Below are 355,157 nucleotides of genomic sequence, written 5' to 3' on the forward strand. Positions count from 1 at the left end.
CTGGTCCACCAAGTAGTCTTGATTTTCTAATCTTTCCGCCCTCTCTTCGCTGTACCTTGCCAAAATAAAATCATCAATATTATGCTCTGTCACAGCATTGTGTTCGAAAACATGCTCAAAATATTCTTTAGATTTTAATCCTGTGAGATCAATGTTATTGATTTCACAAAACTTTTCCATTGTATCTTTTCTTGACATGCTCCTAAGCTTGAGAAATCTGCTACCCCTAACATCTTCCTCAATACTAGGAAAATCGTCATTTCTAAAAAGCCGATCAAGCTGTTTGAAGTTCAAGTTTGTCATTAATCACCCAGAGTTTCATTTCATTAAATTCAAAATTATTTATAAGGAGTTCCAGCAAATCGATTGGCCCAGAAACAATTCTTTCTCTAAAAATATATTCCATGACCTTTAGAAAAATTTGATTAGTGTCTAACGGCTTCTCATAAAGCCAACGCCTAATCATTATTGCCAGCTCAGAAGCGAGCTCATTTTCACCTGTTTCTTTGTAAGGTGGAATATCGCTGAGCTTTCTAAATGTAACAAGAACATCTCCTTTTATTGTTTTCATTCTATTAATTTGTCGGGGAGTGAAAGACTTTTGTACGAGCCACTCGAACTCATATAGCTCAAAGCCATTCCGCACGCATGCATTGGTTATTGCTCTCCACTCATACCCAGACAAGGAATGGTACGTCAAGGAGAAATATTTTCCACTTTTCAAAACCCGCCTTATTTCGGAAAAAGCTTTGTCTATGTCAGTTTCAAACTGCGATCCACGCTTCGATCTTACCTTGCTATCGCTAATTACGATTTCGTTTTCATAATCTGGTTCAATACGAAGCCAAGAATTCCAAATAATACTTTGCTCAAAATATGGCACCGCTTCACCATACGGGGGGTCGGCGAATATATAGTCTATAGACTCCTTGGCTAGTTTTAGGTTCTTAGCATCGAAATCGGTTATTCTGTAGGTTGAGCTATGCTCATTAGGCTCCGAAAAAAGCCCATCTGCTTGAAAGTTGCCAAGATACTCGCGCTTTCCTTTAATTGCTTTCTTTAACCTGTTCTCAAAATACACTAATACATTGTTTTCGATATAGGTATCTCCGGTGTAAAAACCTGTCATCCAGGCACCAGGAGCCATAGCTCCTCGGCTTTTTATCGGTGGAACCAGTCTTGAGCAATTAGCTAAATTAGCTGTAAATGCGAGCTTCAATAACTCTCTTTCATTTCCTGAAGAAACCTGATTGATTAGACTGAATAGCCGTGCGTGACAAGAAAGCGTTCTCTTGGTAAAAAGTGAAGCAACTGACATTCCTTTACGTGCGGATATTCTCGAATTTTCTATAAGTGCTTCATCTGGATACCAATCACTGATCTCTTGAAATTCCTCATATTTAAGAAATTCTTTTGCTTGCTCTTGCGCAAGATCAATTTCTCTTGCTTTCCTTTCCCCAGGGCTTAGGTATTTTGCCTTTATCGGGACGTCGTCTTTATCTCTCAAAACGGAGGTTAGAATTACTTTCTCTCCGTCCACGCTCCATTCGAACCATTCATTATTGAAGTCAACAAATTTCTCTCTGATTTGTTTCCATTCTTTCTCAACTTTTTCAATATCTATATCTTTATTAAAGAGAGTTTCATTTATGAAATTTGATACCGGGTTTAAATCATTAGATATTACATTTCTGTTTAAGATATATGCTTCACAGCAGAAAACGCCATACCCCGAGAAAGGATCAAGTACTGTTTCGCCTTCATTGCTATATTTACGGACAAGGTCACCAAGGTCAGAAGAAGGCTTCTTACCCCAATACTTATGCATTTCATACCTATCTCTTTTTTGCTTCAAAGTCATATTCCTATAATAATTTACCGCTATGATTTTACGCTTTCACCCTGAGCACATAACAGTGATTATACGGAAGGCGGCATAACCTCAATAAACGTGCCCGCTCATTCATGAGGTTATGTAGCCAGCTCATTTGACTCTACCCCATTGTTTCTGTTGTGAGCAAAGCAAAATTTGGCTGCATATCTAAAATTCGCGTGCCTGCGCGTTTTGCCGGTTTCAATCATACTTCCGCTGGCGCATCACTCAGCAATGCGCCTATGGTCGAAGGGCACAATACATGGGTCTCGCGATAAATAGGTAAGCAATTACACCAGCCCCACACAAACCATCTCCCCATCCAACCACTGCTGTTTAAGCCCCCGCTGCTTCTCCAACAACAGCATTAGGTACTCACACAATGGATGAGCAGATGGCAGCGCGGCAAGATGTTTGCGCAGCCTGCGCTGGAAAGGAAACTGCTCAGCAGGCACATGTAGCGGCGTGGCATGTTGAGTGAGCCATTCGATAGCAGGCAGGAGTATGTGGGTGGCGTTGCTGTCCAGCGCTAGCGTGACGCCTTTAACATCAAAATCACCGGCGTAGATATGCGGTCGTTGGGTTTTGCGCCAGGCCTCGGCCAACAAGGCAAAGCCGCCGCCATAGTGGCTATCGCCGCGATAGGCGACCAGCGGGTTGATGTAGCCGCTTAGCGCTGGTAGTTCCGGCGGAAATTCATAGAAGCTGTCTAGATTCTCGACCTGAATCAGGGCGCTGAATGCGCTTAGCTTTAGCATCTGTACATCCACATCGCGAATAGTGCGGAACTCGATGGCGAGCCCTGCTATTGGCTGAGGGGGAAAGCTTACAAGCACTCGTCGTGCGCGGGGGCTTTCGCGGTTGGCTTTGTCTTCTTCTACGCCCTCCTTGGCCTGGGCGCTGCTGGGCAGGCCGCTGAGGGATCGGCCTAGTGGCGCTATTCGGGCGCTGTCTAATACATCGTTGATCTGTGCGAGCAAGGCGGCGTCAAAGCGCAGCGTTTTGCTGGTTATTCGTGTGGCCAGGTCAATATCATGCTGATGGCACCAGGCAACCACGTCGTTTACCCATTGGCCGCAGGGCTTTTCCACTGTGGGCTGGCGGAGAAGTTCTCGGGCTACACCGTTCAGCCCATTGCGTGCGCGGCTGGGTAGGTTCATACGGCCAGCTGCAGTTCAACGTCGTGGATCAGGCGCAGGTGATTGAAGGCACTCGCTTGAGACTCCTGCTGTTTAAGGCGAAACGCACGCTGGTCGTTGCGCGGCAGGCCCTGATACTCGGCAATTACCTGGAACAGCCAGATTTCATCCGGCCATTCCAGCGGGCTTTCATGCAGGTATTCAAGCGCGCTGACCGGCTCGGCGTCGGGCTGGTCGATCACGCTTAAATAGAAGTGTTCCACATCCTGCTTTAGCGCCTGTTGGCGGGCGGCGGCCAGGCTGCTTTCTTGCGCTTGAGCAGGTGCTGCCGCTTCGACTGTTTGCGTGGTGTGGCGCGGCTGGGGAAGTTGATGCAGCAGGTCGGCGAGTACCTGGCACTCCAGATTGCGATCCAGCGCCGGGGCGGCCGCCGCGTTTAGCGGGGCGGCTTGATTGACCAGCGCGGGCACCTCGCTGCGCCGAGCGTAGTTGCCGGGCACAAAGCCTGGGTGCTCGCGCATAAACGCTGCCATGCCGCTAATCAGACGGCTGCGCGCTTGCTGCTTACGAAAGCGCGCCATCAGTTCGATCAAGCGCCGCTGCACTTCGCGCAAACCGGTGTAGTGGTGGCTTAACTGCTGCTGCAGCTGGCTGATCAAGAGCTTGCGCAGGCTGCCGTCGCTGCCTACCAGCTCTATCAACTCGTCAAAGTTAATCAGTGCCAGGCCATCCAGAAGCCTTGCGATCTGTTTCTGGGCGCGGTCGTTCTCACGAATTTTATCGTTGAGTTGGCTGACGAAACCAAAATCGCTGTTCAGCCGCTGCCATAAGCTGTCGATGGCATCGGCGAAGCGGCCGTTAAGGTCGTCAACTTCCTGGCGCAGGCGCATTAGCTGCTGCTCTAACCGCCAGTGCTCGCCCCGGCTGCGCGCCTCGCGGTAGCTGTGTACCAATGAGCGAATCAGCTCCAGGGTTTCCGCTACACCGGCATTCACATGGCGACGGGTCTCATCGGCGAGCATTTCGGCGATCAACTCGCGCACCTTTGGGGCAAGCTTCACGCCGCTCTGCTCATCCGGGCGCCACAGAATACGCGCCGCCAGCATCTTGCGCAGCGCGCTATCGCTGAGCGATTCCAGCGGCACTTCATCGCGGGTGTAGGCCTGCATCAGCGTTTCAGAATGCTTGCCCAGTAGCGCCAAGCGCTCAGCGCCTGTTTTGAGCAGGCGGCTCTCCAGCTCATTCACGCTCTTATTCACAACAGAGCCTCCTGCGTGCCTTCTTCTCCTTCGGCATCAATCGGCAGGTTTTCTTCATCGCGAATAAAGCGCACCAGGTCTACCAGGTAATCAATCTTGCCGGTGATCACAAATACCTGGCGCTCGGAATGCGGCTGGAGCAGGTAGCCGTGCTCTTTCAGGCGTTTGAAGACCTGTTTTACCTGGGCATCCAGCTGGTCACTTTGTGAGCCAAAAAAGCTGTCGGTAGCCAGGCGTTCCAGCCGCTCGCGCAGGCTTTGGTTATCTTCACACTTGGCGCTGAATTCGGCCGGTTTGAGTACATCGCCAGGGGCGGCCAAGGTATCGCGGCCTAGCGCTTCTTGAACCAGCTGTAGCCACTCCAGCAGCGGCAGCAGGCTGTTGAGCGTATCGCCAAGCTGGCGTGAGAGCTGATCCCGGGCGCTGTCATTCAGTTGGCGCCAGGCCAGAAAATAGACGCTGCCCTCTTCATTGCTGGCCAGCCGCCGGTTAAGCGGGCGCAGGTAGGTGTCGATCTCCTCGCGGGTCTCTGCGTTGCTCAAGTGGCGATAGCCACTTTCATCGCTCACCGGGCAGACAAACTCCCCGGCGAGTAAACGCTCAAGCAGTGGGCCATGTTCGATCATACCGTCACCTCCTGCTGACGTTCCTGGAGCCGCTCGGCCAAGCGGCTCAGGCGCGGTTCAATGCGTTTTAACACCCGTTTATTGGCGTTAGCGTTATCGCGGTCAATCAAGTAGCGATTGGCGAACAGCAGTAGCACGTCGGATTCAGGATTGGGGAACGCGCCGACGATATGAATGTGGTTGCTGTCACAGGCCTCAAACAGCTTTTCTACGTTGTGATAGGCCAAGGTGCCGATCTCATCGATGGGCCAGTGGATGGCGATTTCTGCGTCGCCGCGCAGCAGGCGGGTAAACGCGAGCAGGAATTTACACAGAATCAGGTAGGCCATACCGTGACTGGAAGACTCCAGCAGCTGGCGGTCGTTTTTAATCACCAGGTCCGTGCCGCCTTCGTTCAGGTGCAGTTCCAGGCGCAACAGGCTTTCAAAGCTGTACTGCTGGTCGCTGCGTAGCAGATCGACCACGTCGGCCAGGGTGTTCAGGTAGTCGTCGCTGGGCAGCGTCTGGCCGGATTCGCGCCACTCTTTATAGCGCTGGGCAAACAGCTTCAACGGCTCCCAGAAGCCCAGTTCGTCGATGGTGGACTGAATGCGCACTTCGGCTTTGGTGATGCCTTCCAGGCGCAGGTCGTCGGCGACTTCTTCCGAAAGCCGACGGCTCTGGGCGCTGATGCGACGGTTCAAATCGCGGAACACGGTAAAGAATTTATCCAGGTCATCGCTGAGGTTGCGGCCCTCCTGAATCAACTGCTGTTGTTGGTCTTCAAGCAGTTTGAGCATGTCGCGCAGTAGCGGCAGTTGGAGGCGCGGGTTGTCGCTTTGCAGCTTGCTGCGCTCGCTCTCCAGCGCTTCGGCAAAGCCGCTGCTGGCGTCCTTGATCAGTTGGCTTTCAACGTCCAGGCAGCCACGGCGCAGCTGTTCGATGAGCTGGTGGCGATTGCCCAATGCCTGGCGGGCGCGCTCGATGCGCTCGTCCACATCGCCGAGCGGCGCCGCCGGGGTCTGGCCGTCGGGTTCAATGGCGAGGCCTTCTAACTGAGTCAGCAGTGGCTTTAAGGCTTCCAGGCTGGTGTGTTCGCTTTCGCGCTGCGTTTTAAGCGTGCTGACGGTGCTTTGGTGAGTTTTACGCGCGGCCTGAAAATCGTTTTTCAGACGCTCTTTATCGCGTTGAAGCTGCTGTTCAGCTTGCTCCAGCTCGGCTTCCTGGGTGACCAACTGCGGCTTGTGCTGCCCCCACTCCACGCGCATAAAGCGGGTGTATTCGGTGAGTTCATCCTGACGGGCGGCGGTAACGCGGATGCGCTCCTCCTGGCTTGCTAGCCGCGCCTTGGTATCTTTTAGCTTGGCGGGGTCAACGCCCTGCTCGGCCAGTTCCTGGCTGAAGGCCTCTTCCAACTCCGCACGCTGGCGCTGGTGTTCAGTCTTGGCGTCGCTTAGCTGCTGCTTGTACTGGCGCAGCTGGGCATCCAGGCTATCCAGCTGGCTTTGGCCGTCAGCTTTTAGCTCCAGCAGCTGGCTTTGATGGGTTTCACCCAGCGCGTTAAGGGCTTGCTGTTTCTCTTCACGCAGCTCGGTTTGTGTTTGTTCCAAGCGGGCTAACGCGGCCTGGTGCGTGGCGCGGCGCTTCTGTTGATGCTTGGCGTGGCGCTCTTGCTGCTGGCGGCGCGCTTCAAGGGCAAACTCAACTTCCTGCTCGGCACGCTTATGGGCCATACGGCCTTGATCTTGAGTTTCATCGGCTTTTTGGACGCGCTCGTTATGCTGTTTAAGCGCTTTCTCGGCCGTTTGGCACTCTGCCTGCGCGCGCCGTTTGGCGCTATCTGCTTCTTCGATGGCGGCAAGCAGCGTGGCTTCGTCCTGGGCGTAATCGGGCAAGGCAATGGCCGAAAGATCCAGTGCCAGCCCAAACAGGTCATCACTGCCGCCGTCGGCTAGTTGAGGTGCTAGATCGCGTCGTTCCAGCAATTCCGGGGCAATCACTTTGCCTAACTGCTGCTCCCAACCGGGGCGATGGTAGCGCAGAAAATGGCGCAGGCTGCCCTGTTCAGGGTCACGCTGCTGGTAAAGCGCATAGCAGCGCTGCTCGGCGCGCTCAAGCTGTTGGCGAAGCTGAACCAGTTGCTGCTCGGCATCGTCCCTGCCGCGGCGGTTACTTTCAAACTCGCGGCGCAGGCTGTCTAGCGTAGCGGCCGATGCGTTGCGTTCTTGCTGGGCTTGATCCAGGCGCGCTTGGGCCAGCTCAGCATCAGCAGCTTCTTCAGCGGTTTGTGTTGAAAGTGAGAGCTGGGCTTTTAGCTCGGCCAGCTGCTCAACGCCCAATTCAAGCTGCGCCTGATACTCACCGTCCAGGCGCTGACGCTCCTGTTGATAGCGCTCATTGAGCTTCTGCTCGGCTTCCCACTGCTGTTCACGGCGCAGGGCTTTCTCTTCCACTAGGGCGTCGATCAATTCCTGGGCTTCACCAGTCTGGCGGGCCAGCGCCTCGGAAAGCTCACGCAGGCGTCCATCAAGCCGCGCCTGGCTCTCTTTTACCGCATCCTGCATCACGTTCAGGTGGGCACGCAGCTGATCGCGCTGCTCGCGCCACTGGGGCAGCGCATTGATATCACGCTCCAGGGCGGGCATATCCGCCTCGAAATAGTGCTCGTACTGGGTTTGTAGATCATTAAGGCGGCGCTGGGTCTGCTGTAAATCGCTGACCACTTCGCTGTGGCGGTCGTTAAGCGCGTCCCGCGCTTGGGCGTAGTCGCTTTCCCGCTGTTGGAAGTCGCGCTGATGGCGGGCAAGCTCGGCGTCCACATCGGCCATACGCCGCTCAGCCTGCTGGCGGTCATCTTCAAGCTGGGGCTTAAGCTGCCAGAGAGTGGCATCTAAATGGGCAAGCTCGCGGTCAATCCCGGCAAGCCGGGCGAGCGACGCTTGTAGCGGTTCCAGGCGCATCGATTGGCGCATCTGGGCAATCCATTCACGCGCCTTGGTGTTACGAATCCGCGTGACCGGCAGTTCAACGCCATCCTCTTCGAAAATCGCCGCCAGCATGGTTTTGAGGGTATCCATCTTGCCCTCTTTGGCATGCACCGCCGACACCAACTTTTCAATATGGCGAATACGCCGTTCGGGCTTGACCAGACTGAACTGCGCGGCGATCTGGCGCAGCTTGAGGCCATCGCGGCTATTGCCGTGTAGCTGAGTAAAGTCGTTTTGGATCACCGAGCGAAATTCAGAGGTCGCGCCCAGCTTGGACGACACCGGCGTACCGTTGCGGCGCAGGCCACTGGCCCACTGGGTGTAGTCGAGTGCGGTCACGCCCGCCTCGCTCTCCACCAAGTAATCTTCCGGCTGATAAGGCCCGCCCACAAAGCGGTACTCTACCCCGCCCTCTTGCTTACGAGTCAACACTGCCTGGCAGATGTTGCCCGCCTCGCGACGGTATTCATACACCAGGTAGCTGTTGCGATGCGGCAGGTAAAACGCATCAAACTTCATGCGCGTTTTGGGCACTACCTTATTGGGCAGCTCGCCATAAAACACCGGCACCAGGCGCTGGAGCGTGGTCTTGCCCGAGGCGTTGGTGCCGCAAATATTGGTGTGGCCGTCCACACTGAGTTCAACCACGCCTTCAAGGTGGCCGTGAATCATCACGATGCGTAGCAGGTGGGCCATGCCGTGTCCTTGATCGATAGGGTTTCGAAAACGACTATCTTGCCAGACACAATGCAAGGCGACACCTACTGGATGACTCGACTCACCGATTCACTCTCCCAAACGCTTTATGTAATCATTAACCCACTAGCGACTTAAACGCTCAGCAATTACATTCACGCCCACGCTTCACTTTCATTGCAGGAAACCGCCATGCCCCGCTACCCCGAGCACCTTACCGGCGAAGGCCCGGTTAACCCCTTTCCGGGAATTAAAGTACTTGAACGCCGCCTGGGCCGAGCGATCCCCCATCAGTTGGGTTCCAACGAAGGGCTGGACATGCCTCACCAGGCACTGCGCGAGCACTTTGGTGATGCACTGGCGGCGCACGCTTACAGCTATGGCGACGCCGAGGCGTTTGGTGTGCGTACCCGGTTAAGCGCCCAGCTAGGCACGCCTTTTGATCACCTGTTGGTTGATGCGGGTGCCGATAGCCTGATTGCGCTGGCGCTACGCACTACCTGCGAGCCCGGCGCTACGGTGGTATGCACGGCGGGCACCTATCCCACGTTTGGCTACTTTGCGAAAGGCCAAGGCTGCCGCCTGATTGAACCTGGCTACCATGAAGCGCCCGGCGTGCTGGCGCCGGACCTGGAAGCGCTGGCCACCGCCGCGCAACAGGAAAACGCCCGCCTCGTTTACCTGGCCAACCCGGATAACCCCAGCGGCCACCTGCACAGCGACAGCGCCATTATCAAGCTTCGCCAAGCGCTGCCAGATACCTGCTGGCTGCTGCTGGATGAAGCCTATGGCGATTTTCGTGATGATGCGGGAAGCGAGTTTTCGGCTAACGCGCTACCCGGCGTGATTCGCCTGCGCACGCTTTCCAAAGCCCACGGCTTAGCGGGGCTGCGCATTGGCTACGCCATTGCAGAGCCTGACGTACTGGCTATGATGATGAAGGTGCGTATTCACTACGCGGTTTCCGCACTGACGCTGGCCGCCGCCGAAGTAGTACTCGACCATCCTGAAGAAGTGCGCCAGCACGTGGCAGATGTAAAAGCCCGCCGAGAGCAGTTGGCCGAGCACTTTCGCTCTTTAGGGGCCGATGTACTGCCGAGTGCCACCAACTTTATCGGCATTCGCCTGCCCAGTGAGGAACTGGCCGTCCACGTACATCAGCAACTGCTTTCAGAAGGTGTGCTTGTCGCTCGCCTGGCGCACCCGGCGCTCGCCAACGTAATACGCATTACCGCCGTAGCGGATGCCCTGGTGCCGGGCCGGCTGGCAACGCTTGAGCAGGCTATTAAAGGGCACGCTTGATAAGGCAACTCTTTTTACAGGAAAGCCCCTGCCAAGGCAGGGGCTTTCTCGATACTAGCGCTACCCGAACGTTACAAATCAAGCGTTAGGCAGTGCCGCGATAACCATGATTTCCACTTTCCACTCAGGCTTGGCAAGCTTGGCTTCAAGCGCGGCGCGAACCGGGGTACGCCCTGCGACTACCCACGCTTCCCATGCCGCGTTCATCTGATCAAACTCGGCCATATCGGTTACCCATACCTGGGCAGAAATCAGGTGCTCTTTTGAGGACCCTGCCTGAGCCAGCAGCTCATCAATACGCGCAAGCACTTGTTCGGTCTGGCCACGCATATCTGCCGTGGCGTCGGCGGGCACTTGGCCTGCTAGATAAACCGTGCCGTTATGAATAGCCACTTGGCTCATACGTGCATTGCTTTCGTAATAAGTAATGCTCATGGAGTCTCTCCGTCATAAGAAATACAGCTGAGATTACCGCGTTTACATTTAAAATGCTTGCCTGCAAATACGCCAACTTCTTGCTGCATTCAGGCAAACGATTTACCTACCCACTGAACCCTACATACCCGATCACGAAAGGCACCGAGGCCAAAAACAGGATAGAAACCATGGCAAGCAACCCGTCTCTGGTTAAGAGCCCGGCCGCGAAGCAGGCGATAGCCGCAGATGCTATTGAACCCGACGTGGGGATGACTTCCATAAACGGCATAAAGGGTGTCACGGCCAGGATAACGGCGAGAGGCAGGTACAACCAGGGCGGCTTGACGAAAAATACCCAGCGCGGTTTGAGAAAACGCTCAACAAAGTGCACCGGTTTGCGCAGCCAGTTAATCCCTTTACAGAGTTTATGGGTAGACAGCGCTTTGCGTGAAATGAAGCCTGGCAGCCAGAGGCAATCCCGCCCCAGCATTATCTGCGCTACGAGAATAAACTCAATGAAGGCCACAATGGCAGTGACTCCCGGAATCGAGCTTGCGGGAGACGTCGAAATGAGGGCAAACATGAGCATCAGTGACGCAAAGGAGTGCGCACCAAGCTCGTCCACAAGCGACCCGATCGTTACTTTTTGCCCTTGAACCGAGTGTTCAAGGTGGTTCAGAACCTCGCTGAGTGCCCGCGTCGTGTGTTCGGCCATTATTGAGCTCCCTGCTCGCTATAAAGCGTGCCAGGCCGTTAATCAAGCACCTGTATCCATGGCATGCAATTGCCGTCTACAACAACGGCACTGTCACTGTGGAGTGTAGTTTAGATGAGTGTCATCAAATGTTAGATGTCGAGCCAATGGATGGTGTGAGAAAAGGAGGGTATGAGCAATGTTTGCAATGCTTTATGGTATTTTTTGGAATGCCAAAAACCAAAAAAGGGCCTAGCGATGAACGCTAAGCCCTAAAATTTGGTGCCGGTGGCCAGACTCGAACTGGCACACCCGTAAAGGCGGCGGATTTTGAATCCGCTGCGTCTACCAATTCCGCCACACCGGCAATGGATGCGCATTATACGGAGATAACCACGCAGGTCAATCACATTGACTGACTTTATCTAGCGAAGGGGGTATCCTATGCCGCCTGTTTGACCACCGTTAAGAGCCAACCCATGCAGCGCGCGGACTTTTATTTCGAGCTACCCGATGAGCTGATTGCTCGCTACCCTTCTGAGCAGCGCAGCGACTGTCGTTTGCTGTGCGTGGATGGCCAGAGCGGCGCGCTTGAGCATCGCCAGTTCACGGACCTTCTTGAGCGTTTAAACCCCGGCGATTTGCTGGTGTTTAATGACACACGAGTGATTCCTGCCCGCCTACACGGCCATAAAGCCAGCGGCGGCAAAGTGGAGATGCTGCTTGAGCGCCCGCTGGACAGCCACCGGGGCCTGGCACATATCCGCTCGAGCAAGTCGCCCAAGCCCGGCACCGAGCTGATCTTTGAAGGTGATATTCACGCCGTGGTAGAAGGCCGCCGCGACGCGTTGTTTGAGCTGCGCTTTTTAGGCGAGACGCCAATGATCGCGCTGCTGGAGCAGCATGGCCATATGCCACTGCCGCCTTATATCACCCGGGAAGATGAACTCAGCGACCGCGAGCGCTATCAAACCGTTTATGCCCGCCGAGATGGCGCCGTGGCCGCTCCCACGGCGGGCCTACATTTTGACCAACCACTGCTGGATGCCCTGGCTGAAAAAGGCATCAACAGCGCGTTTGTCACTCTACATGTGGGCGCGGGCACTTTTCAGCCGGTGCGGGTGGACAATATTCTTGAACACCATATGCACAGCGAGTGGATCGAGGTGTCAGAAGCCACCTGCCAGCAGGTACACGAGGCGCAAGCCGCAGGCAACCGGGTCATTGCCGTGGGCACCACCAGCGTGCGCTGTTTGGAAAGCGCCTGCCAGAAAAGCAGCGATGGGCAGATAGCGCCCTACAGCGGGGATACGGATATTTTCATCTACCCCGGCTACGAGTGGCGCTGTGTGGATGCGTTGATTACCAACTTCCACCTGCCGGAATCGACACTTTTGATGCTGGTGTCGGCGTTTGCCGGTTATGACACGATGATGAACGCCTACCGTGAAGCCGTTGCCGAACGCTACGCTTTCTTTAGTTATGGCGATGCGATGCTGCTCACCCGCTAAGCGCCTTTACGTTGCCCTTAGCGTTTTACCGATGATTTTTTGACGAGTTACCACAATGCGAAACGAATGCTTTATGCGCTTTGAGCGCTTGGCCGACGACGGCCGCGCTCGTCGCGGTCGCCTCCACTTCCCCCGTGGCACGGTCGAAACCCCTGCGTTTATGCCGGTGGGCACTTACGGCACGGTAAAAGGTATGACGCCGGACTCCATCAAGGAGATCGGCGCTGAAATCATTCTGGGCAACACCTTCCACCTGTGGCTGCGCCCCGGCACCGAGGTCATTGAAGCCCACGGCGACCTGCACGACTTCGCCCAGTGGGACAAGCCGATCCTCACCGACTCCGGCGGCTTTCAGGTGTTCTCATTAGGCGAGACGCGCAAGATCACCGAGCAGGGCGTGCACTTCCGCTCGCCGGTGGATGGCAGCAAGGTGTTTATGGGGCCGGAAGAGTCCATGGCCGTGCAGCGCTCGCTGGGCTCTGATGTGGTGATGATTTTTGACGAGTGCACGCCCTACCCGGCCACGTATGAGGAAGCCGAGAAATCCATGGAGCTGTCGCTACGTTGGGCCAAGCGCTCACGCGATGCCCACGGTGACTCGCCTTCCGCACTTTTCGGCATCATTCAGGGCGGCATGCACCCCGAGCTTCGTGAGCGCTCGCTCAAAGGCCTCTTGGAGATCGGCTTTGACGGCCTGGCGATTGGCGGGCTTTCCGTTGGCGAGCCCAAAGAAGAGATGATCAAGGTGCTGGATTACCTGCCCACCTGGATGCCAGACGATAAACCACGCTACCTGATGGGCGTGGGCAAGCCTGAGGACCTGGTGGAAGGCGTGCGCCGGGGCGTCGACATGTTCGACTGCGTCATGCCGACCCGCAACGCGCGTAATGGCCACCTGTTTACCGCTGACGGTACAGTCAAGATTCGTAATGCCAAGCATCGCCACGACACCAGCCCCCTTGAAGAGGGCTGTGACTGCTATACCTGCAAGAATTTCTCGCGCGGCTATTTGCACCACCTGGACCGCTGCAATGAAATGCTCGGTTCGATGCTCAATACCATCCATAACTTACGCTACTACCAGCGTGTAATGGCTGATTTGCGCGCGGCAATCGAAGCGGGTACATTGACGACCTTTGTGGAAGGCTTTTATGCTCGGCGCGGCCTGCCGGTGCCTCCCCTGGCCGAATAGTCATCACCCGCTCTGGCGGGTGAATCAAGGGCCGCTTATCAACATAATTGTTAATTAGCGCCCCCTCTAACCCTTTCACCCATTAAGGGTCTTAACCCAGGAGTTCTCTGCAATGCTGGATTTCTTCATCTCATCAGCCCATGCCCAGGAAGGGGCAGCTGGCGGTGGCATCGCACAAATCGTTATGTTGGTCGGCTTTGTGCTGATTTTCTATTTCCTGCTGTGGCGCCCCCAAGCTAAACGTGCCAAGCAGCACAAACAGCTGGTCACCGGCCTGGACAAAGGCGATGAAGTCGTGATCGGCGGTGGCCTGGTTGGCCGCGTCACCAAAGTCAGTGATGAATTCCTGACCCTGGAAGTATCTGAAGGCACCGAAGTCAACGTACAGAAAAATGCCGTTGCTGCCGTGCTGCCGAAGGGCACCATTAAGTCCATCTAACGCTTAAAACACCCCTGCCGATTCAGTGCCAGCCACCCCGGCAGGGGTGCCATGGTAGATACGATGGTAAATTTTGCTGTGCGTGGGGCTCCCCGCACAGCAATTCCGTTTGTAATTGAAGGCAGGGCTTGCATGCTCAACCGTTACCCCCTGTGGAAGTATCTGCTGATACTGGTCGTCCTGGTGGTTGGCCTTATCTATTCGCTTCCCAACTTATTCCCCGAAGATCCCGCTATTCAGCTCAGTAGCGCCCAAAGCGAAACGCTGAATGAGCGCCAAATTGAACGCGTTGAGAACGCACTCGGCGAAAACGGCATCGCTGTTAAAGGCGTCGAAGAAGTTAACGGCCTGTGGCTGATTCGCCTGCGTAACGACAACGACCAGCTCAATGCTCGCGATATTGCCGCCGACCTTTTAGGCAATGACGCGACGGTCGCACTAAACCTGGCAGAAGCCACGCCGGCCTGGCTGCAAGCATTTTCCGCCTCCCCCATGACACTGGGGCTTGACCTGCGCGGTGGCGTTCACTTCCTGCTGGAAGTGGATATGGAAGCGGCACTCACCCAGCGTCTGGAAGTGAATGCTAGCGCCATGCGCGAGCTGTTGCGTAGCGAGCGTATTCGTTACCGCAATACCGATGTTGAAGGCCGCTCCCTCTCCATCGACTTTGCAAGCACTGAAGACCGCGACAATGCACGCCGTTTGATCAGCCGTGACTTCCCCAACTTTGACTATACCAATGAAGGCAGCGGCCGCTCCTCCAGGCTGGTGATGGCGCTGAGCGATCAGACCATTAACGAAATTCAGGACTACGCCATCAACCAAAACTTGACCACCCTGCGTAACCGGGTGAACGAGTTGGGTGTTGCCGAGCCGATGGTGCAGCGTCAAGGTCCTAACCAGATCGTGGTTGAACTCCCCGGCGTACAGGACACAGTGGCCGCCAAACGGATCGTGGGCGCGACCGCCAACCTTGAGTTCCGCCTGGAAGCTCGTAACGACACGCCGAGCATGGAAACGGAAACTCACGTATTCCGTAATGATGCATCACGCTCTGCCGAGCTAATGCGCGATGTGATCATTACCGGCGACAGCGTTTCCAGCGCCAGTAACAGTTTTGATGAAAACGGTCGTCCGCAGGTGAATATCAACCTGGATGGCACTGGCGGCACGTTGATGAACCGCGCCACGCGCACCAATATTGGTCGCAATATGGCGGTGCTATTTATCGAGCACAAGAGCGAAGATACGGTCGTCATTGACCCTGAGACCGGCGAAGAGACGATTGAGCGTGAGCCTTATGTAGAGCGCGGCCTGATAAGCCTCGCCACCATTCAAAGCGCGCTGGGCAACAGCTTCCGAATCACCGGGCTCGACTCTCCCACTGAAGCTGCCGAATTGTCGCTGCTGCTGCGTTCAGGTGCGCTGGCGGCGCCGATCTATTTTGTACAGGAGCGCACTATCGGCCCAAGCCTGGGTGCGGAAAACATTCAGCGCGGCCTGCTCTCTGTTCAGGTGGGCCTACTGCTGCTCGTGCTGTTTATGCTGGCGCGCTATAAAGTGTTTGGTATTTTTGCCAACATTGCGCTCGCCCTTAACCTGACGATTCTGGTCGCGGTCATGTCGATGCTGGGCGCCACGCTCACCCTGCCCGGCATCGCGGGCATCGTGCTAACGCTGGGCATGGCGGTGGATGCCAACGTCCTGATCTTTGAGCGAATACGTGAAGAGTTGCGTAACGGGCTGTCGATTCAGCAGGCCATTCATGCAGGCTATGAGCGTGCCTTTACCTCGATTGTCGATGCCAATATCACCACGCTGTTAGTGGCGATCATTCTGTTCTCGATTGGTACCGGCCCCGTCAAAGGCTTTGCGGTCACGCTGTCTATCGGCATCTTGACGTCCATGTTCACCGCACTAATGGTGACGCGTGCCCTGGTCAACCTGACCTATGGCAGCCGACCCGTCAAAAAGCTATGGATCTGAAAAACATGGATCTGAAGAACATGGACCTGAACCCCGTGCTCAGCCCCGAATGCAAGAGGTGGCAATGAAACCCCTATCACAACTGCAAATCGACTTTATGGGGCGGCGCAACATTGCGTTTATCGCCTCGGCAGTGATGCTTATCGTGTCGATTGGCGCCCTGCTCTTCCAACAGCTCAACCTGGGGCTCGACTTCACTGGCGGCACACTGATCGAAGTTCGCTACGGCGCCGCACCCTCGCTGGATGCCATTCGCCTTCTGCTGGTAGAAAGCGGCTTCCAGGATGTTTCTGTACAAACGTTCGGCGCATCAACCGAGGTGCTTATTCGCCTGCAACAGGCCTTTGATCCTGACGTTGGCAGCGACGTTGTCAACCTGCTAAGTGCCAGCGGAGACAGCGTTACTCTGGTGCGCGCTGAATTTGTTGGCGCCCAGGTGGGCGATCAGCTGCGCGATCAAAGCGGCCTTGGCCTGCTGGTCGCGCTCGGTGTGGTCATGCTGTATGTCGCTTTCCGCTTCCAGTACAAGTTTGCCATCGGTGCGCTGTTGGCGCTGCTTCACGATGTGATTATCGTCGTGGGCGTGTTCGCACTCTTTCATCTTGAGTTCGACCTGACCGTGCTGGCGGCGATTCTGGCGGTTATCGGCTACTCATTGAACGACACAATCGTCGTCTATGACCGTATTCGTGAGAATATCCGTACGTCACGTATCGACGATATGACGCAGATCATCAACGAAGCCATCAACGCCACACTATCGCGCACGCTGGCAACCTCCGGCACGACCATGCTGGTACTGTTTGCCCTGTTAATCCTCGGTGGCGATATGATCGAGAACTTCGCTATCGCCTTGCTGATCGGTATTGGCGTCGGCACGTTCTCCTCCATCTACATCTCTGGCGCGCTGCTTCTGCCACTCAAGCTTTCGCGTGAGGACTTGATCCCCACCAAAAAAGAGCTTGATGAAGAGGAAGAAGAGCTGCCGTAACAAACCGTTCTTGTATAACGACAAAAGGCTCTGCCGGGATAACCCGGCAGAGCCTTTTTAGTGGTTGGCTGGCAACCTGGAACGTCTACCACTCAACATTCACAGCGTGCTATTAACTACCAGCCATTCATTTCCAACTATTCATTTACTACCAGCCCATCAAAAATGCGGCGCCAGTTGTTTGATCAGCGCCTTGTAAAGACGTGGACCAGCGGCCATCAGTTGGCCTTCCACCTTAACGCTCGGCTGACCATCGGGCGTGCCCATTAGCGCACCGGCTTCTTTCAAAAACAGCGTACCCACCTGCATATCCTGCTCTTCCATACCCAGCACAAAGGCGCTGTCCACTCGGCCGCTGGCCAGCTCACACATGTCCAGCAGGCCACAGCCCGTCGCGACAAGAGTTTCTACCTGAGGTGCAAGTTGTTGGGTAACGGTAAGAAATGCCGGCAAGTTGCCAGGACGCAGCCACGCTTCGGGCAGGCTCATGGCTAAACGCGTACCGGTAATCGCGGTGGGTTTGCTAACCCGCATACGCTTGCCATTGTGTTGAGCGCCACGACCACGGCTGGCGATATATTCATCATCGCCAAACGGTGAGATAACCACCGCGTGTTCCGGGCGGCCTTTAACCAGACACACCACTGAGAGAGCAAAGCCTTTACCCGCTACCGCTAAATTAGAGTAGCCATGAATGGGTTCGATCTTCCAAACGGTCTCACTACCTTCGTCTTCACCCGCTTTATGCGAGGTGTAGCGACCCACATAGCCGTGCTGGGGGTAGCCACGCTCCAACTGATGGACAATGGTCGCCTCGGCCTTGCGCGCCGTGTCTTCAAGCAGACGGTCAAGATTGGATTCTTCATGAGCGTTTTCGATACGCTCACGAACACGTTGAAACTGTTCAACTGCGCTGCGCGCTGCGCGCAACGTAAATTGGACCATCGGATTCATGATCGGGCCTTGTCACAGTGATGTTAAAGAACGTTAGGCGAAGGAATAATTGCCTATGGCGCGCAATTCTAGCAGACCCCTCTCGGGCACGCTATCGACTCGTGCTAAACTGCTCGTTTTCCGCGTTTGTTCGCTATGTTCAGTATCAAGCCCTGTTCTTCATCAAGCCCTGTTCACATTTATCGAGCCCTATCATTATGCTTGAGCGCATTCGTATCGTTTTAATCGGCACCAGCCATCCAGGCAACATCGGCGGCGTTGCTCGCGCCATGCACAATATGGGTCTGGCCGATTTGGCGCTGGTGGCTCCGCGCTGCGAGATCATTACTCAGGACAGCATTTCGCGCGCTTCCGGCGCGGATCATCTACTCCATCAGGCCAGCGTACATCCAACGCTTGAAGACGCCGTTGCCGACTGCACGCTGGCCGTTGGCGCGAGTGCGCGCTCACGCACCCTGCCCTGGCCCATGCTGTCACCGCGCGAACTGGCAGACCGCCTACCCAGCGAATGTCAGGCATCAACATCACGCGTCGCACTGGTGTTTGGCCGGGAGGATAGCGGCCTGACCAACGCCGAGCTGCAGCGTTGCCATGCCCATGTCCATATCCCCACCAATGCTGACTTTAGCTCGCTAAATTTGGCCGCCGCCGTACAGGTGCTTGCCTACGAGAGCCGAATGGCCTGGTTAAGCCAGCAGGACGCAGCGCCCACGCCTGATGCTGATGATGAGCTAGTGCCCCACGAAGAGCTGGAGCGTTATTTCGAGCATCTGGAGCGCACACTGATTACCATTGAATTTCATGACCCGGCCCAACCTCGTCAGCTGATGGCGCGGCTACGTAGGCTCTATTTGCGCGCCCGCCCCGAAAAAATGGAGATGAACATTTTACGCGGCATTTTAACCGCAACGGAAAAATCAGCAGACAAATAATAACCGGCATCCGCAAACCTGGGGTGAGGCATAACTTGAAGTTACGCACCCGCGCCCCAACCTCGCTATCCTGCTAACGATGAACGATGCGTTACGTCATCCGCGATGCCTTAAATGACCGCGTGCCAGCCCTGACCAAGGATCACTCATGTTCCAACGCCTACGTGAAGACATTAACAGCGTATTTGACCGCGACCCGGCGGCCCGCAATTTTTTAGAGGTACTGACCAACTACCCCGGCCTTCACGCGCTGTTAATTCATCGTTGCGGTCACTGGCTATGGAAAAAAAACCTGAAATGGCTGGCCCGTACGCTGTCGACGTTTTCCCGCTGGCTGACCGGCATCGAAATTCACCCTGGGGCCACTATCGGTAGGCGCTTTTTTATTGATCACGGCATGGGGGTCGTGATTGGAGAAACCGCGCAGGTTGGTGACAACGTAACGCTGTATCAGGGCGTCACACTCGGCGGCACCAGTTGGAACAAGGGCAAGCGCCACCCCACACTTGGGGATGGCGTCATTGTCGGCGCGGGAGCCAAGATTCTCGGCCCCTTTACCGTGGGTGCGGGTGCAAAGGTTGGCTCGAACGCGGTGGTCACCAAGGAAGTACCGCCTGGCGCAACGGTGGTGGGCATTCCCGGCAAGATTGTTAAACGCACCGACCCCGACGTTGAAGAAGCGCTAGAGGTAGACCCGGTTCGTCGCGAGGCCATCTGCCAAAAATTTGGTTTTGACGCCTACGGTGTCAGCCAGGACATGCCCGACCCGGTGGCCCGCTCCATGCAGGCAATGCTGGATCACATGCACGCAGTGGATGAGCGCATTGAACGCATGTGCTCAACGCTGCGTAAGCTTGATGGCAGTTACCATGAAGGAAGCCTGCCCGCGCTGCGTGATGAGGACTTCGCCGATATCCTGGACGAAAACGATACCGGTTGCGCGCCCAAAAACTCGGATGACAACACGCCGCCTCCGGCTAAAGGTTGACCAAACTACTCAGGCTTTCCCATAATGGCAGCACATTTGCCGGGAGCACGCTGAACGTTCAGTGTCGAGGTGCCTGTCATGCGTTTAACTACCAAAGGCCGTTACGCCGTTACCGCCATGCTCGACCTGGCGTTGAACGGCGAACTCAGCCCGACCAGTCTGGGGGATATTTCGCAGCGTCAGGGGATTTCCCTCTCCTACCTTGAGCAGCTGTTTGCGCGCCTGCGCCGTTCTGGGCTTGTCCGCAGCGTTCGCGGCCCGGGCGGCGGCTATTTGCTGGCCAAACCGGCGGCCGATATTAGCGTTTCAGCAGTCATTGATGCCGTTGATGAAACGGTAGATGCTACCCGCTGCCAAGGGTTATCCGACTGCCAGCAGGGAAACACTTGCCTGACCCACCATTTGTGGTGCGAACTATCCGGCCAGATTCGGCATTTTCTTGATGACATCACCCTTGCCCAATTGATGCAGCGCCCCGATGTTCTACGTATTGCCTCACGGCAAAAAAATCGTGTTGAAGCGGGTATTCTCGCCTCATCACCGTAATGGCCAAGGGCGTTATTACCGCCGCCCTGGCGCTATTGAATTAAGCGGGTCTTCATGACGACGACAACCACACCTTCACTGCCTATTTATCTGGATTACGCCGCCACTACGCCGGTGGATGCCCGCGTGGCCGAGGTTATGCAGCGCTATCTGACCGCTGACCAGCTATTTGCCAACCCTGCCTCGCGCAGCCATATGCTGGGCTGGCAGGCTGAACAGGTGGTGGAGCAGGCGCGTCGCCAGGTAGCCGATACCATTGGCGCCGACCCGCGTGAAATTGTCTGGACCAGCGGTGCCACGGAAGCTGACAACCTGGCGCTGATTGGCTACCTGCGTGCCAACCGTGAACGCGGCATGCACCTGGTTACCTCTACTATTGAGCATAAGGCAATCATTGATACAGCGGTTGCGCTTGAGCGCGAAGGCTTTGACGTTACCTGGCTTACACCCGCGCACGACGGCACCATTTCGCCGGAGATGCTACGTGCTGCCATGCGTGATGACACCGCACTGGTTTCGTTAATGGCGGTCAACAACGAGCTAGGCAGTATTAACGATATTGCCGCGCTTGCCGAGGTCGCTCATGAATTTGGCGCGGTTTTCCATACCGATGCAGCTCAGGCCGTTGGCCGAATCCCGCTGGACGTGGTGGCGCAAAAGATCGATTTAATGTCCCTTTCCGGGCATAAAACCTATGGCCCCAAAGGCGTGGGCGCGCTGTATGTAAAACGCCACCCGGACATTCGCCTTGAGGCATTGATTCACGGTGGCGGGCATGAGCGCGGCATGCGCTCCGGCACCCTCCCAACGCATCAAATTGCCGGGATGGGTGAAGCATTTTTGTTAATGCAAACAGAGCATGCTAACGATCAGGCACATATCACGCATCTACAGCAGCGCTTTTTAAAGGGGCTTGAAACGCTGGATGGCGTGGTGGCCAATACTCCGCTTGACCGCGCAGTACCCAATATCTTGAACCTCGCGTTTGAAGGCATCGACGGTGAGTCGCTGTTGATGGCCCTGCGCTATGTGGCCGTTTCTACCGGCTCCGCTTGCAACTCGGCAAGCGTTGACCCCTCTTACGTCTTACTCGGGGTAGGCGTTCCGCGCACGCTAGCACTTTCATCGCTACGCTTTAGTTTTGGACGCTTCACCACGCAAGACGATATTGATCACGCGCTAACCCTCATTCGCCATGCGGTGAGCGGTTTACGAACACTGCCACGCTAAGCGGCTAGCGCTTTTACAAGGAGCACGCCTTATGGCAACACTCAACATTACCCCAGCTGCCGCACAACAGATCCGCCATGTGCTTGATGAACGCGGCCAAGGCCTAGGCCTACGTGTGTCGGTCAAGCCCAGCGGCTGCTCGGGCTACAGCTATGTGCTGGACTTTGCCGATGAAGTCGGTAGTGACGAAGTTCTCTTTGAAGATCACGGCGCCAGCGTTTATGTGTCACCTGATGCACTTGAGATGCTGGATGGTAGCGAAGTGGACTATGTCAGCGAAGGGCTGAACCGCTTTTTCAAGTTCAACAACCCAAATGTTAAAGATGAATGCGGCTGCGGTGAAAGCTTTACGGTGTAAACCGTAGGCGCCAATGTCATCATCGGTATTCAACCCCCGCTTGAGGCGCTATAATCGCGCCCACTCGGTAATCGGTGGACACTACCGTCATTTTGCCGAAACGATTTTCCTTCGCCGCCCCGGCTTGCCGAGGCGGCAATTTCTGCTTTATCCCTTTCTCTAAAGGCCTCAAGGAGATATTTACATGGCTACTGAACGCACTCTGTCTATCATCAAGCCCGATGCCGTTGCCAAAAACGCCATTGGCGACATCATCGCTCGCTTTGAAAAAGCCGGCCTGCAGGTTGTTGCCGCTAAAATGACCCACCTTTCTGAAGAGAAAGCGGGCGGTTTCTACGCCGAGCACAAAGAGCGTCCGTTCTTTAAAGACCTGGTGGGCTTCATGACGTCCGGCCCGGTGGTTGTTCAAGTACTTGAAGGTGAAGGCGCGATTGCCAAAAACCGTGACCTGATGGGTGCTACCAACCCTAAAGAAGCGGCCCCGGGCACTATTCGTGCTGACTTCGCGGAAACAATCGACGCTAACGCTGTCCATGGTTCCGATTCTGCGGAAAGCGCTGCGCGCGAAATTAGCTACTTCTTCGGTAATGACGAAATCTGCCCGCGCTAATTTTTAGCGGCGCCGTTTCAACATTCGTTGCCGGCCATTTTCGCGGGGGCCTGGCCCCCGCCCTTTCTAGAACGCTGACCACCATGACCACCACCGTAGCCCAACATACGCCCGCTCCCCAATCTGCGCCTGACAGTGAAACGCCAGCGGCAAAAGCGCCTGAGCGCCAGAACCTGCTTGGCATGTCGCGCGAACAGATGGAAGCGTTCTTCTTGTCGATTGGCGAGAAGAAATTCCGCGCCGCTCAGTTGATGAAGTGGATCCACCAGGAAGGTAGCGATGACTTCACCGCGATGACCAACCTGTCCAAACCGTTGCGCGAAAAGCTGGCAAAAGTGGCCGAAATTCGTGGTCCCAGCGTTATTTACGAAGGCACCTCAACCGACGGTACCCGTAAGTGGGTATTAGAAGTAGAGGATGGCAGCTACGTTGAAACCGTGCTGATTCCCGCTGAAAACGGCAAGCGGCGCACGCTGTGCGTCTCTTCTCAAGTGGGCTGCTCGCTGGACTGTAGTTTCTGCTCCACCGGCAAACAGGGCTTTCAGCGTAACCTTACCGCCGCCGAAATCATTGGTCAGGTATGGGTTGCACAGCGCAGCGTCGGGCCGCGCCGTGACACCGCTAACCGCCCGGTTACCAACGTGGTCATGATGGGCATGGGCGAACCCCTGCTCAACTTTGACAACGTAGTGCCGGCCATGAAGTTAATGCTGGATGACAACGGCTACGGGCTCTCCAAGCGCCGCGTTACGCTGTCGACCTCAGGCGTTGTGCCGATGATCGACAAACTAGGCGACGAGATGGACGTAAGCCTGGCTATTTCGCTGCATGCCTCGACAGACGAGCTGCGCAATGAACTGGTGCCGATCAACCGCAAATACAACATCCAAATGTTGCTGGATGCGTGCCATCGCTACCTGTCCAAGTGCCCGGACAATCGCCAGGTCACTATTGAATACACGCTGATCAAGGATGTTAACGACCAGCAAGAGCATGCCGAACAGCTCGCCGCGCTGCTTAAAGAGTTGCCCTGTAAGATTAATTTGATACCGTTTAACCCGTTTCCTAACTCAGGATATGAAAAACCATCACGCAACCAGGTCATGCGCTTTCAACAGTGGCTGTATGATTTGGAGTATAACGCGACGGTTCGTATGACTCGGGGTGAGGATATCGACGCAGCCTGCGGTCAGTTAGTGGGACGCGTGAAAGACCGGACAAAGCGCAGCGCTCGCTATATCCAATCGGTACAGATTGACGCTGACTAAACGGTGCTTATCTTGACTTCCGACGAGCACAGCGCTTTGATGGACACGGTTTATTCGTTGTGCTGGCGGTTAGTTAGCTATTTACACCATGAGGATCAACATGATCTGTCACTACAGGCGTTTTAACCCGTTTAGGGTGCCCATGTTCGCTGTACTGTTGAGCAGCGTATGGCTCGCCGGTTGTGCCACATCAAACACGTTACCCTCTCAGGCAAGCAATGACGCCAAGGATGCCTATACGCAGCTCGGCGTTGCCTACCTGGAGCGCAACAATCTCCCACGGGCGCGCGCCGCCCTGGGTCACGCGCTGGAGATCGACCCGCACCATGCCAAAGCATTGCAGGCCTTAGCCATGGTCTATCAACAGCAGGGCGACATCGGACTTGCCGACCAATATTTTAAACAAGCGATCGACGCCGACCCGACATTTACCCGTGCCCGCAATAATTACGCGGCATTTTTGTATCAGCAGGGGCATATTGCTGCCGCTTGCGATCAGTTGGAAAACGCATCTAACGATGCCCAGTACGCCAACCGTGCCCAGCTTTTTACCAACCTGGGCCAATGTTATTTGGCACTGGAAGAATTTGATAAAGCGCGTGGGCGTTTAGCCCGCGCGCAGCGTATCGACCCGCGGCAGTCGCGGGGGTACTTGACGTTAGCCGAACTGGAAGTTTCACAGGGCAATTACCATGAGGCCTGGTCACCGTTGCACACCTATTTGCAGTTGGCCGGGCCAGACCGGGCAGCGCTGGAAATGGCAATTGATATCGCTCATGCCCAAGGCGACCATGCCACGGCAGCCGATTACCAGCGCCAGCTTGGCCTTATGAACTGACGCCCTGACCACTTAATTTTTTAAGGATGCTCAGCCATGAGCGACACACAGTTACAAGATAGCGTTACTTCCTCCCGTACCACCTCCTCTCCCGGTGAGATGCTCTTGCGCCAACGAGAAGAGCTCGGCGTGCCCATTGGAGAGGCGGCGCGCGCGCTTAATTTACGCCCGGCCGTCGTTGATGGCCTTGAGCATGATCATTATGACGAAATTCCGGTTATTGCTTACCGTCGTGGCTACCTGCGCTCCTACGCCAAATACCTGGGTCTGAGCGAGCATATGATCCTGGACGCCTACCAGGAGCGCTATGGCGCCGCGGATGCCGAGCGAAAAGTTATTCCGGTGGCGGTTAGTCGGCCCCCCTCAAAGCTGGGCGCCTGGCTATTTAAGCTGGTGACCTTGCTGGTGATTGCTGGCCTGATCGGCGTAACCGTCATGTGGTGGCAGAGCCGTGGTGGCAGCGAGCCGCCTGGCTTTAATGAGACGTCCAGCGTTGAAGAAGGTAGCGAAGTACCGCCGGTATCGGATACTGGCGCTGAGCCCACGCCGCCTCAGCAGCCCGCCATCACCTCGCCTGCCCAGCCGGAAAACGATACGGCCACGGGTGGTACCGCTGGTAATAGTGAAACACTGCCTACTGATAACGCGGAGCAGACCGCGACAGTCGACGAGTCTGCCGCGCTTGATATTGCGGCAGATACGGATGCGACCAATACTGATGCAGCAGACGCTGATGAAGGTGCCCCCGAGGAAGCGGCAACGGCCCCGGCAGACAACCCAGGTCAGATGGAGCTCACGTTTAACGAGCAGTCCTGGACTGAAATTTTCGATGCCAACAATGAACGTGTATTTGTTGGCTTACAAACGCCCGGCACCAATGTAACCGTTGAAGGTGTGCCGCCGTTTCGTTTAACCGTAGGAAACGCCACTGGCGTCGTACTGCGTTACCAAGGTGAGCAGATCAACCTTGCAGAACGCGCAGGCGCCAACAATGTCGCCCGATTCACCCTGGGAGAGTGACCCGTCTTATGCACGCCCCTTCTCCGATAAAACGCCGCCAGTCCCGCCAGATTCACGTCGGCAATGTGGCGGTAGGCGGAAATGCGCCTATTTCCGTACAGAGCATGACCAACACCAACACGCTGGACGTGGCGGCTACCGTTGGGCAGATTCAGCAGTTGGAAAAAGCCGGTGCTGACATCGTACGCGTCTCCGTACCGGACATGGACGCCGCGGAAGCCTTTGGCAAAATCAAGCAGCAGGTGGGTGTGCCGTTGGTGGCCGACATTCACTTTGACTACAAGATCGCCCTGCGCGTCGCGGAGCTAGGCGTTGACTGCCTGCGCATCAACCCCGGCAATATTGGCCGTGAAGACCGCGTGCGCGCGGTGGTGAGTGCCGCACGTGATAACGGCATTCCTATCCGCATTGGCGTTAACGCCGGTTCGTTGGAAAAAGACCTTCAGAAAAAGTATGGCGAGCCCACGCCTGCCGCGCTGGTGGAATCCGCCATGCGCCATATCGACCACCTGGATCGGCTCGATTTTCAAGAGTACAAGGTCAGCGTCAAAGCCTCTGATGTGTTTATGGCCGTTGCGGCTTACCGTGACCTTGCCACGCGCATTGAGCAGCCGCTTCACTTGGGGATTACCGAAGCAGGCGGGCTGCGCTCGGGCACCGTTAAGTCGTCTATTGGCCTGGGTATGCTGCTGATGGATGGTATCGGCGACACGATTCGTGTGTCACTTGCCGCCGACCCGATAGAAGAGATTAAAGTCGGCTTTGATATGCTCAAAAGCCTGCGCCTGCGCGCCAAGGGCATCAACTTTATTGCCTGCCCCAGCTGCTCACGCCAAAACTTTGACGTTATCAGCACCATGAATCAGCTTGAAGAGCGTCTGGAAGACATCATGACGCCGCTGGATGTTTCGGTGATTGGCTGCGTCGTTAACGGCCCGGGTGAAGCAAAAGAGACCGATATTGGCCTGACCGGCGGCAGCCCCGCCAACCTGGTGTATATCGACGGCAAACCGGCCAGCAAACTGCGTAATGACCACCTGGTGGATGATCTTGAGCGGATGATCCGCGAAAAAGTGCGCCAAAAACAGCAGCAAGAAGATGACATGATCGCCCGCAGCGTTTAATGCCGGGGCCATGCATCAGCCAGGATGCAGAACGAGGAGTTTTCATTGAGCAAGTCCGCTGTTAAAAAGATTCAAGCCATCCGTGGTATGAACGACCTGTTGCCCAGCGATAGTCCTCGCTGGCAATTTTTTGAGACCAAAGTACGTCAGTTAATGCATCGCTACGGCTTCGATGAAATTCGCACGCCGATTGTCGAGCAAACAGCGCTGTTCGCCCGCTCGATTGGTGAAGTGACCGATATCGTCGAAAAAGAGATGTACACTTTCGACGACCGCAACGGCGATAGCCTGACACTGCGTCCTGAAGGCACCGCCAGTTGCGTGCGCGCAGCGATGGAACACGGCCTGCTCTACAACCAGACCCAACGGCTTTGGTACCAGGGTCCGATGTTTCGTCACGAGCGCCCTCAAAAAGGCCGCTATCGTCAGTTTCATCAGGTAGGTGTTGAAACGTACGGCTTTGAAGGGCCGGATATCGATGCCGAAGTGATTCTGCTCTCGGCACGCCTGTGGAAAGAGCTAGGTCTGTTTGAGCATGTCACGCTTGAGCTTAACTCGTTGGGCTCGTCCGAGGCGCGCGCCGCCTACCGCGATAAGTTGGTGACCTACTTTGAGCAGCACCGCGAGATTCTCGACGAGGACTCCCAGCGCCGTTTCATCACTAACCCGCTGCGCATTCTGGACTCTAAAAACCCGGCCATGGCGGACATGCTTAACGGCGCCCCGCAGCTCATGGATCATCTTGATGATGCGTCGCGCGAACACTTCGAGCAGCTGAAAGCCATGCTGGATGCGGCGGGTATCCCCTTTGTAATCAACCCTCGCCTGGTGCGCGGGCTCGACTACTACTGCCGTACGGTGTTCGAATGGACCACCAGTGCGCTGGGTAGCCAAGGCACGGTATGTGCTGGCGGTCGTTACGATGGCATGGTGGAACAGCTGGGCGGCAAACCGACCCCGGCGGTTGGGTTCGCCATGGGTATTGAGCGGTTAATCCTGTTGCTGGAGACGCTAAACCTGGTACCGGACGAAGCCCTGGGCGGCTGCGATGTCTATCTCCTGCCTATGGACGATAACGCAACGATTGCCGCGCTCACGCTTGCCGAACAGCTGCGTAGTGAGCTTCCCGACTTGCGCCTTCAACTGCACTGCGGCGGTGGTAGCTTTAAGAGCCGCATGAAAAAGGCCGATAAAAGCGCTGCGCCCATCGCCATCCTGCTGGGCGAGGACGAACTGGCCGAACACGCCGCCACGCTTAAGTTCTTGCGCGATGACCGCGAACAGCAACGCGTGAGCCAAGCGGCACTTTCTGCCACGCTAGGCGACCTGCTGGCCCACTAAGCCAACCGAACAGGCGCTGTGCGCTTACAAATAACTAATCGCCGCTGTGCTGCGGCGATTTTATGCAATAGGAGGCCGCCCGTGGCGGATCGAAGCGAAGAAGAGCAGCTGGACATCGTTAAGCGCTGGTGGAAAGAGAATGGAACCTCTCTGATTGCAGGTGCCGCTCTTGCTGCTGCGGGCGTCTTTGGCTGGAATGCATGGCAAAACTATCAGCAAGGCCAGTCGGAAGCCGCCTCGGTGCGCTACCAGCAGTTGGTCAACGTTGCCACGGCCAACGAGCTGGATGAGCAGCAAACGGCCAGCGCCCGCGAGCTCATTAGCGAGCTTACCGACGATTATGGCAAAACGCTCTATGCTGAATTGGCGCTGCTTATGGACGCTCGGTTAGCTGTACAGCAGGGCGATATCGATGCGGCAAAAATCTCTCTTGAACAGGTAGCCGATAACTCATCGCGTCGCTATGTGCAAAGCCTAGCCTGGCTGCGTCTGGCACGCATTGAGGTCGCCAACGGTAATCCTGAAGCGGCACTTGCTTTACTGGATGAGCCGATCAGCGAAGCCCTGGCGGCGCAGCAAGCCAACGTCCGCGGTGACGCCTACGCAGCTCTTGGGCAAACCGACCAGGCGCGGAGCGCTTGGCAAAACGCGCAGGAACTTGCAGAGAGCCTCGACCAAACGCTTTACGGCGTACCATTCAAGCTTGACGATCTTGGCGCCGAGGAGGCGACACAATGATGAATCTGCGTCTTTCCAAACAGATCATGCGCGTGACGCTAGGTGCGGTAGCTATTGCTCTGCTGGCAGGTTGTGCCAATAAAGGCGAACCCGCGTATACGCCCAAAGAGCTGCGTAGCTTTGATGAAACATCAAATCTGACCACCCAGTGGCGCCAGAATATCGGCAGCGGCCTGGGCCGTGCGCGTTACCCTATCGCCCCTTCCCGTGAAGGCAACACGATCTTTGCTGCCGATGCACAAGGCCTGGTCATGGCGTTAAACGCTAATACCGGTAATCGTGAGTGGCGCGTAGAGCTTGATACACCGATCTCCAGCGCGCTGACCGCGATTGCAGGCCAGGTCTACCTGGGCACTCGCAACGGTGAAGTAATTGCACTGGATCAACGCGATGGCAGCGTCAGCTGGCGCTCCAGAGTATCCAGCGAAGTGCTGGCCGCGCCTCAAGCCAACCAGCAATTGCTGGTCGTACAAAGCGTTGATGGTCAGATAACGGCGCTAGACCGCACCAACGGCCAGGAGCGCTGGGTTTATACCAGTTCTCAGCCTGCCCTTACCCTTCGCGGTACCGGGACGCCGATGGTCATTGACCCGGTCACTTTCGTCGGCCTCGCAAACGGACGCCTGGCCACGCTTGATAACCGTAGCGGCCAGCCGCTGTGGGATATGCAAATCGCCACCCCCAGTGGCCGTAGCGAAGTTGAGCGACTGGTCGATATTGCCGGCCAGCCGCTGATTACGCCTGACGGCCGCCTGTTTGTCACCAGTTACAACGGTCGCGTGGTGGCACTGGAAGCCACACGCGGCAGCGTACTCTGGGAAAGTAATCTCTCTAGCCGCCATTCACCGCTGATGGTGGGTAACTATCTTTATGTGGTTACCGACGACAGCCACCTCGTCGCGCTTGATGCCGAAAATGGCCAAGAAATATGGCGTAACAATGAACTTGAAGATCGCTGGCTTACCGCCCCAGCCTTTGCTGATGGCCGTATCGTGGTTGGCGATTTTGAAGGTTATGTCCATTTGATCGACGCGCGTGAAGGTAACATCGTGGGCCGCACCCGGGTGCATAAATCCGGCATTAGCGTGTCCCCCATTACTGATGGCAGCACCATTCATGTCCAGGCCGACAATGGTCGTCTGGAAACCCTGGAAGTCACTCCATGACACCCGTCATTGCTTTGGTCGGTCGCCCCAATGTGGGCAAATCGACACTGTTTAACCGCCTAACGCGTTCGCGTGATGCACTCGTGGCCGACTTTCCCGGCCTCACCCGCGACCGCAAGTATGGCAACGGCATGCTGGGCGGCAAAGCCTATACGGTGATTGATACCGGCGGTATCAGTGGTGATGAGGAAGGCATTGATGCGGCGATGGCAGAACAGTCGCTTGCCGCGATTGATGAAGCCGATATTGTCCTGTTCCTGGTCGATGCCCGTGCCGGGCTTAACGTAGCGGATGAAGCGATTGCCAACCACCTACGCGTTAACCAGAAAAAAACCTGGTTGGTGGTGAACAAGACCGATGGTCTGGAAGAGCACTCGGCCATGGCCGACTTCTGGAAGCTGGGCCTTGGCGACCCTTGGGCCATTGCTGCCGCGCACGGACGTAACGTTTCAACGCTGATTGATACCGTGCTTGAGCCGTTTCCCGAGCGCGACCCCAGCATTCCAGCGGATACCGGTTCCAAAGGCATCCGCATTGGGGTCATTGGTCGCCCCAACGTGGGCAAATCCACTCTGGTCAACCGCCTACTGGGTGAAGATCGTGTCGTGGTGTTCGATGAAGCCGGTACCACGCGTGATGCTATCGAGATTCCTTTCGAGCGCCGCGGCAAGCCGTATGTGTTGATCGACACCGCCGGTATTCGCCGCCGCAAGAACGTTAGCGAGATTGCCGAGAAGTTTTCCATTATCAAAACCCTTGACGCGATTAAAGAGTGTCATGTGGCGGTGATGGTACTGGATGCCCGCAGCGGCCTGGTTGAGCAGGATCTTCACCTGTTGGATTACGTGCTGACAACAGGGCGTGCACTGGTACTGGCGATCAACAAGTGGGATGGCCTGGAGAGCGAAGCAAAAGACAAGATGCGTGCCGATATCAAGCGCCGCCTGGGCTTTGCCGACTACGCTGAAATGCACTTTATTTCAGCTCTGCACGGTACCGCAGTGGGTGATTTATACCCCTCCATTGAGCGGGCATTTAATGCGGCCAACGCACACTGGTCGACCAACCGGTTGACGACCCTGTTACAGGATGCGGTCAGCCAGCACCAGCCCCCGATGGTTAACGGGCGGCGTATTAAGCTGCGTATGGCCCACCAGGGCGGCAGTAATCCGCCGATTATCGTTGTGCACGGTAATCAGACCGCGTCGGTTCCTGAAGCGTATCGCCGCTATCTGATCAATACTTTCCGTAAGGTGTTGAAGGTGCGCGGCACGCCCATGCGGTTTGAGTTCCGCTCAGGCGATAACCCGTTTGACTCTATGGCCGGGGCCAGTGATAAAGAGAAAGCCAAAAAGCGCGAGCTTACCCGCACCAAAGATGCGCGGAAAAGCCGTCGCTAAACGCTCTATGCGCTATCCCGCAGTAATAACGCCTGCTTGTTTAAGCAGGCGTTTTTTGTTTTAAGCTAACATGTGCAAATTTGCTTGACAGAAACCAGCGCGGCCCCTCAAATAGCCGCGCTTCTCGCTCATGCTCCCTGGCGCTTGCCGCCACCACCCTTCTCAGGAGGGAACCTTATGTTATATGCCGTTCGTCACTGGCGCTGGCTTGTGATGCTGAGTTTGGCAAGCCTGCTTACCGGCTGCCTTGCACTCCCCCAAACGGGGCTATTTGCCTTTCGCTTGGCCATTACCTCACTCGGCGTGGAGGATGTGCGTATTGGCCCCTACTCCGTTGACGCAGGCCTGGATACCAGCGACTTGACCAGCCTGCTGGCTTCAAGCCTGGGCATGGGTAGCCTGCCGGTTCAGGCAACACTCGCAATGGGCCTTGGGCTGCCTGCGGGAATGCCAGCGGTAGCCATGTCAGGCTTTAACTGGACGCTGGACATGCCAGGTGTTGACCCCGTGGAAGGGGAGTATACCCAGGATGTTTCATTAACCTCGGGCGACGGCGCCAATCTACGTTTGCCGGTGGCATTTGATATCCTGGGCACCGATGCCCAAAAAATGGCGCCAATGCTGAACCTGGTCCAGCAGCTCGCCTCTCAAGGCGAACTACCCGCAGGCAGTGAGCTTGCGATCACGCCGGGCGATTTACGCGGCCTAGGCATGACGCTACCGGCGGGGCTACTCACACCGACCATTCGCCTTAATGTGGGTGAAGATGGTCAGCTAATCCCTCAGCGTTAAGCTGTTTCTGCCAGGCATGGCAACAGAGGCTAGCCAATGCTCCACATGGTCAAGTCATCTGGTTAAATGTCGGCTCAGTTCAGCGTTTATCCCTAGCCTCAATCCCTGTCCTTAATCCCTGTCCTCAAGTGCATTAAGTGACAACAAGGGGATTGATTTACCCTGCACAGTGGTTATCTTGTGTGCATGGAATTCAATCATCTTTAAGGAAATCATCTCATGCGTTGGCTTCGTCCCTTTGCTGTTACTGCGCTATGCGCTTCTTTAGCGGCCTGTTCAACGTCCCCTACCGGACGCTCGCAATTATTGCTGCTTTCTGATGACCAGCTTAACGAGATGGGCCAGCAGGCATTCGCCCAGTACCAGCAGGATATTCCTACCGCAGGCCAGGCAAGCCACCGCTATGTGCAGTGCATCACCAATGCCATCGTGGATGTATTACCGGCTGAACAGCGTAACCTTGACTGGCAAATCCGGGTATTTGAAGCCGAACAGCCCAACGCCTTCGCACTGCCTGGCGGTTATATGGGGGTCAATACCGGCATGCTAAATGTTGCCACCAACCAGGATCAACTAGCCTCCGTGGTAGGCCATGAAATTGGTCACGTGCTTGCCCGCCACGCCAATGAGCGGGCATCAACCGAAAACGCTACGTCACTAGGGCTTTCGGTTATTTCCAGCGCATCGGGTATGCAAACCCCTGGCGGACAACAGCTGATGGGCGTGCTGGGCATGGGCGCGCAATACGGCATTGCCTTGCCGTTCTCACGTAGCCATGAAAGCGAAGCGGATGTGATTGGCCTGGACCTGATGGCACAGGCAGGCTTTGACCCGCGTCAAAGCGTTACGCTCTGGGAAAACATGCAGGCCGCCTCGGGCGGTGGCGCGCCACCGGCATGGATGTCGACGCACCCAAGCCAGGGACAGCGTATTGAGGGCCTACAAGCCAATATGGACACAGCGCTTGCCACCTACGAGCAGGCGCGCAACAGCGGGCACACGCCTAACTGCCAGCGCCCGTAACCCTTTGCTTTAACTTTTAACGATAAAGGGCCGAGCCATCTCGGCCCTTTTTTTGATGAACACATGCAAGCGGCTAACCCGCATTGAGCATTCTGCGCAGCATCTGGCGTACCTGAGTCGTCTCGGGGCGTACATTTCGCCATAGATAAAATGCTTCGGCGGCCTGCTCTACCAGCATTCCCAGGCCATCCAAGCGCTGGGCACCATGCGTTCCTGCCCACTTCAAGAAGACCGTTTGCGTAGCGCCATACATCATGTCGTAGGCCCAGGCATCGTTTGCAAATAGATGACCCGGCAGAGGAGGTAAATCGCCTGTCAGACTGGCACTGGTTCCGTTGATCACGACACTAAAAGGGCCTTTAGCTGCCTTAAACCCTCCACCGTGGATCTCGCCCAAATCAGCAAAATCGTCGGCCAACTGTTGAGCTTTTTCAGCCGTTCGGTTAACGACCACCACCTCGCCAGGATTTTCTGCGAGTAACGGCTCTAAAATTCCCCGCACGGCCCCACCAGCGCCCACCACCAGGATGCGCTTATCGGCAAGCGCTACACGGTTATATGCAAGGTCGCGTAACAAGCCAACTCCATCGGTATTATCGCCGTAAGTAAGGCCATTACCTCCGACTATCAGCGTATTCACCGCACCAGCCCGCTGGGCACGCCTGCTCAGGGTATCGCAGAGCGCAAACGCCTCCTCCTTAAAGGGTACGGTAACGTTGGCCCCCCGCCCGCCTTTATCAACGAATGTGCGCCAGGCATCGGTAAAGCCATCCAACGGCGCCAGTTGTGCTGTGTATTCAATTTTTTGCTGTGTTTGCAGGGCAAATTCGTTATGAATGAGGGGGGATTTTGAGTGCTCAATGGGATTACCCAATACGCAGTAAAGGTCACTCATCAACTCGTTCCTGTACGCTGTTTTATATTTCTGTGGATCACGATGTTTAAGCCCTATCCGACACGTTGAGCCAGTCTCTTGGCACCAGGTACTCATTTAGCGTGGCTTCAGCACTGCCAGGGGCAGGCGTATAGGCATACTCCCAGCGCGCCAGTGGTGGCATCGACATTAAAATTGACTCGGTGCGCCCGCCGCTTTGTAAGCCAAACAGCGTTCCTCGGTCCCATACGAGGTTAAACTCTACATAGCGGCCGCGACGGTAAAGCTGAAACGCTCGCTCACGCTCGCCCCAATCATCCTGTTGGCGGCGCTTAACAATCGGCACGTAAGCCTCTAAAAAGCTATCGCCCACGGCGCGTTGAAAGGCGAAACACTCCTCGAAACTGCCAGCATTCAAATCATCGAAAAACAGCCCGCCCACCCCACGGGTCTCATCACGGTGCTTTAAATAAAAGTACTCATCGCACCACGCTTTATAGCGGTCATAAACAGCATCGCCAAAAGGGTCACAGGCGGCTTTGGCCACCTGGTGCCAGTGCACAACGTCCTCAAGCACCGGGTAATAGGGCGTTAAGTCAAAGCCTCCACCAAACCACCAGACGGGCGTTTCGCCCTCTTTCTCAGCAATAAAAAAGCGTACATTGCCGTGGCTGGTAGGGACATGCGGGTTTTCAGGATGCAGCACCCAGGAAACTCCAACCGCATGAAAGCTGCGACCGGCAAGCTCCGGCCGTGCTGCCGTTGCCGAGGGCGGTAGTTGAGCACCATACACATGGGAAAAGTTGACGCCGCCTTTTTCAAAGACACCGCCCTGCTCAATCACGCGTGAGCGTCCGCCACCACCCTCCTCACGCTGCCAGCAGTCCTCCTTAAACGCAGCTTTACCGTCAGCCGCGGCCAGCCCCTCACACAGCCGGTCTTGAAGGCCGAGCAGGTACTGCTTAACGTCGTCTAAATGCTCGTGCGCCACGATGACTCCCGTTCAAAATTCTTACTACACAGTAATCTTCACCATAGCGCGTTTAAGCACTTGGTACTTAAGCCGTTTACTTATCTATTTAAGCGCGCATTACCTGGCCACTGGCTAAATCACGGATGGTGCTGGGTCGTGGATTCCCGCCCAGCTCGCCCGCTACTATCGCGGCGACCTCCTGCCCAAAAATAGTGGCGACTTCTTCATCACTCATGGCAGGCGCCTCACCCGCACGATTGGCCGATGTCGACACCAGTGGCCCGCCAAACGCTTCGCATAACGCTTTCATTAAGGGGTGGTCGGTCACGCGTAAGGCCACGCGTTGATGAGCACCACGAACCAGCGCATGGCTGCGACCGTTATCCGGCACCAGCCAAGTGTTAGGGCCAGGCCAACTGGCCGCAAGTGGAGCATGCAGTTCAAGCGGCAATTGGTTTAGCCAGGGCTGAAACTGCTGGATACTGGCCGCCACCAAAATAATGCCTTTGGAAGGGTCGCGCTCTTTCATGCGCATTAACCGGGTAAGCGCTTCGTCATTATCCGGGTCACAGCTAAGCCCCCACACAGCTTCGGTGGGGCACGCAATAACACCGCCAGCATGCAGTGCATGAATGGCAACTTCGAGGTCGACAGCCGGTTTCATTGGCTCTCCTGCTCTACAAGCAATTAGCGATAAGAGAATGCTCACATCCTATCATGGCCTGGGTAAGCGTACCCAACCACCCACCTGCTGAGCGACCCATCCATCAAGCTCCAGCATCAATAACCGCTGCTGGCAGCTGCTGACAGACTCCCCGGTATGCTGAACCAGTGAATCAAGCGGCACCGGCGTTGCCGATAAAACGTTAAGCAGCTCATCAGGCAGTGGTTCGCTTGATGGCGCCATTGACCCTGAAGGGGGAGACGAAGCCTTCACGGACGCGGGTAAAAAGCTACCCGCCCACTGCTGCAACTCTTCAAGCATATCGTCGACATGGCGCACCAGCGTTGCGCCATTCCGCAACAAGTGCAGGCAGCCTTGAGCCTGAACATTGTGCAAAGACCCAGGCAGGGCAAAAAGCTCCTTGTTCTGCTCCAGGGCCAAGCGAGCGCTGACCAACGAGCCGCTTTTCTCGGTGGCTTCGATCACTAACGTCCCCAATGAAAGCCCAGTCACAATCCGGTTGCGGCGCGGGAAGAACGCGGGGCGCGCCTTGGTGCCCGGCGGATGCTCTGACAACAATAGCCCGCCAGGCGCACAGCTCAATTGCTCATGCAGGTCGCGATGTCGAGCCGGATAAATAACGTCCACGCCGCAGCCTAATACCGCAATACTGCTTCCACCGGCACTCAGCGCGGCGCGCTGAGCGATGCCATCAATGCCCAGCGCCATACCGCTGACCACGCACCAGCCTCGGCGAGCCAGTTCCCGCGCAAAGCCCTGGGCATTGGCATTACCTTCCGAGGTGGGTTTGCGGGTTCCCACCATGGCAATCCTTGGCCCTTCAAGCGCCTGTAAATCCCCTTGAGCCCAAAGAATGGTGGGCGGGTCCGGTAACTCGTTGAGCAGCTCAGGCCAGGCCGGGTGGTGACGATGCAGAATATGTCGCGCTGGTCCGCTCTGCTGCCATGCCCGCGCGTCGTCTACGCATCGCTGAAGCGGGCTGCGCTCGGGGTGTTCAAGCCACAGCCGTAAGGCACTGGCGGCGTTAGCGGGCAGTGTCGCCAGCCAACCTTCCGGCCAGCGCGGCTGGCGTGCCACCATCTGGGTAATGCGCAGTGCACCCATGCCCGGCAAGGCGTTGACCACTAACCACTCACTGGTATTCATCGACGCTCCTCAACGTGCATGCTGAATATCCCCATTGCGTTATAAATCCGGAGTCACCACACGATCACCCACCTCCAGCATGCTGGACGCTTGCATCACCAGCGCATAACTCACCTGCTGGTAAGGCTTCACTACCATTGCCCAGCCCGCGGGGCTCGGTGGCAACGGCGTTACTACCTGGCGACGCGCGTCGAAAACAGTTTCGCTGGGCGAATTCACTTGAAGCAGATGCCCTGGCTCCAGGCCGTCTTGCGCGCCTACATCCAAAGCAATGATGTGCAAGGCACCTATAAAACGTACGCCGCCGGGCACGGCGAGAATACGACCGTTTATTGCACTGCTCGGCAGGCGGGGTTGAAGCGCCGTTCGAGGCGCATCGGGTTCCAGGGCAAGAATAAGATCGTTACTACGCACCTCTTGATGAGCGCTAAGCACTTCCAGCAGGGCAATATCCCCCTCACTGCGTACAAGGCGAGCTTCGCCGATGTGACTTAACGCCTGCCCCAACACCGCGCCGTCATCATCGGTATAGGTCTGTGTTTGACGATAAATACCGAAGGTGGCAAGGCCCGTCGTTGCTCTATTCGTTACGTTGCTCGGTACGCTTTCCAGTGCGTAGCTCGGCATAGCGCCACGGGCGTAAATCCGGTCACCTGCACCGTTGATCAATCGCTGGTGCTCGCCAGCCAACACATAGGCCATCTCAGGCTGGCGCGCTCCGGCTTCTATTACTCGGTGTTCACGCCAAAAAGCGTTAAGGCTTTCAAGCGAGAGTGTGCCGAGCTCACTTACCCTCGCGTCTAGCGCTCCATCCGGCATTGGCAAGGTACGTATTTGGGGAGAAAGCGTCACCACCGGCAGCGTTTCAGCGCCAACGGCGTGAAGACTTATTAACAACCCAGGCAGCAGGCTTACTACCCACTTGAGCACGTCACAAAGCGCGTTTTGTCTTGCCGCGCGGCGCATAAAGTTGGCTAGCACTATCCCGTACTCCGTGAAGGATGTTTCGATCATTTTCATGGCGCTTCACCGCATGTGCTGATGCCCAGGAGCGCTGCCAGCGTGATATAGTGGCGATTAGCAAAGTACCAGGCCGCCGCTATCCGGCCTGATTATCCAAGATTTAGCTTAACGATGACGGTAATCCCCATGGCCAAACTTCCTATTCTCGAATTCCCCGATGAGCGCCTGCGCACCAAGGCGGTACCGGTGGAAACCGTTGACGACGAGGTCCGCCAGCTTGTCGACGATATGTTAGAGACCATGTACGACGCACGTGGCATTGGCCTTGCAGCCACCCAAATTGATGTCCATCGTCGTATCGTCGTCATGGACGTAAGCGAAGATAACTCGCAGCCGCTGGTGCTGATCAACCCTCGCTATACGCCGGTCGGCGAAGACCAAGAGCCGCTTCCTGAAGGCTGCTTGTCGATTCCCGAGCACTACGCGGAAGTGCCGCGCTACCTTACGGTAAAACTCAACGCGCTTGACCGTAACGGCGAGGCGTATGAGCTTGAGGCCGATGGCCTGCTGGCGCACTGCATTCAACACGAGTACGACCACCTTGAAGGTGTACTGTTTGTTGATTATCTTTCGCCGCTAAAGCGCGACCGCATCATGAAAAAAATGCAGAAACGTCATAAGCTGATGAAAGACGACGCTTAACAGTCATCCGTTTTAGCACAGTTTACTTCGGTTTTTGTAGAAGTTTTGTAAGTGAGCGTATTTAAAACGCTTAAGGCCGAGAAGCCTGGTACTCCATACAACGGTACAACAGCCGTTGTATACCCTGCTTCTCGGCCTTATTGTTGCCCCAGGCTTTCTCATTTCCCCTGTTACCAGGTACCTGTTGTCATGTCACAGTTGCGCGTTGTTTTTGCTGGCACGCCTGATTTCGCTGCCTCAAGCCTTGCGGCCCTACTGGCCAGCAAACATAAGGTAGTGGCGGTTTATACCCAACCCGACCGCCCGGCAGGTCGTGGTCGCAAACTCACGCCAAGCCCCGTTAAAAAGCTTGCTCTTGAGCATGCGCTTCCGGTTTACCAGCCACAAACGCTAAAAGACCCGGCCGCTCAAGCGGAGCTTGCCGCCTTAAACGCCGATATTATGGTGGTCGTGGCGTACGGTTTATTGCTGCCTCAGGCCGTATTGGACACGCCACGCCTGGGGTGCATTAACGTCCACGCCTCACTGCTACCCCGCTGGCGCGGTGCCGCCCCGATTCAGCGCGCGATTGAAGCCGGTGATAACGCCTCGGGCGTTACCATCATGCAAATGGATGCAGGGCTTGATACCGGCGCCATGCTGCACGAAGTACGCACCCCAATCACCGAGCAAACCACCGGTGGCGACCTGCATGACCGCCTGGCGCTTCAAGGCGCCACTGCGCTCACCAGCGTGCTGGATAAACTGGCCAACGGTAACGCCAGTGCGACACCCCAGCCGGAAGAAGGCGTTACCTACGCCACCAAGCTCAGCAAAGCAGAGGCCGAGCTGGACTTCACTCAGCCTGCTGAACGCCTTGCGCATAAAATCCGCGCCTTTAACCCCTGGCCGGTGGCGTGGTGTCAGATGGGTGATGACCGCTTACGCTTACTCATGGCAAGCGTTGCAGCCGGTGAACAGGGCGCAACGCCGCCCGGCACGCTGCTTGAAAACGGTGAAGACCATCTGCGTATTGCCTGTGGCCCGGAAGGCCGCGAGGTTTTATGTATCAGTAGCGCCCAACTTCCTGGCGGCAAGGCCATGGCTGTGCGCGACTTACTCAATGCCCACCATGCCCGTTTGACGCCCGGTAACCGCCTTGGTCAGCCTGAATCCCAGCAAGGAGACGCTTTATGAGTCAGCAACGCTCACAACACGGTAAACGCGCATCAGGCAATAGCGGCCAGGACGTGCGCGCCGCCGCCGCCCGTGCGTTAGCGCCGGTTATTTCTCAGCAAGGCTCACTGGCCGCGTTGGATGAGAACAGCGTCGTTGCCCGTGACCGGGGCCTTTTAAAAGAGCTCTGCTTTGGCACCTGTCGCCAGCTTCCACGTTTGGAAGCGCTGGCTAACAGCCTGCTAAAGCAGCCTTTCAAAAAGCGTGACAGTGATATTCACGCCCTGCTGCTGCTGGGTATTTATCAGTTGCTGTATATGCGTATTCCCGCCCACGCAGCCGTCGGCGAAACCGCCGGTGCCGCGCGCTTGCTGGGTAAAGAGTGGGCGACCCGCGTACTCAATGGCTGCCTGCGCCGCCTACAGCGCGAGTCGGATGAACTCCAGGCCGCCGTTGATAAGGATGAGAGTATTGCGCTGGCCCACCCCCGCTGGCTGCTGGACGCACTACGCAACGCTTGGCCGGAGCAGTGGCGGGCAATTGTTGAGGCAAATAATCAGCCTGGCCCCATGACGCTGCGCGTAAATCAGCATCACAATGACCGTGAAGCCTATATAGAACGGCTGACCGAACAAGGCTTAAGCGGTGAACTCTGCGCCCACTCGCCAGATGGCATTACCCTTAACACGCCCTGCGATGTCACCCTGCTACCCGGATTTTCCGAGGGCCACGTTAGCGTACAGGATGAGGCAGCCCAGCTGTGTGCTGCGCTACTTGGCCCGGCCCTGGCACCTCGCCCCGGTGCGCAGGTATTGGATGCCTGTAGCGCGCCTGGCGGCAAAACGGCCCACTTGCTTGAACAGTTTGATATTGCGCTAACCGCCCTGGATAGCGATAACCAACGCCTTTCGCGGGTAGAAAGTACACTAGACCGATTGGGTCTATCCGCTACGCTTCAGAATGTGGATGCCACCCAGCGCGACTGGTGGAACGGCACACCGTTTGAGGCTATTCTGCTTGACGCACCTTGCTCAGGTACCGGTGTTATACGGCGCCATCCGGATATCAAAACGCTGCGACGCAAAGAGGACATCCGCAAGCTGGCCAAGCTACAGCAGCAGCTACTGGACAATTTATGGCCCATGCTGCGCGAAGGCGGCACGCTGTTATACGCCACCTGCTCGGTACTGCCTGAGGAGAATGCCCAACAGATCGAGGCCTTCCTGGCACGCACACCTGATGCCAAAGTGACCACGCCCAGCGATGTGGCCTGGGGTATCCAAAGCGGTCAGGGCCGCCAGCTATTTCCAGAGCAAGGACGTCATGACGGCTTTTTTTATGCCAGGCTTGAGAAGCAGTCTGCCTAGGCGCGTTCTGGTGCCAAGGCAGTGAACTCATGACTAAGGATGGAGATACCATGACTCACCACACCTACAAGCACATAGAAATCACCGGCTCTTCCGAGAAAGGCATCGAGGAAGCCGTGCAGAATGCAATCGCCAAGGCGTCCGAGTCTATCCAGCACATGCGCTGGCTAGAAGTGACCGATACACGTGGCCATATTGAAGACGGCCGCGTGGCCCACTGGCAGGTCACCGTTAAAGTCGGTTTCACGCTGGAATAATCCTTACCTGCATTTCGACGGCGGCTGGTTTACACTGGCCGCCGTCTTTATTGCAGCGCATTACGTTAGATATACAACGCTACCTATTGCGCTGGCGCTTTCAATGGAACCGATGCTCAGTAATGAAAATCATCATTCTCGGCGCCGGCCAGGTCGGCGGCACCCTGGCGGAGCACCTCGCTCGCGAGGAAAATGACATCACCGTTGTCGATACCGACGCCAATAAGCTGCGCGAGCTGCACACCAAGCTCGATATTCGTACCGTCACCGGCGCGGGTTCCTACCCTATCGTTCTGCGGCAGGCTGGCTGCGAAGATGCTGACATGTTGATTGCGGTGACCAACAGCGACGAAGTCAACATGATCGCCTGTCAGGTCGCGCATACGCTGTTCCGCACGCCTACCAAAATAGCCCGGGTGCGCGCCACGCCCTACCTGACTCGCAAGGGGCTTTTTGCCCACGAAGCGATCCCCATTGATGTGTTGATCAGCCCCGAACAGGTGGTCACCGACCATGTCCGCCGCTTGATTGAACACCCCGGTGCATTGCAGGTGTTGGACTTTGCGGATGGCCTGGTGCAGCTAGTGGCGGTCAAAGCGGTGTATGGCGGGCCACTGGTGGGTCAGGACTTGGCCTTTTTGCGCAGTCATATGCCGAACGTGGATACTCGCGTCGCGGCTATTTATCGGCGTAATCGGCCCCTCATCCCCCGCGGCGACACGGTCATTGAAGCCGACGATGAGGTGTTTTTCCTTGCTGCCAGGAGAGACATTCGCGCGGTCATGAGCGAGCTTCGGCGAATCGAGCGGGGCTTTCGCCGCGTCGTCATTGCGGGCGGCGGCAACATTGGCGAACGCTTGGCCGAGCATCTGGAACACAGCCATCAGGTCAAGATTATCGAGCATAGCCTAGAGCGCTGTACCACGCTCTCCGAACGGCTTGACCGCACCGTCGTACTTCACGGCAGCGCGACCAGCAAGCGGCTTCTGGAAGAAGAGAACATTGAAGACTGCGATATTTTCTGCGCGCTGACCAATGACGACGAAGTCAATATCATGTCGTCGCTGCTGGCCAAACGGCTGGGGGCCAAGAAGGTGCTTACGCTGATCAACAACGCCGCTTACGTAGACCTCGTTCAAGGTGGCGAGATCGATATCGCGATTTCGCCCCAGCAGGCCACCATTGGCAGCCTGTTAACCCACGTACGCCGAGGCGATATCGTCAATGTGCATTCACTACGCCGAGGAGCGGCAGAAGCCATTGAAGCCATTGCTCATGGCGACAAACACTCTTCGAAAGTTGTCGGCCGTACCGTTCGCGAGATCGGCCTGCCCGAGGGCACCACGATCGGAGCGATTGTGCGCGGCAAGGACGTCATTATCGCTCATGGGGATGTCACGGTGGAGAGCGGCGATCACGTGATTCTGTTTGTGATCGATAAGCGCCGCATCCGCGATGTCGAGCGTATGTTCCAGGTCGGTTTGACGTTCTTTTAGGAGCATGCACCTACCATGAGTCTGCGGGTCATTTTACGCATTTTAGGGCTGTTGCTGATGCTGTTCAGCCTGACGATGCTCCCCCCCATTTTGATTTCCCTGTGGTTTCGCGATGGGGTCTGGTACGCATTTATGATCGGTATCGCCATTACGGTGATCACCGGCTTAACCTTGTACCTACCCAATCGCCGTGCCCACAAAGAGCTACGCATCCGTGATGGTTTTTTAATCGCGGCGATGTTCTGGACGGTTCTGGCGCTGTTTGGTTCGCTACCGCTGATGCTGTTTGGCGATACGTCGCTGAGCATTACCGATGCGGTGTTTGAATCATTTTCAGGCCTGACCACGACAGGCGCCACGGTGATTACAGGGATCGACTTTTTGCCCAAATCGATTCTCTACTATCGCCAACAGTTGCAGTGGCTTGGCGGGATGGGGATTGTGGTGCTGGCCGTCGCGATTCTGCCTACGCTTGGGGTCGGCGGCATGGCGCTTTACCGCACCGAAATTCCAGGGCCTCTAAAAGACTCCAAACTAACGCCACGCATTACCGAAACGGCCAAAGCGCTTTGGTACATCTACGCCACCCTCACCATGGCCTGCACGGTAGCCTATATGCTGGCCGGCATGGATTGGTTTGATGCCATAGGGCACAGTTTCTCTACCGTGGCGATTGGCGGTTTTTCTACTCATGATGCCAGTATCGGTTACTTCAACAGTGCAGCGATTGAGCTGATTTGCGCGGCTTTTATACTCATTTCCGCGTTCAGTTTTAGCCTGCACTTTATCGCGTGGCGTGAAAAGCGCTTGCTGCACTACTTCCAAGACCCGGAAGCACGCTTTTTAATGCTGTTTCTGGCAGGACTTGTCACGATTACCGCGATTACCCTGTGGCTGACACACACCTACGATACGCTAAGCGGCTTGCGCTACGCGCTTTTCGAGGTGGTGTCCGTCGCAACCACAGCAGGCTTTTCCGTCGCCGACTTCTCAGCCTGGCCTGGCGCTATCCCTTTTTTACTGTTTATTGCCGCTTTTGTGGGCGGCTGCTCCGGCTCAACAGCAGGGGGAATGAAGGTCATCCGGATTATCCTGATTCTCAAGCAGGGCATGCGCGAGGTTATGCGCTTGATCCACCCCAATGCGGTTATCGCGGTTAAAGTCGGCAAAGTGAGTGTACCCGACAGCATCGCCCAGGCCGTTTGGGGGTTCTTCTCCGCCTACGTCATGCTGTTCTTTTTAATGCTGATGGGCGTTATGGCGACCGGCGTGGATCAGGTCACCGCCTGGTCGACCGTGGGGTCAGCGCTTAATAACCTTGGCCCGGCACTCGGAGAAGCCAGCGGCAACTACGGCGAGCTACCTGACCTTGCCAAATGGATACTGGTGCTTGCCATGCTGCTGGGCCGCCTGGAAATTTTTACCGTGTTAGTGTTATTTACGCCCGCTTTTTGGCGGCGCTAATTCGGATGATGCCGTTTACTATTTGAGTTGAGACACCTAATGACCCAAGACGACACCACCCCGCTAGCCACGGCGTCTGACGCACCACCCGCCACTAGCGGGCCGCTGAAAACGGTTACCGTGGGCGGTACTACCTACACTTTGCTGGGTACGGCGCATGTGTCGGCACAAAGTGCTGACGATGTAAAAATGCTGGCTGACAGCGGGCTTTATGACGCCGTAGCAATTGAGCTGTGCGACGCTCGCCATCACAGCATGACGAACCCGGATGCCATGGGTGAGCAGGACCTTTTCCAGGTATTCAAGCAAGGCAAAGCGGGCATGGTCGCGGCAAGCCTGGCACTGGGCGCTTTTCAACAGCGCATCGCTGAGCAGTCCGGCATTGAGCCAGGTGCCGAGATGCGCGCCGCGCTTGAAGAGTGCCGTATCCGTAACCTGCCACTTTTACTGGTTGACCGCGATGTCGGGATAACGCTTAAGCGCATCTACCGCAACGTGCCCTGGTGGCAACGCTTTTCACTCTTTTCAGGTCTAATTGGCAGCGTACTATCGCGCCAGGACGTATCCAAGGAAGAGATCGAAAAGCTAAAAGAAGGCGATATGCTGGAAGCCACGTTTAGCGAGTTTGCCGCTGAATCGGAAGCCCTTTACACCCCGCTGATCCGCGAGCGCGACCGCTACATGGTGCTACGCCTTGCCGAACAGGCGCCGCCTGGGCGCTTCAAGAACGTATTAGTGGTGCTGGGTGCTGGCCACCTGAAAGGCACTGCTGAGCACCTGGAAGCACCATTACCCGAGAACCCAACGGTAGAACGCGAAGCGCTGGAAGCTTCACCGCCGCCCTCCAAACTCTGGAAAGCCTTGCCTTGGCTGATTACTGCGCTGGTCATTACCGGCTTTGCCATTGGCTTCTCACGCAATACCGATTTGGGTTGGCAGTTGGTGCTGGAGTGGTTCTTGATCAACGGGATTCTGTCCGGCGGGGCGACCCTTATTGCGCTTGCTCACCCGGTCACCGTTATTACCACTTTCTTTGCCGCACCGCTTACCTCGCTTAACCCAACGATTGGGGCCGGTTTTGTCGCCGCCGGGGTGGAGCTTTACATGCGCAAACCCAAGGTGCGCGACTTCGCTTCGCTACGTCAGGATGTCACCCACCTTAAAGGGTGGTGGAAAAACCGGGTGTCGCGCACGCTGCTGGTGTTTATCCTCGCCACGCTCGGCTCAGCCGTGGGCACCTGGGTCGCAGGCTTTCGAATCGCAGGTGCCTTGTTTGGTAGTGGTGCGGCGTGAGTACGCTTAAGCGTTCGCCCTGGCAGGCGGATGCCTTGCTACTGCTGGTAACCATACTGGCGGCAGCCGGATGGATTTTCTCCAAGGAAGCGCTTGCCGGTATGCCGCCGATGCTGTTTATCGGCACACGCTTTTTACTGGCTGGGCTCATCCTGCTGGGCTTTGCCTGGCCCACCTTAAGCGCCATGCCAGCACGGCGTATTCGGCGCGGTATTTTTGTAGGTTTTCTGTTTAGCGGCGCCATTGGCTTCTGGATCATGGGGCTTGCGACGTCAAATCACCTGGGCGAAAGTGCGTTTATCAATAGCCTGGGAATATTACTGGTGCCTATCGTTGCCAAGCTGCTGTTTGGCGACAGACCACCACGCACCACCTGGATCGCCCTGCCCGTTGCCCTGCTGGGCTTCGCGTTGCTCTCCCTTAATGCTGGTTTCAAGGTAGAAACCAGCCAGCTTTTGATGGTCTGCGCAGCACTCTGCTTTGCGTTACTCATCAATATTAATACCCGCGTCGTGCGAAACGTAGCCGCCCTACCGCTCACCACACTTCAGCTGTTATCCGTGGGCACCGTACTAACCCTGGTGTCCTTTATGTTTGAGCGCCAGCCCGTGGCGCTTAACACGTCTATTCTGGGCTGGTTTATGGCCAGTGTTCTATTGGCAAGCGCCCTGCGGTTTTTCCTGCAAATTACCGCCCAGGGAATGACCACGCCAAGCCACGCCTCGGTGGTATTGATGCTGGAAGCGGTATGGACCGCATTATTTGCCGCCTGGTGGTTTGGCGAAGTTATGGCGCCGTTACAGCTACTCGGCTGCGGGCTAATTTTTACCGCCCTGCTGATTAACCGCTGGTACTGGGTGCGCAAGATACTCCTGCGTTGGCTACCCGGCGCTGCCCGCTAGCGACGCTCTTCCCTCTCTTCAACCCCTTCCTTTCGTGCTAACAGGCGCGTCATTGCCTCAGTGGGTTCTGCAATTTTCTTGTAGAACCGGCTGGCGGCGTAGCTATCGTTAAACACATCGAAGTAGTCATCCAGCACGGCCGCCGCGTTGTTGTCGCCCCCTTGGCGCAACAGCTCAATGGCCACTTCTGCCGTACATAAATGCGCTTTCGAGGCGGGCTTACGCAGCCGGTAGCGGGTTTCGCGTTCGGTATGTAACGGCAATACCGGCAACGCATCCAGGTACGCACTCTTGCGAAACATGCGCCGTGCCTGCCGCCATGTACCATCCAGAATGATAAACACAGGAATACGTGATTCCTGTTTGGCGCTGTGTACGGCGTCCATTCCCACCACCCGGTCAGCATAATCGGGCTGGTCATCCGGGAAGATAACAAAGGGCACGTAGCGCGGGTCTGCCAAAAGCTCGGTTAACTGCGCATCCGGCGCCGTCCGATACCAGGTAAATACCTGCGTTTGCGCCAGCACATCCCCTATCAACCGGCCCGTATTGGTCGGCTTATAGTGCTCCAACGGATGCGTCAGCAGCCATACCTGGGCATGGCTTTCAGCCTTCACCTGGTACGGGCAAAGGCAGTTTAGCGCGGGCAAATTACAGCCCTCACAGCGTATGACAAAACTGCCCCGCGCCTTGAACTCTCGACGCGGTGGGCGAGGATGACCAGTGACAGAATCACATTCAGTTGAGGCAGGCATCCGCGCTCCAAAGGTCGTCAACAGGATGAAAAAGGGCGCAGAGTATAAAGCAGTGCTTGATCGTTGACGAATCCATCACCACCGTAAACCTTTTTAATCTTCATAGTTGACATGACAAACGCTTCGTCGCTAGAGTCTCGTCAACTTTTTATATAAAAATGGTTTACCAATGATCGCGACCGCTGCCCCACGCAATGACTGGACGCTTGAAGAAATCAACGCCCTGTTTGCCCTGCCGTTTAACGATTTGCTGTTCCAGGCTCAGCAGGTACACCGAGCGCATTTCGACCCTAACGCGGTCCAGGTATCAACCTTGCTGTCGATTAAAACCGGCGCCTGCCCCGAAGACTGTAAGTACTGCCCACAATCGGGCCACTACACCACACAACTTGAAAAAGAGAAGTTGTTGGAAATCGAAAAGGTGGTGGAACAGGCCCAGGCCGCTAAGCAAGCTGGCGCCAGCCGTTTCTGCATGGGCGCAGCCTGGCGCAGCCCCCGGGACAAGGACCTGCTCGTTGTCGAAGAGATGGTCCGCCAGGTAAAGGCGCTGGGGCTTGAAACCTGCATGACGTTGGGCATGGTCAACGACCAACAGGCTACCCGTTTGGCAACCGCCGGGCTTGATTACTACAACCACAACCTGGACACGTCCCCCGACTACTACGGCGAAATCATCACCACGCGCACCTACAGTGACCGCTTGGAAACCCTGGCGACTGTTCGTGAGGCGGGCATGAAGGTCTGCTCCGGCGGCATTTTGGGCATGGGGGAAGGTGCTCAGGATAGAAGCTCCCTGCTGCAACAGCTGGCCAAACTCAGCCCGCACCCGGAATCGGTGCCGATTAACATGTTGGTCAAAGTGCCCGGCACGCCACTTGAGAACGTGGAAGATCTCGACCCGCTGGAGTTTATACGCGCCATTGCCGTCGCGCGCATCATGATGCCCCAAAGCCATGTACGGCTTTCCGCCGGGCGCGAGCAGATGAGCGAATCCACCCAAGCGCTGGCGTTTCTGGCCGGTGCCAACTCCATCTTCTACGGCGACAAGCTGTTAACGACCAGCAACCCCCAGGCCGACCGCGACCGCGCCCTGTTTGCCAAGCTAGGCCTGCATCCAGAAACGCGCGAAACCTGTGAAAGCGAGGCCGCGCAAAGTGAGCGCTTGGCTCAGCAGCAGCTTAACCAGCGCGTCGCTGAGCTTGCGGTGGATGCCAGTGTCTGAGGCGTGGCATCAACGTCTGGCCAATGCGCGAGCGGTTCGTCAGCACGCCCAGCAGTGGCGCACTCGGCGTACCCGACAGCCACACCTGGTGAACTTCGCAGACAATGACTATCTTGGCCTGGCAACCGACCCTCGCGTTCAGGCTGCCCAAGCCGAAGGCGCTCGCCGATTTGGCGCCGGGGCTGGCGCATCGCATCTGGTGAACGGCCACCACGCGATTCACGATGCCCTGGAAGACGCCCTGGCAGCCTGGACAGGCCGCGAGCGAGCCGTGCTGTTCTCCACCGGCTATATGGCAAACCTGGGCGTGCTACAGGCGCTTGCCGATACCCACACGGCCATTTTTCACGACCGGCTCAATCACGCCTCACTGCTGGATGGAAGCGCGCTGAGCGGCGCCCGCTCACGGCGCTACCACCATAACGATAGTGACGACTTGAGCCGCCTGCTGGCGCGCAGCCGCTGTACCCACAAGCTAGTGGTTAGCGACGGTGTCTTTAGCATGGATGGCGATGTGGCCGACATTGAAGCGCTGGTGCGGGTAAGCCAACAGCATGCTGCCTGGCTAATGATTGATGATGCCCACGGCCTTGGCGTTATAGGCAATAACGGCAGCGGCTGTGCGGGCACACGCTGGGGAAGTGACCAGGTGCCGATTCTGGTCGGTACACTGGGCAAAGCGCTGGGCACGGCCGGTGCGTTTGTTGCAGGCGATGCACAGTTGATCGATCATCTGACCCAGTTCGCTAGAAGCTATATCTATACCACCGCACAGCCGCCCGGCGTTAGCGCCGCGACGCTGGAAGCGCTTGCGATTGTCCAGTGCGAGCCCGAGCACCGCCTGCGCCTTGCGCGTCATATAGACTACTTTCGTGAAGAGGCTCTACGGCTGAACCTGCCGCTGGGTGAATCGCGCACGCCCATTCAACCGCTGTATCTGGGAGGCGAGTCGCGCGTGCTGCAGTGGGCCGAACAGCTGTATCAAGCAGGGATTGACGTTGGCGCAATTCGTCCACCCACCGTGCCCAAAGATGAGTCTCGCCTGCGCATTACGCTCAGCGCTCGCCATTCGCGTAGTGATATCGACCGGCTTCTCGAAACGCTGGCGGCCTGCCACTTGGAGGCATTATGACGCGCCTGGTACTGCTTTCAGGCTGGGGAATTGACCGGCGCATCTGGCGGCCGCTGCACCCTTACTGGCCCGCCAACGTCGAGGTCGCCGCCGTTGATTGGCCTGGTTACGGCGAGGTTCCTGCACTGCCTGCCAACGCTTCCCTGAGTGAGCTTGCCACGGCCATGGCAAGCCGTCTGCCCAGCGATGCGGTTTGGGTCGGATGGTCGCTGGGCGGCCTGCTGGCGACGGCGCTGCTTGATTATCTTCCTGCGCCCCAGGGGCTACTACTGCTGGGAGCAGGTGCCAGGTTCTGCACGCCGGATAGCGCGACGTCAGCAGCGCTTGCCGACTTCCAGGCCATCTTTGCGCACCGTGGCGATGCTGCGTGGCGTCACTTTCTGCGCTGGCAGGCTCAAGGAGAGCCCGCTCCGTATCAGGTTCACGCACAGCTGCGTGCCCTGCTTGGCAGTACGCCCCCGGCAGACCGCACCACGCTTTCTGCAGGCCTTCACTGGCTGGCCACGCTGGATAATCGTCGACGCCTAAACACGTCGCCGTGCCCGGTGGTTCATCTGGTGGGCGAGCATGACCCACTGATCAGCGCTATTGAGTGCCAGCGGACGCTAACACTTGAACGCGGCGGCCACTGCCCAATGCTCTCGCAGCCAGCGCGTTTGGCGTCACTGCTCACCGCTCAAGCTGCTGCGCTATCTGCCAGGGAAATGGCATGAGTTCGATCCCCCCTCAGTTACGGCGGCCCAGCGCCGACTGGCAGGCCCGAGTGGCGCACGCTTTTTCCCGGGCAGCACCGCAATACGATGCACTGGCCAGCGCCCAACGCCATATCGGTGAAACGCTATGGAACGACTTGCCCTCTGAGGCTAGCCATATACTCGACCTGGGCTGCGGTACTGGCTATTGGTCGCAGCGGCTAGCCGAACGCTACCCCCATGGACACGTCACGGGGCTGGACATTGCGCCGGGCATGCTGGAGCACGCTCGCTCGCGCCACGGCGACCACATCGCCTGGCAGCCAGGCAGTGCCGAGTCGTTGCCCACCCCTCGCCACCTATTCGACCTGGTGTTTTCCAACCTGGCCATTCAGTGGTGCTGCGACACACTGGCCGTCATGCAGTCGCTGTATCGAGTGCTGGCGCCAGGCGGCCTGGCGTACATCAGTACGCTATTACCCGGCACGTTGGTCGAAGTGGCTTTCGCCTGGCAGCGCTCAAGCGCGCTGTTAACGACGCCCTCCTACCGCCTGGTTAACGATGCTATTCACGAAAGCGGCCTGCGCTGCACTCACCAAGCGACCCGCGTGGAAACCTTCTTTTATCCTGACATCAAGGCCGTTATGGCTTCCATCAAGGGGGTTGGCGCACAAGTGGCCAGGCCCAACGCCATGCTCACCCGGGCGGACCTGGCAGCGGCTGCCACGCGCTTTGAGCAGCTTCGTAAGCGCCAAGGGCTTCCGGTCAGCTATCACTGCCTGAACCTGCAGCTGGAGAAACCCCGATGAAGCGCTTTTTTGTTACCGGTACCGACACCGATGCGGGAAAAACGCTGGTCGGAAGCGCACTTCTTTATAGCGCCCGATGCCAGCAGTTGAGCACCTTAGGGATTAAGCCCATCGCCTCTGGCAGCTCGCTAACGACGAAAGGGCTGCGCAATGGCGATGCGCTGGCACTGCAGCAGCAGTGTGAACCGCCAGTTGACTACGCCACGGTTAACCCAATGGCCTTTGAGCCTGCGATAGCACCTCACCTGGCCGCACAGGAGGCAGGCCAGATGCTAAGCGTGTCTGAGGTTGCCCACTGGCTGCGCGACACCCTTGGCCAGACGCCGAGGGCGTTCACTCTAATTGAGGGTGCGGGCGGCTGGCGAGTGCCAATCAACGAACAGGAGGATTTTGCCGACATCGCCATCGCGCTGAGGCTGCCGGTGATCCTGGTGGTTAGTTTAAAGCTCGGCTGCCTGAACCATGCCCGCTTAGCGGCCGATGCCATTCGCGCCGACGGTCTGACGCTTGCGGGCTGGGCAGGCAGCGTGATTGACCCCGCCTTTGCGGCGGATACTGCCCGTTTCACGGCCAACATGGCCCACCTTAACGCCAGGCTGGCAGCGCCCTGCCTGGGCATTGTGCCGCATTTGACAACGCCCGATGCGGCCACCGCCCACCGCTATCTCTCGCTGGAGGCATTATGAACTCGCCAGTCTGGCACCCCTACGCACACCTTAAAACCCAACCGCCCGCCCCCAGGGTGGTCGGCGGTAGCGGCGCCTATTTTGAGTTGGAAAGCGGCGAGCGCCTGCTGGATGCTACCTGCTCCTGGTGGTGCATGATTCACGGTTACGGCCATCCGCGCCTGGTGGCGGCCATTCGCGAGCAGGCGGAAACACTCTGCCATGTGATGCTCGGCGGGCTCACCCATGACCCCGCCGACCAGTTGGCGCGTGAGCTGGTGCGCGTCACGCCCGACGGGCTTAATCACGTCTTCTACTCTGACAGCGGCTCGGTAGGCATGGAGGTAGCGATGAAAATGGCGCTGCAGTACCACGTGCTTACCGGGCAACCGAAAAAGCGCAAAATGCTCTCGCTAATGAAGGCCTATCACGGAGATACCACGGGCTGCATGGCCGTGTGCGACCCAGAGGAAGGCATGCACAGCTTGTTTTCAAGCCTGCTGCCCCAGCACCATTTTGCGCCTGCGCCAACCGCTCCTTTTAACGCAACGCAAGCGCAGGTAGCCGCCGATTTAGATGCGCTAGGCGAGGTGCTTGAGCGTCACCATCAGAACACTGCTGCGCTGCTGATGGAGCCGCTGCTGCAGGCTGCGGGCGGGCTGAACATGACCTCCCCGGATTATTTGCGCGGCGCCCGAGCCCTGTGTGACGCATTTAACGTGGTGCTGATCTTTGATGAGGTTGCCACGGGGTTTGGCCGCACCGGCAAACTATTTGCCGCCGATCACGCCAACGTTACCCCGGATATCATGGTGCTTTCCAAAGGGCTAACTGGCGGCTATTTGGGTCACGCCGCCACGCTTGCGACCGACCGCATTCACGACGCTTTTATCGGTGACAGCGCACAGCACGCTTTTATGCACGGCCCAACGTTTATGGGCAACCCCTTGGCGTGCCGGGTAGCGCTGGAAAGCCTGGCGGTATTTGAAGAGGAAAACTATCCTGGAAAAATAGCGCTCTTAAACCGGTTACTGTGCCGCGCCTTACTGGAGGATCAAGCGCTCATGGCGCACCCAGAGGTTGCCGATGTACGCGTACTGGGCGCCACAGCCGTTATTGAAGCGCACTCGGAAGCAGCGTTAACAGGCGTTGCCACATTTGCTCGCGAGCAGGGTGTTTGGCTACGCCCGATTGGGCGCTGGCTCTATACCATGCCCGCCTATATTACCTCTGAACAGCAGATAACCCACATTACTGATGTCATGAAGGCCTGGTTTCTGAAATCGTCACCCCGCTTGTCAGGCTAAAGCGTTAAGGCAGTGTTAGCGCGCCTTCTCTTTTCCAGCGCTCTACCAGCGCGGGCACGCCTTCCCCGGCAGTGGCATTAATCGCCAGTACACCGGGTGGGCTTAAGGCATCGGCATCCGGGTCAACCAGTGCGCAGGGCGTGTCGTAGTCGATATACGAGAGCAGTGAGGCGGCGGGCATCACCGCAAGCGAGGTTCCGACGACCAGCAAAAAATCCGCTTGGCTGGCTAGTTCGCAGGCCTCTTCAAACAGCGGCACGGCCTCGCCAAACCAGACCACGTCAGGGCGCAGCTGGCTGCCCTTATCGCACAGATCACCCAACGCAATACCGCCTTTAACGAGCGGATAGCGCATGCGCTCATCCGCGCTGGAGCGGGCATTTAAAATTTCGCCATGCAAATGGATCACATCGCTGGAACCTGCCCGCTCATGTAGGTCATCAATATTTTGAGTGATAACGGTAACCTTGAACCCCGCCTGCTCCAGGCTTGCCAGCGCCCTGTGCGCGGCATTGGGCTGGGCGCTGCGAATCTGCTCTCGGCGCTGATCATAAAACGTCAGTACGCGCTGGGGGTCGCGCTGCCAGCCTTGCGGCGTTGCCACCTCTTCAACCGGGTGGTCTTCCCATAAGCCATCGCTTGCGCGGAATGTCTTGATACCACTTTCGGCGCTGATCCCCGAGCCGGTAAATACCACCAGATGGCGCGCTGTCGTCATGATTACCTCGCTGCTTTACCGCGGTTACTGTTCAGCGTCTACAAAGCGCTGCTCGTTCCCATAAGGGTACACGTCAATGATACGGCCATCGACAATGGCCTGCTGCAGGCCCTGCCAGTATCGGACCTCAAACAGCTCCGGGTGAAGCTGTTTAAACACCCGCAGCCGCTCCGGGTTGGCAAACATGAACGGGCCAAACTCCTCGGGAAAGATATCGTTCGGGCCAATGGAGAAGCTTTCATTTCCACCTCTTAGGTAATCGTCACCACTTGAGGCCGGGATAGCGCGAAAGTGGCACTCGGTGAGGTAACACACCTCATCGTAGTCGTAAAAAATCACCCGCCCCTGGCGCGTAACGCCAAAGTTTTTGAGCAGCATATCGCCTGGGAAAATATTGGCGGCGGCCATCTGCTTTATGGCATCGCCATAGTCCTTGAGCACCGCTAACTGCGCCTCATCGTCACACTGCTCCAGATAGATATTCAGCGGCGTCATCATGCGCTCGGTATAACAGTGTTTGATGACGACTTTCTCGCCTTTCAGCGACACGGTAGAGGGGGCAACTTCCAACAGGTGAGCCAAGCATTCCGGGTCGAAATGATCGTTATGCACGGTGAAGTTAGAAAATTCCTGAGTATCGGCCATGCGGCCTACTCGGTCGTGGCGCTTCACCAAATGATACTTTTCGCGCACGATATCAGGTGTCACGTCCTTGGCAGGATCGAACTCGTCTTTAATGATCTTGAATACCGTACGCGCACTTGGCAGTACAAACACGGCCATCACCATCCCGCGTACGCCGGGGGCGATAATAAACACGTCCTCACGCTTGGCGACCTGCTGATTAAGCGCGCGAAAGAACTCGGTTTTGCCATGTTTAAAAAAGCCAATGGCCGCGTAAAGCTCACCGGCTGGCTTATGGGGCATTAAGCGCTGCAGATAACCCACACACTCATTCGGCACCGCGACATCCACCTGAAAATACGCCCGGCTGAACGAGAAGATAATGGCTACATCGTCAGGCGTAATCAGTACGGTATCCAGATGAAGCCGGGGGACGCCCTCAGTGTTCTGTTCGGCATGCTCCTGGTGGCGTACTGGCAAGACCAGTGGTACTTGTTCCCCGCCGCCGGTGATTCGCCCCACCAGGTACGCCCCTTTATTGCGATAAAAAACACTGTGAAGCAGCTCTATAGCGGCGTCCTTTGCCTGCCATATAGTGTCTGGCAACGTTTTGTTTAATAGCGCGGCACCCAAGCGAGTATCTCGTGCCATATCGGCAAACGGGTTGTGCAAGGCAGCGCCTTCCAGTGCCCAGCGCAGGGCCGCCTGCCAATCCCCATCAATGGAACGGCGTCGGCACAACTCAATGCCTGAATGCTGCGCCGCCTTCTTTCGTGAGCTGATCACAAACATCCACTCATTGCGAATATGGCGATGCTTGAAAATGGCGCAAAAGAGCGAGTTAAAAAAGGTTTCGGCCAGTTCAACATCCCGCCGCGGACGAATTAGCTCGGCATAGTGGCTACGCGCTTCACGCCAGACCTCGCAATGGGTTAATAACTCATTTGAAAATGTACGCTTGAGACGTTCAACCGCGTCATCCACCTGTTGCTGATAGAGATTAATCCGCGCAATGGACGCTTGCTGGCTCTCCCGCCAGGCACCTTCTTGAAAGCGGCGCTGAGCGTCCAGGGTAATGGCTTTAAAGCGGGTTCGGTACGCTTCAAAGCCATGCAAAATGGTCGCGGCCAAGCGATAGGCAGGCGTGGTGTTCACAAGCGGGACTCTTGTCGCTTTTTGATCAGCCTATAGGATGAAACGCCATGAAGCCATTCAGCAAAGACGCTTTATTGAGTGAGTGGGCAGCCTCTTCACGTCGTGCGGCATAAGCGCTAATCAGCGATCAAAAAGTTTTTCGTTGCGCCCGGGGCGGCTGCGTCGCCTTCAAGTACCTTGTCTTCAAGTACGCCGTCTTCACTGCGATCTTTTAATTTAACGCCCGATACTTTCAGCTTACGGGCGTCTTTAAGCAGTAAAAAGAGTCGCCGGGCCGCCTCCGCCATGTTCAAGCCCGCTGGGCGCACGTTGGAAATGCAGTTGCGCCGGTCATCCTTAAGCCCCGGCTCGGGCGCCCAGGTCATGTAAAGCCCCAGGCTATCCGGCGAGCTAAGCCCGGGCCGCTCACCGATCATCACCAGCACTGCGTCAGCATTGAGCAGCGCGCCAATTTCATCACCAATCGCCACCCGGCCCTGCTCGACGATAGCGAGCGGCGCTAACTGCCACTCAGCGTTGTCCTGCTCAAACTGCTGATACAGCGCTTTTAAAAATGGCTGGCTGTTCTGCTGGACCGCCAGAGCAGAAAGTCCATCGACAATCACCACAGCCAGATCCACGCGTGATGGCGACGTTTGGGCATTGTGTAAGCGCTCCCGCGAATCATCATTTAACCGGCGGCCAACATCGGGGCGCTGGAGATACATGGCGCGGCCCTCCACTTGGCTGTGCAAGCGCAGCGGCTCATGTTCAAGCGCAAAGGCTTCTTGCAACTGCTGAGCCAGCGCTTCGACATCCAGCGGGGCATGCACCGCATCCTGCGCCTGAGCGTGGGCCAATTGAAACTCCAGCAGCTTACCGGTAGGCAGGCTGACGCCCGCCCGGCCCAAGCCGATACGCGCATCGGTAAATGCACGCAGCCGTTCCCAAGGGTTCTCTACAACAATAGACGTTGGGTTAGACGTCATGGCGTGGCTCCCTGGGCAAGTGGCGCAGGCTGTTAGCGAACGCGGCGGGCACCTGGTCGTTTAGCGTGTGCGTTTTCACATCGTTGAAAATCTGCATCTCATCAAGCCAGCGCTCAAACTCCGGCGCGGCTTTTAGCCCAAGCACGCGGCGGGCGTAGAGCGCGTCGTGAAACGAGGTGGTCTGATAATTGAGCATAATGTCGTCAGACCCCGGAATGCCCATCACGAAATTGCAGCCCGCTACGCCCAACAGGGTCAGCAGGTTGTCCATATCGTTCTGGTCGGCTTCAGCATGGTTGGTGTAGCAAACATCACAGCCCATGGACACGCCCAAAAGCTTGCCGCAGAAATGGTCCTCAAGCCCAGCCCGGGTGATCTCTTTACCATCGAACAAGTACTCGGGGCCGATAAACCCCACCACCGTATTGACCAACAACGGGCTGAATTTGCGCGCCACCGCATAGGCACGCGCCTCGCAGGTCTGCTGGTCAAGCCCATGATGAGCATCCGCGGAGAGCGAACTGCCCTGGCCAGTTTCAAAGTACATGACGTTGCGCCCCACCGTGCCCCGATTAAGCGACTGGGCAGCCGCTTCGGCTTCGGCCAGCGTGCTTAAATCAAACCCGAAGCTACGGTTGGTGGCTTCAGTGCCGCCTATCGACTGAAACACCAGGTCTACCGGGGCGCCCTGCTCAATGGCTTCCAGCGTGTTGGTCACATGGGTAAGCACGCAGGATTGGGTGGGAATTTGGTACTTCTGAATCACGTCATCCATTAAGCGCATCAGCTTCACGCTTTGAGCCACGTTATCGGTGGCCGGATTAATCCCGATGACCGCGTCGCCGCTGCCATAGAGCAGGCCATCCAGAATACTCGCCGCAATGCCGGTGACATCGTCCGTCGGGTGGTTGGGCTGTAGCCGGGTAGAAAGCCGCCCGGGCAGGCCGATGGTATTACGAAAAGCCGTGGTAACTCGGCACTTTCTGCCCACCAGAATCAGATCCTGATTGCGCATCAGCTTACTGACCGCCGCGGCCATTTCCGGCGTAATGCCTGGGCGAACGGCGGTGAGCACTTCTGAAGTTGCCTGATCCGAGAGTAGCCAGTTACGAAAATCCCCTACCGTTAAATGCCGAAGGGGCGCAAAGGCCTCGGCGTCATGCTCATCGATAATCAGCCGGGTGATTTCATCGTGTTCGTAGGGGATCAGTGCGTCATTCAAGAAGGTGGTCAACGGCAGTTCCGCCAACACCATCTGTGCCACCACGCGCTCCTCAGCGCTTTCGGCAATCACACCCGCTAAACGATCACCCGAACGCGCGGGGGTCGCTTTGGCCATCAGTTCGGTCAGGCTTTTAAAGCGATAATGGCGGCTGCCTACTGTCGTTTGAAAGGTCTGGGCCATGGGGTTTACCTAGTATTTATTTTCCCAACGGCTAGGCGTTACAGAATAGACATTACTACTTACACCATAGCGCTATCACTCATCTTTCAGTATCGAATCTTAGAAAACCGTAAATAAACAATAAAAAATAACGTTAAAAAACAAAAACTAGCTTAAGGCACAACCACCACACTTGAGAGGTACCTATACACTTAGCCGACGTGCTTGACGCATAAAAAGATGCATCCAGGAAGCCTTTGCCGTTGATGCCTATGGACACGATCAAACCTGAGTTTCTAGCAACATGAGCACGATCAACTTAACATTGGACACTTTTATGGTCGACTGGATGACATAGGGTTGGATGCCATGCATATCTTAAAGGACACCGGGACAAGCAGTGCGACTCTACAGCCGGCCAGATGTCATGTAAGCCATTGATTCCACGGGAACGAAACACATCAATCCATTTGGCACGGGTGTATTTACCGCGACACTGAGACGGCTAATGACTTCAACGCTGTTAGTTGTCCAACCTCCTGCCAGTATGGCGCACTAACTCTGGAGAAAACCTCATGCCATTAGGTTGGGTTCAGCACGCCCGTGAGACTATTCGCCAGACCGCCGGTCAGGCGTTACTCAAAATATAGGTGGTTGTTGCACAGTGGCAGAGAGCCCACCATCAATTAATATTTCTGTTCCAGAAATATACGATGCTTTATCAGAAGCTAAAAACAAAGCGGCTTCTGCGATATCAAACCCTGTTCCCATTCGGCCTAATGGGCATTGCATAGCTCGGGCAGCCCGCATTTCGTCGGAAGTTTTTTTTCCATAAGAATTAGCGAGTGTCTTTTCGATGCGCGGTGTGTCAATTAAGCCAGCAATTATCGTATTCGCTCTAATACCATAGCAGGCATTTTCCATTGCCAAGAGCCGCATGAAATGAATAGCCGCGGCCTTGGTGGTACCGTAAGCAAGATGAGGATATCCAACGTCACGAACCGCGGCGATAGAAGACGTTGTTAAGATAACTCCACTAGCCTTTTCACGCATGGAGGGCAGTACTGCTGAGGTAGCAACATGAAGAGAAGTGAGGTTGGCATCGCTAATACGCCGCCAGTCTGCTGGAGATGTCTGTTCAGAGGCTCCAGCCTTTCCTACCCCTACATTACAATAAAGTATATCGACCTGGCCTAAAGCCTCGATAACTTTGTATATAGTTGCGGTTAAGTCCTCATCCTTTGTAACGTCAATTTCAACCGCCCGGCCTTGACCGCCTCTACTTTTAATGAGTACTAGGGTTTCCTGCGCAGCAGATAATTCCCGATCTGCAACAATGACGATCGCACCTGCCTCGGCGTACTTTACACAAATCGCTTTTCCAATCCCCCAGCCGGGGCCGACTGACCCACCGCCAAGCACTAAGACAACTTTACCCTCTAGATCTTTTATCATTATTAATCCACCTTTCTTATTCATTTCATATGCCGTCAGAATGGGCGCTACTGGCTCTGGACTTCGCTGCTTTTGCCGCTAGCCACTCCCGGCGTAACCCCATAAAAAGAGATAATGCGACCGCCGCTATAAAAAACCAGCAGATCCAGCTTCGGAAAAAGATGGATATGTCTTCTGATATCAAATAGGAACGTCTTAAGTTATCTTCGAACAGGGGTCCAAGGATGAACCCGATGAGAAAGGGGGCTGAAGCCATCCCTATCCGAGTCATTACAAAGCCAAGAAGCCCAAAGGCAAACATCATTAGTACATCAAACATCTGATTTTGGACGGCATAACTTCCGAATACGCAGAAAAGCAGAACCGATGGCAAAAGAATGTGCCGAGGGATGTCCGCAATTTTTGCGAAATGGCGTATTGCTAAACTACCGGCGACAAGCAGTACGAGTGAGGACAGCATTATCCCTGCAAAGATTGCATATATTATGGTTATGTTATCTTGGAAGAGTAGCGGCCCCGGCGTTAGCCCGTGAAGCATAAAAGCCCCTAAAATAACGGCAGTTACAACATCACCAGGTATCCCTAATGCTAAGAGTGGTATGAGTGTCGCCCCGGCGACACCATTGTTGCCAGATTCCGAAGCCGCCACACCTACAATTTCCCCAGTGCCGAACTTCTCCGGATGACTGGACACTCTCTTTGCCTCACCATAAGAAAGAAAAGCAGCAGCCGTAGCCCCCGTTCCTGGAATCGCACCAATGATCACGCCAATAAAGCTTCCGCGAATAATTGTAGGTAAGCACTTAATAAACTCAGGCATAGATACTCGACTTCGGTCTGCCCCTTTAACGGCAATCGGCATTATTTTTTGAACATAAAAATCGATAACCTCAGGAATAGCAAAAAGGCCAATAAGCAATGGAATGTAGCTAACACCACCCATTAAGTTGAAATTGTCAAAAGTAAAGCGCTGGGTTCCATAGACAAGGTCAAGCCCAATTGTCGAAACCAAGATACCTAAAGTTCCCGACATCAACCCTTTCATTAAAGATGATCCTGATATCGAGATTACAATTGTCAAAGAAAAAGCTATTAGCCAGAAATACTCTGGAGGTCCGAATTTTAACGCGAAACTTGCAATGGTTCCGGCTAGGAAGATAAGAGCAAGATTGGAGATTAAATCTGCCGTGCATGAGGAATATAAGGCTATCTTTAGCGCTTTTCCGGCTTTACCTTTGCGAGCCATTGGGTAGCCATCAAGGATTGTACAAGCTGCTGCTGGCGTTCCAGGCGCTTTTACCAAAATAGCGGTAATTGATCCCCCGAAAATTCCTCCCTTATAGATTCCTATCAGAAGCAATATTCCAGTGATAGGGTCGAGCGAGAATGTAAAAGGCAGAGCCAGCGCTACAGCCATTGTTGCAGTTAGCCCAGGAATGGCCCCAACTGTCACGCCAACTAATACCCCGACCGTTATAGCAAGAAAGTTACTGAGACTGAAAAAAAGGGTAATACCCTCGGCGATGTTTGACATCATCGTCAGATCCATCCTTCAAGTAGGCCTTTCGGAAGCGGAACCTGCGCAAACAGCGTAAAGAATAGATAAAGAACTAGCGGAAGCCCGATTGAGACTGAAACTAGGATTAGAGGCCGTCGCTCTCCACCCAGCCAGATAAGAAACCCTGTAACCATTATAGATATCAACAACATACCGAGGTACAGAGTTAAAAAGCAATAGGCAAAAAAACAGGCGGCTACTAATAAAATATGTAACGGCCACCTACGCCTTAAATGGGTAGACTCATCATTTTCCTCTTTAGGAACCCCTAGGCCGATTGATGCCTGCATCCCGTAGATCAAGCCAAAAATCCCAATTAATGTGGTTAAAACGTAAGGTAGAAAGACCGGAGAGAGAGGAAGCCGCTCTACTGAAGCAGGTGAAACCACTCCCGCAGGAATTACAACCCAAGCGAAGAGAACTGAAGCCACAAATATTCCCCCCCCAAGCATGGCATCTTTTATGCTTTTTTTAGCAACAGCCTCGGGTCTCTGTTCAATGTCGTCGCTCATCGATAAGCCCTCTATAAACCCAATGAAGTGGAGCGGACGTAAATTTTCACGTCCGCTCTAAAATACTTACTCCACGGTCACGCCGGCTTCATCGACGACCGTTTTCCATTGAGCTAGTTCTTGATCGACATGTGAAGCAAGGTCTGCTGGTTCGCCACCTTCGATCGTGGCCCCTCGCGTCCTAGCGAATTCCTTAAAATCGTCGCTCTGCATCACTTCCTGCATTGCTTCGTTAAGTTTCGTAACCACTGCATCATCTGTTCCCGCTGGAGAAAATAGACCGAACCATGAAATGGCAGAAAATTCCTCAAGTTCGGCAATACCCGCCTCAGAAAGTGTGGGAACATCAGGCAATGCTGCGGATCGCTCACTCGTCGTGACTGCCAGAGGTCGGATTGCACCTGATTGGATTTGCGGGAGAGCCGAAGGCATATTCTCGAACATTACGTCAACATCCCCAGAAAGTAGTGCTGGCATTGCTTGACCACTTCCACGGTATGGTACGTGCGTCATCCGAGCCCCCGTACGTGCTTTAAACATCTCCCCTGATAGATGAATTGAACTTCCAACTCCTGACGAAGCGAATCTCATCTCTCGCTCATTGGCTTGATCAATAAATTCCTCTACCGAATTAATATTGCTCTCATTAGAGACCACCATCACATTCGGGATCGAAAGAAGATATATAATTGGATCAAAATCATTCTTCGCATCGTATTGCAGGTTTTTATAGACAGCCGGCGCAATGCCATGAGATGAAACGTTTCCCATAAAGAGAGTGTATCCATCAGGGTTTGCCATTGCAGCCTGTGTGCTTCCTAGCGTGCCCCCGGCTCCGGCCCGGTTTTCCACGGTCACCGTCTCATCAAGGACGCTTGTTAGACCCCTTGCTACTTGACGAGCAAGTATGTCGGTCGATCCACCAGCACTATAGGGAACGATCATATTGATACGCTTAGTTGGAAAGTCCTCTGCTTGTGCGTTCACTTGCGATGTGAACGCCATGAGTGAAGTGCTGACCAAAATGGACGACAACAGTGTCTTCGAGAGTTTTGTCATTATTTTTTCCTCTGCATGAATGTACCCACTCGGGGATTCTCCAGTGCTAATGCAACTGGAAACCTTTATACGGAGCCGATCGTCATGCCTCCGCAGATGTAAAGTACTTGCCCAGTAACAAAGCCTGATTTTTCGGATGCAAAAAAACTTACTGCATTAGCAACATCATCTGGCGTGCCTAGCCTTCCAACAGGTACGCGCTCAATGATGGATTTCGTGCGTGGATCGTCCGGCGGGTTAACCTCTTCAAACAGACTTGTTCGTATTGGGCCGGGGCCCACCGCATTGACAGTGATACCATGTCGTCCGAGTTCGAGTGCCCATGTTTTCGTTAAACCATGTAGCCCAGCCTTCGTCATCGAATAAACCGTTCTCATTTCTTTACCTAAAGCGGCGCGGCTAGAGATATTAACAATGCGGCCTATACCAGCCTTTTTCATTGCAGGAATAACAGCCTTGGCACATAAAATTGGTGCTGTCAGGTTGATGGAAACGACTTTCTCAATGCTATCAAGCTCGGTATCTTCAATCGCAGAAGGCATAACGATACCGGCATTATTGACTAGCCGAAGTACGCTATGAGTAGCGGTAAATTCGATGATTTTGTTCTCTGTCGCTATGGCATCCGCGAGATCGACCTCAATAAATTTCTCTGCGTATTCATGTTCAGGTTGAATCCGATCTACCACAACAACACGCAGTCCATCCTCAGAAAGGCGTTTCGCTATCGCACCACCTATGTTCCTTGAGCCGCCTGTAATAAGTACATAATTGGACATTTCTTTAATCCTCGTAGGGTATAGATTTATCGACGAGGTCCCAGATATATCGGCCTGAAGGGCGTTGCTGCTCTTCCGCAATATGGGCAACCAGACCGGCGGTGCGCCCAATAACAGAGAAGCCTCGCATCAGATCTACAGGAATACCCATTTCGCCAAGCAGTGCGGCTGTTGCGCCAGTCGCGTTGATAGTAATGTGCCGCCCCGTGATTTCATCAATAACTTCGGAAAGAAGATGGAGGGATTCGATATACTTTCCTGAGAACCCATTTTCTTGACCTATTTCTATAAGCCGTTTTGCCCGAGGATCGTCAGGATAATGTAGGTGATGCCCGAAGCCTGGGATGTGTGCTTTTCGGCCTCGATATTCATTGACGATCTCTTTAGCGTATGTTCTGCGTTCTTCGCCCTCTAATGAGGCAAGGCTGGCTAATAAGCGCGCATTGTTTTCCACGGTCCCGACAAACTGGCTTCCGATTGCTAAAAGCCCTGCAGCTACGGCCCCTTGTAAGTTTTCAGGTGCGCTCATGTAGACGGAACGCGTTGCTATGGCGCTAGGCGTAAAGCCATGCTCCATCATGGTGATTAGAACAGCATTCATTACTCGCTGCTCCTCAGGCTTAATTTGACGGCCAAGGATATGTTCCATCATCACGGAAACGAAATCAGATTGAGAGCCGGACTTGAGCATATCTTCAACGAGGTTTTTTTCCCGATAAAAGACCGCTGTAGGAGTATGTCGGCTTAGAGAAGTGGTAGGCGTTTTAAAGACCATAATTATGTATCCTTTTGTTTGCCGGCTTTGGCCGACTTTATATAGTCATCAATGAGCGTCTGCTTCTGAAGCTTTCCATACGCGTTGCGGGGTAGACGATCGTAGACAACAAGAGATTTGGGGGTCTTTACCGACCCAAGTTTTTCCTTAATGAATGCAATAATTTCATTAGGCTCCACCTGAACTCCATCACGTAATTCAACAGCGGCATGGACAGCCTCCCCCCATTTATCATCAGGTACGCCGAAGACAGCACAATCTATAATCGCCTCATGCTCAGCGATAGCCGGCTCTATATCGATTGGGTAGACGTTGAAGCCTCCTGTGATGATGACGTCCTTCGATCGCCCTTTAATGAAAAGAAAACCCTCATCATCGACAAAGCCAAGGTCACCAGTACGAAGCCATCCATCAACTAAAGTCTCAGCAGTTTTATCTGGCTGACGCCAATAGCCGGTCATGAGGAGGTCACCTCGCAGAACGATCTCTCCATTAGATCCAGCGGGAAGCAAATTACCGCTTTCATCGATAATGCCAACTTTCGAAAGAATGGTTTCACGACCAACAGAGGCCCGTTTTTCGGGGCGAAGCAGGTCTTGTGCAGTTATCATAGTGGCGATCTGCGGCGCCTCCGTCTGACCATAATTTGAAGCTATACAAGGCCCGAATATTTTTTGAGCATCAGCAATAGCCTCTGATCGCATCGGTGCCGATCCATAAACAAGGTTTCTTAGCCGATCGTAACTTCCCTCTTTGGCTTCAGGTATCTGCATCATCAAGTAAAGAACTGTCGGCGGTAAAAAAGTGGTAGTGATATCGCTCGTTAGTAAATAATGAAGCGTCTCTTTTGGTCGAGGCTGGTCCAAAATGACGATAGTGCCTCCGGTTGCTAGCGTCGGTAAAATATATGTCGAGGTTCCATGCGTGATTGGTGCCGCTGCGAGATATCGATCGCCCTCTTGCATGTCCCACGCCAAGATCTGTGTAACGATATTCGTGTTCCAAGCACGGTAAGGCTGCATTACTCCCTTTGGTTTACCAGTAGTACCTCCAGTGAACTTAATTGCTTGTGTTTCATGAAGTGGTAAAAGGTGAAAGGTCGGTTTCTTTCCTTCATATTTTCGGATCAATTTGGCTAATGAAGTCTGCCCTTCTTCTGCGCTCGCAATAAGAATCTTAGCTCCGCCATTCTTGACTAAGTGATGGCTATCCTCATCCACAACAACAATCGACATTTCTGTGAATTCAATCGATTGACAAATTTCCGTCTCCCTATTTTTTGGATAAAGAGGAACCCACACTTTCCCCGCGGCTAGCACAGCCAGCCAAGCGATTAAGTGGTCGATATGATTGAAGCAACAAATGCCAACTCTGGAACCCGGAGTCGAGTCGATATCCTGAAACGCCGCAGCTAAAGCATCCGATTTATTCTTTAATTCTCTATAAGTGATTTTTTCGTTTTCAAACTCAGCTGCTATACGATTTTCATCTTTAAGTACTTGCCTATAAAAAAAGTCAATTGGGTACATCAGTGTCTCCTTGTAACTTGCATACCTTCACGTTTGACGGCAGCACAAATCATCGCCGCAATTTGCTCTCGCCGCTCTTTGCTTAATCGAGAAATAGTGGTTGTTACGGAGATAGCGCCAATCAACGAATTTTCTGAGAACAGTGGTAATGCAATCGCACCGATATCTGGAATGACGTAGGCATTATTGAAAACGTAGCCTTGAGAATCGAAAAGACTTACTGCATAGCGTGCGATTTCAGCTGTCATACAGCCATATCTTAGATATCGCTCTGCCTCGGATACGATGACTTTTTCTCTCTCTTCGTCGGAGAGGCTGGCAAGCAGTGCGAGGCTGGCAGCGCCAACGCCGAGTGGGCGTCTCGCACCGATTTTTAAAGTATTGATCGTTATATGAGAGCTACCAGAAACAAGGTCGATACATAATGATTCGCCTCGAGATGGAACAGAAAGACAAATAATTCCATCAACCTCCGCCTGTATAGCTAATAAGGTTGAATGTAATTTTCGGCGTAGCTCAAGGAAAGCAACATCAGATCCAGCACGCTCAACAATTTCATAAGGCATAAGCCCTAAATGGTAGAGCTTGGAATAAGGGTCAAGGCTAATGAAATTTTCTTCAACTAAGGCATTCAGCAATCTATGAGCTGTTGAGATATTTATTCCAGCTTTCGTGGAAGCCTCGCTTAAATTAACTCCCTCTGAGCCTTTCTCTGCCACTGCAGTTAATAAGGCTAATCCTTTGGACAAGGAGGACTGAGCCACTTTATTGGATGGTAACGGCGTTTTGACCCGCATTAATTCTTACCTTTTATATTTTATTATTCATAAAAAGGTAGTTCAGGGTAGTTTACGTTTGTATTAACCTTTCGTATTACGAAACTTACATTCTCACTAGATGAAAACATAAAACTAAAAAAATAGTTTATTTAATTAATATTTCTATATTAAACAAATGATAAATAAGTTTTTTTTAAAACTGAAGTGCCCATCTCTCCTTTCTTGCATCTGTCACTAAGCCTCACGATTTCGCTAACAGCGCTTTCTAATTGCCCCATATTGTTATATTATCACATAACATAAATCATTTAGAGGCGTGCTAGTAATGACTGCGTTTTCTCCCCTGCCCGTTACCGTGCTGTCGGGCTTTCTGGGTGCTGGTAAAACCACTGTGCTCAATCATATCCTCGCCAACCGTGAAGGCCTTCGTGTGGCGGTGATTGTGAACGATATGAGTGAGGTGAACATCGACGCCGCGCTGGTGCGCGGTGGCCCGGGCGAATCAACGCTTGAGAGCGAAGTCGCACTTAATCGCTCAGAAGAACGCCTTGTCGAGATGAGCAATGGGTGCATTTGCTGCACGCTGCGCGAAGACCTGCTTATCGAGGTCAACCAGTTGGCAAAGGAAGGGAAATTCGATTATCTGGTGATTGAGTCGACCGGTATTTCCGAACCCTTGCCAGTGGCTGAAACGTTTACCTTTGAGGATGAGGACGGCCAAAGCCTTTCCCATATCGCCAGGTTGGATACGCTGGTAACGGTCGTTGATGGTGCCAACTTTCTTGCCCAATACCGTGAAGCACAAAGCCTGGCGGAAGCAGGAGAAAGTCTCGGCGAAGAGGATGAACGTAACGTTGCCGACCTGCTGGTGGATCAGATCGAGTTCTGCGATGTATTGCTGATTAGTAAAACGGATTTAATTAGCGAAAAAGAGCTGGAGGCACTCAAAGCCATTTTGCACTCCCTCAACCCCGATGCCGAGCTGATGCCTATTCGCCAAGGCGGCGTACCGCTTAATAAAGTGCTAAATACTGGCAGGTTTGACTTTGAGCGCGCTCAGCAGGCGCCGGGCTGGCTAAAAGAGATGCGTGGCGAGCACGTACCCGAAACCGAAGAGTACGGCATCGGAAGCTTTGCTTATCACGCCCGTCGCCCATTTCACCCGGCCAAATTTCACGACCTGCTGCATTCCGAGTGGTTTGGCGAGGGTTTATTGCGCTCGAAAGGTTTTTTCTGGCTGGCCACCCGCCCCCAGTGGGCCGGGCAGTGGAGCCAGGCAGGCGGCATCGCCCATCATGGCATGGCCGGTATGTTCTGGAAGTCGGTTCCTGAAGAGCGCTGGCCAACTGACCCCGAGTACCGCCAATTCATCACCGAGAAGTGGGAAGAGCCGTTTGGGGATATGCGCCAGGAGCTGGTGTTTATCGGCCAAGGGCTGGATAAAGCCCGCATGCGTGAAGCGCTGGATGCCTGCTTACTCAACGAAGGCGAGCTACTGGAAGGCATGGAGATGTGGAAAACGCTGCCTGACCCCTTCCCCGCGTGGGAATAAATCTGCTTGCAAGCACCAAGGCCTCAGGTATCGACCTGAGGCCTTTTCTATTGTGCTTATTGTCAGCGTTTTTAGACGCTTCGGGGCTTTCTGGAAGCCGCCCAGCGCAGCGCATCAATAATCGCAATAATGATCAAGCTACCGCCCAATACCGGTAAGGCGAACCCTAAAAGCGTTAGGATGGCGAGCAGGCCCAACTGAGCGGGCACGCCCAGCATGATAAACAGCGCGGTCATGGTTTGTGCCTTATTCACCGTGGTGTTTTTAACGCGCTGCCACCACATCCGATAACCCCACACAATAAGAAACACCAGGGCCGCTGCAAATAGCGCCAGCACCAGCTGGTTAAGCAGGCCAAACAGTACGCCCATATGTAAATCAATACCCCAGCGCGTTAGCTTTGCCGCCAAGGGAAACGTTGAAAAATCCGTTTGCTCAAGAATACGCATATCGCTTGGGTTCAATGCGACCTGGTCTACCTGAGTAGGCCAGCGGCGGTCAATTTCTGATACGCGCCATGCTCGGCCTTCGCTGGCAGGCGGTTCTAGCTGGATTCTACCCGCCAGTAGTCCTGCGCTCCTGGCTGCCGCAAGCGCTTGGTCGAATCCTTCCGGGCTTACAAAATCTCCGGCTTCGGGGGCGCTGCTCACACCATGGTCGGCATGCATGTCGTGATGGGCATGGGAATCATGGCTCACTGCATCCCCTGGCGCGGGAAGCACGGTCGATACGCTCGGCGTACCCCAGCCCCACGCCTGTCTTAATTCGCCAATATTGCCACCGGCCCATTGCGACCAGGTAAGCCCCGTGGCTGAGAAAAACAGCAGCCCGACGAGCGCAAAAACACCTACGGTTGCGTGCAAGCGCCGTGCCGCCATACGCGGGCTTGGGCTTTTAAGCGCTTTACGTCGCGCTAACCAAAGCACCAGGCCCAGCAGCGCAATGATCCATAACCATGACGCCGCTAGTTCGCTGTACAAACGCCCTACATCGCCTAACAGCAAACTACGGTGAAACTGATCAAGCGCCGTGCGAAACGGCAATATGCCGCTGGTGCCATACACCGTCATGTCGCCTTTTACGTCAAGCGTTGCCGGGTCTATAAAAATAGCCCGATGCTCGGAAGGTCCAAGCGCTGGGTCAGCAAACATAACACGCGTGGTACTGTGCGCATCCGGTGCGGGGCGAACCGCGGCGGGTAGCGTGTCCTGGCCTACCACCCACTGCGCCGTTTCAATTTGCCGTGCCAGCGGCTGCGGTGCATCTTGGGTACTTACCGTTAAGGCATCACGGTAAAGCCACGATTCCACCGACGGTGTTAAAACGTAGACAATACCACTCAAGGCGGCCACCAGAATAAAGGGACCTACCAAAAGCCCCACATAAAAGTGCATTCGCATTAATAGCGCAAAGAGAATTTTTCCATTTCGCCGGGGCAGCGTTGGATCGGTTTTTTTTGAGGACATGCTTATCATTTCCCAAGAGATATTAAACAACGTGTTTTATCGGCATGACGTATATGCAAAGGATTATTGATCTTTAAAAAAAGCTAACGATTAAAACGCTACAAACATCTTCTTAAATCATTCATATAAAGAGTGCGACCATAGGACGCATAAGGCTTAGCTATTTAAGGAATCTACCGTTAACGGATAATTTTATGGTTACACAGTACCGGGCTGGTACAATCACGCTTCTTGTTAACCCCGTGAGGGCTGAATTTGATGCCACTGTCTCGCCCAGCACGCTTACCCTACTATCGCGTTACATTAGCGATGGCGTGGGTAGCCATGTGCCTGTTATTTGCGGGGCCGCTCATTTCTCAGTTCCAGGCCAGTCATCACGACCATGGCCACCATGCTCACAGCCAGCTCCATAACCACAGCAACAGTCATCACCACAATGCGGATGCTGAGCATCACCACCCTACGGATGAACACGCCGAGCACCCTGTAGCGCACTCCCCCCCACCCGATACGGCTACTGGCCGCGCGCTTTCCAGCACGTTGTCAGACTGGCACAACCAGTGCGGCTACTGTGAGCTGTGGCAACACAGCCCGTCGCTCTCTATTGCATTACCCGCCCTTGCCCACGAAGCCTTCGTTGCGCTGGGCGGCGCATTTCTAACGCTCCAGACCGGTGCGTTTTTTCAGTATAACTATCCGCATGCGTTAACTCGCGGGCCACCTTCTTTTATCTTCGAGCATTTAAAAACATCGACGCGAACAGTGTTAATAGTAACGCGTAAAAGTAAAAAAGAAACAGGGTTGTTAGGCTTTTTAAAAGCATAACAAGGCCCGGACTTAGTGCGCTTTACTGTTTTAAAGTAATACGACGATATCTTTTAAGCCCATCCCTTAATAATTTCTCATACTTGTTAAGTTTTGTTTTTCTACAACGACTTTAATCGCCTCTTTGATACAGCGATCGACCGGATAGTGCATCTTTCCACGGGCCTGTCGGTGATCCGGAAACACTTGGCGGCGAGGGTTCACCTCGTCGATGCATGTAGCTCAAGAAGGGCCTGACACTCACTGCCTGTCTCGTTACTGTCGTGTCCAGGCATCATCAGAGGCATCGACACTTACAAGGCTCTGCACATGGCCTCTGTCGTGGATACTTATGCCCGCGTGTTTGGTACCGCCAGTTTCCGATCACCCGGCATGGCTACAAGACCATGCTAGCCGTTACCTGGAGCAGCATGACGAGGTGGCCGATCTCGATATCATGATCAAAGCCATCGCCGATGAGCTGGTACCAGAGCTGGTGTCACGAACGGCGGTGGGCTATGAATCGGCAGCTCAGTTGCTGATCACGGCGGGGACAATCGGGGCGGCGGCCAAGCCGCCATGGAGAGCTTTTTCGGCGCCCTAATAGCAGAGCACTTCCACATGAACCGGTTCAACACGATGGGGGGGAGCTAACGCGAAGTACTGCCGACTATATCCACTACTACCATCATCAGCGGATCAAGCAGAAACCAAAAGGCCTGAGCCCCGTACAATACTGGACTCAGGCCATGACCGCTGGTTAAAGAAACCAACCGTCCAACTATTGAGGGTCAGTTCAGAAACCTGCTGGCGGTCGCTGGCGTTAGCGCAGGCCGAGCAGAGAAAGGATAAACAGTACAACGACGATTAGGCCTACGATATAGATAATATTACGCATGTTGGCACTCCTTGCTAGTTTGCGTTTTGGTTGAAATCAAAGGGTTGCTTACGCCCAGTAATGATTAAAGCCTAGCAGGCTTTTCAACTTTTTGCGTACTCACCACTATTTCCGGTTTAAAACAATCATTTAAGCCATTTTAGGCGCACATTATGTCTTGTTCTTAAACGCTCGCTATCCTAAATAGCAAGGTGGCAAAGTCATCAACCAGAAAGGCGCGTTATGAAAAGGCTTATGCGAAGGTTTATCCAGGGAATGGGCTGCGCGATAGCGATAGGCGTCAGCCAAAGCATTGGCGCCAGCCCACCCGCGCCTGCTGCGTTTGCAGCGATGGATGATGAAGCTGGCAAGCTGTCACGCCTTCACAGCGTTGTGGTCGCTTACGACGGCGAGATTATCCACGAGCAACACCTGGGTGGCCCCGGCGTTGCGCAGCCTGCCAATATCAAATCACTTTCCAAAACGGTGCTGGCGGCGATAACAGGCGCAGCTATTGAAGAGGGCATTATTGAATCCACCGAGCAGCGATTGGTGGCGCTGTTGGATGAGCCATTGCCCGCCGGGCTGGACCCGCGCGTGGAAGACATTACTGTAGGGCATTTGTTGGCTCAGCAGGCGGGGCTTGAGCGTACATCCGGCGCTAACTACAGTGCTTGGGTGGCAAGCTCAAACTGGGTTAACGATGCCCTTACTCGCCCATTTGTCGATGAACCCGGCGGGCGGATGCTGTACTCCACCGGCACTAGCCACCTGCTTTCCGCAGCACTTACCCAGGCAAGCGGTGAAACCACGCATGTGCTCGCACAACGCCTGCTGGGGGAGCCGCTTACTATTTCGATTCCCGCATGGCCGCGTGACCCACAAGGCATTTATTTTGGCGGCAACAATATGCAACTTTCGCCACGCGCGTTGATTGAGGTGGGCGAGCTTTATCGTAACGACGGCGTGATGGAGGGCGTGCGGCTATTGCCAGAAGGCTGGGTGGAGGCTTCATGGACACCCCGTGGCATCTCTGCCTGGACGGGTGATGGCTATGGGTATGGCTGGTTTATTACCGAACTCGCAGGGGAAACGGTGTACTACGGGCGTGGCTATGGCGGACAAGCGCTGTACGTGATCCCTGAACGCGATATGACCGTTGTGATCACCGCAGACCCCACGCCGCCCTCCCCAGGCGGCCAGTTTCAACAACAGTTGCATCGCCTGGTCGAGGGCCTGCTCAGCGCACCTGAAGAACAGTAACGCAGGAAGCTAATATGTTAGTGAGATCTGCCGCCTCGTTCAGGCCCATCTTGCGCTGTTCGGCGCTGTAGCTTGGTGCGAATAAAATCACTGTGGCTAACATGCAGTAAATCGGCCAGCCGTCGAATACGGTGCTCTTCAAGTGGGTCAACGCTGCCGTCGGCCCAGGCCAGCTGCCACATCAGCGCCACCAGCTCACAGCGCTGGTCGTAGTTATAGTGTTCTTTGATTAGGCTCACAAACTGGTAATGATCGACGGCCTCATCCACTTCTGCTTGTGCCAACGTCATCAGCTCTTCCACATCGCTTGTGCTGAGCTGGTAGCGCTCGGTAAGCATAAGGCGCAGCGCGGCAAGCTCTTCATCGGTGGTGTCGTAATCGGCGCGGACGATTTCACACAGCAGTGCTGCGGTGGCCAGTTCCAGGGTGAGCGTTTGATTTTCGCGCTGCTCGGGTTGCGCAAGCGTGCGCTGGAAGAAATCACTAATAGCGTTCAGCATAAGGGGCTCCTGGGTTGCTACAGCATCGTCCTTACCTCAATCCTTCTTGGTAAGCTGCTCTCTTAACTGCTTGGGCACTTGCTTGATAATCAGGCGATCTTGAGTGGCGTCGTACTCGATGCTTGAGCCCAGCAGGTGGGAGTCAAAACTAATCGAGACACCGCCCGCTCGGCCGGTAAAGCGGCGGAACTGGCTTAAGGTGCGCTTATCGGGGGGAATCTCCAGCGAAAGCCCGTAATCGGCGTTGCGAATATGGTCATAAAAGGCTTTCGGCTGCTGTTCGTCCACCAGCCCGGAAAGCTCTTCCAAGGTCATTGGCTCGCCACGGCGAAGCTGTTCATTGGCGTAGTCCACCAGCGTGTCGGTTTTTTCTCGACTCACCTCGTCGTCGAAATCCTCTTTTTCCACATAGTCGCTGAAGGCCTTGAGCAGCGTGCGGGTTTCAGCGGGCGCATCGATCCCTTCTTCCATGCCCAACAGGGCTACCATGCCTTCGGCAAGCTTTTTACCGCCACGATCTTTCAAGAAAGAGACGTACTGCGCGCCAGGCGACTCGCTCTGCCACTGGGTTAAATTGACCCGGGCCGCCAGGGTAAGCTGGCTGGTATTCAACTGCGCGGCAGGCACGGCCTGGTGAGCCTGGTTAATGCCAATGCCCTCACGCTGATGTACCAACGCGATAAATAGCGTTTCGGTATCCCCTTGGCGTATGTGCGCAAGCAGTAAATAGCCGCTGACGGATAGCTGCTCTTGTAGCTCACGCGCCAAGCGCTCAGCAATTGCGGTCGAAAGCTGGGTAAAGTCCTGGGCACCCGCACTATAATCGCGCAGCCAGGCAAGTAGTGGGCCAGCCTGCTCGCCCTCTTCAGCAAAGCGCCCCCAACCTTTAGCCTTGGTGTTATACGTGTCGTTCAGCGTATTCACCAGGCTTGCCATGGCCGGGTCATCACTTTCGGCAAGCGATGGCGCAGCGGTTAGCGTTAAGCGTTCACCGTCAAGCGAAGGGTCCAGGCGGTGAACAACGCTTTGCAGTAGTGGCATAAAGGCCTTGGCTCCTGGCGTAAATAAAAAGAGGTGCTGCGCGTTAGGGTTTCAGGCGATAGCCAGTACGAAATATCCACGCGATAGTGGCTAGGCTAGCGAGTAAAAACAGGCTGATCATGGCCACACTGGCCACCACACTGACATCGCTAATCCCGTAGAAGCTCCACCGAAAGCCGCTGACCAGATACACCACAGGGTTGGCGAGCGTGACGGTCTGCCAGAAAGGGGGCAGCATATCTATCGAGTAGAAACTGCCGCCCAGAAAGGTCAGCGGCGTAATGATCAGCAAGGGCACAAGCTGAAGCTTGTCGAAGCCATCCGCCCAAATGCCGATAATGAACCCCAGCAAACTAAACGTGACGGCGGTGAGCACTAGAAACGTCAGCATCCAGAAGGGGTGCGCAATTTCCAGCGGCACAAAAAAACTCGATGTCCCAAGAATGATCAGCCCCAATAGAATCGACTTCGAGGCGGCCGCCCCTACGTAGCCAATCACTATTTCAAGATAGGAGATGGGCGCCGATAAAATTTCATAGATACTGCCCGAAAACTTGGGAAAGAAAATCCCGAAAGAGGCGTTGGACACGCTTTGGGTCAGCAGCATGAGCATAATCAGCCCAGGCACGATAAAGGCGCCGTAACTGACCCCACCAATCTCACTGATACGCGAGCCGATGGCCGCGCCGAACACCACAAAGTAGAGCGAGGTTGAAATAACCGGCGACACAATACTTTGCAATAACGTGCGCCGCGTACGCGCCATTTCTGCCATATAAATGGCGCGAATAGGATACAGATTCATGCACGCTCCTTAACCAGGTCGACGAAAATATCCTCAAGCGAACTCTGCCGTGTATGCAAGTCTCTAAAGGCGATGCCTTCACGCTCAAGGTTCGCTAACAGCGCTGATATTTTGTGGCCCTCTTCATCCTGACGGCCATCATAGCTGTACACCAACTCATGCCCATCGGCGGTCAGGCTTAACCCCGTTTGCTGAAAAGCGGCAGGTAGCGCCTTTAACGGCGTTTGCAGTTGAAGAATTAACTGCTTGCTGCCCAGCTTTTGCATCAAGGCCGCTTTCTCTTCCACCAGCACGATTTCACCTCGATTAATCACCCCGATGCGGTCGGCCATCTCTTCGGCTTCTTCAATATAGTGGGTGGTGAGAATAATCGTGACGCCACTTTCGCGCAGCCCGCGAACCACTTCCCACATATCCCGGCGCAGCTCAACATCGACACCCGCCGTTGGCTCATCCAAAAACAGAATGCGCGGCTCGTGAGAGAGCGCCTTGGCAATCAACACACGGCGCTTCATGCCGCCGGAAAGGGTCATTAAGCGGTTATGACGTTTATCCCATAACGCCAGCGACTTAAGCACTTTTTCAATATGCGCAGGGGCAGGCGCTTTACCGAACAGGCCACGGCTGAAACTGACCGTATTCCACACCGTTTCAAAGGCTTCGTTGGTCAACTCCTGAGGCACCAGGCCGATACGCTCACGCGCCTGGCGGTACTGGCTAACGCTATTAAAGCCGTCAATCACCACCTCGCCCTGGGTCGGGTTGACCAGCCCACACACCACGCTGATCAGCGTGGTTTTGCCTGCCCCATTGGGGCCAAGCAGCGCAAAAATCTCACCACGCTGAATGGTGAGGTCCACCCGCGAGAGCGCTTGAAAGCCGCCTTCGTAGGTTTTATTCAGGCCGTTAATCGAAATAATGGGGTCGTTCATGGCTTTCTCCTCACACCGCAACGTAAACGCCACGACGCTGGAGGCGATTTAACGCGAGATTAAACATGCGATTCTGTCTGAAAAGTGATCGAGCATAAGCGCTTTTCAGGCAGGACCGAATGCCAAAGCGACAATAGCCGTGCAGACGTCTTATCGTATTGCACGGCTATAGAGACGCAACGTTTAGGTGCGGTCAGTGATTTCGAGCAGGTGATAACCAAACTGCGTTTTCACCGGGCCGTGTACCTGACCCAACTCACCGCTGAACACCACCTTGTCGAACTCAGGCACCATTTGGCCGGGGCCGAAGCTACCCAAGTCGCCGCCCTGGCGGCCAGAAGGGCAGCTAGAGTGCTGCTTGGCGACATCGGCAAAATCACGGCCGTTCTCGATTTCCTGTTTAAGCGCTAAACACTGCTCTTCGCTGCTAACCAAAATATGACGGGCGCTGGCGTTTGCCATAACAACCTCCTGCCTGTATCAATGAAATGAAGCCGCTAGTTTATCACGCTCGCTTGGCGGCGGGTGTACCTGCGACACAGCATGCTCAAGGTTTCCCAAGCGCACCGCTATAGCGTAACGCATCGCCTACTCGCGCCAACGCACGTTCATGGTCATTCACTGCTACCGGCCCCCGGCTGCAAGCAACGATCACCCAGGGGCCATTAGCCTCTTCGTGCGAAGCAATGCCCGCATCGCAACTACGCCGATGCTGGGTACCGGTTTTATGCGCAAAACGGATGGTGTCGCCCAACCCGGCCGTTAGTCGATTACTGCCCGATGTTGTTCGCTGCATTATCTCCAGAAGTGCCTGGCTCGGCTGGGCACCTAAGCCACCGCTCGCTGCCTCTTTATACACACTTACCAACAGGTCGCCGTAGGCACGCAGCGTGCCGACGTTTTCACCGGTCGCCTCATAGGCATCGAACGCGTGGTCATAGTCAGGTTGCTTGAGCGTGGAGGGGTCAACATCCAGCCGCTGAGCCAGCGCCGCCGCACGCTGGCTTAACCGGTGCTGGCGCAAGGCGATAAAATCCATGCCGTCCAGCGTTCGTGCGTCAGGGTGTAACTGCCCATAAACGCCCTGACGAACGCCAACCAGTTTGGTAATCGGGCCGATATCGTCAGGGTTGCCTCCACTACCCGCAATCATTGCTCTCGCCCGAATATTGACATCGGCAAGGCCCACGCGGTCAATCAACATATCGGATGCCGTGTTATCACTGACGGTAATCATCTGTTCAAGCAGGCAGCGAATCGAGATCGGCGTCCCCGGGTCGTGCCAGATCACCGGCCCCGCGCCATCCACAAAGTCACTGCGCGAAAGCGTTAAGCGCTCATCCAGTGACAGCGTGCCTGCTTGACGTTCGGCAAGCACTTGGGCGGCAATAGGCACTTTTACCAACGAGGCCAAATACCAGGGTCTATCCGCGCGCCACGAGTAGGCCTCTCCGGTGGCCAGGTTTTGTACATATACCCCTAACGTACCTTCAAAGATGCCCTCAATAGCGGCGACTCGGGCATTCAAGTCGGCCTGCCATGTGCTCTGTTTATCGACCTCGTAGTACCAGTTCGTCTCAAAAGCCTGCACTTCAAAAACCGGTGCTTGAGTACCGTCGGCATAGGCTGGCAGTGCCATTAAACACACTACGGCTAACAGCCAGCGTTGCCATCGTTGCTGTCGTTGCAAACCATGTCCTCTTAGCGGTGCGCTGCGATCCAACGTGTCACCCAAATCCACACGGCGGCGCCCAGTATCAACACGCCGCTAATCGCCAGCGCCTGTGGATAGGTATACATGCCCTCGCCTTGCAGCAAAAAGCGCAGCACGAGAAAGATCATCACAATATGAAAAATAAACGCTTTTAGCGCATCGCTACCGACCACGGTGAGCGGCAAAAGTGCCTTGGCGGCAGCCGCTCCACCGGCCAGTGTCAATGCGAGCAAAATAAGCGCGCCACCTACACTAAACAGCATGAACTCCAGGCCAGGCGGATGTTTGCCTGTGTTATTGGCAACGGCCATCATGGCGGCATACACACGCTCATCCGCCAACGCGAGACCATAAAACGTCATTACCATTAACGCGCCTATCGCCAGCAGTATTAACACCAAGCGGCGGCGCAAGTGAGCCGTAAAGTAACAGCGCAATAGCGCTTCGCCTACCAACAATCCCACCAGGATAAGAGGGGCCCGGCTAATCTGCCCCCAGGCATAGTGGTCGGGGTGGTCAACCAGTAAGGCTTTCAGGATATCGTTACCGCCAAAGCTAAGCCCTTGTAACCAGGCAGAAAGTGCGGTTAAGCCAACCAGTGTGGCAATCCGGCTCCAAAGAGGCGCCCGTGCCCATAGCGGTAGAATAAGCGGCACCCAAAGCAGGGCAATGGCATAAAAGCCTAAAATCTCGACCCAGATTCCAAAGCGCCCATAAAGCAACGTATCGACAATATCGGCAGGGCTACTAAACGGCAGCATCTCGATAATAATGAGCGCCTTGTACCAGAACCACACTTCAATCGCGCGTAGCCATAGCTTAAGGCGTCGTTTAGGCCAATCATCGCTTTGGGTGTGAGAAAGAAAGGCCACTGCCAGGGCAATGCCGAATACCAAAATAAACAGTGATGAGGAGAATTTGGTTAATAGATGAATAGGCACCATGCCCCAGTCAGGCACATTACGTATGCCTATCAGCCCGCTAACCGTGTGGCTGACAATCATTAAGCCAATCGCAATGCCTCGCGCCAAATCGATAGCCGCGATTCGCCCTTCCGCTTTAGGAAGCTGCGGCGCCTCTTTCCAGTTCACCACGATACAGGCTTCCTTATAGTCATAACGGGCCAAGGGGTACGTAATGTTAACAATAGACGATAAGGCAACAACTTTTGCTTTGGGCTTTAAACGCAAAAATGCCCCGCAGGCGGCGGGGCATTTTGTGGCTCATCCGTAAGCCAGAGCAAGTGTTATTCCATTAGCGGGTTAATTACCACTGGGTGTCGTCATCGTCATCCGTGGTTTCGTACTCCTGCTCCTCTTCCTCTTCTTCATAGGTGAATTCTTGCTCTTCCTCTTCATACTCAGTGGTTACATCTTGATCTTGCTGCTCAGTGTCATACGAATTAAAACTGCCTTGCTCGTCCTGCGTCGTCTCTTCTTGCGGCACTGGTTCTTGCTCAGTACCACTTTCCATTTCAGCAAACGCAAGAGGGCTTGCGATCAGACCAAACGATACACCTAAAATACCTAGTTTTTTCAGAGCTTCCATTTTCATGTCGTGCCTCCTAAGTAATCTGCTTTCTGTTGCTTCGTAAAAATAAATCAAACAAGGAACATCTAGCCAAGAACCAACCATCATCCTGATGCTGCGTTCTTGTCCTGATTACTGCACACGTCGTACCAGGTTTTTCTAAAAAACAAAAAACATATATAAAGTCAAAAACTTAAACTCAACAAGAGCATGCCAACCTATTGATTTTATGAAATATATTTAATAATTTACTGTTTAACTGTGGCACATGAGCCCGCTTTGGTCATGCCAGGTGCGGTTAATGGCTTCGTCATTTAGGTTTTAAATGAAAACGGGCAGCGACTGATCCACAAACACAATAGACCTTCCCAACAGCTGGCATCAGAACATCCATCTTGAGCAACAGGATGCTGAGGGAAGTGCTTAGACAACATGTGCAAAATACAATAAAAAGTTCAGGAAGGAGGCCCTGCCCAGGCCGCTCCCACCATCGATCATAGTTAAAAAATCATCAGGAAATTCTTATCAGTGCGAATGACGCGGCACGTCAGAGCCCCGACAGCCGATCAGGAAGTCAAAGTCACAGCCTTCATCGGCTTGCAGCACTCGCTCAATATAGAGCTGGCGATAGCCACCCTGGCTTGCGATGAGGGTCGAGGCCGCCGTGGCATCAAACGCGGCGAGACGTGCCTGAATCTCCTCTTCACTGACGTCCAGGTGTAGCCGGCCGCTGGCGCAGTCCAATTCAATCCAGTCGCCGTTACGCACCGCGGCCAAGGGGCCACCCGCGGCAGCTTCAGGTGCCACGTGCAGCACCACGGTGCCATAAGCGGTTCCACTCATGCGCGCATCAGAAATACGCACCATATCGGTAACGCCCTGAGCGAGTATCTTGGGCGGTAGCCCCATATTGCCGACTTCCGCCATGCCGTGATAACCGCGAGGCCCGCAGTGTTTCATCACCAGGATGTCGTTGGCTTCAACGTCCAGGTCCGGGTCGTTGATGCGCGCTTTGTAATCGTCGAAGTCTTCAAACACGACGGCCCGACCACGGTGCTGCATCAGTTCGGCGGTCGCTGCCGAAGGCTTTAACACCGCGCCATTGGGTGCAAGATTGCCGCGCAGCACACAGATGCCACCATCTGCGGTCAGCGGGTTATCCAGTGGACGAATCACATCGTCGTTATACAGCGGGGCGTCCTTGACGTTTTCCCACAGGGTTTTACCGTTAACGGTGAGAGCGTCTTTAAAGGGCAGGCGATCAGCGTCCCCCAAGCGTTTTAGTACGGCGGGCAGGCCTCCAGCGTAGTAGAACTCTTCCATCAAATAACGCCCGGAGGGCTGTAAATCTACCACCGTGGGCGTACCGCGCCCCACCCGGCTCCAATCGTCCAGCTTAAGGTCTACCCCCATGCGCCCGGCAATCGCTTTCAGGTGGATCACCGCGTTAGTGGAGCCGCCAATCGCTGCGTTGGTACGAATGGCATTCTCAAACGCTTCTTTTGTAAGGATTTTGGAGAGTTTTAAGTCTTCATTAACCATCTCGACAATGCGGTTACCGGAAAGGTGTGCGAGCACATAACGACGCGAATCCACCGCAGGAATTGCCGCATTGTGAGGCAGCGAGGTGCCCAATGATTCCGCCATGCAGGCCATGGTAGACGCGGTCCCCATGGTGTTACAGGTGCCCGCCGAGCGTGACATGCCCGCTTCAGCGGCCATAAAGTCGTGCAGTGAAATCTCGCCCGCTTTGACCTGCTCAGAAAGTTGCCAGACCACGGTGCCCGAACCGATGTCCTTGCCCTTGTGCTTGCCGTTAAGCATGGGGCCGCCGGTCACGACGATGGTGGGAATATCACAACTCGCCGCGCCCATTAACAGCGCTGGGGTCGTTTTATCACAACCTACCAGCAGCACCACTGCATCAATCGGGTTACCACGAATCGCCTCTTCAACATCCATGCTGGCAAGGTTACGGGTAAACATTGCGGTCGGGCGGAGGTTGGATTCACCGCTGGAGAAGACCGGGAATTCCACCGGGTAGCCACCCGCTTCCAGTATGCCCTGCTTTACATGCTCCGCCAGCTTGCGAAAGTGAGCGTTGCAAGGCGTCAGCTCCGACCAAGTATTACAAATCCCGATAATCGGCTTGCCTTGGAACTCATGGTCGGGAATGCCTTGGTTTTTCATCCAGCTGCGGTACATAAAGCCGTTTTTATCGGCGGTTCCAAACCACTGGGCAGAGCGTAGGGGCGGCTTTCGTTCAGACATTGACGTCTCTCCGTACAATTCGGTAAAAGATAGAAACAAAACAGGAAAAAGTGTCGTTAGGCGCGCTGGCGTCGCGTCTGTTTCCAGCGGTCAAACATTACCGCCAGCAGCAGAATTGCCCCACGTACCAGGTACTGGTAGAACGTTGGTACGTTGAGTAGCCCCATGGCGTTCTGCACGCAGCCCATAATCAGCACGCCGACGACTACACCGGTGATAGTGGCAACGCCGCCCGATAGCGCCACCCCACCCAGTACACAGGCAGAAATCACCGCAAGCTCTAGCCCCATGGAAGTATTGGGATCGCCCAAGCCCATCCGTGAGGCCAGTAACACGCCCACTACGCCCGCAACAACGCCTTGTAAACCAAAGACAATAATCTTGAGTCGGCGGACATTGACCCCCGCGAGCGACGCGGCCTCCGAGTTACCGCCCGTGGCCAGCACATTGCGTCCGAAGGCGGTCATATTGAGCACCACACCGAAGATGACAAAGCAGGCCAACATGGTCCACACCGGCAGCGTCAGGCCTAGAAATGAAGCGCTACCCAGATCAAAGAAACCCGGCACGGTAATCATCACCGCGTCGCCGCCCGAGGTGATATAGGCCAGCCCGCGTACAAACTCCATCGCCGCCAACGTGGCAATCAGCGAGTTAATACCAAACCTGGCAATCACAAACCCGTTAAAGGCCCCCACCGCGCCCCCGGCAACAATGCCACCTATAACGCCGATAAAAACGCTACCGGTGCTAGAGGTCACAACCGCTGCCACTACCCCCGCAAACGCCACAATTGAGGCCACCGAAAGGTCCACCTCGCCCAGCGCCAACACCAGCATCATGGTGGTCGCCAGGCTGCCTATCAGGGTGATCGAAAGCAGCAGCCCCACCATGTTTCGCCCGGTAAGAAAGTCGGGGATAAACACCGCCAAGGCGATAAAGAGCAGCATAAAAACGGCGATCAGCCCAGAGGTGTCCAACAGCGTGCGCAGTGGTTTAATGAACCCTTGGCGCCCCGCAGGGCGCGTTGGTTCAACACCGTCTTGGGTTAATTTGTTCGATGTCATCACAGGTGTCCTGAACGTGTTCGATAATGGGTACCGCTTAGGCGGGTAGTGCCAGGCCTAATAGCCGTTCGGGCGTGGCGGCGTCTCTTGGCACCACGTCGACCAGCTCACCGTCGCGCATCACTGCAATGCGGTCACAGATGGAGCTAACTTCGGCAAGGTCGCTGGAAATCACGACAATGCTTTTCCCCTGCTCGGCCAAGTCGTAAAGCAGGCTATAAATGTCTCTACGCGCGCCCACATCAATCCCGCGCGTGGGCTCGTCCATTACGAAAAGGTCAATCTCTTCCGCGAGCCAGCGGGCCAAAATTACCTTTTGCTGATTGCCCCCGGATAGCTTGCCTATCGGTGCCCGATAGCTGGGGGTTTTAACGCTAAGCTGCTGAATATAGGATTCAGCATTGCGTCGTTCGCGGCCAGGGTGACGGAAAACACCCCAGCGCTTAAAAAACCGCCGACAGCTGATATTGAGGTTGTCGGCAACACTCGCCACGGGGAAAATCCCTTGAGATTTACGGTCCTCTGGGCACATGGCGATACCAGCACGAATCGCCTCTGCGGGACTTTTAAAGCGTCGCGATTCGCCCTGGAACGTCACACTACCCGCTTTAGGCGCTTCCACCCCGCATACCAGCCGCAATAGCTCACTGCGACCGGCGCCTACCAGGCCAAACAAGCCAAATACCTCGCCACGCTTCACGGAGAAGCTAACCGGCGCATTCAGGCCGCGCCCTTGAATCTCGTCAACAGACAGCACCACATCGCCCTGCTCGCGGGCGCGATAGCCGTATACGTCATCGATGTCTCGCCCTACCATCTCGCTAACCAATAGATCATGCGTCAGTTGCGACATATCTTCGTGGGTACGAATATGCTGGCCGTCGCGAAAGATAGTGACCGCATCGCACATCTCAAACACTTCTTCCATGCGATGGGTCACGTAGAGCACCACCCGCCCCTCGTCGCGCAGGCGTTTGACGATGCGTTTAAGCTGACGGATTTCCTGAATGGAAAGGCTACTGGTAGGTTCATCGAAAGCGATAACGCGGGCATCACGCAGCAATGCACGGCCAATCTCAATCATCTGCTGCTGGCCGATAGAGAGATCACGCACCTTGGTCGAGGGATGAATGTCACCCTCGCCAAGGTCAGCCAGAATCGCCAGTGCCCTTTCCCGTAACGTTCGCCGGTTCACAAACCCCTGCCACGTGGGCAGCTGGCCCAGCAGCAGGTTTTCAGCGACCGACATATTGGGCGAGAGCGTTAGCTCCTGGTAGATAATGGCGATCCCTTCGCGCAATGCTTCACGGGCGTTGCTGAACACGTGGCGCTGTCCATCAATCCAGAGAGCCCCCTCTGCAGTGCGGTTCACCCCGCTAAGCACCTTAAGCAACGTCGACTTACCCGCGCCGTTTTCGCCCATCAGCGCATGCACCTGGCCGGTATGAGCAGCAAAGCTCACCCCATCCAGCGCGCGCACCCCAGGGAATACAACACTGATATTGTCAAAGCGAAGATATGGATCAGACATACGTGAGCACTCCACCAAATAGCCCGTCACAAAAAGTCAGTTACAGACCGAGCGCGTCGCGCACTTCTTCCCAGTTATCACGCGTCATTAACGTACCGGACGTTTCTGTAATCGCCTGAGGCTCCTGGTCTTCGCTGATCCAGCGGTAAAGGTCTTCAGCCGTTTGTCGACCGTGCATGGTAGAACTCACCGCAACGGTGCCGTGGAAGCCCGTGGGGTTGTCGCGGGAAAACTCAGCAAATGCCGCGCCTGAACCATTGATGCCCACCCCAATGACATCCTCAGCGGCCAGGCCGTACTGTTCGGTCGCCCGAACGCCCCCCAGCACACTCTCTTCGTTCAGCGCGTAGATTACCCAGTGCTCATAATCACCGCGCTGAGAAAGCACCGGTGATGCAGCGGAAAATGCACCACTCGTATCCGTACTTTGTTGAGGCGCATCGAAGATGTTCTCTTCGGGGAAGCCTGAAGCAAGCAGCGCTTGGGTCGCTCCATCCGTCCGTTCAACGGCAGTCGGTAGCTCGTTATTGGTAATACGCAGCGCACCTACGTTCTCAACATCCCAGCCACGGGCTTCCATTTCGGCGGCAATTGCCTCACCAACCTGCTGGCCAATTTTGGTGCCGGACATACCCAGGTGCGGTACGCCTTCCATAGGCTCACCACTGGCGTTAACAAACTGGTCATCGACGGTCACCACTTTCATGCCGTACTGTTCGGCGCGATTCATGATCGCTGGCCCAAGACGTACATCTGGCGGGCAAATGACAAACCCTTGAGCGCCTTGTGAGTAAAGGTTATCAATCGCGCTAAGCACCTCTTGACCATCTTCACCACCCAGACGAACAACCTGGAATCCAAGCTCCTCGCCCGCCTCTGTAGCGGCGCGCTGTTCGTTAATAAACCAGGCTTGTTCCGGCTTTTTGACGATAAAGCCCATCTTCACGTCGTCCTGTGCCTGCACAGAACCCAGCGAGGCCAGCATGACGGCGCTACCCAGCGCTAGGCGCGTAAACGTGGTTACGATGCTCATTGTTGTGCTCCTGATGTTCCAATTATTATTGATGTTATTGCTGCAATTACTGTCTGCTGCTCGTCAGGCACATGGCTAGGCGTCCATATCGTCCTGGGCAGAGAAGCGGAAGATGGTACGTGAACGGTAGGTCTCTCCTGGCTGTAGCACCGTGCCGGGAAAGGCATCCTGATTAGGCGAATCGGGAAAATGCTGCGTTTCCAGTGCAAAGCCAGAGCGCTGTGGATAGGCATTGCCACTTTTGCCCGTTAGATCACCTGCCAAAAAATTCCCCGAATAAAATTGAATACCAGGCTCAGTGGTTTCAATTTCCAGCAGCCGTCCACTTTGTGGCTCCCACACCCTCGCGGCCATCACCAGATCGCCTTGCTCGGCGTTATCTCGGTTAAGCACAAAGTTATGGTCGTAGCCCTGCCCAAAGCGCAGTTGATCGTTATCTTGCTCAATACGCTCGCCAATCGACGTGGCCTGGGTAAAATCGAACGGCGTGCCTTCAACAGGCTGCAGCTCGCCCGTCGGAATCAATGATTCACTCACCGGGGTAAAGGCATCGGCATTGAGCATAAGCTGATGATCAAGGATGGAGTCGTTTCCTTCACCCTTAAGGTTGAAGTAACTGTGCTGGGTAAGATTGACGGGCGTTGCCTTGTCGGTCTCGGCCTGGTAATCGACAATCAGTTCATTTTGATCGGTAAGGGTATACGTCACTTCAACCGTCAGTTCTCCAGGATAACCCTCTTCGCCATCCTCACTGACATAGCTCAGCACCAGCCCCGTCCCTTCCTCTTTTTCAAAAGGCTCGGCCTGCCAGAGCACACGATCAAATCCTTGCTCGCCGCCGTGCAGGTGGTTATCGCCATCGTTGGTGGCTAACGAGTAGGTTTCACCCTCCAGCGCAAACTGACCTTCAGCGATACGGTTGCCGTAGCGGCCGATGAGTGCACCAAAGTAGGGATTAGCTTGTTGGTAAGTGTCAGACAGATAACCATCCAGCGATTCAAAACCCAGCGCGATATCGTCAATATTTCCGTCTACGTCAGGTACTTTCAGGGATACGATTGTGCCCCCGTAATTAATGACCTGAAGCTCAACGCCATTGGCGTTCGTCAGCCGGTAGCTTTGCACCTCACGGCCGTCCGGCAACTGGCCGAACGTTGATTGTTCGACGGCGTTCTCTGCTTTACTGTTCGCCATGGGTTCCTTATCACTTTGGGCCTGGGCTACGTTTGTCATCAGCGCGATGACGCCTGCGCTCAGTAACAATCTTGAGCCAACGCTACCTGTATGAGAGGGCATGGTGTTCCTCCTGTTAACATCGTTATTGTTATTCGTGCGGTATGCGGTTCACTACCAGGTTCATTACCAATTTTTCCACTACACGCCCTACACTAGACAGCTCTTACATAACTAACCAATATAGGAACACGTTAATTCCGATACACTTATTGTTATCAAAAGCACTGAAAGGCTTATTCCATGAGCGTTCTTGACAGTAACTGGTTTCTCAACGCTCGACTAAAGTTGCGTCATTTTCAGCTATTTTTGGCGCTTGACGAGCACCGCAACCTGCATCGTGCCGCTGCCCAACTCAACATGAGCCAGCCTGCCGCCTCAAAACTGCTCAGTGACCTGGAAACCAACCTGGGGATTCGCCTTTTCGAGCGCCACCCACGTGGTTTAACACCCAACTGGTATGGCGAAATCATGATTCGCCACGCGCATAGCGTGCTGTCGGCATTGCGGCATACCGGTGAGGAGTTAACCGCCTTACGCGACGGAAATATGGGCACCGTGGCAGTGGGAACAGTCATGGCACCCGCCGTTACGCTACTCACCAGCGCTATCGAGCGGGTACATAGAGACCGGCCGGGGCTCAAAATTAGTGTGGATGTCGATGTCAGCAAGGCGCTGGTGCCCCGCCTGCTTGAAGGTGAGCTGGATTTCGCTATTACGCGTATCCCATCAGGCGTGGATGTAGAGCGCTTTGTATTTGAAGAAATTGGCGAAGAAGAGCTGTGCTTTGTGTGTCGAGAAGGGCATCCGCTGGCAGGCAAAACTCCACTGAGCCTCACTGATATGGCCGCCTACCCGTGGTCTTTACAGCCACCCGGCGCGCTGATGCGTCAACGGGTAGATAGTCTGTTTTTACATCATCAGGTAGCACCGCCAAGTCAGGTCGTCGACACCGCGGATGTATTTGTATCTTTAGCACTGGTCGATAAATCCAACACCATTACGGTGACCACACGCGAAACGGCGGACCTGCTTTGCGCCCCTCAGCGCTTTCATCTCCTCCCATTCAGTGAAACGCTCAGCGTACAGCCTTATGGTCTGGTCAGCTTACGCCACCAGCGGCTCTCGCCGGGGGCTGCAGTACTGATGAGCACTCTGCGCGAAATAATCGCTCACAATGCTCAACTGAAAAATAGCCATCGGTAAACGGAGCCAGCTATCTGTGCCTGGTCTTAGCGCTTGACCTTAGCACTTAGACTTAGACTTAGACTTAGTGTGAGTGCCGCGGCACTTCCGAACCCCGACAGCCGACCAGGAAGTCAAAGTCACAGCCCTCATCCGCCTGTAGCACATGCTCGATATAAAGCTGGCGGTAGCCGCCCTGACTTGCGATTAGCGTTGAGGCTTCTGTCGGGTCACTTTCGGCCAGGCGTGCGGTAAGTTCGGCGTCGCTAATATCCAGATGCAGCCGCCCGCTGGCGCAGTCGAGTTCGATCATATCGCCGTTGCGTACCGCGGCTAACGGACCACCCGCCGCGGCTTCCGGGGCCACATGCAGCACTACAGTGCCATAGGCGGTGCCGCTCATCCGGGCGTCGGAGATACGCACCATATCGGTCACCCCCTGGGCAAGGATCTTGGGCGGCAGGCCCATATTGCCGACTTCCGCCATGCCGTGATAGCCGCGTGGCCCGCAGTGCTTCATGACCAGAATATCGTTGGCTTCAACGTCCAGGTCCGGGTCGTTGATGCGTGCCTTGTAATCGTCGAAGTCTTCAAACACAACCGCACGACCACGATGTTGCATCAACTCGGCGGTTGCCGCGGAGGGCTTTAATACCGCGCCATTCGGCGCTAGGTTGCCACGCAGTACGCAAATCCCGCCATCTGCGGTGAGCGGATTATCCAGCGGGCGGATGACCTCGTCGTTATACAGCGGGGCGTCCTTGACGTTTTCCCACAGGGTTTTGCCGTTGACGGTTAATGCATCCTTAAAGGGTAAGCGATCCGCCTCGCCCAGGCGTTTGAGCACGGCGGGCAGGCCCCCCGCGTAGTAGAACTCCTCCATCAAGAAGTGCCCTGAAGGCTGCAGATCGACCACCGTAGGCGTACCACGTCCTACCCGGCTCCAGTCATCTAATTGAAGATCGACCCCAATCCGCCCGGCGATGGCCTTGAGGTGAATCACGGCGTTGGTCGAGCCGCCTATGGCGGCGTTGGTGCGGATGGCGTTATCAAAGGCTTCTTTAGTTAGTATTTTGGAGAGTTTCAAGTCTTCATTGACCATCTCGACAATCCGGTTGCCCGAGAGGTGGGCGAGCACGTAGCGGCGCGAATCCACCGCCGGAATCGCGGCGTTGTGGGGTAGCGAAGTGCCTAATGACTCAGCCATGCAAGCCATGGTGGAGGCGGTACCCATGGTGTTACAGGTTCCTGCCGAGCGTGACATGCCCGCCTCAGCGGCCATAAAGTCGTGCAGCGAAATCTCACCGGCCTTGACCTGCTCAGAAAGTTGCCAGACCACAGTGCCCGAACCGATGTCCTTGCCCTTGTGCTTACCGTTGAGCATCGGCCCGCCGGTGACCACGATAGTGGGGATATCGCAGCTCGCCGCGCCCATTAATAGTGCCGGAGTGGTTTTATCACAGCCGACCAGCAGTACCACTGCATCAATCGGGTTGCCACGAATAGCTTCTTCTACATCCATACTCGCCAGGTTGCGGGTAAACATCGCAGTGGGGCGCAGGTTCGATTCGCCGTTGGAGAACACCGGAAATTCGACTGGGTAGCCTCCCGCCTCTAATACCCCTTTCTTCACATGCTCAGCCAGCTTGCGAAAGTGGGCGTTGCAGGGCGTGAGTTCCGACCAGGTATTGCAGATACCGATGATCGGCTTACCCTGAAACTCGTGGTCGGGAATCCCTTGGTTTTTCATCCAGCTGCGGTACATAAAACCGTTCTTGTCGGCAGTGCCAAACCACTGGGCTGAACGTAGATAAGGTTTATTTTCTTTAGATGCATCGCTCATTATCTCTCCTTTACCACTCGTTGCCAGTCACTAAGTCTTTTGTCGTTACCGTAAAAACACACGACCTGAATCAGATGATTAGTTAAACCAGAGTGAATACCAGCCAGGATAAGCCGAAGGCCATTAGTGATATGCCAATCGAAATCACCGTCCAGGTTTTAAGCATGGTTTTAGTATCGACACCTAGAAAACGCCCCACTAACCAGAACCCTGAATCGTTGACATGGGAGTAGCCGATTGCGCCAGCAACGATTGCCACCGCAATACAGGCTGTCGCTAATCCTGAAAGAGAAGGGTCAGCTAACACGACGGGGGCCATGATGCCCGCAGCAGTAGTTCCTGCGACGGTCGCAGAGCCTTGCGCAATACGGATGACCGAAGCGATGACGTAGCCTGCCAGGATAATAGGCAAGCCATAGTTTTGAAGGCTCGCCGCTAACGCATCACCGATACCGCTCGCGGTTAGTACGCCACCGAACATTCCCCCAGCACCGGTAATAAGAATAATGCTGCAAACGGGCGAAAGCGCTTTTTCAACGGTTTCATTAATAGAGCCAATGGCCTTGCGCGCTGACGATCTAATGACCAGCAACCACATCGCGACACATGTGCTGATCAACATGGCAATCGGTGTTTCACCGATCAATATCAAGCCTTGCAAGATCGGGTTTTCAGCATCAACGACGCCACCTTCAGACAGCGTTGTAAGACCGGTATTGAGGAAGATGAGTACGAGTGGCAATAACAACACTAAAAGTACGGTACGAAATGCCGGGCGTTTATCGACGGGCATCTCTTCATTACTTTCGCCCATCAGGCTGGGGACGGGTTGAAACGGCATACGGTTAGCGAGTACAAGCGATAGACGGTAGCCCATCAAATACCAGGTAGGTAAACCGACCAGCAGCGCAATAAACAGTACTTTCCCAATATCAACCTGAAGGAAAACTGCCGCGGCTACCGGTCCTGGATGTGGCGGTACCAGCGCATGCATGACCAAAAAGGCACCTGCCGCCGGTAAGCCGTATAGCAATAGCGATGCCTTAAGCTCTCTTGCCACGGAATAAATAACCGGCAGCATGACGACGAAAGCCGCATCAAGAAAGATGGGGAAGCCAAATAGCAAGCACGCAATTGATAAGCCCAAGGGTGCTCGGCTATGGCCGAATAAACGAATCAAGGTATCTGATAATACCTGGGCGCCCCCTGAGACAGCAACGATTCGCCCCAGTACTGCACCAAAGCCAATCAATAGCGCAACATTGCCTAAGGTGTTACCAAAACCACCCAAGAGCGTTGGAACTAAATCTTCCCCTGTGATACCCGTCGCTAGCGCAGTACCAATACTCACGATCACCAGCGCGAAAAATGGATGAAGACGTACCCTGATGATCAATACCAACAAAATAACGATGGCAGAAGCTGCTATCAGCATCAGGGCAAGGGTAGAAGCCCCCAATGCTTGAGTGGTTTCTAACATGGCGTTTTCCTAAGGTTTGTCGTTATTCATGCTGCGATATATCGCAGCTATACAAAGCAAACGCACTATAAGCAGCTAATTGATAACCAACAAATATATGAACCCTCTAAAATCAATATCATTTTAGTTATCAAACGAGGGATAAAGCCTGATTTATGGGACATAGCCGAAGAGGCCAGACATTGTTAGGTGAGACTAAAGTTGCCCCAGACCGAGAATAAATTAATGCCTTTACATCACGGAGTTATGCTGCCTTGAGCATAGTCAAAGAGTAGTAGGCGATTAAGCAGGCTATGGAAGCACGCTTAAGTATCAGGGTTTGCCATGCACCAAGGCTTGGGAAATATTGAACGTACGCCACCACGGTTTCCGGCAAGCACGATGGCGGCGTAAACAAGCGTTTATGAGGAAGTTTTCAGCAAGCTACCCCGTGCTTTATTAATGCAGATCATGCTGATGCCCTTTCAGATTTACGCTTCTGATAGCGATAGGCTTTAATCAACAAAGGTGAGCACCACAGCAAGATGACCGCAATGCCAAGCCCGGCACTGATGGGCCTTGCAAAGAAGCTGGTCAGGTCGCCACCGGTTCGCAACATGGCGCTCATAAAGTTGTTTTCAACAACGGAGCCCAGTACCAAACCGAGTATGGCGGGCGCCATAGGGAAGTCATTGACGGCAAGCAAATAGGCCACTAAGCCAACGATGAGCATTAACCAGATATCCACAACGCTATTGTTGATAGCGAAAGCACCCACAATGCAAAAGCACAATATAATGGGCATCAATACTCGACTGGGTGTAAGGATGAAAAGTTTTGACAATCTAATGGCTATATATCCAACAGGTAGCATCATCAAATTAGCCAATATAAACACAATGAAAAGTGCATAGATTAGGCCACTCCCATCCATAAAAATGGTGGGGCCGGGGTTCATCCCCTTCATATATAAAACGCCAATCACGATAGCGGTAATGGAGTCGCCGGGAATCCCGAAGACCAGAGCGGGCACCCATGCGCCACTGATTCCGGAATTATTGGCCGAGCTGGCATCGACAATGCCCTCGATATTACCGGTACCATATTTGGAACTGTCTTTTGACCTGCCTTTTCCCACACCATAAGAGATCCAGGCGGCGATATCCGCACCCGCACCGGGTAACGCGCCAATCATTGTACCGATTGAGCTGCCACGCACCATATTGCGCCAATAACGTTTAATGTGTCTCGGCACATTGTGGAAAACACTATCCTTATCAACAACGCTGATGGTTTTGTTCTCGGATTTTGATCCGTAGTAACTCATCAGTTCATTGAGGGCAAACATACCGATCATAACGGGTATGAAGTTAACGCCAGCCATAAGATCGGGCACTCCAAACGTGAAGCGAGGCGCACCACTCATCATATCTAGCCCTACCGTTGATAGCAGGACGCCAAACAGCAGTGACAGAAATGCTTTTGTTCTAGAGCCTACAGAAATAAAAATTGAGCAGCTTAGCCCCAATACCGCGAGCCAAAAGTATTCAAACGCACTGAACTTGAGCGCGACTTCCGCAAGTGACTGAGCAACGACAATCAAAATGATGGTGCCAAAAATACCGCCAAAAACGGAGCAGACCAGATTAATACCCAGTGCTTCCCTTGCCCTGCCCTTTTTCGCTAACGCATGTGATTCACCTACATAGGCAGCAGAGGCAGGTGTGCCTGGTATATTGAGATACGTACCGGGAATATCTCCCGCAAATATTGCCATGGCCGATGTGGTTACAATGGCAGCAATAGCGGGAATAGTGTCCATATAGAAGGTTAAAGGGACTAATAGTGCGACAGCCATTGTTGCCGTAAGCCCGGGCACGGCACCAACAAATATGCCGAATAATGAAGCTGCCAAGATAACCAAGATGGTATCGACATTTAAAACCAGTCCCACTCCATTCATCAAGATATCCATGGCAGGCTACCCCCTAATAAAACCCCTTGCGGCAATGGGATAAGCAAATAGTGCGAGAAAATAAAATAAATAGCGGATGACATAACCACCGAGGTTACCAGAGCCACGTAAACCCTTGTTTTTCTCAATAACATGAGCAAACACATAATAATCATTATGGTAAGCATTGCCCCCAAGTAATCGCTTGCCAGGATATAAAAAACGATCGCTATAGGGGGCAGCACCATCGCCCAACTCATTTTTTCAGACGGCGGGGTAGCGAATGTCGGATCACCCTGTACTTCTTGAGCAGCCGCTTTTCGTCTCTGCCATAGCGCATTTAAGGTGAGTACCGCGCCGCCGATGCAAAATCCCCCTCCAACGAGAGAGGGGAACAGAGAAGGCCCATACTGAAGGCTGGGTAGAGTAGGAAATTGCTGGGCTGTGATAATCGTCACAACCCCTGCAATCATAAATCCTATGCCGGCGAAAACATCTCTCATTGTCATTCCTTAGTTAGCCAAGCCAACTTGTTCAACAATTTCACCGAGAATGCCGTCCATCTCTTCCATCATTTGGCCAAATTCTTCCGCATTGCGCCACTCGGTTCCAAACCCTCTCTGCGTCATGAAATCCTGGTACGTATCACTTTGGTAAGCAGCCTCAAGAGCTGACTCAAGCGTTGTGACAACCTCTGGGTCCATCCCTTGAGGACCAACGATGCCTCGCCACGCACCTACTTGGTAGTCACTACCCACAAGCTCGTTGGCGGTAGGAATATCGGGGAAGGCTGAAAGACGCTCTGCAGCCATGACGGCAAAGCTTTTTACACGCCCTGCATCCATCATCGAACGAGCCTCAGGCACCGACGTAGATACAATATCGATCCCACCAGACGCCAGCTCCGTCATCGCGGGCGCCGAACCTTCGCTGGGGATCCAGATAACCTGATCGGCAGGAATGTCCTGGTCCATCAAAAAGCCCGTAAAGGCCAGATGCCAGATACCCCCCTGCCCGGTTCCCGAAGCGGTAAAGCTACCTTTCGGCTCAGTACGAACAACCTCCAGCAACGCATCCAGACTCTCGTATGAAGAATCAGCGGCGACCTGGAGACCCGGGGAGTCGTAGTTGATTTGCGCGATGGGCGTGAAGTCTTCGTAGGTAAGCTCTGTCAAGCCTTGCCAATGCATAGTGTTAACTTCAACAGTGGCTAAGCCGAGCGTGTAGCCGTCAGGTGCTGCGTTAAGTATGGCGGTATGCCCAACCACGCCGCTGCCGCCGGTACGATTCACCACGTTGACGTTCTGACCCAACTCCTCCTCCAAAGCGCGGGCAATGGTGCGCGCTGTTGCATCAGTACCGCCACCTGCTGCCCAAGGCACAATCAGCGTAATGGGGCGTTCTGGATAATCCGCCAGAGCTGAGCCAGAGGCCACCATAACAACTGCCGCTAAACTTGAAATACAGAGCGTCTTAAGAGAACGGTTTGTAATTATCATGTTTACTTCCTCTGGTAATTGCTTACCTACGTTTTATAGTGGCTAAGATGGCTTAAAGCGCCTTATATCAGTACGTTCTGGTTGACGGCTGAGGTGGCAGCTCTTTATAGCGGGCAAGCGTTGCCAGCGCTCCCTGACGGAGCAGGCTGATATCAATACCCACCGCAATAAATTGGCAGCCTAACGCCTGGTAGCGACGTGCATCCTCCTCTAACGGCGCCAAAATCCCTACCGGCTTGCCTGCCGCATGAACTGTGTTAATCACTTTCTGTATCGCGCTCTGGACATCGGGGTGGCCAGGATTGCCGGGATACCCCATTCCCACCGAAAGATCTGCCGGACCAACAAAAACCGCATCGACGCCGTCAGTGGCGGCAATGGCTTCTGCCTGCTCAACACCTTTAGGTGACTCAATCTGGACAATCAGACAAAGCGACTCATGCGCCTTGTTCAGGTAGTCATCCACGCCATCCCATCGGGTTGCACGCACCAGCCCACCGCCCACACCGCGTATGCCACGCGGCGGGTACCGCGTTGCCCGTACCAAGGCGGCCGCTTGCTCAGCACTTTCCACCATCGGCACCATCAATGTTTGCGTACCTATATCCAGTAACTGCTTGATCAACGCAGGGTCATGATTAACGCTACGCACAACGGGGGCAGATGAGTAAGGTGCCACGGCCTGCAGTTGGGCCAAAATAGTGGGTACCGTATTCGGGGCATGCTCACCATCGATTAGCAGCCAGTCGAACCCGGTGTTAGCGATTATTTCAGCGGCATACCCCGTCGCAAAGCCAGCCCAGCAACCCCACATGGGTTCGCGCTTGACCAGCATGTTTTTAAAGGGATTAGTGGGCAATTGCATGCATTGACTCCTTTGGAAGGCAGATGATAACCACTGGCTGAAGATCACCTACATCATTGACTGACCTAGTTTTATAAGTGCTGGCTTCTTGAACGCTACGTCTTCGTTTATTCCATAGCGCGAATACGACCTGCTTAAGACCCACTCTTCCCGGTGAGAAAGGAGGAAAGCAAGGGTCGTATAAACGAGGCAAATCAGGAAACGGTTAAGTAGTGGCGGTTTCTACAACAACAGATCCTATTGTGAGAAACCGCCTACCGTGTCGTGCCTCAGTTAGCTAAGCCAACCTGTTCAACAATTTCACCGAAGACGCTGTCCATCTCTTGCATCAGCTGCCCGAACTCTTCCGCGTTACGCCATTCGGTGCCAAAGCCTTGCTGATCCATAAACTCTTGATAGGTATCGCTGTTGTAAGCAGCTTCTAATGCTGCCTCAAGCGTTGCCACTATCTCTGGGTCCATGCCTTTAGGACCGGCGATACCTCGCCACTCGCCCACTTGATAGCTACTGTCGATTAACTCGTTGGTAGTGGGAGTATCAGGAAAACTGGGTATACGCTCAGGCGACATGACCGCAAAGCTTTTAACCCGACCGGCTTCCATCATTGAGCGGGCTTCAGGCACAGAGCTTGGTACGATATCAATACCCCCAGATACCAGCTCTACCATCGCTGGCGCCGCACCTTCACTAGGAATCCAGGTAACCTGGTCGGCGGGAATATCCTGATCCATCAAAAAACCCGCAAAGGCTAAGTGCCAAACACCGCCTTGACCGGTACCTGAGGCAGTAAACGTGCCTTTAGGCTCAGTACGTATAGCGTCGAGAAGTTCTTCAAGGCTTGCATAAGGGGAGTCTGCGGCGACCTGTATGCCGGGGAAGTCATAGTTGATTTGCGCAATCGGGGTAAAGTCTTCATAGGTAAGGTTGGTTAAACCCTGCCAATGCATCATGTTCACTTCACCGGTCGCCAGGCCAAGCGTATAGCCATCCGGCTTGGCATTGATCATGGCAGTATGACCAACAACGCCACTGCCCCCGGTGCGGTTAACAACGTTAACGTTCTGGTCCAGTTCCTCTTCCAGTGCACGGGCGATAGTACGCGCTGTCGCATCAGTACCACCGCCTGCCGCCCAAGGCACAATCAGCGTAATAGGACGCTCTGGATAATCCGCAAGGGCTGCGCCAGAGGCCACCAGGACCGCTGCCGCTATGCTGGAAGCGAGGAGTGTCTTGATCTTGAGAGAATGGTTTGTAATTGTCATATCCACTTTCCTTTAGTCGTTAACTGCCTGGATTCGATTATGGTTTTTTGAAACTGCCGGGTTCCATCCTTTATTGCTTTCCTGCCAAAAACTTCCTTTATTTCTATTAAGTCGATAAACCTTATCTTTTAGAAAGCCTCATTAAGCATCTTGAAAAAGTCTTCTCTGGAAGGTGCACGTGGGTTGGTAGCCGTAGAGTGGTCTTCCAATGCCCACTGTGCCACTTGGTCTAAATGTTCTTCTCTAACGCCCATTTCACTCAGGCTGGAAGGCATTCCCAACTTAGCATTGAGCTTTACAAACGCTTCGGCTAAATCGTCCCCCTGAGCAAGCCTCATCGCGTCTTTGAGGCGAGCAAATTTTTCCTCGCAATCACGCTGGTTAAACCTGAGAACAGTCGGCATTAGTACGGCATTGAGCGTGCCGTGGTGAAGTTTTAGCTCATGCAGCCCGCCTAACGCATGGGATAGAGAGTGAACCGCCCCCAACCCTTTCTGAAACGCCATGGCACCTTCCAGAGCCGCCATCATCATTTCATTTCTAGCGGTTAAGTTAGTGCCGTTTTCAACCGCCTCGACCAGATAGGCACTTGCGCGCCTCAGGCCGTCCAATGCAATCGCTTCAGCAGGAGGGTTCACTTTAGGGCTTAAAAAGGTTTCAACGCAGTGAGCGATCGCATCCATACCCGTTGCGGCAGTTAGAAACGGCGGTAAACCGAGTGTTAAACGTGGGTCGCAGATAGCGACAGAGGGAATCAGGTACGGAGAAAGAAACCCCAGTTTCCGATCATCGTTCATAGTAATCAGGGAAGCTCGCCCCACCTCACTGCCCGTCCCCGCGGTGGTGGGTACCGCAATCAGCGGCAGCACATCGGCATTGATCTTAGCGACCCCACCCTCGATCGCCGCGTACTGGCGTAATGGAGCGGGGTGGTTAAAAAGTAAAGCGACCGCTTTAGCCAAATCAATGCTGGAGCCACCGCCCACGGCTACGATGCCATCACACTGGTTTTCTCGTAGGAAAGACAGGGCTTGCTCTACAGCAGCTTCAGTAGGATTGGAAGGCGTGCCATCGAAAACGCAGGCTTTTTCATTAAACTCTTCAGAAAACCCTTCAGAAAGACCTGCAGATTCAATCACCTGCGTAATAAGAGGAGTACTACTCAGCCCCTTATCAGTCACAAATAAAGGCCTTTTCACCTTAAGTAACTGCAGCTCATTAGCTAGCTCCGCAATTGCATTCTCACCGAACTGAATTTTTGTTAAGTAGTTGATGATGTAGGGCATTTTCATTTCTCATTATTGTTTTGCTTGAAACCAAATATGCATCTTGCTTAAAGGTGTCATACAGCATACCTGCATGACAATAGTTTATTGATGATTTTTTGGCCACTCATGCCTTATAGGAAAAAGTGACAGGAAAAGATATTAATTAAAATCGTTTTAAATCATCACTCTACCTATCACTACCAGTACGCTAAAACTCAACATTTGGTTAACGATACTCCTTCCCATAGGGGTTCAATATTCAACCTTTGAAAGCAATCTAGATCAAATGAACATTGCCTTCAATGTCCATTATATAGAACGATAGTCTAATCGACGTACGCGGCCTGCTTGTTAGAGTGCATCTACAATGACCGCTTTTGAGCTTGCGCTTGGCTCCTGTATCGAAAGCTCAATAACCAGTTTGAGGTAAACAATGGATCTCATTAATTCCCCGTCAGTTATTATTCAGCTCAACCTGCGGGATAACGTGGGCGTAGCCTCGAAAGCGGTACCCAACGGGTTTCCAATTGATAAAAATGGCACACTTGCTAAAGAGAATATCGATGCTGGTCATAAAGTTGCGTTAACTAACATCAATAAGGGCGAGGCTATTTATAAATATGGCCAACTTATTGGGATAGCGGCGCAGGATGTAGAACCCGGTGAGCATGTGCACACCCACAATCTCACCATGATAGAACTCGATTCCTCATTAAAAGATTTTCAGCCTCATCCGCAAACAGACACCACAAGTAGTTCACGGACCTTCCAGGGTTTTCAACGTGATGATGGTAGCGTGGGCACGCGTAACTACATTGGTATTTTGTCGACCGTTAACTGCTCCGCGACGGTAGCGAAAGCAGCGGCAGACACACTCAATCAGTCTGACGAACTCAGCCAGATGGGCTTCGATGGCGTCGTCGCAATCACCCATGGCTCGGGCTGTGCCATGAATACGGACTCAGAAGGCTTTTCCTTTCTTGAGCGCGTCATCGCCGGTTATGCCCAGCATCCCAATTTTGCCTTCGTACTCATTATCGGTTTGGGCTGTGAGACCAACCAGGTCAAAACACTCGTCGCAAAAAAAGGCTTAGAAGACGCCTCGCGGCTTGCTTACTTTAATATTCAGGATGCGGGAGGCACTCGCACCAGTATTAAAACCGCGTGCGATCACATCATGCAGATGGCTGCTCAGCATGGGCAGATGCGGCGTGAACCTGCACCCCTAAAGCACCTGGTGGTGGCACTGCAGTGCGGCGGCTCAGACGGTTATTCAGGGATTACGGCGAATCCTGCGCTTGGCCACGCGGCTGATCTTATCGTGCAACACGGGGGCAGCGTGATCCTTGCAGAAACTCCCGAGATTTACGGCGCTGAGAATCTTTTGATAGACCGCTCTATCAATGAAAACGTCGCGCAAAAACTGCTTGATCGTATTACATGGTGGAAACATTACACCGAAATAAATGGTGCTGAATTAAACAACAACCCGTCGCCGGGCAATAAAGTAGGCGGGCTTTCGACGATTCTTGAAAAGTCCCTAGGAGCCGTTGCGAAAGGTGGCAGTTCAAGCCTAAACGACGTGCTGCACTATGCCGAAAAGATAACCACTCGTGGCTTTAACTTTATGGATAGCCCGGGCTACGATCCCGTTTCTGTAACTGGGCAAATTGCTTCTGGGTCAACGGTTGTCTGTTTTACTACCGGACGTGGATCGGTTTCAGGTTTTAAACCCGCGCCCTGCCTGAAGCTCGCAACCAATACCTCCATGTATGAGAAAATGCATGAAGACATGGATATAAACTGTGGCGTTATCGTCGATGGCACTGCCAGTGTAGAAGACGTCGGGGAACAGATTTTTGAGCGTATCATCGCCATTGCCTCAGGCGACATGAGCGCTAGCGAGTCACTGGGTTATGGTAGTAATGAGTTCGTTCCCTGGCTGGTCGGTGCCATCACCTAATCGTATATTGAAAGGCAACTAACTAACCATGACACAAACGCTGCGCGACCAGCTCTATACGGCTCTTAAGCAGGGTATTGTTGGAAAGCGCCTGGAACCTGGCCTTGTGCTGCTTGAAGGGAATATAGCCGAGCTGTTTGGTATCAGCCGCTCCCCAGTTCGCCAAACCTTGAGCCGGTTGCATGAAGAGCAGTATATCTGCCGATTTGAGGGGCGCGGCTATCTGGTGGGCGCATCGCCAAGTGAGATAGTACGTCGCTCCCTCTGCGAGCGTGATTTCAAGCAACTTGGCCATGCCCCCAAAGTAGATCGTACCGCGTCCTGGCGTGCCCACATCGACAGCGTCGAACATGACATTGTCCTATGCTCAATCAAGGGCACCTTTGAACTTAATGAACTGCAGCTTTCCAAATCACTGAATGTCAGCCGCACGGTTACCCATCAAATTCTTCTCCATTTGCAATCCATCGGCCTGGTCGAAAAGATTAAATACAATAGTTGGAGCGTAGTCCCCTTAGACGACAAGCGACTACACAACCTTTATGAAGCACGCCGCCAATTAGAGCCTTACATGATTGCGCGTGCCACCAACAATATTTCAGAAAGTGCACTCAACGGCTATATTGCCAAACTCAAACACGCCGCAGACAGTTATCCAGATATTAAAGGTGAATTACTGGATGAGTTAGAAAATGACCTTCATCACACCGCCGTCAGTCTAGGTGATAACCAGGAGGTAATGAATATGCTACGGCGCACTCATCCTATCTTGTTAATCAGCAAACACCTGCTTGGGCGGGTGCTTAAACTTCCCGATCAAGATCCTTTTTTTGATGAGCACTTGTGGATATTTGAGAAAATACGTCTGCAAAAGCCTCACCAGGCTGCAAAATTATTAATGGTCCACTTGGAGCGCTCAGAATCTAAAGTACTTGAACGTCTTATCAATTTCAGAGAATCAGGCGATATCAAAATACCGCTTTATCTACGAGGATAAGCCAATAGCATTACCTCAATAACAATAAAAGCGGTTCAACAGCCTCCCCACCGTTAGAGGAACTAATAATGACAACGTTACGGTCTATCGGCTTTATTGGCACCGGCATTATGGGTGCTCCTATGGCACGGCGCTTGGCCAAAGCAGGTCATCAGGTGCGCGCCTGGAACCGGACAAGAAGCAAGGCCGACAGCTTGGAAGCGGTAGGTATCGAGACAGTGGAAAGGCCTGAACAGGCAGTCACCGAAAGCGAGGTCGTGATCGTTATGCTCAGCTCGGGTCCTGTGTGCGATGAATTACTGTTAGGTTCAGATGGCCTGCTCAACGCCATGCAGCCCGGCGCCACTCTGATCGTCATGAGCTCTATTCCGGTCGAGACGGCATGTCGCCAAGCTAAGGAGGCCTCAAAGCATCAGATTCACTACTTGGACGCGCCGGTATCCGGTGGTGAGCAGGGAGCGATTGACGGCACCCTGGCCATCATGGCGGGCGGAGATGCTGAAAGCTTTAAAGCCGTTGAGCCTATCCTTTTATCGCTCGGCAGACCGGTCCATGTTGGCCCTGCGGGCAGCGGTGAGCTGGTCAAGCTTGCCAATCAGATGATCGTGGCCAACACCATTGCTACCGTGGCCGAAGCCATATTACTGGCAGAGCAAGGGGGAGCTGATCCTGCACAGATGCTGAATGCGCTAGAAGGAGGCTTTGCCGACTCGACTGTTCTGCGTATCCACGGCCAGCGCATGATCAAGGAAGATTTCAATCCCGGCGGGCCGTCGAAATGGCAACTGAAAGACACTCAGACTGCCATGGCTTTAGCCCAGGAATGGCAGCTGAAGCTGCCGGTATCCTCGTTGGTCAACGGGCTTTATGAAGCGCTTATCGCCGAGGGAGAGGGTGATCTTGACCATAGCGCCCTGATACGCCAGCTCAGACGCCACAATCAATAAACCTTCTGTCCACCCATAACGCCGGGAAAATAAACACAATGAGCCAACATTACGATGTTCAGGAAATAACGCGATTCAGCACTGACTTACTTTTAGCCGCAGGGCTCGATGATGGTAAAGCCAATGCCGTCGCTGAAATGCTTGTCGAAGGCGACCTGATGGGGCACACCACTCACGGGCTGCAACTCCTTGCGCCTTATCTTGAGGAAATACAGTCAGGCCACATGCCAGTCACTGGTGATTATGAGGTGATTTCTCAACGAGCCGCCGTACAAACCTGGGATGGCCGTTACTTACCCGGGCCGTGGTTGATTCTCAAAGCCATGGAAGCTGCGGAATCCATGGCGCGTTCCTGCGGTACCGGTACGGTGGTGATTCGGCGCTCTAACCATATTGCCTGTCTGGCTGCCTACCTAAAGCGTGCTACCGATCAAGACCTTGTGGTGGTGATTGAATCATCCGACCCGGCGACCAAATCCGTTGCCCCCTATGGCGGGTTAGTGGCGACCCATACGCCCAACCCTATCGCCGTGGGCTACCCGACTGATTCAGGCCCTGTTCTTTTGGATGTCAGTACGTCCATTACCACCAATGGCATGGTGGGGCGGCTTAACAAGCAGAATAGCCGCTTGCCTTATCCGTGGCTTAAAGATAATCAGGGCCAGGCAACCGATCGCCCCGAGGTACTTTTCGACGAGCCCAAAGGCAGCATTATGCCCATCGGCGGGCTGGACCATGGCCATAAAGGCTACGCACTAGGGCTCATGGTAGAAGCCTTGACGTCTGGCCTGGCTGGGTTCGGGCGGGTACAGGCACCTACGCAGTGGGGCGCCTCGGTCATGGTACAGGTGCTGGACCCGGAAGCCTTTGGTGGGCTTGAAGCGTTCAAGCGTGAAACCGGCGCGCTGGCCGATGCGTGCCGTAACAACCCAGTCGCCGAAGGCGATCCTCAGGTACGCATTCCTGGAGAGCGCGGGCTCGATCTCCACAAGCGCTACTCACAACAAGGCGTTCCGCTTCCAGAGGGTGTTCCCGAAGCGCTTCACGATTGGTCAGAGCGTTTAGGCGTTGCCTTCCCTCAGGCACGCCAATAACCGCTTTCTGCTTAGATTTATGGTCAAGTTCAGACAAGTGAGCGTTATCCAGGACGTCATCAAATAACTGATCGGAGGTCACCATGAAACAGGAACGTATCGGATTCATCGGGCTCGGCTTAATGGGTAAGGAAATGACCCGCAATATAGTGCGTAATGGCTACCCGCTAAGCGTTATGGCGCATCGCAATCGCTCGCCATTAGAGGTGCTCTCTGCCGAAGGGGCAGTTGAAGTCGCAAGCGCCGCCGAGATGGCCAAAAACAGCGATATTGTGTTTATCTGCGTCAAAACGTCCGAACAGGTTAGCGAGATTGTGACCGGAGCCGATGGTTTGATGGCCGGGGCCCATGAAGGGCTAATTATTGTCGACTGCTCTACGGCTCATCCTGAATCGACCGAGCGCCTTGCTGAAACTGTCGCAGAGCAAGGAGTCACCCTGGTTGACGCGCCGTTAGCCCGCACGCCGCGCGAAGCCCGGGAGGGACGGCTCAACGTTATGCTGGGGGGCGATGCCTCAACGGTTACGCGCATTACGCCGGTCATTGAAAGCTTCGCTGAGAACATCTTTCATGTGGGTGCAGTCGGGTCAGCACATAAGCTGAAACTGATTAATAACTTCCTGTCGCTGGGTGCTGCGGCGCTGGTTAGTGAAGCCGCTACCATGGCTGCCGGAATGGATGTCCCGCAGAATAAATTGCTGGAAATCTGTTCTCAGGGTGGCGCCAACAGCGCCATGCTGGCCCCGGTTATGGAGTGGGTGCTGCAGAAAGAGTGCACAAAATTGCAGTTTAGCCTTGGAAATGCAGAAAAGGACATGCGCTATCTAGCTGAAACGTTAACCGAGTACCGGCTAACGTCCGACATGCTTCCCCCACTTTGCGAGTTCCTTAAACTGGCTCGAAATGATGTGGGGGAAGAGAGCTTCGTTCCCCAATCTTACGACAGCTGCATGCAGCGTAATGGTATGGGCTCAGACGGCAACAAGCACTGAAATAAACCCCAGGTTACCTCGCCATCGCGGCTTAACTTTCCATCGCGAATTGGCAGCGTTCACTCCACAAACGCGTCGGTAGCCTCGCGGTGGCCATACAAAAATGCGTCAGCCACTTGGCGTAGTGGCGCTACATCCACGTCACTACGCCCACTGGCGACAAGCTCAATAAAGTGGTTATAAAGGCCTGCATACTCGCGCTCCTCCTCATCCACTATAAGCTCGTCGTTAATCATCAGGCGCCGCCCTCCCTGGGTCAGGCTCAAACGTCCGTTATCCGTAGCGACGTGGATATCCCAGGTTTGTGGGCCGGTTTGGCGAAAATCAAAGACCGCCTCAATCTCGGCACCATCTGGATCGGCAAAAGACAGCTCAGCGGCAATTGGGGTCTGGCAATTAGTCGGTACCCATAACTGTGCCTGGCGCAGAAAAAACGCCTGAGGAAGAATGCTGGTGACGATCGAAAGCGCGTTGATACCTGGATCAAATACCCCCATACCGCCCGGCTGCCATATCCACGCCTGACCTGGGTGCCATACTCGCACGTCTTCTTTCCACTCGATCTCGACGCGCTGAACCTGGCGTGCTGACAGCCACTGCTTGGCTTTTGCTACGCCGGGGGCAAAGCGTGAGTGCCAAGCGGCAAACAAGCTAACGCCTTGCTCGGCAGCCAGCGAAATCAAGCTTTCCACCTCACTGAGTGTGGCCCCAGGTGGCTTCTCCAGCAGCACATGCTTGCCACGCAGCAACGCCAGGCGCGCCTGTGAGTAACGCAGGTGCGTCGGCGTGCAGATTGCCACGGCGGTTATTTCAGGGTGGGCATCGAGCATCGCGCCCAAGTCTTGATAGCCGGACACGCCCGGTAACGTAGCGTGAGGATCTGCTGTGGCGACAAGCAGGCAATGCGGGATGGTAGCTATCGCCGGAAGGTGCTGGTCACGAACGATTTTGCCCACACCCACTAAGCCGAGGTTGAAGTCAGACATGTGCTTGCCTTTGTTTTGATGTGAAAGGTTTTGACGTAAAAGGTTTTAATGTGAAAGCTTAACGAGAAATAGATTCAGGGCGCAGCGTGGGGCAGCTCAACGCTGCGCCCTAATGAGCTAACGCTATGCTCAAGCCCTAGCGCTTCTGCCGTCCCTGCCAATACCGCTTGGGCCGCTAGAAACGCCTCGCGAGGGCGACGCAGCCGGATGCTTTCCATCAGCTGGCGGTGACGCTCCAGGCTCTCTTCCGGATCAGAGGCGCTTTCGTTCGACATCGAGACCAGCAGGTAGATAGAGGGCCGCAGGATATGCGACAGCTGCGCCCAGACGATATTGTGGGTCGCCTTAAAGATCGCCTCGTGGAAGGCAATATCACACTCGCTGTGTAAACGCCGTTCTTCTTGGCAGGTCGCATTGCGCAGGTTCTGGCCCAGCCCTTCAAAGGCCTCTTCGATGGCCACTAAATCACGCGCCTTGGCGCGCTTGGCGGCGGTCATCGCCACATAGGGCTCAACATCCAGGCGAAACGCGAGAATTTCGCGCTGAATATCGGGATTGGGGGCCGCATAACGGGTAAGCCAGTCGGTCACCTGAACATCGAGAATATGCCACTCTGAGTACTCACGCACCTTAGAGCCGTGGCCTGAGATACGCTCGATAATACCCGCCTCCACCAGTTGGCGCAGATCACTACGTACCGCCGAACGGTTAAGCGAAAAGCGTTCACATAGGTCCAGTTCACGCGGCACAAAGTCGCCGGGGCGATAGCACCCGCCGAAGATTTTCTCGGCAAGGTATTCAGCGATACTGGGGCGAGCCAGCGGCTTACTGAGAGATGATGTCACTGCGATAAGACCCTATTTCAATTCCAGACAATCATAACGTACTTGACCTGTCTACGGTGGTGGGTGTCGTCGTTTCAAGCCCGGCGCGCTGCCTCAGCTCCAGCCGCCGTTCATAAAGCCCTTTAGCACTTAACGTGCCAAGCACCAGGGCGCCGCCCACCATGGCGACCGGTGCGGGCTGTTCCGCCAGAATCCACCAAGCCAACAGTGTGCCCACCACGACTTCCAGCAACAGCAGCAAGCCGACTTCAGCGGAAGGCAGATACAACGGCCCACGCTGCAACAGTGTGACGCCGCAAGGCACAATGAACAGGCAAAGCAATACCACCACCGCTAGCTGGTTCGTAGCGGGTAAGGATGGCTCGCTGCCCGCCAGCCAGAAAATCCCTGCTACGCTTCCCACAATAAGGCCGTTGAATACCAGCATCGGGCTCATATCCACCCCTGGCCGCGTACGGCAGAGGGTAAAGTTAATCGCCAGAGTCGTCGCCGTCACCAAGGCGAAAGCGTTGCCTACCCACGAGCCTGCGCCCGAGTCATCTAACGCAATCATGGCGACACCCGCCATGCACAAACAGATCGCAAGCCAAGTGCGTCGGGGCAAGCGCTCCTTGAGAATGACCCAGGAGAGAATTGCCGCGATCAATGGTGCGCTGGCCAGGATCATCAACACGTTACCTGCCTTGGTGTACTGATTGCCAAGCACAAAACCACAGGTTGTCAGACTGAACAGCAGCGCCACGGCGATGCCGGTCCAACCGCAGCGGCGATAAGCCGCCAATGTGCCGCGGCCATAGCGCGCCAAGGCGATCAGTAAAAAACCCAGCGCGGAGAGAAAGCCGCGCCACATGAGTATCTCAGCATCGGGCAGATCGGCTACTTTGATCAGCAAGGCATCCGGCGCCATGATCATCGCGCCGCCACCGGTCAACAGCAGCCCCTGCTGGCGATGTGATAAAGCACTAAAGCTGCTCATGCTAGTGATTATCCCTGGGCGGATGCTGGCGGGCGACATCGCGGTACTTGGTCGCAGGTTCTAACGTCATGCCGCGATCCAGCGGCTCGACCATGCTGCGCTGAATCTCTTGCCAAGGGGTCTGGTGGCCTGGGTAACAGTAGCCGCCCTGCTGAGCCAAACGCTCGCGGCGTGCTTCCAGCTCACTGGCATCAATCAGCAGCTGTACTTCGCCACGTTTAAGATCAACCCGCAGCCGATCGCCGCTTTCAAGCAGCGCTAGCCCGCCTCCTGTGGCTGCTTCCGGAGACGCGTTGAGAATCGACGGCGAGCCGGAAGTGCCCGACTGACGCCCATCGCCCAGGCAGGGCAGCGACTCAATCCCCTGTTTGATCAACGCCTCTGGCGGCTGCATATTAACCACTTCGGCGCCGCCGGGATGCCCTACCGGGCCAGCGCCACGCATCACTAAAATGGTGCGAGCGTCGATATTCAACGCTGGGTCGTCGATACGGGCGTGATAATCTTCTGAGCCATCAAACACCACCACCTTGCCTTCAAAGGCTTCAGGGTCGCCGGGATCACTCAAGAAGCGCTCGCGGAAATCTCGAGAGATAACGCTGGTTTTCATCAGCGCTGAGTCGAACAAATTGCCCTTGAGATTAAGAAACCCTGCATGGGCCACCAGCGGCTCGGCGTAGCGGCAAATCACATTGGGATCCTGGGTTTCCCGGCCCTGCAGATTATCGCCCAGAGAGCGACCATTCACCGTCAGCGCATCGCTATGCAGCTTGCCGGCCCCCTGGAGTTCATGAAGGATTGCGGGCACGCCGCCCGCACGGTGAAACTCTTCACACAGAAAAGCGCCGGCAGGCATCACGTTGGCCAGCAGCGGAATCTCGTGGCCCAGGCGCTGCCAGTCGTCGTTATTAAGCTCAACGCCTGCATGACGGGCGATAGCGTTAATGTGTACCGGCGCGTTGGACGAGCCGCCCATGGCCGAGCAGGCCACAATGGCGTTCTCAAATGCTTCGCGGGTCAGAATATCCAGCGGGCGCAGGTCTTCCCAGACCATATCGACGATTCGCACACCAGTGTCATAGGCCACCATGGCGCGCTCTTTGTAGGGCGCGGGGATGACCGCCGAGCCCGGCAGGCTCATGCCCAATACCTCAGCCATGGAGTTCATGGTGGACGCCGTGCCCATGGTATTGCAGTGGCCAATCGAAGGCGCTGAGTCGCTGGCGCGGGAAAGGAATTCTGCGTAGTCGATATCCCCCGCTGCCAGGCGCTTGCGCAGCTCCCAGATAATCGTGCCCGAGCCCACCCGCTCGGCGCCCCGCCAGCCGTTAAGCATCGGCCCACCGGACAGCACAATCGCGGGGATATTCACCGTTGCCGCGGCCATCAGCGCAGCGGGAGTGGTTTTGTCACAGCCGGTGGTGAGCACCACGCCGTCTAACGGATAGCCATGGAGCACTTCCACCAACCCCAAGTATGCAAGATTGCGATCCAGCGCTGCGGTCGGCCGACGCACATTCTCATGGATAGGATGCATGGGGAACTCGAACGGCACGCCACCCGCCGCGCGAATACCGTCTTTAACCCGCTTGACCAGATCAATATGGTGACGGTTGCACGGGGTTAAATCAGATCCCGACTGGCAGATACCAATAATCGGCTTACCGCTCGTCAACTCATCCAACGTAATGCCGTAATTGAGGTAACGCTCAATACACAGCGCCGTAGTGCCGGGATGATCAGGGTTATCGAACCAGTAACGTGAACGCAACTGCTCAGGGGTTATTCGATGAGGGTTGGCCATGGCTACGCTCCACGCCTAAAGTAAAGGTAAAACGTCAGCAGGCGTGCCTAAGCCACTTAACCGTCTACTAACATTCTCAATTAAATTCAATAATCTCCTTTAAACATAAGGAGAGGGGGTCGCCATGACGGTACGCGTTCTTTACAGCGCCGTCGATACATACAAAAGTATATGTTGAACATATACTCAAAACGTTAGACATTCAGTTCAGGGCTGCGGTGCTGACCCCACGAGGGAAGTGCCGCTCAAACATAACAACAACCACGTTGCAGCTCGCTTGCAAGACGTTCTTCGCGAAGCGGTCTGCAGTACGCCAGGAGAGTGATAACGATGCATTATCTTTGGAAACGCACCCTGTTAATGACCGGTGCTACGCTACTCAGCTCAGGCATGGCTTACGCGCAAACGCCCGACCTTTCTGACCCACCCGAGATCGAAGGCGGCGTCGTAGGCGATCACGGCAGCGTGACTCTACGCATGGGGCTTGGCTTGGCCGAAAGCTCGCCTCAGTACATCTCCAGCCAATACTTTGCGGATATTCTCGACCAGCGTAGCGAAGGAAGAATCAGCGTCAACATCTTCCCCAACAGCCAGCTCGGCGATGACGTGCAGATGATGGAAATGCTCCAGACCGGCACGTTGGACATGACCTACCCCTCCTCCTCCCCCGCGACTGGCTATGTTGAAGAGTTGGCCGTTTTTGACCTACCGTTCCTGCTCCCTACTCGTGAAGCTGCCATCGAGGCCATGCGTAGCGACGCTGCCCAAGAGATGCTCGATGCGTTTGACGGCACCGGCATCAAGGCATTGGCCTTTGCTGAAAACGGCTTCCGCCAGCTTTCTAATAGCGCACGCGAAGTTTCATCGCCGGAAGATGTAGCCGGGCTGGACGTCCGCGGCCTTTCAGTACGTACCATGGAAAACCCCGTTCACCTGGCTATCTGGCAGGCACTTGGCGCCAACCCAACACCCATGGCGTTTGGAGAGCTGTTTTCAGCAATGGAGCAGGGCGTTGTGGATGGCCAGGAAAACCCCTGGAGCACCATCCTGACATCCAACTTCTATGAAGTGCAGGACTACGGCTCCGAAACACGCCACGTTTATACCCCCTTTATTAAGATGATCTCCCAGCGCTCCTGGGATCGACTGGACCCTGAGTATCAGGAGCTGGTTCAGGAGGCTGCCCTGCAGGCCGCCGATTATGAAATCCAGCTCTCAGCAGAGTACGACGACTGGGCACGCGAGCAGCTTGAAGAGCGTGGCATGCAAGTGACGCGCTTAACTGACGAACAGATCGCAGCTTTCCAAGAAGCTGTACAGCCCGTTTATGACGAGTGGGCACCACGCATTGGTGAAGATTTAGTGGCAGAGTTCCAGCGGCTCGCCGGATCGACAGCAGCCCAATAGGTATCCGCTGATACTTCGGATTGCTCTCGTGCGCATTTTCCACGATTAGACCATGCAAGAGGCCAACGCCTCTTGCATGGTCGTTACCTGTCTTTTCGGAGAGCTCATGGACACACCTGATACTCCTATTCCGGATACCACGGCCTTTTTCGATGACCCTCAGCGCGAGCCGCTGGAGATCGATACCGAGCAGCGCCGTGGTCCTGCGCTGTTCCGATGGCTAACACTGGCAATGGAGCACACAATTGCGGCTCTGCTGGTAGCGCTCATTTTGTCGGTGTCGGCCAACGTCGTGGGCCGCGCCGTATTGAATCATTCGCTGCCCTGGGCCGATGAGTTGGCACGTATGTTGTTTATCTGGCTGATTTTCCTGGGTGCCGCGGCGGCATTTGCTCGCTATGAGCATATTGCGGTGGATATCTTAGTGCGCAGGTTAAAACCGCGCGCTGCCCATGCACTGTATCTGTTTCAGCATTTGGTGATCACTGCGTTGATGGGCATCATCGTCTGGGGTGGCTTTTTGGTGATGTCGCGAGCCTCCGGGCGCACCGCAATCCTTGGCGTGCCGTGGAATATAGTGAATGTCTCGCTGGTACTCTGCGCCGCCTTTATTGCCGCCGTGGCTATCTGGCGCGCCTGGCAAAGCATTTTGCAGATACGTTCGCCGGACGTCATGCCCACCGCTGATGGAGACCGTTAAACCATGCTATGGATTTTTCTAGGCATTCTGTTCGCCTCGCTGGCTCTGGGCTTGCCCATCGCCTTTGGCCTAGGCGTTGCGGCCGTGGTGATGGCGCTACTCTCGGATATTCCTCTCTCCATCATGATTGAGCAGTCAATACGTGGGGTAAATAGCTTCCCTCTGTTGGCCATCCCGTTCTTTATTCTAGTGGGCGAAGTAATGAGCAACGGCGGCATTGCCCGCCGCTTAATGGAGCTTGCTGGGGCTTTGGTCGGTTTCGTTCGCGGTGGTCTGGGCCAGGTCGCGATTACCGGCTCAATGTTCTTTGGCGGCATTAGTGGTTCTGCCGTGGCCGATACAGCCGCGACCGGCGCGATGATGATCCCCTCCATGACTAAGCAGGGCTACACTGCTCCCCAAGCCACGGCAATCAATACCGTTTCCTCGGTCATCGGCATTATTATTCCGCCGTCTATACCTCTGATTTTGTTCGGCATCGTGACTGAAACCTCCATTAGCCGCCTGTTTATAGCGGGTATCGTGCCGGGGATATTGATTGGTTTCGGGTTAATGGCCACGACCTTCATCATGGCCACCATCGGCCATGCCGGACAGACCCGCAAGTTCCGTTTCGATGTACTGTGGAAAGCCTTTAAGGCGGCGTGGCTTGCCTTGGTGTTGCCGGTGATCGTTATCGGCGGGATTATCGGTGGCGTATTTACCGCTACTGAGGCCGCCGTTGCCGCCCTGCTCTACTCGCTATTTATCTCGTTGGTGATATATCGCGAATTCCACATCCGCGAGCTGTGGGGTATGTTGATTCGTACGGCTCGATTAACCGGGATGGTGTTACTTCTGCTGGCCTTTGCCACCGTCATCGCCTGGTTTCTGACTATCAATATGGTGCCGCAAACGCTGGTTACCCAAGTCCAGGCAATCACCCAGGATCCCTTCTTACTGCTATTAATCGTTGCGGGCTTACTACTACTCGTAGGATTCGTGATGGACCTGACGCCTGCCATGGTCATTATGGCACCTATGCTGACACCCATTGTCACCTCTGTGGGTGTCGACCCGGTCTACTTTGGCGTCCTCATGGCATTCATTCTGGGTATCGGCCTTTTAACACCGCCGGTAGGCACCTGCCTTTACGTTGGCTGTGGTGTCGGCAAGGTCTCCATGGAACAGCTGGTTAAGGCCATGCTGCCCTACTACGCCGCCCTGCTGGTGGTACTGGTTATCTTGATTGCCTTCCCCGGGATTGTGACATGGCTACCGGACCTCACCGCTGTGCGCGGCAACTAATCACTGACATTATATAAGGAAATCATATGCGCTTGATTCAGTACCTCGACCAGAACCAAGTTCACGTTGCTCTGGTAGAGGATGCCCAGACGGTTCGCCCCATCGCCATAGAGGGCGGCACTTACGCGCTAGCCAAAGCCGCTATTGCCGCTGGGGAGTCGCTTGAACAAGCCATTAAATCACGGCTTGGCGACTCGCTGGTTGATTACCAAACGCTAATCGACGAGCAGCGCCTGCTACCGCCGCTCACGCATCCCGACCCTGCCCACTGCCTGGTGACCGGCACCGGCCTCACCCACTTGGGCAGCGCCGATACCCGGTCCGCCATGCATGCCAAAACTCAAGTGGCCGAGGAGGAGCTGACTGACTCCATGCGCATGTTCAAACTCGGCGTTGAAGGCGGAAAGCCTTCCGATAATGCCGAAGGGTCTCAGCCGGAATGGTTCTATAAAGGCGATGGCGACTGCATCGTCGCGCCGGAAGCAGACATGCCTTCTCCCGCGTTTGCCCAGGATGCTGGTGAAGAACCAGAGCTTGCGGGGCTCTATATGGTGGCTGACGATGGCACTCCGTGGCGGATTGGCTACGCTGTGGGTAACGAATTTTCCGACCATGTTACCGAGCGTTTTAACTACCTATGGCTGGCGCACTCCAAGCTGCGCGCCTGTAGCGTTGGGCCAGAGCTGTTGATCGGAGAGTTGCCTGCCCACCTTGAAGGCACCAGCCGCATTGTGCGCGATGGTCAAACATTGTGGGAAAAGCCGTTTTTAACCGGTGAGTCCAATATGGCCCACAGCCTCGCCAATCTTGAGCACCACCACTTCAAATACACAGGCTTTCGCCGCCCGGGCGATGTCCACGTCCACTTCTTCGGCACCGCCACGCTGAGCTTTGCCGACCAGATTCAAACCCGCGATGGTGATCGTTTCGAGATCACGCTTAACGATTTTGGCCGCTCACTACGCAACACGCTACGCATGCCAACGAATCACAAGCACGAAACAACCATCGTCAACGCGCTTTAACAGGAGGCTACATGACACTGCAAGGTACACTGCTTATCGGTCAACAGGCCGTCACCGGTACTCAAGCCGATATTGTTGCCGTTAACCCGGCCACCGGCGAAACGCTGGAGCCGCGCTATCCCGGTGGTAGCCGCGCCGAGGTTGAAAAAGCCTGCCAGCTTGCCGAGGCGGCGTTTGATCAATACCGCGAAATCTCACTTGAAGCGCGCGCTCACTTCCTGGAAACCATTGCCGAAGAAATTGAGGCCATTGGTGCTGACTTGACCCAGCGCGGCGTGGCCGAAACCGGCCTGCCTGAAGCGCGCCTTGAAGGCGAGCGAGGCCGGACCTGCGGCCAGCTACGGCTGTTCGCTTCGGTAGTGCGCGCAGGTGAATGGCTGGATTTGCGCTACGACCCGGCCCAGCCTGAGCGTAAGCCCATGCCGCGTGCCGACTTACGCCAGCGTCATATTCCGCTTGGCCCCGTGGCCGTATTCGGCGCCAGCAACTTCCCGTTGGCCTTCAGCGTAGCAGGGGGCGATACCGCCTCGGCGCTGGCGGCAGGCTGCCCTGTGGTCGTGAAAGGCCATTCCGCCCACCCCGGCACTTCTGAGCTGGTAGGTCGCGCCATTCAACGCGCTGCGGCCAGGTGCAACATGCCGGAAGGGGTGTTTTCGCTGCTGTTCGGCTCAGGTCGCGATATTGGCCAAGCGCTGGTCTCAGACCCGCGTATTAAAGCGGTTGGTTTTACCGGCTCGCGCAGCGGCGGCATGGCCTTGATGGCGACTGCCCAGGCGCGTCCCGAGCCGATTCCCGTTTATGCCGAAATGAGCAGCATCAACCCTGTATTCCTGTTCCCCGAGGCACTGAAAGCGCGCGGCAACAAGGTTGCCGAAGGCTTTGTCGCCTCGCTGAACATGGGTGCCGGCCAGTTCTGCACCAACCCTGGCCTGGTCATTGGCCTCAAAGGCGCTGACCTGGATGCGTTCATCGCTACCGCTGGGGAAGCCGTTAAAGCCAGCGGCGCCCAAACGATGCTGACGCCCGGCATCCATGAGGCGTATCAAAGCGGTGTCTCCGCCCTTTCGAGCCAGCCAAGCGTCAAGGAAGTGGCGCGCGGCCAAGCAGGCAGCGGCCCGCATAGCTGCCAAACAGGGCTATTTGTGGCCAGCGCTCAGGACTTCCTTAACAATGACGCGCTTCAGGGCGAAATCTTTGGTGCTGCCTCGCTGGTCATTGAGTGCGCTGACGCGCAGGAGATGCAGCGTGTTGCCGACCAGCTCGAAGGTCAGCTGACGATTACCCTGCAAATGGACGATGGCGACCTGGAGGCCGCAAAATCACTTCTGCCCACGCTTGAACAGCGCGCCGGTCGACTCCTGGCCAATGGCTGGCCGACCGGGGTCGAAGTGGGTCACGCGATGGTGCATGGCGGACCGTTCCCGGCAACGTCCGACAGCCGCACCACGTCTGTCGGCAGCGCCGCGATTTATCGTTTCCTGCGCCCCGTCTGCTATCAGGACCTGCCTGCTGGCTTACTGCCTGAAGCCTTGCGCGACGATAATCCTTTTAAGGTTTCGCGACTGGTGGATGGTAAGCGTGAGGGCTAGCCCCAGCAACGTTAAGAAGCATCCGATAGGCGTTTTTTAAGCTGCCTATAGGTGCCGTAGTGACGGTCGAGGTGGCGCCGCATGGCCGCCTCGGCCGCATCAGGGTCCCGGGACTCGATCGCTTCGATGATTTCAGTATGAGCAGCAGTGGCCGCCTTATCCTCATCCTTTTGCTGTAATACCAATGCGCGCCGATCATCCAGCCATTCAGAAAGCGCCACGTGAATAGCATCAAAGATCGGGTTACGGCCAATACTTGCCAATACGCCATGAAAGTCGTTATCGGAGCGCTTGAAACGAGCCTCATCACCAATAGCGTCACGATTGGCTGACAGCGCATCGCGCAATCGCGTCAAATCCTCATCGCTTGCGTGGCGCGCAGCATGACGCGCCAGTGATATCTCGAACATCGCCCGGGCTTCCTGAAAATACTGCTGCCCATCAGGCTTGGAAAGCAACTGCCGGGTAACGCCAGAAAGCCTCGCCATGACGGCTTCGGCGGTAGGCCGGATCACCCTCGCACGCGTACCGCTGTTGATCGCGATTAACCCAAGCTGCTGCAAATGGAACAGTGCTTCACGCACGGCGGGCCTGCCTACACCAAACTGCTCCATCAATTCCCGTTCTGAAGGCAATTGATCATTTTCGCTTAGCCGCCCCTCCAGAATCTCTGCCTCAAGCTGTTCGGCGACCTGTTCAGACAGCGTTTTACGCTCGATCCGGTATCTGCTCATAGGCAGTCGCTCCTGATTAACCTGGAATTCACCGCCACTTTACTGTATTTCCCGTTGCGATCCTTCAACTGTCCCTTCAATCGAGTCGAGATAGCGGCGCTAGCTGGTACTGCTTGGCGATCTCTGCATAAGCCGACTGATTGGCAGAATCCAGAGGAATGCCGCCAACATCGCGCTGCGCTTGGCAGCGCCATTCGCGATCACCTGGCGCCATTACCCGCGCGTCTGGTGTAGCAGGCTGGGCCCGGAGATCCGCTAAATATTCAGCCAGCCCGCGTGCAAACGTGCCTTCTTCCACAAACGCATCGGGTTTCATTGCTAAAAAGAAATGCCCCACGCCACGTGGCGTCGCCATATCCGGCCCGACCATGGGTAAAAGTTTGAAGCCGTGCTGCATTCCCGAGAGCATCGAGCTCAGTATTTCGACCATGCCGCCGAGCCCTGCGCCTTTAAACCCAAAGCTACTGCCTCCTAACGGCAGCAATGCTGTAACCTCGCCAGGCACGCGGCTCACCTTACCTTCAGCATTAGCAGCCACCTGATCCGGCAGTTCGCGACCAATCGCCCCGAACTGCCGCACGCGGTTCCAGGGAATCGAGCTGGTCGCCATATCCAGCAAATACGGCGCGCCCCCAGCTACCGGCGCCGCAAAGGCGATAGGATTAGTGCCGTGAAAAGGCTTGGCGCCGTCATGGAGCAGCACGAACGGATCCGAGTTACAGAACGCCATGCCCAGATAGCCCTTTTCGGCCGCCGCCAACGCATAGCACCCCGCTGCGCCAAAGTGCGATGAGTTTCCAACCGCCACAGCCCCCATTCCCACGTCGCCAGCCATCGTCATGGCATGCTCGATGGCGGTATAGCCTGCCAAATGACCTAGCCCATCATCGGCATCTAAAAAGCCCGTTGCCGCCAAGCGCTGGTGAAACACCATGTCAGGCGCGCCGTTGATACGCCCGCCTTTCAGCGCCTGTAAATAATGCGGCAATAGACGTAACCCGTGGCTATCTGTACCCATGCGTGAGGCGGTTACCAACGCTCGGCTCACGGCATCGGCAGATGCTTGATTGGCGCCAGCAGCCACAAGTGCCGCTTGCATAAAGCGCGTTAAATCCTCACGGGTAACGCGAAAATCCAATGACGTATCGGTCATCAAGCAATACTCCAAAGCCTAATATTGTTGTTAACGGCTAATCAGCCGGTCGTGCTCAACGGTATATCAGCGTGGGAAGCCACATGGAAATAGCCGGAATAAAAGTCACTAACAGCAAGCAGATCACCAGCGGAATCAGGAACGGAATGGTTCCTCGCATGCAACGCTCAAAGCTGACATTGGATACTCGGGAAAGTACGTAGAGCACCATTCCCACCGGCGGCGTCAACAGGCCGATCATCAGGTTGAGCACCATAATCACGCCAAAGTGAACGGGATCGACACCCACGGCAACCGCCATGGGCAACAGGACCGGCACCAGGATGGTGATCGCGGCGATCGTTTCCATAAAGCAGCCGACAATGATGAGTACAATGTTGGCCATCATCAGTACGGCAAGTTTGCTATCGGCAAACGGCCCCATTAGAGCAATCACGTTCTGGGTGACTTGGTTACTGGTGAGTATCCAGGCAAATATCGATGCTGAAGAGACAATCAACAGAATGACCGCGGTTGTCTCGATGGTTTCCATACTGACTTTTAACAGCTTACGCCAGGTCAGGGTGCGGTAAACCACGATACCCAGTATCAGCGCATAGAACACCGCAGCGACCGCCGCCTCAGTAGGGGTAAACGCGCCGGTGATAATACCGCCCACGATAATAACGGGCGTCATCAGTGATAGAAAAGCCCGCTTAAAGGTATGCCCAAGCACGCGCATCGAAAATATCGCGTCACGCTGATAGCCGCGGCGGCGCGAGATGATAAAGATCATCAGCATTAACATCCCCCCCATTAACAGCCCAGGAATTAACCCGGCGGCAAACAGTTGGCCCACAGAGGCTGATGCCATAACGCCGTAAATGACCATGGGTAAACTCGGCGGGATAATCGGCCCGATGGTGGATGAGGCCGCGGTAATACCCACCGCAAACTCCTCATCGTAGCCCGCATCTTTCATCGCCTTCACTTCAATCATGCCAAGGCCACCGGCATCCGCCACGGCCGCCCCTGACATTCCAGAAAACACGATGCTGGCGCCCACGTTAACGTGCCCCAGCCCACCGCGCATCCAGCCCATCAGGGCCTTGGCAAAATTGAAGATTCGCTCCGTGATGCCGCCGTTATTCATCAGGCTGCCAGCAAAGATAAAAAACGGAATGGCCAGCAGTGGAAAGCTATCGATGCCGTTGATCATGCGGTGCGCTATGACGATGCTGGGCACTTGGCCTGTGATCAGTACAAACATCAGACAGGCGCCCGCCAAGCTAACCGCAATGGGAACCCCGAGCACCAACATGGTGAATAACGCGAAAAACAAGAAGCCGAGGTGATAGCCCATCAGCGGTAATATTACGCACCCCAGCACGGCCAGTACCGAGAGCAGTGGCGACACTAACGGTTTTTGCCAACGCATCATGGAAATTCGGGGCATAGCAGGCCTCTCGATAAAAATGGCATAACGGGATACCACTTCTCAAACGACATCGGTACGATCCCGGTACTTCAGATAAAGCCGCTGGATGGTACGTAGCGCCATTAATACAAACGCCGCACAGACCGTGAAATAGATGATGCTCTTGGGCAGGTCGACCGATACCATCAGGCTATTGGTACGTGCTGCCAGCTGATAGGCGATCCACGCCATTGCTATATAAAAACCAAGGCTTACCAGGCCCACCAAGCGCTCCAATAAACGTGCCTGCCACCCCGGCATGTAATGGTAGAAGAACTCCACCATGATGTGGCTGCCGTTGCGGGCGGCCATTACGCTGCCCAAAAAGCCAACCCCAATCAGCAGATAACGGGCAATTTCCTCAGTCCAGCCGATAGAACTGCCCATCACATAGCGGCTAAAAAACTGAGCGAAGACCACCAGAATAAGTGCCCAGAACAACGTCAGGGTCACAAAGTCTTCAATTCGATAATCACTCAGTTTGAAGGGGGCATCTTCAAAGGCGGATTCAAAATCCACCATAGGATCAATGCTGGGCGGTGCATCTTCGCGTGCGTCACTCATGGCTCAATACTCCAGACACTTCGCCAAAAAGTTAGCGAAGTGTTCGCTGAGGTTGGATTATTGGCCGATAGCCTGTAGGCGATCGTAGGTTTCCTGATCCCAGGTGGCAGCATCGCCGTTATGAGCGGGTACAACGGCCTCACGGAAGATGTCGCGATCCACTTCGTTGATGGTATTCCCCTGCTCCTCAAACCAGGCGACCAGCTCTGCCTCAGCCTGCAGGATATCCTGGGTGTTGTTCTCAGCGGCTTCCTGGAATACCTCGCGGAATATTTCCTGATCCTCTTCGCTCAGTTGGTTCCAGCGCGGTCCACCTACGATCGTGATTAGCGAATCAGTAATATGGCCGGTTAGATTGATGTAATCCTGTACCTCATGAAACGCCTTGGCGCGAATGGTTGGCAGCGGATTTTCCTGCGCGTCGACCACACCTTGCTGCAGGGCCAGGTAGACTTCATCGAAAGCAATCGGGGTGGGGTTAGCGCCTACTGCGTTAGGCATCATCATGTACATCGGCGCGTTGGGCACACGTATCTTGAGGCCTGACATATCCTCGGGTGTATTGATCGGCGTATTCGATGTTACATGGCGTTCGCCATAATAATTGAGCGTCAGTGGCACGTTCCCGGTGGCATCCTGGTAGCCTCGGGCAATTTCCTGGAACAGGTCACTGTCAGCAAAGGCCTGCCAGTGATCAAAGTCACGGAACATATACGCAGCCCCCGCAATGCCGATTGGCCCATAACCGCGGCCAGCAAACTGCGTGCCGGTATAAATGACATCCACCGTGCCTAGCCCAAGCCCTTCGTTAATGTCTTCTTCTTTACCCAAAGAAGAAGCGGCGTATACCTCCATGGTGTAACGGCCATCGGTCCGCTCTTCAATTTCATCTGCCGCCCACAGTGCCCACTTATGGAAAGGCTCCGACGTTTCATAAACGTGGGCAAAACGCAGGTTCTCGGCGGCCTGTACCGCACCGGCCACGCTGATACCTGCAGCGATTAGCGTAGCGGTTAACAGGCGAGACATGGCTAGGTGGTATTGGCTTTTATAGCGCATCTTATTTTCCTCACAACCATTGGATTTATTGTTGGTTATTTGCGAGTAGCACTTGCGAATAGCAATAGCGGATGTAACCGACCATCTTGCTGTATACGTATCATACCAGCAGTTTCAAACTTAGCTGGCGGCCTTCAATTGCGCAACTACCTTCATCTAAACAGATTTGCCTATCGACCCGAAATGTAGCGGTGCGCTAGAGTAAGTCATGCTCTGGTATACCTGTCATACAGAACAACATCTATAACAACGCAGGCGACACGGTAGCAACGCCGGTCGCTTGTTCATCAGGAGGCGCTCATGCAACCACTATCACTGATTGATACTCTTCCCACTGACCTGGATAACGCTCTGCTCGTGGGCCGCGTATGGTTGGACGGCGCGCACCCGGGTCCCGCATTGGTCACGGTGAACGAGGGCAACATCATCGACATCACCGAGTTTGGCCCTACCATGGCCGACCTGCTGGAGCGCGACGATGTTCTGGAGGTGGTGCGACGCGCCGAGGGTGCATCGTTGGGCAGCATCGAGACGCTGCTGGCGAATTCCCAACAGGCTCAACCACAAGCGCCCTACCTGCTCGCCCCCTGTGATGTTCAGGCTGTTAAAGCTTGTGGCGTCACCTTCGCCGTCAGCTTACTGGAGCGGGTAATCGAAGAGCAGGCGGGCGGCGACCCGGCTAAAGCCGTTGCGCTGCGCGACGACCTGCAGGCACTAATTGGCACCGATCTTTCCAAGATTGCCCCCGGGTCTGAAGAGGCCATGGCGCTTAAGACAGCGCTTCAGGCACGCGGTGGCTGGTCACAATATATGGAAGTGGGTATCGGCCCTGATGCGGAAGTGTTTACCAAAGCTCAGCCGCTTTCCTCGGTAGGTTTTGGTGCGTCAGTAGGGTTGCATGCATCTTCACAATGGAATAACCCCGAGCCGGAAATCGTGCTAGCCGTGGACAGCCGCGGTCAGGTACGCGGCGCTACTCTGGGTAATGATGTCAACTTGCGCGACGTTGAAGGACGCAGCGCCCTACTGCTTGGCAAGGCGAAAGATAACAACGCCTCCTGCTCAATCGGCCCGTTTATTCGTCTATTTGATGATCACTTTACTATCGACAGCGTGCGCAACTGCCAAGTCGCACTGCGTATTGAAGGCGAGGATGACGACTTCCTGCTTCAAGGCGAGAGCGATATGCGCGAGATCAGCCGCGACCCGTTGGACCTGGTAAGTCAAACCATCGGTGAACATCACCAGTACCCGGATGGTTTCATGCTGTTTCTGGGTACGATGTTCTCCCCTATCAAAGACCGTGATGGCAAAGGCCAGGGCTTTACTCACCACCTCGGCGATCGCGTGACTATTTCTACCCCAGCCTTGGGCTCCCTGGTTAACCCGGTGGGCAGAAGCGATCAGCTACCGCCTTGGACCTACGGCATTCGCGAACTGATGCGTCACTTGGCCCGCCGCTGATCCTTCCACTGCTTAAATCACACCCCGGAGAACGCAATGACAACAATTACGCACGTCGAGATCCAGGATATCCGTTTCCCCACCTCGCGCTCGCTCGATGGCTCTGATGCCATGAATGCCGCCCCCGATTACTCAGCCACGTATGTCACCCTGCATACCGATGATGGCAGCCCGGAAGGGCACGGCTTAACCTTTACCATCGGCCGGGGTAACGAGATTGTGGTCACCGCCGTGCACTCCCTGGCGCCGCTGATCGAGGGTCGCACGCTTTCCTCCATTACCGACAATATGGGTACGTTCTGGCGCGAGCTCACCGGCGACAGTCAGTTGCGCTGGATTGGCCCCGATAAAGGTGCGATTCACTTGGCTACCGCCGCCATCGTTAACGCCGTGTGGGATATGTGGGCAAAACGCGAAGGCAAGCCGGTATGGAAACTGCTGGTGGATATGACTCCAGAGCAGCTGGTGCGCTGCCTTGATTTCCGCTTTGTCACCGATGCGCTAACGCCTGAGGAAGCAATTTGCCTGCTGCGCCGCCAAGGCCCCGGCAAAGCGGCGCGTGAGGCCGAAATGTGCCGCGATGGCTACCCCGGCTACACCACTTCTGCAGGCTGGCTAGGCTACAGCGATGACAAAGTGCGCAACCTGGCCCGGGAAGCGTTAGCAGAAGGGTGGACCCACTTTAAACAGAAAATTGGCGGCGATATTGAAGAGGATGCCCGCCGTGCAGCGCTACTGCGAGAAGAGATCGGTTGGGACAACGTGCTGATGATGGACGCCAACCAGGTATGGGAAGTCGATGAAACAGTCGCCAAGATGCGCCGTCTGGCTGAATTTGACCCACTATGGATCGAAGAACCCACCAGCCCCGACGATATTCTGGGCCACGCCGAGATCCGCCACCGCGTCGCGCCGATCGGGGTCGCCACCGGCGAACACTGTCACAACAAAGTGATGTTCAAGCAGTTCTTTCAGGCGGACGCCATTGACTACTGCCAGCTGGATGCTGCCCGCCTTGGTGGCCTCAATGAAGTGATTCTAGTCGTACTGATGGCCGCCAAGTACGGCGTACCGGTTTGCCCGCATGGCGGCGGTGTTGGGCTGTGCGAATACACCCAGCATATTTCGCTGTTTGACTACATCGCGGTATCCGGCGAGCTTGAAGGGCGTGTGCTTGAGTACGTGGATCATCTTCACGAGCACTTTATCGACCCAGTAGTGATTAATCATGGTCGCTATCAGGTGCCCGAGGCACCAGGCTACAGCATTTCCATGCATGCTGAATCCCAGGCACAACATCGTTACCCCGAGGGCGCTGCATGGCAGGAGTCGGATTAATGACAGACACGACTAGCTTTCTCAATGAGCTGGCTACCCTGCTTGGCGAGCGTGGTCTGCTGCGCGAGCCGGAGGCCATGGCGCGCTATGTAAGCGACTGGGCCGGCGATACGCTGGGCGTGCCGCTGGCCGTGGCACGCCCGGCTGATACAACAGAGGTCGCTGAGGTGGTCAGGCGCTGCTATGCACAAGGTGTCGCTATGACGCCCCAGGGCGGTCATAGCGGTTTGGTGGCAGGTGCCTTGCCCGCCGCAAGCGGTCAGGAGCTGGTAATCAGCTTGGAGCGGTTGAATAGCGTGCGCGCCATTGATCCGATCAATTTCACCATCACGGTGGATGCGGGCTGTATTCTCGAAAACGTTAAGCTGGCCGCCTTTGAGCATGACTGCGAATTTCCGCTTTCGCTCGGCGCTCAGGGCAGCTGCCAGATTGGCGGCAATATCGCCACCAACGCAGGTGGGCTCAACGTACTGCGCTACGGCATGATGCGCGAGCTGGTGCTCGGCCTTGAGGTCGTTCTGCCGGATGGGCGCGTGATGGATAGCCTGAGTGCTCTGCATAAGGACAACCGCGGTTACGACCTTCAACAGCTGTTTCTGGGCAGTGAAGGCACGCTGGGAATTGTCACGGGTGCTGTACTCAAACTCTCGCCTCGGCCTACCCAGAACCGCACCGCCCTGCTCGGCCTGCCATCGGTACAAGCGGTGATCGATCTATATGGTTTAGCGCGACGCGACTGCTGCGACTTGCTAACCGCCTTCGAGCTCATTCCCCGCCGCTGTATTGAGCTTGCGATAGAGGCAACGCCCGAGCTACGCGACCCGCTGGAAAGCGCTTACCCTTGGTACGTATTGATGGAAGTCGCGGCCACGGGACCAGTGGATCTAGGCGCCATGCTGGAGCAACTGCTGGAAACCGGTATGGAGCGTGAGCTGGTGCTTGATGGGGCACTGGCATCCAGCGCTAGCCAGTCCGCGCAGCTGTGGCAGTTCCGCGAAAGCATGCTGGAAGGCCAACGGCGGCGCGGCGAGCATTTACGTACCGATATCTCGATACCTATCTCAGCCATTCCCGACTTTGTCACCCGCGCCAGTGACGTAGTAATGAACGCGTCTCCCGAGTGCGAAATCATCGCTTACGGGCACGTGGGCGATGGCAATCTGCACTTCAATATACTGCCGCCCACTGCACTTCCTGACGCAGATAAAAAAGCCCATCTGCACGCCTTGGAAGAGCGGCTTTTTGACGTGCTTGATGAGTTTCACGGCAGCATCAGCGCAGAGCACGGCATTGGGCGCACCAAGCAGGCGGCCTACCTGGCACGGTTATCGCCTATCGAGCGGGAGTTGATTAGCGGGGTTAAAAACCTGTTCGACCCGAAAGGGCTAATGAATCCCGGGCGTATTCTGCCTAGCGACGGCTAATCGCCAACCTAGCCCCGTCCCGCTGGGATTTCCAGCAGGGCGGGGTTAGTCATATCAATACCCCATCACGCCAGGCAGCCAAGTGGCCAATCCCGGCACAGCAATCAACAGTAGAATGGCCGCCATAATCGGCAGCAAAAACGGCAGTACTGCCTTAACCACCTGGCCGTAACGCAGCCGGGTAATGCCTACCATCATGAACAGCACCGTGCCGAACGGCGGCGTAATGACCCCGACCGAGAGGGTAATCACCATCACGATACCGAAATGTATCGGGTCCAAGCCTGCACTCAACGCGGCAGGCACCACAATGGGGGTAAAGATCAGGATGCTTTCAATCACCGACATAAAGCAGCCGATCAGCAGGAAGAACAGCGCAAAGCATATCAGCAGCGCAATAGTGGGCATATCGATACTGGCCACTTGACCAGCCAGCGCTTGGGGAATGCCCATACGCACCAGAATCCAGCCATAAAAGCTTGATACCGCAATGATCAGCAGAATGACCGCGCTGAACATCAGCGTACGGCGAAAGGCGTCGTACAGGCTTTTCAAACTCAAGTCGCGATAGATCACCCCGCCCAGTATCACCGCATACAGCGAGGCAATTGCGCCGGCTTCAGTTGGTGTGAAGAAGCCGCCCCAAATACCGCCAACGATGATTGCAGGCATCATCAAGGGTAAAATAGCCCGCTTACCGGTTCGTACGACTTCAGCTGCATCAAACGGTACGGGAGCAGGCATCACGACTTTCCCTGTGGCGCCGAGTAAAACGGTCATGCCCATGAGCAGTAGCGCCATTAAAATACCCGGCACCAACCCCGCCATAAAGAGCCCGCCGATACTTACATTGGCGAGCCAGCCGTAAACCACCAGCGCAATACTCGGCGGCAGAATCGGGCCAACCACGTTCGATGCCGCGGTAATTCCGGTCGTATAGTCCAAGGCATAGCCGCGCTCTTTCATCGCCTTGATTTCGATACTGCCAAGCCCTGCGGCATCAGCCACCGCCGTGCCGGACATGGTGGCAAAGATAGAACTCGCCACTACGTTGGCGTGGCCTAGCCCACCTTTGGTAAAGCCCACCAAAGCCGTCGCAAAATCAAATATTCGGGTGGTGGTCGAGCCCAGGTTCATGATGTTGGCCGCCAGGATAAACAACGGAATCGCCATCAAGGTGAAATTATTAAGCGTTTGCACCATGCGCAGCGAAAGCAGCTCAACCGGCAAACCGCCAGCTCCGGTTACCGCCAGCGCAATAAACGAGGTAACCCCAATCGACACCACCACGGGCAGGCCGATCATCATTAACAGCAGCAGCCCGCCGACGAATATCGCAAGTTCCATCATGGCGTTATCTCCTCGTGTGCGGGCTTATTCAACCACGTAACGGGACCGCGTAAGGTTTGCCAAGTGGCGATCAGCGCCATGGCAACAAAACTGAATAACAAGCCGTAATAGAGATAGGAGAAGCTGATACTCAACGAGACTGTTTTATTATTGGCGCTCATATCGGACATGATCCAGGCGCCCCAGCTCGCCAGCACAAAAAAACCGACGGAGATAATGGCCGTCAGCCGATACTGCACTTGATGGCCCAGCGCACCAAGCCGGTGGCTAAACAGGTCCACGACCAGATGGTCGCTACGTACCCAAGCGGAGATCGAGCCAAAACCAATGGCGTAAATAGCCAGCAGCGAGACGACTTCCTCGCTCCAGGGCATGCCCCAGTTGAGCAAATCGCGGGCAACCACGGCGGCCACGATCAAGCCTAAAATGCCGACTAATAGCGCTATACCCACGGCATCGCATAGGCGGGTGACATAGCGCAGGGTATAAAAAGCCAAACGATCGGCTCCGTTTGCGGGTGGCAGTGCTCCATCCACAAGATAACTCCTTACCTAAGACGGTGGCGGCATCATCATGCCTCCACCTGGTGATGATCAGTCGCTTGCTTGGCTCGCGCTGATAGCGTCGTCGCGTACACCGTCGGCCATTTCTGACAGCACACGATCAATGGCGGGCATGGCCGCTTCACGGAAGGCTTCAGTATCCGGCTGGACAACCGTCATACCCTCTTCCTGAAGGGCATCCAGATAAAAATCATCCAGTTCGAGCTCCTGCTCGATGCCGTAGGCACGAGCGACATCAACCGCCTCAGAAATCAGCGCCTGATCCTCTTCCTCCAAGCCGTCCCACCAACGCGCGCTGGCAACCCAGCTCCAGGGGAACTGCACGTGGCTGGTGGTAATGAGATAGTCCTGCACTTCCCACAAGCGCCGCGTGTAGGGCGAAGAGAGGGAGTTTTCGTGGCCATCAACCTGGCGGGTCTGCATGGCGAGATAGATTTCCGGCGCGGGCACGTTCACTACCTGCGCGCCCAGTTCCTCCCAGACCTCTAGCCAGATCGGTAATGACGGCAGGCGTAGCCGGAAGCCTTGCAAATCTTCTGGCGTATGGATTTCTTTATTGGCGGTCATATGACGCGGGCCACGGTGCTGAACACCCAGAAACTTGAGACCGCCCTGCTGTTCTGCCTGTTCGATCAGCGTCTGGCCCGATGGGCTATCGATATAGCTGTCTACCTCATCCTAGGTCGTGAACAGGAAGGGCACGGTAATGGCGTCGTACTCCGGCGCATATTGCTGGCGCCAGTTGCCACCGGTGAGTGAAAGCTGGGTCTGGCCCAGGTTGAGCAGCTCCAGTACGGAATCTTCACCGCCCAAGGAGCCCGCAAGGAAAGGCCGTACGTTGAAGCGCCCCGGCGCCTGCTCTTCCAGATACTCCGCAAAGCGTTCAACCGCTGCACTTTCAGAGCCGCCTTCACTCATGGTGTTGTTAACTTGAATTTCAATCGGGTTGGCCAGCGCGAAGGGAGCAACCGCTAAAATGCCTAACGCGGTGAGCGTGGCAAACAGTGATTTTTGCATGAGATGTACTCTCTCAATTTGTCGTTATAGGCAGGATGGTGCGATGTTGTTCTATCGATCTTGAAACAAGCCGCCGGTACGCTCAAATCGACGTTCAAGAAGGCTGACTTCGCAAAATACGATGGCTGGAGACCCCATGGCAGCGGGCGTTTGAGGGCTCTCGTAAAACAGCATACGACTAAAGATGGAGAGGCGTTGGCAGTCGTTAGCCATGTTTATTCAGGGGCCAGCCTATAAGGGAGGGCTCAGAATGCTAATAAGCTTTCTCCAAACACGAACCCGAAGGGGGATGCGTGGCATTTAAGAAGGCGTCGTTTCAGCCTTAATCAGATGATCCACTAAATGACGGGCAGTGGCCGGCAGGGTGGCGTAACGGCGCATACCGATCACCAGTTCGCGCTGCGCCCAAGGGTCGCTAAGCGGAATGCTTTTCAACTCCAGATCCCCCAATTCACGATAGATGGTCTTTTCAGGCAGTATGCCCACGCCCATCCCATGATGAATCATGCGGCAAATGGCATCGAAGCTACGCACCTGAATGCGCATCCGTAACGCCTTGCCAGCAATATTGGCTTGTTCATGCAGTAGTGCTTGCAGCGAGGCATCCTGCTGGAGGCCGATAAAATCGAAGTCGAGCGCCTCATTGAAGGCAATACTTTCACGCGCCGCCAGCGGGTGATTGCCAGGCGTTACCAATACCAGCCGGTCATTCCGGTACGAAAGCTGTTGGAGGTCAGGTGCCGCGACATGCCCCGCGAAGATGCCGATATCGGTCAATCCATCGCGCACGGCGGCCACAATTTCACTACTCACCCGCTCCTGCAGGTCGATTTTAATATCGGGATAGTGGTGAGAGAAAGTGCTGAGATCCTGGGGAAGAAACGCAATAATGGCCGAGGTGTTGGAGTGGATGCGCACATGGCCGCGCACCCCTTCGCCATATTCACTTAGCTCCGCTTCCAGGCGCTCGATATTATCCATAATGCGTCGAGCGTGGTGCAGAAACGCTTGGCCAGCGGGGGTTAGCTCAACGCCTCTGGGGCGGCGATAAAGCAACGTCGTCCCGACCAGCGCCTCAAGGTCGCTAATCCGCTTACTCACCGCAGCAAGCGCTAAATGCTCACGTTCGGCCGCTGCCGTCAGGCGTCCTTCATCTGCCACAGAAATAAACAGTTTAAGGGTGACAAAGTCGAAGCGGCGCATGATCAAATCTCTTAACTAACAGTCTGCCCATGCTAGCGCATACCTTCGCCAGCCACGAACCCTTTGTTACCCATTGCCTAATTGTCGCCTCTAAACGGCTGCCCCATGCTGGCGCTCACTACGAATAACGACAAGTAGAGGAGAGCCTTAATGAACGCTCCTGAAGCGCGTAAGCTTCCCTTACAGGACCTAAAAGTACTTGAGCTAGGCCAGCTGATTGCCGGCCCCTTCGCCACCAAACTGCTGGGTGAGTTTGGCGCTGACGTAATCAAGATTGAGCCGCCCGGCACCGGCGACCCACTTCGCAAATGGCGAATGATTGAAGACGGCACCTCGCTTTGGTGGCACGTGCAGACCCGCAACAAGCGCTCAGTGGCGCTGGACTTACGCAGCGAAGAGGGCCAGGCCCTGGTGCGCCAGCTTGCCGCCGAGGCAGACGTGGTCGTGGAGAATTTTCGCCCCGGCACGCTTGAAAGTTGGGGGCTAGGTTGGGAAGCGTTATCAGCCCTCAACCCACGGCTGATCATGGTGCATATTTCGGGTTACGGGCAGACCGGCCCCTACCGCGACAAGCCCGGTTTTGGCGTAATTGGCGAAGCAATGGGTGGGCTGCGCTACCTTACCGGCCAGCCGGACGAACCCTCCGTGCGGGTGGGCGTGAGCATCGGCGACTCGCTTTCCGCCCTTTACGCGGTGATCGGCACCTTGCTGGCCCTTCAAGAGCGAAACCGCAGCGGCCTTGGCCAGGAAATTGATGTCGCTCTGTATGAATCAGTATTTGCCATGATGGAAAGCCTGCTGCCGGAATTTGATGCCAGCGGCCAGGTCCGCGAGCCCAGCGGCAGCGCCCTTCCCGGCATTACGCCTTCAAACGCCTACCGCTGCCTGAACGGCGACTACGTGCTTATCGCTGGCAATGGCGACAGCATCTTTAAACGCTTGATGGGCGTGATTGGCCGCGAGGATTTAGGAAGCGACCCAGCACTTGCCCATAACGATGGGCGCAGCCAGCAAGCCACCATGATTGATGCAGCCATTGAAGCCTGGACGCTAGAACGCCCGCGGGACGCCATTCTACAGGCCCTAGACGATGCCCGGGTGCCCGCCGGCTACCCCTACACCGCTGAAGATATCGCCTTTGATCCCCACTACCTGGCGCGGGAGATGATCCAAACCTTTACCCGCCCCAACGGCCAGCCGCTCAAAGTGCCCGGTGTACTGCCCAAGCTAAGCGCCACGCCCGGGCGCCTGGGCAATGGCGGCCCGAACCTTGGTCAACACACCGACGACGTACTGGACGAGCTGGGTATCGATCAAGAAACCCGCACCAAACTGCGCCAGGCAGGCATCATTTAAGGAGTTTGTTATGAGCCAGTTATCACCCTGCCCTTTGAGAATCGAGATCAACGAAGTCGCCCCCCGTGACGGCCTACAAATTGAAGCGCGTTTTGTGCCTACAGAAGAAAAAATCCGCTGGATTGACGCCCTCTCCACCACGGGCCTCAAGCGCATCGAGGCGACATCATTTACCTCCCCTAAAGCGATTCCCAACCTGCGCGATGCCGCCGACGTTGTTACCAGCCTTCAGCGCCGGGCAGGCGTAGATATCACCGTGCTGGTGCCCAACGTAAAAGGTGCCGAACGCGCGCTTGCCTGCAACGTCGATGAGATCAATCTGGTAATGTCGGCAAGCGACAGCCACGGCCTGGCCAACCTGCGCATGACGCCCGAGCAATCCCTTGAACAATTTTCGGCTATCCTGGACGTGACACAGGGCAGCGGCGTGTTTATCAACGCCTCACTCTCCACCACCTTTGGTTGCCCCTTTGAAGGCGAAGTGCCCGAAGCGCGGGTGCTGGAACTGGTTGAAAAGCTGATAGCGCTGGGCATCCAAGGGGTAACGCTGTGCGACACCACCGGCATGGCCAACCCGGCCCAGGTCAAACGCCTGTGTGAAGCGGTACTTGAGCGCTGGCCTGAAACGCCGTTTACCCTGCATTTTCACAACACTCGCGGCATGGGCCTGGCCAATGCCCTAGCAGCCTGGCAGGCAGGGATTACCCGCTTCGACTCAGCACTCGGCGGCCTGGGCGGCTGCCCCTTTGCCCCCGGCGCCACCGGCAACGTATGCACCGAAGATTTAGTGCATATGTTCGAAGCCATGGGCGTGAACACCGGTGTTGACCTGGACGCCCTGCTTAACGTCGCCGCTACTCTCCCCGAGCTTATCGGCCATGAGGTACCGGGGCAGGTGGTGAAAGCGGGTAAATCGACGCGGCGTTATGCGATGCCAGCATCAGCTCTTCAACAATGAACGGCACTAGTCTCAGGCTACATTGAGATCTTTAGCTAAAAGAGCTATATAACTATTACCCGACACAACTTTGCCATATAAACGTCACACAACAGCAACACCTTCAACGCAAGCTGACCAACAATAACCAACAGCTGGTGATGTGTGTTATGAATCAATCGCGAATCCGCTTGGATCGCGTCACCAAGCGGTGGGGTGCGACCGCTGCGGTCGATGAGATTTCCTTCGACGTAACGCCCGGCCAGTTTGTCATTCTGCTGGGCCCTTCAGGTTGTGGGAAATCCACCACACTGCGCATGATTGCAGGCCTGGAAGAGGCAAGCGACGGGCAGATCCATATTGGTGAGCGTGACGTTACGCGCCTGCCGCCGGGCGACCGTGGCTTAAGCATGGTGTTTCAATCCTATGCGCTGTTCCCGCATCTAAGCGTTGCCGACAATATCGTGTTTGGCCTGCGCAGCCGCAAAGTGCCTAAAGCTGAACAGCGCGAGCGGCTGGCCAAGGTGGCTGAGCTTGTCGACCTTACCGATTACCTGAACCGGAAACCTGCCCAACTCTCTGGCGGCCAGCGCCAGCGGGTGGCGCTGGCCCGTTCGGTTATCTCGGAACACCCGATCTGCTTGATGGATGAGCCACTCTCCAATCTGGATGCGCGGCTGCGCAGCGATATGCGCCGGGAAATCAAGGCGCTACAAAGCCGCCTGAATATGACGGTGATTTACGTGACCCACGATCAGGTCGAGGCCATGAGCATGGGGGACCGCGTGATTCTGATGCAGCACGGCCGCATCGTTCAGGACGGGTCGCCTGACGCGCTTTATAACCAGCCTGCCAGCGCCTTTGCCGCTAGCTTTATAGGGAGTCCTGCCATGAACTTGCTGCCACTTGTTAAAGGCGACCAAGGCGCTGTTATCGACGGCGAGCCAACCACCACGGTAGCACCGCTGGAAGCCGTTGGCGGTCAGCTAGGTATTCGCCCGGAAGATATTGAGCTGCGTCCGGCGTCGGAGCCAGGCGTGCTGGCCACCGTACTTAGCGAGGAGTATTTAGGCGCCGACACGATTGTCCATGTGGCGGTGGGCGGGCACAGCCTACGCGTACGCATCAATGGCAAACCCGCTCTGACTGACGGCGCTTGTCGGCTCTATTGGGCGCCAGAAAACGCCCACTTGTTTGCGAATAACGGTTTACGTCTGGATAGCGTTTTGCCAAGTGCATTACCAGGCTCGCCTCGCGTCGTTTCTCGTCCACCGGCGGTGGGCTCTTTCCAACACTGATATTCGTGGAGTCTTTTTATGCGTTTGCGTATCCCGTTCGCTACCACCGCGCTTGTGGCTGGCATGTTAAGCGCCACCCAAGTCAACGCGAACACCGTTGACCTGACCATGTACTACCCGGTTTCAGTGGGCGGCGCGCTGACTAACGTCATTGACGACTTAGTGGCCGAGTTTGAGAGCGAGCATCCCGACATTTCAGTAGAAGCCATCTACGCCGGCAACTACGACGACACCCGCGTGCGCACCATGTCGGCAATTGAGTCAGGCGATACACCGCAGCTATCGGTGATGTTCTCGATTGATCTTTACGAACTGGTTGAGCAGGACGCCATCGTGGCGTTCGATGATCTGGTCGAAACCGATGAAGAGCGCAACTGGCTTGACGGTTTCTACCCCGGTTTGATGGAAAACGGCCAGTTGGATGGCAACACCTACGGCATACCTTTCCAGCGCTCCACCATTGTGCTGTTCTGGAACAAGGACGCCTTTGAAGCGGCCGGTTTAGACCCTGAAACCCCGCCAGAAAACTGGCAGGAAATGGCCGAGATGGCGGCAACGATTCGCGAAGCCTCCAACGGGGAGCAGTGGGGCGTGATGGTGCCGTCTACCGGCTACCCGTACTGGATGTTCCAGGCGTTCGCATTTCAGAACGGCCACCGCTTGATGAGCGAAGACGGCACCGAGGTCTATTTTAATGATCCCGCCGCCGTTGAAGCGCTTGAGTACTGGGTGTCACTAGCAACCGAACATGACGCCATGCCGGATGGCACCATCGAATGGGGCACGCTGCGCCAGAACTTCCTTGAGCAATCGACCGCCATGATGTGGCATACCACCGGCAATCTAACCGCCGTGCGCAATGAAGCCGATTTTGATTTTGGCGTCGCCATGCTGCCCATGAACACCCAGCGCGGCAGCCCCACCGGCGGCGGCAACTTCTACGTCTTTAAAGATGCCTCTGAAGAGGAGCAGCGCGCTGCGATGACGTTTATCCGCTGGATGACCGCACCCGAGCGCGCCGCCGACTGGTCAATTGAAACAGGCTACATGGGCGTTAGCCCCGCCGCTTACGAGACTGACGCGCTGCGCGAATACGTGGAGAGTTTCCCGCCCGCTGCCGTTGCCCGCGACCAGCTGGAATATGGTACTGCCGAGCTTTCCACCTATCAGGGTGGCCGCATTCGTCGCACGCTGGATAACGCCGTTCAGGCAGCATTAACCGGCCAGATGGAACCGGAAGCCGCGCTTAACCAGGCCCAGCAGGAAGCGGACGCCATACTGCGGCGTTACGCACGTTAAGCCCTTTCTTACCCATTCGCCGGGGTTCGCCCCGGCGTTTCCTATAAGTGGCCGTTACCCATGGCATTAACCGCCCACCACAAAATGCAGATGTATGGCGCACTGCTGTTACTGCCCGCCGCCGTGCTGTTAGCCACTTTTGCGTACCTGCCCACGATTACGACTGTGATTCAAAGCCTGTTTCTGCCCGGCTTTCGCGGTGCCCCGCCGGAATTTGTCGGGCTTGAGAATTATCGTTTTTTGTTCGATGACGCCAAGTTCTGGAAGGTGGCGCGCAATAACTTGATCTACGCGTTGGGCACAATCCCCGCCTCCATCGCCTTGGCGTTGGGTATGGCGTTGTTCGTCAACGGCAAACTACCGGGGCGCGGCCTTGTGCGTATGGCCTACTTCACACCAACTATTTTGCCCATGATTGCCGCAGCCAATATCTGGATGTTTTTCTACGCCCCGCAAATTGGCCTGTTTAACAAGCTGCTCGGGGCGTTGGGGTTTTCCGGAGTGAATTGGCTGGGCGACCCAAGCGTCGCGCTGGGCTCGGTGATGGTGATGTCGGTCTGGAAAGAAGCCGGCTTTTTTATGATTTTTTATCTCGCGGCGCTTCAAGGCATTCCGCCCGAGCTAAAAGAAGCCTCCGATCTTGAAGGCACCAGCCGCTGGAGCTTCTTCTGGCGAGTGACGTTTCCGCTATTAATGCCCACCACGCTGTTTGTGCTGATCAACGCATTAATCAATGCGGTACGCGTGGTTGATCACCTGTTTATTCTGACCAAGGGCGGCCCCAATAACGCGACCAACCTGTTGCTGTATTACGTCTACGAAAATGCCTTCTCGTTTTTTGATCGCACCACAGCGGCCACCATCACAGTGGTGATTCTGCTGGTACTTGCGGTGGTCGCCACGCTGAAGTTCACGATTCTGGACCGCAGGACGCACTACCAATGAGTTCAACGACAATACACTCAAGCGCCAAAAAGCCTGCGCCTCGATCTCGCCAACTATCACTGCCATCGCTTGAAACTCTGGCGGCGTGGCTATTGGCGGTGATTTGGATTTTTCCGCTGTTGTACGCTTTTTGGGCGGCCTTCCACCCCAGCGAATTTATGGTGCGTTTTGATCTATTCGCCCCCCTGACGCTGGATAATTTCGTTAACGCCTGGGCGCAGGCGCCCTTCGCCCGCTATTACTTCAACACCTTTGCCCTGGTTACCGGCGTGGTATTGGGCCAATTTGTGGTGTGCACGCTGGCAGCCTTTGCCTTTGCACGGTTTCCCATTCCGGGTAAAAACCTGCTGTTTATGCTGGTGCTGATTCAGCTGTTTGTCTTTCCCGAAGTGCTGATCGTGGAGAACTACCGTATCGCCAGCGAGCTGGGGTTAATCAATACCATCACCGGTATTGGCCTGCCTTATGTGGCCAGCGCCTTTGGCATTTTTCTATTACGCCAGACGTTTAAGACCATTCCCCGCGAGCTTGAAGATGCCGCGCGCATTGAGGGCTGCAACTGGCTGGAAATTCTCTGGAAGGTCTACGTACCGTTGGCCAAGCCTACCTACCTGGCCTATGGACTGGTTTCCATTAGCCACCACTGGAACAACTTTTTATGGCCACTGGTGGTCACCAACTCGGTGGAAAGCCGCACGTTAACCGTTGGCTTGGGCGTATTCTCTGCCCCGGAAACGGGCGTTAACTGGGCAACGGTCAGCGCGGCCACGTTAATCAGCATCGCGCCGCTGTTAGTCGCGTTTCTGCTTTTTCAGCGCCAGTTTGTGCAGTCTTTCCTACGGGCTGGCATCCGTTAGGCTTAGTACGAGAACCCTAACCAACGGGCAAGAGGCTTTTCGTGCGACAATCCCCGCTCGGCAAAAAGGAGAGCGAGGATGCACGGCGAACCCAACCCGGCGGCCCTCAAGGTGTTGCAGGAAGTCTTTGGCTACGACAGCTTTCGCGGCCCGCAGCAGGCGATTATTGATCATGTGGTTGCCGGTGGCGATGCACTGGTATTGATGCCCACCGGCGGTGGCAAATCACTGTGCTACCAGATTCCTGCGCTGTTGCGCGACGGCACCGCCATTGTGATTTCTCCACTCATCGCGTTAATGCAGGATCAGGTGGCGGCACTGGTTCAGAACGGCGTACGCGCTGCGTATCTCAACTCCAGCCTTGATTACCATGAGGCGGTCGAGGTGGAGAATCACCTGCGCTCAGGCGAGCTGGATCTTCTGTATGTTGCGCCCGAGCGGCTCGCCATGCCGCGTATGCAGGCGCTTTTTGAGCAGGCCCGGATTGCCCTGTTTGCGATTGACGAGGCCCACTGCGTTTCCCAATGGGGCCATGACTTCCGCCCTGAGTATCGCCAGCTCTCTCAGCTTCATCAGCGCTTTCCCCAGGTGCCGCGCATTGCACTGACGGCCACCGCCGATGTACCCACGCGAGGCGATATCGTTGAGCATCTGCAGCTTCAAGATGCGGCGCTTTATAACAGCGGCTTTGACCGCCCCAACATCCGCTACCATATCGCTGAAAATCAGGGCAACGCCCGTGAGCAGTTGCTGCGCTTTATCCGCGAAAATCATAATGGCGAAGCCGGGATTGTGTACTGCCTATCTCGGCGCAAGGTAGATGACACCGCCGCCTGGCTTGAGCGCCAGGGGCTAACCGCGCTGCCCTATCACGCTGGACTTCCCGCCGAGCAGCGCCAGCATCACCAGACGCGTTTTCTGCGCGAAGATGGTGTGGTGGTAGTGGCCACCATCGCCTTTGGTATGGGCATCGACAAGCCGGACGTGCGCTTTGTCGCCCACCTCAACCTGCCCAAGAGCATTGAAGCTTACTATCAGGAAACCGGCCGCGCCGGGCGTGATGGCCTCCACGCCGATGCGTGGATGGCTTACGGCTTGCAGGATGTGATTACGCTGCGTCAGATGCAGCAGGACTCCAGCGCAGATGATCACCAAAAGCGCATCGAGCAGCAAAAGCTCGATGCCATGCTGGGGCTTTGCGAGATCATCAGTTGCCGCCGCCAGGCGCTTTTGCACTACTTCGGCGATCATTTGGATGCGCCCTGCGGTAACTGCGACAACTGCCTGACGCCGCCTGAGACCTGGGACGCCACGGTGGCCGCGCAAAAAGCGTTGTCGTGTGTCTACCGCACCGAGCAGCGCTTCGGCGTCACCTACTTGGTGGACGTGTTGCTGGGTAAAAGCAACGAACGCATCACCCGCTTTGGTCACGACAAGATCAGCACCTTTGGCATCGGCAAGGATCTCTCGGCCAACGAATGGAAGGCGCTGTTTCGCCAATTGATCGCCAGCGGCTTTCTAAGCGTGGACATGGAAGGTCATGGAGGGATTCGCTTAACGGCAGACGCCAAGCCGGTGCTACGCGGCGAGCAACCGCTAACCCTGCGCAAGCCCAGTAAAACCAGGACCGCCCGGCGCGGCAGCAAGAGCAATTCGGCAGCACCCGGCCACGGCCCTTTGTGGGAAGCCCTGCGCCAGCACCGCAAAGCGCTTGCCGAAGCCCAGGGGGTGCCTGCCTACGTTATCTTCCACGACGCCACGCTTGCCGAAATGACCGAACAGAAGCCGCATAGTTTGCAGGCACTCGGCGCTATCTCTGGCATTGGCGCCCGCAAGCTTGAGGATTACGGCGAAGGCTTTCTAGCGGTGATTCAAACCCACGCGGATGCCACGCTTTAAGTACAGAGGCCGTTACCGGCAGTGTTCTCCACGGGCGATAGCGGCTTGGTCAAACACGCCGGTATCCAGCACCCAGCCGGTGACTAGCGCGGCGGGCGTAACATCAAAAGAAGGATTCCACACCGGCGCATTCTCCGGCGCCCAGACGACCTCCCCGAATGCCCCGGTGGCTCCACGTATTTCTGCGGCGTCGCGCTGCTCGATCGGAATGTCATCGCCAGTGGCGCAAGCTTTGTCTACCGTGGTGTAGGGCGCCACTACGTAGAACGGCACCTTATGGTAGTTGGCGACCACTGCCAGCATGTAAGTGCCCACTTTATTGGCGAAGTCGCCGTTGGCGCAGATGCGGTCGGCACCGACCATCACTTTATCCACTTTGCCGGCGGCCATCAGGCTTGCCGCCATGCTGTCGGCAATCAGTTGATACGCAATATCCAGGTCGGCCATTTCCCAGGCGGTTAATCGGCCGCCCTGAAGCAGCGGGCGGGTTTCGTTAACGTACACATGCAGCGCTACGCCGCGCTTTTTGGCGACCGCCAGCGCGCCAATCGCCGTGCCGACACCGGCCGTCGCCAGGGCGCCGGTATTGCAGTGAGTAAGCACTCGCTCGCCGTCATTCAGTAAGTCCGCGCCGCGCTCGGCCATCTGCAAACACAGCTCGCGGTCCTCTTCAAACAGCATGGCGGCGCGCTCAGCAAGCGCAGCCGGCCCTTGAGCAAAGCAGGCCTCCATGGCATCCAGGCAGTACATCAAATTAACTGCCGTGGGGCGCGTAGCCCGTAAGTGATCACTTACCAGCTGCCATTCGCTCTCCTGCCCTGGATGTTGCGCGGCATACTGCGCCAGCACAAAGGCCGCACTCAGGCCGATTAATGGCGCGCCGCGAATCGCCAGGCTTTTTACCGCCACCTGCCAATCTTCTGGGCTTGCACAGCGTACCCACGTTTCGGCCTGCGGCAGGCGAGTCTGATCCAAGTACTCAAGCGAGTCGGCGTACACCCGTAAACTGCGTGACTGAAGATGAGGCATCAGGGGCTCCTTGAGTACTGCGATAAAGAACGTATGGAAAGAACGAATACGGCGCATGGCTTATCAGCCGCGGAGCATATCATATAGAATGAAAGCCTTTGAAAGCGACGCGATACTGACCCTACGATGACATTACAAGACGAACTGCTAGCAGCGATCTCTTGGGCGGCCCAACAAGGCTGGACGCCCGCCACGGGCGGTAATTTTTCTGCCCGAGTGCCGCAAGGTTATCTGGTCACCGCCTCGGGCCGTGATAAAACGCACATTCAAGCCGATGACTTATTGCTTTGCGACCTTGAAGGGCGCGTACTTGAAGGCAGTGGCAAACCCAGCGCCGAAAGCGACCTTCACGCGGCACTTTATCGGATGGATGAACAGATTGGCTGCGTACTGCACACCCACACCGTGGCAAGCACCGTTCTTTCGCGTCGTTTTCCTGAAGGCATTGCGCTAAGCGGCTTTGAAATGCAAAAGGCGCTACAGGGTAATAGCACGCATGACGCCACCATTCACTTGCCGGTGGTCCCCAACTCCCAGGATATGAGCGAGCTGGCCGACCATGTACGGGCAGGTTGGCCGATGCCCTGGGGCTTTCTGGTGGCGGGCCACGGTATTTATGCCGTGGGCAGCAGCATTGCCGAGTGTCGCCGCCATTTGGAAGCCATTGAGTTTTTACTTGCCTGTGTCCTTGAAGAGAGCCGGTGGTCCAAATGATCAATCATCCAGATGTTAATAAGCCAAGTCTTGATAACACCAGCATTCGCGCCGTGGTCACCGATATCGAAGGCACCACCACCGATATCAGCTTTGTGCATAAGGTGCTGTTCCCCTACGCTCATGATCAGTTGCCCGAGTATGTGTACACCCACTCGGCCCAACCTGATGTGGAAGAGCAGATAGACGCGGTACGCAATGAGCTCAATGAACCGGACGCCTCGCTGGATAAAGTCGTTGAAACCCTGCTCTACTGGATCGAAACTGATCAAAAAGTTACGCCGCTCAAAGCGCTTCAGGGCATGATGTGGGCTGATGGCTACCAGCGTGGCGCCTTTAAAGGGCATCTGTATAGCGATGTCGCCCCACGCCTTCGCCAATGGGCAGAGGCCGGAAAGCAGCTTTATGTTTACTCATCAGGCTCCGTGCAGGCGCAAAAGCTGCTGTTTGGCTACAGCACAGAGGGCGATTTAACCCCGCTGTTTAGCGGCTATTTCGACACCCATATTGGCCACAAACGCGAAGCCTTGGCGTATCAGCGTATCGTCAGCAAGCTACAGCTTCCCGCCGACGAAATCCTGTTTCTATCCGATGTGGTAGGAGAATTGGATGCCGCCAAGCAGGCGGGCATGCAGACGCTGCAACTGGTGCGTGAAGGCACCCAGGCAGGCACACAGCACGCTTGCGTGACAAGCTTCGATGAGATCGATCTGTAACGGTTCAAGCTTTTAACTAGCGGAGAGCGCCTTAATGTCACAACTTAAAGTATTTGCCGATCAAGACCCGAACAACGCGCTGGTCGATATTACCGACGGCGAGCAGATCAAGACTGAGCTCAACCGTGTAGGCGTGCTGTTTGAACGCTGGGCAACGCCGGGCGAAATTGCCGACGACGCCACTCAGGACGATATTCTGGCGCTCTACCAGGATGATATCGAGCGGCTAAAAGCCCAGGGCGGCTACCAGACGGTGGATGTGCTGCACATGGTGCCTACGCATCCTGAAAAGGATGCCATGCGCCAGAAGTTTTTAAACGAACATCGCCACTTTGAGGACGAAGTGCGCTTTTTCGTCAAAGGCCAAGGGCTTTTCTGCCTGCATATCGACGACAAGGTGTATCAGGTGCTGTGCACCCGCAACGACCTGATCAGCGTACCCGCCAACACGCCCCACTGGTTCGATATGGGCCCCGCGCCTGAATTTACCGCGCTGCGTTTCTTCGACAACGTAGAAGGCTGGGTGCCCCACTGGACCGAGAGCGATATCGCTGGCAAGTTTGACCGGATTGATCAGCTGTAAATATCGGCAGTAACTAAAAGGACGCGGGTTCAATTCCCGCGTCCTTTTTTGCGCTGGCCTCAGGCTTTTCGTGCTTGCCATATACCCTGCCTCAGCGATTGACTTTCCAACCTCCGTTACCGATGATCTTGCGCCCTTCACAGCGTATGCCTACCAAGGAGAAACGTCTTGCAAGCGAGCGTGCTTGATATCCAGGGGATTCATAAATCCTTTGGGAACAATCAGGTCTTGCGTGGCATTGATATGCGTATCAATGCTGGCGAAGTCGTCGTATTGATGGGCGCCAATGGGGCGGGCAAGTCAACTCTGGTCAAGGTGCTTAGCGGCTACCACGCGGCCGACCACGGCCAGATGCAGCTTGCCGGTATGCCCTACTGCCCGCGCGATGCGCGTGAGGCGATCCACCACGGCGTGGTGACCGTACATCAATCCATCGATGACGGCGTTATCCCCGACCTGGACGTCGCCAACAACCTGATGCTGGATAGATTAGCCTCCGGCGCGCACGGCTTATGGATCAGCGCCAAGAAGCTTCGTCAGCAGGCAAGCGAAGTTGCCGATGCCATGGGGCTGGATATCGATCTGAACGCCCGCGTTGCCGATCTTTCGGTGGCCGACCGGCAGATGATCAGCATTGCCAGGGCCATGGCCCACGCCCCCAGGCTTTTGATTCTGGATGAACCGACCTCATCGCTCTCTGCCTCTGAGGCCGAGCGCTTGTTTACGGTGATCGACCGTTTGCGCGCCCAGGGCGTGGCGATTGTATATATTTCGCACCGCATGTCGGATATCAGGCGCTTGGCAAATCGCATCATCTGCTTGCGCGATGGCCAGATCTCCGGCGTATTTGATCAAGCGCCGCTGGATCTCACCGCCGCCGTGCATGCCATGTTGGGCCAGGCGATCAATAATGCTGATATCGAACCGGCCACACCGGGCGCGCCTATCCTGACGCTGCAAAATGTCGAACTGACTCAAGGCGCAGCGCCGGTCAGTTTGAGCGTGGGTGATGGCGAAGTCGTCGCGTTTACCGGCCTGCTGGGCAGTGGAATGTCGGCGCTTGTCGAAACCCTGTTTGGGCTGCGTCCTTTAACGAGCGGCACCATGCAGGTCGATGGGCAACCCTATGCGCCCGCCAATGTACGTGAAGCGCTTGCCCGGGGTGTGTTCATGTCGGTAAAAGACAGAGCGACCAACGGCGTGATTGGGGATTTTAATATCGCCGACAATATGACGCTGCCGTTTTTAAAAGCCTTTACCCGTGGGGCGTTTCTGAGCGCCCGTCAGCAGCGTGCCAGTACCGAGCAGATGATTGCCCAGTTGGGGATTGTCTGCCAATCCCACGCGGATTCGATTGGCACGCTTTCCGGAGGCAACCAGCAAAAGGTCATGATCGGGCGCTGGCTTCAATCGCCCAGTCGCGTGTTACTGCTGGATGAGCCCTTTCAAGGCGTGGATATCGGGGCACGGCAGGATATAGGCCGCCATATCCGGGCAACCGCCAAAGGGCGCGCCACCCTGGTGTTTGTCTCTGAACTAGACGAGGCGATTGAAATCGCTGACCGAATTATTGTGTTACATGAAGGAGCCATTGCTGGTGAGCAATCCAACCGAGATATCGACCTCAACGTCCTCGTCGCCCAGGCCTCCGGAAAAGCCTAACGCCAGCGCCACGAAAGCTCGCTGCCTGGAACTAGCCATTCGCTACGGTTTCTTGCTGTTGCTGGTGGCGCTGGTGGTTTACTTCAGCTTGGCAGCCTCTGGCTTTGCGAACCCGCGCTCGGCGGTATTTGTGCTTCAGTCTGTGGCAATTACCGGCATTCTGGCGTTGGGCGTGACCACTACGCTGGTGGTAGGCGGGTTTGACCTATCCATTGGTGCCGTGGCCACCACCTCGTTGATGCTGGCGGCATACTGCATGGTGGTGCTTGAACAGCCCGCCTATGTGGCCGTGGCAGTCTGCCTGTTGATGGGTGCGTTCATCGGGCTTATTAACGGCCTGCTGATCGTCAAGTTCCGCATTCCTGACCTGTTGGCCACCCTGGGCATGATGTTTTTGCTGATTGGCCTTCAGCGCATTCCTACCCAGGGCAACTCTATCGCCACCGGTATGTCGCTGGCCGATGGCTCCACTGCGGAAGGCACGTTCTCGGCGGCGTTTCTGTGGCTGGGCAGGCACCGCTTTGACCTGATTCTGGAGCGTTTGATTCCGGTGCCGGTAGTGGTGTTCGTATTGATCGCGGTCGCTATCTGGCTGTTTTTAGGCTTCACCCGTCACGGCAGGCTGATGTATGCCATTGGCTCCAACGAGCGTGCGACCGCCTTGGTGGGGGCGCCGGTAGAGCGCTACAAGATCGCGGCGTATATGATTTCTGGTGTTACTGCCTCGATTGGCGGTATTTTGCTGGCCGCCCGTTTAGGTCGGGGCGATATTGCCAGCGGCAATAACCTGTTGCTGGATAGCGTGGCCGCGGCGCTAATTGGCTTTGCCGTACTAGGTGCTACACGCCCCAACGCATTTGGCACTGCCATGGGCGCACTTTTTGTGGGGATACTGCTTCAAGGCATGACGATGATGAATGCACCCTACTACACCCAGGATTTTGTTAAAGGCGCGGTACTGGTGGTGGCGCTCATGTTCACCTTTTACCTCTCCTCACGGCGTGCCCAATCAGGCCGTCATTAATTAATAAATGCATCAACGCTAAAAACGTTAACAATCGGGACACCGCTATGCTTAAACACCTTGCACTTAAACACCGTATACTCAAACGTTTTGCGGTCAGTGTTACCGCCGCCATGGCGCTACTGGGAACGAGCCTGGCAACAGCTGAGGAGCGCCCGGCACCCTTTGATGCGCCGGAAGATGTCACCATCGCGCTTATCCGCTATATCTCCACGGGCGATTTTTTCCAGGCCTATCTGTCGGGTGTAGAGGCGCAAGCCGCTGCGCTGGGCGTGGACCTGCGCGTGCTGGATAGCCGCCAGGATGCGGCCCTGCAGGCAGATATGGTGGACCAGGCCATCGCGCTCGGCGTCGACGGCATCATCATTCAACACGGGCTGCCGGAGTCCATGAAAGACGCTGCCCAGCGCGCTGTAGAGGCGGGTATTGATGTTGTGGCATTCGATGTGGAAGTGGACAACCCCGCCATCCCGCAAGTCGAGCAGTCCGATTATCTGCTGGGCGAGTTGGTGCTTAACCAGGCGCTACAGGATAACGGTGACCGCTTTACCGCAGGCTATGTTTACGTGCCAGGTATCGCGCCGCTTGATCGCCGCAACGCCGCTTGGGAAGATTTTAAAGAAGCTCACCCAGGTGTGACCGAAGCCGCCGTATTCGGCACCCTGGATAACCCGATCGCCAACTCGGTTGCCAATCAGGCCCGCGCGGTGATTCAGGCCAATCCGATGATTGATGTGTTCTTCGCGCCCTATAATGAGTTTGCAGCGGGCGTGAAAATAGCCGTGGATGAAATGGGTCTGGGTGAGGATATCGCTATTTATTCAGCCGATATCTCCACCTCCGACATTGCCGCCATGCGTGAACCCGGCTCGCCCTGGGCCGCAACGGTTGCCACCAACCCAACCGTGGTGGGTGAAGTCTCGGTACGTACGCTGGCACTTTTGATGGCCGGTGAAGCGCCCGGCCAGCAGGTTATCGTGCCGCCCACACTGATCACCCAGGACTTCCTGAACGATAACGCTATCACCAACATGGAAACGCTGGGCGAGAATATGCCGCAGTTCTCCCATGCCGAAGTAGCGCTTGCCGACTGGCTGCCCCTGCCCGAGCGTTAATCCTACCCAGTGCTAAACCAGCCATTCAAAAGCTGTGCAACGCTGGAACTGATAGCGGGCTTTTTTATGGTTACACGGAGGCGGGTTCAATCAGAACCCGCCTACCTTCCAAGCGTATATGTTCAGCTTGAAACAATCTTGCCAGCCAATCCTTCCAGCTGCATCGTCTCCTTGGGCTGGAAATGGATGACCGAACGGATCGATTTCCCTGCGTGCAACAAGTCGAAGGCGGTGTTGATCTGATCGTGCGCCATATTGTGGGTAATGTAGGGGTCGACATCGAAGTCGCCGCGTAACCATTCATCGACCATCCCCGGCAGCTGGCTGCGCCCTAGCACACCGCCAAAGGCCGAACCTCGCCATACACGCCCGGTCACCAGTTGAAAGGGCCGCGTAGAAATTTCTTCGCCCGCACCCGCCACTCCGATCACCGTACACTCGCCCCATCCTTTGTGGCAGCACTCCAAGGCTGCGCGCATCACGTTGACATTGCCAATGCATTCAAAGGAGTAATCTGCGCCGCCATTGGTCATTTCGACGATGACTTCCTGGATGGGCTGCCTGAAGTCGGCGGGATTAACGCACTCCGTGACACCCATGTCCCGTGCCAGCGGGAACTTGTTGGGATTGGTATCGATACCGATAATACGCCCAGCGCCGACCATTTTGGCGCCTTGAATTACCGCCATGCCCACCGCGCCTAAGCCAAAAACCACGACGGTCGCGCCAGGTGTAACCTTGGCAGTATTACGCACCGCCCCCATCCCGGTCGGCACCGCGCAGCCCATAACACTTGCCTTGGCAAGGGGCGCCTCTTTAGCAATTTTTGCGACCGCAATTTCAGGCAGTACCGTGTATTCGCTGAAAGTGCTGGTCCCCATATAGTGATGGATCATCTTCCCTTTGTAAGAGAACCGCGAGGTGCCGTCGGGCATCACGCCGCGCCCTTGTGTCTCGCGAATCGTCTGGCAAAGATTGGTTTTACCCGACTTGATATAGGGGCAGTTGGGGTCTTCGGGCGTGTAGAGAGGAATCACATGATCCCCGGGCTTAACCGATGTAACACCACGGCCCACTTCCTCGACGACCCCTACGCCTTCGTGACCGAGCACGGCGGGGAATAGCCCTTCGGGGTCGCGCCCTGAAAGCGTGAACATATCCGTATGGCAGAGGCTGGTGGTAACAATGCGGACCAGCACTTCACCGTCTTTGGGACCTTCCAGGTCGATTTCTTCAATTTCCAGTGGGCGGTTCGGCTCCCATGCAATCGCGGCGCGCGTTTTCATTTTCTCTCCTTTTACTTGAGCTAAAATGATACGTTATAACGTTTTGTTAAATTACCCCAGCGAGTACTCCGGTCAAATCAAGACAGAGTTCACGGCAATCAGGCCTCGAAAGAGTAATATCTATGAAAAATGACGAAGCCAATAACATCCCAGGGATCACAGCAGCCGAAAACAGCGACCGTGTACATCTCATCATTTATCCGGGGTTTAAAATCATGGAGGCCATCGGACCGCTCAGCGTATTCACCTACGCCAACAAACGCTTGGCCGAGCGAGGCGATCCGCGACGTTACAAGGTGACGCTGGCCGCCCCACAGCCCGGAGTGATTGCGTCGGAGACGATGGTGCCACTTCAAGCACAGAGCGGGCTGCCTGAAAATGGCCCGCTTTCAACCGTAATGGTGGCAGGCGCTGCCGATATCGAAAAAGCACTCACCAGCCAACCCGCACTTATCGATTGGTGTCGCCGTCGGGCAGATGATGTTCAGCGCTTCGCCGCGCTATGTACCGGGTCATTTTTTCTCGCTGAAGCGGGGCTTCTTAACCGCCGTCGTGCGGCAACGCACTGGCACTACGCGGCCCTGCTACAGCAGCGTTTTCCCGCGTTGCAGGTAGATGCCGATGCGATTTTTGTGCAGGACGGTCGTTTCTGGACTTCCGCCGGGGTGACGGCCGCGATTGATCTGACACTGGCATTTGTCGAGCAGGATTTTGGACGCGATCTGGCGCTGGGCGTAGCGCGCGATCTGGTGGTTTATCTCAAACGCCCGGGTGGCCAGTCGCAATTTAGCGCCGCCCTCACCAGCCAAATGACGGGTTCGCCCAGTATGCGCGAGTTACAGAGTTGGCTGATCACTCATCTTGATAAACCTTTAAAGCTTGCAGATATGGCCGCCAAGGCGGGTATGAGCCCCCGCCATTTCAGCCGCACGTTTCTTGACGAGTTTGGAATGACGCCATCGGCCTGGCTTGAAAACGCCCGTTGTGAACGCGCCAAGTCGCTGCTGCTCGACACAGCGCTGCCCATGAAAAGCATTGCCTGGCGCGCGGGATTTAGCTCCGACGAACAGATGCGCAAGGTGTTTTCTCGTCGTTACGCACTGACGCCTACCGCCTATCGGGCACGCTTTCAAACCGCCCGCACGCCCCTATCGCTTCATTGATTACGATCATCACATCACCACTGCCCTCCATCCCTACCCATGATAAAGCGCCTGATAGCGTCGGCCTTTGGCGTGCAATATCGGGTAACGTCACAGCGGTCATTAGGCACTCTCTTTAGAGGTTTGAAAAAAGCGGTACATCTCAGCCACGCTCTCCGGCGACACGTTCTGCGTGATGAAAACAAATCGGGAAACTCGATCACTCACGCTGCCTATGGGCAGCTCTGCAGGCGGGTGAAAGATATGTTGTACGCCGTGTAACGCCAGCGGTGACTCCCTGTCGGTAAGATGCACTACCGCTTTGATACGCAACATTTTATCGCCCATCAGCGACATCAAGATATCCAGCCAGCTCTCTAACGTGTCGGGGTGGATTGGCTCCTCAACGCTAAAGCAAAAGGCATTGATACTGTCGCCGTGCGATGTGCTGTCGGGCTGGGCCGCGTTCAACAATGAATGCTCACTCAGCGAAAAAGCAGCACCGGCGTGCTGATCGGCGGGCTGGATTGTATAACTGCCCGCCTTTAGCCACTGGTCAACCTGGTAGCCCGCCTGTTCACTGCGATAAAGCCCTGCGCCGACCAGGAGGCTGGCGGAAAGCTCGCCGTTAATTACCTGCCACTGCTCGGCCGTGGGGTTAATTCTCGCGAGCTGGTTGGCCAGGGTAGATACCACGTTTTGCTCGGCCAAGTCGGTCTTGGTTAGTAACAGTTTATCGGCGATGGCTACTTGCTGCTGCGACTCGCTATGGGCGGTAAGCGTTGCGGCGCCATTGATTGCATCAACGCAGCACACCACGCTATCAAGCTTAAAACGATGCGCTAGCCAGTGGTCGGTCATCAGCAGTTGCAGTATGGAAGTGGGCACTGCCAGGCCCGTGGTTTCGATCACCACGCGTGAGGGCAAAGGCTTATCTTGTGCCTGAATATCTTCCAACGCTTGCTGTAGCGTACGACTAAGATCGCCGCGCAGCGTACAGCATAGGCAGCCGCTGCTCATTTCGATAACGGCTTGCTCATCGCTATGGGTGATGAGCAGGTGGTCCAGCCCAATATCACCAAACTCATTGATAACCACCAATGTATTACGCATTGACGATTGGTGTACCCAACGATTGAGCAGCGTGGTTTTGCCGCTTCCCAAAAAACCGGTCAGCACGTTAATGGGAATGAGCGAGGGTGTCGTCATAACGGGTTACTCCCACCTTGCTTTGCGGTAATGATTTTCCTGACTTTCCTGACGCTCTTTGGCCTCAATACATAGCCGCGCGGTGGGTCGGAACAGCAAGCGGGCAATACCAATAGGCTCGCCAGTCTCGTCACAATAGCCATAGTCGCCGTTATCGATCCGTCTCAAAGCCGCATCGATATTATTCACCAGGCGGCTTTCCCGGTCGGCCTGGCGTAGTGACAGGCGCAGCTCCTCTTCAAACGAGGCCTGATCAGCTTCATCGCTGTCACGTTCGTGAGAAGCAATTGCCTCTTTCATTTCCTTTAAATGCGCTTGAATTTCATAGCGCTCATCCAGCAACCGCTGGCGAAAAAAAGCCAGCTGCTCGTCGTTCATATAGTCGCAGGCAGGCATGGCCAATATCTTGGCCTTCTGCGCTTTATCCGGCGACTCACGCTGTGTTAATGCCATGGTAATTGGCTTATTCATACATATATCTTGCGCTATAAATTACGTTATAACATACCAAACAAAGGCGGAAAATTTAACGTTAATAGCGACCTGACTCACTAGCTAAGCGTAACAGCGTGCCCTTAATCGTTTTATACGAGCGGAAAATCGCTACTGCCTAAAACTCATTATGGATAGCCTTATAACCCTGCACCAAATCATTGTTGGTGCGAGCGACATCCTCGGAAAACGCACTCGCTTCGCTGGGCACTTGGCTTAAACGCGTCAAATTGGTATCGGGGCCAATTCGCTCAGTAGAAGGAACATAATCGCGGGCAGTTGGCAACCATCGACCACCGCGTTGTAGCGCACTACGCAGCCATCACCAATCTGGCAATTGAAAAGTACGCTGTTAAAGCCGATGAACACGCCACTACCCACCGTACAAGGCCCATGCACAATAGCGCGATGGGCAATCGAGGTACGCTTACCTATCGTTACGCTGGCCCCCGATTTGGAGTGGATCACAACGCCATCTTGAATATTGGAGTGCGCACCGATCACCATCGGATCAATATTTCCATGCTCATCCATTTCATCGGCTCTGATCACGGCGTAGGGCCCAATGAATACATTCTCTTCCACGATGACCAATCCACAAATGATAGCCGTGGGATCAATAAAAGCACTGGGATGAATCGTTGGCAGGTCACCACGTGGATTTTTCCTAATCATTGGTCGCTTATCCTTATTTATCATAAAGCAGGGGAAATGTTGAGGCAGACCAGATGGGGCTTACGGATTACAGCAAGGGGACTCAAATATGCTGAAACCAATCTCAGCCAAAACGCTTTATTGCTATAGTATAACATACCAAATGAATATAACGAATGCTCTCAATCGTAACGTTACCGGGGCAGGGATATTTACTGGGCAGGCTGCACAATCAGCAATTTGAACGTCTCGTCGTACGCCTTCCTTATAAAAACACCCCCTAGCGTTAGAGGGCTGTCCAACGCCAGGGGGCAGCTCATCGGGCGATTGCGGCTTTTTTATAGCACGTCTTTTATAGAATGCTGTTTATAGAACATCCTGACGGTTATACGCTTGGGCCAGTTCAATAAGCGCAGGTATTTCACAAACCGCCTCAGGATTCATAATAAGCGCCTGGCCCATCAACACATTGCGGGCTTCAAGCCGGGCGCGCAGGGCAGTGTCTTCGATCTCTTCGAAATCCGCATTATGGGCCAGTGACAGCACCCGGCGATGCATCTCGATACCGCAGTAGGCCAGCGCATCCAGGCGAATCTCCTCCAATAGCGCATCGCAGGCGTCGTCCGCGCTGTTGCCTTGGTCTTCAAACAGCGCCCTCGGGAACAGAATGCCGGTGCGCTCGGTTTGCCATAAGTGGCGGAACTCGGCATCAAAGCTTGTGAAGCACGCCTCGATGACGTCGAGAATCCACGTCTGGTATGCCTCCAGTTCGCCGCCCTGGCGATGGGCAGGCTGACTAAAGTACGCCATCAGGAAGTTGGCTACGGCCATTCCCAAATCAAACGCCATCGGCCCGTACTGGGAAAACTCAGGGTCGATCACGCGCACATCGGTGTCGGTCGCCATGATCGAGCCCGAGTGCAAATCACCGTGGAGCATGGTTTCGGTGTTAGCGGTGAACTTCATCAATAGCCGCTGAACCCTGGCTTTTAAGCGCACATTGCGGCGCAGCTCGTCCACCACTGGCGAAAGTTCCGGCGTGTGGTGGTTCATCTCGGCGCCGTAATAGGGGTCGGTGAACACCAGCGATTCCGTAATCGCGGGAATGGCCACGTTGCCGGAGAAAAGCCCCACATCCTGTTTCTTCTCAGGGCTTGGCAGGGAAAGCTCCGAGCCGCGAAACGCCGTGCGCGCGCAGAACTGGCCGATGATTTCCCCCAAGCGAGCCACACGCTCACCCTTAATCAGCTTGCGACGCAAAATCGTGTGCGGGTAAAGATACTCCATCACAAACAGGGCCTGGGGCTTATCGAAATAAAACACCTCAGGCGCAATGTTGGGGGCACGCTTAGCCTGGCGCACCAGGGCGTAATACTCAAAATGGGCGCGGTAAAGCGGCAGCGGCCAGCTTTCGCCCACCATACGAACATAGGGCAGCGCCTGCTTAACCACCACACTGCCCATGGTACCCGTCACGATAAACACCAGGTTCAGGTTGCCATCGCCCACCTCACGAATTTCCCAGCTCGCGGGGTCGCCACCAACACGGCTGGCGACTTCGTGTACATCACCCAGCCGCGTTGCCAGCGTATCGACGGATAGCGCTTCATAACGCAAGGTCGCTTCTGATTGACCGTTTTCCACAGCGTGCTCCTCAAGCCAATTTTTGGGGTATTTGTCATTACCTGAGAGCCAATGTCAAATAGATACCCGCGCCTGTCGGCTGCGGCTATCTCGCCGACCACTTATACCTGCTCATATCAAACTGTTCATATCAAACTGTTCATATCAAACTGCTCATATCAAAAACCTAACGCCCTGCGCAGCAAGAGGGCTGCGTAATCGGTCAGGGAGCGCCACGTCAGTAATCACCGCGTCATAATCGGCTAGTTGTCCCGCCGCACAGCGCAGCGGTAAATCAAACTTGGTGCTATCCAACACCAGAACGCGCAAAGCCGCATTGGCCAACAGCGCTTCACGCGCCATGACCTCATCGTCGTTGTAGTCGAAAAGGTTGCCGTGGGCATCCATGCCGCCTACCGAGACAATGCCTACATCCGCTCGGTAGCGTTGAAAAAAGCGCCACGCGTCGCCGCCAATCACGTCCTGGTCTCGGCGGCGCACCCGGCCGCCCGCCACCACTAGCTCACACTCCAGCGCGGATAGCCTGATAAGCGCGTGAAGATTATTGGTCATGATATGCAGGCCCTGTTTGTCGTGCAGCGCGTCGGCCAGCTGTTCAACGGTGGTGCCGGTGCCTAGAAACAGCGACTGATGAGGCTGAATCAATGAAGCGGCCTGGCGGGCAATAAGGCGTTTTCCAGCTTCGTTGACGATCTGGCGCTGGTCGTAACCGATATTTTCGCGGTCGGGAAACGGCAGTACCTCGCCGTGGCGCCGCAGCACCATGCCCTTTTCAGCAAGAAAGCGAATATCGCCGCGCAGCGTTTGTACGGATACCCCAAACTGATCAGCCAGCGCCTCTAGCGAATGGCGCCCCTCCTGGCGCACCCGCTCAAGCAACGCCCGGCGACGCTCGTTTAAGCCTTTCATTCTGCTCTCATCTCCCCTCTTTTTTATTAACGAAAGACTTTCCGATGCTTACGAAAGCTCTCCTCCTTCAAACGAAAGGGTAGTGTCACGATGTTGTAAGGTGATGACAGTAGTGTGAGCAGAGTCAACTCACTGGAGACTTTCTGATGCTTAAGCGCTCACTCTGCACCGCCATTGCTCTTACCACCACGATGGCAAGTTTGGCTCTTTCGGCAAACGCCGTTGCCGACGACAAGCTCGTGCTCTACACCAGCCAGCCCAACAGCGATGCCCAGCAAACAGTCGATGCCTTCCAGGCAGCCTATCCGGATATTGAGGTGGAGTGGGTACGCGACGGTACCACGCGGTTGATGACCCGCCTGCGCTCTGAGCTTTCCGCCGGGGTCAGTAACCCGGATGTGCTGCTGATCGCCGACAGCATGACCATGGAGTCGTTAAAGCAGGAAGACCAGCTTCAGGCTTATTTGAGCCCTAATCGTGAAGCCTTTGATGCCGAGCTTTTTGACCCTGAAGGCTTCTACTACGGCACCAAGCTGATCACCACCGGAATCGTGTATAACACCGGCGCTGACGAGCAGCCGCAAAGCTGGCAGGACCTGCTCAAGCCTGAATATGAAGGCTTAGTGACCATGCCAAGCCCGCTTTATTCGGGGGCTGCCCTGATTCACATGGCGGCGATTAGTGAAAATCCTGACCTGGGTGAAAGCTATTACGATGCCTTGCATGACAACCGCACCGAGGCCCAAGGCGGTAACGGCGGGGTATTCAACGCAGTGGCAGCGGGCACCAAGCCTTACGGCATCGTGGTGGATTTCCTGCCCATCCGCGAAGCGGCCAAAGGCTCGCCGGTCGAGTTTGTCTTCCCTGAAGAGGGTGTGAGCGCGGTCACTGAGCCCGTCGCCATTATGGCCGGTGCCAAGAACGTCGACGCGGCTCAGAAGTTTGTCGATTTCGTGCTCTCGGAAGAGGGTCAGCAGTTGGTCAGCGAGCAGGGGTATCTGCCTGCCCACCCGGGTGTTACGCCGCCGGAAGGCTTCCCCGCCCGCGATACCATCGAGCTGATGCCTGTTGATATCGCCCAAGCGCTTGAGCAGGAAGAAGCCCTGAAGCAGCGTTTTAGCGACCTGTTCGGCGGCTGATCATGTCACCGAGCCTTACCCAAGGCAGCCAGCACCGCTGGCTGCTTACCCTTTTGACGCTTACCGTCGTCCTGCTGAGTCTGGCGCCTAGCCTGCGTCTTTTAGTAGAAGCGTTAAGCGACCTGACCCAAGGGGGCAACGCGCCGCTATGGCATGTGCTCCAGTCTGCGAGTACCTGGCGAGCGCTGTGGCGCAGCCTGTATACCTCGGGGCTGGGCATGCTGATTGCCCTTGCGTTGGGCAGCCTGTTTGCGTTTGTGATTACCCTCACCGACATTCGCGGCAAGGCGTGGCTGGTGTTCTGTTTTATGTTGCCGATGATGATTCCGCCCCAGGTCACGGCACTTAGCTGGTTACAGCTATTTGGCCCGGCAAGCCCGCTATTAAAAAGCATCGGCATGGCGCCGCCGTTGGGCAGCCCGCAGCCGCTCTACTCGGCGGAAGGCATCGCCCTGCTGTTAGGTATTCAAAGCGCCCCGCTGGTGTTTCTGGCGCTGCGCACCTCGCTACTTTCTCTACCCCGCGAACTGGTCGAAGCGGCCCGCATTAGCGGCGCCCGGCAGAATCAGGTATGGCGGCATATTGTTCTGCCCGTGACGAGAAGCGGCCTGGTGGCCGGTGCCGCCATGGCGTTTATCTCAAGCCTGGGTAACTTTGGCATCCCGGCCATGCTGGGCATTCCAGCAAGCTACTACGTACTGCCTACGCTGATCTATCAGCGCATGGCCAGTTTTGGCACTGGCGTACTGGCTGAGATGGCCGCCCTTTCGCTACTGATCGGCGTGCTGGCGCTGGCGGGCGTGGCGCTTCAGCAACACTGGATGGGCCGCAGCCGTTTTGGGCTGGTGGGGCATAGCGGGCGCGCCCATGATTTCTCACTCGGCCGCTTTCGCGCGCTGGTCACGGTGCTGCTGGTCAGTGTGTTGCTGGTCATTCTTGTCGCGCCGCTGGTGGCGCTGGTAGTCAGCTCGCTGGTGCCGGCCATGGGCGTACCGCTCAACGCCGATACCGCCACTTTGAATGCCTACCATGAAGTGATTGGCCGCCAGGGCGCTACGTGGCGCGCCATGCGCAATAGCTTTTGGCTTGCCGGTGGCGCAGCCGTGATGCTCATGCTGTGCAGCCTGCCGCTGGCATACCGCCTCCAGCGGCTTCCAGCGCGCCTGCAAAACCTGACGCTGAGTATTATCGAACTGCCTTATGCCTTGCCCGGCGTGGTACTCGCAATTGCCTGCATTCTGCTGTTCGTGCGCCCACTGCCCATTATCAACGTCGCACTGTACGGCACGCTGGGGCTGATCTTCGTGGCTTATCTGGCGCGTTTTCTGGTGGTGTGCCTCAAGCCGGTCAGTGCGAGCCTCGCCCAGTTAGATCCTTCGCTTGAAGAAGCCGCCCAGCTTGCCGGTGCCGGCCCTTGGCGCCGCCTTGCCACTATCGTGATGCCGCTGATTGCGCCCGCGCTGTTTGCCGGGGGCTTGCTGGTATTTCTGCTGGCCGTCAACGAGCTGACCGTCTCGGCGCTTTTATGGAGTGCGGGCAACGAAACCCTGGGCGTGCTGATTTTCAACCTTGATGAAGGTGGCGAAAGCGTTCTGGCCTCAGCGGTGTCCGTGCTGGTCGTGCTGATGGTCGCCTCACTCATGCTCTCGCTTAGCCTTCTGGCCCCGCGTTTACCCAAAGGAGTCGTGCCATGGCAGGGCTAACCCTCAAGCAAGTCACCAAACAGTTTGGCGAACACAAGGCCGTGGATGGGCTTTCATTAACGGTTGAACCGGGTGAGTTTGTCGCCCTGCTCGGCCCCAGCGGCTGCGGCAAAACCACCATGCTGCGTATGCTGGCCGGTTTCGAGCAGGTAAGCGGCGGTGAAATCCATCTGGGCGATACGCTTCTGGCAAGCGAGCAGCACCACGTGCTCCCCGAGCAGCGCAACATGGCCATGGTGTTTCAATCCTACGCGCTGTGGCCGCATATGAGCGTCGCCGATAACGTCGGCTACCCGCTCAAGCTACGCGGCGTGCGCGGGGCGGATTATCAGCGCCGCGTTGAGCAGGCGCTTGCCCTTGTGGCACTTGAGCCTTACGCCCAGCGCACGCCTCAGGACTTAAGCGGCGGCCAGCGCCAACGCGTGGCACTCGCCCGCTGCCTGGTCACTAACCCGTCAGTAGTGCTTCTGGATGAGCCCTTAGCGAACCTGGACCGCCACCTGCGTGCTTCTATGGAACACAGCTTTGCAGATTTTCACCGCCGCACCGAGGCCACTATGGTCTATGTCACCCATGACCAAAGCGAAGCCATGGCGCTTGCTGACCGTATCGCGGTGATGCAGGCGGGCAAGCTGGTGCAGTGGGCCACGCCCGAAACGCTCTACCGCGAGCCGCGCACGTCCTGGGTGGCAAGCTTTATCGGCCAGGGCAGCCAGTTGATGATAAGCACCGGCGCACCAGGCAGGAGCCTTGGCGGCCATGATCTGATGCAGGGGCTGGCGTCTCCCGCATCTCAGCGTCATCAGGCAGTGCTGGTGCGCCCGGAACATATTCAGGTGCACCCCGAGGCGCCCAGCCAGCAGGATTTAACCGCCCGCGTTGAGCGCCAGACCTTTCGTGGCGAACGCTATGAGATTCACCTGCGCATGAGGGATGGCGCAACGCTGCTCGCCTATCATCCTCACGCGCTGAAAGAGGGCCAGCAGGTGGCGCTAACGCTCCTGGAAGGCTGGTGTCTGGAGCCCGACCAATGAACGCCAGCATCAACATATTAAGCGGCCTGGGCGATAAAGGCCCCGCAGCTATTGTGGTGGAAGCCAACGGCAAGCGGCTTCTGTTGGATGCCGGCGGCGCGCTGCACCCAGGCGAGCCAATTACCTGGGCGCGCGGGCTTGATGTCGATGCGGTGATTATCAGTCACGACCATATCGATCATATTGGCGGCGTCAGCGAGCTACCCGCTACGCTACCGCTTTACTGCACGCCGCTGGTGGCTCAGGCGCTTCCCGATGGGCGCGCCTGGCAGTCACTGCCCGAGCGGGGCACCTGCCAAATTGCCGGTATTACGGTGACCACCGGGCAGGCGGGCCATTCATTGGGCGGGGTTTGGATTCACCTAGATGTCGAGGGCGGCATTTTCTACAGCGGCGACGCCTGCTTTGAATCCCGGCTGTTTCCGTTTGATACGCCGCCCCCGGCGCGTATTGCGCTACTGGACGCTTCTTATGGCACCTACGATCAACCCCAGCAGGCATGTGTGGACGCCATCAGCGAACACTTGTGCCGCCCGCTGGTTTTCCCGGTGCCTGAATCAGGCCGAGCGCTTGAGATGGCACTCTGGCTAGCCGAAGAGGCGGATGCTCGCGGGCTTTCGCTTGCTATTGATCCGATTATTCGCGCCAATCTGCAAACCCTGCTGGCGCTCCCCGCAACGCTTCGCCGCTCCCATGCGGATAAAAGAATAGAAGCGCTTCTGGCGCGCCCCGACGCCTCCCAGCCAAGCCTCAAGCTGATCAGTGACCGCGATGATACGGCGGCCATGTGGCCAGGCTTTCAACTGATGCACACCGGTTACCTGACGCCTTCGCGCTGCGCTGAGCTGGCCGCTGGCGACATCCTCTGGCAGCGCTGGAATGTGCATCTGCGCGCCTCACACCTGGTTGCGCTTGCCGATCAGGTAAACGCCGAACGTGTGGTGCCACTGTTTACTCCTTTATCCGAACCGGCTCTTAGCGCTTGGCGCACGTTACTCGGTGCGCGCCTCACCACACAAAAGACCCTGTTCTTGAATACTTACGCCTTGAATACTCACATCTTAAATAACCGGAGCCTTGCATGACCCAAGCAGTGATTGTCGATGTTGACGGTACGTTAGCTGAATTTCACCCCACGAAAGTACACGAATGGGTGTTAGGCCCCGCCAAGCAGTGGGACCCCTTCTTTGCATTTATGGCCGAAGCGCCAGTGATCGAACCGGTCGCCCGGCTGGTGAAATTATTAAAAGCCCAAGGCCAGCAGATCATCATTTGCAGCGGCCGCCCGGACACTCACCGAGAGCATACCCACGAATGGCTGACCCGCAACGCCATACCGTTTGACGCCATGTATCTGCGCCCGGATGGCCATGACCACGTGGATGACGAAGCGGTCAAGGAAGCCCTGCTCAGCACCATGCGTGAAGACGGTTTCGAGCCCTGGCTGGTGCTGGACGACCGCGATGCAGTCGTCGCCCAGTGGCGCGCCCTGGGCCTTACCTGCCTGCAATGCGCCCCGGGTGATTTTTAACCAAACGCCGCCCGAACGATATTTTCCTAACGCCCGTTACTTGTTGAGCTTCTTGTAACGCTGTTCGGCCCTCTTGATGGTGGCGATTTTTTCGGGCCGCTTCATGGATTTCCAGTGGCGAATTTCTTCTATGCTTCGCCCGCAGCCGGTGCACATGCCGCCCTTCAACTGACAGGCGGATATACAGGGGCTATCGATTTTCTTGGCCATCAGTGCCTCACACTTCGCGCGCGCAGACGGCGCTGCCAGTTACCGCCATGGGTGCGCTGGCACGCCTGTTCACTATCGAAGTCAATGTGCGGTGTGATGCTATCCAGCGCCACCCCCGCCTCAGCCAAAGCACTGGCCGTGAAATCATGCAGGCGCTGTTTGGCTTCGCCCTTTAGCGCTGAAGCTAAATGGGCATCGGTATCAAATACCCAGATAACCACCAGGCTTTCGGGGAAGTGTTGGTAGTCCACGCAGTGAGTTAACCAGACGAACCCAACCACCTCAGTCTTGGCCTGCTCGCAGACTTCAGTCAGCGAAGCAACAAGCTGGCGCTCCAGCTTGCCGCGTTCCCGTTTAACAATCATTTAACCACCTGACGTAACAAATAAAAGAACATGACTATGTTATAACATCTTAAGAAAGCAGAGGCGCGTTTGGCCGCCGCTGCCATGCCAGCAGCACCATAGGCAGTAACGAGACAGGAATCAGCAGCGCATTGAGCATCGCCCAGCCCAGGGTGTTGACCAACGGCCCCGCCAGTAGCGCTGTCAAGGCCGCCGTACCGAATACCAGAAACTCGTTGGCCGCTTGAGTGCGCGCCTTGTCTGCCGGTTGATAGCTTTGCGTCAATAACCCGGTAGCGGGCAGGAAGGTGAAATTCCAACCAAGCCCTAGCAGGATCAACGCAACATTAAAGCCCGCTAGCCCGGCATCAAACTGTGCAGCAATTGCGCTTGCCACCAGCAGCAAGCAGCCAGCGCTAATCATGCGTGGGGCACCAAAGCGCGCCGTCAAATGGCCGGTAAAAAATGAGGGCAAGAACATGGCAACCACATGCCACTGAATAGTGGTGGCGACATGGTTAAAGTTGTGCCCGCCCCCTTCCATCGCCAGCGGTGTGGCGGTCATGGCCAGATTCATCACGCCGTAGCCAATGGCCGCCGCGCTAACGGCCAGTAGAAAACCGGGCTGGCACAGGATAGCGGGCAAGGGCTTTTTCTCCCCCTCTACTGCCTGCACAAAAGCGACCGGCAACCGCGTGCAAAGCAATATGCCCAGTGCCAATACGTAGAGCACGCCCAGCCCAACGAAGCTACCTAAAAACGGCGTCTCGCTCAGCTCACGGCTAAAGCGGGCAAGCCAAGGGCCTGCAAATGCCGCTACCACTCCACCGCCCATCACTAAACCAAGCGCTTTATCGCGCAGTGCCGTGGGAGATGCTTCAAGGGCTGCAAAGCGGTAGAGCTGCCCAAAGCCAATGCCGATACCAATTAGCCAGGTCGCCAGCAGGAACAGACCAAAGCTTTGCTGACGTAGCGCCAAAATGGCCACGGCCGTACCTATCAAGCCAATAAGATTACCCAGCACAAACCCGCGTTTACGCCCCAGCCGCCTCATGATTAAAGAGGCGGGAATAGTGGCGCACATTAGCCCCAGCCACTGGCTGGCCACCGGTACAGTGGCCCAGTTAGCCGTCGGTGCCAGCGAGGCGCCAATGAGAGGCGATACGGCAATCAGCAGGATATTGCCACTGACCAACAGCGCTTGGCACAGCGATAACAGCGTAACGGTTAATGGCATGGCGATGGCTCCAAAGGCGTAGGCACAAGAGTAGGCGTGAGGGTAGACGTAAGGGCAGACTTAGCCGCCGCGCCGAAGCGCTGACGATATACAGAAGGGGAAACACCGTAGTAACGTTGAAACTGGCGACGCAACTGCTCGGCGCCGCCCAAGCGCCAGCGCTCGGCTAACCGCTCAAGCGATACCGTTTGATGCCCATCCAGCAGCGCCAAACGCGCCTGCTCCAAGCGTAGCTGGGTCAAATAAGTAACCGGCGTCGTGGCCAAGTGGCGCTTGAATAGCCGGGTAAGATGACGTGGTGATACGGCCATTAAGGATGCCATACTTTCCAGCGAATGTGCCCCGCCAGGGTTGGCATGCAGATGATCCAGCAAGCGACGCAACGGGCCAGCATCTTGCTGGCAGCGTAGAAGTTCGCTGAACTGCGACTGCCCGCCGGGGCGATGCAGAAACATCACCAGTTCTCGTGCTACTTGCCCGGCAAGGGCAGCGCCGTGGTCGGCTTCTACCAGCGAAAGTGCCAGATCGATACCGGCCGTTATCCCGGCGCTGGTGTAGCGATCACCGCTTTGGATATACAGCGCATCGGGCTCAACATTAAGCGCGGGGTACTCCTCGGCAAGCTGGTCGGCGTGGCGCCAATGGGTAGTGACGCGCTGGCCATCTAAAAGCCCGGCGGCAGCAAGCAAGAAAGCCCCTGAGCAGATAGAGCCTAACCGGCGCACGTGAGGCGCCAGCTCACGTAAAAGAGCCAGCACGTGCGGGTCTTGGCGTAACGCCATTACACCGCTGCCACCTGCAATAAGTAACGTATCCAAAGGCAGTAGCTGGGGAAGTTCGGCATAGGTGTGGCTGGCGTACACCGCCAGGCCGCCGTTAGTCATCACCGGCCCAGATGCATCGGCGACCAGGGTTAAGCGGTACAAGGGCTCCGGGCTTAGTGCGTTGGCGCTGGCAAACACCTGCCAAGGGCCGCTGACATCCAGCAATTGGCAATCGGGGTAAGCCAATAAGGCAATATGGCGCGTCACGTTCTCTCTCCAGATCGTTAATAGGGAGAGTTTCCGCCGCGCGCGACGTGTCGGCAAGGACCATTACCCCACCAATACGGACATTACCTAACCTGGCTGACTGATCGGCGCTTCCATACGGCGCACGCTGGCCACAAAGTCGCTGAATCGCTCCCCCTGGATCAGCACGTGGTCACATAGCGCCTGCTCAGCCAGTGCAGCATCGCCTTGGGTAATGGCATCGACAATGGTCTGGTGCTCGCTCAAGGAGTTATTCATGCGCTGGCGAACCTGTAATTGCAGGCGACGATAGGGCTTTAAGCGCTGTTTTAGCTGACGAGCTTCGCTGGCTAGAAACGTATTGTGGCTCGCCGCATAAATGCAGTCATGAAACGCTTCGTTTTCGTAGTAGTACTCGTCGGTATCACCCGCGTGTGCCGCTGCTTCACAGCGCTGATGGGCTGCCTGAAGCTCTGCCAGCTCTGGGTCACTAATGCGTCGGGCCGCCAAGCGCCCGCACATGCCCTCAAGCTCGGCCATGACTTCAAACATCTCGATTAATTGGTCGATGCCGACCTTGGCCACAAAGGTGCCTTTTTTCGGTGATACGGTGACCAAACCGCTAGCCACCAGTTGCTGGAAGGCTTCACGCACGGGCGTGCGAGAAACATTAAACGTTCGCCCTAGCTCGTCCGGGTCGAGCCGTTCACCTGGCACCCGCCGCCCATTAATAATGTCATCTTCCAACGAGTCCCTAAGCCGTTGAGCGTTGGAACGTTTGCTCTCAGCCATCTGTTTCCCACCCCTTTTATTTATAAGAGCGACCGACCGCCTTACTGTCTTCAGGGCCGGAACGTGACGCTTAACTCTTCCACCACTAGCGAAATATATATCATACGTCTTGATATACATTCGATCAGCTTTCCAACACTCCTACATTAAAACAAGCTCACGGAGATAACGTAAGCAGTAGCACCTCAGCCTGCTGCTGAAGCGTAACTGGGCGGTTGACTATCTTTATCCATGTTATCGACTCCTTTTATCGTACGCTTAACGGAGAACTCCTCTCCTGCCTGTGGGTCTTAAATGGGCTCGCTCAAGAAGCGCTGCTGATAGTGAAACATCCAGGCGCGCAGCGTGTTAGCGTAGCCTTTTACTCAAACGCGATAGTGCGTTATTAGAAGATGATGAATTGTCAGTGCCAACATAACCTTCATTTTGCATAAGGAGCTTGCTGCTTTGATTACTCACAATGAAACGGGTGCTTTCTCGGCAGCCGAACTCTATCGCGTTATTAACGATGCCTCCGCACAGGAAGAAGCCGTTGAACTGGAGTGGCCAGCGGCCAATGTTAGTTTAGATGAAGCCAACCAAACGTTGATTTGGGAGCTTCACGATTACGGCAATTTAACCTTAACGCTTTCGCGCAGCGACAATGAGTGGATTGCCATGACCGCCATTGCCCCGCTGGACAGCGTATCGAATCCGGCTGAGCTTAACGACGTGTTACTGCGCCAGGGCCTTGCGCTTCCGCTTGCCTCTATCGGTATCGTATCCATTGATAATCGAGATTTTTACGTGGCTTACGGGCAGCTGTTTGGCGATTCAAAGCTGGTGTCTATTTGTGCTGAATTACATGCCACGGCCAGCGCTGCCATGGAAGTCGCCGACTTAATTCACGATCACTTTTCTTAATACGCGTTTAGGAGCAACTTTATGTTAAGCAAAATCATGACGGCGTTACGTGGTAAAGCGAATGAGACCGGCCAGGCCGTCGTTGACTCTCAAGCGCTGCGTATTTTGGACCAGGAAATCCGAGATTCTGAAAATCACCTGAAACAGTCCAAAACCGAACTTGCGCGCTTAATGGGTCAACGCCAGTTGAACAGTAACAAGGCAGATACCCTGGAAAGCAAAATTGCCGAGCTTGAGCAGAGCGCTGAAGCCGCGCTGGATAAAGGCGAAGAAGCGTTAGCGGTCGAAGTTGCCGAGCGCATGGTCAGCATGCAGGATGAGCTGGACGCCGAGCGCAGCATCGTCAGCGAGTACGACGCCAGCATTGAAAGCCTGCGCGGAGCCATTCGCAATACGGATAACCAGCTGCGCCAGCTAAAACAGCAGGTGAGCGTGGTAAAAGCGACAGAGTCTGCACAGAAGGCTCAGTCTGCCGTAGCGGCGCGCCACTCCGGGCAAAATAGCGCCATGGGCAGTGCGATGGAGTCTCTTGACCGGATCCGTGAGCGCCAGCAGCTTAACTCAGCCCAGATGCAGGCGGCCGACCAAATGGCTGCCGAAGAGAGCGGTTCATCGCTGGATGCACGCCTGAAAGCGGCGGGCATTGGCGCCAATGAGCGCAAAGCCGAAGACGTGCTGGCACGTCTGAAAGCCAAGAAAAATACTCCACAAGCGTAAACGTGGCACAGCGCCCGCCCACCGGCGGGCCTGCACGTCACTGAGCCATATTGATTCTGCACCAACGATTCGCGCTATCGGCTTGCCCTTTGGAGGCTTCTCGAATGTTCAAGACACTTAAGGCCCTGTTCGGCACTTCCAATGAGGCGGCGAACCCTGCGGCAGAAAACGCCTCCACCTTCACTGCTGGCCTGCCGACCGGGATGTCACAAGAAGATTTTGCGGGGCTGCGTCTGGATGGGCGCGTCAACATTCAGTTGGCTGAGTTAAGCGCCTATTCCGATGCACTCTTTGGGTGGGACAGCGCGCCCTATCATCATGTTGCGGCTGTCGGGCATATCGACCTTGGCCAGGGCGCCCACTTGGTACGCTTTTATCTGGATAACGATACGTGGCTGCAAGCCAACGTCGAAAACCAGCGCGTGATTGAGTACAAGCTGTTTGATTTTTATCGTGTGACGCATTTGTCGGATATCGAGTTCGATGCGCTGATCAACGCAAGCGATAAAAAGGCAGGCCAGCTGGGTGCACAAACGATTGCTGTCGAGGCGACCGATGCTTCCGAGCGCACCGGCCAGTTTCAGCGTGTGTGGGGCGATGAAGCGAGCCTTTGGTCGCCGCCCGTCGTGCTTGAAGAGCAGGTAATGACCACCGAAAGCGTCATGACGCGTAGCGTTACCCACCATGCCATGCTGTACGAGCGCCCTATCGAAGACTCCGAACGCATGGAGTACGTATTGCTGAATGCGGAAGATGACGGTGAGGGTGGGTTTATGCTGGTACAAAATCTCGGTGTTGATGTTACATCGGTCGATATTGATGCTATTTAAACGCGGCAAGCCCCAACACACGCCATCACCACAACGTTGACTCTCAACCAAGGAAGATTTTATACATGCAGTATTTACAAGGCTTACCCCACTTTTTGGGCTATCTGATCGGCGCACTCGTGCTTCTCGTTGCGTTTATGTACTGTTATAGCCGTATCACGCCCCACCACGAGTGGACGTTAATTCGCGAAGGTAATGCTGCGGCGGCCACGGCCTATGCGGGTTCTATCGTCGGTTTTACACTGCCGCTCTACAGCGCTATGGCCAACTCCATCAGTTTCATCGATTTCATCTTGTGGGGCATCATCGCGTTTGGTGTTCAACTGGCGGCTTTCTTTGGTCTGAAGATGGTGCTGAAGAATCAGGGAGAAAGCCTGTCACTGCATATCACTGAAGGTCATATGGCTTACGGTATTCTGGCGGGTAGTGTCTCCATTGCGGTTGGCCTGATTAATGCCGCCTCGATGACGTGGTAAGGAGTTTAACGATGGCACATAACGATCAGACCCCACACCTGCCGCGACGCAAACGCAGCGCCCGCCTCTCGCTTGCGATGATGGGCGCCAGCGCATTCGGGCTAACGGCGTGTGGCCAGCCAGAGCAAACGACCGATGTAAGCTTTGACAGCCCACGCAGCTACCAGAGTGTTGATGAGTGCGTGGCCGCCGATGTATATACCCGCAGCGCCTGTGAAGATGCCTACGAGGCGTCCATTAAAGAAGTCCCCCGCTTCAATACGCTTGAAGAGTGTGAGGCTGAACACGGTGAAGGAGCCTGCACAGCTCCTACCGAACAGCAGTCGCAGGCGGCCACCGGCAGCAGCGGCGGTGGCTGGTTTATGCCCGCCATGATGGGTTACATGGTGGGTAACATGATGTCGCGCACCAGCCACGGTGCGACCAACCGGGGAGTGTACCAAGAACCGGTTTACCGCAATCGTCAGAACCAGGGCAACTGGAATACCGCCACTAACCAGGCCAGCCAGCGTGTCAATCAGCGCCACCAGGCCCTGCGTACCACGGCGACCCAGAACCGCCAGGCCACGCAGCGTCGCGGCTTCGGTTCTCGCTCATCCGCTCGCGGCGGCTGGGGCTCGTGATGTACCTCGGAAACCTCCATGCTTAGAGTTGATGTTGCAGAACGCGCCAACTGGAAAGCCCTGGCCCACGAGCTGGGGTTTCATTTTCATACCATCGGCGGCGAACCCTACTGGAAAGAGAGCGCCTACTACCAGTTCTCGCTGGATCAAATAGAGCGGGATATTGAGGCGCCTACCGAAGAGCTGCATGAAATGTGCATGGAGCTTGTTGACCGTGTCTGTCACTCCAATGCGCTGATGCAACGCCTGGCGCTGCCGGAGTTCATGTGGGACACCATTCACGACTCCTGGGTGTCTGGCCAGCCACACCTTTATGGGCGGATGGATTTTGCCTATTCAGGCCAGGGCCACGCCAAGCTGCTTGAGCTTAACTACGATACGCCCACCTCACTGTATGAAGCGGGCTTTTTCCAGTGGGTATGGCTTGAGCAGGCAATTCAACAAGGCATAATTCCGCGCCACGCCGATCAATATAACTCCATTCAGGAGCGCCTGATCAACGCGATGGCGCATATTGGCAACCGGTTAGACAGCGCCGAGATGTACTTTTCATGTATCAAGGATAATGACGAAGAGCGTGCGACCGTACACTACCTGCAGGATGTAGCCGTTCAGGCCGGTTTAAAAGCGCCCTTTATTTATACCGAAGATATTGGCTACCAGCGCGACGGCGACTACTTTGTTGACCTGGATAATCAGCCCATTCAGGCACTGTTTAAACTCTACCCTTGGGAAGAGTTGGCCGACGATGCGTTTGGCGAAAAGATTCCCCAACTGCACACCCACTGGTTTGAACCACCGTGGAAGGCGATTCTGTCTAACAAGGGCATTCTGCCCCTGCTGTGGGAGCACTTTAAGGGCCACCCTAATTTGCTACCTGCCTATTTTGAAGAGCGCTCGCCTTCACCGCTGCCGCCCGGCTGGGTACGCAAGCCGTTCTTTTCACGCGAAGGCAGCAATATTGAACTGTTAACGCCAGAGGGTCAGCGTGAGGCAGTGGATGGCCCCTATACGGACAGCCCTTGGATTCGCCAGGCCTACCACCCCATGCCGCGCTTTGGCGAACATCACGCGTTAATCGGCAGTTGGGTGGTGGGTGATCGTGCTTGCGGGATCGGCGTGCGGGAAGACGTAGGGCGAATTACCAAGGATTCATCCTGCTTTGTGCCCCACGCCATTGTTTAACGGTCAGGAGAACACGCCTGCTTACTCCGCCAACCATAAGCAGCTAACGGTATCGCCTGGCGTTACCTGATGATGGGGAGGAATAACCGCCAAGGCATCGGCCTCAATACACGACGACAATACGCCGGAGTTCTGGTCAGCAAAGGCCTGGGCCGTTATACCGGAAGGTGAAAAATTAAGCGTTACGCGCATATAGTGCTGGCGCGGCCCGGTCGAAGTCTCAAAATTCGCCGTTGCGGTTAACGTTGGCAATGCCTTCAGTGCTGGGCAAGCCAACAACGCCCCCATGAGCGGGCGCAAAAATAGCCAGGCCCCCACAAATCCCGAAACTGGATTGCCCGGCAAACCCACAAACCTTGCCTCACTGCCATCAGCGCGAGGCAAGCGGCCTAGCGCCAAGGGCTTGCCTGGGCGTATGGCCAAGCGCCATAAATCCAGCTCGCCCAAGGCATCAAGCGCGGCCTTAACGTGGTCTTCTTCCCCCACACTGACACCGCCAGTGCTTACCACGACATCGGCGTCAGCGGCGGCTTGGGTTAATAGCGCCACCGTTTGAGCGTAGTCATCCGGCACACTAACGACCTGCACCACGTCAGCGCCAAAGCGCTCAAGCAGGCGCTTTAACATGGGCCGGTTGGAGTTATAAATCTGCCCCGGCGCCAGCGGTGTCCCGGGGTCGACGATCTCATCGCCGGTCGAGAGCAGGGCAACTTTAGGGCGGCGACGTACGCTCACCTGGGTGATGCCCTGCCCCGCTAAATGCCCCAACGCGGCCGCTTCCAGACGCAGTCCTTTGTTGAGCAAACAGTCTCCCAAACGCACATCCCGCCCTTGGCGGCGCACATTGTCGTCAGGCGGAATATTGTCCGGTATCAAGGCCTTGCCTGCCTCAACGCTAACGCGCTCCTGCATGACGACGCAGTCCGCGCCTGCTGGCAATTCGCCACCGGTAAAGATGCGTGCACAGCTACCGGGTGCCAGCGGCGCTACCTGTGTTCCCGCCGCAATGCGCTGGCTGATGGGCAGCCACCGACCCGCATCGCTTGCGCGCAACGCATAGCCATCCATCGCACTGTTATCAAAGGGCGGGACGTTAAGCGCTGCCATCACGTCGTCAGCCAGCACCCGCCCGCCAGCGGCGCCCAAGGCGGTTTCTTCCGCACTGACGGGACTCACGCCAGCCAGCAGCGCTTCAAGCGCGGCACTTACTGTTTGCAAATCAGCTGTTTGTAAATCAGTCGGCTGCAAATCAGCCATGCTGGCCTCGCTCGGGGATCACCAGGTTGGCAAAATTGCACGGTTTGTGGCGGCTATCGAGCTGCTCTTTCAAAATGCCTTCCCACCCCGTATGGCAGGCGCCGGTTGAGCCGGGCAGACAGAAGATGACCGTGGCATTCGCCAGGCCACCTAAGCAGCGGCTTTGAATGGTGGAACTGCCAATCTCCTCGCCACTTAGTTGACGAAACCGCTCTCCAAATCCTTCGATATGCTTATCCAGCAGTACCGAAATGGCTTCCGGTGTGGAATCACGGCCGGTAAAGCCGGTGCCGCCGGTAGTAATAACCACCTGCACCCCGGCGTCGGCAATCCACTGGGCCACGATAGCGCGAATCTGGTAGATATCGTCAGCCACGATACGCTTCTCGGCGAGCCGATGGCCGGCGGTGGTCAAACTCTCGACCAACTGCTGACCAGAGCGATCATTCTCTTCGGTGCGCGTATCTGAAATCGTCAGTATGGCTATGTTGAGGGCAACCATCGGCTCCATAACGCTACTCCTGACCGCTTTTCTTGGCTTGACGAGCGTCCAACGCCGCCAACTGTTCAGGCGTTGCAGTGCCCTGATAGTGCGTTTTCCACTCGCTGTAGGGCATTTTGTAGACGTACTCGCGCGCGGCTTCGTAATCAAGCCGCTCGCCTCGCTCTTCGGCTGCGCTCACCAGCCATTTGGAAAGGCAGTTACGGCAAAAGTCCGCCAGGATCATCAGGTCGATATTCTGTACGTCCTTGTTATCATCCAGGTGGCTCAGCAAACGCCGAAAGGCAGCGGCCTCAAGCTCAGTGCGAGTAGCCTGATCAAACTCGTTAAAATCTGACATTAGCGTTTCCCTCATAAAAAGTGACTGTTGTGCAGCATACCAAAAGACACCGCTTATCGGCGCTGTTCCACCCGATAACGTAGCCAAGCGAACCCACTGTTTGATATGGGTCATAGTGCTTACCATCAAGCATCTAACGCATAAACAAGCGCATAGACAAGCAAGGCCCTTGGCCGCCATCATAGCGACAAGGGATCTACACTTGGAAATGGCAAGGCTGATCGGCCAGAGGAGACATGCCGATGATCACGACCCACGCATTAACCGGCATGGTGCTCGCTGGTGGCGAAGGCCGCCGCATGGGCGGGCGCGATAAGGGGCTGGAGCCCTTTGCTGGGCGACCTCTGTTTGCCCACACAGCGGCCAGGCTTGAAGGGCAGGTTGCTGAACTGCTGATTAGCGCTAACCGTAATCTTGACACCTACCGCCTGTTTGGGCGTGTGATCAGTGATACGGAATCAGGCTTCCAAGGCCCTTTAATGGGCATTTATAGCGGGCTGCGCGCAGCAAACACGCCGTGGCTATTGATAGTTCCTTGCGATACGCCGCTTCTCCCGGACAACCTGGTCGCACGCATGCTGGCAGGCATACAAAGCGCCGATATCGCCGTGGCGTTTGATGGTCAGTATCTGCATCCTACAGTGGCCTTGATACGCACCGCACTGGCAGATGATCTTCAGGCGGCCCTGAAAAGCGGCGAGCGTAAAATTCAGCGCTGGTACGCACGTCATAATATGCGCCGTGTGGATATGTCCGACTGTCTCGACGCCTTCGCCAATCTCAATACCGCCGAAGAGAAAAGCCGCTTGGAAGCGCAATGCCTATCCGCCAGGAACGTACCATGACGCTCTCCTGCTTTGAACTTGGCGACCAGATGCTGAGCGTGGAAGAAGCCCGCCAGGCGCTGACAACGCTTATCGAAAGACCGCTTGCCCATGAAGTCATTGACCTGCACCGTGCCCATGGCCGCCGCTTGGCGCACGATATTATGGCGCCGATCAACGTACCGCCCGGTACCAACGCCGCGATGGATGGTATTGCCCTTGCCTGGCCAGACACACAGCCATCCCAATGGCTGCTTATCGGTCACTCTTTGGCAGGGCATGGTTTTCAGGGCTCCGTGCCGCCAGGTGCTTGCGTGCGGATTACCACGGGTGCCCCGCTACCAGAGGGCGCCGATACGGTCATTATGCAGGAGCAGTTAACAACGCACGGCGAGCACCTTCACATCGCAAACCCTGAGCGCGTTAAGCGTGGCCAGAACGTACGCTTGGCCGGGGAAGATATTCTCAAGGGCAGCCTGGCGCTTCCAAAAGGAACGCGTTTGGATGCCGCTAGTATGGGGCTACTTGCATCGCTCGGCGTGGCACAGGTTTGCGTGGTCCGGCCACCGACGGTGGCGCTGTTTTCCACCGGCGATGAAGTGACAGCACTTGGCGAGCCGCTGGAGAATGCCCGCATTTATGATGCCAACCGGTTTACCTTGATGGGTTTATTAACCGAACAGGGTGCAGAGGTGATTGATCTGGGTATTCTTCCCGATGATCAGCAGGCGATATGTAAGGCGTTATCCCACGCCGCCCAAGTGAGCGATCTGGTGCTCACCAGCGGCGGAGTATCGGCGGGGCAAGCTGACTTTACACGGCCTGCCCTTGAACAACTGGGCCAACTAACGTTCTGGCGTGTTGCATTACGCCCAGGGCGGCCACTGGCCTGCGGCTGGCTGGGAGAGTCGCGTACGCCCTTTGTGGGCTTGCCCGGCAACCCTGTCGCTGTCATGGTAACCTTTTCACAGTTTGTCGTGCCGTTGCTCCATCACTTGCAGGCATTCGCCATGACTCCGCCCCCTAGGCTTTACGCTGTCGCAGATGAAGTGCTTAACAGCCGCTACCAGCGTACTGATTTTTTGCGCGGCATTTACCATAGCGATACGCAAGGTGTGCTCCACGTACGCACGACAGGCGCGCAAGGGTCCGGTATGTTAAGTTCGATGGTCGCGGCTAACTGCCTGATCGAGCTACCCGAAGACCAGAACGGTGCACAAGCTGGCGAGGTAGTCTGCATTCAACCACTTGTGAGATGGCCATGACTAAGCAACTAATAGATGACTTTGGTCGCCGAGTTAGCTATGTCCGCATCTCGGTGACCGACCGCTGCGACTTCCGCTGTGTGTACTGCATGAGCGAGGAAATGACGTTTCTTCCGCGTGCCCAAGTGCTTACCCTTGAAGAGATCAGCATGGTCGCCCAAGCCTTTACCGAACTGGGTGTTGAAAAAATTCGCCTGACCGGTGGTGAGCCCCTGGTGCGCCGGGACATAGAACAGCTGGTCGATGACATTGGTCAGTTGCCCGGGCTTAGCGATTTCACCATGACCACCAATGGCGCCAGCCTGCGTAAACATGCCCTAAGGCTTTACGCAGGTGGCCTGCGCCGTCTCAATATCAGCCTGGATTCACTGGACCCGGAGCGCTTTAAAAAGCTCACCCGCACCGGCGATTTAACACGCGTTATTGACGGCATCCATGCGGCAAAAGAGGCCGGATTTACCCGCATCAAGTTAAATGCGGTTATTTTAAAAGGCCGTAATGATGATGAGGTGCTGGACCTTGTCGACTTTGCGCGTGACGAAGGGCTGGATATCAGCTTTATTGAAGAGATGCCGCTGGGCGATGTGTCCGACCACTCACGCGCAGAAACCTTCTACTCAAGTGATGATGTACAGGCCCTGATTGAAAAGCGCTATACGCTAACCCCGACCACCGAAACCACGCCAGGCCCGTCGCGCTACTTTAAAATGGCCGACAGTGACAGCCGAGTTGGCTTTATATCGCCACACAGCCACAACTTCTGCGACACCTGTAATCGCGTGCGGGTCACGGTAGAAGGCCGTTTATTGCTCTGCTTGGGTAACGAACACTCGGTCGACTTGCGCGCCGTGCTGCGCCGCTATCCCGGTGATATGCCGCGCCTTAAAGAGGCGATTGTGAATGCGCTACCGCTCAAACCCGAGCGACACCATTTCACCACCGACGGCGATATTCAGGTTGTTCGCTTTATGAATATGACAGGGGGTTAACTCGTGGCAGCGTTGGCAAAAGTGCCGGTTCATATCATCACCGGCTTTTTGGGAAGTGGTAAAACCACCCTCATTCACCGTCTGATTGAACAAAAGCCTGCGCATGAAACGTGGGCCATTTTAGTGAATGAGTTCGGTCAAATTGGTATCGACCAGGCGATGTTTGAGCAACGCGACGATATCGTTATTAAAGGTTTGCCTGGCGGCTGTTTGTGCTGCCAGCTCGCCTTTGTGATGCAGGCAGCACTTGTTAACCTGCTGGCACGCAGTAAGCCAGACCGCGTGATTATCGAGCCCTCTGGACTTGGTCACCCCGCCGGTTTGCTGGACCTGCTGCGCGGCGAGGCCTTTAACGCTGTCGTTGATGTGCGCGATATTATTGCCACGCTGGACCCACGCCGTCTGGATGACCCGCGTGCGCTCAATCATGAAACGTTTCAGGACCAGTTGGCGATTGCCGATGCGGTAGCCATCACCTTATGGGACCAGGCCACCGATCAACAGCAGCAGGCAGCGCAGCAGTTTGCCAATGCCTTATGGCCGCCGCGTAAATGGGTCGAGCCGGTTACCAATGGCGAACTGCCACTTGAACGATTAACGCACAGTGGCCAAAGCCCTGCCCACGACCTGGCCGTTCCGGAAGCGCACCGCACATTAACCGCGCCCCCTGGTTTGGAGGGCGGATTTTTTGACTTTCCGCCAGCCAAAGGCGCACCACAGCAGGAAACCGGTGTGGCGCTGGGCTATGTAAGCTTGGGATTGCGCTGGCACCCTGACGAGCACTTTGACCTGGACAGCCTGGCACAATGTTTAGGTGAATTACCCCGTGATGCCCGTATTAAAGGCGTGTTTCATACGACCAGCGGCTGGCAGCAGCTTAACCGCGCTGATGGTGCGCTAAATGTAGAAAGTAGCGCCTGGCGGCAGGACTCGCGGCTGGAAATCATTATCCCTGAAGCGCTGGCGAGTACGGTGCCAGATATCACGGCACTTGCGTCAATGCTCTCCCCCGCGCCATTTCATCAAAACGGCTGATATCAAGAAACATCAAGCTCCGCTTCCAACGCGTCGATGGTGACCGGGCGCCCAAACAGATAACCTTGATAGGCGTGGCAACCATGAGCGAATAACCACGCCTGCTGCGCCTGCGTTTCGACTCCCTCAGCGATCACCTCCAGGCTCAGGCTTTTTGCCAGCGCAATGGTACTCTCGACAATCGCCGCATTCGCGCTACTGGTCAGCACCTGGCGCACAAAACTCTGGTCTATTTTCAGTTGGTCCAAGGGTAGCTGAGCCAGGTAGGCAAGGGATGAATAACCGGTCCCAAAATCATCCAGTGAGAGGCGAACGCCCAGCGCTTTTAGGAACAACATTTTATCACGGGCGCTGTCGCGGACATCCACAAACAGCGACTCTGTCACTTCAAGCTTTAAGCGGTCAAGCGGTGCTTGGGTACGTTCAAAGATAGCCGTGATACGCGGTATAAACTCAGCATCGTGAAACTGCAGAGGGCTGATATTTACCGACATCGTCAAGTGGCAGAACCGGTCATGCTGTGCCCAGCTCGCCAACTGGTGGCAAGCTTTCTCCAGCACCCATGCACCTACTTCAATAATCAGGCCGGTACTCTCTAACAGCGGTATAAAGTCCCCGGGTGATACAAGACCCCGCTCGGGATGCTGCCAGCGCAAAAGCGCCTCGACCCCGGTCGTCTTTCCATTTACTTCCACCTGGGGCTGGTAATAAAGCTGCCACTGGTCAAGCGCCTGTGCCTGCCGTAAGTCACGTTCCAGATGCGTTGAGGCTAACAGCGCTGCCTGCATATCGGGGTCAAAAAAGCACAGCGTGTCACGGCCTCTCGCCTTGGCTTGAAATAGCGCCATATCCGCCTGCTGAAGATACTCATTTTGCTCGTTGGTCGAATAGTCCAGGAGGGTGATACCGATACTGGCCGTCACGCTGACCGAGTGTTCAATGAGTGAACTGGTACGGCGTATGGCAACCATCAACTTATGGGCGATGAGCTCAGCCAACTGAGCCGCTTTAGCCGCATCGGTATCCAGCGACTGAATGAGTATCGCGAACTCATCACCGCCTAAACGTGCCAAGGTATCGCTTTCCCGCAGCTGTTGATGAAGCAGGCGCGCAACGCCCTGAAGCAAACGGTCACCGATAGGGTGCCCAAACACATCGTTAACCTGTTTGAAATGATCGATACCGATCAGCAGAAGCGCACCATAAGAGCGATGTCGATGCACCTCTTTAAGCGCTGCGCCCAAGCGGTCCATAAAGAGACGGCGATTCGCCATCCCCGTCACTGAATCATAAAACGCCAGTTGGTGGATCTCCTGTTCAGCGGCTTTGCGCTCGCTAATATCGGCAACGGTGGCCACGTAATGGGTTAGCTGCTGGTCAGCATTGCGAATTGAGCTAATAACGACCCACTCGGGAAAGATATCGCCGTTCTTGCGCTGGTTCCAAACTTCGCCTTCCCAACGGCCATGCTGTTTGACGCTGCGCCATAAACGACGATAGAAACCAGAGTCGTGACGGTTAGAATTAAACATCTTTGCGTCACGGCCAATCACTTCGGCTTCGCTATAGCCGGTAATCTGAGTAAACATCGGATTGGCTTTCAGTATTTTCCCTTCGGCATCCGCGATGATGATGCCCAGGTGCGCCTGAAAAGCGGCGGCCGGGATATTAAGCTCCGCTTCACTCCGTTTGGCTTCGGTAATATCACGCGCGACTAGCAACGTGCCTGAAAAGCGGCCATCAGGATGTACTAAGGGGCTTACTACGGCCTGAAAAAAGTATTCCCCCCTAGGCACCCTCAACTGATATTCAAGCGTCACTGCTTGGCGATGCTGCCTTACCTGTTCAAAGACAGTATCAAAGCGCTTGGATAAACCAACGGACATTACCTCGTTATAATGTTTACCTAACAGACTATCTTTGCCTTTCAGCAACATTCCTTCATCCAGGGCATGCGTATAGGTTATTTGATTGTTTTGGTCGAAAACGATGATCAAGTCCTGGATAGAGTTAATAAGCGTCCTGAGCCGAGCTTCTCCTGTCTGGGCTTGGGTACGCGCCTGATCAAGCTCTTTAAGGCGATGTTGTAATAACTGAGCTAACCTTATCCGCTTAAGGTAATGACGAACTCCCCATGCACCCAACAACGTAATAGCGATAAAGATACCGATGGTAATCCCGGCGCGCTGATGCCACCCCGCTAACACCTCGTCCAAATCCATACCGACGACCACCCATATCGGATAGTTGTCGACGCGCTGTACCCAAAAAATTCGCTCACGTTGATCCAAAATGGACCACATCACGTCCGACCACGGGGTCTGGCCGCTGTCCAGGACGCGTTGCATGGTCGCGCCCTCCACTTGCCCCCCGGTTTGCGTGCGCTCGTCACCAGGATTGCGGGCGATTAATGTAAGCGTGTCGTCTACCAGGGCAATGCTTTCACCCTGACGAAGCTGCATTTGGTTAACCATGTCGGCAAATGCTTGTGATGCCACTCGTGCTGATGCCATGCCCGCAAAGGCACCTGATGAATCTGTCAGACGTAACGCGTGTATCAGAGCGTAGGTTTGCTCCTCACTGGACCAGTAAAGCGGCGTAACGATGTCCTCTATGGGATAGTCAGGGTCGCCCAAGACTTTATAAAAATCCTGGTCACTAAAATCCGCTCCCTGATAGTGGTTATCTCCACTGCTGGCAAGCACAACACCCTGACGATCCATCAGTGCAACTCGTTGAACCAGGGGGGCATAGCGGTGACGCTCACTTAACATTTGGGACATCTGCGCAGGGCTAACCATACCCGACATACCCTGGAGGTCGGCGACACTGATAAGCACGTGGTACGTTTGAGAGAAGATGCTTTCTACCCACTCACCAATCAGGCTGGCACGCGCATCGCTCTGCGCCTCAGCAGAGGCTATCTCCTGTTCACGCTGCTCCTTTAAAAACCAGCCGAACAGGCTGAATAGCAGCAGTAAAGCAATAACGTATAGAGCGTAGACATTGCGACGCTGGTGGCGAAAGGCATCATCGGCAGGCTTTTCGCCCTCTGTGTTCTGGTCCTTTCTCATCAATATATCTACAACAGGCATAGCGCATCGACCTTGGCCAGAAAACAAAAGAGCACGTATACATTGATAGGATGATGTACCGCGTAAACGTCGTCAGCATTACTCTTTATCCTGCCAACCGTTAGATAGAATAACGGCAAACGATTTATTCATTCCATCCATTTAGAGTGCCTTAGTAGCGCGATTTATCATATTACAAACATAAAATGCTTTTCATTGGCGCATGAATGCAGCAGATAAAAACATTACGCTTAATTTCTCACTGCTATTCCTACGATTACCTGGCTTTATTATCGCTGTGTGCCAAGGAAAAACGGCATTTCCAGGCTTTGCACGAAAAATGCTTCAATCAGCGGCAGGTTAATGTTGGCAGCGGTGGTGTAATGGATATGCGTAGCATCAGCCAATCTGCAATAATGTGCCATCGGTTACTTAACCTTTCGCTGTTTAGATCAAGGAGAGAATGACATGCGTCTGCTACTCGCCCTGCTACTGCCGTGGCTTCAGTTCTTTACCATCGGCCGTCCGTTTGCCGGGCTTATCTGCCTGGTACTCCAGCTTACTATCATTGGCTGGGTGCCCGCGGCGATCTGGTCTGTCTATGCGCTGAGCCAATATCAAACCGATAAAAAGATTCGTAATGCTTCCGGCAGATAGTCCTCCTGCCCAGCACCTTAACTATCCCGCCCAGTAAGGCGGGATAGTGCTTTATAACGCCCATATAAGTGCTCCCCTTCTGACAACGCCAATCCTCGATAGTCCCACCAAAACGAAAAAGTGAAACGTCCTGTTCCATAACACGTTAACGACATCGCCTCATTTTTTTGCCAATATGAGAAATAGTCTCATATAAAACTTTTTCTCATAAAAGGAATACCCATGAAGCCCAAGGTTCTCGTCACAACACTGCTTGTCACAGCGGTTAGCTCTGTTGCTCATGCCCAGGAACGTATTGCCACCTTTGATTTAGGCAGCCTGGATACGCTGGATGCACTGGGTGTTAGTGACCAAATCGTGGGGATTCCCAAACAGATTCTGCCCGACTACCTGTCAACCTATAACGACGACGCGTATACCGACCTTGGCGGCTTACGCTCTCCTGACCTTGAAGCCGTTGCCGCAAGCGAGCCCAGCCTTATCCTTTACACTGGCCGTCAAGGCGAGTGGGAAGCGGAGTTCGAAGAGATCGCCCCGGTGCTCAATACCAGCCTACAGGGCGATGATTACCTGGTAGCCTTTGACGACAACGTGCGCCAGCTTGCCAGCCATGCTGGTGTTGAAGAGCGCGCTGAAGAAGCACTAAAAGAGCTGCATGCCAATATTGAAAATCACCGTCAAGCGCTGGATAAAGCGTTGCGCGTACTGGTGGTTACCTCTAATGACGGCAACCTGGGGTTGAACACCCATCCGGTCGTCCATGACGTACTGGGTATCAACACGTTAGAAATGCCGGATAGCGTTACCAGCATAACGCGCGGTAGCCGCACCTTTACACCGCTGACGATGGATGCCATTGGCGAGATCCAACCCGACGTATTGCTGGTGGTTGACCGCAGCGCCGCCATTGGTAACGACGCCGCTGATACCGATGCGTTAACGCAAGCGCTAGCAGACGCGGGCACACCAGATACACGCCTGGTCGTACTGACCCCGGCCCTTTGGTACTTATCAGGCGGCGGCCTGCAGAGCCTGAAACTGCAAGTTGATGAGGTCGTTGAAGCGCTATAAGCGTCTACCACGATGCATGACCAAGCCCCCGTGTCGCTAGACCGGGGGCTTTTCATTAGGTATCAATGCTTAACGTATACAATGGAGCGCACCAGTCACCCGGGCGGCGTATGTCCGTTGGTTTGGCGACCAACGTGCCCATTTATTGTGATGAGTCGCTTTTGGCGTATAACGAAGCACTGCCCGCCGTAAGCTCCACTAATAGTGCCTGTCCCAAACGGCTTACCGAGCTGGCAAATGCCGATTGGGTCGATTAAGCAGCGCGCTCGACAAGGTTTTACCTGGCCTCTAGCTGCGCATTCACAATCGGCGTAAGATAGGTAGGCTGCTATGCAGCAATGTTCTCAGGGCGGGGTGAAAGTCCCCACCGGCGGTGATGGTACCTTTCCTAACGAAAGCGGCCTAAGCCCGCGAGCGCTCTCACTGGTCTGCCCGTGAGAGGTCAGCAGATTCGGTGAGAAACCGAAGCCGACGGTGATAGTCCGGATGAAAGAGAACGGCATCCATTCAACGGCGTTATTCCACGGAGAAAGCCCCCCTGGAGGCGTACGTTATGCCTATGGCGGATGCCGAATGCCCTGATTCTGGTACCACTTATCCAAGAGAATGACCATGAATCAGACCTTTCCTTTAACACTCTCCTCACATACCACGTCCCAGCGCATTGCGTTTATCCAGGGCCATTGGCACAACGATATCGTCGGCCAGGCCTACCAGGCATTTATTGAGGAAGTGGAGCGCAACGGTTTATCTGCTGACCAGGTGGATACGTTTACCGTTTCAGGCGCCTATGAAATTCCGCTGCAAGCCAAGGTACTGGCCGAAAGCGGCCGCTATGGCGCGATTGTCGGTGCTGGCTTTGTGGTAGATGGCGGCATCTATCGCCACGACTTCGTCGCCCACGCGGTCATCGACGGCATGATGCGCGTCCAGCTCGACACCCAAGTACCGGTCATTTCGGTGGTGCTCACGCCGCACCATTTCCATGAGCACAGCACCCATCACGACTTCTACTTCCAGCACTTCCTGGCCAAAGGTAAGGAAGCCGCTAGTGCGTGCCTGAACACCATGGAAAATCTGCACCGCGCACGCAAACTTAGCGACGCGTAAGCACTATCCTGGCCCGGCGAATGCCGGGCCAAGAGCCCCATCAGCGAACATGATTCTCTGCTTGATTCTCCTGCTCTACTCACGCCTCATTCACATCCAGCAGATAGCTATAAAATGCCGTGTTGCGCTGCCAGCCAAGCGTTTCATACAGGTGCTGCGCGCGCTTGTTCTCCACTTGGGTCATCAGTACCAGCCTTGCGACACCGTGATCCTGGGCCAAATCGGCGGCGGCGCTCATTAGCGCCCGGCCTACGCCTTGGCTGCGATACTCAGGCAGCACGTAAAGATCGTTCAACGTCCATCGTGCATTCATGCCTACCGTCGATAAGCCGGGAAAAAGTTGCACGAAGCCGCTGATTTTCCCCGATGCGTCTTCACTGACCAGAATGAGCGAGTCGCCCAACCCAAAGCGCTGGTTTAAAAAGTAGCGAGCGCCCTTTAGGTCGCTTTGTTGCTGATAAAACTGGCGATAGTCTCATCCAGCAGCACGCTAAGCGCGTCCAAGTCATCAAGTACGGCAGCCCGAACATTATTCACAGTAGCGCTCCTTAAAAAGAGGTGGGAATAGGCAAGTCTCTCGTTATAGTGGCTCTTGGTGAAGAACCAGTTTATTAAATAGCGAGGGAACCAGTGAAGCAGCGAACGCCGTCGAGTGAATGGCTTATTGATGCCTTGGCGCTACAGATTGGCACCCAAGAAACCACCACGCTGGTACATCAGCTTTACAGCGCGTTGCGCCGTTGGATTCAACACGGCGAACTGGCCGCCGGGAGTCATTTGCCCTCTTCACGGCACCTAGCGCGCGGCTTGGGTATCAGCCGTAATACCGTATTAGCGGCAATGGACCGCCTGCTAGCCGAGGGGCTAGTGGTTTCTCGGCGGGGCGCGGGCATGTATGTGGCCAACTTGCCTACGCTTCCGACTCATCCCAAGCCACTTTTGGAAGCGGCGTTTAGCTACTCAACACGTGGGCAGGCGCTGATTGACCGCTGCGGCACGCTAAGCCAGCACTATCAAGCGTTTGCGCCGGGCGTGCCGGGGCTGGATCTGTTCCCCCACGCTCAGTGGCAACGCCTTTTAAGGCGCCACTATCGCCAGGCCGATACGGCATGGCTTTCCTATCAAACGCATGGCGGCTTGCCCGCGCTGAAAGAGGCATTGGGTGAGTACCTGACGCTTTCCCGCGCAGTGCGCTGTCGCCCTGAGCAGATTGTGATCACGCAAGGCGCGCAGCAGGCGTTCGAGCTTGTGGCCCAACTGCTGACCGATAGCGGCGACACATTGTGGATGGAAGAACCCGGCTACGGCGGCGCGCAAACCTGCTTTTTGGCAGCGGGACTGAACATTGTCCCTGTGCCGGTCGATGAAGACGGGCTGAACCCGTTGTGTTGTCCGGCTAATACGCCTTCGCCGCGCCTGATCTACGTGACGCCCTCCCACCAATACCCGAGCGGCGTTACCATGCCGGTTCCACGACGCTTGGCCTTACTCGAACACGCCGCTAGGCACGGCGCTTGGATCATTGAGGATGACTACGACAGCGAGTTTCGCTACGACACGCCGCCCACGCCATCGCTTCAAGGTTTATCGGAACAGGCATCGGTCATCTATATCGGCACGTTCAGCAAGGTGCTCTACCCGGGGCTTAGGCTGGGTTATATCGTGCTGCCCGAGGCGTTGGCCGATACATTCCGGTTAGCTCACGCTCGCCTGCACCGCGAAGGCAACTATCCCATTCAGTCGGCGCTTGCTGAGTTCATTGCCAAAGGTGACTTTTCACGCCATATCGCCCGAATGCGCATGGGCTATCGTCAGCGCCAGGCCTGCCTGCGCCGTGCACTGGCCCCTGCTATTGACGCCGGTTTAAAGCTCTCCTCAGGCCATGCGGGGATGCATCTGGTCGCCGAGTTGGATACTTTAAATCAGGAAGCGCGCCTGGTTGAACTGGCCCAACAGGCACATATTACGCTCTCCCCACTCTCCCGGTACTATCTGGGGCAACCACAGCGTGCAGGGCTTGTGTTGGGCTATGCGGGCGCGACGGAGGATGAGCTACTACGTGCGGGCCGCTGGCTCAGCCACGCATGGCTAAATCTAACATCGTTATAAATCCTGACATTTTTATAACTAAAACAGGGGAATCACTATGGCGAACGAATTTATCGCCCCCGATGGGCACGCCCGCTGCTACTGGTGCGGCGGTGCACCGGAGTTTCTGCCCTACCACGATAACGAGTGGGGCTTTCCGGTTGATAACGATCAGCGCCTGTTTGAAAAGCTCTGCCTAGAGAGCTTTCAGTCCGGCTTGAGCTGGAGGACGATTCTCAACAAGCGTGAGAACTTTCGCGCGGCCTTTCATCACTTCGATTTTCATCAGGTCGCGCGTTTTGATGAGCGTGATGTGCAGCGATTACTGCAAGACGCGGGCATTATTCGCCATCGCGGCAAAATTGAGGCGGCGATCAATAACGCGCAGCGAGCACAGGAACTCGTGCAACAGGAAGGTTCGCTGGCAGCATTTTTCTGGCGCTTCGAGCCAGCGCATGATGCGTTAAAAGCGCCGCAAACCCAGACCGTCTCGCCTGAATCCATCGCGCTCTCCAAAGCGCTGAAGAAACGCGGCTGGAAATTCATCGGCCCCACTACGGCCTTTGCGTTGATGCAGGCGATGGGGCTGCTCAATGGCCATTCGCTGACCTGCGTAACACGTGAACGCGTAGAGCAGGCACGCTTGCAGTTTCAGCGGCCCGTTTAGGGCTTCTACATACATTAGGACGCCAACAATCGCCTGGCGGACGGCGTCAGAAACGGCCATGCTTAGAGCAGTTCAACGGCCTGCGTATTCTCGGTACGCCTTCTTGTAGTAGTGTATCGACTGACACGCTTATCTATACACCAAACAGCAGCAGAACATAACGTTCTCAACGGGGTTTAATGTGGCTCAACCGCTCTCTTCGCAAGCAGACTCTCACGCATCGCGATGCAAAGCATGGAGCGTACATGCTCTCACCGCTAGCGGCGTACTACTGGGCGTCATGGCGCTATTCGCTTTGATCGACGACAATCCGGTGGCTTGTCTGCTCTGGCTGGGGGCGGCGATGATGGTAGATGGCTTCGACGGCACGTTGGCGCGCAAGTATGAAGTGAAGACCATCCTGCCGCACTTCGATGGCTCAACACTGGATATGGTCATTGATTATCTTACCTGGGCGTTTATTCCCGCCCTGTTTATCTACTACTTTATCGATTTGCCGACCGGTTTTTCACTGCTGGCGGTGTTTATTATCCTGCTTTCGTCGATGTTCTGTTTCTGCAACACCAATATGAAAAGCCAAGATAACTATTTTGTTGGCTTTCCGGCCGCCTGGAATATCGCTGCGGCCTATTTCTACATTCTCGACTTCCCGCCTTGGCTTACCTTTGCCGCCATCATCGTCCTGGCCATTCTCACCGTGACTCGTATGAAGTTCCTGCACCCCTTCCGGGTGCGCAAATTTATGCCGCTTAATATCGCCGTTACGTTGTTGTGGTGCCTCTGCGCAACGCTTCTTATCCTCCCAAGCACTGAGCATGCTGTTTGGGCTCTATGGGGATGGGGCGTCGCCTCGGTCTACTTTTTTGGCATGTGCTTATGGCGGACAGCCCAGGAGTGGTTCGTCTGAACCCGACATTGGTTAACAAGGAGGTAGCACGATGTCACTAACGCCGACTCAGGAGAAGAAATTCAGGGCCCTGGCAGCAGACATCGAAGGAATCGATGTCGAGGTCTATAAACGTTTTGAGCGCGATCCCTTGGCGCCGATCATCGGCTTGGGCAAGCCGAACCTGCGCATCGGCTTTTTTGGCCGCGACCCAGGTCGCGACGAGGTGCGTCACGGCGAGCCGTTTATCGGTGCTGGTGGCCAGTTGGTCAGAAAAGCGCTTTATGAGCAGCTCTACGGCGAGACGATGCCGGATTTTGAGGCATCAAAAGCCGTGGGCGAGCACTTTTTCTGGATCAATACCGTGCCCTACAAGCCCCTAGGCAACAAGGCGTGGTCGATGAAGGTTAAGCGTCACTTTCACGGTTTAATGAACGAAGTGCTGATATCGCGCTGGGAAGGACGAACGCTGATTACGCTGGGCCGAGAAGCGTTCCTGTGGTTCGGTATCGGCCGCTCAAAAGAGGAGCGTGCGCGCCTGGAAGCCTTCTGGAAGCAAGAGGACCGCTTTGAGAGTAGCATCGAGGTGACGTTAGAGGGTGATCATGGAAAAGAGCAAACCTTTACGCTCTACCCGCTGCCGCACCCCTCGCCGCTCAATCAAACCTGGTATGCGCGCTTTCCAGGGTTATTGAAACAGCGTCTGGAACAGCTGGACGTGCGCCAAGACAACCTCACCCTGTGACAGCGGCCAATTTAAAACAACGTCTAAAGGGCACCGCTATGAAACCCAAGATTAGTCTAATTACCCTCGGCGTGCATGACCTGAAGCGTGCCATCCAGTTCTATCGGGATGGCCTGGGACTGCCAGAACACGAGACAGACAGCGACGAGGTGGCCTTTTTCAAGATGGAAGGCGCCTGGCTATCGCTGTTTCCCAGAACGTCATTGGCTAAGGATATCGGCATTGCCGACGACTCAAAAGGTGGTTTCAGCGGTATCACGCTGGCCCACAACGTCGCCAGCCAAGAGGCCGTTGACCAAGTGCTTCAACAAGCGGTTGCCGCAGGCGCCGAGCTAATCAAACCAGCAGAAGAAGTGTTCTGGGGCGGTTACTCCGGTTATTTTCGCGACCCGGAAGGCCACTACTGGGAAGTCGCCTACAACCCCTTTATGGATCTGACGTGAGTTACTAGCCCAGAGGTTCATCCCCGCGCCTGCGGGGAGTGGATAAAAGATAAATTCAACATTATTTGTCCTTATCTTGAGTTTTCGCACGGGCAAACTCGTATGCCATTTCAAAGCAATCGCGAGCGAATCGACGGGCGAGTTGGTTGAACAATTTTGCCGTGTTGGACCAGCAGTCGCTCCGAGGGCGGTGATGCTACAGCGGCTGCAGCATTGAGTGCATCCACAATCACGAAACTCGCCTCGTCACCGATCGCGAATCCCGGTAGCGCACGACCAATCGCCCTTGCGGAGTCCACCGAGATCATGTCAAGAGCGACACCCAGTTGTTCGTCGGTATAAAGACCGGAGCGGTAGCCGATCAGCATCGCGCGTTCAAGCAAATCACCATTGCCGTAAGGCCACCATGCATCGCGAATATTATCATTGCCCGCGAATACATGAACGCCTTCCGCGCGTAGTACATCGATCGGTGGGAAGGGATGATCTCCCGGCGCATTGGTTAGTATAGACACGCCCGCTTCGGCGAGGATCGTCGACACACGACGTGCCTCATCACGGCTCACATCGCCAAGTGCGTAAGCATGGCTAATGGTGACGAGGCCCGACATACCGGCTGCTGCCGCTCGCGCGGCAATACGCTCAATCTGCTTGATACCGCCTGCTCCGTGCTCATGCAAGTGGATGTCGATTTTCGCACTGTGGCGCTCGGCCGTGCCAAACACCACATCAAGATGCGCATCTGCATCACCGTCAAACTCGGTAGGATCAAGCCCGCCTACCACTGTCGCGCCTTCACGCATGGCGGCATCGAGCAGATCCGCTGTACCGGGACTAGACACAATGCCAGCCTGCGGAAAAGCAACGAGTTCTACGTCGACCCGGCCCTTCCACATCTCGCAGGCAGCAACGACAGCATTCAGATTATCGAGTCCGAGCACTGGGTCAATATCAACGTGACTGCGCATTGCTACCGTGCCAAAAGAGTGAGCCTGCGCGAGCAGTGCCTCAGCGCGTTCAACAACCGGCAATGCGCTGGATAGAAGGCGCTTTTCAACGTCAAGCCGCTCACGAAGGGAGCCAACCGGACGATGAGGAAACCAACCGTCGCCAACAAAGCTCTTATCGAGATGAATATGGCCCTCCACAAAAACGGGAAGAACAGTCAGTCCATCAAGATCGATTTTTTTGGCGTCGGTTGAGACAGTATCGATAGGAACGAAGCACCCATCGCGCGTGGCGAGATCACTTTTGTTGCCATCAGGGGTCAAAGCGTTGGCGTAAATGCACTCATTCATATCATTGTGTTTCCAATTCTGGTTTTGGAGTCATACGACTAAGCTCTGCTCAGGAGGAACTGCTCGTGCCTCCGATAGAATCAGGACAGTGCCATTTTCCTCGAAGAGGTAAATCAACGATCCAATCGATAAAATGCCAAGTGGCTGCGACAGCTCGGCTGATCACTTTGCCATCCGTGACCAGCACGGCACCGAATGGACGCCCTCCATTGGCAACATTCTTGTGGGCAAGATTGATCGCCTCGTCCAGATACGCCTTGTCATTCATTTCGCACCCGCCTGTTCTAGCAAACTAGCGATGTCAGCATATCCGCGTTGTCGCGCATGCTGCAGCGGCGTGACCCCATCCCTATCAGCCAGGTTCACGTCCGCGTTGGCGTCGACCAGCAGCCCCACAATCTCTCCGTATCGCGGCCCGCCATCGCCGAGGATGATAGCCTCCAGCAACGCCGTCCAGCCGAGGTTGTTGACATGATCAATATCCGTGCCGGCCTCTATTAGGGTTCGAACAGTCTCCACATGCCCCCGTTCCGCCGCAGGAATCAGCGCCGTACCGCCATAGCGGTTGACGCTCGCCAAATCAGCGCCATGGGATAGCGTCATCTGCAGTATTTCCAGATGTCCGCGCGCGCCCGCATAGAGGTAGGGGCTATCTTCGATGTCGTCTTTAGCGTTCACATCAGCCCCGGCACTAATAAGTAGGCGAGCGGTCTCAACTCGGTTCGCATGGGTTGCAGCGAGTAATGCTGTCCGCCCACGACTATCCCTCGCGTCGAGCTGTATATCACTGGCGATCATTTCTCGAACACCAGCGATATCATCGTTTTCAGCAGCGGAGATCAGCAAAGGATTAGCCTGAGCGACAGGGACTCCGCCAAAAGCAACGGAATCGATCATGGTTATACATCCTACGAGGAGTGTGAAGGCGAAAGTGGCCTGTAAGCGGCTGCGCATAAAAGTCCCTTCTTGCTGATAAAAATCATAGACAAAAATATAGTGGACAAAAAAGCCATTTGGAAATTAAATATCTGAATGAAAACCAGTGATAAATCGAATAAGCCGTTCAACTCCGACCTGTTGCGCAGTTTCGTGGCGGTGGTCGACACGCGCAGCTTTACAGCCGCAGCACGGCAATTGAACTCGACTCAATCAACGGTCAGCCAGAAGATAATGAGGCTGGAAGAGGTGGCAGGCGGGCTTTTGATTGATCGCGGACGCAATAGCATCACACCCACCGAGGCGGGCGAGCGACTGCTGGGTTATGCACGTCGTATCCTGGCACTGAACGCGGAAGCTGCCGCCGTCGTGTCTGGAGTAGCGCGTCATATTACCCTTCGGCTCGGTCTGCCCGAGGATTTCGCTTCGGGCCGGGTGACACAAGTACTTGCGGCGCTTGTCCGGCAGCATCCGAACTTGAAGCTGGAAGTTACCAGTGGTCTGAGTCGCAATCTATACGGTGCCTATAATCGAGGGGAGCTGGATCTAGTTCTGGTCAAACAGCATCGCGGCGAGGCCCGCGGAGTAATGCATTGGCCCGAGCCGCTGTCCTGGTATCAAAGCAAAAATCATGCGCTGGCCGATTGCGACCCGCTGCCGCTTGTTGCCTTTCCTTCGGATGGATTGTATCGCGCCCAAATGATTACTGCCCTCGATAACATCAGGCGCGGATGGCATCTTGTTTACACGAGTTCCAGCCTCGCCGGCCTGCTGAGCGCGGTCAATGCCGGTCTCGGGATTAGTCTTCTTCCAAGGCGCGTGGTCAATTCTGGCATGCAAGAAGTTCCGACCTTGCCTGCTGTTGACGCCATGGAAATCGCAATCCACCAAGCGGACCAGGACAGTCCTTTCGTATCCGAGATCATTCAGATACTTGCGGATGAGGTTGAGCGATAGGCCTCTTAGGGATGGTGGTGCCATCGGTCGTCGAAAATATAGAAGACTCATTCATCTGAACTGACCCCAAAAACTTGGACAGTAAAACACTAAGCGGACAAGGCCTGAATTCGGTACTGCACCGGGCTCAGGCCTCTTAGTTTGGACTTGATGCGCTCGTAGTACCCTTTGGCGACGAATTCTGCCACCGCTAGCTGCGGTAATGTGGCCGACGCTCCGGTCGAGACGTACTTCATGTGTAGCGCTTGATCACGATAGCGCCCCGGCGCTAACCAGCCGACCCGTAAGCCTGGCCCCACCGTTTTGGAAAAACCGCTGCACAGCAGTACGCGCCCGTCGTCATCAAAGGATTTAATAGTGCACGGTCTGGGCTAGGTGAAGGCCAGATCGCCGTAGATATCATCTTCAATAATCCCAACATCAAAGCGCTGGGCAAGCTGAAACAGCGCCCGCTTACGCGCCTCGGGCATCGTATAACTCAATGGATTATTGAACGTAGGCGTCACCTGTATGGCACGAACCGGCCACTGCTCTAACGCTAGCTCCAACGCCTCCAGGCTGATACCGGTTTGCGGGTCGGTGGGTATTTCCAAGGCCTTTAACCCGTTGGCCTTGAGAATCTGCATGGTGCCGTAGAAGCTCGGTGAATCCTCCGCCACCACATCACCGGGCTTAGTGAGCGTGCGCAGCGCGATGGCAAGCGCCTCCTGACAGCCCGTGGTGATCAGAAGGTCATCGGGGTGAAGCAGACAGTTTGAAGCCACGGCAAGCTTGACCACCTGCTGACGAAGCTCGGGGCTGCCGCTTAACTTATCGTAATTAAATCCATTAACATCTCTGCTGCGATGCAGGCCAGCGAGAATTTTCGACAGCGGTTTTAGCGTTTCATAATCAAGATTGGGCACGCCGCGGCCCAACAGAAGTCGATTATCGTCACTCTGTGTAGCAATCAACTCCAGCACCTGATCCCATTGAGAGATATCCAACGGCCTCTGAGCGGGGCGAGACACCGACTGCCCAGGCACAAAAGGAGGGTCGTAAATCCTTTTGGAAGCACACATTATGAAAAGGAGAACGATATGAAAACCGCTGAATATTACCTGCTGGACGTATTTACCGATCAGCCTTTTTCGGGCAATCAGCTAGCCGTCTTTTTAAATGCCGACGGGCTGCCGACAGCCACCATGCAGGCGATCGCCAATGAGCTTAATCTTGCCGAAACGGTCTTCTTAAGTGTGCCCAGTGAGCCAAACCACTACCCGATGCGGATCTTTACGCCCACCCAAGAACTACCGTTTGCCGGCCACCCGACCGTCGGCACTGCGCAGCTTCTAGCCGAGCTTGGCTTGGTAAGCCGTGCGCAAACGCTGGTGCTTCACCCGCCTGTAGGCGAGTTACCCATTCGCTACTCAGGTGAGAACGCCGTGTTTACGGCCGCAAGGCCCGCCAGCATTACGCCAAGCACGTTGGACCAGCAATCGGCAGCGGCACTGCTCGGCTTACAGCCCCATCAGGTCATCGGCACGCCGGTTATCTCATCCTGCGGGCTGGCTTTTCATCTGATCGAGCTGAGTGACTTGGCAGCCCTAAAAAACATACACATTTCAGCAAACATATGGGCAGAGGCCGTTGCCCCGAGCGGTGCGGAGCAAATATATCTCTACACAGGAGAAAATTCTGACCGCTCAGAAACAACGCTTCGTAGCCGTATGTTCTCCAGGGAACATGGCCTTTGCGAAGACCCCGCAACCGGCAGTGCCGCAGCGGCATTAACCGGGTATTTGGCAACTCTTAACGAAACGACGTACTGGACAATTCATCAAGGCGTTGAAATGGGCCGCGCCAGCGTTATTGAAACCACCCTGCATAACGGCCTGGTTCAGGTAGGCGGCAGTGCTGTGCTGGTGGGCAAGGGAGAGCTTTACTTGAGAGATTAACAAGCGGTTTGAAAGCCAACTCATCGTGCACTGATTGACCCAGGCATCGTTATCCTGCCCAGACGCTTTTCAGCCAACGGGCAATAACCGCCGATACCGTTCAACGGCCAAGACGGTGTGGCTTCAATAGCAGCACCAACGCCACGCAGCACAGCAGCGCTACGATGAGATCAAACGTTAGCGCAGTGATTTGTTGGCCGGCGACTATCCCTAGCAGGCCGATACCGACGACGGGCAGCGAGATCGCCACATACGCAACAACGAAAAAAGACGATACCGTTGCTGCCTTGTGCTGAGGGGAACTGGCCGCCGATATCGCACCCATGCCCGCCCGGAAGGTAATGCCCTGACCAATGCCCGCAACGATGGCGCCCAGTATGAAGCCAAGCAGTTGCTCGTAAGCAATCCCCCACGCAATGATAAGCACACCGACAAGCAGCACAGCACACCCAATCGGCAATCTTCCAGGCTCAGGCAGTCGCCCTTGGCACATTTGCCCAATGGTCGAGGCGATAAACGGCAGCCCTGCCACACACCCTATCAGTGCATGATTGGTGTAGCCCATTTGCTGGCCCAGGAAGGCGGGGGTTGCCGCTGTATAAAAACCGAACACCATAAAGCCAGCAAACGCTGCGATAGCCGCGGGTATAAAAACGCTGCGCACCTCGGGAGGGATTTTAGGTGTTTGAACGCGAAGTTTGATATTCGCTGGGCGCGTAACCGTTTCAGGCGCTCGCCAGATACACACCACCGCTACCAGCGCTAACGCGAAGTGAATAGCAAACGGCAGCACCAACGGTGCCGCAAACAGCACGGCCAGCGCCCCCGCAAGTATCGGCCCGACACCTAACCCGACCATATTGGCGGCGGTAGCAACCAACGTGCTGGAGCGCCCCCAGGAACGGGGTGCCAGCTCCATGACAGCCACGGTGGCAGTACCCGTAAAGATACCCGCTGAAAGCCCCGAAAGTACGCGGCCGGTAAGCAACATGCCTAACCCATCGGCTTGCCAAAATACGATATCGCTTACCGCTGACAGGAAAAGCCCGGCAAGCAGCAGCGGCTTGCGCCCTAGCTGATCAGACCATTGCCCGGTAATCAATAACGCTGAAATGACCCCCACCGCATACGCCGCAAAGATGACGGTAATCATCAGATCCGAAAAACCAAATTCATGCTGATAGATCGGATAAAGCGGCGTGGGCAGCGTGGTGCCCACCATGGTGATCATGAAAGCGAGCGCCGCCCCTAAAAATACACCTGTGCGCCGCGTTTCCGGCGCCTGAGAAGAGCTCATAAATGTCCTTATCGAAAATACAGAGATCCACCTTCTCAGAAGGCGAGTCAAGAATGGGAACTCACATAGCCAACGAACGTTAATGGATGTGTTATGTCGCGGCCAACTGCTCTTGGGCCAGTTTTGCAAAGTGTGTGCGTGAGGGCTTTAGCCCTTGCACCGAGGGCCACGCCAACCATGCATCGGGCACCATAAAGCCCGGCAGCGCCTCGCGCACCCAACGGGCCAGAGCCTGATCTTCGCTGCTTTGCGCATGCCAATCAATAAAGGCAACGGGGCGCTCACCCCACTCGGGGTGTGGCACAGCAACCACCAGCGCTTGGGCGACGCCAGGGTGATCCACCAACCGCTGTTCGATGCTTTCCGGCTGAATGTTCTCACCGCCGGAGATAAAGCCGTTATCTAGCCGCCCTTCAACCACCAGCTCCCCCGCAGAATTGAAATACCCCTTGTCCCGGGTGGCAAACCAGCCCTCGTCATTTAGGGCTGAGTCCAGCGCACCGTTACTTAAATAGCCGCTAAACAGGGTATCGCCCCGCACCTGTATTTCATTGTCGATGATCCGAACATCGCGTCCCGGAAGTGGCTTGCCGACAACACCTGGTGCCGTAGGAGTCCCCGTACAGACCTGGCTTGCCATTTCAGATAGCCCATAGCTAACTTTTGGCGCCAGCCCCAGCGAGGTCATGTGTGCCACCAACGGAGCGGGGATTGCCGCGCCGCCCAGCAGCAGTTCGCGCAGCTGTGTCCTGGCGGGGTCAAAGCCCGCTTGTAACAAGCGCCAGAGCTGAGTGGGTACCAGTGAAAGATGCGTAATAGCCTGTTGTTCCAGACGTGCAGCTAGCGGCGCAGCGCCATCATCCAGAATGACCCGGCCACCTGCGAGAAATACGCGAAAGGGGATCGCGTAGCCACCAATATGAAACAGTGGTAGCGACAAGAGCCAGCCGCTTTGTTGGTCAACAGGAATTAAGGCCGCCGAACCTTTGGCCGAGGCCAAATGATTCCCCAGCCGGTGCAGTACCGCTTTAGGCACGCCGCTGGAACCCGAGGTAAAAACGGTGTTACAGCGCTGATCGGTATCCAGTTGCACCGCTTGTTCGGTCATTAACTCTTCGGAAAAATCGAGGGTAATCGGCGCTGGAGCAGATGATGTTACCTGCGCGTCACCCTGCTCGCCTTCCGTATAACAAATGCGGCTGGCCTGCAGGCGCTGGGCAAGCGCGTGCTGCTGGGTGCCTGGAAAGGCCGGGTTAAGCGGGCAGAAAACCACCCCGACACGCAGACAAGCCCAGGCCAATAATAACGAGGCCAATGCGCCTTTGGCCGGGGCCATTAATTTGTCCCCAGGCTGAAACCCCTTTTGCGCCAGCTGTCGCGCCAACGCGGCGATACGCCTATCGAGCATTCGATAAGTAATCGTCGCTGAGCCACTGTGTAGCGCAATATGCTGCGGGGTTTCGGTGGCCCAATAGTTAATGGGGCAAGGTTGCATCACGCGGCACGCTCCTGGTTATTCCTGCATATCTTGATAGAGACACGTCGCTTGATAGAGGCACGTCAAGCGCCCAACAACGACCTCGCCTGCCGTGGTGGTTACCCGTTCAGCCAGCCAGTTTCCGGTATCCAGCCCCGGCGGTTCTGTAGGCGCCCATTGGCGGGCCAGCCGAGCCAGCAGGCCGAGGCCAAGGTCAGACTCAAAACTTGAGGAAATAACCACCCGCAGATTATCTTCCCGTGCCCGTTGTACAAGTGCCTCGCAGGCGCTTAGCGCGCCTATCAACGTAGGCTTAATCACCAGGGCAGCAATATGAGGATGGGAATACCAGGGCGCGTTACGTGACAACGTTTCATCCAGCGCAATCTTCACACCCGCTGCATCGGCCACGGCAATGGTGTCAGCAAACGTGGAGCAGGGCTCTTCCAGGTAGTCGATCTGTTCACGCGGTAGCTGTCGACAAAATCGCGTGGCCTCCTCACGCGTCCAGCCGCCGTTGGCATCCAGAATCAGTTGGGTAGCGGGCAGCTTTTCAGACAGCCTGGCGACCAGCGCTAGCTCGTCGCTCATTGCGTAACGCGCTACCTTGAGTTTGAGGCGCGAAGGTGGCGGCTGCCCGCCCTTGCGTATGTTGTCTAACGCGCTATCCAGCATCGCAGTCAGCGATACGGGCTCGCCTTGTAATAGTGGGTAAGGCGCTAACGCGGCGGAACAGTGTGGGGGCCAAACGTGCTGTGCACAGTCGAACCCGAACTGTACCGAGGGGAGCGTGGGCACTGCTTCTTCACCGCGCTTCAAGGCGGTTAGGCAGGCCCTGCTTTCGGTCTCGGCATCGGTTAAGGTTTCTGCTGAAAAACCAGGCAGTGGCGCAATGTCACCCCACTGCCCGTTAATCGACACCAGCAGCCCTTCTCGCTGCGTGATCCGCTGGCCGTTAAACAGCAGCGGCTGGCGAAGTGGCAGCGCGTAGCGGTAAAGCGCTAATGGCATTAAGGGTTACGCGGATAACGTGAGAAATCCGGGGGCCGCTTCTCATTAAACGCGTTACGCCCCTCCTGGCCTTCATCGGTCATGTAATAGAGCATAGTGGCGTTACCCGCTAGCTCCTGCAGCCCGGCCTGGCCATCGCAGTCGGCATTCAGTGCCGCTTTCAAACAGCGTAACGCCATGGGGCTGTGCTGCAGCATCTCCCGGCACCAGCGCACGCTCTCTTTTTCAAGCTCATCCAGCGGCACCACGTGGTTGACCAGGCCCATCTCCAGCGCTTGCGCAGCGCTGTACTGGCGGCACAAAAACCAGATTTCGCGGGCTTTTTTCTGGCCCACGATGCGCGCCATATACGAGGCACCGTAGCCGCCGTCGAAAGAGCCCACCTTGGGGCCGGTCTGGCCAAAAACCGCGTTATCCGCCGCAATGGTCAGGTCGCACATAAGATGCAACACATGCCCACCGCCAATCGCGTAGCCTGCCACCATGGCGACAACCGGCTTGGGGCAGGTCCGAATATCACGCTGAAAATCCAGCACGTTCAGGTGATGAGTGCCCTGCTCATCCTGGTAGCCGCCATAGTCACCGCGAATGCGCTGATCACCGCCAGAGCAGAACGCTTTATCGCCTGCGCCGGTGAGCAAAATCGCACCGACGCGACTATCGTGACGTGCGCGACCAAGCGCCTGAATCATTTCGCTAACCGTCAAGGGGCGAAAGGCGTTACGCACCTCTGGGCGATTGATGGTAATGCGCGCAATGCCCTCTTTAGAGACATGATACCGAATATCCTGGTAGTCGCCGGAGTGGTCCTGCCACTCAACCGGTTGATAAAGTTCCGCTTCTGTAAGTCCGTGGATCATTCAAGGTTTCCTGATTCATTAGGTATTGGCGTCTTTCGGGCTTAGCGCAACATACCTGCCACGACCAGCCCTAGTGCCAGAAGGCTTAACAGCGCCGCAGCGCCATACATCAGCTTTTTATTGGTGGTATCGCGGCCCAAAATAAGGTCAAACATTCCGTGGCGCAGGCGATGGGCGGCATGAAAAAGCGGCAAACAGACCGCCGCGCCAACAAACAGAAAGCCAGGCACGCTGAATAGCAGTGCCGATGCACGCTCATGGCTGAGCGCGTCGGCAGGTAGCCAGCCCAAGGGAAGCAGCACGGCAAAAAACAGGATGGCAGAGGGCAGTAGCACAGCAAAACAGACGCCACCTGCACTGAATAGCCCCCACCATAGCGACTCATCGTAGGCCTGGTGGTGGGGGAGCTGATTCGTGCGCTGGCTGCCCGCGCCTGACGCATTCATGGTTGGTTTAGTCATACAGACGTCCTCCCAAACAGCCAGATAAACAGCAGCAGTACGGCCAGAACGCCCGCCCACTGCCCCGCCACAATCGCCTTATCCGGCAGTTGGTAGTTACCGATGCGCAGCGGCATAACGCGAGGAAACAGCACAAAAAAGGTCGCCGCGTGAAACAGGCTAGCAGCTAGCGCCAAAAGGTTGAGCAGCAAAACGATGGGAGATCCCATAAAGGCGATCCATCGTTGCCAGCTCTCTGGGCCCTGGAGCAGCGCGACCATGCCCGCCAGTAGGCAGAGCAGGAAAAAAACCAGCGGTATCACCGTCGCTTCACGCAGCATATAGAGTTTAAAAAAGCGAAGTTTCAGCCACCAGTTACGTTTTAACGGCACAAAGCGTTGAGATGTCGACTTATCCATACCCTTTCTCCTAGCCCTTAAACAACGCAATTAGCGTGTGCTTAGCGGACGCCACCTTGCTCTGATTGATAGCCGCCGCTGGGTCAACGTGTTTGGGACACACCTTTGAGCAAAAGCCTACAAAGGTGCAGCTCCATACGCCTTCATGGCGGTTCAATTCGGCCATTCGCTGCGTGCTGCCATGGTCCCGGCTATCCAGGTTATAGCGGTGCCCCAGCGCAATGGCTCCTGGGCCAATAAACTCAGGATTAAGCCCAAACTGCGGGCAAGCGGAGTAACAAAGCCCACAGTTGATACAGTTAGCGAACTGCTTGTAACGGGCAAGCTGCCGGGGCGACTGGCGATAGGTTTCTGGCGCCTTCGGATCAAAGGGCTTTACCGGGTTGTCGTCTATCAGATAGGGCTTAACGGCGGCCAGGTGATCGAGGAATATCTCCATATCAACCACCAGGTCGCGCTGCACGGGAAAGTGCGCCAATGGTTCAATGCGGATCTCATCGTCGAAGTCGCGCAGGAAGGTCTTACAGCCAAGCTTGGGGACGCCATTAACCATAACGCCACAGGAGCCACAGATCGCCATGCGACACGACCAGCGGTAGCTCAGAGTGCTGTCGAGCTGCTCTTTGATGTGATTCAACGCATCCAACAATGAGGTGCTGTCGTCGACTGGCAGCTCATACTCCTGCCAATAGGGCTCGGTAGAGTTGTCGGGTAAATAGCGTTTGACGCTGATGCGCCGGGTAGATACCTGCTGAGTACTCATGCCTTGCCTCCCTTGGACGCATCCCCATAGGTACGTTCTGCGGGCGCGGAAAAACGCACGTCTACCTCCTGCCATGCCAACCGAGCGTGTGCATCGCCTTGATAAAACACCTGGCTGTGCTTGAGGTAGTTAACGTCATCGCGCGTTTGCATACCGTCATCCAAGCGCTGGTGAGCGCCACGGGACTCACGCCGCTCCAGTGCACCAAGGCAAGATGCCTCGGCAATATCCAGCCCGTAGCCAAGCTCAATGCACTCAAGCAACTCTGTGTTGAATATTTTGCTGGTGTCGTTGACACGAATCTTCTGATAGCGCGCCCGCAGTTCACGAATCGTCTCCAACGACTGCCGCATACCCTCTTCGGTACGATAAATACCACAGCCACTCTCCATGGCCTGCACCATGGCATGCTTAAGCGTCACCCAAGTCTCGCCGCTGCCCTCACCATCACAAAGATGCGCTAGTTTTGCCTGCTGATGGGCAGCCTGGGTTTCCAGAAGGTGCATGTCTGCCCACTCGGTTTGCGCCGCGCGCTGGCTTGCCTGCTCCCCCGCTAAACGACCAAACACCAGTAGCTCAGTGAGCGAGTTGGAACCCAAGCGATTAGCACCATGTAGCCCAACAGAGGCGCATTCACCCGCCGCATAAAGCCCGGCAACCGACGTTTCACAGTAGGGATTGGTTTCGATACCGCCCATGGTGTAGTGCACCGCCGGGCGGATAGGGATCGGCTCTTTGACCGGGTCAACGTTAATGTAGGATTTAGCCAGCTCGCAGATAAAGGGCAGGCGCTCAAGAAGGTAGGCTTCGCCCAAGTGGCGCAGGTCAAGATAGACCACATCGCTATCGCCAAAGGTGCCAGTGCGGCCCGCCTGCTGCTCCTGCCAAAAGGCCTGTGAGAGCTTATCGCGAGGGCCCAGCTCCATGTACTTGTTTTCCGGCTTGCCCAGTGGGGTTTCCGGGCCCAGCCCGTAATCCTGAAGGTAGCGGTAGCCATCCTTGTTGAGCAAAATACCGCCTTCGCCACGACACGCTTCGGTAATTAAAATGCCGGAGCCGGGAAGACCCGTGGGGTGATACTGAACAAACTCCATGTCCCTAAGCGCCACACCGTGGCGATAGGCCATCGCCATCCCGTCGCCAGTCACGATCCCTGCGTTGGTATTAAAGCGAAACAGGCGCCCGGCACCTCCTGTTGCCAATATCACGGCTTTGGCGCGCAGCAGAATAAGCTCTCCGGTGGCCACTTGAAGGGCAATGACGCCGATGACAGCCCCTTCGTGCACGGCAAGATCAAGGACAAAATACTCATCGAAGCGCTCAATTTGGGAATATTTGAGCGAGGTTTGAAACAGGGTATGCAGCATGTGAAAGCCGGTTTTATCGGCGGCAAACCAGGTACGTGCGGTTTTCATGCCGCCAAAGCGGCGTACCTGCACATTGCCATCTTCCTTGCGGCTCCAGGGGCAGCCCCAGCGCTCCATCTGCACCAGTTCCTGGTAGGCATGATGCACAAAATAGTCCACCACGCCTTGCTCAACCAGCCAGTCGCCACCCGACACAGTGTCGTCAAAATGCGCCTGATGCGTATCCTCCTCGCTGGTTACCGCCGCCGCACCGCCCTCAGCGGCAACGGTATGCGAGCGCATAGGATAGACCTTGGAAATCAGAGCGATGCTTTGAGAAATGCCCTGTGCCTTAGCGCTTTCTGCCGCGGCGATAGCGGCACGCAAGCCTGCGCCGCCTCCACCCACAATCACGATATCGAAATCTCGATGCTGCATGATGCTCCCTTTCTGTAGCCAGGCCAAAGGCGGTAGTGGCGACACGCTTCGATGCGGTGTCTTTTGGTTGAACTTATCACACTCCAGGTACGTGCTATCCCCGCATGCCAGGCTCTATTGACGCATATCAAGAAATACACCTTTAAGACAGGCGATGCTTTAACAAGAGTAGTTACGTTTAATTTCTCATTTATTAATTTTAATAAAGAATTCCAACTACAATTTTTAACTATTAGTCGCTATCGCCATTCTCTGCAACGTATGTAACCGCAAGCAGATGAAAATCAACCGCGATAGCAGTGAAGAGATTCGGCTGCTTTCGCAGCCCAAAAGAGGGGCAGCTTGATATGAACAGTAGTGTGCAATCGGCATTTGACTGGAAGTTGTTGGCGCCGCTTGTAGTGGCCATTATCGTTGCGTTGATACCCACGCCTGAGGGGGTTGCCCCTCACGCCTGGTACTTCTTCGCTATTTTTTTGGGCTGTGTGGTTGGGCTGATTTTTGAACCCTTGCCAGGCGCGGTCATTGGGTTAATCGGTGTGACTCTGGTGGCGCTGCTCTCCCGCTGGGTGCTGTTTTCACCCGAACAGCTAGCGACCGAAGGCTTTAATGCTGCCAACCAGGCCTTTTCATGGGCAGTTTCGGGCTTCACCAACTCGACAGTGTGGCTGATTTTTGGCGCGTTTATGTTCGCGCTGGGGTATGAAAAAACCGGGCTAGGCAGGCGCATATCACTTTGGCTGGTCAAGGCCATGGGCAAGCGCACATTAACGCTGGGCTACGCGGTAATGATCGCCGATGCGGTGCTGGCGCCTTTTACACCTTCCAACACGGCGCGTAGCGGAGGCACCATTTATCCGGTCATTCGCAATCTGCCGCCGCTTTACGACTCCCAGCCCAATGACCCCAGCATGAAACGTATGGGCAGTTTTCTGATGTGGACAGCGATCACCTCGACCTGTGTGACCAGCTCGCTGTTTCTAACCGCGCTTGCCCCCAACCTGTTGGCCATTGCTCTGACAGAAAGCGCTACCGGTATTCATATTAACTGGGGGCAGTGGTTTATCGCCGTAGCGCCCGCTGGCATTCTGCTGCTGTTGCTGGTCCCACTGCTCTGTTACTGGCTCTGCGCGCCAGAAGTGAAAGCCGGTGAAGAAGTGTCCAACTGGGCGCGGGATGAGCTGAACAAACTGGGGGCGCTTACTCGCAATGAGATACTGCTGGTCATCATGGTCGTCTCTGCGCTACTACTGTGGATTTTTGCGGGCGATGTTGTGTCCGCCTCCCTGGTAGGCTTGGTGGTGATTTGCTGCATGCTGCTGACCGGCATCGTGAGCTGGAACGATATCCTCGACAATCGAGCCGCCTGGAATACCTTTGTGTGGTTTGCAACGCTGGTGGCGCTGGCAGGCGGGCTAAGCCAGGTCGGGTTCGTCAACTGGTTTGGTGGCGTGGTGGGTGAGCAAATCAGCCACTTTAACCCCGTCATGGCGATGGTGGCGCTCACGGTGATTTTCTATCTCCTGCACTACCTGTTTGCCAGTGTCACAGCCCACGTTACCGCCCTGTTACCGGTGATGCTGGCGGCAGCTTCCGGTATTGCAGGGCTGGACATGCAGATGTTCATTCTGCTGCTGCTCCCTACCTTGGGCTTTATGGGCATTATTACCCCCTACGGCACCGGCCCAAGCCCGGTTTACTATGGCAGCGGCTATCTGCCAAGCGCCCTTTATTGGCGGCTAGGGGCTATTTTTGGTCTGCTGTTTTTAGTGGCCTGGCTGGCTATCGGTTTGCCGTGGCTGCTGTTGATTAACTGAATCCAGGTGAGCGAGCCGTTTAGCCGAGGCGTTGATACCATCGGCTAATCGGTTCGGCGATGCTGTTCGCTTGCTCTGTATGCAGGTTGTGCCCGCCTTCCAGCGCTATAGGGTACACACGAGGGGCTACGTTAGCCAAGCGGGTGGCCAGTGCATGAAATTTAGTATCCTGACGACCTGAAAAGTAACCAATAGGCAGTGACGTTTCAGCCAGCCACGGCCAGTGAGAAGACTGCCTGCCGAGCGACGTGCTTCGCAGCATTGTCGCCACGGACGGGCCATGATTGGCCAACCGCCGTTCAATCTGCCGCGCTCGCTGCGCATGTGTAAGGTCAGCAAAAACGGGCTGCCGATACCATTCGGTAAGCACGCGTTCAAGAGGCTCCAGCGCAAAGCGTTGTGCCCAGCGTGCATCATGGGCCATACGCTCATCGCGCTCGCTTTCCGGCAAGCCTGGATGAGCGCTCTCCAGCCAAAGCGCCTCAAGCCCCGCAGGTTGGCGGCGGGCGTGATCAAGCGCCAAACGCCCACCCAGCGAGTAGCCCAGCAAGCAATAGCGCTGAATCCCCTGCGCGACCAGCGTATCGGTTAGCCAGTGATGAAAAGCGGAGAAAGAGTCGACCACCACTTGGTAATTTTGGCCGTGGCCCGGTAAATCCAACGCCAGGCACGGCACATCTTTCAATACAGCGATGACCTCCGCCCAATCGTGGCGGTCACCCAACAAGCCGTGCAGCATAACCAGTGTTGGGCGTGGCTGGGCGTGCGCTTCATAGTCAGCCTTCATGGTTATCGAGCCTACCTAGCGTTGCCGCCAGCGCCACAAGATCGTCTGCAACCTGCTGATGCGGCACGTTAAGCTCAATCAGTGTAACGCCTTCTTCCAAGGCACGGGCATAGGCCGCTTCGAAGCTCTCCAGCGAGCCAGGTGCGGCGTAGGCAAGCCCAAACATTTGCGCCGCGTACTCAAAACTCAAACCGTGTGGCTGACGGAAATAACGCTCAAGTAGCTCACCTTCCTTGGGCACTGGCAGCATATGAAAGATACTGCCGCCATCATTATTAAGAATGATCACCACCAGCGGGTGAACGGCCTGTTTCAGCAGCGCCAGGCTATTAAGATCATGCAATGCACTGATATCGCCCACAATCAGCGTAGTGGGCTGGTCGCTGGTAGCGCTGGCGCCGTAGGCCGTGGCAATCAGCCCATCGATACCGGAAGCCCCCCGGTTGGTGAACACCCGCAACGGCGCTGTGCGGTACGTTCCCAGCATGTTCATCAGCCTTGCGGGCATACTGTTACCCACAAACAGCTGTCCGGTTGCCTGCTGCAACAACCGATGACAAATGCCTAGCTCTGAAAAGGTGTTACAGCGTTGATTCACGATATCGCTGATGCGCTGTTGGCATTGGTTAAGCCGGTGCCAAGGCGTGCGCTCAGCACCTGTCCCGGTCTCACGCTCATGTTTATGCTCAAATTCAAGCGCGGCCACCACGGCCTCGGGCGGGCAAACGAAGCGACGCTTAACGCTGTAATCAGGGTCGAGCCGCTGAGGACGCGGGTCCACCAGCCAAACATCCTGCCACGGATGGCGCGCAATAAACTGCGTCAGGCGCTTGGAAATAAGCCGCCCGCCAAATTGCAGCAACACATCGGCCCGCTCCAACTCCTCGACAAAATGAGGATCGTGCAGCGCGAGATCAAAATGGATCACATTTTGGCGGTCAAAACGTACCTGGCTTTGTAGATCCGCCAACAGTGGCCAGCCTAATCGACGGGATAACGTTACCACATGCTGCGCCTGGTGCGGGTCATCTATACATCCCGCTACGATAACGCCTCGCTGTCGTGAAAAACCCGCCCATTCGGTAGAAAACACCGCCGTTTGTGTACTGGATACCCACTGGCTCCACGGCTCTGAAGAGGCCAGCCAGCTACCAAGAGGCGCCAGATAATTCGAGGCATCCTCTCTTTGGTGGCCAGGGTAAAGAGGCTCACGGTAGCGGCAGTTAAAATGCACAGGGCCTGGCGTCCGCTGCTGCTGATCAATAGTTTGATCAACGGTGCTAAGTAGAAACGCGGCGCTCAGTTCAGGGCCAGGAGGCGAAAGGTCGTGATGCATCACGGTATGTCGAGCAAAGATATCGCGCTGGTCGATGGCCTGGTTACTGCCGTTATCCAGTAACTCAATAGGGCGGTCGGCTGAGAGCACTACCAGCGGCACCCCCATTAGCTTGGCTTCCACGACGGCAGGATACAGATTGGCAACCGCCGTGCCCGAGGTGGTGATAACCGCCACCGGGCGGCCGCTTCCGCGCGCAAGACCCAGTGCCATAAAGGCCAGGCCACGCTCGTCAAAATGGCAGTGACAGCGAAGCCCGGTATGCTCGCTGGCCGCCATGGTGAGCGGCGACGAGCGTGAGCCAGGCGCCAGCACAACATCGCGCATGCCCAAGCGGTAAAGCTCCTCAAGCAACAGTGCGGCCCACACATGGTTAAAGGTAGCGTGCTGAAGCGGAAAGCCGCGCGGCATGGCGTTCGCGGTCATTGGTATTACCCCATGTTGAGCAGCGACATAATGTCGGCAATTTTGTTGTCCAGCTCACGCCACTCTGCATCAGGCTGAGAGCCCGCGACAATGCCCGCACCGGCATAAAGGCGAATCTCATTAGCGCCGATATGAGCGCATCGGATCGCCACCGCAAGCTCCGTACTGGCCAGGCTCACCCGGCCAAATACACCCGCATACCAACCCCGCTGGTGATGTTCGTGCTGCCGGATAAACGCCAGCGCCGATGCACGAGGAACACCGCCTACCGCTGGAGTAGGCGGCAAACTGGCAAGCAGCGCCTGGTCCGTCACCGTGTGATGCAATTCGGCATGAATAAGGCGGCGGATATGCTGCACAGAGCGCAGCTTAAGAACATGGGCCTCCCCGGCTTGAACATCGCGAGACAAGGGCTCAAGCCGGGTAAGAATATCCTCATAAACGCACTGGTTTTCCAGGCTGTTTTTCGTATCTACCAACAGTGCCTCGGCAAGGTATTGGTCCTTTCGTGCATCAGCGCCACGATGGGTGGTACCCGCTAGCGCCTCGGTTACCAGCTGCGTACCTTCTCGCTGATAAAGGCGCTCCGGTGGGCAACCGATAAAGGCGGTCTCTGAATCCCACTGAATGCCCAGTTGAAAGCACGCCGCCGCCTCTGCCTGCCAGCAGCCCAGCAGCGCCCAGGGCGATGGCGTTTTCGATGCATCGTCCGCGATAACCAAACGCGTCTCTCGCGATAACACCACTTTGGGCGTATGGCACAGCTGATCAGCGTGGGTCACTTGGGACACCCACGCTGACCACGCCTGCTGGGCAGGGGCGTCATAACGTAAATAGGCATGCGGACGCAGAGGGGGCAGCGGTTGTTCTTGCTGGAGACTGGCTAAAAAGGCGCGGGCTTCAGCTATTTCAAGGTCGCCGCAGCGGTCGTCAAAGCGCAGATTGAGCGTCAGTAGCACCCCCTGTTGTGAGCGCTTAAGTTCAACACGCGGCAATATAAAACAGCAACTTTTGAAATTTTCCCAGCCGGGCGATGTAGCATCAAACGCCATGCCGCCGAAATAGTCCGGCTGCTCACCAGGCAAGGTTGCGAGTTTGGCAAGGTCGGCCTGTAGCGTCTCAAGCGAATCGACCGCGCTGACCATGCCTAGCGTCGCGTACTCAGTTGCACCGGCGTCACGCGCTTTCCAGTAGCCGCGCGGAAAAACCGTTTGCGCGTCCAACCATCCCATCAGGCTATCAACGCGGCAAGGCACGCTCAGGCGTATAACCCCTTGGATGGACGGCACAGACAATGTATCAAGCCGGTCCATAAGCTCAGCGACAGCGCTCTGGCTGTTCATATGCGCCAACCCGTAAGCGACGCTGCTGCCTGTTACCCAGCGCATGTGTTCAGACAATCAGTGGCCCCGCGTCTCAGATAAATCGGGTGCGGCGCGTAATGCCCAGCCTCTGCTTGATATAGGGTAAGACCCAGCGGTCTCCCCCAAAATGGCCAGCGTTCGCACCCGCTACCAGTAAGAAAAAGGTTAACGCAATCATCCACGGGTTAGTGGAGACCGTACCCGCCATTAGAAACGACATATTCATTACAATAGCGAAGAAGCCTGCAAAGGAGGTCAGCACCCCCACGATCAAGCCCAACCCCACGAGTATCTCCCCCAGTGGGATCACTACATTAAACATACCCGCATAGGGCAGCGCAAAATGCTCCAAAAAAGCAACGTAGTTGGGATACACCATGCTCCCTTCCCGCATTACAGGGTTCGCCACCGCGTTACTCAGGAACCCTTGCGCATCAAAACCGCCCGTCAGTTTGCCGATTCCCAAACTGAGCCAAGTAATCCCAAGATAAAGCCGGAAGGCTAGCCAAACAAGCGCTGCATATTTGCTTTGTCTAAATAAGTCGCCGATCATCGAATTAACTCCTGTTAAGAGGGATTAACAATAGTTTGCGATAAGACACCGCTGCTTCTTTTGACGCAGGTCTACTTTTTAGCACTTAATAATACATAGCTACGCACGCCCTTTTAGTCATTTAACGTCATCACGACCAGGACACCAAAGCAATGGATCAACCCGACAAGCACCGCCCGTTCCAGGTTTGGTTATTAGCGGCCCGGCCTCGTACGCTGCCTTTGGCATGTGCCTCTATCCTGCTTGGCTCAGGCCTTGCGGCGCACGCACAAGGGTTTAATCCGAGCGTGCTACTACTTGCCCTGCTAACAGCGATTGCCCTGCAAGTGCTTTCAAACCTGGCCAATGACTACGGCGACGCAGCGACGGGGGCGGATGATCACCAGCGCATAGGCCCGGTTCGCACGGTCTCGTCAGGGTTACTGAGCCCTCGCGCTATGCGCGGTGGAATGGTGGTGATGGCGGTCGTTGCCGCCCTGTGTGGACTGTTGCTACTGCTGACGGCTTTTGGCAATCAGTGGGCGTCCATTCTCATCTTTATTCTTCTGGGTGCTGCCGCGCTGCTGGCCGCGGTCACGTATACCGTAGGGCTGGGCGGCACGCCGTATGGCTACCGGGGGCTGGGAGATATTGCGGTCTTTATCTTCTTCGGCTTGTTAGGGGTGCTCGGCACGTACTACCTGCATGCACAACAACTGGACGGGCTTACACTACTGCCCGCGGCCGCTTGCGGGTTACTGGCAACCGCTGTATTGAACGTGAATAACGTGCGCGATATCGAAAGTGACACGCGCAACGGCAAGATCACTTTGGCGGTGCGCTTGGGCCGCGCTAACGCCATTACCTACCACTGGATATTGCTGGCAATGGCGCTACTGCTCACCGTGATTTATCTGGTCGCACTGCCCGCCCCCTGGCTTAGCTGGAGCTGCCTGCTGGTTGCCAAACCGTTAGCAGACGCTGCCAGAACGCTACACCACACTACCGACGGTGAAACGCTTACCGGCATGCTGAAAAAAACCGCGCTATCGACGCTGATTTACAGTGTACTGCTCTCACTCGGCCTAGCGCTCTATTAAAGAGGCCAAGCCGCTTGCCCCGTGCTTAAAGCACGACCTCATAACCTTCAAATTTGGGCGGCCCCAGGTAGATACCTTCCGGTGACTTGGCGCCCGCGTGAGCCTTACGAAACGCCTCTGACTGGGTCCAGGCGCGGAAAGCCGCTTCCGACTCCCATACGCTGTGGGAAATAAACACGGTGTGCTCTTCCTGGCTTGCGCCCTGCAACATGTTGAACTGCTTGAAACCGGGCACGTCGCTCAAGTGCGAATCACGCTTACGCCACACCTCCAGAAAATCCTCTTCGCGGCCTGGGGCAATCTGAAAACGGTTCATTGCGATATACATGACAACTCTCCTGCTAAGTTGGTCCTGCCAAGTTAGTTACGCGGCGACAACTTGATGGTAACGTCACCGTTAAGTAACGAACAGCTTAGGCTTTATAAGAAAGCTGCTTGAGCCTGCTGGTCGTGCCCACGCCCTATTATCTGCTGCCACCAGCAGATGCCAACAAGCCTGAAGTGCTGGATTAAACTTCTCGCTGCCTGGGCGGCAGGCGGCTGGCAGCAGCCAGGGTCGCTCAACGGGCAGGAGATCAAAAGCTCCAACCCCATCGGGAAAAAACATCCCGTTTAGAATTTTCATCACTCATTTCCCAACTTACGCTAACGACCAATAACAATCTGATTTTAGTACGTATAAACTCTAGCCCTTAAACAGTATTAGTGTTGGCGGCTATCAATAACACGATTATCAATAGCCCTGTTATCAATGACGCTGTTATCCACAAGGAATTCTGCATGCTCCGCCCTGTTGATAATTTTAACGCTGCGCTTTCATCTTCACTGCTAACACTGCGCAGCTGGGTAGGATTAGCGTGTGTGTTGTTGCTCTCTGGCTGTGCGACCTTTGCCCCCAACCCACCACAAGACCAGAGCAATATCTGCGAAATTTTCCGCGAACAGCCCACTTGGTACGACTACGCACGCGACTCTCAGGAGAAGTGGGGAACGTCCATTGCGACACAAATGGCGTTTATTCAGCAGGAGTCTTCCTTTAAAAGCCACATTCGTCCTGACCGCAAGTATTACCTGGGCTTTATCCCCGGCCCCCGCCCCTCTTCGGCAAAAGGGTATGCCCAAGCGCAGGACCCGGTATGGGGAGAGTACCAGGAGCAGGCAGGTAGCTTGTTTGCGCGGCGCACCAGCATGAAGCACGCCACCGACTTCATCGGCTGGTACAACCACCGATCTCAGCAGCAAGCAGGCATTTCATTAACCAATCCTGAGCATCTCTATTACGCCTACCACGAGGGCGCAGGCGGGTATCGACGTGGCACGTACCAGAGCAAGCCTCAGGTAATCAACGCAGCACGGCAGATCGTCGCTCGCACAAACCGTTATCAATCCCAGCTCAATGCTTGTGAAGCTGAATTTCAATGCCGCCGTTTTTATCAGGTCTGGCCCTTTTGCCGTAGCTAAGCAGTTTTAACATGTCCCTACTCATCGGTTCGTTCTTTGTTTTTGTAGTTTTTTTCACCTCGATGTTATCGGGTATCTTCGGCATGGCGGGCGGGCTGGTACTGATGTGGTTTCTGCTGCTCGCGTTCCCGGCGGCCAGCGCCATGGCCGTTCATGGGGCCGTTCAGCTTACCGCTAACGGGTCGCGGGCATGGTTATCACGGCGCTTTATTGTCTGGCGAACGGTCGCGTTTATGACGCTAGGCGTAATAAGCGCCGCCGGGCTGCTGGTGTTGCTTGGCTATAGCGCCAATGCCGCCACGGTGTCACTGTTAATTGGCTTGATGCCCATTCTGGTGTGGATGCCCAAACGCTGGTTCCACCTCAACGCCAACCGAACGAGCCACGCGCTGCTTTGCGGCATGGCATCGGGTGGGTTAACCATTGCCGCCGGTGTGTCCGGACCGCTGATCGATATCTTCTTTGTACGCTCTCGAATGGATCGTCGTGAAGTGGTGGCCACTAAAGCAATGATCCAAGTGGTCGCGCATAGTATTAAAATTCTCTTCTACTTGAGTGCTGCGCTGGCACTAGGTGCTGGGGATTGGGGCATGGTACTGCTGGCTGCACCGTTGGCTATCCTGGGCACTCAAGCAGGCACGCATGTGTTACATCGCCTTACCGATGCCAACTTCCGTACATGGACACGCTGGATTGTGACCGGTATTGGCATTTTCTATTTTGCCCAGGGGGCATATTTGCTGAGTCAGTAAATTGACCGTTCCGGCGTGCGTACATTAAGGCACATACCATTTATTGACACCTTCATTAACTGGCGCTATCGTCTCGATAGATGAAAATGAGAAACACTCTCTTTCTCTTATCGACGACTTGTTGACGAAGTGCAGGCAAATAACATGACCAGTGAGCAGCGACAGCTTCGCCAAACCCTTGGGTTCTTACGAACCTCGTTCGAGGCGATTCAGCACTCAATTGCAGGACGGCTGGACGACCCGCTGCCCTGCTGGCTGGATACTGGAATGCTTTCGATGCTGGCCGGAGAACTTAACCGCTGCTGCAAAGAGGCCAAACCGCTATTTGCCCCTCAAGTAGTTGAGCAAATTTTTCTCGCCGCTCAACAGTGCGAGCTACTGCTGAAACAGTGCCCCGGTGTACTCAATAGCGCTATCTGTCACCGGCAGTTAGCCGCGATTATGCTGCCGCTCAACAATGCCCTTCAGCTAATCGTCATACCTCCTAAACGGCGCTGGCCTTGGCAGCGAGATTGAGTTCATCGCGCTCAGGTACATCGTTACTTAGGCACGTCACTACCCGGTACGCTGTTAATCAACGGCGCCATCAATGAGTCCTCCAAGCCCCATCTTTATCAAGGTGGGGTTTTGTTTTATGCCTGGCGACCTCATAACAAACCACAAGGAAGAGTGGTTGGCGCTTACTAGTAAACTGGTCTATTGTGTCATCACTTTAAAGCAGTGCACGTAACAGGAGTTAGCTGAATGGCATTTGAAGCACTTTTTAACCCGACCCAACTTGGTAGTCTGTCGATTCCTAACCGCGTCATCATGGCACCGCTCACACGCGCACGCACACCGGATAGCGTGCCTGGCAAACGGCAGCAAGCCTACTATGGGCAGCGGGCCGGTTCTGGCCTGATTATCAGTGAAGCAACCAATATCTCTCCCACTGCCCGTGGTTACGTCTACACCCCAGGCATTTGGACCGATGAGCAGGAAGCGGGCTGGAAGGAGGTCGTCAATACGGTGCATGCCAAAGGCGGTCGAATTGCGCTGCAACTTTGGCACGTTGGGCGTGTTTCCCACGAGATGGTGCAACCCAATGGCGAACAGCCGGTCGCGCCCAGTGCGCTTAAAGGTGAAGGCGCCCAGTGTTTTGTTGAGTTTGAAGACGGTAGCGCAGGCCAGCACCCCACCAGCACACCGCGCGCGCTGGAAACCGACGAGATCCCCGGCATTGTGGATGACTACCGCCAGGCGGCGGTGCGTGCCAAGCGTGCGGGTTTCGACATGGTTGAAGTGCACGCAGCCAACGCCTATTTGCTGAATCAGTTCCTGGCCACCGGCACTAACCAGCGTACCGACCAATACGGTGGCTCGCTGGAAAACCGTGCGCGCTTCCCGCTGGAAGTGGTCGATGCCGTTGTTGACGTATTTGGCGCTGACCGAGTTGGTATCCGCATGACGCCGTTTATCGAGCTGTTTGGATTAACCGACGATGAGCCTGAAGCAATGGCGTTCTATACGGCGGATCAGCTTTCCAAGCGTGGCCTTGCCTATTTACATCTTAACGAGCCCAACTGGGCCGGTGGCGACATTCAGTTCCCTGACGGTTTTCGCGAGCAGATGCGTGAGCGCTTTAGCGGCAGCCTGATCTACTGCGGTAACTATAACGCCGAACGTGCCGAGGCCCTGCTCGATTCAGGCAACGCGGAAGCCGCCGCCTTTGGCCGTCCGTATATCGCCAACCCCGACCTGGCGGAGCGTTTTTATAAGAACGCACCATTGAATGAGCCTGATCACGCGACCTTCTACGGTGGCGACGAGAAAGGCTATACCGATTACCCGTTTATGGATAACGGTTATGATCGTATTGGTTAATACGCCGACGTAAATGCGTGTTCATAACAGCAAAAAGCACCACTTGTGCGGTGCTTTTTGCATATATATTCATGTTAGAACGCTGTTACTATAAAAGTTCTGATTACCAAGTCACGTCTTTTAAACGCGGATGTATTGGATATCCACCACCAGCCGGTAACGGAAGCGACCTACGCCTCCATTATCGGCTGATGAGTTCACGCTCAATGCCTTAGCCGTTGATGATGGCGCTGTTTACACCACGCCCTGGCTGCGCAGGTAATCGTCATAGCTGCCGCTGAAGTCGACAATGCCGTCGGGCTGCATATCGATAATGCGTGTGGCGAGTGACGACACAAACTCACGGTCGTGGCTGACAAACATCAGCGTACCGGGATAGTTTTCCAGTGCCAGGTTTAGCGCCTCAATGGATTCCATATCCAGGTGGTTGGTCGGCTCATCCATCAGCAGTACGTTAGGATTAGTCAGGGTTAACTTGCCAAACAGCATGCGTCCCTGTTCACCGCCGGAAATGACCTTGATGGACTTTCCAATATCGTCGCTTGAGAACAGCATGCGCCCCAGCGCACCGCGTACGACTTGCTCGCCCCCCTGGGTCCACTGCCCCATCCACTCGAAGAGCGTCATATCGACGGCAAAGTCATCGGCATGATCCTGGGCAAAGACGCCAACTTCGGCCGCATCGGTCCACTTCACTTCGCCTTTATCGGGGCGAAGGTCGCCCGCCAGAGTTTTCAGCAGGGTCGTTTTGCCGATACCGTTGGGGCCGATGATCGCAATACGCTCACCCGCTTCGACGGACATGGAGAAGCGCTCAAACAGCGGCGCACCGTCATCGTAGCCTTTGGTGATCGCATCCACGTTGACCGCATTACGGTGAATCTTCTTGTTCTGGTCAAAGCGGATAAACGGACTTACCCGGCTGGAAGGCTTGATGTCTTCGAGCTTGATTTTATCGATCTGGCGCGCCCGCGAGGTGGCCTGTTTGGCTTTCGAGGCGTTCGCCGAAAAGCGGCTAACAAACTGCTGAAGCTCGGCAATTTGGGCTTTTTTCTTGGCGTTATCCGAGTGCTGACGCTCACGCGCAGCAGTTGCTGCCGTCATGTAGTCGTCATAGTTACCCGGGAACAGAGTGATCTCACCATAATCCAGGTCCGCCATATGCGTACATACGCTGTTCAGGAAGTGGCGGTCGTGAGAGATGATAATCATGGTGCTGTTACGCGCCGTCAGAATATCCTCCAACCAACGGATCGTGTTGATATCCAGGTGGTTGGTAGGCTCGTCGAGCAGCAGTACATCAGGGTCAGAAAACAGTGCCTGGGCAAGCAGCACGCGCAGCTTCCAACCGGGAGCCACTTCACTCATTGGGCCGGTATGCTGCTCAATGGGAATTCCCAGGCCCAGAAGCAATTCACCGGCACGGGATTCGGCAGTGTAGCCATCCAGCTCAGCGAAGCGCACTTCCAGGTCGGCCACGGCCATACCGTCTTCTTCGCTCATTTCCGGCAGGCTGTAGATGCGTTCGCGTTCCGCTGCAACCTTCCAAAGCTCGGTATTGCCCATGATCACAGTGTCGATGACCCGCTCATTCTCATAGGCGAACTGGTCCTGGCGCAGCTTGCCCAGCCGCGTGCTGTTATCCAGCATGACCTGGCCAGAGGTTGGTTCAAGCTCGCCACCCAGAATCTTCATAAAGGTCGACTTGCCGCAACCGTTGGCGCCAATCAAACCGTAGCGATTGCCGTTGTTGAATTTGACGGAGACGTTCTCGAACAGGGGCTTGGCCCCGAACTGCATGGTGATATTGGCGGTTGCGATCAAGATGGTGACCCTGGTTAGCGGAGTAATTGCGCGTACAAAGGCTCGCGATTCTACGCGCTCTTGGGCAACGTTACACCCTTCGCCTAACGCAGTGTGCTATCGGGCGCGGGCAGTTCCAGCAGAAAGCGTTGCCCATCAATCGCTTGGCATAGCCGAGAGTGCAAAATATCGACAATACCGGAATGTTCACCGACCAGTCTTGTGGTCGCAACATTAAGCGTAGGGTGACGCTGTTGAGCGGCCTGGCAAATCTCGGCAATATCACCCTCTTCCCCTGCATGCCTGCCCGGTGAGAGAAACAGCATCGCCAGGACGACCGGCCCATCGTGAAAATCGGGGTTATCCAGCAGGTTTTGCAACAGCGGTTCGTTAAAGCGATACGCCTCACCTTCACGCCGCTCCATGGACGCCGCGGCCACGCAAGCAACCTCATTCGCTAACAGCACACTCAACTGCCCGGCCAGCCGGTTGCGCACGGCAGTCACTTCAGGGATAGGGCTGCCGTGGTCGACAAGCGCAACCCGGGGGGGCGTGCCATTAAGATGCTCGCGTACGTTGTCAGCCAACAGCCTGGCCAGCCGCAGGTCGTTATCACCCTGCTCGTCCACCAACGGCTGGGCAACTCGTACACTCACGTGAGGAAAGCGCGCTTGCAGGGTCGCCATACGTTCGGGTAGATAGTCGGTCAAGGCCTTGCTTGGCCCAAAAAAGAACGGCAAAACGATGATCTCGGTAGCCCCTTGCTCCGCGCTGCGCTCGGCGGCAGGCCCAAGGGTAAGGGCGGGAGTGCCCTCCAGTTCATCAGCCGGGATTTTATGGGAGTGGAGCAGTGACGCGGCACACACCGTCTCGCCTGTTTGTTGGCTAAGCAAGGCCGCTATACGGCGTAAATTGCGGGTGGCGGCCGGGCGTAATGAGCCATTATCGACCAGAAAAATAGCGCGCATGAGTGCTCCAAGGGAGAGTGCTTGGTCATGTTACCATGGCATTTTAAACCACGTGACGGGGTCCATGTTGATCGATACTACTGCCATCAACCAGCAGCGCCACTGCTTCGATGCAGATGCGGAAATCTGGATTTTCGGGTACGGATCGCTGATCTGGAAAGCGGATTTTCCCTTCCTGGAAAAACGCAGTGCTTATATTACCGGTTGGGAGCGCCGCTTCTGGCAGGGTTCCCATGATCATCGTGGCACGCTGGAAGCGCCTGGTCGCGTGGTCACTCTCACACCTGTCCCAGGGGCTATTTGCCACGGCATGGCCTACCGCATTACTCCCGAGACGTTAGCGCCGTTGGATCACCGCGAGAAAAATGGCTACTTGCGCGAGTTAACGCCCCTGTTTTTTACGGACAATTTTACGGACAGTGACTCAAGCACTAACGAGGGTGATCAAGCGCAAACGCAAGGGCTAGTGTATTTGGCAACCGACGATAATCCCGCCTTTCTAGGCCCAGCGCCGCTTGATGATATGGCCCGCCAGATTGCTCACGCGTCTGGCCCTAGCGGCCCCAACCGTGACTACCTGGTTAACCTGGCTCAGGCACTGCGGCATTTAAACGTCGATGATGCGCATATTTTCGCGCTGGAGCAGCAGTTAAACCGCCTTTAGTTGCGCTATCAATCGTACGGACACTACCAATAGCGCGGATAGCGGCGATGGCGCGCCAGGTTATTAACCAAAATTGCGATCGCCAGCATCACCACACAGCCCATGCCGATGGGCAGCAGCGGGTACCACCAGCCCAGGTTATGCACACTGGTACCGCCACCTACCGCAATAAGCGCCGCAGCAGCGCCGGGCGGATGCACCGTATGGGTTAATTGCATAATCAGAATGGAAAGCGATACCGAAAGCGCCATGGAAAGAGGCGTTGCCCCCAAAAGCTGGTAACAGCCCACCCCAATACACGCTGACAGGACACTGCCAAACAGCACATGGCTGGGCTGCGCAAACGGACTTTCCGGTGCGGCATAGATCAGTACCGACGTTGCCCCAAACGAACCCACAATCAGCAACTGCTGGGAAAGCCATGCCGAGCTTAACCAGCAAATCACCGCCATACCGGTAAATGCGCCCAACCATGACCATACAGCATCCTGCCAACCTACCCGATTGCGCTGAATACGTTCGCCCCGCATTTTGCCAAGATACGTTTTCATCTCGCTCTCATTGCACTAAAGAAGTGCGAAATGATGGCAAATTGCACCAAATAGGCAAATGATAAATGGTCATAGCGTTATGAATACGTTTCAAAACATTAACGAGAGAAACGATTAACGCCATTAATACAGATACTTAGCAAGCTTACTTAAGCATCTTAATACTGAGACTGATTACATAATGAGCCAAGAAAGAATAAATAGCGCCAACAAAATCCGCACAATGGCGCCAAACAGTGACCCGCGCAGCAGCGCTCGCACACCACCCCACAATAGATAAAGCCCTATGATTAACACCAGAAGGCTAAAAAATGACGCGTTGATCCCCAGCGAACGACTGAGCCCATCGACAAACTCTTCAAGGGCACCGAAGAAGTTGGTAAAAATAGCCAATAGGAACTCAACCACCGTACGAATTACATCGCCGATGGTTTCCCCCACCCTGTCAAAAAAACCGTTTGCCTGCATGCAATATCCTCAAACGTAACCATCGTGTTGGTTGGCATTGTCAGCTAAAACCCAGCAACGGGCAAAATAATGCGCTCGTTTACAAGGAGAGTATTGCTCCTAAAGGGGGAAGCTGCCCTGTTACCATTTTATCCACTGTAGTCTCTGATAAGCTGCTAATTCATAATCCACTTTTTCTAACGGCTACTCTCAATGCTCAACCAGCGCGCTCTGAACTATCTTAACGAGGTAATTCGCAGAGGTTCGCTGCGCCGTGCAGCAGCTTACTTGGATGTCGATGCGTCGGCGCTTAGTCGGCAAATAAAGGCGTTGGAAGAGGAGCTGGGCGTCAAGCTGTGCGAGCGCCACGGCGGAGGCATGCACCCCACCCAAGCCGGACAACTGTTGGTACACCATTTTCATACCCAGCGGGCTCAGGAAGAGGCTGTCTTATCACAGTTAATGGAACTGCAAGGGTTGACGCGCGGAGATGTACGTATCGCCGTAGGTGAGGGATTTATCGCTGACTTGATCGCCAAGCCTCTGGGCGACTTTATGTCGACGTTTAATGGCATTAATGTCGAGATCCGGATGGCCGGTGTCAATGAGGCAATATCACTGCTTAAGGATCGCGAAGTAGAACTTGCGCTACTCTACGCCCCCCCGGTTGACCCAGCACTCTACTGCCATGTGGAAACCTGTCAGCCGCTGGATCTAATTGTGCCTCCTGGCCATCCACTTTGCACGTTGCACCGCCCTATCAACTTGAACGATTTACTCCCTTGGCCACTAGGCCTTATGGATAACCCTTTTGGAATGCGCCAAATGGTCAACATGGTGGCCCACCATGAGCGCGTTCACATTGAGGCACGTCTCCATACAAATTCGGTAGCCGTACTCAAGAACTTTGTACGCTCAGGCATTGGTGTCACCTTCATGCCCGAACTCACCATTATTGATGAGATTGAGCGTAACGAAATTACTAGTCTGCCCATGAAATATTCATTAATGAATGACGCGCGTGCACAGATTGTCAGCCTCCTAGGCCAAGAACTCACTGTTGCCGGGCATGCCTGCGTGAAACACCTTAATAAAGGCATGCGTTTTTTTTCCAGTAATGCGCCCCGCCTGTTGCGTTAAAGACAACACTTTAAGTATTGAATAGTCAACGCATCAATGCTTAGTCTTCTTACGTCAATCATAACAAAGCTCTAGCAAGATACATCCTGATAACTGCCGTTTATATTATAAACAAGGAGATCTTAATGTTAACGTCTCACTTTATGCCCAAATTACTTACAGGCGCATGTATGCTTGGTTCTGCACTGCTAATCGGAAATGCGTGTGCCGCCACGAGCATTAACTTGAGCTATAACGGTGCTCCGGATCCTGAGAAAAATGCAGTTCACGTATTTGCCACCAACCTAAAAGAGCTTGTCGAAGAGAAAACCAACGACGCGATCAAACTGCAACTTTTCCCGAACAGCATGCTGGGCGGAGAAGAGGAACGCATGGAGCAGACAATGAATACGCCCATGCTCAATATCGCATCGTTTGCGGGCGTCTCCCCTCTGGTCGATGAGATATTTGTGAGCGCCATTCCGTTTCTGTTTGAAGATTTCGATGCGGCCCGGACATTTTTCGATGAAGGTGATTACTGGCTAGCCTTAAGCGACACTCTTCAAGACCGAGCGGGTATAGACATGCTCGCCGTTGTAGAAGAGGGCGGATTTCTGGCGTTTACCAACAGTGAACGGCCAATCAGCCATCCGGATGATTTCAAAGGTCTACGTTTCAGAGCAATGGACCCAAGCCAAGTCGCCCTCTATGAGTCCTTTGGCGCATCGGGCACGCCCATCCCTTGGACAGAAACTTACATGGCGCTGCGCACTGGTGTTGCCAACGGCCAGATGAATCCGCCGATGTATATCGCGCTTGCTAGTCTCTATGAAGTGCAGGACTACCTGACGCTTGCCAATATTCAATACTCCGACCAATTCCTGGTGGGCAATAGTGCGATGATCGCTGGCTGGGACGATGAGTTACGCTCGGCGTTTATGGAAGCGGTGAACGAAGCCAACAAGAATGCCCGCGAAGCCAATGAGTCCCAAGTAGACTCGCGTATCGCCTACCTTGAGGAGCAAGGCATGGAGGTGATTCGCCCCTCAGAAGAGGATCTGGAAGCATTTCGTACCGTGGGTCAGCCCGCCTACCTGGCGTGGCTGGCGGAGCGTGGCATTGGTCAAAGCTGGATAGATATGGCGCTTGAAGATGCCGGCATGAGTGAGCTCAACGATTAACCAGCTGCTTGACGCGTAATTATCGGGGCCGATTAATGTCGGCCCTTCCCTTTCGTGTTGTCGGGAATATCATCATGTTGACCACGCTTCGCCACCACATGCTGGCCATTAGCCGCCCGGTCACGCTTACCCTAGCTGGGTTGCTACTATCAGTGAATGTGCTCGCCATTCTATACGGCGTCTTTACCCGCTATATCGCAGGCGGCGCTCCCATCTGGACCGACGAGCTGTCACGCTTTTTGATTATTGCTACCGTAATGATCGCCGCTGGCGCCGTATGGTCTGAAGGTGGACATATGCGGGTTGGTCTGCTGGAACGACTCTTGCCGGCGCCGTTGGCACGTCTTTTAAACCTGTACCAATGGCTGCTTACACTATTTCTAGCCGTCGGTGGCACTTGGGTCAGCTACCGCTACGCGCTATCGGTTAATATGTTTACTACATCGGGTCTAGGTATCAGCCGCTCAGTACCCCTGCTTTCCTTGCCATTGGGGTTTGCCCTGCTGGCTTGGCATATCCTGCTCTATGGTCCCGCCCCGCTTAAAACCGTGGAGGACAGGGCATGATTATTACCATGCTGGGCGTTTTTTTAGTCCATGTGCTACTCGGTTTACCACTATTTATTTCGCTGCTGGTTACAGCGCTGGTTGGCTTTATGTTTGTCGACCCCTCCATGATTCCACGTATGATGCCGCAGCAGTTTTTTGGTGGCATCAACGTTTTTTCCTTGATGGCGATTCCGCTATTCATCTTGGCAGGTAATCTGATGAATGCTAGCGGCCTGACAGAACGCCTGATGGGCCTTGCGCGGCTATTGGTCGGCCATCTACGCGGAGGTATGGGGCATGTCAACGTGGTATCTAGCGTTTTCTTCGCTGGCGTTAACGGCTCCGCCGTGGCAGACACTTCTGCGCTTGGCTCGCTGCTGGTGCCGGCCATGGAGAAAGAAGGCTATTCACGGGCGTTTGCAGCCGGTTTGACAGCAGGTAGCTCGTTAATCGGTCCGATTATACCACCCAGCATCTTCATGATTCTGTATGCATCGCTAACCAACACCTCAGTAGGGGATCTGTTTCTAGCCGGTATTATACCGGGCCTTCTGCTAGGCATTGCCTTCATGAGCATGAATGCTTGGTACGCTTGGCGTCACAGACTGCCTAAAAGTGGTAATTTGCCGTCGCTGTATCAGTTGCTGATTGCCTTTATTGCCGCCCTTCCAGCGCTAGTGGCGCCATTTATTATCGTAGCAGGCATTGTTCTAGGATTTGTGACGCCTACCGAGTCCGGAGCACTTACAGCGCTTTATGTCGGACTATGCGGTGTGGTATTGGGTAATTTGCACCTGCGCCACTGCTGGCAGGCAGTAGCAGATACTGCGCGTCTTACAAGCGCCATTTTTCTGATCATGGCCGCCTCAGCAACCATCAGTTGGTTACTTTCCTACGCTCAAGTGCCCGCGCAGTTTGTCTCTCTGCTTACGCCCTATATCGACAATGCTGTCATGATATTACTCCTGCTTAGTGTGATTACCTTCCTGACGGGCATGTTCATGGAAGAGGTATCAGCTCTGATGCTGCTAACTCCTATCTTTGCACCGGTCGCCATGATGGCAGGTATCGATCCGGTGCACCTAGGCGTAATTATTACACTGAATATCACAATCGCCTTAATCACTCCGCCCTTGGGTGCCTGTGTTTTCGTAGCCGCCGCGGTCAGCCGACTGGAAATTGTCTCATTATTCAGAACAATCTGGCCCTTTGTACTAACGGCTATCGCCGTGCTGTTGCTAATTATTTTTTTCCCTGCGCTAGCACTGTGGCTACCCACCTCTTTTGGATAAGACAATGTCTGCATATTTGCTCTCTGATAAGGCCTTGTCGCCGATTCCAAGCCATCCTGCTCCTCACTGGGAGCAGGTGAGCCGCCTGCCAATTGCCGATAATGGAGAACGCCTGCTTCCCATGAGCCTGGCCTCGCCATCGGTTCGCGTCTTCCCCGCCTATGCCCGGCTGGGTATACCCGGCGCCGTGAACGAATGCTTTGTACGTGAAGGTGTCTACCGCGCGCTGGTAGCTGCTGCTCGTAGCCTGCCCAAGGATATCGGGCTGATTGTGCTAGACGGCTGGCGCCCTTGGCGGGTTCAACAGTATCTATTCGAAACGCTACAGGAGGCGATTCGCCATCGTGAACCTACGCTGAGCGATAGCGAGCTTTTATGCCGCACCCGCGAGTTTGTCTCAATACCTAGCCGGGATAGCAGTGCTCCCAGCCCTCACTTAACCGGAGGGGCGGTTGACATCACACTCTGCGGCTTGGATGGTGTGCCGTTAGATATGGGCACACTGTTTGATGAGACGCTGCCAGCTTCACATACGGATCATTTTGAACAACTGGGAAGCCTTAATGAATCGCAGCGTCAAGCCCGGGGCCATAGGCGCTTGCTCTACCACACTATGGCCGCCCAAGGGTTTACTAACTTACCTAGTGAGTGGTGGCATTACGACTTAGGCGATCAGCTCTGGGGACATTATTCAGGCCAAAGCAGCGCTCACTACGGTCCGGCCGAGCTTGATACCATAGAGAATCGCTGGCGTCGTCAGTTAGGCTAATCTATTGGCATCAAGCAAATAGCCATTAAGCCTTCAAGAAGCCAAGCGAAACAGGCTACATTAGGACTGAATCTATTGTGTCCGCCCACTAAAGGAGTCTTCGCAATGCCCAGCGTTTTAATTACCGGTGCAACATCCGGCTTTGGTAAGGCCGCCGCCATGCGTTTTGCAAAAGCAGGCTGGTCATTGATTTTGACTGGCCGCCGGGAAGAGCGCTTGAAAGCGCTTGAGAGCGAGCTTTCACAGCAGGTGCCGGTATTAACCCTGACACTTGATGTACGCGATAGCGACGCGGTCACCAACGCTATCAGCAATTTACCTGAGCGCTTTTTGCCGCTCACCTGCTTGATCAATAATGCAGGCTTGGCACTGGCGCCCGAGCCTGCGCAGCAGGTCGACCTCAACGACTGGCATACCATGATTGATACCAACATCACCGGGCTGGTCAACGTCACTCACGCCGCGATGCCACTGCTACTGGCGCATGGTAAAGGTGCCAGCATCTTGAATCTTGGTTCTGTGGCAGGCCAGTGGCCTTACCCTGGCGGCCATGTATACGGCGCCTCCAAAGCGTTTGTTCAACAGTTTAGCTACAACTTGCGCTGCGATTTATTAGGCACTGGCGTACGGGTTACCGACCTTGCCCCGGGCCTGGCGGAAACCGAATTCACCCTGGTACGCACGAAAGGCAATCAGGAAGCCTCCGATGCACTGTATCGCGGTACTACGCCGCTTCAGGCCGAAGACATTGCCGAGCAGCTCTACTATCTCGCCACACTGCCCGCGCATATTAATATTAATCGCTTGGAAATCATGCCCGTGCGCCAGGCATGGTCGCCGCTTAATGTTGACCGCGACCCTGAATAACGTCTCAACCCGTTAACACGCGTCTGCTTTTTATGCTGCTGCACGGGTGATACAACGCTTCTCCTTCACCAGTATTCACTCGTACAGCAGCCCTTTATTAGGCTTCTCTGCCTGTCCTTTTTTGCTGGCTAACCCGCTATTCTCACGCGCTTTTCTCCAAGCCTTCACCTTATGTCTACCCCTGCCACGCTTGACCTAAATATTTTAAACCTCTATTTGTTATATATAACAAGGCGCCTAATAAATTTCTCTACGCCGTCAAGCGTGCCCTGCCAAGGGACCGCCCATCCAGAGGTCGATGTGCATGAATGTGAACATGACGTTTCTTCAAGGGCTACTCTCCAATATCAGTACGCGTACACGTCTCTTGGGTAACGCGTCTAACACCGCACAAAGCAGTGGTGCGCACTTGCAAGCTCTCTCATCAGCCTGTGCAACGCTGATGGAGCGTGGCGGTGAAGCCTCCCAGATAATGACCGCCCAGCGTGCGCTCACTCATTATCAGCAGTTGGCGCCTGAAGAGAGACTGGCGTTCTTTTCGCTGCTGGCCAGCGACTATTCCGCTGAGCCTAGCGCCATCCATAGCGCCTACAAAGCGTACTGTGCGTCGGAGGATAACGCCGCGCTGGAACAACTGTTTAACGCTTGTGAACCGCGTCGTCAGGATTTATTGCGCCGTTTGAACCTTTGCCCAGGCGGCACCTTCGAGCTGGTCAAGATGCGTGCCGACTTGCTCAAGCAATTGCGCCATACGCCAGAGCTTGCCGCGCTCAACAGCGACTTCTCGCATCTGTTTAATTCCTGGTTTAACCGGGGGTTTCTGGTGCTGGAAAGCATCGACTGGAATACGCCCGCCGCCGTGTTGGAAAAGCTCATTCAATACGAGGCGGTGCATGCCATCAGCGACTGGCGCGACCTGCGCCGCCGCCTTGATCCAGATGATCGCCGCTGTTACGCCTTTTTCCACCCGGCCACCGGCGACGAGCCGCTTATTTTTGTGGAAGTGGCGCTTTGTAAAGGTATCCCCGACAACGTTCAGCGTATTTTGGAACATGGCGAAGAAGTGCCGCTGGAGGTAGCCGACACTGCGGTGTTCTACAGCATCAGCAACTGTCAGGCAGGACTTAAAGGGGTGTCGTTCGGCAACTTTTTGATCAAGCAAGTCGTACAGGAGCTTAGCCGCGAGCTGCCGCAGTTGAAGAACTTTGTCACGCTTTCGCCGGTACCCGGTTTCGCCGACTGGCTCGCCGAGCAGCGTGCCTCGCAGTCACTGGTACTGCCAGAGACGCTAGGCACCTTTTTACAGGACCATGAAGCAACCGAGCTGCCCGCCGCCGCGCATAAAGAGTTCATGCGCCTGGCCGCCTATTACTTAACCGAGGCCAAGCACCGTAGTGGCCAACCGCTCAATCCGGTCGCGCGTTTTCATTTAGGCAATGGTGCCAGCCTTCATCGGCTGAATTGGCTGGGTGACACCTCATCCAAAGGTCTGCAACAGGCCCACGGCCTGATGGTTAACTACCTCTATCAGTTGGAGCGTATTGAGCAAAACCACGAAGCCTATACTCGCAACCATAGCGTGGTATGTGCCAATGACATTCGCCGTTTAGCCAATCAGGCAGGCCAGTATTTCAACAGTGAAGCGAACGCCTAACAGCGAGCGCTTTGGATAATAAAAAGGACCCTTTCATGAACCACAATCTTTATCTCAAGTTCTATCCGCATTTTGAACGTCAGCCCAATAAGGTGCTGATGGATACGCTCAACGGCAAGCGCTACCGGTACAGCGATGTTCTCGCTACCAGTCGAAGAATGGCCAGTACCCTGATTGAGCTGGGCGTTTCACCGGGCGACCGAGTGGCCGTACAGGTCGACAAAAGCCCTGAGATCGTGATGCTGTATCTTGCCTGCCTTCAGGTCGGCGCGGTGTATTTGCCACTGAATACCGCCTATACCGACAGCGAAATCGCCTACTTTCTGGAAGATGCCGAGCCACACGTTTATGTTTGCCGCCCAGAGGTGCTGCAACATGCCCGCGCTATCGCCAGCGGCGTTGCCCATGTAGAAAGCCTGGGCACCAACGCCGACGGCAGCCTGATGGAGAAGGTCGACAAGGCCTCCGAAACCGAGCAGGTGTGTGAGGTATCGGCCGACGACCTGGCGGCCATCCTGTACACCTCGGGTACCACCGGGCGCTCCAAGGGCGCCATGCTAAGCCACCAGAATCTGGCCTCCAACAGCCAGGCGTTGAGCGAGGCGTGGCACTATTCCGAGCACGATCACCTGATTCATGCCCTACCGATTTTCCATACCCATGGGCTTTTTGTAGCGTGCAACATTACGCTAATTAACGGCGCGTCAATGACGTTCCTACCCAAGTTGGACGTGGATGAGCTGCTTGACCTGATGCCCCATGCCAGCGTGCTAATGGGCGTACCCACTTTCTATACCCGCCTGCTCGCTTCGCCGCGTTTAAACCGCGATGTCGTTGCCAATATGCGCCTGTTTATTTCGGGCTCGGCGCCGCTGCTGGCGGAAACCCATGAAGCGTTTGAAGCACGTACCGGCCACGCCATTCTTGAGCGTTACGGCATGACCGAAACCAACATGAACACCTCCAACCCCTACAATGGCAAGCGTCGGCCCGGCACCGTGGGCAAGCCCTTGCCAGGCGTAGAAGTACGGATTGCCGACCGTGAAAGTGGCGCCGCACTTGCCCAAGGGGAAACCGGCATGGTTGAGCTACGCGGGCCTAACATTTTTCAGGGCTATTGGCGCATGCCCGAAAAGACCAAGGCGGAGTTTCGTGATGACGGCTTTTTCATTACCGGCGATTTAGGCCTGATGGATGACCAAGGCTACCTGAATATCGTGGGCCGCGATAAGGACCTGGTGATCTCCGGCGGCTACAACGTCTACCCGAAAGAGATTGAGCAGTTGATTGATGACCTGCCCGGCGTAATGGAGTCGGCCGTTATTGGTGTGCCTCATAGCGACCTGGGCGAAGGGGTCGTCGCCGTGGTGGTCCCCAGTGCTTCAGACGCCGTTAGCGAAGCACTGGTACTGGCCGCGCTGAAGGACCAGGTAGCACGCTACAAACAGCCCAAGCGGGTTTTCTTTGCCGATGCGCTCCCTCGCAACGTTATGGGCAAAGTGCAGAAGAATCAGTTGCGTGACACCTACGCTGACACCTTTAAAAAGGAGCACACCGCCGCTAACGCTTGATGCTGGATCCCGCGCCGCAGGGGAAGGGCTAAGCCCTGACTGCGGTTAAAGATAGCTCCATACAACAACGATAAAACAGGAAGATTGCCATGGTGATTTACGGAGTTGCCCTGCTCGCAGGGTGTATGTTGGTTGGCCTATGGGCAGGTGATGTGCTGGGCATGCTGCTGGGCGTCAATTCCAACGTAGGCGGCGTCGGCATTGCCATGCTGATGCTGATTTTTCTGGGCGGCTACCTGATGGACAAGGGAAAAATGCCCAGCGGTACCGAAAGCGGCATCACCTTCTGGAACGGCATGTATATCCCCATTGTGGTGGCCATGGCGGCGAGTCAAGATGTTGCCGCTGCCTTTGATGGTGGGATGATCGCGCTCCTGGCAAGCCTGGTGGCCGTTGCCGCAAGCTTTGCATTGGTGCCCTTCCTCACTCGTCTCGGTCATCCGAAATCCTCATCCACGACAGCGGTTGCGTCTGCTTCAAGCGCCAGTAAGGCCAGTAAGTCTCGGGTCAAAACCTCTTCATCTTCTCCGGCGTCTGCGCGCACGCGCACGGCCCGCTAACCTGAGGCTATCGTTATGATTGAATCGTTCGTCACTCAGCTCGAAAAACAGCACCTAATCGCCGCCTTTGCGCTGGTAGGCGGTGCAATGTATATCTCTTATCTGGTCAGCGACAAGCTGACCAAGGGCCGCGTTCACGGCTCAGCCATTGCGATTATGGTGGGCCTCGCGCTCGCTTATTTTGGCGGCGTTCATACCGGCGGTAGCCGTGGGCTTGCCGATATCAGCCTGTTTGCAGGGCTTGGGCTAATGGGTGGCGGGATGCTGCGCGACCTGGCCATCATCGCCACAGCTTACGGGGTGCGCTTTCAGGAAATTCGTGCAGCGGGAATCAGCGGTATCATCGCGCTGTTTTTGGGCGTCATTGTGTCCTTCGTGGCGGGTGTGGCCGTGGCTTACGCATTTGGCTATCGGGACCCGGTCTCGCTCACCACCATTGGTGCCGGTACCGTCACCTACATTGTTGGCCCCATTGCCGGCGCCTCCATTGGCGCCTCTTCCGACATTATTGCGCTTTCGATTGCAGCAGGCCTTTTCAAATCGATTCTGGTGATGGTGCTGACCCCCATCGCTGCCCGCCATATCGGTCTGGACAACCCGCGCTCTGCGATGATCTTCGGTGGCTTGATGGGCACCACTAGTGGCGTGGCGGCAGGCCTTGCTGCCACCGACCCGAAACTGGTGCCTTATGGTGCCATGACGGCCACTTTCTATACCGGGCTGGGCGCACTGCTTGCCCCTTCAGTGCTGTACCTTGCTGTGCGCGCCGTTTTTTAAAGGCGTATCTAGCTGGCGATGGGCAACCGTTTGCGGCTGAAGGCCGTTAGCCCGACCAATAGTGCCGTGGTGGTAAAAATCGCCACGGCGCTCATCGCCATTCCCACTCCCGGTGAGCCCTGCTCGAATTGTCCAAATACGAATGTCGATACGGTGCTCATGCCTGCCGGCGCCACCATCAGTGATGCCACCAGCTCTCTAGAAGCGATGGCAAACACCAGCAGCATGGATACCAGAAGACTCGGCGCCAGCGCCGGCAGCAAGATACGCCGAAACGTCGTGACAAACCCGGCACCACACACTCTGGCAGCCGCTTCCAGGCTCTCCCCCATCTGCCGGAAAGTCGCACTGGCATAGCGCACAGGGTAAGGAAGCAGCAGACACGCATACGCCAGCAGCAGCATCGCCCCGGTGTTGTACACCTGAATGGGCCAATGGCTCTGGTTCCACGCCAGAATCAAACCTACTGCGACAACGACCCCAGGCAGGGTGTTGGGCAGCAACGACAGTAAATCGAGCAGCCCTTTGCCACGTACTTGAGCGCGCACCACCATATAGCCAACCAGGGCTCCCAATACGCCTGTGAGCAAAGCGGCGCCAACGGCCAGGCTCAAACTTGTCCCCAATGCCTGCATGGCACCGCCACGATTGGCAAACAGCGCCTCGAAGTGGCGTAGCGACAGGTTATCCAGCGTAAGTCCGCCCGACAGCGTTCCCGTCAGCGCTGTCGCCAATACGGCCAGCAGGGGAACGGCAACCGAGATAAACGCCACGGCTGTAAAAAGCACTAAGGTCGGCCACTTCCATTTTCCAAGCTCGGCGCGCTCCCCCGTCGCTGGCTTGCCGGTCTGGCTGATAAACGAACGCCGCGTTACCAGCCAGTGCTGGACGTAGAAGGCGGCCATCGCCAGCATCACAAGCAACAGTGACAGCACGGCGGCACCGGGGATATCGATTGGCCAGTCGGAAAAGCGCTGATGAATCCCGGTCACTAAAACGTGATAGCCCGCCTGAGCGCCCAGCGTGGCTGGCGTGCCGAACTCCTCAATCGTGAGTGCAAAAACCAGCAGTAGGCTGGCCGCAATACCGGGCGTCGAGAGTGGCAGAGTGACGCGCCAAAGCGCCTGCCATTTGCCCGCGCCACAAACGCGGGCAGCCGACGCGTAACGCCCGCCCACGCTCATCATGGTGCGCGAAACGGCAAAATAGACCACGGGAAAGACGTTCAGCACCATCACGAACACAATGCCGTAGAAAGAGAACAGAAAATGGCTCGCGTCGATACCCATTAACTGCTGCGCATAGCCGCGCGGCTGAAGCGTCAACATCCAGGAAAGCGCTGCGATATACGGCGGAATCATAAACGGAATCAGAAAAATCAGATCCCAAATAGCGCCGCCCGGCACACGGGTAAGCGCCCGCAGCGCGCCAAGCGGTATGGCCAACACGGCACAGACCAAGACCACGGCAAGGCCCAGACGCAGCGTATTGCCCAGCAGTTTAAGCAGTGCAGGGTCGACAAGCGTTGGCACGAACAGTGTAAAAGCACCAGAGAGATCACCGCGCGACCATAGCGGAAAGATGGCCTGCAAAACGATATACAGTAGCGGCAAGCCCACTAATAAAAGCAGTATCAGCACCGTGAGCAACAGCACGATACCTGCCCCGTCCAAACGAGGCAGGTTGAGGGCTTTGATCGATTTCATCACCCGCCCGTCAGCTCACGAAAGCGTTCCAGAATGACGTCACGCTGCTCGTTCATTGCTTCGCTATCGATATCAATCAGCGTCAGTTCATTCAGCGTCGGGCGCTGTGCTTCGATATCACTACGTGCTGGCATCAGGTAGCTTTCAGCAACCCGCTGCTGGCCTTGATCAGAGAGCACGTAATCGATGAACTGCTCGGCCTCATGTTGCATAGCGCTGGATTCGAGAATCATCATCGGGCGCGGCGCGATAACCGTACCACTTTCGGGGAAAATGACCTCAATCGCCTCGCCGCTTTCCTGTTGGGTAAGCGCAATATAGTCGACGGCGCCAAACACAACAGACTTGGCGCCCTGCAATACGGGGTTCAGCGCGCGAGCATTAGGCCCGGGCACCACCATACCGTTGTCCATCAGTGCTTCCAGCAGCGACCACGTTGCGTCTTCTCCCGTCGCTGTCAAAAGGCCGGCCACCAGCTCAAAAGCGGCCCCCGACTGAGCGGGATCAGGCATAGTTACCTGGTCGGCGTAAACCGGGTCAGCCAGATCAGACCAGTCGCTGGGTGGCGGCGTATCACTATTTTGGTTCCAGACCAGCGACAGCGCCGAAACGCCCTGGGCGACGTAGTCATCCGCCTGCAGGAAATCAGGCACAGTGGCCGCATTAGAAGATCGATAAGCGTGCAAGAGACCATCTTCCGAAAGCGACGTAGCGCTATCCCAAGAAGCAGAAATGACGACATCTGCCAACGGATTGGCACGCTCGGCTTCCAACCGGGCCATTACCTGGCCTGTCGTACTTTGAAACACATTCACATCGATATTGGTTTGCTCGGTAAAATCGGCCGCCAGACGTTCAATCAGCGAGTTCGGCCCTGCCGAGTAGACCGTCAACGCCTGAGCATGAGCTTGACTACCCAGACTAAAAATTGCGACGCCCGTAAGCGACACCAGCCCAGAGCGGGAAAGCAATCGAGAAAGCATGCGACATTCCTTATAGTGGGATAAATGTGTTAGCAAAGCTCCGCAGCATGCAGAGGGGAACAGGAAAGCGCCTCGCCAGTGGGTAGCCAGGCGCGTAGTGATGTGACGTCTACCGTCAGGCCAACGGATTCCGGTGGCACCAGCGTGCCATGTACGCGCAGTTTTATATGGGTATGTTGATTAAGCGACAGCGTTAGTGCGGTGTGGTCGCCCTGAAACAGCCGACCTTTTACCTTGGCAATCACATCAGCCTGAGTTGGCGACGTCAGTGTAAGTGCCCGGCGAGGTAGCAGAAGGCGTGCCAGGCCGGTGTAATCACGGTGAGCCATGACGCGTAACGTTTGGCCAGCAACATGAAAGCCATCTGCATCGAAGTGTCCATCAAGCACCGCACCGGCATCGATAAACGCGGCAATCGAGGGGGTAGCGGGCGCTTGATAAAGCGCTTCCGGGGAGGCCACCTGTTGCAAACGCCCCTCTTGCAACACTGCCACCTCATCGGCCAGAGCAAAGGCTTCGTGCTGATCGTGGGTGACAAACACGGCCGTCAGGGCGAGCTCTTCAATTAGGGCTCGGATTTCCAGTACCAGATTGTCGCGAAGCCCTTTATCCAGATTGGAGAGCGGCTCATCCATTAGCAAAAGCCTGGGCTTGGCCACGATGGCGCGTGCCAGCGCAACGCGCTGCTGCTGCCCGCCGGAGAGCGACCCCGGCTGGCGGTCGGCATAGTCGCCAAGGCCGACCAGCGACAGCGCCCAGGCTACCTGTTCTTCGCGCGCTTTGGGGTTAACGCCTTGCATTTCCAGAGGAAACGCTACGTTTTGCGCCACGCTCATATGCGGCCAGAGTGCATAATCCTGAAAGACCATGCCGAGCTTTCGATCGTTGGGGCTCAAATGACGCTGAGGCTGAGCCACAAGCTGCCCATTCAGGGAAATATGCCCGCTATCGATGCCGGTTAGCCCAGCGATACAGCGCAGTAATGTCGTTTTACCACAGCCGGAGGGGCCTAGCAGGGCCAGCACTTTGCCGCTCGATAGGTGAAGGTCGATACCATCCAGCGCTTTTTTATCACCAAACGATTTATGCAAACCTTCAATAGCAAGCGCAGGAATGGGCATAGGGTTAGCACCGTCATCAAAGGAAACTATCCTAACCAAAAATGATGACAGTCGTTTGACAGCGCTAGTGATTATAAAATCGGCACCAGCGCCTCTTTTGCTTCACGGCAAAGGTGGTGCGTTAACCCGGTTAGCAGGCGGCCTCCACTGCGCCAATAGTGCCAATAAAGGGGCACCTTAATGGCGCGCCCCGGCATCAGTTCCACCAGTGTACCTTTGGTCAATTCATCACGTACCTGAAGCTCTGGCACCATCCCCCAACCGAGACCGCTCTCCATTAGCCGTACAAAGCCTTCGGAAGAGGGGCACAGGTGGTAATCGAACCCACCCGTTACGCCAAGTTCTGCCAAAAATCGATGCTGTAGCTGATCATCGGTTCCGAACACAATCGCGGGTACGCGGCCTAACGCCTGGGCAGTGATACCGCTTGCCAAGTAGCGCTGAATAAAGGCAGGGCTTGCCACGGCAAGATAAGGCATGGCACCTAACGCTACGCTATTGGCACCCGCAACCGGGCGTTCGGCGGCACAGACACATCCTGCTACTTCACCAGCGCGCATGCGCTTTAGTCCTACCTCTTGGTCCTCCACCACCAGCTCCAGCAGCACGTTCTGGTTGGTACAGAAATCCCCTACCGCTGATGCCCACCACGTCGCCAGGCTATCGGCGTTAATCGCCAGGCGCAGGCGTTCCGGTACGGCCTCGCTTAATACCGGCACCTGACCCTTTAAGTCGCGTTCAAGTAAGCGCACCTGCTGCACATGGTTAAGCAGTTGGCGTCCTACCTCGGTGGGCGCAGGCGGTGTGGCACGCACCAGAACGGGCTGACCAATACGCGCTTCAAGCAGCTTGATTCGCTGGGAGATAGCTGACTGCGATAACCCCAGCACCTGCGCGCCTCGCTCAAAACCACCCTGCTCTATGACGGCGGCCAACGCCGCCAATAATTTGTAATCCAGCAATCACTTTTCCTAATGAGACATCAGCATTATTCGTTTTTCTTATACAGGTAATCTCTGCACACTGGCCAGCGATATTCATAACAGGAAAGAGAGCATGTGGCAGAGTTACAGCAACGGCCTGCTGGTTGGGATGGGGTTAATCATGGCGATTGGCGCTCAAAATGCGTTTGTGCTTTCGCAAAGCCTGCGCCGCGAACATCATATTCCGGTCGCTCTGCTGTGCATTGTTTGCGATGCCGTGCTGGTGACCGCAGGCGTGTTTGGTTTGGCGAATCTGCTGGCTCAAAATCCCCTTCTATTAGCCATTGCTCGCTGGGGCGGGACTGCATTTCTGCTTTGGTACGCAAGTCAGGCACTACGCCGTGCCTGGCGCCCTAACGGACTTGAGGCAGGCGGTACGCCGCCACGCTCTCTTACTGCGGTCATACTGGCGACACTTGCGGTAACGCTGCTCAACCCGCATGTTTATATTGATACCGTATTGCTGATCGGCTCACTCGGTGCTCAGCAACCTATTCCCGGCGCCTATGCCATGGGGGCTGCCAGTGGCTCAGCACTCTGGTTTACTGCCTTGGCACTAGGCGCTGCCTGGCTGGCGCCTTGGCTGTCACGCCCTCTTACCTGGCGGCTAATCGATATTGGGGTTGCGATGATGATGTCGACAGTTGCCATCCAACTGATGATAAGTGGTTTGTAGCCCCTTCATACAATAAGTATCTGTGAAGTTTTAACGCAGGTTAATACTATTTCTACAATAAAACGTTTAACCACGTACCAACTGATTTTCAATTTAAAGCTTAAGGAAACTGGCAGAAGCCAACGTTAACAAAAAAGCGGGGTAACTCCGCACGATTCCCATTTTGATCTCTGCCTGCCCTGGTTTGGCCTTAGCCAACCCATAGTCGATGCTTGAGTTAACGCAAGCAGGCTGATATCTTATCGATAATAACTATCATTAGCATAGGGAATTTCATCTCATGTACAGCATGGAAAAAAGCACTTCGCGGGAGAAAACACCGCCACCACGTGAAGTGGAAAGTCGAGAGCTACTAGGGTCAGAAGGCCAGTTGGTGATTCATCACGAAAACCGGCGCTATCTGCTACGTTTTACCAAAAGCGGAAAACTTATTTTAACGGCTTAACAACTGACCGTTACGCCCCCTTAGCATTTGCTATTAGTACGTCCCAAGCTTAATGCCAGCCAGGTAGCCGACGCACCCAGCCAGCACCTATTACCTTCTTCTTGCTGGAATGGTCTGGCCCATGAAACGCGCTTACTCGCTTTGCCCGCTTTATCTTACGTTTTGCCCTCTATTGGTAGCACCTGCCTTGGCGCAACCAGAGATTGAGCCTCACTCCTTTGATCCTGTCACTGTCACCGGTACACGAGCGCCCACGGATCTTTCCCGTGCCCCACTCATCATCGATATTATTGAGCGCGATGATGCTGTGTTGGCCACCGCAAGTCGAGTGGAAGACATACTAAGCCGTCAGCCTGGCCTACACGTTGCAGGACAAGGGCGCCGCAACGGCCAAACGCTGAGCCTGCGTGGCTTTGGCCGTGAGGGCGTACTGGTCCGCCTGGATGGTGTTCGGCAAGATATTTCCACGGGTCATATCGGTAACTTTTTCCTTGATCCCGCCTTGATTCAAAATGTCCAGATTGCTCGCGGAGCGCTCTCTAGCCTTTACGGTAGTAACGCGATGGGCGGTGTGGTTAGTTTTAACAGCGTAGATGCCGATGACCTGCTTGCGCCCGACGAGGAAAGCGGTGTACGGCTTTCTGTCGGTGGCGCAAGCGCCAGTGACGAGTTACGTGGCAGCCTTACCGCTTTTGGTCGTCGTGATACATCAAGTGGCCGCGTCGATGGTCTTCTATCCATAGGCCGTAGCAAGTCCGGTGATATTCGTCGCGCCGGTGGCGAGATGGCCGATGAAGATGCCTCGCTCAACAGCCTGTTACTAAAAGGTGGCTGGCAGCCGGATGACGACCAGCGGGTGTTTGTTAGCTGGCAACATTACGACGAGCACACCACCCAACCCGCTAATCCGCAACAGCGCTCTACAGATGCCAGCAACCCACTGCGCGACCGCGACGTTCAGAGCAACAATGTGCAGCTCGGCCACCGCTGGCAGCCAGATGCGGCTACCGAGATCACCTCACGACTCACCTTTAGCCAGCAAGATATTGATGAGCCAAGGGCCAGCCGCACTCTGGAGCATGCGGGGCTGCAAAGCGACGGCTATCACCGAATGGAGCATGGCTGGCTTTCTCAAACGCTGGTATTTGGTGCTGAACTGGAGCAGGCCCGCCAACGTCCTGAAGGCGATGCGAATGGTTTCCCACATGCCAACATTGATACGCAAGCAGCCTACCTGGATACAACGCTCACCGCCGGCCGTTACCTGACGGAGGGCGGCGCGGGAGCATTCGACATTGGGCTAGGCGCCCGCTATGACCGTTACGATGCCACCGGCCAAGGCGAGGCCAACAGCGTACATGACCAGATTTCCCCACGTTTTCGCGTTGCCTGGCGGCCCGACGACGCATTGATGCTATTTACCGGATACGCCGAGGCTTTCCGCGCCCCGAGCCTTTCTGAGTTATATGCTAATGAACGCCACTTTGCGGGTTTCTGTGCCGGGCCGTTCTTCTGTACGCCCGACAACTATTGGATACCCAACCCGGATCTTGTCCCTGAAACCAGTCATACCTGGGAGAGCGGCGTGGTTTGGCATCAGGGAGATTGGCAAGTGCGTGCCAGCTACTTTGATACCCGTGCCAATGACTTTATCGACACTCAGGTCGATATTATGGCAGGCACCACTCAAGCCGTGAACGTTCAGCGCGCCCAGCTGTGGGGCTATGATGCCCGCGTTTTCTGGCAGCCCAGCGCTTTTTCTTTCCTTACCAGTTTTGCAGGCCTTTCCGAGGTCTCCGGCAAAGACCGCGACACCAGCGCGCCGCTAGGCAATCAAACACCGCTGGAAGCGACCTTAGGCAGTGATATTGCACTGTACAACGGTAATGTTCGCTTGGGCTGGCAAGGTCGGTTTGCCCGTAATTTCGACAAACAAGGCGATGACGAGCGCTTGCCAGGCTACGGGCTACACGATGTACACCTGGCCTGGCGCCTCACTCCCGCCATTGATACCTCGCTACGCCTGGCCAACCTGGGCGATAAAGTGTGGTACCGCCCCGATGGCAGCTTAGGCGATGGGCGCAGCCTGTTCGCCACCCTCAACTGGCAGTGGTAATGCCACACCATGCACCCGATGGAGGTGAGCTCATGACGCAATCCCAACAGATCGCTATTCTGGAAGCCTTTGATGCTGCGCGGGCGGCCCAGCCGCGCCTGCCCGCCATCGACATTGCCGAGCGTCTGGCTATTAGCGAAGGCGAGTTACAGGCGGCTCGCCTGGGGCGTGATGTATGGACACTGCCCCTGCCACCCAGTGAGATCGCAAGCTATCTGCCCACGCTTGGCCGCGTAAAATCGCTGACCCGCTCGCGCCTGGCCGTCCTTGAACAAACCGGGGACTATCCTGAACTGCGCGGTGGAGCCCAAACGGGACTACTGCTCGACCCCTGCGGTTTGGATCTTCGCTTGCTGTATTCCCACTGGCACTGGGTGTGCTTGATTCGCGATGCCATGCCTTCACAAGATGGCTCGGAGGAGTGGCGCTGGAGCCTGCAAATATTTAACCAGCATGGCTGCGCCGTGCACAAATGCTTTGCGCTAGAAACACCGCTTCCCAGCGCCTGGGACGCGTTAGCAGCACTCGGCACCCAGGACACTCCGGCGTTCACCCAGAGTGCACCACGCCTTAAACGCCCGCTTCCCAACGCCCCCGACCTTGCGAGCGAATGGGGAGCGATGCAGGACGTGCATCAATTCTTCGCTCTGCTGCAGCGCCATCGCCTGGAGCGTATTGAGGCCAACCAGCTGATGGAGGGCCACTACACCCGGGCGCTACCGGCTAACATACTGGAAAACCTGCTCCATCAGGCAAGCCAACACGCCTTGCCGCTCATGCTGTTTGTCGCCAGCCCCGGCTGCGTACAAATCCGCACGGGGACGCTGCCTACGCCCCAGCGCGCACGGGGTTGGCTGAATCTGTTTGGCGATAGCTTTACCCTGCACTTGGACGACACCGCCATTGATCAGGTGTGGCAAGTGTCTAAACCCAATCGTGATGGAGGCGTCACCAGCATTGAAGCGTTTGACGCACAAGGCGCATTAGTCCTGCAAATATACGCCGAGCGCCGAGAGGGCAATCCCGAATCCAGCGCCTGGCGACAGTTATTGAATGAGCTGCATCAGCGTGAGGCCGTGGCATGAAGCAGCCTGTTCGACTGCTGCCCGGCGTTTTGTTTGCGCTGCTGTTCAGCCTGGAAACAAGCGCCAGCGAACGTTGGGTTGTGCTGGGCGGCGATATTGCTGAAACGCTTTCAGCCTTGAAGGCTGACATTAACCTGGTCGCCCGTGACGATACGGTTCTCTATCCTGAGACCCTGACAGCGCTGCCCTCTGTGGGTTATTTACGCCAGCTCTCGGCCGAAAGCGTACTGTCGGTTCAGCCTGACCGTATCCTTGCCAATCAGCATGCCGGCCCTAAAGAAGTGCTTGAACAGCTGAACGCTGTCGGCGTTACGCTGGATGTGGTTAGCGCACCCGCGACGCTAGCGGCCATTGCTGAAAAGGTTCGCGCGGTGGGTAGCTACACTGACCGGCGTGAACAAGCCAACGCTTTAGCGCAAACCTTGACTGACAAGCTTGAATACCTGGCCGATTTGCCCCCCTTACCTTCAACCCGGGCGATGTTTATTCTCCAGCATAGTGGCTTAACGCCGCGCGCTGCCGGAAGCCAAACCGCGGCGCATACGGCACTTGAAGCCGTCGGGATGGAAAACGCCTTTGCAGCGATGGAGGGCTACCACAGTGTTGGCGCCGAGGCGTTGGTGCGCGAGGCACCTGAGCTGATCATTATGTCAGCGCGCGGTTTAGACGCCATGGGTGGCCCAGAAGCCTTATGGCAATTACCCGGCATGGCTCTTACTCCGGCAGGCCAAGCGCAGCGGTTAATCGTTATCGATGATCAGGCACTGCTGGGCTTTGGGCCACGGGCGCCCGACCAGCTGTTAGCCTTACGCCAGGATGTTGAAGCGCTGCTCAACGCCTCGCCCACTGCACTGGCTGCGCCGTAATGGTCAGCTTAACGGCTTATCGTCAGCGTACGATGCAACCGATGGGGCGCGCCCCACGAGTCCTTATCGGTCTAACGCTTGCGCTATTACTTGCCTTGGCATGGGGCGCGGCGTCGGGAGCGTTAGGGCTCTCCCCATGGGCACTGCTAAGCGGCAATGCCGATACACTCAGCACACAGGTTTGGTGGCAGCTGCGCTTACCGCGCTTGCTGCTGGGGGTTGTCGTAGGCGCCATGCTTGCGGGCAGCGGCGCTGCCATGCAGGGGCTATTTCGTAATCCTTTAGCCGACCCAACGCTGCTCGGCCTTGCCAGCGGTGCCGGGCTATTTGTGGCGCTATGGATCGTTATTTTTCAGGATAGCGCCGTCAACAGCCTTTACGGCCAGTTTGCTGCTGGCTTTTTGGGCGCGCTGAGCGTATGTGTCATCGTGTTTGGCTTGGCCAAACGTCAGGGTGGGAGTGCCGCCGTTATGACCCTGCTGCTAGCGGGCCTGGCGATTAACACTCTGGCCGGCGCTGCAGGTGGCGTCCTTGCGTTTATCGCCAGCGATGAACAGCTGCGCCAACTGAGCCTGTGGGGCATGGGCACGCTAACCCATGCCTTATGGCGAACCACCGCTATCGCCTTGGTACTGATTAGCTTGGCACTATGGATGCTAATGCGCAGCGCCAGCGAGCTTGACCTGCTTCAACTAGGCGAAACCACGGCCCATGCGGCGGGGCTGGACGCCAACCGCCTCAAACGCCGCATTGTCGTGGCCACCTCACTTGGCGTCGGGCTGTGCGTAGCCCTCACCGGTGTCATTGGCTTTCTTGGCCTGCTGGTTCCCCACTGCCTACGGCTTTGGCTAGGGCCCGGACACAGGTTACTCCTGCCTGCCTCAATGCTGGGCGGTGCTTTGTTATTAGTGGTCGCCGATACCTTGGCGCGCACGGTAGCCGCTCCTGCCGAGATCCCGGTCGGGCTGCTAACGAGCCTTTTGGGCGGGCCCTACTTTCTGTATCTGCTTATGCGCCGGAGCCCGTCATGCTGACCCTGCATCACGCGGGGCTAACCTCAATTCCCGCACTAGCGCCCATGAATGGTGAGATCCATCCAGGCGAACTGCTCGCGATTGTAGGGCCTAATGGCGCAGGCAAGAGCACGCTGCTCAGCATGCTGTCAGGCTATCGCCGCTGCGAGCAGGGCACCGTACAGTTGGATGACCACTTGCTACATAAATGGGAGATCACCGCGCTCGCCAACCGTCGTGCGCTTGTCGCTCAGCAGGAGCCTGTCGGCTTCGATTGGCGAGTGGAAGAACTGGTGTGTCTGGGGAGCAACCCCGATAAAGCACTCATCGCCGAACTACTCGATGACCTGGACCTCGTCCCGCTCGCCAAGCGCAGCGTACTCTCGCTTTCGGGCGGCGAGCGCCAGCGAGTGATGATCGCCCGCGGCGCCTGCCAGTTACTCTCGCGGCGCTCAGACGCTGCCAGGGATGGCGGCCTACTTCTGCTGGATGAACCCACCAGCGCCTTGGATATCGGCCAGCAGCAGCGGCTAATGCGTCAACTACGCACTTGGGCCACACGGCATCATATGGCCATCGTATGCGTCCTACATGACCTGAACCTGGCCGGCACTTACGCCGACTGCGTTTGGTTACTGCAAAAGGGACAGCGTATAGCGCATGGTAAACCCCGACACGTTTTAAAGACTACGACCATCGCCAAGGTGTATGGAGCGGAACTTTACTGCATCCAAAGCGACATGGCGTTGGCTCCTCTTATTACCCTTGCGCCGTGATTTTTTTATTAATGAGATGAGCAAGCCTCGCATGACCAAAACTTCTTCTGCTCTGCTTCGCATGTTTCTTAACGAGCGGCATCGTCTTATAAAACGTATCAAGCAGGTTGTTGGTAGCACTAGTGTTGCAGAGGATCTGGCACAAGACACCTTTGTTAAGCTGTGGCAACGCCCCTCTAAAGAAACAGATACTGCTGGCTTGCTACACCGCACGGCGCACAACCTAGCGCTGGACTATTTACGATCCCAAGGGGTGCGTAAGCGTCATCAAACTCAAGAATTTAATGCCACTATTGATGAGCCCCCTCAGGAGCCAAGTCCAGAACAAATTGCTCATAAGACTCAACAGTGGCAGAAACTAATCGATCAATTAAATACCCTTCCCCCCAGAACTAAACGCGTATTCCTACTCAATCGAATTAGCGGTGAGACCTATCAGGCTATTGCCGAGCGCTTGGGCATTTCTGTTAGCACGGTTGAAAAAGACATGATGCACGCGATGCGCCAGTGTCGTAAATGGAAAAAACAATCAATCAATGAGGAAAACATTCAGTCCACTCGTTGTATTAATAACAACAGGCCACGTTCCCAGGAAGGGTTAGACCGTGACTAAACCAAACGAACCTTTGAGCCAGCCAGCGCCATCGCCTGCAATAGATGACGCCACCATGGATGATGCCATCGCTTGGTATCTTAAACTCAAGGATGCAAGCGTCACCCAACATGATCAACAGGCGTTCAACGCGTGGCTACAACAAAGCCCGCTTCACCACTTTGCGTATCAAGAAGCGAAACAGCTTTGGCAGGATATTGAAGCCCCCATTCGCCTGTTTCACCTTCAACAGTCTGCCACGCCATCCAAACGGCGGAATGAACGACCGTGGGGATGGGCAGTCGCTGCCCTATGCATGCTCGGCTTGCTGTTGAGCCTTGAACTATGGCGTGAACCAGCCAACTGGGATCGACTGACAGCCGATGCCGTCACGACACCAGGGCAAATGAAACAACTTCTACTGGCAGACGGCTCGTCTCTTTTACTGGATGGGAATAGCGCGCTGGACATTGAGTTTGACGAAACCTACAGAGGACTAACGCTAAGACGCGGGCGATTATGGGTTGATGTTACGCAAGATGCCCAGCGCCCCTTCACCATTACCGCTGGCGAAGCATCGATAAAGGTTATCGGTACTCACTTTGCTGTGATGCATAGCACTGACAGTGTCACCGTGACGGTGGCAGAGGGGCAAGTAGCCATTACAGACAGTCAAGGACACCAAGCCCTGTTGGGTGGCGGTAAGCAAGTGGCACTTATCAATGGCGAACTTGGCCCTGTCTCACCGGTAGCTCTGCCTGTAGCACTTGGCTGGAAGGAAGGAAGAGTTGTATTCGATGACGCAGGAATGAGTGAGATCGTTGCTCAATTGGAACGCATGCTACCAGGCCGCCTACTACTCGATACTCACGCTTTTTCTGACGTACGTCTTTCCGGAAGCTTCCCTGTCGACCAGCCGGAGGCTCTGCTTTCAGCCTTGACTCATGTATCTGACATTGAGGTTCATCGCTTACCCGGCGATTTACTGTGGCTACGCACGGGGTGAAGTACTCATAGGTAATACACGCACACACGGGGATTGCGCCTCCATTTACGTCCCTGATTTCATTCATCTCACTAAAGAGAACGACTCATGGAAACACTTCTTTCCCCTTCAAGAGAGACGAATACTCTCCCCTTGAGCAAGCGTCTAAAGTTGGATACCCATACTGCTCATGAACATGTTGATAAAGCCATTATGGAACTCGCCCCTTTTGCCAGCCTGGAAGGCTACAAGAGATTTCTAACGGTTCAATATCAGTTCCAACGTCACACTGAAGTGCTTTATCTTCAGCCTGAGCTGAACGACTGGCTGGAAGGGCTGGCCGAGCGCAGTCGTTACCAAGCAGTGATCAGAGATTGCCAGGATCTTGCCCTCAACCTCGATGACTTGACTGACGATGCTCTCTCAGTACCCGCTATCGAATCTCAAGCGGCTGCGGTTGGCTGGCTTTATGTCAATGAAGGCTCGAACCTGGGTGCGGCTTTTCTGCTCAAATACGCCAGCCAACTTAACCTCTCCATCAATTTTGGTGCCCGTCACCTCGCCCCCAGCGATGCAGGACGTGGGTTGCACTGGCGCCGCTTCACTGCACAGCTAGACGCCATCCCGCTCTCTGAAGAACAGGCAAACGAAGCCTTAAACGGCGCCAGAGCGGCCTTTACTTTCGTTAAATCGCTGGCCTCTAACGTACTAACTAATAACCAAAAATAACGCCAAAAGAAGCGTTACTAAAACGATATAACGGGGAATTTTAGTGAACCAGACTCTACAGGGACACTCGTCCAGATTGCTTGTATACGCCTTTCCTGCCGCCTCTCTGTTGCTCAACTGGTGGGCAGCCAGCTTATTCATGATTTCACTGATAAGCGGGTGTTTAGGCTCACTCTATGGGCTAATGACAGAAACACCTAGCGTATGGATTTCGCTAATGATCGCCTTGGCAAGCGGCGTTTTTCTGCATAGCGTGCTGATCGCAGTTGCATTGACGATTGCCGTGACCGCCGAACAAACCTGCTGATGCAGTTCGCTCAACTACAAACGGCGGCTGCAGAAACTGAGCGCAACACCTTAGCGAAATGCTCAGGTGTTGCACTCAGTTTTTGCAGCCAAGCGGTAATGTACGCCGAGATAAGGCACATAATTGCGGAAATTAAACACCTTGGACTCATGAATAGTCACCAACCCGTGCACTTCTTTTCGTGTTATACCCTCTTCATTGGGAGTTATAAAACCACCATCGTTAAAAACGATACAATTACTTCCGCCATGAATGACAAAAATATCGTCGCCCATGCCACCCATTCGCATACCGTCTATGGTGAAGCCTCCACCAAGATAAACGCCTGAACCATGCCCGCTCCCTCATACCGGGAGGGAGGCATACGGTGATATCATCCCACTCGATTTCCTGAGCCATACCATCCCCCCCTTGAATGTACCTAATCTGCCTTTGATTTGATCACCATAAAATATAAACAATCTCAAATATAAGCAAATATCAATTGCAATTGATTATGATTAACCCCGAAGTTGAACGAGGGGTATATAACGCATGCTCGTATGCCCAGAGGGAAACCTGCATGCATGGCATGCCACGCATCGCGTCCCATACCACGGCCCCACAAAATAATTTGGCAAAAAATTTATTTCAGATGAGGGAAATTCTCATCCCAATCGTTAATTAAGATACAAACGATTATTATTAGCGTAACAAGGGAGCTTTATTTCAATGCATTTTAAGGTTTTTTCCCGATCCCCAATCACTGCCGCTGTGATACTGGGCCTGCTTGCCGCGCAAACTCAGGTATTGGCACAGGCCCAGCCCTCTGTACCGAACTCATCCAAGGCGCTGCAGCAAAATCCTTTGCAGCAGCGCTACACGTTCGACCTGCCCGAACAGCACCTGCTCTACTCGCTGGGTGAATTTACCGCTACCACGCAGATTGCTGTCGTCCGTCAGGATGGCCAGCCCATCAACGGTACCGCACCGGCCTTACGCGGCGAAATGACTGCCGATGAAGCACTTCGCACACTGCTAGCCGACTCATCACTGACCTTTTCATACCGCAATGGCAGAACGGCAGAACTACTGGAACCAACCACCTCAATCACCGTGGGCAACCAAACAGCCTTTAGCACTCTGACCGTATCGGCAGACCGTATCGGTGACGACTGGGTCTATCATGAGCCACGCTCGGTAAGCGTGATCACGCGCGAACAGATTGATCGCACGCCGCCGCGCCACGCCGCCGATATGCTGCAGGAGACCCCTGGTGTCTACAGTGCCGTCAACGCCCAGGACCCGGGGCTCTCGGTCAATATCCGGGGCATGCAGGACTTTGGGCGCGTCAACATGATGGTCGACGGCATGCGCCAAAACTTCAACGACAACGGTCACCAACAGCGTAACGGCACCATGTATGTCGATTCCGAGCTGCTCTCGGACGTGGTGGTCGAGAAGGGGTCCAGCACGGGCGTGCATGGTGCGGGTGCCATCGCTGGCAGTGCCAACTTCCGCACCATCGATGTGGATGATGTTCTTCTACCGGGTAAAGATATCGGCGTGCGCTTACGCGGCATGACTGGCGTAGGTGGAGAAGGCAATGGAGTCAACTTTATTGGTAGCGCGGCTGTAGCCGGGCGCCTTGGCGATCGCTGGGAACTGCTGGCGGCGCGCAGCAACCGTAATTTCGGCGAATACGCCCCCGGCCGCCGTCGACCAAACTACGATTTTCTTACGGTAGGAGTCCAGGATGAGTTTCATAAAGACATCGTTCAGGATGTCGACCGAGTCCGCTTCACCGACAACGAGCAGGACTCAAACCTGTTCAAGGCGCGCTTGCATATCGATGACGACCAGTCACTGACGTTTTCCTACCTGGGTACCGAACTCTCTTACAACAACGTCTCGGATCGGCAGATAATGAGGGCTGGTGAGGTGGTCGACGGCGATGATGCCTGGCGCCGCTTTGGCGACGCCAGTACAACCTCCGACTCGGTCAGCCTGCGCTATAACCTTAACCCCTCCTCCCCTCTGATCAACCTGGAGGCTAACGCTTACTTCGTTTCAACAGAAGGGCAGCGTTATACCGAAGCTGGCCGGCCCGTGGTGCTAAACGGCACCGATATGACCGAGCTTAACTGGATGATGGGCGTCTGTGAACAGAATCCCATCCCAGATAATGCATATAGCGCCTGCCGGGCGGGGCTTGACAACAATAACCGCACTCAAATCGATACCTACGGCTTTACGCTGGAAAATACTGCGCATTTTGCACTCGGCGGGATTGATGGTTTCTCTTCCAACCACGGGGTTGAGTACTTTATCGACAAAGGCGAGTCCACCTCTGCACAGGAGCGCGGCGGCCGCCAGCTGGCCTCGATCGACAACACCATGCAGCCCAGCGGTGAACGCAGTATTGCAAGCGCTTTTAGTAACTTACAGTGGGAAAACGAAGCCTTTACCCTAGCGGCAGGGCTTCGCTACGACTATTACAAGCTTAAAGGCTCTACAAAGCTGCCTGGAGTAGAGTGGACATATCATAACCGCTATGACAGAGCGTCAAGAAGAGCTGAAAACGGTCTGAGAACCAGGAGATCCAACTGCATCAGCGCTATCATTCCAGAGCAAAGTAGGCAGACAGCTTGCGATGATATTCCGACTTGGGAAGGTTATGTTAACGACCCAACCTCTATGATCGACTATGAGACAAGTTGGCGTTACGAACCTACTTGGTTATCGGACACTGTGATGCAAGATTACGACGTCGATAACAGCATGGATAAGTTGCTACCCACATTATCCGCAGCCTATCGCCCCAATGAGAACGTCGAACTATTTGCTAACTGGGGCCGTGGCTGGCGGCCACCCTCACTCACTGAAACACTCATGCAGGGCAGTCACCCCGGCGACCCCTTCGCGGTGCTATTCCCCAACCCTCATGCACAACCGGAAACCTCACGCAGTTGGGATATAGGCACCAATTTTACCGCCCAGGATCTATTTAAAAGTGGGGATCGCTTCTTCAGCAAGCTCTCTTACTACGACACCCGTGTGGATAACTACCTGATCACCTCTATGGTTAACGTGATGCCAGGGCAGCAAGGGGGATTAGGCCATACCATGTTCGTGCCAAACCTGCTACCCATGAACTTCCGCGGTTTGGAGCTGGAGATCGATTATGACGCCGAACGTTGGTACACCCAAGCCAACTATACCCATGTACTGGGGAGCGATAATCAGTTCTGCCAGAAGATCTATCCACTGGGCAGCGGGAATATCCGTGAAGATATACCGGATGAAAACGGCAACTACTCTGACGCTTACTACGAAGCCATTGAAGCCGGTTACGACTCTTATGAGGCAATGAGAGATGACCTAACTTATTGCGGCATTGATGTCATCGGTATGAATAGTGCCAGGCAATTGCCCATGGATCGCGGAAGCCTCACCTTCGGTACCCGCTGGTTCGACCAGCGCCTAGATGTAGGCACCCGCCTTAACTACAGCGCCGCGGGCGGCCCGGAGGATTTCGACTTTGACCTGTGGCCCAGCTACGTCACCTGGGACCTCTACGCCAGCTATCAGGTCAACCCTAACCTGCTGCTGCGAGCCACCATGCTTAACGTGCGCGACCGTAACTACGTCACCGGCTACTCGGATATTTTCTCCAAGAGCTATGGGGCGGGTCGCACCCTAATGGCCGGAGCAGAACTGCGTTTTTAATTAAATTACGGCGCATGACCCGCGCCGTTTACGAACATGCCCACCCTTACGGGTATGCAGGGCAGATAATTAACGTTATCTGCCAATCACGGCCTTAAGGCCAACATTGATAGATCAAGGAGACTGAAATGTCCATTAGCTATACTTATGATGAAGCCTATTTCCCTGATACGTTTTCAACCGGCACACTGGAACTCCTGTTAACAGAGTTTCAAAAGGAGGGAGCGGGTGGAGAGCACAGCGACAATAACCCGGGTGGTATTAATACTGGAGGGTTCTTCACCAACGGAGTTAACTCAGGCTTGGCGGGCGATACTTACGCTATGGCCAACAATGATGGTGACTTTGCTTTCTCCGCCACTGGCAGCCTTTCCTATAACTTCGCTGATCATGCACTGACTGGCACCTTGACGGAGCTTACGTTGGGTGCGGGCCTCAATAATGGTGAAGTGGTTAATGATTTCATTACCTTCACCTTTGACGATCCTATCGTTGCCAGCCATGACGGCCGTGGCAACGAAGTACACGACATCATCTGGGGCTTGATGAACGGTTCGGTGAACGGTGCCGACGATAGCGCTGGCACTGGCACTGATGGTGGCTTGCTGGCGGTACTGGACGATGCAGGCTTGCTCGGCGATGCCATTCCGGCATCCGTCACCGGCGTTGCTGCCAGCGACTTCGATTTCGCCCTGGCTGCGTGAACAACGCCATCGCTATAAACACCTAATAAAAAAGGAAAGGGGAATCCCCTTGCCGCAACGTTCAAACACCGCGTCAGGGGCGTTATGCCTTGGCGCGGTGCCTCGGCATTCTCGCCAGATAAGACGAGAAGTCAAGCAGAGACGTGACCAAAGCACTAATGAGAGAACGAATTCGAGACGAATGGCTGGGCCTCAAGGTTCAAGCACATTCGTTGTTTTGTCATGTCATTTTCAGGACACGCCACCATGCCCGCGCCCCCTCGCCGCCAGTCAGGTAATGAACTAAATCAAGCACTCGGCCGCTATCGCGGCACACTGCGCTCGGTAGGGCTGTTCAGTGCGGTTATCAATCTGCTGATGCTAGTGCCGCCGCTGTATATGCTGCAGGTCTATGATCGCGTACTGGCTTCCGGCAATACCACCACGCTAATGATGCTAACGGGCATGGCGCTGGGGCTGTTGGCGTTAATGGGTGCCTTGGAGTACATACGCAGCCTGGCAGTCATTCATATTGGCGAACGCTTCGATGAACAACTGGGGGAGCGGGTTTACGCGGCGGCCTTCGAGCGCGGGCTAAGCGGCCAGGCAGCCCAGGCGGGGCAAGCCACGCGGGATCTTGATTCGCTGCGCCAATTTATCACCGGCCACGCGGTATTTGCGTTCTTCGATGCCCCCTGGTTCCCACTGTATTTGCTGGTGATGTTTATGTTCCACCCGTGGATTGGTTGCCTAGCGCTAGTGGGTGCCATCGTGCTGATCGGTCTGGCATGGCTCAACGAGCGACTTTCCCAGCCGCCGCTACGTGAAGCAGGCAAGCTTTCCGTACAGGCGAATGCCATGGCAGAAGCGCAACTGCACCATGCTGATGCCATCGAGTCGATGGGTATGCTGTTGGCCTTTACCCGCCGCTGGTCGCACCTGCACGATGGCTTTGTCGCGCTGCAGGGGCTGGCCAGCGAGCGTACCGCGCTGGTTACTTCTATCTCCAAGAGCCTGCGCATTGCGTTACAGTCACTGGTATTGGGGTTGGGCGCTTGGCTAGCGATTGGCGGGCAGATCAGTCCTGGTACGATGATCGCCGGGTCTATTTTAATGGGCCGTGCGCTCAGCCCTATTGATCAGGTGATCAACGCTTGGCGGCAATGGACCTCTACACGGCTGGCTTACCAGCGCTTGGGTAACCTGCTAACAGTACACCCGGCCCGCCAGCCAGGCATGGACCTCCCTGCCCCGCTGGGCAAGCTTAATGTGGAGCCGGTAAGCGCCATGCCGCCAGGCGGAAAGATACCCACGTTGGTTCAAGTGGGATTCCAATTGGAAGCGGGCAGCGTGCTCGGTGTTATCGGGCCTTCGGGGTCAGGCAAATCTACCCTGGCCAAACTGCTAGTGGGTGTTTGGAAGCCGAAGGTCGGCACCGTGCGGCTGGATGGTGCCGATATCAAGGGCTGGAACAGAGCGCTACTGGGGCCACATATCGGCTACCTGCCTCAGGATGTCGAGCTGTTTGCAGGTAGCGTGGCGGAGAATATCGCTCGCTTCAGCGAACCGGACCCCATGAAGGTCGTCGAGGCCGCCAAAACCGCGGGCGTACACGAACTGATTCTGGCCCTACCCAATGGCTACGACACCTACTTAGGAGATAGTGGGATCGGCCTTTCGGGAGGGCAGCGCCAGCGTATTGCCCTAGCGAGGGCGCTCTACGGCCCCCCAGCACTCGTCGTGTTGGACGAACCCAATGCAAACCTTGATGACGCCGGTGAAAAAGCACTATTGGAAGCGTTACAGCGACTGCGTGAATGCCACGTTACGGTGGTGCTGATTACCCACCGCCCTCAGGTACTCAAGGCCACTTCTCACTTGCTAGTACTACGTGAAGGCCACCTGCAGAAGTTCGGCCCCACTGAAGAGATCTTGCAAGCCTTGAACACTGCCCGCCAAGCGGTAGCTCCTGCCAATGGCGCGATGGCCACTCCGTATGCGCAAAGCGCTTATAGCTACGGCAATGTTTCCATCAATCGTCAGGAGCAGCGCGCATGACCCTTCGCGATATCTCGCAGTCGCCACCTGATGCAAAACCACACACCTCCTCAGCCATACCGGACTGGCAAGCACTCGCCATGCGCCGTAAGCGACGACCGCTTCGCATAGGGAGTTGGCTGCTACTGGGAGGCTTAGCACTGTTTGTGGCCTGGGCAGCCTGGGCACCGCTGGATAATGGTATCGCCGTGCCTGCCACGGTGGTGGTGTCGGGGAACCGCCAAGCGGTCGAGCATCCTACCGGGGGCACGGTCGAAAGGCTCTGGGTGCGCGATGGTGATCGAGTGGATCAAGGGCGGCCGTTGGTTAGCCTGGATACCACGCAGCTGCAAAACGAGGCCGAGGTGCTGCGCTTGCAGCACGCCTCGGCGCTGGCGGAAACGGCGCGCTTGGAAGCCGAGCGCGATGGGCAAGCGAGCATCACCTTCCCACCCGAACTCATGCCCTCGGGCGATGCCGATATTGATACTCTCGTCAGCCAGCAGCGCCTGCTCTTTGCCAGCCGCCGCAGTGCCCTCGACGCCGAACTCGCGGGGCTTGCGGCCAGCCTTGCCGGGCAACGCGCTCAAGTGACCGGTCTCGAAGCTTCGCTCAGTCAGCAGCGAACACGCCTTGACGTGCTCAGCGAGCAGCGGCGCAACCTGAGCGAGCTAGCATCGGGAGGCTACATACCACGCAACCGAATGCTGGAGTTCGAAGGCAGTTACGTCCAGTTGCAAGGCGACATTGCCAGCGCCAACGGCACCCTGCAGCAAACCCAACGCCAGATCGACGAGCTTGAGCTGCGCCTGACCCAGCGCCAGGAGGAGTATCAGCGCGAAGTGGGCGAAGCGCTGGCTCAAGCCCGCCTGCGCGGCCAAGAAGCCGCCGGGCGCATGGCCAACAACGCCTACGAACAAGCGCACGCGGTGATTCGTGCCCCGCGCTCGGGCCGCGTGGTGGGCTTGGCCTTGCACACCGAGGGCGGCGTGGCACAGCCCGGCAGTCTGCTGATGGAGATCGTCCCGCAAGACGAGCCATTGCGCGTGGAGGGGCAGCTTCCCGTCGACCAGGTCGACCGCGTAGCACCGGGCCTGCCGGTAGAGCTTGCCTTCACCGCGTTCGAGCGCAGCAGCACGCCGCGCGTTCCGGGCACGGTTACGCAGGTCTCCGCCGACCGCTTGGTCGACGAGGTCAGCGGCCTGCCTTACTACCGCCTGGAGGTCGAGGTCGCCAACGACGACCTGGCAGTGCTGGGCACAGCGCCGCTAAAGGCGGGCATGCCAGTGGAAGCATTCATCCGTACGGGCGAGCGCTCACTGCTCAACTATCTGCTCAAGCCCCTGTTCGACCGGGCACGCATGGCATGGGGGGATGCATGAGGTTGTTACGTTCAACGGCGGTGAAACTTAGCATCGGCTGCTGGCTCTGCCTACCACTGGCTGCCCAGGCACTGGATTTCCAGACCGCTTACGACTACGCCCGCCAATACGATCCTACTTGGCTTGCTGCACAAAACGCCCGCGATGCCGGGCAGCAGGAGCGTGCCCTGGGGCGCTCGCGGCTGCTGCCTACGCTCGGCTACCGCTACTCCTACGCGCATAACCACTCTGAGGTAGAGCAGTCGACCCCGCTGGGCACGACCACCAACGACATGCGCTACTCAAGCCACACCTCGGCAGTGACTCTGACCCAGCCGCTACTGGATGCGGCGGCTTTCGCCCAGTATCAGGCAGGCAGGGCGCGTGCCGAAGCTGCCGAGGCAACGCTCGACCGCGCCTATCAAGCACTGGCCGTTCGTGTGCTCCAAGCCTATACCGATACCCTCTACGCCGAGGACGACATCGCCTTGGCCGAAGCGCACCTGCGGGCATTGGAAGAGGAGTCGGAGAAAAGCACCCAGTTCGTCGCCTATGGTGAGGGCACGCGTACCGATCAGTTGGAAATTGCCGCACAGATGCGACTGGTCGAAGCGCGCCTAATCGAAGCCGAGGACCGCTTGCAGGACGCACTCAACGCACTCGACCTGCTCATCGGCCAACGGCCTGCTTCCCCCCTGGCACCGCTTCGCCCAGACGCCTGGGCAGTGCTGGCGGAGCAGGCACAAGCCAGTGCCTCCACGTTAGACGAGTGGCAAACCTTGGCACTGGCCTACAACCCGGAGCTTGCGGCACAGCGCAGCGCCCTGGATGCCTCGCGCCATCAGGTGCATGCCCAGTACGCAGGCCACTTGCCCACGGTGCAGCTTTATGCCCGCAGCCAGATCTCCGACTCCAGCAGCGAGAACACCATCGGCCAGCGCTACGATACCAACAGCATCGGCGTCGAAGTCAACCTGCCGCTCTATTCGGGTGGGCGGGTCGTGGCCGCCAGCCGCCAGGCACAGAGCACCTTCGAACAGCATCGCCACGAGTTGGATGCGACCACAGCAGAAATTCTCAACGACGTAGAACGCCAGTACCGGCTGGTGCGTAGCAGCCAGCGGCGCGAAGAGGCGTACCGGCAATCCGTCGAGGCCGCCACCCAGCGCGTGGAAGCGACACAGCGTAGCCTGGAAGGCGGCGAGCGTACCCATCTGGACGTGTTGGATGCCGAACACCAACGCTTCGAGGCGTTGCGCGATCTGGCGCGGGCTCGCTACGATTACCTAGTGGCCTGGCTGAGCCTGCGCTGGCAAGCGGGGCAACTTGACGACAGCGATATCGCCCAGGTAGCGAACTATTTCTAAACGATTTCCGGCGATACTGCCGAAGCCTAGAGAGCCACGACACATGAAAGAAACGCCCCCTTCATCGACATCGCCCCAGCGTGAGCCTGCACGCAGCCCGCTGGCCCGCGCCCTATGGGTAGCACTGGCCGCGCTGAGCTTCGGCATTGGAGTCGTAGGTATTTTCGTGCCACTACTGCCGACTACCGAGTTCATGCTCGGGGCGATCTACTGTGCTTCCAAGGGCTCGCCACGCTTCGAAGCCTGGATTCGTTCGCGGCGCTACGTGGGGCCATTGATCAAGAACTGGGAGTGCGAGCGCGCCATTTCACGTCGCGCCAAGTACGTGGCGGTGAGTAGCATCATCGCCAGCGCCATGCTGCTGCTCTGGCATTTGGGGGAAGGCTGGTTGCGCTGGGCCATCATCGCACTGCTGGCCGGGGTGGCGGTATGGCTGGCAACGCGCCCAGAGCCCACCAAGCAGGATTGATGTGGCAATAAAGATTGCCCAGGACGAGACTAGAGGGTCAGGTTTTCCGGCTGACCGATATCTTCCTCACCGTTCGTGTACTTTATCCACGTTTTACCCAGATGGTTGCGCAGTTCATCGCCGACGCGTGCGGCGTCGCGGGCCTCCAAGGCCGCCATGATGGCCTCGTGCTCCTCCATGGCTTTCGCCCATTTATCGTTCTTTTGATTGGACAGATAGCGCACCCGATAAAGCTGCCGACTGAGGTTGGCGTGTATATCAATTAGGGTCGTGTTCCCCGAAAGCGCCACGATCCGGTTGTGGATATCCTGGTTAAGCCGAAAGTAGTTCTGCCGATCCCTTCTTAAGAACGAAGCTTTCATTTCGTAATGCAGCGCCTGTAACTCAGCAATATCTTCGTCGCTAGCCCTGACACACGCCAGTTGCGCGGCTGACTGCTCAAGGACGCTTAATACATAGGCCTTTTCTTTCATATCCGCAGCGCTGACATCCGCAACCACAGCCCCGCGGTTGGGGGAAATCACCACTAAACCTTCTGTCGCAAGAATCTTGAGCGCCTCGCGTAGCGGCGTACGCGACACTTGTAACTCAACTGCCAGCGTGCGCTCGGGTAACCGCTGTCCCGGTTGGAAATGATCCATGACGATATGTTCGCGCAAATAATGCGCGACTTTTTCAACAAGCCCGGCGTTATGGGTTGGAGCGATATCTTCCATGGAGTTGTTCACTTTGATTAGCGTCTATTAATAATGGCATACCAAAAAACTCTTTTCAAATAATCACATATAAAAAAACACTCCCTCAATAACACTTAAGCCATTGATTTAAAGAAAAACAAATCTACCAACGACTAAAGTATCATCCTTCTAGCGTTGACCTCTCTAATGGTATACCACTAAATTTCACATCTATATATTACGCCTACGTTGAAAAAAGAAGCATCTATAAGTTCATGGCCACTGTAAAAATACTTTTGCCAAACATGGAATGCCATTATTTATGAATTACTTACAACACTTTCATACGACCAAAATAGTTGAAGTCTGTATCGCGGGCGCTGGTGATTTTGGTCGTGGCGTATTGCGTCAAGCCCGCCAGATGCCAGGATTGTCAGCGCGTATTGCGATCGACATCAATCCTGAAAAGGCGGCTGAAGCCTTTCGCCACGCGGGTTTTCCCAGCACAAAAATAATGGTATGCCACTCTACGAGCGATGCCGAAGACGCTTGGCAGAAAGGCTTTTTCATTGCCACAGCTTCTTTCGATACGGTCGCGGCACTTCCGTTCGATATTCTGGTTGAGTCTACCGGCATTCCTGATGTCGGCGCCCATTATGCAGAAGCGGCCTTACTGGCGGGTAAGCATGTCGGTATTGCCACCAAGGAAACCGAGTCGGTTGTCGGACCCTACCTGACTCGCCTGGCCGAAGACCAAGGACGCCTTTTCACGCCGCTGGATGGCGACCAGCCAAGCCTGCTGATTGGCCTTGTCACATGGGCCAAAACGCTGGGGTTTGAGATCATTTCTGCTGGCAAGAGTAGCGAATACGACTTTATCTGGGATGAAGCGCAAGGCACCGTGACCTGTAATGGCACCCAGTACGATGCCACTGAAATTGCCGCCCTCTGGAAGCTTGACGATAGCGATGCACGCACCACAGTCAAATCCCGCGGCGAGGCCTTGTCAGCTATTCCGCAGATTTCCGTGCCTGACCTGTGTGAGATGGTCAATGTTGCCAACGCTACAGGCCTACAGCCAGATCTGCCTGAATTTCATGCCATGGTGCTCAGAACCATAGAAGTGCCCACGCTTCTGGATACCCAAGCAGAAGGCGGTGTTCTAAAAGGTAATGAGCGCCTTGAAGTCTTTAACTGCCTGCGCCGCCCAGATGAGCTGAGCTTTGCTGGCGGTGTGTTTGTAGTGGTGCGCTGTGAAGACCCGCATGTCTGGACACTGCTGCGCGATAAAGGTCACGTACTAAGCCGCAGCGGCAATAGCGCCATGGTATATCTGCCACGCCATTTGCTAGGCCTGGAAGCGCCCATCTCGCTGCTGGATGTGGTACTCAACGGCTTAACGTCCGGTGGCGGCCATGCCACCACCCCTAAATTCGACCTGACTGCGCGCGCCACCCAAGCGATCAAGGCGGGCCAGCGGCTCGAGATGAAGGGCCATCATCGGCACATCGAAGGGCTGCGTCCGGAGATTCACCCCGCTGCGGCGCTTTCAGATGACGCCAAAGTCCCTTTTTATCTGTTACCAGGCGCCGAAGTTATTCGCGATATCGCACCTAACCAACCCATTACTTTAGCCGATGTCACGTTACCACCTTCTCGACTACATAAGCTGCGACTTAAACAGGACAAGCTGTTTTACGCAGGCGACAGCCAGTAACTAACGGTAGAGTGCCTTTAAGGTGCTCTACTTCGCATATTGATGGACCCTAAAAGCAACAATAATCACCTTGGAGAAAATTATGCTTATCAAACATAATGTTAAATACGCCACTTTAGGTCTTGCCATGCTCGGCGCGGCTACCAGTGCCAGCGCCAGCGATGCCGACAACTTCCCCAGCAAGCCAATCCAGTTCCTGGTAGCCGCAGGTGCTGGCGGTGGTACTGATAACTTTGCTCGGGTCGTTCGCCCGATGTTTGAAGAAGCCATTGGCGGCGCGAGTATTACAGTGGTTAACCTGCCAGCCGCGTCCGGTGCTTTAGCCCATCAGCGTGCCGCCACGAGCGAGGCTGATGGCCACACTCTAGACTTTGCGTCCACTACGCTTGTGACCTCACTTGCGGCGGGCCAAAACCCCGTGGGTCTGGATCAGTTAACGCCGGTTGCGCGCATGCAGTCTGACGTAATGGCGCTTTTTGTTAATCCTGAGCGTTTTCCTGATTTTGATTCTTTCGTGAAATACGCTGAGGAAAACCCCGGTAAAGTCACCGTTGGGGGCACCCATACGGCAAGCCCAGATCATGTAGCTTTCCTGTCGCTGCGTGATGCGTCTGGGCTAGACATAAATTTTATCCCTTACGACAGTACCGGCAACGCCACTGCCAATGTGCTGGGCGGCAATATTGATGCGACCACCACCTCGCTAAGCCCGCTATTAAGCTACATCGAAGCCGGCCAGATGATGCCAATTTTGGTCTTCAGCGATGAACGCCTTGAAGACTACCCAGATGTGCCGACCACGGTTGAAAACGACGGGGACCTGACAGACGGTAACGATCGCGCCATATTTGTGCATGCTGATACGCCTGCGCCGATCATGAAGCGTCTGGAAGATGCCTTTAAAGACGTATATGACTCTGAGGAGTACCAAAGCTACGCAGAGCGCGTAAACCTTGATTACCGTGAAGGCTGGATGAGTAGCGACGAGTATCGTCAGCGGCTTGAGAACAACTACGAGCTTTACTCGCGTTTGCTGCAAAACGACTAAACCAGCAGCTACTGGTTGGTGGAAGGGCATGTCCCCTCCTATATCCATCTGAAAGATCGGCCTCGCGGGGCCGTTCTTCCACTATCCCCATCAAGGTTTACCATGCACGCTAGGATCACTCTTTTTGCGCTTGGGGTCGTGTCACTCGCGATGGTGAGTCTTTATCCCACGCTGCAATTCCCAAGCTCTGCGCAGGTGTCCACGTTTATCGGCCCTCGCGTTTGGCCGCTGACCCTGCTGATCGTTCTGTTTGTGCTGGGAATTGTCCTGCTCGCCATTACGTGGCGTGACCGCAAACAGGCACTGGTCAGCGACCCCCAAGCTGATTCGCCCCCCCCAACTGAAACGGCACCAATCTCATCATGCTTCTCCCTTGGCCGCACCCGCCATTGGTGGTTTATAGCAGCGGCTATCACCTACACGCTATTGATACAAAGCATCGGCTTTTTAATCGCCAGCCTGATATTTACGTTTATCGGTACGCTGTTGCTGGGCGCCCGTTCGTGGACGAACATTGCCATTACGTTAGTTCTTGCCGCTGTACTGATGCAGGGCGTTTTCGTGTCGCTGCTTGGCATTCCCATGCCGTAAGGCTGATCCATAACAGACCCAACCTTCCAGGGAGTCGACCATGCTAGAACATTTTTTGGCCGGGTTAGCCGTGGTGATGCAGCCACTCAATCTACTGCTCTTAACCTCTGCCGTGTTTATCGGCTTTATCGGTGGTGCACTGCCCGGCGTTAGCGGCGTTATTCTAGTGGTTATCCTGCTGCCAGTTACTTATGGCATGGAGCCGACCACAGCCTTTATGGTGCTGACCGCCATCTATGGCGCAACGGTCTTTTCAGGTTTGATTACGGCCATTCTATACCGTGCCCCAGGCACGCCTGAAGCGGTAATGACGGCGTTTGATGGCTATCCCATGACTCAGCGTGGAGAGGCAGGCAAAGCCTTGGGCATCGGCGTTTTAAGCTCGGCTATCGGCGGGCTTGTGGGTACCGTCGCGCTTATTATATTCACGCCCATGCTTGCCAAGATGGCCTTGAAGTTTTCATCTCCTGAGTACTTTGCCTTGGCGGTACTCGGTTTAACAGTGGTGGCTTCACTAGGCGGTCGCCTCATATTTGGCTTGATTGGTGCGGCGCTAGGCCTATTCATTGCGACCATTGGTATTGACCCGCTCACCGGCACCAGCCGCTTTACCTTTGGCAATCTTAATCTGACCGAAGGCGTGGGCTTGATTCCGGTCATTGTGGGTCTGTTTGCCGTTTCAGAAGTCATGAAACGTACACTGGACCATGAAAGCCATCAGCCCTTGAAAAAGGTGAAGGTCAAGATTTTCGATCTTCCTATCCTGCGCCAGATCGGCATGACCCTGTCGCGTTCATCTATTATCGGGGTCGTCATCGGTATCCTGCCGGGTATCGGGGCCAGCACCGCGGCGATGGTGAGTTATAGCGAAACGGTCCGCTGGTCCAAGCATCCCGAGAAATTTGGCAAGGGTGCGCCGGAAGGTATTGCCGCCCCTGAGTCTGCCAATAACGCAGCGGCCATGGGTGCACTGGTACCGCTTTTTGCACTGGGTATTCCGGGTAGCGGCACTACGGCCGTTATTTTGGGCGCGTTTATCATGCACGGCCTGCAGCCTGGACCAATGTTTATGCTGACTAGCAGTGACTTAATCTATGCGGTGTTTGCCGGGCTATTTATCGTCAATTTCATGATTCTGCTTTTCTCAAAGCCGTTCATCGTGCTGTTTACCAAGCTGCTGAATGTACCTTATTCCGCACTCGGCCCCATTATTATCATGTGCTGCATCGTGGGTACCTATTCGGTGCGCAACTCCATGTTTGATGTATGGTTGATGATGGGCTTTGGCGTACTGGGCTATCTGCTTGAGAAGATCAACTTCCCTCTGGTATCCATCATTTTGGGACTGGTATTGGGCCCTATCGCAGAAAGCGAGCTGCGCCGTGCGCTATCCATGTCACAAGGCGACTTCAGCATCTTTATTGAGCGTCCTATTAGCGCCACGCTACTGAGTATTGCTTTCCTTTTGCTGGCCGTCACGCTGATTACGCCGCTGATCAAACGCGCACGTCGTAAGGCCACTACCTGAAGCCCGTATCCTGGAGAATGCTATGACCATCGTACTGGGCGCTATCGCCGACGATTTCACCGGCGCCACTGACCTTGCCAATAACCTGGTACGCGGCGGCATGCGCTGCGTTCAAGTGATTGGCGTGCCGACCACCTCGCCCGATTTAAGCAACGTGGATGCCGTGATAGTGGCGCTTAAATCGCGCTCCTGCCCGGTTGAAGAGGCCACTAGCGATTCACTGGCAGCACTTGACTGGTTACGTGAACAGGGTGCCCGGCAGATATTTTTTAAATACTGCTCGACCTTTGATTCAACCGATAAGGGCAACATCGGCCCAGTTGCCGATGCACTACTTGATCGACTCGGCGTCTCGCGAACCGTGATGGTCCCGGCATTTCCGATTAATGGCCGGACGGTATATCAAGGGCATCTGTTCGTTGGCGATCGCCTGCTTAACGATAGCGGCATGCAGCACCACCCGCTGACGCCCATGACCGATGCGGATCTTGTACGCGTGCTTTCGCGCCAGACTTCCCACGCCGTTGGCTTGGCCAGCCGCTCCACGCTAGCCAAAGGGGCCGAAGCCACTCGCCAACACTTTGACGCTCTGGCGGCTAAAAACGTACGCCACGTGATTTGCGATACCGTCGATGATAGCGATCTGGACGTCTTGGCGGAGGCAACGGTAACGATGCCCTTGGTAACCGGCGGTTCGGGGCTAGGCCAAGCCCTGCCTGCCCAGTACCGCAAACAGGGTTGGCTTGCCGAGATAGCCGAGCCCGGGCGTCTTCAACCCGCCTCGGGTAACATGCTGGCACTGTCTGGCAGCTGCTCACGGGCAACGCTTGCCCAGGTTGCTGATTTCCTCGAACACCATCCTGGCGCTGGTTTTGCGCTTGACCCGCAGGCTCTGGCGAAAGACGACAAACAATGGGAGCAAGCCCTGGCCTTCGCGTTCGAGCGTCTTGAACAAGATGCACCTGCCTTGATCTATGCCTCAGCTGATCCTGAAAAGGTCAAGGCTGCTCAGGTGGAACTGGGCGTCGATAAGGCCGGCCTCATCGTCGAAAAAGCGCTAAGCCAGCTTGCCGTTACTCTGGTCAATGAAGGCGTTGGCCGACTGGTAGTTGCCGGTGGCGAAACTTCAGGTGCGGTGGTGTCTGCCCTGGGCATTTCAGCGCTACGTATCGGCGAGCAGATCGATCCCGGCGTGCCCTGGACACAGGCGGCACTTGCCAACCGCGAGGCCCCACTTTCTCTGGCACTCAAGTCGGGCAACTTTGGCAGTGTGGATTTCTTCACACGCGCGTTTGAGGTATTGGCATGAGTACTCACGACCAGAACTGCCTGCGTGAACAGATCAGCACGCTGGGGAAATCGCTGTTCGATCGAGGCCTGACCATGGGCTCCAGTGGCAATATCAGCCTGCGCCTGGATGACGGCGGCTGGCTGATGACGCCTACCAACGCTTGCCTTGGGCGTCTGGACCCTGCACGCATCTCGCACCTGGATACCCAAGGCCAGCTAATCAGCGGTGATAAGCCCACCAAAGAGCAGTTTCTGCATATGGCGATGTACGATGAGCGCCCTCAGTCCGGCGCTATCGTGCACCTGCACTCCACGCATTCGGTGGCGGTTTCCTGCCTGCCGGGTATCAACCCTTGCGACTGCATTCCGCCGCTCACCGCCTATTACGCCATGCGCGTAGGCAAGCTTCCCCTGGTGCCTTACCACATCCCGGGCGACCAACAGCTGGGCGAAGCGGTACGCGGCCTAGCAGGCAAGCACAGCGCCGTGCTACTCGCCAACCACGGCCCGGTTGTCGCCGGTAAAAACCTTGAAGCGGCGGTGTATGCCACCGAAGAGCTCGAAGAAACGGCCAAGCTGTTTCTGCTGTTGCGCGGCGAAAACCCGCGTGTGCTGACGCCTGAACAGGTTGCTGAATTGGAAGCCCGGTTTCCGAGGGACTAAAGCATTCCGCCACCGCACTTGAAACATAAGGGCAAAGCTCATTGAGTTTTGCCCTTATCGATGACTCCTCATATAACTACTATCCACCATTCATCACCGTGGTCAGGATTCAGTGCTCCTCTAGCAAACGAATCAACTCCGGCACCGCCATGGTCTGATCCTCCACGCCTGCGTACAGCGCCGCTACCGCGCCGGCGACGCCTCTTGTCGTATTAAGCTCATCGGTCATGGTGTGGTAGTAGCCGAGATCTTTATGCGCGTTCGCCACGCTAAAGCGAAACCCCGAAGCATCGCCTGATTCAATAAAGGGACGTAACCGTTCCAGCACCACGCCGCCCCCGCCGCCCTTGGTCAAAACCTCCAGAAAAGCGTGGTCATCGATACCCGCCCGCCGGGAAGCCGCAGTCGCCTCGGCCAGTACGGCTGAAAATCCCAACGACACGTAGTTATGCAGTAGCTTAAGAGTATGCCCTGAGCCTACGCCTCCCGCGTGGGTAATGACCTCAGCGAAACTTTCGAGTAGCGGGCGCAACGCTTCAAACAGCGTTTCGGATGCACCGACGATAAGGTTCAACCGCCCCTCCTCAGCTTCCTTGGGCGTGCGTGTCATCGCCGCATCGACCAGGTGGCCACCCGCTTCTGCTACCCTGGCGGCAACCTTAGCCGTGGAACTTGGCAACGAGGTAGAGCAGTCCACCACGATGGAACCCTGGGCGAGCCCCTCCAGCACGCCATCCGGCTCAAACAGCACGGCCTCTACTTGGGGTGATCCCGTTACGCACAGCAATACCACGTCGGCTTTTTCGGCCACTTCCCACGCGCTTGAGCACGACACGGCGCCTGCCGCCAGTAGATCGTCCACGGGCTGGTTCCCAGGGTGGTCCAGAAAGGCCAGGGAATACCCCGCGTTGAGAATGTTCTTGGCAATGCCGTGGCCCATTAACCCTACACCCACCATGCCGATGCGATGCTCTGTACGAACGGATTGATTCATGAATAAGCTCCTAGCCTAATGTAGTTACGATTTTGTTCTAGCCATGGCGAATAGCGACCGTTTTTATCCGGGTATAGCTGCGCAGCCCCTCGAAGCCTTTTTCCCGCCCGTGCCCGGAACGCCCGACACCGCCGAAAGGCAGTTCAATACCGCCGCCCGCACCGTAGTTATTGATAAAAACCTGGCCGCTGCGAATGCCTCTCGCCAAGCGCAATTGACGACCACCGTCGCGCGTCCAGACACCGGCGCACAGCCCGAAGTCGGTTGCATTGGCCAAGCGCAACGCTTGTGCTTCATCGTCGAATATCTGCACGGCCAGCACGGGGCCAAACAGCTCTTCGTGCAGCACGTCATGTTCATCGGGAATGTCCGTAAGCAGATGCGGGACGACGAAATGCCCGGCCGGTGAGGCATTTTTAGCGAGCTGCCCTCTTGCCGCAACTCGAATACCGTCCGCTTCGGCCATGGCTAGCCGATTATCGAGCTGCGATTTTTGACGGGCATTGATCAGCGGGCCGCAGTCGGCATCTTCCTCGCCCGATGCACACTGTAGCGCCGAGAAGCGCTTTATCAGACGATCCGTAAACATTTCCGATATATCGCGCTGTACTAACAGGCGACTGCCCGCCGAGCAGGTTTGCCCGGCATTCTGAATAATCCCACGCACCACTGCGTCGAAAGCCGCATCTAGATCGGCATCTGCAAAGACAATCTGCGGCGACTTGCCACCCAGCTCTAGCGTGACGGGCACGTGATGCTTTGCCGCCGCCTGGGTTACATGGGTGCCGGTCTCAGGAGAACCAGTGAATGAGAGATGATCAATCCCCGGATGCGCGGCCAGGGCAGCACCGGCTTCACGCCCAAGTCCCGGCACCACATTGAGCACTCCGGCTGGCAGACCGCAGGCTATCGCCAGCTTTGCCAAGCTCAAGACGCTCAAACAGGCATCTTCGGCAGGCTTAAGAACGATAGTATTGCCAACAGCCAAGGCGGCTGCCACGCAGCGGCCAAATATCTGTGACGGGTAATTCCAGGGAATAATCTGCGCGCAAACACCATACGGCTCACGCAATGTCATGACGGTGTAGCCCTCTTCATAAGGCAGGGTCTCGCCATGTAATTTATCGGCGCCACCGCCGTAAAAGCGAAAGTAATGCGCGCAGGCTTTAATATCCGCACGCGCTTGGGTTAAGGGCTTTCCAGTGTCCAGGCATTCTAAAGCCGATAAATGCTCATGGTTGGCCTCGATGGCATCAGCAAAGTCAAATAGCCAAGCGCTGCGTTGGCGGGCACTCCACTGCGCCCACTCTCCCAGCTCACCTGAAAAGGCGCGCCGCGCTGTGGCGACGGCATCATCGACATGCTCCGGCGTGCAGCGGGCGATATGCGTGACGACTTCGCCACGAGCGGGCGCCTCTACGGGTAGCGTCGCGCCGGTATCAACCCAGATATTGCCTATTAGCGCCGCCTGGGGTGGAAATTCGGGCAAATCAATCATCAACATACTCCTTAGCCATACAGCAGGTTAACCAGGCCCATCGAGATCCAGGGCATATAGGTAATTGCCATCAGACACGTCAGCACCACCAGCACAAATCGCACCAGCCAGGGCAGCATCTGATCAATGGAAATCTTCGCCACTGCACACGCGGCAAACAGGTTTACGCCCAGCGGCGGAGTAATCATTCCCAGGGCCAAATTAACCACCATGATCAGTCCGAAATGTACCGGATGAACGCCAAACTGCATGGCGATCGGCGTAAGGATCGGTGCCAGTACCAGGATCGCCGCGCCGGTCTCGATAAACATCCCCACCACAAGCAGCAGGGCGTTGACGGCCAGCAAAAAAGCCCAGGGGCTTTCGAACATCGCCGTGACTCCAGCGGCGACTTGGGCGGGAAGGCCGGAACGGCTAATCAGGAAACTAAACAGAGCGGCCGCTGAGATAATCAGCATCACCGCAGCGGTAGACACAACGCTTTGACGCAGTACGGGAATTAGGTCGACCAGCTTAAGCTCTCGGTAGCAAGCACCGACCACCAAGGCATAAAACACCGCCACCGCCGAGGCTTCAGTGGGCGTAAAAATCCCACCATAGATGCCGCCGATGACCACCACCGGCATCAGCATTGCCGCCCAGGCACGCTGGAAGGCCGTCGTAAAGCGAGTGCGGTCATTGCGATCTTGAAGACCAAAACCGCGCAGCTTGCAGAAAATATAAACAAAGACCAGCAGCGCACCACCAACCAATAACCCTGGACCAATGCCTGCAATGAACAGCTGGCCAATCGAGGTATTGGTACTTACCCCAAATAGAATCAAGGGAATAGAGGGCGGAATCAGCACCCCCAGCTCTGCCGATGAAGCCTGGATGGAGGCGGCCAAGGGTTTGGGATAGCCGTGCTTGACCATTGCTGGAATAAGAATCGCACCGATAGCAAAGGTCGTCGCCACACTGGAGCCTGATACTGCCGCAAACATCATGCAGGTCAGTACGCAGGTCATCGCCAACCCACCCTGAACGCCACCCACGATTGACTTGGCCAGATCAACCAGTCGGCTAGAGATACCACCGGCTGCCATCAGGTTGCCCGCCAAGATGAAAAAAGGAATCGCCATCAGCGGGAAGTTATCCAGCCCTACAAACAGCTGTTGAGGCACCATCATCAAGGGAAAGCGCGAAAAAAACTCAATGCCGATGATCGATGCCAGCAGAATGGAGATTGCGATCGGCACGCCGGTGGCGAACAAAATCAACAGAGAAAGACCAATGGCTAAGTTCATAAGCGCGGCTCACTCGGGGTAGCAGGCGGCATGCCGGACGTTGCTGCAGCCTCTTTCTCGACTGTCTCATCATGCATTGGCCCTAAAGTTTCAAGACCGCAACTTTGGGCCAGCAGCCGCGCAATAACGGCCAGCATCGCAAAGGCACTGCCCACTGGAATAGCCGCATATGCCCAGGACATCGAGACCTCAAGCGCGGACAGCGTCTGATTGCTAACCCGCTGGGTCATTTGGATGCCGTAGAATACCAATACAGAGAGCACCAGAAGACAGCACAGACCGATAAACCATTCAAGCGCCAGCAGGGTGGGCTTGGGCACGAGCTTGTAGATAACCTCTACGGCCATCATAAAGCCGCCGCGGAACGTGGCGGCAGAGGCCATAAACACACACCAGATCATCGTCGCCCGTGACAACGTCTCCGACCACGTCGAGGGTGCATTGAAGAGAAATCGTGTAAGCACTTGATAGAATCCCAACGACACTGAAACGATCAACATCAAAATAGCAATCGCCAGCGCTAACCGAGTCAACACATGTTCGACACGCAGAAACCAGGACACCATAAATCACCTCACCCCGTCAGGTTATGGGCAAGTGGCGCCCAGAGGGCGCCACGGGATGGGTTCAGCAGCTACTGTTACGAATGCGCTCTAGCATCTCCTCGCCATACTGCTCAATAAAGTCAGCATGAACGGCCTCTACTGCTTCCTGGAACGGTGCTGGATCGATATTATCAGTGACCGTCATACCCTGTTCTTGCAGGAAAGCCACGCCCTCCTCTTCCAAACGTGTAACCTCAGCGCGGGTGGCTTCGGTAGCAGCTTGAGCGGCCTCATTAAACCATTCACGCTCCTCCTCGCTCAGCCCATCAATTAGCACCGGTGAGCCGAGCACAATGGCAGGCGAGTACACATGGCCGGTCAGCGATAGTTGATCCTGGACCTCATAGAGGTTCGCAGCCACAATCACCGTAATGGGGTTTTCCTGACCGTCCACCGTACCCTGCTGCAGGGCGGTAAACAGCTCCGGCATGGCCATGGGCGTCGGGCTGGCCCCTAGCCCTTCAAAGGCCTGCTGATGAATACGGTTCTCCATGGTGCGAATTTTTAAGCCACTAACGTCTTCTGGCTTTTCAATGGCTTTTTGGCTGTTGGTGATATGGCGGAAACCGTTTTCCGACCAGGAGAGGCCGACCAGGTCGTGGTCGCCCATCTTATCGAGCAGTTCCTGACCGATCTCTCCGTCAAGTACGCAGCGGGCTTGTTCGTAACTGGTGAACAAAAACGGTAGATCGAGAACATAGGTCTCGGGGACAAAGTTACCCAAGGGTCCGGAAGAGGTGATCACTATATCGACGGTGCCGATCTGCAGCCCTTCAATCATGGCCCGCTCTCCGCCAAGCGAGCCACTGGGATGATCCGTCACGGTAAAAGCACCATCAGAAAGGCTTTCAAGCGTCTCTTTAAAGGCGCGGGAACCAGCGCCATAGTGGGAGTCGCTGGAAATGGCGTAGCCAACGCTTACCTCTGTAGCGGCCTGAGCCTGAAATGCCAAGCCGGCCAGGGCCAGCGTGGTAGCGGTGCCAATAGCGGTCGCAAGCGTACGCCGAGCGAAACGAGTGGTCATGGTGATACTCCTAATTATATTTATTGGTAAGAACGATGGGGAGTAGTAGCCCCTTATTGCTCGCCCGTCAGGCAGGCGAAGATCCATTAGCGATGCTCTGCCACATAGGCATCGATAATCTGTTTGAAATCTCGGTCACCGACAAAACCCAGCTGGTTCGCTTTAGCAGTTTCAAAGCGCGCGGGCCAGCTTGCCACCAAGGGTTCGATACGCGGGTCTGGCTCATGACGTACACGCGCCACCGCTTCTGCGCCCGCCACCTCACGCAACGCCTCAAGCATTTCGGAAACATCGGTCGTGATGCCCGGCAGAATAAATGCGCGAAACTTACCCAACGCTTCTTCCTGCACTTCGGCGCCATGTATCAACGCTTCGATCACCTTATCAGGCGACATAACGAAAAGCGCCTGATCCAACGGTACGGGACAAATGGCCTCCTCCCCGTTTAAGGGTTCGCGCAAAATGCTGGACGCAAAGCTCGACGCCGCGGCATTCGGCCGCCCAGGACGAATCACAATGGTCGGCAAACGCAGTACCCTGCCGTCAATCAGGCCGCGTCGGCTGTAGTCGTTGATGAGAAGCTCACACATTGCTTTTTGCGTGCCATAGGATGTTTGCGGCTGCGAAGCCGTCATGTCATCCAGCACATCAGGCAGATCCCCGCCGTAAGCCGCCACGGAGCTTGCCATGACTAAGCGTGTCTTATTCAACTGCCGGGCACGGCAACCTTCCAGCAAGGCGCGAGTAGCATCAAAATTGACCGCCATGCCTAGGTCCAGACCAGCCTCAGCCGCAGAGCTTACGACCGCAGCCAAGTGGAAGATGACATCGGGCTTTCGATCAAGCGCACTGCCCAGCGCATCTGGAGCAGTAATATCCACAGCATCGTTGCGGATCGTTATATCAGGCGCGTCGGGTACGGCAGCTTGGGTTTGATCGACCAGCGTTAAGTGGGTGATCGGCTGACCGCACAGCTCTTTGCGGCTAATCAGTCGATGTAAAAGACGCTTTCCCAAAAACCCAGCGGCGCCCGTGATTAAGATATGCATGATTAAGGTGTCCTCGCTTTATTGTAGGTTGTTAGCGTTTGAGACCATGTTTTGGCTACTCGATCATGAGTGAAGCCCATAATGTCGACCCCAGCCCAGACCTTGGCGCGTATCGCCAGCTGGCCTGTATTCACAGCCAACCCAGCCGCTATAGCCCAGCGCTTCTAGCCTGGCAAATAGTGCGGGGTAGTTGATCTCGCCAACATCGGGCTCGTGCCGTTCCGGCACTCCCGCCACTTGAACATGACCGATAGCGCTGAACTGTCGCTCAAGATGGCGAATAAGGTCCCCCTCCATGATCTGACAGTGGTAGAGATCAAACTGCAGCTTAAGATTGTTCGCCCCCAGCGCTTTCAATACCGCCATGGCTTGCGCTTGTCCCGACAAGAAGTAATGGGGCATATCACGGGTATTGATGGGCTCGATCAATATGCCCTTGCCCAGTTTGGCGGCCTCAGTAGCAGCGAAGTGCAGGTTACGTAGGTAAGTAGCCTGATGATCGGCCAGGGTCGTCGCATCGGCATCCTCAGGTAGTAATCCCGCCATGGCGTGAACGTGTGGGCAGTTAAGCGTCTCAGCATAACGTAGCGCCTCGATAACCGAATCACGAAACTCGGCTTCGCGCCCAGGCAGGCTGGCAAGCCCTCTTTCACCTTTTTCCCAATCACCCGGCGGCAAGTTAAACAACACTTGTTCCAACTGTGTTTCGTCAAGCGCCTGGCGTAGCTCTGCAGCGCTATAGGCGTAGGGAAACAGGTATTCAACCCCTTTAAACCCCGCATCAGCCGCCGCTGAAAAGCGGCCCATAAAATCGTGCTCGTTAAACAGCATACTGAGGTTGGCGGCTAATCGAATCATGGTGTATCGGTGCCTCTTTGTTTTTATCGCAATGCGGGCTAATCCCGAGGAAACCGCGCCTCAAGCTCCGCGACCTGTTCAGGCGTTAGCCCCCGTGGGTTTTCGCCGCGCAGTAGCAGAAACAGTTTGGCCGTCTCTTCAAGCTCTTCGGTGGCGTACACCGCCGCTTCCAGATTCTTGCCTGCCACTACCGGACCGTGGTTGGCAAGCAGCACAGCGCTGTGTTTACCCGCCAGGCCCCGTACCGCTTCGCCCAGTTTTGGGTCACCGGGGATGTGATAGGGCACAATCGGCAGTTTGCCCACCCGCATGACATAGTAGGCGGTGAGCGGCGGAATGCAGTCGCAAGGGTTCACGTCCGGCAAACACGAAACCGCCACCGAGTGGGTAGAGTGAAGGTGCACAATAGCGCCCGACCGAGGGCGCTCTGCATACATCGCCATATGCAGGGACTGCTCTTTAGTAGGCTTATCGCCACCAAGTAGCTGGCCGTTATCATCCAGATGGGCGATTCGCGCCGGGTCCAGCCGCCCCAGGCAGGCGTTGGTGGGCGTCATCAGCCAGCCACCGTCATCCAGGCGCACGCTAATGTTGCCGCTGGACCCCATGGTCAGGCCGCGATCAAACAGCGACTTGCCAAGCGTGCTGATCTGCTCGCGCAGGCTGTTTTGATGATGGTGGCGTAAGTGGACGCTCATGCCAACACCTCAAAGGCTCGGGTAAAGAAATCGACACCGCCAAAGTTGCCCGACTTCAGCGCCAGCGAGAGCGGCGCTTCACGACCTTCCAGCGGAGCCTGGGTCCAGGGCACGCCGGGATCAATCTGCTCACCTATACGTAGGGTGGAAATTCCCAGCGCCGAGACCACTGCCCCCGAGGTTTCGCCCCCGGCGACCAGCAACTGACCAACGCCTTCGTTAACCAGCGTTACCGCCAATTGGCTCAGTGCCTCTTCGACCAGCGCCCCCGCACGCGCAACACCCAATGCTTGCTGGGCAGCGCTGACTTTCTCTAGATCCGCCGAGGCGTAAATCAATACCGGGGTCTGTTCTGAGAGCCGCTGTCGCGCAAAGACCAGCGCCTGCTCCAACTGTCGGTCACTTTCGGCAAGCGACAAAGGGTCTAGCGCAAAACCGCTGTTAGGATGGCAAGCCAGAAAATCGGCTACTTGTGCCAGGGTTGCTGTAGAACAGCTCCCGGACAGCACCAACACGCTGCCTGATGCAGGCTGTAAACGCCCCGGTTCCGTAATGGGCTTAAGCCAGCCTTGGGCACGGTACTGGACGGGTAAAGCCTGCCCCAAGCCGGAGCCACCGGTCACCAACGGCATCAGCACGGTAGCTTCTGCCAATATATCCAGATTCTGCTCATCAAGCGTGTCGCAAATCACATGGCGAGTGCCCTGCTCGGCAAGTGCGGATAAGTGGTCAAAAGCGGCGCCGGCGCCTTTGGCTATTACCGAGTGACCGAGCAAGCCTACCGGGAAGGGTGTTTGGCGGGATAAGACCCGCACCAGGTCAGCGTCCTGCATCGGGTTGAGCGGATGATGCTGCATACCGCTATCGTTAAGCAGGCGATCACCCACAAACAGATGGCCCTGATAAACCGTACGACCATTAATTGGAAACGCCGGTACCATCACCGTTTGAGAGGCACCCAGGCGATCCAGCAGCGCATCGGCCACGGGCCCGATATTGCCTTTATCCGTAGAATCGAAAGTAGAGCAATATTTAAAGAATAGCTGTCGAGCACCCTGCCCACGCAGCCACTCAAGAGCCGTGAGAGAATCCGTGATGGCTTCATCAACCGGGCAGGAGCGCGATTTCAAAGCTATCACCACCGCATCAACGTCCTGGAGATCAATCGTCTCCTGCGGCACGCCGATCACCTGCAGGCAGCGCATGCCACCGCGCACCAAGTTATTGGCAAGATCGGTTGCCCCGGTAAAGTCGTCGGCGATAGCTCCAAGGACTATGCTTTCAAGGGCTATGTTTCCAAGGGCTGTCTTTTCAAGGGCTATGCTCTGCACTGTGCTCATGATTAGGTTTCCTGAGCATCGTTCGCCGCTTCAGGCAACGTAATGCCTGATAGCCGCTGGTAGACTTTGATAACCGCAGAATCATCTTCTCGACCAAAGCCTGCCCCACTGGCCGAGGTGAACTGCTGCAACGCGCTGGCAGCAACCGGCGTTGCCATCGAAAGCTCGCGCCCGGTCTGGTGCACGATATTGAGGTCTTTAATAAAGATATCCACCGCTGAAAGCGGCGTGTAGTCACCTTTGAGAATATGGGGCACACGATTCTCGAACATCCAGGAGTTGCCCGCCGAGTGGGTAATCACCCCAAAGATAACCTCGGGGTCAAGCCCCATCCGGATACCCAACGCCATGGCTTCAGCGGCCGTCGCGATATGTACGCCTGCCAACAGTTGATTGACCAGCTTCATACTGGACCCCACGCCGGGGTCATCGCCCAGGCGATAAACCTTGGCGGCCATGCCATCAAGCACGTCACTTGCGTAGCTAAATGCCTCCGCGGCGCCCGATGCCATAACTGATAGCTCACCGCTTTTGGCTTTTGCAGCACCGCCGCTAATCGGTGCGTCCAGCATCATCAATCCCTCTGCTGCCACGCGCTCACCAAGCTGTTTCGCCTGACTGGGCGCCACCGTGGCGCACTGTATAATCAGGCTGCTTGGCGCTAGATGGCCCACCACGCCCTGCTCACCAAACAACACCTGCTCAACCTGGCTACCGTTGACGACCACTACCAGCACAATATGACAGTGAGCAAGCTCCATCGGCGTTGCCACACTCTTGCCCCCAGCTGCTATAAAGGCATCGCGTGCCTCAGCGGCAATATCACATCCAGTTACGTTAAATCCCTGGTGATGTAAGGCAGTAGCGGTGCCCATTCCCATCGCACCCAGGCCAATAACGCCTACTTGACGTGATTGCTTATCGTGTTGACTCACCGGTCGACACCTCGCTGTTGTTGTGTGGGTTACTAGCGTTGCGATGCCTTATTTTTTCCTTGGGTCTTCTCTTATTGCCTATCATGACAAGGAAAATGGTAGCGCTGTCATGATAGCGCTACCATTACTTCTAGATTACTCTCAGCGTATCGACAAGTTGAACATCAAGGACGTGCGACTAATGTCTAAAGACCTCTCGGCCGCTAACAAGTCACGCCGTCGCTCCGATCAAATCACGCTCAGTCAGGTGGCGCAGGCCGCAGGGGTTTCCCCGATTACGGCATCGCGGGCACTGAACCACCCCGACAAGGTGAGCGACAGTACCCGCCAAAGCGTTTTGGAAAGCGTAGAGCGTTTGGGCTATGTGCCCAACCTAGTAGCGGGTAGCCTGGCATCTTCCCGCTCCCGGCTGATTGCCATCATCGTGCCGTCGCTGATCAACAGCGTGTTTGTGGAAGTCATAAAGGGCCTGCAGGAAACACTAGAAGCGCAGGGGTATCAGATCCTGCTCGGCAATACTGATTACGATCTGGACCGTGAGTATCAACTGGTGCGTACGTTTTTAGGCTGGTCATGTTCGGCTTTGGTCACCGCCGGGCTACGCCATAACGATGCGTGTCGGACGCTATTAGCTAACTGGGGCCATCCGATTATGGAAGTGATGGAGCTCGGTAAAGGCATAGATCTCAACGTGGGGCTGGATCATTTAGCTGCCGGCCGGTGCATGGCCAGCCATCTTATCGACAGAGGCTACCAGCGAATTGTGTATGTTGGCGCACGGCTCTCCCACGATTATCGCGCGGGAATGCGCTACCTAGGGCATAAAGAAGTACTGGAGGCAAAGGGGCTTGAAGCCCCCTTGCTAGAACTGGACACTTTGGGCAGCCTGCAGGCGGGCGCGGAAAGCCTAGCCCAGGTTTTGAAAGGCTACCCCGCCACGCAGGCCATCCATTTTGCCAACGATGATCTTGCCGCAGGTGCCTTGCTGGCCGCCCAACGCCAAAATCTTCTTGTGCCAGATGATATTGCCATTGCAGGCTTCAACGGCTTACCGTTAGGTCAACATATCACGCCGAAACTCACTACCATTCTCTCCCCACGCGAAGACATGGGCCGTCTGGCCGCACAGGAGCTCATTCGCAGACTTCGCGGTAAACATGTTTATCGCCGACAACACGATGTAGGCTTCACGCTTCAAATCGGTGAAAGTACATAAGAGACCGCAAAACATTTTCGCTAACTCCAAGCCCCGCCCACGCGTTTTTTCCCGCTAGGCGTTTCAACTTCAGGCTTTTTAGGAATTGCCATGCTGCCGGACTACTCCATTATCGCTTGGCTATTGATCGGATTTTCGGTGTATCTGACGGGCGTCTCAAAAGGCGGCTTTGCTGGTGGTTTTGGCACGCTTTCGGTGCCGCTGATGGCACTGGTGATTAGTCCCACGCAGGCCGCAGGCCTATTGCTGCCGCTACTGCTGGTAATGGACGTATTGGCAGTGAAAGCATGGTGGGGCAAGCATGACATGGCCGAAGTATGGCGATTTTTGCCAGGGCTCTTCGTCGGTGTTGCGGTGGGCACGCTGCTCTTTGGCAGCCTGAGCGAACAGGGCGTTCGCCTGGTATTGGGTGCGATCTCAGTGGTGTTTGCTGCGTATATGCTGTTAAAGCCATTGGCCGCCAAGCCTATCTCAACGCATTGGGCGCTGCCTGCCGCCAGCGTGTGTGGCTTCACAAGCTTTATTGCCCATGCAGGCGCCCCACCACTCAATCTTTACCTACTACCACGAAAACTGCCTAAAGAGACCTTTATCGCCACCTGCGTTGTCACCTTTACCGCGGTTAACGTGATTAAGCTAGGCCCGTACCTGTGGCTTGGCGAAATCAATATGGCCAGTGCCTGGGCATCGCTACTCCTGGTGCCAGTCGCGTGGGTAGGCGTACGTAGCGGCCTTTGGCTACAAAGCCGGGTTAATGAGCAGTTGTTTTATCGCCTGGTAATACTGGCCATGTTCCTAGTGGGTGTTAATTTGATTTGGCAGGCATTAGCGCCTTAAGAGATAAACGTCTTCCAATACGACGTTTGCGCAGAGGGTCTTTACAACCGGCTGCTTTGTAGCGGCCAAGTTCGCCAGTCCAACCGTTGCCATCCTTCAAGGCTTGCGACCTCAGCCAGTACCGGGTCGGGATTAACGACCACGGGGCAATCGACATATTGCAGTAGCGGTAGATCGTTGCGGGAGTCCGAGTAAAACACCGTGTGGCTGGGCGTAATTTGTTGCTCCGTTAGCCACTGCTGCAAACGCAACACTTTACCGCCGCGGTAAGAGAAAATGCCCTCACTCTCGCCGGTATAACGCGCTTTTTCTGCCTCTTTATCAATGCTTAGGTCCACCGCCAGCACGTGGGCGATACCCAGCATCTTGGCAATGGGTGCGACCAAGTGGTGCGATGAGGCAGAAATCAGCACTAACGTATCGCCCGCCTGACGATGAGACGCCAGGCAGGCTAAGGCTTGAGCAAATATACGCGGCTGAATATGCGTCGCAACAAAACGCTCTACTTCTTTTTCGACGTCAGTCACGAGCCTGTTCTTAAGCGGCGCCAGCGTCATCGCCAGATACTCTTCCAGCTTTAATTGACCCGCATGATAGGCCTGCTGCATCTGCTCAGCCCGGGCGAGAAAGGTCTCGGCGTTGCTGATCCAACCCTGCTCGAACATCCATAAATTCCAGCGGTCGCTGCAATCCCCATCCAAGAGAGTATCATCAAGGTCAAACAAGGCCAGCCGCATAAAGCACTCCTATCGTCGCGGATTGACGGCGCGTAGGGTATGTCACTAACCATGACAAAAAGATGACGCCTTTAACAGTTTGGGTACTGCTAAGACGTCGATCAAGCGAAACACCTTTTGCTACTGAGCAGCCAAGCTATCTCAACTATTCATCGCATAAGGCAGATAAAGCGCTATCGCGGGAAAAGCATGCATTAAAGCAATCGCCAGCAACATCAGTAGGAAGAAAGGCAGCGTCGCTCGTGTGATGGTTAAAATATCCTTGCCGGTCAGGCCCTGAATAACAAATAGGTTAAAACCGACAGGCGGGGTAATTTGCGACATTTCCACCACAACCACCAGATAAATACCAAACCAGATAAGGTCGAACCCCGCAGCGCTGACCACCGGCATGATAATCGCGGTTACCAGCAAAATAAGCGAGATACCGTCTAAAAAGCAGCCCATGATCAGCAAGAGCACAGTCAGGGCGATGAGCAGCATGGAGGGTGATAATCCCATCTCGCTAATCGCGCGGGCCAGCTGCATGGGAACTTGGGTAAAGCCCATCGCCGAGGTCAGAAACGAGGCGCCGGCAATAATAAACGCGATCATGCAAGCCGTACGAATAGCCGCGAATAGCGAGCTTTTAAATATCTGGGCCGTAAAGTGGCCGTTCCAGCGGGCAATCACCATGGATAGCACGACACCGACCGCCGCGGCTTCGGTGGGTGATGCCAGCCCGCCGTAGATCGAAATGATGATACCGCCAATCAACAGCAGAATAGGCATTAATGCCCAAGTATTACGCAGCTTCTCTGTGAAGCTCATGTCAGACTCATCTTCACCGGTAAGGCCTTCCCGATTCCCTTTAACAAGTGCCCAGAGTATGAGGTAGGCCATAAACATTGCCAAAATCATCAGCCCTGGGCCGACGCCTGCCATAAATAGTCGGGAAATGGATTGCTCGGTCACTACGCCGTAAACAATCAGCATGATGGAGGGTGGGATCAGCAGGCCTAACGTCGAGGCACTTGCCAGCGTACCGATGGCCATATTGCTGTCGTAGCCACGGCGTTCAAGCTCCGGCAGAGTCATTTTACCCACGGTGGCGCAGGTAGCGGCGGATGAACCACACACGGCTGCGAACATGCCGCTACCGATAATATTGGTATGCAGCAAACGGCCGGGTAAGCGGTTGAGCCAGGGCGAAAGGCCGCGAAACATATTGTCCGCAAGCCCAGATCGAAACAGGATCTCGCCCATCCAGATAAACATCGGCAGCGCCGTTAAATCCCATCCATAGCTCGCCCCCCAAAAATCAGAGGCAAGGATCGGGCCCGGGTCAAACGGGCTAAAGAATGCCAATGCCACCCACGCAGTACCGATTAGGGCAAAAGCGATCCAAACGCCCCCGCCCAGCAAAAGCAATAACGTAAAAATCGTTGCCAAACTGAGTGTTAACACAAGGTCTTCTCCAACATAACGTGGCCAAGCAGTGATGGCAGAGAGTTAGTGCATTTCGCTGTCATCGGTGGATGTCGCTTCACGAAAACTGGACGGGTCACGTGTTGCTATCCGCAATGCAATAATCAGCGCCTCGATCAGAGCAAGACTAAGTAGCCCTACACTGATGACCAAGACGCTTTGGGGTATCCACAGCGGTATAGATAAAAAACCCGATGACACATCGTTGTATTGAAGGCTTTCTCTTGCCAACCCAATCAGCCCATACCCGAGTATTACGCTAATCGCTAAAGCAATCAGCAGGCAGGCCACTTCAAACCACACCCGAATGGCAGAAGGCAGCCGTGAAATCAAAAGCGTCACGCGAATATGGGCGTGATGCACAAAGGTATACGCCAAGCCCAAGAAGGTAGCACCCACCAATAAATAGGCCGCCATCTCGGAAACACCGGTAATACTGATGTTCAAGCGGTTGAGCCCCACCAGTATCAACAGCGCATCGATGGCACGAAAAGCCACTTGCAGTGCAATGAGGGCACAAATCGCGATCATACACACCGCGGCTCCCCAAGCACCTAGACGGTAGAGTCTGTCGAATTTAAACGTCATGTTCGTTATCTCACCGAGCGCGTGGGTGAAAAGAGGCGGCCAGCGCCGCCTCCGTAAAGGTTTTATGCCGTTTAGCTACCTTACTGCTCCCGGTAACCTTCCAAGGCCGCTTCCGCTTCGTCATCAGCACGGCTCAGCCAATCCTGAAAGAGCTTATCGCCCGCTTCCTGGAGAGCTGCGGCGACCTCTTCATTCGGGGTCGCTACAGTGATGCCGTTTTCTTCAAGTGCAGCGAGGCTCGCGTCGTTATCGTCACGACTCATCTGCCAGCCACGCTCTTCAGCGCGTTCAGCTGCTTCCATCAAAGCCTCCTGAGTTGCCTCATCCAGACGGTCAAAACTACGCTGACTGATAAATACAATGTTTTTCGGAAGCCATAAGTTGGCGTCGGTGTAATAGGACACGTAGTCCCACGCCGTCATGGAATTACCCGTAGAGCTTGACGTAATCATGGCGTCTACACGACCGGTACTGAACGCGGTGGGAATGTCCGACTCTTCGGTTTCAGTGGGACTACCGCCGAGGTTATCCACAAACCGCTGGGTATTGATATTAGGTGCCCGCACCCGCAAACCTTCAAACTGCGCCGGATCTGTCAGTTCATTGGCGGTATAAATCCCCTGTGCAGGCCACGCGACGGCATACAGCGGAATCAAGCCTTCACCAGCAAACAGCTCTGTAATCATGGGCTTGGTGGCTTGCCATAACGCATAAGCATCATCGTAGCTACCGGCTACACCGGGCAGCGTATCCACCTCAAAAATCGGGGCGTCGTTGGATAGCACCGACATGAAAACTTCACCAGCATCAATCGTACCGCGGCGTACCGACGGCTTGATTTCCCCGTGGGAGACGAGCGAGCCACCGCTATGCACGGTGATGGTCAATTCGCCATCGGTCGCTTCAGCAACATCTGCAGCAAACTGCTTGGTATTGTTGGTGTGAAAACTCGCGTCACCATAAGGTGTTGCCATGTTCCATTCAGCCGCTTGGGCAGAGGCTGTCGCAGCCAAGCCATAGGCGGTGGCAAATAGTAGGGGGGTCGCAATGCGCATACGCATGGGATAATTCCTCTTATTCATATTAGTGGAGGTGTTGCGTTGGGGTTGGTAACGAGAGCACTTGGCTGGACCCAGTGCCCTGGAAATAACGCATTGGTCATCTCGACACGGCGCTCCTGCGCGTAGGCACAAGCCGTTTTTTGGGCTAAACGGCCAACGCCTCTACAAAAGCGGGGATGATTGGCGTGACGCCATATCACATCATAGTTCATCGCCGGTAGCGGTACCGGTAATGCCAAGCGCAAGAGCTCGCCACGCCGCCATTCATCAAGCACCGTGGCAACCGGCAGCGCACCGATACCCAAACCTTCCATCGTCATTCGCACAATCGTCATCAGGGTGCTAACACTATGGATACGCGGGCTGGTAACGCCCTGCTCGGCCAGGTACTGAACCAGCTCTTCATAAGGGCGGGCCAGTTTTCCAAACGAAATAAACGGCAGCTTTGTGCGCCAGGCTTCAGTGTTTTCACTGAGCATCTCGGCATGGCGTGGAGATACGAACATACCCATCTCGTAAGGGCTTAACGCTTCGTATTCGATCTGCTTGGGCGGTAGGTAGCCATTCATGGCCAGTAAGATATCCAGCTCATTACCCATCAGCCGCTCATTGAGCGCTGGTGAGTAATCCACCGTAAGCTCGATGGTTAAACGCGGATAACGTTCGGTAAGCTGGCGCATGAACTCAGGGAACCAGCTGTGGGCAATGGTTTCGATAGTGCCGAGTCGAAGGGGGGCCGAGTAGTCCTCTTCGCTGTCGAAGAGTTTCATGGCTTCATCACGCTGGCTGAGCATACGTTCAGCATGCAAGAAAAACTCACGCCCACGCATCGTGGGTTGCACCGGGCGGGCCGAGCGCTCCAGCAGCAGTTCGCCTACCGTCGCTTCTAAGCGCGAAATACGTTCTGAGACTGAGGGTTGAGTCAAATGCAGGCGTGCGGCCGCCTTGCGAAAGGACCCCAATCTGACGGCCCAAACAAAGGCTTCAAGTTCTTTGAAATCGAGCATAATGTTGCCTAATCCACGCGTGCAATGACCAAAAGATATCGGTGCTGTCTATCGAGGCGCATCGATTCACAGAGCAGTTATTTGGCTCACAGAGCAAGCTACTACTGCAATGTAATTTCAAGCCCAACGCTGGCAGTAAACCGCCCCGTTGATGGTACGTGGCTGGCAAGTGCATGATTCACCCCGGAAAACGCTTTTTTATCGACCCATTTATTGTGAGTAGCTTGAGTCAAATACGCGTTTTTCTTTATTGTTTTATCGAGTGCTTTATTTAGTTGATAATCGTATTACTTCCTATCGTCAACTATTTTTATAAGAAATAACAATACGATAGAAGCTGCCGATATTAAGTATCGTGAAAAACGATTGGTAAATGAAAGAGCCTCTCCCCTATATTAGTTTGGGTTTAATAACGCATCCCAAATAACCTCTGTAATAATAATTGGAGTCGTTATGGTCATTCCCTTACTCAACTGCGATATGGGCGAAAGCTTCGGCAACTGGACACTTGGCCTTGATGCTGAGGTCATGCCTTTTGTTGACTGCGCCAATATTGCCTGTGGCTACCACGCCTCCGACCCTCACGTTATGCGTCGTACCGTGGCACTGGCTGTTCAGCATGGGGTGCGGATCGGCGCTCACCCAGGCTATCCTGACTTGATGGGTTTTGGGAGACGCTCCATGGCCTGCTCGGCGGCTGAAGTCGAAGATATGATTCTTTATCAGGCGGGCGCGCTTGCCGGTATTTGCCGCGCCGAGGGTAGCGAACTTAGCTATATCAAGCCGCACGGCGCCATGTATAACGATATGGCTGCCAACCTTGAGCTGCTGGAAGGCGCGATGCGTGCCGTTCGAGCGTTTGATGCAAGCCTTCCGCTGATGGTAATGGCCACCGCCAATACCGAGCCGCATCGCGAGCTGGCTGCTAAAATGGGCATCACGCTCTGGTTTGAGGCCTTTGCCGACCGCGCCTATGAGCCCAACGGCCATTTGGCATCGCGTCGCTTGGCGGGTGCCGTTCACCACGACCAATCGACTATCGTGGCCCAGGCCATTGCGCTGGCCAAGGGCGACGCCCTGACCGCCCGCGACGGCTCAGCGCTGCGACTTCCTTGCGACACGCTCTGTGTTCATGGTGACAACCCTGAGTCGATTGCCGCCGTACGTGCGATCCGTGAAGCTTTCAAGGTGTTGGAGTCCGCGTGAAACTGCGTCTGGAAACCGCTGCCATGGACGCCCTCACGGTGCGTCTTTTTGATGAGATCAATGAGCGCAATATGGGCTGGATCATGGCCGCGGACACTGCCCTGCGCCACGCCTTTAACGATGCGCTGATCGATCTTATTCCTTCTTATACGACCCTGCTCGTTCACTACGACTGCCAACGCATGACCTTCGTTGAGGCAACGTCGCGAATCCGTGAAGCCCTAAAGGGCCTTCAGCCTGCCGATACACAGCAGGGCCAGCTGCATGAGATCCCGGTGTGGTACGACGCAAGCGTGGGGCCTGAACTACCGGCAGTGGCCCAAGGCGCCGGGGTAAGTATTGAGCAGTTGATTGCGCGCCACTGCGGTCACGACTACTGCGTTTTTGCGCTTGGTTTTGCGCCGGGTTACGGCTTTATGGGGCTGGTGGATGAAGACCTGGCCACTCCTCGCCTGAAAACCCCGCGACGCCGGGTGGCGGCCGGAAGCGTAGGCATCGCCGAGCGCCAAACGGCTATTTACCCTCTGCTTTCGCCTGGTGGTTGGAATATTCTTGGCCGCACGGCGATGCCGCTTTTTGAGTACGCAAAACGCGGCGAACCGCTGTTGCTACCCGGCGATAAGGTACGCTTCAAGGCCATCTCTCAAGCCGAATTTGAAGCTGCCGGTGGTGATACGACCCCGCTAGAGGAGCGCGTATGAGCCAAGCTAGCATTACCGTAAAGCAGGCAGGCCCCCTTGCGCTTATTCAGGATAACGGGCGCTTCGGCGTCGGCCACCTGGGCGTTACCCAAAGCGGCGCCGCCGACTGGATCTCCTTTCGCTGGGCCAACTGGCTGCTGGGCAATCCGCTTGAGAGCGCCGCGCTAGAGATTGTGATGGGCGGCAACCTGACATTGGAAACCGACGCAAGCGTGTGCCTGGCGTTGGCCGGTGCCGACCTTGACGCGCGTATTGATGATAAGCCGCTGGCAGTTAACGCGCCCTTCACTCTACGCCCTGGGCAAGCACTCACGTTTCGCCAGCCACGTGCCGGGCTGCGTGCCTACCTCGCCTTCCCCGGTGGGCTTGAGGCGCCAGTCGTATTGGGTAGCCGCGCCTGCACGGCCCGAGAGCAGCTGGGCGGGCTTTATGAGGATGGCAGACCCTTACAGCTCAATGACCGCTTGTATTGGCAGGGCGCGTCCGTGACGCCACGCCGACTTCCAGCAAGCGCTCAACTGCCGATCCCCAACGGCCACTGTCTACTGCCAATGGTATTAGGTGCCCAGGCGGCCTTCTTTGCGGGCCGCAGCCTCTATCAATTATTTAATCAACCATGGCACGTTGATCAGCGCGCTGACCGGATGGGCATTCGACTTACAGGGCATGCGCTTGAAAGTAAAGTAAGCGGCGTGATCTCAGAAGGCATCCCGCTGGGAGCTGTACAGGTACCGCCCGATGGCCAGCCGATCATTTTGATGAATGATCGCCAGACCATTGGTGGCTACCCACGCATGGGCGCGATTACCCCCAGCGCCTGTGCCCTGCTCTCCCAGTGCCTGCCCGGCACCGAGGTGTGGCTACAGCCGGTGAGCGCTACTCAGGCTCAGGTGAGCCATCGCCAGCAGTTGGCAGAATGGCGTTAATCACCGGGCTTATACCTGGCAGATACTTTTACGCCGAGGATGCGTCAACCTTCACACGCTTATTGCGCTCCATCACTTCTGTTATTGCCGCCAAAAAAGCATCCCTTGAAGCGGCATGAGGGGTGGTGATGAAGCTTACGCCCACAAAAAGCGCTGCCGCTACCACGATGCCCCAAATACCGGCCGGCAAACCCATCAGCGAATTACCGGTGGCATACATTAACAGCACAAAAACGCTGGTCCCCACGATGCTTGCCAATGCCCCCGCTGCGGTGCCTTGCTTCCAGTAAAAAGCGCCGATAATCGCGGGCACCATGGCGACCAGCCCTGACGAAGCTGCCACGGAGAGTACAGCAATTAAATCCAGCTGCAGCTCAGCAAATCCAAGCGCCAGCAGGGCAATAACCGGCACAACGATCTTGCCCACCAGCAGTTGGCGCTGTTCATTTACGCCGGGTTTAGCGTTGGCGTAAACATCCCGAGAAAACATGGCGGCCAAGGTTAACATGATGGAATCAATCGTTGAGACCGCTGCCGCCATAACACCCACCATCACGATCACTCCCAACACGGGGGGAACAAAGTCAGAGGCCAGCAGTGTAGGTGTAGCGAGATCAGCCCGCGCAAGATCGGGAAACGCTGCCAGTGCCGAGAATCCCCACAGCACGGACACCAGCGTATAGATAAAGCCAAACACCAAAAAGCCAATCAGCATTTGGCGCATGGCGCGCAACGACGCAGGCATAAACAGACGCTGGCTGACCTGCGGGTTGGAAAGGCTAAAAAAGAACCAGGGAATACTCAGCCCCAAAAAGGTCACCAGGCTAAAAAGCCCCGTGCCAGGAACGGTGAGGGCTGCAGGATGCTCCGCCTCAAACGTGCCAAACAGGCCGCTGAAACCGCCCAGCCCCTGGACCACCAGCAATGCGACCAGCGTTGAGGCAACAATCATCATCAGCGCCTGTAACGAGTCGGTCCACATCACCGAACGAATACCGGCAATATAGGAAAAGAAAACGGCGATTAACGTCGCCATTACCACCCCGGTGGTAAACGTGATGGCGCCATCCGTCATGCCTTCCAGCAGATAGCCCACACCGGCCAGCTGCACAGCAGAGTAAGGGATCAGAAAGATACAGCTGGTGATAGCAACGGCCATGGCGACCGGCTTACTGTGATAACGATACCCCAGCATTTCGCTGGGAGTAACAAAGCCAAATTTTTTGCCGACAGCCCAAAAACGCGGACCGAAAACAGCCACCAAAGAAACACCCGCAAAATAGATAATTTCAAAGCCCAGTGCACCGACGCCACCGGCGTAGGTTAGCCCCGCCAGCCCCACCATCATAAAGGCGCTATACGTGGTTGCGCTGTAGCTTAGCGCCGAGACAAACCCATTCATCTGCCGGTTACCCAGAAAATAGCCCGACATACTGTTCGCAGCCCCCTGCCGCGAGAGAACCGCAATCCCGACCGCTACCAGTAGGTAAAGGGCAATGGCCCCCCAGATCATCGCCTCAGTCACGATCGTGTTCCTTAAAATCCTGGGTAATAAAGATATTAAGTGCAATCACCACGAGTCCAGCGCAAGTCCAGAAAAGAAAGCTGCCGTACCAAGCGGCGGTATTTGTCAGAAGGGTGTAAGGCACTACGCAGCTGAGCAGCACCACTAGCCAAACGGCCACTATCCACTTGCCTCGTTTCACGGTTCACCTTGGGTTGTCAAAGCTGGGAGAAGGCGTATGCAGTGCCACTATGGTTTCTAAACCACACCAACGCGCTGCCCGAGTTTGCCAGAGTAGCGATTTGCCTGCGTCTTGTGTACGTCTACTGAAGATTAATTGCATCGCTAATGCTTTCTCAGGCAATAAAAAAAGCCCGCATCTTTCGATGCGGGCAAGAGGGGGTACACCAATAACAGTGACTGCTCACGCGCCCCTTATAGGGCGCGTGGCATTACGCTAAATCAAACCGATCAGCGTTCATCACTTTTGTCCAAGCGGCAATAAAGTCGCTGACAAACTTCTCGACGTAATCATCCTGAGCGTAGATTTCGGCATAGGCACGCAGAATCGAGTTGGAGCCAAACACCAGATCAACACGGCTAGCTGTCCACTTCACCTGACCCGTTTGACGATCACGAATCTCATAATGGTCGCCCGCCGGATGCCAGGTATTGGCCATATCCACCAGGTTCACGAAGAAATCGTTAGTCAATGCGCCTTCGCGCTCGGTGAGCACGCCATGTTGGGTGCCTGCGTGGTTGGTGCCTAATACGCGCATGCCGCCGATCAGTACGGTCATTTCCGCTGCGGTCAGGCCAAGCAGTTGGGTGCGGTCCAGCAGCATCTCTTCGGGGCTGACCACGTAGGCGTCTTTCTGCCAGTTGCGGAAGCCATCCGCCAAGGGCTCAAGCACCTCGAACGACTCGGCATCGGTCATTTCATCCGTTGCATCACCACGGCCGGGGGCAAAGGGCACCGTGGCGCTTAAGCCAGCGGCTTTTATTGCCTGTTCGATACCTACGTTACCTGCCAGCACAATGGTATCGGCAAGGCTTGCACCGCTTTCTTCAGCAATCGGCGTCAGCACCGACAGCACGCGGGCCAATCGCTCTGGCTCGTTACCTTCCCATTGATTCTGGGGCGCCAGGCGAATGCGTGCGCCGTTGGCGCCACCGCGCATGTCAGAGCCACGATAAGTGCGTGCGCTGTCCCAGGCGGTGTTGATCATGTCGCTGATACTCAAACCGCTAGCGGCGATACGCGCTTTCAGGGCGTCAACGTCGTAATCGGCCGGCCCTGCGGGCACCGGGTCTTGCCAGATCAGGTCTTCCTGGGGCACATCCGGGCCCACGTAGCGCACTTTCGGGCCCATGTCGCGGTGGGTCAGCTTGAACCAGGCGCGGGCGAAGACATCATCAAAGTACGCCGGGTCCGCCATAAAGCGCTGGCAGATCTCGTTGTAAATTGGGTCGACCTTCATGGCCATATCGGCATCGGTCATGATCGGCATGCAGCGGATGGAAGGATCTTCCACGTCTACCGGCATGTCCTCTTCCTTAATGTCGACAGGTTCCCACTGCCAAGCGCCGGCAGGGGACTTCTTCAATTCCCATTCGTGGCCAAACAGCATCTCGAAGTAGCCCATGTCCCACTGCGTCGGGTTCTTAGTCCAGGCGCCTTCAATACCGCTTACCAGGGTGTCACGGCCAATGCCACGACCCTTGGTTTTCATCCAGCCAAGGCCCTGAAGCTCGGGGCCAGCCGCTTCGGGTTCCGGGCTTAGATCGCTGGGTGTGCCGTTACCATGGCACTTGCCGATAGTGTGGCCACCCGCCGTCAGGGCAACCGTCTCTTCATCGTTCATCGCCATGCGTTTGAAGGTTTCACGCACCTGGGCGGCGGTCTTGAGCGGGTCAGGCTGGCCGTTCACGCCTTCGGGGTTCACATAGATCAGGCCCATCTGCACGGCGGCCAGCGGGTTATGCATGGTGTCGGGCTTTGCCACGTCGCCGTAACGGCCGTCGGAAGGCGCCAGCCACTCTTTTTCAGCGCCCCAGTAGGTGTCCTTTTCCGGGTGCCAGATATCCTCGCGACCGAACGCGAAGCCGAAGGTTTTCAAACCCGCGACTTCATAGGCCATGGTGCCGGAGAGAATCATCAAATCGGCCCAGGAAATCTTGTTGCCGTACTTCTTCTTGATCGGCCACAGCAGGCGGCGGCCTTTATCGGTATTGGCATTATCCGGCCAGGAGTTCAGTGGTGCAAAACGCTGGTTGCCGGTACCACCGCCGCCACGGCCATCCGCCAGGCGATAAGAACCTGCTGCATGCCAGGCAACCCGGGCAAACATGCCTACGTAGCTGCCCCAGTCCGCTGGCCACCACGCTTGGCTCTGGGTAATCAGTTGGCGAAGGTCCGCTTTCAGTGCCTCTACATCCAATGTTTCAAGCGCTTCGCGATAGTTAAAATCTTCACCCAGCGGGTTCGTTTTTGTATCGTGCTGGTGCAGGATGTCCAGGTTCAGAGCGTTAGGCCACCAGTCGGTATTGGACTTGCTGGCGGCTGTGTTACCGCCGTGCATTATCGGGCATTTACCACTCATGTGTTCATCTCCCTTTATTGCGCTTACCCCCTGGCGTAACCAGAGGAACACCCAATGACGTCTCTCAACATGACGCTTTCAAAACGCGCGAGCGGGCGACTCATTGACATGGCACTGTTTTAAAGCACATTAGCTATAGCTACAACTTGCATTTAGCAAACAACGTGATAGTAATTTTTAATCCACAAGCAACAAGACCCTTTCCCGGTAACCATGACAGTGAGCGAGACGTGCCGATTAAACGCGAACAGGGCGCCCTTGGGCGCCCTGTTCGTTGGGTTGCACTGCGTTGTGGAGCGTTAATCGACCAGTGGCAGCAACGCGTTCAGGCTATCGCGGGCATCACCGTAGAACATCCGGCTGTTCTCCTTGAAGAACAGCGGGTTTTCGATACCCGAGTAGCCAGTGCCCTGGCCGCGCTTGGAGATAAACACTTGCTTGGCCTCCCAGACCCTCAGCACTGGCATACCGGCGATGGGGCTGTTGGGGTCTTCTTCGGCGGCCGGGTTGACGATGTCATTGGAGCCAATCACGATCACCACGTCGGTGCTGGCGAAATCGTCATTGATTTCATCCATCTCCAACACGATATCGTAAGGCACCTTGGCCTCGGCCAGCAGCACGTTCATATGACCCGGCAAACGCCCCGCCACGGGGTGAATACCAAAGCGGACGGTCTTGCCTGCCGCACGCAGCTTGCGCACCAAATCGCTGACGGCGCTTTGAGCTTGCGCTACCGCCATGCCGTAACCAGGCACGATGATCACGCTATCAGCATCGTTCAAGGCACTGGCCACACCGCCGGCATCAATCGCCACCTGCTCGCCTTCGATCTCCGCTGCGGGCCCGGTGCTTCCGCCAAAGCCCCCCAAAATCACGTTAACGAAATTGCGGTTCATCGCCTTACACATGATGTAGGAGAGAATCGCACCGGAGGAGCCCACCAGCGCCCCGGTCACGATCAACAGATCATTAGAGAGCGTGAAACCGATAGCCGCTGCCGCCCAGCCGGAATAGCTGTTGAGCATCGACACCACCACCGGCATATCGGCGCCGCCAATCCCCATAATCAGGTGATAGCCGATAAAGAACGACAGGGCCGCCAATACAATCAACGTCCAGAAGCCAGCGCTGTTAAGGTACAAAATCGCTAACAGCAGTGACAGCACCGCCGCGCCGGCGTTAAGTATATGTCCACCGGGCAGTTGGCGAGGTTTGCCGTCCACTTTACCAGCCAGCTTACCGAACGCTACCACCGAACCGGTGAAAGTCACTGCACCGATAAAGATAGCGAACACCACTTCAATCTGCAGAAAAGTGAGTTCGTCAGGCGCCTTGGTGGCTACCAGCGCGGCAAAGGCAGAAAACTCCTGCATAACGCCATCGGCCGCTTGTGCCGCCAGTACTCGGCGGCGCTCTAAATCCGCGCTCCAGGCGACAAACACCGCGGCTAAGCCGACAAAACTGTGCAACGCTGCCACTAGTTGCGGCATTTCGGTCATCTCGACCTTGCCCGCCACATAGACACCGATGCCAGCACCAATCACCATCATCGGAATTAGCCACCAGTAGCCGCCAATCCCCGGCCCTAAGGCAGTAAAAAATACTGCCAGCGCCATACCCACAATGCCGTACCACACAGCACGCTTGGCTTTTTCTTGGTTACTCAAGCCGCCTAGCGACAGAATAAACAGTACGCTTGCCGCGATCGCCGCGGCAGATACGAATCCTTGACCTAACATATCGTCTCTCCGCCGCTCAGGATTTCTGGAACATGGCCAGCATCCGGCGTGTCACCAGGAAGCCACCCACGATATTGATGGTTGCGATCAGTACCGAGATCGCCGCCAACACGCCCACTACGGCGCTGCCGGAGCCAATCTGCAGAATCGCCCCCAAAATAATGATGCCCGAGATCGCGTTGGTCACCGCCATCAGCGGTGTATGCAGCGAGTGACTTACGTTCCAGATCACTTGGAAGCCGATAAAGCACGCCAACACGAAGACAATAAAGTGCTGCATAAAGGACGCGGGCGCAATCTGGCCGAGCAGCAGCATCAGCGCTCCGCCGATGGCCAATATGCCGACCTGGCGCTTGGACTGGGCCTTAAACGCTGATGCTTCTGCAGCTTTTTTCTCCTCGGGCGTCGGCTGTTTTTCTTTCTTCTTCGGTTTGGCCGCAGCAATCGCTTTTACTTTGGGCGGGGGCGGCGGAAAGGTCACTTCGCTCTGGTAAGTCACTGTCGCGCCACGAATCACGTCATCATCCATATTGTGATTGATCACGCCATCTTTCTCAGGCGTTAAATCGGTCAGCATATGGCGAATATTGGTGGCATACAGCAAGGACGACTGGGTCGCCATGCGTGAGGGGAAGTCGGTATAGCCGACCACAATCACGCCGTTATCGGAGACGATACGCTCATCGGGCTGGGTTAAATCGCAGTTACCGCCTTTTTCAGCCGCCAGATCAACAATCACCGAGCCGGGTTTCATGGCCGCGACCATATCCTCAAGCCACAGCTTGGGCGCCGGGCGCCCGGGGATCAGCGCAGTGGTAATAACGATGTCCACATCGGGCGCCTGTTCGCGGAAACAAGCCAGCTGCTTTTCGCGAAACTCAGGGCTTGAGGGCGAGGCATAGCCGCCGCTTGCCGAGCCATCCTGACTATCTTCGCTGTCTTCGCTGTTTTCAAAATCCAGGAACAGGAACTCAGCGCCCATCGACTCGATCTGCTCGGAGACTTCCGGACGCACATCAAAGGCACGCACCACAGCACCCAGACTGGTGGCGGTACCAATGGCCGCAAGCCCGGCAACGCCTGCGCCAATTACCAGCACCTTAGCCGGAGGCACTTTGCCCGCAGCAGTTACCTGGCCGGTAAAGAAGCGGCCAAAATTATTGCCTGCCTCTATTACCGCGCGGTAACCGGCGATATTGGCCATGGAGGAGAGCGCGTCCATTTTCTGGGCACGAGAAATGCGCGGCACCATATCCATCGCAATCACGGTGGCGCCTTGGGCACGGCACTTCTCAAGCATCGCTTCGTTTTGAGCGGGCCAGAAAAACGCAATCAGCGTTTGTCCTTCTCGTAGTCGTGCCGCTTCTTCATCAGAAGGCTCGCGGACTTTAATGACCACCTCAGCGCCCTGCCAAAGAGCGTCAGCACTATCCACTACGGTAACGCCAGCATCACGATAAGCGTTGTCATTAAAGCCCGCCGCAAGACCAGCGCCTGTTTCAATCAGACACTCGTGGCCCAGCTTTTGGATCTGCTTTGCGCTTTCAGGGGTAAGCGCCACACGTTCTTCTCCCCGACTCGTTTCCTTAGGTGCGCCTATTCTCACACGGGTACTCCCTACGGTTTGAAAGCCGACAATAAGCTGTCATGGTTTGTTCTGATGCCAAGTACAGCCCGCTTGACGGCGGTTGATTTCGACCACCACATCTTTATAAAACGTTACAGGTTCTCATGTTGCGTTTTAATAAAGCCATTCAACCTTTGATGTATGCATGGCATGAGCTTTTCCAAACATCGTCACTGGCAGGAGCAGTATGCGCAAAAATCAAGCGGTATAATTACCTCAATGCGACCTGATCGTAAGCTGTACAAGACGGGTAACCAGTGGCCTGCCACTTACATGCCCGCTGCTATCCTGCTTGTCAGCTACCAATGCTTGCCCTAAGGGCAATGCATCAATCAACACCGGTGCTACTTTAGGCATTACCGCTGGCTATTCTGAAGGCACTCGGCAATTCATAAGCGCCCACTGCTCGATAATTTTTTTGTGTAAAAAAACGTCAACATCGTGTTTATTAGAAACTTTAAATATTTTCGCCAGCGAACAACACCATTCCAAGCACAATAATAAGCAATAACAGTGTTTCCAATACCATTAATATCACTGGCTTCCATCCTACGACTGCAAGTTTCTGGAAAGAGGTTTTAATACCCAACGCTGCAATGGCTATAACAAGGCACCAGCGTGACATCGTTGACATTCCGTCATTAACTATCTCTGGAATTAAGCCCAGGCTATTAATTATCACAAGAACGACAAAGCCCACTAGAAAACCTGGTAGCATTGGAACCCTTGTAGCCCCCCCTTCGCCCTGACGTGACGAGCGAAACATCCACATAAAAATCACAACAGTGGGTACCAACATGGCAACGCGTACTAGCTTCACGAGTGTTGAGGTATCTCCGGTTTCCTCCGATATCATATAACCAGCACCAACCACTTGGGCAACGTCATGGATAGTCCCTCCCAAGAAAATTCCTGCCTGTGTGTTAGCAAGGTTCAGAACCCCTGCAATCAATGGATAAACCACCATAGCAACGGTTGAAAGCGTGGTTACCCCAACTACTGTAAGAATAGTATTACGCTCACTATTTTCATGACGCGGCATGACTGCCGAAAGCGCTAATGCTGCCGATGCGCCACAAATAGCAACAGAGCCCCCCGTTAACAGGCCAAGATCTTTCGGCAGCCCGAGCACCCTGGCTAAAATTGCTCCCATAATAATAACGATAGCAACAGACCCGATAACAGTAAGCACAGGCACTATGCCAAGCTCACCTACTTGCTCAAATGTCATTCTTGCTCCCAACAATGCGACCCCCACCCTAAGAACAGTACGAGACGCGAACTCAACTCCTTGGCGACAACGCTCTTCATCACTCAGAAAGTGCAGTGACATACCAAAAAGGAGCGCATAAAGAAGCGTTGGCCCACCATAATGATCAGCAATAAAAGTTGTCGCTAATGCTATCGTTACACATACTAATAGCCCCCGGCCAATATTTCGGAAACTACTTATCCAACGCATTAAGCGAGTAAAACTATTTTCTTCAGACGGCACGAACATAGGCAATCTCATCCACCTGCTCTCCTAATACACATATGTCTATTCAAGGCATATAACTGATGTAAGCTGCGCATTTAAAACATCACAAAATAGCCTCGCAAGAAACTCTATTATCTTTCTGATCTTAATAACTTCTTAAAGCTACGATATAACGCACTAAAATTGGAAACAATTACTTATACCAACCAAGGTCATAAGCAACCTCATCTCAAAACATTAGCCAAATATACTTATTCGCAAAAAGCATTCAGCACACAACATATACTCGAGAACAAAGAAGGCATCCAACTAACTATAACAATCTTTACTTTAGCTAAGATACTTGCTCATAGAGTTACTCGTAAATTCCGAGCAAAGTATTTTATTAGAACCATGCCAAACATTATGCTCTTAAGAATCGAACCATTGGCACAAGAACACTGGTTATTAATTTGCCTGTGCATGGTTTTCAAGATCGTGTACTAAAGAAGTGGCTATCGTTATATTTTCACCTCTTTCGCGTCGTTGCTGAAAGCGACGTTCGCCGGGGACTCGGACACCGGGCTGGTCTAGCATAGCGGCAAATAACGTTTCAGCATGTTCAACGAACCCCGGCGAGAAACGCTGAGGGTCTATCAGTAGAATCAGTTGGGCAATGCCGGGTGGTTTACCTTCTGCATCAAAAAAGGAGCTTGCCTGAAAACCAAAGTTACTTCCCGTAAGACCAGCGGTGAGTAATTCAACCATCAGTGCCAAGGCTGCTCCTTTAGCATCACCAGCAGGCGTCATACTGCCTGCAATTGCTTTATCGGGATCAGTTGTTGGTTGTCCATCGGTATCCAATGCCCAGCCTTCCGGGATCGGCTCCCCCTTGATCTTTGCCAACATCACTTTTCCACGTGCTACTTTTGATAACGATAAATCAATCAAAAGCGGATCACCGGCACGACGAGGGCACGCGAATGCGATGGGATTAGTACCAAATAAGGGTTGTTTGCCACCCCAGGGCGCCATTGCAGAAGGGGCATTACTGAAAGCCAAGGCCAAGTAACCTCGCCGTGCTGCAGCTTCTACCGGCACACCGGCTACGCCGAAATGATGAGAGCGAGCGATGGATACTGCCGCAATGCCTGATTTCGTAACACATGTATAGCCAGCTTCCAGACCACGCTCCACAGCAGGAAACGCCAGTCCGTATTTAGCGTCAACAAGTACCACGGCGCCATTAACCTCGACAGCAGGTGTTGCTGATGCATCAACTTTGCCACTTGCGGCTTGGTCCAGATAGAACGGTAACCGCGAAAGACCATGTGATGGTAAACCATCGTGCTCAGCAGCCAGCAAGGCCGTCACTGTAGCAGCAGCCTCAACCTCACCAAAGCCGCGCCCCCGCATAGCAGCCATAGCTAATTCACGGACCTGCGCCACGTTTAGCTCAATGTTATCACTCATACATTCACGCCCTCTTTGTCCAAGACTGTACGAACATTGTCTGCTGTCATCTGGCTGATACGAGCATTGGACTCATCAGTAACACCAGCGATATGAGGAGTCACGATCAGATTAGGAATATCTTCAAGCACCGAACCTTGCATCAATGGCTCCTGCTCAAACACATCAAGAAGAGCGCCGGCCAACCGGCCTTCACGCAATGCTGTTGCTAATGCGCCTTCATCAACGATGCCGCCTCGTGCCGCGTTGATCAAAATGGCGCTGTTTTTCATTCGCTGAAGAGCAGCAGCATCAATAAGGTGTCGAGTATCCTCGGTCAGGGGGACATGAAGACTGACTGCGTCAGCTGCCTCCAGTAGGGAGGAGAGACTTTCATAGCGTTCAATACCGGTCCACTCCGATGCATCAGCTGCCAAGTGGGGGTCGAAAGCAATGACTCGCATGTCCAAGGCAAGTGCTCGTTTTGCCGTTTCCCGGGCAATGGCGCCAAAACCGACCAACCCCAGCGTGCAGCCGCTCGCTTCACGACCAATCAATGCTTGGCGAGGCCACTCTCCTGCCAGCATTTCGCGGTTCGAAAAATAAGCCTGGCGGCGTAATAGCAAAATACCCGTCAGCACATATTCGGCGACTGAGCTTCCATTGCCTCCGTGCGCCGGTTTGACTACGACGTCTTGCGACTCGCATGCTTTTAGATCGATGTTGTCAAGCCCCACGCCTAAACGCCCCACCACCTTAAGTTTCGGAGCTGCTGCTAATAATTCGGCATCAACCTGAGTGCGGTTTCGCACAATAATAGCGTCAGCATCGGTGACTGCTTTAAGCAAGGCACGACGGTCTTCAACCAGCTCTGTATCAAAGACCACCTCAAATAATTCTCTAAGGTGCGCGACCACCTTTTCATCCATGAATTCAGAAATCACTATCTTAAACATAGATACTCCAGTTTTATTACCGGGCTAAACCCAGCATGAATTGTTGTATATCACCACAAAGCCGCTCTGCTACACCCACCATCGCCCTAGTGGTAACGGCACATTGAGCAATAAAGCAAAAAGCGCGTAGAAAAATGCAACCAGTAAGACACCTGTAAGTAGATGCCCCATTAAACGCCTTGGCGTCCATGCCTTGTACTGAGCAATCATCATCAAACTGACAAAACTTGCCAGTCCCGTCAGCAGAAAACCCGCCCACGGCATCACTAATGCCCAGGCTGTCATCACGACCACTAGCAGCACCCGCCTAGGGGTAGACCCCTTGTCACGTTCTGTATTGCTTAACACCCCGCGCACTACTAACTGAGCAAGCCGCAGTAACCCCGCGATGATAACCACGACAGCAATGGTGACGGGAAAGATAGCCCCCAGTTGGCTCATGTCCTGGCTTTGCCATAGGCAAACACCGCCAATGCCGATGAACAGCAGCGGCATCAGGAATTCTGAGCGTGCTGAGCACGACGCCTGGAGTTTGGGAAGTGATTTGCTCATGATGAAACCTCCTGACGGGAATCATCCGCACCATTCGTGTGACGCCGCTGTGATCGACGCGCTTTGATCACTGGGTAGAAGACACTGAGGATCGATAAGGCGATGATCGTCAACGAAATTGGCCCACCAAAGAACGTCATTGCGTAGGAGCCGCTCGCACGCCCCATTAAGAAGCCCTGAACAAACCCCTGCTCGGCAATGGGCCCTAAAATCAATCCCAATACGATAGGTGAGGGCTTAAAACCGTAGCGGTTGAGCACCCAGCCGATTACCCCAAGTGTCAACATGATGATGACGTCGCTAACACTATTACGTATCGCATAGGTCCCAATCACTGTCATAAAAGCGATGGTGGGCACCAGCAATTCCTTCGGAATGCTAACAATTGATTTAAATGCGTAACGACCAATGAGTAAGCCAAGGGGCAGCAATAAGCACGTAGCGATAAACAAGCCCCCAACAAAGGTGTACGTTATGTTGGCATTGGTCGTAAAAAGCTCTGGGCCAGTACGAAAACCCTGCACCAAAAGAGCCCCCAGGATAACGGCGTCCGGTGGCGTACCCGGAATCCCCAATACCAATGTTGGGATAAATCCTCCGCCCACCGTAGCGTTATTGGCCGCTTCGGTCGCCAGTACTCCTTGAGGGTTACCCTTACCAAAAGAACTAGAGTCTTTAGCAGCACGCCTGGCTTCCGAATAAGACACCAAACTTGCAATTGAGCCCCCAGCACCAGGCAAAATGGCGACCCCAGTGCCAATAGTGGCTGAACGTAATAGATTAAATTTACCGATCCATGCATGCATAAGACCTTCACGTAAACGGACTCCACGCTGTTTTTCATCAACTTTAAGATGAGATTCAGGGGAAGCCACAAGATCAATAAGCACCGGAATGCAGTACAAACCTATTAACGCCGACACTATCTCGATTCCACCCAACAGCACTTGAGAGCCAAAGGTGTAGCGGATATCGCCTCCTACTACGGCGACGCCTATAGTCGATAACAACAGACCGAAACCTGCCCCCATGAACCCTTTCAGGGTAGAGCCTTCCGAAAGAGCAGAAATCAGTGTGAGCCCAAAAATGGCTAGCCAAAAGTACTCAACGGGACCGAAACTCAGCGCTACCTGAGCTAAAAGGGGAGCCACCGTCAACAGGGCAAATACGCCAACCAATCCACCTACCACCGAGGCCAAGGTGGAGAGGGTAACCGCGAGATCGCCATCGCCACGCTTGGCCATAGGGAAACCATCAAAGGTCGTCGCTATCGCCGATGGCGTTCCAGGTGTATTAACCAAAATGGCGGAATAAGACCCCCCATAAATGGCACCTGTATAAATAGCGCCCAGCATAATGAGTGCTGACTCTGGCGTCATCCCAAAGGTCACCGGGACGAGTACCGCTACGGCCATCGTGGCTGAAAGCCCCGGCAGTGCCCCGATGATAATCCCCGAGGCAACACCAAGCAGCGCCAGCCCTAGGTTCAGGGGTGACAGGGCGCCTAATGCATGACTGAGAATATCCATACGACTTCTCCCTTAGAGGTCAGTCGATTAAGCCGAGTTCACGTGCAGAAGCCTCGTAAACATCCATTTGATCGCTCATGAATGTATCCATTTCTCCCATTGGCACATCTATCAATACAAAGCCAAGGTCCTGCATTTCCTGCTGGAACTGCGGGTTTTGATTAATCTGCTGGAAGATATCGGAGAGTTTCTGCTGAATCTCCTGGGGAGTTCCTTCAGGCACGGCCATACCACGATAGGCACCACCTACCATGTCATAGCCTAACTCCTGGAAAGTAGGTACATCGGGGAACATGGGGTGACGCTCTTCAGAGGCCACCGCCAGCATGCGAACCTTGTCGTTATGGTTAGCTGCGATCGTGGTATATCCCCACTCCGCCTCTACCACTCCGCCTAGTAACGCCGTAACAGCCGCTCCAGACCCACCAAAGGGAATATACGTTGTGGTTACATCCGCCAATTGTTGAAAACGCGTGTTGGCGACATCATTTGCGCTGTAGGTGCCACTGCCAGAAAAAGTGACAGCGCCAGGGGCTTCCTGAGCAGCCTGAATTAGATCATCAAGCGTCTGATAGGGGCTTTCGTTGCGGACGAGGATCGCATCGGGGGAGTAGTGAAAATAAAAGAAATTATTAATGTCTTCGGTTTGAAAACCAACATCCTGGCCCATGGGTTTGAGGATGATATGAGGCAAATTGGATCCCATAATCGCATGGCCGTCGGTCGGCATGTCGGATAGTTGAGACCAGCCAACAGCGCCACCTCCACCAGGCATGTATTGCACAATTAGCTGCTTACCGGTTATTTCTTCAAAGTATTTCTGCTGAAGACGAGCACTAATATCAGATTCACCGCCTGGGCCAAAAGGCATAACGTACTGAATGTTCTTCGCAGGAAAGTCGTCCGCTATAGCGACTGTCGTAAGCGCACTGGCGAGGGATAAACCGAGGCCGGCGGCTAAACCGATGGATAGAGAGATTCGCATAATTTTTCTCCAAGTATCTTCGTTGTCATTGTTAACTTGCGAGCAAGTGCACCGGAGTTACGATAAATTACGGCGCGTTTTTAGAAGGCGCGACTCTTACAATCTTTACTTTATTACCAGGTAACTACTCCTGAAAAAGTCCCAAGACGACGCCCTAACAAACGTCAGGGCGCCACAATTTCGTTAAGCACTTTCGTAGAGACGAGTCATTACAAATTCACGATGACCTAACGCCTCAGCAGCTGTATGGCGGCCATTGGCAGTACGTAGAGTCATTTCCAGCAATGCATCCCCCGCCTGATCCATATCCATCTCACGCCTAAGGATGTGAGTTACATCAACATCAATATGTTCGCTCATGGTACGCATGGTGCGTGGATTAGCGCAGACCTTAATAACCGGCAAGATGGGGTTACCAATCACATTGCCTTGGCCAGTCGGAAAGTAATGCACAACATAACCAGCAGCTGCGCATAGCGTCACCATCTCGGCTGCTGCTGATGAGGAATCCATAAACCAAAGCCCTGCGCCAGTAGGTGCTTCGGCCTTGTCGAGTACGCCATCTACCTGGCAGCGCTTACCAATCTTCTGGATATTACCTAGCGCTTTTTCTTCAATGGTGGTTAGGCCACCTTCGATGTTGCCTTTGGTCGGCTGGGATTCAGATAAGTCACTGGTCTTGTAGCGATCAATCATATCGCTGTAGCGATCGAACATTGCCTGAAACTGTTCACGCACTTTAGGTGTAGCGCACCGTTCGGCAACGAGATGCTCACCGCCCGTCAATTCGGAAGTTTCGCCGAATACCAACGTACAGCCCGCATCGTAGAGCTTATCAAAGGCGTTACCTGTTGTTGGGCAAGAAGCTAAACCTGAAGTGGTATCAGACTCACCGCACTTGGTAGAAACCCAAAGCTCATTAATATCACACTCTTCACGCTGCAGTTCACTGGCGTGCTGTACGAACTCCTTGGCCTTCTTGGAAGCCGCGCAAATAGTGTTGTGATCCCCATTTTGCTCGATCCAGAAGCCTTCCACAGGCTTACCTGTCGCCTTAATGCCATCAACCACCTTGTTGGTCCAGCCTGGCTCGATACCAATTACGATAACAGCGGCGACGTTAGGGTTAGAACCGATACCGATCAGAGTACGGAAGTGTAGATCCAGGTCAGCGCCAAACTGCAACCGGCCATAGGCATGCGGCAACGCCATAGTGCCCTTAATGTTATTGGCAACTGCCTCAGCGGCAGCGTTAGAAATGTCATCAACAGGTAGAACGATAACGTGATTACGGACACCAACACGCCCATTTTCGCGGCGATAGCCCAGAAACTTGCGACCTTTGATTTCCATTTTTACCACCTCTTGGTTTTAACGTTGTGAACGTGCAGATGTTCGCCCTTCTCGATCGGCTTGATGGCGCGGCCGATATCGACGCTGTATTTCATGACAGCGTCATTTTCAGCCAGATCACGAATTGCCAACTTGTGCCCAATAGGAATGGAGTCGCTTACTGTAAAAGTAATAGTTCGGTCACCTTGCATGACCCATCCAGTCAGTTCTTGGCCAGCCTGGATGCCTTCGACCACCGCGACGCCGACACTATCGTCGGCATCATGTACTACGAAGTCGATGCTCATGATGTCTTCTCTCTACTAGGTTATTGATATTGTTACTGTTATCAAATCAAGGATGCCAGATGGAACCGGCTTATCTAAATCGCATCCTGTATCATATATATGATAGATAACATAAGAGTTCAAGTCATCTATATCTTTTTTTGATATTATTGTCTTAAATCAGAGCGGCTATGACTGAAAATAGCTAACATCAGGGCTTTAGTGTTCACTGTCATCAGCATTGAAGCACTAACGTCTCTAGCGCATGGCGTACAAGAAACACGTCAAGGAACCGGATATGAACGACCACCCAGCACCTTCTTATCGCCCTCTATATCAGCAAATAAAAGAAGCGCTATTGTCACGCATCGTTTCGAGTATTTGGCCGCCAGGAACCTTCATTCCTAGCGAGTCGGCTCTTTCTCAAGAGTACGGGGTTAGTGTTGGGACTATACGCAAGGCGGTGGATGCACTGGCTAAGGACCACGTGGTCATTCGCTATCAAGGCAAAGGCACCGTCGTCGCAACGCATGACAGCGATCGCTCATTGTTTCAATTTTTTAACTTCATGCGTTTGGATGGCACTCGATCACTGCCTGTGTCTCGTGTTCTGCTACGCGAACGCCGACGCGCCAGCAATGAAGAGTCGAGAGTGCTAGGGCTTGAAAGAAAAGCCATGGTAGTGCATATCCAGCGAGTCAGAGTTCTGGATGAAATCCCAGCGTTATTAGAAGACCTGATAGTCGATGCAACGCGCTTTCCGAAGCTCGAAAGCATTCCTGAAACATTGCCCAATACGCTGTATCAGCTCTATCAGCAGCAATTTAAGCAAAGTGTTTCAAAGGCAGAAGAGCAGCTGTTCGCTGTTGCGGCAGGTACCCAAGAACAAAAACATTTGGGTGTAGAATTAGGTTCTCCACTTATCGAAGTTCGTAGAGTTGCCAAAGGTCTTCAAGATGAAGCTATTGAATATCGTGTTTCACGATGTGTTACGCAACAACACTGCTACTGGAATATTCTGTGAAAGCCTTAAAACAAGATGTCGAAGGCTTTTAGGTGTTTAATTAGTTTTACTGACCACGTTCAGTTGCCAAGCTTTCCAGCACATTCTGAAAGGCTTGGCATATAAAATTCTTTCTCTCCATACATGCATCGCTTCGATAACACCTCGGATGCATGCATGGCATGACTTTCCAAACATCGTCACCGGCAGGAGCAGTATGCGCAAAAATCAAGCGGCATAATTACCTCAATGCGACCTGATCGTAAGCTGTACAAGACGGGCAACCAGTGGCCGTACTACCAAAATGCACACAAAGGCGCTGGGCATGGCTACCCGATAGGCGTGCCATACCTGGCTGAAATAGTGATCACTCACTCCCGCATTAACGGCGGTAATAATCAGGGTCATTAAGAACGCCATAATCGTCGACATGTATAATGCAAATATGACCGGCGTAAAACGTGGGTGCAGCTTGCGCGCTGCAAGCAGGCGCTGTTCTGGGTAGCGGCGGGTTGTCATGGGTGAATTACCTTACCTATCAAACGTGTTTGCGCACTCTACAGTGACTCGAACCAATTCAGAAGCAGGTTCACGATAAGCACAGCCGTAAGTTAATATTACGAGTGGCGCTAAAGATTAAGGTATGGCTTATGGTTGCGTTACGCGGTATCGAGAGTTTTGTGAAAGCAGTTGAAGCAGGCAGCATTGCGGGCGGCGCGCGCCGTTTGGGTATTAGCGCGGCAGCCGCCAGCCAAAACATCAGCCGATTGGAAACCCACTTGGGGGTGCGCTTGCTCACCCGCACTACGCGCCGTTTAGCGCCGACGGAAAGCGGTACCACCTATTACGCAAAAGTGCGTGAACTGGTACAGGAATTGGAGCTTGCCGGTCAGGCCGTCAGCGCGCTGCATGACGCACCCAGAGGGCGTTTGCACATCGCCTCAACCGGTGCCTTTGCCCGGCACCTATTGGCCCCCATGATCCCAGCCTTTAATCGCCGCTATCCCGACATCACGGTCGAGCTCAGCATTGCCGACCGCCACGTGGACCATATCGCCGAATCGGTTGACGCCAGCATTCGCATTCGCCATGCGCTGGAAGAGGGTTTGGTGGCACGTCCTATTGCGCGGGTGCCATCCATCTTCTGCGCAGCACCTCGCTATCTTGAGCAGGCCGGATACCCGCACACCCTGGAGCAGCTTAAGGAGCATGACTGCCTGGTATTTCGGTTTCCTTTGGATGGGCGCTATCTCGGCTGGGGCGCGGTACGCAACGGCATACGTTTCGATGTGCCGGTGAAGGCACGTATGATCAGCGACGACATTGATGCACTGGCCCAGATGGCCATTGAAGGTGGTGGCATCACACGGTTAGCGGCGTTTATTGCAGAACCGTTAATTGCGCAGGGCAAGCTCGTCGCACTGTTTACGCCGCCGTTTGCGGCTGATGAGCCCCTGGAGGTTGACCCACTAGAGTTTTATCTTTGTGTCCGGCATCGGCGTGAATTAACGCCCAAGGTCCTGGCGTTTCAGCAGTTTCTCACCGAGACTCTCCCTGCCCACTGGCGGGCCTAGGCCGACATCACGCGTTGCAGCATCCCTTCGGCTTCCGTTTCACTTACTCCCAGCATTAGCAAAATCTGGCGCTGGGTCGCCAATAACACATGCTGACGCTCTTCCTCACCGGGTAGGCTTTTGGCAATGGCTACAGCCCCCACCAGCGCGGCCAGAATAACCCGCGACTTATCGGCAATCACTTCGCGGTCGTGGGCAAAGGGGAGTTTTTTTAGCTTACTCAGGGCAAGCAAGCGCATTTCAAGCATCTTTTTCATCCGCAGGTAAGACGCCTCAAACATGGTACGAATCTCGGCTTTCTCGCTGCCTATTTCATTAAACAGCACCGCTTCCGGCCCTGGCTGTTGCTTACGCTCAAGCTCCTGGAGATTCCAGTAGTTAGAGACCAGCTCCGTTAGATGCTGCAAGGAGAGCGGCCCTTTTACCAAGCGTGCCGCCCGGCTGCCATCCAGCGTTTTACGCACCGAGGCATCATACAACGCCTCTTTGGAGGCGAAGTGGGAATAAAAAGCCCCGTGGGTCATTCTAGCCAGCTTCATGACCTGACCGATGGAGACTTTATTAAAGCCGTATCGGCTGAACAGTTCAGTGGCTGACGCCAGGATACGCTCTCGGGTTTTCGCCTTATGGCTTTTGGGATAAGGCATGTTGACCTCGTTATGTACTGCTAAATCGTTCGGCTAAATTGTTTGGCTAAATAATCCTGCTAAATATTATCTTGATCATATAATGCGTACTGCTAGCGTAGCCGTATTTAAAGCACTGAGGAGCCGCTATGCACTCACCTATTGTTATCACCGGCATGGGCATGGTCAGCCCGCTGGGATGCAACGTCAAGACAAGTTGGGACACTCTGCTGCAAGGCCGTTCAGGGATTCGCCAGATTACCCGCTTTGATACCGCTCAAACGCCTATCAAAATTGCCGGTGCGGTTGCCCACTCAACTGATGACCCGCAGGCAGGGCTTTGTCTGGATGGTATCGCAGATGCCAAAGAGCGCCGCAAGCTGGACCTGTTCAGCCTTTACGCCATGGCAGCGGCAAAAGAGGCGCTTGAGCAGGCTGGCTGGCAGCCAACGGACGAAGCACAACGCCGCGCCACGGCGACCATTATCGGTTCCGGCATTGGCGGGTTCCCCACGATTACCGAGGCCCAGCAAACGCTACAGCAGAAAGGTTACCGCCGGGTGTCGCCGTTTACTGTACCCGCGTTTCTAGCCAATATGGCGGCGGGCAACCTGTCGATTCGCTATGGCTTTCAAGGGCCTTTGGGCTGCCCGGTGACGGCGTGTGCGGCGGGCCTGCAAGCGATTGGCGACGGCATGCGTCTAATCCGTAGCGGTGAAGCCGACGTGGCGTTAGTAGGCGGCGCCGAGGCGTGTATTGATCCACTATCATTAGCGAGCTTCAACGCGCTCAAAGCGCTTTCCACCGAGCATGAACAGCCTGAAAGTGCATCGCGTCCCTTCGACAGCACCCGCAACGGTTTTGTGATGGGCGAAGGTGCGGGCCTGCTGGTGATTGAAACACTTGAACATGCACAAGCGCGCGGCGCCACGCCGCTGGCCGTCATTAGCGGCTACGGCACCAGTGCCGATGCCTACCATATTACTGCCGGGCCAGAGGACGGTAACGGCGCCGCCGCGGCGATTCATTCGGCGCTGAAAATGGCGGGGCTTAACGCGGATGAGATTGGCTATATCAATGCTCACGCCACCTCAACGCCCGTGGGCGACCGGGCAGAAATTGCCGCCTTACGGCGTGTGTTTGGTAGCAAACTGCCACACATTCCGATCTCTTCCACCAAATCGGCAACGGGCCATTTGTTGGGGGCGGCGGGCGGTGTTGAGAGCATCTTTTCAGCGCTTTCTGCCACCACCGGCCAGCTGCCGCCCACGCTTAACCTGACGCACTGCGATGAAGATATGCAGGACCTAGACTTTATCCCGCTAACAACGCGCACCCAGCCCACCCCGCATGTGCTGTGCAACGGGTTTGGGTTTGGTGGCGTCAACGCGGCGCTGATTATCAGCCAGATGTAGCGCCTGGCCGTCGGCTTTTAACCGCCGTTCGCGTATCCTCTTGGCCTGCTTTTAGCGGTGGAAGAACATGAAACGCTACGAACGCTTTGCCGAGGAAATATCCGAACTTATCCGCAGTGGTGTGCTGGCGCCAGGGGAGCGTGTACCCTCAGTTCGCCAGGCCAGCCGCCACTACGCCATTAGCCCATCGACGGTGTTTCAGGCGTACTACCTGATGGAGAAGCAGGGGCTAATCGTGTCGCGGCCACGCTCGGGCTACTTTGTCCGCGAACAGGCGCAGCAGTTTCTCAACGAGCCCGAAATGACCCAAGGCCACCCTGAAACGGCCGACATTGCGGTAAGTGAACTGGTTTTTTCGGTGCTGGGGTCGCTTCAAAATGTCGATACGGTGCCTTTTGGCTCGGCCTTTCCAAGCCCTGAGCTGTTTCCGCTTCCCCGCTTGGCGCGCAGCATGGCCAAAGGGCTACGCGAGCTTTCTCCCAACGCCATCATCACAGATATGACCGCAGGCGATACGGCACTGCGCCGCCAGATCGCTCTGCGTTACCGGTTGGCTGGCGTGCACCTACCGCCCCAGGAACTGGTGATTACCAATGGCGCCATGGAAGCCCTGAACCTGGGATTTCAGTGCGTGACCGAACCTGGTGATCTTGTCGCCATCGAGTCACCGGCCTTTTACGCAAGCCTTCAGGTATTGGAGCGTTTGAAGTTAAGGGCAGTCGAGATTCCTGTTCATCCGCGGGAAGGAATCGACCTGGACAAGCTGGCAGACAGCCTTGCCAAGTACCCGATTAAAGCCTGTTGGCTGATGAGCCATTTGCAAAACCCGCTTGGGGCGAGCTTGAGTACGGCCAAAAAGCAGGCGCTGTATGGGCTGTTGAAGCAGCATCAGGTGCCGCTGATCGAAGATGATGTGTATGCCGAGCTCTATTTTGGCTCCAAGCCCCCCGTACCCGTTAAGCACTTTGATGATGAAGGATTGGTGATTCACTGCGGGTCGTTTTCAAAGTGCCTGGCGCCCGGTTATCGGGTCGGCTGGGTAGCCGGAGGGCGCTACGCCGAAAGCATTTCCCGGCTGAAACTGATGACGACAATTTCACCCTCGGTGCCCGCTCAGGTAGCCATTGCAGATTACCTTCAGCACGGCGGCTACGACCGCCATTTGCGCAAACTGCGCCTGGCACTGGAATTTCAGCAAACCCGTATGCTCTCGGCGGCGGCACGCTACTTTCCCAAGGATACCCGCGCAACACGCCCGGCTGGCGGATACTTTCTGTGGTTTGAATTTCCCAAGCCGGTGGACTCGCTGCGCCTGTTTCAAATAGCCCTGGCGCAAGGGATCAGCATTGCACCTGGGCCTATCTTCTCTGCCACGCAGGGGTATCAAAACTGCGCCCGCTTAAGCTATGGCCACCCATGGACACCGCGCAGCGAAGAGGCCATGGCGTTTTTGGGCGAGCAGCTAAGAGCAATGCTGGCATCTTGTTAAGCGCTGCTTTTCAGGTGTTCATTTTCAGGCGCTCGTTTTAGCGACTTACGCCTTTTGGCTATGCAGATGACGGTTGTCTGCCGATGTTAACCGGGCAAGCTTTCCAATTTGATACAGGTCGTGCAGATACATATCAAGCCGGAAAATGCCGTGAGAGATGGCGATCAACACGAAGGTTAATAGCATCAGCACCGGGGGTTCATTCAGCCAGGTAAAGGCGGCCGATGAAAAGGGGTATAGCAGCGTATAGATGCTCATTCCACCCAGGAACTGCGCCAGCATGCTGTTCACAATCACCAGTGAAATCATCAGCACGCGGGCATCCCATGTTGGCAGCCGGGTTTTACAGAATGACAAATGCCGCACGCGCAATTCGCCGCTGACATCAAGCTGCCCCCTGCGGCGTAGAAGAGGAATGGCATAGGTGCCCGCTTTTTCCTCTGTAAACGCCAGGAGCGCCATATGATGATTCATCTGAGGCCCAAATGTGTGGGCGACCGCTTGGTCAAAATCGGCTGACCCGCCTGTTTGCTTCGCCAACAATGCTTTATGAGAAAGCTCGCTTAAGCGCTCTTTATCGGCATTTGAGAGCTTCAAGTCATTGGCAAAATTAATATTATAATTAACCTCATACACCTGATATAAAGCGGCGGTGACACCCACAAAAATCATAAAATAAATGAAAACAGTTAGCATAGTAGCGCGCCTCTTAAACGTTTTATCACCCTAACAGCCTGACGTCTGGTTAACGAATGCCCTGCTCGCCATCTGTGCGTTTTTGAATTCTGCCTTGCACTGCCGTTTCAGTACAGACTCAGAACGTTACGATAAATACATATCAGCTTAAAGGCTGACCCAGCGCAAGCAAACCCGGCTCGCGTGACGCCTTCGCCATTTAGCTAACCTTAATGATTTTGCTATACGTGAGTAGCGTCATACAGCGCATAGCGCATGAAAGCCATCAAAGACTGAGCTAACATAGCGGCCCGCGATCAGAATCGCTTAAAACAATAATGACATTTCAATAAAATCTCGCTCACAAGGAGCCCACCATGCCCCCTCAAGAATCCAGCACGCTGACGGCTTCTCCTCCGGTCACATCCATGTATGCCAAATACCTGGCCGCGCTTGGCCCCGGCTTTTTATTTGCGGGGGCAGCCATTGGCACGTCTCACGTTGTTCAATCAACGCGTGCTGGGGCGGAGTATGGCATCGGCTTACTGGTCTTTATTTTACTTGCCATACTGCTTAAGTATCCGTCTTTTTTCTTCGGGCCATTTTATGTCAGCGTCACAGGCAAGTCGCTGGTTGAGGGCTACCGCCAGACCTTTGGTAAATCCGTGGTGGCGCTGTTTGCGCTGGTCCAAATACCTGTCTCGGCGATTATTATTGCCGCCATTGCGATTACCACGGCAGGTCTTGCCGGCAGTATCGTGCCTATGACGTTAAGCCCGCCAGCCATCGCCGTGATACTGATTGCCCTGTGCTGCGTGCTGACATTTGCAGGCGGTTACAAGCTACTGGATTGGGTCAATAAAGTCTTTATTGTCATCTTAAGCGTCACCACCCTGTTGGCCGCCCTGGTGGCCGTGCCCCTGGTCGACTGGACCTTCTACCCCGCGACAGCCGTCTCTCCGCTTTTTAGCACAGCCACCTTTATTACCCTGGTAGCGGTGCTTGGCTTGATGCCATCTGATATTACGCTCGCGGTGATGAACTCACTGTGGTCAGAGGCGCGTAATAAAAATCAGGGCGTGCGCAGTGGCACTGCCGCCGAAAAAATCGACTTCAATATCGGCTATATCGGCGCGGCCGTTCTGGCGGCCTGTTTTGTCGTAATGGGCGCTGGCGTGATGCACAGCCAAGCAATAACGCCCGCCGATGGCGCCGTCGCTTTTGCAAGCCAAGTGATTGGCCTTTATACCAACACCTTGGGCGAGTGGAGCGGCGTGGTCGTGGGTATTTCCGCGTTTACCGTCATGCTCACCACACTGCTGACCGTGCTGGATGGCTTTCCACGCATGATCACGGCCTCTTACTATACGTTTACACGCCCGGAAGGCGCCACGGAAGAGAGCCGTACGATTGAGGGCAGCCGCGCATTTTTTGTATGCATGGTGGGCTTATCACTACTGGCCGTGGTGATTCTGTATACCTTGATGGGCAGCTTCCGGCTGTTTATGGACTTTGTCATGGTCGTGGCGTTTTTGATAAGCCCGGTGCTGGCTACCCTCAACCACCTGACGGCAAACGGCTCAACCGTGCCGGTGTCCCAGCGCCCTTCACGCCTGATTAATGCCTGGAGCTGGCTAGCAATCGCTACCCTGGCGCTTCTGTCACTGGGCTATATTTATGTTCGCTTTATTCACTAACTCGTAAGTACTCGCTAGTCAGCGCCTCGCGAAGCCGCTTTAGTGCATGGCTGAGCGCTAACTGGCTTAAGTGCAGTTTTTCGGCCGCGCAGGTATTGATAGGCTCGACCCCGCATTTGCACCGTGCACCGGCACACCGGTATGTGGCGGTATGTCGACCGACTTACTGCTAAAAGTTGATATAAAGAACTATCGCCCTTCATGGTCCTCAAGAAGGGCGAATTTTATGGTCTATTTCCAATCCAAGGCTCTTAAAAATTTGTTTCAAAAACATGACGCAAAAGAGATTTTGGTGCACGTTTCAGCGTTTTCCTTCCCGAAAAAAATCCTATCTAAAATCCGCTATTAACAGGCTTTTTAGAAAGCATCTCGCTTGCCAATCTAACTTTCCTTTTTTTACTAAATTAACCTTGTTAAGATGCTTAGAAAACTAATCAAATCGATTAAAATTCGTTAGGGAACGCTGGTTTTGAAAAATTCAACTTCACTTCCATGCCAAGCTTCTTTTGATCTTGCTTTATTGAAACCACTTTTTTAACGCTGGCTTATCTGAACCAGTCAATGAGTGGTTCCTCAAAGTAAGGTATAGGCATGACATCTCTGTTGCTGCATAGCGGTAAGACAGACCAATATCGCGCCCTTGGCGAGACGGGGCAGCCGGTTTTTCACTCTGCGCTTCAATTACGTAAAACTATTGCACGCCGCCTAAAAGGAAAAGAGCGCCACCTTGCTATACCACAACGCGACCAGCAGGGAGAAGGCGTCGATTGGTACAGTGGCATCCCCGGTGACGTAGTGCCTTGGAAGAATGCTACTGAAGGTGAACGAGAGGACGCGCGTATTCAGTTGGAATCTTTTAAAAAAGAGATTCAAGCTGTCGAAATGCCCGGTGACGGCCAGGGCGGTGACCACGAAGTATTCGCACGCTTAGTCAAATGGTCTTGTCACTTCCCAGATGAAAACCATGTTTATTTGGTGGACGGCACTCCGGTACTCACCTTTTGGGGCTTTATACATCCTGAAGCCGACCGGCACGCTAATCCTTTGCAGTGCCTCTATCCCGAGACTGAGCCAGCACAGGCTCCTGCGCCCATATCCCCGCCTCTAGCTCCACTAGCGGCTGCCGTGCCTAGCAATGAGCCCACTGCTGTGAAACCGCGCCCTTGGTGGCGCCGTTTATGGTGGCTATTGCCCTTGGCTTTACTTTTAGGCTTGCTGTTGCTGCTGGGATTGAAACGCTGTTCTACACCGCCGCTAGAACCCAAGGTTGAGCTAAGTCTACCGACGGTCCAAACGCCTTCTTTTGCTGTTCCTCAACTGCCCTCGCAGGGCTTGAATACTTGGCCTTTTAGTATCGGCCCTAAAAATCTTGCGCTGCCAAATGGCGTTTTTGGGTTAAACGCTGGAGCCAGCATGCCAGCCCAGGGAAGCTCAACTGGAACGCCTGCTATAGCGTTATCTGATAACAGCTTGGCAAACACGATGCCATCTCAATCAAATATGGATTTAGCGCTTTCTGAGCCATTGCCACCTGTCAGTGAGCTGCCCGTCAACGCGTTATCACCCAGTGCCACAGAGCCGCCAGCAGGCAGAGCCAATACAGCCCAGAGCCCAACAGCCCTCCCTGAGCCACTAAACCTTCCTGCCAACACGCCAGATGGAACAGCTGCTTTTCTCGACGGTAATTGGCAAGGCGCAGGCGTAATGGATAGCCAGAGTGGTCAGCCTCTTCAAGTACGCTACGCATTCAACCAAGGCGAAGGACAGATGTTTATTCGCCGCGGTGGGCAGGCTGGTGTGATGTGTTCAGGTCCTGTGACTGCCGTGATGCAAAGTGGTGAACTCCAGGTTGAAGCCCAAGAGCGTGCTCGCTGTGAAGACGGCAGTAATTACGAAATGCCGCGCGTAGAGTGCCATCAAAACGAGGGCGAAATGGCCGACTGCGCAGCCAGCTATGACGATGAACCTTTTCCCATGCGGCTTCAGAAAGCCAGCGAATAGGACGGTAAACGGATTATGTTACCTGAGATTATTAATTTCGAAGAGGTGGCAACTCTGGTTAGCCACTCCGGCGTTCAGTTCCTGGACTTTGGTTTAACACTGGAGCCTCGCAAGGAGCCAGCTGGGGAGTTCATGTATCTGGCCACTACGGACAAGATGCTGACTCGCCTGCTGGTTAATGAAGAAGATGGCTCTTTATTTCATGAAGTAGAGCCTGGCGAGTTTGAAATCGTTAAACGCCCTCAATTCGACATGGCGATGTCGACAAGTCTTGAGCAGTTGGATAAAGCCTGGCTCCCGCTCCCCTTTTTCCGTTTTCGGCCGCCAAGCAAGTTTGATGAAGGCCCTGCCAACTGGGCCCGCATGCGCTTGACGGCCTTGGATGAGCCCGATATCGACGGCCATACTCATCGCCTGACGTTAGCCTTTGATACACAAACGCTGCCGCGTCGTGATAACACCGCATACCTTTGCCCAACGACGGATGACGTCAACTCAGGCACCAACTTCCGCCTGGCCACCAGCACGTCGAACATGCGCTGGTTTCTTGACCAATCCTGGGTAAGAGAATGGCTTGAAGAGCTTTTCCGCGAAGCCAATCCCAAGCTTGATAGCCAGGAAATGCGTGACGCTCTTGAAGAGTGCCAGCATTTTGCACATTACCTGAACGTACTTAGCCTGCTGCGCCAGCCTATCGAAGAAGAGCACAGCAAGCAGGGCAAACGCGTTCATATTCCTGACATCAAGGTTATCGCCCAGAAAGAAGGGGTAATTCCCGTCGACCTAGTGCTCGATGTCGGCAACTCGCGTACGTGCGGGATTCTGATAGAAGATCACGGCCAGTCGGGCATGGGGCTGAGACACAACTATGTGCTTGAGCTGCGTGACCTTGTCGATCCTGAGCGGGTTTATAGAGACCCGTTTGATAGTCGTATTGAATTCTCACAGACCTTTTTTGGCAAAGACCACTTATCCGTCAAGAGTGGCCGTCATGACGCTTTCTTATGGCCTACCATCGCCCGGGTTGGCGTGGAAGCAGGACGTTTGGCCGGACGGCGGCGGGGCACCGAAGGCTCCACAGGTCTATCCAGCCCCAAACGTTACCTGTGGGACGATGAGACATATCACCACGGTTGGCGCTTTAACAGTGCGTATGTGCGTACCGACACGGAGCCACATGCCACCGCCGCCCCCTTCTCTCATCTGATTAACGAGCTGGGGGATGCGCTCTACACGCTGGATGAAGAAGATCAGCTACCTGTCTTCAAGCCGCACTACTCGCGCAGCTCGCTGATGACCTTCATGCTGTCAGAAGTGCTGGCACAAGCATTGATGCAGATGAACAGCCCCGCTCAGCGTGCCCGGCAAGGGCATACCAACCGCCCTCGCCAGCTACGCTCTATCACCCTGACAGTGCCTCCAGCGCTGCCACAGGCAGAACGCAGCCTGCTGGTATCACGGCTTGAGCAAGCGGTTGCCCTGATCTGGAAAAGCCTGGGCTGGGATCACGGTGAAGAAGAGAGTAATCCGTTTGAAGCAGAAGCTGACGGCACCTTACGCGTCCCGATGCCGAGCTTGCGTGTAGAGTGGGACGAAGCCTCCTGCGGCCAGTTGGTTTACCTCTATACGGAAATCAAGGAGAACTTTGCCGGGCATCCAGAAGAGTTCTTCGCAACGCTTGCACGCCCTGATAAACCCCATCGTGAGCAGGTCAGCCTTGCCACTATTGATATTGGTGGCGGCACCACGGACCTGGTCATTACCGACTACCATCTTGACCGCAGTGGATCAACGAGCGGAGGCAGTAATGTCTCCGTCGTACCACAGCAGCGCTTTCGTGACGGTTTCCGCGTCGCCGGAGATGACATCCTGCTTGATGTCATTCAGCTGTTCGTACTTCCCAGTTTTGAGGCCGCGCTCAAGCAGGCAGGAGTAGCATCGCCTGACTCGATGATGTCGCAACTATGCGGGCAGGACAACGCTAATGCCCAGAATCAGGTTCTACGCCAACAGCTTAACCTGCAGGTTTTCACCCCGCTCGGCCTAGCGCTACTTGAGGCCTATGAAAGCTTTAACCCCGAGCAGCCTTGTGGCTCAGAGACACTCACCTACGGTGAACGCTTAGGCGAGCACAAGGTAAGCACATCGGTGCACCGTTATGTCGAAACGGCACTAAGGCACGAGCTGGGCATGGACCTTACGTTTGATTTGATGAGCATTCCGCTTACGTTCAACTTGCTGGACGTTCATCGTGCCTTTTTGCAAGATCGCTTCAACATCTGCAAAACCCTGGCATCGCTGTGTGAAGTGGTTTTCCAATATCAGTGCGACATGCTCTTGATTACCGGCCGCCCATCACGTTTACCGGGTGTCCAAGCCTATTTGCGCAAAATGCTGCCACTACCACCGGGGCGCATCCTGCCACTGCAGGGTTACCGCACAGGCAGTTGGTACCCCTTCCATCGCAACGGCCGTATAGACGATCCTAAAACCACGGCTTCCGTAGGCGCGATGTTGTGCTCACTGTGCACCCGCCATGATCTGTCCAACTTCTTTTTCGATGCTGCGAAGCTGAAACCCTATTCAACGATTCGTCATATTGGTTTGATTGATAACAATAATACGATCCCTGATGCCGATATCACCTATCGCGATATAACAACCTCCGAAGACGGCACCATGATTCATCTGCAAGAAGATGAAACAGGGGAAACGCCCGCAATCGAAATGCGCGGTGCACTTCGAATCGGCTTTCGCCAGCTAGCCGCTCAGCGTTGGTCAGCGTCTCCGCTCTATACGCTGACGTTTACCCCGACCGGGACGGAGAAGTTCGAAAAAGCCAAAGCCAATACGGGCCACGCTTTCATATTGAAGGTACGTTTAGCGGTGGATGAACGGGCCAGCAAAGGCAGCCTGATCAGTGATCGCCTGAAGATCGCCAGCGTTGAAACGAGCGGTGAAGGCAGCTTTAGCTCACGTGACCTGAAGCTGCAGCTCAATACACTTAATGATGCCGGACTGGGCGATACCAACTACTGGCTGGACAGCGGGAGCGTAAAACGCACATGAACCAGTTGACACCCGAACAGTTGTCACCAGGACAGCTGACGCCAGAACAGAAACAGCTCAGCGAAGGCTGGAAGTCCTTTTATCAGGGCGCAGGTGAAGCCCTGGAGTGGATTGACTCAGTGCGCCAAAGCGCCCCTAGCCTCGACAGTGAAGCAGACACGCTGGGGCTTGCCCTTTATCGATCCCGTAACCTTGCGAAAAGCTTATCGCATGCCGCCACGACACCAATGACCGTCGGCTTTTTTGGGCTCTCTCAAGCGGGTAAGTCGTATCTTATATCCGCACTGGCGGCTGGCGAAAACGGCAAATTGGAAACGCGTTATGGCTCGGCTCGTTTAGACTTTATCGAACACATCAACCCTGTCGGTGGTGGTAAGGAAGCGACCGGCCTGGTCACACGATTTAGCCGCACGGCAAGCTCCGGCCCCAGCGAATTCCCGGTTGAACTCAAGCTGTTCAGCGAAGTGGAAGTAGCGAAAGTATTGGCGAATGCCTGGTTCAACGACTTCGACCACGAACGCGAAGACGTTTACGAAATTGATGAAAGCAAAGTCGCGCGCCTGCTGTCGCTTTACGCTGCTGAATCTGATGAAAAGCGCCAATCAGGGATAACGCCGAAAGGTGTAACGCCCGAAAATGTGGTAGAGCTTTGGGACTACCTACAGGCGAGCTTTCCTAAATCCGTCAGCAAACTCAACGCCCGCTACTGGCCGCAGGTAGTCAAGCTTGCCCCGCAACTTACCAGCCACCAACGGGCTGAGCTGTTCTCCATTTTATGGGGCGAACAACCCGAACTTACCCACCTTTATCGCCAACTCGCCCAGACCCTGGATGCCTTGGGCCACGCCGCTCGCGTTTATGCCCCGCTTCGCTGCCTGGTAGTGAGCGATGGAGACGGCTTTAGTCAGCGCGACAGCATCATGAACGTCGACATACTGGAGCGCCTGGGTACCGCAAAGGATTATACGCTTGAGGTTTGCCCCTCAATTGGCGATACCCTGGCCGCGCCGGTTAGTTTATCGGTTGCCCAACTCGCAGCACTCACGGCGGAACTGACCTTTCCTCTGATCGAGCCTACCCGTGACCCGCGGGTAGAGCAGGTGGACCTGCTGGACTTCCCCGGTTATCGCGGCCGTTTAAGCCTACGTAATATTGGTGAATCAGGAAGCCAGGAAGGCCTTTCTCAACTCTTGCTGCGTGGCAAGGTGGCCTACCTGTTCGAGCGCTACACGGACAGCCAGGAAATGAACGGCTTGGTGGTCTGTACAAGTTCAGACAAGCAGAGCGATGTGACAAGCGTTGGCCCGGTCTTAACCCGCTGGATCGAAAAAACCCAAGGCGAAACAGCCGCCGAACGCGGCCAGCGCGATCCTGGGCTGATCTGGGCGCTCACCATGTTCGATAAGCGTATTTCCGGCGCGTTGCAACAAACCGAAAGCCAGTTGCGTGAAGGCTGGGAAGGTCTGATCAAAATGACCATGCTGGAGCGTTTCGGAAGCTTTGAGTGGATGCAGGAGTGGTCACCCGGCCAAGCGTTTAATAATACTTTCTTGGTGCGCAAACCGCGTTTGCCTGTGCCGTTCCTGGTAAGTGAAGAAGGCCGGGAAGTTGCCATAAACGAAGCAACACAAGCAGCCTTGGCAAGCATGCAAAATACCTTCATTGAAAGCCCGACGGTACAGCAGCACGTTCAGCAACCCGCCGATGCCTGGCAAGCAATGCTGACGCTAGATGATGGTGGCATGGCCCACGTTGGCGACTACCTGGGCCGCATTGCAGGCTTGGAGTACAAATTAGGCCGGATCGAAAGCCAGCTCAAGGAAACATATCGTACGCTGGTCACGGATCGTCTTGCTACTTGGCACTTCAATGACGCCGATGGTGAAGTAGAGCAGAAGCGCGCCATTGCAGGCCGTTTCTGGAAAGAGCTTCAGGTGCGCTGGCAATCAATGGGAGAGCTGCAATATCACCTGGAACTGCCCGACGAAACCGTTCGCGACCTCTACCTCAGTGACAGCGAAGACAGCCTGTCATCATCCACAGAAGATGACGACGACGCTAGCGTCGACAATGGTGGGCTATATGGCAGCAGTAGTGCTGGCCTGGAAGCTGACTTTGGAGCGCTTCCTTTTGGCGACAGTCCTGGCGAACCAACCGATATACCCGCCCAGGCACCAAGAGCGCCCGTGCTGCAAAGTGCTGATCACCGCTTTGCCAAGGCCGTCTATCACGCCTGGGTAGGTCACTTGCGTGAGTTTCCCCAGCGCCAAGGGCTGTTACGCATGCTGGGGCTGGATCGTGATTTGATGAAGCTATTGGCCGATGAACTGATTACAGGTGCCAGCCGGTCAAAGGTACAAGAGAAACTGCAAGAAGCCCTGCTGCAACGCATTCAAAGCGGCGCCCGCCGGGATCGGCTCGTGTCACGGCAAGTATTGACGGCCCAGCTCGTGCTGCGTGATTTCATTGCCTGGCTCGGTTTTCACTACCTTCCTGTGGATCAGCGGCCTGCAAGCCTTGTGGGTAGAAAAGGTCCCCTATTTGGCTATCAGCGTGACCACCTACCCAACGGCGAATTACCGCAACTACCTGACCAGCCCGTCAATCAAGCGCAGGTGTATTTTGGCAACTGGCTATCCGGACTTTATCTCATGACTCAAGAAAATGCCGGGCATAGCGGCGGTCGCGAAATCACCATTGAGCAGAATGAGCGCCTCGGTGAGGTACTTGCGTTATTCACTACCAAGGAGAAGGCGTATGCGTAAAGTTGAGCTTCGCCCCCTGTCTGATCTTAAACCCGGTTATGCCCAGCTAGTAATGATCGGTGGCACTCCTCCGAGCGAAGGTCTGTCGGTAGACATTCAGCGCAACCAGGATGAACACTTTTTACAAGCCGATGGAAAGTGGGGAAGCCACTCTTTTAAATTCACGCTGCCAACGCTGCAAACCAATGCGGACGGCCACTCGACGGCTGTGGTCGATGAGCAGATCGTTGACCCACTAATCGAAAATCCGCATGCCACCAATATGGTTCGGTTTTACGCTGCTGATGGCACGGAGTTGGGGCGCGCACGTTTAAAGCTAGCCCGTGACCTGATGCCATCCGGCGCCAGTGGCAGTACGCCCTCATTAGCCGCAGGAGCGGCCCTACATTCACCGGCGGCGCCAGAACCCGAACCAGAGCCTGACCCCATACCGGTTGAGCCATCACCCGCCGAGGTTACAACGCCAGCGCCAGAAGCGCCCCAGACAGCAAAAAAGGGCAATAAGCGATGGCTTTGGATAGTACTGGCTATTGTGCTTTTGGCACTTCTTGCAGCCGCCGCCTGGTTCGGCCTAGCGATGCGCAATGCGCCTTCAGACGCTGCCAGCGAAGCAGAGCAGGAGGAAAGTCAGCCTGAACAGCCGTTGGAAGAAGAGCCTGCTGCCCCAGAACCTGAACCTGAACCTGAATCTGAACCTGAAGCTGAAATAGCTCCGGTCGGTGAAGAGGGCCCGGCAGAAGGGATTGCCGCTCCCTGCTCTCTTCAGCGTATGACCGAACAGGGCGAACTTGAGTTTATTCAGAGCTGCACCTCTGCTGGGATTGATTCTGACGTCATGCTGAGCGTGATTGACGACGCGCTAGCGAATGAGCGTTGCGGCATAGCACGTCGTCTTTACGCCCATGAGGCGCTTAATGGCGATATTGACGCCGCGCTTGGCTATGCCCGCCAATTTGATCCTGAACAGCATGCATCCAGTACCTGCTTCCCAGAAGCGGATGCTGAAACCGCTATCTTCTGGTACGAGACCGCCCAAGGCATTGACGCCACAAATCCAGAAGCTAATCAGCGACTTGAGGAACTTCAGCCATGACACTGCACAGGATACTGCTGAGCCTGACGGTAGGCATGTTGGCAGCTACTCAAGCGCTCGCTGACGACCGACCTTTATTACAAGAAGGAAAGGAAACACTTTACCAACGCGTTTTGACAACGCCAGGCTGTCACCTCGTGCAAGATGCAGGCGGTGCAGGGGGCGAGCTCCAACCTGCCTTTAGCCGTTTTTATGTGTATCAGTTGAGCGAGAAGAGTGGCGAAAACTGGCTAAAGGTGGGCCCCGATAGTTATGGCAGCGCCATTGGCTGGCTGCCTGAATCCTGTACGGTCGATTGGAAAATGCAGCTCACACTGTCATTTACCAATCCTGCTAATCGTGAACGTCTGATGTTCTTTAAAGAACGTGACGGACTGATGCAAATTTTTGACGACTTTGAGCCTTCCGGAAAAGTAGCTCCCTTACGTGCTCAGCTACGCCGTGATGGTGAGGCTTCGGGGATCGTCGCCCAAGAGCCTGAGTACTTTGTCGATCTTCAAGAACAGTTTTATTTACTGCCTATTCTTGAAGGCGAAGAGATCATGACTGAGGCTGGCTTTATGACACGCTTGCTGCGTGTTGCTTCTGTCAGTGAGGCGGCTGAAGAAGGCCAGCAGGATGATACCCAGAAGGATCCTTCAGCGCAGTTACGTGAGTTTAATGCCGGTGTTGTATTTGTCATTGACTCCACCTCTTCCATGGGACCCTACATTGAGCGTACCCGTGAAGCCGTTGAGCGTATATACCAGAGGATTGAGGACCAACAGCTCACAGACCAGGTAAAATTTGGCCTGGTTTCCTATCGCGACAGCGTAGACGCAGCACCCGGCATTGAGTATGTCACCCGTATGTTCGCTAATCCTGCTGATATTGAAAGCGGCAACGATTTTATGGCCCGGGTGGCAAGCCTCAGCGAAGCCCAGGTTTCTACCGTTGGCTGGGAGGAAGATGCTTATGCGGGCATCATGCAGGCAGTCGAAGAGATTGAGTGGAGTAATTTTGGCGCGCGCTACATTGTTTTAATCACTGACGCCAGTGCAATTGACAGTGATAGCGAGCGCTCGTCGACAGGGTTTAGTGCAGACCAGGTTCGTCTGGAAGCCGCCCGTCAAGGTATTGCAGTCTATACCTTGCATTTAAAAACCCCTGGCGGCGAGAGCAACGGGGACCATGCTAAAGCTGAAGCACAATACAGCAACCTCTCTACGTTCGCAGGCACGGGCACCTCACTCTATTACCCTGTTAATACAGGCGATGTAACACTTTTTGGACAGCGTGTTGATGCTTTAGCCTCCGCGATTACGGACCAGGTTCAAGCGGCATATTTAGGCGATGAGGCCATCGGTAGCGCTTTAAACGCCGAGCCCACTGAAGACCCAAGTGAGCAACGTTTGATGGATGATATGCAGGTCATTGGCCATGCAATGCGCCTTGCTTACCTTGGCCAAGTAACGGGAAGCCAAGCTCCACCCGTATTTGAAGCATGGATTAGCGACCGAGATCTCATTGCTCAACATGTGCCAACCATCGACGTGCGCGTACTGCTTACCAAAGGGCAGCTTAGCGATTTGAGTGACGTGGTCAGTGAAATTCTTAACGCAGCAAATGCTGGGCTTATTTCGCCGACCGACATGTTTGATCGGCTCCGCTCTGTGGCTGCAGCAATGGGTGCGGATCCTAATCAAGTACAGCAAAGCGAAGGGCAGCACTTAAGCGAATTAGGACTTATGGGCGAGTACCTTGACGACCTCCCCTATCAAAGCGAAGTGCTTAATCTTGATGAAGAAACCTGGCTGAGTTGGGATGGTTTGCAGCAAGAACGCTTTATCAGACGCCTCGCCACTAAACTACGTCATTACCAGCGCTATAACGAAGACGTTGATAGGTGGGTATCTCTCGCTGAAGGCGCCGACCCTAGAGATGATGTCTATCCGATTCCACTAGAAATGATGCCTTAAGCCTGTGCTGAATCTAAAGGAATTACGTGTGGCACGTGGTGAGGGCGATGAGCGTCACGAAGTCTATTTGCCAGAACTTGCTCTCATCTCGGGACAAGTAGCGGCAATTGTCGGCCCTAGCGGCTGTGGTAAAAGCACCCTGCTAGAAGCAATAGGGCTTTTGCTCGCTCCCAGCACGCTGCAAAGCTATTCGCTTGGGAAGGCAAAGACCGACGTGGCCGCCTTGCTGCATAACAGGAACGAAAACACCCTGGCCAGCATTCGCTCGAAAGACATTGGCTTCTTACTACAGAACGGTGGGCTGCTGCCGTACTTGAGCGTACGCGACAATATTACGCTCCCCCGGCGCTTATTGGGCCTACCCGCTAGTAGTGAACGCATTCAGCATGCCTGTGCCAAGCTGCGCCTGGACGCTCTGTTGGATAAACGCCCTAGTGCGCTTTCCATTGGAGAGCGCCAGCGCACTGCTTTCGTGCGAGCGATGGCACATGAGCCGCAGGTATTACTGGCCGATGAACCCACGGCAGCTCTTGATCCATACGCAGGGGCTCAGCTTTTTGACCTTATGGTATCGCTTGTGAAAGAGCTCGATATGGCTGCACTCGTGGTCTCCCATGACTACACGCTGGTTGATCAGTTCAAACTGCCAAGACTGGCAGCCTCCTTAACGCCAGAGGGGTGTTGTTTTGCCTTCGCGCAGTAACCGATTTTTTCTCATTACTCGTTTAGCGTTGCAGGATCTTTGGCATGATCGCCAAGTATCGTTATGTATCGCGGCCGCTTTAGTAGCAGTGATTGCGCCGCTGTTGCTGCTTTTCGGACTCAAACATGGCGTTGTTAGCCAGCTTCAAAGCGAGCTACTTGATGACCCACGAAACCTCGAAGTGCGCATGCTGACAAGCGGTAGTTATGACGATCACTGGATGACGAAACTGCGCGAACATCCCGAGGTAGGGTTCGCTATTGGGCAAACACGCTCACTGAATACTCAAGCCAATTTGCTGAAGGATCGTCAGCACTTCCTGGAGGGCATCGAATTGATTCCTTCGGCACCTGGCGACCCGTTGCTAAACACCCTGGATCGCTACCCTGAAGGGGCACGCATCATCTTAAGTGAGTCAGCGGCCAGGCGCCTTGACGTCATCGAGGGCGAATCTCTTACTTTAGCGGTTAACAGAAGGCTTGATGAACAGCTTGAGCGTGGTCACCTGAACGTAGAAATTGCGGGTGTACTAGAGCCTGCCCGCTTTTCGCGTCCGGCTGCTTTTGTGGATCTTTCACTGCTTATTGAGTTGGAACACTTTCGAGACGGTCAAGCAAGTCCCCTTTTAGGCATAAATAATGGCTTAGCGCGAGATGATTACCCATTGAGATACGCCCGGGCGCGTGTTTACGCCAAGGATGGCGATTCAGTACAGGGATTAGTGGAGTGGTTGGAGAACCAGCGTATTGATACTGCAAGCCAGCTTGCTGATATTGAAAATGTACGCACCATCAATAGAGTTCTAGAACTCGTTTTCGGTGTTATTGCCGTAACAGCGATTATTGGATGCATGGCCTCCATGAGTGGTGCTTTTTTAGCCAACATTGATCGAAAACGCCGTGAGTATGCTGTTTTACGCTTGCTTGGTTTTCAACGCCCGGCTATCGCCACCTATATAGCCGCTCAAGTGAGCGTGTTAACGCTAATCGCTTTTGTGGCAGGGCTGGGCCTATTTGCGCTGGGTTCCGTCGTTTTTAACCGTGCCCTCGCCACGAGCCATTTAGCCTCAGGCGTTGTGAGCCATATTACCCCCCTCCATGCCGTGATCGCTTTAATACTCGCTTTTTCGGTAGGGCTATTGGTCGTCATGGTCGGCGTGATACGTGCCTACGGAATTCAACCAGCGGAGAGTCTACGTGAAGCTTGAACGTTGCCTTATCTTATTATTGTCCGGACTTAGCGTTTCCAGTATTGCCCAAGCGGAGCAATGGCCTGAAAGACTCTACAACCCAGCCCCTTCGAGTGGGGATGTGGTGCTTCCAATGCCGTGCGGTGGTGCAATGACGTTTCGCCAGGTACATGTGCCCGTCAGCAAACCACTCGATGACTTTCCCGTTCAAGTAGGGCAAGACGGCACAGGATGGGGTTACGTGGAGCAAAGCCGTCCAGCACATATTTCGGGTAGCTTTATAGACGACCAAGGAGCTACCTCCCGGTACTACCTAATGGCCAAGTACGAGCTAACCGAACTACAGTACGAAGCCCTAATGGAAAACACATGCCCAGGCCTCTCTAATCGTAAGCGTCTTCCCAAAGTAGGCATTAGTTGGTTTGATGCCATGCAGGTTGGCGATACTTACAACCTGTGGCTGCGTGACAATGCGGTGGATGCACTTCCTCAGGAAGACAGTGCGTTAGGTTTCGTGCGTTTACCCACAGAAACTGAATGGGAGTTCGCTGCACGTGGCGGTCTTGAAGTAAGTACGGCGGAGTATCGTGATTCTCGTTATCTCATGCCAGAAGGAATTAATGCTTACGAATGGTTTTCAGGCGCTCAGTCTTCCAATGGACGACTCCAGCTAACAGGCCTATTGGCCCCTAATCCATTAGGCCTACATGACATACTGGGTAACGCCAGTGAAATGATGTTTGAACCCTTCCGACTTAACAAGCTTGACCGCCAGCATGGCCAAGCAGGTGGCGTTATCGTGCGCGGTGGCAATTATTTAAGCCCTCGTGAAGACATTCGCACGGCCTTACGTAGTGAAGAGCCGTACTATGATGGTGAAGGCCAATCCCGCGGCCGTGCTACCGGCATGCGCCTGGCTGTCGTAGCACCGACACTTACCTCCCGAGAGCGTATCGCAGAGATCGAAGAGCAGTGGGCAGCGCTTGGACTGGGAGAGGAAGAAGATGGCACGCCGGATACGGCAGTCCAGTTGGCCGCCCTGGCCTCTGGCGTACAAGATGATGCTTTACAAGAAGAACTTCAGTCACTAGAGCGCCAGTTGCGTGCCAGCAACCAACGTCGTGAAGAAGCACGCAACCAGGCAATTCGTGCCAGCCTCAACTTGGGTGCTTTTCTATGCACCAAGTTAGAAGACGATGGCATTTTTTATGATTTTCTGGCGGATAACTATCGGGTTAACTGTGAAAACGACAACCCTGATGCCAGTTGCGGAATGCGGCAAACCCGCCTGGAGGATCAAGAACAGCGCCTTCAAGGTCTTAGCCGTTATTACGCAAGCAGTTTGGTGGAATCCGCCACTCTATATAGTTCCGATTCTCTAGCAGAACAAGTGCAAGTATTTAGCGAAATTCTCTCCCTTAACGCTCAGTTAAGCGAGCTTGAACCCTATCTTCAAACTTACTGGGGGCATCAGCAACAGTTTTTAAACAATCAGAGCATTACCGCCGGGGCTTGGCTTGAGAACTGTAAAGCCATGGCAAAATAATAACCACTATTAAACAACGCAAGGGAACAACACATGTCGCTCTACACCACTTATTTTAAGAAGCTGCTCGTTGGCTCAGCAATAGCAAGCACACTTGCTCTATCTGGTTGCGCCAGCACCGGTAGTAGCTTATTCAACAGTTCTGACAACCAATCAGCAGATCCACGCTTAACGCAAGGCAACGATGCTCAGTTTTTCAATAAATCTGGTTTTCAAGCCTGCGCAGCAGGTGCAGCTGTTGGCGTTATAGGATGTATGCTCAGTGGCTCTAGCAACCAAGCTCAGTGTGCCATTATTGCAGGCATCAGTGCCTGTGGCGTCGCCATGGGTGCTAACTACTATTTAGACCAGCGGCGTAATGAATATGCTTCATCAGCAGAGCGCTTACAGATGATGAGCAAAGATATTCAGCAAGATACTCAGAAAGTTATCGCCCGCACAGAAACGGCCCGTCAAGTTATGGCCGAAGACCGCCAACGTATCGAACGATTAGAGCAGGAAATGGCTGAGCAACGTATAAACCAGGAAATGGCTCAAAACGATTTAGCCGGTATCGACAGTAATATCGAGATCCTACGACGCGATATTCGAAACATGCAAAAAACAGTGACCGAATATGAAGAAGTGGCCCAGTTAGAGCGTCAAGAAGCAAGCTCTTCTGAAATTCAGCAGGTTGAGCAAGACATTGCCGTAATGAATCAGCAGGTACTAGCGCTGCAACAAGAAGTCGATGATCTCTACAGCATGCGTTCTGCGATCACTCTGGGGTAAGAAGACACTATGATGAAGTTTCAACTTATGGCTGTCGCTTGCGGCCTGATACTACTTAATGGCTGTGCCACTTCTCCGCAAGCTTGTGACCCCAGCCAAGAAGCCAGTCTTCTCACCAAGCTATCTTGTGATGCTGGCGGCGGCTATCGGTCACGTATCGATGCTGGCGAGCAGCAAGTGCAGCTTGATAAAGAAGAAAATGCACTGTTTCGTGATATCCAGCGGCAAATTGCAGAGCAGCAACGTGCTACACGAGATGAGCTACGCGTGACTAATCAGCAACAATATGAACTTGAGCGTACGATTGAACACTTAATGGTGCGCTTACAGAGCCGCTCTCAAGATCAGTTAGGGCTACAGCATCAACTGAACGCGTTAGCGCAGCAGAATAACGCGGACTTAGCAACGTCTGGTGCAGAAGAGGAGAGTTTCGCTGAACGACAAGCACGGCTTAAAGCTTTGCAAGAGCAAGTAGACAGACTTCAACAAAGCCTGGGCTATGCACCGTGATGATTCAAAAGATAGCGGCCTCCTCGCTGGAGGGCCTCCATGCAGCGTATTCTGCGTGAGGAAGGGCTTGCTTTGGCAGACCCTCTGCAACCACAGCGGTTGCAGAGGCTCGTCCATCGCTACAGCCCTCCTAGCATAGGCAACTTATTTGCCACGCCTCGCCCGGGAAATTCCGATAGTCTGGAGTGGTGGACGGAGTTACCGGGACAATCCCATCACTTTAAAGAGCTTCCACTCAGTGACCAGCAGAAGCTGAAAGAGCGTCTTGATCAACGCTTATTGGCTTTAAGCAACCTGATCACTGAACTGGAAAAACGAGACAACGCAGCTGCGAGTGAGTTAAGGCAGTTGCCCTCGGGGCCCAGCACCGAAAATCTGTACTCAGTAAATGGCGAACCGCTTTTAGTTCACTGGGTACCCGTGCAGTCGATGGCAGGTCCTGTTACGTCCTCAACGCCAATCAATCAACCTGTAATGGCACGACCAGCAGATCCTCCAAGGCGGCGCTATCACTTGCTATTACCGTTATTACTCTTACCGCTTATGGTTGGGCTAATACTGCTTGGCTTGTGGCTTGCCTTTAATCGATGGGGACCGTTTTCTCTTCCTTGGCAACCAAGCGAAGACGAAACAATCCCTCTTGTCTGCTATAGCGACAACACCCCCCCACCAGAATTCGTAGCTATCTTTGATACTTCCGGTTCCATGAACCTGAATATTCAAACGTCCAGGGAAGATGAATTGTGGTTTTTCAACATGCCCGATGCCCTGCGTGAGTTTCAGATCAATGATCCACGTATGCAGCAAATAATTGCCAGTCCCTCACGTCTCACTGTCGCTCAAGGAGCCTTCACCGACTTAGTGCAGGCGATTGACCCCAGTGTCGATATTGGACTGATCACCTATCAAGGGTGTGACGCTACGGTTATGCAAGGCATGTTCTCTGCAGAGCAACGCCCACAGCTCATAAAGGGTGTTAATCGATTGCTGGCTAATGACGGTACACCACTAGGAGCAAGCTTATTACAGGCCGCCAATATCGTTGATGGCAAAGAGCGTGATGCGGTTATTTTAGCGTTTGTTGATGGCGATGATGGCTGTGGTCAGGACCAATGCGCTATTGCTCAAGAAATTGCCCGCCAACAGCCCAGGCTCAAAATTAACGTTGTGGATATTTCGAACAGCGGATTATCAAACTGCATCGCCGAACAAACAGGTGGGCGCGTGTTCGGATCTCAAGATGCTGAAATGATTAGTACAATGCTATTAGATGCGGGAAGAGAAGCACTTGGTGAGGAGTACTGCACCCCCTAAGTCTAAGCCTTTAAAACCATAGTATTAACCAATCCTAGCGCCTGACAATAAACCCTCACGCCGCTCAACGGGCGTGCGCAACCAAAGCGTTAACAACACCACGGCCAGCAGCACTTCCGCCAGGTCGCCGCCGTAATACATCCATTGGGCGGCGGCCTGTACTTCCTCAAGCGAATGGCCAGTACCACGAGGCCAACCGTAGCCGTACATCAGCTTGCCCAACAGGCTATGAGTGGCAATAGACGCAAACAGTACGCCCATCCGAAAAAGCAGGCTCAGCCGATGGGGCGACACATCAGGCTCGGCCAGAATCGTCCAGCAGAACAGGTACCCGGCCAAAAGAAAGTGCAGGTGTATGACAACATGCACTATCGGGTGATGGAGAGATAGCGCATAAAGCGGCGTTAAATAGAGCACGTACATACCGCCGATATTGAGCACAAGTGCGCTAACCGGGTGTGAAACAAAGCGCACAAACCGGCTGTGTAGCAAAGCGACGACTCGTCTTCCGCCCGCCTGAGGCAAGGCGCGTAGCAGTAACGTAACAGGGGCCGCCAGTACCCAAGCGAGCGGTGCAAACATACCAATTAATAGATGCAAAACCATGTGGCCCACTAGATCATGGTGCGCCCAAGCCATTAAAGGGGGCGCCACGGCGATAGCTATCAGCAGACTACCCAGGCTAAAAAAGATACTTCGCCAAACGCTCCATCCGGCTGTTTGTTGCCGCTGGGCATAAGCGGCCAGAAGATACGCCAGCGTAAGTAGAACGATCAGTGCCACGGGCAGCCAATCAAGCATCGACCCATGAGCGGCGTGATCGTGAGCCTGCATGCTTAACGACGCGCCAAATGCTTGGCGCGAAAAAGCAGCCAGACGCCTACCAACAATAATCCTATCGCCGCGCCATTCCACACCACGTCATACATCAGCGGATCAACCCCATAGCGAATCTGGTGCAGGCGTAAAATCTTGTGGTTAATAACACCATCGAAAAGCTGAAACCCGCCCATCCCCAGAAAGAAGCCCGCTTGAGCCCATGGGATCGACAACCGTTTGCGCTGGGAAAGATCAAGCAGCATAAACACCCCAACCACGATGGCAAGGAGTTCAAAGGCATGCAGCAAACCGTCCGAGAGAATCCCAAACGCAGGTGTGGAGAAATCGAAAAAATGGTGCCATTGAAGCAGTTGGTGGAAGACGATTTCATCGACAGCGGCCATGACACCAATTCCCATCAGAATGGCTGCCCACAGCGAGCGTTGGGTATCAAATACTGATGAGGCGGGGTAGCTAGCCATGGCATCCTTGCTCCTGGAAGTTTCCCCTCAAGTTAGGTACGCCACGCGCTTATCGCAACCAGAAAGAGGTGATCCCAGGCTAATTTTAACCATGTTAAGCCTCATCGTTACCCCCTAGAATAGCCACGTCGGTGTTCTTTCGAGAACCTAATAGAGAATCCGCCGTGGCCTGGCCGCGAAACGGAACTGCCCCCGCAACTGTAGGCGGCGAGCGATGCTCGACAATGCCACTGGACGCTATGTCTGGGAAGGTGAGCTAGCGACGACCCGTCAGTCAGGAGACCTGCCGACACCCTAACCTTCATCGAGCGGGTCGGCTCGGCTGGCTACTTAGCCAGCTACACGCCAGCGGCCTGCTCATCATGCACGGGAGTGTACATGATGTTGAGATTAACCACGGCGGCTGTCGCCAGCCTTTGGCTTGGGCAAACCGCCAATGCCGCCACCGATTACCCCTTGACGCTTGAAAGCTGCGGGCACGAGATCACACTAGAATCGCCCCCTGAGCGGGTAGTGAGTATCGGCCAAGCGCCCACCGAGATCCTTTACATGCTGGGCCTTGAAGATACGGTTGCTGGCACCGCACTCTGGATTAACCCGGTACTGGAGGAGTTTGCTGACATTGACGCTAATGTCGAACGGTTGGCGGATGATGCACCAAGCTACGAAAGCGTGGTGGCTACCAAGCCCGACCTGGTGATATCTGCCTATGAGTGGATGATTGGACCCGCAGGCGTGGTCGGTACGCCTGAGATGTTTGCCGATGTGGGCATTCCCAGCTGGACCATGCCCACGGAGTGTATTGGCAAAAGCAACCACCAGAGCATGGACGGCGCCCGCACAACGCTGTTTGATACCGAACTGCTTTACAACAGCATCGCGACGCTTGCGCAGATGTTTGATGTTGCCGAACGCGGTGACGAGCTGATAACCGAACTGAAGGCGCGTGAAGCTGCGGCCATCGAAAAAGCGGCGGCTCTTGATTTACCGGACGATACTACCGGCGTGTTTTGGTACTCCTCCGCCGACCTGGGCATCGACCCTTACGTGGCAGGTGTTAATAGCGTGCCCGGCTGGATGATGTCGAAGCTGGGCATCGCTAACGTCGTGACATCAGAAGAGGAGTGGCCCACCGTCGGTTGGGAAACCATTGTTAGAAGTGATCCCACGTTTATTGCTGCCGCCAGAATGGATCGCCGTCGGTTCCCAGCCGACGACATTGCCGCCAAGCGGGCGTATCTTGCGTCAGACCCTGTCACCAGCATGACCGAAGCCGTGCAACAAGGCCGCATTATTGAGATTGATGCCCATGCGATGGACCCCTCGGTTCGAGCGATCTTTGCGCTGGAAGCACTCGCCAACCAGTTAGCGGAATTTGACCTATCACCGTGAGGCATTGCGCCGCCACATTGAGCGTGCCCCAAGGGCGCGCTTCTTACTCATTAATGTATGGGCTTACTCACTATGAAAATGATGCAACGACTTATTGTTCTGCTTGGTCTGCTACCGCTGGCGGCTCTAGCCAACACACATACCGTTGAGATGCTGAACCGCAATGATACCGGGCCAATGCCTTTCGCACCGGACTATCTTATTGTTCAACCTGGCGATACGGTGAAATTTCTAGCCACCGCCCCGGGGCATAATGCGGCCACCATTGACGGCATGATCCCCGAAGGCGGCGAGGCATTTGTAGGCAATATTAACGAAGAGATTGAGGTAACACTGAATGCCGAGGGCATTTGGGGCATTAAGTGCTCGCCACATTACACCATGGGCATGGTGATGCTGATTCAAGTCGGCGATACCACCGCGACGGAAGAGGATCTGCCCGACAACCTGCCTGCACCGGCACGCCAGCGTTTTGTTGAAATCCTGTCACGGCAGGCAAACAATTAACTATATTACTTTATCTATTAGGGCGGCTTGCCACATCAAACCGCCTTTCAAGATCAGCATTTATTTATCACCTCGCGAGTTTTGGTCACTTTTGATATGAAGAAGCTCTCTGGGTGAACTATCTAACATGTAATGTTGATCTTCTTTGCTCTCTATCCACTCAGATAACCAAGTGAGCAGACATTAAACATACGACGTTAACACCCACCAACATGCCACTTAGATCGCACATCGCCCCACCATCTCCTTTACGACACCTTGCTATCTAACAGCGACGCCACCATTAAAAAAAGAAACAACTGATAAGAAAAAATAAAAATCACTTTAAACACATCAACTATAGACTTCAAAAAAGTCATAAAAACTTACCGTCAAGATAGACAAGTCTGATTTTTAACTAAATTTGACTTAGATCAAGCCTAAAATCATCTTCTCCCCTCATGGCTTCAGCTATAACGCTCATTGCCGATAAAAGTAAGCAAGCCATTAATGCACAGGCACACGCGCAGGTTATGGTCAGCTTTTCAACGTCGTTGTCATAAATTATCCTTTTCATGTGAGAAAACATAATGCTGAAGGTATTACACCGTATTACTATAGGCCGTAAGTTTATTCTGGTTCTCGCCTTGCCATTGCTAGCCATGACCTGGCTAGCAGTGTCAGGTATTTTAGAACGTAAAGCGATTGTGTCTGAAATGAATCATCTTCAGGAGATGACGGTACTGAGCCAGTATGCCGGTGACCTGGTTCATGAACTTCAGCGCGAGCGTGGTATGACAGCCGCCTTTTTAGGCAGCCGCGGGCAAAACTTTCGCACTGAGCTGCCTAGCCAGCGCAAGGTGACCGATGGACAGATTGAGAAGTTCAATCTTTATACCGAAAATCTTATCTTTTCTGAAGATGACACAAGCGTTCAAGAGCAGGTAGTTCAAGCTAAACAAATTTTGCATGAGATAAACACAATCCGTTTGCGCGCCGACAGGCTGGAAATACCAGGCGATCAATCCAACCGTTATTATACGGACATTAATGATTTTTTAATCAACATTGTCAGCCAACTTACCTTTAGCGTTGAGCGCGGAGAAATTGTTCGACAGCTCAATGCTTATTACAATTTGTTAAACATAAAAGAACTAGCGGGTATTGAGCGGGCCATGTTAACAACCGCTTTTAGTGCAGACGCCATGTCTTCTACCGCGTTCGCCAATTTGCTGTCGATCACAGGCCGATCAGAAGCATACCTTAAAACGTTTAATCAGCTTTCCAATGCCAGCCTGCAGAGCGAGCTGGCAGCTATACTGGAAAGTGATCTTGCTAAAACGCTTGCTGACATGCGACGTACCGCGGTGGAGCAAGGCACGGCTGGAGATTTCAATATCAATCACCAGCAGTGGTTTGACCAACAAACCATGCTGATTGACAGCCAGGCGGAAGTAGGACGAGAAGCGGCCGATCTTCTGCTTGAAACAGCCCAGAGCTTGCGTGACAACGCGGTCAGCGAGCTGGCGTATTATCTGGCGTGCTCCTTAGCGGCGGCTCTGTTAGCGGTTCTGCTTTCTGTGCTCATTGTCCGCAGTATTGTACGCCCGCTAAAAATAGCGCTTGAAAACATCCAGACACGTGGAGGAGATCTGACTCAGCGCTTGGCGATTCCAGGAAGCGATGAGTTGTCACAGCTTTATCAGGCGTTCAACGAATCAACGGCTAAAACGGAAGAGCTGGTGGCCAGCATCAAGCAGGGTGCTCAGTCTGTCGAAGTTGCCAGCAAGGAGATTGCCAAGGGGAATGCAGACCTTGCCCAGCGCACCGAAGAGCAATCTGCGTCGCTTGTGGAAACGGCATCCAGCATGGAGCAGATTACGGCCACCGTGAAGCAAAGTGCAGATACGGCTCAGGAAGCACGTCGTTCTACACAGGACATGGCAAGCCAGGCAAATTCCGCTAACGATATAGCCGAACGGGCGCGTATGGCGATGGAGCAGATCCATGAAGCCAATCAGCAAGTCACCGCGATAGTGGAAGCCATTGATAACATCGCTTTCCAGACCAATATCCTAGCCTTGAATGCCTCCGTAGAAGCCGCAAGAGCCGGGGAGCAAGGGCGTGGATTTGCAGTGGTAGCCTCAGAGGTACGTAACCTGGCAAGCCGAAGTGCAGAAGAAGCCAAGCAGATTCGAAAGCTGATCGACAATAACGTTAAAAGTATAGAAGACGGGGAAGAGCTTGTTACCTCAACAAGCGATACGCTAAAAAACATTGCAGAACGCGCTCAGCATACGGCTGCTTTGGTGTCAGAAATATCCGCAGCAACCACCGAACAGTCATCAGGCATTGAGCAAATTAATCAGGCGTTAACCCAGTTGGAAGAAGTCACTCAGCAGAATGCTGCGCTGGTCGAGCAGGTCGCCACAGCGAGCCGCTCACTGGACGACCAAGCAGGCGACATGGCCAGCATGGTAGGTCGCTTTAAGGTCACCGAGGAAAGTAATACATTCGCATTAGCGCATCACAGCTACTGAGACCCTTTCATGAAACGCCCGCCGACGAAACATGGCGGGGCGTTTCATGAATGACGTGCCAATAATGAATGGCCTATCCAGCGCTCATTTGCCTGCAAGATCAGCTCAGAGTGAGTCATGTGCAAATATCTCCCTGAGCCTGCTAACAGGCATGCCTGCCCTCATGGTATTCGGTGCGCTCGCACTGGTGCACTTCATTGTTCATCTGCGCTTTTTTCCTACATATTGGCTAGGCTAAATCGCACCGGGACGCTCTAAAGCGTATCCTCTTCACCACACTGATCGTGCTTATCATCGTGGCCGGTACGATCTGGATGCTATGGGACCAACATGCCCGCATGATGGGATAGTTCGCAACGAGCCATACTTATGACCAACGTCGCCATCTTTATTGATACACAAAACGTCTACTACACCACGCGGGATGCATATCGGAGAAACTTTGATTACAACCGGTTTTGGGCGCAAGCCACCGCCAACAGAGACGTGGTGGGTGCGTTTTGCTATGCCATTGATAAAGGCGATAAGAAACAGCGCGAGTTTCAAAATATACTCAGAGCCATTGGTTTTGAGGTGAAGCTAAAGCCCTTTATTCAACGCGCCGATGGTTCTGCCAAGGGCGATTGGGATGTGGGTATTGCGCTGGATGCCATCGAGTACGCAGAGCACGCCGACGTTATCGTACTGGTAACGGGTGATGGCGATTTTGACCTGCTGGTGAATAAAATTCGCGTCAAGTATGGGAAAAAAGTAGAGGTATATGGCGTCCCCCAGCTCACCGCTGCGTCACTAATGAACGAAGCGAGCGCGTTTATTCCCATTAAGGAAGACCTGCTGCTGCGCTAATTCTTACGCTTGCCCCGCTCATCTCAAGCCCTATCCCCGCGCCGAAGCCACACGCATCAAGAGGCGCTTTCCCTTGACGTGTCAGCACAGGCGGGTAGCGCCATTACAACACGTAGCCCGCCACCGGTTCGGTTTTTGAGCGCCAATCTGCCGCGATGCGCCATGACGATACTGCGCACAAGTGATCACTCAAGTCAGCACGAAAACGGCGTGGTAACCCCTACGCGGGCGTGGTGTATGACCTCACGGACAATCACTCGCTATATGCAAGCTACACCAGCACATTCACGCCGCAAACCCGTGAAACCACCAGCGGCGCCACGGTTAAACCCATCGTGGGCGACAGCTATGAAACCGATGGCATCGACCTGGAGATCGCCGGCTCTTTGACGCCCAACTGGAATGTTTACGGTGGCTACACTTACCTGCACTTCCGCCGTGTGGACTCGGATGGCAGCAGCGACCCATCGCATCTGTTCAAGCTTTCCACTACGTATGAACCGTCCGGTTTCTTGAACCGCATGACCTTCGGCGGCGGTGTGTACGCGCAAAGCAACACCCATGCGATATCAGGCCCGGCAGGCCAACCTACAAACGGCGTCAGCACAGGTTCCACTGCCGTCAACTGGCCCGGCTACGCCATCGTTAACGCCATGGCAAAATACGATATCAACGATGAAACCAGCGTAACGCTTAACGTCGACAACCTGCTCGACCAACGCTACTACAACCGCTACGGCTTACGGCGCCCCACGTAGTGCCTCGCTTACGTTGAGGACTGAGTTTTAAGGGGTTTAGAGTAAATGAGGCAGCCGCGCGATTGCGCGGCTTTTTATTGAGCTACATAACTTCTAAATCTTGCACTAAAACCATGGATCTAATTTAAATGTTGCTCAAAAAGCAACAAAGATAACGTTCCTGCTTCTCCTTTCCACCCGTGAAGTCACTTAGGGTTAGTCTTCCTAATAACGTTGCCAATAGGCACATCAATAACGGCAAGGACAGGCAATGTTTACCGATAAGCAAATACAAGATGCAATCGTTCTGCGACAAACTCTCCACAAGCAGCCTGAGCTTAAATACCAAGAAACCCAAACCGCCAAGCTAGCCGCCGAACGATTACGCGCGCTTGGCTACAAGGTAACTGAGGGTATTGCGACAACAGGGATCCTGGCGGAACTGGATACCGGCCGCGAAGGTCCTGTGATCGCGTTTCGTGCTGATATGGACGCGCTTCCTATTCACGAAGCCAATACGTTTGGCCATCGTTCGCAGAATGAAGGTCTTATGCACGCCTGCGGACATGACGGACACACCGCCACGCTACTACTCGCCGCCGAAGTCATCATGGAAAAGCGTGATGAACTGTGTGGGCATCTCAAGTTGCTTTTTCAACCAGCGGAAGAAGGCGGCAACGGTGCGGATGCGATGGTCAAGGCTGGGGTGCTTGAAAACCCTAGAGTGGAAGCCGTATTTGGCTACCACAATCGCCCCGGCTTTCCTGAAGGCCAACTGTTCGTAAAGCCCGGTCCGGCTATGGGTGGCAACGACACGTTCAAAGTCATCATCGAGGGCGTCTCTGGCCATGCGGCCATGCCTCACTTGGCCATTGATCCGATCTACGTTGGCGCCTCGCTAGTACAACAATTGCAAGGGTTGGTGGCCCGTCACAAATCACCCTTGGAATCCGGTGTGATTACCGTAGCGTCCTTTCATGCAGGCGATGCAGCCAACGTAATCCCCGGCGCCGCAGAGCTCGTGGTGAATATTAGAAGTGACCGCCCCTCATCCCGCGATGCGCTGGCTGGCAAGCTTGAGCAGGTCACTAAAGGCGTGTGTGATGCCCATGGCGCCAGCTTCAAACTTGAACACATTCACCAGATTCCACCACTATCCAATGATCCCGAATGGTCTGAACGGGTGTTAGCACTCGCCTCCAAATATGTAGTCAGTAACGACATTCAGCAGTTGGATTACATGCCCACCATGGGTGCCGAAGACTTTGCGTTCTACCTACAGGAAGTGCCTGGCTGCTTTTTCTTCGTCGGTAACGGCGACAGCGCTTATCTTCACAACGAACACTACGACTTTAACGACAACATATTACAGGTAGCAGGTGGCATGTTTGTTGCTTTAGCAAAAGGGCTACTGTTACGCAGCTGACAACCTTTTTACAACCAAAAAATTTCTAAAAACAAGGGTTAACACTATGCAGTCTGTACTCGCTTCTATTGAACGCGTAGGTAACAAACTTCCTCATCCGTTCATCCTATTTACCATCCTCGCCGTAGTGGTTGTAGTTATCTCAGCCATGCTCGCCACGTTTGGCGTCTCGGCGATCAACCCACAAACCGGCGACACCGTCTATGTCCAAAGCCTGCTATCAGGCGATGGTTTAGAATTCATGCTGACCAGTGTGGTCAGTAACTTCGTCAATTTCCCACCGCTTGGGCTTATTTTGGTGGTGATGTTCGGTATTGGCTTGGCCGATAAGGTCGGCCTGATGTCGACGCTGATGCAGGTAAGCGTCGCCAAAGCCCCGCCCTCACTGCTAACCTTCTGCGTATTTTTGGCGGGCATCTGCGGCAGTATTGCTTCTGATGCCAACTACCTGATTTTGATACCGCTGGCCGCCATGCTGTATCACTCGGTGGGCCGTCACCCTATTGCGGGCGCTGCCGCAGCCTACGCCGCCGCCGGTGCAGGTTTTGATGCCAGCCTGTTTATTACTGTCGGGGACGCGCTGTTTGCCGGCATCACTACCGAAGCAGCACGGTTGGTCGATCCTGATGCCTATATTTCGCCAGTTGATAACTACTATTTTGTGGCCTGCTCAGTATTCGTGCTTGCCATTGCGGGTACGCTGATTATCGATAAGGTGGTTGAACCGCGGCTCACGCGCACGCTGCCGATGAGCAAGGATTTTAAGACGGATATCGTCAAGCCGGAGTTAACACCGGAAGAGAAGTTAGGCCTTAAGCGGGTCGGCTTCGCCACCTTGATCTATCTGGCGCTGATCCTGATTGCCGTTATTCCTGAAGCATCCCCGCTGCGTAACGAAGAGGGCGGGCTAATTCCGTCACCTTTCCTACGCTCGCTGGTGCCACTCATGTTTGGCTATTTCGTGACCATCGGCCTAGTGTACGGCATTACCACCGGCAAGATAACGACCAGCCGCGACGTCCCCCAGCGCATGGCCGAATCAGCAAGCGACTTGGCGCCCACGCTGGTGCTGTTCTTCGCCATTGCACAGTTCATCGCCTACTTCCGCTGGTCGGAGCTTGGTCAGTACATTGCCATCGAGGGTTCGAACATTCTGCAGAGCACCGGCTTTACCGGCCTGCCGCTGGTGGGGGCATTCATTGCCATGAGTGCGGTACTCAACGTGTTCATGACCAGCGGCTCGGCCCAGTGGGCGCTGATGGCCCCAGTATTCGTGCCGATGCTGATGATGATCGATTTCGACCCCGCTTTCGTACTGGCCATGTTCCGCATCGGTGATTCCAGCACCAATATCATTTCCCCCATGAGCCCGTACTTCTCGGTTGCCCTGGTGTACATGCAGCGCTACAAGCCGGACATGGGGCTGGGCACGCTGATAGCCACCATGCTGCCGCTAGCGGTTACCTTCCTGCTCGCCTGGTCCGCCTTTTTGATGTTCTGGCTAGCCATGGGGTGGCCGATCGGCCCCGGCGTTTACATGATGGCGAACTGATTACTGCATCGTCAGCATCAGCTTCCATAAATAGTCGGCAGCGGGTGAAAGCCTTCTGCCGACTCTTCTTACCAGATTGCCCTGACTGCTGGCTGCCAGTGGGTGCGCCACGGGAATTGCTCTGAGCTGCCCTTCGTCCACCTCATTGCGTGCAGCCGCCGCGGTCATGAACGACACCCCAATACCGGCACTCGCCATGCGCCGTGAAACAGAATGCAGGTTGCAACGGTAGGCGGGCGTGGCGGGTTGCCCGGCGGCGCTAAACAACGCATTTACAAACTGCTGCGACCCCGATACATCGGGCAGAAAAATAAGCTTGTGCTGCAAAAGCTCTGCTACCGTAACACTCTCCTGCCGGGCCAGCGGATGAAAAGGTGCCACCAGGGCACATAGCGGGCCGCGCTCAAAGGAGTGTACCACCAGCCTCGGATCCGAGATTGGCCCATAGGTAATCGCAATATCCACCTCGTCGTTGGCCACCATCTCGTGGGGCTCACGGGGGTAGTAGATGCCCGTTTTGATCTCGATCAGCACGTCCGGGTAATGTTCGGAGACGCGCTTCATCACGTAGTTGATAAAGCTATCCACAAACCCATCGCCCACCGAAACCACGACCTTCCCCGCCTGTAGATTGCGCAACCGGGAAAGCGTATCCCCCAGCTCCGAGTTGAGCCGCCGCTGGGCAAGAAAGCTATCCACCACCAGCAGCCCCGCCTCGGTTAACATCATATGGCGCCCCTGCCGCTCTAATAGCGCCATTCCCAGCTCTCGCTCAAGGCTGCGAACCTGCCGACTCACCACGGAGGGGTTAATATGCAAATGCTCAGCCGCCGCGCGAATACCGCCGCAACTGCTTACTTCCAGCAGGTAGAAGGCGCGTTTATCGAGTATGTTCATTGGTAACTCGTATAGGCTGAGAGATTATAAAATGTGCTAATGAGTTAGCATCTGGCATCGTATCGTTCTCAATGCAACGAAGCGATATCGGTGATAGGAGCAGGCGGTGATAACGCCAGACTCAATTTCATAGCGCGCACCTCCTCTGCAGGTGGCTGACCAAATAGCCGCTTGAACTCCCTGCTGAACTGGGAAGGGCTTTCATAGCCTACCCGGCTCGCCGCAGCAGCGGCGGTCAATCCATCACGAATCATCAACAGCCGCGCATGGTGCAAGCGCGTCGATTTGATGTACTGGATAGGCGAGGTTTGAGTGACGGATTTGAAGTGCGCATGAAACGCCGGAGCGCTCATTCCCACCTCATGGGCGAGCGTGCCCACTTCCAGCGGAGCGGCGTAATGTACATGGATGCGGCGTAGCGCCTTGGCTATCTTCCCGAACTGCCCATAGTGGGATAACGCCGAGCGAACGCTTCCGCCCTGCTCGCCGGTCAGTACCCGGTAGCAAATCTCTCTCACGATGGACGGTGCTAGAATGCGTGCATCCGCAGGCGTTGCCAGCGCATCCAGCAAGCGTAGCGTTGCACCGGCAAGCGATTGATCAAGCGGTGTGGAAAGCATGCCGCGGGGTGGGGTTGGCTGAACATCGACCGTTTCATCCAGCTGGGTGACAAGCTCTGCAATGACCGCTGTATCAAGGCGGATCGCAATCCCCAGCATCGGTACGTCAGGGCTCGCCTCTGTCTCTGAAATAAACGGCAGAGGTACCGCTAGCACCAGATAGTGATGCGCATCATAAAGATACACTTCGCTGCCCAGATAGCCCCGCTTACGCCCCTGGCAGATGATGACGATGCTCGGCTCATATAGCACCGGGGTGTTTTTGAGCGTCCGGTTTGAGCGCATCAGGCGCACCTCATCCACCAGCGACTGGGTATATCCCTCGCGCGGGGCGAGTTGATATAACCGTTCGATTATCCGGCGCTGCACTACCGCATCGCTACTCGCTACCATGAGCAACCTCGTTCAATGCTCTCACTATTCGCCCTCGTTGATCGCCACTGAGACTGCCAGTGTCTGAGCCAACATAAGAGTAATAGTATAGGCTGTTGGGTCAGTTTCCTGCCTCCAGCCCGCCAATTAATAGCTTTAGGCAAGCATGCAAGAGGATCGTCTATATTGCCGTTCGTGGGCATCCCCTACGCTTTCCCTGTACTTTCCCACAACAGGAAAAACGCATGACCAGCCTATCGAACGTCCCCTCTAAAGTTGTTTTATTGACCGGCGCCAGCAGCGGTATTGGTGAAGCCACGGCCCGCGAACTGGCCAAGCAAGGCCATCGCCTAATTATTGGTGCGCGACGTACCGACCGACTGGAAGCACTGGCGCGCGAATTGTGTGCCAACGGCAGCACAGTTGATTACCAGGCCCTGGATGTCACTAGCCGTGAAGATATGCAGGCGTTTGCCGAGTTTGCGATCACCACCCATGGCCGCATCGATGTCATCATCAATAATGCAGGCGTTATGCCACTTTCCCCGCTGGCAGCGCTCAAGGTAGATGAGTGGAACCGCATGATCGATGTGAACATTCGTGGCGTACTAAACGGAATCGCGGCGGTTCTTCCCACCATGCAGGCGCAACAGGCGGGGCAGGTTATCAACATCTCCTCCATCGGCGGGCTGAGTGTCGTGCCCACCGCCGCCGTGTACTGCGCGACCAAATACGCCGTGCGCGCCATTTCTGACGGCCTGCGCCAGGAAACCAACTGCCTGCGCGTCACCTGCGTTTATCCCGGCGTTGTGGAGTCGGAGTTGGCCAACACCATCACCGACAAGGAAGCCGCCGAGGCCATGGAAGCTTACCGCCAGATTGCCCTTAAACCCGAGGCCATTGCTGCCGCCATCGCCCATGCTATCAACCAGCCTGACGACGTCGACACCAGCGATATTGTGGTGCGGCCTACTGCTAGTCAGTAGTTTTTTAGTGGTGAAACGTGCCTGGGTATCGGGCTGAGGTGGTAATCAGGCACGTCCTTGGTGAGCGTTAAGGCACTTTCCGAGGGTGTAATTACTGTATCTAGAGAATTAGCATCAAGCTGGAGAACGAACATCTAACGGCCACATCTGCTTAAGCCGATTAACCGTATGCGACCACTTAGGCGCGGTAGGCTTGCACACCGTATTTTGATTACCAAACAGCCCCACTTCGCTGAACGCCTGCGCACGCTCGACGGTATAGAGCCAGCGCACCGGCACCAGGTACTCAGCGTTGTCTTCCTCGTCATTAAGCTCTTGATACAAGTGCGGGTAATCATCTGGACGCACTATATCGAGTAACGTTTTGGGGCCGTTTTCCGTTTCAAACGGGTATTCCGTGGCCTGGCTGCGCTCGCCGATAACCTCTCCAACGCCCACGTAACCTGTTTTAGGGATATTGACCCACACCCGGTCGCCTTCTGAAAGCATTGCCAGCGTTTTGGAATACCACGTAGCACCGCCACCGGCGATAAAACCCAAGCGCCGAGCAAGCTCCCACGGCCGGTCGTCACCAAATGAGGCGTAGAACTCGCCGTTCCACGGTTCTTTATTGGCTTTACGTGCTACCGGCTTAGGCGGCTCATCAGGGTCAATCATCCAGGCGCGGCTGAGATAGCGATTGCCGTTATCTTCAAACGCGGAGAAGAACATGGCATTGATGGACAGCTGGGCGTGTTCGTTCAGGTAGTTGATAATGCGCTCGCTGCTGGCATCCAACTGCGTAGCGACCACGACCAGTTGATGGCTCTCGTTGAGTGTCACACTATCCAGCGCCATACCAAACTTGGCCTCAAAGGCTTCGCCCAAAGTGACAAGCGTACGCCCATAGCACTCGGCAAACTGCTGGTAAATATCAATCAACTGGTAATCGGCAAGTGTCACCACCCAAGAGGCGTAGTCGATAGCCTGAGCGACGACATCACGCGGGGTTTTATCGCGCTTTAGCTCTATCACAATTACCGTGCCGTTGGCGTCTACGGCCAGTAGATCGATCAGCTTACCAAAGCCGGTACGCACCTGACGGCCGATCAGCAGCCAGTCCCGATTCAGAATTGAGACATCCTGCATAATCTGCTCTTCCAGCAGGCTTTCATCCGCCAGCCCCGTTGGTAGCAGCTTTTGTGGAAGCGCGCCAGGAGTGTTCGCGAGCTTCCAGATTCCTTGCTCAATGGCCATAGTAATTTGCCACCCTACAGGTGTTAAAAAGTGTTGCCTTTCGAAACGTGGGCGCCTAGTATTTACGCCAACACGGCCCCTATCGGTGAAACTGCCACGCAGTAGCATTGCTTAGGGGTTTTTTATTGCCTTGCTTCCCATTCCCACTGCTCCCAGCCTTCTATAATTCCCATGCCTTTTAGATTTAGCCCTGCTTCGCGCAAATCTGGGAAACTGCTTAACAACTCTGATAAGCGGGCCCACCAAGTGCTCGTCGGGTTAACCGTCATCAATAGGTACTGAACAATACAGAACAGTAGGAAAGGACGCGCCTGAACATGGGAGTTTTGCCAGCCCAGGGAAAATAGAGAGGCCTCACTATGGGCGGGCTTACGCGGCTGGTCCGTCATATTGCGATTCCACAACCGACTATGATGGGCACATACATTGCGTAAATAATTCAAGCTGCGCAGCCATGCGTCCGGCAACCGTACTCATCGGAGCCAACAAAGGTAGGCCGCCCTGACGGTCGGTGATGGTCTCGTAGGCGATGCAGGTGGCACAACTTTCGATAAGGCCCCGGGTCAAGGCTTCCTCGGCGGCCAAGAGGAGGTAAGTGAACAGCGTTTGGCCCCCCTTGAGGCGTTTGATTTCTTCGGACTGCGGCTCCTTAACCTTGAGTATAAGCTCAGCACTGCCCCACACCTTAGCCACATCAGCCTCGGTGCGGACGCCTGCGGCTTCATAGGTAGCACCCGCGAAACCAACGCCCTCTCCTGCCCCGGCCTGCACGGTGACGGTGTGACCACGGCTGACCAGCTCGCGGGCGCCGGCGAGGGTCAAGGCGACACGATATTCGTGGTTTTGATTTCCTTGGAAATAGCAATCTGCATGATCATTATCTCTTTTTGTTAGGAGGCCGAGCGCATGACCCTCCGGTCATGCGCTGATATTGGTAGACCCGGCTCGATCAGGAGGGGAAAGAGAACTGTGCGCCCTCACGAACCCCGGCCGACGGCCAGCGCTGGGTGATCGTCTTGCGCCGCGTGTAGAAACGTACCGCATCGGGGCCATAGGCGGAAAGGTCGCCAAACAACGAACGCTTCCAACCGCCGAAGCTGTGGTAGGAGACCGGCACCGGTAGCGGCACGTTGATGCCCACCATGCCAACCTGAATACGGTCGCTAAAATAACGTGCCGCTTCCCCATCGCGGGTATAGATGCAAGTGCCGTTGCCATACTCGTGATCGTCGATCAGTTTCATCGCCTCATCCATGGAACCGGCGCGCACCACCAGTAGTACCGGGCCGAATATCTCCTCTTGGTAACAGGTCATCTCGGGTGTCACCCGATCGATCAGGGTGCCGCCCACGTAAAAGCCATTATCGTGCCCCGGCACCTGAACACCGCGCCCATCGACCACGATGGTGGCGCCCTGCTGTTCGGCACTGTCGATATAGCCGCAGACCTTCTCCTGGTGCGCCTTAGTGATCACCGGGCCGAAATCGTTGCTCTTGTCGGAGAAGGGGCCGACCTTGAGCGACTTCATCTGCTCCTGCATCTTGGCGATCAGCGTATCGGCGGCTTCGTCGCCCACGGCCACCGCAACGGAAAGCGCCATGCAGCGCTCGCCCGACGAACCGAAGGCCGCCCCGTTCAAGGAGTTGACCACGTTGTCCATGTCGGCGTCGGGCATGACGATGGCGTGGTTCTTGGCGCCGCCCAAGGCCTGGCAACGCTTGCCGCTAGCGCTTGCCCGGGAGTAGATGTATTCAGCGATCGGAGTGGAGCCGACGAAGCTGACGGCCTGCACGCGCGGGTCGTCGAGCAGAGTGTCGACGGCTTCTTTGTCACCGTTGACCACATTGATCACGCCGGCGGGCAGCCCCGCCTCTTGGGCCAGCTCGGCAATGTAGAGTGCCGAGCTGGGGTCACGCTCGGAGGGCTTGAGAACAAAAGTGTTGCCGCAGGCGATGGCCATGGGATACATCCACAGCGGCACCATCGCCGGGAAGTTGAACGGCGTGATGCCAGCCACCACGCCCAAGGGTTGGAACTCGCTCCAGGAGTCGATGCTGGGGCCGGTATTCTTGCTGTGCTCGCCCTTGAGCAGCTCCGGGGCGTAGCAGGCGTACTCCACATTCTCGATACCCCGGGCGAGTTCGCCCCGCGCATCATGCACTATCTTGCCGTGCTCTTGGCCGACCAGGCGGACGATTTCGTCGGCATGCTCTTCCAGCAGTTGCTTGAAGCGGAACATGATCCGGGCGCGCTTGGCGGCCGGGGTGTCACGCCAGGCCGGATAGGCGGCCTCGGCAGCGGCAATGGCCTCCTCGACGGTAGCTTTGCTCGCCAAGCTCACCTGGCCGGCAACCTCGCCGACGGAGGGGTTGAAGATATCCTGGGTACGCTCTTCGCGGTCGACACGCACACCGTTGATCAGATGGCCGAGTGTTGTCATGAGTTGCCTCTTGTTGGGTCTGTCGGTTTAGTCTGCAGAAGTAAGAGCTTCAGTTCAGTTCGCTGATGGCATCGCCTATCACATTGACGACGCGGTCGATCTCCTCACGCTCGACGATAAAGGGCAAGCCGAGCTGAATGGTGTCACCGCCGTAGCGCACGTAGAAGCCTTTTTCCCAGCACTTCATAGCGATCTCGTAGGGTCGGCGGGCCGGCTCACCAGGGTAGGGTTCGATCTGCAAGGCGCCAGCGAGTCCATAGTTACGGATATCGCTGATATAACGCGTGCCCTTAAGCCCGTGAAGCGCTTCTTCGAAGACTGGGCTCATCTCGCGCACGCGGTCGATCAGGCATTCCTGCTCGAGCACGTCCAGAGCCGATAGGGCTGCGGCACAGGCCACCGGGTGCCCGGAATAGGTGTAGCCATGGGGCAGCTCAAGCATGTAGTCGGCACCACCCTGCTCCATGAAGGTGTGATAAATCTCACTTTGAACGATCACGCCGCCCATGGGGACCGCACCGTTGGTCAGTTGCTTGGCGAAATTCATTATATCGGGAGTGACGCCGAACTCCTCGGCACCGGTCATAGATCCCATGCGCCCAAAGGCGGTGATCACCTCGTCGAAGATCAGCAGGATATCGTGTTGGTCGCAGATCTCGCGCAGCCGCTGCAAGTACCCCTTCGGCGGCGGGATTACCCCTGCGGAACCAGCCAGTGGCTCGACGATCACCGCGGCGATATTGGAAGCGTCGTGCAGCGCGATCAACTCAAGCAGCTCGTCGGCCTTCTCGGCACCGCGATCGGGCATGCCACGGGTGAAGGCGTTCTCAGCAATCAGGGTGTGGGGCAGGTGGTCAGCATCGACGCCCTGCCCATAAAGCGCCCGATTGGCACCAATACCGCCCACACTAAAACCACCGAAATTGACGCCGTGATAGCCCTTGGCACGCCCGATCAGCTTGGTCTTGGTGGGTTTTCCTTTCTTACGCCAGTAGGCGCGGGCAATCTTCAAGGACGTATCGGCGCTCTCGGAACCCGAGCCGGTGAAAAAGGTGTAATCCAGACCTTTAGGTGTCAGCTCACGCAGACGATGAGCAAGTTCAAACGCCTTGGGATGCCCGAACTGGAAAGCAGGTGCATAGTCCAGCTCGCGCAACTGCTTGCTTACCGCGTCGGCGATTTCTGGGCGAGAGTGCCCAGCGCCACACGTCCACAATCCGGAGAGGCCGTCAAAAACCTGGCGACCCTGGGCATCGGTGAGATAACTGCCCTTGGCACCGGTGATGATACGCGGGTCGCGTTTGAACTGACGGTTGCCGGTGTAAGGCATCCAGTATGCGTCGAGTTGCTCGACGCTGAGCCCGGCAGTAGGGGAAAACTCTTGAGCTGACATATCTATTACCCTCTATAGAGTCTTGTCATTAATGGGGTTTAGAAAACCAGCCTAGAACGCCTCTTTGATAAGTTAAATAAACAACTAGTTTATTTCAAATAACTACTTACTTAACTTTTAAGCACGATGACGCTACGATGGGGGTTACATAAATCTCACTGTGTAGGTAAGGAGCAAGAAAAATATGGCACTTCGGAAAGTAGCGCCAATGGGGCAACCAAGCGACTCTGACCTTCGGCTCCTCAGAATTTATCGAAAAGTCGTGGAATGCGGGGGTTTCTCAGCGGCTGAAGTCGAATTAAGCATTAGCCGTGCTGCCATTAGCATGGCAATGAATGACTTGGAAACACGACTTGGCCTCCGCCTTTGTCAACGTGGCCGTAGTGGCTTTGCCCTAACGAATGAAGGCTCTGAAGTTTACCAATTGTCTCTACAGCTTTTAGCGGCAGTTGAGGGATTTCGCACTCAAGTCAACGGCTTGCATGCCCAGCTCAAAGGTGAGCTCAACATTGGTATTACCGATAACCTAGTAACCATGCCCGAAATGCATATAACTCATGCGCTTAATGCACTCAAAGAGAAAGGCCCCGATGTTCGTATCAACATTCGCATGATTCCGCCTAGTGATATTGAGCTAGCCGTTCTTGATGGACGCTTACATACCGGCGTTATTCCTAATCTCAAAACTCTACCAGGGCTTGACTACCTGACACTGTACGAAGAAACCTCAAGACTTTACTGCTCGACTGAACACCCACTATTTCACGCGAACAATATTACGGAAGAAGACTTACCACATTACGACGCTGTTGTACCCGCTTATGCCCAAACACCAGAAATAAAGGCAATGCATGAACCGCTTAAAGCATCAGCGTCAGCGACCGACCGCGAGGGCGTTGCTTTTCTTATACTGTCTGGGAGCTATATCGGATACCTACCCACTCATTATGCTGAGCGATGGGTACGCGACGGGCAGATGAAAGCACTGCCACCCAATAAATGGCATTACTTCACAGGTTACAGCGCCATCACCCGTAAAGGAGGGTTTTCTAATTTAGTTTTGGAAACATATTTTGATGAGTTGAATAAACTGATCAGCACCTCTCCAAACACTAATACTTAAGCATAATAGAGACGGGGTAATTACGTGCCAAAAACCAACTATGTTAAACAAAACCTTACGTTAGATTAATCAAATACTTATTTAAAATAAAAATTATTTACCCTAGCCTGAACTTCGCAATGTCAAGTTATTTGAAGAGCTTGATATAAATCAAAAAAACCTATTAGTGACAGGAGGGGTAAATCTATTTTTGATTAACTAGAAGTTGATCAAAGGTGGCTTTAATCTTTATCTAGATCTAGAAAACATAAACAGCAATAGCGGATAATTTTCAAGAACTAAAAACCATGCACTAAAGCTCAACACCCAGTCTATTAAGCTAATATATACTATAAAACTCTTCTTAATAAACAAAGTACAAGAAAGGAGTAGTAGAGATGCCGAAAAGATTACCGCTTACGAAGATTCGCACAAGCGTAGCGATTGCAGCCGTTGCTATGGCGAGCGTGGGCATTACGTCCCAAGCGCAAGCTAATGAGCGCTTCATATTGGCACATGCCATGCCAAGCGATCATATCTTCCACGCTATTTCTGAGCGTTTTATCGACGAGATTCAGGAAAGTGAGGAGTTTCAGATTGCCTACCACCAAGGTGGTGATTTAGGAGACTGGACGTCTCTATTTGAGCAATCCATGCAAGGCGTTGTGCCGATGACGCTGACTTGGGGTGCCTCGGAATTTGACGAACGCCTCGACCTCTCATGGCTTGGTTATGTTGTTTCGAACTGGGAAGACGCTCGGGATGTCTATGGGCCTAATGGCGAAATGCTAGAAGTCTATAACAGCATATTTCATGATCTCGACCTGCATACTATCGGCATTATCCCTACCGATTTTGGCTCCCTTGTTATCCGCAAAGGCGTAGGAGAAGTCCCTGTCAACTTCCCCGAAGATGGCAACAATATTAAGGTCCGTGTACCACCTGTCCCTATCGCCATTGACCGCTTCCGTAACCTTGGCTTCGCATCAGTACCTATTCCACTCTCAGAGGTCTATACCGCCCTACAGCTAGGTACAGTCGATGCCCGAGCCTTTTCGACTGCAGTAGAAACTTACCAGCAGCGAGATGTTCTGGAAACGAACATTCTTACCAATGACTACTTTGAAACTGCTTTCTGGCTAGTGAATAAAGACTGGTGGGAAGGACTTTCTGAGGAGAACCGCGACTTACTACAGAGCGCTGCCGACGACACTGTGCTGTGGTCTTGGGATGAGGCTCAGAGCTTGAGTGAAGAATTCCTGGATAAAGTGCGAGATTCAGGCATTGATGTCGTCGAACTCAGTGATGAGCAGATTGCCACTGCTGCACAAATTGTTCATGAAACAGAATGGCCTGAAATGGAGAAGCTGGTCGGCTCCGAAATTATGGCAAAACTGAGACAAGCCGCTGGTATTGAGTAAGACCCAAGGCCCGCGTTTAGTGGGCCTTTCTCTTTGGAGTAAAGTGATGCCAATACAAGAAAAGGAAAAAGACTTTTCCCCTGCGGATGAAAGCCATCAGGTAAGCCAGGTGGCAGAAGTGACTGCCGTGCCAAACTTTCCTGTTAGCCCACTCTATTCAGTTTTTTTAAAGTGTGAAGCCGCTTATGCAATGCTTCTCAAAAGTTCGCTGGCAATATTTAGCATTCTTTTGGGTGGCTTGATGTTTGGTCAAGTGCTAATGCGCTACGTCTTTAACTCCCCATTTCTAGGCATTGAAGAGATTGCGCTGCTGCTAGGAGCATGGATTTATTTTCCGGCTATTGCCTATACCACTAGAGAGGGCGAGCATATACGCGGCGGCATATTAGATCTTATTGTTAAATCTCGTAGCAAGACCCAAATCATCAATCTCTGCATGTCCCTACTGAGCATAGCTGTCTGCGTGGTGTTTGGTTACTTTGCCATTAAGTACGCCATGTTTGATTTCGATCGAGGTCGCTTGAGCTCCTATATGCGCTGGCCTAGGTGGTTGTGGTCTGCCTCATTAGTAGTGGGCTTTTTAGGCACTATATTAGCGTTGCTCATGCAAACGATTAACCAGTTCCTTGACCTTCGTCGCATACAAAAAGAAGAGAGGCAACGATGCTGATTTTTTCCCTAGCTCTCGGGATTATTGTAGCTTTATTACTCTTGGGAATGCCGATAGCCTTCGCCTTTGGTCTTGGTGCTCTTGTCTATTTGCTCAGCACTGGTGCTGATATCTCATTCCTTATTCCTTATGCATTTCAAACGACAACCAGTTTTGCGTTATTAGCGCTACCTCTTTTCGTATTAGCGGGCGTGGTAATGGCCCAAGCGGGGATATCCACACACTTACTCAACTTCATCAATGCCTTCGTAGGAAGAGTTAAGGGCGGCCTGGGAGCTGTTACCGTTATAACGTGTGCTCTTTTTGGAGCCATTTCTGGCTCATCTTCTGCCGCCATCGCAGCGATTGGCCAGATTATGATTCCGCGAATGGTTCGAGAGGGCTATCCTGTTGGCCATGCAACCGCCTTGGTAGCATGCTCTTCGGTACTTGCACTGCTCATCCCACCTTCGGTACCGATGATCGTCTTCGCGATAACGGGTGGGCTTTCCGTTAGCGCTGCCTTTCTTTCCACCGTCATTCCCGGCGTATTACTGATGATTATCTACGTCGGGTTGAATTTCTTTTTCCTGCGCAACAACCCCAACATACAAGTTGATGAAAAACTGCCTGTACGACAGGCTGGCATTAAGATCCTGAAAAGCGGTAAAAGCGCAATTTGGGCACTTCTAATGCCTATCATCATCCTGGGCACCATTTATGGAGGCATAGCGACGCCTACTGAGGCAGCAGCCATAGCCTTCGTATACGCCACCTTTGCTGGATTTGTGCTCTACCGCACTCTTAGCGTCAAGGCATTCTGGAATGGCTTGATTCAAGCCACATTGACGATTGGGTCAATCATTGCCGTGCTTTTCTTTCTCTTCATGATGAGCCGCGCCATGATCCTTCAACAGGTGCCGAGCCAAGTGACAGGCTTTCTACTGGGACTATCAGACAGCCCACTCGTCATTCTATTGCTTATAAATCTCGTTCTGCTTTTAATCGGCATGATTGTCGATGACATTTCCGGCAGCATCTTAGCTGCAGTTGTGCTGCTGCCATTAGCCACTGCTATTGGCGTACATCCTATTCATTTTGCCGCTATTGTTGGCGTCAATTTAGGGTTAGGTAATGTCTCACCACCATGCGCACCTATGCTTTATATGGCTGCAGGCGTTAGTAAAATATCTCTCGATAAGTACTTTGGGGTCACAATGAAGTTTTTGCTCTTTGGCCACCTTCCAATGGTACTGATAGTGACCTTCATACCTGAGTTATCACTGGCCCTACCTAGGTTTATTTTGGGCATTACCTAACAGGTATGCCCTATCGAGTGAGATAAGACGTAAGCTTACTTTTAGTAAAATATGATTCACCGAAACTAAACGTTACCGACCCGGGTCGGGGCAGATCAACAAGATGAAAAGTGGTCTTGTTTCGATCCAGTGCCAAATAGGCTGCAAGAAAAGAGCTAATCACTGCCAAGAAGGTTGTCCCAATTGTTGTGCCAGACTATGCCAAAACCGACGCGCGTTTACAAATGGTCATAGACAAAACAAAAGGGCTTACGAATAAACGTAAGCCCTTGATATGTCTGGCGCGCCCGGCAGGATTTGAACCTGCGACCCTCGGCTTCGGAGGCCGATACTCTATCCAACTGAGCTACGGGCGCATTGGGTGCGTATCGTACCTGTGCGGGCGTGCTGTGTCTAGCCGCGCGGCGGCTTTACTGTTCGCTTAATTGACCGTTTTGCTTCGTGTGATGCATGCTTTGCAGGCACTTTCCTTTATTACACATCCGGAACCTATAAAAATGAAAACATTCGCACAACATGCGCTGGCACTCTCTGTTTCCTTGGCGCTTTGCAGCTCAGCCTACGCGGCTAATTTTGACGATATGGACCCCGTGACTCTGCGCTTGGCGCACGTGGTCAACGAGCAGGATGGCTTTCATATCGCTGCTACCAAGTTTGAGGAGTTGGTGGAAGAGCGCACCGACGGCAAGGTGATCATTGATATCTACCCCAATGCTTCATTAGGCGATGAGCGTACGTTGTTGGAAGGCATGCAGATTGGCACCGTGGATATGGGATTGATTACCAATGGTCCGGTGGCCAACTTTGTCGAAGAGATGGCAGTGTTTGAGCTGCCCTTCCTGTTCCCGTCCCCTGAGGCGGCTTATGGGGTTTTGGACGGCGAAATCGGCCAGGAGCTTTTAGATAAGCTTTCCGACGTTAACCTGAAAGGCCTGGCCTACGCCGAACGCGGCTTTCGCAACCTGACCAATAGCGAGCGCGCAGTGAACACGCCGGCCGATATGGACGGCCTGCGCATTCGTGTGATGGAAAACCCCGTTTACACCGATACCTTCCGCGAGCTGGGCGCCAACGCCATTCCGATGGCCTGGACCGAAGCACTCACGGCGATGCAGCAGGGCACCATCGACGGTCAGGAAAACCCGGTAAACGTGGTCTACTCCTTTAAGCTGGGCGAAACGCAGAACTACATGACGCTCTCGCGCCATACCTATGCCCCGGCTATTTTTGTGATGGGCATGTCGGCCTGGAACCAACTGCCGGAAGAAGCACAGGCCGTTTTGGAAGAGGCTGCCCAGGAAGCCGCCGAGTATGAGCGTCAGGTTAATGCCGATATGGAAGCCGAACAGCTAGCCGCTCTGCAGGAAGCCGGTATGGAGATTAATGACTCGCCTGATATTGAGGCCTTCCAAGCTGCGGTGGTGCCGGTGTACGAGAAGTACGGCCAGCAGTTTGGCGACTATCTGCCACGCATCCAAGAAGCACTGGCGGAGTAAGCCACGCCTCACCAGTTGATTGATTGATGCACCCAACAGGCTACCTCACGGCGGCCTGTTGGCTGAATGCGATGACTAACCAAGTGCTCAGGCCAGAATTTTTCCGGGGTTAAGCAGCCCTTTAGGATCCATTGCCTGTTTCAGGCGCATCATCAGGGCGATCTCTTCTGGTGAGCGTGAAAGTGTCAGGTAGTCGCGCTTTTCCAGGCCCACCCCGTGTTCAGCGGAGATCGAGCCGTTGTATTTCACCAGCGAGCCGTACACCAACTCTTCGACCTGACGCCGGGCGTCCTGGCTGGCGTCACGCACCGTGACGATGATGTGCAGGTTGCCATCGCCCAGATGGCCAAACACTACCAGCTCGCAGGTTTCTGGCCATTGCACCTTCAGCTTGCCTTCTAGCGCCGTTACGTACTCATCCATGTGGGTGATCGGCAGGCTAACGTCGTAGGAGAACATCGGGTCAAGCGCGTGCACCAGGGTTTCGATATCCTCGCGCACGGCCCAGATACCTTCGCGCTGGCTGCTGGAGCTGGCCAGCACGGCATCCGTGATCAGCTCTGCTTCGAGGGCTTTTTCCAGTACACTCGCAAACGCTTCGGCATCTTTCTCATCGTCCGAGCCAAGCGTTTCAATAATGGCGTAGAACGGCGAGTCGTTGGCCAGCAATGCGGTATGTTTGGTCGTTGCGGAAGTCATCAACGCGTAGTGGTTGTTCCATAGCGCTTCGAAGGCACTCAGGCTGTTGGCAAGCTCTTTGGAGGCCATGTTTAACAGCGATGTCAGCGCGTCGAACGAGGGCACCGCGACGAACGCGGTCTGCTCGCTGGGCATATTCGGATGCAGGCGCAGCACGGCCCGGGTAACAATTCCCAGGGTGCCTTCGCTACCCATAAACATCTGCTTTAAATCGTAACCGGCGTTGTTTTTCAGCATGGTGTTCATGGAACTGACCACGGTGCCATCGCTGAGAACCACTTCCAGCCCTAACACCTGTTGGCGCATCATGCCGTAGCGAATCACCCGAATGCCGCCCGCGTTAGTGGCGATGTTACCGCCAATGGTGCAGGAACCGCGCGCGCCCAGGTCCAGCGCAAACTGCATGTCGATCTCTTGAGCGGCTTCCTGAACGTGCTGAAGCGTCACGCCCGCCTGTACCTGCATCGTGGAACCCACGGCATCGATATGCTCGATCTGGTTCATTAGCTCCAGCGACACCACGAGTTCGTCAGGGCTGGCAACGGCGCCATGCACGACGCCGGTTAATCCACCGTGGGTGACCACCGGCTGATTGGCCTCATAACAAAGCGTCATGACCTGGCTGAGCTGTTCAGTGGATTGCGGTCGAATAATTGCTTTTGCCTGACAAGACGCTTTGGTGAACCAGTCGACACTGCGCTGGGCAACATCATCACCCAGCAGTACGCCTGTTTTTCCTACGATGTCGGTAAGACTATTAATCAGCGTGTCCATTCTCTGTTCCTGTCAGGGCCGGTCGGTGCGGCGTGAAGCCTGGCTATGTATTTATACGTAGGTAGAGAGGCTATCGCCAACCGTGTATTTGCTCAAGGTTACGATCTAAAACGTTTTTTATTGCCAGCGTGGTTTCCCGGCAGGCTCTACGACGAATGGCGGGATTACAATCAATTATTTGTTCGCTAAAACCAATATGGTATAGATGACGCGCTGATTAAGCCCCTCCCCCTCTACACTATAAAAAAACAGATCATTCCAAGGAGATAACGTGGATAACGTCCCCTCTTCCCACATGCCCCGCCATTTACTTAAACGCGCCACACGGGCGATTGCCTGCATAATGAATAGCGATGACAGCGCCCCAAGTGCGGCGGCATACCAAGAGCTACTTGGCGAACAGTTCAGTAACCGCCTTCCTCGCATCCAGGAGGCACTGCTGTAACGTGGCCACTTTCTCTCAACCTTTATTGGCACTATTAAGAGGCATAGAGCGCGGTCTAGATACGGTTCTCCAGCCAGTGGTCTTTGCGGGCATGGCTGCCTTGATCGGCGTGATTACGCTGCAAATTGTCTCTCGAGTGTTTTTCACCGCCTTTGGCTGGACCGAAGAGGTCGCCCGTTTTCTGCTCATCTGGATTACCTTTCTAGCCGGCACGCTGGCTTTTCAGCGCGGCCATCATATCGCCGTTACCTTTGCCGTCGACGCGCTTCCCGCTCGTTTACGCCAAATAGCGCGAATACTGGCGGTGATGGTGGTTATCGCTTTTATGATCACGCTGGTAGTGATCGGCTATCGCTACATGCAGGTACAGAGCTTTCAGAAATCCGCCTCGCTGCGCGTGCCGATGTCGTACGTGTATGCCGTAATGCCGATCAGTGCAGCCATCATGGCCTGGTATGCGTTGGTCGATCTGCTTGAACTGGTGCTTGAAGGCAAACCCTCGCAACCCACTGGAGAACAGACACCATGACCATGCTGCTATTTGGCCTGTTCTTCCTGTTTATGCTAATGGGCGTACCAATTGCCTTTGCGATTGGCGCAAGCACTCTGTTTGCCCTGTATCAGTCGGGCGTGCCGCTGATGGTGGTGACCCAGCAGATGTTCCAGGGCATCAACTCCTTCGCGCTGGTGGCGATTCCCATGTTCATTCTTGCCGGTGACTTAATGGCCCAGGGCAAGGTGAGCGAGCGGTTGGTGAGTTTTGCCGATTCGCTGGTGGGCTTTATGCGTGGCGGGCTTTCGGTCGTATCGGTCATGGCGGGCATGTTCTTTGCCGCTATTTCGGGTTCGGGGGCAGCCACCACGGCGGCGGTCGGTTCAAGCCTGGTGCCGGAGCTTAAGCGAAAGGGCTACGACCCCGCATCGGCGGCCAGCCTGATTGCCGCCAGTGGCACGATTGGCGTGGTCATTCCGCCCTCGGTGCCCATGATTATCTATGCGGTGATTGCCCAGCAGTCGGTATCCAAGCTGTTTTTGAGCGGTTTTTTACCTGGTTTGGCAATGGGTTTGGGATTAATGGCGATTGCTATTACCCAAGCCTATAAACGCCAGTACCCCAAGGGGACACCGCTGTCCATCACCACCATCTTGCGCACGTTCAAGGCGGCAAGCTGGGGCTTGATGACGCCGGTGATTATTCTGGGCGGTATCTTCACGGGGATCTTTACGCCCTCTGAAGCGGCGGTGGTAGCCGTCAACTATGCGCTACTGGTATCGCTATTCATCTATCGTGATTTAACCCTGCCCCAGGTGTATCGGCTGCTGATCCGCTCAGCCATCACCACTGCAGTGATCATGCTAGTGATTGCCATGTCGGCGGTGCTGAGCTGGACGCTGTCTAGCTGGCAGGTGCCTGGTGCTATCGCACAATCGGTGTTGTCGCTCTCCACCAACCCGCTGATTATCATGCTGCTGGTGGTCGCCGTCATCCTGCTGACCGGTGTGTTTATCGAAACGGCAAGCGCGCTGATTATCTTAACGCCGGTGCTGCTACCGCTGGTGCTGCAGCTGGGGGTCGATCCAATCCACTTCGGTCTGATTATTGTGGTAGGGCTCTCGATAGGCATGATCACGCCACCCGTGGCGATCAACCTGTACGTTGCATCTTCAGTGACACAGCTACCGCTTGAGCGTATTACACGCGCCATCGTGCCTTATCTGCTGGGTCTAATCGGCGTGCTGCTGCTAGTGGTCTATGTCCCCATATTCATGGGGTGGTCGGGAAATTAATATCGTCCAGATATGCTCTTCAAGGGAGCCTGCCCGGCTCCCTTTGAATCCCGTATTTATCAGTACGCCGCCATTCATGCACAAGGTCACAGGAAACGGCCGCCCTTTTGAAACGACTTTCTAAACTGGCCAGGGGACACGCCAAACAGTTGATAAAAGCAGTTTCTAAAGTGCGAAACACTCACAAACCCTGTTGCCACGGTCACCTCTGCTATCGGTTTATTTGTTTGCTGCAATAGCTGCCGCGCCCGTGTTAAACGCAACTCCATGTAATACCGAGAAGGGCTAGCGACAATATAGTGACAGAACAATCGCTCTAGCTGGCGCCGTGAAATACCCACCCAATTGGCTATTTCAACAATAGATAACGGCTCTTCAATATTGTTTTTCATCAACTGAAGGGCTGTTTTAAGCGTTTCTGGTAACGTATGGTTTTGATCAACGTTAATCGTTGAAATGTCTGGCAGTTCTATTTCCTTGTCACAGCTGAGCATTTCCTCAACCGCACTGGCTACTTGGTCACCACAATCGGCTCTAACAACTTCTAGCATGAGGCTTAGGGAGCTGCTCGCGCCCGCGCAGCTTAATCTCTTTCTATCCACAACGTAGCTTCGAGCAGAGATAGTAACGTCTTGAAACTCCTCAGCCATCATGGCGCGTCCGTCAGGATGGTACGCGCACTGATAGCCACTCAACAGACCTGCGTCTGCAAGAAAGTAGGCGCCATTCCATAAACCACCCAATACAACGCCGTGACTATCTGCCTTTCTTAGCTTATTACGCACAAGCGCTGAGGACTGCGCTTTAACTCTCAAGCCACCACACACTATCAATACATCTACTTTTTCGTTGGAAAGATCAAAATCCGCAAGAGATGCATCAGCGTTAATTTCAATCCCCAAGTCTGATTGCACAGCGGCGCTGCCATTACCGACAACCCTTATGTTGTAAGTGGTCGTTGCGTTCATCAAATTCGTTGTTACCAACGCATCAACAGCACCTGTAAATGCCATCATGGAAAAATTTTCCATCAACAAAAAAACGACTGTTTTCACTTTTGCGGGCACTGCCAGCGTTTGTTCTGGTGGTAAATAGGCCATATTTTTATTTTTCAACAAGCTACAAAACTTATCTTTCATATATTCCCTCAACCTGACCACGACGACGGTGCAAAAGGGGGCGTTTTCAAGATACCAACATAACCTGAAAGGTAATCAATTGGCATCGCATCACTGCTGGCCAGGATAAGTGTGCAAGGAATTGTTAGCCATTCTATGGTCGCCCGTCGCCGTTCATGAATATAAAACAGTGCATGAAGCGTCAATAAGGGTGCTTTAAACATGCTTCTATCATGTTTGCCGCGATTGGCAGCTGATGATTGTTATCATTTATATCGTACCGGGTTGCTTCTTTGATGGCATAACACTACTGCTAATGACGCTGCCTATTACGTTTCCCATGATCACAAGCCTGGGGTTTGATCCCATCTGGTTTGGCATCATTTTATGGATTACCAGCTACTAAACGTTCCTCCATCCAACGCTCCAGGGTGAGCAAACGGCCCGCTCTTGCGTTGAGGGCGGGCCGTTGATTGGGTTATTGATCGCTGGATAAGCGAAGTTCTGCTTTTCTGTCTCCTGGTGTTTAACAGAGCACTCATTTCTTTGCCGTGAGTACATCCTCGGGCCGCATCACCTCACCACACTGGCTTGGGCTATAACCCGGCAGGCGCTTGACCGCTTCCTGAAAGGGCTCACCCTGCAATGCCTTCAGAAAGGCACATAGCCGTGGTTCTTTTAATGAACGGTGATGGCAGGCCAAAAGATAGTCTTCGATAGCCAGCGGTAAAAAATCAAGCCCAAACTTTTGAGCGGCAGCCTCTACACCAAAGCCGCAATCAGCCATGCCAGCGGCGACGTAAGCAGCTACCGCAGAGTGGGTAAACTCCTCTATTTCAAACCCACGAATCTTTTTGCTGGAAACCGCCGCCTCTTTTAACAGGCAGTCCAGCAGCGAGCGCGTGCCTGACGAAGCCTGGCGGTTGACGAACCGCACGGACTTATCAGCCAGCGATGCGACCCCCGTGATACCAAGCGGATTACCCGGCGCCACCATCAGCCCCTGAGTCCTGGCGATAAAGCCAATCACTCGGTGCTGACGCGGCTTTAAAAGCCCTTGGTAAGTATCGCGTACGCGCTCACCGACCTTGCCACGCGGCAGATGAAAACCCGCCACATCGCAACTGCCCCGATGAAGGGCCGTCAGCGACTCTTGCGGGCTGCAGTACTGTAAGTCCAGGGGTATTTCGTGCAGGTATTTGGGAAGTAGCTCGACAGCAAAACCATGGCTGGCGTGCAGCCGCAACACCGATAGCGCCCCTTGCTGCTGCTGTTGAATCGCCAGGTTCAGTTCAGACCCCAGGCTTTCCAGCTGCGGCCCCAGGCGGGCAATCGCACGCTGCTCGGCCCACAACAACTTTTCACCTAGCAGTGAAAGCCGTGCGCCGCGCCCACGCTGCATCTCTACCAGCGGTACGCCAAAGAACTCCCCACTCTGGCGCAAAAGGTTCCAAGCATGGCGATACGAGATGCCGACATCGCTTGCGGCGAGCGTGAGTTTTCCCCGCCGATAAACCGCTTCAAGCAAGCGAAGTAGATGTATATCAAGCTGATTACCCTCCTCATCGCGAAAGCACCAAGAGGGGATAACGCTGATTTTTTGCATGGCTTTTTTCATAGGCATAATCTTTCATATTTTGTACTTATAGCGTTGATGCTAGCGTTGCACTGACCGTGGTGCACGCTCTTTTTAACACATCGCTTAAAATAGGCAGAGCTGTGCATGTTTACTAAATAATAAATCAGCACCAGGAGAGACATGATGAATGAGTCTCGAGAATGGTCGTCGCAGTCGATTCAGGCCGAGATCAATGCGCTACGCCACAAACCAGGCGCGTTGCTGCCGATTCTTCATGCCCTCCAGGACCGCTTCGGCTTTATTCCTCCGGATGCCGTGCCTCTCATCGCCGAGTCATTACAGCTGACCAGCGCTGAAGTACACGGGGTCATTAGCTTTTATCACCACTTTCGGACCGCACCGCCGGGTCGCCACGTGGTGCAGATCTGTCGCGCCGAGGCATGCCAGGCCGTCGGCGCGCGCCAGCTTGAGGCTCACGCCAAAGCGCGCCTGGGCATCGATTACCACCAGACCACCAGCGACCGCGATATCACCCTTGAGGCCGTTTACTGTCTGGGCAACTGCGCCTGTGGCCCCTCCGTTCGCGTGGATAATGGCGTGCGCGGTCGGGTAACGCCTGAAGCTTTCGATGCATTATTGGATGAGCTGCAAACCAGGCCGCTGGAGGTAATCGCATGAGCATTCGTGTTTTCGTACCCCGAGATACCACCGCGCTGGCGCTGGGCGCCGATGCCATCGCCAACCGGCTGGCACGAGAAGCCGCTGCCCATGGTGAACCCATTACGCTGGTGCGCAACGGCTCACGCGGGCTTGCCTGGCTTGAGCCGCTGGTTGAGGTGGAAACACCCACCGGCCGCTTTGCCTATGGCCCGGTGGCACTTGCCGATATCCCCGCGCTGCTGGACAGCGGCATGCTGCAGGGCAGCATCACCCATTCATTGGCCCTGGGGCCAACCGAAGAGATCGATTACCTCGCTCGCCAGCAGCGCCTGACGTTCGCCCGTATTGGTATTACCGACCCACTCTCGATTGAAGATTACCGGGCGCATAGTGGGTTTCGCGGTCTGGAGGCAGCGCTGCAAAGCGCGCCACAGGACATTGTTGAGGAAGTAAAAGCCTCTGGGCTGCGCGGGCGCGGTGGGGCGGCGTTTCCTACTGGCATCAAGTGGCAGACGGTGCTGGACACACCGGCCGATCAAAAGTATATCGTCTGCAACGCTGATGAAGGCGACTCCGGCACCTTCGCCGACCGGTTGGTGATGGAGTGCGACCCCTACCTGCTGATTGAAGGCATGACGATTGCCGGGCTTGCAGTAGGCGCAACCCAAGGCTACATCTACCTGCGTTCAGAATACCCGCTGGCCAAGGAGATTCTTGACGAGGCCATCGCCCATGCCGAACAGGCCGGTTATCTGGGTGAGAACCTGTGTGGCAGTGGCCGCGTTTTTCATTTGGAAGTGCGCTTGGGCGCTGGGGCATACATTTGCGGTGAAGAAACCTCGTTGCTCGAAAGTCTGGAAGGCAAGCGCGGCCTGGTACGCTTCAAACCACCGCTGCCCGCTATTGAAGGACTATTCGGCCTTCCTACCGTGGTTAACAACGTGCTCTCGCTGGCCGCCGTGCCGTTTATCCTCGCTGAAGGCGCTGAGGCTTACGCCTCGCATGGCATGGGCCGCTCGCGGGGCACCTTGGCACTTCAGCTGGCGGGTAATGTTCAGCGCGGCGGATTGGTGGAACTTGCCTTCGGCACCACGCTGCGCACCCTGATGGAGGAGTTCGGTGGCGGCACGTTAAGCGACAAACCGCTGCGTGCCGTGCAGGTGGGAGGCCCGCTGGGCGCCTACCTGCCGGAATCCCAATGGGACTTACCGCTGGACTACGAAGCCTTTGCCGCCGAGAGCGCGGTGCTAGGTCACGGCGGTGTGGTGATGTTTGATGAGAGCGTGGATATGGCCGAACAAGCGCGCTTCTCGATGGAATTCTGCAAGGTGGAGTCCTGCGGCAAGTGTACGCCATGCCGTATCGGCTCAACCCGTGGCGTGGAAGTGATTGATCGTATCCGCGCCGACCAAAACCGCGAGGCCAACCTCGCCCTGCTCCATGACCTCTGCGAAACGATGGTGGATGGTTCGCTCTGTGCCATGGGGGGCATGACCCCCTTCCCAGTGCAAAGCGCCCTGAACCACTTCCCTGACGATTTTCAGCGGGCCGCGAACGGAGACAGATCATGATCGGACACTTTGACCCCAAACAGTACGCCAGAAGCGCCGCCCACGATAAAGACCTGGGCACGCCTTTCCCAACGGGTACGGCGCTGGTGAACCTGGAAATTGATGGTATTACCATCACGGTGCCGGAAGGCACTTCGGTACTGCGTGCAGCGGCGCTGGCCGATATTAATATTCCCAAATTATGTGCCACCGACAGCCTGGAGCCGTTCGGCTCTTGCCGGTTATGCGCCGTACAGGTAGAGGGCCGCCGTGGGCTGCCAGCCTCCTGCACCACCCCCGTGGTGGAAGGCATGCAGGTGACCACCCAGAACGAGCGACTCGCCAAACTGCGCCGCAACGTGATGGAGCTGTACATCTCCGACCATCCGCTGGACTGTTTGACCTGCCCGGCCAATGGCGACTGCGAGCTACAAGACATGGCGGGCAGCGTTGGTCTTCGCGAAGTACGCTATGGGTTTGACGGTGAGAACCATCTTCAGGCCACCAAAGATACCTCCAACCCCTACTTCAGCTTCGACCCCAGCAAGTGCATCGTCTGCTCCCGCTGCGTGCGCGCCTGCGAGGAAGTGCAGGGCACCTTCGCCTTGACCATCGACGGTCGCGGGTTTGATTCCAAAGTGGCCGCGGGGCAAGACGAAGCGTTTATGGATTCAGACTGCGTTTCGTGTGGCGCCTGTGTACAGGCCTGCCCGACCGCCACGCTGATGGAAAACAGCGTCATTGATCACGGCGTGCCGGACCGCAGCGTAGTCACGACCTGCGCCTATTGTGGTGTGGGCTGCTCGTTTGAAGCGCAAATGAAAGGTGACAAGCTGGTGCGCATGGTGCCCTACAAGGGCGGCGACGCTAACCACGGCCACTCGTGTGTGAAGGGGCGCTTTGCGTTCGGCTACTCCTCTCACCCCGACCGCCTGACCACGCCGATGATCCGCGACAGCATCGACCAGCCCTGGCGCGAGGCCAGCTGGGAAGAAGCCATTGGGTTTGCCGCTAATCGCCTAAAAGCGATTCAGGCCGAGCATGGCCGCGAGAGCATTGGTGGTATCACCTCATCGCGCTGCACCAACGAAGAGACCTACCTGGTGCAGAAGCTGATTCGCGCAGCGTTTGGCAATAATAATACCGACACCTGTGCACGGGTCTGCCACTCGCCCACCGGCTACGGCCTGAAAACCACGCTGGGCGAATCTGCCGGCACCCAGACCTTTGACTCGGTAATGAAAGCCGACGCGATTATCGTGATTGGCGCCAACCCCACCGATGCCCACCCGGTATTTGGCTCGTTGATGCGCAAGCGCCTGCGACAGGGCGCGAAGCTAATCGTCGCTGACCCACGCTCTATCGATCTGCTCAAAACGCCTCACCTGAGCGACGCCCAGCATTTGCCGCTGCGCCCTGGTACCAACGTCGCGCTGATCAACGCGCTTGGGCATGTGGTGGTCACTGAAGGTCTTGAAGACAAGGCGTTCGTGGCTAGCCGCTGCGACACCGAAGCGTACCAAAGCTGGCGCACGTTTATCGCCGACCCGCGCCACTCTCCGGAAGCCAGCGAAGCGATTACCAGCGTGCCCGCCGAGGCTGTGCGACAGGCAGCGCGCACTTACGCCACTGCTGGCAACGGCGCCATTTACTACGGCTTGGGCGTGACCGAGCACAGCCAAGGCTCCACTATGGTGATGGGAATTGCCAACCTGGCCCTGGCCACCGGCAATATTGGCCGTGAAGGCGTGGGCGTGAACCCGCTGCGCGGCCAGAATAACGTGCAAGGCTCCTGCGATATGGGCTCCTTCCCGCATGAGCTGCCGGGCTACCAGCACGTGGCCGACCCGATTGCCCGTGGCCGCTTTGAAAGCGTCTGGGGCGTCAAGCTCGACGATGAACCGGGGCTGCGCATTCCCAACATGTTCGATGCCGCCATCGAAGGAACTTTCAAGGCGCTTTACGTGCAGGGCGAAGATATCGCCCAGTCTGACCCCAACACGCAGCACGTTGAGGCTGCGCTGCGTTCGCTGGACTGCCTGATTGTTCAGGATATCTTCTTGAACGAGACGGCCAAATTCGCCCATGTACTTCTACCGGGTTCCAGCTTTTTGGAGAAGAACGGCACCTTCACCAACGCCGAACGACGTATCAACCGAGTACGCAAGGTCATGCCACCGCTAGCCGGTAAGCAGGATTGGGAAATCACCCAGGACCTGGCCAACGCGCTGGGCTACCCGATGCGCTACGCGCATCCTTCTGAAATCATGGACGAGATCGCTCAACTAACGCCGAGCTTTGCCGGGGTGAGCTACGAAAAGCTGGAAGTCTATGGCAGCCTACAGTGGCCGTGTAATGCCGAGTATCCTGAGGGAATGCCGACCATGCACGAAATCAACTTCCCCATTGGCCTCGGGCGCTTTGCGATTACCGAATACGTGCCCACCGAGGAGCGCGCCACCCGCCGCTTCCCACTGCTGCTCACCACCGGGCGGATTCTTAGCCAATACAACGTGGGTGCCCAAACCCGTCGCACCGACAACCAACACTGGCACGATGAGGACATATTAGAGTTGCACCCAAGCGACGCCGAGCTACGTGGCGTGCGCGACGGCGACTGGCTCGGCATTACCAGCCGATCAGGCCATACGGTGCTCCGTGCGCGGCTGAGCGAGCGAATGCAGCCGGGGGTGGTCTACACTACGTTCCATCATCCCGGTAGTGGCGCCAACGTGATTACTACCGATAATTCGGACTGGGCCACCAACTGCCCCGAATACAAGGTTACCGCCGTGCAAGTAGAAAAAGTCAGCCAGCCCTCCGCTTGGCAGCAGCGTTTCTCCTCCTTTGACAAGGCCCAGCGTGGCCACTTGGCCAAGGCGCAGCAGGAGGCGTCATGAGTGCAGTGCGTGAACGCGACGCACCCGCGCAACCGGCTGACGCCTTGGCGCGCCAGTCGGTTGAAGTCCACAGTAGCGCGGCCAATTGGCGCGCTACTGTGCAGGAGGACGCGCTAGCGCTAGAAGTGCCGGTAGCGATGGTCTACAACGGCATTTCCCATGCGGTCATGATGGCAAGTCCTTCGCATCTTGAAGATCTGGCCCTGGGGTTCAGTCTTTCTGAAGGCATCCTGGCCCACTCTCACGAGTGCTACGACCTTGAGCTTCATGAAGAGGCTCAAGGCCTGGCGGTTCACCTAAGCATTGCCAGCCAGCGGCTGGCCGAGCTTAAACAACGCCGCCGTAGCACAACCGGGCGTACCGGCTGTGGGCTGTGCGGTACAGAAGCCCTGGAGCAGGCCATTCGGCCCATCCCTACGGTGAGTGCACCACACCTTGACGACACAGCCATTCAGCATGCGCTTTGTACGCTAGATGACCATCAGCCTCTAAAGGAAGCAACAGGCGCCGTGCATGGCGCGGCCTGGTGTGATCTGCAGGGGCGTATACAAAGAGTGCGTGAAGACGTGGGTCGTCACAACGCACTGGATAAACTGATCGGTTCGCTGGCACGCGATGACGTACCACTCCAGGAGGGCTTTGTACTAGTTTCCAGCCGAGCCAGCTATGAAATGGTACACAAGTGCGCAAGCGTGGGGATCGGCGCGCTGGTTGCCGTCTCGGCAGCTACCGCCCTGGCCGTTGAACAGGCGCAGGCAGCAGGTCTTCTGTTAGCCGGTTTTGCACGCCCAGGCCGTCATGTAATTTATCACCGCCCTGTCACTGCCAAGGGCTGAGCCCTTTACCGCGTTGAGGAGAGACCCTATGTCAAACAACAACGATGCCAATTTGGTCCGTATGACTAACCAGATCGCCACCAACCTGGGCAGCGGTCGTGATGAAGAGGCAGCAGCAGCGGCTATCTGCCGTCACCTGGAAACCTTTTGGGCACGCTCAATGAAGCAGCGCCTTGTTGCCAGCCTGGCACTTGAGAGCGTGGAGTTTTCCCCCTTGGCACGCCGCGCTGCAACACTGCTGGCTACCCGGCTATCAGAACAGCAAGTCTCTCGTTAGCACATCACAATAAAAGCTCAATAACATTAGCTTTTAGTCTTGCCACAGCGACTTACACGAGAAGCTCAATGGTTTTAGCAAAAGTTAATAAAAATCATTATTTCCGTTAAAAATCGGACATTTCGAGTCTACTAGTTGCTATTTTAGAATATAAACCTGTTTCCATAACCCAAGTTAAGGTGTTTACCGAGCATAAGGTGCACTGTGTGGATGTGGTGGCCAAGGATGGCCCGTTTTTGGCAAAGATGCCGACCTACAGTTTAGCTGCCATGACCTTGTACCGCCTGGTCATGGCAGCTTTTTATTGCACTGCATTTTACTTTTTAACGTCACGTTACTTTGGCAGCCATGTCTCAATAGCGGCTGTCCCGCAGCGGATTTTCAACAGCGAACGTTCAAAGACAGCGTTTCAACCACTACGCCAGCGCTGCCTGAGGGCGCCGCTCATCCAGCATTCCTTTATCAAGAATAAAGCGAACAATCTCTTCAAGCCCTACGCCATCGTAAAGGTTGGTAAATACAAAGGGCCGCTCGCCGCGCATTTTCTTTGAATCACGCTCCATTACCTCTAACGACGCGTGCACCTGCTCGGCGATATCGATCTTGTTGATAATTAGTAGATCCGACTTGGTAATCCCCGGCCCACCCTTACGCGGAATTTTGTCTCCCGCCGAGACATCAATCACATAAAGCGTGAGGTCAGAAAGCTCGGGACTAAACGTCGCAGAAAGGTTATCTCCCCCAGACTCTACCAATACCAGCTCAAGCTTAGGATGGCGCGCCTGTAATTCATCGATAGCCGCCAGGTTCATCGAGGCGTCTTCACGAATCGCCGTATGCGGACACCCCCCGGTTTCGACGCCCAGAATGCGATCAGCGGCCAAGGCGTCATGCTTAAGCAGAAAGTCAGCGTCTTCGCGGGTATAAATATCGTTCGTCACCACCGCGATATCGTAATAGTCGCGCAGCGCCAGACAGAGCTGCTTGAGTAGCGCCGTTTTACCCGAACCAACGGGGCCGCCCACACCAATACGTAAACAGTGAGTCATGGTAAGTATCTCCTAACTTCTAAATAGGCGTGAATATTGAGTTTCGTGTAGGGCACTGGCTAGCGCCAGCCCCGGCAATATGGGGCCAAGGTCGTGATCGTCGAGCGTTAATGCTTCATCTACCGCGCTAACCAGCGGCGATCGCAGCTGTTCGATAATCCGCTGAGCGGCCGTATGCCCAAGAGGTAGCGCTTTACAGGCCACCGCCAGCTGGTTTTCAAGCCATGCCCAGGCAAACCCGATCAGCGCCTGACGAATGCTTACGCCTCGCGCATGGGCGGTAAACGCAAACAGCGTGACATAGCCCGGCTGAACCGGTAACAAGGACGGTAGTAAGCCCTCACTGGGTAGCAGGCCAAGGCTACCCAACAGCCGCTTGAGAGAGGCTCCCAAGCGACTGTCTTCAGCGGCAAGCTCGGCGGTTTCCCGCGTGGCACTCAGCCAACCATCCCACTGGGCAATCGCCGCGCTGTCGTGCTGCGTAAACGCCGTATATAAGCGGACAATTACCGGTAGTTCACAGCGGGTCAGGCCATCTTCCAGCACGCCGGAAAGCCACTCGGCCAACGTCTGCTCATCGTGAACCCAGCCAAGTTCAAAGGCACTTTCCAGCCCTTGAGAAAACGCAAAGGCCCCGATGGGCAGTGCCGGGCTGACTAGCTGCATCAGCCCGAGCAGGGCTAGATCAGGCTGGCTGCCCAACGCTGCGGATTCAGTGGGCATGGTGATGGCTGTGGTCGTGGTCGTGGTCGTGGTCGTGGTCGTGGTCGTGGTCGTGAGCATGCGAGTGCCTGTGTGAATGACCATGTCCACCCACCTGGTTATAGGCGCCCGGCTCTGGATCAAACGTGGCCGCGTGACGTTCAAGCGTTGCGCCCAGCAGTTCAGCCAGCTCCTCCAGCACGTGATCGGGCGGAAAGCGTACCCAGCCGCCGCGCTCGTCTTCGCCCAGCGCCAACTGCACATGACGGTTGCCCAAGTGGTAGGCCAACCGCGCCAGGGGTAAGCCAGCACTTACTCGTGCGGTCACTACCGGTTCAATGGCGGCGCATACGCGAATGACCTCGCCGCTTTCCGCTTTTAACCCTTCACCACTGCGCAGTACGGGGCCACGGTCTAAAAATAGCCCCAGCGCCTGGCCATTGTCGCTTTCGGCTTTTAGGCGCCCACGGATGCGCAGTTCAAAGGGAAGTGTGAGCGTATCGCTGGCTGCGCTTTCATCCACCGGGCCTAAACGTTCTATCAGTTTCAGCATCATTAACCTCTTAATCGCCCAATACATTGAACCTTTCCAATCAGCCTACGCCCTGCAGGAGCAGCTCCAGCTAGCGATGCAGTGCGCAGCGCTGCCGGGTTGGTGGCTAACACCATGTACCGCGCCATGCCAACCAAGGGCGGCTGCGCCGCCATCGCCGAGTGAACTCAGCTCCTACCGGTTAAAGTGCATGCATCCCCTGTAGGAGTAGCTTCAGCTAGCGATGCAGTGCGCAGCGCTGCCAAGGCTGGTGGCTAACACCATGCACCGCGCCCCGTCACCCAAGGGCGGCTGCGCCGCCATCGCCGAGTGGAACTCAGCTCCTACCGGTTAAAGTGCATGCCCCCCTGTAGGAGTAGCTTCAGCTAGCGATGCAGTGCGCAGCGCTGCCGGGGTTGCATCTAGAACAAATGATAACGCTGAGCCAACGGCAGCTCTGTGGCGGGCTCGCAGGTTAACAGCTCGCCATCGCAGCGCACTTCATAAGTCTGCGGATCCACGGTCAGCTCGGGGCAGGCATCGTTGAGCTTCATATCCTTCTTACGCACCCCGCGTACGTTCTTGCACGCGGCAAGCGTGCTCTGAAGCCCCAAGCGCTCCTTGAGGCCTGCATCAATCGCCGCCTGGCTGACAAAATTGAGCCGGGTCTGGCTGGCCGCGCGGCCAAAAGCGCCGAACATGCGTCGATAATGAACCGGCTGGGGCGTGGGGATTGAAGCGTTAGGGTCGCCCATGGGTGCTGCCGCGATCATGCCGCCTTTTAAAATCAGCGACGGCTTAACGCCGAAGAAAGCCGGTTTCCAGAGCACCAGATCGGCAAGCTTGCCTACCTCAATAGAGCCCACCTCGTGAGCGATACCGTGGGTGATCGCCGGGTTGATGGTGTACTTGGCGATATAGCGCTTGGCACGCAGATTATCGGCACCAAGCGCTTCATCTTCAGGCAGCAAGCCACGCTGTACTTTCATTTTGTGCGCGGTTTGCCATGTGCGGCAGACCACCTCGCCTACCCGCCCCATGGCTTGAGAGTCGGAGGCGATCATTGAGATCACGCCCAAATCGTGCAGGATATCTTCGGCAGCAATGGTTTCACGGCGAATGCGTGAGTCGGCAAACGCCACGTCTTCGGGAATGTTGGGGTCCAGGTGGTGGCAAACCATGAGCATATCCAGATGCTCATCAATGGTGTTCACCGTGTAGGGCCGCGTGGGGTTAGTCGATGACGGCAGTACGTACTCTTTGGAACACGCAGTGAGGATATCCGGCGCGTGTCCGCCGCCCGCGCCTTCAGTGTGGTAGGTGTGAATGCCACGCTCTTTAAACGCCGCCAAAGTATCTTCCACAAAGCCCGATTCGTTAAGCGTATCGGTGTGAATGGCGATCTGCACGTCATAGCGCTCGGCCACGCTCAGGCAGGTATCAATTGATGCGGGCGTTGTGCCCCAGTCTTCGTGAAGCTTGAGGCCCATGGCGCCCGCTTCCAGCTGGGCCTCCAAGGCTTCCGGCAGGCTGGCATTACCTTTACCCAGCAGGCCGATATTCATGGGCAGGTCATCCACCGCCTGAAGCATTTTGCCAATGTGCCACGCGCCCGGCGTACAGGTGGTGGCATTCGACCCGGTGGCCGGGCCGGTGCCGCCGCCCAGCATGGTAGTGACACCGCTCATCAGCGCTTCGTCTACCTGCTGGGGGCAGATAAAGTGGATATGCGCGTCGATGCCGCCCGCGGTCAGGATCTTGCCTTCGCCCGAGATAATTTCCGTACCGGGGCCAATCACGATATCCACATCGGGCTGCACGTCTGGGTTGCCCGCTTTGCCAATCGCAGCAATACGTCCGTTCTGTAGCCCCACATCGGCTTTGACGATGCCCCACCAATCGAGAATCAGCGCGTTAGTGATGACGGTGTCCATGACGGTTTCATCGTTACGTTGGCTCTGACCCATGCCATCGCGGATCACCTTGCCGCCGCCGAATTTGACCTCGTCGCCATAGTGGGTGGCGTCTTTTTCGACCTCAATCCACAGCTCGGTATCGCCCAGGCGCACCCGGTCGCCTACCGTGGGGCCGTACATATCGGCGTAGGCCTGCCGACTAATCTTGTTACCCGGTTTCATTGTTTATCTCCGTCCAGCGGTCCCATCACCTCGCCACGAAAGCCGTAGATCTCTCGCTTACCCACAAACGGAATCAGCGTGACTTCACGGGTCTGGCCAGGTTCAAAGCGGATTGCTGTGCCTGCGGCCACATCGAGGCGAAAACCGCGGGTCTTGTCGCGATCAAACACCAGCGCGGGATTGGCCTCAGCAAAGTGGTAGTGGGAGCCGAGCTGAATCGGCCGGTCACCGGTGTTCGCCACGTCCACCGTGATGCGCTCACGCCCCACGCATAGCTCAATATCATCTTCTTTTAACTGATACTCACCGGGAATCATCTACTTACTCCTTGTTTTGTTGTGAGGAGTAAGATGTGAGGAGTAATACCGCTTACCCCTAACCATTCACTCCTCACCCCTCACACAATAGGCGTGTGAACCGTCACGAGCTTGGTACCATCCGGAAAAGTGGCTTCGACCTGGACTTCGTCGACCATCTCGGCCACGCCTTCCATCACGTCATCACGGCTCAGAATCTCGCGCCCGTAGCTCATCAAATCCGCCACACTGCGACCGTCCCGAGCACCTTCGATAATCTCGAAACTGATCAGCGCGACCGCTTCGGGATAGT

At 55.1% G+C, this 355,157-nt stretch carries 329 protein-coding genes, 2 tRNA genes, 7 pseudogenes and 2 riboswitches; of the genes and pseudogenes, 179 read left to right on the forward strand and 159 right to left on the reverse strand.

Annotated features, from left to right (window positions below; all coding sequences use genetic code 11):
* The 6 genes from ACT3RQ_RS01890 to ACT3RQ_RS01915 form a co-directional block, all read right to left on the reverse strand.
* Positions 1-303: hypothetical protein (locus ACT3RQ_RS01890; protein WP_444679999.1), on the reverse strand; the 303-nt coding region annotated here is incomplete at its 3' end.
* Positions 275-1,861, reverse strand: coding sequence for a DNA methyltransferase (locus ACT3RQ_RS01895; RefSeq protein WP_444679870.1), 1,587 nt, complete (start codon positions 1,859-1,861; stop codon positions 275-277). The genes ACT3RQ_RS01895 and ACT3RQ_RS01890, both read right to left, overlap by 29 nt.
* A gap of 302 nt (positions 1,862-2,163) precedes the next feature.
* Entirely contained in the window at positions 2,164-3,033 is an 870-nt protein-coding gene (locus tag ACT3RQ_RS01900) for a DUF7281 domain-containing protein (RefSeq protein ID WP_444679871.1), read from the reverse strand.
* A complete protein-coding gene (locus ACT3RQ_RS01905) occupies positions 3,030-4,271 on the reverse strand; it encodes a hypothetical protein (protein WP_444679872.1) in 1,242 nt (413 codons plus the stop codon). The genes ACT3RQ_RS01900 and ACT3RQ_RS01905 overlap by 4 nt, the downstream gene beginning before the upstream one ends.
* On the reverse strand, positions 4,268-4,897 hold the full coding sequence (locus tag ACT3RQ_RS01910) for a hypothetical protein (protein WP_444628076.1): 630 nt from the start codon (positions 4,895-4,897) through the stop codon (positions 4,268-4,270). Before ACT3RQ_RS01910 ends, ACT3RQ_RS01905 begins: the two co-directional genes overlap by 4 nt.
* Positions 4,894-8,559: an ATP-binding protein gene (locus tag ACT3RQ_RS01915; RefSeq protein ID WP_444679873.1), complete on the reverse strand. Its 3,666-nt coding sequence runs from the start codon at positions 8,557-8,559 to the stop codon at positions 4,894-4,896. The genes ACT3RQ_RS01910 and ACT3RQ_RS01915 overlap by 4 nt, the downstream gene beginning before the upstream one ends.
* A 192-nt stretch (positions 8,560-8,751) precedes the next feature.
* On the opposite strand from ACT3RQ_RS01915, the gene ACT3RQ_RS01920 reads away from it, so the two are divergent.
* The gene (locus tag ACT3RQ_RS01920; RefSeq protein ID WP_444679874.1) at positions 8,752-9,861 is read left to right on the forward strand and encodes a pyridoxal phosphate-dependent aminotransferase; all 1,110 of its coding nucleotides are present in this window, start codon (positions 8,752-8,754) and stop codon (positions 9,859-9,861) included.
* A gap of 78 nt (positions 9,862-9,939) precedes the next feature.
* Here ACT3RQ_RS01920 and ACT3RQ_RS01925 read toward each other — a convergent pair whose 3' ends face one another.
* The 3 genes from ACT3RQ_RS01925 to ACT3RQ_RS01935 form a co-directional block, all read right to left on the reverse strand.
* Positions 9,940-10,296, reverse strand: a complete 357-nt coding sequence (locus ACT3RQ_RS01925; protein WP_087106579.1) for a RidA family protein — start codon at positions 10,294-10,296, stop codon at positions 9,940-9,942.
* A gap of 106 nt (positions 10,297-10,402) precedes the next feature.
* Positions 10,403-10,993, reverse strand: coding sequence for an exopolysaccharide biosynthesis protein (locus ACT3RQ_RS01930; protein WP_087106577.1), 591 nt, complete (start codon positions 10,991-10,993; stop codon positions 10,403-10,405).
* A 259-nt stretch (positions 10,994-11,252) separates the two neighbouring features.
* A tRNA-Leu gene (locus tag ACT3RQ_RS01935) sits at positions 11,253-11,339 on the reverse strand.
* A gap of 112 nt (positions 11,340-11,451) precedes the next feature.
* Between ACT3RQ_RS01935 and queA the strand changes: the two genes are divergently transcribed.
* The 5 genes from queA (at position 11,452) to secF (ending at position 17,091) form a co-directional block, all read left to right on the forward strand.
* Positions 11,452-12,483: a tRNA preQ1(34) S-adenosylmethionine ribosyltransferase-isomerase QueA gene (queA, locus tag ACT3RQ_RS01940; RefSeq protein WP_444679875.1), complete on the forward strand. Its 1,032-nt coding sequence runs from the start codon at positions 11,452-11,454 to the stop codon at positions 12,481-12,483.
* A 73-nt stretch (positions 12,484-12,556) separates the two neighbouring features.
* Positions 12,557-13,675: a tRNA guanosine(34) transglycosylase Tgt gene (tgt, locus tag ACT3RQ_RS01945; RefSeq protein WP_087106573.1), complete on the forward strand. Its 1,119-nt coding sequence runs from the start codon at positions 12,557-12,559 to the stop codon at positions 13,673-13,675.
* A gap of 112 nt (positions 13,676-13,787) precedes the next feature.
* Positions 13,788-14,114 (forward strand): preprotein translocase subunit YajC, encoded by a 327-nt coding sequence (gene yajC / locus ACT3RQ_RS01950; protein WP_087106571.1) that lies wholly within the window; start codon positions 13,788-13,790, stop codon positions 14,112-14,114.
* A gap of 132 nt (positions 14,115-14,246) precedes the next feature.
* Positions 14,247-16,100: a protein translocase subunit SecD gene (secD, locus tag ACT3RQ_RS01955; protein WP_444679876.1), complete on the forward strand. Its 1,854-nt coding sequence runs from the start codon at positions 14,247-14,249 to the stop codon at positions 16,098-16,100.
* A 64-nt stretch (positions 16,101-16,164) separates the two neighbouring features.
* Complete coding sequence (gene secF / locus ACT3RQ_RS01960) at positions 16,165-17,091, forward strand: protein translocase subunit SecF (protein ID WP_087106566.1); 927 nt, start codon at positions 16,165-16,167, stop codon at positions 17,089-17,091.
* A gap of 159 nt (positions 17,092-17,250) precedes the next feature.
* Here secF and ACT3RQ_RS01965 read toward each other — a convergent pair whose 3' ends face one another.
* Positions 17,251-18,045, reverse strand: coding sequence for an inositol monophosphatase family protein (locus tag ACT3RQ_RS01965; protein ID WP_444630159.1), 795 nt, complete (start codon positions 18,043-18,045; stop codon positions 17,251-17,253).
* 197 nt (positions 18,046-18,242) lie between these two features.
* Here ACT3RQ_RS01965 and trmJ point away from each other — a divergent pair, with 197 nt between their 5' ends.
* From trmJ to ACT3RQ_RS02045, 16 genes are all read left to right on the forward strand, one after another.
* Positions 18,243-18,977 (forward strand): tRNA (cytosine(32)/uridine(32)-2'-O)-methyltransferase TrmJ, encoded by a 735-nt coding sequence (gene trmJ, locus ACT3RQ_RS01970; RefSeq protein ID WP_444679877.1) that lies wholly within the window; start codon positions 18,243-18,245, stop codon positions 18,975-18,977.
* Positions 18,978-19,125: 148 nt separating this feature from the next.
* The gene (gene cysE / locus ACT3RQ_RS01975; protein ID WP_444630161.1) at positions 19,126-19,965 is read left to right on the forward strand and encodes a serine O-acetyltransferase; all 840 of its coding nucleotides are present in this window, start codon (positions 19,126-19,128) and stop codon (positions 19,963-19,965) included.
* Positions 19,966-20,043: 78 nt separating this feature from the next.
* Positions 20,044-20,511, forward strand: a complete 468-nt coding sequence (locus ACT3RQ_RS01980) for a Fe-S cluster assembly transcription factor (RefSeq protein WP_193055284.1) — start codon at positions 20,044-20,046, stop codon at positions 20,509-20,511.
* 54 nt (positions 20,512-20,565) lie between these two features.
* Positions 20,566-21,741, forward strand: a complete 1,176-nt coding sequence (locus ACT3RQ_RS01985) for an aminotransferase class V-fold PLP-dependent enzyme (RefSeq protein WP_444679878.1) — start codon at positions 20,566-20,568, stop codon at positions 21,739-21,741.
* Between the two features lie 31 nt (positions 21,742-21,772).
* Positions 21,773-22,099, forward strand: coding sequence for a HesB/IscA family protein (locus tag ACT3RQ_RS01990; RefSeq protein WP_444679879.1), 327 nt, complete (start codon positions 21,773-21,775; stop codon positions 22,097-22,099).
* A gap of 184 nt (positions 22,100-22,283) precedes the next feature.
* Positions 22,284-22,709 (forward strand): nucleoside-diphosphate kinase, encoded by a 426-nt coding sequence (ndk, locus tag ACT3RQ_RS01995; RefSeq protein ID WP_087106555.1) that lies wholly within the window; start codon positions 22,284-22,286, stop codon positions 22,707-22,709.
* Between the two features lie 83 nt (positions 22,710-22,792).
* Positions 22,793-23,977 carry a 23S rRNA (adenine(2503)-C(2))-methyltransferase RlmN gene (rlmN, locus tag ACT3RQ_RS02000; RefSeq protein ID WP_444679880.1) on the forward strand — a complete coding sequence of 395 codons (1,185 nt, stop codon included), beginning with the start codon at positions 22,793-22,795 and terminating at the stop codon, positions 23,975-23,977.
* Between the two features lie 100 nt (positions 23,978-24,077).
* Positions 24,078-24,815: a type IV pilus biogenesis/stability protein PilW gene (gene pilW, locus ACT3RQ_RS02005; RefSeq protein WP_444679881.1), complete on the forward strand. Its 738-nt coding sequence runs from the start codon at positions 24,078-24,080 to the stop codon at positions 24,813-24,815.
* Positions 24,816-24,851: 36 nt separating this feature from the next.
* The gene (locus ACT3RQ_RS02010) at positions 24,852-25,835 is read left to right on the forward strand and encodes a RodZ domain-containing protein (protein WP_444665900.1); all 984 of its coding nucleotides are present in this window, start codon (positions 24,852-24,854) and stop codon (positions 25,833-25,835) included.
* A gap of 8 nt (positions 25,836-25,843) precedes the next feature.
* On the forward strand, positions 25,844-26,959 hold the full coding sequence (gene ispG, locus ACT3RQ_RS02015; RefSeq protein WP_172118615.1) for a flavodoxin-dependent (E)-4-hydroxy-3-methylbut-2-enyl-diphosphate synthase: 1,116 nt from the start codon (positions 25,844-25,846) through the stop codon (positions 26,957-26,959).
* 45 nt (positions 26,960-27,004) lie between these two features.
* The gene (gene hisS / locus ACT3RQ_RS02020) at positions 27,005-28,300 is read left to right on the forward strand and encodes a histidine--tRNA ligase (protein ID WP_444679882.1); all 1,296 of its coding nucleotides are present in this window, start codon (positions 27,005-27,007) and stop codon (positions 28,298-28,300) included.
* Positions 28,301-28,381: 81 nt separating this feature from the next.
* Positions 28,382-29,038: a YfgM family protein gene (locus ACT3RQ_RS02025; RefSeq protein ID WP_444679883.1), complete on the forward strand. Its 657-nt coding sequence runs from the start codon at positions 28,382-28,384 to the stop codon at positions 29,036-29,038.
* Positions 29,035-30,204, forward strand: a complete 1,170-nt coding sequence (gene bamB, locus ACT3RQ_RS02030; protein WP_444679884.1) for an outer membrane protein assembly factor BamB — start codon at positions 29,035-29,037, stop codon at positions 30,202-30,204. Before ACT3RQ_RS02025 ends, bamB begins: the two co-directional genes overlap by 4 nt.
* Positions 30,201-31,604: a ribosome biogenesis GTPase Der gene (der, locus tag ACT3RQ_RS02035; protein ID WP_087106539.1), complete on the forward strand. Its 1,404-nt coding sequence runs from the start codon at positions 30,201-30,203 to the stop codon at positions 31,602-31,604. The genes bamB and der overlap by 4 nt, the downstream gene beginning before the upstream one ends.
* Before the next feature lie 177 nt (positions 31,605-31,781).
* Complete coding sequence (locus tag ACT3RQ_RS02040) at positions 31,782-32,396, forward strand: hypothetical protein (protein ID WP_441678989.1); 615 nt, start codon at positions 31,782-31,784, stop codon at positions 32,394-32,396.
* 219 nt (positions 32,397-32,615) lie between these two features.
* The gene (locus ACT3RQ_RS02045; RefSeq protein WP_172118609.1) at positions 32,616-33,419 is read left to right on the forward strand and encodes a M48 family metallopeptidase; all 804 of its coding nucleotides are present in this window, start codon (positions 32,616-32,618) and stop codon (positions 33,417-33,419) included.
* A 73-nt stretch (positions 33,420-33,492) separates the two neighbouring features.
* Here ACT3RQ_RS02045 and aroE read toward each other — a convergent pair whose 3' ends face one another.
* The 5 genes from aroE to ACT3RQ_RS02070 form a co-directional block, all read right to left on the reverse strand.
* A complete protein-coding gene (aroE, locus tag ACT3RQ_RS02050) occupies positions 33,493-34,314 on the reverse strand; it encodes a shikimate dehydrogenase (protein ID WP_444679885.1) in 822 nt (273 codons plus the stop codon).
* A 46-nt stretch (positions 34,315-34,360) separates the two neighbouring features.
* Positions 34,361-35,284, reverse strand: coding sequence for an oxygen-dependent coproporphyrinogen oxidase (gene hemF, locus ACT3RQ_RS02055; protein WP_444679886.1), 924 nt, complete (start codon positions 35,282-35,284; stop codon positions 34,361-34,363).
* Positions 35,285-35,372: 88 nt separating this feature from the next.
* On the reverse strand, positions 35,373-35,930 hold the full coding sequence (locus ACT3RQ_RS02060) for an L-threonylcarbamoyladenylate synthase (protein ID WP_172118606.1): 558 nt from the start codon (positions 35,928-35,930) through the stop codon (positions 35,373-35,375).
* A 51-nt stretch (positions 35,931-35,981) separates the two neighbouring features.
* Positions 35,982-37,097, reverse strand: a complete 1,116-nt coding sequence (dprA, locus tag ACT3RQ_RS02065) for a DNA-processing protein DprA (RefSeq protein ID WP_444622304.1) — start codon at positions 37,095-37,097, stop codon at positions 35,982-35,984.
* A gap of 39 nt (positions 37,098-37,136) precedes the next feature.
* On the reverse strand, positions 37,137-38,117 hold the full coding sequence (locus ACT3RQ_RS02070) for a peptidoglycan-binding protein (protein WP_444679887.1): 981 nt from the start codon (positions 38,115-38,117) through the stop codon (positions 37,137-37,139).
* 129 nt (positions 38,118-38,246) lie between these two features.
* Between ACT3RQ_RS02070 and def the strand changes: the two genes are divergently transcribed.
* The 8 genes from def to ACT3RQ_RS02110 all read left to right on the forward strand — a co-directional run bounded on the left by def (position 38,247) and on the right by ACT3RQ_RS02110 (position 46,696).
* A complete protein-coding gene (gene def, locus ACT3RQ_RS02075) occupies positions 38,247-38,762 on the forward strand; it encodes a peptide deformylase (protein ID WP_444679888.1) in 516 nt (171 codons plus the stop codon).
* 189 nt (positions 38,763-38,951) lie between these two features.
* Positions 38,952-39,938 (forward strand): methionyl-tRNA formyltransferase, encoded by a 987-nt coding sequence (fmt, locus tag ACT3RQ_RS02080; protein WP_444679889.1) that lies wholly within the window; start codon positions 38,952-38,954, stop codon positions 39,936-39,938.
* A complete protein-coding gene (gene rsmB / locus ACT3RQ_RS02085) occupies positions 39,935-41,284 on the forward strand; it encodes a 16S rRNA (cytosine(967)-C(5))-methyltransferase RsmB (RefSeq protein ID WP_444679890.1) in 1,350 nt (449 codons plus the stop codon). The genes fmt and rsmB overlap by 4 nt, the downstream gene beginning before the upstream one ends.
* A 50-nt stretch (positions 41,285-41,334) precedes the next feature.
* Positions 41,335-41,541: a dodecin gene (locus ACT3RQ_RS02090; RefSeq protein WP_172118637.1), complete on the forward strand. Its 207-nt coding sequence runs from the start codon at positions 41,335-41,337 to the stop codon at positions 41,539-41,541.
* 122 nt (positions 41,542-41,663) lie between these two features.
* On the forward strand, positions 41,664-43,037 hold the full coding sequence (gene trkA / locus ACT3RQ_RS02095) for a Trk system potassium transporter TrkA (RefSeq protein ID WP_172118600.1): 1,374 nt from the start codon (positions 41,664-41,666) through the stop codon (positions 43,035-43,037).
* A 15-nt stretch (positions 43,038-43,052) separates the two neighbouring features.
* The gene (locus ACT3RQ_RS02100; protein ID WP_444679891.1) at positions 43,053-44,501 is read left to right on the forward strand and encodes a TrkH family potassium uptake protein; all 1,449 of its coding nucleotides are present in this window, start codon (positions 43,053-43,055) and stop codon (positions 44,499-44,501) included.
* Between the two features lie 39 nt (positions 44,502-44,540).
* Positions 44,541-45,794 carry a TraB/GumN family protein gene (locus ACT3RQ_RS02105; RefSeq protein ID WP_444679892.1) on the forward strand — a complete coding sequence of 418 codons (1,254 nt, stop codon included), beginning with the start codon at positions 44,541-44,543 and terminating at the stop codon, positions 45,792-45,794.
* A complete protein-coding gene (locus ACT3RQ_RS02110; protein ID WP_444679893.1) occupies positions 45,791-46,696 on the forward strand; it encodes a DMT family transporter in 906 nt (301 codons plus the stop codon). The genes ACT3RQ_RS02105 and ACT3RQ_RS02110 overlap by 4 nt, the downstream gene beginning before the upstream one ends.
* Here the strand turns inward: ACT3RQ_RS02110 and ACT3RQ_RS02115 are convergent.
* Positions 46,693-47,451 carry a tRNA-uridine aminocarboxypropyltransferase gene (locus ACT3RQ_RS02115; RefSeq protein ID WP_193055263.1) on the reverse strand — a complete coding sequence of 253 codons (759 nt, stop codon included), beginning with the start codon at positions 47,449-47,451 and terminating at the stop codon, positions 46,693-46,695. The two genes, ACT3RQ_RS02110 and ACT3RQ_RS02115, sit on opposite strands and share 4 nt — an antisense overlap.
* Positions 47,452-47,620: 169 nt before the next feature.
* On the opposite strand from ACT3RQ_RS02115, the gene bioB reads away from it, so the two are divergent.
* Genes bioB through bioA form a run of 6 tightly spaced genes read left to right on the forward strand, consistent with a single transcriptional unit; the run spans position 47,621 to position 53,278 of the window.
* Positions 47,621-48,673, forward strand: a complete 1,053-nt coding sequence (gene bioB / locus ACT3RQ_RS02120; RefSeq protein WP_444679894.1) for a biotin synthase BioB — start codon at positions 47,621-47,623, stop codon at positions 48,671-48,673.
* Entirely contained in the window at positions 48,660-49,805 is a 1,146-nt protein-coding gene (gene bioF / locus ACT3RQ_RS02125; protein ID WP_444679895.1) for an 8-amino-7-oxononanoate synthase, read from the forward strand. The genes bioB and bioF overlap by 14 nt, the downstream gene beginning before the upstream one ends.
* Positions 49,802-50,518 (forward strand): alpha/beta fold hydrolase, encoded by a 717-nt coding sequence (locus tag ACT3RQ_RS02130; RefSeq protein WP_444679896.1) that lies wholly within the window; start codon positions 49,802-49,804, stop codon positions 50,516-50,518. Before bioF ends, ACT3RQ_RS02130 begins: the two co-directional genes overlap by 4 nt.
* Positions 50,515-51,306 (forward strand): methyltransferase domain-containing protein, encoded by a 792-nt coding sequence (locus ACT3RQ_RS02135; RefSeq protein WP_444679897.1) that lies wholly within the window; start codon positions 50,515-50,517, stop codon positions 51,304-51,306. The genes ACT3RQ_RS02130 and ACT3RQ_RS02135 overlap by 4 nt, the downstream gene beginning before the upstream one ends.
* Positions 51,303-51,992 carry a dethiobiotin synthase gene (gene bioD, locus ACT3RQ_RS02140; RefSeq protein WP_444679898.1) on the forward strand — a complete coding sequence of 230 codons (690 nt, stop codon included), beginning with the start codon at positions 51,303-51,305 and terminating at the stop codon, positions 51,990-51,992. The genes ACT3RQ_RS02135 and bioD overlap by 4 nt, the downstream gene beginning before the upstream one ends.
* On the forward strand, positions 51,989-53,278 hold the full coding sequence (gene bioA / locus ACT3RQ_RS02145) for an adenosylmethionine--8-amino-7-oxononanoate transaminase (RefSeq protein WP_444679899.1): 1,290 nt from the start codon (positions 51,989-51,991) through the stop codon (positions 53,276-53,278). Before bioD ends, bioA begins: the two co-directional genes overlap by 4 nt.
* 4 nt (positions 53,279-53,282) lie before the next feature.
* Here bioA and ACT3RQ_RS02150 read toward each other — a convergent pair whose 3' ends face one another.
* The 12 genes from ACT3RQ_RS02150 to ACT3RQ_RS02205 all read right to left on the reverse strand — a co-directional run bounded on the left by ACT3RQ_RS02150 (position 53,283) and on the right by ACT3RQ_RS02205 (position 66,591).
* A complete protein-coding gene (locus ACT3RQ_RS02150; RefSeq protein WP_444679900.1) occupies positions 53,283-53,996 on the reverse strand; it encodes an SIR2 family NAD-dependent protein deacylase in 714 nt (237 codons plus the stop codon).
* A gap of 24 nt (positions 53,997-54,020) precedes the next feature.
* On the reverse strand, positions 54,021-55,775 hold the full coding sequence (gene aceK, locus ACT3RQ_RS02155; RefSeq protein WP_444679901.1) for a bifunctional isocitrate dehydrogenase kinase/phosphatase: 1,755 nt from the start codon (positions 55,773-55,775) through the stop codon (positions 54,021-54,023).
* Positions 55,776-55,891: 116 nt separating this feature from the next.
* Complete coding sequence (eutC, locus tag ACT3RQ_RS02160; protein WP_444679902.1) at positions 55,892-56,743, reverse strand: ethanolamine ammonia-lyase subunit EutC; 852 nt, start codon at positions 56,741-56,743, stop codon at positions 55,892-55,894.
* The gene (locus tag ACT3RQ_RS02165; protein WP_444679903.1) at positions 56,733-58,148 is read right to left on the reverse strand and encodes an ethanolamine ammonia-lyase subunit EutB; all 1,416 of its coding nucleotides are present in this window, start codon (positions 58,146-58,148) and stop codon (positions 56,733-56,735) included. The genes eutC and ACT3RQ_RS02165 overlap by 11 nt, the downstream gene beginning before the upstream one ends.
* A gap of 618 nt (positions 58,149-58,766) precedes the next feature.
* Positions 58,767-59,582, reverse strand: coding sequence for an SDR family NAD(P)-dependent oxidoreductase (locus ACT3RQ_RS02170; RefSeq protein WP_444679904.1), 816 nt, complete (start codon positions 59,580-59,582; stop codon positions 58,767-58,769).
* A 25-nt stretch (positions 59,583-59,607) separates the two neighbouring features.
* Complete coding sequence (locus ACT3RQ_RS02175; protein ID WP_193055424.1) at positions 59,608-61,116, reverse strand: tripartite tricarboxylate transporter permease; 1,509 nt, start codon at positions 61,114-61,116, stop codon at positions 59,608-59,610.
* 5 nt (positions 61,117-61,121) lie between these two features.
* Positions 61,122-61,652, reverse strand: coding sequence for a tripartite tricarboxylate transporter TctB family protein (locus ACT3RQ_RS02180; protein WP_444679905.1), 531 nt, complete (start codon positions 61,650-61,652; stop codon positions 61,122-61,124).
* Between the two features lie 66 nt (positions 61,653-61,718).
* On the reverse strand, positions 61,719-62,711 hold the full coding sequence (locus ACT3RQ_RS02185) for a Bug family tripartite tricarboxylate transporter substrate binding protein (protein WP_444679906.1): 993 nt from the start codon (positions 62,709-62,711) through the stop codon (positions 61,719-61,721).
* Positions 62,712-62,776: 65 nt separating this feature from the next.
* Positions 62,777-63,490 carry an SDR family NAD(P)-dependent oxidoreductase gene (locus ACT3RQ_RS02190; RefSeq protein WP_193055250.1) on the reverse strand — a complete coding sequence of 238 codons (714 nt, stop codon included), beginning with the start codon at positions 63,488-63,490 and terminating at the stop codon, positions 62,777-62,779.
* 4 nt (positions 63,491-63,494) lie between these two features.
* A complete protein-coding gene (locus ACT3RQ_RS02195) occupies positions 63,495-64,265 on the reverse strand; it encodes a citryl-CoA lyase (RefSeq protein WP_444679907.1) in 771 nt (256 codons plus the stop codon).
* A 2-nt stretch (positions 64,266-64,267) separates the two neighbouring features.
* Positions 64,268-65,794 carry a class I adenylate-forming enzyme family protein gene (locus tag ACT3RQ_RS02200; RefSeq protein WP_444679908.1) on the reverse strand — a complete coding sequence of 509 codons (1,527 nt, stop codon included), beginning with the start codon at positions 65,792-65,794 and terminating at the stop codon, positions 64,268-64,270.
* Complete coding sequence (locus ACT3RQ_RS02205) at positions 65,794-66,591, reverse strand: IclR family transcriptional regulator (RefSeq protein ID WP_444679909.1); 798 nt, start codon at positions 66,589-66,591, stop codon at positions 65,794-65,796. Before ACT3RQ_RS02205 ends, ACT3RQ_RS02200 begins: the two co-directional genes overlap by 1 nt.
* 307 nt (positions 66,592-66,898) lie before the next feature.
* Between ACT3RQ_RS02205 and zigA the strand changes: the two genes are divergently transcribed.
* Entirely contained in the window at positions 66,899-68,125 is a 1,227-nt protein-coding gene (gene zigA, locus ACT3RQ_RS02210; protein WP_444679910.1) for a zinc metallochaperone GTPase ZigA, read from the forward strand.
* A gap of 71 nt (positions 68,126-68,196) precedes the next feature.
* Here zigA and ACT3RQ_RS02215 read toward each other — a convergent pair whose 3' ends face one another.
* Positions 68,197-69,591, reverse strand: a complete 1,395-nt coding sequence (locus ACT3RQ_RS02215) for a PepSY-associated TM helix domain-containing protein (protein ID WP_444679911.1) — start codon at positions 69,589-69,591, stop codon at positions 68,197-68,199.
* 258 nt (positions 69,592-69,849) lie between these two features.
* Here ACT3RQ_RS02215 and ACT3RQ_RS02220 point away from each other — a divergent pair, with 258 nt between their 5' ends.
* The 4 genes and pseudogenes from ACT3RQ_RS02220 to ACT3RQ_RS02235 all read left to right on the forward strand — a co-directional run bounded on the left by ACT3RQ_RS02220 (position 69,850) and on the right by ACT3RQ_RS02235 (position 72,535).
* The gene (locus ACT3RQ_RS02220; protein WP_444679912.1) at positions 69,850-70,416 is read left to right on the forward strand and encodes a DUF2946 domain-containing protein; all 567 of its coding nucleotides are present in this window, start codon (positions 69,850-69,852) and stop codon (positions 70,414-70,416) included.
* A 376-nt stretch (positions 70,417-70,792) separates the two neighbouring features.
* Positions 70,793-70,948, forward strand: a pseudogene (locus tag ACT3RQ_RS02225) (IS110 family transposase); the annotation flags it as partial.
* Between the two features lie 106 nt (positions 70,949-71,054).
* Positions 71,055-71,159: pseudogene (locus tag ACT3RQ_RS02230) on the forward strand (IS3 family transposase); the annotation flags it as partial.
* A gap of 368 nt (positions 71,160-71,527) precedes the next feature.
* Positions 71,528-72,535, forward strand: a complete 1,008-nt coding sequence (locus tag ACT3RQ_RS02235) for a serine hydrolase domain-containing protein (RefSeq protein ID WP_444679913.1) — start codon at positions 71,528-71,530, stop codon at positions 72,533-72,535.
* A 17-nt stretch (positions 72,536-72,552) separates the two neighbouring features.
* Here ACT3RQ_RS02235 and ACT3RQ_RS02240 read toward each other — a convergent pair whose 3' ends face one another.
* The 13 genes from ACT3RQ_RS02240 to ACT3RQ_RS02300 all read right to left on the reverse strand — a co-directional run bounded on the left by ACT3RQ_RS02240 (position 72,553) and on the right by ACT3RQ_RS02300 (position 86,255).
* Positions 72,553-73,035 (reverse strand): tellurite resistance TerB family protein, encoded by a 483-nt coding sequence (locus tag ACT3RQ_RS02240; RefSeq protein WP_444679914.1) that lies wholly within the window; start codon positions 73,033-73,035, stop codon positions 72,553-72,555.
* Between the two features lie 36 nt (positions 73,036-73,071).
* A complete protein-coding gene (locus ACT3RQ_RS02245) occupies positions 73,072-74,076 on the reverse strand; it encodes a nucleoid-associated protein (RefSeq protein ID WP_444679915.1) in 1,005 nt (334 codons plus the stop codon).
* A gap of 43 nt (positions 74,077-74,119) precedes the next feature.
* On the reverse strand, positions 74,120-74,881 hold the full coding sequence (locus ACT3RQ_RS02250) for an ABC transporter permease (RefSeq protein ID WP_444679916.1): 762 nt from the start codon (positions 74,879-74,881) through the stop codon (positions 74,120-74,122).
* Positions 74,878-75,813, reverse strand: coding sequence for an ABC transporter ATP-binding protein (locus tag ACT3RQ_RS02255; protein WP_172119067.1), 936 nt, complete (start codon positions 75,811-75,813; stop codon positions 74,878-74,880). The genes ACT3RQ_RS02250 and ACT3RQ_RS02255 overlap by 4 nt, the downstream gene beginning before the upstream one ends.
* 183 nt (positions 75,814-75,996) lie before the next feature.
* Positions 75,997-76,275 carry a peptidylprolyl isomerase gene (locus ACT3RQ_RS02260; RefSeq protein ID WP_087111190.1) on the reverse strand — a complete coding sequence of 93 codons (279 nt, stop codon included), beginning with the start codon at positions 76,273-76,275 and terminating at the stop codon, positions 75,997-75,999.
* 85 nt (positions 76,276-76,360) lie between these two features.
* Complete coding sequence (locus ACT3RQ_RS02265; protein ID WP_444679917.1) at positions 76,361-77,503, reverse strand: serine hydrolase; 1,143 nt, start codon at positions 77,501-77,503, stop codon at positions 76,361-76,363.
* An 11-nt stretch (positions 77,504-77,514) separates the two neighbouring features.
* Positions 77,515-78,621, reverse strand: a complete 1,107-nt coding sequence (locus tag ACT3RQ_RS02270) for a heparan-alpha-glucosaminide N-acetyltransferase domain-containing protein (RefSeq protein WP_444679918.1) — start codon at positions 78,619-78,621, stop codon at positions 77,515-77,517.
* Between the two features lie 172 nt (positions 78,622-78,793).
* Positions 78,794-79,081, reverse strand: a complete 288-nt coding sequence (locus ACT3RQ_RS02275; protein WP_192527929.1) for a hypothetical protein — start codon at positions 79,079-79,081, stop codon at positions 78,794-78,796.
* Between the two features lie 501 nt (positions 79,082-79,582).
* Positions 79,583-81,328: an IlvD/Edd family dehydratase gene (locus ACT3RQ_RS02280; RefSeq protein WP_172117993.1), complete on the reverse strand. Its 1,746-nt coding sequence runs from the start codon at positions 81,326-81,328 to the stop codon at positions 79,583-79,585.
* Between the two features lie 56 nt (positions 81,329-81,384).
* Positions 81,385-82,395 (reverse strand): L-arabinose ABC transporter permease AraH, encoded by a 1,011-nt coding sequence (araH, locus tag ACT3RQ_RS02285; protein ID WP_444679919.1) that lies wholly within the window; start codon positions 82,393-82,395, stop codon positions 81,385-81,387.
* A gap of 37 nt (positions 82,396-82,432) precedes the next feature.
* The gene (gene araG / locus ACT3RQ_RS02290) at positions 82,433-83,926 is read right to left on the reverse strand and encodes an L-arabinose ABC transporter ATP-binding protein AraG (RefSeq protein ID WP_444679920.1); all 1,494 of its coding nucleotides are present in this window, start codon (positions 83,924-83,926) and stop codon (positions 82,433-82,435) included.
* Positions 83,927-83,966: 40 nt separating this feature from the next.
* The gene (locus ACT3RQ_RS02295) at positions 83,967-84,959 is read right to left on the reverse strand and encodes an arabinose ABC transporter substrate-binding protein (RefSeq protein ID WP_172117990.1); all 993 of its coding nucleotides are present in this window, start codon (positions 84,957-84,959) and stop codon (positions 83,967-83,969) included.
* A gap of 75 nt (positions 84,960-85,034) precedes the next feature.
* Positions 85,035-86,255 carry an aldose epimerase family protein gene (locus tag ACT3RQ_RS02300; protein ID WP_444679921.1) on the reverse strand — a complete coding sequence of 407 codons (1,221 nt, stop codon included), beginning with the start codon at positions 86,253-86,255 and terminating at the stop codon, positions 85,035-85,037.
* Between the two features lie 180 nt (positions 86,256-86,435).
* Between ACT3RQ_RS02300 and ACT3RQ_RS02305 the strand changes: the two genes are divergently transcribed.
* Positions 86,436-87,398 (forward strand): LysR substrate-binding domain-containing protein, encoded by a 963-nt coding sequence (locus ACT3RQ_RS02305; protein WP_444679922.1) that lies wholly within the window; start codon positions 86,436-86,438, stop codon positions 87,396-87,398.
* Between the two features lie 64 nt (positions 87,399-87,462).
* On the opposite strand, the gene ACT3RQ_RS02310 is transcribed toward ACT3RQ_RS02305, so the two are convergent.
* The 8 genes from ACT3RQ_RS02310 to ACT3RQ_RS02345 form a co-directional block, all read right to left on the reverse strand.
* Positions 87,463-89,220, reverse strand: a complete 1,758-nt coding sequence (locus tag ACT3RQ_RS02310) for an IlvD/Edd family dehydratase (RefSeq protein WP_444679923.1) — start codon at positions 89,218-89,220, stop codon at positions 87,463-87,465.
* A gap of 82 nt (positions 89,221-89,302) precedes the next feature.
* Entirely contained in the window at positions 89,303-90,700 is a 1,398-nt protein-coding gene (locus tag ACT3RQ_RS02315; RefSeq protein ID WP_444679924.1) for a GntP family permease, read from the reverse strand.
* A 448-nt stretch (positions 90,701-91,148) separates the two neighbouring features.
* Complete coding sequence (locus tag ACT3RQ_RS02320) at positions 91,149-92,654, reverse strand: tripartite tricarboxylate transporter permease (protein ID WP_172117985.1); 1,506 nt, start codon at positions 92,652-92,654, stop codon at positions 91,149-91,151.
* The gene (locus ACT3RQ_RS02325) at positions 92,642-93,136 is read right to left on the reverse strand and encodes a tripartite tricarboxylate transporter TctB family protein (protein WP_444679925.1); all 495 of its coding nucleotides are present in this window, start codon (positions 93,134-93,136) and stop codon (positions 92,642-92,644) included. The genes ACT3RQ_RS02320 and ACT3RQ_RS02325 overlap by 13 nt, the downstream gene beginning before the upstream one ends.
* 9 nt (positions 93,137-93,145) lie before the next feature.
* Complete coding sequence (locus ACT3RQ_RS02330) at positions 93,146-94,132, reverse strand: Bug family tripartite tricarboxylate transporter substrate binding protein (RefSeq protein WP_444679926.1); 987 nt, start codon at positions 94,130-94,132, stop codon at positions 93,146-93,148.
* Between the two features lie 67 nt (positions 94,133-94,199).
* On the reverse strand, positions 94,200-94,997 hold the full coding sequence (locus tag ACT3RQ_RS02335; protein WP_444679927.1) for an HpcH/HpaI aldolase family protein: 798 nt from the start codon (positions 94,995-94,997) through the stop codon (positions 94,200-94,202).
* 269 nt (positions 94,998-95,266) lie between these two features.
* Positions 95,267-96,259, reverse strand: a complete 993-nt coding sequence (locus tag ACT3RQ_RS02340) for a tripartite tricarboxylate transporter substrate binding protein (protein ID WP_444679928.1) — start codon at positions 96,257-96,259, stop codon at positions 95,267-95,269.
* 128 nt (positions 96,260-96,387) lie between these two features.
* On the reverse strand, positions 96,388-97,545 hold the full coding sequence (locus ACT3RQ_RS02345) for an iron-containing alcohol dehydrogenase (protein WP_444679929.1): 1,158 nt from the start codon (positions 97,543-97,545) through the stop codon (positions 96,388-96,390).
* Positions 97,546-97,960: 415 nt separating this feature from the next.
* Here ACT3RQ_RS02345 and ACT3RQ_RS02350 point away from each other — a divergent pair, with 415 nt between their 5' ends.
* The 5 genes from ACT3RQ_RS02350 (at position 97,961) to ACT3RQ_RS02370 (ending at position 103,520) form a co-directional block, all read left to right on the forward strand.
* A complete protein-coding gene (locus tag ACT3RQ_RS02350; RefSeq protein WP_444679930.1) occupies positions 97,961-99,490 on the forward strand; it encodes a UxaA family hydrolase in 1,530 nt (509 codons plus the stop codon).
* Between the two features lie 28 nt (positions 99,491-99,518).
* Positions 99,519-100,487: a GntR family transcriptional regulator gene (locus ACT3RQ_RS02355; RefSeq protein WP_192527914.1), complete on the forward strand. Its 969-nt coding sequence runs from the start codon at positions 99,519-99,521 to the stop codon at positions 100,485-100,487.
* Positions 100,488-100,555: 68 nt separating this feature from the next.
* Entirely contained in the window at positions 100,556-101,434 is an 879-nt protein-coding gene (locus tag ACT3RQ_RS02360) for an NAD(P)-dependent oxidoreductase (RefSeq protein WP_444679931.1), read from the forward strand.
* A gap of 38 nt (positions 101,435-101,472) precedes the next feature.
* Positions 101,473-102,528, forward strand: coding sequence for an Ldh family oxidoreductase (locus ACT3RQ_RS02365; RefSeq protein ID WP_444679932.1), 1,056 nt, complete (start codon positions 101,473-101,475; stop codon positions 102,526-102,528).
* An 83-nt stretch (positions 102,529-102,611) separates the two neighbouring features.
* Complete coding sequence (locus ACT3RQ_RS02370) at positions 102,612-103,520, forward strand: NAD(P)-dependent oxidoreductase (protein ID WP_444679933.1); 909 nt, start codon at positions 102,612-102,614, stop codon at positions 103,518-103,520.
* Between the two features lie 59 nt (positions 103,521-103,579).
* On the opposite strand, the gene ACT3RQ_RS02375 is transcribed toward ACT3RQ_RS02370, so the two are convergent.
* From ACT3RQ_RS02375 to ACT3RQ_RS02390, 4 genes are all read right to left on the reverse strand, one after another.
* Entirely contained in the window at positions 103,580-104,506 is a 927-nt protein-coding gene (locus tag ACT3RQ_RS02375) for a Gfo/Idh/MocA family protein (protein WP_444679934.1), read from the reverse strand.
* A gap of 74 nt (positions 104,507-104,580) precedes the next feature.
* The gene (locus tag ACT3RQ_RS02380; protein WP_172117973.1) at positions 104,581-105,351 is read right to left on the reverse strand and encodes a FadR/GntR family transcriptional regulator; all 771 of its coding nucleotides are present in this window, start codon (positions 105,349-105,351) and stop codon (positions 104,581-104,583) included.
* 31 nt (positions 105,352-105,382) lie between these two features.
* Entirely contained in the window at positions 105,383-106,327 is a 945-nt protein-coding gene (locus tag ACT3RQ_RS02385; RefSeq protein ID WP_444639145.1) for a DMT family transporter, read from the reverse strand.
* A 1-nt stretch (position 106,328) separates the two neighbouring features.
* Entirely contained in the window at positions 106,329-108,131 is a 1,803-nt protein-coding gene (locus ACT3RQ_RS02390) for an IlvD/Edd family dehydratase (RefSeq protein ID WP_444639146.1), read from the reverse strand.
* A gap of 330 nt (positions 108,132-108,461) precedes the next feature.
* Here ACT3RQ_RS02390 and ACT3RQ_RS02395 point away from each other — a divergent pair, with 330 nt between their 5' ends.
* The 5 genes from ACT3RQ_RS02395 (at position 108,462) to ACT3RQ_RS02415 (ending at position 114,139) form a co-directional block, all read left to right on the forward strand.
* Complete coding sequence (locus ACT3RQ_RS02395) at positions 108,462-109,538, forward strand: TRAP transporter substrate-binding protein (RefSeq protein ID WP_172117970.1); 1,077 nt, start codon at positions 108,462-108,464, stop codon at positions 109,536-109,538.
* A gap of 106 nt (positions 109,539-109,644) precedes the next feature.
* Positions 109,645-110,238, forward strand: a complete 594-nt coding sequence (locus ACT3RQ_RS02400) for a TRAP transporter small permease (RefSeq protein WP_444639147.1) — start codon at positions 109,645-109,647, stop codon at positions 110,236-110,238.
* 3 nt (positions 110,239-110,241) lie between these two features.
* Positions 110,242-111,525, forward strand: coding sequence for a TRAP transporter large permease (locus tag ACT3RQ_RS02405; protein ID WP_444639148.1), 1,284 nt, complete (start codon positions 110,242-110,244; stop codon positions 111,523-111,525).
* A gap of 26 nt (positions 111,526-111,551) precedes the next feature.
* Positions 111,552-112,550: an AraD1 family protein gene (araD1, locus tag ACT3RQ_RS02410; protein ID WP_444679935.1), complete on the forward strand. Its 999-nt coding sequence runs from the start codon at positions 111,552-111,554 to the stop codon at positions 112,548-112,550.
* 11 nt (positions 112,551-112,561) lie between these two features.
* Positions 112,562-114,139: an aldehyde dehydrogenase (NADP(+)) gene (locus ACT3RQ_RS02415; RefSeq protein WP_444679936.1), complete on the forward strand. Its 1,578-nt coding sequence runs from the start codon at positions 112,562-112,564 to the stop codon at positions 114,137-114,139.
* 11 nt (positions 114,140-114,150) lie between these two features.
* Here ACT3RQ_RS02415 and nanR read toward each other — a convergent pair whose 3' ends face one another.
* The 5 genes from nanR to ACT3RQ_RS02440 form a co-directional block, all read right to left on the reverse strand.
* On the reverse strand, positions 114,151-114,873 hold the full coding sequence (gene nanR / locus ACT3RQ_RS02420) for a transcriptional regulator NanR (RefSeq protein ID WP_444639151.1): 723 nt from the start codon (positions 114,871-114,873) through the stop codon (positions 114,151-114,153).
* Between the two features lie 76 nt (positions 114,874-114,949).
* Positions 114,950-116,026, reverse strand: coding sequence for an Ldh family oxidoreductase (locus ACT3RQ_RS02425; protein WP_444679937.1), 1,077 nt, complete (start codon positions 116,024-116,026; stop codon positions 114,950-114,952).
* Positions 116,027-116,081: 55 nt separating this feature from the next.
* Positions 116,082-117,461 carry a TRAP transporter large permease gene (locus ACT3RQ_RS02430; RefSeq protein ID WP_253927031.1) on the reverse strand — a complete coding sequence of 460 codons (1,380 nt, stop codon included), beginning with the start codon at positions 117,459-117,461 and terminating at the stop codon, positions 116,082-116,084.
* A 42-nt stretch (positions 117,462-117,503) separates the two neighbouring features.
* A complete protein-coding gene (locus ACT3RQ_RS02435; RefSeq protein ID WP_444679938.1) occupies positions 117,504-118,046 on the reverse strand; it encodes a TRAP transporter small permease in 543 nt (180 codons plus the stop codon).
* Positions 118,047-118,103: 57 nt separating this feature from the next.
* Positions 118,104-119,105: a sialic acid TRAP transporter substrate-binding protein SiaP gene (locus tag ACT3RQ_RS02440; RefSeq protein ID WP_444679939.1), complete on the reverse strand. Its 1,002-nt coding sequence runs from the start codon at positions 119,103-119,105 to the stop codon at positions 118,104-118,106.
* Positions 119,106-119,405: 300 nt separating this feature from the next.
* Between ACT3RQ_RS02440 and ACT3RQ_RS02445 the strand changes: the two genes are divergently transcribed.
* The 3 genes from ACT3RQ_RS02445 to ACT3RQ_RS02455 are packed head-to-tail and all read left to right on the forward strand — an operon-like array spanning position 119,406 to position 123,331.
* Positions 119,406-120,569 carry a fumarylacetoacetate hydrolase family protein gene (locus ACT3RQ_RS02445; RefSeq protein ID WP_444679940.1) on the forward strand — a complete coding sequence of 388 codons (1,164 nt, stop codon included), beginning with the start codon at positions 119,406-119,408 and terminating at the stop codon, positions 120,567-120,569.
* A 36-nt stretch (positions 120,570-120,605) separates the two neighbouring features.
* Positions 120,606-121,907: an L-fuconate dehydratase gene (locus tag ACT3RQ_RS02450; protein ID WP_444679941.1), complete on the forward strand. Its 1,302-nt coding sequence runs from the start codon at positions 120,606-120,608 to the stop codon at positions 121,905-121,907.
* Entirely contained in the window at positions 121,907-123,331 is a 1,425-nt protein-coding gene (locus ACT3RQ_RS02455) for an FAD-binding oxidoreductase (protein ID WP_444679942.1), read from the forward strand. Before ACT3RQ_RS02450 ends, ACT3RQ_RS02455 begins: the two co-directional genes overlap by 1 nt.
* A 54-nt stretch (positions 123,332-123,385) precedes the next feature.
* Here ACT3RQ_RS02455 and ACT3RQ_RS02460 read toward each other — a convergent pair whose 3' ends face one another.
* From ACT3RQ_RS02460 to ACT3RQ_RS02475, 4 genes and pseudogenes are all read right to left on the reverse strand, one after another.
* Positions 123,386-124,681: a TRAP transporter large permease gene (locus tag ACT3RQ_RS02460; protein WP_444679943.1), complete on the reverse strand. Its 1,296-nt coding sequence runs from the start codon at positions 124,679-124,681 to the stop codon at positions 123,386-123,388.
* Positions 124,678-125,217 carry a TRAP transporter small permease gene (locus tag ACT3RQ_RS02465; RefSeq protein ID WP_444679944.1) on the reverse strand — a complete coding sequence of 180 codons (540 nt, stop codon included), beginning with the start codon at positions 125,215-125,217 and terminating at the stop codon, positions 124,678-124,680. Before ACT3RQ_RS02465 ends, ACT3RQ_RS02460 begins: the two co-directional genes overlap by 4 nt.
* 57 nt (positions 125,218-125,274) lie before the next feature.
* Positions 125,275-126,261, reverse strand: a pseudogene (locus ACT3RQ_RS02470) (TRAP transporter substrate-binding protein).
* A gap of 300 nt (positions 126,262-126,561) precedes the next feature.
* On the reverse strand, positions 126,562-127,464 hold the full coding sequence (locus ACT3RQ_RS02475; RefSeq protein ID WP_444679945.1) for a LysR family transcriptional regulator: 903 nt from the start codon (positions 127,462-127,464) through the stop codon (positions 126,562-126,564).
* Between the two features lie 150 nt (positions 127,465-127,614).
* Here ACT3RQ_RS02475 and ACT3RQ_RS02480 point away from each other — a divergent pair, with 150 nt between their 5' ends.
* From ACT3RQ_RS02480 to recQ, 7 genes are all read left to right on the forward strand, one after another.
* On the forward strand, positions 127,615-128,820 hold the full coding sequence (locus tag ACT3RQ_RS02480; protein WP_444679946.1) for a CaiB/BaiF CoA transferase family protein: 1,206 nt from the start codon (positions 127,615-127,617) through the stop codon (positions 128,818-128,820).
* Between the two features lie 10 nt (positions 128,821-128,830).
* Complete coding sequence (locus tag ACT3RQ_RS02485) at positions 128,831-129,778, forward strand: hydroxymethylglutaryl-CoA lyase (RefSeq protein ID WP_444639165.1); 948 nt, start codon at positions 128,831-128,833, stop codon at positions 129,776-129,778.
* Between the two features lie 149 nt (positions 129,779-129,927).
* Positions 129,928-131,055, forward strand: coding sequence for an ABC transporter ATP-binding protein (locus tag ACT3RQ_RS02490; protein WP_444639166.1), 1,128 nt, complete (start codon positions 129,928-129,930; stop codon positions 131,053-131,055).
* 18 nt (positions 131,056-131,073) lie between these two features.
* Positions 131,074-132,354, forward strand: a complete 1,281-nt coding sequence (locus ACT3RQ_RS02495; RefSeq protein WP_444639167.1) for an ABC transporter substrate-binding protein — start codon at positions 131,074-131,076, stop codon at positions 132,352-132,354.
* A gap of 60 nt (positions 132,355-132,414) precedes the next feature.
* Complete coding sequence (locus ACT3RQ_RS02500) at positions 132,415-133,299, forward strand: carbohydrate ABC transporter permease (RefSeq protein WP_441677532.1); 885 nt, start codon at positions 132,415-132,417, stop codon at positions 133,297-133,299.
* Entirely contained in the window at positions 133,296-134,156 is an 861-nt protein-coding gene (locus ACT3RQ_RS02505) for a carbohydrate ABC transporter permease (protein ID WP_444639168.1), read from the forward strand. Before ACT3RQ_RS02500 ends, ACT3RQ_RS02505 begins: the two co-directional genes overlap by 4 nt.
* A 78-nt stretch (positions 134,157-134,234) precedes the next feature.
* Positions 134,235-136,055: a DNA helicase RecQ gene (gene recQ, locus ACT3RQ_RS02510; RefSeq protein WP_444679947.1), complete on the forward strand. Its 1,821-nt coding sequence runs from the start codon at positions 134,235-134,237 to the stop codon at positions 136,053-136,055.
* Between the two features lie 12 nt (positions 136,056-136,067).
* On the opposite strand, the gene mtnA is transcribed toward recQ, so the two are convergent.
* A complete protein-coding gene (gene mtnA, locus ACT3RQ_RS02515; RefSeq protein WP_444639170.1) occupies positions 136,068-137,084 on the reverse strand; it encodes an S-methyl-5-thioribose-1-phosphate isomerase in 1,017 nt (338 codons plus the stop codon).
* Positions 137,085-137,210: 126 nt separating this feature from the next.
* Between mtnA and mtnB the strand changes: the two genes are divergently transcribed.
* The 6 genes from mtnB to ACT3RQ_RS02545 all read left to right on the forward strand — a co-directional run bounded on the left by mtnB (position 137,211) and on the right by ACT3RQ_RS02545 (position 142,898).
* Complete coding sequence (gene mtnB / locus ACT3RQ_RS02520; protein WP_193054260.1) at positions 137,211-137,798, forward strand: methylthioribulose 1-phosphate dehydratase; 588 nt, start codon at positions 137,211-137,213, stop codon at positions 137,796-137,798.
* A complete protein-coding gene (gene mtnC, locus ACT3RQ_RS02525; RefSeq protein WP_193054259.1) occupies positions 137,795-138,514 on the forward strand; it encodes an acireductone synthase in 720 nt (239 codons plus the stop codon). The genes mtnB and mtnC overlap by 4 nt, the downstream gene beginning before the upstream one ends.
* A 34-nt stretch (positions 138,515-138,548) precedes the next feature.
* On the forward strand, positions 138,549-139,097 hold the full coding sequence (locus ACT3RQ_RS02530) for a 1,2-dihydroxy-3-keto-5-methylthiopentene dioxygenase (protein WP_444491157.1): 549 nt from the start codon (positions 138,549-138,551) through the stop codon (positions 139,095-139,097).
* Between the two features lie 168 nt (positions 139,098-139,265).
* On the forward strand, positions 139,266-140,759 hold the full coding sequence (locus tag ACT3RQ_RS02535) for a sugar ABC transporter ATP-binding protein (protein ID WP_444639171.1): 1,494 nt from the start codon (positions 139,266-139,268) through the stop codon (positions 140,757-140,759).
* Positions 140,695-141,783, forward strand: coding sequence for an ABC transporter permease (locus ACT3RQ_RS02540; RefSeq protein ID WP_444639172.1), 1,089 nt, complete (start codon positions 140,695-140,697; stop codon positions 141,781-141,783). Before ACT3RQ_RS02535 ends, ACT3RQ_RS02540 begins: the two co-directional genes overlap by 65 nt.
* A gap of 47 nt (positions 141,784-141,830) precedes the next feature.
* The gene (locus tag ACT3RQ_RS02545) at positions 141,831-142,898 is read left to right on the forward strand and encodes a substrate-binding domain-containing protein (RefSeq protein WP_444639173.1); all 1,068 of its coding nucleotides are present in this window, start codon (positions 141,831-141,833) and stop codon (positions 142,896-142,898) included.
* Positions 142,899-143,020: 122 nt separating this feature from the next.
* On the opposite strand, the gene ACT3RQ_RS02550 is transcribed toward ACT3RQ_RS02545, so the two are convergent.
* A complete protein-coding gene (locus tag ACT3RQ_RS02550; protein ID WP_193054256.1) occupies positions 143,021-144,184 on the reverse strand; it encodes an S-(hydroxymethyl)glutathione dehydrogenase/class III alcohol dehydrogenase in 1,164 nt (387 codons plus the stop codon).
* 122 nt (positions 144,185-144,306) lie between these two features.
* Between ACT3RQ_RS02550 and ACT3RQ_RS02555 the strand changes: the two genes are divergently transcribed.
* Positions 144,307-145,347 (forward strand): GlxA family transcriptional regulator, encoded by a 1,041-nt coding sequence (locus ACT3RQ_RS02555; RefSeq protein ID WP_193054255.1) that lies wholly within the window; start codon positions 144,307-144,309, stop codon positions 145,345-145,347.
* A gap of 102 nt (positions 145,348-145,449) precedes the next feature.
* Here ACT3RQ_RS02555 and ACT3RQ_RS02560 read toward each other — a convergent pair whose 3' ends face one another.
* The 5 genes from ACT3RQ_RS02560 to ACT3RQ_RS02580 form a co-directional block, all read right to left on the reverse strand.
* Positions 145,450-146,535: a CobW family GTP-binding protein gene (locus ACT3RQ_RS02560; protein WP_444679948.1), complete on the reverse strand. Its 1,086-nt coding sequence runs from the start codon at positions 146,533-146,535 to the stop codon at positions 145,450-145,452.
* Positions 146,536-146,541: 6 nt separating this feature from the next.
* Entirely contained in the window at positions 146,542-147,006 is a 465-nt protein-coding gene (gene dksA, locus ACT3RQ_RS02565) for an RNA polymerase-binding protein DksA (RefSeq protein WP_444679949.1), read from the reverse strand.
* Positions 147,007-147,252: 246 nt separating this feature from the next.
* Positions 147,253-147,702, reverse strand: a complete 450-nt coding sequence (locus ACT3RQ_RS02570) for a carbonate dehydratase (RefSeq protein ID WP_444679950.1) — start codon at positions 147,700-147,702, stop codon at positions 147,253-147,255.
* Positions 147,703-148,047: 345 nt separating this feature from the next.
* On the reverse strand, positions 148,048-149,325 hold the full coding sequence (gene mtnK / locus ACT3RQ_RS02575; RefSeq protein ID WP_444679951.1) for an S-methyl-5-thioribose kinase: 1,278 nt from the start codon (positions 149,323-149,325) through the stop codon (positions 148,048-148,050).
* A 153-nt stretch (positions 149,326-149,478) separates the two neighbouring features.
* Entirely contained in the window at positions 149,479-150,234 is a 756-nt protein-coding gene (locus tag ACT3RQ_RS02580) for a DeoR/GlpR family DNA-binding transcription regulator (protein WP_444622613.1), read from the reverse strand.
* 146 nt (positions 150,235-150,380) lie between these two features.
* Here ACT3RQ_RS02580 and ACT3RQ_RS02585 point away from each other — a divergent pair, with 146 nt between their 5' ends.
* From ACT3RQ_RS02585 to ACT3RQ_RS02605, 5 genes are read left to right on the forward strand one after another with little or no spacing between them, the layout of a single operon-like run.
* Complete coding sequence (locus ACT3RQ_RS02585) at positions 150,381-151,373, forward strand: ABC transporter substrate-binding protein (protein WP_193054249.1); 993 nt, start codon at positions 150,381-150,383, stop codon at positions 151,371-151,373.
* Between the two features lie 2 nt (positions 151,374-151,375).
* Positions 151,376-153,076, forward strand: a complete 1,701-nt coding sequence (locus tag ACT3RQ_RS02590) for an ABC transporter permease (protein WP_444679952.1) — start codon at positions 151,376-151,378, stop codon at positions 153,074-153,076.
* A complete protein-coding gene (locus ACT3RQ_RS02595) occupies positions 153,064-154,110 on the forward strand; it encodes an ABC transporter ATP-binding protein (protein WP_444679953.1) in 1,047 nt (348 codons plus the stop codon). The genes ACT3RQ_RS02590 and ACT3RQ_RS02595 overlap by 13 nt, the downstream gene beginning before the upstream one ends.
* Positions 154,107-155,195 carry an MBL fold metallo-hydrolase gene (locus tag ACT3RQ_RS02600; protein ID WP_444679954.1) on the forward strand — a complete coding sequence of 363 codons (1,089 nt, stop codon included), beginning with the start codon at positions 154,107-154,109 and terminating at the stop codon, positions 155,193-155,195. The genes ACT3RQ_RS02595 and ACT3RQ_RS02600 overlap by 4 nt, the downstream gene beginning before the upstream one ends.
* Positions 155,192-155,641: a phosphatase domain-containing protein gene (locus tag ACT3RQ_RS02605; protein WP_193054245.1), complete on the forward strand. Its 450-nt coding sequence runs from the start codon at positions 155,192-155,194 to the stop codon at positions 155,639-155,641. The genes ACT3RQ_RS02600 and ACT3RQ_RS02605 overlap by 4 nt, the downstream gene beginning before the upstream one ends.
* A gap of 36 nt (positions 155,642-155,677) precedes the next feature.
* Here the strand turns inward: ACT3RQ_RS02605 and ACT3RQ_RS02610 are convergent, their stop codons facing one another.
* The 5 genes from ACT3RQ_RS02610 to ACT3RQ_RS02630 all read right to left on the reverse strand — a co-directional run bounded on the left by ACT3RQ_RS02610 (position 155,678) and on the right by ACT3RQ_RS02630 (position 159,234).
* Positions 155,678-155,851, reverse strand: coding sequence for a DUF1289 domain-containing protein (locus tag ACT3RQ_RS02610; protein WP_172117922.1), 174 nt, complete (start codon positions 155,849-155,851; stop codon positions 155,678-155,680).
* A complete protein-coding gene (locus tag ACT3RQ_RS02615; RefSeq protein WP_444679955.1) occupies positions 155,851-156,216 on the reverse strand; it encodes a hypothetical protein in 366 nt (121 codons plus the stop codon). The genes ACT3RQ_RS02610 and ACT3RQ_RS02615 overlap by 1 nt, the downstream gene beginning before the upstream one ends.
* 49 nt (positions 156,217-156,265) lie before the next feature.
* Positions 156,266-157,432, reverse strand: a complete 1,167-nt coding sequence (locus ACT3RQ_RS02620) for an MFS transporter (RefSeq protein WP_444679956.1) — start codon at positions 157,430-157,432, stop codon at positions 156,266-156,268.
* Complete coding sequence (locus tag ACT3RQ_RS02625; RefSeq protein ID WP_444679957.1) at positions 157,423-158,463, reverse strand: GlxA family transcriptional regulator; 1,041 nt, start codon at positions 158,461-158,463, stop codon at positions 157,423-157,425. Before ACT3RQ_RS02625 ends, ACT3RQ_RS02620 begins: the two co-directional genes overlap by 10 nt.
* 87 nt (positions 158,464-158,550) lie before the next feature.
* The gene (locus ACT3RQ_RS02630) at positions 158,551-159,234 is read right to left on the reverse strand and encodes a GntR family transcriptional regulator (RefSeq protein WP_444679958.1); all 684 of its coding nucleotides are present in this window, start codon (positions 159,232-159,234) and stop codon (positions 158,551-158,553) included.
* 447 nt (positions 159,235-159,681) lie between these two features.
* On the opposite strand from ACT3RQ_RS02630, the gene ACT3RQ_RS02635 reads away from it, so the two are divergent.
* The 6 genes from ACT3RQ_RS02635 (at position 159,682) to ACT3RQ_RS02660 (ending at position 163,968) form a co-directional block, all read left to right on the forward strand.
* Positions 159,682-160,137, forward strand: coding sequence for a DUF2170 family protein (locus ACT3RQ_RS02635; protein WP_172117917.1), 456 nt, complete (start codon positions 159,682-159,684; stop codon positions 160,135-160,137).
* Positions 160,138-160,158: 21 nt separating this feature from the next.
* Positions 160,159-160,854 (forward strand): PspA/IM30 family protein, encoded by a 696-nt coding sequence (locus tag ACT3RQ_RS02640; protein ID WP_444621547.1) that lies wholly within the window; start codon positions 160,159-160,161, stop codon positions 160,852-160,854.
* A 104-nt stretch (positions 160,855-160,958) separates the two neighbouring features.
* Positions 160,959-161,684: a DUF2491 family protein gene (locus tag ACT3RQ_RS02645; RefSeq protein WP_444679959.1), complete on the forward strand. Its 726-nt coding sequence runs from the start codon at positions 160,959-160,961 to the stop codon at positions 161,682-161,684.
* Positions 161,685-161,749: 65 nt separating this feature from the next.
* A complete protein-coding gene (locus tag ACT3RQ_RS02650) occupies positions 161,750-162,160 on the forward strand; it encodes a DUF350 domain-containing protein (protein ID WP_172117914.1) in 411 nt (136 codons plus the stop codon).
* Between the two features lie 11 nt (positions 162,161-162,171).
* Positions 162,172-162,783, forward strand: a complete 612-nt coding sequence (locus ACT3RQ_RS02655) for a DUF1190 domain-containing protein (protein WP_172117913.1) — start codon at positions 162,172-162,174, stop codon at positions 162,781-162,783.
* An 18-nt stretch (positions 162,784-162,801) separates the two neighbouring features.
* Entirely contained in the window at positions 162,802-163,968 is a 1,167-nt protein-coding gene (locus tag ACT3RQ_RS02660) for a glutathionylspermidine synthase family protein (protein WP_444679960.1), read from the forward strand.
* 21 nt (positions 163,969-163,989) lie between these two features.
* Here ACT3RQ_RS02660 and ACT3RQ_RS02665 read toward each other — a convergent pair whose 3' ends face one another.
* Genes ACT3RQ_RS02665 through ACT3RQ_RS02675 form a run of 3 tightly spaced genes read right to left on the reverse strand, consistent with a single transcriptional unit; the run spans position 163,990 to position 166,067 of the window.
* Positions 163,990-165,225 carry a molybdopterin molybdotransferase MoeA gene (locus ACT3RQ_RS02665; protein WP_444679961.1) on the reverse strand — a complete coding sequence of 412 codons (1,236 nt, stop codon included), beginning with the start codon at positions 165,223-165,225 and terminating at the stop codon, positions 163,990-163,992.
* Entirely contained in the window at positions 165,218-165,736 is a 519-nt protein-coding gene (moaB, locus tag ACT3RQ_RS02670) for a molybdenum cofactor biosynthesis protein B (protein ID WP_444679962.1), read from the reverse strand. Before moaB ends, ACT3RQ_RS02665 begins: the two co-directional genes overlap by 8 nt.
* Positions 165,737-165,740: 4 nt before the next feature.
* Positions 165,741-166,067, reverse strand: coding sequence for a DUF1244 domain-containing protein (locus ACT3RQ_RS02675; RefSeq protein WP_172117909.1), 327 nt, complete (start codon positions 166,065-166,067; stop codon positions 165,741-165,743).
* 242 nt (positions 166,068-166,309) lie between these two features.
* Here ACT3RQ_RS02675 and mobA point away from each other — a divergent pair, with 242 nt between their 5' ends.
* From mobA to ACT3RQ_RS02695, 4 genes are read left to right on the forward strand one after another with little or no spacing between them, the layout of a single operon-like run.
* Positions 166,310-166,912: a molybdenum cofactor guanylyltransferase MobA gene (mobA, locus tag ACT3RQ_RS02680; protein WP_444679963.1), complete on the forward strand. Its 603-nt coding sequence runs from the start codon at positions 166,310-166,312 to the stop codon at positions 166,910-166,912.
* A complete protein-coding gene (gene moeA, locus ACT3RQ_RS02685) occupies positions 166,909-168,156 on the forward strand; it encodes a molybdopterin molybdotransferase MoeA (protein WP_444679998.1) in 1,248 nt (415 codons plus the stop codon). Before mobA ends, moeA begins: the two co-directional genes overlap by 4 nt.
* Positions 168,153-169,145 carry a GTP 3',8-cyclase MoaA gene (gene moaA / locus ACT3RQ_RS02690; RefSeq protein WP_444679964.1) on the forward strand — a complete coding sequence of 331 codons (993 nt, stop codon included), beginning with the start codon at positions 168,153-168,155 and terminating at the stop codon, positions 169,143-169,145. Before moeA ends, moaA begins: the two co-directional genes overlap by 4 nt.
* Positions 169,146-169,148: 3 nt before the next feature.
* The gene (locus ACT3RQ_RS02695; protein ID WP_444679965.1) at positions 169,149-170,180 is read left to right on the forward strand and encodes a CobW family GTP-binding protein; all 1,032 of its coding nucleotides are present in this window, start codon (positions 169,149-169,151) and stop codon (positions 170,178-170,180) included.
* A gap of 2 nt (positions 170,181-170,182) precedes the next feature.
* On the opposite strand, the gene ACT3RQ_RS02700 is transcribed toward ACT3RQ_RS02695, so the two are convergent.
* The gene (locus ACT3RQ_RS02700; protein WP_444679966.1) at positions 170,183-173,275 is read right to left on the reverse strand and encodes an EAL domain-containing protein; all 3,093 of its coding nucleotides are present in this window, start codon (positions 173,273-173,275) and stop codon (positions 170,183-170,185) included.
* 269 nt (positions 173,276-173,544) lie between these two features.
* On the reverse strand, positions 173,545-173,679 hold the full coding sequence (locus ACT3RQ_RS02705) for a hypothetical protein (protein ID WP_442352878.1): 135 nt from the start codon (positions 173,677-173,679) through the stop codon (positions 173,545-173,547).
* Between the two features lie 43 nt (positions 173,680-173,722).
* Here ACT3RQ_RS02705 and ACT3RQ_RS02710 point away from each other — a divergent pair, with 43 nt between their 5' ends.
* The 4 genes from ACT3RQ_RS02710 to ACT3RQ_RS02725 all read left to right on the forward strand — a co-directional run bounded on the left by ACT3RQ_RS02710 (position 173,723) and on the right by ACT3RQ_RS02725 (position 176,092).
* Positions 173,723-173,911, forward strand: coding sequence for a YqaE/Pmp3 family membrane protein (locus ACT3RQ_RS02710; RefSeq protein WP_172117904.1), 189 nt, complete (start codon positions 173,723-173,725; stop codon positions 173,909-173,911).
* Positions 173,912-174,133: 222 nt separating this feature from the next.
* A complete protein-coding gene (locus ACT3RQ_RS02715; protein WP_444679967.1) occupies positions 174,134-174,982 on the forward strand; it encodes an ABC transporter substrate-binding protein in 849 nt (282 codons plus the stop codon).
* A gap of 110 nt (positions 174,983-175,092) precedes the next feature.
* Positions 175,093-175,239 carry a hypothetical protein gene (locus tag ACT3RQ_RS02720; protein ID WP_441677452.1) on the forward strand — a complete coding sequence of 49 codons (147 nt, stop codon included), beginning with the start codon at positions 175,093-175,095 and terminating at the stop codon, positions 175,237-175,239.
* A 79-nt stretch (positions 175,240-175,318) separates the two neighbouring features.
* A riboswitch (FMN riboswitch) is annotated at positions 175,319-175,484 on the forward strand.
* Between the two features lie 110 nt (positions 175,485-175,594).
* Positions 175,595-176,092 (forward strand): 6,7-dimethyl-8-ribityllumazine synthase, encoded by a 498-nt coding sequence (locus tag ACT3RQ_RS02725; protein WP_087110995.1) that lies wholly within the window; start codon positions 175,595-175,597, stop codon positions 176,090-176,092.
* 79 nt (positions 176,093-176,171) lie between these two features.
* Here the strand turns inward: ACT3RQ_RS02725 and ACT3RQ_RS02730 are convergent, their stop codons facing one another.
* A complete protein-coding gene (locus tag ACT3RQ_RS02730; RefSeq protein WP_444679968.1) occupies positions 176,172-176,495 on the reverse strand; it encodes a GNAT family N-acetyltransferase in 324 nt (107 codons plus the stop codon).
* A gap of 227 nt (positions 176,496-176,722) precedes the next feature.
* On the opposite strand from ACT3RQ_RS02730, the gene pdxR reads away from it, so the two are divergent.
* The 5 genes from pdxR to ACT3RQ_RS02755 all read left to right on the forward strand — a co-directional run bounded on the left by pdxR (position 176,723) and on the right by ACT3RQ_RS02755 (position 180,921).
* A complete protein-coding gene (pdxR, locus tag ACT3RQ_RS02735; protein ID WP_444679969.1) occupies positions 176,723-178,201 on the forward strand; it encodes a MocR-like pyridoxine biosynthesis transcription factor PdxR in 1,479 nt (492 codons plus the stop codon).
* A gap of 37 nt (positions 178,202-178,238) precedes the next feature.
* A complete protein-coding gene (locus tag ACT3RQ_RS02740) occupies positions 178,239-178,847 on the forward strand; it encodes a DNA-3-methyladenine glycosylase I (RefSeq protein ID WP_444679970.1) in 609 nt (202 codons plus the stop codon).
* A 181-nt stretch (positions 178,848-179,028) separates the two neighbouring features.
* Complete coding sequence (gene pcsA / locus ACT3RQ_RS02745; protein WP_287076878.1) at positions 179,029-179,754, forward strand: phosphatidylcholine synthase; 726 nt, start codon at positions 179,029-179,031, stop codon at positions 179,752-179,754.
* A gap of 31 nt (positions 179,755-179,785) precedes the next feature.
* Positions 179,786-180,478: a uracil-DNA glycosylase family protein gene (locus ACT3RQ_RS02750; RefSeq protein WP_444679971.1), complete on the forward strand. Its 693-nt coding sequence runs from the start codon at positions 179,786-179,788 to the stop codon at positions 180,476-180,478.
* 38 nt (positions 180,479-180,516) lie between these two features.
* Positions 180,517-180,921, forward strand: a complete 405-nt coding sequence (locus ACT3RQ_RS02755; protein ID WP_193056678.1) for a VOC family protein — start codon at positions 180,517-180,519, stop codon at positions 180,919-180,921.
* A 110-nt stretch (positions 180,922-181,031) separates the two neighbouring features.
* On the opposite strand, the gene ACT3RQ_RS02760 is transcribed toward ACT3RQ_RS02755, so the two are convergent.
* From ACT3RQ_RS02760 to ACT3RQ_RS02770, 3 genes are read right to left on the reverse strand one after another with little or no spacing between them, the layout of a single operon-like run.
* Complete coding sequence (locus tag ACT3RQ_RS02760; RefSeq protein ID WP_444679972.1) at positions 181,032-182,219, reverse strand: amidohydrolase; 1,188 nt, start codon at positions 182,217-182,219, stop codon at positions 181,032-181,034.
* 49 nt (positions 182,220-182,268) lie between these two features.
* Positions 182,269-182,487 (reverse strand): hypothetical protein, encoded by a 219-nt coding sequence (locus tag ACT3RQ_RS02765; RefSeq protein ID WP_087110979.1) that lies wholly within the window; start codon positions 182,485-182,487, stop codon positions 182,269-182,271.
* The gene (locus tag ACT3RQ_RS02770; protein ID WP_444679973.1) at positions 182,484-183,116 is read right to left on the reverse strand and encodes an ankyrin repeat domain-containing protein; all 633 of its coding nucleotides are present in this window, start codon (positions 183,114-183,116) and stop codon (positions 182,484-182,486) included. The genes ACT3RQ_RS02765 and ACT3RQ_RS02770 overlap by 4 nt, the downstream gene beginning before the upstream one ends.
* A 135-nt stretch (positions 183,117-183,251) precedes the next feature.
* Between ACT3RQ_RS02770 and ACT3RQ_RS02775 the strand changes: the two genes are divergently transcribed.
* Positions 183,252-184,112 carry a LysR family transcriptional regulator gene (locus tag ACT3RQ_RS02775; protein ID WP_444679974.1) on the forward strand — a complete coding sequence of 287 codons (861 nt, stop codon included), beginning with the start codon at positions 183,252-183,254 and terminating at the stop codon, positions 184,110-184,112.
* 110 nt (positions 184,113-184,222) lie between these two features.
* On the opposite strand, the pseudogene ACT3RQ_RS02780 reads toward ACT3RQ_RS02775, so the two are convergent.
* Positions 184,223-185,125, reverse strand: a pseudogene (locus ACT3RQ_RS02780) (aminotransferase-like domain-containing protein); the annotation flags it as partial.
* A 66-nt stretch (positions 185,126-185,191) separates the two neighbouring features.
* On the opposite strand from ACT3RQ_RS02780, the gene ACT3RQ_RS02785 reads away from it, so the two are divergent.
* Positions 185,192-186,049: a PhzF family phenazine biosynthesis protein gene (locus ACT3RQ_RS02785; protein ID WP_444679975.1), complete on the forward strand. Its 858-nt coding sequence runs from the start codon at positions 185,192-185,194 to the stop codon at positions 186,047-186,049.
* 100 nt (positions 186,050-186,149) lie between these two features.
* Here the strand turns inward: ACT3RQ_RS02785 and ACT3RQ_RS02790 are convergent, their stop codons facing one another.
* From ACT3RQ_RS02790 to frdA, 8 genes are all read right to left on the reverse strand, one after another.
* Entirely contained in the window at positions 186,150-187,346 is a 1,197-nt protein-coding gene (locus ACT3RQ_RS02790) for an MFS transporter (RefSeq protein WP_444679976.1), read from the reverse strand.
* A gap of 91 nt (positions 187,347-187,437) precedes the next feature.
* Positions 187,438-188,841: an AMP-binding protein gene (locus ACT3RQ_RS02795; protein WP_444679977.1), complete on the reverse strand. Its 1,404-nt coding sequence runs from the start codon at positions 188,839-188,841 to the stop codon at positions 187,438-187,440.
* Between the two features lie 18 nt (positions 188,842-188,859).
* On the reverse strand, positions 188,860-189,834 hold the full coding sequence (gene menC, locus ACT3RQ_RS02800; RefSeq protein ID WP_444679978.1) for an o-succinylbenzoate synthase: 975 nt from the start codon (positions 189,832-189,834) through the stop codon (positions 188,860-188,862).
* Positions 189,834-190,694 carry a 1,4-dihydroxy-2-naphthoyl-CoA synthase gene (menB, locus tag ACT3RQ_RS02805; RefSeq protein WP_193054219.1) on the reverse strand — a complete coding sequence of 287 codons (861 nt, stop codon included), beginning with the start codon at positions 190,692-190,694 and terminating at the stop codon, positions 189,834-189,836. The genes menC and menB overlap by 1 nt, the downstream gene beginning before the upstream one ends.
* A gap of 41 nt (positions 190,695-190,735) precedes the next feature.
* The gene (gene frdD / locus ACT3RQ_RS02810) at positions 190,736-191,155 is read right to left on the reverse strand and encodes a fumarate reductase subunit FrdD (protein WP_193054218.1); all 420 of its coding nucleotides are present in this window, start codon (positions 191,153-191,155) and stop codon (positions 190,736-190,738) included.
* Positions 191,152-191,553 (reverse strand): fumarate reductase subunit C, encoded by a 402-nt coding sequence (locus tag ACT3RQ_RS02815; protein WP_444630890.1) that lies wholly within the window; start codon positions 191,551-191,553, stop codon positions 191,152-191,154. Before ACT3RQ_RS02815 ends, frdD begins: the two co-directional genes overlap by 4 nt.
* A gap of 10 nt (positions 191,554-191,563) precedes the next feature.
* Positions 191,564-192,316 (reverse strand): succinate dehydrogenase/fumarate reductase iron-sulfur subunit, encoded by a 753-nt coding sequence (locus ACT3RQ_RS02820; protein WP_192528230.1) that lies wholly within the window; start codon positions 192,314-192,316, stop codon positions 191,564-191,566.
* Positions 192,313-194,100, reverse strand: a complete 1,788-nt coding sequence (frdA, locus tag ACT3RQ_RS02825) for a fumarate reductase (quinol) flavoprotein subunit (RefSeq protein ID WP_172117886.1) — start codon at positions 194,098-194,100, stop codon at positions 192,313-192,315. Before frdA ends, ACT3RQ_RS02820 begins: the two co-directional genes overlap by 4 nt.
* Positions 194,101-194,447: 347 nt before the next feature.
* Here frdA and ACT3RQ_RS02830 point away from each other — a divergent pair, with 347 nt between their 5' ends.
* The gene (locus tag ACT3RQ_RS02830; RefSeq protein WP_193054214.1) at positions 194,448-195,917 is read left to right on the forward strand and encodes an anion permease; all 1,470 of its coding nucleotides are present in this window, start codon (positions 194,448-194,450) and stop codon (positions 195,915-195,917) included.
* Between the two features lie 19 nt (positions 195,918-195,936).
* Here ACT3RQ_RS02830 and menH read toward each other — a convergent pair whose 3' ends face one another.
* The 4 genes from menH to ACT3RQ_RS02850 are packed head-to-tail and all read right to left on the reverse strand — an operon-like array spanning position 195,937 to position 200,383.
* Positions 195,937-196,704, reverse strand: a complete 768-nt coding sequence (menH, locus tag ACT3RQ_RS02835; protein ID WP_444679979.1) for a 2-succinyl-6-hydroxy-2,4-cyclohexadiene-1-carboxylate synthase — start codon at positions 196,702-196,704, stop codon at positions 195,937-195,939.
* Positions 196,694-198,466, reverse strand: coding sequence for a 2-succinyl-5-enolpyruvyl-6-hydroxy-3-cyclohexene-1-carboxylic-acid synthase (gene menD, locus ACT3RQ_RS02840; RefSeq protein ID WP_444679980.1), 1,773 nt, complete (start codon positions 198,464-198,466; stop codon positions 196,694-196,696). The genes menH and menD overlap by 11 nt, the downstream gene beginning before the upstream one ends.
* A 5-nt stretch (positions 198,467-198,471) precedes the next feature.
* A complete protein-coding gene (locus ACT3RQ_RS02845; protein WP_444679981.1) occupies positions 198,472-199,866 on the reverse strand; it encodes an isochorismate synthase in 1,395 nt (464 codons plus the stop codon).
* Between the two features lie 16 nt (positions 199,867-199,882).
* Positions 199,883-200,383 carry a DoxX family protein gene (locus ACT3RQ_RS02850; RefSeq protein WP_172117882.1) on the reverse strand — a complete coding sequence of 167 codons (501 nt, stop codon included), beginning with the start codon at positions 200,381-200,383 and terminating at the stop codon, positions 199,883-199,885.
* Between the two features lie 152 nt (positions 200,384-200,535).
* Between ACT3RQ_RS02850 and ACT3RQ_RS02855 the strand changes: the two genes are divergently transcribed.
* Positions 200,536-201,462 (forward strand): 1,4-dihydroxy-2-naphthoate polyprenyltransferase, encoded by a 927-nt coding sequence (locus ACT3RQ_RS02855; RefSeq protein WP_444679982.1) that lies wholly within the window; start codon positions 200,536-200,538, stop codon positions 201,460-201,462.
* A gap of 25 nt (positions 201,463-201,487) precedes the next feature.
* On the opposite strand, the gene ACT3RQ_RS02860 is transcribed toward ACT3RQ_RS02855, so the two are convergent.
* Positions 201,488-201,790, reverse strand: a complete 303-nt coding sequence (locus ACT3RQ_RS02860; RefSeq protein WP_172117880.1) for an antibiotic biosynthesis monooxygenase family protein — start codon at positions 201,788-201,790, stop codon at positions 201,488-201,490.
* Positions 201,791-201,859: 69 nt separating this feature from the next.
* Positions 201,860-202,087 (reverse strand): hypothetical protein, encoded by a 228-nt coding sequence (locus ACT3RQ_RS02865; RefSeq protein ID WP_444679983.1) that lies wholly within the window; start codon positions 202,085-202,087, stop codon positions 201,860-201,862.
* 155 nt (positions 202,088-202,242) lie between these two features.
* Here ACT3RQ_RS02865 and ACT3RQ_RS02870 point away from each other — a divergent pair, with 155 nt between their 5' ends.
* The 4 genes from ACT3RQ_RS02870 (at position 202,243) to ACT3RQ_RS02885 (ending at position 205,538) form a co-directional block, all read left to right on the forward strand.
* Complete coding sequence (locus tag ACT3RQ_RS02870; RefSeq protein ID WP_444679984.1) at positions 202,243-202,923, forward strand: transglycosylase SLT domain-containing protein; 681 nt, start codon at positions 202,243-202,245, stop codon at positions 202,921-202,923.
* Between the two features lie 11 nt (positions 202,924-202,934).
* A complete protein-coding gene (locus ACT3RQ_RS02875; RefSeq protein ID WP_444679985.1) occupies positions 202,935-203,675 on the forward strand; it encodes a TSUP family transporter in 741 nt (246 codons plus the stop codon).
* Between the two features lie 144 nt (positions 203,676-203,819).
* Positions 203,820-204,191 carry a hypothetical protein gene (locus tag ACT3RQ_RS02880; RefSeq protein ID WP_172117878.1) on the forward strand — a complete coding sequence of 124 codons (372 nt, stop codon included), beginning with the start codon at positions 203,820-203,822 and terminating at the stop codon, positions 204,189-204,191.
* 228 nt (positions 204,192-204,419) lie between these two features.
* Positions 204,420-205,538 carry an alkene reductase gene (locus ACT3RQ_RS02885; protein ID WP_444679986.1) on the forward strand — a complete coding sequence of 373 codons (1,119 nt, stop codon included), beginning with the start codon at positions 204,420-204,422 and terminating at the stop codon, positions 205,536-205,538.
* A 234-nt stretch (positions 205,539-205,772) separates the two neighbouring features.
* Here the strand turns inward: ACT3RQ_RS02885 and ACT3RQ_RS02890 are convergent, their stop codons facing one another.
* Positions 205,773-207,362: an ABC-F family ATPase gene (locus tag ACT3RQ_RS02890; protein WP_441677378.1), complete on the reverse strand. Its 1,590-nt coding sequence runs from the start codon at positions 207,360-207,362 to the stop codon at positions 205,773-205,775.
* A gap of 83 nt (positions 207,363-207,445) precedes the next feature.
* A complete protein-coding gene (locus ACT3RQ_RS02895; protein ID WP_444679987.1) occupies positions 207,446-208,309 on the reverse strand; it encodes a sirohydrochlorin chelatase in 864 nt (287 codons plus the stop codon).
* Positions 208,310-208,373: 64 nt separating this feature from the next.
* On the opposite strand from ACT3RQ_RS02895, the gene ACT3RQ_RS02900 reads away from it, so the two are divergent.
* The gene (locus ACT3RQ_RS02900; RefSeq protein WP_444679988.1) at positions 208,374-208,973 is read left to right on the forward strand and encodes a gamma-glutamylcyclotransferase; all 600 of its coding nucleotides are present in this window, start codon (positions 208,374-208,376) and stop codon (positions 208,971-208,973) included.
* 23 nt (positions 208,974-208,996) lie between these two features.
* On the opposite strand, the gene ACT3RQ_RS02905 is transcribed toward ACT3RQ_RS02900, so the two are convergent.
* Positions 208,997-209,524, reverse strand: coding sequence for an HPP family protein (locus ACT3RQ_RS02905; RefSeq protein ID WP_442353188.1), 528 nt, complete (start codon positions 209,522-209,524; stop codon positions 208,997-208,999).
* A 174-nt stretch (positions 209,525-209,698) separates the two neighbouring features.
* Positions 209,699-209,992 (reverse strand): hypothetical protein, encoded by a 294-nt coding sequence (locus ACT3RQ_RS02910; RefSeq protein WP_087110915.1) that lies wholly within the window; start codon positions 209,990-209,992, stop codon positions 209,699-209,701.
* A gap of 192 nt (positions 209,993-210,184) precedes the next feature.
* On the opposite strand from ACT3RQ_RS02910, the gene ACT3RQ_RS02915 reads away from it, so the two are divergent.
* The 10 genes from ACT3RQ_RS02915 to madM all read left to right on the forward strand — a co-directional run bounded on the left by ACT3RQ_RS02915 (position 210,185) and on the right by madM (position 220,309).
* Positions 210,185-211,111 carry a LysR family transcriptional regulator gene (locus ACT3RQ_RS02915; protein ID WP_444679989.1) on the forward strand — a complete coding sequence of 309 codons (927 nt, stop codon included), beginning with the start codon at positions 210,185-210,187 and terminating at the stop codon, positions 211,109-211,111.
* 170 nt (positions 211,112-211,281) lie between these two features.
* A complete protein-coding gene (gene dctP, locus ACT3RQ_RS02920; RefSeq protein ID WP_444679990.1) occupies positions 211,282-212,271 on the forward strand; it encodes a TRAP transporter substrate-binding protein DctP in 990 nt (329 codons plus the stop codon).
* Positions 212,272-212,345: 74 nt separating this feature from the next.
* Positions 212,346-212,837, forward strand: coding sequence for a TRAP transporter small permease (locus tag ACT3RQ_RS02925; protein ID WP_444639228.1), 492 nt, complete (start codon positions 212,346-212,348; stop codon positions 212,835-212,837).
* Positions 212,834-214,111, forward strand: a complete 1,278-nt coding sequence (locus tag ACT3RQ_RS02930; protein ID WP_444639229.1) for a TRAP transporter large permease — start codon at positions 212,834-212,836, stop codon at positions 214,109-214,111. Before ACT3RQ_RS02925 ends, ACT3RQ_RS02930 begins: the two co-directional genes overlap by 4 nt.
* Before the next feature lie 4 nt (positions 214,112-214,115).
* Positions 214,116-214,880 carry a M15 family metallopeptidase gene (locus tag ACT3RQ_RS02935; protein WP_441677362.1) on the forward strand — a complete coding sequence of 255 codons (765 nt, stop codon included), beginning with the start codon at positions 214,116-214,118 and terminating at the stop codon, positions 214,878-214,880.
* A gap of 105 nt (positions 214,881-214,985) precedes the next feature.
* Positions 214,986-215,747 (forward strand): SDR family NAD(P)-dependent oxidoreductase, encoded by a 762-nt coding sequence (locus tag ACT3RQ_RS02940; RefSeq protein WP_444621583.1) that lies wholly within the window; start codon positions 214,986-214,988, stop codon positions 215,745-215,747.
* Positions 215,748-216,063: 316 nt separating this feature from the next.
* The gene (locus ACT3RQ_RS02945; RefSeq protein ID WP_444621584.1) at positions 216,064-217,401 is read left to right on the forward strand and encodes a malonyl-CoA decarboxylase; all 1,338 of its coding nucleotides are present in this window, start codon (positions 216,064-216,066) and stop codon (positions 217,399-217,401) included.
* Between the two features lie 35 nt (positions 217,402-217,436).
* On the forward strand, positions 217,437-218,972 hold the full coding sequence (locus ACT3RQ_RS02950) for a malonate--CoA ligase (protein ID WP_444621585.1): 1,536 nt from the start codon (positions 217,437-217,439) through the stop codon (positions 218,970-218,972).
* Between the two features lie 89 nt (positions 218,973-219,061).
* The gene (madL, locus tag ACT3RQ_RS02955) at positions 219,062-219,532 is read left to right on the forward strand and encodes a malonate transporter subunit MadL (RefSeq protein WP_087110906.1); all 471 of its coding nucleotides are present in this window, start codon (positions 219,062-219,064) and stop codon (positions 219,530-219,532) included.
* A gap of 15 nt (positions 219,533-219,547) precedes the next feature.
* Entirely contained in the window at positions 219,548-220,309 is a 762-nt protein-coding gene (gene madM, locus ACT3RQ_RS02960) for a malonate transporter subunit MadM (RefSeq protein ID WP_172117866.1), read from the forward strand.
* A gap of 8 nt (positions 220,310-220,317) precedes the next feature.
* Here madM and ACT3RQ_RS02965 read toward each other — a convergent pair whose 3' ends face one another.
* From ACT3RQ_RS02965 to ACT3RQ_RS02980, 4 genes are all read right to left on the reverse strand, one after another.
* Positions 220,318-222,015: an ABC transporter permease gene (locus ACT3RQ_RS02965; protein ID WP_444621586.1), complete on the reverse strand. Its 1,698-nt coding sequence runs from the start codon at positions 222,013-222,015 to the stop codon at positions 220,318-220,320.
* On the reverse strand, positions 222,015-222,998 hold the full coding sequence (locus ACT3RQ_RS02970; protein ID WP_444679991.1) for an ABC transporter substrate-binding protein: 984 nt from the start codon (positions 222,996-222,998) through the stop codon (positions 222,015-222,017). Before ACT3RQ_RS02970 ends, ACT3RQ_RS02965 begins: the two co-directional genes overlap by 1 nt.
* Before the next feature lie 29 nt (positions 222,999-223,027).
* On the reverse strand, positions 223,028-224,119 hold the full coding sequence (locus tag ACT3RQ_RS02975) for an ABC transporter ATP-binding protein (RefSeq protein ID WP_444621588.1): 1,092 nt from the start codon (positions 224,117-224,119) through the stop codon (positions 223,028-223,030).
* 71 nt (positions 224,120-224,190) lie between these two features.
* Positions 224,191-225,081 (reverse strand): LysR family transcriptional regulator ArgP, encoded by an 891-nt coding sequence (locus tag ACT3RQ_RS02980; RefSeq protein WP_444621589.1) that lies wholly within the window; start codon positions 225,079-225,081, stop codon positions 224,191-224,193.
* 94 nt (positions 225,082-225,175) lie between these two features.
* On the opposite strand from ACT3RQ_RS02980, the gene ACT3RQ_RS02985 reads away from it, so the two are divergent.
* The 11 genes from ACT3RQ_RS02985 (at position 225,176) to ACT3RQ_RS03035 (ending at position 234,692) form a co-directional block, all read left to right on the forward strand.
* Positions 225,176-225,778 carry a LysE/ArgO family amino acid transporter gene (locus ACT3RQ_RS02985; RefSeq protein ID WP_444621590.1) on the forward strand — a complete coding sequence of 201 codons (603 nt, stop codon included), beginning with the start codon at positions 225,176-225,178 and terminating at the stop codon, positions 225,776-225,778.
* Positions 225,779-226,058: 280 nt separating this feature from the next.
* Positions 226,059-226,223, forward strand: a complete 165-nt coding sequence (gene hemP / locus ACT3RQ_RS02990; protein WP_444621591.1) for a hemin uptake protein HemP — start codon at positions 226,059-226,061, stop codon at positions 226,221-226,223.
* Between the two features lie 121 nt (positions 226,224-226,344).
* Complete coding sequence (locus ACT3RQ_RS02995; RefSeq protein ID WP_444621592.1) at positions 226,345-228,339, forward strand: TonB-dependent receptor domain-containing protein; 1,995 nt, start codon at positions 226,345-226,347, stop codon at positions 228,337-228,339.
* 32 nt (positions 228,340-228,371) lie between these two features.
* Positions 228,372-229,424: a ChuX/HutX family heme-like substrate-binding protein gene (locus ACT3RQ_RS03000; RefSeq protein ID WP_444621593.1), complete on the forward strand. Its 1,053-nt coding sequence runs from the start codon at positions 228,372-228,374 to the stop codon at positions 229,422-229,424.
* A complete protein-coding gene (locus tag ACT3RQ_RS03005; RefSeq protein ID WP_444621594.1) occupies positions 229,421-230,290 on the forward strand; it encodes a heme/hemin ABC transporter substrate-binding protein in 870 nt (289 codons plus the stop codon). Before ACT3RQ_RS03000 ends, ACT3RQ_RS03005 begins: the two co-directional genes overlap by 4 nt.
* On the forward strand, positions 230,290-231,324 hold the full coding sequence (locus ACT3RQ_RS03010; protein ID WP_225734175.1) for a FecCD family ABC transporter permease: 1,035 nt from the start codon (positions 230,290-230,292) through the stop codon (positions 231,322-231,324). Before ACT3RQ_RS03005 ends, ACT3RQ_RS03010 begins: the two co-directional genes overlap by 1 nt.
* Complete coding sequence (locus ACT3RQ_RS03015; RefSeq protein ID WP_192535739.1) at positions 231,318-232,079, forward strand: ATP-binding cassette domain-containing protein; 762 nt, start codon at positions 231,318-231,320, stop codon at positions 232,077-232,079. Before ACT3RQ_RS03010 ends, ACT3RQ_RS03015 begins: the two co-directional genes overlap by 7 nt.
* 31 nt (positions 232,080-232,110) lie before the next feature.
* Positions 232,111-232,692, forward strand: coding sequence for an RNA polymerase sigma factor (locus ACT3RQ_RS03020; protein WP_192535740.1), 582 nt, complete (start codon positions 232,111-232,113; stop codon positions 232,690-232,692).
* On the forward strand, positions 232,685-233,677 hold the full coding sequence (locus ACT3RQ_RS03025; protein ID WP_193054573.1) for a FecR family protein: 993 nt from the start codon (positions 232,685-232,687) through the stop codon (positions 233,675-233,677). The genes ACT3RQ_RS03020 and ACT3RQ_RS03025 overlap by 8 nt, the downstream gene beginning before the upstream one ends.
* 87 nt (positions 233,678-233,764) lie before the next feature.
* A complete protein-coding gene (locus tag ACT3RQ_RS03030) occupies positions 233,765-234,385 on the forward strand; it encodes a biliverdin-producing heme oxygenase (protein WP_192535742.1) in 621 nt (206 codons plus the stop codon).
* 184 nt (positions 234,386-234,569) lie between these two features.
* Positions 234,570-234,692, forward strand: coding sequence for a hypothetical protein (locus ACT3RQ_RS03035; protein WP_264298670.1), 123 nt, complete (start codon positions 234,570-234,572; stop codon positions 234,690-234,692).
* Positions 234,693-234,754: 62 nt separating this feature from the next.
* Here ACT3RQ_RS03035 and ACT3RQ_RS03040 read toward each other — a convergent pair whose 3' ends face one another.
* Positions 234,755-234,967, reverse strand: coding sequence for a hypothetical protein (locus tag ACT3RQ_RS03040; protein ID WP_192535744.1), 213 nt, complete (start codon positions 234,965-234,967; stop codon positions 234,755-234,757).
* 436 nt (positions 234,968-235,403) lie between these two features.
* Between ACT3RQ_RS03040 and ACT3RQ_RS03045 the strand changes: the two genes are divergently transcribed.
* The 6 genes from ACT3RQ_RS03045 to ACT3RQ_RS03070 all read left to right on the forward strand — a co-directional run bounded on the left by ACT3RQ_RS03045 (position 235,404) and on the right by ACT3RQ_RS03070 (position 244,317).
* The gene (locus ACT3RQ_RS03045; protein ID WP_444679992.1) at positions 235,404-238,400 is read left to right on the forward strand and encodes a TonB-dependent hemoglobin/transferrin/lactoferrin family receptor; all 2,997 of its coding nucleotides are present in this window, start codon (positions 235,404-235,406) and stop codon (positions 238,398-238,400) included.
* Positions 238,401-238,528: 128 nt separating this feature from the next.
* On the forward strand, positions 238,529-239,104 hold the full coding sequence (locus ACT3RQ_RS03050) for a heme acquisition protein HasAp (protein WP_193056658.1): 576 nt from the start codon (positions 238,529-238,531) through the stop codon (positions 239,102-239,104).
* Between the two features lie 246 nt (positions 239,105-239,350).
* Positions 239,351-241,141: a type I secretion system permease/ATPase gene (locus ACT3RQ_RS03055; protein ID WP_193056657.1), complete on the forward strand. Its 1,791-nt coding sequence runs from the start codon at positions 239,351-239,353 to the stop codon at positions 241,139-241,141.
* Complete coding sequence (locus ACT3RQ_RS03060; protein ID WP_193056656.1) at positions 241,138-242,502, forward strand: HlyD family type I secretion periplasmic adaptor subunit; 1,365 nt, start codon at positions 241,138-241,140, stop codon at positions 242,500-242,502. Before ACT3RQ_RS03055 ends, ACT3RQ_RS03060 begins: the two co-directional genes overlap by 4 nt.
* A complete protein-coding gene (locus ACT3RQ_RS03065) occupies positions 242,499-243,848 on the forward strand; it encodes a TolC family outer membrane protein (RefSeq protein WP_193053385.1) in 1,350 nt (449 codons plus the stop codon). The genes ACT3RQ_RS03060 and ACT3RQ_RS03065 overlap by 4 nt, the downstream gene beginning before the upstream one ends.
* A 43-nt stretch (positions 243,849-243,891) precedes the next feature.
* Positions 243,892-244,317: a YbaN family protein gene (locus tag ACT3RQ_RS03070; RefSeq protein WP_193053384.1), complete on the forward strand. Its 426-nt coding sequence runs from the start codon at positions 243,892-243,894 to the stop codon at positions 244,315-244,317.
* Between the two features lie 29 nt (positions 244,318-244,346).
* Here the strand turns inward: ACT3RQ_RS03070 and ACT3RQ_RS03075 are convergent, their stop codons facing one another.
* A complete protein-coding gene (locus ACT3RQ_RS03075; protein ID WP_193053383.1) occupies positions 244,347-245,033 on the reverse strand; it encodes a GntR family transcriptional regulator in 687 nt (228 codons plus the stop codon).
* A gap of 283 nt (positions 245,034-245,316) precedes the next feature.
* Here ACT3RQ_RS03075 and ACT3RQ_RS03080 point away from each other — a divergent pair, with 283 nt between their 5' ends.
* From ACT3RQ_RS03080 to otnC (ACT3RQ_RS03105), 6 genes are all read left to right on the forward strand, one after another.
* Positions 245,317-246,711, forward strand: coding sequence for an NAD(P)H-dependent oxidoreductase (locus tag ACT3RQ_RS03080; RefSeq protein WP_193053382.1), 1,395 nt, complete (start codon positions 245,317-245,319; stop codon positions 246,709-246,711).
* Positions 246,712-246,793: 82 nt separating this feature from the next.
* Entirely contained in the window at positions 246,794-247,759 is a 966-nt protein-coding gene (locus ACT3RQ_RS03085; RefSeq protein WP_444679993.1) for a tripartite tricarboxylate transporter substrate binding protein, read from the forward strand.
* Positions 247,760-247,861: 102 nt separating this feature from the next.
* On the forward strand, positions 247,862-248,350 hold the full coding sequence (locus ACT3RQ_RS03090) for a tripartite tricarboxylate transporter TctB family protein (RefSeq protein WP_444621597.1): 489 nt from the start codon (positions 247,862-247,864) through the stop codon (positions 248,348-248,350).
* A gap of 40 nt (positions 248,351-248,390) precedes the next feature.
* Positions 248,391-249,878: a tripartite tricarboxylate transporter permease gene (locus ACT3RQ_RS03095; RefSeq protein WP_193053379.1), complete on the forward strand. Its 1,488-nt coding sequence runs from the start codon at positions 248,391-248,393 to the stop codon at positions 249,876-249,878.
* A gap of 22 nt (positions 249,879-249,900) precedes the next feature.
* On the forward strand, positions 249,901-251,187 hold the full coding sequence (otnK, locus tag ACT3RQ_RS03100) for a 3-oxo-tetronate kinase (RefSeq protein ID WP_444621598.1): 1,287 nt from the start codon (positions 249,901-249,903) through the stop codon (positions 251,185-251,187).
* Complete coding sequence (gene otnC, locus ACT3RQ_RS03105) at positions 251,184-251,831, forward strand: 3-oxo-tetronate 4-phosphate decarboxylase (protein ID WP_444640114.1); 648 nt, start codon at positions 251,184-251,186, stop codon at positions 251,829-251,831. The genes otnK (ACT3RQ_RS03100) and otnC (ACT3RQ_RS03105) overlap by 4 nt, the downstream gene beginning before the upstream one ends.
* Before the next feature lie 109 nt (positions 251,832-251,940).
* On the opposite strand, the gene ACT3RQ_RS03110 is transcribed toward otnC (ACT3RQ_RS03105), so the two are convergent.
* From ACT3RQ_RS03110 to ltnD, 10 genes are all read right to left on the reverse strand, one after another.
* A complete protein-coding gene (locus tag ACT3RQ_RS03110) occupies positions 251,941-252,825 on the reverse strand; it encodes an NAD(P)-dependent oxidoreductase (protein ID WP_444640115.1) in 885 nt (294 codons plus the stop codon).
* A gap of 37 nt (positions 252,826-252,862) precedes the next feature.
* Positions 252,863-254,323: an aldehyde dehydrogenase family protein gene (locus tag ACT3RQ_RS03115; protein ID WP_444640116.1), complete on the reverse strand. Its 1,461-nt coding sequence runs from the start codon at positions 254,321-254,323 to the stop codon at positions 252,863-252,865.
* Positions 254,324-254,334: 11 nt separating this feature from the next.
* Positions 254,335-255,609, reverse strand: a complete 1,275-nt coding sequence (locus ACT3RQ_RS03120) for a TRAP transporter large permease (protein WP_192528268.1) — start codon at positions 255,607-255,609, stop codon at positions 254,335-254,337.
* Positions 255,606-256,175 carry a TRAP transporter small permease gene (locus tag ACT3RQ_RS03125; protein WP_444640117.1) on the reverse strand — a complete coding sequence of 190 codons (570 nt, stop codon included), beginning with the start codon at positions 256,173-256,175 and terminating at the stop codon, positions 255,606-255,608. The genes ACT3RQ_RS03120 and ACT3RQ_RS03125 overlap by 4 nt, the downstream gene beginning before the upstream one ends.
* A 61-nt stretch (positions 256,176-256,236) precedes the next feature.
* Positions 256,237-257,238 (reverse strand): TRAP transporter substrate-binding protein, encoded by a 1,002-nt coding sequence (locus ACT3RQ_RS03130; protein WP_192528270.1) that lies wholly within the window; start codon positions 257,236-257,238, stop codon positions 256,237-256,239.
* 86 nt (positions 257,239-257,324) lie between these two features.
* Entirely contained in the window at positions 257,325-258,287 is a 963-nt protein-coding gene (gene denD, locus ACT3RQ_RS03135; RefSeq protein ID WP_444679994.1) for a D-erythronate dehydrogenase, read from the reverse strand.
* A 63-nt stretch (positions 258,288-258,350) separates the two neighbouring features.
* Positions 258,351-259,145, reverse strand: coding sequence for a 2-oxo-tetronate isomerase (otnI, locus tag ACT3RQ_RS03140; protein WP_444640119.1), 795 nt, complete (start codon positions 259,143-259,145; stop codon positions 258,351-258,353).
* 38 nt (positions 259,146-259,183) lie between these two features.
* Positions 259,184-259,843: a 3-oxo-tetronate 4-phosphate decarboxylase gene (otnC, locus tag ACT3RQ_RS03145; protein WP_444640120.1), complete on the reverse strand. Its 660-nt coding sequence runs from the start codon at positions 259,841-259,843 to the stop codon at positions 259,184-259,186.
* Complete coding sequence (gene otnK / locus ACT3RQ_RS03150; RefSeq protein WP_444679995.1) at positions 259,840-261,183, reverse strand: 3-oxo-tetronate kinase; 1,344 nt, start codon at positions 261,181-261,183, stop codon at positions 259,840-259,842. The genes otnC (ACT3RQ_RS03145) and otnK (ACT3RQ_RS03150) overlap by 4 nt, the downstream gene beginning before the upstream one ends.
* 2 nt (positions 261,184-261,185) lie before the next feature.
* Positions 261,186-262,118, reverse strand: a complete 933-nt coding sequence (ltnD, locus tag ACT3RQ_RS03155) for an L-threonate dehydrogenase (RefSeq protein ID WP_444640122.1) — start codon at positions 262,116-262,118, stop codon at positions 261,186-261,188.
* Between the two features lie 181 nt (positions 262,119-262,299).
* On the opposite strand from ltnD, the gene ACT3RQ_RS03160 reads away from it, so the two are divergent.
* Both ACT3RQ_RS03160 and ACT3RQ_RS03165 read left to right on the forward strand, forming a co-directional pair.
* On the forward strand, positions 262,300-263,334 hold the full coding sequence (locus ACT3RQ_RS03160; protein WP_444640123.1) for a LacI family DNA-binding transcriptional regulator: 1,035 nt from the start codon (positions 262,300-262,302) through the stop codon (positions 263,332-263,334).
* A gap of 90 nt (positions 263,335-263,424) precedes the next feature.
* A complete protein-coding gene (locus ACT3RQ_RS03165; protein ID WP_444640124.1) occupies positions 263,425-264,171 on the forward strand; it encodes a sulfite exporter TauE/SafE family protein in 747 nt (248 codons plus the stop codon).
* Between the two features lie 41 nt (positions 264,172-264,212).
* On the opposite strand, the gene ACT3RQ_RS03170 is transcribed toward ACT3RQ_RS03165, so the two are convergent.
* The 5 genes from ACT3RQ_RS03170 to ACT3RQ_RS03190 all read right to left on the reverse strand — a co-directional run bounded on the left by ACT3RQ_RS03170 (position 264,213) and on the right by ACT3RQ_RS03190 (position 269,031).
* Complete coding sequence (locus ACT3RQ_RS03170; RefSeq protein WP_444640125.1) at positions 264,213-264,908, reverse strand: HAD family hydrolase; 696 nt, start codon at positions 264,906-264,908, stop codon at positions 264,213-264,215.
* 141 nt (positions 264,909-265,049) lie between these two features.
* Positions 265,050-266,354, reverse strand: a complete 1,305-nt coding sequence (locus ACT3RQ_RS03175) for a TRAP transporter large permease (RefSeq protein ID WP_444640126.1) — start codon at positions 266,352-266,354, stop codon at positions 265,050-265,052.
* A 45-nt stretch (positions 266,355-266,399) separates the two neighbouring features.
* Positions 266,400-266,963, reverse strand: a complete 564-nt coding sequence (locus ACT3RQ_RS03180) for a TRAP transporter small permease (RefSeq protein ID WP_444640127.1) — start codon at positions 266,961-266,963, stop codon at positions 266,400-266,402.
* 80 nt (positions 266,964-267,043) lie between these two features.
* Positions 267,044-268,024 (reverse strand): TRAP transporter substrate-binding protein, encoded by a 981-nt coding sequence (locus ACT3RQ_RS03185; RefSeq protein WP_444640128.1) that lies wholly within the window; start codon positions 268,022-268,024, stop codon positions 267,044-267,046.
* 17 nt (positions 268,025-268,041) lie between these two features.
* Complete coding sequence (locus ACT3RQ_RS03190) at positions 268,042-269,031, reverse strand: LysR family transcriptional regulator (protein WP_444640129.1); 990 nt, start codon at positions 269,029-269,031, stop codon at positions 268,042-268,044.
* Between the two features lie 453 nt (positions 269,032-269,484).
* Between ACT3RQ_RS03190 and ACT3RQ_RS03195 the strand changes: the two genes are divergently transcribed.
* The 3 genes from ACT3RQ_RS03195 to ACT3RQ_RS03205 are packed head-to-tail and all read left to right on the forward strand — an operon-like array spanning position 269,485 to position 271,864.
* Positions 269,485-270,237, forward strand: coding sequence for a 5-oxoprolinase subunit PxpA (locus tag ACT3RQ_RS03195; RefSeq protein ID WP_444640130.1), 753 nt, complete (start codon positions 269,485-269,487; stop codon positions 270,235-270,237).
* Complete coding sequence (gene pxpB / locus ACT3RQ_RS03200) at positions 270,234-270,938, forward strand: 5-oxoprolinase subunit PxpB (protein WP_444640131.1); 705 nt, start codon at positions 270,234-270,236, stop codon at positions 270,936-270,938. Before ACT3RQ_RS03195 ends, pxpB begins: the two co-directional genes overlap by 4 nt.
* Complete coding sequence (locus tag ACT3RQ_RS03205; RefSeq protein ID WP_444640132.1) at positions 270,935-271,864, forward strand: biotin-dependent carboxyltransferase family protein; 930 nt, start codon at positions 270,935-270,937, stop codon at positions 271,862-271,864. The genes pxpB and ACT3RQ_RS03205 overlap by 4 nt, the downstream gene beginning before the upstream one ends.
* A gap of 28 nt (positions 271,865-271,892) precedes the next feature.
* Here ACT3RQ_RS03205 and ACT3RQ_RS03210 read toward each other — a convergent pair whose 3' ends face one another.
* From ACT3RQ_RS03210 to ACT3RQ_RS03270, 13 genes are all read right to left on the reverse strand, one after another.
* The gene (locus ACT3RQ_RS03210; RefSeq protein WP_444640133.1) at positions 271,893-273,389 is read right to left on the reverse strand and encodes a sodium:solute symporter family protein; all 1,497 of its coding nucleotides are present in this window, start codon (positions 273,387-273,389) and stop codon (positions 271,893-271,895) included.
* Entirely contained in the window at positions 273,382-273,570 is a 189-nt protein-coding gene (locus tag ACT3RQ_RS03215; protein ID WP_087110851.1) for a hypothetical protein, read from the reverse strand. The genes ACT3RQ_RS03210 and ACT3RQ_RS03215 overlap by 8 nt, the downstream gene beginning before the upstream one ends.
* Before the next feature lie 250 nt (positions 273,571-273,820).
* Positions 273,821-275,971 carry a catalase/peroxidase HPI gene (katG, locus tag ACT3RQ_RS03220; RefSeq protein WP_444640134.1) on the reverse strand — a complete coding sequence of 717 codons (2,151 nt, stop codon included), beginning with the start codon at positions 275,969-275,971 and terminating at the stop codon, positions 273,821-273,823.
* 299 nt (positions 275,972-276,270) lie between these two features.
* Positions 276,271-277,713, reverse strand: a complete 1,443-nt coding sequence (locus tag ACT3RQ_RS03225; protein WP_444640135.1) for an NAD(P)(+) transhydrogenase (Re/Si-specific) subunit beta — start codon at positions 277,711-277,713, stop codon at positions 276,271-276,273.
* 16 nt (positions 277,714-277,729) lie between these two features.
* Entirely contained in the window at positions 277,730-279,319 is a 1,590-nt protein-coding gene (locus ACT3RQ_RS03230; RefSeq protein WP_444679996.1) for a Re/Si-specific NAD(P)(+) transhydrogenase subunit alpha, read from the reverse strand.
* 478 nt (positions 279,320-279,797) lie between these two features.
* The gene (locus ACT3RQ_RS03235; protein WP_444640137.1) at positions 279,798-280,841 is read right to left on the reverse strand and encodes a YeiH family protein; all 1,044 of its coding nucleotides are present in this window, start codon (positions 280,839-280,841) and stop codon (positions 279,798-279,800) included.
* Positions 280,842-281,267: 426 nt separating this feature from the next.
* On the reverse strand, positions 281,268-282,272 hold the full coding sequence (locus ACT3RQ_RS03240) for an Ldh family oxidoreductase (RefSeq protein WP_444640138.1): 1,005 nt from the start codon (positions 282,270-282,272) through the stop codon (positions 281,268-281,270).
* Positions 282,269-283,207 carry a hydroxyacid dehydrogenase gene (locus ACT3RQ_RS03245; RefSeq protein WP_444640139.1) on the reverse strand — a complete coding sequence of 313 codons (939 nt, stop codon included), beginning with the start codon at positions 283,205-283,207 and terminating at the stop codon, positions 282,269-282,271. The genes ACT3RQ_RS03240 and ACT3RQ_RS03245 overlap by 4 nt, the downstream gene beginning before the upstream one ends.
* A 69-nt stretch (positions 283,208-283,276) precedes the next feature.
* On the reverse strand, positions 283,277-283,759 hold the full coding sequence (locus tag ACT3RQ_RS03250) for a tripartite tricarboxylate transporter TctB family protein (protein ID WP_444640140.1): 483 nt from the start codon (positions 283,757-283,759) through the stop codon (positions 283,277-283,279).
* Positions 283,756-285,288 carry a tripartite tricarboxylate transporter permease gene (locus tag ACT3RQ_RS03255; RefSeq protein ID WP_444640141.1) on the reverse strand — a complete coding sequence of 511 codons (1,533 nt, stop codon included), beginning with the start codon at positions 285,286-285,288 and terminating at the stop codon, positions 283,756-283,758. Before ACT3RQ_RS03255 ends, ACT3RQ_RS03250 begins: the two co-directional genes overlap by 4 nt.
* Positions 285,289-285,307: 19 nt before the next feature.
* Positions 285,308-286,273 (reverse strand): tripartite tricarboxylate transporter substrate binding protein, encoded by a 966-nt coding sequence (locus ACT3RQ_RS03260; protein WP_444640142.1) that lies wholly within the window; start codon positions 286,271-286,273, stop codon positions 285,308-285,310.
* A 183-nt stretch (positions 286,274-286,456) separates the two neighbouring features.
* A complete protein-coding gene (locus ACT3RQ_RS03265; protein ID WP_087110832.1) occupies positions 286,457-287,626 on the reverse strand; it encodes a UxaA family hydrolase in 1,170 nt (389 codons plus the stop codon).
* Between the two features lie 2 nt (positions 287,627-287,628).
* On the reverse strand, positions 287,629-287,913 hold the full coding sequence (locus ACT3RQ_RS03270; protein ID WP_444640143.1) for a UxaA family hydrolase: 285 nt from the start codon (positions 287,911-287,913) through the stop codon (positions 287,629-287,631).
* Between the two features lie 277 nt (positions 287,914-288,190).
* On the opposite strand from ACT3RQ_RS03270, the gene ACT3RQ_RS03275 reads away from it, so the two are divergent.
* Positions 288,191-288,916, forward strand: a complete 726-nt coding sequence (locus tag ACT3RQ_RS03275; RefSeq protein WP_444640144.1) for a GntR family transcriptional regulator — start codon at positions 288,191-288,193, stop codon at positions 288,914-288,916.
* Positions 288,917-289,141: 225 nt separating this feature from the next.
* On the opposite strand, the gene ACT3RQ_RS03280 is transcribed toward ACT3RQ_RS03275, so the two are convergent.
* Positions 289,142-289,414, reverse strand: a complete 273-nt coding sequence (locus ACT3RQ_RS03280) for a DUF2798 domain-containing protein (protein ID WP_172117817.1) — start codon at positions 289,412-289,414, stop codon at positions 289,142-289,144.
* 131 nt (positions 289,415-289,545) lie between these two features.
* Here ACT3RQ_RS03280 and ACT3RQ_RS03285 point away from each other — a divergent pair, with 131 nt between their 5' ends.
* Positions 289,546-290,469, forward strand: a complete 924-nt coding sequence (locus ACT3RQ_RS03285; protein WP_444640145.1) for a LysR substrate-binding domain-containing protein — start codon at positions 289,546-289,548, stop codon at positions 290,467-290,469.
* Here the strand turns inward: ACT3RQ_RS03285 and ACT3RQ_RS03290 are convergent.
* On the reverse strand, positions 290,466-291,116 hold the full coding sequence (locus tag ACT3RQ_RS03290) for a TetR/AcrR family transcriptional regulator (RefSeq protein ID WP_444621613.1): 651 nt from the start codon (positions 291,114-291,116) through the stop codon (positions 290,466-290,468). The genes ACT3RQ_RS03285 and ACT3RQ_RS03290 overlap by 4 nt on opposite strands.
* Before the next feature lie 128 nt (positions 291,117-291,244).
* Between ACT3RQ_RS03290 and fabF the strand changes: the two genes are divergently transcribed.
* Both fabF and mapR read left to right on the forward strand, forming a co-directional pair.
* Positions 291,245-292,510 (forward strand): beta-ketoacyl-ACP synthase II, encoded by a 1,266-nt coding sequence (fabF, locus tag ACT3RQ_RS03295; RefSeq protein ID WP_444640146.1) that lies wholly within the window; start codon positions 291,245-291,247, stop codon positions 292,508-292,510.
* A gap of 67 nt (positions 292,511-292,577) precedes the next feature.
* Positions 292,578-293,999 (forward strand): GntR family transcriptional regulator MpaR, encoded by a 1,422-nt coding sequence (mapR, locus tag ACT3RQ_RS03300; RefSeq protein WP_087110820.1) that lies wholly within the window; start codon positions 292,578-292,580, stop codon positions 293,997-293,999.
* Between the two features lie 45 nt (positions 294,000-294,044).
* Here mapR and ACT3RQ_RS03305 read toward each other — a convergent pair whose 3' ends face one another.
* Positions 294,045-294,695 (reverse strand): hypothetical protein, encoded by a 651-nt coding sequence (locus ACT3RQ_RS03305; RefSeq protein WP_444640147.1) that lies wholly within the window; start codon positions 294,693-294,695, stop codon positions 294,045-294,047.
* Between the two features lie 356 nt (positions 294,696-295,051).
* Here ACT3RQ_RS03305 and ACT3RQ_RS03310 point away from each other — a divergent pair, with 356 nt between their 5' ends.
* The 13 genes and pseudogenes from ACT3RQ_RS03310 (at position 295,052) to ACT3RQ_RS03370 (ending at position 313,290) form a co-directional block, all read left to right on the forward strand.
* Complete coding sequence (locus tag ACT3RQ_RS03310) at positions 295,052-296,371, forward strand: NRAMP family divalent metal transporter (protein WP_192528415.1); 1,320 nt, start codon at positions 295,052-295,054, stop codon at positions 296,369-296,371.
* A gap of 94 nt (positions 296,372-296,465) precedes the next feature.
* Positions 296,466-296,549 (forward strand): annotated as a pseudogene (locus tag ACT3RQ_RS03315) (arginase family protein); the annotation flags it as partial.
* A gap of 413 nt (positions 296,550-296,962) precedes the next feature.
* A complete protein-coding gene (locus tag ACT3RQ_RS03320; RefSeq protein WP_192528416.1) occupies positions 296,963-298,372 on the forward strand; it encodes an SrfA family protein in 1,410 nt (469 codons plus the stop codon).
* A gap of 15 nt (positions 298,373-298,387) precedes the next feature.
* Positions 298,388-301,441: a virulence factor SrfB gene (locus tag ACT3RQ_RS03325; protein WP_192528417.1), complete on the forward strand. Its 3,054-nt coding sequence runs from the start codon at positions 298,388-298,390 to the stop codon at positions 301,439-301,441.
* Entirely contained in the window at positions 301,438-304,206 is a 2,769-nt protein-coding gene (locus ACT3RQ_RS03330) for a putative virulence factor (protein ID WP_192528418.1), read from the forward strand. Before ACT3RQ_RS03325 ends, ACT3RQ_RS03330 begins: the two co-directional genes overlap by 4 nt.
* Positions 304,199-305,299 (forward strand): hypothetical protein, encoded by a 1,101-nt coding sequence (locus ACT3RQ_RS03335; protein WP_192528419.1) that lies wholly within the window; start codon positions 304,199-304,201, stop codon positions 305,297-305,299. Before ACT3RQ_RS03330 ends, ACT3RQ_RS03335 begins: the two co-directional genes overlap by 8 nt.
* The gene (locus ACT3RQ_RS03340; RefSeq protein WP_192528420.1) at positions 305,296-307,257 is read left to right on the forward strand and encodes a vWA domain-containing protein; all 1,962 of its coding nucleotides are present in this window, start codon (positions 305,296-305,298) and stop codon (positions 307,255-307,257) included. Before ACT3RQ_RS03335 ends, ACT3RQ_RS03340 begins: the two co-directional genes overlap by 4 nt.
* A gap of 28 nt (positions 307,258-307,285) precedes the next feature.
* Positions 307,286-307,960, forward strand: a complete 675-nt coding sequence (locus ACT3RQ_RS03345) for an ABC transporter ATP-binding protein (protein ID WP_287076923.1) — start codon at positions 307,286-307,288, stop codon at positions 307,958-307,960.
* Positions 307,944-309,167: an ABC transporter permease gene (locus tag ACT3RQ_RS03350; RefSeq protein WP_225733911.1), complete on the forward strand. Its 1,224-nt coding sequence runs from the start codon at positions 307,944-307,946 to the stop codon at positions 309,165-309,167. Before ACT3RQ_RS03345 ends, ACT3RQ_RS03350 begins: the two co-directional genes overlap by 17 nt.
* 133 nt (positions 309,168-309,300) lie before the next feature.
* On the forward strand, positions 309,301-310,695 hold the full coding sequence (locus tag ACT3RQ_RS03355) for an SUMF1/EgtB/PvdO family nonheme iron enzyme (protein WP_225733912.1): 1,395 nt from the start codon (positions 309,301-309,303) through the stop codon (positions 310,693-310,695).
* A gap of 33 nt (positions 310,696-310,728) precedes the next feature.
* Entirely contained in the window at positions 310,729-311,466 is a 738-nt protein-coding gene (locus ACT3RQ_RS03360; protein WP_192528422.1) for a hypothetical protein, read from the forward strand.
* A 9-nt stretch (positions 311,467-311,475) separates the two neighbouring features.
* A complete protein-coding gene (locus ACT3RQ_RS03365) occupies positions 311,476-311,976 on the forward strand; it encodes a hypothetical protein (RefSeq protein WP_225733913.1) in 501 nt (166 codons plus the stop codon).
* 39 nt (positions 311,977-312,015) lie between these two features.
* Entirely contained in the window at positions 312,016-313,290 is a 1,275-nt protein-coding gene (locus ACT3RQ_RS03370) for a VWA domain-containing protein (protein ID WP_192528423.1), read from the forward strand.
* A gap of 24 nt (positions 313,291-313,314) precedes the next feature.
* On the opposite strand, the gene ACT3RQ_RS03375 is transcribed toward ACT3RQ_RS03370, so the two are convergent.
* Together ACT3RQ_RS03375 and ACT3RQ_RS03380 are read right to left on the reverse strand one after the other, a co-directional pair.
* Entirely contained in the window at positions 313,315-314,124 is an 810-nt protein-coding gene (locus tag ACT3RQ_RS03375; protein ID WP_192528424.1) for a cytochrome c oxidase assembly protein, read from the reverse strand.
* 2 nt (positions 314,125-314,126) lie between these two features.
* Entirely contained in the window at positions 314,127-314,591 is a 465-nt protein-coding gene (locus ACT3RQ_RS03380; protein ID WP_087110788.1) for a DUF2243 domain-containing protein, read from the reverse strand.
* A gap of 112 nt (positions 314,592-314,703) precedes the next feature.
* Positions 314,704-314,896: riboswitch (cobalamin riboswitch) on the forward strand.
* Positions 314,897-314,969: 73 nt separating this feature from the next.
* Here ACT3RQ_RS03380 and ACT3RQ_RS03385 point away from each other — a divergent pair.
* From ACT3RQ_RS03385 to ACT3RQ_RS03415, 7 genes are all read left to right on the forward strand, one after another.
* Positions 314,970-315,983 carry an ABC transporter substrate-binding protein gene (locus ACT3RQ_RS03385; RefSeq protein ID WP_087110786.1) on the forward strand — a complete coding sequence of 338 codons (1,014 nt, stop codon included), beginning with the start codon at positions 314,970-314,972 and terminating at the stop codon, positions 315,981-315,983.
* 81 nt (positions 315,984-316,064) lie between these two features.
* Positions 316,065-316,490 (forward strand): pseudoazurin, encoded by a 426-nt coding sequence (locus ACT3RQ_RS03390; RefSeq protein WP_225733914.1) that lies wholly within the window; start codon positions 316,065-316,067, stop codon positions 316,488-316,490.
* Positions 316,491-317,059: 569 nt separating this feature from the next.
* Complete coding sequence (locus ACT3RQ_RS03395; RefSeq protein ID WP_087110784.1) at positions 317,060-319,009, forward strand: methyl-accepting chemotaxis protein; 1,950 nt, start codon at positions 317,060-317,062, stop codon at positions 319,007-319,009.
* A gap of 369 nt (positions 319,010-319,378) precedes the next feature.
* Positions 319,379-319,855, forward strand: coding sequence for a LabA-like NYN domain-containing protein (locus ACT3RQ_RS03400; protein ID WP_087110782.1), 477 nt, complete (start codon positions 319,379-319,381; stop codon positions 319,853-319,855).
* Between the two features lie 233 nt (positions 319,856-320,088).
* Positions 320,089-320,613 carry a TonB-dependent receptor domain-containing protein gene (locus ACT3RQ_RS03405; protein ID WP_217883886.1) on the forward strand — a complete coding sequence of 175 codons (525 nt, stop codon included), beginning with the start codon at positions 320,089-320,091 and terminating at the stop codon, positions 320,611-320,613.
* Positions 320,614-320,863: 250 nt separating this feature from the next.
* Entirely contained in the window at positions 320,864-322,018 is a 1,155-nt protein-coding gene (locus ACT3RQ_RS03410) for a M20 metallopeptidase family protein (protein ID WP_087110780.1), read from the forward strand.
* Positions 322,019-322,064: 46 nt separating this feature from the next.
* Positions 322,065-323,570 carry an AbgT family transporter gene (locus ACT3RQ_RS03415; protein WP_087110778.1) on the forward strand — a complete coding sequence of 502 codons (1,506 nt, stop codon included), beginning with the start codon at positions 322,065-322,067 and terminating at the stop codon, positions 323,568-323,570.
* Here ACT3RQ_RS03415 and ACT3RQ_RS03420 read toward each other — a convergent pair whose 3' ends face one another.
* Positions 323,571-324,467, reverse strand: coding sequence for a LysR family transcriptional regulator (locus tag ACT3RQ_RS03420; RefSeq protein WP_087110776.1), 897 nt, complete (start codon positions 324,465-324,467; stop codon positions 323,571-323,573).
* 68 nt (positions 324,468-324,535) lie between these two features.
* Positions 324,536-325,480, reverse strand: coding sequence for an AraC family transcriptional regulator (locus ACT3RQ_RS03425; RefSeq protein ID WP_087110774.1), 945 nt, complete (start codon positions 325,478-325,480; stop codon positions 324,536-324,538).
* Positions 325,481-325,704: 224 nt separating this feature from the next.
* Here ACT3RQ_RS03425 and ACT3RQ_RS03430 point away from each other — a divergent pair, with 224 nt between their 5' ends.
* Complete coding sequence (locus tag ACT3RQ_RS03430) at positions 325,705-326,445, forward strand: SDR family oxidoreductase (protein ID WP_087110772.1); 741 nt, start codon at positions 325,705-325,707, stop codon at positions 326,443-326,445.
* A 114-nt stretch (positions 326,446-326,559) separates the two neighbouring features.
* Here ACT3RQ_RS03430 and ACT3RQ_RS03435 read toward each other — a convergent pair whose 3' ends face one another.
* From ACT3RQ_RS03435 to ACT3RQ_RS03455, 5 genes and pseudogenes are all read right to left on the reverse strand, one after another.
* Positions 326,560-327,681 (reverse strand): endonuclease NucS domain-containing protein, encoded by a 1,122-nt coding sequence (locus ACT3RQ_RS03435; RefSeq protein ID WP_087110770.1) that lies wholly within the window; start codon positions 327,679-327,681, stop codon positions 326,560-326,562.
* Between the two features lie 122 nt (positions 327,682-327,803).
* Positions 327,804-328,070, reverse strand: coding sequence for a hypothetical protein (locus tag ACT3RQ_RS03440; RefSeq protein ID WP_176372233.1), 267 nt, complete (start codon positions 328,068-328,070; stop codon positions 327,804-327,806).
* Between the two features lie 55 nt (positions 328,071-328,125).
* A pseudogene (locus ACT3RQ_RS03445) lies at positions 328,126-328,553 on the reverse strand (alanine dehydrogenase); the annotation flags it as partial.
* A 77-nt stretch (positions 328,554-328,630) separates the two neighbouring features.
* Positions 328,631-330,121, reverse strand: a complete 1,491-nt coding sequence (locus ACT3RQ_RS03450; protein ID WP_087110768.1) for a CoA-acylating methylmalonate-semialdehyde dehydrogenase — start codon at positions 330,119-330,121, stop codon at positions 328,631-328,633.
* A gap of 49 nt (positions 330,122-330,170) precedes the next feature.
* On the reverse strand, positions 330,171-331,514 hold the full coding sequence (locus ACT3RQ_RS03455) for an aspartate aminotransferase family protein (RefSeq protein WP_087110766.1): 1,344 nt from the start codon (positions 331,512-331,514) through the stop codon (positions 330,171-330,173).
* 184 nt (positions 331,515-331,698) lie between these two features.
* Here ACT3RQ_RS03455 and ACT3RQ_RS03460 point away from each other — a divergent pair, with 184 nt between their 5' ends.
* The 4 genes from ACT3RQ_RS03460 to ACT3RQ_RS03475 all read left to right on the forward strand — a co-directional run bounded on the left by ACT3RQ_RS03460 (position 331,699) and on the right by ACT3RQ_RS03475 (position 336,005).
* Positions 331,699-332,637, forward strand: a complete 939-nt coding sequence (locus ACT3RQ_RS03460; RefSeq protein ID WP_087110764.1) for a LysR family transcriptional regulator — start codon at positions 331,699-331,701, stop codon at positions 332,635-332,637.
* 377 nt (positions 332,638-333,014) lie between these two features.
* Positions 333,015-334,037 carry a TRAP transporter substrate-binding protein DctP gene (dctP, locus tag ACT3RQ_RS03465; RefSeq protein ID WP_087110762.1) on the forward strand — a complete coding sequence of 341 codons (1,023 nt, stop codon included), beginning with the start codon at positions 333,015-333,017 and terminating at the stop codon, positions 334,035-334,037.
* A 46-nt stretch (positions 334,038-334,083) separates the two neighbouring features.
* Positions 334,084-334,707 (forward strand): TRAP transporter small permease, encoded by a 624-nt coding sequence (locus tag ACT3RQ_RS03470; protein ID WP_087110760.1) that lies wholly within the window; start codon positions 334,084-334,086, stop codon positions 334,705-334,707.
* Entirely contained in the window at positions 334,701-336,005 is a 1,305-nt protein-coding gene (locus tag ACT3RQ_RS03475) for a TRAP transporter large permease (protein WP_087110758.1), read from the forward strand. Before ACT3RQ_RS03470 ends, ACT3RQ_RS03475 begins: the two co-directional genes overlap by 7 nt.
* A gap of 279 nt (positions 336,006-336,284) precedes the next feature.
* On the opposite strand, the gene ACT3RQ_RS03480 is transcribed toward ACT3RQ_RS03475, so the two are convergent.
* A tRNA-Arg gene (locus tag ACT3RQ_RS03480) sits at positions 336,285-336,361 on the reverse strand.
* Positions 336,362-336,502: 141 nt separating this feature from the next.
* Here ACT3RQ_RS03480 and ACT3RQ_RS03485 point away from each other — a divergent pair.
* Positions 336,503-337,501 carry a TRAP transporter substrate-binding protein gene (locus ACT3RQ_RS03485; protein WP_087110756.1) on the forward strand — a complete coding sequence of 333 codons (999 nt, stop codon included), beginning with the start codon at positions 336,503-336,505 and terminating at the stop codon, positions 337,499-337,501.
* Between the two features lie 87 nt (positions 337,502-337,588).
* Here ACT3RQ_RS03485 and ACT3RQ_RS03490 read toward each other — a convergent pair whose 3' ends face one another.
* Positions 337,589-338,974, reverse strand: a complete 1,386-nt coding sequence (locus ACT3RQ_RS03490; RefSeq protein ID WP_087110754.1) for an FAD-binding oxidoreductase — start codon at positions 338,972-338,974, stop codon at positions 337,589-337,591.
* A 271-nt stretch (positions 338,975-339,245) separates the two neighbouring features.
* Between ACT3RQ_RS03490 and ACT3RQ_RS03495 the strand changes: the two genes are divergently transcribed.
* From ACT3RQ_RS03495 to ACT3RQ_RS03505, 3 genes are read left to right on the forward strand one after another with little or no spacing between them, the layout of a single operon-like run.
* Positions 339,246-339,419, forward strand: coding sequence for a hypothetical protein (locus tag ACT3RQ_RS03495; protein WP_176372232.1), 174 nt, complete (start codon positions 339,246-339,248; stop codon positions 339,417-339,419).
* A 1-nt stretch (position 339,420) separates the two neighbouring features.
* Positions 339,421-339,948: a TRAP transporter small permease gene (locus ACT3RQ_RS03500; RefSeq protein ID WP_087110751.1), complete on the forward strand. Its 528-nt coding sequence runs from the start codon at positions 339,421-339,423 to the stop codon at positions 339,946-339,948.
* The gene (locus ACT3RQ_RS03505) at positions 339,945-341,207 is read left to right on the forward strand and encodes a TRAP transporter large permease (RefSeq protein WP_192527743.1); all 1,263 of its coding nucleotides are present in this window, start codon (positions 339,945-339,947) and stop codon (positions 341,205-341,207) included. Before ACT3RQ_RS03500 ends, ACT3RQ_RS03505 begins: the two co-directional genes overlap by 4 nt.
* Before the next feature lie 86 nt (positions 341,208-341,293).
* On the opposite strand, the gene ACT3RQ_RS03510 is transcribed toward ACT3RQ_RS03505, so the two are convergent.
* Complete coding sequence (locus ACT3RQ_RS03510) at positions 341,294-342,346, reverse strand: GlxA family transcriptional regulator (protein WP_192527744.1); 1,053 nt, start codon at positions 342,344-342,346, stop codon at positions 341,294-341,296.
* 232 nt (positions 342,347-342,578) lie between these two features.
* Here ACT3RQ_RS03510 and ACT3RQ_RS03515 point away from each other — a divergent pair.
* Positions 342,579-342,713 (forward strand): annotated as a pseudogene (locus ACT3RQ_RS03515) (TRAP transporter large permease subunit); the annotation flags it as partial.
* Positions 342,714-342,863: 150 nt separating this feature from the next.
* Here ACT3RQ_RS03515 and ACT3RQ_RS03520 read toward each other — a convergent pair.
* Positions 342,864-343,931 (reverse strand): substrate-binding domain-containing protein, encoded by a 1,068-nt coding sequence (locus tag ACT3RQ_RS03520; RefSeq protein ID WP_192527783.1) that lies wholly within the window; start codon positions 343,929-343,931, stop codon positions 342,864-342,866.
* Between the two features lie 156 nt (positions 343,932-344,087).
* Here ACT3RQ_RS03520 and ACT3RQ_RS03525 point away from each other — a divergent pair, with 156 nt between their 5' ends.
* The 5 genes from ACT3RQ_RS03525 to ACT3RQ_RS03545 are packed head-to-tail and all read left to right on the forward strand — an operon-like array spanning position 344,088 to position 350,127.
* A complete protein-coding gene (locus ACT3RQ_RS03525) occupies positions 344,088-344,582 on the forward strand; it encodes a formate dehydrogenase subunit gamma (RefSeq protein WP_087110744.1) in 495 nt (164 codons plus the stop codon).
* Positions 344,579-346,135, forward strand: coding sequence for a formate dehydrogenase beta subunit (locus tag ACT3RQ_RS03530; protein ID WP_192527745.1), 1,557 nt, complete (start codon positions 344,579-344,581; stop codon positions 346,133-346,135). The genes ACT3RQ_RS03525 and ACT3RQ_RS03530 overlap by 4 nt, the downstream gene beginning before the upstream one ends.
* A complete protein-coding gene (gene fdhF, locus ACT3RQ_RS03535; protein WP_087110740.1) occupies positions 346,132-349,014 on the forward strand; it encodes a formate dehydrogenase subunit alpha in 2,883 nt (960 codons plus the stop codon). Before ACT3RQ_RS03530 ends, fdhF begins: the two co-directional genes overlap by 4 nt.
* Complete coding sequence (fdhD, locus tag ACT3RQ_RS03540; RefSeq protein WP_087110738.1) at positions 349,011-349,850, forward strand: formate dehydrogenase accessory sulfurtransferase FdhD; 840 nt, start codon at positions 349,011-349,013, stop codon at positions 349,848-349,850. The genes fdhF and fdhD overlap by 4 nt, the downstream gene beginning before the upstream one ends.
* Positions 349,851-349,878: 28 nt before the next feature.
* Positions 349,879-350,127, forward strand: a complete 249-nt coding sequence (locus tag ACT3RQ_RS03545; RefSeq protein WP_087110736.1) for a formate dehydrogenase subunit delta — start codon at positions 349,879-349,881, stop codon at positions 350,125-350,127.
* A gap of 416 nt (positions 350,128-350,543) precedes the next feature.
* Here the strand turns inward: ACT3RQ_RS03545 and ureG are convergent, their stop codons facing one another.
* From ureG to ureA, 6 genes are all read right to left on the reverse strand, one after another.
* The gene (gene ureG / locus ACT3RQ_RS03550; RefSeq protein WP_087110734.1) at positions 350,544-351,176 is read right to left on the reverse strand and encodes an urease accessory protein UreG; all 633 of its coding nucleotides are present in this window, start codon (positions 351,174-351,176) and stop codon (positions 350,544-350,546) included.
* A gap of 12 nt (positions 351,177-351,188) precedes the next feature.
* Positions 351,189-351,899, reverse strand: coding sequence for an urease accessory protein UreF (locus ACT3RQ_RS03555; RefSeq protein WP_087110732.1), 711 nt, complete (start codon positions 351,897-351,899; stop codon positions 351,189-351,191).
* Positions 351,889-352,431 carry an urease accessory protein UreE gene (ureE, locus tag ACT3RQ_RS03560; RefSeq protein ID WP_444679997.1) on the reverse strand — a complete coding sequence of 181 codons (543 nt, stop codon included), beginning with the start codon at positions 352,429-352,431 and terminating at the stop codon, positions 351,889-351,891. The genes ACT3RQ_RS03555 and ureE overlap by 11 nt, the downstream gene beginning before the upstream one ends.
* A gap of 401 nt (positions 352,432-352,832) precedes the next feature.
* A complete protein-coding gene (gene ureC / locus ACT3RQ_RS03565; RefSeq protein WP_192527747.1) occupies positions 352,833-354,548 on the reverse strand; it encodes an urease subunit alpha in 1,716 nt (571 codons plus the stop codon).
* Positions 354,545-354,865, reverse strand: a complete 321-nt coding sequence (locus tag ACT3RQ_RS03570; protein WP_087110727.1) for an urease subunit beta — start codon at positions 354,863-354,865, stop codon at positions 354,545-354,547. The genes ureC and ACT3RQ_RS03570 overlap by 4 nt, the downstream gene beginning before the upstream one ends.
* A gap of 80 nt (positions 354,866-354,945) precedes the next feature.
* Positions 354,946-355,157 (reverse strand): urease subunit gamma (gene ureA, locus ACT3RQ_RS03575; RefSeq protein ID WP_444625962.1); only part of this gene is annotated, 212 nt, incomplete at its 5' end.

The sequence above is a fragment of the Halomonas sp. AOP43-D1-4 genome (assembly GCF_052446175.1).
Classification (GTDB): Bacteria; Pseudomonadota; Gammaproteobacteria; order Pseudomonadales; family Halomonadaceae; genus Vreelandella; species Vreelandella citrativorans.

Coding starts and splice junctions, on each gene's coding strand:
- ACT3RQ_RS03530 (WP_192527745.1), top strand. CDS start 344,579: ATGAGCATTCGTGTTTTCGTACCCCGAGATACCACCGCGCTGGCGCTG.
- ACT3RQ_RS02940 (WP_444621583.1), top strand. CDS start 214,986: ATGCCCAGCGTTTTAATTACCGGTGCAACATCCGGCTTTGGTAAGGCC.
- ACT3RQ_RS03325 (WP_192528417.1), top strand. CDS start 298,388: ATGTTACCTGAGATTATTAATTTCGAAGAGGTGGCAACTCTGGTTAGC.
- ACT3RQ_RS02905 (WP_442353188.1), bottom strand. CDS start 209,524: ATGAAAACGTATCTTGGCAAAATGCGGGGCGAACGTATTCAGCGCAAT.
- ACT3RQ_RS02355 (WP_192527914.1), top strand. CDS start 99,519: ATGACACAAACGCTGCGCGACCAGCTCTATACGGCTCTTAAGCAGGGT.
- ACT3RQ_RS02665 (WP_444679961.1), bottom strand. CDS start 165,225: ATGGCTGATTTGCAGCCGACTGATTTACAAACAGCTGATTTGCAAACA.
- ACT3RQ_RS03015 (WP_192535739.1), top strand. CDS start 231,318: ATGCTGACCCTGCATCACGCGGGGCTAACCTCAATTCCCGCACTAGCG.
- madM (WP_172117866.1), top strand. CDS start 219,548: ATGATTGAATCGTTCGTCACTCAGCTCGAAAAACAGCACCTAATCGCC.
- ACT3RQ_RS02175 (WP_193055424.1), bottom strand. CDS start 61,116: ATGTCAAACATCGCCGAGGGTATTACCCTTTTTTTCAGTCTCAGTAAC.
- ACT3RQ_RS02490 (WP_444639166.1), top strand. CDS start 129,928: ATGAATCAATCGCGAATCCGCTTGGATCGCGTCACCAAGCGGTGGGGT.
- ACT3RQ_RS02275 (WP_192527929.1), bottom strand. CDS start 79,081: ATGAAAATGGAAGCTCTGAAAAAACTAGGTATTTTAGGTGTATCGTTT.
- ACT3RQ_RS02640 (WP_444621547.1), top strand. CDS start 160,159: ATGTTAAGCAAAATCATGACGGCGTTACGTGGTAAAGCGAATGAGACC.
- ACT3RQ_RS03375 (WP_192528424.1), bottom strand. CDS start 314,124: ATGCAGGCTCACGATCACGCCGCTCATGGGTCGATGCTTGATTGGCTG.
- ACT3RQ_RS02770 (WP_444679973.1), bottom strand. CDS start 183,116: ATGATCGATTCCGTTGCTTTTGGCGGAGTCCCTGTCGCTCAGGCTAAT.
- ACT3RQ_RS02455 (WP_444679942.1), top strand. CDS start 121,907: ATGACAGACACGACTAGCTTTCTCAATGAGCTGGCTACCCTGCTTGGC.
- ACT3RQ_RS02315 (WP_444679924.1), bottom strand. CDS start 90,700: ATGTTAGAAACCACTCAAGCATTGGGGGCTTCTACCCTTGCCCTGATG.
- ACT3RQ_RS02530 (WP_444491157.1), top strand. CDS start 138,549: ATGTCACAACTTAAAGTATTTGCCGATCAAGACCCGAACAACGCGCTG.
- ACT3RQ_RS02645 (WP_444679959.1), top strand. CDS start 160,959: ATGTTCAAGACACTTAAGGCCCTGTTCGGCACTTCCAATGAGGCGGCG.
- ACT3RQ_RS03470 (WP_087110760.1), top strand. CDS start 334,084: ATGCCAATACAAGAAAAGGAAAAAGACTTTTCCCCTGCGGATGAAAGC.
- otnK (WP_444621598.1), top strand. CDS start 249,901: ATGACCATCGTACTGGGCGCTATCGCCGACGATTTCACCGGCGCCACT.
- bamB (WP_444679884.1), top strand. CDS start 29,035: ATGATGAATCTGCGTCTTTCCAAACAGATCATGCGCGTGACGCTAGGT.
- ACT3RQ_RS03030 (WP_192535742.1), top strand. CDS start 233,765: ATGGAAACACTTCTTTCCCCTTCAAGAGAGACGAATACTCTCCCCTTG.
- ACT3RQ_RS03395 (WP_087110784.1), top strand. CDS start 317,060: ATGCTGAAGGTATTACACCGTATTACTATAGGCCGTAAGTTTATTCTG.
- ACT3RQ_RS02390 (WP_444639146.1), bottom strand. CDS start 108,131: ATGGCCAACCCTCATCGAATAACCCCTGAGCAGTTGCGTTCACGTTAC.
- ACT3RQ_RS02930 (WP_444639229.1), top strand. CDS start 212,834: ATGATTATTACCATGCTGGGCGTTTTTTTAGTCCATGTGCTACTCGGT.
- frdA (WP_172117886.1), bottom strand. CDS start 194,100: ATGCAGCATCGAGATTTCGATATCGTGATTGTGGGTGGAGGCGGCGCA.
- ACT3RQ_RS02430 (WP_253927031.1), bottom strand. CDS start 117,461: ATGCCCCGAATTTCCATGATGCGTTGGCAAAAACCGTTAGTGTCGCCA.
- ACT3RQ_RS02325 (WP_444679925.1), bottom strand. CDS start 93,136: ATGAGAGATGTTTTCGCCGGCATAGGATTTATGATTGCAGGGGTTGTG.
- ACT3RQ_RS02320 (WP_172117985.1), bottom strand. CDS start 92,654: ATGGATATCTTGATGAATGGAGTGGGACTGGTTTTAAATGTCGATACC.
- frdD (WP_193054218.1), bottom strand. CDS start 191,155: ATGACTAAACCAACCATGAATGCGTCAGGCGCGGGCAGCCAGCGCACG.
- ACT3RQ_RS03000 (WP_444621593.1), top strand. CDS start 228,372: ATGACGCAATCCCAACAGATCGCTATTCTGGAAGCCTTTGATGCTGCG.
- ACT3RQ_RS02400 (WP_444639147.1), top strand. CDS start 109,645: ATGGACACACCTGATACTCCTATTCCGGATACCACGGCCTTTTTCGAT.
- rlmN (WP_444679880.1), top strand. CDS start 22,793: ATGACCACCACCGTAGCCCAACATACGCCCGCTCCCCAATCTGCGCCT.
- ACT3RQ_RS02785 (WP_444679975.1), top strand. CDS start 185,192: ATGAAAACCGCTGAATATTACCTGCTGGACGTATTTACCGATCAGCCT.
- ACT3RQ_RS03045 (WP_444679992.1), top strand. CDS start 235,404: ATGCATTTTAAGGTTTTTTCCCGATCCCCAATCACTGCCGCTGTGATA.
- fdhF (WP_087110740.1), top strand. CDS start 346,132: ATGATCGGACACTTTGACCCCAAACAGTACGCCAGAAGCGCCGCCCAC.
- moaB (WP_444679962.1), bottom strand. CDS start 165,736: ATGGAGCCGATGGTTGCCCTCAACATAGCCATACTGACGATTTCAGAT.
- ACT3RQ_RS02615 (WP_444679955.1), bottom strand. CDS start 156,216: ATGATTGTTAAACGGGAACGCGGCAAGCTGGAGCGCCAGCTTGTTGCT.
- ACT3RQ_RS02900 (WP_444679988.1), top strand. CDS start 208,374: ATGTTGATCGATACTACTGCCATCAACCAGCAGCGCCACTGCTTCGAT.
- hemP (WP_444621591.1), top strand. CDS start 226,059: ATGTACAGCATGGAAAAAAGCACTTCGCGGGAGAAAACACCGCCACCA.
- ACT3RQ_RS02650 (WP_172117914.1), top strand. CDS start 161,750: ATGCAGTATTTACAAGGCTTACCCCACTTTTTGGGCTATCTGATCGGC.
- ACT3RQ_RS02475 (WP_444679945.1), bottom strand. CDS start 127,464: ATGCGCCGCTTCGACTTTGTCACCCTTAAACTGTTTATTTCTGTGGCA.
- ACT3RQ_RS02875 (WP_444679985.1), top strand. CDS start 202,935: ATGTCCCTACTCATCGGTTCGTTCTTTGTTTTTGTAGTTTTTTTCACC.
- ACT3RQ_RS02760 (WP_444679972.1), bottom strand. CDS start 182,219: ATGAATGAGTGCATTTACGCCAACGCTTTGACCCCTGATGGCAACAAA.
- ACT3RQ_RS02675 (WP_172117909.1), bottom strand. CDS start 166,067: ATGTCAGATTTTAACGAGTTTGATCAGGCTACTCGCACTGAGCTTGAG.
- ACT3RQ_RS02450 (WP_444679941.1), top strand. CDS start 120,606: ATGACAACAATTACGCACGTCGAGATCCAGGATATCCGTTTCCCCACC.
- ACT3RQ_RS02070 (WP_444679887.1), bottom strand. CDS start 38,117: ATGAAAATGATCGAAACATCCTTCACGGAGTACGGGATAGTGCTAGCC.
- ACT3RQ_RS02595 (WP_444679953.1), top strand. CDS start 153,064: ATGGCAGGGCTAACCCTCAAGCAAGTCACCAAACAGTTTGGCGAACAC.
- ACT3RQ_RS03185 (WP_444640128.1), bottom strand. CDS start 268,024: ATGCGTATGCGCATTGCGACCCCCCTACTATTTGCCACCGCCTATGGC.
- ACT3RQ_RS01910 (WP_444628076.1), bottom strand. CDS start 4,897: ATGATCGAACATGGCCCACTGCTTGAGCGTTTACTCGCCGGGGAGTTT.
- ACT3RQ_RS02910 (WP_087110915.1), bottom strand. CDS start 209,992: ATGCAGGCAAACGGTTTTTTTGACAGGGTGGGGGAAACCATCGGCGAT.
- ACT3RQ_RS02860 (WP_172117880.1), bottom strand. CDS start 201,790: ATGTATATCGCAATGAACCGTTTTCAGATTGCCCCAGGCCGCGAAGAG.
- ACT3RQ_RS02935 (WP_441677362.1), top strand. CDS start 214,116: ATGTCTGCATATTTGCTCTCTGATAAGGCCTTGTCGCCGATTCCAAGC.
- tgt (WP_087106573.1), top strand. CDS start 12,557: ATGCGCTTTGAGCGCTTGGCCGACGACGGCCGCGCTCGTCGCGGTCGC.
- ACT3RQ_RS02310 (WP_444679923.1), bottom strand. CDS start 89,220: ATGAGCGATGCATCTAAAGAAAATAAACCTTATCTACGTTCAGCCCAG.
- ACT3RQ_RS02820 (WP_192528230.1), bottom strand. CDS start 192,316: ATGAGTACTCAGCAGGTATCTACCCGGCGCATCAGCGTCAAACGCTAT.
- ACT3RQ_RS02715 (WP_444679967.1), top strand. CDS start 174,134: ATGAAGCCCAAGGTTCTCGTCACAACACTGCTTGTCACAGCGGTTAGC.
- ACT3RQ_RS02010 (WP_444665900.1), top strand. CDS start 24,852: ATGAGCGACACACAGTTACAAGATAGCGTTACTTCCTCCCGTACCACC.
- ACT3RQ_RS02060 (WP_172118606.1), bottom strand. CDS start 35,930: ATGAAACCGGCTGTCGACCTCGAAGTTGCCATTCATGCACTGCATGCT.
- ACT3RQ_RS02550 (WP_193054256.1), bottom strand. CDS start 144,184: ATGAAAACGCGCGCCGCGATTGCATGGGAGCCGAACCGCCCACTGGAA.
- ACT3RQ_RS02950 (WP_444621585.1), top strand. CDS start 217,437: ATGAACCACAATCTTTATCTCAAGTTCTATCCGCATTTTGAACGTCAG.
- ACT3RQ_RS03435 (WP_087110770.1), bottom strand. CDS start 327,681: ATGGCCATTGAGCAAGGAATCTGGAAGCTCGCGAACACTCCTGGCGCG.
- ACT3RQ_RS02395 (WP_172117970.1), top strand. CDS start 108,462: ATGCATTATCTTTGGAAACGCACCCTGTTAATGACCGGTGCTACGCTA.
- ACT3RQ_RS02105 (WP_444679892.1), top strand. CDS start 44,541: ATGACCCAAGACGACACCACCCCGCTAGCCACGGCGTCTGACGCACCA.
- ACT3RQ_RS02985 (WP_444621590.1), top strand. CDS start 225,176: ATGTGGCAGAGTTACAGCAACGGCCTGCTGGTTGGGATGGGGTTAATC.
- ACT3RQ_RS03035 (WP_264298670.1), top strand. CDS start 234,570: ATGACAGAAACACCTAGCGTATGGATTTCGCTAATGATCGCCTTGGCA.
- ACT3RQ_RS03075 (WP_193053383.1), bottom strand. CDS start 245,033: ATGGAAGATATCGCTCCAACCCATAACGCCGGGCTTGTTGAAAAAGTC.
- ACT3RQ_RS03335 (WP_192528419.1), top strand. CDS start 304,199: ATGCGTAAAGTTGAGCTTCGCCCCCTGTCTGATCTTAAACCCGGTTAT.
- ACT3RQ_RS03165 (WP_444640124.1), top strand. CDS start 263,425: ATGCTGCCGGACTACTCCATTATCGCTTGGCTATTGATCGGATTTTCG.
- ACT3RQ_RS02880 (WP_172117878.1), top strand. CDS start 203,820: ATGACCAGTGAGCAGCGACAGCTTCGCCAAACCCTTGGGTTCTTACGA.
- ACT3RQ_RS02750 (WP_444679971.1), top strand. CDS start 179,786: ATGTCACTAACGCCGACTCAGGAGAAGAAATTCAGGGCCCTGGCAGCA.
- ACT3RQ_RS02190 (WP_193055250.1), bottom strand. CDS start 63,490: ATGTCCAATTATGTACTTATTACAGGCGGCTCAAGGAACATAGGTGGT.
- ACT3RQ_RS03180 (WP_444640127.1), bottom strand. CDS start 266,963: ATGACGTTTAAATTCGACAGACTCTACCGTCTAGGTGCTTGGGGAGCC.
- ACT3RQ_RS03425 (WP_087110774.1), bottom strand. CDS start 325,480: ATGGTAGCGAGTAGCGATGCGGTAGTGCAGCGCCGGATAATCGAACGG.
- dprA (WP_444622304.1), bottom strand. CDS start 37,097: ATGAATACCAGTGAGTGGTTAGTGGTCAACGCCTTGCCGGGCATGGGT.
- ACT3RQ_RS02240 (WP_444679914.1), bottom strand. CDS start 73,035: ATGCTGAACGCTATTAGTGATTTCTTCCAGCGCACGCTTGCGCAACCC.
- ACT3RQ_RS03005 (WP_444621594.1), top strand. CDS start 229,421: ATGAAGCAGCCTGTTCGACTGCTGCCCGGCGTTTTGTTTGCGCTGCTG.
- ACT3RQ_RS03255 (WP_444640141.1), bottom strand. CDS start 285,288: ATGGATATTCTCAGTCATGCATTAGGCGCCCTGTCACCCCTGAACCTA.
- ACT3RQ_RS02915 (WP_444679989.1), top strand. CDS start 210,185: ATGCTCAACCAGCGCGCTCTGAACTATCTTAACGAGGTAATTCGCAGA.
- ACT3RQ_RS02620 (WP_444679956.1), bottom strand. CDS start 157,432: ATGCCATTAACCGTTACGCTGTTATCGCTGTGCCAAGCGCTGTTGGTC.
- ACT3RQ_RS02340 (WP_444679928.1), bottom strand. CDS start 96,259: ATGACAATTACAAACCATTCTCTCAAGATCAAGACACTCCTCGCTTCC.
- ACT3RQ_RS03270 (WP_444640143.1), bottom strand. CDS start 287,913: ATGAGCATCGACTTCGTAGTACATGATGCCGACGATAGTGTCGGCGTC.
- ACT3RQ_RS03125 (WP_444640117.1), bottom strand. CDS start 256,175: ATGGTGTCCTGGTTTCTGCGTGTCGAACATGTGTTGACTCGGTTAGCG.
- ACT3RQ_RS02605 (WP_193054245.1), top strand. CDS start 155,192: ATGACCCAAGCAGTGATTGTCGATGTTGACGGTACGTTAGCTGAATTT.
- fdhD (WP_087110738.1), top strand. CDS start 349,011: ATGAGTGCAGTGCGTGAACGCGACGCACCCGCGCAACCGGCTGACGCC.
- mtnA (WP_444639170.1), bottom strand. CDS start 137,084: ATGCCTCATCTTCAGTCACGCAGTTTACGGGTGTACGCCGACTCGCTT.
- dctP (WP_087110762.1), top strand. CDS start 333,015: ATGCCGAAAAGATTACCGCTTACGAAGATTCGCACAAGCGTAGCGATT.
- ACT3RQ_RS03055 (WP_193056657.1), top strand. CDS start 239,351: ATGCCCGCGCCCCCTCGCCGCCAGTCAGGTAATGAACTAAATCAAGCA.
- ACT3RQ_RS01930 (WP_087106577.1), bottom strand. CDS start 10,993: ATGGCCGAACACACGACGCGGGCACTCAGCGAGGTTCTGAACCACCTT.
- ACT3RQ_RS03380 (WP_087110788.1), bottom strand. CDS start 314,591: ATGGCTAGCTACCCCGCCTCATCAGTATTTGATACCCAACGCTCGCTG.
- ACT3RQ_RS03475 (WP_087110758.1), top strand. CDS start 334,701: ATGCTGATTTTTTCCCTAGCTCTCGGGATTATTGTAGCTTTATTACTC.
- ACT3RQ_RS03245 (WP_444640139.1), bottom strand. CDS start 283,207: ATGTTTAAGATAGTGATTTCTGAATTCATGGATGAAAAGGTGGTCGCG.
- ACT3RQ_RS02385 (WP_444639145.1), bottom strand. CDS start 106,327: ATGAGCAGCTTTAGTGCTTTATCACATCGCCAGCAGGGGCTGCTGTTG.
- ACT3RQ_RS02040 (WP_441678989.1), top strand. CDS start 31,782: ATGTTATATGCCGTTCGTCACTGGCGCTGGCTTGTGATGCTGAGTTTG.
- fabF (WP_444640146.1), top strand. CDS start 291,245: ATGCACTCACCTATTGTTATCACCGGCATGGGCATGGTCAGCCCGCTG.
- ACT3RQ_RS03330 (WP_192528418.1), top strand. CDS start 301,438: ATGAACCAGTTGACACCCGAACAGTTGTCACCAGGACAGCTGACGCCA.
- ACT3RQ_RS03040 (WP_192535744.1), bottom strand. CDS start 234,967: ATGGGCGACGATATTTTTGTCATTCATGGCGGAAGTAATTGTATCGTT.
- ACT3RQ_RS03370 (WP_192528423.1), top strand. CDS start 312,016: ATGCAGCGTATTCTGCGTGAGGAAGGGCTTGCTTTGGCAGACCCTCTG.
- ACT3RQ_RS03240 (WP_444640138.1), bottom strand. CDS start 282,272: ATGAGTGATAACATTGAGCTAAACGTGGCGCAGGTCCGTGAATTAGCT.
- moeA (WP_444679998.1), top strand. CDS start 166,909: ATGACGCTCTCCTGCTTTGAACTTGGCGACCAGATGCTGAGCGTGGAA.
- ACT3RQ_RS03090 (WP_444621597.1), top strand. CDS start 247,862: ATGCACGCTAGGATCACTCTTTTTGCGCTTGGGGTCGTGTCACTCGCG.
- ACT3RQ_RS03065 (WP_193053385.1), top strand. CDS start 242,499: ATGAGGTTGTTACGTTCAACGGCGGTGAAACTTAGCATCGGCTGCTGG.
- bioF (WP_444679895.1), top strand. CDS start 48,660: ATGCCAGTGTCTGAGGCGTGGCATCAACGTCTGGCCAATGCGCGAGCG.
- ACT3RQ_RS02865 (WP_444679983.1), bottom strand. CDS start 202,087: ATGAAAATTCTAAACGGGATGTTTTTTCCCGATGGGGTTGGAGCTTTT.
- ACT3RQ_RS01980 (WP_193055284.1), top strand. CDS start 20,044: ATGCGTTTAACTACCAAAGGCCGTTACGCCGTTACCGCCATGCTCGAC.
- katG (WP_444640134.1), bottom strand. CDS start 275,971: ATGAGTGGTAAATGCCCGATAATGCACGGCGGTAACACAGCCGCCAGC.
- araH (WP_444679919.1), bottom strand. CDS start 82,395: ATGACATCGAACAAATTAACCCAAGACGGTGTTGAACCAACGCGCCCT.
- bioB (WP_444679894.1), top strand. CDS start 47,621: ATGATCGCGACCGCTGCCCCACGCAATGACTGGACGCTTGAAGAAATC.
- ACT3RQ_RS03060 (WP_193056656.1), top strand. CDS start 241,138: ATGACCCTTCGCGATATCTCGCAGTCGCCACCTGATGCAAAACCACAC.
- ACT3RQ_RS03080 (WP_193053382.1), top strand. CDS start 245,317: ATGAATTACTTACAACACTTTCATACGACCAAAATAGTTGAAGTCTGT.
- ACT3RQ_RS02995 (WP_444621592.1), top strand. CDS start 226,345: ATGAAACGCGCTTACTCGCTTTGCCCGCTTTATCTTACGTTTTGCCCT.
- ACT3RQ_RS03440 (WP_176372233.1), bottom strand. CDS start 328,070: ATGACGGACCAGCCGCGTAAGCCCGCCCATAGTGAGGCCTCTCTATTT.
- ACT3RQ_RS02725 (WP_087110995.1), top strand. CDS start 175,595: ATGAATCAGACCTTTCCTTTAACACTCTCCTCACATACCACGTCCCAG.
- ACT3RQ_RS02830 (WP_193054214.1), top strand. CDS start 194,448: ATGAACAGTAGTGTGCAATCGGCATTTGACTGGAAGTTGTTGGCGCCG.
- ACT3RQ_RS02700 (WP_444679966.1), bottom strand. CDS start 173,275: ATGCCTGTTGTAGATATATTGATGAGAAAGGACCAGAACACAGAGGGC.
- ACT3RQ_RS02705 (WP_442352878.1), bottom strand. CDS start 173,679: ATGGCACATTATTGCAGATTGGCTGATGCTACGCATATCCATTACACC.
- ACT3RQ_RS03205 (WP_444640132.1), top strand. CDS start 270,935: ATGAGCCAAGCTAGCATTACCGTAAAGCAGGCAGGCCCCCTTGCGCTT.
- ACT3RQ_RS02170 (WP_444679904.1), bottom strand. CDS start 59,582: ATGATAAAAGATCTAGAGGGTAAAGTTGTCTTAGTGCTTGGCGGTGGG.
- ACT3RQ_RS03260 (WP_444640142.1), bottom strand. CDS start 286,273: ATGCGAATCTCTCTATCCATCGGTTTAGCCGCCGGCCTCGGTTTATCC.
- secD (WP_444679876.1), top strand. CDS start 14,247: ATGCTCAACCGTTACCCCCTGTGGAAGTATCTGCTGATACTGGTCGTC.
- menB (WP_193054219.1), bottom strand. CDS start 190,694: ATGATCCACGGACTTACAGAAGCGGAACTTTATCAACCGGTTGAGTGG.
- ACT3RQ_RS03235 (WP_444640137.1), bottom strand. CDS start 280,841: ATGTTCGTGCCGTCTGAAGAAAATAGTTTTACTCGCTTAATGCGTTGG.
- mtnB (WP_193054260.1), top strand. CDS start 137,211: ATGACATTACAAGACGAACTGCTAGCAGCGATCTCTTGGGCGGCCCAA.
- ACT3RQ_RS02445 (WP_444679940.1), top strand. CDS start 119,406: ATGCAACCACTATCACTGATTGATACTCTTCCCACTGACCTGGATAAC.
- ACT3RQ_RS03190 (WP_444640129.1), bottom strand. CDS start 269,031: ATGCTCGATTTCAAAGAACTTGAAGCCTTTGTTTGGGCCGTCAGATTG.
- ACT3RQ_RS03410 (WP_087110780.1), top strand. CDS start 320,864: ATGTTTACCGATAAGCAAATACAAGATGCAATCGTTCTGCGACAAACT.
- ACT3RQ_RS02775 (WP_444679974.1), top strand. CDS start 183,252: ATGAAAACCAGTGATAAATCGAATAAGCCGTTCAACTCCGACCTGTTG.
- ACT3RQ_RS02610 (WP_172117922.1), bottom strand. CDS start 155,851: ATGGCCAAGAAAATCGATAGCCCCTGTATATCCGCCTGTCAGTTGAAG.
- ACT3RQ_RS02655 (WP_172117913.1), top strand. CDS start 162,172: ATGGCACATAACGATCAGACCCCACACCTGCCGCGACGCAAACGCAGC.
- ACT3RQ_RS03570 (WP_087110727.1), bottom strand. CDS start 354,865: ATGATTCCCGGTGAGTATCAGTTAAAAGAAGATGATATTGAGCTATGC.
- menH (WP_444679979.1), bottom strand. CDS start 196,704: ATGAAGGCTGACTATGAAGCGCACGCCCAGCCACGCCCAACACTGGTT.
- recQ (WP_444679947.1), top strand. CDS start 134,235: ATGCACGGCGAACCCAACCCGGCGGCCCTCAAGGTGTTGCAGGAAGTC.
- ACT3RQ_RS03385 (WP_087110786.1), top strand. CDS start 314,970: ATGATGTTGAGATTAACCACGGCGGCTGTCGCCAGCCTTTGGCTTGGG.
- ACT3RQ_RS03505 (WP_192527743.1), top strand. CDS start 339,945: ATGACCATGCTGCTATTTGGCCTGTTCTTCCTGTTTATGCTAATGGGC.
- ureE (WP_444679997.1), bottom strand. CDS start 352,431: ATGCTGAAACTGATAGAACGTTTAGGCCCGGTGGATGAAAGCGCAGCC.
- ACT3RQ_RS02405 (WP_444639148.1), top strand. CDS start 110,242: ATGCTATGGATTTTTCTAGGCATTCTGTTCGCCTCGCTGGCTCTGGGC.
- ACT3RQ_RS02870 (WP_444679984.1), top strand. CDS start 202,243: ATGCTCCGCCCTGTTGATAATTTTAACGCTGCGCTTTCATCTTCACTG.
- ACT3RQ_RS03160 (WP_444640123.1), top strand. CDS start 262,300: ATGTCTAAAGACCTCTCGGCCGCTAACAAGTCACGCCGTCGCTCCGAT.
- ACT3RQ_RS02765 (WP_087110979.1), bottom strand. CDS start 182,487: ATGAATGACAAGGCGTATCTGGACGAGGCGATCAATCTTGCCCACAAG.
- ACT3RQ_RS03490 (WP_087110754.1), bottom strand. CDS start 338,974: ATGGACACGCTGATTAATAGTCTTACCGACATCGTAGGAAAAACAGGC.
- ACT3RQ_RS02965 (WP_444621586.1), bottom strand. CDS start 222,015: ATGAAATCGATCAAAGCCCTCAACCTGCCTCGTTTGGACGGGGCAGGT.
- ACT3RQ_RS02365 (WP_444679932.1), top strand. CDS start 101,473: ATGAGCCAACATTACGATGTTCAGGAAATAACGCGATTCAGCACTGAC.
- ACT3RQ_RS03070 (WP_193053384.1), top strand. CDS start 243,892: ATGAAAGAAACGCCCCCTTCATCGACATCGCCCCAGCGTGAGCCTGCA.
- ACT3RQ_RS02090 (WP_172118637.1), top strand. CDS start 41,335: ATGACTCACCACACCTACAAGCACATAGAAATCACCGGCTCTTCCGAG.
- ACT3RQ_RS03510 (WP_192527744.1), bottom strand. CDS start 342,346: ATGAAAGATAAGTTTTGTAGCTTGTTGAAAAATAAAAATATGGCCTAT.
- mobA (WP_444679963.1), top strand. CDS start 166,310: ATGATCACGACCCACGCATTAACCGGCATGGTGCTCGCTGGTGGCGAA.
- ACT3RQ_RS03485 (WP_087110756.1), top strand. CDS start 336,503: ATGAAAACATTCGCACAACATGCGCTGGCACTCTCTGTTTCCTTGGCG.
- ACT3RQ_RS02425 (WP_444679937.1), bottom strand. CDS start 116,026: ATGACCGATACGTCATTGGATTTTCGCGTTACCCGTGAGGATTTAACG.
- ACT3RQ_RS02235 (WP_444679913.1), top strand. CDS start 71,528: ATGCGAAGGTTTATCCAGGGAATGGGCTGCGCGATAGCGATAGGCGTC.
- ureG (WP_087110734.1), bottom strand. CDS start 351,176: ATGACTCACTGTTTACGTATTGGTGTGGGCGGCCCCGTTGGTTCGGGT.
- ACT3RQ_RS02185 (WP_444679906.1), bottom strand. CDS start 62,711: ATGACAAAACTCTCGAAGACACTGTTGTCGTCCATTTTGGTCAGCACT.
- ACT3RQ_RS03265 (WP_087110832.1), bottom strand. CDS start 287,626: ATGGAAATCAAAGGTCGCAAGTTTCTGGGCTATCGCCGCGAAAATGGG.
- ACT3RQ_RS02570 (WP_444679950.1), bottom strand. CDS start 147,702: ATGATTAGGAAAAATCCACGTGGTGACCTGCCAACGATTCATCCCAGT.
- mtnC (WP_193054259.1), top strand. CDS start 137,795: ATGATCAATCATCCAGATGTTAATAAGCCAAGTCTTGATAACACCAGC.
- ACT3RQ_RS02350 (WP_444679930.1), top strand. CDS start 97,961: ATGGATCTCATTAATTCCCCGTCAGTTATTATTCAGCTCAACCTGCGG.
- ACT3RQ_RS02045 (WP_172118609.1), top strand. CDS start 32,616: ATGCGTTGGCTTCGTCCCTTTGCTGTTACTGCGCTATGCGCTTCTTTA.
- ACT3RQ_RS03110 (WP_444640115.1), bottom strand. CDS start 252,825: ATGAATCAATCCGTTCGTACAGAGCATCGCATCGGCATGGTGGGTGTA.
- fmt (WP_444679889.1), top strand. CDS start 38,952: ATGTCACAGTTGCGCGTTGTTTTTGCTGGCACGCCTGATTTCGCTGCC.
- ACT3RQ_RS03275 (WP_444640144.1), top strand. CDS start 288,191: ATGAACGACCACCCAGCACCTTCTTATCGCCCTCTATATCAGCAAATA.
- ACT3RQ_RS02150 (WP_444679900.1), bottom strand. CDS start 53,996: ATGACGACAGCGCGCCATCTGGTGGTATTTACCGGCTCGGGGATCAGC.
- ACT3RQ_RS02555 (WP_193054255.1), top strand. CDS start 144,307: ATGAAAAATGACGAAGCCAATAACATCCCAGGGATCACAGCAGCCGAA.
- ACT3RQ_RS02485 (WP_444639165.1), top strand. CDS start 128,831: ATGAGCCAGTTATCACCCTGCCCTTTGAGAATCGAGATCAACGAAGTC.
- ndk (WP_087106555.1), top strand. CDS start 22,284: ATGGCTACTGAACGCACTCTGTCTATCATCAAGCCCGATGCCGTTGCC.
- ACT3RQ_RS01915 (WP_444679873.1), bottom strand. CDS start 8,559: ATGGCCCACCTGCTACGCATCGTGATGATTCACGGCCACCTTGAAGGC.
- ACT3RQ_RS03360 (WP_192528422.1), top strand. CDS start 310,729: ATGTCGCTCTACACCACTTATTTTAAGAAGCTGCTCGTTGGCTCAGCA.
- trkA (WP_172118600.1), top strand. CDS start 41,664: ATGAAAATCATCATTCTCGGCGCCGGCCAGGTCGGCGGCACCCTGGCG.
- madL (WP_087110906.1), top strand. CDS start 219,062: ATGGTGATTTACGGAGTTGCCCTGCTCGCAGGGTGTATGTTGGTTGGC.
- menC (WP_444679978.1), bottom strand. CDS start 189,834: ATGCCATTAGCGCTTTACCGCTACGCGCTGCCACTTCGCCAGCCGCTG.
- ACT3RQ_RS02205 (WP_444679909.1), bottom strand. CDS start 66,591: ATGCGGGTCAAAACGCCGTTACCATCCAATAAAGTGGCTCAGTCCTCC.
- bioD (WP_444679898.1), top strand. CDS start 51,303: ATGAAGCGCTTTTTTGTTACCGGTACCGACACCGATGCGGGAAAAACG.
- ACT3RQ_RS02740 (WP_444679970.1), top strand. CDS start 178,239: ATGGCGAACGAATTTATCGCCCCCGATGGGCACGCCCGCTGCTACTGG.
- denD (WP_444679994.1), bottom strand. CDS start 258,287: ATGCATATCTTAATCACGGGCGCCGCTGGGTTTTTGGGAAAGCGTCTT.
- ACT3RQ_RS03450 (WP_087110768.1), bottom strand. CDS start 330,121: ATGACAACACTCGGCCATCTGATCAACGGTGTGCGTGTCGACCGCGAA.
- ACT3RQ_RS03170 (WP_444640125.1), bottom strand. CDS start 264,908: ATGCGGCTGGCCTTGTTTGACCTTGATGATACTCTCTTGGATGGGGAT.
- ispG (WP_172118615.1), top strand. CDS start 25,844: ATGCACGCCCCTTCTCCGATAAAACGCCGCCAGTCCCGCCAGATTCAC.
- ACT3RQ_RS02100 (WP_444679891.1), top strand. CDS start 43,053: ATGAGTCTGCGGGTCATTTTACGCATTTTAGGGCTGTTGCTGATGCTG.
- ACT3RQ_RS02660 (WP_444679960.1), top strand. CDS start 162,802: ATGCTTAGAGTTGATGTTGCAGAACGCGCCAACTGGAAAGCCCTGGCC.
- ACT3RQ_RS02720 (WP_441677452.1), top strand. CDS start 175,093: ATGTCCGTTGGTTTGGCGACCAACGTGCCCATTTATTGTGATGAGTCG.
- ACT3RQ_RS02440 (WP_444679939.1), bottom strand. CDS start 119,105: ATGCGCTATAAAAGCCAATACCACCTAGCCATGTCTCGCCTGTTAACC.
- ACT3RQ_RS03555 (WP_087110732.1), bottom strand. CDS start 351,899: ATGCCCACTGAATCCGCAGCGTTGGGCAGCCAGCCTGATCTAGCCCTG.
- der (WP_087106539.1), top strand. CDS start 30,201: ATGACACCCGTCATTGCTTTGGTCGGTCGCCCCAATGTGGGCAAATCG.
- menD (WP_444679980.1), bottom strand. CDS start 198,466: ATGACCGCGAACGCCATGCCGCGCGGCTTTCCGCTTCAGCACGCTACC.
- ACT3RQ_RS02585 (WP_193054249.1), top strand. CDS start 150,381: ATGCTTAAGCGCTCACTCTGCACCGCCATTGCTCTTACCACCACGATG.
- ACT3RQ_RS02195 (WP_444679907.1), bottom strand. CDS start 64,265: ATGGTCTTTAAAACGCCTACCACTTCTCTAAGCCGACATACTCCTACA.
- ACT3RQ_RS01900 (WP_444679871.1), bottom strand. CDS start 3,033: ATGAACCTACCCAGCCGCGCACGCAATGGGCTGAACGGTGTAGCCCGA.
- ACT3RQ_RS02435 (WP_444679938.1), bottom strand. CDS start 118,046: ATGAGTGACGCACGCGAAGATGCACCGCCCAGCATTGATCCTATGGTG.
- aroE (WP_444679885.1), bottom strand. CDS start 34,314: ATGAGTGACCTTTACTGCGTATTGGGTAATCCCATTGAGCACTCAAAA.
- ACT3RQ_RS01895 (WP_444679870.1), bottom strand. CDS start 1,861: ATGACTTTGAAGCAAAAAAGAGATAGGTATGAAATGCATAAGTATTGG.
- ACT3RQ_RS03310 (WP_192528415.1), top strand. CDS start 295,052: ATGCCCCCTCAAGAATCCAGCACGCTGACGGCTTCTCCTCCGGTCACA.
- ACT3RQ_RS03420 (WP_087110776.1), bottom strand. CDS start 324,467: ATGAACATACTCGATAAACGCGCCTTCTACCTGCTGGAAGTAAGCAGT.
- ACT3RQ_RS02250 (WP_444679916.1), bottom strand. CDS start 74,881: ATGAATCTGTATCCTATTCGCGCCATTTATATGGCAGAAATGGCGCGT.
- ACT3RQ_RS02360 (WP_444679931.1), top strand. CDS start 100,556: ATGACAACGTTACGGTCTATCGGCTTTATTGGCACCGGCATTATGGGT.
- ACT3RQ_RS03545 (WP_087110736.1), top strand. CDS start 349,879: ATGTCAAACAACAACGATGCCAATTTGGTCCGTATGACTAACCAGATC.
- moaA (WP_444679964.1), top strand. CDS start 168,153: ATGACTAAGCAACTAATAGATGACTTTGGTCGCCGAGTTAGCTATGTC.
- ACT3RQ_RS03010 (WP_225734175.1), top strand. CDS start 230,290: ATGGTCAGCTTAACGGCTTATCGTCAGCGTACGATGCAACCGATGGGG.
- eutC (WP_444679902.1), bottom strand. CDS start 56,743: ATGACGTCTAACCCAACGTCTATTGTTGTAGAGAACCCTTGGGAACGG.
- ACT3RQ_RS02130 (WP_444679896.1), top strand. CDS start 49,802: ATGACGCGCCTGGTACTGCTTTCAGGCTGGGGAATTGACCGGCGCATC.
- ACT3RQ_RS02335 (WP_444679927.1), bottom strand. CDS start 94,997: ATGCAATTGCCCACTAATCCCTTTAAAAACATGCTGGTCAAGCGCGAA.
- ACT3RQ_RS02560 (WP_444679948.1), bottom strand. CDS start 146,535: ATGACGACACCCTCGCTCATTCCCATTAACGTGCTGACCGGTTTTTTG.
- ACT3RQ_RS03305 (WP_444640147.1), bottom strand. CDS start 294,695: ATGCTAACTGTTTTCATTTATTTTATGATTTTTGTGGGTGTCACCGCC.
- ACT3RQ_RS02255 (WP_172119067.1), bottom strand. CDS start 75,813: ATGAACGACCCCATTATTTCGATTAACGGCCTGAATAAAACCTACGAA.
- otnC (WP_444640114.1), top strand. CDS start 251,184: ATGAGTACTCACGACCAGAACTGCCTGCGTGAACAGATCAGCACGCTG.
- otnI (WP_444640119.1), bottom strand. CDS start 259,145: ATGATTCGATTAGCCGCCAACCTCAGTATGCTGTTTAACGAGCACGAT.
- ACT3RQ_RS03225 (WP_444640135.1), bottom strand. CDS start 277,713: ATGTTAGGTCAAGGATTCGTATCTGCCGCGGCGATCGCGGCAAGCGTA.
- ACT3RQ_RS02600 (WP_444679954.1), top strand. CDS start 154,107: ATGAACGCCAGCATCAACATATTAAGCGGCCTGGGCGATAAAGGCCCC.
- ACT3RQ_RS02215 (WP_444679911.1), bottom strand. CDS start 69,591: ATGTCCTCAAAAAAAACCGATCCAACGCTGCCCCGGCGAAATGGAAAA.
- ACT3RQ_RS02505 (WP_444639168.1), top strand. CDS start 133,296: ATGAGTTCAACGACAATACACTCAAGCGCCAAAAAGCCTGCGCCTCGA.
- ACT3RQ_RS02295 (WP_172117990.1), bottom strand. CDS start 84,959: ATGAGCATCGTAACCACGTTTACGCGCCTAGCGCTGGGTAGCGCCGTC.
- ACT3RQ_RS02330 (WP_444679926.1), bottom strand. CDS start 94,132: ATGATAATTACAAACCGTTCTCTTAAGACGCTCTGTATTTCAAGTTTA.
- ureC (WP_192527747.1), bottom strand. CDS start 354,548: ATGAAACCGGGTAACAAGATTAGTCGGCAGGCCTACGCCGATATGTAC.
- ACT3RQ_RS02305 (WP_444679922.1), top strand. CDS start 86,436: ATGAGCGTTCTTGACAGTAACTGGTTTCTCAACGCTCGACTAAAGTTG.
- ACT3RQ_RS03290 (WP_444621613.1), bottom strand. CDS start 291,116: ATGCCTTATCCCAAAAGCCATAAGGCGAAAACCCGAGAGCGTATCCTG.
- ACT3RQ_RS03250 (WP_444640140.1), bottom strand. CDS start 283,759: ATGAGCAAATCACTTCCCAAACTCCAGGCGTCGTGCTCAGCACGCTCA.
- ACT3RQ_RS02970 (WP_444679991.1), bottom strand. CDS start 222,998: ATGCTTTCTCGATTGCTTTCCCGCTCTGGGCTGGTGTCGCTTACGGGC.
- otnC (WP_444640120.1), bottom strand. CDS start 259,843: ATGAGCGTCCACTTACGCCACCATCATCAAAACAGCCTGCGCGAGCAG.
- ACT3RQ_RS03390 (WP_225733914.1), top strand. CDS start 316,065: ATGCAACGACTTATTGTTCTGCTTGGTCTGCTACCGCTGGCGGCTCTA.
- ACT3RQ_RS02375 (WP_444679934.1), bottom strand. CDS start 104,506: ATGTCTGACTTCAACCTCGGCTTAGTGGGTGTGGGCAAAATCGTTCGT.
- queA (WP_444679875.1), top strand. CDS start 11,452: ATGCAGCGCGCGGACTTTTATTTCGAGCTACCCGATGAGCTGATTGCT.
- ACT3RQ_RS02815 (WP_444630890.1), bottom strand. CDS start 191,553: ATGGATAAGTCGACATCTCAACGCTTTGTGCCGTTAAAACGTAACTGG.
- araD1 (WP_444679935.1), top strand. CDS start 111,552: ATGCGCTTGATTCAGTACCTCGACCAGAACCAAGTTCACGTTGCTCTG.
- araG (WP_444679920.1), bottom strand. CDS start 83,926: ATGTCTGATCCATATCTTCGCTTTGACAATATCAGTGTTGTATTCCCT.
- ACT3RQ_RS01925 (WP_087106579.1), bottom strand. CDS start 10,296: ATGAGCATTACTTATTACGAAAGCAATGCACGTATGAGCCAAGTGGCT.
- ACT3RQ_RS03115 (WP_444640116.1), bottom strand. CDS start 254,323: ATGATTGATTTGCCCGAATTTCCACCCCAGGCGGCGCTAATAGGCAAT.
- ACT3RQ_RS02345 (WP_444679929.1), bottom strand. CDS start 97,545: ATGCCCTACATCATCAACTACTTAACAAAAATTCAGTTCGGTGAGAAT.
- yajC (WP_087106571.1), top strand. CDS start 13,788: ATGCTGGATTTCTTCATCTCATCAGCCCATGCCCAGGAAGGGGCAGCT.
- ACT3RQ_RS02945 (WP_444621584.1), top strand. CDS start 216,064: ATGACGTTTCTTCAAGGGCTACTCTCCAATATCAGTACGCGTACACGT.
- ACT3RQ_RS02220 (WP_444679912.1), top strand. CDS start 69,850: ATGCCACTGTCTCGCCCAGCACGCTTACCCTACTATCGCGTTACATTA.
- ACT3RQ_RS03430 (WP_087110772.1), top strand. CDS start 325,705: ATGACCAGCCTATCGAACGTCCCCTCTAAAGTTGTTTTATTGACCGGC.
- ACT3RQ_RS02480 (WP_444679946.1), top strand. CDS start 127,615: ATGAACGCTCCTGAAGCGCGTAAGCTTCCCTTACAGGACCTAAAAGTA.
- ACT3RQ_RS02245 (WP_444679915.1), bottom strand. CDS start 74,076: ATGCCACTACTGCAAAGCGTTGTTCACCGCCTGGACCCTTCGCTTGAC.
- zigA (WP_444679910.1), top strand. CDS start 66,899: ATGACTGCGTTTTCTCCCCTGCCCGTTACCGTGCTGTCGGGCTTTCTG.
- ACT3RQ_RS02975 (WP_444621588.1), bottom strand. CDS start 224,119: ATGCCCATTCCTGCGCTTGCTATTGAAGGTTTGCATAAATCGTTTGGT.
- ACT3RQ_RS03085 (WP_444679993.1), top strand. CDS start 246,794: ATGCTTATCAAACATAATGTTAAATACGCCACTTTAGGTCTTGCCATG.
- ACT3RQ_RS02855 (WP_444679982.1), top strand. CDS start 200,536: ATGGATCAACCCGACAAGCACCGCCCGTTCCAGGTTTGGTTATTAGCG.
- otnK (WP_444679995.1), bottom strand. CDS start 261,183: ATGAGCACAGTGCAGAGCATAGCCCTTGAAAAGACAGCCCTTGGAAAC.
- ACT3RQ_RS02180 (WP_444679905.1), bottom strand. CDS start 61,652: ATGAGCGACGACATTGAACAGAGACCCGAGGCTGTTGCTAAAAAAAGC.
- ACT3RQ_RS03340 (WP_192528420.1), top strand. CDS start 305,296: ATGACACTGCACAGGATACTGCTGAGCCTGACGGTAGGCATGTTGGCA.
- ACT3RQ_RS03525 (WP_087110744.1), top strand. CDS start 344,088: ATGAATGAGTCTCGAGAATGGTCGTCGCAGTCGATTCAGGCCGAGATC.
- ACT3RQ_RS03095 (WP_193053379.1), top strand. CDS start 248,391: ATGCTAGAACATTTTTTGGCCGGGTTAGCCGTGGTGATGCAGCCACTC.
- ACT3RQ_RS03365 (WP_225733913.1), top strand. CDS start 311,476: ATGATGAAGTTTCAACTTATGGCTGTCGCTTGCGGCCTGATACTACTT.
- ACT3RQ_RS02370 (WP_444679933.1), top strand. CDS start 102,612: ATGAAACAGGAACGTATCGGATTCATCGGGCTCGGCTTAATGGGTAAG.
- rsmB (WP_444679890.1), top strand. CDS start 39,935: ATGAGTCAGCAACGCTCACAACACGGTAAACGCGCATCAGGCAATAGC.
- ACT3RQ_RS03355 (WP_225733912.1), top strand. CDS start 309,301: ATGACGTTTCGCCAGGTACATGTGCCCGTCAGCAAACCACTCGATGAC.
- dctP (WP_444679990.1), top strand. CDS start 211,282: ATGCTTGGTTCTGCACTGCTAATCGGAAATGCGTGTGCCGCCACGAGC.
- ACT3RQ_RS02850 (WP_172117882.1), bottom strand. CDS start 200,383: ATGATCGGCGACTTATTTAGACAAAGCAAATATGCAGCGCTTGTTTGG.
- ACT3RQ_RS03285 (WP_444640145.1), top strand. CDS start 289,546: ATGGTTGCGTTACGCGGTATCGAGAGTTTTGTGAAAGCAGTTGAAGCA.
- ACT3RQ_RS03455 (WP_087110766.1), bottom strand. CDS start 331,514: ATGTCAGCTCAAGAGTTTTCCCCTACTGCCGGGCTCAGCGTCGAGCAA.
- ACT3RQ_RS01990 (WP_444679879.1), top strand. CDS start 21,773: ATGGCAACACTCAACATTACCCCAGCTGCCGCACAACAGATCCGCCAT.
- ACT3RQ_RS02115 (WP_193055263.1), bottom strand. CDS start 47,451: ATGCCTGCCTCAACTGAATGTGATTCTGTCACTGGTCATCCTCGCCCA.
- ACT3RQ_RS02500 (WP_441677532.1), top strand. CDS start 132,415: ATGGCATTAACCGCCCACCACAAAATGCAGATGTATGGCGCACTGCTG.
- ACT3RQ_RS03120 (WP_192528268.1), bottom strand. CDS start 255,609: ATGAACTTAGCCATTGGTCTTTCTCTGTTGATTTTGTTCGCCACCGGC.
- ACT3RQ_RS02165 (WP_444679903.1), bottom strand. CDS start 58,148: ATGGCCCAGACCTTTCAAACGACAGTAGGCAGCCGCCATTATCGCTTT.
- ACT3RQ_RS02710 (WP_172117904.1), top strand. CDS start 173,723: ATGCGTCTGCTACTCGCCCTGCTACTGCCGTGGCTTCAGTTCTTTACC.
- ACT3RQ_RS02260 (WP_087111190.1), bottom strand. CDS start 76,275: ATGGCAAACGCCAGCGCCCGTCATATTTTGGTTAGCAGCGAAGAGCAG.
- cysE (WP_444630161.1), top strand. CDS start 19,126: ATGTTCCAACGCCTACGTGAAGACATTAACAGCGTATTTGACCGCGAC.
- ACT3RQ_RS03400 (WP_087110782.1), top strand. CDS start 319,379: ATGACCAACGTCGCCATCTTTATTGATACACAAAACGTCTACTACACC.
- ACT3RQ_RS03415 (WP_087110778.1), top strand. CDS start 322,065: ATGCAGTCTGTACTCGCTTCTATTGAACGCGTAGGTAACAAACTTCCT.
- ACT3RQ_RS02135 (WP_444679897.1), top strand. CDS start 50,515: ATGAGTTCGATCCCCCCTCAGTTACGGCGGCCCAGCGCCGACTGGCAG.
- secF (WP_087106566.1), top strand. CDS start 16,165: ATGAAACCCCTATCACAACTGCAAATCGACTTTATGGGGCGGCGCAAC.
- ACT3RQ_RS03020 (WP_192535740.1), top strand. CDS start 232,111: ATGACCAAAACTTCTTCTGCTCTGCTTCGCATGTTTCTTAACGAGCGG.
- ACT3RQ_RS01985 (WP_444679878.1), top strand. CDS start 20,566: ATGACGACGACAACCACACCTTCACTGCCTATTTATCTGGATTACGCC.
- ACT3RQ_RS03320 (WP_192528416.1), top strand. CDS start 296,963: ATGACATCTCTGTTGCTGCATAGCGGTAAGACAGACCAATATCGCGCC.
- ACT3RQ_RS01920 (WP_444679874.1), top strand. CDS start 8,752: ATGCCCCGCTACCCCGAGCACCTTACCGGCGAAGGCCCGGTTAACCCC.
- ACT3RQ_RS02790 (WP_444679976.1), bottom strand. CDS start 187,346: ATGAGCTCTTCTCAGGCGCCGGAAACGCGGCGCACAGGTGTATTTTTA.
- ACT3RQ_RS03130 (WP_192528270.1), bottom strand. CDS start 257,238: ATGACCACTCGTTTCGCTCGGCGTACGCTTGCGACCGCTATTGGCACC.
- ACT3RQ_RS02545 (WP_444639173.1), top strand. CDS start 141,831: ATGCTTAAACACCTTGCACTTAAACACCGTATACTCAAACGTTTTGCG.
- ACT3RQ_RS03460 (WP_087110764.1), top strand. CDS start 331,699: ATGGCACTTCGGAAAGTAGCGCCAATGGGGCAACCAAGCGACTCTGAC.
- ACT3RQ_RS02895 (WP_444679987.1), bottom strand. CDS start 208,309: ATGCGCGCTATTTTTCTGGTCGATAATGGCTCATTACGCCCGGCCGCC.
- ACT3RQ_RS02580 (WP_444622613.1), bottom strand. CDS start 150,234: ATGAAAGGCTTAAACGAGCGTCGCCGGGCGTTGCTTGAGCGGGTGCGC.
- dksA (WP_444679949.1), bottom strand. CDS start 147,006: ATGAATAAGCCAATTACCATGGCATTAACACAGCGTGAGTCGCCGGAT.
- ACT3RQ_RS02460 (WP_444679943.1), bottom strand. CDS start 124,681: ATGATGGAACTTGCGATATTCGTCGGCGGGCTGCTGCTGTTAATGATG.
- ACT3RQ_RS02300 (WP_444679921.1), bottom strand. CDS start 86,255: ATGCCCTCTCATACAGGTAGCGTTGGCTCAAGATTGTTACTGAGCGCA.
- ACT3RQ_RS03280 (WP_172117817.1), bottom strand. CDS start 289,414: ATGACAACCCGCCGCTACCCAGAACAGCGCCTGCTTGCAGCGCGCAAG.
- mapR (WP_087110820.1), top strand. CDS start 292,578: ATGAAACGCTACGAACGCTTTGCCGAGGAAATATCCGAACTTATCCGC.
- ACT3RQ_RS02630 (WP_444679958.1), bottom strand. CDS start 159,234: ATGGCTGAGAGCAAACGTTCCAACGCTCAACGGCTTAGGGACTCGTTG.
- nanR (WP_444639151.1), bottom strand. CDS start 114,873: ATGAGCAGATACCGGATCGAGCGTAAAACGCTGTCTGAACAGGTCGCC.
- ACT3RQ_RS03520 (WP_192527783.1), bottom strand. CDS start 343,931: ATGCAAAAAATCAGCGTTATCCCCTCTTGGTGCTTTCGCGATGAGGAG.
- ACT3RQ_RS03195 (WP_444640130.1), top strand. CDS start 269,485: ATGGTCATTCCCTTACTCAACTGCGATATGGGCGAAAGCTTCGGCAAC.
- pilW (WP_444679881.1), top strand. CDS start 24,078: ATGATCTGTCACTACAGGCGTTTTAACCCGTTTAGGGTGCCCATGTTC.
- ACT3RQ_RS02280 (WP_172117993.1), bottom strand. CDS start 81,328: ATGTCTGAACGAAAGCCGCCCCTACGCTCTGCCCAGTGGTTTGGAACC.
- ACT3RQ_RS01965 (WP_444630159.1), bottom strand. CDS start 18,045: ATGAATCCGATGGTCCAATTTACGTTGCGCGCAGCGCGCAGCGCAGTT.
- ACT3RQ_RS02925 (WP_444639228.1), top strand. CDS start 212,346: ATGTTGACCACGCTTCGCCACCACATGCTGGCCATTAGCCGCCCGGTC.
- ACT3RQ_RS02795 (WP_444679977.1), bottom strand. CDS start 188,841: ATGCAACCTTGCCCCATTAACTATTGGGCCACCGAAACCCCGCAGCAT.
- ACT3RQ_RS02415 (WP_444679936.1), top strand. CDS start 112,562: ATGACACTGCAAGGTACACTGCTTATCGGTCAACAGGCCGTCACCGGT.
- ACT3RQ_RS02885 (WP_444679986.1), top strand. CDS start 204,420: ATGGCATTTGAAGCACTTTTTAACCCGACCCAACTTGGTAGTCTGTCG.
- bioA (WP_444679899.1), top strand. CDS start 51,989: ATGAACTCGCCAGTCTGGCACCCCTACGCACACCTTAAAACCCAACCG.
- def (WP_444679888.1), top strand. CDS start 38,247: ATGGCCAAACTTCCTATTCTCGAATTCCCCGATGAGCGCCTGCGCACC.
- ACT3RQ_RS02495 (WP_444639167.1), top strand. CDS start 131,074: ATGCGTTTGCGTATCCCGTTCGCTACCACCGCGCTTGTGGCTGGCATG.
- ACT3RQ_RS02755 (WP_193056678.1), top strand. CDS start 180,517: ATGAAACCCAAGATTAGTCTAATTACCCTCGGCGTGCATGACCTGAAG.
- ACT3RQ_RS03050 (WP_193056658.1), top strand. CDS start 238,529: ATGTCCATTAGCTATACTTATGATGAAGCCTATTTCCCTGATACGTTT.
- trmJ (WP_444679877.1), top strand. CDS start 18,243: ATGCTTGAGCGCATTCGTATCGTTTTAATCGGCACCAGCCATCCAGGC.
- ACT3RQ_RS02590 (WP_444679952.1), top strand. CDS start 151,376: ATGTCACCGAGCCTTACCCAAGGCAGCCAGCACCGCTGGCTGCTTACC.
- ACT3RQ_RS02200 (WP_444679908.1), bottom strand. CDS start 65,794: ATGTACCCAATTGACTTTTTTTATAGGCAAGTACTTAAAGATGAAAAT.